Raw genomic sequence first — 461,373 nt, 5'->3', positions numbered from 1 at the left:
CTCGGCAAGACCCTCGCCGCGTACGCCGACGGCACCGAGGCCGCGCTCACTGAGTACGAACAGGCCGTGTGCGCCCGCAGCACCGAGCCGGTCGCTTTCGAAGGCACCGAGACCCAAAGGATCGACTCCGAAAGCAACACACCCCAGGCCATGCTCAAGATGATCACTGAGCAGAGTCACTAAGAACCCCTGACGGAAGGGCTTTTTCGGGGTCGACGGCCCGGCGTGGGGTGTTGTCGGGCCGGCAGGGAGCGATGCACTTCGATCAGCCGCCGCCTCACGAGGCAGGGGCCCCGTAGCACTCGGGAGAACTCTGGCGGACATGCCTCGGCAGGCTCCTGACCAGGGGATCGTTGAGGTTCTGGTAGGAGGCTGCCGGGTGGTCGCTCCGGTGTTCACGGATGAGGAACTGGAGAGGCTGAAGGCGCTGCGGCGGGTCCTGGTCCTGGTCGACGGCCGCCCCGGCCGCATGCGCGACGCGGTGGCCGAGGTGTGGTCGCGCCGGCGGGAACAGCTACAGCTGCGGGCGGACCTGACCTCGGCGGCGGAGAACGGCGAGCCACCCGCCGGGGTCGACACCGACCAGGCGCTTTTCGAGAGCGTCGCCGCCGGTCTGGCACTGAACGCGGCCATGCGGCTCCAGCACGACCGGGCGGCCGCGGCCCGGGCCCGCCGCGCGCTCGAACGGGCCTTGGACCGGTCCTGACCGCACGCCGGACCGGGATCTGGCCGAGCACACCAAGGGCGATCGAGCAGGCCCCACCGACTTCGCCACCGTGGATACGACCGCCTGACTGCGTTCCTGCTGGTCAGCCCGTATCAGAGGTAGCCGCGCTCACCAGAGAGTCGAATGTATGAGCGCATCCTCGCATGGTCGGCAGACGAAATCCCCGAGACGTGAGAGATCGCCGAAGCGGGCCCGAGACCGCCCTCGAACGGGTCGAGGTCAGGGAAAAACCGTGCTCGGGTGGTCAGTGCGGCAGATACCCAGCAGGCTGAAGAAGACGCGCGGACCATCCAGACGTCGTTCGCGGTTCGCGGGGCGGAGGTGCCCTATGAGCATGTGGCCGGCCCCGCTCGCCCGACCTGTTCCGCTGGTAACGCTTCCCGGTGTCTATCTGCCGCAGCACGACACGCGGCTTTTGTTGCGCGCCTTGTACCGCGAAGGCGTGGGACCAGGGACCGAAGTCCTGGATCTCGGATCGGGTAGCGGGGCCGTGGCGGTGGAAGCGGCGCGACGTGGCGCTCTGGTCACCGCCGTCGATATCTCCTGGCCGGCAGTGCTGTCCACCAGGCTCAACGCCTGGCTTTCCCGGCAGCGCGTCACGGTGCGCCGCAGCGATCTGACAGCAGCGGTCGGTGGCCGTTCCTTCGACATCCTCGTCAGCAATCCGCCTTACGTCCCCACCCCCGGCAGTCGGATGCCTCGGGGGCCGGCCCGCGCCTGGGACGCAGGTCGCGACGGACGTCTGCTCGTCGACCGTATCTGTGACTCCGCGCCCCGCGCGCTCCGCCCCGGCGGCGTTCTGCTCATGGTCCACTCCGGCCTGTGCGGCACCGAGGACACGTTGGAGCGGCTGGCCTCCGCTGGGCTGCGGGCGGCGGTGAGCGACCGCGCAGTCATCCCGTTCGGCCCGGTCCTGCGCTCCCGTGTGGCCTGGCTGCGGCGCCAAGGCTTCCTGGACGAGATCCAGGAGACAGAGGAATTGGTGATAATCCGTGCCGAGAAGTCCTGAGCGGCCACGCCGCATCACCCTCGTCCGAAACGGCCCGCTCCTGGTGGAGGGACCGGTGGAAGTGGTGGGTGAGGACGGTGCGATAGCCGTCTCCCGACGCTTCACCGTCGCCATCTGCAGGTGCCGACGCAGCCGCCGCTACCCCTGGTGCGACACCAGCCATCGCCAGCGCTCGAAGCCCACCTCCGACCCCGCCGAAAGCACCGGCTGCCCGACAGCGGACCGGAGCAGCGAAGGAGACCAGCGATGAAGGCCGGCCTCGGAGCTGCCCGGCTCGGCAGGCCGCCGCTTCCGCGACCGCGCGGCGCTCTGTCCGACACAGTGATCTCGTGGCTTCGCACCGGGGAAGGGCCGCTGCCTGCCCGGGAGAAGGTCCAGCGCGAGGGCCCGTACGGGGCAGATCTCCACCTCGCGCTATACGTGCTGTACGAACTGCACTATCAGGGCTTCGAGGGCGTGGAGGACGACCTCGAATGGGCTCCCGCACTGCTCTCGGCGCGGCGCTGCCTGGAGGAGGCGTTCCTCCAGGCCCTTCGCGATGACATCCCGTTGCTCAGCGCACAGGAGGCGATGGCCGGCCTGCTGATCGAGCGCACCGCCGACGATGGCAGCAGTGTCAGCCACTATTTGAAACGCGAAGGCCTGCTATGGCAGCTGAGGGAGTACGCAGCCGTCCGCTCGCTGTACCACCTCAAGGAAGCCGACCCGCACGCCTGGGTCCTCCCCCGTCTGCGGGGCCGCGCCAAGGCCGGCATGGCCGCCATCGAATTCGACGAGTTCGGTGCCGGTCGCGCCGAGGACATCCACGCTCAACTCTTCGCCGACCTGATGGCGGACCTCGCTCTGGAACCCGCTTACGGGCACTACGTCGATCTGGCGCCCGCCGAAACACTCGCTCTCGTCAATCTCATGTCCCTGCTGGGACTGCATCGTTCCCTGCGCGGGGCCTTGATCGGTCACTTCGCCACGGTCGAGGTGACCTCGTCGCCAGGATCACGACGCCTCGCGGAAGCCATGCGCCGCACAGGTGCCGGCTCCGCCGCGGAGAGGTTCTACGACGAGCATGTCGAAGCCGACGCCGTCCACGAACAGGTCGTCCGCACGGAAGTGGTCGAGGGCCTGCTGACGGACAACCCGGAACTGGAGCCCGACGTGGCCTTCGGAATCGGCGCCACCGTGCTTCTCGAAGACCGACTCGCCGCATATCTCCTTGCCGCCTGGCGTGAGAACCGCAGCGCACTGCCCGCCCCGTTGCCGCCCGTCCGCGCCCCCACGCCCTCACAGGGCCGGACCTGAAGCGCGTCTTCCCGGCCGGACACGGTGAGACGACAGGAGGGTGTGACATGGACGAGAGGGCCAAGAACCTCACGGAGAGCACGGCTTTCCAGCAGTCTCCCACCGCCGTGGCAACGGCCCGCGAGTCCGTGGCCTCGGCGGGTGCCCACCTCATGCCCGCGGCCACCGTGCGGGCTTACGCCGGCGCCGGAGAGGAAGAGTGGGCACGCTTCGCCGCGTACTGGAGGACCTGTCCCGAGACCCGTACGCCTCCGAACGCGGCACCTGCCGACTGCGCCGCTACGGACAGTTCGCGCTCACCAACAGAGATCGATGCGGACCGCCCCCGCGCCATTTGATTGCGGTCGCGGTGTCGGTCCCGCGGAGGACTACCGCGGTGCGGGTACCTGGCGGAGATGGTGACTCACATCGCCGACGAGGTTGACTCGGACCCGCCGCTCCGTGAAGAGCCACTGCTCACCACGGCGCTCGAAGCGATCGTGGTACCGACCGCCGACGATGGGTTGCAGCGGCAGGTCAGGCAATGCCTGCAACACGGTGACGTACGAACGCGAGAGCGCCGTGCTCGCCTGTTCGTCGACCTCGATGGCGATATTGGTCGTGACATGCTGGGTTCGCGGCGTGCACCGTGCCCTCTTACGGCAAATGCCCTCAGCCGTACGCAGCTTCGGCTGAGGACACCGGCGAGCGGTCCGTCATGGCACGGGACGACACGGCGCTTGCGCTCGCATGGTCGTGGCCACCTTCCAGGCTCGGTGTTCGAGTCGCGGATCCCGGAAGCGGGCCGTAGACAGTAGGTATGAGCGAACGAACCCAGAGGTTCCGGCCCGGCGAGAGTGTTCCCGAGAGTGGGATCTACGAGTGCGACTGCGGAAAAGCCCATCGGTGGAGCACCAGCACCAACGTCAAGGACCACACCTTCCCGCCCCTGCCCGAAGACTGCTCCGGCGGCGCATGGATCATGAAAGATCCCGCTCACCCCGCCAGCTGACGGCCCCGTGCCAGGCCGAGCGGCCCGCTCTACGTCCTGTGGGCGGCGTAGGCCGGGCGCCCCGCGTCGAGGAGCGCGAGCCGCACCCCGGCGGGGTGTGCGCCGAGAACATCCAGGCCCTCAAGCCGCACCTGGCCGAACTCGACGAGCGTGAGCGCATCCTCCTTGCACTCCGCTTCGGCGCCGAGATGACCCAGACCGAGATCGGCAAAGAGCTCGGCCTCTCCCAGATGCACGTCTCCCGCCTCATCACCCGCATCTGCGCACAGGGGACGGCGTGACCCGCCACGCGTCAGGCGGAGATGGCTTCGAGCAGGTCGCCGACCTTGGGGTCGGGCAGTGCGCGTGCGACGTCGGCCTGCGCGACGATGCCGACCAGCGTACGACCGTCGATGACCGGCAGGCGGCGTACCTTGTGTTGGCTCATGGTCTGCAGGATGCTCTCGGCTTCGTCGTCGGCACCAACGGTCACCGCTTTCCCCTGGGCGAGGTCGCCGGCCTTCACCTGGGCGGGATCCTTGCCCGCGCCGATGACCTTCACGACGATGTCGCGGTCGGTGAGCATGCCCTTGAGCCGGTTGTTGGTGCCGCAGATGGGCAGCGATCCAACGCCGAGTTCGGTCATCTTCTTCGTCGCGTCCAGGGCAGTCTCATTGACTCCGATACATGTGGCGTCCGGCGTCATGAGGTCACGTGCGGTCGTCTTGGTGGACGTCTCGTCCTCAGTCGTGGCGGTGTCGGTGCTGGTCTCGCTTGCGGTGGTGGGTGGCGGGGCGGCGAGGACGCCGTCGCCGCGGCGCAAAACGGCATAGCCGACGCCGATGCCGATGGCGACGGGCCACTCCAGTATTTCTGCGGCGCCGAGAATGCCGAGGCCCAGGTAGATCGGGAGGCCCTTCTTGGCGGGAAGGATCTGGCGGGCGACGGCGACGGGCAGCATAGCGGCGTCCAGGGCGCCGCTTGCCACCTGGCGGGGCGAGGGCATGCTCAGGGTGACCGTGCGCTTCGTGGCCGGCGGGGCGGGCCCGGCCCGGCGCTCACCTGAGGTGTCGCTTTCGGTGGACGGGGAGTTCTTTCGGGGTGCGGAGGTCACGGGTATCGCCTCGTCTGTTCGGTCATGAAGATATAGCCCCTTATCGATAGGTCTACCCCCTATCGCCCCTTTCATGGGCTTCGGTGACACTGCCTCTGAAGGTTCATTCGCACCCACCGCTCTGATGCGAGGAGGCACGCTTCATGTCGGCGGAGCATGCCTCGGCGCTCGGAATGCCGCCCTTCTTGCGGTCGGTCGTCTCCACTGTGGTGTCGCATACGTTTTCCGGCGCCCGGACCGTCTGGGGGGTGGCCGAAAGCCTTCTGGACGGGGGCGACCGTGAGGTGTGGTGGACGTCCGAGCGCTGTTACATCGCGGTCTTCGGAGTCCACGGCGCGGGAGGCGAGGCCGTAGCCAGCCGCGTGGAGCGGGCCGTGGAAAGACATCCGGGCGTGCTGTGGGCGCGGGTGAACGCGCCCATGGAACGGGTCATCATTGCGGTTGATTCGCCCGCTCCCCCCGCCAGTGAGCTGGTCGCCCTGGTGGAGCAAGCTGAAGGCGACCATGCCGCGGACGCAGAAGCATTCGACGAGTGGCAGCCGGAACCGCATCACCCGGCAGAGGGCCCGCCTTTCCCGGCGGTGCCGGCTCTGGTGGCGGACACCCTGGGGCTGGCTCTGGTGACCTTCCGGCAGCTCGCTCCCTGGTTCGGCCTGCCGCCGGAGGTCGCCGGTGGCATCGACGCCCTTCGCTACCATCCGCGGCTTCGTCACCTGGTCGAGGACATCAGCCCAGGTGAGCAGGCTGACTCGCTGCTCCCGGTGATCGGAGCGCTGGTACAGGGCGTGGCCACGGGCGGTGCGGGGATCGCCCTGGACGTGCTGCAGCGTCTGGCGGCGTGGCGGGAGGCGAGCGTCGAACGTACTGCCTGGCGCGAGCGCGAGGCCGGGCTCGTCCGGGGACCGGAAGAAGCCTCGGCCGACGCTGTCACGCCCGGCCGGACGGGCCTACCGCCGCAGGACGGCGCCGACCTGTATGCGGAGCGTTCGATGGCGGCGGGCGTCGCCGCCGGGATGGCCGCCTTGCCGTTCGCCGGCATCCGCAAGGCGATCGCGGTCGGTGTGGCCTCGGTGCCGAAGGCACCCGGCGCGGGACGTGAAGGCTTCGCCACGGCTCTGGGGCGGTATCTGGCGCTGCGCGGTGTCGTGACGATGGACCGTACTGCGCTGCGGCGCTTGGGGCAGGTGGACACCATCCTCCTGGAAGAAGAGGCTCTTCGGGGAGACCGGTACGAGCCGGTGGACCTGGAGCTGCTGGGAGGCGCTGACCCGGAGCAGGTCTCCGAGCAGCTGTTCGCGCTCTTCGACTCCGATGCGCCGCTGGCCGTCAGCCGCGCGGGCGGCTGGGTGCTGGGGCCCCTGGAGGAGCTGGATCTGAAAGGGCGGACCGGTCGCAAGGCGGCGAAGCATCTGCGGCGGCGCGGCAGCGAGAAGACCATCGGGCTGGCCCAGGGCCGGCGGCTCCAGGCGGTGGCGGGGCTCGGCACCCAGACGGCGCCGGGAGCCGAGGCTGTCGCCGCGGCAGCTCGACGGGCCGGCGCACGCATCGTGGTGGCCTCCGACCGTGAGGTACCCGGCTTCGCGTTCGCCGACGCCATGGTTCCCGCGGGCGACCGCCTGGCAGCCTCCGTGCGTGGCCTCCAAGCCGACGGCGCGGTCGTTCTGCTGATTTCCGCCGATCGCCGCGCGCTCGGCGCGGCCGACTGCGCGATCGGTGTGCACCGCGAGGGGGAGCACACCCCCTGGGGCGCCCACGTTCTGGTGGGAGCAGATCTCGAGGCAGCGGGCCTGATCGTCGACGCGGTGGGGGTGGCCGCGGTGGTGGACCGCGACAGCCACTACCTGGCCGCGGGCGGCAGCGGCGTGGGCACTGTCGCCGCCCTGCAGGGGCCGGCCGGACGAGCGACCGCGCGGGTGCTTGCGGTGAGCGACACGGCGGGGGCGGTGGCATTTTTCCTCGGCAGCTGGCGCGCCCGGCAACTGCTGCGCCGCCCCCTCACACCTCCGGTGACCCAGGTCCCCTGGCACCTCATGCCCGCCGAGCGCGTCATGGAGCGTCTGCGCACCCGCCCCGAGGGACTTTCCGCACAGGAAGCCACCGCGCGCGGCACCGAGGCGCACGCAGGGGAGCCGGCGAAGCTGACCCTGCCGCACGCCTTCATCGAAGAGCTCTCCAATCCGCTGACTCCGATCCTCGCCGCCGGTGCCGCTCTCGCCGCGGCGGTGGGCTCCCGGACCGATGCCGCTCTGGTCACCGCCATCACCGGTGTTTCTGCACTTGTCGGCGGCTTCCAGCGGGTGAGGACCGAACGCGCACTTGCCGAGCTGTTCGCCCAGTCGGCCATCGGCGCCTGCGTGCGCCGCGAGGGGCAGGAGCATCTGGTCACCTCGGGCAATCTGGTGCCCGGCGATGTCGTGTCTCTGGGGCCGGAGGATGTCGTCCCCGCGGACTGCCGTCTGCTGGAGGCGGAAGGCCTCGAGGTCGACGAATCCTCTCTCACCGGGGAATCCCTGGCCGTGAGCAAGGATCCCGCGCCGGTGGTCGCCGCGCACCTCACCGGGCGCCGCTCGATGCTCTATGAGGGCACCACTGTCTCCGCCGGACGGGCCGTGGCCGTCGTCGTGGCCACCGGCTCAGCCACGGAGGCCGGACGCAGTCTCGCCACTGCCCGCCAGGCCGCACCGGAAACAGGCGTGGAGGCCCGGCTCTCCTCGCTCACCCGCGCCAGCATGCCCATCGCCCTGGGGTCCGCCGTCGCGGTCGCCCTCTCCGGGCTCCTCCATGGCCGACCCCTGACCGACAATCTGGCCTCCGCCGTCAACCTGGCCGTCGCCTCCGTGCCCGAAGGCCTGCCCTTCCTCGTCAATGCTGCCCAACTGGCCGCCGCGCGCCGCCTGGCCGGCCGCGGTGCCCTCGTACGCAATCCCCGCACCATCGAGGCACTCGGCCGCGCCGACGTCCTGTGCTTCGACAAGACCGGCACACTCACCGAAGGCACTCTGGAGCTCTCCGGCGTCAGCGATGGCGAGGGCGCCCTCGCCCTCGACCGGCTCGACGCGCCCTGCAAGGAAGTCCTCGCCGCCGCACTGCGCGCCACGCCGCCCGCCCGCCAGTCCGAACCGATGGCCCACCAGACCGACCGGGCGATCGTCGACGGCGCCCACCGGGCAGGGATCACCACCCGCGCCGGCGCGCCCCGTTGGCGGCGCACGGATGCCCTCCCCTTCGAGCCGGCCAGGGCTTACCACGCCACCGTCGGCCACACCGGCCGGCATGTCCTGCTCAGCGTCAAGGGAGCACCCGAAAACGTCATCGGCCGGTGTACCCGGCGCCGACGACCGGACGGGGTGGTGGCCCTCGACGACTCAGCCAGACGAGCCCTCGCTGAAGCGGCCGAGGAGCTGGCGGCAGCGGGGCGAAGGGTCCTGGCCGTGGCCGAACGCCGCATGAAGGCCGGTGCGGATCTCACTGACAAAGGCGTACAGGGCATGGTCTTCCTCGGGTTCCTCACCCTGGGCGATCCGGTACGCGACAGCGCCGCGCCCGCGACGGCACGCCTGCGCGAGGCCGGTGTGCACACCGTGATGCTCACCGGCGACCACCCCGCCACCGCCGACGCCATCGCCTCCGCCATCAGTGAAGAGGTCGCAGAGCCCAAGGTGTGCACCGGCATGGAGATCGACGAACTCGACGACGACGCACTGGACGAACTGCTGCCCACCGTCGACGTCATCGCTCGCTGCAGCCCCAGTCACAAGGTCAGGATCGTCCAGGCCTACCAGCGCGTCGGCCGAGTCGTGGCCATGACCGGCGACGGAGCCAATGACGCTCCCGCCATCCGACTCGCCGACGTCGGCATCGCACTCGGGCGCCGCGGTACTCCGGCCGCGACCGCGGCCGCGGATCTGGTCGTCACCGACGACCGGCTGGAGACCATCGTCTCGGCCCTCATGGAAGGCCGCGCCATGTGGACCACTGTCCGCGCGGCACTCGCCATCCTCATCGGCGGAAACCTCGGCGAGGTCACCTTCAGCGTCCTCGCCTCCGCACTTACCGGCACCACGCCGCTGAACGCACGTCAGATCATGCTCGTGAACCTCCTCACCGACCTCGCCCCCTCCCTCGCCATCGCGGTACGCGAGCCGTCCGGCCAGACCGGCGAGCGCCTCCTCGCTGAGGGACCCCACCGGTCACTGGGCACCGCCCTCACCCAGGAAATGCTGTTGCGAGGCGTCATCACCGCGCTCGGCGCCGGCCTGGCCTGGACCGCGGCCCGCCTCACGGGCCGCAGCCGGCGCGCGTCCACTGTCGCCCTCGCCGCCGTCGTCGGCACCCAACTCGCCCAGACCCTCACCACCGGGGGCACCGACCGCAACGTCCTGGTGGCCGGACTGGGCTCCACGGCCGTCCTCGCCGCCATCATCCAGACCCCAGGTCTCAGCCAGTTCTTCGGCTGCACGCCACTCGGGCCCGTCGCCTGGGGCCTCGCCCTGGGCGCGATCACCACCGCCACCCTCCTCGGCCACTTCCTCGCGCCTTTGATCACCACACGCCTCACACCGCATCGAGAAGTGAGGGGCAGCAGCACGGAGACGCACACGGTGCGGTCAAGTTGAAAGGAGACGCGCTTCTCCCGGAGCACGCTCCGCAGGCCCTCGTGGCTGATCGGCCTGTCGCAATGAAGGTTGAGCGTTTCTCATCGAAGAACGTGTCGGCCTTGGCGATGACAAGGCGCCGGAGCTGGAGCACTGGGGCTGGGTGAGGGCGAACGACGGATCAGGTCTCCGCCGATGTCCAGCGATGGGTCGAGTTCACGAATGCCGGCGCGGATACCCGCGGGTTCGTCGACCAGCGTGCCGAGCACGTCGAACACGACGGCATCGATCTCCAGCTCTGACATAGGAGAGGTCTCCTGGATGAAGCAGGGGCGTAAGAGCGGCCGTTAGCCGAACACAGCGGAAGCCACCCGAATTCCCCGACCACAAGACCGGTGCACCACCCCCGCATTTGCCCCGTAGCGAGCGACCGGCCGCCACCATCATCCCGAATCCGAAGGGACGCCGGCCGCGGCTCGGCACCTACGCGGCGTCAACCAACCTCTACGGACCGCCGCAGGGCCGCGGCACGGCAGCAGCGGGCAACCTGCCTGTGACCCCACATCAGCTAATTCAATTCTCCGTGAGGTGACGCGCCGCCGGGTTCCGTGCCGAGCGGCGCGTCTGGTCAGGGTGCTCGGATGGCTGAACGTGTGCGCGTGGCGCGAGCTCCGAGAGATTCGGCAGTCTTCAGCGAGCGCGCGGCAGGAAATTCCGCGCGAAGCACACTGGCGCGCCCCAGGAGTTCGCGTGGGTGCACTGAATCACTGGTTCGCCGAACACGGCGTATCAGCAGACAAGGTCACGCGATCCGATCTGCCAGTTCGACGACGGCGATCAGGTTGCGGGGGCAGCGCATCGCTTCGGCGAAGTCGGATTCGTGCGGAGGTTCGTCGTCCGGGACATCGGGATCGGGTTGCCAGTCGTCCATTTCCTGGGTGTAGGACATGAGGCCCAGCAGGTCGGTCGGGACCTGGAGCGGCTCGTCGTCCACGCACGGGTGCGTGTCGTGCCCACAGGCATGCATGTGCCGGCGCAACTCGGCCCCGGCCTTCGCCAGTGCCGCGTCCGCGCGCGGCCTGAGCCCCCGCTCGTCGTACCAGTACATCCACGGCAGAGAAGCGACGACCCCGAGCACCCAGTAAACGGTCGCATCGCTGCCCAGGTCGGCTTCGAGTTCATCGACACATCGCTCGATCGGTTCGTGCGGGTCACCGCAGGGGTGGTCGTACAAGACGCTGGAGAGATCGCTGAGGAACTCGTTGACGTCCTTCCAAGATCCAAACATGGAGTGAAGGACGCGACAGGCCCAGGCCCGGTTCCCGCGATGGGCACGTCCCGTGGCGCTCGCCGGCCGTCCTGCGATGCCCCGACCCGTGCCGGGGCAGTTGATATCGAAGCCGGAAGCGGTCACGGTGTTCGGTCATTGTGCGGGCCAGCTCGGGCTTGGTCCCGAAGACCGTGTTCTCGCCGAGCCCCGCCGCCTTGCACCGCCTCCTGGTCATGCAGGTGCTCGACGGCGTACTCACGGACATCGTCACGAACGGCGTCGGCATCCCACGAGGCCCGGCACAGCAGATGCTGCATGCCGTACGGGCTGCCTTCTCCGGCCCACTCCGCGATGGTCCAGCAGTTCTTGCGCGGCAGGTCCGACAACAGGCCCAGCACCAACCGCCTGGACCGAAGCCGTGGTTCGACCCGGGCGAACCGGCCGGCGATGCGGCCCATGGCCACCTCGTGCGTCTCCCGACAACGAACGGGATCTATGCTGTGACCTGCGGCCACCGTCTCATCGTTACTCCACGCAAGTCATGATGGTCAACGGTGGCCGAACCCGGCTGTGTTCGCGAGTCAGTCGCGAACGAGGCAGAAAGGGTGACCTGCCGGGTCTGCGTAGATCCTCCAACTGCGCTTGTCGTCGCCGGCGTCGAGCAGGGATGCCCCGAGCTTGAGAACCTGTTCCTGGGCCTGGTCGAGATCCTGGACACCCAGGTCAAGATGGAACTGTTGCGGGTGAGCGGGATCCGGCCACCGCGGCGGTTGATGGTTCTCCGCACGCTGGAAGGCGAGCACGAGCCCCGAGTCGGTGTGGAGGGTCGACCAGTTGCCGTCAAGGGACCATCGTGGATCCGGCTGGTCCACCACGCCGCCGAGAAGCGACCGGTAGAAGCGGGAAAGCTCACGCACATCACAACAGTCCAACACCACGCACTGCAGCTTGGCAATCATGAGGAGCAGCGTAGAGCCGCCACCCGCGGGGCTCCCCGTCGTCCTTGATCACGATCTACAGCTGGACCACCAGAGCTCGCTACCGTCCAGCTGGACGGTGATGAGATCGGGCGGCGTGTCCGCGGTCAGTGGGGGGCCGTCATGCCGCCTCTGGCTGTAAGTCTTATCAGACAACGCGCAGGCATTACCTGAGGTCACATGTTTCCGGGGCTTTCCGGAACAAGCCAAAACTGTCCCGGACAACCCTGCCCATTGCCGGACACACAGCCACCTGCCATCCTCTCTCGCAGGTGCGAGGACTGTGAGGGGACAGGGACTCGCGGCCTCACCCAGCCCGCTCCACCATCCCGCAGCCAGCTGGAGGTTCCATGAGCTATCGGCAACACAACCCCGCGGAACGCTGGGTCCTGGCTTTCGATGAAACCTGCGGCACGTGTTCGGCCGTGTCGACTGCCGTGGCGAGAGCAAGCGACGACAAGTTCGAGGTACTGCCGCTGGCCCACCCCCAAGTGCAGGAGTGGCGTCGGCTGGGCTCGGGGCCCGAACCCGCTTGGAAGCCGACGTTGCTGCGCGTCCGGGATGACGACGTGCGCGCATGGACGGGGCCTGCCCTGTCTCTGACATTGGCGCGGCGACTGGGTCTGCGCTCAACTATGCGTGTTCTCCAGGCGCTTGGCGAGTTGCGCGAGGAGGTCACCGGCGGCCCGGACAAGGCACCTCGGATCGGAGGCTCGGTCAGCCGCAAGAGGTTCCTCCATCTCGTCGGCGGCACAGTCGCCGCGGTCGGCCTGTCGACGGTCGGCCAGACACCCGCGTTCGCCAAGGCATCGGAGCCCGCGAGAGCCGCCTCCTGGGTACGGGAGAACATGAGCACGCTGCCACGTTCTTACGAGGCGATCGTCCAGCACCCGGTCGCGTACCGCAGAGCGATCTTCCAGGTGCTGACGCCCGGAGAGCGGTCACAGGTATGGCTGGACCACTTCGCCACGTACCGCGCGACCCGTCCGAAGCTGTCGCCCGCTCAGGAGCGGGTCATGACGCAGCTGACGAGGCTGACTCCCAAGGTCTTCGCCGAACCCGATCGGCGCAGCGCCGAACTGGACGCTCTCGCTGAGCAGGCGCGCCGCGTCTTCGGCTTCGACGAGGCCGCTGCCCTCCTCGCCCGCCTCGGTCCGGACGACGGCAGCGAGGTGCGCAGGGCAGACTGCCAGTGCAACCAGAGTGACTCATGGTGCGGCGTTATGTACTGCGGCCCGATCAGCTGCAATTACGACAGTTGGGGCTGCGGCACCCTGGGGACGAAGCCCTGCAACGGCATCTGCATGCGATAGCCTCCCGCCGAGCCGCCTGCCTCGGCTCACCCGAGGCAGGCGAGACTCCCCCGCGTTCGGCAGGACGGCGAATCACGAACTCCTACACCGTGAGGCCCTCGGCTATCCAGCGTGATCAGCCACCGACACGAGCCGGTCGCCCGGCCCGCTGACCCCGTGACCGGCGTTCCGTCACCCTGCGAGCCACATTTCGTCGTGGGTCCAAGCAATAGCGATGAGTCCTGTCCGGTTCCGCGTGTCTGCCTCCGGAATTGACGTGGTGGGTGGTCATGCCGTCCATCCGGTGTGGTGCAGCCAGTCCTTGAAGGTCATCAGCTCGGGGTGCACACGGCGCAGGAGGTTGATGTCCCGGTCTCGGGTGTAGAGATCACGGTTGGCGAAGAACTGGAACATCGCTGCGTAGTCGTGGCCGAAGCCGGGGATGGTGGCGCGCAGTTCGTCATGGGGCATCGGGATATAGGTGCTGGGGGTGCCCGTGACCTGAGCGAAGGCAGCGGCGATCTCGCGGCCGGTGAGGCTGTCGCCGATCACCGCGAGGTCGCGGGCGCCCCAGGACTGCCAGTCGTCGAACATGTGGCAGGCGAACCAGGCGATGTCGTCGAGGGCGACGAGCGGGTAGTGGGCCGCGCCGAGGGGGAGCTGGAAGGTCAGGCCGCCCCGGCCGTCGGGCCGGGGGGCGAGTCGGTCCCGCAGGTTCTCGAAGTACGGCGCCGTGGTCAGCACCGAGACGTGGTTCGTGTACCAGCCGTCGGTCTCCTTGCCTGCGGCTTTGCTGTCGAAGTGCGGGACGGGGTGGCCGGTCAGGGACACCGCGCTGTCCAACGAGGACCAGATAAAACGCTCCACGCCGGCCCGCTCGGCGGCGGCCAGCAAGTGCAGCCCTTGCTGATACTCGCCCACGGCGCTGCCCGTCGCGAAGAAGTCGGTGTTGGCGAACACGCGGTCGGCCTGCCCGGTCAGGACCTCGAGGGCCGCCGGGCCGGAACGGACCAGTCGCACGCGGTCGGGCGCGAGGGCGGCGAGTTCGGTGGCGTGAGCGGACTCCGGGTGGCGGCTGGGGACGGTGATGGTGGCGTCGGTGGTGGCCAACAGGTGTTGGATCACGTGGCTGCCCATGGCCCCGGTGCCGACGACGAGGACGTGGGTCATGGCGTTCTTCCCTGTGTCAGGACGTGTTCGGCCACCTGGGCGTGGGTGGCAACCCAGACGTCGCCGGACTCGCGGAGGTGGTCGAGGATCTGGCCGACCATGGCCGGCCGCGGCGAGCATCTGGTTCAGTAGCTCACGGTGCAGGTCGCGGTAGGCGTACGGGCCGGCCGCGGCGTCGCGGACGTCGGAGTGGTCGCTGTGCATGAGGGAGACCAGAGGACCGTGAGCGGTGGACAGGACCTGCGGAAGGTCATGGTCGCCGTGGTCGCCGGTCCAGCGGTAGCCGGCCTCGGCGAGCAGGTCGTCAGTGTGCCGGGAACCGGTGGCTCGTGGGCTCATCCACCCCGTCGGGCGAACGCCGGTGACGTGGCCAAGGATGTCGGTGCAGCGACGGAGATTGGTCCGCTCGGCTTCGACATCGAGGAGCGCGGGCACCACGTCCTGGGCCCAGGAGTGTGCGGCGATCTCGTGACCCGCCTCATGCACGGCCAAGACGGTCTCGGGGCACCGCTCGGCGACCAGTCCATTGACGCCGACGGTGGCGGGCAGGTCACCGAGGACATCGAGCAGCCGCCAGATGCCGGTGGTGACGCCGTAGTCCGCCCAGGAGGTGCTGTGTGTGTCGTCGATGCCGGGCAGCGGCCACGCCGCTGCCATCGGCGCGTAGGCGGGCCAGTGCCCTGGTGACCACAGTTCCAACGCGACGGTGACCAGCGCGACGACCTTCCGCCCGCCCGGCCGGCCGGCCGGTTATTGCTCTCATTCGGTTCCCCTGCTCGTTGGCTTCCGCCGTGGACGCTACGGAGGCGGCAGGTACCTCCAGGTTCCTGGCAGTGGGCTACCGTCGGGGCATGCGTGAGTACTCCGGCAGCGTCTTCCTCGCCGACTGCCCGGCTCGGCTGGCGATCGAGATCATCGCCGACAAATGGGCGGTGGTCGTACTGTTCGCGTTGAGCCGCGAACCGTGCAGGCACGGCGAGTTGGTCGACTTGATCGGCGGAATCTCGCGGAAAGTGCTGACCCAGACGCTGCGGCGGTTGCAGGGGTACGGGCTGGTCGACCGCCACGCCGAGGCCGGGAAGGCCGAGTACGTGCTGACGGACCTGGGCCGGACGCTGGTGAAGCCGATCGCCGTGCTGACTGAATGGGCTCACGAGCACGGCGCGGCCGTGGTGGGATTCCAGGAGTCCAGAACGGGCTGAGCCTACGCGGCCTCCCCCCCACGTCCGACACCGCCGTTTGAGGGCTCCCCCGGAATGTCCACCAACGGGCCGGCTGGAGCGGAGGCGGGCGGGGGCGGCGCTGTGCCGGGTTCCGGGAGCCATCCTGTTGCGGTGAAGTAGGCGACGCAGCGGCCGAACAGTTCCCGGTCGATCTCGGGGCGCACTATGTCCGTTGGGGCCAGCGCGGCGTCGGTGGCGGTGGGGTCGAAGGCCAGGCTGCCCTCCGATCCGCCGCCGGTCAGTTCCGCGGCCAGCGTGCCGAGGAGCGGGAACGCCGCGTTGCCGGGGTTCGCGCCGATCCGGTCCAGCCACGCTTGCGGGGAGACTTCTGGCAGGTGGTAGCCCATGGTTCGCAGCCAGTTCAGCGTCGTCTCCAGGCGCAGCAGGCGGCCTGCGGCGAGGTGGAAGGTCCGGCCGGTGGTGCCTGGGAGCAGGGACAGGGCCACCATGGCATCAGCGACGTAGTCCACCGGTGTCAGGTCGAAGGCGGTGTCCACCTGGGCGGGTGCGGTCCGGGCCTGGATGCAGCCCTTGAGCATCAGCCACAGGTAGTCACCTGTCTGGCAGGCGCCGGTGCGGCTGTGGCCGGCGATGCGGGTCGGCCGGTACATCGTGACGGGCAGTCCTCGCCGGCGGGCTTGTTCGACGAGCCCTTCGGCCACCCATTTGCTTTGGGTGTATCCGTGCTCCAGCGCTTCGGGTGGCCCTGTCAGGTGTTCCGGGCCGATCGGGTGCGGGGACCTGCCGGCGTACACACCCACGGTGGAGACGTGGTGGACCGGGACGGTGCGGTGGCGTGCGGCCAGCCGGAGGATCTCGGTGGTGCCGCCCACGGTGGCTGCCTTGAGCTGTCCGTACGAGGAGACGAGGTTGACCGCCGCCCCCACGTGGTGCACCGCTCCCACGGTGCGGGCGAGGTGGTCGAAGGCGTCCTCGGACAGGCCCAGCGACGGCCGGGCGAGATCACCGTGGGCCACGGTGACCCGATGAGCGCAGCGCTCGTCCCACAGCCCGTAGGTCTCCAGGGATCTGCGCAGCCGCTTCGCGGCGTGCTCGGGGTCGGTGCCGCGGACCAGGCAGTGCACGGTGGCCTCGGTGCGGTTCAGCAGGGCGCGCAGGGTGAAGGCGCCCAGGAAGCCGGTTGCTCCGGTGAGCAGGACATGTGCCGGGTCTTTCACCGCCGGGGCCGTCTTCGGCGCCAGGACGATGTCGGCGGGCAGGTCGACCTCGGCGGGCAGGTCGAAGGCCTCCGTGACGTCGTTCCCCTCGACCAGGGCGGCCAGGGCGGCAACCGTCGCGGACGCGGAGACCGCGCCGGGCGGGATCTGCACGCCCAGTTCCTCGCGGATCCTGAGCACGAGCCGGGTGGCCAGCAGGGAGTGGCCGCCCAGGGCGAAGAAGTCGTCCTGGACGCCGATGCGGGTGATGTCCAGCAATTCGCTCCAGATCCGGGCGATCCGGCGCTCGGCAGGGGTGGCGGGCGCGGCAAAGGGTGTGGAGGGCTGGGTGTCCAGTTGCTCCGGGCGGGGCAGGGCGGCACGGTCCAGCTTGCCGCTGGGGGTCAGGGGAAAGCTCTCCAGCTTCAGCACGGCGGCCGGGACCATGTACTCGGGGAGGCGTTCGGTCAGCGCCTGTCGCACTGCGGTGGGGTGTGGAGCGGCTGCGTCGTCCGCAGCCGTGAGGTAGTGGGCGACCAGGCGGCGCCCGGTGGGGGACGCCTGCGCCACCACGGCGGCATCGGTCACCGCGGGCAACGCCCGCAGGGCGGCCTCGATTTCACCGGTCTCCACCCGATGACCGCGGATCTTGACCTGGTCGTCCCCGCGCCCCAGGTACTGGAGCCGGCCGTCGGGAAGGTGCCGGACGAGGTCGCCGGTGCGGTAGAGCCGCGAGCCGCCGCGCAGGACGAATTTCTCGGCGGTCAGGTCGGGCCGGCCGAGGTAGCCGTCGGCCAGTACAGGTCCTGCGACGCACAGTTCGCCCGTCGTGCCGGGTGGGACCGGGCGCAGCGCTTCGTCGAGGACGAGTATCCGCGCTCCTGCGATCGGGCGGCCGATGGGGGGCAGGTCCGGCCAGGAGGCCGGGTTCTTCGCAAGACGCTCGGCGACGACGACGTGGGTCTCGGAGGGGCCGTAGTGGTTGTCCAGCACTGCGCTGGGCGCCTGCGACCGGAAGAACTCCCGCAAGGCGGGGGTGGCGAAGAGCTGCTCGCCCGCGGTGGCCACCTCGCGCAGCCGCGGCAGTGTCCGGCCGGTGGCGCAGGCGTACTCGGCGAGTTGCTGCAGGGCGACGAACGGCAGGAAGAGCCGCTCCACCCTCTGGGCCGCGAGGAGGTCGAGGAGGCGGGCCGGGTCGCGGCGGATTTCGTCGTCGACCATGACCAGGGCTCCGCCGGTCGTCCAGGTGCTGAAGAGCTCCTGGAAGGCCACGTCGAAGCTGAGCGGGGCGAACTGCAGGGTGCGTGTGCCGGTGCCTGCGGCGGACCGGGCACGCTGCCAGGCCAGCAGGTTGGCCAGAGCGCGGTGCGGCATGGCCACGCCCTTGGGCCGGCCGGTCGATCCGGAGGTGTAGATCAGGTAGCCGAGGTCGTCCGGGCTCACCGCGGGCAGCGCTACGGCGGGGGCGGGCGGAAGGTCGTCCACCACGACGGGCTCGGCGTCCACCAGGTCCACCAGGTCGCGCTGGGTCAGTACGGTCTTGATCCCACTGTCGGCCGCCATGAAGGCGAGGCGGTCGGCGGGGTAGTCGGGGTCGAGCGGCAGGTAGCAGCCGCCCGCCTTGAGCACGCCCAGTACGGCGACGGCCAGTTCCGGCGAGCGGCGCAGACAGATCCCGACGGGTTGTCGCGCCGCGCCCCGGGTCACGAGATGGGCGGCGACGTTCGCGGCAGCCGTTTCCAGTTGGGCGTAGGTGAGCACCCGGTCCCGGTGGACGACCGCGGGGGCGTCGGGGGTGCGGCGTGCCTGAGCGGCGACGATCTCGTGGGCGAGCGGGCGGTCGCCGGTCGGCGCCGGGCCGTGCGTCCACTGTTGGAGGAGGGCGTGCTCCTCGGGAGGGAGGATGTCCAGCTCGGCCAGTGACCGGTCGGGGTGGGACACGGCGGCGGTCAGCAGCGCTGTCAGGCGTGCGGTGAGCCGCCCGGCGGTGGCTCGGTCGAAGAGGTCGGTGGAGAACTCCCAGTAGCCGTGGAGACCGCCCGCCTCGGGAACCATGTGGAGGAAGACGTCGTACTTGGCCGTGCCCCGGTGCACGTACAGCCGCTCGGCCGTGACGCCGGGCAGGTCCAGGGCCGGGGCGGGGGCGTCGTCGAGACCGAACACCACCTGGAAGAGCGGGAAGCGGCCGGTGGACCGCTCCACCTTCAGGTCGCGGACCAAGTGGGTGTAGGGAACGTCGCGGTGCCGGACGGCGTCCCACACCGCGGCCTTGGTCCGGGCGGTGAGCTCGGCGAAGGATGCGGTGGGGTCCAAGTGCTGGCGCAGCGGCATGACATCGGTGAGGCAGGCCAGCATCGGCTCAAGGCGTTCGTCGTCCCGCCGGGAGACGGGAGTACCGATGACGACGTCCTGCTGTCCCGACGACCGGGCCAGCAGCGCGCCCAGGGCCGTGGCCAGCACGACGAAGGGAGTGGTCCGGGCCCGCCGGGCCAGTGCTCGCACACCTGTGACCAGGTCGGGTTCCAGAGTGAACTCCACGCGGTCGCCGCCGGTACCGAACACGGCAGGCCGCGGCCGGTCAGCGGGGAACGACGACTCCTGCGGTGCTCCGGCCAACGCGCGGCGCCAGTGCTCCAGGGAGGCCCGGGTGGGGGCGGGGCGTTCCTGGACGTATGGGCCGAACTGCACGGGCAGCTCGGGCAGGCCGGGGTCGGAGCCGTCCAGGGCGGCCCGGTAAAGGGCGCTGAATTCGGTGTCCAGCAGACTCCAGCACCAGCCGTCGACGACCGCATGGTGGATGGCCACGGCCAGGACGGCGTCGCTGCTCCCCTGGGTGTCCAGCTGGAGCAGGGTGGCCCGGAGCAGCGGCGGCCGGTTCAGGGCGACCGGTCGGGTGACTGCTTCGGTCAGTGCGGCCGGCAGCTGCCCGGGGGCGAGGCGACGGATCTCCAGCTCTACCGGGCCCGGCGGGAGCACCGTCTGGCGCGGCTCTCCGTCGACGAGATGCAGGCGGCTGCGCAGGGCCTCGTGCCGCGCGACGATGCCGTCCAGCGCGGCTTGCACGGCGGCCGGCACGACGCGGGCGCCGCGCAGCCGGTACGTCCAGGACTCCAAGTAGCGGGAAGTCCCCTCCTGGAACTGGTCGTTGAGCCAGATCGACTCCTGTTCGGCGGACATCGGGTAGCTGGGGAGGGAGTGCGACATGGCGAGCGGTCCTCGGTCAGAGCCAGGCGGGCAGGGCGCGGCGGTCGAGCTTGCCGTTGTCCGTGGTGGGCAGGGACGTGCAGCGCCGGACGGTGCGGGGCACCAGAGGGGCGGGGAGCCTGGTGGCCAGGGCACGACGCACCGCGGCCGGGTGGGAGGGATCGTCTCGGTCTTTCGAGGTGTAGAACAGCGCGAGTTGTTCATAGCCGCCTGTCGGCGCCGGGACGGGGATGACGGCTGCCTCGCTGACGCCGGGGACCTGACGTGCGGCGGTCTCGATCTCGTCCGGTTCCACGCGGTGGCCGGCGATCTTCACCTGCCGGTCGGTCCGGCCATGGAAGGACAGCGTCCCGTCGGTGTCCAGAGTGCCCAGGTCTCCGGTCCGGTAGAGGCGTACGGGGGAACCGTCGAGGGGGAGGGTGACGAAGGACGTGGCGGTGGCCTCGCTGTCGCCCAGGTAGCCGAGGGCCAGGCCGTCGCCGGCCAGGCAGATTTCCCCCACCTCGCCGGGTGGGGCCGGGTGGTCGCCGTTGAGGATGTGCACGGTCGTGCCCGGCACCGGCAGGCCGATGGGGATGTCCTTGTCGCGGGTGCAGTCGGCGGCGGTGACTTGGTGGGTGGTGGCGAATACGCAGCTTTCCACCGGTCCGTAGCCGTTGATCAGTGCGGTGCCCGGGTAGCGGGCCAGGAAGCGGCCGGCGTGTACGGGCGAGATCCGTTCGCCGCCGGTGAGGACCTGCCGGATCCCGGCGAAGCAGGGGCGGTCCGGGGAGTCCTCGTCCACGAAGAGGTTGAACAGGGACGAGGTCAGCCACACGGTGTCCACGCCGGCCCTGGCGACCAGATCGGTGAGGGCGTCCGGGAGAAGGTAGTCGGAAGGCGCGATGACGCAGGTGCCGCCGCTCGTCAGCGGGCCCCACAGCTCCAGGCTGCAGGCGTCCCAGGGGACCGGAGCCGCTTGCAGGACCACCCGTCCGGGGCCGAAGTCCGCGAACGAGCCACCGTCGGGAGGGAAGAGGCGGACGGTCGCGCGGTGGGGCGAAAGGACGCCCTTGGGGACGCCGGTGCTACCGGAGGTGAAGAAGACCGCCGCGGGGTCGCCCGGGGCGACGGTCACCTCCGGCGGGGCGATGCGCCGGGCCGCCGCCTGTTCCAGGCTTTCGGCGGGCGGGTTCCACGCCTGCGGCAGGCCGCCTTCGGCCACCTTCAGGGGGGCACGCAGACGGGAGACGATGTCGTGGATCCGCTGGGCGGGCCAGCGCAGGTCCAAGGCTGCGTAGGAGGCGCCGCACTTGAGGACGGCCAGCAGCACCGCGACGAGTCGGGGCGAGCGGGGCAGCAGGACCGGTACGACGGAGCCGGGACGCACTCCGGCCTCGGTCAGCTCCCTGGCGTAGGTGTCCGATGCGGCGTCGAGGGTGGCGTAGTCGACGCGTTCGTTCCCGCAGATCAGTGCGAGGGCGGTGGGACGCAGACGCGCCTGGTGGGTGACGGCGGCGTGGAGGGAACGCTGGTCGGAAGGTATCCGTTGAGCGGCGGGTGTCGCGGGGTTGCCCGGGTCCGGGGCGAGCCCGGCGGTGAAATCGATGAGGGTGTCCGCCTCGAACAGGTCCTCCGGGATGGCGTGTAACTTCAGTTCCTTGCCGATTCGGGCGCAGATCCGTATGGCCTGCAGGGAGGTTGCCTCGAAGTCGTAGAAGCTTTGGGTCCCGTCAGGATCGGGAACGCCGAGTACCTCGGCGATGATCTCCAGTGCGGCCTTCGCGGTCCTGTCGGTCGAGGCAGGCGAGGATACGGGCACGGGGCGTCCTGATGACGGGCCGTTGCCGGGCACGGGGGTGGAGTGCGTTGGGGGCATGACGGGGCTGTGATTCCTTGAGTGGGGGGCCGGTTGATCGTGGTGGTAGGTGGGTGGCGCTCGTGGGCGCGCCGCCGGGCGGCCGCTCGTGGTGAGCCGGCCGTCTGCCGTCGAGGCGAGGTCAGATGAAGTCGAGCAGGTCCGCCGGCGGCGTGGGGAGGTGTTCGTGTGGGAGTGCGTCGACCAGCACGCGGCCGTAGTGGACCTTGCGTCCTTTCTTGGTGCCGAGAGACCGCCGCAGTTGCTGATGCGGGCTGCGGCCCCGCTGCGCGGGCTGGGACAGGAAGATCCGCAGGGGGCGCAGGTCGCCCTGCTGCTGGATGAGCTCCGCGTCCCGAAAGGCCCTCATGTCAGCCAAGAGGCCCGCCCACCTGCACGGGCACCGGCCGCCGCGCCGCTGCCGGGAACGGCTGAGTGCCCGCTTCGCCGGAGGACAGCAGGCGGGGGCGTAGTACTCGGCCGGCTCCGCCCGCCCGGCGACAGTGGCGGCCCCGAAGAACTCGGCCGCCGGCAGGCCCACGGGGAGCACGGTCCGGATGCGGGCGAGGAGGTCCATGGCCCTCGCCGGGGTTCTTCGTGGTCTTGTTCTCCGCTGCGGAGGCCGGGACGGCCATGGCCGCGGTGGCGGCGAGGGGCAGCAGGACGGAAGCAACGTGGTGCTGCGTGAAGTGCGCATCGAGTCCCCTTGCGGATCGGTTCCCCTTGCGGATAGCCCTCCTGACCCAGAAAACATTCGATCGACTGTTCGCAGGCCGGTGTGTGGATCTTTACAGACCGGGGACGCACCTGTCCTGAGCTTTATGGTTTTTCGGTGATGACGTCGTAAACGACCACATGCGGAGTTTTGCCCTCCTCGGCGTCGGTACCGCCCTGGTCACGGGCCACGTAGACGCCGGAAACGGTCTGACCTGCTGCGCTGGGTCGGCCTTGACCTGGAGGAACCCAGGCCGCCCCGCGGGCCGATCAGTCACACGTTGACCTCGCACCGCGCCCACAGCAAAATCATTCCACTGATCTCTCCAGCCGGTGAGAGCGCTCCCCGGACGCGAAGGCAAGGATGTCGCCGACTGCCTCGCGCAGGCTGCCGAAGTGGCGATGCACGCCATCGACTGCCGCGGGGGTGTTGACGCCCCACACGGTCATCCCGGCACGCAGCCCGGACTGCACCCCGGAGGGGGCGTCCTCGATGACCAGGCAGTTCTCAGGATGGGCGCCAAGTCGCGCGGCGGCCTGCTGATACGGCACCGGAGACGGCTTGCCTTCCGCCACCGCAGCCGCATCCACCACAAGGTCCGGGACCGGCAGGCCCGTCCGTGCAAAACGTCCCCGTACCCGGTGCTCGTAATTCGATGTCACCAGTGCCCAGGCCCCGGGCTGCAGGGCATTCAGCAGTTCCGAGGCACCATCAAAGGCCGTATAAGCGCCGGAACGGACGTCCTCGTCCTCCAGCTCGTGCAGTGCGGCCAGGCACTCCGGAGGGTCCCGGCCCGGGGCAACCTGCGCGAACGTCTCCATGGGTCTCGTCCGCAGCGCCACTCGGCAGACCTCATCAGGGTCCAGTCCATATCGCCCCGGGGGCCGCACTACTGGAGCGGGTGGCCGCCGAACAGGAGGAAGGGCCTGTGTGGATTAATCGTCGATGCACTTGGGGTACTTCGAGCCCCGGTAGCAGTCGTGGTAGTCGTACTTGCTGACCCGGAACTTCGCCTCCTTGCCCTCCTTCTTGGGATCGACGACCAAGTAGAACTTCTTCCCGTCCTTGGTCTTGTCGGTGACCCGGCCTTCAGGGCCTTTGCCGAAGTCCTGTGCACACCCGGCGAGTGCAAGGCCGGCGACTGCCACGAGGACGGGGGCGAGAATGAGGCGACGCATGTCGTGCTCCGATCAACTGTGAAGACGGAGGCAGTCTAGGGGCCGTCCCGTAGTCGCTGATCACGGGGTAGATGATCTTGCATGGACAGGCGTGATCAGAGCACCGCAGCTTCCTGGAGAGCCGGATGGTCAAGGGTGACGCATCGTCAGTTAGGTGCACTGACCGGTCATCGCGCTATCGCGGCACGAGGGGCCGGCCCCTGCGCGCAGGGGCCGGCCTGGAGTCTCCCGTCGCTCTCCCCTTCGAAGGCCAGGACCTCCACTTCGGATCGCTACGTCGTGGCGGCAGCCGGGGCACCGGGGTGGGTCAGCCGGGCTGGATCCGGCCGCGCCAGGCTCCGGACTCGACGCCTCGGTGCTCGATGTATTCCTTGAAGCGCCGCATATCGCCCTTGACCCGCCGTTCGATGGTCCCCGACACGTCGGCGGCCTTCTCCGCCACGCCCGAAGGCTCGATGTCCATCACCAGCTGCACCCGGGTGTGGGTCTCATCCAGGCGCTGGAAGCTGACCAGGCCCTTCTGCTGTGTCTCGCCGGTGGTGGTCCGCCAGGCGATACGTTCGTCCGGGAGCTGGTCAATGATCTCGGTGTCGAACTCCCGCTGCACGCCGCCGATTTTGACGGTCCAGCGGTTGCGCTCGTCGTCGAGCTGGGTGATCTTCTCGACACCCTCCATGAACTTCGGGAACTCCTCGAATTGCGTCCACTGGTTGTAGGCGGTGTGGACCGGGACCTCGACGTCCACCGTTTCCTTTACCGTGCTCATTGCTACGCCTCCTCAGTGGTGACTCACGCGGGTGACGAAGCCCGCGACGCGCATCTCGCGCAGTCGAGCGGGTGCCCGGTAACTGGCGTCTTAGACAGCGACCGCACAGCTTTCGGCTCTTGCACACTCGCAAGGCTGGCTGTGGGGCCCCGCCGCCGACGACTCCCCTGGTGCCCGCCTGGCGCACGGCAGCAAGATGGAGTCCCGGTATGGCACCACGAGCAGGACCGCACCCTCGCGAACTCATACGTCGCGGCGATCAATCACCAAGGTCGCCCCCAACCACAAGGATGTGCTGTGACTCCGGCTCCCCGTACTGAGCTGATCAGCGGCCTCTTGGCGGCCGCGGATCGGGACGCCATCACCAAGCACGTTGTCGGGGCTGTCATCCCCGACGGCGACGGCCGCGTGCTGCTCATGCGCCGTGCGGCCGATGACTTCATGGGAGGTCTGTGGGAACTCCCCTCCGGCGGCGTGGACCCCGGGGAGAGCCTGCTCGACGCCCTCCGTCGCGAAGTGCGGGAGGAGACCGGCCTGCCTCTGGTCTCCATCGACGACTACCTCGGCCACTTCGACTACACCTCCGGCTCCGGAAAGCGGGCCCGCCAGTTCACCTTCGCCGCCTCGGCGGACCTCGGCGTGCCCGTGCGACTCTCCCCGGACGAGCACGACGCCTATCGATGGGCAGACGCAGCAGGGCAGGAGCAGGTGTCAACGGCCGTGAGGGCGCTCTTGGACATCTGGCAGGCCTCCGCCAACCGCCGGTGATGCACCTGCACGTCGACGCCGGCGACGGCGAGCAGGCCACGTAACCGGCCCGCCGGAACCCGCGGGAGGGCCCCTGATCGTGACTCCTGCGGCTTCATCCGGCTTGTCGGCCATCGGCGCCGGGCCGTCATCCTGCGCCGGTGCTGCCGGCCTCCTCCGGCACGAACGGCTGTCGCAGCCACGAGTCGAGAGCCGTATAGTCGCCCTCCGTCAGACCACGGCAGGCATCGACGCGGTGCAGCAGGGCATATCCCGGGTGGTGGGCTGCGACCCAGGCCCGGTCGGTGTCGGTGATCTCGTCATCGACCCAGATGAACGAGCGCCCCGCCGCCCATTCGACGAGGGCGCGGGTCTTCCAGTGCAGTCCCTTACGTTCGTCCCGGTCATCGATGTCGGACGGCTCCGGCCAGATCACCAACGGCAGCCGCGGGAGACCGATCACGGGCGCGATGCACTCATTCGCGTCATCCATCCATGTCGTGGCCCAGACGAGTTCGCACCCGAGCGCCGTCAGTTTGGGCCCGTGCTCAGGATTGATCCTGGTCAGGAGCGGATTCGCGTCACCTTCACGCCGATCGAGAGCTGTCGCATACGTCGGATACTGCTGCGGCTCAGCACCGAACGGGATGAGCGGACCATCAACATCAAGGAACAGCAGGGGACGCCGCACAGAGCCAGTCACAGCGGTACAGGATAGCCACGGGCACCACCCTCGGTCGCCTTGGTGGGGAGTGCTGACGGCTGACGGCCACCGTAGCGACCATTTCCACCGTGTATCCCGCCTCCCGCCGCCTCACGCCCAACGCCGACGCGGCCTTTCCAGGACGTCGGCCCTGCGGACGGCGGGGTCGCGGCGGGCGAGGTCTGCCATGGCGTGTTGGCTGATTGTGCTGCGTGGTTGGCGTGGCTGGCGGTCACTTGGCCGTATACGGGGCCGAGGCGGAGACACTGCTTCGGCGACCGGCACGGCAATGGCCATGGCGACGGCACACACCGCGCCGCGCGATCGGCCTTTCGGGTGACCTCGCGCTCGGAGTGTTGCCTTCGCCATCACCGGAATGGGTTACTTGGTCCGTCCGATTCCGGTGGGCCGCCCATCCTTTCCGGGGGAGTGAATGGCGTCCTGCCCGTGTCGGAGTCTCGTGCGTCATGGCGAGGCGCCGTGCGTGCTCCTCCGTTGAGGCATGCAGGTAACGGCCGTGTCAGCGCCCCCGTGTGCGCCACTGCGGCCGGCCCGCGAGCTGGTCTGGAGCCGTCATGCATGCTGTTCGCCCCGCGCACCTCACCGGCCCGCGCCACGCGCCCGGGAGAGCACGCCCGGCCCCGCTCCGCTTCGTCCCGGCTCCCTTGGTGGTGCGTCACCCCGGGGAAACCGTCGCTGCGGAAACCGTCGATGCGAAAGCCGGCTATGCGGTCATCGGAGGCACGACGCGAGCGAGGGCGGTCTCATGCTGACACCGGCGCCCCCGAACGGACCCTTTCTGATCACCGACCGGGACGGGAACTGCATCGCCGTCATCGACCCGGTCACCCGCAAGGTCGTGCCCACCTTGAGCGCCCCGGTCCCGCTCGTGGCGCGGAGGGCGGGGGATGACCTGGTGCTCCGTACCACGGTGGACCGCGCGGACCTCCCGAGGGCGCTCGACAGCGGCACGCTGCTGCACGTCCTGGCCGGCGCACCGGCCCGGACGGCCGGCGCCTCGGGACCACCCGGCGCCTCGGGCCTGACCGGCGCATCGGAGCTGATCGGCACACCGGGACAGCCACGGCAGGCCTACCTCGCCGGCCGGGCCGACGTGCCCGCACTGCTGAGCCTGTCCGGGATCTTCCCCGACCAGGGCTCCTACAGCGGCGGCACCCTGGTGACGATCGTCGGGCGCCACTTCACCGGCGCCACCGCGGTGTACTTCGGCACCCGGCCGGCGGCCGGCTTCTCCGTCCTCGACGACCGGACCATCATCGCGGTGACCCCAGCGGGCAGCGGGGCGGTCCCGGTAACCGTCACCACACCCGGCGGCAGCACCCGCGTGGGGTACTTCTTCTACCAGTACTGGCCCAGCCTTTCGCGGCTCATCCCTTCCGCCGGTCCGGTCGGCGGAGGCAATGTGGTGGAGCTGGTGGGCACCAACCTGAACACCGCGCTGCTGGTGCACTTCGGTGACGCGATCGCCTTCCCCACCGCGGTCTCCGAGGGGCAGCTGCTGGTGACCGCTCCCCCGGTCGCGGTGCCCGGTACCGTCCCGGTCTACGTCACCACCATCGGCGGGGTGAGCAACCGGCTGCTCTACACCTATGCCGCGGCGCCGTCGGTGACCGGCGTCAGCCCGGGCACCGGGCCGATCGCGGGCGGTACCACCCTGGTGGTGACGGGCACCGGCCTCAGCCAGGTCACCGCCGTCACCGTCGGCGGTCTGCCCGCGGTGTCCTTCCGGGCCTACTCCGACACCCTGCTGCTGGTGGTGACGCCCCCGGGGGCGCCGGGGCCGGCCGACCTCGTCATCACCACCGCGGGCGGCAGCGTGACCGTGTCCGGCGGCTTCGGCTACCAGGCGCCCACGCAGACGGCGGTCAGCTCCGCGCCCGACCCCTCCGTCGTGGGCGAAGCGGTCGCCTTCACCGCCGTGGTGACGGGGGTTCCGCCCACCACCGGCACCCCGTCGGGCACCGTCACCTTCGACTTCGGGGACGGCTCGGCACCCGTGCCGGCGGCCCTCACCGGCGGCACGGCGACGGTCAGCCACGTCTACTCCACTGCGTCCGCGACCCCCTACGAGGTCACCGTCTCCTACGGCGGCGATGTCTTCTTCATCTCGTCCAGCGGAACGGACACCCAGGTGGTCGGGGCGGCCTCGACCACCACCACCGTGCTGTCCTCCCCGGACCCCTCGGTGGCCGGGCAGTCCGTCACCCTCGTCGCACGGGTCGCCCCCGTACCGCCGGGGGACGGGGCGCCGACCGGCACGGTGACCTTCGACTTCGGCGACGGCACCCCCACCGTCACCGCCCCGCTGACCGGCGGTGCCGCCACGGTCTCCCACGCCTACGGCGACGCCGCCGAGGGCCCCTACGCGATCACCGGCGCCTATAGCGGGGACGGCAACTTCACCGCCTCGGCGGGCGCAGACACCCAGACCGTCCAACAGGCCGCCTCCAGCACGGATGTGCGCCTGGCGCCGAACCCGTCGGTGGCCGGCCAGCCGGTCACCGTCACCGCGACGGTCACCACTGTCCCGCCGGGAGCCGGCACCCCGACCGGCACCGTCACCTTCGACTTCGGCGACGGCACGGCACCGGTCACCGTCCCCCTCACCGACGGGGTGGCGGCCGTGGATCACGCCTACGCCGAGGCGTCGGAGGCTTCGTACACCGTCACCGCCACCTACAGCGGCGACGGCAACATCGCCTCCTCGACGGAAACGGCCGCACTGACGGTCGGTCAGGCCGCGTCCACGACGGCCGTCACCGCCTCGCCCGACCCCGCGGCGGTGGGTGAACCGGTGACGTTCGGTGCGACGGTCACCACCGTCCCGCCCGGCGCGGGCACCCCGACCGGCACCGTCACCTTCGACTTCGGCGACGGCACGGCACCGGTCACCGTCCCCCTCACCGAAGGGGCCGCCGCCACCTCGCACACCTACACCGACGCCGCGCAGAGCCCGTACACGGTCACCGTCACCTACAACGGCGACACCGACACCATCACGTCGGTGGGGACCTTCACCCAGACCGTGCAGCCGGCCGGCACCACGACCGCCGTGGTCTCCGCGCCCGACCCCTCCACGGTGGGGCAGGAGGTGACGTTCAGTGCGGCGGTCACCGCCGTCCCGCCGGGGGCCGGTACCCCCACCGGCACCGTCACCTTCGACTTCGGCGACGGCACCCCCACCGTCACCGCGGCCCTCACCGACGGCACCGCGGAGACCACCCACATCTACACCGACGCGGCCGAGACCCCCTACGCGGTCACCGCCGCCTACAACGGCGACGCCGACTTCACCGCGTCCGCCGGCACCGGGACCCAGACGGTGCAGCCGGCCGACACCACCACCGCTCTGACCTCGACGCCCGACCCCTCCGCGGTGGGCCAGTCGACGACCTTCGTCGCCAAGGTCATCCCCGAGGAGCCGGCCGGCGGTTCGCCGACGGGCACCGTGACCTTCGAGTTCAGCGATGACAGTCCGCCGGTGACGGTACCGGTCACGGGCGGTACGGCGACACTCAGCCACCCCAACCCGGAGGTGTCGGACAGTCCGTACACGGTCGCCGCGACCTACAGCGGCGACGACAACTTCAACCCCTCGGCCGGAGCGGACAGCCAGGTGGTCACCAAGGCCGTCTCGACGACGACCGTGAGCACCACCCCCTCGCCCTCGGTGACCGGGCAGACCGTCGCCTTCAGCGCCACCGTGGAAGGCGTCCCGGCGTCCTCGGTCACCCCGACCGGCACCGTCACCTTCGACTTCGGCGACGGCACCGCGCCGGTCACCGTGCCCCTCACCGACGGGGCCGCCGGAACCACGCACGCCTACGCCAACGCCTCACAGAGCCCGTACGCGGTCACCGTCACCTACAGCGGGGATGCCAACTTCACGGATTCCACCGGGAGTTCACTGCACAGCGTCGAGCAGGCCGCCACGGTCACCACGGTCACCGCGGGGCCGGACCCGTCCGTGACCGGCGAGGCGGTGACGGTCACCGTCTCCCCCGTCGCGCCCGGGGCCGGCATCCCGACCGGCGAGGCGACCTTCGACTTCGGTGACGGCAGCCCGGTCCTCACGGCACGGCTCGCCGGCGGCTCGGCCACCGTCACCCACGTCTACACCAGCGCCGCCGGCAGCCCCTACACGATCACCGCGCACTACAGCGGGGACGGGAACTTCGCCCCGTCCGACGACACCCTCGTGCACACCGTCGCACCGGCCGAGACCACCACCACGGTGCTCTCGTCGGCCACGCCCGCCGCGGTGGGCCAGACCGTGACGCTGATCGCGCGGGTGACCCCCGTTCCGCCGGGGGCCGGCACCCCGACGGGGACGGTCACCTTCGACTTCGGCGACGGCACCCCGACCGTCACCGCCCCCGTCTCCGGCAACCTGGCGACGGTGACCCACGCCTGGACCAGCACCGCGGGCAGCCCCTACACCGTCACCGCGTCCTACGCCGGCGACGGGGACTTCGCGGCGTCCGCCGGGACGGCCGCGCAGAGCGTGGCGATGAGCGTGTCGGCCACCTCGACGACGGTGAGTTCGGCCCCCGACCCGTCCGTCGTCGGCGGGACGGTGACCTTCACCGCGGCGGTCGCGGTCCTCCCGCCGGCCTCGGGCACCCCGACCGGCAGCGTCACCTTCGCGTTCGGCGACGGCTCCCCGACAGTCGTGGTGCCGCTGGCCGGTGGCACGGCGACGGCCAGCCATATGTACACCACTTCCGGCTCGTACTCGGTGACCGCGTCCTACAGCGGTGACGCCGACTTCGCGGGGTCGTCCGGGGTCGACGGCCAGGCGGTCGGCCAGGCCGGCTCGACGACGGCGCTGGTCTCCGCGCCGGACCCCTCGGTGACCGGCGAACCGGTTACCTTCACGGCCACCGTCGCGTCCGGCGCGGCCGGCGCCGGCACCCCCACCGGATACGTCACCTTCGACTTCGGCGACGGCACGGCGGTCGTCCTGGTACCGGTCGACGACGGGGTAGCGGTCGCCGTCCACCCGTACGCCGGCACCACCGGCAGCCCCTACGCCGTCAGCGCCGTCTACAACGGCGATGCGAACTTCACCGGTTCCTCGGACACCGACGCCCAGACCGTCAACCCGGCGGCCACGTCCACCCTCGTGATCACCTCGCCTCAGCCGTCGTCGGCCGGCCAGCCGGTCACCCTGACCGCGACGGTCGCCACGGTGCCCCCGGGGAAGGGCACGCCGTCCGGCACGGTCACCTTCGACTTCGGCGACGGCACCCCGGCCGTGACCACCGACGCGGTCGCGGGACTGGCAACGGTGGTGCACGCGTACACCGGCACCGGTGGCAGCCCCTACACCGTGACGGCCTCCTACAACGGCAACGCCGACTTCAGCGCCTCCGCGGGCAGCACGACGCAGACCGTGGTGCAGACCGCGACCGCGCTCACGATCACCACCGGTGAGGGCCCGTCGGTGGTGGGCGAACCGGTGACGGTCGCGGTGACGGCCGCCGCGGTGCCGCCGGGAGCGGGGGTACCGGACGGCACGGTCACCGTCGACTTCGGCGACGGCACGGCCCCCACCACGGTGGCGCTGGCCGGCGGGGCCGCGTTGTTCACCCACACCTACACCACCAGCCTGGGCAGCCCCTACGCGATCAGCGTCGTCTACAACGGCAGCGGCGACTTCACCACCGCGGCTGCCACCACTGCCCAGACGGTGCTGCCGGACGCCACGACGACCACGGTCAGCGACGCGCCGGAGCCGTCCGTGGCGGGTCAGCCGGTCACCTTCACCGCGACGGTTGCGCCGGCGGCTCCGGGCGCCGGCGCGCCGACGGGCACCATGACGTTCGACTTCGGCGACGGCACCGGCCCGGTGGCCGCGCCCGTGGTGGCCGGGGTGGCCACCGCCGTGCACGCCTTCGCCGGTACCGCGGGCAGCCCCTACACCGTCACCGCGGCCTACGGCGGCGACGCCGACTTCACCGCCTCCTCCGGCGCCACGAACCACTTCGTGGACCGGGCGGCGTCCAACGTGGTGATCACGGTGGCGCCCGACACGTCGGTGTCGGGCCAGCCGGTCACCGTCACCACGACGGTCACCGCGACCGCACCGGGAGCCGGCACGCCGACCGGCACGATCACCGTGGACTTCGGCGACGGCACGGCGCCGGCCGAGGTGCCGCTCGTCGGCGGGGCGGCGACGCTGACCCACGCCTGGGCCGGCACCGCGGGCAGCCCGTACGTCCTCACCGCGGCGTACAGCGGGGACGCCGACTTCACTGCCACGTCGGCCACCGGCTCGCACACCGTCACCGCGGCCGCGAGCACCCTGACCGTCAGCTCCGTCCCGGACCCCTCGGTGCCGGGCCGGCCGGTCACCGTCACCGCGGCGGTCTCCGCGGTCAGCCCCGGGGCGGGCACCCCGACCGGTGCCGTCACTTTCGACTTCGGGGACGGCACCCCGTCGGTCACCACCTCCCTGACGGACGGCACCGCCACCGTCACCCATGCCTGGGCCGGCACGGCCGGCAGCCCCTACACCCTGACCGCCGCCTATCAGGGCGACGCCGACTTCGCCCCCGCCGTCGGCATCACCACACAGGCCGTCGCCCCGGGCGCGAGCACCACCACCGTCAGCGGACTTCCCGAACCGTCGGTGACGGGCGAGCCGGTGACGTTCTTCGCGCGGGTGACGCCGGCCGCCCCGGGAGCCGGCACGCCGGGCGGGACGGTGACCTTCGACTTCGGCGACGGCACGGCACCGGTCACCGTGACCGTGACCCAGGGCGTGGCGACGACCGTGCACGCCTTCACCGGGGCGGCCGGTCCGTACACGGTCACTGCCGGCTACAGCGGCGACGACGACTTCATCGCCTCGGTGGGGTCCGGCACCCACACCGTGCAGCAGGCGTTGACGACGACCGTAGTCGACTCCTCACCGGACCCGTCGGTGCCCGGGCAGACGGTGGCCGTGACCGCCACCGTGGCGGCGGTGGCACCGGGCGCGGGGACGCCGACCGGCACCGTGACCTTCGACTTCGGCGACGGCACCGACCCGGTGGCGGTGGCGCTGACCGACGGCGCCGCGACCGTCCCCCACACCTGGGCCGGCGCCGCCGGCAGCCCCTACGCCGTCACCGCCACCTACAGCGGGGACCCGGGATTCTCCGCGTCCGAGGGGACCGGAACCCAGGCCGTCACCCCGGCGGCGACCGGCACCGCCCTCACCTCCTCCCCCGACCCCTCGGTGCCGGGCCGGTCCGTCGACCTCACCGCCACCGTGGCGCCCGTCGCCCCGGGGGCGGGCACCCCCACCGGGACCGTGACGTTCGACTTCGGCGACGGCACCTCGCCGGTCACGGTGCCGCTGACCAACGGCAGCGCGACCACCCCCCACACCTGGACCACCACCGCCGGCAGCCCCTACCCCCTCACGGCCACCTACCACGGTGACGGCGACTTCGGCCCGTCCACCGGCAGCGACACCCAGACCGTGGGCCCGGCCGACGCGGAGATGACCCTGACCGCCTCCCCGGAGCCGTCCGCCGACGGGCAGAGCGTCACCTTCACCGCGCGGGTCCTGGCTGTTCCGCCGGGCGCGGGCACGCCCACCGGGACGGTCACCTTCGACTTCGGCGACGGCACCGCACCGGTCACCGCTCCGGTCCTGGCCGGGGTCGCGACCACCACCCACGCCTATGCGACCACGGCGGGCAGCCCCTACACCGTCACCGCGACGTACAGCGGGGACGCCGACTTCACCGCCGCCACCGTCACCGCCCCGCACACCGTGACGGCCAACGCCGCCACCACCGCGACGACGGTGACCTCCTCGCCCGATCCCACGGTGACCGGCCAGCCGGTGACCGTCACCGCCACCGTGGCCCCCATGCCCTCCGGCGCCGGGGTGCCCACCGGTACCGTCACCTTCGACTTCGGGGACGGGACAGCGGCCATCACGGCGCCGCTGTCCGGCGGTACGGTGACCGTCGCGCACACCTACACCAGCGCGACCGGCAGCCCGTACAGCATCACCGCCAACTACAGCGGGGACGCCAACTTCAGCTCCTCCGCCGGCAGCGACACCCAGACCGTGAACCCGGCGGCGACCACCACCACACTGGTCACCGCCCCGGACCCGTCGGTGACCGGCCAGCCGGTGACCCTCACCGCGACGGTGGCGCCGGTCGGTCCGGGAGCCGGAGTGCCGACCGGTACCGTCACCTTCGACTTCGGCGACGGGACACCGGCCGCAACAGCGCCGCTCTCCGGCGGGGTGGCCCGGATCAGCCACGCGTACACCGGCTCGGGCGGGCCGTTCACCGCGACCGCGAGTTATGCCGGGGCCGCCGGCTTCACCGCGTCGAGCGGCACCGACACCCAGACCGTCGGCAAGGCCGCCACGACCACCGCGGTGGTCTCCTCCCCCGACCCCACCGTGGCCGGCCAGCCCACCACCCTGACCGCGACCGTCGCCGCCCAGGCACCCGGGGCGGGCACTCCCACCGGCACCGTCACCTTCGACTTCGGCGACGGCAGCCCCACGGTGACCGCGCCCCTCAGCAACGGCCTCGCCACGACCACGCACACCTACACCGGCACCGCCGGCAGCCCGTACACCCTCACCGGCACTTACAACGGCGACACCAACTACACGGCATCGAGCGGCACCGACACCCAGAGCGTCAGCAAGGCCGCCACGACCACCGCCGTGGTCTCCTCCCCCGACCCCACCGTGGCCGGCCAGCCCACCACCCTCACCGCCACGGTCGCCTCCGTCGCCCCCGGGGCGGGCACCCCCACCGGCACCGTGACCTTCGACTTCGGCGACGGGACGAGCCCGGTCACGGCCGCCCTCTCCGGCGGTACGGCCACCGTCACCCACACCTACACCGGCACCTCCGGCAGCCCGTACACCCTCACCGGCACCTACAACGGTGACGCCAACTACACGACGTCGCACGGCGCCGACACCCAGACGGTCGGCAGGGCCGCCACCGCGACGTCCCTGGTCTCCGCCCCCGACGCCGGTGTGGTCGGCCAGCCCATCACCCTCACCGCCACCGTGGCGCCGGTCGCCCCCGGGGCGGGCACCCCCACCGGCACCGTCACCTTCACCTTCGGCGACGGCACCACCGCCACCACCGCCACCCTCTCCGGGGGCATCGCCACCGTCACCCATACCTGGACCACCCGCACCGCCAGCCCGTACACCCTGACGGCCACCTACAACGGGGACACCGACTTCACCGCCTCCAGCGGTACCGACACCCAGACGGTCAACAAGGCCGCCACCACGACCACCGTGACCTCCGCCCCCGACCCCTCCGTCACCGGCCAGAGCGTCACCCTCACCGCCACCGTGGCGCCGGTCGCCCCCGGGGCGGGCACCCCCACCGGCACCGTCACCTTCACCTTCGGCGACGGCACCACCGCCACCACCGCCACCCTCTCCGGGGGCGTCGCCACCACCACCCACACCTGGACGACGCGGTCCGGCAGCCCGTACACCGTCACGGCCGGCTACAACGGGGACACCAATAACGCGACATCCAGCGGTACCGACACCCAGACGGTCAACAAGGCCGCCACCACGACCACCGTGACCTCCGCCCCCGACCCCTCCGCCGTCGGCCAGAGCGTCACCCTCACCGCCACCGTCGCCCCCGTCTCCCCCGGCGCAGGCACCCCCACCGGCACCGTCACCTTCACCTTCGGCGACGGCACCACCGCCACCACCGCCACCCTCTTCGGCGGCGTCGCCACCACCACCCACACCTGGACCACCCGCACCGGCAGCCCGTTCCCGGTCACCGCCGCCTACAACGGGGACACCAACTTCACCGCCTCCACCGGCAGCGACACCCAGACCCTCAGCAAGAGCGTGACCATGACGACGGTGACCTCGACCCCGGACCCCTCGGTGTCGGGCCAGGCGGTCACCATCAGGGCGACGGTGTCCGCCGCGTCCGGCACTCCCACCGGCACCGTCACCTTCACCTTCGGTGACGGGACCGGCTCCGCCACCGCACCGGTGTCCGGCGGGGTCGCCACCGTCACCCACACCTACACCGGCACCACGGGCAGCCCGTTCACCATCTCGGCCGCCTACGGCGGGGACGACAGCTTCGCGGCCTCCAGCGGCACCGACACCCAGATGGTCAACAAGGCGGCCACCTCCACGGTCGTGGTCTCGACGCCGAACCCCTCGACGACGGGTGATCCGGTGACCGTCACCGCGACGGTCACCGCGGTGGCTCCCGGAACGGGCACTCCCACCGGGACCGTCACCCTCGCCTTCGCCGGGCGCACCCCCCAGACCGTGGCCCTGGTCAACGGCCGGGCCAGCGCGGTGTTCAGCCCCCTGCCGAAGGGCACCCATCTCGTCACCGGCAACTACAACGGCGACGTGAGCTACGCGCCGTCCAGCGGAACCACCACCCAGGTGGTCAACAACTGAGGCACCGCGGACGGCCGTCGGCCAGGTGCCCGTGCCACCTGGCCGACGGCGTACAGCTGCCGGGCCGGGGCCCTCGAAACCCGCGCTTCCCTCCTCGCGGACGGGCCCCGACCCGGCCCTCGCTGTGACGCGTCTCATGCCGGGGGCTCCCGGGCCGCCGGAGAGCAGCGGCCGGGGCGTGAACGGGCCATGGGTCCGGGCCTGTTGACCTTGGTCCCGTGGCTTGCCGGGGCCGGTCCGCGTGGTCTTCCCGCGGCGCAGCGGCATTCCCGCCACCGGGCCGGAAATAGGGTGGTCGCCAGCAGCGGACAGCGGCCCTTCGGCAGTGCGGGGGGCCTGCGCAACACCAGGACGGACAACACCTCCCATGGACATGAGCGCCGGCGAGCGCAAGGGGCTCAGCCTCTTCGCCCTCATCATGATCGGGATAGGCTCGATCTTCGGCTCCGGATGGCTCTTCGGAGCAGGCGCAGCCGCCCAGGTGGCGGGCCCCGCGGCACTGGTCGCGTGGGTGATCGGCGTCGTCTTCATCGGCATGATCGCGATGTCGTACGCGGAGGTCGGCTCCGCCTACCCGATCCCCGGCGGCATGGCCCGCTACGGACATCTCTCGCACGGCCCGGTCCTGGGCTTCCTCACGGGCTGGGCGGTGTGGATCGCCACCGCCTCGCTGATCCCGATCGAGTCGATCGCGGCCACCCAGTACATGACGTCCTGGGGCTTCGGCTGGGCGAAGGGCCTGGTCGATCCGGGCACCCACCAGCTGACCCTCTCCGGCACGGCGGTGGCGCTGGTGCTGACCCTCGCGCTCTGGCTGACCTGTTTCTGGTCGGTGCAGCTGCTGGCCCGCGCCAACACCGTGCTCACCCTGGTCAAGTTCGCCATCCCGGTGCTCGCGGTGCTCGCCCTCGTCGGGTCCGGCTTCCACACCTCGAACTTCACCGCCCACGGCGGCTTCGCCCCCTACGGCTGGCCGGCCGTGCTCACCGCCGTCACCACCTGCGGTGTGGTCTTCGCCTTCAACGGGTTCCAGGCCGTGGTCAATCTCGGCGGCGCCGCCAAGAACCCGGGCCGGGCCATCCCGCTCGCCCTGGCCGGCGCGCTCGCGCTGGGCCTGGTGATCTATCTGGCGCTGCAGATCTCCTACCTCGGCGCGGTGCCGCCGGAGCTGCTGGAGCGGGCCGGCGGCTGGCAGGGCGTGAACCTCAACTCGCCGTTCGCCGACCTGGCGGAACTGCTGATGCTGCACTGGGTGGTCACCATGCTGCAGTTCGGCGCGTTCATCTCGCCGGCCGGGTCCAACATCGCCAATGTCGCCTCGGCCGCGTACATGGTCACCAACCTCGCCGAGACCGGGTTCTTCCCCCGGAAGCTGGCGGCCGTGCACCCCCGCTACGGCACCGCCCGCCCCGCGATGTGGCTCAATCTCGGCTTCTCCGTGGTGCTGCTGCTCACCGTCGGCCGCAGTTGGCAGGCGCTGGCCGGCGTGGTGTCGGCGGCCATGGTCATCTCGTATCTGATCGGCCCGATCGCGGTGGGGGTGCTGCGGCGGACCCGCCCGGACCTGCCCCGTCCCTTCCGGCTGCCGGCCGCCGGGGTGCTGTGCCCGGTCACCTTCGCCTTCGCCGCCTGCGCGCTGTACTGGTCGAAGTGGCCGGAGACCGGCAAGATCACCCTGCTGACGCTGGTGGCCGTGCCGGCCGCGGCGCTGGTGCTGTGGCGCCGGGGCGAGCTCGGAAAGGGCCGCGAGGCGTCCGGCGGGGGCGGGCGCGGCGCGGGCCTGCTGCGGCTGTTCGCTCCGGCCTGGTGGATGATCACCTTCCTGGTGTGGACGGCCACGGTGTCCGCGCTGGGCGGCCGGGAGTTCGGCGGCCGCGGAATCCTCCCCGGCGTGCTGGGCACCGTCCTGATCGCGGTCACCGCCCCGGTCTTCTACTTCTGGGCGGTGCGCTCCGGGGTCAGGGCCCACGAACGGGGCCTGACCGGCGCTGCGTCCGTCGCCGAAGCCGCCCCGCGCCCCACCGGCGCCCCTGACGACGCACGCCCGAAGGCCTCCGTCTGAGGGTCCGTCGAAGGACACCCCGCAGCGTGCACGAGCCATTGGCCGCAGATCCCTGAAACGCCGGGCCGACCGGGTACATCATTTACCCGGAGGCCCGAGGGGGACCTGCGCGGAGAATGGAGCACCACGTGACACGCATACTGGTCATCGGTGGCGGGATCGCCGGTACGGCGACCGCTCTGGCCCTGCACAAGGCAGGGTTCGACGTCGCCGTGCACGAGGCGCATCCCGACACGGCCGAGGACATCGGGGCGTTCCTGACCTTGGCGAGCAACGGGATGCGTGCACTGGCGCAGCTCGACGCCTCGGATGCGGTCACCGCGCTCGGCTTTCCGCTGCGCGCGATGCGGGTGCTCGACGACCAGGGTGCCGAGATGGCCCGGGTGCCGCTCGGGGAGGCCGACGACGCTTCCCTGCGGTACCGGTGCCTGCGCCGTGGCGAGTTGAACGCCGCGTTGCAGGCCGAGGCCTTGCGCCGGGGAATCGAGCTGTCGCACGGGGCGCGGCTGGTGTCCGTGCAGAACGGGCCGGGCAAGGTGACCGCGCGTTTCGCCGACGGCGGCGTCGCGACCGGTGATCTGCTCATCGGCGCCGACGGCCTGAACTCGGCCGTCCGGCAATCGGTCGCGCCCGGCGCGGATCCCGTCTACGCGGGGCAGAGCGTCTTCTACGGCTACACGCACAGCGCCCCGGTGGCGGAGGAGACGGGGCACATCACCATGGTGCGGGGCAGCGGTGCCGCCGTCGGCTACGCGGTCTCGCCGGCCGGGGAGACGTACTGGTTCGCGCGCGTCGCCGGTCCAGCCCTCCCCGCCGATGAACTCGCACACCCCACGCCCTCCCGCTGGCGGCAGCGACTCGTCGAGCTGCTGGGCAAGGACGCCACCCCCGCCGCGGGCATCGTCGCGGCCTCCACCGACGGCATCATGGCCACCAACGCCACCGAGATCCCGCCCAAAACCCCCTGGCGCTCCGGGCGGACGCTGCTCATCGGTGATGCCGCGCACGCGGCGTCGCCCGCGACGGGGCAAGGGGCCTCGATGGCGTTGGAGGACGCCGTCATCCTCGCCAAGTCCCTGCGGGACACGCCCGACCCGGACAGCGCGCTCGCCCTCTACGAGGCGCACCGCCGCCCCCGCGTGGAGCACAACATCACCGCCAGCGGAGAGATCTCGCGCGGCACCCGCCCCGCCCCCTCTCGCACCGGCGGGGCACCCTCCCCTCGGCGCCCCGGCGACGACACCCTGACCCGCCAGCTGGACTGGGACCTCGACATGAACGCCGTCGGCGGCACCGCGGGCTGAGCTGGGAACGCCGGCCGCGCGAGGGGGGCAGACCTTGCCCGCCCGTCAGTGTCCGGTAGCGACAACGGTGTCGAGGGTCCGGGCGAGTCCGACGGGCGTCGACAGCATGGGCCAGTGCCCGGTGGGCAGGTGGAAGCGCCGCCACGGTGACCGGTGGAGGAAGGCCAGCTCCGGTATCCCGGCATCCAGCAGGGCCTGGGCATCGTTGCAGGCGACCACCACGTGGTCGACGTCGGGGCCGAGCTCTCCGGAGCAGGTCAGCCGCTGTTCGAAGGTGCGGAAGGGCTGGGGCGTGGCCCGGGTGCGCATGAGGTCGAGCCGGTCCTCGTCGAGCCCTTCGAGGGAGCTGAACGCGCCGAGCAGGCCGACGGGCGGCAAGGGCAGCCGCCAGCCGTCTCCGTGCTCGGCAACCTGCTGGTGCAGTCGGTTCACCACGTCGTCCGGCATGACGTCGAGCAGGCTCGTTCCCTCGGCAAAGGGAGCGCTGTCCAGATAGACGACACGTTCCAGGCGCGTCCCGAGACGGACCGCGGCGGCGGTGACGGGAACCGACGCATAGCTGTGCGCGACGAGGGTGACCTCGTGCAGGTCCTGCTCCACGACGAACGCGGTGATGTCGTCGATGTGCGTGTCCAGGCCCACCTCCGGGGTGGCGAGGGCGGAGCGTTCGCCCAGGCCGGTGAGCGTCATCGGCAGCACCCGGTGGCCGCGCTCCCGCAGCGCCTGCGCGGTGTCCTCCCACGCCCAGGCCCCGAGCCAGGCACCAGGGACGAGTACGAAGGTAGCCATGCGGTTTCTCCTTGCATTTAAGGGGTTGCGGCGAGAGTAGAGTCCCAACAGGACAGTTTCCGCCCTCAAATGCCGAGTGATCCATGTCATATCCCTTGACGCGTGTACTGGCCCTGCTGGAACTCCTCCAGACGCAGCCGGGCCTGACCGGTGCACAGCTGGCGGACCGTCTGGGGACCGATGTGCGCACGGTGCGGCGCTACGCGGCACGCCTGCGCGAGCTGGGCCTCCCGGTGGAATCGGGCCGGGGCCGCTTCGGCGGCTACCGCCTGGCCCGCGGCTACCGGATGCCACCGCTGATGCTCACCAACGAAGAAGCCCTCGTGATCGTGCTGGGGCTGCTGGCCGGGGACCGCCTGGGCATGAGCACCACCGCTCCGGCCGGCGCCGGCGCCCTTGCCAAGATCGAGCGAGTACTCCCGGATCCGCTGCGTGCACCGCTGGCCGCCATGCGGGACACCTTGTCCTTCACCACCGACACCGTGCTCGCGCAGGCTCCCGAAACAGGCGTCCTGCTGACCCTGGCGCAGGCGTGCCACTCCGGTCACACCGTCGGCCTGCGTTACCGCGACTGGCACCGGGAACACACGGAGCGCGAGGTCGACCCGTACGGCGTGGTCTTCCATTCCGGGTGCTGGTACCTCGTCGGCCACGACCACCTCCGGGACGGCCTGCGGACCTTCCGCATCGACCGGATCGCCTCCGCCACGCCCGGTGCGGCAACGTTCACCGCCCCCGACGGCTTCGACCCGGTGACCCACCTCACCGCATCCCTGGCCCGGACCCCCGCGCCGTGGCGGGTCGAGGTACTGATCGAGGGTCCCTTCGAGGACGTCGCGCGCCGGCTGCCCCGCACGATCGTCACCCTCACCGCCACGTCTTCCGGCGTACTGATGCGCGCACAGGCCGCACGGCTGGACAGCGTGGCCCGCCTGCTCGCCTCCCTGGAATGGCCCTTCACCGTCCACAGCCCCGACCAACTGCGCGACGCGCTCGGAGACCTGGCCGGGCGGCTCATGGCCGCCGCCGAACGACGGCCCGGGGACCCTCCGACGTAGACGGCGCCTCATCGCCTCCACGGCGGCGCCAACCGCCCCGGGCGGCAGGTGGGGGTTCGGCGTGGGCCGTTCGCCGGTGCGCGCGGTGACGGCCAAGAGAAAAGGCAAGGAGAACTCTCTCCTTGCCACTCCTAACGTATAGCGCACCGGGGGGCTTGCGGCAAGGCCCAGGGGGTGGCGCAAAATCATCCGCCGAGACCACAACCTGCGGAAATGGGGGCACGGCGTGCGTGAGTTGTCGACGTATGGGGGGATGCGGTGGCGTCGAACCAGTGGGGGGACAGAGACGAGGACATGCCTGACAAGAAGGTCGGCGAAGCGGGAGGCGCCGGTGCGGCGATCGGCCGGCGCAGTGCAGCGGGACACGACCGCCACGGAGGCATCGCGATGATCGAGCAGTACGTGCGGGATCTGCACGAGGCTGACGAGACGCAGGTCGCGGTGGTCGGCGGCAAGGGCGCGCACCTGGGCGGGCTGTCACGGATCGACGGCATCCGCGTACCGGGCGGCTTCTGCGTGACGACGGACGCCTTCCGGCGGATCATGGCGGAAGCGCCGTCGATCGACGATCGGCTCGATCAGCTGGCGCACTTGAACCCGGACGACCGCGAGGCGATCCGCACGCTCAGCGCGGAGATCCGCCGGACCATCGAAGGCATCGCCATCCCGGGCGATCTCGCTGCGGAGATCACCCGCGGGCTCGTCCGGCTCGGCGAACAGAGCGCCTGCGCCGTCCGCTCCAGCGCGACGGCAGAGGATCTGCCGACGGCCTCCTTCGCCGGCCAACAGGACACCTACCTCAACGTCGTGGGGCCGGCGGCGGTCCTCCGGCACGTCAGCCGGTGCTGGGCCTCGCTGTTCACCGAGCGGGCCGTGACCTACCGGCAGCGGAACGGCATCGACCACCGCACGGTCCACATGGCCGTGGTCGTGCAGCAGATGGTCTTCCCGCATGCGGCCGGCGTCCTGTTCACGGCCGACCCCGTCACCGGCAACCGGAAGGTGGCCACCGTCGACGCCGGCTTCGGCCTCGGCGAGGCCCTGGTCTCCGGCCTGGTGAACCCGGACGTCTTCACGGTGCGACACGGCGAAGTCGTCACCAAGGCGATCGCCGCCAAACAGCGCGCCGTGCAGGCCCTGCCGGCCGGTGGTACGCGAGAAGTGGCGATCGACGCACAGCGGCAGGAGCAGCCGGCGCTGACGGATGCGCAGGCCGTGCGGCTCGTGCAGCTCGGGCGACGGATCGAGGCCCACTTCGGCCGCCCGCAGGACATCGAATGGTGCCTGGTCGACGACGACTTCCAGATCGTTCAGAGCCGGCCGATCACGACGCTGTTCCCGATCCCCGAGACCGGCGACCAGGAGAACCACGTCTTCGTCTCCGTCGGCCACCAGCAGATGATGACCGACCCCATGAAGCCCCTGGGGCTCTCCATGTGGCAGCTGACGGCCATGGTGCCGATGCACGAGGCCGCCGGAAGGCTGTTCGTCGACGTCACCCGGCGCCTGTCCTCGCCCGCGAGCCGCGCCGGCCTGCTGGACCTCATGGGGAGAGGCGACCCACTGGTCAGGGACGCGCTGGAGACCGTCCTCGACCGCGACGGTTTCGTCCCGTCGCTCCCGGACGCGGGTCCCGGCGGGCCGCCGGCCGGCGGTGCGCCCGCTCCGATCGAGACCGATCCGGCCGTTGTCACCGAGCTGATCGAGCGCAGCCAGGCATCCATCGCGGCGCTGGAGCGCGACATCCGGACGAAGACCGGACCGGCGCTGTTCGACTTCCTGCTGGAGGCCTTCGAGGAGCACAAGCGGGTCCTCAGCGACCCGCTGAACTTCCAGGCGATCATGGCAGGGATGGAGGCCACGTGGTGGCTCAACGACAAGCTGCAGGAGTGGCTGGGCGAGAAGAACGCGGCTGACACGCTCACGCTGTCCGCCCCCGGCAACGTCACGTCGGAAATGGGACTGGCGCTGCTCGACGTCGCGGACGTGATCCGCCCGCAGTCGGAGGTGGTGGCGTTCCTGCAGGGCGCCCTGGACGGGGGCTTGCTGGACGGCGCCTTCCTGGACGAGCTGACGAAGCTCGCGGGCGGGACCGAGGCGCGCGACGCCATCGAGGGCTACCTCGACCGGTACGGCATGCGCTGCGTCGGTGAGATCGACATCACCAGGCCGCGATGGCGCGAGCGCCCCACCTCGCTCGTCCCCGTGATCCTCGACAACGTCAGGAACTTCGAACCGGGCGCCGCCGAGCGGCGCTTCGAGCAAGGGCGGCAGAAGGCGTGGAAGAAGGAACAGGACGTGCTGTCACGCTTGCGTGCTCTGCCGGACGGGGACCGGAAAGCCGACGAGGCCAAGCGGATGATCGACCGGGTCAGAACCTTCATCGGGTACCGGGAGTACCCGAAGTACGGCATCGTCAGCCGCTACTTCGTCTACAAGCAGGCCCTGCTGGCGGAGGCCGGGCGCCTGGTGCAGGCCGACGTGCTTCCCGAGAAGGAGGACATCTTCTACCTCACGTTCCAGGAACTCCACGACGTCGTGCGCTCGCACCAGGTGGCTGACGGGCTCATCCAGCAGCGCAAGGACGCCTTCCGGTCGTACCAGGCGCTCACCCCGCCCCGGGTCCTCACCTCGGACGGCGAGGCCTTCAGCGGGGCGTACCGGCGCGACGACGTGCCGGCCTGCGCCCTGACCGGTCTGCCGGTTTCCGCCGGGACCATCGAGGGCAGGGCCCGCGTCATCCTCGACATGGCGGAGGCCGATCTCGAAGCGGGCGACATCCTGGTCACCACCTTCACGGACCCCAGCTGGTCGCCGCTGTTCGTCGCGGTCGCGGGCCTGGTGACGGAGGTGGGCGGCCTGATGACCCATGGCGCGGTGATCGCCCGGGAGTACGGCCTGCCGGCCGTCGTGGGCGTCGAGCAAGCCACCCGTCTGATCCGGGACGGGCAACGGATCCGCGTACACGGAACCGACGGGTACGTCGAGATCCTGTCCTGACCGGCCACGCCGGGAAGGCCCATCCGAAGGGCACCCCGTTGGTCTGTGCACACAGGCCAACGGGGCCTCTTCACGTCCGCATGCGAGCAGCAGGCAACCGCGCGAAGGCGCGGTTCATGAACCGTGCCGGGTGCTTCAGCCGGGCAGGCCTCGAACGAACCCGGCGACCACCGCCGCCACCGCTTCCGGAGTCTCCATGGTCATGGGATGAGTGGCGTCGATCCGCTCGACGCTGACCGTCGGCCGGGCGCGGGAGAGCGCGGACAGTTCGTCGGCGACCTCTCGGGCGAACCGGGACCTGAAGTCATCGAACCACTCCATGCCGGGCACAGGCGGCAGTTGTCGGCCGGCCTGTACCAGCAGCAGCGGGCGGTCGACCCCGTCCAGCCATGCGGCGACACCGGGTGCCCCGAGCCTGTGGAGTTCGTCGACGATCTCCAGCGCCGCCGGCCGTTCCGGCAGCGTCTGCCACGTGCCGTCGGGCAACGGGCGTGCGGCCGCACGGGCAGCGGGCTCCGCCCGGTCCGCGGGAATCCCGAACCGGGCGCAGTTGAGGACCTGTTCCTCGATGTACTCGGGTGGCGCGATGGCCCCGGCCGACGCCAGCAGTCCCTCGCTCACCCGGTCGGCGTCGGGGTACTCGCGTTCCCACCAGAAGCCGTCGAGATTCACGGCGGCTCGGGTACGGTCCGGCTCCGCCCGGGCGTACTCGACCGCGACCAGTCCGCCGAGGGAATGGCCCACCACTACGGCCTCCGGCACGCCCTGCGCGTCGAGTGTGTCCGTGATGTGCCGCACCACGGCGGGGATGGACCAGGGGGAGAGAGCGGGAGAGCGGCCGTGTCCGGGAAGGTCGATGGCGAGCACACGGTGACCGGAGGTCAGCAGGGCGGCCGAGGCGTCCCAGTCGGCGAGCGACCTTCCGTAACCGTGCAGGAGCACCAGTTGAGGGCCATCGCCCCCGTAATCATGAACGTGTAGGAGTGTCATCGGGCCTCACTGTAGAGCGCATACAGCACATCGCACACCGGGGTAGGGATCCGGGTCGCACGCGAAGTGCGCGCTCTGCGAGGCGACTTGATTCCGAAGCCGCCGCCCAGCCGGCCCGAACCCAGAATGCCACCGAGGCCCCGTTCGCCCCACAGGTGAGAGACCATGGTGGATGTGACAGACCCGAACTACGCGGATGTGACAGGCCTGAACCACGCGCAGGGTGCGCCCGTCCCGCACCCCCGGTCCAGGGTGGGGGTGGTTGCCTCGTTCGACTTCGACCGGGACCGGGAGATCTGGCGCTGGGCGCCGGAGGCGGTGTCGCTGTTCATCGCGCGTACCGACCCTGTGACGTTCTCCGACAACCTCGAACTGGTCTCGTCCCTCAACCGCCCCGGCTGCGTGGACCGGCCCACCCGTGAGGTCTGCGCGATCGGCTCCCGGGTCGTCACCTACCTTTGCACCGCGTGCAGTTTCGTCGGGGGCGCCGCCGGCGAACGGGCGCTGCGCACGGCCATGCGCACCGCGGGTGCCCCGCAGGCGCTGACCGCGGCCGGGTCGGTGGTGGCGGCCCTGCGCGCGTTGGAGGCGCGGCGCGTCGCCGTGGTGCATCCGTACGAGCCGCCGGTGGGCAGGCGACTGCACGCGTACCTGACCGGCGAGGGTCTGGAGGTGCTGTCCCTCACCGATCTCGGCCTGGGCTCCGTCCACGAGATCTACGATGTGTCCTACGAGCAGGTGACCGCGGCGGTCCGGGCCGGCATCCACCCGCAGGCCGACGCCGTGTTCATCAGCTGCACGGCGCTGCCGACCTACGACCTCATCGCCCCCTTGGAGGAGGAGTTCGGCAAGCCCGTCGTCACGGTCAACCAGGCCACCATCTGGGCGGCCCTGCGCGCGGTGGGCGAGCGCGCCATCGGGCCTCGCCAGCAGTTGCTGACCGTGTGACTCCGGGGTCGCGGGCCGCGGGGCAGCACAGCCGCAGAGCCGCACAGCCGTCGCCCAGGATCGACGCAGGTCGGCGGCCCTGCGCCACCGGCTCCGGAGGGGACACAGCCCGCCGCCACCTCCGGCCTCGCCACGTCCGTCCGACCAACCGTCCGGCCGTCCGACCGACCGACCGACCGACGCCATCCACACACCCCGGCTACTCACCCGAGTACGAGAAAGGCGCACCCATGACACAGCAGCCCGCCACCACCCCGTACAACAGCGGCCTGTTGAGCAATGACGCCGACCGCGAACGTGACCGCTTGGAGTCCATCCAACGCGGTGTCGACGATTTCACCACCGGCGTTCTCGACCGCCTTCCCATCGAATCGTCCTGGAACTGCCTGGAACTGGGCGCGGGTACAGGCTCCATCGCCTACTGGCTCGCCGGACGCTGTCCGGACGGCCGCGTGGTCGCCGCCGATCTCGACACCCGCCACCTCGATGCGAGCCGGGCCGCGAATCTGGAGATCCAGGAAGCCGACATCACGCGCGAGGACTACGCACCCGGCAGCTTCGACCTCATCCACGCCCGCTACCTGTTCTGCCACCTCCAGGACCGCGACCGGATGGTCGCGCGGGCCGCCGACTGGCTCGCCCCCGGTGGCTGGCTCCTCATCGAAGAGCCGTATCACCTGCCGGCCGACACCTCGCCCTTCCCCGTGGTCCAGCGCATCCTCGACGCCTACCAGCGCACCTACCGCGAACACGGCGCCGACATGACCTGGGCCCGGGCCCTCCCCGCCCTCCTGGCCCGCAACGCACTGACCGAGGTGGCCTTCGCCGGGAACCTCGGCTGTATGGGCGGACTCGGCCAGGACCGCTGGCTCCCGCTCATCACCCAGGCCGCTCCCGCCCTTCTTGCCGACGGCCTGGTCACCGAGGCCGACCTGGCCGAGTTCGCCACCCTGCTCAAAGACCCGGCGTTCATCGACATCCCGCAAGTCACCATCTCGGCATGGGGCCGTCGTCCCGGCACACCCCAGAACACCAAGGCCTGAGCAGCACGGCGAGGGCCGGCGCGGCCACAGCCCGGCGGCCTCTCGCCGCCCCCGTGGGGCAACTGCCGTAGCGTGCCTTGCCGACCCTCGGGCAATACAGCATAAATAAGGAGCATGAGCGGAAATCCGGGTCGATTCCGGCGTTGGCTGAGCCGCGCGCCCGGCCGTTCCGCCATTCCGGGCACGCCCCCTGCCGGGGACAGCACCGGCGACGACCAGCAGGGCGAACGCGCAGCGGAGGCCGGAGATCCGACGGGAGAGGGCGGTCTTACAGGGGGCGGCGGCCCCGCAGGGAACGGTGGCCCCGCAGAGGCCGGCGGCCCCTCGGACACCGGCGGTTCCCCGCAGGGCGAACGCCCCGCGAGTGGCGGAGGTCCGCAGTACACACGGCCCTCCTTGACCACGCGCAGCGTCGCCCGGGAAGTCTTCCTCCTCCAGTTGGTGCTCGTGGTGCTGCTGGTCGCGGCGGCGGTGGTCGCCCTCGTCGTCCAGGCCCGGCGGGACACCATGACCGACGCCCGGCACCGCACGCTCGCCGCCGCCGAGTCCTTCGCGCACTCCTGGGGGCTCCAGGAGGCGCTGAACAGCGACAATCCGTCCGCGAAGCTCCAACCGCTCGCCGAGGCGGCCCGGAAGGCCTCCGGCGTCGACGCGCTCATCGTGTACAAGCTCGACGGGATCACCCTCACCCACAGCGACCCGCGGCAGATCGGCAAGCACGTCATCGGCCCGTATGCCGAGGCCGCCCGGGGCAAGCCCTTCACCCGGACCTTCCAGGGCGCCCTGGGCCTCTCCGTGGTCTCCGCGGCCCCCGTCAAGGACGCCTCGGGCAGGGTCGTCGCCCTCGTCGCCGCGCCGGTCACGGTGGAGAAGGTGCAGAAGTCGGTCAACCGGCAGCTGCCCATGTTCCTGGGCACCGCCGTCGTGGCACTGGCACTCGCCGGAGGCGGCGCGGGGCTGGTGAGCCGTCGCCTGCGCCGGCAGACCCACGGTCTGGGACCGGCCGAGATGACCCGGATGTACGAGCACCACGATGCGGTCCTGCACGCGGTACGGGAGGGTGTCCTCATCGTCGGGCGCGACGGGCGGCTGCTGCTGGCCAACGACGAGGCACGGCGGCTGCTGGACCTGCCGGCGGAAGCGGAGGGACGCCACGTCGGCGACCTGGGGCTGGACCACCGCACCGCCGGACTCCTGGCGTCGGACCGCAGCGCCACCGACGAGGTGTACCTGGCCCAGGACCGACTGCTGGCCCTCAACAAGCGGTCCACCACCGCCCACGGGGCTCGCCAGGGAAGCGTGGTGACCCTGCGCGACACGACCGAACTGAGGTGGCTGTCGGGGCGCGCCGAGGTGGCCCGGGAACGGCTCCGGCTCCTCTACGACGCCGGGGTGCGGATCGGCTCCACGCTCAATGTCGTGCGCACGGCCGAGGAACTGGCGCAGGTGGCGGTCCCCCGGTTCGCCGACATCGTCACCGTCGAGCTGCTGGACCCGGTCCTGAAGGGCGAGGAGCCGGCCGCGGCGGCTACCGAGCTGCGCCGGGCGGCCCTCGCCGGCCTGGCGCCGGACCATCCGCTCTACCCCGTCGGCGAGCTGATCCGGTTCGTCCCGAAGACCCCGGTGGGCGCACACCGGGACCGGGTCCGCTCGCTGATGGAGCCGGACCTGGCCGGCTCGTCCGCCTGGCGGTCGCAGGACCCGGAACGCACCCGGCGCATCCTGGAGCACGGCGTGCATTCCCTGGCGGTCGTACCGCTGCGCGCCCGGGGGGTGGTGCTGGGACTGGTCGACTTCTGGCGGTCGGGGGGCACTCCGCCCTTCGACGACGAGGACCTGTCCTTCGCCGAGGAGCTGGCGGGGCGGGCCGCGGTGGGGATCGACAACGCCCGGCGCTACACCCGCGAGCGCACCATGGCGATGACGCTCCAGCGCAGTCTGATGCCCCGCGGCCTGCCCGACCAGGACATCCTGGAGGTGGCGCACCGCTATCTCCCCGCCCGGGCCGGAGTGGGCGGGGACTGGTTCGACGTCATCCCGCTGCCCGGCGCCCGGGTGGCGCTGGTCGTCGGCGACGTGGTCGGCCACGGCGTGCACGCGGCGGCCACCATGGGCCGGCTGCGCATCGCCGTGCACAACTTCTCGGCCCTGGACCTCTCCCCCGACGAGCTGCTGGGACACCTCGACGAGCTGGTGACCCATCTCGACGTCCAGGACGAGGACAACGGCGAGGGCCCGTCGATCACCGGCGCCACCTGCCTGTACGTCATCTATGACTCCGTCTCCGGGCGGGTCACCGCGGCCACCGCCGGTCATCCGCCGCCGGCCGTGGCCTACCCCGACGGAACGGTGGAGTTCCTGCACCCTCCCGTCTCTCCGCCATTGGGCCTGAGCACCGGCCTGCCCTTCGAGTCCACCGAGCTGTCGCTGCCGGAGGGCTCGCGGCTGGTGCTCTACACCGACGGGCTGATCGAGAGCCGCAGCCGCGACCTGGACGCGGGGCTGGAGGCACTGCGTGCGGCCCTCGCCGGACCGGGCCGTACGCCGGAGGACACCTGCGCCGCCGTCATGCAATCGCTGCTGCCCGCCAGGCCCGCCGACGATGTCGCGCTGCTGGTGGCCCGGACACGGCAGCTGGACCCGGCGGACGTCGCCGAGTGGGACGTCCCCCGCGACCCGGCGGCGGTGGGTCCGGTCCGCAACGCCTGCGTCCGCCGATTGGAGGACTGGGGCCTGCAGCACATCGCCTACGGCACCGAGCTCATCCTCAGCGAACTGATCACCAACGCCATTCGCTACGGCGCCGAGCCCATCCACGTGCGGCTCCTGCACACCCGCGCCACCCTGATCTCCGAGGTCTCCGACGGCAGCAGCACCTCCCCGCACATCCGCCAGGCGAAGGCCACCGACGAGAACGGCCGCGGCCTCTTCCTCGTCGCGCAGTTCGCCGAGCGCTGGGGCACCCGCTACTCCCCCAGGGGCAAAACGATCTGGGCCTGCCAGGCGATCGCCCCCGACGCCCAGTCCCCGGAAGAGGAGTCACCGGACCATCTCCTCAGCCGTTGGGAGGAGCACGGGGGGTGGTGAGGCCGTGGCGCCGTGCCTGTGCCTGCGCCCGCCCCTGGGGCTGGGGCTGGGCCCGCGCTTGCTGACGAGCGGGATACCGCCCTACGCGGGTGGCGATCACTCCCCCACCCGTGCTCTCCACTCGCCGCTGTGACCTGGACCGATCACCGCCCTGACGGGGAGACACAACGGGCACAGTAGGCTGTTTCGGACCATTCCCGCAGAGAGAAACTCCGGGCGGTGACCGACGCGGCGGGATGGCGTCAGGACCGCCCCCGCGACAAGGCGCAGGCGGTCTGCGGGAGTGCCGGGGGCGCGTCCGCTCAGTGAGCCTTCGAGGCCCCTGGCGGACGTTCCCCCGTCCGGCGGACCTTCCCCTACTTGGCCCTGTTGGAGGCGTCGTGGCAACACATCATCGGGTCCGCGCAGGCGCCCTCCTGTGCTGTCTCGGCCTGGCGGTGCCCGGTCTCGGTGCGTGCCAGGAAGCGGGACCCACCCGGCCGGTCGCGCCCTCGCGGGCCGAGTCCGCCGCGGAGGCCGGCGGGATGGCGGCACTGGTCAAGGCGGCGAAGAAGGAGGGCAGGCTCAACACGATCGCGCTGCCGCGCCAGTGGGCCAACTACGGCGGACTGATCGACGGCTTCGAGAAGAAGTACGGCATCAAGGTCGTCGTCGACAACCCGAACGGCCACAGCAGTCAGGAGATCGACGCCCTCAAGCGCTACCGAGGCCAAAGGCGCGCCCCCGACGTGATCGACGTCGGGGACACCTTCGCCCAGTCCGCGGCGCGGCACAACCTGCTGACCCCCTACCGGGTCGCGCAGTTCGACGAGATCCCGCCGGAGCAGAAGGACGCCGAGGCCCGCTGGTACAACAACTACGGCGGCTACATCTCGATCGGCTGCGACGCCGCCCGCGTGCGCACCTGCCCCGAATCCTTCGCCGATCTGCTCCGGCCGGAGTACAAGGGCCTGGTCTCGATGAACGGCGAACCCACGGCCGCGGGATCAGCCTTCGCCGCCGTGTACGCGGCGACCCTCGCCAACGGGGGCTCGTTCGACAACATCCGCCCCGGCATCGACTTCTTCGCCCGGCTCGACAAGAGCGGCAACTACAACCGGGCCGACCCCACCCGCGCCGCGATCGCCAAAGGCAGCACACCGATCAGCATCGAATGGGACTACCTCAACCTGCAGCACATCGACCAGCTCCACGGTACGGGCGTGAACTGGAAGGTCTCCATTCCCTTCGACGGCAGCTTCTCGCAGTACTACGCGCAGGCGGTCAACAAAAACGCCCCCCACCCCGCTGCGGCGCGACTGTGGGAGGAGTACCTCTTCAGTCCGGAAGGCCAGAACCTCCGCCTCGTGGACTACGCCCGCCCGGTGCTGATGGCCGTCATGGCCAAGCACGGCACCCTGAACAAAGCCCTGGCCGCACGCCTGCCGACGGTCGAGGGCACACCCCAGTTCCCCACCGAGGCCCAGCTGAACACGGCCCTGCGCACCGTCCGTGAGGACTGGGCCAAGTCCGTCGGCGACTGATCGCCCATCACCGAGGGGCCTCAGCATCGAGAGCGTCGAGAACGTCACCCGTGACAACGCGGTGCGCCCCGCAGGTCGACCGCCCGGCGCGGTACGCCGATCGCCTGGCGACGGCAGTGACCCCTGACTTCGGCCGATCGACGAATCCTCCAACTTCCCCGTAGCACTCGATGGTTGGCGAATCGTGGTGACCGTCCTGCCCTCCAGGCAACCAGCACTGCCGGTGAGCCGCCGCTACGGCTACGACTCCGTCTGCTCCCCCATCGCGACTGGCCGGGCCGGCGCCACCCCGGCCCGGCTCCTCTCGTCGGCGTGGGAGGCCCGGCTCGCGAGGCGGCGGCGCGCGCCATCGGGCGGCTGCTTGGCGAATGCGGCGCATTCGCCGAGACTATGGGGGAACGTCCTTGACGTGCTGCCAGGAGGTCGACGTGCCAGCCATGCCCCCGCAGTCCGCCCGGCCGGAGCGCGCCCCCGTGGTGCTCACCGAGGCTGACGAGCAGCATGCCGTCCTGACGTTCTCCGGCATCTTGGACGCCCAGACCCTGCCCGAGCTGGAAGAACTCCTCAGCGACCAGCGCCTGCGACAGGCAGGCACCTGGGTATGGAACATGAGCGGCCTTGAGCGGATCGGCCTCGCATGCGCCTACGCCCTGCTCCGCGCCGTCACCCATGCACCGGAAACCGTCGACGTCACCGTCCACGGTGCCCGCCGCGCCGTTCAGCGCACCCTGCGGCATGCCGGTCTCGACACCGTCGTGACCATCGAGGAGTAGCCGAGCCCGGCCGCGGTGGGTGCTGCTGCAGGGGGCCGGCCGGTTGCTACGGCTGGTTCACTGCCTGCTTGACGGTCCTGATCACTGGTGCCGTTTCGAGGTGTGTGACGGCGGGGAGTGCGGCGACCCGGGTGGTCAGGTAGCGGTACAGCTCCCGCTGGTTCGTGCACACCACGCTCGCGTACAGATTGGTCGGGCCGGTCGTGGCGGCGGCGAACGCGATCTCCGGATGCCCGGCCAGCGCCTGACCGGCCTCCTCCAGGTGTGCGGGGGCGACCGAGAGCCAGAGCAGGGTTCGGGCATGCACGCCGAACATGCGCCAGTCGACGTCGAGGTCGAGATAGAGCAAGCCGTGTTCGCGCAGCTCCGTCATCCGGCGCCGGACCGTCGTCGGCGACCAGCCGGTCGCCGTGGCCAACTGCTCGAACCCGGCGCGGCCGTCGGTGGCGAGCAGGGCGAGGAGCTTGCGGTCACCGTCGTCGAGTCGCACCGGCCCTTCTCGGTGCGGCACCGGAAGCGGGCGCAGTCGCTCGATCGCCTCCTCGTCCAACGACCCGAGTTTACCGACCAGGTTGTCGGGGCCACCGTAGAAGGCGTGCAGCACGGAGTGCGCGGTCACGCCCTCCACACGCGGCGTGCGGGGAAGTTTGGCCAGCAGCAGTGCCTCGCTGTCCGCCTCGCTCTCGGTCCGGACCACGCAGGTGATCTCGGTGCCGCCGGAGCTGAGGCTCACCCAGGACGTGTCGGGGCGTCTGGCCAGCGCCTCGGCGACCGGGAGCGAGGCGTTGGGAGCACATCGCACCCGCAGAAACCACAGGATGGCGCCCAGCGCGGTGGGGTCGACCCCGCCGAGCACCCGTACCGCCCCGGCTGACCGCAACCGGGCGTAGCGGCGGGCGATGGTGCGATCCGAGACGCCGAGAACGTCGGCGATGGTGCTGAACGGGGCGCGGCCGTCGATCTGCAAGGCGTGCACGAGCCGTCGGTCCAGCTCGTCGTAGTCGGATTCCACCGAACTGAAGGTAGGCGGTGTCAGATACCAGCGCAATCGGACCGTTTCCTGGCTCGGTCGGCTCGGCCGACAGAGCGTTGCTCTTGTCCTGATCGACCCAGTCAGAGGAGAGTCCGTGGACACCGATGTGCTCATCGTCGGCGCCGGCCCGACCGGAATGACGCTGGCCAACGAGCTGCTGAGGACGGGGGTGTCGACCGTGCTGGCCGACAAGCTGTCGCAGCGCAGCGAACTGTCCAAGGCAGGCGGCGTGCAGTCCCGCACACTGGAGGCGCTTGACCAACGAGGGCTGCTGGAGCCTTTGCTGGCCACCGGAGATCACCCCGTCACCACTGGCCACTTCGCCGGTATCCCGCTCCACTCCCACCGCCACCGTCTGCCGTGGCGGTCCGTGCCGCAGGTGGTGATCGAGGGATTCTTCGAGCAGCATCTCGCCGCGCACGGCCTGAACGCCCGGCGGGGCCACGAACTGGTCGGCCTCGACCAGGACGACGACGGGGTCACCGCGGCCTTCGCCGACGGCGCCACCCTCCGCTCCCGCTACCTCGTCGCTGCCGACGGCGCTCACAGCACCGTGCGGGCCCTGCTGCGGGCCGGGTTCCCCGGTCAGCCGGGCACGTTGACGATCATCGCCGCCGACGTGCGGCTGGGCGGCGTCGAGCCGTCCACGTCGCACACCTGGAACGAGGACGGGCGCTGGGCGGCACTGTTCCCGCTCGGCACCGATCCGCAGGGCAGGCAACTTCGCCGCCTGGTCCTCGGCGGGCCGGGCCAGTCACTGCCGAGGGAGACCCCGGTCACCGAGAACGACATCCGCCGGGGCCTGAGCACCGTGTTCGGCACGCGGGTGCACCTCCTCGAACTGCGCTACGCCCGCCGTATCACCAACGCGTCACGACAGGTCGAGCAGTACCGGCACGGACGGGTATTCCTGGCGGGCGATGCCGCCCATGTCCACCTTCCGCTCGGCGCGCAGGGCATGAACACCGGCATGCAGGACGCGCTGAACCTCGGTTGGAAGCTCGCCGCCGCCGTGCACGGCTGGGCACCGCGGAACCTGCTCGACACGTATCACGCGGAACGGCATCCGGCCGGGGCCGCCGTCTTGCGCAACGTCCGGGCACAGAGCCTGCTGATGGACTGGGCCGGGACCCGCGATCCGGACGTGCTGGCTGCCCGGGAGATCTTCACGGCCATGGCCCAACTGCCGGACGTCCAGCACCATCTCGCCGACCTGATGTCCGGGATGGCCCTCCGCTATCCGATGCCGGGCACCGAAACCCATCCGCTCGTCGGCCTGCCCGCACCGGACCTGGACCTCGGCCCGGCCCGGGTGCACGAACTGCTGCGGTCCGGGCACGGCATCCTGCTGGATCCGGCCGACACGTTCGCCGGGGTCGCCGGCCCCTGGGCGGACCGGGTGGACCGGGTGGGCCAGGGCGCCGACGTCGAGCCGATGCTCATCCGGCCGGACGGCTACGTGTGCTGGGCCGGCGCGGATGGCCTGAAACCGGCGCTCGACCGCTGGTTCGGCGAGCCCCGCTGAGTCGACGTTCATCCGGTCGCAGCCTTGGCCCGGGGCCCGGGGGGCCGGGGCCCCGGGGGCCGGGCGGACGCCCAGCTCCGCACCCTGGCGGCGGAGCTCGCCGTGCGGGCCGCCCAGTCCGAGGCCGGCGTCAGCCGCCCCGACGGCACACGCTCAGGACGTGACCGTAGCGGTCAGCCCATAGTCCAGCTCCGCACCGTCGACGAGCACCGCCTCGACCGTGCGGGTGCGGGGGTCGATGTCGGCCACGATTCCGTTGCCGGCGTAGCGGGGGTAGCCCGAGGCGCCCGTCTCACCCGTCGCCTCGACGACAGCCGATCGTACGGCTGAGTCCTCCGCGGAGGCACCGCCCTTGTCCCCGACATGTTCGGGGACCAACAAGATTTTGAAGCTCTGCGGGTCTGTAGTCACGCCTCCATATCTATATGCCTGTGACCCCGGGCGGGGGACAGGCGCGCGGCATGGCGAGGGCGAGGGCGGCGATCGCTACCGTGCTGACCGATGTCCGGTCGGTGCCGCGCTAACCGATGTCCGGCTCGGACCGGACCTCGATCCGGTCCCCCGTCCGCTCCATTTCCAGGACGACGAGTTCGTTCCGCCCCCGCCGCCACAGATGGCTCGGCGCGTACAGGGTGACCTGCGGCCCGAGGGACCAGTACCGGCCGAGCGCAAACCCGTTGAGCCACACCATGCCCTTGTCCCAGCCCGGGAAAGCGAGGAAGCCGTCCGCGGGGGTGCCGACATGGACCCGGGCCCGGTGGAACGCGGGGCCGGCCGGCGTGTCCGTGCTGCCGAACCGCAGAGCCGAGAGGTTGTCGAGCGGCAGCCGGCGGATCTCCCAGTCGCTCAGTGCCTCGTCGTCGAGGAGAACCTTGCCGCTGATTCCCTTGGGGTCGTTGAGTCCCTGGCCGAAGTTGACCCGCCCGGTGGGATCGACCAGGAGGTCCAGCGTGCTGGAAGCACCGGCCACGGCGAAGCCGAGGGTGTGGTCCGGCTGATTACGGTCGAAGGTGCCGATGCGTTTGCCGTCGCCGAACACCAGCGCACGGTCCCCCAGGCCCGTGATCCTCAGGCGCTTGGTCCCCTGCGGCCCCCGCACCCGGGTGCGGTAGTGGATCAGCCCGTACGGCTGCCCGAGCGCTTCCATGTGAACGGGGGTGGCGCGCCGTAGCGGAGTGCCCAGCACGTCGAGCGTGTCCATCAACGGCACCGACTCGCGGACGGCCACGCTCTGGGACGGCATACGGCGCGGCGTGGCCGGCAGGGGCGTGCTCGGCACGGTGGTGTACTTGGCCAGCACCTCACGCACCTTGTGGAACTTCTCGGTGAGTTCACCGGACTCGCTGATCGGGGAGTCGTAGTCGTAGCTGGTGATGGTGGGCTGGTAGGCGCTGCCGGTCAGATTGGCTCCCGCCGACCAGCCGAAGTTCGTTCCGCCCACGGCCATATAGAAGTTGATGGACGCACCCGCCTGGAGCAGTTTCTCCACGTCGGCGGCGGTCTGCGCCGGGTCGGTGGTGTGGTGCGGCTCGCCCCAGTGGTCGAACCAGCCGTCCCAGAACTCCGTGCAGAACAACGGCTTGTCCGGCTGGAATTTTCGCAGCTCCGCGAAGGGCCCGGTGGGGTCCCCGGCGAAGTTGACGGTGGACAGGAGGCCGGGAAGGCTGCCGGCCTTCAGCGCCTCCTGGGTGGCCCCGTTGGAGCAGAACAGCAGACTGTCCACGCCCTGGGACCGCATGGCATCCCGCAGATGTTCCAGGTGGGCGTGGTCGTCGCCGTAACTGCCGTATTCGTTCTCGACCTGCATGGCGATGATGGGTCCGCCGCGGGTGGCCTGCAGGTCCACGAGCCGGGGCAGCAGTTCGGCGAACCAGGCGTCGACCGCCCGCTCGTAGGCGGGGTCGGAGCGGCGCAGGGGCGCGTCCTTGTCCTTGAGCAGCCAGGCCGGCAGCCCGCCGAAGTCCCATTCCGCGCAGATATACGGTCCCGGTCGCACGATCACCTTGAGCCCGGCCTCGTCCGCCGTCCGTACGAAGGCGGCGACATCGCGCCAACCGCTGAAGTCGGCCTTCTTCTCGTACGGTTGGTGGAAGTTCCAGGCGACGTAGGTCTCCACCGTGTTCAGGCCCATCGCCCGCATCCGCAGCAACCGGTCACGCCAGTCCTTGGGATGCGTACGGAAGTAGTGGAAGGCACCCGAGAGAATCCGGAACGGCTTGCCGTCCAGCAGGAATTCGTGCCCGCGGATGGTCAGCCCCCGCGGGCTGTCGGCCTGGGCGAGGGTCGTACGCCCACTGCCGAGGGCGACGCCCACGGACGCGCCCCCCACCACGGCCGCGCTCAGAAATCTACGTCGGCTGAACTGCGTCATGCCTGCTCTCCTCGACTCGACTCGACTCGGTCGACCGACCGACCGATCGCCACGCAAGGTTCGAACTTGTTCAGTGATGCGCGCTTCTGTGCATTGAGAGTGTTATGTAGAACAGAAACGAGCACAAGGGTCCGTGACGGAGCATGGTGATCCCGGCAGACGGGGCGTGGATGACGTGATGACGGTTGCCCGCAGTGACCTGGAACGGGAAAGGTCCGGGGGCGATGCCGCCCGCCCCGAATTCCCTCGACAGAGCGCGAACCGGGCTGGCAGGCTGCGTGCATGACCTACGGAATCGAGTTCCACCCCGCCCGGTGAGCGCCCAGGAAGAGCGCGACGCGCTCACCCTCCGCCCGCCCTGTATGACTACGCGCTGCATTTGCTGCATGAGGCCCCCGACGGGATCCCACCGCGGCGTGGTTTCCCCCTCTCTCAACAGCCCGAACGGGGTGTCTCCCCACAGCCGGAACGGGGCGTCTCGCAACAGCCGGCACCGGGTGGGAGCCCACCGTCCCCCGCAGCGCTGCCCCTCGAAGGGCTGCCCCTCGAAGAGTCACAAGCCGCCCTCCGGGACGCGCTGAACCCGCTACCGCACGACTCGGCCACCCTGCACCGCCGCTTCGCGCGGCTGGGTATCCGGGACTGCGCCATGCACCTGATGCTGATCCAATCTGCCGTCGCCGGGCTGCCGTTGCCGGCCGGGCAGCAGGACGCGGCCCGGTCCCTGGCCCGGCAGCTCACGCGCACCGGCACCACCGTGCCCGCCGTCACCGCAGGCCTCGCCCTGCTCACCCGCCTCGGCACGTCCGAGGACATCCCGTACCTGTCCGTTCTCGGCCTGCTCCGGAGGCTCACCCGCCCGGCTGTCGACGCCCTCGACGCCCTGGACTCCCGGAGCGCAGCCGTCGTCTGGCTCTCCTTCTACGCACGTGGTGATGAGCTGCGCCCACTCGTCCGCGCCCTGCGGAGGGATGAACAGAGAGGCATCCGCGCGGAGTTGGTCGCGTTCCCCGCTGAGCCCCGACTCCTCAGCACCGCGGTCGCCCGCCGGATCGCGGAGGCAGCCCGGCTGCCCGACCTGCTCGGCCGGCATCCCTCCGACACGGCCCTGCTCGCCCGGGCGGGCTGGCTCCTGGTCCGGATGGGATGCTCGCGCGACGCCCCGACCGACCTCCTCGCCTACCGCGACGCACTCACCGTGTACGAGAGCGTCGTGACGCGCGCCGGGCTCCTGCCGCCCAGCCTCGGCCACCACGCCACCCTGCTCTCGCTCGCCCTGGACTTGAGCAGCGGCCCCGGCGTGCTGCTGGACTGGCCCCCTGGACGACGTATGGCGCTGTTGGATTCACTGGAACGGCTGCTGACCGAGCCCCGGTGGGCCTCGCTGCAGGCAACCGACAAAACAGGCGGGACGGAACATCGACTGCGGCCCGGGTGGATCCGACGCACCGGTCGGCAACCCTTCAGGCACCCGACGCCGCCCGGCAGGCTGCGCGTCGAGGTGGTGGCAGGCGATCCCGCGGCCCGGGCGCCCGTCGAGACCCGCGTCCTCCTCGACGGGCGCCCCGCGGTCCCGGCGTTCTTCGACCGCGGTCCCGCCCACAGCCCCGAATACCTGCTGGACGAAGGCCGCCTCCGGGCCGGCCCGGAGCCCAGCGAGGTACAACTCGCGGAGGCATCCTGCACCGAGGAGTGCTGCGGCGCGCTCTACGTCACCATCCGACGCGACGGAGACCAGGTGGTGTGGGAGAACTGGCAGCGGCCCTCCACCATGCCGGGTTCCCGGGCTCCGGTACCCGAACCGGCTGCCTACCGGTTCGGCGCCGCGGCCTACGACGCGGAGATCGCCCGCGCCGAGACCGACCGCTCCTGGTCCTGGCCGGCCCGCACCACGGCCCGGCTGATCAAGGCCGGCCTGATGGAACGGCCGGACCTCCTGAGCCGGTGGGACGCAAAACGGGGCTGGATCAGCAGCGACTTCGACGACCCGGACACCACTGTGGTGACCTTCCTGCACGCGCCGGGACTCGGCTCCGGGAAACCGGGCGGCATTTCCCTCCAGTTCCGTTGGGCCATACCGGACGACGGCACCCCACCTGAGGCACAGGCGGCGGCCGCCCTGAACCGGCTGGCCGAGGAGGACCCGAAAACCTACGGCCAGGTGTGCGGCGGCAGCCTCGAACGCGCCGAAGAACTCGGCTTCTCCTGGCCCCAGAGGGACTGAGCCCCAAGGAACCGGGAGGCGCTCTACCGACGGACCGCCGAGATCAGTCCGCCGGGCTGCTCCTCGCGCTGCGGCGGGGTGCTGATCGGACGGCCGTAGGCGGCAGCGCGCTCGCGCAAGGTGTGACTGTGGGCCTCCCAGCCGTGCCCGGCCAGCCAGCCCACCGGGTCGTCGGGCATCTCCGAGACCCACATGGACGCCGCCGATCCCGGCGCGGCGTCCGCGCCGAAGCGCTCGATCACGCCGCGCGAGCCCAATGTCAGCCCCATCCGACTGCCTGCCGCCGACTGCGTACTGATCCGGGCCAGCAGTAGCTCGACCGCGTCCTCGGGAAGGTAGATCAGCAGCCCTTCGGCGATCCACGTGGTCGGCACCGCCGGGTCGTGCCCTGCGGCGGCCAGCGCGCCTGGCCAGTCCTCACGCAGATCCACCGCGACGGTGATCCGCTCGCAGCGTGCGACGGCCCGCTCCTGGCGCAGCACCGAAGCCTTGAAGTCCAGTGGCGCGGCGGTGTCGACCTCGAACAGCCGGGTGCCCTCGGGCCAGTCGATCCGGAAGGCCCGGCTGTCCATGCCGGCGCCGAGCAGCACGACCTGCCGGACCCCGGACGCGGAGGCCTGCTGCAACAAGTCGTCGAGGAACTTCGTCCTGATGACGATGGAGTACGACACGGCCAGTCGGCGGCGTCGCGCGGCCTCGTCATCGGGCCGCGGCGGCGAGGAGGGCCACAGGCCGCCGGCGGTGGCGAAGGCCTGTGCCAGTGGATCGCGGAACAGCGCGTCCTCCCGCTCGGTCTCCAGCGCCCGCACCCTGGCCACCCCCACCGCCGTGGCCCACACTCCCGACGGCTGCACCCGCTCCCCCTCCTCAGTCACCGCGCCAGCCTAGATGACCGATTTCAAGGGCCCGAGGGAGGGAGCCGGCTTCATGGCGGCCAGTCAGCCATGCGCACACTGACCGCCTACGACCACTGAAGCCATCATCTTGACCGCTGACCACTGGCCGATGCCGCTGACCGCGGTTCCCCTCATCAGGCCCCATCAGGCCAATAGCTCCAATACCCGGCCGGCTTGCCGTTCCACCGTGCCAGGAGGATTCCTCGGGTTCTCCGTTGCCTCGCTCGCCAGGAGGAACAGCCACACCAGGGCCAGCAGCCGGCGACTCTCCCTCAGCCGTGAGGTCTCCGCCGGGGAAAGGTCGAAATGCTCCAAGAAGGCGGGGACGTCAAAGGGGTGCTCCACCCAACTGCCCACGTGCTCGGTGATCTCCGCGAGCTCGAAGGCACGGTCGCTGCGGCCTGAGTCCTCGAAGTCGACGATCCGGACCCGGAAACCGTCCCACAGGTAGTTCGCGAGATTGCCGTCGCCCGGCCCGAAGACCGGTGCAATCTGCCCCCGAGTGTCGGTCCCCGGACCCGAGCGGGCCAGCCAGTCCAACCCGGAGTCCATGGCCCGCCTCACCCGTCCTTCGGTCCGAGGGCGAACCGTGACCGCCCACCGATCGAGGTGTCCGACGAGCTCGCTTTGGCGCCCCGGCCTGAGCGGGAGCCTGCAGACGACATCGGCCGGCACAGCCTCATACAGAGTGGTCACCGCCTTGGCCAAGGCGCCGATCTGTTCGCGCGCCACCTCAGTACCACGCAAAGGGTTCCCGGCAAGCCGAGACATCACCACAACCGGCTCACCAGCTGCGAGGTGGGCCTCCCGCGGTTCCGGAGCCAGCCCCGGAGCATACGTGGCCAACAAGGACAAGGCCCGCCACTCCCGCTCGGCGCGACCGCCGTCCTCGCTCGGAAACCGCTTGATCACACGGTCACCGGTCATCTCGATCGAGTGAGTTGCCCATCGGCCAGAGCTCATAGGAATGGATTCTGTCAGGCCCTCACCCCCAAAGGGCCCCCGCTTCCCAAGCCAGCCGCCCAGGAATCGATTCTGGGACCGTCGCGCACGGGCCCGCCACTCCCCTCCAACCGATGTCTTTCGCGGGTTCAGCACACTTACTGTGAAACAGCCACTTTGCATGGTCACACGGCTGGCTCGGCGGTACTGATCTCGGATCGTCAGGGTGACCTCGTGAGGGCACGCGATCAGGTGCTGAGTTCGGCCACGGTTCGGTGGTCTTTGGGGAAGAGGGGACCGACCAGGAGCCGGTCGAGGCCGGGCAGGCGCATGGCCCGGAATCCCCAGCGTCGCAGCAGGAGTTTGGCCGAGGAGGTCGGCAGGAACCACTCGGTGACTCGGTCCCGGGCCGCCATCTGGACTGCGGCCGTGACCGGGCGCCAGCGCCGTTCGTAGTCGGCTACTCCTTCGGGCACCGAAGGCGACCGGTGCAGCCGCTCGGCCAGCACATAGGCACCCGCGGCGCCGAGGGAGGCGCCCTGTCCGGCGACGAGGGAGACCGCGTGGGCGGCGTCGCCGACCAGCGTCACCCGTCCATCGCACCAACCCGGCATGTCGATCTGGGCGACCTGGTCGTAGTAGACCTGGTCGGGCGGCGGGCACTGCGCCAAGGCGCGCTCGGCGAGGTCTCCCATACCGGCGTACTTGTGGCGGAGCGTTTCGCGCGGGTCCTCGGGCAGGGCCGGATCGGGGGTGCGGTGCACGGCGAAGACGGCGACGCGGTCGTCGTCGAGTCCGTAGAAGCCCATCTGGCGGTTGAGTGTCTCGGTGAGCACGAACCGGCCGCGGACCTGCTCGTACACCTCGGGATCAGTGAAGACGAAGGCCCCGGTGTGCATGCCGAGGTGGCGGAGGTAGTGGTGTTCTCCGCCGAAGGCCAGCGCACGAACGCGGGAGTGGACGCCGTCGGCGCCCACGATCAGGTCGGCGTCGATCGCGGTGCCGTCGGAGAGGACGGCTTTGTCGTCGTCGATCCGATCGACGGTGGTGCCGTAGCGCAGGTCGATCTCGTCGGCGAGCGACTCGCGCAGCATCCGTTCGAGCGCGGGCCGCATGATGCTGGCGATCTCGCCGTCGAGAGCTTTGGAGAAGAGGGCGTAGTCGACGCTGACGGTCTTGCGCCCGCGGCCGTTGATGTAGCAGAACTCCTCGACGGGACTGGCGAACTCACGCAGTGTGGATTGCAGGCCCATGGCGGTCAGGGCCTCGAATCCGGGGCCAAAGAAGTCGATCATGTAGCCCTGGGCGCGGGGGCCGGGGACGTGGTCGACGAGGTGGACCTCCCATCCGTGGTGGTGGAGGCGGTTGCCCAGGACGAGGCCGGCGATGCCTGCGCCGCAGATGAGGGCTTTCATGAGTGCGCTCCATTCGGTTCGGTGTCGGTGAGTTGGCGCAGCAGTGGCGCGATGCGGGCGGCCGACAGCTCTGGATCGAGTCCCTTGTGGAGGAGGAAGCCGTCGAAGACGGCCATGACGACGGTCGCCGCCGCTTCAGGTGCGGGGTGGCCCGAGCGAGCCAGTGACGTGGCAAGGTGGTTACGGAAGTCGATCACGAGTCCGCGCATCTCCTCATGCAGTCGGGGATCGCGAGTGGCGGCGAGGTATGCCTCGATGAACAGCAGAGATGCGGGGTCGGCGCCGGTGTACCGGTCGAGGTCGGACAGCATCGCCTCGATACCCGCGGTGGGGTTCGGGGTCGTGTCGAGGAGTGCCGCGGTGCCGTCGAGCATGCGGCGCATCTCTTCGAGCACGGCCTGACGCAGCAATGCCTGCAGCGACTCGAAGTGGTAGTGCACCAAGCCAGGACGGACGCCGGCCCGTTCAGCCAGGATGCGGGTGCTCACGGCGCTCCAGCCGAGCTCGCCGACAAGTTCCCGGGCAGCCGTCAGCAGCTGCGCGCGTACGTTCCGGCCACGTTCGGCGTTGGTCTTACTGGGCAAGTGCACTCCTTGGGCAACCGTCTTGGACGATTGCCCAATCTAGCACTCTCGGTCGCGGCGCGCCTGGTGCCTCTGCTCTGATGAGCGGTCTACCGGCTTCGGCTCGTCAGGAGCGATCTTTGTCTGAAGTTCCTGATGAGGTTGGGGTGTTGGCTGTATCCCGCGTGTATGAGGTATGCAGATGGGGGTGGGCTGAGTCCTGCGGGGCGTCAGCGCCGGGAGACGGTACGGATGCAGGCCGCCGAGCTGTTCGAGCAGAAGATCAAGCCACCGGAGATCGCCCGGCGGCTGCGAGTGAGCCGGAAGTCGGCTGATGAATGGCACCGGCTGTGGCGGGACGGCGGAGCCGAGGCTCTGGCCGGGGCAAGCGCCGCAGCATGGGTGAACGCGACTTCATCGCGCTGATCGACGGCGTCCATCAGCTCGTTCGGGCGCCGATCGTGCTGGTGTGGGACCGGCTGAACGCCCATGGCTAAGAGGTTCGGTATCGGCGCACCCTGTAGGAGCGTGTTGAAGCTGAGGGCCGAACGCCGCCGCTGAAGGTGAACGAAGCCACCCGCCGTCAGCCATCGGACGAGGCGCCGGTGATCTCGTCCAGAAGGTGAGGCCCGTTGTTGCGTACGTCGTTGACCGCGGTGGAGACGGCGCGGGCGGCCAGGTGTCCCGCGGCGGGGGCCGTGAGCAGGGCGCGCAGTTCGCCGGGGTCTTCGTGGGCGGGGTCGAGCCAGGCGCTCCAGTCGTCAGGGGCGATGGTCAGCGGCATACGGGGGTGGACACGTCCCGCGGCGTCGGTGGCCTCGGTGGTGATGATCGTGCAGGTGGTCCACCATGCCCCCGGAGCAGCGGCCTCGGAGGCATGTGAGGCATCGGCGGTATCGGAGACGTCGGGGGCGCGCCAGAACTCGTACAGACCGGCGAACGCCATGACCTGACCGTCCTCGGAGCTGATGAAGTACGGCTGTTTGCGGGCCTTGGCCGTTTCGGTCGCCGCGACGGCCTGCCATTCGTAGAAGCCGTCCGCCGGCAGCAGGCACCTGCGCCTGGCGAAGGCCCGGCGGTAGGCCGGCTTCTCCGCGACCGTTTCCACTCGGGCATTGATCATCTTCGCGCCGATGCTCAGGCTCTTCGCCCACGAGGGCACCAGCCCCCAGCGCAGCGACCGCAGCTGCCGGGTGACCTCGCCGGTGTCGTGCTCGACGCGTTCCAGCACCGACCACACCTCGTCGGTCGGGGCCACATTCCAGCTCGGGCCGAGTACCTGGCCGGGATCCCAGCGCGTCACGTCGAACTGGTCGACCAGATCCTGCGGACGGCGGGTGGAGACATAGCGACCGCACATACCGTCCACCTTGCCACGCTACTGGCCATTTGCCCGGTCACCCACGCCTTCGCCCGCCGGAGAAGAGAAGGGCTGCCCGCGGGCCGGGAAGCCGGCTCGGGCGGATGGTGGCTGATGCGGAGCGGATGACGGCGGCTTGCGCGGTGAGTCACCGCCTCGGCCTCATGAGCCCCTACGGGCCGCCGCGCGGTGAACGGACGAGCGCAGTGTGCAGGGCGGCTACGAGATGCGGAGACCGGCTGCCCCTACTGGATGTTCAGCAGAGGGGGGTGTCGGGTCGACGGGGCAGAGGAAGATCCGCAGTGCACCCCAGCGGCCAGGAGTCAGGCCGGTGGGCTCGCACGCGCCCACATGGCTGGCCTCGGCATCCTCAAGGGGGCGCCAGCTCTTCGAGCCACCGTCCCATTCACTGCTGTCGAAGCTGAGCAGGAGGTCCATCGACGCTCCGCACCGGCAGTCGACGGACGCCGGATCGGTCAGATGCCAGGATGCCCAGCCGCCGGCCTTGCAGCCGGGGGCGATGGACAGGTCGTACTGGTAATGGAAATCCGCCTCTTCCAGCCACCGCTCGTCCTGCGCGTCAAGGCGCTCACGGAGCACGTCGGGCAGCAGATCCGCATACTGGTACTCGGTCACCTGCTCTGGGTGCAGCACGCACGGGGTGGGCAGGTAGGACTCGTGGGCGTCCCGGGGCTGCGGCGGCGCGATGCCGGGCGCGGAGGAGACATCGGACACCCGCCGCCAGACGAGGTGTACGGACGGGCCCGCGTAAAAGCGGGGCTGGCCAGGCAGATCCTGGTGAGTGGTGGGGCACCACAGCACTTGGAGGAGGTCGGTCCCCGCGGGGAATCGCACGGTCGGGATATCGCGGGCGTGCAGCTGGGCCACAGCCGCCAAAGGGTTCGGCTCCCCATGCGCCTCGGACTCGTACCAGTGGGTGGTGTAGCGGATGAGATCGACGCCCGCGCCCCTGCGGCTCATTGCCTTGTCGAGCAGAGCAAACTCCTCCGGGCTGCGCCGGCCCCCGCTCCCCGCCCCCTGCTGTGCCTCCCGTTCGGCCTGAGCCTGCCGCAATGCGGTGACGAGCGCGGGGGCTATCGGCTCGCTGCGCTGCACCATGCGGGGCGCGGTACACGTGGGCCACGGCTCATCGGCGGGCCAGAGCAGCGGACCGCCGATCGAGCTGTCGGTGGCGTCCGGAGCGCCGGGCCTCGGGTGCAGCCGGGTCGTCTCCCTGGCGTGGGCTGCCAGTTCGGGCAGTACTGCGGTGACGTCGATGGGGCGTGGTGGTGTCGTACGGGGCAATGTGCTGCTCTCCCAGGGCTGCCGTGAGGTGGGACCGGCTGTCCGCCCGCCCTCGTCGTTGCTGTCTGCGCGCCCTCATCATTGATGAGGCAGGATCACGCACCGGCTCCACCGCGGCTGTCCGATCACGCCAGGCATCACTGACTCAACGGGCCGACAGCGTCTGGTCGGAGCAGTCAACATGACCCACGCCCACTATCGCAGGCGGTACGGACACAGTGATCGCCCCGGGCTCGCCCGTCGGCTGACGGTGATGGGCGCCGCCGTCGAGTCGCGACAACGGCCGGCGGTCGTCCTGACGGTCCGCGTCACCGACGGGGGGCGGGCCGGAGCCCCGGCCTCCGTGCCCCCTTTCTAGGATCAAAGTTCGATCACGTCCCTGGGGGTGCGGATGGCTTTCGAGATGGACCTGCCGCTCGACGAAGACTCCGATGCGGTGCGGCTCGCCGCCGAACTCACCGAACTCGGCAACGAACGCTTCCTGCAGGCCGTGCTCCGCGACCAGGCACGCTTCCACCACCGCAGCACCGGCCGCCTCGTCGGCTGGGCCACCGACACCCCGGAGAGCGCCGAGCCCGCCTCCAGCCTCCTGCTGCGCGCCATCCACATCTGCTTCACGGCCCACCTTCCGCTGAGCCTGTCGCCCGATCTGCTCTGGTACGCCGTCGTGCACGAGGTGGCCGTACATGTCGGGCTGAACTCCAGCGCGTACGAAGGGCTCTTCACCGACACGCCCGGGCACCAGCAGACCATCACCGTCCGCGCCGACCTGGCCCCATGGGTCTGGGAAGGCTCGGTCAACCTGATGCAACAGCCCCTGCGCGGCCGGATCGGCGACGAGGTGGCCGACCTCTTCCAGCCGGCCTTCTCCACCACCACCCCCGCCGACGCCACGGCCACGCTGGTGGCGCTGATGGACGTGGTCAGCCCGTACTACCGCTTTCAGTGGATCACGCTCTGCGGCATTCCCCGGATCCGGCTGGAGGGCACGGACCGGGACTGGCGTCTGCTGGCGGCACGGGTGCGGGAGCTGGAGGGGTGGTTCGAAAGTCTGCGGCCGTGGTTCACCGCCCTGCACCCGGTACTGGACGCGATCTGGGCAACAGCCTCGGGGTGGGGTGTCGACCACTCATTCTGGCGCTCGCTCTACAAGTGGGAGTCGCACTCCGGCGGCGACCGGGTCACGGGGTGGATCACCGCCTTCTTCGCCCACCGGTACACCGACGACGGACCGATTCCGCAGCAGTCGTTCGGAGCGGGCGACATCGCCGAGGAGGACTTCCCCTCCCATGTCTCCCGTGTCCCGTTTCGCTGGGAGACCCCCGCTGGGACCCTCGATATGGCCTTCCTCGGAGGCGTACTCGGCATCGCACGCGACGGCGAGTGGATCCGGCCCCAGCTCGGCCATGCCGTGGTCGAACTCCTCCCCACCACCAAGCACCACGCTGAGCAACCGTGATCAGCATCTGCCCGAGTCCCAGCGGCGTACGTTGAGGTCAAGGCCGCCTCGCCCGGTACGCAGCACCCTCCCACCGCCCCACACCAGACGGATCGGCGGCAGCCGAAGCACCAGGACCCGGGACGGCTACGGGGTGTGGCCTTCCCACTCCTCCGCGAGAGACTGCTGCACATATTCCATGGCGCGCTGGTAGGACGGTTCGGCGAACCGCTTGGCCATCTCTTCGGCGGAGACCTCCTCCAGTCGCTGAAAGACCCACCACAGGTGGCCTTGGGGGTCGCGGATGCGTGCGGCTATTTGCCCGAAGGCCAGCTCGGTCGGCCGTGTCACCAGCCGGGCCCCGCAGGCGACGGCCTTCTCGACGGTCTTCCGGGCGTCCTCGACGTAGACCCTCAGATGCGCGGGCAGATGCGGCCAACCGGGCTGTCGGTCGAACATCAGCACCACCGCACCTGCCACGTCCACCTCGGCGTGGCCCACGGACCCGTCCTCGTTGAAGATGCGGGAACCACGTTCCGTGGCCCCGAACACCTGGCTCAGGAACTCGATCTCCGCGCCCGTGTCCTGCGATATCACCCAGGGGTCGATCCGCGAGTAGCCATCGGGGACAGGTGTCAGGTCATCCTTGATCGTCATATGCCGACCCTGACATAGACAACACCGTCTTCGATGGGAAAGCCGCACAATGCGGTGGCAGTACGGTCGGTCTTCCACTCCCTCACATGGGCGCCATACCAAGGGCATTGGCACGCACGACGATCGAGCTCCGACCGTGTGCGAACGAAGAGCAGGCGCCGAACCCGCTCCTCCGCAAACCTCAGCTGTAGCCTGTCTGCCGCCAGTCGGCACGCATGCATGAATCAAGGAGTAGTGGTGTTCGACCTCATCGTCATCGCGCACGTTTCCAAGACCGAAGACATCGCTCCGGTTGCTGACGCCCTGGCCCGAATGCGCCCGCTGTGCCTTGCCGAGGACGGCTGTGTCAGTTGGGAGGCGTACCACTCGCACGAGGATCCGGCCCGGTTCATCCTGGTCGAGCGCTGGGCGACGCGGGACCACTGGGAGACCCACGATGCCGGCGAAGCCATCCAGAAGATCTATGTGCCCGAGATCATGCCGCGCATCGAGCGTGAGGTGCACCCGAGCGCGCCGGTACGACTCTGAGGCCAGGGCTTGCGGTGATTCGTGATCAAGATGGTGGCGTCTCTTACGGCGATCGTCGAGTAGCTGCACGCTCACAGGGATACGTCCGGGTGAAGGCGCCCGACGTTCCATACCCGTTGCCGTCGTACGGCGAGCGCGGTCATGGTGAGGAAGCCGGCCGTGAAGAGGAAGAGGACGACGAAGTCCCGCAGCAGGTTCGCGGTGAGGCCGCCCGATACGGTGACCCGCAGTCCGTCGACCAGATAGGTCATCGGGAGCAGCGGGTTCAGTACCTGGAAGAAGGCCGGCTCGGTGGGCAGCGGATAGAGGCCGCCGGAGGCGGTGAGCTGGAGGATGAGCAGGACCAGGGACAGGACATCGCCCGGCACTCCGAAGACGGTGCGCAGGCAGTGGTCGACGGCGACGAAGGCCGCTGCCGCGGTGACCAGGAGCGCGATCATCGCGAAGGGGTGAACGGGACTGAGCCCGAGGGTGAGGTCGACGACCCCGTAGAGCACCAGCGCCCCCACGGCGCCGAGAAGCGCCGCCGGAAGCCATCCCGCGAGGGCGGTGGTGAAGGCCCCGACCCGGCCGGCCAGGGCACGGGTATTGAGCGGGCGCAGCAACAGGTAGGCGAAGAGGCCGAACACCCAGAGGGCGATGCCGAAGAAGAACGGGGCCAGACCCCGCCCGTATACCCCCGCCGGGTGCAGGTTGCCGCGATCGATGTGTACCGGGGTGCCCAGTACTTCGGCGGCGTGAGCGACTTGGTCGGGGCTCGTACGGGGAACCTTGTGCAGTCCCTGGTCCACGGTGCGGGAGACGTCAGAGGCGCCGTCGTGCGCCTGGTCGGCGGCGGAGCGCAGGGCTCCGGAGCCCTTCTCCAGGGTGCCCAGCCCGTCGACCAGGCCGCGCGCGCCGTCGGCGGCGCTGTGGGAACCGGTGTCGACGAGACGGAGCGGGGTGTGCAGGGCCAGCACATCACTCCGGAGTGAGCCGATGTCGCCCTGGAGGCGTTCGGCGTCACGAAGGGCGCGGCGGGCGTTGTTCTCGGCGGCCGCGGCCCGGCCGTCGAGGCCGGTGGCGGTGGAATCCAGGTCACGGGCGTGACTGAGGGCGCTCCGGTAGACCGGGTCGTTCCGTAGTTCGGGGTGGGAATCGGCGAGATCGGTGAGGTCGCTCACGGCGCGGGAGGTGCCCTTGCGGGTGGCGCTGGTGGCGGTGTGCACCGCGTCCAGGCCGTCGGTGGTCAGCCGGGCGGTGGTCACGAGGGCGGAGACGGCTCCGGGCAGACGGTCGGCCGCGGCCCGGTCGAGGCGGCCGGAGAGGTCGTCGATCTGACGGGTGGCACGGGCGATCTGCTGGGCTCCGGCGGAGACTCCGTCGGCGCCGTCATGCAGGGTGGAGGTCGCCGACGCAACCGTGGATGTGCCCTGCTGCGCCACACGGGTGGCACCCACCAGCCGGTGTGCCCCGTCAGCGGCGGTGGACAGCTTGCCCCGCACATCGGACAACTCGCCGTAGACACTGCGCACATAGGCGGCGTGGGTGGCGGAGTTGACCTGGTCCTGCAGCTTGTTCTGCACCACCTCCGTCATGATGCCGGCGATGTAGTTGTGCGCATCGTTGAGTTCGATATGGATGCCCGCCTGTTGGGGGCGGGTGTCGGCTCCGGTGGCGAGTTTGCTGCTGAAGTCGGGTGGGATGGCGATGGTGAAGAAGTAGCGGCCGTGCTCCAGTCCGTCCCGCGCCTCGTGGGGGCCGACGAAGTGCCAGTCGAAGGTGCCGGATGCCTTGAGCTGCTGCACCAGCTGGTCTCCGGCGTTCACCCGGCGGCCCTGCTGCGCATGTGCCAGGTGGTCCTGGTTGACGACGGCGACCGGCATGCGGTCGGTCTTGCCGTACGGATCCCAGTTCGCCCAGAGGTACATGGCGCCGTACAGCAGCGGCACCAGGCAGAGCAGGACGGGGACCAGTCGGCGCATCGGGCCGCGGAAGCGCCGTAGTTCCAGGAGCGCCAGCTTGACGGCTTTCATATGTCGGCGTCCTCTCGGACTGCGGCCGTCCCGGCCGGGAGGCGGTCCCGACTGCGCCGCGGCAGTAACAGCGTGATCAGGCCGGGAGTGGGCGGGGGCGGGCGAAGGCAGCCGGCCAGCACGGTAGGACCGTCGTCCTGGACCCGGTGCAGGGCCTCCCACACGGGTCCGTGCGCGTCGGGTGGCAGGCCGTCGTCGACGTCGTCGACCACGAGGGCTCCGGGCTGTTCGGCGAGGGCCAGGGCGGTCGCCAGCAGCAGCCCGTCGGCGGGACCCAGGTCCTCGACCAGGTCTGCCCCTCGTGGGGCGAGGTCCAGGGTCTCGCATGCCTGGCGGATACGGCGCTCCGTCACACCGGGGCTGGTCAGGCAGCGTTCGGCCATCACCTCGCGCACCCGCAGCCGTCCTTCGAGATCGACGGCGGGCGCGGCCCGGGCGACGGCGACCAGCCTGCGTACCCGCCGCCCCTCGGCGGGCAGGACGTGCCCACCGACCCGGACGGCTCCGCCGGAGAGCCGCATCCGCCCGGCGAGCGCAAGCAGCAGAGAGGTACGCCCGGATCCGGCCGGGCCGTACGCGGCGAGCAGTCCGCCCGCCGGCACATCCAGGTCCACCCCCTCGAACACCGGCCCTCTCGGCCCCCGCACGCTCGCCCCGCGGGCCACCACGTCAACTCGAGCAGCTGTCATGCAGCAACGTGTAGCCCAGGGCCGGGCCGGTCAACCCACCTCTGCAGCAGGAGAGTTGTGACGCTCTTCACGTGGTAGGTGCCGGGGGTTGGCAGGTATCGCTGTGCACGCTCAATTCTCGCTCAGATCGCTGCGCTCCCCCGCTGTGTTCCGTACGTTGGAAGGATCCCATGCTCGGGGTGCTGGAGGCCCATGTGACCACACGCCTCGCAGCAGGCTCCGCATTCCTGGACACCTGCGGTCCTCTCCTCCGCGCCCTGGGGCCGGCACGCCCTGGGGCCGGCCGACGGGGCGCTGTGGGCGAGTAGGACCTCTTCATGATATTTCGGTAGCGACTGAGCGGTACCGGCGATGCAGAGGTGTACAGGTGAGAGCGGTTCGGAGGTCCGGGGGCGGCGGAATTCTGAGAATCCGTCCGACACCGCGGTGGGTCGTTCCCCTGTTCACGGGCCTTGGGGTAGCGCTGGTCCCCTGGACGCTGTATCTGGCGTTCACGTTGCCCCGGCGAGCCACCTTGTCTTCGTACGACGCACCGTGGGTGGGATTCGACATCGGCCTGGCCGCCGTCATTCTGCTGACGGCGGTGCTCGCCCACCGACGGCACCGCCAGGTGAACCTCGCGGCCGTAGCGGTGACGACCATGCTCGTGGTCGATGCCTGGTTCGACGTGATGACCACGCCCCGTGAGGAGGCGGGCGGCCTTCTCGTCGCGTTGGCCACCGCCTGCCTCGTCGAACTTCCTCTCGCGGTCCTGTCGTTGTGGATCGCGTTGACCGCCGGCGACCTGACCGGCACCGCACAGCCGCACCTGCGCCCGCCTGGCCCCGAAGACCGTGCCCACCGGGATTCCGCCTCGGATTCGCCGGATCGGACGGATTGAAGCCAACGGTGTCAGGCCGGTCACCGTGTGCCGGTCGCCCGGACGCCTGCAGCCATCCGAGGCGGGTGTGCTCTCACCGGTGTACGCACGGGCATGCAGAGGGAGAAAACACTGCGTGAGCGTGCAACAGGTGGGCATCGTCGTCCACGAAGGGCGTCCTGCCGCCGTGGCGGCCGCCGACGTCGTACGGCAGTGGTGCGTGCGCCGGGGCGTCGGCTGCGTCGCCATCGACGTGTGGAGTCCGGACGAGCAACGGCGGGACGCGCGGGAGGAGGTCGTCGCCGCCGGTGACCCCGACCTGATCGTCACGCTCGGAGGAGACGGCACCTTCCTGCGTGGAGCGCGCCTGGCCGCACAGAACGACGCTCTGGTCCTCGGCGTCGACCTGGGCACTCTCGGCTTCCTGACCGAGGTCCCCGCCGAAGACGTCGCCTGCGCGCTGGACACCATCCACCGTGGTCAGGTGGATGTCGAGACCCGTCTGATGCTGACGATGCGGGCGTCCCGGCCGCTGGGACTTCCCGAGGGGATGGAAGCCCTCCTGCGCTACGGCCGGGGGCCCGCGCTCCCTCCGCCGCTGGTACGCACCGACTGTGCCGTCGCCCTCGACTGGGGTGTCGCGCTCAACCTGACGGCCCTCAATGACATCGTCCTGGAAAAGCTCGCCCGCGACCGGCAGGTTTCCCTCGGTGTGTACCTCTCGGGCCGACTGCTCGCCTCGTACTCCGCCGACGCCGTCCTGGTCGCCACACCCACCGGATCCACCGCCTACAGCTTCGCTGCCGGCGGCCCTGTCATCTCTCCTGCGGCCGATGCCATCGTCTTCACCCCCGTCGCTCCGCACATGACCTTCAACCGCTCGGTGGTCGCCGCCCCCGACGAGGCCGTGGCCCTGCGGGTCCTGGAACACTCGGGCCGCGCGGCGGTGAGCGTCGACGGCCAGTTGCGCGGCGTCCTCGATCCGGGGGACTGGATCGGCGTCTACGCGGCTCCGCAGCGTCTGCGCGTCGTGCGACTGGGACCGACCGACTTCTACGGCCGGCTGCGGGAGCGCATGCGCCTGACCGACGCCCCTGCCGCAGAAGACACCGGCGTCACCCCCTTGTGGCCCCACACCAGCCCGCCCCCCGCGGATCTCGCGCACCTCCGCCTGCCGCCCCTCCCCCTGGACGCCGACTGATCCGAGCCCGGGTCACCTGCGGTCTCTCTATGCCCCTGGGCATCGAGGGGCTCGTGTGGCGATGGGAGCAAAGAGAGCAGGGAAATGCGGTCTGTCCCTTTTCAGTGGACAGAGAGTGTGTGGAACGCGTAAGTTCCGCCTGCCGCTTGGACCGTTTCGGGGAGAGACGTCCGACTGCGTGCGCAAACACACTGATCTCGTACCCATGGGGGGTTTCGCATGTCTCACATGCCCGTCGCACCGCTGCCGCCGCCTTCAGGCCGGCCCGCTCCACCCGGTTCGCAGGCCGTGCTCCGCTCGCCTGTCGGGCTCTCGAAGGCCGTGATGATCCTGCTCGGCCTCGTCATCGGCGCGGATCTGTTCGCACTGTGGCAGGGCAACCAGTCGTACCAGCTGGTCGGCAGACTCATCGGCAACATCGGCTCGGTGACCTCGCAGGAGATCGACCAGGCGGACGCGCTGTACGGGGCGTCCGGGAAGCTGCAGCTCGCTACCACCCTCGCGACCGCCGTGGTCTTTGTCGTCTGGTTCCACCGGACCCGCGTCAACGCCGAGGTCTTTGCCCCCGAGTACCACGCGAGGAAGCGCGGCTGGGCGATATGGGGATGGATCGTGCCGGTGGTCAACCTGTGGTTTCCCCGGCAGATAGCCACCGACATCTGGAACGCCAGTGCCGACGACACATCCCGGTCCAGGGCGCTGCTCAACTGGTGGTGGGGACTGTGGATCGTGAACCTGATCTTCGGGCGCCTGGCCGGCCGGCGGTACTCGGGGGCCGGGGGCCCGGAAGAGATCAAGGGGGCGATCGCCGGGCTCATGGCCAGCGACGTCTTCAACATCCTGGCCGCCGTCCTTGCCATTCTCTTCGTACGCCGCCTCACCCGCATGCAGCATGAGAAGGCGCTGCGAGGGCCTGCACTCTGACAGCAGCGGGCCTTCGGGGCCTCCAGCCGACTCCGGCCGGGCACGGTCACAGGGGCCGGGCGAGGAGATCCTGTTCCGGCACCGGCCGGTGCAGTGCGAGGAGGGCCTGGTCGTCCTGGGGTGCGCCGCCGCTGTGGCGGCTGACGTCACGGGCCAGGAAGTCGAGGACCGTCGAGGGTTCCGGGAAATGGCCGGTCTGGCGCCGGTAGGACTGCATCATGTGGGGGACGCGCTCGGCGGGGTCGTAGAAGGCCCCGGCCGGGTCGCGGGCCTCGGTGACCCCGTCGGTGAAGCACAACAGCATCGCCCCAGGTGGGAAGGGGTGCGTCTCCACGGGTGAAGTCCATTCCCCCAGGGCGGAGATGCCCAGGGGTGGTGCTTCCTCTTTCGGTTCCAGCAGGTGCGCCCGGCCGTCCGCATGCAGCAGCAGAGGAGCGGGGTGGCCGCGGTTGACGATGTGGACCTGGGCCAGATCGGTGGCGAACTGAACGATCAGGGCGGTGGTGAACCCCTCCGTCGCATCCAGGCCCTCCCGGCGCTGGCTTTCGCGCAACAGGGCCTCCTCCATGCAGTCCACCAGGGCGGGCAGATCGGGCTCGTGGTCGGCGGCGTAGCGGAAGACTCCGATGTCGACACTGACCGCCGTGACGGCGGACAGGCCCTTGCCCCTCACGTCGCCGACCATGGCGCGCACCCCGTACGGCGTCTCCTGCATCACATAGAGATCGCCGCCGATCAGTGCCATGTCTTCGGCCGGTACATAGCGGGCGGCGATCCGCAGGTCCCCCAGCCTGCTCGGGGGGCTGGGCAGCACGGCTCGCTGGGCGACCTCCGCTGCGTAGCGTGCCCGGCTCGCGCTCACATGCTGGGTGCGCAGCGACCTGTTCAGGCCGACCGCCAGCACGGTGACCGCCGCCAGGGTGATCTGGACAGCCGCGTCGCCCTGCCAGTCGTAGCTTCCGCCGGCGAAAGCCAGCCCCCCTTGCACGAGCATCGCCGTCAGGCCGATGCCGACGATGCCCGCCGGGCTGAGCAGCGAAACCGCTGTCACCGGCGCCACGGCCAGCAGGGCAGCGGACGATACCGAAGGAGGCGTCAGCAAATTCACCAACGCCGCGAGAGCGATCACCGCGGCGGGAACCAAACGGCGTACCTGTGACCACACCGGCAACACCCTCATCAGGTCATTATCAGGTCATTCTGCCCTCCCGGCGGCCTCGTGACAGCGCAGCCGTCCGCAGTGACACCGCACTGCGGCCGAACGGCCTAAGGGCCCGGGCGCCGCGACCGGCCGATACGGCGGCCGGACGGTCACCGGCCGGTCCGCCTGACGTCGCAGTACGACACGACCTCGCAGTACGGCACACGGCGCAGTACGACACAATGTCGCCGTACGGCACGGTGGGCGACGCGGCCGTCACCGCCATGCACCGGACGGTCTTCGAGTGCCGGCGAAAACAGATAGCTGTCCGGGGCCGGCGCCGCATACGTTCGGCAGCATGGCTGACAAGTGCTCCGGGGACCCACGGCTCGCCGCGCTCTACGACCCGCTCGACCCGGATCGCAGTGATCTCGACGCCTATGTCCGGATGGCGGAGGAGTTCGGGGCGAAGCGAGTGCTGGACATCGGCTGCGGGACGGGAGTGTTCGCCCTCCTCCTCGCCGATCGCGGGATCTCGGTGGTCGGCATCGATCCCGACCGGGCGTCCCTCGATGTCGCCCGGGCCAAACCGGGCAGCGCGCGAGTGCGCTGGATCTGCGGTGATGCCACGACCCTCAGTGAGGGGACAGCCCTCAGTGATGTCACAGCCCCCGGTGATGTCACGGCCTTCCCGGCGCCGCAGGTCGACCTTGTGACGATGACGGCGAACGTGGCCCAGGAAATTGCCGATCCGTCGTTGTGGCGGCAGACGCTGAGGGGGGCCTACGAAGCGCTGCGGCCCGGCGGACGTCTGGTGTTCGAGACCCGGGACCCGGCTAGACGCGCCTGGGAGGAATGGCACCGCGAAGGCTCCTACCGCGTGGCGCAGGTTCCCGGCGTCGGCATCGTCCAGAGCTGGGTCCAGCTGATCGAGGTGAACCTGCCGCTGGTGACGTTCCGCGGGACCTGTGTGTTCGCTGCGGACGGGCAGGTGCTGACCGCGGATTCGACGTTGCGCTTCCGTGAGCGGCAGGAGGTCGAAAGGGACCTGGTCGCGCACGGCTTTGCGGTGGAAGACGTTCGCGATGCCCCTGACCGGCCGGGCCGGGAGTTGGTCTTCGTCGCGCTACGTCCATGACCGCCCCGGTGGCGCGGGAAGAGAGGTTGGCACCGACCTCGCCCGAGCCGTCGTCGATCCTCGGTCGGTGCCTCTCGCACTCGCATGCTGTCGTTCATGAGCCGTCGCCTCCTCTCAGCTGGTGCGGGCGGGAGTCGCGTCAGGGAGGCCGCCGGCCGGCCAGAGGGCGTCGGGGAAGGCGGCCGCCCCGGACTCGGCGCCGGTTTCCCTGTCCCTGTCGGTGTCGGTGTCGGTGTCGGTGTCGGGCATGAGGGTGGCGAGCATGTGCTGGGCGGTCCTGGCGTTGTCGATGGCGCGGGGCAGCATGACGCTCTCGTAGGCGTCGAGAGCCTGGTCGATGGTGGGGTGGCCGACGACGGCTCGGGCGAGGTCGGCGCCGTCGAGCAGCGCGAGGTTGGCGCCGACGCCGGCGGGCGGCATCAGGTGGGCGGCGTCGCCGAGCAAGGTGATGCCAGGGACGCGCTGCCACCTGTGGGGAACGGGAAGGACGAACATGGGCCGGTTGAGGAAGCCGCCCTCGTTGTCACGCAGGATGTCCAGCAGGCTCTCGTCCCAGCCCTGGTACAGGGCGAGGAGGCGGGCGCGTACGGCTTCGGTGTCGTCGAGGCCGAGGCCGGCGTGCCAGTCCTGGGGGCCGCGGAAGGTGACGTAGGCGCGGACGTGTCCGTTGCTGTTGCGCTGCAGCACCAGGCTGCGGCCGCCCGCCTTGGCCGACATGGTGCCGCCACCGACCAGGTGGGCGATACCGGGGTGACGGTGGTCGACGTCGTCGAAGTGGGCTTCCACCATCGTGACACCGGCGTAGGAGGGCTGGGCACCGGAGAGCGCGGGGCGTACCCGGGACCAGGCCCCGTCGGCGCCGATGACCAGGTCGAAGTCCTCGACGGCACGGTCGTGGTGGTGCAGGCGAGCGCCGCCGTCGGGTAGCGGCCCGGCGGCCTGTACGGCGTGGTTCCAGCGGACCGTACCGGGGGCGAGGGAGTCCAGGAGGAGGGTGCGCAGCCGGCCGCGGTCGATCTCGGGCCTGCTCAGATCGTCCTCGGCGGCCTGGTCGTGGCGTATCAGGGTCGCGTGACGGTCGTACAGGCGCCACTCCTGGCCGTCGGGCCGGGACAGGGCGAGGAACTGGTCGAACAGTCCGGCTGCCCGCAGGGCGACCTGGCCGGTGTCTTCGTGGATGTCGAGGGTGCCGCCCTGCGAGCGGGAGTCGGGGCCGGCCTCACGCTCGAAGACCGTCACCGGCAGGCCGTGCCGCTGCAGGACGCGCGCGCAGACGAGGCCGCCCAGGCCGGCGCCGACGATCGCGATGCGAGGGGTCGTGGACATGCAGATCACGCTCCGTTCCGAGGATCAAGGACGACCCGGGCTCCGGCGGCTGGGTGCCGGCCGGGGTACACCGGGCTCACTTGCCAACAGAAACACAGCAGCTCCAAAAGTACAACTGCTCCGACTTTGCATCCGATCTCCTTTGTGATCGGATTCCCTCAAGGGGATAAGGTGGGGGCATGGCCGAGACGACGACAGGGCGCCGCGAGCGCAAGAAGGCCCGGACCAGGCAGGCCCTGACGGATGCCGCGGTGCGGCTGTTCACCGAGCGCGGCTTCGACCAGGTCGGTGTACGCGAAGTGGCGGAGGCGGCCGATGTCTCGCTGAGTACGCTCTTCAAGCACTTCCCCAGCAAGGAAGCCCTCGTCTTCGACCTGGATACGGACATGGAGGGCGCCCTCGTCGCGGCCGTGCGCGACCGGGCACCCGGTCAGCCCGTGCTGCACGCCCTGCGCGACCACATGGTGCGCACCCGAACCGTCGTGCGGAACGACGACCCCACCTTCGTCCTCGTCGAATCCACCCCCGCGCTGCGGGATTACGCCCGGGGCATGTGGTCGCGCCACGAGAAGGCACTGGCCGTTGCCCTCGCCGATGCCACCGGGCTGACTCCTGACGCTCCCGCCGTCACCGGCCTGGCACGCTTCGCCTTGGAAGCCCCCGGTATCGCCCGGGCCAGCGAAGACCCGGCACGGACCATGCGCGACCTGTTCGCCCTGCTGGAAAACGGCTGGGCCACCACTCCCCTGGCGCGGCAGGAAGACCTTTCCGGCCAGGGCGGTGACGGCGGGGGCGGTCGTGACCGCTGAATGATCCTGACCGCTGGTCAGCCGTAACCGCTGATCGGTCGTGACGGCGGGCCGACCCCGGCCGCGGGCCGGCCGTGACCGCGGGCCGGCCGTGACCGCGGGTCCCGCCCGAAGTCGGCCTGGGTGCGCTTCGGTTCGTGGTCAGCCGGCAGGCTTCTCCCAGACCGAGACATGCCGACGGCTCTCGCTGGCGAACGGCGTCCGTGTCCAGTCCTCCCACCGGTCGCGCAGCCGTAGACCGGCGAGTTGTGCCATCAGGTCCAGTTCCGCCGGCCATACGTACCGGAACGGGATGGACGAGTACGTGGTGCGGCCGTTGGTGATCTTGACGTAGGGGGAGCTCATGGCCTGGGTGGCGGTGTCGTAGGTGTCGAATGCCCATTGAGTCGGGCTGATGTGGAAGGGCACGGCGTTCTGGCCCGGCGGCAGTCGGCGCAGCTCCGGCACCCCCACCTCGATGACGAAGCAGACGCCCGGCTTCAGGTGGGCAGCGGCATTGCGGAAGCAGCCCGGGACATGTCGATGCCGTGCACCGGGGCCCCTCGGCCCGCCAGCGGCAGCGCGATCCGGCCGGTGCCGACGTCGCAAAAACCACGCGCACCCGTCGGGTGTTGGGCAGTGCCGTCCAGATCCACGGCGACGGCCGTCACCAAGAGCGCGGTGTCTGCGCCTTTGACCTGCCGAAAGCGCCGGGAACACCGGAACCGCAGAGGACGGGGCGCCGTCGTGTAAGTCGTGACCGATACACCTCACCTCACCATTGCCCAACTCGCCGATGCCTGGCAGCACCTCTGCGCCACCTCCCCCGCGGACGAAGCCGACCCGCTCGTGCTCGACTGCGCACACAGACTCGCCTCCGACCCCGGCGGGGAACACGCCCATGTGTGGGTGTCGGGGCTGGTGACGATGTCGGGCTACCTCGCCTGGCGTCCCGGGCAGACCGCCGAACGCGCCGCCCTCGACGCACTGCACGCCGCGGCGAAGGCACTCGCCGACAGGCCCTGCTCACACGACAACCACCCGTACGAGGCCGAGATGGACGCCCTGGAGGACGAGATCTGGGCAGGCGACAACGGACTGCTGACCGGCGAACTCGCCTCGCCGGATGGTGACACCGACAGCGGGCGGATTCTGTGCCCGGTCAACGTCGCCGGGTGGGCCCGCCTCGCAGCGGATGTGATCGCCCCATTCTCCGTACGGCGCATCCCCGCGGGAGCACCGAAGTACCACCGCAGCTGTATCCGCACTCTTTCAGGGATCGTGAACGACTACCCCTACTGCGATCCGCATGACGAGCTGACCGACGAGGCCACCTGTCTTCCGCCTCAGCCGACGCGCGGGGTACTGGCCGGCTATCTCGTGACGATGAACGCCACCTGCTGGTACGCGGCGTCAGAACGGATCACGGACCCCGCGGTGCCGGCTGCGATGGTCAAGGGGGTCCGGGACGCCGTCACGCTGCTCAGCGACCACCCGTGCACCCACGGCCCCGGTGAGCATCCCGATACCAACGATCCGGACCACCTGAACCGTGTCGGCTACCTCCTGCGCAGCCCGGGCGGCCGAGCGGAATTCGCCGAGGACTACGGGTGGGACGACGAAGACGAGGACGAGTACGAAGGGGAGCCCTTGGAAGCGTGGGTGTGCCCCGCGTTCCTGCACGACCTGGCAGACGAGACGGTCGATGCGCTGACAGAGGACTGAAGTCGTTAGGCACGTCATGTGACGACGAACCGGGCGGGGCATGGCAGCGGGAGGGCCCGGGCGGTGAGAACCGCGAGCCACGGTTCTCACCGCCCGGACTCCTGTGGGCAAGCCGCCAGGAGGTCGCGGAGCCGGCGGAGGGCCCGTATTACAGCGGCGCGTCGTGGGAGGCCCGCCTGCCGGGCCGGCCCGGCAGACGACGCGCTCCTCACGGTCAGGCGGGATCCGAGGCGGAGGCCGCAGAACGGGCCGCCTCATCCGCCCGTCCGGAAGTGGGAGAGCGCTGCGCCGCGATCACGGCGAGGGCGTCCTCGGGGCTCGCGTGGACCGGAGTGGTCACACTGATCCCGGTCAGGTCCAGCAGGCGCAGCACCACATCGGACACCGCCGCCAGGTGCAGGCTCCCGTCAAGGCGCTTGGCCTCGTTGGACGCGCGAATGAGGATGTTCAGTCCTGAGGAGTCCATGAACGGCACGGCTCGCAGGTCCAATACGAGAAACCGCCTGCCGTGCACGATCTGGTTGGCCAGCTGGTGGTGAAGGGAGGTGCCGGTCTCGCCGTCAAGATCCCCCGACACGGTCACCACGGCCACCTCCGGCTCGGTGACCTCTACCTCGACGCTCAGCTCGTAGGACTCGGACACGACCGCCACCTTCCGTTGATCGGCTTCCGCTGATGGGTTTCCGTTGATCAGTTCCCTGATCGGTGGAGCTCGCGTACCCCGTCATCCTTGCTTCAGACAGAGCCGTGCGCGGATGCCGCCCGCCATCGGCCGCAGGACAGGCCGCAGACGACCCTCAGCCGGCGAAGAACGCCCGGCCAGAGCCCGGCCGGTATCGGCCCGCACGTCGGAGTCGCACGGTGGGAATCGCGCCGCCGCACGGTCTTGGGAATCGCAGCGCCGCACGGTCTACGGATGCAGAACGACCTTCGTGTAGCCCTCGATGCGCTTGTCGAACTTGTCGTATGCGGAGGGAGCCTGGTCGAGGGGCAGTTCATGCGAGACGACGAAGCCCGGCTTCGCGCGGCCCTCGATGATCATGTCGCGCAACTGCCGGTTGTAGCGCTTCACATTGCACTGCCCGGTACCCATCCGCAGGCCCTTCTCGAAGAGCTTGCCGATCGACACCAGGAGCATGCCCCGTTTGGCCTGCTCGTCAGGGCCTCCCGGGTCGGCCGGCACGTACAGGCCCGGCACACCGAGGGCGCCGGTGGCCCGCACCGTGCCCACGAGCGAGTTCAGGACCGTGGCCGGTTCCTCGCCGGCCATGCCGTGCGCCATCGCCTGATATCCGACGGCGTCCACACCCTTGTCCGTTCCGGCACCGCTCGTCTGGTCCTTGATCTGCTGCACCGGGTCGCCCTCGGCGAAGTTGACCGGGACCGCGCCGATCTCCCGGGCCTTCTCCAGTCGCTCGGGTACCCGGTCGACGACGAAGACCTTACTGGCGCCGCGCAGGAGCGCCGAGTAAGCAGCCATGAGCCCCACGGGCCCGCCGCCGTACACCGCGACGCTCTCGCCCGGGCGCACCTGGGCGAGTTCACAGCCGTGGAATCCGGTGGGGAAGATGTCAGCGAGCAGCATGAAGTCGGTCTCGTGCTCGTTTCCCGGTGGCAGTTTCAGGCAGTTGAAGTCGGCGTAGGGAACGCGAAGATATTCTGCCTGGCCGCCCACCCAGGGCCCCATGGAGACATAGCCGTAAGCACCGCCCGCAAATCCTGGATTGACGGTCTGGCAGAAAGCGGTATATCCCTCGACGCAATTGGTGCAGAACCCGCAGGCGACATTGAAGGGCATGACCACACGGTCGCCCTCCTTGAGTGAGGTGACACCCTCACCGAGTTCTTCGATGATCCCCATGTTCTCGTGACCGAAGACGATGCCCGGCTCGGCCGCCGTGCGGCCTTCGTACATATGCAGGTCAGAACCACAGATCGCGGTGGAGGTGATCTTTACGATCACTTCGTTGGGGTGCTGGATGCCGGGCTTCTCGACGTCCTCGACCTCCACGGAGTACGGCCCTTTGTAGACGACGGCCTTCATGTGCTTCCACCTCCCGCTCGGCGGAGAGCATGCAGAATCGCCCCGCCATTTCCCCGCCTTTGACGTGACCTATTCCTCATGATTCTCCGGTCTACTGAATGCGGCAAGCCGGTAACGTGAGAAGGGATATCCACTATGGAGCTCTGGGGTCCGAGACTCCGGGTGGCCCCATTCGCACCGAGAAATGAAAGAGAGGTCGACACGTGGCAGCACAGCGACTCGGGACCTTGCTGGTACCCGTGCTCGGCCTGTCCGGCACCTCGTACCCGCCGGGGACGACGGTTACCGTCCGCGGTCGCGGTGCGACTGTCGATGCATTCGTGAACGGCGACTGGCTCCCGCTGTCATGGTGGGAGTTCTCCGACGGCCTCCGCGAGGACATCGCCGACCGTTGACCCGCCTGCGTACGGCTTCGCCGCGTACGCCCCTGAACTGCATGGATCCGGGTGTGCCGCCCCGACGCTCCGGCTCATGGCCGGAGCCGCCGCCACTCCCCCATGCGCTTCAGATCTTTATTCCCGGCAAAACGGGGCAAACTGCAGGCATGGGCTCTCCATATTCCGATCCGGATCCACGCCGGCGCCCCGGCGTCGCGCCAGGAGTCGGGGTTCCCCCGGAGGAAACCCCGCAGGGCGAGGGAAGCACCGGGGCAGAGACCGGCCCCCGCGACAAGCAGACCCGCGGCTGGGCCACCGGCCCCATGATCATCCTCGCCATCATCGTCGTGCTCTGCGCAGCGTTCTTCATCGCATACGCCGTGACCGTGACCCTGTGACCGCCGGCGGTCCCGGCGCCGACCGTCCAAGCGCTGAACAGCCATCGCCGGCGCACCGGGTCCTGTCGGGTGCGCGTCCGCTCACCGGCGATGCCAGACGAGCGTGTAGCGCCAGAACAGCCGGCGGCGCAGCCGGGCGCCGGGCAGAGCGTCATGGGCCTCACGGACGATGTCGGAAAAGCTCATCTCCGCCGGTCGGGTCAGGGCGGTCATCGAGACCGGGCGGGGTGCCTTGCGGCCCTTGTTCTTGAGCCAGCCCGTGGCGGCATTCAGTGGGCTTGCGAGGGTGCCGAGCACATGGTCCCCGGCAGTCTGCGCCCGGGACAGGCCGACGATCACCAGAGTTCCGCCGGGGGCCAGGTGCCCTCGGAAGACGGTGAGCGCTTTGGTGAAGGGCAGATGGTGGACGGCGGCGACGCAGGTGATGACGTCGTAGGGGCCGGCAGGGATCCCGGTCAGCGCGTCCGCGACCGTGAAGGTCGCCGGAACCGCCGGAGACGTCAGCCGCTGCGCCCGGGAGATGATCACTGGGTCGGAATCGATTCCCCGGACCTGATGGGCGCGTGCGGCCAGGAGCCGCGCCAGGTCGCCGCTGCCGGAGCCGATGTCCAGGGCGCTGTCGAAGCGTTCGGGAAGTTGTCGCAGGATCCAGCGGTGGTAGTGGGCATTGTGGTCCCAGGGGTGGGCGGCATTGAACCGGTCGAGGGCCCGGAGGACTCGGTGCGGCAGTGATGTCATCACGTCAGTCCACCAAGCCCCCGGTTTCTGCGTCAGCTCGATTGAGGAAGTGTCAGCCGAGTCGGCGGGGGCGGGGTCAGGTGCGGTCGGCTCTCGTCGGGAGGGCATCTGCATCCGACCTTGCACCGGGTGCACCGACGGCACTCGCGCAGGCGCGCCGCAGACGCCAGCGCGCCGCATACGCCAACTCGGCACCATGCCCGAGAAGTCCTTCACTTGGCCCTATGACGGGTCATAGACATAAGGCAGGGCGTTGCTGTTCCCGGCCGGGGTGTGCGCCACGACATTCACCGTGCCGGGCGCTCCGCCCGGGGAGGTCGCGACGACCTGGGCGTCGGAGATCGCCGAGAACGAGGCCGGGACTCCGCCGAAGGACACCGCGTCGGTGTAGGTGAGGTTGCTGCCGCCCAGCACGATCGCGTCGCCCCCGAGGTCAGCGCCATGGGAGGGGATGAGGCTGGTCAGGACGGGCGCCCCGAGATAGGTGTAGTACGGATTCCCGGTGGCCGCGGTGCTGGTCCCGCCCGGTGTGGTGACGGTGACGACGACCGTGCCGGTCCCGGCCGGAGCGGTCACGGTCAGTTGGTTGTCGGAGACCACAGTGATGGCGGTGGCCGGATTCCCCCCGAAGTTCACGGCGTTGGTGAGTGTCAGGTTTGTACCGAAGACGGTGACGGTGTTGCCTCCGGTGGCCGGGCCGAGGTGCGGGGACAGATCGCTGAGGGTGGGTGCGGAGAGATAGAAGTACGGCAGGGGATTACTGGTGCCGCCGGCCGTGGTGACCGTGACATTGACCGAGGACGGCGGCCCCGCGGGCGCGATGACGGTGATCTGGCCGGCGGTATTGGTGAGGATCGTTGCCGCGTTGCTCCCGAACTTCACCGAACTCGCACCGGAGAGATTGGTGCCGTTCATCGTTACGACGTTGCCACCCGCGGTGGGCCCCGAAGTCGGGCTCAGGCTACTGATAACCGGCACGGGAGCTGCAACGTAGGTGTAGGCAAGGGCATTACTCGTGCCGCCCGCCGTCGTCACCGTGACATTCACCGAACCGGCTCCTGCCGGAGCGCTGACGGTGATCTGGGTGGCGGTATTGGTGAGGATGGTGGCAGGGCTGCCCCCGAAGAGCACCGAACTCGCACCCGACAGGCCGGTGCCATTGATCGTCACCACATTCCCACCCGCCGTCGGACCCGACGCCGGACTCAGACTACTGATAACCGGCACGGGAACCGCAACATACGTATAGGCAAGGCCATTGCTCGTGCCGCCCGCCGTCGTCACCGTGACATTCACCGTCCCCACGCCCGCAGGCGCAATCACCGTCACCTGAGAAGCAGTATTGGTCACAATGACCCCCGAGGCACCGCCGAACTTCACCGAGGTCGCACCGGAGAGATTGGCGCCGTTAACCGTCACCACATTCCCACCCGCCGTCGGACCCGACACCGGACTCAGACTACTGATAACCGGGACAGGAACCGCAACATACGTATAGGCAAGAGCATTGCTCGTGCCGCCCGCCGTCGTCACCGTGACATTCACCGTCCCCACGCCCGCAGGCGCAATCACCATCACCTGAGAAGCAGTATTGGATATCACAACCCCCGAACTCCCCCCGAACTTCACCGAACTCGCACCGGAGAGGTTGGTGCCGTTGATCGTCACGACATTCCCACCCGCCGTGGGGCCGGAAGTGGGGGTGAGTGTGATGAGTACGGGGGCCGGAGTGTAGGTGAAAAATACGTTCTGGGTGCTGGTCCCTGTTGGCGCTGTGACCGTGACCTGGACCGTACCGGTCCCTGCGGGGGTCTTGGCCGTGATCTGCGTATCGCTGACGATGACGAAGGGGGTTCCGTTCGGGCCGAACCTGACCATGGTGGCACCGGTGAAGCCGGAGCCGGTGATGGTGACGTTGGTACCCCCCGCTGGAGCACCTTGGGCGGGGCTGACGCTGGTCACTACGGGGGCCATGATGCTCGTCTCCTTCTTGTACCGCCTGGGCAGCCGCGCCCTGGCCGGCGGTCGGCCAGGGCGCGGGGGCGTCACCGCCCGCCCGCGCCGTACGCTGCGGACGGGCGGCGACTTGGTGGTAGTGCCGTTGGTCCCCGGTCGTTCCCGACGATCAGGTGACGGTGAAGGCCTGGGCGTTGGAGTTGCCGCCGCAGGTGTGGACGGTGATGGTCCCGGCTCCGGTGGCGAGTCCACCGGGCACCGTGGCGACGAGTTGGGTGTCGCTCACGGGGGTGAAGACCGCGGTGGCGGTGGCGGCGGCGCTGTCGGTGAAGGTGACGGTGTCGACACCGACGAAACCGGTTCCGTTGACGGTGATCTGGTCCCCCGTCGTACCGGAGGTGGGGACCAACGAGGTGATGGCCGGCGCGAGGTAGTAGTCGATCAGGGTGGTGCCCCCGGCGCTGGTTCCGCCGGCGGTGGTGATGTTCACCGACTGGGTCGACACCGTACCGACCTGCCCCGGGTTGGCCGGCGCGGTGAAGGTGACCTGGCTCGGCTGGGTCGGCGTGACTGCCACGTTGCCGACGGTGCCCACCCCGACCTGCGTTCCGGAAAGGAAGTTGGTGCCGAACAGCGTCACCGAACCACCCGTGGCGGCCGATACACAGCTGACGCTCAGCCCTGTGGTGGTCGGCGCGGCGATGACGAAGAACGGCAGCGCGTTGCTGGTGGCGCCGGCGCTGCTGGTGACGCTGACGGAGACCTGGCCGGAGCACGGCGCCGTGCTCGGCACCACGAAGGTGACCTGGGTGGCAGTGACGCCTGTCGGGGTAACCGTCGCCGAGCCGAAGTTCACCCTCGTGGTGGTGGACAGGGCGGTTCCATTGATCTGGACGGTATCGCCTGGTTTACCCTGATTCGTGGTGGTTGCTGTGTCCACCAACGACGTGATGGTTGCCATGATCTTTCTCCTTCGAATGTGCCGCTCTGCGGGGTGCGCAGGAGCCGGCGGTAGCTGTCGCGGCCCGCGATCTCATGGGGTGTCCCCCGTGGGGCGGGAAGGGGATGGTGGGACCGTTGCCTCAGGGCGCCTGGGCGGGTCGTCCTCTGTGAAGCGACGCGGCGCCGCATCATGGGGCACCGTCAATCTCGCTTGAATCAATTAAAGCCAAGGGGTGAAGGAGGCGACAGGTGGAAGTGGGGCACCGAGGAGCCTGTAGGACAATCGGTTAAGAGTTCGCGGTTCGGCTCCGGGCGCCGTTGCGCGCCCCTGCGAGTACGGTGCGCCCTGCCGCCAACCCCCTTGCAGGAATTGGGGAGTTGGCGTCAATTGCCCACCGGTCGGCGGTATGCGTGCGAGCCGGAAGATGCCTCCGAGCCGGTCCGCCTCGCGTTGCCCGGCCGGGGCAAGTGACGTCGCGGACGACGCGAGATTCGGCGCTCGGCGCGACGGCCGGGCGCTGGTGGTGCGCTATGCGCGAAGGCGTGAGGAAGCGCACCGGTCCACGCAGCGCTGCACACCGTCCGTACCCACGAACATCGCGGCAGAGACCAAGTAAGGAGCGCCCTCCCCGCACTGATCGCGCCGCGCCCACGGACCGGACCCGTGCCATCACCCTGCCTGTCGTCGCTGCCGCCGGCTCGATCACGTTCAACGGGACGGCCAGGGCGGGCGCCTCCCGGGCCCAGGGTGCACCCGGCCGCGATGGCGGCAGCGCCGCTCCCTCTCGCCCTCGGTCGCCGTATCCGGCATCATCCGGCCGCCGGCCCCGGCGATCAGGTGTGGACGAAGGCCCCGGGTGCGGTAGCGGTGCCGCCCGCCGTCGTCACCACGACATCCGCCGGGCCAGGGGCCTCCGCGGGAGGAGTGACGACGGCGATCCGGGCAGGGGAGACGATCCCGAAGGCGGCCGCGGCTCCGCCGATCGTCACCGACTCGGTGAACGCGAGCCCGGCGCCCTCGATCAGGACCGGGCCACCGCCCGCCGTGGAGCCGGTGGCGGGAGTCACGGAGGCGATGCTGGGTGGGCCCACGTAGGTGTAGGTGGCCTTCCCGTACGAGTTGCTGCGCGTGACCACGGTGACCGGCACGGGTCCTGCCGTCTGCGCGGCCGGCACCGTCACGGTGACCTGGTCGTCCAGGACGGAGGACGGGGTGACGGCCACGTTGCCGAAGTGCACCGAGGTGGTGGTGATCAGGCCCCGGCCGGTCACGGTCAGTGTGCCGCCCCCGCCCAACGGGCCCGACGTCGGGCTGATCCGGGTCAGGAGCGAGTCGGGGAGGTAGTAGAAGCGGTCGACGGTCCGGGTGGTGCGCTGCCCGAGGGTGACGTCGATGCTGACGTCGCGGGCCAGGAGGGGCGAAACGGCCTGGATCTCACGGTTGTTGACGATGATGAACGAGGCCGGGCGGCCTCCGAAGCGGACGGCGGTGGTGTTGCCCAGCCCCTCCCCGATGATGGTCACCGGCGTCCCACCCGACATGGGCCCCACGTTGGGGTACCCACCGGACGGCGCGGCCAGCACGCTCACCGTCTCATTACGGTTGTTGACCACGTAGACCTCGACGTCGTCCGGCGTGATCACCAGCCAGGACGGCCCGTGGAAGCCCGAAACCTTGTCGATCATCTCGTTTCTGATGAGATCGATGACGGCGACGCTGTCATCGCCGTCGCAGGTGGCGTAGGCCAGCACCCCGTTGTGACTGACCGCCACGCCCAAAGGGATGGACAGCCCGGTGAGGGCGCCCACCACGGCATGCGTGGCCGTGTCGACGACGCCGAGCCGGTTGCCGCCGTACTCCGACACATACGCGCGCTGTCCGTCGGGCGAAACCGCCACTCCCCTCGGGAGGAGGAACCCGGTGATGGTCTCGATGACGGTGTCGGTGGCGGTGTCGATGACCTCGACCGTGTTCGCGCCCTCTTCGGTGACGTAGACCTGCGCCCCGTCGGGGGTGACCGCCACACCACGTGGACCGCTGCTCATCGGCACCGAGGCGATGAGGGTGTCGGTGGCCGTGCTGATCACATCCACCCGGCTCCCGCCCAGGCTGGCCACATAGAGGCGGGAGCCGTCGGGAGTCACCTTGAGGCCGAGGGGCTTGTCCAGCCCCTCGATGGTGGTGATGACGGTGTTGGTGGCGGTGTCGATGACGGCCACACTGCCGGTCCCGAAGCAGGCCGCGTAGGCGCGCAGCCCGTCCGGAGTGATCGCGATCTCCCACGGTCCGCTGGTCACACCGATCGTGGTGATGACGTCACGGGTGCGGGTGTCGATGACACTGATGCTGCCGGCCCCGAAGTTGGTCACATAGACACGTCGGCCGTCCGGGGTGATCGCCGCCCAGATGGGGGTGTGCCCCACCACGATCTCGTCCACCGACAGCGGTTCATCTGTGTCCCTGACGTCCCCCCGGCCCGGAACGCCGTCGGCATGGACGGGCGACTGAAGCGCCCCTGCCGGTGCGCCTTGGGTGGGGCCGGCGCCGGTCCCTGCCGGAGCCATGATGCTCTCCTTCTCCTGTCGTGAACCGGTCATCGCCAGTTGACTGGTCGTCGGTCAGGGCACGGACGGGCTGCCGTGCGCTCCGCGGCGAGCGGGGAGCCGGGGAAGGCGGTCTGCCGGTTCTCGCGACGTGGTGCCGGGAGGGTGCCCGCCTTCAGCAGGCAGGGGCAACGGGAGGCAGGGCACCGCAGTTGTTCGGGGTGTTGCCGACCACCCCACTGCCGATCAGGACCACTCCGCCGGCGTTGGTGAAGATGCCTCCGCCATTGACGCCGGCGGTGTTGGCGGTGACGCTGCTGCCGGTGAGTATCAGCGTTCCGTCGGTGTAGATGCCGCCGCCGTATGACGCCTTGCTGTCGCGGACCGTGCTGCCGGTGAGGGCTACCGAGCCGCCGAGATTGGCGATCCCCCCTCCCACACCGAGGCCGGCATCACCACCGCTGACAGTCACCGCCCCCATGGTCAACTGGCCGTTTGCTCCAGGCACTTGTGACGGTCCGTCGACCTCGAAAATCCGGAAGGCCGGCGCGCTCGGTGCCCGGGTGATCCGGGTGGCCAGGCCCGCCATGGAGATCGGGGTGGTGATGTTCGGCAATCCCGGTGACTGTCCGGCTCCCCCGGAACTGTGGGCGCTGGTGAGGGTGTACGTACACAGGGGAGCAAGGAGCAAGCTGCCGCCCCCGGCGGCGTTGGCCGTGTTCACCGCGTCGACCAACGCGGATTCACCGCAGGCCACCACGATCGGCGACGCTGCGTGGGCGTCGGGAGCGGAGGCGGATGCCAGCGGAACGACAGCCGCCGCCATCAGCGTTCGCAGAACATGAATGGCTCGCAAGACGACGCCTCCTCGGACGGGGTTGAGCCGGGCCCCACCGGCCAACACCCCGGAAGGCGCCGGCCGGCAGAACCCTCCGTCAGGCGACGCCATGCCTAGGGCAGCCGAGTCAACACGTCCATGAGCCGACCACCGCATCTCCCGGCGGAGGGATGGACGGCCCACCTGGTAGGTAGGGCCAGTAACCCACCCGAGTGAGGGCCGCACAAGCGATGCTGACGGTTGTTCACCCGTTCAGCCGGGTGCACGCCCCGGTGACCGCCGCCAGGCAGCGGGCAGCAACAAGGCGACCACCGGATCTAGGTGGCAAAAGACCTCGAAATGCACCACAAAGAAGCCTCATTGGTGAAATTGTTGTTTCTTCTGTGTTGAACATCTGTCAAAAAGCGTCAACTCCTGGCACGCTCCCCTCGATTCACTCCTTCTGCTCCACCGGGCATCCCCCCTCGGTTGCCCGGCCGCTTCTTGGGCCGCGACCCCGCGGTCCGCACAAGGGAGACCGAGTTGAGACGGATCTCGTCCACCCCCCGCAAGAACACCCTGCGCGCCGCCGCCCTGGTCGCCTCCGCCGCCATGGTCGCCATCGGCGTCCAGGCCGGCTCGGCCAGCGCGCAGCCGGACCGCGCGAACGGCGCGTCGGCGGTCCAACTCTCCACCGCACAGCGGGCATCTGTGCTCAAGGATGCGCAGAGCAATGCCTCCACCGTCGCCGCGAAGATCGGCCTCGGCGCGCGGGAGAAGCTTGTCGTGCGGGACGTCATCAAGGACGCGGACGGCACGGTGCACACCCGGTACGAGCGCACCTACGGCGGGCTGCCGGTCCTCGGCGGTGACCTGGTGGTTCACCAGACGAAGAACGGCACCCGCAGCGTCACCAAGGCGACCAACGCCGCGATATCGGTGGCCAGTACGTCCGCGGCGCTCGCGCCCACCGCCGCGAAGAAGAGCGCACTCGGCGCTGCCGCCGCGCAGAAGGACACCAGGGCCAGCGCCTCTTCCGCGCCGCGCAAGGTGATCTGGGCCGCGACCGGCAAGCCCGTTCTCGCCTACGAAACGGTCGTCAAGGGCGTTCAGAAGGACGGCACGCCCAGCGAACTGCACGTCGTCACCGACGCGAGCACCGGGAAGAAGCTGTTCCAGAACGAGGCCATCGAGACCGGCACCGGAACCAGCACCTACAGCGGCAAGGTCGCACTGACCACCACCAAGAGCGGATCGACGTACCAGCTCACCGACGGTGCCCGCGGCGGCCACAAGACGTACGACCTCAAGCAGAACACCTCGGGCACCGGCACGCTCTTCACCGACGCGGACGACGTATGGGGCGGCAGCCGCCAGACCGCCGGCGTCGACGCGCACTACGGGGCAGCCGTCACCTGGGACTTCTACAAGAACACCTTCGGCCGCAACGGTATCCGCGGCGACGGCAAGGGTGCCTACTCCCGGGTCCACTACGGCAGCAACTACGTCAACGCGTTCTGGGACGACGACTGCTTCTGCATGACCTACGGTGACGGCGACGGGAACGCACACCCGCTCACCTCCCTCGATGTGGCCGCGCACGAGATGAGCCACGGCGTCACCGCCGCCACCGCGGGACTCAACTACAGCGGTGAGTCCGGCGGCCTCAACGAGGCCACGTCCGACATCTTCGGCACGTCGGCCGAGTTCTACGCCAAGAACTCCTCGGACCCGGGCGACTACCTCATCGGCGAGAAGATCGACATCAACGGGGACGGCACTCCGCTGCGCTACATGGACAAGCCCAGCAAGGACGGCGCCTCGGCCGACTACTGGTCCAGTGGCGTCGGCAACAAGGACGTGCACTACTCGTCCGGTGTCGCCAACCACTTCTTCTACCTGCTGTCCGAGGGCAGCGGCGCCAAGACCATCAACGGCGTCAAGTACAACAGCCCCACCTCCAACGGCTCCAAGGTCACCGGAATCGGCCGGGCCAAGGCCGAGAAGATCTGGTACAAGGCTCTCACCACGTACATGACCTCCACCACCAACTACAAGGCCGCACGTGCCGCGACCCTGAAGGCGGCAGGCGCTCTGTACGGCACGACGAGCGCCGAGTACAAGGCCGTCGGCGCCGCATGGACGGGCGTCAATGTGAAGTAGGCACCCCTCGGGTAGTGTGTCCCGGCGCCGGCCTCGGTGCCGGCGCCGGGACACACGCCGTACGCCGCTCGCCGCATGCCCCGGGCGGCTCCCCCGCCGCCCGCCCCGTTGCCTACTATGGGGACGTGATGCCCCGCCGCCTGTACGAATCGACACCGCCCGCCCGGCGGTGTCGCGCGCTGTTCGTACTGGCACTGCTGGCCGGCCTGCTGGGCATGCATGCCCTCAGCCCCGTCATCACCTCAACCCCTCCCCCGCACCAACAGCGCCACGAGCACCGCATGGCCACGGCGGCCGGTGCCCACGCACACTGTGGCGGTCAAGGGGCCGGCTGCGGCAGCGGCGGCCACGTTCATCACGCCGACACGACCTGTGCGTCCGGGGCTCTCGACGGGCCGCCCACGCCTCCTGCCCTGGTGCCGTCTCCCGTCCGCCCCGCAGAGCCCGATCACGCGGCGGGCTCCGGCGATTCGAAGGGCCAGGACGGCGGGCGCGCACCCCCGTCTCTGGCCGAACTCCAACTCCTGCGGATCTAGAACGCCCTGACGGCGCTCACGCCCCACACCGGGGCGGCGCCGTCGTCCGGCATGTTCTGACACCGCACTTCTTGCAGGAGTTCACCCATGAAGCCCACCCGTCCCCTCATGCGCCGCCTCACCCTCGTTGCGGCGACTGCCACCTCCGCGCTGGTACTGGCCGCATGCGGCAGCAACAACGGCGACAGCGGCAGCGACGGCCGCCCCGGCCACGCTTCCGCCGCCAAGCCCGCTTCCTCGCCGAGTGCCCAGGCTCCGGCCGGTACGCACAATGCGGCGGATGTGGCCTTCGCGAAGGGCATGATCCCGCACCACCGGCAGGCCGTGGAGATGGCCGATCTGGCCGTCACCCGGGCCGCATCGCCCCAGGTCAAGGCACTTGCCGAGAAGATCAAGAAGGCACAGGGCCCGGAGATCAAGACCATGTCCGGGTGGCTGACCGCCTGGGACGAGCAGGTGCCGGAGGAGATGCCCGGCATGGACCACTCCGCCCACTCGCAGATGCCGGGCATGAAGGGCATGAAGGAGATGGCCGCGCTCAAGAAGAAGTCCGGCAAGGACTTCGACACCTCCTTCCTGGAGATGATGGTCGGGCACCACCAGGGCGCGGTGCAGATGGCCGGCACCGAGAAGGACAAGGGCGCATACGGCCGGGCGAAAACGCTGGCCGCGGACATCATCAAGGCCCAGAACGCGGAGATCACACAGATGAACAAGCTGCTCGGAAAGCGCTGACCACCGGCAGGGCCGGTGGACCGCACCTGCCCTGCCTTCCCGCCGCGGCCGGCAGTCGACAGTGTGTTGACTGCCGGCTGCGGCTGCGGCGGACACCGGTTCAGAGCGGCAGACCCACGCCGCACCGTCGGATGAGTGCGGTCAGATGCCGTCGAAGCACCAACCAACGCGCCGTCATCACCAGCTCACCGGAACGCCCCCGAACACCCCTCACCGTGCACAACAGGCAGCGAGGTGCGGCATGATCGGGAACGTACCAAGTCGAGTGTCCACATCAGGAGTTGAGGGTGAGGAATGTCGTATGGACGTTGATGCCGCCGTGTTCGATGTTTTCGGAACGCTGACCGACTGGCGGTCCAGCGTGACCGAGGCGCTGTCCGGTACCGGCGGCCGGGCCGGACTGCATGCCGACTGGCCCACGGTCACCGACACCTGGCGGCGCTGCTACCGCCCGGCGCTCAAAAGGATCTTGGACGGAGAGCTGTCCTGGCGGCCGCTGGATGCTCTGCACCGGCTCACACTCGACGAAGCCCTTGCCGAACACGGGCTCGAGGACCTCGACGATGCCGAGCGGGATGTGCTGGTGCAGGCCTGGCACCGTCTGCGGCCCTGGCCCGACGCCCCGGCCGGCCTGGAACTGCTCCACCACACCCGCGTGCTCACCGCGACGCTGTCCAACGGAGGAATCAGCCTGCTGGCGCGCCTCACCAAACAGGCGGGGCTCCGGTTCGACTGCATCCTCTCGGCCGAACTGGCCAGGTCCTACAAACCCGATCCCCAGGTCTACCGCATGGCCGCCGACCTGCTCGAGGTGAAGCCGCGACGACTCCTCATGGTCGCCTGCCACCCCGACGACCTCGAAGCCGCGGCCAGGGCGGGGCTCCGCACCGCCTATATCCCCCGCCCGCTGGAGTGGGGCCCGGCCGCCGGACGGGTCGACCCGCCCGCTGTGGTCGACCTCGTCGCCGACGATGTCATCGAGCTGGCGCACGCGCTGGGAGCGTCGGGGCGCACCAGGCCATAGGGCGGCTCGGCGGCAGCCGGCACCGCCCGATCCCCGGGCCCGGCCCCGTCCCCGCTCTCGTCCCGGTGGTAGTAGTCGAATTGGGTCACCCCGTTGTAGCCGTAGCTCTCGGGATGCAGTTCGTGCAGCGCGACGCCGGACCGGGGAAGCGGGCCGAGGATGTCCGACAGCAGTTCACCGGCCCTGGCGATGAATTCGGCCTTCTCCGCCGCGCTGTTCGTGCCCAGGGTGATGCTGGCCTCCAGGTGCGCGTCGCGGGTACCGGTCAGGGGCCTGCCGTCGACGAAATAGCTGCCGGCCGGGACCGGATTGATGTGGACGATGGTGCGCGCGCTGGACTTGCGCAGAACCGAGACCGCCAGCCGGGTCAGGCCCTCGGCAATCGCGCGCTGGAGGTCGGCTGGGAGGTCGGGGTCGGGGACGGTGACCCGGAAGTACGGCATGGCTCTCCTCGGCATGTGCTCGGGACGCTTCCGCCGGAATCGGCGGCACGGATCAAGCGTCACCGACCTGGGACCATGAATCCAACGCATACCTGTCATAGACCCATGAGGCCGCCGCATGTCCGTGAACATTCCCCAGCTGAGGGCCTTCCTCGCCGTCGTCGATACGGGCGGTTTCAGTGCGGCCGCAGCGGAACTGGGCGTCAGCCAGTCAGCGGTGTCGCACGCCGTCGCTTCCCTGGAACGGGAGCTGGCCGCCCCGCTGTTGGTCCGTGCCACCCCGGCCCGTACCACGGCACTCGGGGAGCGGATCGTGCCGCCCGCCCGCGTCGCCCTGTCGGCGGCCCGGTCCGTGGAACGGATCGCGGCCGAGGCCACCGACACCATGAAGGGCACCGTGCGGCTGGCCGCCACACCCACGGTCTGCCAGGGTCTGATACCCGGCCTGCTGCGGCACTGGCGTGCGGACCAGCCGCGGATCACGGTGCGGGTCTTCGAGGGCGACAGTGCCGAAGTTTCGGGCTGGCTGGAGGACGGGACGACCGATGCCGCCGTCCTGATCGACCCTCCCCCGGCTACCGCTGGGAGGTGTCCCGAGCCCGGCCCCGGCATCCAGCTCGCCGTGGACGGCTACCGGGCCCTGCTGCCCCGGGACCACCCCTTGGCGGACGAACCGCTCGTCCACCTCCGCGACCTGGAGGACGACCCGTTCCTGATCTCACCCAACAGCTGCGAAGCCCGCATCCGTACGATCCACGACCTGGCCGGACTGCGCTTCTCCCCCACCCACCGGGTACGGGACCTGGCGACGCTGATCAGCATGGTGCAGGCCGGTATCGGCGTGACCGTCCTGTCCGAGGTCTCCCGCTCACTGATCCCCCCGGATCTGGTTCTGCTGCCGCTGGAGCCCCGGACCTCACGCCGCCTCGTACTGACCGGGCCGCATGCCCGCCCCTGGCACCCGGCGATCCGTGCGTTGGCGGAGTCGGCCGTCGGCCATCTGGCCCGCGGCCGGCTCAAGGAAGGGCGGGCGCGAGGCGTTTGACCTCCCGGAGGGTGGGGGCGGTTTCGATGCTCTGGATGCCTGGCAGGGGGCCGAGGTGCTGGTCGATGTAGTCGTACAGGTCGGCCGGGGTGCGGAAGACGCCGCTGGCGACGAGGTTGGAGGTGCCGGTGATGGCTGCGGCGAAGGCGATGGCGGGGTGGGTGGCAAGGGTTTCGCCGACGGTGCGCAGGTGGTCGGGGGTGACGTGGAGCCAGAGCTGGGTCGTCATGTGATAGCCGAGAAGCTGGGGGTCGAAGTCCACGGAGAAGCCGAGTGCGCCCTCGGTGCGCAGCCGCTCCAGGTGGCGCTGGACGCTGGAGGCCGAGCGGCCACTGGCTCTGGCGAGTTCGGGCAGGGTGGCGCGGCCGTCGCGGGCGAGTTCGGTGAACAGGGTGCGGTCGGTGGCGTCCAAGGTCAGCGGGGCGTCGGGTGTGCCGGAATCCACCGCGGGGGCGGAGCCCGGGGCGTGGAAGCGGGTGGCGTGCCAGGTGCTGGTGACGCCGACGAAGATCCGCATCATGCAGTGGGCGCTGACCGACAGGACGTGTGGGGTGCGGGGGAGTTTCCGCAGGAGCAGGGCGTTGCGTTCGTCGGGGGTGCGGGTGTTGACGGCGCAGGAGAGCTCGGTGCCGCCGGAAGCGAGGGTGACCCAACTGGTGTCGGGACGGCGGGCCAGCGCATCGGCGATGGTGCCGGCCGCGTCGGGTGTGCAGTGCAGGCGCAGTAACCAGCGGACCAGGCCCAGGCGGGCGGGTACGGGCTGGCCGACGATGCGCAGCCCCAGGGTGCGCAGGTGTTGGTAGCGGCGGGCGATGGTGCGTTCGGAGACGTCGAGCCGGCGGGCGAGGTGACTGAAGGGGGCCCGGCCGTCGAGCTGCAGGGCCTCCAGCAGACGGGTGTCGAGCGCCTTCAGAGGTCTGGAATCCACCGCTGTGCCTCGCTCTCGTGCCGGAATCTTGCACAGGCAAGGCTACGGCTAGGGGTAGTCCCGGAGGTGCCCGGACAGTGGGCGGGTCCTGTTCCACCTCACCCTTACGGGAGTCTGTGTCATGCGTATCTGGGGGCCGCTGGCCGCCGTCTGCCTGGGCACGTTCATGCTGCTCCTCGACATCACCATCGTCCTGGTCGCGCTGCCGTCGCTGTCAAAGTCCCTGGGCTCCTCGCTCTCCCAATTGCAGTGGGTGGCCGACGGGTACGCCCTCGCGGTGGCCGCCGCCCTGCTCGGAGCGGGCATGCTCGCCGATCTGCAGGGTCGGCGCCGCGTGTACGTCGCGGGGCTGGTCGTCTTCGCGTCGGCCTCGGTCGCCTGTGCGCTCTCGCCCGGCATGGGGTGGCTGATCGCGGCCCGGCTGGTGCAGGGTGTGGGCGCTGCGGCGATGTTCACCACCACCCTCTCCCTGATCAGCACCCTGTACTCCGGTCGCCGTCTCGGACAGGCCTTAGGCGTCTGGGCGGCGGTCGCCGCCGGCGCCTCCGCACTCGGCCCGGTCATGGGCGGGCTGCTGACCGAGGCGCTGGACTGGCGGTGGATCTTCTACGTCAACGTCCCCGTCACCGCGCTCGCGCTGGCGCTGACCTTCCGCTGCATCCCCCGGTCCACCCCCGACCGGAGCGCCACGCGGCGTCCGGATGTCCCCGGCATCGTGCTGTTCGCGCTCGCCGCGGGCGGATTTGTCCACGCCCTGACCGCCTCCCACGCCCACGGCTGGAGTTCAGCGGAAACCCTGGTGTCACTGGCCGCAGCGGTGGCTGCCTTCGTGGTCTTCCTCGCCGTACAGCGCCGCAGCACGCACCCTCTGCTGGACCTGTCTTTGTTCCACCGTCCGGCGTTCAGCGCCGCGATGCTCACCATCGCCGTCACCACCATGACCGGCTCCCTGGACGGTCAGGTCGCCGATCCGGCCGGTGCCGCGCAGACCCTGTCCGGTGGCGGAGCCGGCACTCTCCTCGCGGCCGCCCCGGCCGGACAGCGGGCCTCCTTCGACCGCACCCTGCATGCGGTGTTCGCAGGGGGCCACAACACCCTCGCTCTGACCGCCGGTGCGCTGGCGGTGGCCGGTGCTGCCTGCGTGTTCTGGCTGACCCGTCGCCCGGAGGTCCCGGAGCCGCTGAGCGAGGCGGTGGCCGGGCGCCCGGCGGAGACCGCGGGGGTTGTTCCGGGGGCCGAGTAGGCGGCCAGGACTCGGCCGGCACCCCCGTTCCCGGAAACGGGCCTCTTGCGGGGCAGCGTCCGGAGCGGGGCCGCGGCCGCATGGGCACACGTTCCGCCCGGGGTTCCCCAGTCCCTGACTCCCGTGGCTCGGGGCATCAGGCGCGGCGGAGCCGGCCGGCAAGGACATGCCCGATGAGGACGTAGACCACGGCGGGCAACCCGTAGTTCAGCACGGTCCGCACCCAGTCCGTGTCCATGGTGAACAGATCGTGCGACCAGCCGGCCAGCCAGCCGGCCGCGGCCTGTACCCAACTGACCAGGTCGTTGGCGCGGTTCGCGTCGAGGAGGACGAACAGGATCCATAGGCCGAGGATCACCGCGGTGAGGTCCGCAATGACGACGATCCCTCTTGCTGCTTCGCTTCTGCCGTTGTGAACGCGTCTGGACATGACAAACAGGTTGCCGCTTTCGCCCCGTCGAAACCGGCCGCCCGTCCGGCGGCCCGCCCGGCCCGTAGAGCCGGATCGCTGAGCGCCCGCAGAAGGACTACGGGCCACGGACCGTGCAGACCGGCTCTGACACCGACCATCCCCCCGGCATGACCGGTGTCAGCGCCGTGTCTGCCGGATGTCAGGACCGTCGGCGATCGTGGTCGGCACATCCACCACGAAAGGGCTTCCGATGAGTCAAACGGTTTCCGTCCCGCAGGGCCTCCCCATGGAGCGCGACGCGGGCCCCTTCGACCCTCCCCGCCTCATCACCCAGCTGCGCGAGGCTCGCCCCGTCAGTCCCATGATCTTCCCCGATGGTCACGAGGGCTGGCTCGTCACCGGCTACGACGTGGTCCGCCGGCTCATGGCCGACACCCGGTTCAGCTCCCGCCAGGACCTCGGCATCCTCCACATGCCGTACGAGGCCCCCGACATGCCCGCCGCCACCGAACCGTCCCCGCAGGTGCCGGGCCTGTTCGTCGCCATGGACCCGCCGGACCACACCCGCCTGCGGCGCAGGCTCACCGGCGCCTTCACCGTGAAACGCATGAAGCAGCTCGAAGAGCACATCATCGACATCGCCGAGCGGCAACTGGACGAACTGGCGCGCCTCACCCCGCCGGTCGACCTGGTCAAGGAGTTCGCGCTGCCGGTGCCCTCGCTGGTGATCTGCCAACTGCTCGGCGTCCCCTACACCGACCGGGAGACCTTCCAGGTCAACTCCGCCAAGTTCCTGGTCAAGGACCAGTCGCTCGACGAGAAGATGGCCGCGTACCAGGCACTGACGACGTACCTTTCCGAACTGGTCACGGACAAACGTGCCGCCCCCGGCGACGACATCCTGTCCGACCTGGCCCGCCATGACGACCTCACCATCGAGGAGCTGACCGGCGTCGCCTTCCTGCTGCTCTTCGCGGGCCACGAGACCACCGCCAACATGCTCGCCCTGGGCACCTTCGCGCTCCTGGAACACCCCGAGCAACTGGCCGAACTGCGCGCCGATCCTGACCTGTTGCCCGGCGCCGTCGAGGAACTGCTGCGCTACCTGTCCATAGCCGACATCTTCTACCGCTATGCCACGGAGGACATCGAACTCGGGGGCGAGACCATCGGCAAGGGATCGACCGTCGTCGTCTCCCTGCTGGCCGCCAACCGCGACCCCCTGCGTTTCGACCACCCCGACACCCTGGACATCCACCGCAAGGCCCGCGGTCACCTGTCCTTCGGCCACGGCATCCACCAATGCCTGGGCCAGCAACTGGCCCGGATCGAGATGCGCGCCGGTTTCGAGGGCCTGCTGCGCCGCTTCCCCACCCTCGAACTCGCCGTCCCCGCCGACGAGGTGAAGCTCAAGACCGACATGAATATCTACGGCGTCCACGAACTGCCGGTCACCTGGACGGAGACGGCCCGGTAAGGCCGCCGGCCGAGCGCGTCACCGGGAGCAGAAACGCCCAACCGCATGGGATGACCACTGCATGGCCCTCCGCCCCATGGATTCCCGCGCCTCATGGATTCCCGCCTCATGGCTGCCTGTCGAACACCCATGGCAAAATCAGCGGGTGCAGATCGGGATGCTGGGTCCGTTCGAAGTGCGCACGGACGACGGAGACTTGGCCGACGTGCCGGGCGCGCGGCTGCGCGGGCTGCTGATCGCCCTCGCGCTCAAGCCGGGTCAGGTGGTCCCGAAGGCGTCGCTCGTCGACTGGATCTGGGGGGGAGGACCTGCCCGCCGATGCGACGAACGCCCTGCAGCGCCTGGTTTCCCGGCTGCGGAAGGTGCTGCCGCACGGGGTGGTCGAGAGCCGGACGGACGGCTATCGGTTGGCCGTGGAGCCCGAGGCCGTCGACGCCGTGCGCTTTGAACGCCTGGTCACCGCGGGGCAGGCCGGCACCGAGGACGGTGGTCTGCGGGTGCGGCTGCTGCGCCAGGCCCTCGATCTGTGGCGCGGTGCGGCCCTGCAGGACGTCGGGCTGCAGGACAGCGCCCCCTTCGACGCGGCGGTCGTCCGGCTCGAAGGGCTGCGCCTGACCGCCACGGAGGAGCGGGTCGGCGCGGAGGTCGCCCTCGGGCGCGGTGCGGAGCTGGTCACGGAGCTGACCGACCTGGTGGCCGCGCACCCGGTGCGGGAACGGCTGGTCGCGGCGCTGATGCGTGCGCTCGTCGCGGCCGGTCGCGACAGCGAGGCGCTGCTGGTCTACCAGCGCGCGAGGGAGGCTCTGGCCGATGCGCTGGGCGTCGGCCCCTCGCCGGAGCTGGCCGCGTTGCACCTCGCGCTGCTGCGGGGCGAGGCGGGGTCCGGCCTGCGGCAACGGGAAGCGAGCCGCAAGACCAACCTGCGCGCCGAGCTGACCACCTTCGTCGGCAGGGGCGCCGATGTCGCCGCGGTCCGCGGGCTCGTCGCCGGGCACCGGCTCACCACCGTGACCGGGCCGGGCGGCTCGGGGAAGACCCGGCTGGCCACGGAGGCCGCACGCACGCTGCTCGGCGACCTGCCGGACGGGGTCTGGCTGGTGGAGCTCGCCGCCATCGGTTCGGACGGCGACGTGGCGCAGGCGACCCTCGCCGGGCTCGGCCTGCGGGACGCCCTGCTCGGCGGGGCCCCGACCGCGGAGCTGACGGACCGGCTGATCGCCGCGGTCCGCGAGCGGGAGGCGCTGCTGATCCTGGACAACTGTGAGCATGTGATCGAGTCCGCGGCGGTGTTCGCCCACCGGGTGCTCGGGGAGTGCCGGCGGCTGCGGATCCTGGCGACGAGCCGGGAACCGCTCGGCATCACCGGGGAGGCACTGTGGCCGGTCGAGCCACTGGCCCTGCCGGAGGGGGACGCGGGCACCGCCGAGATCGAGTCCGCACCCGCCGTTCAGCTGCTGCGGGACCGGGCCGGGGCGGTGCGCCGGGATCTCGCGGCCGACGCCCGCACGCTGGCGACGATGGTGCGCGTCTGCCGGGCGCTGGACGGGATGCCGCTGGCGATCGAGCTGGCCGCGGCCCGGTTGCGCACCATGTCCCTCGATCAGCTCGCCCACCGGCTCGACGACCGCTTCCGCCTGCTGACCAGCGGCAGCCGGACCGCGCTGCCGCGGCACAAGACGCTGCGCGCGGCAGTCGACTGGAGCTGGGAGCTGCTGACCGACGCCGAGCGGATGGTCCTGCGCAGGCTCTCGGTGTTCTCCGGCGGGGCGAGACCGGAAGCGGCCGAACGGGTCTGCGCGGGCGACGCCGTCGAGCAGGATCAGGTGTTCGAGCTGCTGACCGCGCTGACCGAGAAGTCGCTGCTGGTCGCCGAGGTCGACAGCGCCCCGCGCTATCGCATGACCGGCACCATCAAGGAGTACGCCGGCCAACGGCTCGCGGAGGCAGGGGAATCGGAGCGGGCGCGCCATGCGCACCTGGCCTACTTCACCGAGTTCGCCGAGACCGCGGAGCCGCATCTGCGCCGCGCCGAGCAGTTGGACTGGCTGGCCCTGCTCGAGGCCGAGCACGACAACATCGGTTCGGCGATGCGGGGCGCGCTCACGGCGGGCGAGGCGCAGGAGGCGATGCGGCTCGCGGCGGGGGCGGGCTGGTACTGGTGGCTCGGCGGGCACCGGACCGAGGGCATGGAGCTGATCACCGCGGCCGCCAGGACACCCGGCGAAGTGACCGACGACGTCCGGGCCATGACGTACGCGCTGGTCGTGCTGTTCGTGAGCGCCGGGCGGGGCGACGAGCGCCAGGCAGAGCACTGGATCCGCGAGGCGCACCGGCTCAGCCGGCGCAGCCGGTGTCGCGCCCCGCTGCTGGGTCTCGTCGCCGCGCTGGAACGCCTGCTGCAGACCCCCGACGGGTTCCGGCCCGCTTTCGAAGCGCTGCTCGACAACGAGGACCCGTGGGTGCGCGCGCTGGCCCGGCTGCAGCTGGGCAAGATGCGGATCGTGCTCGGGCAGGACGGGTCGGACGCGGACGCGCATCTGGAGCGGGCGCTCGCCGAGTTCCGGGCGCTCGGCGAGCGGTTCGGGATCTCGTTCGCGCTGTCCGAGCTGGCGGACCGGATCGCCGTGCGTGGCGGGTTCGCCGCCGCGTGCGAGCACTACGAGCAGGCGATCGCGGTCGTCACCGAGGTCGGTGCCACCGAGGATGTCATCCGGATGCGGTCGCGGCAGGCGCAGCTGTACTGGCTGCTGGGCGACGAGGACGCGAGCGCGGACGCCCTTGCCGAGGCGCGGCGGTGCGCGGAGCGGGTCACCTGGCCGGGCGCGCTGGCCGAGCTGGCCCTCGCGAAGGCGGAGCTCGCCCGGTGGGGCGGCGATGCCGAGGAGGCGTACCGGCAACTCGGCGTCGTGGCGGCCGTACTGGGCGACGAAGCGAAGCAGGCGAACATCCGCGCGGTGACGCACGACCTGCTCGGCTACCTCGCCGACGACCTCGGAGAGGCCCGGGCGCACCGCGCGGCGGCCTGCGAGGCGGCGTCCGAGTCGGGATACGCGCCGCTGACCGCGCAGGTACTCGTCGGGGTCGCGGACCTGGCCCTGCGCCGCGACGAGCACGAGCAGGCCGCACGGCTGCTCGCGGCGAGCGCGGACGTACGCGGGCTGCAGGACCGCTCCCACCCGGACGTGGCCCGGATCGAACGGGCCGCGCGGCACCGCCTCGGCGAGGCACGGTTCGCCGAGGCCGCCCGGGAGGGGACGCGGACCCACTGGTCCCAGCTGGTCGAGGCCACACTCGCTTCTTGAGCCTGGAGGCCGGGCCGCGCACATGGCGCTCCTCCTAATCCGCGACGTCCGTGACGCGGCTTCCCGGCCGTCCCAGGCGCAGCCGGCCCCGCAGCTTGTCCACCAACGGGTACTTCTCCCGCTGTTCGCGGGCCTGGCGGTTCAGCTCCTCCACCAGCCGCTCGGAGCGTTTCGTCACATCCAGCTCGTCCAGGATGCGGTCGATCTCGGCCAGCAGCGCACCGTGCAGCTGCCATTGCCGGGGGTGCTCCTGCACGCCGTCGAGGAGCAGGTGCGCGACGGTCTCCCGGCTCTCGCGGCTGGCGGCGAGTTCCTGGCCGAGCCGTTCCTCGGCCTCCTCCGCGTTGGCGCTGACCTGGGTGGTGATGAGGACCGCGAAGCTCTCGACCGCGCGGGCCATATGGCCGAACAGCTCCTGCAGGGCGGTGCCGAGGGCCGCCGGGAAGAGCGATTCGTCGGTGCGCGCCTTGGCGAGGTCGGTCAGGGTACGGCACGCCGTACGGAGCACCACCGCGGAGATTTCCAAGGTGTCCAGCCCGGTGCGCAGAACGACACGGGAGAGCAGGCCCTCCTTGACCCGGGGATTGAGCCGGAGGCTGTCCTCCGCCTGCCGGAGCGCCGCGTCCACCTGCACGATGTCGTGATCCAGGCGCCGCGCCTCGTGCAGCCGGGCTGCCGCCTCCGCCACGGGCGTGTGGCCCGTCATCTCCTCGCCGAGACTCAGCAGCAACCGGCTCATCCGGGCGGCAAGGCCCTCGATGGCCTCACTGGCGGGCTGCACCCACAGGGGCGGCACGAACAGCATGTTGAAGAGCAGTCCGACGACGGCCCCGATCAGCGTCTCCAACACCCGGTCCCAGGCCGTCGCGGCCACCCGTGTCGTCGTCACGCCGAGCACCAGCATCGCGCTGATCGCGACCTCGGGCACGAACTCGCCGGCCCGCACGAAACGCCCGATGACCAGCGACGCGAGGATGATCAGCCCCAGGCTCCACCAGGTCAGCCCCACCAGGGAGCTGAAGCCGATGGCGATGACCACCCCCACCACGACGGCGTTCACCCTGCGCACGCTGGTGGTGAGAGTGGTGTACAGGGTGACCTGGACTACGAGCAGGGCGGTCAGGGGCGCGGTCAGCGGCGCCGGCTCGCTGCTCAGCAGCAGGGCGACGACGTAGGAAATCACGGCGGCCACGGTCGAGCGGAGCGTCTGGGCGACGACGGGCTCGCTGTGCCATCGGACGAGGTCCAGCAGGGGATCGGTAACTTCGCGCACCCTCGACCCTTCCCCCCTGTGCGCGCCCAAGGCACCCTCGATGGCCTTGAATGACCCGCTTACCTCACGCGGCGGTCATCACCCGGGGCGATCTGGGGATCGCCGGTCCTGACCCCAGGGCAGACCGGACCCGGTGCCGGCCTGAGCACCGGCACCGGGCCCGGCGCCCGGAACTCGATGTGCCGGGCGCCGGGCGCGCGTGATTTTCCGTCGCCGCGAGCTCACTACCCGTATGCGGAACCGGCGGCACAGCGGGTCATCCGGGCCCGGCACCCGCCCGGTCAGGTGGTGGGCATACCGGCGAGATGCCGGGCGAGCGTGTCGAGAGGCTGGAAGGTGGCGCCGAGCAGCGCCACGTGTTTCCAGTGCAGGGTGCCGTCGGATCCGATGAGGAACACGGCCCTGCGCACTCCGATGCCGGGGGCGGCGACGCCGAAGGTGCGGGCGACGCCGCGATCGGTGTCGGCGAGCAAGGGCATCCGCAGGTCGTACTTGCGCGCAAACCGCTCGTGGCTGTCCACGTCCTGCGGACTGATGCCCCAGACCTCCGCGTTCTGGCCCTGGAACTGCTCGAGGCCACTGGAGTAGGAACACAGTTGCTTGGTGCACACGCTGGTGTCGTCACCCGGATAGAACACCAGGACGAGCGGGCGACCGCGCTGAAGGGACAGGGCGTAGTCGCGACGCTCGAAGCGGTCGCCGGTCAGCACACCACCGGGCAGGGTGAAGTCGGGTACCGGCTTGCCGATTTGGGGTGCGGGGGCCATGGGGGGTGTCCCTTCACTAGGGAGGCGGGAGGTCTGCGAAAAGTATCTACGTGCACTGTCTCCGACTGTCCGGCGCCTTGAGCGGGGCCCTGGATCCGGTGACGGGATCCGGTGAAGTCGAGGCATGCACTGCGGCATCGCCACAGCTCCTCCTCTCCCGATCCGATCCGATCGATCGCACGGCGGCCGCACGGCACAGCGCAGCACGGCGTTCCGGACATCCTCATCCGGTGTATTCGTCACCGGCCGGGATCCGGATTGGTCGGGGAGCGGATCAGTAGTGGAGCAGAAGTGGAGCAGAAGTGGAGCAGATGCCGAGGGTGAGGGTGCCGGCAGGGATCCGGTCCACCGTTTGACAGGATGACGCCGAGTGGCACCGTGGAAGTACGGATCCTGGCGCCGCAGCCAGGGCCAGGGGGCAGCCTGGCGAGGGGTGAGTAGGCACCATGGCTTTCAGTGACGGAACGGCGGGGAGCCTGATCTGTCAGCACCTCGATGAGGTGACGGCGGTCAGCCCCGACAGCCCTGACAGCTGTCCGGAGTGCGTCGCGCTGGGCGATGAGTGGGTGCATCTGCGCGAATGCCAGAGCTGCGGGCACATCGGCTGCTGCGACTCCTCCAAGAACAAGCACGCCACGGCCCACCACCACGCGACCGGCCACCCGCTCATCCGGTCCTATGAGCCCGGCGAGGCCTGGTGGTGGTGTTACGAGGACCAGGTGACCTTCGAGGTGGAGGGCGTGGGCCCCGTACGGTCGGCATGACCGCCGTGCCGTCGGCGGGTCAGGTGAGTGCCGCCGCCACCAGCGCGGCGGTCTTGGCCACCAGCGGGTTGTCCGTCGGCCCCTCGGGGTCGAATTTGGTGGAGAGGACGGAGAGGACGAGCGGCGGCCGTCCGGGCGGCCAGACGATGCCCACATCGTTGGCCACGCCGTACTGCTTCCCGCCACCGGTCTTGTCCGCGAGCGTCCAGTCGGCGGGCAGGCCGGCACGGAAACGCTCACCGTTGGTGGTGTTGGCGACCAGCCACTTCGTCAGCCGTTTCCGGTCCGCCGTGGTGAGTGTGCTTCCCAGGACGAGCCGCGCATAGGTCTGACCGATGGCACGGGGGCTGGTGATATCGGTCTTCCGCCAGGGTTCCGCCGAGTTCAGATCGGGCTCCCACCGGTCGAGACGTGTGGTCCCGTCCCCGGTCGAGCGGCAGAACCTGGTGACCGCGGCGGGTCCGCCGAGCTCGCCGAGGAGCAGATTGCCCGCCCCGTTGTCGCTGTAGGACACGGCGGCGGCACACAGCTCGCCGACGGTCATACCGTTGGCGAGATTTTCGGGCTTGCCCGTGACCGGGGCGTAGCCCGAATCCGTGACGTATTTTTCGGTGTACCGGATCCGGTGGCCGAGGAAATCATCCTCGCGGTCACGCAAGACGGCAGCGGCGGCCAGCGTCTTGAACACCGAGCACATCGGAAAGCGCTCGTCCGCGCGATACTTCACGGTCCGTCCCGTGGCCGCGTCGCGTGCGAACACCCCCAGGCGCGCGGAGTACTGCTGCTCCAGGTCCCTCAACTGGGCGGCGAGCCCGGCCCGGCGAGGAGTTGAGGCGGATGCCGCGGTCGGCACCGCTGCCGCGAGCACGGTCCCCGCGCCGAGGGCCAGTACCGCGCGGCGGGAGCGGTGGGATCCGGTGGTCTCCAAGGTCGGGGCCTCCCCATTTCTGCGATCGCGTTCTCTGCGGTCACGGCGTGCACTCCGATGATCAAGAGGCCGGAAAGGACGGGTGGGTTCCCTTTCGAGCCGCGGCAGACCTCAGAAGCTCGGCGGGGTCTCGGCCCAGACACAGACCGCCGGCACCTCGCCGGGGTTGCTGTAGCGGTGCGGGGTGGAGGACGGGAAGCTGACACAGTCGCCGGGCCGCAGGTGATGGTGGACGCCATCGACCCAGTAGTCCAGCTCCCCGCTCAACAGGACCCCGACTTCCTCCCCGGCATGGGTGTGCGGCCGGTCGCCGGAGCCGGCCCCCGGGGCCACCTCCAGAAGCATCATCTCCAGCCGGCCACCGTGGTCGGGATTGAGGAGGGTGTAGGTGACGCCCTCCACCCCTGCCCGGGTGAGTTCGATGCGCTGGTCGGGACGGGTCAGGACGCGCTGTTCGCTCTCGACGGCATGGAACAGCCGGCTGAGGGTCGTACCGAGGGCATCGACGATCGTACGCAGGGTGTTGATCGTCGGGCTGTTCACATCGCGCTCGACGTTGCTGAGGTAGCTGCGGGAGAGCCCGGTCCGGTCCGCGAGCTGTTCGAGGGTGAGCCCCCGCTCCAGGCGCTCCCGGCGAAGGTGGCGGCCGATCCCGTCGCTCGCCGCGCCTCCCGCTTCGGCCGGGGCGTTCTCAGCCGTCACGACGCCCACCCCATTCCAGTAAAGAGCACATTGCGTCTACTATAGCCGTTGTCTCGATGTCGCATATATCGTGTGCTCCACCGTTGATAGACGACGCCGAGTCCGCTTGCGCCGCGCGCCCGCCGTCCGACGCCGCCCACGATCCACTGATCCTGACCCCCTGTCCCCTGCCCGCACCCCGTGCACCCGGAGGTTCCGTCCCATGCACCCCCACGCCTCGTCCTCCCCCGAGCGCGAGATCCGTGCGCTGCCCGAACTCCGTCTTGAACGCGGCGCGTTGACGGACAATGTGCGGCTCATGGCCCAGTGGTGCCGCGAGCACCGCGTCGAGCTCTCGCCCCACATCAAGACCACCATGGTCCGCCCCATCGTCGAACAGCAGCTGGAAGCCGGTGCGTGGGGCGTCACGGTGGCCACCGCCCGGCAAGCCGTTGTGGCGCGCAGCTGGGGAGTGCGCAGGATCCTGGTCGCCAATGAAGTGATCCACCCCGCGGACCTCGCCCTCCTGCGCCACCTGCTCGACGAAACGCCGGACCTGGAGCTCTTCTGCCTCATCGACTCCTCGACCGGCGTGGACCTCGCCGCGGCGGCCGTTCACGACACGCACAACCCGCTCCGGGTGCTCGTCGACGTGGGCGTGCCGGGCGGCCGGACCGGGGTGCGTAGCGCCGTGGAGGCGTACGAGCTCGCCGCGGCCGCCGTCAAGGCCTCGCCCGGGCTCCTCCTGGCCGGAGTCGCCGGATACGAGGGAGTACGCCCCAATACCCGGGACGCCGCGACCCTCGCCGCCGTCGACGCGCACTGCCGCATGACCGCCGAGGTCTTCGAGTCGTTGGCTCCGCTGTACGAGACCGCACGCCCCGTCTTCAGCATGGGCGGCTCCGCGTTTCCCGACCGCGTCGTCCACGCCGTGGCGGAGCTGCTGAGCCGGTGCGGCGACCTGCCGCTGGTGCCCGTGCTCCGGTCAGGCTGCTACGTCACCCACGACCACGGCACCTACGCCCAGGTCACGCCGCTCCCCGGACTGCGTCCGGCACTGACCGTCCGGGCGACGGTGCTCTCCACGCCCGAGAGCGGAACCGCCGTGGTGGGGGCCGGAAAACGCGAGCTTCCCTACGACGCCGGCCTGCCCGTCGTCCTCGGGGCACGCTCGGCCGCCGGAGCACCCCGCGAGGTGCGGGCCACGGCGGCGCGGATCTACGACCACCATCTGGTCCTCACCCCAGCTCAAGGCCTTCAGGTGGGCGACGAGGTCGACCTCGGTGTCTCCCACCCGTGCTCGGCCTTCGACCGGTGGCCCGACATCACCGTCGTCGATGAGGAGGGAGCAGCCTGCGACGTGTGGCATCCGCAGTTCCGCTGATGCCTGACGGCTGAAGTCAAGCGCCGGGGCCGGCCCGGCCCGTGGCGCCTGGTGCGCGGCACCCGAAGGCAACGGCACAGGCCCACGGACCGAGCCGCCGCTCGACCACTCAGTCACTCTCAGCCGCTCAGCCGCTCAGCCGGTGAACGCTCGCGTGAATTCGTGCTCCGCCTTGCCGATGCTGGAACAGGTCGCCGCGGCCTGCAAGTTCGGGCCTCCGGGGCAGGCCTTGTCCCGGGTCAGCGACCACATCGAGAGCCGGCCAAGCCCCTTCTCCTCGGCGAACTTCGCGAGTTCGGCCGCGTCTTCAGGCTTGAAGACCTCGCCCTTGACGTCGTTCACTCCGATCATCGGCGTGACCCCGACGGCCTTCCAGGCCCGGGCGTCGTCGCGGATGCCGAGCGCCGACTTGACCTGCTTCTGGGTGGCGGTGGCTGCCGAGATGGCGTACTTGCCCATGTCGCCGTCGTAGTAGGTGCCGTAGTCCATGGCCATGATGTTCACCGTGGAGATCCGGACACCGTTCTTCCTGGCGTTCTCCAGCAACGCGACGGCGTGCCGGTTCAGCCCCGAGGGGAGCACCGGGAGGGTGACGGAGACATCGAGCTTCTTGCGCTGCTGGAGCCTGGCTATCGCCTGGGCGCGGAGGGTGTTGGCCTTGGTGTCCGTCAGGGCGGGGCCCTCGATGTCGAAGTCGGCCTTCGTCAGACCGTAGGCATCGATGACCTCGCTGTACGCCTGCGCCAGCTGGTCCACCGAGCCGCAGACCCTGGCCAGTTCGTTGCCGCTCTGTCCGCCGAAGGAGACCCGCACATCGCCCCCCTTGGCGCGCAGCGCGTCGGCCTGCCGCGCCACCGGGTTGCCGCGGAGTGCCTGCCTGCCGCCCCACTTGGGTACGCAGCCGCCCCCCGGAGAGACGAAAGCCAGGTTGTACTCCTTCACGCCGGTGTCCTCGGCACCCTGGAGCAGGTTGTAGGCGGGCTTCAGTGAGGTGTCCACGTACGGCGCGAAAGTGCTGGGTTCCTTGGCGGGGGCGGGGCTGCTCTCCCGCGGCGAGGAGGGCACCGGGCCGGGGCGCTCGGGCTTCTTCGCCGGCTCTTCGGCCGAACAGCCGGCGAGCAGCAGGGCCGCAACCGCCGCTGCCCCGACCGCAGTTGCGGCCGGCCTCGCCACGTGACTCCTCCGAGGAGCAGGCACTTCTGCGTCGTTCGTCATCGTCGGGCTGCCTCCATCGGTGGGGGGAGTGGGCAGTTGTGTGCGGACCTGCCGCCAGGAAGAGACACCAGGGGTGCGGGGCGTTCGGATACGTCACATCATCATCCGCCGAGGGTACTGGATCCTGCGGACCGGGCTCGGTGGCGCCCTACTACGGCGACGGCTCGCTGCCGCGCCGAGCAGGTGCGCCACCTATACCCCGGAGGTACCCACAGGGCCACCGCCGTCATGCCCATGGCATCACGGCATCACGGAGTCATGACGTCACGGCCTCCTGGCCTCGGGCGCGGCACCGGCGCCGCCCTGGGCAGGGATACGGGCACCGGCCCACCCCTGCACCGCCGGCTCTTCCAGCGAGTGGACCCACCAGTCGGCCAGTGCCGTCTCCTCGTCGCTGGGCCGGGGGCCGACCCCCAGGACCCGCATGCCCGCGCCCGCGGCGGCCTGGATGCCGCAGTGGGAGTCCTCGACGGCCAGCGTGTCACCGGGTTCCACTCCGCAGAGCTCGGCGGCGGTGAGGTACACGTCGGGATGAGGCTTGGGTCTCGTCGTGGCATCGGGCACCACGATATGGCGGAAGCAGTCACGGAGTCCGGCCATATCGAGGCAGGACTCGACGACTTCCAGCGGGCAGTTGCTGGCCACCGCCAGCGGGGCGAACTGCACGGTCGAATACACCAGTTCCGGCGCTCCGGGCATGGTGGTGGGCTCGGCCGCGACGAGGTCGCGGAAATGCTCGAGCAGCGATTCCGTCATTTCCCCGGTGAGTTCCGGGCGGCCTGCGACATCGGCCATCAGGCGTCCGCATTCGGTGTAGTGCAGCCCCCGGGCCTTCTCCGCGAATGCGGCCGAGGGGGTGAATCCATAGCTGTGCAGCACTCTGTCACGGGCGTCCTGCCAGTGGCGTTCGGTGTCCATCAGCGTGCCGTCGCAGTCGAAGACGACGGCAGCGGGTGTCCAGGAAAAGATGCTGTCTGCGCTCATCCGCGTTTCCGTTCCGAGGGGCCCGGGGGCGCCGCTGTGACCGGTCGCGAGGAAGGCAGGGCAGCATCGGTTCACGGACGTCCGGCACCGGGCCGAGGGGATTTCCGGCGGAGGGCAGTCCTCATGGGCAGGAGTTCTCCCCGCTCCATGCCGGAACATTACGATCGTTACGTTACGGACGGCAACACAGCGTGGTCAACCGATTCATAAATGTCCATATTTTCGGATCTACTGATAACCGAGAGTGCCGTAGGCCGTTTCGGCGCCGCCCTGGAGGATGCGGAATGCGCATGTCGAGCGGCGCCGGGTGCACAGCACACGTGCGGGTGGGGCCAGTTCGGTGAAGCGTGCGGCCTTCAGCCACCCGAAGCGGGGCCGGCTCAGCCTGCCCCGGCTGTGGTACGAGGCGGCCTGGCGGGCGGCCTCCAGCAGCACCATGCCGGGCACGTGATCGGTCGCGTGGTCGAAGAAGAACGGGTGCAGCGGGTCGGCCGGCGACACCAACAGCCCCTCCCCGTCGAGAGCGAGGACCGCATCGTGCGGATGGTTCACCGTCAGCCGGGCGGCCGGCGGGCGGATGTGCCGGCCGGCGGGGCGGACCGGCAGGGACTGAGCCGCCCTGCCGGCGCGCAGCGCGGTGAAGCGCGCGCCGTCCAGGAATCGCACGCCCCCGCCACCACAGCCGAAGGTCACCCCACAGGCGGCGAAGGTGACGTTCAGTCGCAGGCCGACGACGGCCTTGTCCGGCGTGTGCCGTACGGCGCTCACCCGGGCGCAGCAGGTGATCTCGGTCGCCCCGGCGCGGGCCGGTGACTCGTCGGCGGGTCTGAGGTGGAAGTACAGGTCGGTGATGACCGCGTGGCACGCCTGAGGAACGGCGTAGAACCGCAGGGGAATGTACAGGCCGAGCTGGCGCAGGGTTTCCACCAGAATCAGCGGGCTGTGCCGCTGCGATCCGTCACGGGGGAAGGTCGGATGCGCGCGCGGCCATGATGCCGCGGCGCGGAAGACGTGCGCGGTATCGGCCGGCCGCACATCGGTGAGAAGGACCTCCGCCACCGCGGTCCGGTGCACCAGCTCCCGCTCGACCGTTCGGGACCAGCTGAGCGGCTCACTCTTTCCGGCGATGCTGCCCGTTGGCGTGCTCATACGACCAGGGAATACCGAATTTCGAACGTGCGCACCCTTGAATTCCGGGTCGCGCGGAACGGTAGGTTGCCTGCCGGCCGAACCAGAACGATGTCTGAGGTGTATGTGCAGATCCGGGCGAAGACGACGCGCAGGTCCCTTCTTGAGGCGGCAGCAACCCTGTTCGACGAGCGAGGGTATGCCGGTACCAGCATCAGCGACATCAGTGCGCATTCCGGTCGCACCAGCGGTGCCATTTACTTCCACTACGCCAGCAAGGAAAAGCTTGCCCTTGCCATCGTCGAGGAGCATTTCGCCACCTGGCCGCATTTGATCAGCCGGCACCGGCAGCCCGGTCTGCCGGCCCTGGAAAAACTCGTCGGCCTGAGCTTCGAGGTGGCCCGGGCCTTTCGTGACGACATCGTCGTCCGGGCCGGTGCCCGCCTGTGGGCCGAGCGCAAAGCCATCGACACGCAGCTTCCCGCACCGTTCCTCGGCTGGATCGGAGCGGTCACCCAGTTGCTCGAAGAGGCCGCCCGTAACGGGGAACTCGCTGCCGAGGTGCCACCTGCCGCCACCGCCCACGGCATCGTCTGCGCCTTCTTCGGTCTGCACACCGTCTCCGACGCCCTGGACGGCCGCCGGCACATCGAGGAGCACCTGGACGACCTGTGGCACCTGCTGCTCCGCGGCCTGCAGGCCGAGCCGGATCCGGCCGCGCTGCTCGCTCGCGTGCGCCGGCGGATGCGCGAGGACGGGACGGCGTCCGGGACCGCGTAGCCGGAGGGGCCTCAACCATGGTGGTCACGGGTCGCGTTGAGCACCGTGCGTCGCATTCAGCAGCGTGCGTCCTGTGGGGCGCTCGGACCGGGAGCACGCCCGGGTGACGGGGATCAGCGGATCAGCATGCCATCAGCCGCGGTTGGCCGGAACCGACCGGTCCAGTAAGGGACGTGCCAGGGCCCGGCAGGAGGCCGGCCGGCGCGCGGGGGCTGCTGGTCAGCGAGCGGAGGCCGGAGGGTAACCTGCTGCGGTCCACATCGAGCTTTCTCAGCTTCTGCACTCAACCACGGGGGATTTCAGGCATGTCCGCGCCGCCGCCCTATCAGAATCAGCCACCACAGCAGCCGTACGGGTCTCCGCAACAGCAGCAGCCGTACGGGCAACAGCAGCCCTACGGGTATCAGCAGCAGCCGCAGGCGCCGCAAGGCCCGCAGGGGCCTCAGCGGCCGCGGCCCCAGCAGAGCAGCCCGCTGCGGGGGCTGATCAGCGCCGTCATCATCCTGGCGGTCTTCGGCGGCGGTGCCTGGTACGTGTGGGATTACAACACCAACCCCCACGGCGGCAAGGCCAAGAAGGAGGCCGCGCAGGCCGCGCAGGCCGAGGAGAACAAGAAGTACAACCCGGAGGTCGGGGACTGCGTCAAGATCCACGACCCCCAGGGAGAGCCGCTGGCGGAGATCGTCGACTGCGGCTCGGCCGAGGCCGAGTACAAGACCGGCGACAGGCTGATCGGTGCCGGCACCCGGTGCGGATCGCAATTCGACTACGGCATGCACGTCTCGATCCGTCACAGCTCTTCCTACACGCTGTGCTTCACCAAGATCTGATTCCTCCTGCCCCCTTCTGACTCCTGATGCGCCCTCCGGCCGTCACCCGCAGGAACGGGTGGCGGCCGGAGTTGTGTGCCCCCGGGAGTCGTGGGGCTGCCGGGGCCGCTTGTGTGGCGCACTCCCCCGGCTCAGCTCCCGTCCGGGGCAACGCCGCCGAGAGGCGCGGTGAGCGACAGCCGGCGCACTCCGGGAAGGTGTCCGTCGAGTTCGCCCGGCTCGAAACGGCACATGCCCACCGCATGCCAGAACTCACCGGCGATGTCCCCCTCGTACTTGTAGCCGCCCGAGGGTGAGAGCGCGGCCCAGCCTCCCGGTACCCCGATCAACGTGGCCTGCAGGGACGGCTCGCCCTGGTCGGGCACGGTCCACAGCCGGACCGTGCCGTCCTCGCCGCCGCTGGCGAGCAGCGAGCCGTCCGGGCTGAAGGCGGTCGAGAGGATCCGCCCCGTGTGTCCGGTCAGCCGGCCGGTCTCCTGCCCGTCGCGCGGATCCCACAGCCGGACGATCCGGTCGTCACCGGCCGTGGCCGCCAACGGCCGGGTGGGGTGCACGGCGGCGGTCCACAGCCGGCCGGAGTGCCCGCGGAGCCGGTGCTGCGGCCTGCCGTCGGCCCAGACGATGGCATCGCCGTCCCAGGACGCGCTGACCAGCCAGGAGTCACCGGGGCCAAATGCCACCGCGTACACCCGGTCCCGGTGCGCGTCGAGTTCGGCGGTGAGGCGACTGTCCTGTATGTCCCACAGGCGTACGGTGCGGTCGTCGCAGCCGGTCGCCAGCAGCGTGCCACCGGCGCTGAACGCGATCGACCGTACCCGGCCCCGGTGCTGGGCGAGTGTCGTCACATGGGTGCCGGTGCTGCGGTACCACAGGCGCACCGTGTCGTCGTCGTTCGCGGTGGCGAGCAGTTCGCCGTCGCCGCTGAACGCCTCGGCCCACACGTGGTCGGTCTCGGCATCGATCTCTCGCTGGTACTCCCCCGTGGCGGCGTTCCACAGGTAGACGTCGCCGTCGTTGCTGGAGGTGCCGAGGAGGGCTCCGCCGGCCCCGGTGGGGCTGAAGACAGCCGACACCAGGCGGCCGCTGTGGCCGCTGAGTTCCCTGAGGCGGCGGCCGGTCGCCGGTTCCCACAGCCGGACGACGCCGTCGTTGCTGCTGGCCGCCAGGTAGGAGCCGTCGGCGCTGAAGGCCAGGGTGCCGATCCGGCGGCCGTGGCCGCGCAGGATGCGACGGCCCTGGCCACTGGCGGTGTCCCACAGCCGGACCACCCCGTCGTTGCCGGCCGTCACCAGCAGCGGGCCCAAGTCGCCGCCGCCGATACCGCCGCGCGGCCGGAACCGGCAGGTCCACACGGATCCGCGGTGGTCGGCGGGCTGCTGGCGGAGGGGGGACACGGACCAGCCGGGGGCGTCGCCGGGGCGGCCCCGGCCGTCGGCCGCGGCTCCCGCCTGGACCCGCCACAGCCGGACGACGCCGTCGCTGTCGCCCGCCGCCAGCAGCGTGCCGTCGGTGTCGAACACCACCTGGTAGACGGCGCCGCTGCCCCGTCCTGGCTGCCCGGCCGGGGCCCCGGTCACCGGGTCCCACAGCCGTACCTGTCCATCGGTGTCGCCGCTGGCCAGCAGCGTGCCGCTGGGGTGGAAGTCCAGGGTGTAGACGCGTCCGGTGTGGCCGGTGAAGGTGTGCCGCAGCCGTCCCGAGGCCACGTCCCACACCCGTACGGTGCCGCCCTGGTCGCCGCCCCTGTCACCCGTCGCGAGCAGGGACCCGTCGGGGCTGAACTGCGTCCGGTTGCAGACGCCTTCGTGCCCGGGCAGTTCGGCGCACAGGCGGCCGGTGCGGGTGTCCCACAGCCGTACGCCCGCGGCCGCGTCGCCGGTGGCCAGGGTCCGGCCGTCGGGGCTGAACACCGCGGTGTAGACGGGGGCCGCATGCCCGAGGAGTTCGTGCCGCCGGGTGCCGGTGGCCACGTCCCACAGGGTGACGGTGCCCTCTGCGTCACCGGTGGCGAGCAGTGTGCCGTCCGGGTCGAGGGAGACCGGCCACACCCCGCTCGGGTGGATGTCCAGCCGGTGCAGGCAGGCTCCGGAGACGGCGTCCCACAGGCGCACGGTGCCGTCCGCGCCGCCCGTGGCGAGCAGGTCCTGGCGGAACTTCACGGCGTAGACGCGGCCGACGTGGCCCTGGAGGGTGCGCAGTGCCGTGCCGGTGGCGGCGTCGCACACCAGGACACCGCCGTCCTCGCTGCCCACGGCGAGCAGTTCGCCGTCGGTGCTGTACGAGACCGGCTCGGGCAGCCGGACGGACTGCATGCCGAAGCCGTAGGGAACACCGACCGCGGAAGGCCGGAAGCCCGCGTCGACGGGCATGCCGGGGGCCAGGGCGGCGGTGCGCAGCTCGGGGCGGCGCAGGGTTTCCTCGTCGGTGGTCGCGTCGATCAGCGCGGCCCGGTTCCAGTGGCTGCCCGCGGTCCGCACGCCGCTCAGGTCGGCGCGGATCAGCCGGGCCCGGCGCAGGTCGGCGCCGCGCAGGTCGGCACCGGAGAGGTCGGCGTCGTCCAGCCGGGCGCCGACCAGACGCGCGTCGCGCAGCACCGCTCCGGAGAGGTTGGCGCCGACCAGTTGGGTGTCGGTGAGGTCGGCGCGGGTGAGGTCGACGCCGGAGAAGTCCCGGTGGGAAAGGTCCTCGCCGGCGAGGGCGGCGCCGCGCAGGTCGGTGTGGGCGGGCACCCGGAGCCGGGCGAGGACCTTGACCGCATTGGCGCGCGCGACCTCGTCGGCCTGCCCGCGCCGCCGTCCCTCCCCTTCGCCGTCCTCGTCCGGGCCGTCCAGAACCCGCTCGGCCCACTCCTGGCAGGTGCGGTGGTCGGCGAGGTCGCAGAGGAATTCGACGGTGAGCTGGCTGAGCGGGCGACGCGCCAGCAGTTCGTACTCGCCGCGGACGAGGCGGGTCGCGGCCTCGCGGGCCACCAGCCACTCCACGATGGAGCTGTGGATGAACTGGAACAGCCCCTCGTCGCTGCGTACCAGCAGGCTGCCGGAGCCGATCGCGTGGGCGGCCTCCCGCGCGGAGAGCCTGATGTCCGCCAGGCCCGTCAGCGTCGCGGCGACATCGGTGAGTTCGTCGAGGCTCAGGGTGCTCTGGCCGCTGGACCACAGCCGCAGCGCGAGGGTGGTCACCGCGTCCCACCGCTGGTCGAGGTTCATCCCCGGAGCCGCCCCGACGCCGCCCTGGCCGCGCCGCTCCTCGAACTGCAGCCAGGAGGTGAGCACTTCTTCGTAGAGACCGGCGGCGCTGAGGGCGCGCCCGGCCCCGGCGACGGCGCGCAGCCGGTCGTGGTCGAGGTCGGCGACAAAGCTGAGCAGGCGCGGGTTGCGGCACAGCGCCAGCAGGTCGGGGATGCCTTCGAGGAGCCGCACCCGGCGGTCGGCGGCCTGCTCGTCGCCGTAGCGGTTGGCCAGGTAGGTGCGGATCTGCTGGGGCGTGAACTCCTGGAGGGCGAGGACGCGGCGCTGCGGGAGCAGTCCGACCCGCTCGCCGAGGGCGGTGAGCACCTGCGACTGGGACTTGAAGTGCTGGTTGCGGCTGCTGACGACGACCTTGGCGTGGTCCACGACGGCGTCGAGCAGGACTTGCAGCCGGTCGGTGGCCCGCTCGTAGCTGACCCGGTTCGCCAGTTCGTCGAAGCCGTCGAAGAGCAGCACGATCCGGCCCTGCTGGAACATGTAGCGGAAGGCGCGGAGGTTGACGGAGTCGACGCCGTGGTTCGCCAGGTGGGCGGCGACCAGCCCGTCCAGCGAATACGCCCGGTCGAGGGTGTTCAGCTCGATGAACAGCGGTACGAGGTGGGGCATCTCCTCGGGGATACGGCGGGCGAGCTCGCGCAGCGCGAAGGTCTTGCCGTGTCCGAAATCCCCCAGGAGCAGCAGGAACCGGCCGTGGTCGGCCTCCAGCAGCCGCAGCATGTCGTCGACGAGTCCGTCGCGCTCCTCGCCGCCGGGGCGTTCGACTTCCCGGTAGCGCTGCGGGAGGTAGAGGTCGGGGCGGTAGCGGTGGTCGGTGCGCAGCCGTTCGGTCTGGGCGGTGACGTAGTCGCGCAGGTCCAGCAGGCCCTGGAACTCGGTGAAGCTGCGGATGCGGACGCCCCGGCGGCGGGCCCGCTCGCGCAGTTCGCGGGCCGGGGCGGGCCCGTCGTGGACGAGTTCGGCGTCGGGTTCGGTGTCGGAGGCGTGGACGTGATCGAGGAAGGCGTCGGTGTCCTCGGTGGAGGGGGTGCCGTGGCAGACGCCGACCCGCTGCTGCCGGACGAAGCCGGATTCGTTCCAGGTGACCAGGAGTTGGGGCGGGCTGCCGGCGATCCGGCGCAGCTGGGCGCCGTCGTGGCGGGTGCGGCAGACCTCGGCGACCCGGGCCACGAGTTCGTCGAGCGGGTCGTCGAGGGTGCGGGCCTCCAGCCCGGGTTCGTGTTCCGGCACGGCGGGTCCGGCGGTCTCCGGCGTGCCGTCCCCGGGTGTGCCGCTCTCGGCGCCGGGCTGCGGGCGCGGCGGTCCGAAGACGCGCTGGGCCCGCCGCCAGCCGACCGCGAAGTGCTCGGGCTCCGCGTCGGGGCGCTCCCGCCAGCGGGTGAGGCCGTCGCGGGTGATCCGCAGGAGTTGGTGGCGGGCGGGTGCGGTAGCGCCGTAGACGGGCAGTTCGCCCGTGGTGAGGGCCAGGGGCGGGGTGGCGGGGGGCGCAGCGGAAGTCGAGCGCCGGTCTCCGGTGGGGCCGTGCAGCAGGAGGTGGAGCCGGGGCGCGGTGAGACGGGCGAGGTCGGCGGTGTCCCGGAGCGGGCCGGGGCCGTGCGCGGAGCCGGGGCGGCCGGCGGCCTCGGTGACCGGATGCCGCAGTGCGCCGAGCCGCAGCCAGCCCTCCTGCTCGTACGGGCGCAGGGCCTGGGCGAACCAGGCGGCCTGCTCGGGGCCGAGCCAGCCGTACTGGTCGTCGGGCCGGTGGCTGTACGCCATGGAGGAGTTGAGGCCCGCGATGACCGTGCGCAGTTCCGGGACGGGGAAGAGGCTCCAGGGCTGGTCGCTGTCGAAGACGACGTCGAGGCCCTGGTAGAGCTCGTGGAAGAGCCGGGCGTAGTGCCGCCACTTGGGCCAGTACGGCGGCCTGGGCTGCATCTCGTCGGCTTCGCAGGTGTGGAAGTAGGCGCGGCAGGCGGCCTGGCTGACGTCCTGGCCGCCGGGCACCACGGCGAGGCGGTGGGGTTCGAGGCCGAGCAGGGAACGCAGGCCGGTGAGGAAGCTGAGGGCCTGGTCGGTCTCGCGCGGGCTGCCCGAGGCGGTGAGGTCGCCGGTGACGACGAGGAGGTCGGGGGCGGGGGCGCCGGCGTCGGTGAGCTCGACGAGGTCGCCCCAGATGGCGGCCTGGAGTTCGGCCGGGTCCTGGCCGCGGCCGAAGGCGGGTCCGGCCAGGTGCAGCACGGTGACGGCCTCCCGGGCGTGCTGCGCTCCGGGCTCCTGGGGGTACTGCGGCGGGACCGCCGGGCGGCGGCGCCCGGCCCAGCCGGGGCGGCCGAGCGGCCTGCCGTCCCCGGACTGCGGTCGCGGGATCCCGGCCGGGGTGGCGGGCCCGGTGGCCGGCCCGCCGGGGTAGCCGGGCCGGCTGGCGGGCCGGGCCCGCCCGTCGAGCGCCTGGCCCACACGGGTGAGCAGCATCTCGCGGGCGGCGGCGGTGTCGGTGACGCCGACCAGGTCGACGTAGGTGATGGTGGCGAGCAGGCCCTCGACGGGGATGTCCTCGACCCGGACCGTGAGCAGCCGCCGTTCCGGGGCGTCGGGGTCGGCGCGCAGCGCGGCCTGCCACTCCATGCGCCCGTAGCGGGAGCGTTCGTAGTTGCTGGAGAGCACCGCGATGACGGCGGCGGATTCGCTGACGCCGCGGTCCATGAAGTCCACGAAGTTGGTGCCGGGGACGAAGTCCCAGGCCTGGACGACCGTCCGGTAGCCGGCCTCCTCCAGTGTCCAGGCGATCCACGAGGCCCATCGCTCGTCGGCCGGTGAGTAGCTGATGAAGAAGTCCAACGGGCCGGTTTCCGGGCGTGTTTCGGGTTCTCCGAATTCCTGGCGAGCCACCATGTCCGCCATCCTATGATCCATCGTCAACCGGCTGTACAGCGTTTACTCTTTTCCGTGTGCGCGCCATACAACGCCTGCATCCACTGGACTGGTTGGCCGGGGGGCTGCTCGCCTGCGGTCTGCTGTTCACGGCTACGGGCCTGCTTCCCACGGAGTCAGCCGGCCAGGCGATGATCCGGATCGGTCCCCTCCTCGCGTTCCTCGGCACGGTCATCGTGCTCGCCGAACTCACCAGCGAGGCGGAGGTGTTCGACGTCGTCGCCTCGGGCGTGGCCCGCGCCGGGCGGGGCGGCTACGGACGGCTGTTCGTGCTGTGCGTGGCATTCGCCTCGGTCACCACGATGACCCTCAACCTCGACACCACCGCGGTGCTGCTGACCCCGGTGATGCTGGCGCTCGCCTCCCGGGTGGGAATCGCCACGGTGCCGCTGGCGATGACCACGGTGTGGCTGGCCAACACCGCCAGTCTGCTGCTGCCGGTGTCCAACCTGACGAACCTGCTGGCCGCGAACCGGGTGGCGCTGCGCCCCACGGAGATGGCCGCCACGATGTGGGCGCCCCAACTGGCCGCCATCGCCGTGACGATGGGCTGTCTGTGGCTGTTCTTCTGGCGCCGCGGCCGGCGGGGGGCGGAGGTCTACACGCCCCCGGCCCCGCACCGCCCCGGGGATCCGGTGCTGTTCCGGGTGTGCGCCGTGGCCTGTGCGGGGTTCCTGCTGGCCATGCTGGTCGCCGATGTGCCGCTGTGGTCGGCGTCCGCGGTGGCGGCGGTGGTCGTGGTGGTGGCGTTCGCCGTCCGCCGCCCGGCCCGCCTGCGGCTGTCGCTGGTGCCGTGGCGGCTGCTCGTCATGGTGCCGGGGCTGTTTCTGGTGGTGGAGACGGTCAACGTCAACGGGCTGCACGACTTCCTGACCTCGGCGGTGGGAGCGGACGGGGGCGCCCTCGGTATGTTCCGGGCCTCGACGGTCGGCGCCGGGCTCTCGAACGTCCTCAACAACCTGCCCGTCTACCTGGCGGGCGAGTCGGCCGTGCCCCTCGCCAACCACCAGCAACTGCTGGCGCTGCTCATCGGTACCAACGTGGGCCCGGTGGTGACTCCGTGGGCATCGCTGGCCACGCTGCTGTGGTTCGAGCGCTGCCAGGCGCAGGGCGTACGGGTGCCGCTGCGGAGCTTCATGGCTACGGGCGCGGCCCTCGCGGCGGGGGCGGTGCTGGCGTCCACGGCGGCCCTCGTGGCGATGAGGTGAGCGGACGCGGCGCGCTGCGTGACAGGCCGGACCTGACTTCACGCCGGGCCGGGGGTGTTACGCCCCCTGGCGCACACGGCCGACCGCCTCGCTGCGGCTGACGAGATCGAGCAGGTACGGGATGTCCTCCGGCCGGCCGGCGACAAAGCTGCGGTCGGTGTCGGGCCCGGCGACGGACCCCCGGAACGGGCCGCCGTCCAGCGACCGGATCTCCAGTCCCGCCTCGGCCGCGAGCAGCGCACCGGCGGGGAAGTCGATGGCCTCGGCCCGGTAGCCGATGAATCCGTCGATGGCGCCACGGGCCAGCATCGACCAGGTCAGCAGGGGCGCCCACAGCTGGAGCAGGCGGCGGGAGCGCACCTCCAGCACCGACTTGAGGGAGCGCGCCGCCGGGTCGTCGCGGACGACGGCGTGCCCCTGGGTCCAGGCGAGCAGCGGCCCGGAGGCTGCGAGCGGGCCGGTGGGGCCGGTCATCCGCCCGCGCGGTCCGTACGCCCCGCAGCCGGTCAGGGCCGACCAGGTCCGGTCGGTGACCGGGTCGTGGATGGCGCCGACCACCGGCTGGTCGTCCACGCACAGGGCGATGCCGACGACGTAGGCGGGCAGGCCGATGACGACGTTGTTGCTCCCGTCGAGCGGGTCGACCAGCCACATCCGGCGCGGACCCGGCACCGGCGCTGCGCCGCCTCCGTCCAGGATTCCCGACTCCTCGGCAAGGATCCGGTCGTGCGGGAAGCGCTCGCGGATGCGCTGCACGACGAGCCGTTCGGCCAGCAGATCCAGGTCGGTGACCACATCGCCGCGCTCGCCCTTCGGCTGGATGCCGTAGTCGTCCTGGAAGTGCGAGCGCACCAGCGCGCCGGCCTCCCGCACGGTCGCGACCGCCAGTTGCTGCTCGGCGGCGAAGCGCGCCGTCGCGAAGGCCTCCGCCCCTGCCCCTGCGCTGAGCGGTTCCGGAGCGCCTTGCGGGCCGTCGGGGTCATTGCGGGTGATACCCATGGATCCTCCTGAGGGCGGACCGCGCCGTCCGGGCGGTCCGCGCGGCGTCGCATGTCTGTCGTACCACCCGGTGCGCCGTGCCCTCCACCGGTCCCAGGGACAGGTCACTCTGTTGGGGAAGCCAGCGGCCGAGCACGAGGGTGGCCGCGTGGCTCCCGCCGGGGACGACGGTGCTGTGGAACGCCCCGGCCGGCAGCCGGTAGACCTGCCCGCGGGCGCTGGTCTGCTCGGGGCCGGGCTCGCAGCGGACCAGACGCGAAGTCGGCCGGATCTCGTCCACGCCGGACGGGCTGCTGTGCACCTGGAAGACGCGGTGGGTGGGCCGCACGGCGTCCTGGCGGACCCGGGTCTGCAGGTTCCCGACCTCGCCGTAGAGCACGAAACTGGTCAACTCCCAGCTGTGGCAGTGCACGGGGGAGGTGGTGAGCTGGACGGGTTCGCTCGCGCCGGGCTCGAAGACGTGCACACAGATGCCCTGGTCCCCGTCGCGCAGCACCGGCAGGCAGAAGAAGCCGAGGGGGTGGTGTACGGCGCGCAGCGCACGCCGCCCGGAGGTGACATCCTCCAGCGCGGCGGCGGCCGCCCCGAAGAGCGTATCGGTCTCTTCGCCCTGCCCGATGGTCCGTTCGAGCAGGCGGTAGTCCATGGGGCCTCGGCTTCGGCGGCTCACCCGGCCTCCCGGAGGGTGCTGCGGTCTGCGGGCCGTTGGGTGGTGCGTTGGCCGGGCCGGCGGTGCGCGGCACGGACCGGCTCCCCTCGACGGCCTGCCCGGTCTGCCCGGCCTGCGGGCTCGCCCTGGCCCGGTAAGAGCGGGGAAAGCCCCGGGGCCGTTCCTGTGGAGTTGGTGTCGGTCGGCAAGGGCCCTCCCTTCCGCGGTCGGCCATGAGTCAGGAGATCCTGAAGGAGGTCAATTGCGGTACGGGTTCTCCGCATGCAGCGCCTTCTCGATGATCTCGCCGACCTCCGTGTCGGTGACGGTGGAGGGGAGGGCGAGGTCCAGCCGCTCGAAGAGCTGGCGCGCCTCGTCCACCGTGGGTTCGTCGCTGAGTGGTGCCGCGCGGTGCAGATCGAGGGCGACCGCCTGTTCCCTGGCCTGGTGCAGCTCGGTGAGGTAGTAGTCGTACAACGGACGCCCCCGGTCCACCAGGAGGTTGACCCGGCGCAGGTCGTCCTGCGTGATGATCAGGCACGAGTCGGTGAGGTCGAAGCGGAGGGTCGGCACCACGGAGGACAGGTGGACGTCGATCTCCAGGACGTCCAGCCGCTGCTTGTGCCAGCAGGCGGCCAGAACGGTGGCGTAGGACTCCTGGCGGGTGCGCTCGGCGCTCCAGGTCCGCCGCTGCCCCGTGTCCGCCTGCCCGCCGTCGAACGTGCGCCGGAAGCGGGCGTACGCCTCACACGCCTGGGCGTCCGACGGGTTGACGATGTCGATCTTCATCGTGAGGGAACGACGCTGCTCCTGCGCCTTGCGTACGCACTCCGGGAGCGTGACGGCGCGCAGATACGTGCCGGTGCCGCCCTTGAACACCCAGCGGTCGGTGTTCTGACGGGCCTCGTCCAGAGCGCGCCGGACCTCGGTTCCGGACAGCGACCGCACCATGGCGAGGTCTTCCAGCGCCTTCTGCGTGCCGGTCGTCGCCTCCCGGATGTCGGCGACCCGGCGCCGCCGCTCGGTGAGCGAACCGAAGACCAGTGCGGCCAGCACCAGCAGGGTCGCACCGGAGGTGACGTTGTCCGAGACCGCGTCGCTGAAGATGTCCATCAGACCGACGACCATGGCGCCGGAAATGGCCACGACCCCGTCGAAGTGCCTGATGACCCAGGCCACAGCGGCCTCGATCCGATGGGCCGAAGACCGTCCTGGCACCTGTGCTGACGGTGTGGTTCTGCGCGCCACGTGGTCCAACTCCTCCCCCGGGTAAGGCAATCGTAGGAGGTGAACCGTACGGCCCGCCACCGATTGTGATCATTCAGGGGGGCTTCTGCGCCATGGGCGGAGGTGACAAGAGCGGTGGCGGGGCCGGCGCGGGCCACAGAATGTCCGTGAACCGTGCGGGCCCTCGGTCCACACCGCGGACGACGATGCGGTCCCCTCCGGGGCATGCCCCGGAGGGGACGGGCTTCAGCGGGACTCGTTGAGCACCATGGCCGAACCGCCGCCACGGCGCTTGGGTTCGGCCACCGCGGTGACCTTGCCCTGCGGCAGGAATTCCAGGGCTGCCACCGCCCCGATCTCCGGTGACGGGGTGAAGGCCTTCGGAGCCAGGACGAAATGGTGGCCCATGGCTTCCAGCTTCTTGCGTTCGGGCGAGGCCAGGAAGGCCGGTTCGGCTTCCGTCGCCGTCTGGTTCCGTTGCGACATCCGCGGTGCGGCGACCGCTGCCGGCAGCGACATACCGAGGTCAAGACGGTTGACCAGGGTCTGCAGCACCGTGGTGATGATCGTGGCGCCGCCCGGTGAACCGACGGCGATCATCGGCTTGCCGTCCCGCATGACGATCGTCGGCGACATACTGCTGCGCGGCCGCTTGCCGGGGCCGGGCAGGTTCGGGTCCGGAGTCCCCTTGGTGAGCGGCGCGAAGTCGAAGTCGGTCAGCTCGTTGTTGAGGAGGAATCCGCGGCCGGGCACGGTGATCGCCGAGCCACCGGTCTGCTCGATCGTCAGGGTGTAGGAGACGACATTGCCCCAGCGGTCCGAGGTGACCAGATGCGTGGTCGAAGGACCCTCGTGCGGTTGCTTGTTGCCGGTCTTCCGGTCACAGCCCGCATCCGGATGGCGTGGGTCGGCGGGAGCCAGCGGGCTGGTCAGCGCCTTGTCGGAACGGATCTGACAGGCCCGTGCCTTGCCGAACTCCTTCGAGAGCAGTTGCTCGGTGGGCACGTCCGAGAACGCGGGGTCGCCCACCCAGCGGTTGCGGTCGGCGAAGGAGATCCGGCTGGCTTCCAGGTAGTGGTGCAGGGCCTGGACCTTGTCGGCCTTGGAGAGGTGGAAGTTGCCCAGGATGTTCAGCGCCTCCCCCACCGTGGTGCCGCCGGCCGAGGACGGTCCCATGGAGTAGACGTCCAGACCGTGGTAGCCGGTCCGGGTCGGTTCCCTGCGCTTGGCGGTGTAGTCGGCGAGGTCGGCCGTCCGCATCAGCCCGGGACGGGCCTTGTGCCGGGCGCCCGGGGCCATCGGCGGCTTCTGGACGGTCCGCACCACATCGCGTCCCACCTCACCGCGGTAGAGCGCGTCGACGCCCTTACGGGCGAGCAGTCGGTAGGTGCGGGCGAGATCGGGGTTGCGGAAGCGTGAGCCGACCACCGGGAGTTTGCCCTGGGGCAGGAACAGGTCGGCGGTGGGTTTGATGTCGCGGAACCGCTTCTCGTTCATGGCCGTCTGGGCCCGGAACTCGTCGTTGACCACGAAGCCGTCGTCAGCGATCCGGGTGGCCGGGCGCAGGGCCTTCGCCAGGGAGACCGTGCCCCAGTCCTTGAGCGCCTTCTGCCATGTCGCCGGAGTGCCCGGGACACCGACCGACAGACCGGAGTTGATGGCGTCCTCGGTGGGGAGGGGCTTGCCGGTCGAACGGTCGAGGAAGGAGTCCGCGCGCATGCTGCGCGGAGCGGTCTCCCGGCCGTCGAGGGTGTGTACCTTCTTGGCCTTGGCGTCGTAGTAGACCATGTAGCCGCCCCCGCCCACCCCTGCCGAGTAGGGCTCGACCACGCCGAGCGCGGAGGCGGTGGCCACCGCGGCGTCCACCGCGTTGCCTCCCTTGCGCAACACCTCGAGCCCGGCCCGGGAGGCGTACGGGTTGACGCTGGAGACGGCCCCACCGCTGCCGGTGGCCACGGCCTTCTTCGCGGGCGGCCGCTCCTTGGCGTCGGCGGCCGACGGGGCGGCGTTGAGCTGGCACGCGGTGGCCAGCAGGGAGAGACTGAGCGCAGCCGCTGATGCGGCGGCGACAGCGGTACGACGGACAGCCATACGGCCTCCACGACTTCACTGTGGTGCTGGAGAGGGATTCCCGAACCCTGGCATCGCTCGCGCAGCGGAGCAACGCCGCACTGCAAGGTTTGTGCGAGATCTGAGGTTTCCCTCCGGTAACCCGCCCGGAGAGCCGAGGCGCCGAAGACGTTCCGGGGATACGGGCAGCGGAAACACCAGTCCCCGGCCGGACGGGGGAGGCCAGCCGGGGACTGACAGGGCGTGTGCCCCGCGCGTGGGAGCCCAAACGTGGCCCGTCAGGCAGCGCGCCACCCCGACCAGCGGCTCACCGCGATCTCCACCACAGGTCCTTCCGGCGGACGGTCGCCGTACTGCTGCCGGTACTTCCGCACCAGCAGGTCTACGTAACGCGCCGACACCGCCGATTCGCCGGCCGGCGGCAGCACCACGGCAGTGCCGTCCGCCCGCGCCCACCACAAGCGGTCCCAGTCCTCCTCATAACCGTCGACGAGGAGGCACACCTCGGGACGGGCACGGATATGGGCCAGCCGCTTCAACCGGACCGTCCGTTTCGGCTTGTGGTCCACGGCGAAGACGACGGTGTCCCCGGTGACGGCGAAGACCGCGGGGACCAGGTGCGGGCGACCGGAGGCGTCGACGGTCGCGAGCCGGCCGATCCGGGCCCGGGTGAAGTGCTCCCGGGCCTGGTCGTTCGTCATCCTCGGCACTGCGGGGCCCCAGTGCCGTCGGTGATGAAGGTCGCCGCACCGGACTTCACAACAGCTCCCTAGAATTCCAGGTTCTCGGACACATGGGTGCGCGAGCGCGCGAGGCCGCAGGCCCGCATACCCACGAGTCCGCGGCCTTCAGGGGGTGTCTCCGCCTAGCAGGTACCCCGCTCGCCTCCGGCCCAACAACTCGTACAGCCGGAAGGGCTAAGCCTCGGCGCGGGTGGTCGCACGCCCCAGGTCAAGCCCCTGCCCATGGGATAAAATGAAGGTTAAATTCAAGGGTAAATGATGCTAGCCTCGGGAGCGGAGGTGGAGCATGCCCAGCGAGGAAGAGCTGTTCGCGGCGGTTGACGCACTGCTGGAGGGCGAGCCGCAGTTGCCGTCACCGGCCGAGCGGTCCCGGCTCCGGGAGGCGGCCGGTGTCACGCAGGCCCGTCTCGCCCAGGTGCTGCGCACGACGCCGCAGACGGTGAAGAACTGGGAGCACGGCCGCAGCGAGCCCCGGCCGCCCCGACTGCAGGCGTATCTGCGGCTGTTGGACGGCTGGGCCACTCAGCATCCGGCACCCGCGTCCGAACGGCCGGTCGCGCCCGCCCCGGCCCCCACCGCCGCGCCCCCCGCCTCCGCACCCGTCCCCGAACCCGAGGCGGCACCCGTCCACGGGCCGTCGCCATCGAGGCGCCCTGCCACGCGGCAGACGGCCACGAAGCAGGCGGGAACGAGGAAGACCGCAGCGGGGCAGACCGGCGCGCAACGGACCGCAGCGAAGAGAACGGCCCCGGCCGAGGCCGACGACCCGCGCTTCGCCCACGGCCCGCTCGCGGTGCTGGACGGTGACGGCTCGGCCTACTGCGTCGGGGGCCTGGTCCTGGACTGCCCGGCCCAGACCCTCCCCGCGCTGGTCGAATGGGCCCTGACCGAGGCGAAGCTCGGCGCTGCGAGGCTCCACCGCCACGGCAAGGACGCCGACCCCCTGATCGTCCTCACCGGCACGGCCGCCGAACGACTCGGACTCCCGGCCGTCCTGGAGGACCGGCGCGGCCTGCGGCTCCCGGAGGACCACAAGGTCCTGCGGCAACTGGCCAAGGCCAAGTGGAAGCTGACCAAGCGTGGGTTCGGCCCCTGGGCCCGGATCTACCGGCCCGCCGAGCACGGCAAACGGCAGTGCGTGCAGTTCGCGGTCCTGCCGTGGGGCGCCCTCGACACCCGCTCCTGGGGGGACACCGAGCGGCTGCCACCGGCCGAAGTCGCCGCCGTCCTGGGCACGTACGCCACCCGGGTCCTCACGCCGCGCGGTTCCACGGCCGTCTGCGGCCTGGAGCTGATGAGCGCGCTGCGCCCGCCCACCCGCGCGGTCAAGGACCCGGCGACCGGCTCCTGGGTGTCCGGGCCGAACCCGGGCGCGCTGACCGAGCCGGTCGACCCCGCGCCGCCCGAGGCCCCCGCCGAGCACCCCCTCGTCGCCGCCCGCTACCCCCGCCACCACGTACGCACCCCGGACCAGGTCATCGACGAGGAGGCGTACGACTGGTTCCGCCCCCTCACCGACGAGGAGTGCACCCAGGGCTACACCCACGCGGTCGGCATCGACGTCAACATGGCCTTCGCCGCCGCCGCCAACCGGCTCGTCATCGGCACCGGCCCGGCAACCCACGTCAAGAACCCGGCGTTCGACCCCAAGCTGCCCGGCTCCTGGCTCGTCGACCTCTCGCACATCGAGACCGACCCCCGGCTGCCCAGCCCCTTCACGCCCAGGGGGACCCGGCCGGCCGGACCCGCCTGGTACGCGACATCGACCGTCGCCTACGCGGTGGAACTCGGCTACGACGTGGCACCGGCAGAGGCGTACGTCCGCCACGAGCACGCCGCCTACTTCGACGCCTGGTACACCCACCTGCGCGACGCCTACATCGCCACCATGGCCGACCTCGGCGTCACCACCGGCATGCCCGACGAGGACTTCCTCGCCGCGATGGACCGTCACAAGAGCGTCGATCCGGGACAGGCGGCCGTCCTGTCGGCCATCAAGTCGACGGTCAAGGGCGGCATCGGCAAGCTGCGGGAACGCCCGCAGGGCATCGCCTACAGATTCGGCGAGCCCTGGCCGGCCCTCTCCCGCGCCACCTGGAGCCCGCATGCCAGGGCAGAGCTGATCGGCAAGGTACGCACCAACCAGCACCGCAAACTCATGGCCTGGGCGCGGGCCGGTCTCTTCCCCGTGGCCATCCTGTCCGACTGCGCCGTCTATCTCTCCCACGGCCCCAGCCCGCTGGACTTCATGCCCCGCACCCCCGAGGGCAAGCCGCTGCCCAGAGGGTTCCGCCTCGGTGTCAGCCCCGGCATGGTCAAACACGAAGGCACCCGCGACTTCCTCTGGCTCGCCCAGACGATCGAGGACGACCGGATCAACCCGGCCCGCCACATCAAGGGCGACGACGCCCCCGACACCGGAGAGTAGGGGCATCCGATGGGCATCCTCCGCGACAGTCTCGACAAGGCCGAGGCGAACACCGCCACCCGCCCGATCCCGAAATCGGCCGGCGCCCGAGTACGGTTCCTGGTCAAGCAGGAGAAGGGCTCCACCATGGCCGTCGCGCGGCTGCTGCGCGTCTCCCAGCGCACGGTCGAGCGCTACCTCACAGCGCAGATCAAACGGCCCCGCAAGGACCTCGCCGCCCGCATGGAGCGCGAGGTACGCAAACGGTGGCAGCCGCGGGTGCGCGAGAAGGCGAAGCAGGACGCGGCCCGTACCGGCGGCATCGTCATCGAGACGCGGGCCCGGTTCGGATTCGCCGCCGCACCCGGCACCACCGACGACGGCCGGATCCGCCTCATCACCCAGCACCTCCCGCCCGCCTACGCGGCCCGCCTCTTCGAAGCCCAGGCATCGGGCGCCACCGAGCAGCAGTTGCGGAACATCGCGGCCGAAGGCCTGCAGGAAATCTACTTCAAGGACCACGGCCGCCGCGCCGACGGCCTCCTGGTGAAGTTCACCGACATCGACTACGTCGAGCTGGAATTCTGACACCGCGAGGGAGGACACGTCGCCCCCTCTCCCCCTCCTCAGCCGGTGATGTGCCCGCGGCCGGCCCTGGCTGATTCCGGTCGGCGCGCCGATGCGCAAGCGCGGCGCGCGACGGTGAACTCAACAGGGCAGTTACCCTCGGGCGCCGCCTTCGCGATCTGTCCCTGGCGAGGCCCGCGCTACAGACTTCGGGTGCTCCACCAGTACGCCCGAACGCCTTTTGCACCTGGAGGAACACATGGTGGCCTTACGCGTATCCGTCGCAGCCGTTGCCGCTGCCGGCCTGCTGGCCCTCCTGCCCGGTACCGCGCTGGCGGCCCCGGTCGCGCTCGCTCCGTCCGCACCCGAACAGCACCGAGCCCCGGCCTCCGAGCGTGGAGGCCGGGGCTGACACGCCATCGTCGGCTTCACGCGCACGTCTTCCGCAACTCGGTGCCCTGTAGCGTTCCCCGCGCGGCACGGTCATATCGGCGGTCCCGCCATACGCACGGGCCGCGGCTGTGGAGTTGGGATGCTCCGGTCACGGCGCGGGGACGGGGCCGCCGGGCCGGAACCGCTCCACCCCGACGATGTGGCGCACCTTGACCGGGCGCACGATCACCGCAACCCGCTGCTCCCCCGGCATGATCCACTCGAACCGTTCGCTGCCCAGGTACTTCCGCGCCAGCCGGTCCATGTGGTCGTGCGCCTCCTGACCTTCGATGAAGCGGGCCACCTCGCCGCTGATCTGCACGCGGTCGAAGGGGTTGTCGGCGTCCGCGTGCGAGAGATAGACGCGGGGGTCGCGGCGCAGGTTCTCCTCCTTCACCCGGCCCACCGAGGTGTTGAACATCAGCTCCCCCTCGCCCTCCAGATCCACCCACATCGGGCTGACCTGCGGCGCTCCGTCGGCGAACACGGTGCCGACATACCAGATGTTGGGGGCTTGCAGCCGGGCGCGAACGGCTTCGTCAAAGATCACAGTCATCCCGGCAGGCTACCAACCATGATCAACAGGAGGGATCGGAGGGAGCCGTGGATTCCGCATCGGGCTCACGACGTACCGGGCAGGCGGGCAGGCCCGAACATGGCAGTGCGCCGCAGGTGCAGGAACCTGCGGCGCACCGGGTGGCCGGAGAGGAGGCATCACCTCTCACCGGCCGGTTCGGGCTGATCAGCGGGGGTGGCCCCAGTGACCGTGGTGACCCCAGTGACCGTGGTGGCCACCGTGGCCGAACTGACCCCAGCTCTCGGAGTCAACGACCCGGCGGTGGTCGTTGCTCAGGACCGCGGTGCCCCTGTGGTTGTCCCAGACGTAGTCACGACGGTCCTGGAAGAGGTCCCAGCGGTTGTCACGGCCGATGCCCGTGTGGACACGGACCTGTGTGTGGCCGCCCAGACGGACGTTGCCGAAGCGGTAGGTGTGGCCCGCGCGGTCCGAAAGGGTCCAGCCACGCAGGTTGACGGCCGCACGGCCGATGTTCTTCACCGTCACGTACTCGGCGTTCAGGCTCCTGTTGGAGTGGTCGTCCCGCCCGGGGCTGTCGTACTGGATGGCACCGAGCACCACCGCCGAGCGGTGGTGCGGAGCCGGAGCATGGCCGTGGCCGGCGGCGGCCGCCGGGAGGACGGCGGTGGCCGCCAGAGCCACGGAGCCGAGGACCGTGGCGGCGATACGCGAAGTCTTACGGAGCACGAAAACCCCCTGGATACGGCACCCACGACGAGGTGCCGGAAACCGGATACCCGGCCGGTTTGACCGGGCTCCCACACAGTGACGGCTGGTCACACCGTGAGGGAAGAAATCCGGTTTGGTGTTACAAAACACAGACATATACACAACCACACCACGCCAGGCGCACACTCCCCCGCGCCCACCAGCACAAATGCGACGCCCTGTACATGCACCCAGACGCCGCAAGGGTTACTGGCGGTGTACACCTCGGGGCTGCGGCGGGCCCACGCGCCACCCGATACGAAGCGCCACCATGGAGGCACCCGGCACCGCGCGTCCGGTAACGGGTACCGGCACCGGCGTCCCACGATCACCTCACGGGTGTTGGTGTCCCAGCAGCTCAGCGCCCACCGCGTCCCGTGAGGTCCCCAGTCGGTCGGTGGCTGTGTTCCGTCACCGTTCCGATGGACATGATCGGTGCGGCGAGACGGGAGGCCCGGCGCTGCCCGTAGCGGGGGCCGTTCTGCCGGCAGACCGCCTCCGCACCCGGGGAGCACCGCCCTCCCACCCGGGGGCCAAGCCCGTCACCTCCTCGGCCCCTCGCCTCGAATTCCCTGTGAATTCGCCTCGGATAGTCGTCACGAAGGGAACCCGGCCATGTCCACCCCTCTGTCCGCTCGCAGCGGCCTCGTCGCCGCGCTGGCCGCGGCCGCCCTCGCCGCGCCCCTCGTCACCGCCGACACCGCGGCCGCCAGCGGTTCGAAGCTGACGCATACGCAAGCCGCGAGCCGGCTGCGGGCGGCCGGCATCAGCTGGACCTCCAGCGGCCACTGCTCGGACCGCAACAACCGGCGATGCACGTCCTTCACCAGCATCAACTCCGGCACCGTCAACGGGATCATCACTTTCAAACGGGCCGCCCGGTGCGCGGTCACCATCACCGGCGGCACCGAGACCGGCCATGCATCCGGCCGGTACAGCCACTGGAACGGCTACAAGGTGGACATCTCCCCGACCGGTTGCGTCACGAACTACATCAAGCGCACGTTCCGGTACGCCGGCAAGCGCGGAGACGGAGCACCCATGTACAAGTCTTCCGGGGGCAACATCTATGCCCGCGAAAGCAGCCACTGGGACATCACCTACAAGTGACCGGAAGAGGAGACCTGCTGCTACGCGAAGACGGTGGCAGCGGGCCACTCCTCCGCCTACACCGCCACGGTCAACGACAAGGGGATCAGAGCCTGGGGGCCTTCAGCGGCGGAACGGCAACGTCGGCCGTGCGGCGGCATACTGACGGAGCGTCAGGGGTGGGCGCGCAAAGCCGCGTCCCCCGCTCGCACGCATGCGCTCTCCCCCGGCTCTTCGCAGCGCGTCGTATCGCGCAGGGTACGCAGGCGCATTCGGCAGCCGCGCGGGTCCCACGAGCCGGCGGGCGGCCTCGGCTTCCTCGGCCGAGTCCTGGACTCCGCTTCGGCGAGTGCTCAGGCACGAGCATCCCCATGCGTCCGCGTGAACACGCCACATAGAATCCCCCTGCCGGTTCACCCGTCGCCCCCGCCCACAGAAAGGTGCCGCCGTGCCCGAGCAGTCCGTGTCCGCCACCCCCGCCCACGGCTGCGCTCACTCCCCCACCTTCACCGGCGACGTCGTACCCGCCGCCCCTCGCCTCTGAGGGACACCTCCAGCCCAGGCCCGCCGCTTTCCCCGGCCCACCCGCAAAAGGACAACCCCACCCGTGAAGAAGAGCGCGATAGCCGGCGGCTGCATACTCGGCCTTCTCGTGATCGCCGGCGCCTATCAGGGCAGCACCGCTTCCACCGACCCGCTGACCCTCGCCGAATACCAGAAGATCAAGGCCGGCAGCAGCGAGAAGATCTTGTTCACCTACGCCAGCACCTGCCAGCGGGCGAGCGAAAAGCCGGCCGAGGGCTATCCCCTCACCTGGACGTGTTACGGCGCCGACGGAAGCAGCAGCGCGGTGTTCTTCTATTCCGAGGGTGTGCTGTTCAGCAAGGCGCAGACCGGGCTCACTTGACCCGGTCATCCACGAGCGTGTGATGCGGTGACGCCGGCCCCTCCTCACTTGCCGCTCGGCGTGCGCGCCGTGACCACGATGCGCCTCTCCTCAGCTTCCGCCATCTATACGCAACCGTATGCCCGGGTCTAGTATCGCTCTCTATACGCCATCGTATACAAGAGGGGGCGGCAGCATGCCTGTCGGATTCGTTGCTTTCCACTACCCGCGGCCCGAGTACGCCGAGGAGTTCACCGGCCGTGTGCACAAGGCTGCTGAGTTCCTGCGGCCCAGGCCGGGTTGCCTGTCGGTCGAATGCTGGGTCACGACCGACGGAGAGGCGATCGTGACCACCGGCCGGTTCGAAAACGAGGAGGCCCTGCAGGCGGCGTTCGCCGGCGCCCTCGAATCGGGCGTCATCGTCGACGCCGACGAGCGCGAAGTCCGGCCGCGCCAGTTCTTCACTCTGCTTGCCAGGTAGCCGAGAAGGCAGTTCGGCTCGCAATCCGGGAAAGGGGCGATACAGGGGCGTGAAGAAATGCCACCCGAGTGCGCCGTCGGACCCGTCTCCCGAATGCGTAATCCTGCACGGCGCCTGAAAACCCGTCAGGTCGTGACACGCAGTTGAGGCATCCGCCATCTGTCGGGCGCTGCGGCCCCGCCACTCCTCGGGGCCCGCGGCGCGACCTGCTCTTTCAGTGAAGCCGGGAGAGATGACCGTCGGGGGTCACTTGCCCGACGTCTCCGCCAGGCGGAAGGGGCCCGCGGCGCCGGGGCCGAACATCACCGGCAGGTTGCGCCCCAGCGGCACCACCACGACCGGCTCTTCACGGTACTCCCTGAGAAAGTTCTCCAGGGGTTCCCAGATCAGACTCCGATAGGCCGTCTCGCTTCGTTGGGGTTCGAAGGACAGGGTCAGCGCGGAGTCCATTACGGTGACGCTCACGGCGTCCACTTGCAGCCACTCTCCACCGATCCAGGCTTCGAGCCTCACGTATGACATGACGCAAGGGTGCCTTGCACCTCGTGCCGCCCGCAAACCAGCCCCCGTGTGAGGCTACGCCCGGACTGTGCGGACGACGGCCGCGACCGCGTCCTGCAGGAGTGTCCGGGGCGGCGTGCCCTGCCTGGCGAGTCCCGCACGGCAAGTCTTGGCCGGCGGGGCCCCGACCGGCTCGCGTCGGCTGCCGCAGGCAAGACCCCGCCCCAGGGCTCACCGGGCCGGAGCGGGGTGAAGGGCGGGCGCTACGGCCGTACCCCGCCCTCCGTCGCGGGCGGCCGGGCCGGTGCGGGGACGAACTCGACGGCCGCCACCTGCTCTCGTGAACCGCGGTCCAGCAGGACCACAGATTTCGCCTCCGGCACGGGGTCGGCGGCCGGGTGCGCAGACGGTGCGGACCGCTTCGGGGGCCTGACGGGGCGTGGGGACGGCGCGTCATCGGCTTCATCGGTGGCAGCTCGCGGGGCAGGCAACCGGACCGCGCCGAGCCCGGACAACGCCCCGAGCAACCGGTCGAGGCCTCGGCAGTGCCGGACGAAGGCGCGGCGCGGGGCCCACCGGCCGCGGGCCCGCTGCCCCGACAGCGCCTCGGCCACCCCTACGTCCAGGAGCACCAGGTGCAGTTCGCGCCCCTGCCGTCCGGCGCTTCTCGCCAGCCACCGGCGCATCCACGGCCGGCCCCCGCAATCGTGGACGAGCAAAGCCTCGCCGTCGCGTACCGCCGTACGCAGCCACCGTAAGTATTTCCACCGCGCCCACGGGCGGTACACCGCGTACGGCAAGCGGGCCGGCATCACCGCCTCACACGCGAGATGCACGGTGCGCGGGTCGACCACGGACGCGGCCTCGGACCAACGCCGCAGCAAGGTGCTCTTACCGCTCCCCGGCAGTCCGGAGACCACCACCACCGCTCCCGGGGGATACGACAGCAAGGCCGGCACGTCTCCCGGGCCCCGCAGGTCCACCAGTCCACGCGGCCGCAGCGTCAACCCCCCGTGCGGTGCAACGGACTTCTCCCTCGGACCCGGCCAGACCGAATTACCCACTACGCGTCCTTTGACCTCACTGGTTTTCCCCCGCCTTCCGCGACGAGCGATCTTCACACAGGGCTCGGGGACTGCAAAGCCGGGACGGTTCATATGCGTACCGATTGCTGCCCGCCCGCCGCGGCGAGGCCGCCACCGGGTCCACCGGACTCGTCTGCCGTCGTCCGGGAACCTGCTCAGCGTCCCCGCGGGGTGGACGGCGGGCGCGGATGTGCGCGCAGCACGCCGTACACGGACCAGGCCACGGAGACCAGTGGTACGGCGACGACCGCTCCGGGCACGCCCGCCGTGACGCTGCCGCAGATGACCGAGAGCGCCACCACCACCGGATGCAGTCGGACGGCCCGGCTCATCACGAGGGGATGCAGCACATGGCCTTCGATCTGTCCGATGGCCACGATCAGCAGCACCACGACCACCGCCACCAGTGGCCCCTTGGCGGCCAACGCCACGACGGCGGCCACGGCCAGGGCGATGGGCGAACCCACCAGCGGGATGAACGCGGCGAAGAACTCCAGCACGGCCAGCGGAACGGCGAGGGGGACCCCCAGAACGAAGAGCGTTACCCCCACCAGCACCGCGTTGATCGCGGCCACCACCACGATCCCGCGGGTGTACCCGGTGAAGGTCACCCACGCGGCACGCCCCGCGAGACGTACGGGATGCCGCCCGCGCCCCGGCAGCTGGCCGCCGAACCACCCCCACATCCGGTCACCCGAATGCAGAAAGAACACCGCGCAGAAGAGCGCCAGCACGCCCACCGTCAGGACTTCCACCAGCTGCCCCACGCCGCTGAGCGCGGTGCTGATCAGACTCGCGCGATGGCTCGACACGAACCGTGACACCCGTGTCTGCAGATCTGAGAGCGTCCCCGCACGCAGGCGGAACGGCGGGCCTTCGAGCCACCGCTCGATCCTCGCCACACCGCCGACGAACTCCCGGCGCAGTCCCTCCCACTCCCCCGCGACATTCGCCCCGATCAGACTCAGGATGCCGAAGAGGAGCACGATGCCGAGCAGCAGGCCGCCGGCGACCGCCACGGACCGCGGCATCCAGCGGTTCAGCAGACTGACCAACGGTTCCAGAAGAGCCGTCAGCACCAAGGCCAGGAACACCGCCAGTGTCACCAGCTGGAACCGCCCCAGCGCCGCAAAGATCGCGTAGACGGCGGCACCCACGATGATCAGGCGCCACCCGTAGGCCGCCGCCACCCGCAGCGACGTCGAGACCTCGGTCTCCGCACCGGCACCGCGATCCGGCGTGCCCCCGGCCGACCAGCGGATGCCTATGACGCGCGCCCCGCGGGCCAGGCGCCGCGCGGTGTTCCTGCGCCGCTGCGCCGTGCCCCTGTGGGCAGCGGGGTCCCGCCCGCGATCCCCGCCGGATCGGTTCCGCACTTGGCCGCCACCACCTCCCTCCCCTCCCGTGCCCAGGGCCGGAAGAGGGACGTCTGCCGCGCGAGGGACGGGCACCCGCCCTCCGCGCATACCCCAACCTGGTATCACCGCGAGCGGACCTTCGAACGTGAGCGGGGCCGCATTCCCCCAAAGGCACGCGGCAGGGAAAGGGGTTCCGGGGCGGAGGGCGCACACCGGGAGAAGCCGACGGCTCACGCTGGAAGAGAGGGCGGCCCTGCAGGGGGCGCTTCCGCAGCGGGTGCCTGAGGACACCTCCGCTCCCCCGCCGCCGGAGCGGGCGCAGAAGAATCTGCCGCCCGGTCGTGATCCGGTGTCGATCCGAGCCGAGGCCGTTCGTATAGAGGGTGAGACGCCGGCACAAGGCCGGAAGACTCGGCCCAGGAGGCACACCATGACGCACTACCTGCTCAGCATCTACCAGCCCGACGGGGACGGAACCCCGCCACCGCCGGAGTTCCTGGAGCCGATCATGCGGGACGTCGAGGCCCTGAAGGCCGAGCTCAGGTCGGCCGGCGCCTGGGTGTTCTCCGGGGGGCTGCACGCGCCGAGCACGGCCACCGTGGTGCGGCAGAAGGACGACGAAATGCTCACGACCGACGGGCCGTACCTCGAGGGCAAGGAGCACATCGGTGGCTTTACCGTCATCCAGGCACCCGATCTCGATGCCGCACTCGCATGGGGCCGCAAGCTCGCCCGCGCCACCACCCTCCCCATCGAGGTCAGGCCGCTGCAGGACGGGTCCTGCGGGTGACATCCGGCAGGCCGGGGGCGACCGCGGCGGACCTCTCCCGCGTGTTCCGCGAGGAGTACGGCCGTGCGGTCGCCGTCCTGGTCCGCGTCTTCGGTGATCTCGACGTCGCCGAGGAAGCGGTCCAGGACGCGTTCACCACGGCGGCCGAGCGCTGGCCGTCCGCCGGGCTGCCCCCGAGCCCGGCGGGATGGATCATCACCACCGCCCGCAACCGGGCGATCGACCGCCTCCGCCGGGAAGCGTCCCGCGACGACCGGCAGGCCCAAGCCGCCCTGCTGCACGCCGGGGACGCACCGGCCGAGGAGGGGCCCGTGCGCGACGACCGGCTACGCCTGATCTTCACCTGCTGCCATCCCGCGCTCGCCCCCGCCGCCCGGGTCGCCCTGACCCTCCGGCTCGTCGGCGGACTGACCACCGCCGAGATCGCCCGCGCCTTCCTGGTCACCGAGCCGGCCATGGCGCAGCGGATCGTCCGGGCCAAAGGCAAGATCCGCGACGCCCGTATCCCCTACCGGGTCCCTGCCGACGCCGATCTCCCCGACCGCCTACGGGCCGTACTGGCCGTCCTCTACCTCATCTTCAACGAGGGCTACACGGCCGGCTCGGGTGAGGCGCTGGTCCGCGACGACCTGTGCCGGGAGGCGATCCGCCTCGGCCGGCTGCTCACCGAGCTCATGCCCGACGAGCCCGAGGCCACGGGGCTGCTCGCCCTCATGCTGCTGACGGCATCGCGCCGCGCCGCCCGTACGGGCCCGGACGGCGCCCTCGTCCTGCTGGCCGACCAGGACCGCCGTCGCTGGGACCGCGGTCTGATCGCCGAGGGCCACGCCCTCGTCCGGCGGTGCCTGCGGCGCAATCAGCCGGGCCCTTACCAGATCCAGGCGGCGATCCAGGCCGTGCACAGCGACGCACCGACCGCGGCGGCCACCGACTGGCGGCAGGTGCTTCAGCTGTACGACCAGTTGCTCGCCTTCGACCCGAGCCCCGTCGTGGCTCTTCACCGGGCGGTGGCGGTGGCCGAGGTCGAGGGGCCCGAGCAGGCGCTCGCCGTCGTCGGCGGCCTGCCGCTCGACCGCTATTACCTGTTCCACGCCGTCCGTGCCGACCTGCTCCGCCGCCTCGGCCGCCATGCCGAGGCGGCCCTGGCGTACGAGAAGGCGATCGCCATGACCGAGAACGCGGCGGAGCGCGACTTCCTGCGGCGCAGTCGTCAAGCCCTTCCCGGGGAGGGCCGAGGCCGGGTGTGAAGGAAGCGGCGCGGCTGCCACGGCAGGCGGAGGGGCCCGGGGATCGAGGGGCGACGGACCGGTGCGGCGCGGACCGCTATGCCGAGGCGGCGGCCAGGGACGGCAGCGAGGTGGGCGGGGCAGGGGCGGTGGCGTCCAGGATCTGGCAGGCGTCCGCCTCGTGGTGGGCGAGGACGGCGCTGAGGGCTTCGTCCGCCTGGCCGTGCGGCTGGGTGTCCGGCAGAACGGTGATCGACAGATGGCGCAGGAGCTCGGTGTGGGCAGCCAGGACCTGACGGGTGCGGGTATCGGAGAGGTCGGTGAGCAGCAGGCGGGCCGCGGTGTTGGCGGCGCGCAGACGGGGCTGATGGATACGGCGGTGGGAGCGGGGAAGGGCGCGCCAGGCGGTGTTGGCCACGGTCACCAGGCGCCAGATTTCGTTGTCGGCGGGCTCGGTGTCGTAGAACCGCAGGCCGTAGCGGCTCACCAGCCAGTAGGAGGCCGCCAGGACGAGAGCGGTGGCGGTGTCGAAGGCCAGCCAGAGCTGCAGCAGCGGGGGCCGGCCGCAAGCCGCTTGTAGCACCAGGGCGGCGCCGGCCCCGCCGGCTCCGAACAGCAGCACCCCGGCGAGCAGGAGGAGAAAGGTCGCGGGGAGGGCACCGATCCCGTTGTCACTGTCCAGCCGTGCCATGCCCTTCCAATGGGGCGCCAGATAGCGGGCGTAACGGGCCGGCTTGGGGGCGGGCTCGATCAAGGCGATGCGTCCGGCCCAGCTGACGCTCTTCGGTCTGTTCATCGTTTTGGTGGCCGAGAGGGGGCTATTACAGGGAATCACGTGAGCGACAACGAGCCGTGAGGGAAAACGCGACAGGCGGGGCGGAGGTTTAGGCGGCAGATTCCTCCCACCGGCCGGGCGCGCGACGCAGTGGCCGGAATGCGCCGGTGGAACACCTGGCCGATCATCCGACACATCGTCACCGCGGAGCTGCGGCGGAGGGAGTCCCCGGCCGGACGGGGGGCCGGCCGGGGACTGCAGAGCGTGTGCCCTGCGCGGCAGCACCGAAACACCGGGCCGGAGTTACGCCGCGTCCCCGTCCTTGGGGCGCCTCGGTCGGTACGCCTCAGGGATCGGCTGCTCGAACCAGACGACCTTGCCGGTGCTCAGCCGGGTCGCTCCCCAGCGCTGCGCGAGCCGGTCGACCAGGAACAGGCCGCGTCCGCCCTCGTCGCCCGCCTGGGCACGCCGCATCCGGGGCACCTGCGGTGAATCGTCGCCCACTTCGCAGCGGAGCACATCGGTCCGCAGCAGCCGCAGGGCGATGGGCCGGGAGGCGTAGCGCACCGCGTTCGTCACCACCTCGCTGACCAGGAGTTCGGTCGTATCGAGCAGCGGGTCCAGGCCCCAGCGGTGCAGCGCTCTGCGGGTCAGCTGCCGGGCCCGGCCGGCCGTTTGCGGCTCGGGGTTGAGGAACCAGTAGGCGACATTGCGCGACGGGAAACCGTCGAACCGGGCGGCGAGCAGCGCGACATCGTCGTCCCGGGCACCGTGGTCCAGGATGGTGAGCACCGTGTCGCAGAGCATTTCCAGTGGCGGGGAGGCGACCACGGCGGCAGTGGCTCGCAGGCGGGCGCACAGCGCCTCCACTCCTGTCCAGACGTCCCTGCCGCGGGACTCCACGAGGCCGTCGGTGTACAGGAGCAGGGTCGCTCCCGTGGGTGCAGGCATCTCCACGGATTCGAAGGGGACGCCGCCCACGCCGATCGGCGCGCCGGGCGGGATCCGCAGCACTTCGGCCGACCCGTCGGGGTGCAGCAGTACCGGGGGCAGGTGGCCGGCGTCGGCCACCAGCAGCCGCTGCGATATGGGGTCGTAGATGGTGTAGAGGCAGGTCGCCATGTGCTCGCTGCCGAGGCGCTGGGCCTGCTCGTCGAGGTGGTGCAGGACCTCTTGTGGCGGCAGGTCGAGCCCGGCGAGGGTCTGCACGGTGGTGCGCAGCTGCCCCATGATCGCGGCGGAGGTCATCGAGTGGCCCATGACGTCGCCGACGACCAGCGCGACGCGGTTGCCGGGCAGCGGGATCGCGTCGTACCAGTCGCCGCCCACCTGGGAGGTCTCGGCGGCCGGCAGGTACCGGCTCGCCAGCCGGACACCCGTGGTCTCGGGGAGCGAGGAGGGCAGCATCGTGAGCTGGAGCGCATCGGCGAGCGAGGCCTCGTGCCCGTGGAGCACCGCTTTGTCGACGCCGGAGGCGGTGTGGGTGGCGAGCTGGGAGGCGACGAGGAGGTCGTCGCCCGTGAAGGCGAGCCGCTCGGCGCCGCGCAGCAGGGCGACGGTGCCGATGAGGTGCCGGCGGCCGTACAGCGGGGCGACGATCAGCCGTCGGCCCGGTGGCGGTGTCGCCGGCCCGCTCGCCACCGGCTCCAGCAGCTCGGTCAGCGCGGGGGCGATCTCCGGGGCGTCGCCGAACGCGGGACGCCCGGCCCGCAGGAGCTCGGCGAACCGGCCGGTGACCGTGAGCCGGCCGAAGTCGCCGGAGCCCGGTGGCGCGGCGGTGACCAGGCCCTCCGGTCCCTGAGCGATGCTGTGCAGCCGCAGGGCGAGCGGGCCGGCCGGCTGCCGCTCCCCGGCCGGAAGGGGATCACGCAGGTGGACGAGCACCGCGTCGGCGAAGGCGGGGATCGCTGCCCGGCACAGTTCCCGGAGGGTTTCGTCCTGGTCTAGGCCCCGGGCGATCCGCCGCGTGGCGGCTTCGAGGTAGCGAAGCCGGTCGGTCGCCGTCCCGGGTGCGCGCTCGGTCGCGTCCCGGACGCCCTGGGCGGGGTGTTCGGCGGCGGCCGGATCCGGACGGGTGGTGCCGCGGCCGGGTGCGGCCGGGCTCTTCGGGGGCACGCTGCCGGGGCGTCCGCTTGCGGGAGGCGGCCGGACCGGCGGAGCGGCGCCCGGTTCCCTGGGCGTGCTGTGCACTGCCAGGTCCTGGGGCGCACCACGGCCCTCGGTCCCGGCGGGGAGCCGGCCGGGGCCGTGGTCGGGGGTGCGGGGCTCCATTACTCGTCTCGTCCGTCCGGTGGGCGTCAGGGACCGCGGGGCGGTGGCCTCAGCCGCGTCGCGAGCAGTTGAGGAACAGCTGCTCCTCGGGCGGCACGTCCGAGACCGCGGGGGCGTAGGTGTACGAGGACTCGTCGACGATCTCGAAGTCCGCCTCCTCGATGACCGCGCGGAGGTCGTCCCGCAGGTAGCCGGACACCCTGATGGTGTTGCCGAGGAACGGGATGGTGAAGTAGTCCACATCGGCCTCCACCATCGAGAGGGTGCACAGGCCACCGGGAACCAGCAGGTCGTGGATGGTGCGCAGGGCTCGGGGGATCTCGGTGCGCGGCAGCATCAGCAGGGAGAAGAAGGCCGCGACGGCATCGAAGCGCCCCAGGTCGTGGGGGCCGCCGGGCACCAGGTCGGCGATGTCCAGACGGTGGAACGTTGCACGGGGCACATACTCCCGGGCGAGGTCCACCATCCCGCGGGACAGGTCGACGCCGACCACCTCGAAGCCCGCCTCCACCAGCTGCCGGGCGGTCGGGAGGCCGGTTCCGCAGCCCAGGTCCAGCACACGGGCCCCGGCGGGCAGTGTCCTGATCAGCCACTCGGCGGCGGCGAGCTGCCCCTTCTTGTACGGGAAGGCCTCGTCATAGCGGTCGCCGATCGCGTCGAACGCCTCGGCCTGCCCCTCGCGGTCGGGCCGGGTGCCCTCGGGGGCGGCCTCATCGCTCTCGTAACCGGTCTCCAGAAATCCTTCGCTCACGAATGACGCCTCTTCACGTGCGTGTATTCGATTACCTCCATCATGCACCCCGTCCGTCCGCCACCGCCCCCTGCGCAGCAGGCCGCCGGGGCACACACGGAGCACGCACGGAGCGCGGGCGGCGCGCGGGCTGTGGCCAGGGCAGACCGTCCGTCCGGCAGCCCGACCGTCGCGGGGCGCACGGCGACCGGCCGCGCCACCGCCGGGCGCGACGGCCGCACCGGCGACGGCCGGCGGTTTGCCGGGCTGCCGTCACGGAAAGTTCCCCCCGTGCCCAGATGCACCGCGGCACAGGTCACGGGAACAGGAGGCCAGATGACAGCGGAACCGGTGGAGACCCTTGATCTGGCGGCATTAGGGGAGGACTTCGTCCGCCATCCGCACGAGGTGTACGCGCGGCTGCGCGAACGGGGGCCGGTGCATCGCGTACGGCTCCCGGAGGGCACGGTCGTCTGGCTGGTGGTCGGCTACGAAGAGGTGCGCGCGGCCCTCAGCGACCCCCGTCTGTCGAAGGATTGGCGGCACGCCCCGTCGGCCCAGTCGCTGCAGCCGGTGTCCATCGGGGTGTCGATGCTCCGCTCCAACGCGCCGCAGCACACCCGCATCCGTGGACTGGTCGCCCGTGCGTTCACCGCGCGCCGGGTGGCCTCCCTCGCGCCACGGGTCCAGGAGATGACCGACGAGCTCCTGACGGCGATGCTCGCCCGGCCCGAAGGCCGCGGCGACCTCGTCGAGGCGCTGTCCTTCCCGCTCCCCGTCACCGTCATCTGCGAGCTCCTGGGCGTGCCGTTCCTGGAGCGGGAGGCCTTCCGCACCTGGACCGACATCTTGATGGCCGGTGCCGCGACGCCGCAGGCCAGGGAAGCCCGGACGGCCATGGCCGGCTACCTCGACGACCTGGTGGCGGCGAAGCGCGCCCGGCCCGGCGACGATCTGCTCACCGATCTGATCGCGGTGAGCGACGAGGACGGCGACCGGCTCAGCCGGGACGAACTCCTCGGCATGGCCCAGTTGTTGCTGATCGCCGGCTACGAGACCACCGCCAATCTGATCTCCAACGGGGTCCTGGCCCTGCTCACCCACCCTGACCAGCTCGCCTTGCTGCGCGCCGATCCGTCCCTGATCGACGGTGCGGTCGAGGAGATGCTGCGCTATGACGGCCCGCTGGAGACCTCCACGTTCCGTTTCACCGTTGAACCGACCGAGATCGCGGGCACGGTGGTCCCCGGGGGCGGCGAGGTGGTGCTCCCCGTGATCTCCGACTCGGGACGCGACCCCCTGCGGTTCGACGACCCCGGCCGCTTCGACATCACCCGCGACGCCAGGGGCCATGTGGCCTTCGGCCATGGCATCCACTTCTGCCTCGGAGCCCCGCTCGCCCGGCTGGAGGCGCGGATCGCGGTGCGCACGCTCCTGGAGCGCTGCCCGGAACTGGCGTTGGACGCCCATCCGGCCGATCTCACCTGGCGGTTGGGCGCGTTGCTCCGTGGTCCGCGGAGTCTCCCCGTCCGCTGGTCGTGAAGGACCTGGCCGGCAGACAGCCCTGTCGGTCATGACGGTCCTGGCGGTCATGGCGGTCATGGCGGTCATGGCGGTCAACTCCGCGATGCACGAACGCCGGTGGCCGTACCCGCACACTTCGGGTACGGCCACCGGCGTGTGGCTGCCTGCGGCTCAGCGGACTACTTGGTGAAGCCGATGTGCTCGTAGACCGGGTCGGTCATGCCGAGGGCGCCCATGTTGGCGAGCTTCTTGTTGACCGCCGCGATGTCGGGGCGCTGGTAGAGCGGGAGGACGCCGGCGACCTGCCAGGCCTCGGCGTCGGCCTGGTTGGTCGCCTTGAGCGCGCCGGCCGGGTCGGCGGCGTTGGTGCTGGCGGCGTTGAGGAGGTCGTCCAGCTTCTTGCTGCCGACCTTGGAGTAGTTGTTGCCGCCGTTGGCGGTGTAGACGTTGGTGGAACCGCTCGCGGCGAACGGGGTGCCGAGCAGGGTGTAGGGCGTGACGTCGAAGTCACCCGGGGTGATGTACTTGTCGAAGAAGTCGTTGCTCGGCACCGTCTGGACCTGCAGCTTCACACCGATCTGCCGGTACATCTGGGTCAGCATCGACCCCTCGTTGGTGGCCGCGGGGGTGCCGGAGGGGATGACGAACCGCAGGGACAGCTCCTGGCCGTCCTTCTTGCGGGTCTTGCCACTGAGCTTCCAGCCGGCCTCGTCGAGCAGCTTTCCGGCCGCCTTCGGGTCGTACTTTCCGAGCTCGCCCGAGTTGTCCTGATACCCCTTCTGGTTGGAGATCAGAATGTGGTTGTCCAAGGTGGAGGGCTTCCAGCCCAGTCCCTTGAGGTCCGACTTGGCGATCGTGGCACGGTCGGTGGCCTTGAAGAGAGCCTGGCGGACCTTCGGGTCCTTCAGCTTGGCGCTCTTGCCGTTGAAGGTGAGCTGACGGTAGTTGGGACCGCCCGCCTCACGGATCTCGCCCGCCGACACCTTGGACACCTGCTTGTAGGCGGAGGCGTCGCCGCCGACGTCGAAGTAGTCGACCTCGCCGTTGGCGAAGGCGCCGGGCATCGACCCCTGGTCCATCGCATGGAACACGATCTTGTCCAGCTTGGGCTTGTCGCCCCACCACTTCGGATCGGCCACCACCGTGACCGTCTTGGCGGACTTGTCGATGTTGCCCACCTTGAAGGCGTTACCGGTGACCGGGATCTTGTTGACGTAGGCGGTGTTGAAGCTCTTCGGGTCGGAGACGTACTTCGCCGGATACAGCGGCTGGTTGGCCGCCGCGTTGAACATGCCCTTCCAGTCCGCGAACGGCTTGTCGAAGGTCATGACGGCCTCGTAGTCGTCCTTGCCCTTCTTGACGTCCGCCACCTGGTCGAAGCCGACGCTGGAGGTCACCTTGAACGCCTTGTCGTGACCGTCCAGGGCACGGGTGTTGGCGGCGATGTCCTTCCAGGTGATCGGCGTGCCGTCGGACCACTTGGCCTTGGGGTTGAGATGCCAGGTGACCACCTGCTTGCCCTTGACCGTCTTGGAGTCCGCGTCCAGCAGGAACGCCTTGTTCGGCGTCTGCTCGGCGTGCGCGCCCGAGTGCCACAGGCTCGGCATGAGGGCCTTCATCACCTCGGTGGGACCGCCCTGCAGTCCGTCGATCTCGACGATGTTCCACTGGGTGGCGAACGTCTGGATCGCCCAGTTCATCGTTCCGCCCTGCTTGAGCTTCGCGGGGTCGGTCGCCTTGATGTTGACGGCGGTCGTTCCCTCCGGAGCCTTCTGCTCCGCGTCGTCGTCCGAGCCGCCGCAGGCGGTCAGTGCCAGCGACGACACGGCGAGGGTCGCGACGAGCGCGAGGGGATATCGGGAGACCTTCACGGATGCCTCTTCCTGAGCTGTCGAAAACGTGCCGGCTACGGGTGTGGGTGTGCGGAGCGGTGCGGTACGGAGCGGTCGGGTGGGCGTCTCACTGCGCCGCGGGCTCGACCACATCGAGCGGCGCCGCGTAATGGCAGGCCGCCGTGTGGTCCGTGCCGAGGACCGCCGCAGCGGGATCCTCGTCCCGGCAGCGCGTCTGCTCGCTCTCGTCGAGCCCGGCGTACTTCGGGCAGCGGCCCGCGAACCGGCAGCCGGCCGGCACGTCCGCGGGGCTGGGCAGATCGCCTTTGAGCAGGATGCGGCTGCGTTCCCGCTCCTTGCGCGGGTCGGGCAGCGGCACCGCGGACAGCAGCGCCTGGGTGTACGGATGGGAGGGCGCGGCGAAGACGTCGTCGGCCGCGCCGAGCTCCACGATCCGGCCGAGGTACATCACCGCGATGCGGTCGGCGATGTGCCGGACGACGGACAGGTCGTGGGCGACGAAGAGGTAGCTGAGCCCGAGGCGGGTCTTGAGCTCGTCGAGGAGGTTGAGGACACCCGCCTGGATGGACACATCGAGGGCGGAGACCGGCTCGTCGAGGATGACCAGCTTGGGTTCCAGGGCGAGCGCGCGGGCGATGGAGATGCGCTGGCGCTGACCGCCGGAGAACTCCTGCGGGTAGCGGTCGGCGTGCTCGGCCTCCAGACCGACCATGTCGAGGAGTTCGGGGATGCGGGCGGCGATGCGGTCCTTGTCCCAGCCGTGGGTCTTCAGCGGCTCGGCGAGGATGTCGCCGATCGGCATCCGGGCGTCGAGCGCCGCCATCGGGTCCTGGAAGACGATCTGCATGTCACGGCGGAGCCCCTTGCGGTCCGCCCGGCTGAGGCCGCGGATGTCCTTGCCGAAGACGGTGACGGTGCCGGCCTGGCCGCTGGGCAGGTCCAGGATCTCCAGCAGGGTGGTGGTCTTGCCGCAGCCGGACTCGCCGACCAGGCCCAGCGTTTCGCCCTCGCGGATGTCCAGGCTGATGCCGTCGACGGCCCGTACGGTGCCGACCGTGCGCTTGACGATCGCGCCCTTGGTGAGCGGGAAGTGCTTGACGAGTCCGTCGAGGGCGAGAACGGTGGGACGCTCCTCGCGCGGCAGCCGCTCGACCGCGCCGGCTTCCGGGAGGACCGGCACCGGGTAGACGGCGTCGCGGTCGAGACCCGCGCCGATCTCGTGCGCGCGGTGGCAGGCGGTGGGATGGTCGGCGCCCTCGGCGAGGGTCAGCTCCGGTTCCACCGTGTGGCAGCGGTCGATCGCGATGGGGCAGCGCGGGGCGAAGGGGCAGCCGGGCGCCAGGTCGACCATCTTGGGCGGGTTGCCCTCGATGGGGGTGAGCGCGCGGCGTGCGGTGCCCTCCGCGCGGGCCTCGTCCAGCCGCGGGATGGAGCCGAGCAGGCCGATGGTGTACGGCATCCGCGGCCCGTAGTAGACCGCGTCCACCGGACCCGCCTCGACCGGCTTGCCCGCGTACATCACCTGCACCCGGTCGGCGAAGCCGGCGATGACGCCGAGGTCATGGGTGATCATGACGATGGCGGCGCCGGTGACTTCCTGGGCGGTCTTGAGCACTTCCAGGACCTGCGCCTGGATGGTCACATCGAGGGCGGTGGTGGGCTCGTCGGCAATGATGACCTTGGGGTCGTTGGCGATGGCCATGGCGATCATCGCGCGCTGCCGCATCCCGCCGGAGAACTCGTGGGGAAAGGCGTCCACCCGGCGCTTGGAGTCGGGGATACCGACCACGTCGAGGAGGTCGATCGCGCGTTTGCGGGCGACCTTCCGGTCCAGGGACTGGTGGACCTGAAGAGCCTCGATGATCTGGTCACCGACGGAGTAGACGGGGGTCAGCGCGGACAGCGGGTCCTGGAAGACCATCCCGATGTCCTTGCCGCGGATCTTCGAGAGGGCGGCATCGCCGAGGCCGAGCAGTTCACGGCCGGCGAGCTTGACGGAGCCGGCGACCTCGGCGCTCTCGGGGAGCAGTCCGAGTACGGCCATGGAGGAGACGGACTTGCCGGAGCCGGACTCGCCGACGATGCCGAGTACTTCCCCGGGGCGCACCGCGTAGGAGACGCCGCGTACGGCCTGCACCTCGCCCGCCTCGCTCGGGAAGGAGACCGTCAGATCGCTGACGGCGAGGACGGGCTGCGCCGCGTCAAGGGCCTCGGTGGGCTGGGACGGCCTGGTCTCGGTCACCGTCGGGGTCCTTCCTGGGGCGCGCGGTGCGCGGGGTGATGGTGCTGGGGGTGTGCGGCGCGCTTCACGAGGCGGCGCCCTGGCTGCCCGCGGACTGCTCGGGCTCGTCGGGCCGGGTGCCGGCAGCCGTCGCCTGCGCCGGGACCGTCTTGGTGACGGACGGTCGCGGCTGCTTCTTCTTGCGGGGCGAACGCGCCTTCGCGCCGGACGCGTTGGGGTCGAGCGCGTCACGCAGTCCGTCGCCGATGAAGGAGATGGAGACGCCGATCAGCACCAGGCAGCCGGCCGGGAAGAAGAACAGCCACGGGTAGGTGGAGGCGTTGGTGGTGTTGTCGGCGATGACCGTGCCGAGGGAGACATCGGGCGCCTGCACGCCGAACCCGAAGTACGACAGGCTGCTCTCGCCGATGACCGCGGCGCCGACCTGGATGACGACGTCGATGATCAGCATCGAGGCCATGCTGGGCAGGATGTGCCGGAAGATGATGACGGGCGCGGGGACGCCCATGTACTTGGCGGCCTTGACGAATTCGCGGTCCTTGAGCGTGAAGGTCATGGAGCGTACGACCCGCCCGGTGACCATCCAGCTGAAGGCGCCGAGCAGGAAGACGAAGACCAGCCAGGTGGCGCCGCGGAACGCGGGCGAGAGCACGGCGATGATCAGGAACGAGGGCATCACCAGCAGCAGGTCGACGATCCACATCAGCACCCGGTCGGTCCAGCCGCCGAAGTACGCGGCGAAGGCGCCGACGGTGGCGGAGAGGAAGGTGGAGATGAGACCGACCAGGAGGCCGATGATCAGCGACTTCTGCAGACCGCGCATGGTCAGCGAGAAGAGGTCGACGCCGCCTTGGGTGGTGCCCCACCAGTGGTCCCCGGAGGGGCTGGAGAGGAAGTTCATGAAGTCGTGCTGCTGGTAGTCCCACTTGGTGAGGAACGGGCCGCCGTAGGCGCCGGCGAACAGCAGCACCAGCAGCGCCAGGCCGAGCAGTGCCAGTCGGTTCCGGGCGAAGCGGCGCACTGTCAGCCGCATTCGGGAGGTACGGGCCTTGGTGGGGCGGTCTCCGGCTTCACCGGGCGGGACGGGGCCGGGGGCCGGTTCGGTCGCGGGGGGCAGCTGGACGCTCATCGCGCGCTCTCCTGAGGGGCGGTGGGGATGGGGGGCCGGTCGGCGACGGGTGCGCCTCCCAGCATTGGCTGGGGGTGGGAGCACCTCCCAGCGGTAGCTGGGGGATCAGCGGACCCGTACGCGCGGATCGAGCGCCGCGTACAGCAGATCGGACAGTACGCCGGCGATCAGCACCAGGACGGCCGTGAACAGTCCGACGGTGGCGACGGAGTTGACGTCCTGTTTGTTGATCGAGTCGACGAGGAGTTCTCCCATGCCGTGCCAGCCGAAGGTCTTCTCGGTGAAGGTCGCTCCGGTGAAGAGCAGCACGATGTTGTAGACCAGCAAGGGCACGACGGGCAGGATCGCGGTCCGCAGGCCGTGCTTGACCAGGGCCTTGCGCCGGCGCAGCCCCTTGGCCCTGGCGGTGCGCAGGAAGTCGCTGCCGAGGACGTCGAGCATGGTGGAGCGCTGGTAGCGGCTGTAGAGCGCCACCTGAAGGATGATCAGGGTCAGCGCCGGGAGCAGCATGTGCTGGCCCCGGTTGACGAGGGCGTCGAGGTTCCACTGCCCCGCGTACTGCGGGTCGTACTCGCCGAGCACCTTGATGGTCTGCGTGCCGTCGTTGAGCGCGGTGGCGCCGATCTTGAGCGCCACGCCGATCACGAACACCGGCATGGCCAGCACGAAGAACGAGGCGAGGGTGGTGAACCGGTCGAAGAGGCGGTACTGGCGGATGGCGCCGAAGGCGCCGAGCGCGACACCGCCGAGGGAACCGATGAGGGTGGCGATCAGCAGGAGCCGGGTGGAGACGCCCACCCGGCGGCCGAAGTCGTCGTTGACGTCGTCACCTTCGATGGTCTTGCCGAGGTCACCGTGGACGACGCCCTCCGCCCAGTGTCCGAACCGGGACAGGATCGGGGTGTCCGGGTTCATGTTGTAGTCGTCGAGTGTCTTGGTGATGGACGACTCGGGCAGCGGCGGGTTGCGCCCCTCGAACTTGGCGCGCGGGTTGAGGCTGAGCCCGGCCATGAAGTACGTCAGGGACGCGGCGACGACGACCAGGACCAGGTAGTTCGCCAATCGGCGCAGCAAATATCGGCCCATGGTGATGTCTCTCCTCATGCGCACCGAATCAGCCATGTGCAGCTGAAGTGGGGGTCGGTACGGATCGAACACATCCTTCTTGTCATCGACACATTTGTCGATCACAAGATGTTTACGGAGCGGTAACGCCAACTACCCCGCCAGCCAAGGGCATTGCGGCCACCACCACGACAATCGATGGCCATCGCGGAGCAATGCTTTCGAATCCCAGGCGTGCACCGCTCTCCTGCGTAGCGAAACCCGATAGTCGGACACCGCGTGAACGTGATACGACGCCACGGTAGTTGACGAAGACTTTACGCCGGAGGGGTATCGGGGGAGGCCCCGGGCTGACGGAGCGTCCGAAGCGGGTGCAGGAGGTGCCGTTCGGGGGAAGGACGGGTGTCGCAGAGGGGGACCGGGGCAGGCGGCTCGTACGTTCGGTCGGCATGACGTACGTATCGGCTGATCACACATCCGGCCCCACCCGCCGCACCGCGCTGGCCGGGCTCGTCGGTGGGGCCGGGGCCGTACTGGCCTCCGGGTGCAGTACCTCGGGCACCTCGCCCGCGACGGCGCCCGAGGCCCGGCGCACAGCAAGGGCCTACGCCGCGGCGAGCGATCCCACGCCCGGTGTGATGCAGCTCTTCAAGGACCCCGGCTTCAACTTCAACGGGCTCCTTGCGCTCGGGGCGGCCGGCTACGGGGCCGGTGAGGTGGGCGAGGTACTGACCGCCGTGAACACCATCAACAAGGCCGGCCTCTCGGCGCAGACGTACACCGAGACCTTCAGGAAGCTCGGCGATCAGCTGAGGGAACCGCCGCAGGGCAGCGAGCCCGGGGCGCAGACCACACGGTTCCGGGACCTGCGGGCCGCGCAGTACTACGGCCAGGGGCTCTTCTTCGTCCTCGGTTCCCACACCCCCGGCAGCGAGGAGCAGCTGTACCAGGCGGGGCGCGACGCCTGGGACGCGTTCTGCCGGCGGTGCGACCCGGCGCCGGTGACGGCCCGCGTCCCGTACGGGAAGACCCCGCTGCCCGTGTGGTTCTTCCGGCCGGACGGCTCCGGCAAGCGGCGCCCCACCGTGATCCTCACCAACGGCAGCGACGGGCAGAACGTCGACATGTGGACCTATGGCGTCCAGGCCGCTCTGCAGCGCGACTGGAACGCCCTGGTGTACGACGGTCCCGGACAGGGCCAGTTGCTCTTCGTCGACCAGGTGGTCTTCACACCACGCTGGGAGAGGGTCGTCACCCCGCTCGTCGACTGGCTGACCGCCCGCTCGGACGTGGACGGCGGCAAGATCGCCCTGACCGGGCTGAGCATGGCCGGCAATCTGGCCCCCCGGGCCGCGGCCTTCGAGCACCGGCTCGCCGCGCTGGTGGCGATGCCCGGTGTGCTCACGCCCTGGCTGGGTTTTCCTCCGGAGATCCGGGAAGTTCTCACCCCGGACAAGAAGAAGACCAACGCCATCTGGAACAACGAGGTCGTCCCGGACCTGCCGCCCTCCGCGGCCGCCACGATGAAGAAGCGCTTCGAGCCGTTCTCCGTGCCGGCGATGCTCGCGGCTCGCAAGGGCAAGATGTTCACCGACTTCTACACCCCCGCCACCCTCATCAAGTCGCTGGACATCACCGACGTCGTCGGCCGGATCACGACGCCCACGCTGGTGCTCGACTACGAATTCGAGCAGTTCTACCCGGGACAGCCGCGCCAGATGTTCGACAAACTCAGGGCTCCCAAGGACTACGTGAAGCTCACCGCGGCCACCGGTGCGCAGTTGCACTGCTCCCCGATGGCCCCGCAGCAGCACTGCGAGGTCGTCTTCGACTGGCTCCAGGAGAAACTGACCGGCAGCTGACTTCCGCGGCGGCCTCCCCCGGCCGGGCCGGAACGGCTCCCGCCTGCCGCGGCGCACCACGTCTGCGCCCGTACACGCCCGCCCGTCTGCCGTGTCGGAGCCGTGGCGCTCTTGCACGGCGCGGAGAGTACGGCCAGTGTGGTCGGCGGCGGCCCGCAGCCGCCTGTGGGTTCGTCACACCTCTGGAGTGCGCGTGGCTTCCTTCGTACTGCCTCATGCCCTGCACGGACGGGGATCGCACAAGGTCATCGCCGTGCACGGCTGGTTCGCCGACAGGTCCGCCTTCGACCCGGTCCTGCCGGATCTCGATCAGAGCGCCTTCCAGTACGCGCTGGTCGACCTCCGTGGCTATGGCGAGGCGAGGGGCGCGGCCGGCGCGTACACCTCGGGCGAGGGCGGGGCCGATGTGCTCGCGCTCGCCGACCGGCTGGGCTGGGACCGCTTCTCGGTGGTCGGGCATTCGATGGGTGCCAGCGTCGTCCAACGGGTACTGGCCGCGGCTCCGCACCGGGTGCGCAGGCTGGTGGGGATCTCGCCGGTCCCGGCCTCCGGGCTGCCGCTGCCACCGCAGCAGTGGGAGCTGTTCTCCTCGGCGGCGCACGCCCCGGAGAACCGGCGGACCATCATCGATCTCACCACCGGCGGGCGGCGCCCCGCCGCGTGGCTGGACCGGATGGTGCGGCGGTCCCTGGAGCGCAGCGATCCGAAGGCGTTCCGGTCCTGGCTGGATTCCTGGTCAGGGGAGACCTTCGCTGCCGAGGTCGAGGGCTCGACGGTACCGGCGCTCGCGGTGACCGGGGCGCTGGATCCCGCGCTGACCGCCGACCTGGCACGTGCGACATGGATGCGCTGGTACGCCAACGGCCGGCTGGTCGAACTGCCCTCGGCAGGGCACTACGCCATGGACGAAACCCCGCTGGAGCTGATCCGGGCCGTGGAGGACTTCCTGCGCGCCGACGGTGACGGCGACGGAAACGCCAACGGAAACGGTGACGGGCCCGAAGGCGGATGACCGTGCCCGCCGGTGGTGCGGCTCAGCCGGGCGTCCCGGACGTGCGGGACGTGCCGGGCATCCCTGACGTCTTCGACCCGCGCGGCTACGCCGACGGTCTGCCGCACGCGGCGTACCGGCTGCTGCGGGAGCGGCATCCGGTGGCCTGGCAGGAGGAGCACGAAGTGCTCGGCTGGCCGGCCGGCCCCGGCTTCTGGGCGGTCACGCGCCATGAGGACGTCGTACGGGTGCTGAAGGACGCGGCCAGGTTCTCCTCCCATCTGGGAGCCACCCAGATCCGCGATCCGGACCCCGCCGATCTGCCGTTCATCCGCCGCATGATGCTCAATCAGGATCCCCCCGGCCACGGGCGGCTGCGGCGCCTGGTCAGCCGTGCCTTCACCCCTCGTCGCATCGAGCGGTTCGGCTCGGCCGTCCGCGAGCGGGCCCGTGACCTGCTGACCTCGGCGGTCGACGCCGCGCGTGCGGGGAACGGGGTGCGCGACCTCGTCACCGATGTCACCGACGACTTCGCGCTGCTCAACCTCGCCGATCTGCTCGGGGTGCCGCCCGCTGAACGCGGACTGCTCCTGGCCTGGACCCGGGGCGTCATCGGCTACCAGGACCCGGACGAGTCGGGCCCGGCCGCCCCGGGCCCGGACGGCCGCCCCGCCGACCCGCGGTCCCCGGCGATGCTGCAGGACATGTTCGGCTTCGCACGTGAGCTGGCCGCCCACAAACGGCGGCATCCGGGCGACGACGTGATGACCGTGCTGGCAGCGGACGGCGAACTGGCCCCGCCCGAGCTGGACATGTTCTTCTTCCTGCTGACCATCGCGGGCAACGACACCGTACGCAGCGCGGCCCCCGGCGGCCTGCTGGCGCTGGCCCGGCACCCGGAGGAGTACCGCCGCCTGCGCACCGGTGCGGTGGGGACGGCGACGGGGGTGGAGGAGCTGCTGCGCTGGCATCCGCCGGTGCTCAGCTTCCGCCGGACCGCCGTGTGCGACACCGAGCTGGCCGGGCAGCGGATGCGCGCCGGCGACAAAGTGGTCGTCTTCCACGGTTCGGCGAACTACGACGAGCGGGCCTTCGCCACCCCGCACCTCCTGGACCTGTCCCGCTCCCCCAACCCCCATGTCTCGTTCGGTGACGGCCCGCACATCTGCCTGGGCGCACACCTCGCCCGGTTGCAACTGCGGGTGCTGTACGAGGAGACGGCCCGCCTGGTGCCCTCCCTGGCGGTCGCCGAGCGGCCCCGGCGGCTGGTGTCGAACTTCATCAACGGGCTCAAGTCGCTGCCTCTGCGGCTGGTGGAGCCTGCAGCAGCGCGGCGGTGAGGGGGTGTTGCGGGTCGGCGAGGAGCTGACCGGTCGGGCCCTGTTCGACGAGGCGGCCCCGGTCGAGCACGGCGGTGCGGGTGGCCAGGGCCGCGGTGTCGCGGTCATGGGTGATCAGGAGCAGGGACAGGTCCGGGTGGGCCTCCAGGAGCCGGTCCAGGAGCGCGCGGAGGTTCCGGCGCGCGACGGTGTCCAGGCCGGAGGTGATTTCGTCGCAGATCAGGACCCTGGGGCGGGCGAGCAGTGCGCGGGCCAGGGCGGCGCGCTGGAGTTCGCCGCCGGACAGCTGTGGCGGCTTGCGGCGTACCAGGTCGCCGGCGAGCCCGAGGGTGCTCAGGGTGTGCTCGGCGTCGGCCAGGGCCTCGGGGGCGGGGACCCGGCGCAGGCGTACGGCGGTGCGGCTCACCTGGTCGAGGACCGGGCGGTGTTCGTCGAAGGCGGCCCGTGCGTCCTGGAAGACGTACTGCACTGCCGCCAGTTGTTCGCGGGTACGGTCGCGGAGGCTGCGGGGCAGTGCGGCGCCGTCGAGCAGCACCTCGCCGTCGTAGGTCCGGTGGAGGCCGGCAAGGCATCGGGCGAGCGTGGTCTTCCCGCTGCCCGAGCGGCCCACGAGGGCCGAGCAGCCCGGCGGGAGGCGGAGACCGACGGTGTGCAGGACCGGACACCTGCCGTGGCGAGCGGTGAGGGCCCGCACCTGGAGCACGGGTTCCGGGGCGGCGGGAGCGGGACGGGAGTCGCCGTGCCGCGTACCCCCGGCGTCCGGGGTGGTGGCGCTGTGCCGGGCGGGCGCGGTATCCGACGGCCCGGCGGAGCCGGCTTCGGTGAGGAGTTCGCGGGTCCAGGGGTGCCGTGGGGCGCGCCAGAGTCCTTCCGGCGGGCCGGACTCCACGATGCGGCCGGCCCGCAGGACGTGGATCTCATCGGCCAGGGCACGGACGACGTCGAGGTCGTGGCTCAGGAGCAGGATCGCGAGGCCCTGCCGGGCCAGGGCGGCCAGGTGGCCGGCGATCTGCCGCTTCGTCAGTGCGTCCTGGCCGGTGGTCGGTTCGTCCGCGACGAGGGTGGTGGCACCGCTCAGGAGAGCCTGGGCGAGGACGATACGTTGCTGTTGGCCGCCGGAGAGCTGGTGGGGGAAGCGGTGCAGCAGGGCTTCGCCGTCGGGGATCCGGGCCTGGTCGAGGGCGCGCAGCAGGTGCTGCCGGGCGGCGGGGCGGCGGGCGCGGCGGGGCAGGTGGCGGACCCGGCCGCGTGCGATGTCCCGGAGGAGGGCGGCCACCGGCCGGGCGGGGTTGAGGACGGTGGCGGGGTGCTGCGGTACGTAGCCGATGAGGCCTTCGGGGACGCGCACCTCGCCGGTCACCGTGGCGCCGGGCGGAAACTCGCGGAGCAGGGCGAGGCCGGTGGTGGTCTTGCCGCTGCCGGAGGCACCGATCAGCGCGGTGACCTGGCCGGGCGGCACCCGGAGGCTCACCCCGTCGACAAGGGCCCGGCCGCCGGTCTCGACACGGAGATCCTGGACCTGGGCGATGCCGGTGGCGTTCATGGATGGCTCTTCTCGCTGCGCCCCGGCCCGGCGGCCGTGGCATCGGTGGGCAGGGGGCCGGGGGCCAAGGCATCGGTGGGCAGGGCGTCAGGGTTTGAGCGGGGTCGCGGTGCACGGTGCCGCCGGGAGCCCGGTCCGGGCCGCGGTGCACGGTCCGGCCGCGGTGCACGGCCCCGCCGCTGTCGTGGTCCGCTGCGGTCGAGGGCGGCGTCGCAGAGCAGGTTGGTGCCCATGGTCAGGGCCATGATCAGCACGGCGGGCAGCGCGACGGCCCAGGGCTGGACGAACATGCCCGTCCGGTTGCGGTCGACCATCACCGCCCAGTCGGCGGCGTCCGGTTCGGCACCGACGCCGAGGAAGGCGGCCGTGGACACCAGATAGAGCACGCCGGTCAGCCGTACTCCGGCATCGGCGGCAAGGGTGCGCAGGGCCGAGCGGCCGGCGTAGCCCACGGCGGTCCGCCACCAGGTCTCGCCCTGCATGCGCAGCGCCTCGACCGCGGGCGAAGCGGCCGCCTCGGCGGCGGCCGCCCGGACGGTCCGGGCGGCATCCGGGATGCTGACCAGCGCCACCAGGAGGGCGAGCCCGCCGGCACCGGGCGTCAGGACCGCCGCCACCAGCAAGATGACCAGGAGCGACGGCACGGCGAGCAGGATGTCCAGGGGGCGCATCACGAGCTCTTCCAGCCAGCGGCGGTGGGTCAGCGCGCCGAGGAGGCCCAGGGGCAGCGCCACCGCGTAGGTCAGCGCGGTCGCGGCGAGCGCGGTCAGGACCACGGGGTGGCCACCGAGCAGCACCTGCCGCCAGACGTCCCGTCCCACGAAGTCGGTGCCGGCCCAGTGACCGCCGCCCGCGGTGAACGACGCGGCCCGTGCCCCGGGCTCCCCCGCGAACAGCGGCCCGAGCAGGGCGAGCAGCAGCGGGGCGGCGACGATCAGCAGGGCGAAGGTGAAGCGTCCCCGGCCACCGGTCGTCCGTATCCTCATGCCGCCTCCCCGGTGCGCGGCACGAAGCGGTAAGTAACCAGGTCGGCACCCAGGTTGAGGACGACCGCGGTGCATCCGAAGACGACCGCCAGGCCCTGGAGGACGGGGACATCGCGTTCCGCGACGGCGTTCATCAGAACGGTTCCGAGCCCGGGAATCACGAAAAGGGCCTCCACGACGATGACACCGCACAGCAGCCAGTCGACCGTGCGGGCGAGCTGCTGGGCGGCGGGCCCCAGGGCGTGGGGCAGGGCGTGCGCGTAGCGGATGCGCGCGCCGGGGATGCCGTAGCGGCGGGCATGGGCGACGTACGGCGAGGCCAGTGCGTCGATCATGCCGGCCCGGACCAGGCGCGTCAGCGAGCACACCGGGCGGGCCAGCAGGACAAGTACCGGCAGCACCAGCGCCGCGGGATGGCTGAGCAGATCACCGTCGTACCCCACGGCGGTCGGTGGCAGCAGGCCCAGGTGCAGTGCGAAGACCGCGACCAGCAGCACCCCGAGGGCGAACTCCGGTACGGCGTACACGGCCAGGGTCACCGAGCTGATCAGCCGGTCCACGAGCCGTCCCTCGTAGCGGGCGGCCAGCACGCCGAGGCCGCCGGCGGCCGGCACCAGCAGGAGCAGGGTGAGCGCGGCGAGCAGAAGGGTCGGCCCGAAGCCGTCACCGATGACGGAGCTGACCGGCCGGCCGGAGGTCAGCGAACTGCCGAGGTCCCCCTGCAGCAGCCCGGCCGCCCACTCCCCCAGGCGCTCGGCGGCGGGCCGGTCCAGGTGCAGGGTCTCCCGGATGGCGGCGATCCGCCCGGGGTCGGGCTGGTCACCGGCGAGCGCCACCGCAGCGTCGCCGGGCAGCGCCTCGGTGAGGGCGAAGACCAGCAGGACGACCGCGGCGGTCTGCCCGGCGCCGAGCAGCAGCCGGCGTGCCGGCCACGACCGCAGAACGGTCATGCGAGCCACACCTTGTCGAAGCGGGCCCAGTCGAGCGTGTTCGCGGGGGAGGTGTGCGCCACTCCGCGGACCGTGCGGGCGGTGCCCAGGATCCAGTCGGCGAAGCCCCAGACCAGGAAGCCGCCCTCGGCGTGCAGCCGGCGCTGCATGCGCGCGTACACGGCGGCCCGGTCCTGCGGGTTCTTGGTGGACTGGGCCTGCTGGTAGAGCGCGTCGAAGTCCTTGTGCCGCCACTGGGTGGCGTTGGTGGTGGAACCGGACAGCAGCCGCTGGGAGAAGTGCGACTCGATGGGCATCGCTCCGGAGCGGTAGCAGCACAGGGTTCCGGAGTCGAGGGTGTCCTGCCAGTAGCTGTCCTTGCTGCCCATCGCCACCTTCACCTGTACTCCGGCCCGGGCGGCCTGGTCGCGGAAGATGGCGGCGGCCTCGGTGAAGCCGGCCGCGGCGGCGGAGGTGTCCAGGGTGACCCGCAGTCCGTCGGCGCCCGCCCGCTTCAGCAGATGGCGGGCCCGGTCCAGGTCCTGTGCGCGCTGCGGCAGGCCGTCCGCGTAGTACTCGTACCCCTTGCCGAACAGGTCGTTGCCGATCACACCGGCGCCGGAGAGCGCACCGTCGACGAGTTCCCCGCGGTCGGCGAGGAGGAAGAACGCCTCGCGCACCCGCTTGTCGTCGAACGGGGCCCGGTCGGTCTTCATCGCGAAGGACTGCATCGCGCTGTTGCGCAGCCGTACGATCTCGATCTGGCCCTTGCCCTCGTGTGCGCGGGCGGTCGTCGGCGTCAGCTCGTGGGCGTACTCGATCTGGCCGCCCAGCAGGGAGTTGAGGCGCGCGGACTCCTCATTGGCGACCAGGAACTCCAGTTGGTCCAGATGGGGCGCGCCCTCCCAGTAGTCGTCGTTGCGCCGGAAGAGGGCGGAGCGTCCGGGCGTGAAGGAGACGAAGCGGAAGGGGCCGCTGCCGACCGGTGCGCGGTCGAAGTCCTGCGCGCCCTCGGGGACGATGTAGGCACCGAACGCGGCCAGCAGGTTGGGGAATTCGGCCGTCGGCCGCTTCAGCGCGAACTCGACGGTCCGTGCGTCGGGAGCCCGGCTGGCGGTGAGGTCGAGGGGTTCGAGCGAGGCCTTGGCGCGGAACGCCTTGCGGGGGTCGGTGATGCGGCGGTAGCTGTAGAGGACGTCCCGGGCGGTGACCGGCTTGCCGTTGTGGAAGGACGCCGTGCGCAGCTTCACCGTCCAGCGGTCCAGTCGGGCGTTCGGTTCCCAGGAGGCGGCGAGCCGCGGCTCGGCGGAGAGGTCGGCTCCGAAGTCGGCGAGCTTGTCGAAGAGTGCCTTGGCGCGCGCGGCGTCGGCGAAGAGATTGGCCAGGTGCGGGTCCAGGGTCTCGCTCGCGCCGCCTCCGGCGAACGCGGCGCGCAGCCTTCCGCCCCGGCGGGGAGTGCCGCCGCCGTCGGCGCCGTCACCGGTGGGGCCGTGGCATCCGGCGAGCGCCGGCGCAGCGACTCCGGCGGCACCGAGTCCGGCGGCGGCGAGGAAGCCGCGGCGGCGCAGGCCGGGAAAGCGGGGGGCGTGGAGGGGACCGTCGTCCATGGCGGTTTCCTTGCTGTGTGCGGGGCGGAGGCGTGGGAGAGGGCGGCGTGAGCGAGAGCGGCGGGCGTCAGTCACCCCGGGTCAGCCGCGCGACGAGGTGCAGCCGGTCCCGGTCGGCGGATCCGCCCGGAGCGTCGCCCTCCTGCCAGGCGGGCTGTGTCCGCGGCCCCGGCCCGTCGTACAGATCGAGGGCTTCGAAGCCGTGCGCGGCGAGGAGGTGACGCAGTTCCTGGGGGAAGAGCAGCCGCCATGCGGAGCGCTGCTCGTACGGCGGGGAGCCGTCGTCGGCGGTCCAGATGCGGGTGCGGCGCAGGAGTTGGGCAGTGCGGTCGACGGACAGGGTGGTGGTGGAGGTGTAGGTGGTGCCCTGCCAGGTGAAGCCGTGGACGGCCGGGGCGTCGAGCAGGCCGGTGCGGCCGAGGAAGTAGGCGCCGTTGCGCATCTCGGCCACCAGCAGGCCACCGGGTGCGAGGCTGCGCCGGCAGGAGGCGAGGAAGCCGTCGAGTTCGGCGTTGGTGTGGCAGTAGAGCAGGGCGCTGTCCAGGCAGACGACGGCGTCGAAGGGATCCTCGTGGAGGCCGAGTTCGCGGAGGCCGAAGTCGCGCAGGTCGGCTCGGCGGTAGTCCGGTCCGGGGTGGTGGGTGCGGGCGTGCGCGAGCATCGCCGCGGAGAGGTCGGCCGCGACGACCGTGCGCCCCGCCGCATGCAGATGTGCGGCGTCACGTCCGGTGCCGCAGCCGATGTCCAGGACACGGTTTCCCGCGCCGTGCCGTTGCAGGCAGTCCTCGGCCCAGCGGCCGGCCAGGCGGCCGGCGTCGGGGAAGCGTGCCTCGTAGAGTTCCGGGTTGTCGGTCAGCAGGTTTTCGTGGCCCGATGCGTGACGCGTCCGGGACGGCACAGGTGCTGCTGCGTACGGGGTCTCCCTGTGCGGTCTCACGCCTTTCCCTCCGTCGCGGCCTTCGTGACCCTCGTGGCCGTCGTGGCCGTCGTGGCCGTCGTGGCCGTCGCCAACTCCTCGGTGATACGCACCGGCAGGGCCCGCATCCGGTGCAGCCAGGCGACACCGGCAGCGGAGACGAGGCCGAAGACCAGCGCGCACGTCCAGGGCAGCCACGGCGTACGGGTGTGCTGCCCGGCATCCATGGCCCAGCCGATGACGGTGTTGCCCACCGCGGCGGCGATGCCCGAGACCACGTAGAACAGCCCGAAGTACGTGCCGGTGAGCTCGGCGCGGCCGAAGGCGGGGATCAGTTCCATCACGAATGGCTGAGCGATCATGACGCCCAGGTAGAGCAGCAGCGCCCCGGCCAGTACGGGCAGTGCGTGCAGGGCGGCGGCTCCGGGGCCGCCGGGCGGCGCTACCGGACCGGCGACGGTCATCGGCGGTACGAAGGCGAGTCCCATCAGAGCGAGCCCCACGCAGATCCACCGTGCCCGGTCGCCGCGCCGCTTGAGGGCGCGGGTGATCCGCAGCTGCAGCGAGAGATTGGCGACGGTGCCGACGAGGAAGACGAGGCCTGCCGCACCGTCCCAGCCGGTGGCCCGCCGCGCGCCGTCGGGCAGCAGCAGGTACAGCTGGTTCTGCAGGGTGAACATGCCGACCATGGCCAGGGCGAAGGCCGCGAAGGCGCGGTTGCCGAGCACTTCGCGCCAGTCGCCGAGGACGCTGCTCGTGGCCGTGGCGACCGTGCGGGCGGGCAGTACGACGGCCTGGGCGACGGTGAGCAGCGCGAAGAGGGCGGCGGCGGTGAGCGCGGAGGCCCGGAAGTCGACGAGCAGCAGAGCGCTGCCGAGCAGCGGCCCCACCAGCGCCCCGGTGGTCGCGAAGACGTTGAAGAGGGCGAAGGCCTCGGCCTTGCGGTCGCCCGCCTCCTGGGCGAGATAGGCGCGGACCGCGGGGTTGAACAGTGCCCCGGCGAGTCCGCTGAGGACGGACGCGGCGAGGAGTACGGCCAGGCCGTCGCCGAGCGCGAAGAGCCCGAAGCCGACGGTCCGCAGCGCGCAGCCGGCGATGATGACCCCCCGCGCCCCCAGCCGGTCGGCGGCCGAGCCACCGATGAGGAACAGCCCCTGCTGACTCAGGTTGCGGACGCCGAGGACGATGCCGACGACCGCGGCGGACATCCCCAGGTCCTCCCCCAGATGCACGGCGAGGTACGGGATGAGCAGGTAGAAGCCGGTATTGACGCCGAGCTGGTTGAGCAGCAGCAGCCGGATCGCCAACGGAAAGCGGCGCATCTCGTGCCAGATCTTCACCGCGGTGCCTCCACACCGCGGACCGGGTCCGCTGCCGTCCCGGCCGGCGGTGGCCCGCCGCGCGCCGGCCGTACGCCGAGGCCCGGCTGCCCGCCGGCGCCCACCGTGCCGTCGGTGCCGCCGATGCCGGTCCAGGGGTCGTGGGCGAGCAGCAGGTGGCCGTCGAGGTCGGTCCAGCGGGCGCGGCCGGCGAGGTGGACGGCGGGGGCGAGGCCGAGGGTGCTGGCGGTGAGACAGCCGAGCATCAGCGCGGTGCCGCTGCCAGCGATCAGGTCGGCGATGCGCAGCGCCGCGGTGACACCGCCGCATTTGGCGAGCTTGACATTGAGGCCGTGCACCCGGCCGGCCAGCCGCCGGGCGTCCTCGGCACCGACCGCGTCCTCGTCGGCGATGACCGGCAGCGGTGAGCGTTCGGCCAGCCGGGCCAGCGTCTCGGGGTCGCCGGGGGCGACCGGCTGCTCCACCGCTTCGACGCCGAGGTCCGCGTAGCGGGGCAGCAGGGCTTGGGCCAGGGCCGGGGTCCAGCCGCCGTTGGGGTCGAGCAACAGCCGCGCGTCCGGCGCGGCACGGCGGACGGCCCGTACCCGGTCGAGGTCGTCCTCCGGATCCGGGACACCGGCCTTGACCTTGAGGACGGAGAAGCCCTGCCGGGCCAGCCGGCCCGCCTGCTCCGCGGCCGCCCCCGGCGAGGTGATGCCGATCGTCCGGGCGGTGGCGGCACGCGGCGCCCCGGTGCTCCCGAGCAGCCGGTACACGGGAACGCCGGCGCGCTTGCCGACGAGGTCGAGCAGGGCGGACTCCACGGCCGCCGTCACCGCCGCGGGCGTGCCGGGTGCGGGCAGTTCGCCGGCGCGCAGGGCGGCGAGTGCGCTCTCGGGGTCGGCCCAGCGGGCGAGTTCCCGTGCGGCCCCGTTCAGCAGCCGGGCGAGGGTGGCGGCGTCCAGCCCGTAGTAGGTGCTGGTCACGGCCTCGCCGTAGCCGTGGTGGCCGTGGTGTTCGACGGTGAGCCACACGGCGTCGCGGGCCGCCATGGTGGAGCGGGATATCCGCAGTGGTGCGGTGAGTTCGAGTCGTACGGTGCGCTGACTGGCCTTCACGGGGATTCTTTCCGGGTGGTGCGGCGGGCGGAGCGGGACGGTCCGGCGGCGGGCGCACGGGCGGGGTGCGGGCCGGATCCCGCGGGGAGCGGGTCCAGCGGGGCGGGGGACGGGAGGGCCGGTGAGGGAGGGCGGCGGTCGCCGTCCGCGGCGCAGGGTGCGAGCGGGTCGGTGACCGTACGGCAGCGGGTCCATCCGGTCGCCTCCGCCGCCTGTGGGTGCGGAATCTCGACCGGCCGGGTGGCGGCACGGGTCAGGTCCAGGCCGTGGGCGGTGGCGAAGTCGTCGTCGTAGACGCTGCTCAGGTAGCGCTGGGGTCCGTCGGGGAAGACCGTGGCGACCTCGGCTCCGGGATGGACGCGGGCGGCCCACGCGGCGACGAGTGCGACCGCGCCGGTGCTCCAGCCGCCGCTGACGAAATTGCCGGCGGCGAGGCGGCGGCAGGCGTCGGCGGATTCGGCCGGGCCGACCCAGTGCACCTCGTCGAAGGCGTCGTAGGCGACATTGCGCGGGTGGATGCTGCTGCCCAGTCCCCGCATCAGCCGGGCCCTGGCGGGCTGGCCGAAGATCGTCGATCCGGTGGCGTCCACCCCGATCAGGCGTAGCCGCGGCCAGTGCCGGCGCAGCGGGGCGACGACTCCGGCGCTGTGGCCGCCGGTGCCGACGCTGCACACCAGGACGTCGAGGTGGTCGAGCTGTGCTGCCATCTCGGCGGCGAGGGAGCCGTAGCCGGCCACGTTGTCGGGGTTGTTGTACTGGTCGGGCCAGTACGCGCCGGGCAGTTCGGCGAGGAGCTGCCGCAGCCGGGCGAGCCGGGCGGCCTGCCAGCCGCCCTCGGCCGCGGGCCGGTCGGCCAGTTCGAGCCGGACGCCGTAGGTCCGCAGCAGGCGGCGCATCGAGGGCTCCAGTTCGGCGTCGCCGACCAGCACGACCGGGTGGCCGAGTGCCTGTCCCGCGAAGGCCAGGCCGATGCCGAGGGTGCCGGAGGTGGACTCGACGACGGGGGCGCCGGGGCGCAGTTCGCCGCGTTCTTCGGCGCCGAGCAGCATGGAGACGGCGGCCCGTGCCTTCATGCCGCCCGCGCCGAGCCCTTCGAGCTTGGCCCAGAAGCCGGGGTGCGGGCAGGGCAGATCGGTGGTGACGCGCGCGAGCGGGGTACGGCCGAGCAGACCGAGGAGTTCCCGGTTTCCGGTGGGGCGGACGAGGGCGGTGGTCATCGGGCGGCTCCGGGTTCCGCGGTGCGGTAGCGGTGGACGGTGCCGGGTCCGCCGTCGAGCCAGAAGAACGGGTACGGCTCCGCGCACACCGCGCTCACCCCTGAGCCGAGGAACCGCGGCAGTACCGCGCTGCCGGTCTGGGCGAACATCACCAGGGGCTTGCCGTGGCGCTGGGCATGTTCCCGCAGCGGCTCGAAGCTGCCGTTGCCGAGCGTCATCCCGGAGGCGAGGACCGCGTCGCAGCCCCCCAACTCGGCGAGCGCATCGGTGCGTACGGGCTCGCCCCACTCCGTCGTGCCGCCCTTGAGGTCGCACGGCACGTACGACAGACCGCGCTCCCGCAGCGCCTCCAGCAGCGAGTTGACCACCCCCACGACGAGCACCCGGGCGCCGGGCGCGGCGTCGACCAGTCCGGTGACGGCCCGCGCCCTGGCCCGCGACTTCCGCAGCGACGACCCGGCGGGCAGCGACCAGGGCCGGGCGCCGTTCGCGGGCGTGTGCGGACGTACCCGCATCAGATACGCGTCGAGGGCGGCCACCCGCACCGGGCGCAGCTCGTGCTCCAGGAGGCGGGCGAGGTCCGCGCCGACGCAGTCGTCGATGGCGGCGTCCGGCATCTCGCCGGGCTCCACCGCGCAGGAGCCGACCGCCGATTCGAGGCGCAGGCTCAGCACTTCGTTGCGGTAGCCACCGCCGCGGCCCTCGTGGCGGACGGCCTGACGGGTGCTGAAGGCGACGGCGATCCGCTGGGTACGCGGGTCCGGCCCGAACTCGCCACCGAGGACACGGGCCACGAGATCGTCGTACGACGCGGCCGGGGCGTGGGGGGCGAGGCCGTCGTACGAAGCGGCCGGGGTCCGGGGTGCGAGGGTGCGGGTATCCACCTGGTTCATCGGTTCACCACCCGCACCCGCAGCTCTGCCAGCAGCGCTTCGACGCGCCGGCGCGCGGCCGGGCCGTCGGCGTCGCCGGCCATGACGTGTCCCAGGTACGCGTTGTTGCTGCCGGCTTCCTTGACCGCCGTTCCGGGCTCGGCGAGCTGGAGTTCGAGCACTCCCGGCGCCGTTGCCACGCGGTCACCGCCGTCGATTCCCTCCAGTACGCCCGCGGTCCGCGGCACCAGGAAGCCGATGGCGGCGCTGCGCAGTCCGGTCTCCCGGGTACGCAGATCGGGCCGCTGTCCCCGGGCCACGTCCACACAGGCCGCCGCGGCGTCGATGCCGGTGACATGGCGGATCAGTTCGGTGATGCGGTTGCCCGCCGGCCGGGGGTTGACCTCGACCAGGCGCGGTCCGTCCGGTGTCAGCTTGATCTCGGTGTGCGCCACGACGCCGTCGAGTCCGAGTGCGTCGATCGCCCGGACGGCCAGCTCCCGCGCGGCCGCCGCATCGCCGGCCGGCAGTTCCGCGGGGAACATATGGCCGGTCTCGATGAAGGCCGGCGCCCCGCCGATGCTCTTGTCGGTCACCCCGATCACCTGGGTGCTGCCGTCGAACGTCACGGTCTCGACGCTGACTTCAGGGCCGTGGAGCAGTTCTTCGAGGAGGACCAGGGGCGCCCGGCGCTGACCGCGGGCGTTGACGGGGAAGCCGTCGAGCGCACGGTAGGCACGGGTCAGCTCCGCTTCGTCGTCGACGCGTCGTACGAACATCCCCGCGCACAGGTCCACCGGCTTCAGCACCAGCGGATACCCGATCTCCGCGGCCGCGGCGGCGGCTTCGGAGCGGTCCGCGCAGACCGCGAAGCGCGGTCCTGGCACCCCTGCGGCGGCGAGCAGCTGCCGGGTGGCGTCCTTGCGGCAGGCGCTGTCGACCGCCTCGGGCGACGGGCCGGGAAGACGGAGACGGGCGGCGATCCGCGCGACCGTCGGGAGGTAGTAGTCGCAGGAGGTGAGCACCCCGTCGAAGCCGAGCGCGGAGTGCAGCCGCGCCACGTACGGCAGCAGTGTGGCGCGGTCATTGGTGTCGGCGGTCAGCACATGGCGGGCGCCCAGCAGGGGGTGGGCGGTGCCCTCGGGTGCGGTGCGCAGGTAGTGGTGCAGGTCGCGGGTGAGGAAGGTGAACTCGTGTCCGCCCTCGCGGATCGCGCGTGGGAGCAGCCTGCTCATCGCTCCGACCCAGCTCTCGACCATCAGCAGATGAGCCACGTTTTCCCTTCTTCGCAGGCGTTGTCCGCGCATGGTGGCGGCGGCTTTTGACGGGGCGTCGGCGCCGTGACAGGGGTCGCCGGGCTTGACCGGCTCACACTGTAAACGATAATCATTTTCATTGCCACCACGTTCAGCGGCACCCTCCGCCGCGTCCCCGAAGGCGAGATCCGTGATACCTGCCGTACGCCGCACCGGGCTGCTCTGCGCCCTGACGGCCACCGCCGCCCTGCTCCCCGCGGCCCCCGTACACGCCACTCCCCCGGCATCCGCACTCCACTTCGGCGCCTGTCCGGATTCCGTGCCGGCTCCGCCCGCACCCGCCCGCGTCGAATGCGGCCGGCTGAGCGTGCCGCTGGACCGGAGCCGCCCGGACGGCAAGCACCTCCGCATCGCGGTCTCCCGCGTCCGTGCCACGGGACCGGCGTCCGAGCGGCGCGGCGTGCTGCTGGTCAATCCGGGCGGTCCCGGCGGTCCCGGCCTGTCCTACGCCGTCACCAAGCGCGCCAAACTGCCGGAGCGGGTGCGGCGTGCGTACGACGTGATCGGTTTTGACCCGCGCGGCACCGGCGCGAGCGCGCCCGCGGACTGCGGGCCGATGGGCGGCCTCTTCGACAGCCCCGGGCCGGACCCCGTCCCGGTGGGCCGGGCGGCCGAGCAGGCCTACCTCCACACCCTGCGGCGGACCGCGGACGACTGCGCCCACGGCGTGCAGGACGCCCTGCCGCATCTGTCGACCACCGAGACCGCCGGCGACATGGATGCCCTGCGGGCAGCGCTCGGCGAACCCCGGATCGGCTTCCTCGGCGTCTCGTACGGCAGCTATCTCGGCGCGGCCTACGCCGCCCGCTTCCCGCACCGGATCGGCCGGATGGTGCTGGACAGCGTCGTCGGACCGCGGGACTGGTTCGACTTCGACCTGGTGCAGAGCCGGGCTCTGGTGCGCCAGCGGGCGGTGTTCTTCGCCTGGACCGCCCGGCACGAGCAGCGCTTCGGGCTCGGGACCGAGGCCGCGTCGGTACGCGCCGCGTACCAGCGGGTGCGTGACCGGCTCTCGAAGCGCCCCGTGGACGGCTTCGGGGCGGCGGAGTTCGACCGCACGGTGTACCGGGCGCTGGGCCGTACCGAACGCTGGCCGGGCCTCGCCGACGGGCTGGCGACCTCTCTGCGCAACGGGAGCACCGGTCCGCTGCACCCGGCAGAGCCCTTCGACGGCGCCGCCTCACGGACCTACGAAGCCGCCAACCGCACGGTCAAGTGCGCGGACGGCCCGGCTCCCACACCGGCCCGCGTCACGGCCGGCATCCGGCAGTTGCTGCGGCTCGACCCGCAGCCGGTACTCACCGGGCTGGAAGCCTCGGTGTGCGCCTACTGGCACCACCGGCCCGCGCACCGTACGCAGCTCGGCAGCCCCGATGCCCCGCCCGTCCTGCTGATCGCCTCCACCCACGACCCTGTCACCCCCGTGCGCGGCGCCCGGGAGATGCAGCGGCGACTGCCCGGCTCGCGCCTGGTCTCCCTGCACAACGACTACTCGCACGGGGTGTTCGCCAGCCGGGGCAACCGCTGTGTGGACGCCGCCGCCGCGGCCTATCTGGTCGACGGAACCGTGCCACCGGCCGATGTGCACTGCTCGGGCCCCGGACTGCCGACGCCATGACGCCCGTTGCCGCCGAAGGGCACTTACCGCTCTTCGGGGCGCGCCGCCGCCGGCTCAACGGTGGTAGCCGCGTGCCGGGCACGCGGCTACGGAGTCTTCAAGAGTTCTCAAGGGCCGTCAACTGACGACCTCTGCCGGGATGTTGCTCGACAGTGCGTCGATGACCGTGCCGACTTCGGCTCGCGTGATGACCCGGTCCGCGAGCTTTCCGACCTCCGAGGTGCCGACGCATACCGCGTATGCGGCGTTCTCGAACATACGCAGATCGTTCTGGTCATTACCGAAGGCGACATATTCCCCGGAGGGAATGTTCAGCGCGAGGAGGGCCGTCGCCTTGTCAACCGCCTTGGGGGAAAGGTCCACCAGATCCTCGGACTGGTGGATATTGATCGTCACACCGAGCTTGGTCAGCTCCGTCAGCGCGACGTCTCCGGCGCCGAACAGCACGACCTTGGCGTATTCGGGCAACTCTTCCCGGGCCACACGTTTCGCCAGGCCGGCCTGATCGACACGCTCAAGGATCTCTCGTTCCTGGGTGACGTGGAAACTGTAGTCCCAGGAACTGTCGATAAGGTATTCGAGTTCGTACCGGTCGATGATGTCATTGATCGAACACCGGAGGCTGTCGCTGAACTTCGTCACCTCGATATGCCCGTCGGACCGGGTGAACGCGCCATTGCCACCGATCAGCGGGACATCGGCCAGCTCGGTGGGGAGCACCGGAATGAGGTCGCGAATCGGGCGGGCCGAGGCGAACAGGATGGGGTGTCCGGCCCGGCACCGCATGATCGCCGCAACGATCTCGGCCGGCATCTGCGTCCCGTTGAAACAGGTGGTGCCGTCGACGTCGAAGACGAACGGTATCCCCTGGTCCAGCTGCGGCACCTGGTCGGCACCACCTTTCCGCGCGTGCATGGATTTCCTTCCGGCTCAGCCTGATGAAAGGGTCACGCTATCCGACGGGCTCGCCTCCCGTCCGGCAGATGTACGAGCCGGGCGCAGATTGAGGGTGGCCGCGGCGCCCACCGCCAGTACCGACGCGGCGACCATCATCGCCACCACTGCCGACTGCCCGGACCACGAGCCCAGCGTGCCCGCCAAAAAGGAGCCGCCCGACGAGCCCACGACGATGATGCCGCCGAGCCAGGAAAATGCCTCGGAGATCTCACCCTTGGGAATTGACGCGTTCACCAAAGCGAAGGTCCAGGTCAGGGCCGGACCCATGAAGAAACCGGCGAAGAAGAAGGAGGATTCCTGTACGAGTACCGGGAAGAACGGTGCGGCCAGCGCCCAGGATGCCGAGAACGCGACAAGGACGGCGATCAGCCTCTTGGTGAGATTTCCGATCTTCTCGGTGTCGCCACCGCTCAAGGTGAGGGCACCGATGAATGCGCCACAGCCGTGCAGGGACAACAGGATCCCCACGCCTCCCACGGACGTGTGCGACTCGGTCAGCCGACCGCCCAGAATCGCCATGGCGCCGATCGTGACCCCGATCATCGCGGCACAGCACATCAGAAGCCGGAACGCACCGAAGAACAGCGGGCCGATGACCCTCCGGAATCCCATGTGCTCGACCCGGTCTTCGGCGTCGGCCGCCGGCATCACCTCGATCATCCAGGCACCCAGCAACAGGAAAGCCATGCAGAGGTAGGACGCAAGAGTAGGGTTCAGAACGATCGCACTTGCGGTGGCCACCAACGGCGCCACGATAAAGAGAAGTTCCTGTGACGCGGAGTCAAAGGCATACGCCTTCATCAACAGCGGGCCTCGGACTATGCGAGGCCAGGCAGACCTGAGATACGGTTCGAACGGGGGATTGAAGACGCCGGCGACGCCAAGCGCAACGAAGGCGACCACCATCGAGTGGCCCGACGCGGCAAAACCCAGGAAGCCGAATCCGCTGACAATCGCTGTCAGCCAGATGGCGAATCGCGCGCGACCGCGGTCGACCATACGTCCCCAGATGGGTGACCCGGCAGCGGACAGGAGCGAATATACGGCGGCAGCGGCGCCGACCGTGAGCCAGCTCTGATCCGCGTAGCGAAGCTGCATGGGGATCGCCGCGAGTGCCAGTGCGTTCGGGATCCGTCCGACGAGGGTGCCGCCGGCGAGACGTGGCACGCGGCTGCTGCGCAGAACGTCCACTAAGCCCAGGTTGATCATTAACTCTCCCATCATGGTCAGACCCCGTATGGCCGGCCGCACGGCCCACGGGAACACGTCAGATTTCGTTCACCTTGTAGACCGTCATCCCCATGGCTTTTGCCTTGCTCACCCCCAACACGTCGACGTCGTCCGATACGACCTTGCGCGCCAGAACAGGAAGACAGGACTGCAGCACCGCCCGCGCCAGTCGGGCGCCGAGGCAGTAATGCCGGCCGTGCCCGAAGGAAAGGTGACGGTTCGGCCGGCAGTCTTCGTTCGCCTTCAGCAGATTCACCACGACCCTGGCGCCCTCCGCTATGGTGCGGCCACCCAATTCAACGGTCGTGGTGGTACGCCTCGGCGCGAAATGAAAGGGGGGATCGTCACGCATCTGGGTCTCGATGAAGTCCGCCCAGTCCACCGGTTCGAGCTTTTCGACATCCGCCGGTGACCAGCCCTGGTCACCGATATGAGCGAGACAGGACACGAGAGCTGTCTTCAGGGGCTCCAGCGCGCCGGTGAACAACTGGGTGTATGTCGCGGAAACCCCTGTCAGATCCAGCACCTTCTGCTGATGCAGCGCGCGCAGGGCGGCGGCGATCCGGTCATCCCCGTGCAGAAGCTGATCGTCGACGAGAGCTTCCAGCAGTCGAATCTGATCCGCCGCGCATGCGGCTTTGCCGGAATCCGCGCCAGGCACCGCAAGATAGGCCATCACGGCGTCCGAGACACCCTCGATGATTTCCAACTGAGAGGACGTGGCCCCGAGCAGCGTGCGGGTTGCCGCACGGGCCACGGGCAACGCCATATCGGTGATGGGATCTACCGCTGCGGACCCGACGGCCGCATCTGCCTGCTTTACGGCCTGGCGAGTCACCTCGGCCATGAACGGACTGTCCATAGCCGCCGCTAACGCCGTCCGGACGTGTTGCTGGACCGGCGGATCGGAGAACACCAGCCACTGCGAGAGGAAACTCTCGACATAGTGAACGTCCGCACGCCCGGCCTCGGGGACCAGATGGGTCTTGTGCTTCATCCCTCTGGCGAGGAACCGCTTGTCCGTTAACACCTTGCGTGCGAGAAGTGGCGACATGACGTGCCAGGACTGCGTGGTCGGGTCATACGCGACCTCTCCTTGATCTTCTCGGAGTAATTCGTATGCTTCGCGTGGCGCATGGAGCACATGTTCAGGAAAACTGATCGGACATTTCAGTGAGCGGTGCCGGCCATGGTCGACCACACCTTCGTCAGGATGCACGCCTTTCTGTCCTCCCCCGTGACCAACTCTCGAAACCGGAGCGTTTCGACACCCAGGGCGTAACCATTCCCCGCTCCGTGCTGGTTCATCATGATTCATTCAACAATTCATGTGTGCCAGGTGATCATCGCCCTTGAAGCGCATGAGGGCGCAGCTTTATTGCCTTGCACATCAATGCACCATCGAGGGTATGGGTATGACCGGTGCGCTCTCGCTACCCCCTGATGCGCGCACAGGTCGCACCTGCAGAATCAATAAAGTGGCTCGCCGACCCCTTCGAAGTCCCCAAGAATCCGCACTCACACATTCGCGCATCAATGTGGCAAGCACGGGTCACCGACGCGGCTTCAACCGCCCGTTTCTGCTCGTCACATCAGCCACATGGGCCACATTGATCTATGCCCTCCCCCTCGCCCCCGTGACTCCGCAGACTAGTCAGGAACGCGGAATCTTCGGGATGCTATCACTGGGTTTTGGGCACGGCAATGAACCGTTAGGGAGTTTCTCATGAACACCGGATTCGACGATCAAGAGAAAGATCCGTGATGCACAAGATCACGGTGAGCGCGACGTCTCCGGAGACGGCGAAGGCGGTGCCCCGGAGAGAAAGATCTTCCTCCGGATAAGGCACAACCGGCGGTCGGGCCGTCCTACGAGGGGCCGGCCCTGCGGGTGCAGGCGAACGGCTCGTCGATCCAGTAGGTGTCATGCTGCTCGTCGTGGACGACCGGGTACCCGGTGTGCGGATCGCAGAGCTTGTCGATCTGGGCGTGGTCCGCCGAACTGACGGTGAACCAGTACTTGTTGGTGTCCGGGCTGATCCTCCGGCACTTGTAGAAGAACCCCTTCACGCCGGGGCCGAACACATCGCTGCGGAAGTCGGCGGCCAGCTTCTTGTTCAGGTTGATGTTGTCGCAGTCGGCCTTCATGCCCTCGACGCTGATGGTCTCGGCTGCCTCCGTCGTATATCCCCTGGCCGTGTGGGTGCCCGACGCCGTCCAGGCCCGCGCCGGCAGGTCGATCTGCGTGGCGACTTCGGCAAGGAAGGGGTTGCGCGGGGCGGCAGGCCCGGCCGGTGCCGTAGGCCCGGCATCCGCCATGCCCACGACGACGGCGACACCGATACCCACAGTCGCCAGCAGCAGGGGGACGGTCCGGGTCCCTTTCCGGACCAGGGAAGAGAAGGCCACGTTGCGCTCCATTCCGGACGGGCCCGGTGGTCCTCCTGCCGCCCGGGGCCTGAGCGCACCCTAGACGCCCCGGCGCATGACCGGTGGGAGCGGCGGCGGCCGTGGCACGTCTCCCCCACGGTCGACCCGGACGGGCGAAACCTACGCCTCGTCACCTTGCGGGCGCCGCAGTCCCTGTCCGTACCGACTGGCCGGACATCGCCTCGTGGCACCCGCGCTACCGGCCCCCTCGGGCAGCGGTCCGGCGGTACTCGACGAGCAGGTGCCGGGGACCGCGCAGGACGGGGCTGCGGCGGTAGGGAGGCGGGTCCTCGACCAGACGGGGGTCGTCGAGGTGCTGGATCAGCTCGTTCAGGGCGATCTCGGCTTCCAGACGGGCGAGCGGCGCGCCGAAGCAGCTGTGGATACCGCTGCCGAAGCCGAGATGCTGGTTGTCGTCGCGGGTCGGGTCGAAGCGGTCGGGGTCGTGGAACCGCCGGGGGTCGCGGTTGCCGGACGCCAGCATCAGGATGAGGGGCGCGCCCTTGGGGACGGTGACGCCCGCGACCTCGATATCGGCCAGCGGTGTGCGCTGCGGGAGCATCTGGACGGGGGGTTCGTAGCGCAGCAGTTCCTCCACCGCCCGGGGCATCAGCGCGGGTTCGCCGCGGAGGCGTGCCAGCTGGTCGGGGTGGCGCAGCAGGGTGAGGACGCCGTTGGTGATCAGGTTGACGGTGGTCTCGTGACCGGCGATCAGCAGCAGCACGGACGTGGTCATGATTTCGAGCGGCGTCAGCTGCCCGTCGGGGCTGTCGCCGGCGAACGCGGAGAGCATGTCGTCGGACGGATGGGAACGGCGCTTGTCGGCGAGCTCACCGAGGTAGAGGCCCATCGTCTTCCGGGCCTCCACGGCGGCCCGCGGCCGCTCCTCGGGGTCCTCCCCCGGGGTCGGATCGATGCCGGCGACGATGGCGTCCGACCACTGGCGGAACTGTGGCTCGTCCTCGAGGGGCACACCCAGGAGACGGCAGATCACGGTGACGGGCAGCGGGTAGGCGAAGTCGTCGACGACATCGATCCGCTCCTTGCCCGCGAAGTTGCCGATGAGGTCCTTGACGATCCGGGTGATGTCGTCGTGCATACCGGCGATCCGGTCCGGCGTGTGCGGCGGGCCGAAGGAGCGCATCGCAAGGCTCCGCAGCCGGTGGTGCTCGGGGTCGTCGAGTCCGATGAAGGCCGGTGAGAGCCCTTCCTCGGCGATGGCGGCCTCGTCCGGGACAGTGCGCTTGCGACGGTCCGAACTGATCCGCGGGTCGTGCAGCAGGGCTTCGATCTCGTGGTAGGTCCCGACGAGGTAGCTGCCGTCGTCCTGCCGTGCCACCCCCGCCTCGCGGAGCTCGGCGTACAGCGGGTAGGGGTCGGCGCGGTGGGCGTAGTCGGTGATCCGGTGGAACAGGGTGTCCGCAGCCATGCGCGGCGCTCCTCATCGCTAGGGAGTGGCGGTCTCAGCGGGCCGGTTGCACCAGGATCAGGCGCCGGTCCGGCAGATGGCCGGTGAGCGCGACGGTCGGGCCGTGCGACAGCAACTTCGGGTCCGGCACGTCCGAGGGGACCGGTGCCCGGGTGTCGAGCCGGTCGGCGGCTCCCGGCGCGGGCGGGAACGGCGCTGCCGTCTCGATCAGCCGCTGGTAGTACTCCAGCGACTTGGCCTGGTTCACGCTCACCGCCGCGGTGACGCGTCCCCGGTAGCCGTAGACGGCAACCAGCCGGGCTTCCTTGAGCGACCCCTGGGCGATGACCACCTGGTCGGAGAAGGTGGGTACGCCGACCGACTTGATGTTGAGTCCGAACTGGCTGGACCAGAACGCCGGAACCGTCAGATGAGGGCGCCTGCGTGGCCCGGGATTGACCATGTTGTGGGCCGCGACCTCCGCCTGGGCCACCGCGTTGCCCCAGTGCTCCAGCGAGAGCAGCTGGTACTCGAAGAGCGGATGCGGGAAGCGGGCCACGTCACCGGCGGCGAAGACGTCGTCGGTGACGATCCCGTACATGTCGAAGGCGCGGCAGCCCGCATCGCAGGTCACGCCCCGTGGGCCCGCGGCGAGTCCCGACTCGGCCAGCCACTCGGTGTTGCGGACCGCACCGAGGGCCACCACGGCGACATCGGCGTCGATCCTCGTGCCGTCGGAGAACCGTGCGCCGGTGAGCCGGCCGTTGCCCTCCAGCGCGGTGACCGTCACCCCGCAGCGCAGATCGACACCGTGGGCACGCTGCAGCTTCGCGGCAAGCGCACCCAGTGTTCCGCCGAGCGCACCGACCAGCGGCGCCGGGCCCCGCTCCGCGACCGTCACGGCAAGACCGCGCTCCCGGCAGGCGGAGGCGATCTCCGAACCGGTGAACCCGGCTCCGATGACCAGGACGCGCTCCGGTCCGGCGTCAAGGTGCTCCACAAGGCGGGCCGCGTCCTCGCCGGTGCGCAGGGTGAACACCCCGCCCATGGCGGCCTCGGCCGGGTGGGGCCAGGGGCGGGCCCGGGTCCCGGTGGCGATCAGCAGCCGGTCGAAGGGCACCTCTTCGCCGTCGGCGAGGAGTACCTTTTTCCCGATCGGATCGAGGCCGGTGGCACGTACGCCGAGTTTCCAGTGCGCGTCCACGTCACGGCGCCGGGGCAGCCCGGTGGTGTCGGCCGGCACCCTTCCGAGCAGCACCTGCTTGGACAACGGCGGCCTGTCGTACGGGGGGTGCGGTTCGTCGCCGATCAGAGTCAGCGAGCCGGCGAACCCCTCGTCGCGCAGCGTCTCGGCGGCCCGCAGACCCGCGAGCGAGGCGCCGACGACAACGATGCGGCCGTCGCGTGGTTCACCCTGCACCGGGGCCCGCCTCCTCGCCCACGACGATCGCCTGCACCGGACACGCCGCCGCGGCCCGGAGAACATGTTCCCGCTGGTCGTCCGGGACGGCCGGGGTGTACAACAGGGCCTCCTCGCCATGCATCGTGAACATGCGGGGAGCGAGGAAAGCGCACTGCGCATAGCCCTGGCACCGGTTGAGATCAACGACGATTTTCATCCCGCGCCACTCCTCCCACCGCCACACCCGCCGTCTGCCACACCCGTCGCCTCCGTCCTACAACCGGTCCCGGTGCGGCGCACGTGGTACCGGGCCATCCGAGGGGTGCGCAGGGTGAGCGGAGGCAGGGTCACGAGCGAAGCAGTGGCGCACCCCCGGCGGCTCACCTTCATGGGCCGGGGCTGGCGCATCGTCGGCGGCAGGCGCCCGGCCGCCGCCTCGGACTCGGGTCACCACCGGCGGTCACCCGGCGCCGATACGACAGAAGTCGTCCACGCGCATGAGGAAAGCGCAACCGTCCACCGGAGGAAAGACTCAAAGGAGTGACAGCCGGACGGAGTTCACGCCCCCTGCGGAGAGTACGTGGGAACGCGTTCCAGGCCCGTATGGCTCATTCAAGTCCCCTTTCTTGACTGGCGGCAAAGGGTTGGGCAGCATCCGAACACCCCATGTTGGTGAGCTTGTTCGGCGGCGGAGCCGACCACCGATGCCCTGTGTGTGGCGATAAAACGGAACCGCACCGGGTTAATTGCGGAGCGGGATGAGTAACATCCAGCCAACCGCAGACCGATCAGGCAAGAGAGAGCAGGCTGTTTCATGTCAGACGCGGATTTCGCTGTGCAGGTGGCTGCCAAGCTGAAGAGCATCGCGAAGGAGATCGACGAACTGCAGAAACTCCGGGCGAAGCTGGAAGACCTCCAGCAGCATCTCGGCACGGCGTCCCGGGAAGAAGCCGTTGCCCCACAGTCCTCGGAGGCCGTCACCGCGGTGCCAAAACCGGTGACCGTGCCCGCGGCGCGGCGCGGCAAGCCTGCCGCGCCGAAGGCCAAGCCGGCGAAGAAGGCCCCGGCCAAGGCGGCGGGGAGCACAAAGAAGGCACGCAAGTCCGCACCGGCCCGGGGGAAGGCCCGGCAGCGGAACGCCACCCGCGCCGACCGCGTTCTCGCCCTGCTCGACGGGCAGCCGCGCACGGTGACGGAGCTGACCAAGCTGCTGGCGCAGGAGCATCCGGACCACACGGCACCGGAGACCGCCGTGCGCAACACCCTGGAGACCTCACTCGTCGCCAAGGGGCTGGCACACCGCAGCAAGCAGGGAAGGAGCGTCTTCTACTCCCTCCCCGGAGCCGCTGCCGAGGCCGGTGCCGAGGGCCGCGCGGCCCAGGCCGCCGACGCCCCTGAGGAGGCCGCTCCCGCCCGGGCCTGACCGGGATCCCGTTCCCGTGGCGCCCGTCGGGAGACCGGGCGCCGAGGGGCGGCCCGGCGGGGAAGATCCCGGAGAGGGTTCCGGCGAGGGGGCCGGCGGCGCAGGCGCGGCGCCGCCACGGCCCACCCTGGCGATCAGGTGTCCGGGCTTCTGAGACGATGAAGATCGACAAGAAGCCTTGCAGTGAGAGCGAACTGCCCGGCGGCCGAGACATCGTCGCGGCCCGATACGGGTCATACCACCGCATACACGGTGCTGACGCCGTCGGTGAAGGCAGTCGCAGGGGGGCGATACGGCCGAGTCTTGACGAACCGGCCCTGCCCGATCTTGACTGCCAGGGTCCCACCACCGCAGGGCCCCCACCAGGGGTGTTGCCCCCCTTACCGAAGGTCACGAACATGACGGTTGACGCCACCGCCGCCACCGAAGTCGACGCCTCCGCCGACGTCGGACGGTTCCTTCTCGGCGACGCCTTCCCTTGCCTGGCCGGTCGCTCGGCGTGGCGACAGGGCGGCATCGTCCATCGCCACTACACGTGGTTCGGGGATGACGAGACGGCCCGGCAGATGGCCGCTGATCTCCAGGCGTATGTGGAGGCGGTGGACTGGGCCGCCAAGCCCTTCACCAGCTTCGTGGCCACCTTCTCGGGCCCTCTGAACGTGTCGGAAGTCGAGTTCGAGACGCTGCTGTGGCAGCAGCTGCAGGCGGTCCACGACTACGACAGCCTCACGTACCCCTGGGCCGAGGGCTACGACCACGATCCGTCGTCCGGGGCCTTCGCGTACAGCGTCGCCGGGCACCCCTTCTTCGTGATCGGACTGCACGAAACACACAGCCGCATCGGACGCCGCCCGCCCTTCCCCATGCTGGCCTTCAACTCCCACGCCCAGTTCGACCGGATAAAGGCCGCGGGCCTGTGGGACCGGCTGCAGGAGAAGATCCGCAAGCAGGACATCGAGCTGCAGGGCAACATCAACCCCAACCTCGTGGAGTACGAGCAGCTCTCCGAGGCCCGTCGCTACTCGGGCCGACGTAAGCCGGCGGACTGGGCCTGCCCCTTCTCCGCCCGGGTGTGAGACAACTCCAGCGTTTCGAGGGGCGGTTCACACCGGGAACTCCGCACGAACTCCGACGGGGTGTGGGGGCGGGGCGGCGCCGCGCCCCCCTTGTATGACAGCGGAAGGCCGGAAGACGATCAGGCCGTCCGCGGTCGCGTGGTCCGGCCCTCCTCCCCGGTGCCGTAGCGGATGAGCTGGCGGTCGTGGACGCGGCTGAGGAGCAGCAGCGAGACGATCGCCCCGAGGAGGGCGCAGGCCATGTCCCACTGGGTGTCCCACCGGTCCCCCTGGGTGGCGAGGAACGCGTCGGCACCGGCGCCGCCGATCAGCGCGCTCCACCACTCGATCAGTTCGAAGAACGCGCTGAAGGCCAGGCATGCGCACACCGTCAGCGGGGCCAGCCAGGCGCTGCCGCGCAGCGGGGAGGTGCGGACCAGAAGTTCGCGGACCAGGATGGCGGGCACGAAGCCCTGTACCAGGTGTCCGATCCGGTCGTAAGGATTGCGGGACAGGTCCAGCACGTCCTGGAGCCAGTGGCCCAGAGGGACCTCGGCGTAGGTGTAGTGCCCGCCGACGATCAGGATCAGTGCGTGCGCGGCCAGCAGGCAGCACAGCAGCGGGCTGAGCGGAAAGCGCCGCCACACCACGACCAGCAGCGGCAGGCCGGCCATCACCCAGCAGGTCTCCATGACCCAGGTGATCCGGTCATGGGGCTGCAGGCCCGACAGGGCCAGAGCGAGAAGGACCGCTACGGCCAGCGCCGGCGGGAGCCCGCGGGAAGCGGGCGAAGTGGTCACAGTGGCCTTCATGCATCAGCCTCGATCAGCCTCGAAGACATCGGGTACAGGTCGGCGCGGCGCAGAGGGCCGGAGGGTGCGGGCCCCGGCCGCATGAGGCATGTGCCCACCGACGCCCTTATGACGCATGTGCGCACCGAAGTCCCCATGACGCATCTGCGCACCGAAGCCGTCGCCATGCAGGACCGCATGCCGTCAGCCGGGATCCACGGTCCGACTGCGCCGATCTCATTACTGACGTGCACATGGCGCGTACGATCGGATGTCCCCCTACGGGAAGGCATCCCCATGAAGAAGACATCCGCTCGCAGAGCCACCTGGCGCACGCTGCTCGCCCTGGGCGGCGTGGCGGCGTTAAGCGTGCCGGCCGCGGGCGCCGCCGAGGGCGTACCGCGCACCGCCGGGCACGGAGGGCGGGCCGGCGGTTGTGCCGTGGTGTATTTCGACCTCGGTGAGACGCTCGTGCACACGGCAGAGGACAAGAGCGTGCGGTACATGCCGGGAGCCGCCCGGTATCTGCGGGCACTGCGCGCCCGCCACATTCCGGTCGGGCTGATCACCAACGTTCCGTCCTCCTGGGGCTCCACCGACGCGGAGCGGGCAGCGGAGTTGAAGAGGGTGGTCGACAAGGACTGGGTGGGCAGCAGCCCGTTCGCGTGGTCGGACTTCGGCGACCGGATCTTCACCCCGCGGACCGAGGCGGAACGGAAGCCCGCATCGGCGCTGTGGAAGCGCGCCAAGAACGCATCGGGCCACTGCCGGGTGGTGTACCAGGCGGAGACGACGGAGGAAGTACGGGCCAGCCGCGCTCTCGGGTACATCGCCTACCAGGCGGCCCGCCCCGCGTGGCCCGCGTACCTGCCGGTGCCGGTGATCACCGCCATCGCGCAACTGCCCTGAGGAACGCGGCAGTCAAAGGCTTGTGAGGTGTGAGGCCATCACTGCGCCGCTGACCGGCTGTAGCGCTCCAGCCGGTCAGCCGCCCCCCGGACGGGACAGCATCCGGAAGTGCCCGCCGCCCCTCTCGTCAGACTGGGTCGCCCCTCGGCAGACCGTGCACACGATGCGGCGCGCCATTCAAGGACGACGTGGCTGACGGCGGCGACCTCGGGCCGGCGACAGCGGAGCCCCGGAATTCCCCGGGGACGCGAGCGCGCCCGGCGTGGTTCCCGCCACGAATGACATGGTCTCGTGACATGCGTCATACGTCATTACGGCACTAACTAAGCTGGATAGTAGACCACACCCCGGGGACATAAGAGATTTGTCCGTCTTGGCCGATGAATACCCCGCACCGGGATAAGTGGCATTCGATCCGCTGTGCGCTTTTGCGCGCACGGTGTGCGCATAAAGGGTTCTGACGAACCAACAGGAATTCCCCGGGATCCGGCAGCCGGACCAGCATGCTCCCGCGCCCAGGGCAAGGGCCACGCAATCTACGAAGCGAAGTAGTAACCAGACTTTGTTGCCCTGCCTGCACGGCGGTGCCAAGAATGACGAGCCGCAAGGCGTCTCCGCAGCTCAGGCGCGGAAATTGCACAGAGCCAGCCGCGCCAGGGACGCTCCGCAATTACCGATTGAGGTCACGCATGACGAAACATCGCAGGACGCGGCGTTACCGGCAGATAACCGTCGCCGCCTTGGCCATAGGCGCCGTGGGCGTACCCTCCGCAGCAATGGCTTGTCTGGGGCAGGGGAAAGAGGCCGGCCGGCACCACGGTCATTGGCGGAACGCGTCCTACGACCATCGTCAGGCGAAAGCGAAATGGGGCTCCGAGCGGGCCGCTGGTGCCTCGCCGAAGCCCGCCGCTTCTTCCGGCGGCACAGAGACCGCCGGCGCGTCGAAAACCGCCGCCCCGGCATCCGGCGATGCGGCCCGCGTGGTGGAACTCGTCAACAAGGAGCGCAGCAAGGCCGGATGCTCCCCGCTGACCGTGAATGCGAAACTGACCAAGGCCGCCCAGGACCACAGCAAGGACATGGCGGACCACAAGAACATGTCGCACACGGGCTCCGACGGCTCCTCCCCGGACGACCGGATCACGCGCGCCGGTTACCACTGGAGCTCCTACGGCGAGAACGTGGCCTACGGGTACTCCACGCCCGAGAAGGTCATGGCGGGCTGGATGTCCAGCCCCGGCCACAAGCGGAACATCCTGGACTGCTCCTTCAAGGAGATCGGCGTCGGCCTCGCTCAGCCCGGCGATTACTGGACGCAGGACTTCGGCACGGCGGGCTGAGCACCGCTCTCAAGCCCCGCCGCAGGGGACGGTGGGGGTGCGGGGCGCTACCCGAATCGCTCCCTCCGCCGCTCCACTTCCTCGGCGGCCATCGGGGCATGGATGCCGTACACGTCACCGACCTGCATACGGTCCGGGGTGCTGTACTCGCCGTAGGTGGCGATGACGGAAACGGCCAGCCGGGAGTCGGGCTGCCAGAACGTACGGAAGTACGGGGCGTTCGCCTCGATTTCCGGGACCTCAACCAGGGGGACACCGCGCCGTTCCAGCAGGCGGTGCAGCTTGGCGAAGCGGAGCCTGGGAGCGAACCGCCCGTACCGGGCGCGCAGGGTGTCGTTGACGAGGGTGCGATCCCGGCGTGCGAGCCGGTGCACCTGCAGGGTGAAGTGGTGGCCCGACCACGGCTGCGTGGCGGAGGCGCGGTTCCAGTGGAACTCGGCGAGGCCGTAGTCACGGAACATGCTGTGCTTGCCGAAGGTGTTCTCGGCGAAGCCCGGCCCCAGCACCTCGGTGACGCGGTCGGGAGAGGCCGTGGGGCCCAGACCGAGCACGGTGCCGGTGGTGACCACGTCCAGGTAGAACGCCAGGGAGTACGGAGTCACAGGCTGGTCCTCGATGGGGTGTCGTGCCCCGTAGGTGCGGATTGCGGGTGTGCGGGCCGCCACCCTTGACGGAGGAGGCGGTCCACTGCTTGATCAAGCATGGATGGATGCGGGGGCGCCAGAAACCAGTTCCCACTGGAAGCCGCGCTCCAGCACTGTCGTCCGGCTGTCGTTGAAGAGGTAGTGCTCGGTCGGTTCCGGCGGTTCCGGTGACTCCTGCGGCTCCGGCGGTTCCGGCGGTTCCGGCGGTTCCGGCGACGCCGACGGCTTCGTGGCTCGCATGGCGGTGCAACACCCTTCGCTAGAGCAGATCGCTCGCCGAGTCCGCGAGCCGGCGCCGTGCGGCGCGGGCGGCGGGCAGGACCGACGCGGCGGCGGCGATCGTCACCGCGACGGCAATGACCAGCAGCAAGGTGGCCGGGCCGGGCTGTTGGGCGATGCCGGTTCCCCAGCCGCTGGTGCGGCCCTGGAGGTCGATGAGCCACTGGGAGGCGAGGAGGCCGGAGGCCGTGCCGGCCAGCGCGGCGGCGAGGGTGACGAAGGCGGTGCCCGAGACGATGACGGCGGTGATCTGGCGGGGCGTGAGGCCGACGGCCTTGAGGGCGAGCAGATCGCGGCTGCGGTCGCGTACACCGGCACCGACCGTGGTCGCGAGCTCCGCCAGCCCGATCAGGATCAGGACCGCGGTCAGACCGATGCTGACGGCCCGGACCGCCGACAGCTGGTCGGCGGGGTTGGGGATCTCCCGCACTTCGAGACGCCCGGCCGACTCCTTGGTCAGGGCGTCGCGCACCACGCCGGGGTCGGCGCCGTGCCGCAGGACCAGGTTGTAGAAGTCCGGGTGGGGTGGCTGTGCCGCCGGGGACGGCGTACCGGCGGTGTCGTCGTCGCGCAGGGTGTCCAGAGTGGTGGAGACGACCCGGCCGCCGTCGGCGGTTTCGATGTTGCGGCCGACGATATGGAGGACATGCGGGCGGCCGGCGACGGTCATCCGGACCCAGTCGCCGACGTGCGCGTCCAGGAGGTCCAGCAGACCCTGTCCGGCGATCGCTTCGTCGGAGCCGCGGGCGGCGCGGCCTTCCACGACGGCGTAGGGGTAGGGCTTGGCGTCCGTGCCGAGCCCGCGCAGGGTGATGGTCCCGGTTTGTCCCGGTACGAGGGCCTGGACCTCGGCTCCGGGGTAGGCGGTCATGCGTGGCTGGGAGGCCAGGAGTTGGCTCAGTTCGTGTGCGCCGAGGGTGTCGGAGCGCGCGGTGAGCGCCGCGGGCAGGCCGACGTCCTCGGGGTGTGAGGTGAAGCGGTCCAGCGTCGTCCAGGTGCCCAGCGCGATGGTGATGAGCAGCAGCGGGACCGCCAGCCGTGCCACGGCTGCCGAGGAGCGCAGCGGGCGGTGGAAGGCGCCCCGCCAGCCGAGGACCAGGGCCGGTGGGACCCGCAGGCCGAGCGCCCGCCGGGCGAGGCCGGATGTGCGGCCGCCGCCGGCCGTGGCGGCACGGGCCACGGGCACCGGCGGCACCCGCCCCGCACGCCAGGCGGCCAGACAGGTCGCCGAGCCGATGAAGACCACCACCCCGCCGGAGATCACCAGGGTCAGCCAGGCGTGCCCGGGGAGCTGCCCCCACAGGGCCATCGCTTCGCCGATCGGGCCGGGGGCCAGCGTGCCGAGCGTCTGGGCGAGCAGTGTCCCCAGGGCGACGCCCAGCAGCGCGAAGCCGAGGTGGAGGGCGAGGAACATCCGGACCACCTGGCCGGGTGTGAACCCGATGGCCTTGAGGATCGAGATGTCCCGCAGATGTCCGCGGATCCGGGTGCTGATGGCGCCGCCCACCGCCAGGGCGGCGGCGAGCAGCGCGCCGAGCCCGAACAGGCCCAGCAGCCGTCCGAGGAGCTGGTTGTCCCCCTCGGCCTCGGCCTTCGCCTGCCGCCAGGTGGAGACGTCGGTGATCTGATCGGCGCCGAGCCGGGTGACCGCGCGCTGGACGACGTAGTCGGTGTCCGCGGGGTCGGTGAGCTGGAGGCCTATGGTGCGGCCACGCTGGTCGCGGCCCGCGTCCGAGGCGGCGAGGGTGCCGGGGAGCACCCAGGCCACGCCCGGCGATTCCCCCGGGCGGAAGGCGGCCTCGGCGGTGTCCGCGACGCCCACCACGCGCAGCCTGGCCGCGATCCCGCTCAGCACCAGCGAGTCCCCCGGTTCGGCCCACATCGCACGGGCCACCGAGCTGTCCAGCACGATCCCCTTGGTGGCGCCCGCGTCGGTACCCGCGTCGAGCCAGCGGCCCGCGACGATCTGGGGGGCGGCGGTGGCGGGGCGCTTCGCCACGCCGCGCAGCTCCAGGGTGGCCTTGGCTCCGCCGGGCTGGAGGCTCGCGGTGGTGCGGACCGTGGGGAAGGGACCGGAGGTGGCTCGTACCTCGTCCAGTCCGGCGAGCGACCCCGTGGCGGTGCCGGCCTGGGTGTGGATCCATACGTGGGCGCCGGAGGACTGGGTGAAGGCCCGTTGCCAGGGGTCGGTGGCGTAGGCGAACAGTGCGGTGGCCAGCAGCAGCGAGATGGTGATCCCGGCGGTGGCCAGCACGATGAGCACCGCGGCCGGTCGGTGGGCCCGCAGATGCGCCTGTGTCCAGCGTGCCGCTGCTCGCACGTCTCAGCCCTGGAGCTTGAGGACGTCGGCCACACCGGCCGCGGGACGGTTCCGGCTGCCGCCGAGGTGCGCGTCGTCGGCCACCTGGCCGTCGTAGAAGCTGATCACCCGGTCCGCGGCGCTGGCCATCCTGGCGTCGTGGGTGACCAGCAGGATCGTCTGCCCGCGCCGGTGGAAGCGGGCGAGCAGCCGCAGCACCTCGCGCGTCCCCTTGCTGTCCAGGCTGCCGGCCGGTTCGTCGGCGAGCAGCAGGCTGGGGGTGTTGACGAGGGCGCGGGCCAGCGCGACGCGCTGCTGTTCGCCGCCGGACAGTTCGCCGGGTGTGCAGTTCTCCTTGCCGGTCAGGCCCAGTTCGTCGAGCAGTTCGGCCCGGTCGGTACGGGCCTGCCGGGGGGATCTGCCGGCCAGCAGGGCGGGGAGTTCGACGTTGTCGGCGACGCTGAGGTTCGAGACCAGGTTGAAGAACTGGAAGACGATGCCTATGTGGTGGCGGCGCAGCTCTGCCCAGCGCGCCTCGCTGTAGGCGTCGACCTGGCGGCCGTCGAGCCAGAGCGCACCGCTGTCGGGCCGGTCGAGGCCGCCGAGGAGGTGGAGCAGGGTGGATTTGCCGGCTCCCGAGGGCCCGGTGACGGCGACGAACTCACCGCGCTCGATGCACAGATCGACGCCCCGCACCGCAGCGACGGGTGCCGCCCCTTCCGGACGGTGGGTCTTGACCAGGCCGGCTGCCCGGACTATCGGGCCGGAGGGCTCGTCCCGGTTCATTCCAACTCCTCTTGACAGCGCTCCAGCCAGTCGAGATCCGCCTGCAGATGCAGCATCGCGCCCTCGATCAGCAGCTGCGCGACCCGGTTGTCCCGGTCCTCGGCCGCCGCGAGTTTCGAGAGGTCGCGCATGGTGTTGAGGTAGTGGCGGCGCTGCTTGTTGATCAGGGCGATCTGGTCCGCGGTCCCGGTGTGGGGGGCCAGGGCGAGCTTCATGAAGAATTCGTCCCGTACCCGTGGTTCGGCGGTGGATTCCTCGAACCACGCGTCCACCGTTTCGCGTCCCGCTGCGGTGATCCGGTAGATGCGCTTGTTCGGGCGGTCCGACTGCTCGACGTCCTCCCCTTCGATCAGGCCCGCCTTCTCCAGCCTGCTCAGGGTGACGTAGATCTGGCCGACATTTGGCTGAGGGTATGCCGCGCCCAGAAGGTTCTCAAGGGCCTGTTTGAGTTCGTAGCCGTGAGCGGGGCCGCTGACCAACAGCGCCAGGAGTGGCAGCCGCACGCTCTCGCTCTCCCTCCCCGCCTTAGTTGACGGTCATCTGCACTCGTCCGGCTGTGATCCGGGTCGCCGTCGTATCTTCCTGCAGCATCTAGTATCCCGCATGGCTAACAGGTATACATGGGGCGGGCTGGCGGTCCAGTGTCCCGTCGACGCCTGGTGCGAGGAGGAGCCCATGCGGTGGAAGCGTGCCGCGGGAAGGGCTCTGCTGGTCTGCTCGCTGCTGTTCGCGGGCCCTACCGGTGCGCGGGCCGGGGAGCCGGCCGGCGGCTCGGACGGGCGGGGCCCGATCACCCTGGTGACGGGCGGCGACCTCACGGGCTATTTGCGGGGTGTCCTCGACGGCTGGAACGACCGGCACCCGCGCGAGAAGGTGACCCTGGTCGAGTTGCCGGACGCGGCCGACGAGGTGCGGGCGCAGCTGGTCACCGAGCTGCGCTCGCGCAGTGACCGCTTCGACGTGCTGAACATCGACGTGGCATGGACCTCGGAGTTCGCGGCCGCGGGCTGGATCAAGCCCGTGAACGCCGACCGGTTTCCGCTGAAGCACTTCCTTCGTCCCGTGGTGGACACCGCGACCTTCGGGGGACGGCTCTATGCGGTTCCCTATGTGACCAACGCGGGGCTGCTCTACTACCGCAAGGACGTGCTCGACCGGGAGGGTGTGCGGCCGCCGCGCACCTGGGCCGAGTTGGAGCGGCTGGCGAAAACGGTCGCGCCCAAGTACGGGTTGGACGGCTACGCGGGCCAGTTCCTGCCGTACGAGGGGCTGACCGCCAACGTCGGTGAGGCCGTTCAGTCGGCGGGCGGTTCGGTGCTCGCGGGCGAGGGCTCGCGGGTGACGGTGGACTCCCCGGCGGCCCGCCGGGGCCTGTCCTTCCTCCTCGACGGGGTGCGCGAGGGCTGGATCCCGCAGCGGGCGCTGACGTACAAGGAGGAGGAGTCCCGCAAGGCGTTCCAGGACGGCCGGCTGCTGTTCCTGCGGAACTGGCCGTATGCGTACGCGCTGGCCAACGCCCGGTCGTCGAAGGTGGCGGGGAAGTTCGGCGCGGTGCCGCTGCCGGGCGCCGACGGGCCGGGTTCCAGCGCGCTGGGCGGCTCCAATCTTGCGGTCAATGCGCAGTCGCGGCATCAGAGGACGGCCACCGAGCTGATCTCCTATCTGACGTCCGAACCGGTCCAGCGCCGGGTGCTCACCGAGGGCGCACTGCCGCCGGTATGGGCCGATCTGTACGCGGATCCCGAGCTGGTGCGCCGCTTCCCGTACCTTCCGACGCTCAAGCGGGGCGTGCTGGCGGCCAAGCCGCGTCTGAAGAGCCCGCACTACGACCAGGTGAGCCTGGCGGTGCAGGCGGTGATGCACGATGCGCTGGTCCACCGCCGCAGCACGGACGCCACCGTCGCGCGGCTGACGCGGGAGCTTCGGGCCATCGTCGACCGCGGCTGACCCCGCGAGGCTCCCCGCACTCCCCCGCTCTCCTCTACTTACATGTTAAGTACAGGCGCGCTGCACAATCTCCCATAAAACCGGGCATCTCACAGCGAGTTTCGACCATTTCGTTGACACTCAAAAGACATCCCTACTTAACATGCATGCATAACAGCGATCGCAGCCGCACGGCATGCCCAGGCAAGAACGGGATCACGGCAGATGCTCATAGCCACGGCAGGGAACGGCTCCCCGGCCGACTCCGCCCCCTCTCCCTCCCTCCCCGGCCCGGCCTCCCCCGCGCCCTCCGCGGCCGCCACCGGAACCCCGTCCCAGGACCCGGCACAGCGCTGGTGGCGCGATGCGGTGATCTACCAGGTCTACGTCCGCAGCTTCCTCGACAGCACCGGCGACGGCATCGGCGATCTGGCCGGCGTCTGCACGGGGCTGGCGTACCTCAAGAAGCTCGGGGTGGACGGCATCTGGCTCAGCCCCTTCTACCCCTCCCCCCAGCACGACCACGGCTATGACGTCGCGGACTACCGCGAGGTGGACCCCGTATACGGCGACCTCGCCGAATTCGACCGCCTGGTGGCCGACGCCCACCGGCTGGGTCTGAAGGTGCTCCTGGACATCGTCCCCAACCACTGCTCCAGCGCGCACCCGTGGTTCCGGGCCGCCCTCGAGGACGGTCCCGGCAGCCCGGCACGGTCGCGCTTCCACTTCGCCGACGGGCGCGGAGCGGACGGCGAGCTGCCGCCCAACAACTGGCGGGCCATGTTCGGCGGTGCCGCCTGGTCCCGGGTCACGGAGGCGGACGGGAGCGCGGGCCAGTGGTACCTCCACATGTTCACGCCCGAGCAGCCGGATCTGAACTGGCGCGACCCCGCCGTGGCCGCCGACTTCGACCAGGTGCTGCGCTTCTGGCTGGACCGCGGTGTCGACGGCTTCCGCATCGATGTGGCGGCCGGGCTGTTCAAGCACCCCGAGCTCCCCGACTCCCCCGACCCAGCGGCCGACGAGCGGACCCGCGACTCCGTCAACCCGCTGGCCTGGAACCAGCCCGAGGTGCACCAGGTGTGGCGCGACTGGCGCGCGGTGTGCGAGGAGTACACGGCCCGGGACGGCCATGACCGGCTGCTGGTCGGCGAGGTCTCCGTACGGACCCCGAGCGAGCAGGCGGCATACGTCCGGCCCGACGAGCTGCACCAGGCTTTCTTCTTCCACCTGCTGACCGCGCACTGGGACGTCGACACCTTCCGCCGGGTCATCTCCGAGGCGCTGACCGATATCGCGGACACCGGATCCACCGTCACCTGGGTGCTCAACAACCACGACCAGGTCCGGACCGTCACCCGGTACGCGGCCGTCCCCGGGAGCGCCGGGCCGACGGAGTCCTCGAGCGGGCTGGGCCCCGCGCGCGCCCGCGCCGGCGCCCTGCTGATGCTGGCCCTGCCCGGCGCCGCGTACCTCTACCAGGGCGAGGAGCTGGGCCTGCCGGAGGTCGTCGACCTGCCCGACGAGGTCCTCACCGACCCGATCTTCCACCGCACGGGCAGCCGCCAGCACATCCGCGACGGCTGCCGGGTGCCGCTGCCCTGGTCCGGGCACGCCTCCCCGTTCGGCTTCACCTCCGGCACCGACGCGGCGCGGCCCTGGCTGCCGCAGCCCGCGTGGTTCGCCGACCACGCCACGGACCGGGCGCTCGCCGACACCCGGTCGTTCTGGCACCTGTACCGCGAAGGGCTGCAGCTGCGGCGCAGTCTTCCGCAACTCGGCGAAGGCACCCTGCGCTGGCTGGAGTCCCCGCCGCAGGTGCTGGCGTTCGTCCGTGGCGACGGTCTGGTCTGCGCCGTCAACTTCGGCACCGATCCGGTGCCCGCTCCCGTACCCGGTGTCCCGCTGCTGGCGAGCGGTGACTGCCCGGCGGGCACGCTCCCGGGCTCCACCGCCGCCTGGTGGATGCACGCGCCCGCACCCCGTTAGCGCCCGCAGTTCCTCCTCCCCGTACCACCCCTCCCCCACGCTCCCCGTCAGTCCTCCGAAGGGAACCCACGATGAGACGACCCGCAGTACGACCCACCCGAGCCGCCGTGTCCGGCGCCGCCGTGCTCGGTCTGGCGCTCGGCGCCACCGCATGCGGCGGCAATGTGTCCGCCGGGGGCAAGAAGCAGGAACTCACCGGCCAGACCGTGACCGTGGCGGGCGTCTGGACCGGCGTGGAACAGCAGAACTTCAAGAAGGTCCTGGACGCGTTCTCCGAGAAGACCGGTGCGAAGGTCACCTTCGCCTCCACCGGTGACAACGTCTCGACGGTCATCGGCAGCCAGGTCGAAGGCGGCAACGCCCCCGATGTGGTGATGGTCCCCCAGGTCGGCGTGCTCCAGCAGTTCGCCAAGAAGGGCTGGCTGACTCCCCTGTCGGCGGAGGTCGGCGCGGAGGCCGACAAGAACTTCGCGAAGGTCTGGAAGGACTACGGCACGGTCGACAAGAAGTACTACGGCCTGTACTTCAAGGCCTCGCACAAGTCGACGGTCTGGTACAGCCCGGAGGCATTCGACCAGGCCGGGGTCGCCCCCGCGAAGACGTACCAGGAGCTGCTGAAGTCGGGCCGTACGCTGTCCGACTCGGGCGTGCCGGCCTTCTCCGTCGCGGGCGAGGCGGGCTGGCCGCTGACCGACTGGTTCGAGAACATCTACCTCTCCCAGGCCGGTCAGGAGAAGTACGACCGGCTCGCCGCCCACAAGATCCCGTGGACGGACCCCAGCGTGGTCAAGGCGCTCACCGCACTCGGCAAGCTGTTCAGCGACAAGAACCTGGTGGCGGGCGGCGGTTCGGGCGCACTGCGCACCGATTTCCCCGAGTCCGTCCAGCAGGTCTTCGGCCCGGAGCCGAAGGCGGCCATGGTCTACGAAGGTGACTTCGTCAGCGCGCTGGTCACCGATGAGCTCCACAAGGAGGTCGGCAAGGACGCGAAGTTCTTCCCCTTCCCCGCGGTCGACGGTGGCAAGGCCCCGGTGGTCAGTGGCGGCGACGCCGCGGTGGTGCTCAAGGCGGGGAAGCACAAGAAGGCCGCAATGGAGCTGGTGAAGTACCTGGCCACTCCCGAGGCCTCCAGCGTCTGGGCCAAGGCGGGCGGCTACCTCTCGCCCAACAAGAAGGTGCCCGCGGACGCTTACCACGACGAGGTCACCCGCAAGGCCGCCGCGTCCCTCACCGGCGCCGGGAACTCCGTGCGCTTCGACATGTCCGACCAGGCTCCCGCTGCCTTCGGCGGCACCCAGGGCGCCGGTGAATGGAAGCTGCTCCAGGACTTCCTGCGCGACCCCTCGGACCCCGAAGGCACGGCCCACAAGCTCGAGGCCGCCGCGGCCAAGGCGTACGGAAAGTAAGGACCAGGGCCCGAGCCATGCCTGTCACCACTCCCGCGGCGGCGCGCGCCACCTCGCGCGCCGCCGCGCCCCTCCCTCCGGGCGGCACCCCCGGCAGCACCACCGACCCCGTACGGCGCGCCGTCCGGCGCCGCCGCCGGATCGCCGTGCTGTTCCTGTTTCCCGCGCTGTTGCTGCTGGGCGCCCTCGTCGCGTACCCCATCGTGTTCTCGGTCGTCCGCAGCCTGTACGACGCCTCCGGCAACACCTTCGTCGGCGTCGGCAACTACACGGCGATGTTCCAGGACCCCGCCACGCTCCGCGCCATCCGCAACAGCGCGCTCTGGGTCGTCTTCGCCCCCGCGCTGCTGACCGGGCTCGGTCTGGTCCTCGCCGTGCTGACCGAGAAGATCCGGTGGAAGACGGCGTTCAAACTGCTGATGTTCATGCCCATGGCGATCTCCTTCCTCGCCGCGGGCATCATCTTCCGCCTCGCCTACGAGCAGGATCCGCAGCGCGGTGTGCTCAACGCGATCACGGTCGGCATCCACGACACGGTCCAGGGCGAGTCCGTCTCGTTCCCCACCGCCAAGGCGCGCCTCGGCGACAAGCGGCTGACCAAGGGCCACGACGGTTCCTACCGCACGGCGCACCGCACCGGCCCGGGGAACACCGTCAACCTTGGTCTGGTCGGCGTCGCGCCCAAGGACCTGCCCGCGCAGGCGCGGCCGGCCGCCGGGGCCGCCGAGTCCCCGGCCGGCAAGGGTGAACTGCGGGGCGTGGTCTACCTCGACTTCACCCCCGGCGGTGGCGGCACCCCCGGCACGGTGGACCCCCGCGAACGCGGTCTGCCGAAGCTCGCCGTCGAGGCCGTCGACTCCCACGGCAAGGTCGTGGCGACGACCACCACCGCGGCGGACGGCTCCTACCGGCTGCCCCGTCTGGCTCCGGGCTCGTACGCCGTCCAGCTCCCCGCCAAGGACTTCGCCCCGCCGTACGAGGGCATCTCCTGGCTCGGACCGGCCCTCATCACGCCCGCCATCATCGGCGCCTATATGTGGATCTGGACCGGCTTCGCGCTCGTCCTGATCGGCGCGGGACTCGCCTCGATGCCGCGGGACGTCCTGGAGGCGGCCCGGATGGACGGCGCGAACGAATGGCAGGTCTTCCGCAGGATCACCGTGCCGCTGCTCGGCCCCGTGCTGGGTGTGGTGTTCGTGACGATGGTGATCAATGTGATGAAGGTCTTTGACCTCGTCTACATCATCGCCCCCGGTCCCGTACAGCAGGACGCCAATGTCCTGGCCCTGCAGATGTGGCTGGTCTCCTTCGGCGGCGGCAACAACCAGGGCCTCGGCAGCGCCCTCGGTGTCCTGTTGCTGCTCCTGGTGGTCCCGGCCATGTTCCTCAACATCCGACGTTTCCGCAGGAGCCAGTCATGACCACCGTCCCCGGAACCGCAGCGTCCCGCAGGCGGACGACGGCACGGCCGGTGCGGCGTCTCAGCCGCGGTGCGATCCAGCTGTTCCTGCTTCTCATCGGCCTGGTCTGGCTCACCCCTGCCGCGGGACTCTTCCTCTCCTCCCTGCGTACCGAGGAGAAGAACGCGAGCAGCGGCTGGTGGACCGCGCTCACCGCGCCCGGTCAGCTGTCGCTGGACAACTACACGGCGCTGCTCAAGGACTCGGGCATCGTCCAGGCGTTCTGGAACACGGTACTGATCTCGGTGCCCACCACCCTCGCCGTGGTCGTGATCGCCGCGCTGGCCGGATACGCCTTCGCCTGGCTGGACTTCCCCGGCCGGGACTGGATCTTCCTGGTGGTGGTCGCCATGCTGGTGGTGCCGGTCCAGATCGGACTGCTGCCGGTGGCCAAACTGTTCGGCGCGCTCGGCCTGTTCGGCTCCATCCCGGGTGTGGTCCTCTTCCACACCGCCTACGGCCTGCCGTTCGCCATCTTTCTGCTGCGCAACTACTTCGCGGAGATCCCCAAGGAGATGCTGGAGGCCGCCCGTATGGACGGCGGCGGGGAGTGGCGCATCTTCTCCCAGCTGGTCCTGCCGCTGGGCCGCCCCGCGATCGCCAGCCTGGCCATCTTCCAGTTCCTGTGGGTCTGGAACGACATGCTGGTCGCGCTGCTCTTCGCCGACAACGCGTCCCAGCCGCTGACGGTGGCCCTGCAGTCGCAGATGCGGCAGTTCGGCAGCAACATCGGGGTGCTGGCACCCGGCGCCTTCCTGTCGCTGATCGTGCCGCTGATCGTGTTCTTCGCCTTCCAACGGCACTTCGTGCAGGGAATCATGGCGGGTTCGGTCAAGTAGTGCGTCGTTGACGGTGCGGTGGCGGTAGCCGGACGGGCCATTTACGACAGGGCGTTGCGGCGCGGGCGGATCGGGCCGCCCGCGCCGCAACGGCGTCTCGCTTTCCGCCCGCCTCATGCGGTCGTCGTTATTCGCTCGCCTCTCCCACCCGGGCGGGCTAGGTTGGCGCGATGCCCGAACTGCGAACCGAGCGCCTGCTGCTGCGCGCCTGGCGCCCCTCCGACCTGGCGCCCTGGTCGGCGATGAACGCCGATCCCGAAGTCCGCCGGTACTTCCCGGACGTGCTGACGCGTGAGCAGAGCGCGGCGTCCGCCGCCCGCTTCCAGGCCGCCCTCGACGAGCGCGGCTGGGGATGGTGGGCCGTCGAGGTCCGCGCCACCGGGGAGTTCATCGGCTTCACCGGGCTCGACCCGGTGGACGAGGACATGCCCTTCACGGGAGTGGAAGCCGGCTGGCGTCTGACCCGGTCGGCCTGGGGGCACGGTTACGCCACCGAGGCCGCCCGAGCCGCCCTGGCCTTCGGCTTCACCACCCTCGGTCTGCCGGAGATCCTCGCGGTGACGACCGCCACCAACCTCCGCTCCCAGGCCGTGATGCGCCGGCTCGGCATGACCCACGACCCCTCGGACGACTTCGACGATCCCGACGTCTTTGACGGCCCGCTGCGCCGCAACGTGGTGTACCGGGTCTCCGCCGGGACGGCCGTGACCCGGTAGCCCGGTCAGGCGACCAGGTTCAGCCAGGCCGCCGCGAGTGCGGCGTGGCCGGCCGGCGTCGGGTGCACGCCGTCCTCGGCCCAGTATTCCGGTCCGGTCGACACGGCGAGTTCGGCGAACATCCGGTCCGCGGCGAGCAGTTGGGCGCCATACGTATCGGCGAGGTCCCGCACGGCCCGGATCTTCGGGTCCAGGTCGGCGCGCCACTCCTTTCGCTCCGCCACTCCGATGCGTGCGGCACCGGCCTCGACGACGCCGTGGACCGGCAGGAGGAACGGCTCGATGAGGATCAGGTCCGTGCCCGCCTCGGCGAGGGGCGCGAGCAGCCGGTCGTAGCCCGCGGTGAACTCCTCCACGGGGATCACGCGCCCCTCCGGGTCCAGTGTGTGCCGGCCCATGTCGTTGACCCCGACGAGGATCGAGACCACGTCCGGGCCCGCGTCGAGTACATCCGTCTGCCAGCGGGCTTCGAGGTCGCCCACCTTGTGGCCGGCGATCCCGGTGCAGCCAGGTGACGCGCCGGTCCGGGCGGCGCAGGCCCCACTCGCCCGCGACGCGCAGCGGGTAGCCGAACCCGAGCCCGTCCTCGCTCTCCAGTCGTTGGCAGTCGGTGATCGAATCGCCGGTGAACATCACGGTGCTTCCCGGCCTGATGGTGATCGTCATGTGCGCTCCTTGAACTCGGGTGAGGCGAGAGAACGGGCGGCGCTCAGGAGAACGGGGCCGCGTCAGCTGTCCGGGGCACCGAACCACTGGCCGGCGGTCTGCTCGAACGCCTCGCGGTCAGGGGTGCGCTCACCGGCCAAGGCGACGACGCCGTCGGGCCGGACGAGCACGGCGCCCAGTCCCAGGTCGTTCTCCGCCGGACCGGCTGCGTACCGCATCCGGCTCTCCCAGCCCTTCGCCGCATCGCGCAGGCACCGATCGGCGCTGAAATCGAGCGCGACGCCCCGCCCGTCCCGCATCAGGTCGCTCAGGCGCGTGCCGTTTTCGAGACGGAAGTCGGGGGCGCTGCGGCCGACCCATGGATGCTCGCTGCCGAGGTCGTATCGGATCGACGCTCCCGACAGCCTCCCGGCCACGTAGGTCGCTCCGTCCCGGGTCCCGATCAGGTCGCGGATCACTCCCTGGATCGCCTGGCAGTGCGGGTCCGGCCGCATGATGGCCACTTGGGCGCGCGACCAGTCGAGCACCTTGGCGCCGATCGGACGGCGCTCGCGGGTGTAGCTGTCGAGCAGCCCGTCCGGGGCGTGTCCGTGCACGGTCGCCGCGAGCTTCCACCCCAGGTTCATGGCGTCGCCGATGCCGGTGTTGAGTCCCTGTCCGCCGAGGGGCGAGTGGATGTGGGCGGCGTCGCCCGCGAGCAGGACGCGTCCTTGCCGGTAGGTCGTCGTCTGCATCGCCCGGTCGGTGAAGCTGGAGGCGAGATGTACCTCGCTCAGCGTCACGTCGGTGCCGGATACCCGGCGCAGAACCGCCTGGAGATGGTCGCGGGTCAGCTGCTGCGAGCGGTCGAACGCGCCGCCGTCGAAGTCCACCATGGCGATGTGCCCCTCCAGGAGCCGGAGGTACATGCCCGTCGGCGTCAGGTTGATCCCGGGGCCCAGCTTCTCGGCATCGGCGGCGGTGGCCTGCATGGTGTAGCCGGTGAACTGCGGCTCGGTGCCCACGAACGCGAAGTCCGCGAGTCCGCGCACCGTGCTGCGTCCGCCGTCGCAGCCGACGACCCAGCGGGCCGGGTACGCATGCTCGCCGGCGTACGCGACCGCGCTCTGCTCGTGCCGGCTGAGGGCGGAGACCGTGACGCCGTGCCTGATCTCCACGCCGAGCCGGGATGCCTGCTCGGCCAGCAGCGTCTCGACCGCTTCGAGGTGAGTCAGCATGCCGTCCATCGCCTGTCCGGGAAGCCGGTACGGCAGGGCGGTGGCGTCGACCCGGTCCGGGTCGATCCTGATGCCTGCGAAATGGCCCACGCCACGAAGGGAGGCCGGCTCGCGCGCCGCTTCGGCGTCCGCGCCGGGATCGCCGTGGCCGCCCGAGGCCGTCCGCAGCTGATGCAGCATCCCGCGGCGGTGGAACGCCTCGGTCGAAGCGGCGGACAGGCCCCGCGTCCCGAGCAGCTTCCCCTTGAACGGGGAGCGGGACTCGGGCTCCCGCTCCAGCACCAGGACGGAACAGCCCGCGCGGCCGAGCTCACAGGCAAGGAACAGACCGACCGGGCCGGCACCCACGATCACCACGTCATGCACAAGAGATCCCTTTCCCCAACCGTCAGCCGGGCGGACACCCGGCGGGACCTCTCAAAAGGTGCCGGACCCCGCCGACATCGGACCGACAGTCACCGACAGGCCGCCGACACCGGTCCGGCAGGCGTCACCGACCGGTGAGGGCGGCGGTCCGCGGCAAAAGCGTCTCCAGTCCCGGCGGCAGGGGTGCCGCGTGGATCACGCCGAGCCGTTGGGTGGCCCGGGTGAGAGCGACGTAGAGGTCACTGGCCCCGAACTCCGCCGGCTCCACGACTATCACCGTGTCGAATTCCAGACCCTTGGCCTGCCGCGGGTCGATGAGGACCACCGGGCGGGTCAGGTCCGGGGAGGAACCGGCGGAGGCGGCCGGGAGGGCGGCGGCCAGGGCCTCGTGGCGGGACCGTGGGGCGATCACGGCGAGGCGGCCCTGCTCCTGGGCTTCCCGTGCGACGGCCTCGGCGACGGTGCGCGCGCAGTCGTCGGTACGCTGCGCCCAGGGGGGAACACCGGTGGAACGGATCGAGCGCGGCGGTTCGAACGCGGGGTCCGTGGACCGGGGCACCTCCGCCGCGATGTCCATGATCTCGCTCGGCGTACGGTAATTGACCCCGAGCCTGACGTGCTGCCAGCGGTCGCCGGTGTACGGCGCGAGGATGCTCGCCCACGAGCCGCAGCCACCCGGCTCGGCGGTCTGTGCCGGGTCGCCGACCAGGGTCATCGACCGGGTGGGACAGCGGCGCATCAGCAGCCGCCAAATCATCGCGGAGAGCTCTTGTGCCTCGTCCACGATGATGTGGCCGAATGCCCAGGTCCGGTCGGCCGCCGCGCGTTCGGCAGCGGTGCGGTGGTCGGCCTCCTCCTGCCGGTCGGCGAGCCGTTCCGCGTCCAGCAGATCGTGCGCGGCCAGTACCTCGGAGTCCTCGTCCACCTTGTCCTCGAACTCCTGGGTACGGGAGCCGTAGGAGAGTTCGAGCACCCCCTGGGCATAGGCAATCTGCTCCTGGCGTTCCGCCTCGGCCGCGGCGCGGGCCGCCGAGTCGTCCTCGCCGAGGAGTTCGGCCGCCTCGTCCAGCAGGGGGATGTCCGCAGGGGTCCAGTCGCCGTCCGCACGGCGGATCACTTCCGCGTCGGCCTCCGGAAGGTGGGCGGGGTCGGCGAGGAAGTCGGCGACCAGCCGCTGCGGCGTGAGGTCGGGCCACAACTCCTCGATGGCGCGTTGCACTTCGGCGCTGGTGGCGATCGCCTTGCCGAGCTGGGCGAGGTCGTCGGGGCCGAGGAAGTTCGGCCCGCCGAAGGGGTCGGCGCCCAGCCGGTCGGCGAGTTGTGCGGTGAGGGCGTCGATGACGCGGAAGGCGAAGTGGGGGCGGGCGAGGTTGTGCGGCAGCCTGGTCTCACGCGCGAGGCGGCGTGCCTCGTACGCCATGTCCGCGTCCAGCCGCAGTTCGCCGTCCTCGTGGTCGATCACGATCTCGGGGCCGGGCAGGGTCTGCCGGTCCCGTACGTACGCCGCCAGGGCGTCCGCCATCTCCGCACGGCCCTTGACCCGGGCGGCTTCGGCGCTGTCGGTGCCGGTCGCGGTCACGCCCGGGAAGAGCTCACCGGGTGTGGCGAGCAGGACGCCCGTCTCGCCGAGCGAGGGCAGCACCTCCTCGATGTAGCTGAGGAACGCGGGGTTGGGCCCGACGATCAGCACGGCGCGGCGGGCGAGCAGTTCGCGGTGCGCATAGAGCAGGTATGCGGCGCGGTGCAGCGCGACGACGGTCTTGCCGGTGCCGGGCCCGCCCTCCACGACGAGGACACCGCGGTGCGGGGCACGGATGATCGCGTCCTGTTCCGCCTGGATCGTCTGCACGATGTCGTGCATCCGGCCGGTGCGCGCCGCGTCCAGCGCGGACAGCAGGACGGCGTCCGCGTCGGCGCCCTCGTACCCGGTGCGTTCGGTGTCGTCGAGGTCGAGGATCTCGTCATGGAGGGCGGTGACGTTCCGGCCCTCGGTCGTGAGGTGACGCCTGCGGCGCAGCCCCATCGGGGTGTGCCCGGTGGCGAGGTAGAACGGGCGGGCGACCTCGGCCCGCCAGTCGAGGACCAGCGGGGTCCGGTCCGCGTCGTCGCGCCGGATGCCGATACGGCCGATGTGGTGATCACGCCCGTCCCGGAAGACCAGCCGGCCGAAGCACAGGCCGTTCTCGCCGGCGTCGAAGGCGGCCAGCAGGCCCGCGTGCTCGGCCACCAGCACATCGCGCTCCAGCCGTGCCTGGGCATGGTTCCCGTCCAGCGGGAGGGCCGCGTTCACCGCCCTCTCGGATCCGGTCCGCAGTTCGGCGAGGCGTTCATAGAGCAGGTCAATGAATTCCTGTTCGCGCCGCATTTCCTCGTTTGACAATTCAGCTCCGCTCGGGTAAAGTTCGGTAATGAAGTTGGGCTTACTTCATTACCTGGTGAAGGCTCGGTATGAAGACACAGAAGCCCTCAATATACACAGAGAAATACCCCGGCCGTCAATGCGGACCGGGGTATTTCTGTGTGTGCCGCCGGACTATTCACCCGGGCGCCGGACGGGCCCCCGGCCCCCTTCCGGAGAAGCGGGGACGGGCGCCCATGACGAGGTGTTTCACCACTTGTGAGCGACGTCCACGATCAGCTCGTGACCGGACTGGACCACCCGGAACGGCAGCTTGGCGCGCAGGCCCAGGCCGACCTGGGTCTGCCCTTCGAAGCTCGCCCCGAACTTGGTGTCCGTGAACGTCTTGTATCCGGTGATGTTCACTCCCGGGAGCGGCTTGCCGGCCGTCCCCGCATAGGTCTGCTTACCGGTCACCGGGTCGTGGCTGGGCGCGGACACGAATATCTGCAGGATGGCGCCGCCCTTGACGGGTATCCGCTCGCCCGAACCGTCCTGGTGGAACGCATCGACGTAACCGACGTGGTAGCCGGGCTTGCCGTCTGCTCCGCTGATATCGAAGACCATCCGGTCGTAGCACGCGGTGTGGCTCGCCTTGATGTCCCTCAAGGGCTTGGTGTTCGCGGTGGTCGCCGACTTGTTGCCGCTGCCCCAGGCGGTTGAGCAGGCCGCGGGGGCCTTGTCCGCCGGGCCGGTCGCGGCACCGGCCGCTCCTGCCGTGCCCGCCACGCCGGCGCCCGCCAGCACGAGCGCCGCGGCCACTGTCCCCAACCGTCGCATGAATGAACCTCCGAAGAAGAGTGCGTACAGATACGTGCGGTAGGACGGCTCGGGTGGCGGCGGAGTTGTCCGCCGGCCGGCATGTGGCCGACGGACGGGCCACGTTGTCGCGAAATCGAAGTGGTGTCCGGGTCGGACCGTCCGACCGAGGCGCCGCTGCCCGGAAGGCTGTTCAGCCGCGTCCCTACCGGCCGGCGAGGCGTCGCACCCGGATCGCGACGTCGTTCCAGACCGGTTCCGGCAGGTCGTGGCCGACGCCGGGCAACGAGACGAACCGCGCACCCGGGATACGGGCCGCAACGGCGCGCCCGGCAGCGGGTTTGACCAGGGGATCGTCCGCGCCGTGCAGGACCAGGGTCGGCGCCCTGATCCGGCTGATGGCGGGGCCGTGCCACGGCGCGCCGATCTGCCGGCTCTGGCTGTGCCCGTCGCGGACCCCGGAATCCGCCAGGCTGGTGACCGCGTCCCTGACGGCCTGCTCGTCGAGCGGATACGCGGGCGAGTGCAGGAGGCGGGCAAGGGCGATCCCGGCCTCGATATCGCCTTCGGACGTGTCCGGGTACCTCATCCGGGCGAGCTTGCCGAGCGTCCGCGGCCGGATGTAGCGCAGGGCGCCCAGGCCCGCGGCGTCGCCCGGCACGGCCGACACCGACGTCAGCGTCCGTACCCGCCCGGGGTGGCGCAGCGCGATGCGCTGGGCGATGGCGCCACCGAGCGACTGGCCGAAGAGATGGGCCGACTCCCAGCCCAGCGCGTCCATCACGGCGACGGCGTCGTCGGTCATGTCCTGGGCGGTGTACGACGCGCCGCGCTTGCGGACGAGCGCCGTGATGGGGTTGCCGGTCGCGGAGGGCGGCAGATGGGTCGATTCCCCCGCGTCGCGCTGGTCATAGCGGGCCACCGCGAATCCCTGCGCGGCCAGGGCCTGGGCCAGGCCGTCGGGCCACCAGAGACGCGAGACACCCAGGCCGGTCACCAGCAGCAGTGGCGCCTTGCCTTGAGCCGCCGTCAACTCGTCATAGGCCAGCTCCACTTCGCCGTTGCGGGCCCAGCGGGCCGGCGTCCATATGTTCATGATCCCCCTCAATACTGCGATCGGCGTTCGCAGTTATTAGCATAGCGGGCCGGGCGAGGGAGAGGGGTGGGTGAGGGTCGTGGTGGCCGAGGATCCAGTGGTGGTGTGGGAACGTCCCGAGCGAGGAGCGCGGGGGCCGGCACCCGAGCGCAGCCGTGGGCAGATCACCCGGGCCGCGGTCCGTCTGGCCGATGCCGGCGGGCTGGCCTCCGTGTCCGTGCGGCAGGTGGCCAAGGAACTGGGCACCGGCCCCGCGTCCCTCTACCGCTATGTCGCCGGCCGTGACGATCTGGTGGATCTGATGGTGGATGCGGCAACCGGCGAGATCGACCTCACGGTGTCCCTGACCGGGGACCCGGTGACGGATCTGGTGGCGCTGGCCACCCGCACCCGGGAGGTCCAACTCCGGCACCCCTGGCTGCTCGAGGTGCCGCCGGAGGCGATGCGGGTGGGTCCCTGCGGGCTGGACTACCTCGAATTCGCCCTCGGAGCCCTGGCGCCGGTGCGGATGACGGGACCGGCCAAGCTGGAGGCCGTCGCCGTGCTGAACGCGCTGGTCGCGATGGTGTCCCGCGCCGCCCTGCAGAGCCTCCGGTCGCCCTCTGCGCGCCAGTCGGCACAGGCCGCCTATCTCGCCACCGCGGCCGGGAAGGGTGCCCATCCGCTCCTCGCGCAGGCCCTCACCGACCACCCGGAAGCCCGCCCGGCGGCCGACCCGGCGCAGGATGCTCAAGACCTGTTCGAGCGGGTGGTCCGCCGGGTGCTGGCGGGCCTGCTCGCTCCCGCCCCGGAGTCACCGCGGCCTTCTCGTGGTTGAGGTGCGGGGCAGGCCCGGCGGATGGGAACAGGCCCGGCGGTCCGGGGCAGCCGGCACCGCCCCGCTGCGGTGCACCGTCAGGCGTCGGCCACGTCGACCACGTCGACCGCCACTCCCCTGCGGCGCAGTTCGGCCAGCTCCCCGGCCGGCGCACCGCGGTCGGTGACCACCCGGTCGTAGCGGGCGATGTCGCTGTAGGCATGGGTGGCGGACTTGCCGAACTTGGTGTGGTCCACCAGCAGCAGCGACCGCTCGGCGCAGTCCAGCATGGCTTCCTTGATCTCGGCGTAGTCGCGTATCGGGTGGAAGAGCCGGCCGCCGAGTACGGACACCGCGGACATCACCGCGAGGTCGGCGCGGAGACGGCCGAGGGCGCGCAGCACCTCGGGGCCGACGCAGGAGCCGAACTCGCCGCGGTAGCGGCCGCCGAGGAGGGTGACATCGGCGCCCGGTGTCTCGTCGAACAACCGGGCCACACCCAGGGAGTTGGTGACCACGGAGACCGCTTCGGTCCGCGCGATCCGGGCCGCGAGCGGGAAGACCGTGGTCGAGTCGTCCAGCACGAGGGTGCTGCCGGGGCGGATCTCGTCGGCGACGGCGGCACACAGCGCCTCCTTCACCGGCAGGTTCACGCCGGTGCGGAAGCGGGTGGCGGTCTCCATGGTGAGGGTCGGAAAGGGCGCGGCCCGGCCGCGTTCCTTGCGCAGCAGCCGGCGTTCGGCGAGTTGGTCCAGATCGCGGTGCATGGTCGCGAGGCTGACCCCGAAGTGTCTCGCCAGTTCGTCGATGCGCACGTCTCCGTGCTCGACGACATGGGCCAGTACGTCCTGCCGTCGCCGGTCGACCTCGGCCAGCGACGACCGTGCGGAAGCCATCGGGGCCGCCCCTTTCCGGTCGGACAGCGGCAGCGCGGCTACCGCTGCGGGTAGATGACGGCCTTGACGGCGGTCGCGTCGTGGGTGGCGACGGTCAGTGCGCTCTCGGCCTCGGCAAGACCGTAACCGTGCGAGACCAGGGAGTCGAGCCGGACCCTGCCCGACTCCACCAGGGAGATCGCGGTGGGCCAGGTGTGGGCGTAGCGGAAGGTGCCGGTCAGTTCCAGTTCGTAGTTCTGCACCCGGCTCACCGGCAGCGGCGCCTCGGCCCCGCCCATCCCGATGAGCACCACCCGTCCGGCCCGGGCCACGGTACGGATCGCCTCGCCGCTCACGGCGGGCACGCCGGAGCACTCCAGCAGGACGGTAGGGGTGTACGCCGCCTCGGACAGCGGTGTACGGGAGACATCGAGGGCCGTGGCGCCGACGGCCCGCGCGAGTTCCAGGCGGTGCGGGAGGACGTCGGTGACCAGTACCTCCCGTGCGCCGAAGGCCCGTGCCGTCTGGGCGGCGACCAGGCCGATGGGCCCGGCGCCGGTGATCAGCACCCGGTCGCCGGGGGCCACGCGGGCCTTGCGGCAGGCCCAGACCGCCACGGACAGCGGTTCGAGCAGGGCGGCTTCCTCGATGGTGAAGGTGTCGGGGACCTCGTGGGCGAAGCCCTCGCGCACGGCGAGGTATTCGCAGAAGGCGCCGTCCACGGGCGGCGTGGCGAGGAAGTGCATGTCCGGGCAGAGGTTGTAGCGGCCCGGACGGCATTCACCGCAGCTGCCGCAGGGCGTGCCGGGCTCGATGGAAACCCGCCGCCCCGTCCGGCGTTCGTCGGTGCCCGGACCGCAGGCGACGACCGTGCCGGCCGCCTCGTGCCCCAGCACGAGCGGTTCGCGTACGACGAAGTCGCCGATCCGCCCCTCGCGGTAGTAGTGCACGTCCGAGCCGCAGGTCCCGACCGCCTCGACGCGGACCAGGACCTCTCCCGGGCCGGGTGCGGGAACGGGACGGTTTTCGACGCTCAGCTTCCCGGGTCCGTGCAGTACGGCGGCACGCATGGTGGTGGGAATCCCGGATGTGGTGGTCATGGCGGGGTCACGGCTCCCTCGGGTGCGGGGGTGGGGCGGGGGCCGTGCACGATCCGGCTCCGGACCGGCGCGCCCCTGGATGTCAGCACGGTACCGCTTCTTTTTTTATCAGAGCAGTCTTGACTTCGCACAAAATGCGAGAAGACTTGCCCCGGCCGCCTGCCGACGCAGCCGGCGGTGCGCCCTCCCCCTTGCTCACCGATCACGCCCAGCCCCCTGGAGAGCCCATGAGCAGCCCCGCCCACCCCCGGCCGGCGCCGGTACCGGCCACCGGCCGCCCGCCGGCCGTCAGCAGCCACTCCCGATGTGCCCGCCTGGGCATACCCCCGGCACTGGCCTGGGGCTTCCTGGGGGTACTGCTGTTCATGACCGGCGACGGCGTGGAGACCGGCTTCTTCTCGAAGTACCTGGCCGATCAGGGCCTGGCCAAGCCGGATGCGGCGGCGGTCATCGCCGTCTACGGCATCACCGTCGCCCTCGGCGCCTGGCTCTCGGGAGCCCTCTCGGACCTGTGGGGGCCACGACGGGTGATGACCGCGGGATTCGCCATCTGGCTCGTCTTCCAGCTGCTGATGCTGACGGTGGCGCTGCCCGCCATGAACTATCCCCTGCTGATGCTCATCTACGGGCTGCGCGGGTTCGGTTATCCGTTGTTCGCCTACGGGTTCCTGGTGTGGGTGACCGCGGCGACCCCGCCACAGCGGCTGGGAACGGCGGTCGGCTGGTACTGGTTCGCCTTCACCGGCGGCCTGCCGACCCTGGGCTCACTCGTCGCCAGCGCCACGATCCCGATGGTCGGCTCGTACCGGACGCTGTGGCTCGCGCTCGGCCTGGTGGTGCTCGGCGGTCTGCTCGCCCTGCTGCTGGTGCGCGAGCCCACCGGCCGGAGCGGGCTCGCTCCCGGCCGCGGGCGTCCGCTCACGACCCTGGCGGGCAGCGTCTCGATCATGCGGCGCCGCCCCCGTGTCGCCATCGGCGCCGCGGTCCGCGTCTTCAGCACCGGCTCCCAGTTCGGCTTCCTGGTCTGCCTGCCGTTCTTCTTCACCGAGACGGTCGGCTTCAGCACCTCGGCCTGGCTGCGCCTGCTCAGCGTGATGTTCGCCGCGAACATCTTCGCCAACCTGTTCTTCGGGGCCGTCGGCGACCGCCTCGGCTGGCAGCGCACCATGACCTGGTTCGGCGCCGTGGCCTGCGCCCTCACCTGCCTGGCGCTGTATTACGTACCGGTCGTGGCAGGACCGCACTTCGCCGCCGCAGCGGTGGCCGCCGCCCTCTACGGCATCGCCCTGGCCGGCTATGTGCCGATCTCGGCGCTGGTTCCCGCGCTGGCGCCACACCACAAGGGACAGGCCATGTCCGCACTCAACCTGGGCGCCGGAGCGAGCACCTTCGCCGGCCCCGCCATCGTCGCCCTCGCCCTGGGCCCGGTCGGTGTGGAGGGCATCGTCTGGATCTTCGCCGTCCTGCACCTCGCCACCGCCGTCGCCATCCGCTTCCTCGAACCCGACCCGGAGTTCCTGACGCCCGACGTCCCGCCGGCCGTGGAGCACGCCGGCCTGCCCGCGGGGCAGCACTGACGCCCGGACGGGTGGCCCGTTCCACCCGTTACGCGGCGGCCGCCTGCGCGGCCGCGCGGGCGCGGGCGGCCGCGGCGCGTGCGGGGTCGCCGAGCTGTTCCTCGAGCCGGGCCTTGGCCGACCAGTTGTACGGGCAGACCGGGCGCAGCTGGATCCGCTCGCTGAGCAGGGTCCGTGCCAGGTCGGCCCGGCCCGAGCGGAGGGACGCCTCGACGAGGGTGCGCTGGATCGCGTCCCGCTGGGCGTGGCTGCCGCCGAAGGTGTGCAGGCGGTGGCGGACGGGCAGCAGCAGATCGACGGCCCGGCCGTAGTCCTGCCGGCCGTAGGCGATCAGGGCGCGGCAGACGGGCAGTCCGACATCGGCCGTCATCGCGCGGTTGGCGACGCCCCCCTCCGCCGCCAGCCAGTCTTCCCGGTCCCGGACGAGGCGCTGTGCCTGGGGGAAGCGGCCCGCCCCCACATAGGCCATGACCGCGTGTGCGTCGTTGAAGGCATAGTGCGGGCCGTCCTGGCGGCTCTCCCAGGCATCGGCGAGCCGGGCCCACCGCGCGCTCTGTTCCTCTTGCGCCAGGTAGAGCCGCCACAACAGCGCCGCGGCGTCGAGCAGTTCCATCGCCGCACCGGCCGAGGCGTCATGGTGGAGCGCGGAGTCGTAGATCTCCAGGACGCGGTCGGTGGCACCAAGCTCCAGTGTGTAGAGGGCGTAGTGCCACCAGTTGTGGACGGTGAGCAGACTGCCCCGGGCCCAGTCGTCCGTACGGGCGTCGAGAAAGCGGATCCCGTCCGCGAAACGTCCCCGCATCTCGTAGGTGTGCACCACGCTGTGGATGCCCCACACATCGCCCGGATGCTGCGCAAGGGCCGCCAGACCGACCTCCTCCGCCCGTTCGTAGTGGCCCGACTCCTCCAGCCCGAACGCATACATGCCGAGCAGCGGCCCGTGGTGGGGGTCGTCCTCGTCCCAGACGTCCAGTGCTCCGCCGACGCGGTCGCGCAGGCGCTGGGCGTCCCCGGTGAGGAAGTCGTGCTGGTGGCCGGCGAACAGTGCCAGCGCATCGCGCGGGAAGGCGACGGAGAGGTCGCCGAGGATGCGGCCGCCGCCGTGCAGGTCGCCGTCCAGCCATGCCGTTGCGGCGGCGATATGCATACGTTCCCGGGGTGTCAGCCGGTCGGTGTCCAGGCCGGCGCGGAAGCGGACGAAGCGTTCCCGTGCCGCGGCCGCGTCCTTCTCCTCGGTGCCCAGCACCCCCAGATAGGCGGCCAGCGTCTGCCCCATCACCGACCGCGGCGAGGCAGCGAGTACCGCCTGAGATGTCTCCACGACCCGGGGCCGGAAGAACAGCAGGTCGTCCAGGGCCTGTTCGTAGTGCGCAAGGGCCTCGGTGCCGGTCTCGCTCATCGGGTGCCCGTGTCGGTCCGCTGTCATGGTGGCTCCTGCGGGGTGAGGGAGGGGACGGGGCGAAGAGGGCTCTCCGGGCGGTGGCGGTGATGCCGGGTGCCGTCCCGGACTCCGCTCCGCCGTCGGCAGCCTCATGTCTACCCGCTCTCCCGGACGCGCAGCGAGCACATCGTGCTCATGGCGCCGCCGTTCTTCCCGCTGCCCGGAAACACCCCCTTCACCGGGGAGGACGCTGCGGGAAACACGCGCTTCCTAATCTCCCAGCACCGCACACCCGCTTCGCCGCCGCGGGCGCGCCGCCGCACGGTCCCCTGCCGTGCGCGTGGCCGCCCGTCGTGTTCCCACTGCCCCAGGAGGTCCGGCATGAGCGCCGAGCCACAACTGACCGTCCCCGACAGCGACCCTCGGCCCGCCCCCACCGAGGCACCGGCCGGCACAGCGGCCGACGAAACCCTGGAGGACTACACCCTCCGGTTCGCCCCGCGCAGCTACCGCCGTTGGACGCCGATGGTCGTGGCCACCACGGCGCTGGGCGGCATCGCCTACATGGCCGACTTCTCGATCGGTGCGGGCATCGGCCTCGCCCACGGCACGGGGAACGCCCTGGCCGCGATCCTGGTCGCCGCGGTGGTCATCTTCCTCACCGGCTTCCCCCTGGCCTACTACGCGGCGCGCTACAACATCGACCTGGACCTGATCACCCGGGGCTCGGGCTTCGGCTATTACGGCTCGGTCCTGACCAGCGTCATCTTCGCCAGCTTCACCTTCATCTTCTTCGCCCTCGAAGGCTCGATCATGGCGCAGGGCCTGAAACTGGGCCTCGGGCTGCCCCTGTGGCTGGGTTATGTGCTGTCCACCTGCATGGTCATCCCGTTGGTCATCTACGGGATGAAGGCGCTCAGCAAGCTCCAGGTGTGGACGACCCCGGTCTGGCTGCTGCTGATGGTGGGGCCGCTGCTGTACCTGATCGCCACGGACCCCGGCACGGTGCACACGTTCCTGTCGTACCGGGGCGCTCACGGCGACGGCGGGATCAACACCGCGTCGGTGCTGCTGGGCGCGGGCGTGTGTCTGTCGCTGATCGCGCAGATCGGTGAACAGGTCGACTACCTGCGCTTCATGCCGCCCAAGACCGAGGGGAGCCGGCGCAGTTGGTGGACCGCCGTGGTGATGGCCGGCCCAGGGTGGGTCGTACTCGGCGCGCTCAAGCAGGCCATCGGTGTCTTCCTGGCCGTGTACGTCCTCGCCGAGGTGGGCGCGGCCTCGGCCACCGAGCCCATCCGGCAGTTCACCGGCGCTTTCGCGGCCATGATGCCGTCGTGGCTGGTCATCCCGCTGGCCGTGGTCCTCGTCGTGATCAGCCAGATCAAGATCAACGTGACCAATGCCTACTCCGGTTCGCTGGCCTGGACGAACTCGTTCACCCGGGTCACCAAGCGCTATCCGGGCCGGATGGTGTTCGTGCTCGCCAATCTGGCCTTCGCCCTGGTCCTGATGGAAGCGGACATGTTCAGCTTCCTCAACAGCGTCCTGGGGTTCTATTCGAATTGCGCCATCGCCTGGATCGTCACCGTCGCCACCGACATCATCGTCAACAAGTACCTGCTGAAACTCTCCCCGCAGGCCCCCGAGTTCCGCCGCGGCATGCTCTATGCGGTCAACCCCGTCGGCGTGGTGTCCTTCACCGTCGCGTCCGGCCTGTCGATCGCCCTGTACTTCCACGCTCTGGGGGACACTCTCCAGCCGTACTCACCGGTCGCGGCCGCAGTGATCGCCTTCGTGCTCACCCCCCTGACGGCCGTCCTGACCAGGGGCCGCTTCTATCTGCGGCGCACCACCGACGGAATCGACGCCCCGCTGCTGGACCCGGACGGCAACCCCAGCCCGGCCCGGTACGCATGCCATGTCTGCCGACAGGAGTTCGAACGCCCGGACCTCGCCGCCTGCCACCAGCACGCCGCGGTGATCTGCTCCCTGTGCCTGAGCACCGACCGGACCGGCGCCCATGTCCTGCCGGCGGCGCCCGCTTCCTGAGCCGGCGGAAACAGCCCGGCACGCAGGTCACATGGACGCCCTCCGGGAGCTTGCCGACGGCAGGAAGGGGCACTACTGACCGGGTCGGCCGGGCATCCCTGCGCCTGGTCACCCGACGCCCCGACCACCCGGCTGCCGGTCGTCCCGTCATCCGGGCCGTAGGTTCACCCGCCCGGAGCGGTGTGCCGTACCTGCCGCAGAAACGTCGCGTTGTCGGGCGTACTCCGGACCTTTTCGAGCAGGGACTCCGTGTTCGCCTGGCCGTCTCCGGCCCGAAGGGCGCGGCGCAGCCGGCGGACGGCCGTCAACTCGGCTTCCGGTAGCAGCAGTTCCTCGCGCCGGGTGCCCGACGCACTGACATTGACCGCGGGATAGAACCGCTTGTCCGCGAGCCCACGGTCCAGGCGGAGTTCCATGTTCCCGGTGCTCTTCAATTCCTCGAAGAAGTACTCGTCGGCCCGGGAACCGGTCTCCACCAGGGCCGTGGCGAGGATGGTCAGCGAACCGCCTTCCTCCGCGAGCCGTGCCGCACCGAAGAGCCTCTTGGGGCCGTGCAGCGCGGTGGCGTCGACGCCTCCGCTCAGGGTGCGGCCACCCGACGAGGCGGCGTTGTTGTGCGCCCGGCACAGGCGGGTGAGGGAATCGAAGAGGATGACGACGTCCTGCCCGTGCTCGACGAGTCGCTTGGCGCGTTCCACGGCCAGTTCGGCGAGCGTGATGTGCTCCTTCGCCGGCCGGTCGAAGGTGGAGGCAAGCACCTCTCCGCGTACCGAGCGCCGCATATCCGTGACTTCCTCGGGTCGTTCATCGATCAGCACGACCATCAGCCGGGATGCGGGGTAGTTCTCGGCGACGGCGGCGGCGAGTTGTTGCAGCAGCACCGTCTTGCCCGTCTTCGGGGGTGCCACGATCAGACCCCGTTGCCCCTTGCCGACCGGTGCGATCAGATCGACGATCCGCGGTGCCAGTGCGCCGGTTGCGCTTTCCAGGCGCATGCGGTGGCGCGGGTGCAGTGGCGTGAGGTCACGGAAATGCGGCCGCCCGCGCACGGCTTCCGGCCTGTGCCCGTTGACCGACTCGATCCGGGCGAGCAACCGCGGCCGTGTGCAGCTCCCGACGACGAAATCCCCTTTGCGCAGGCCCGCTTCACGGATCAGCGCAGCGGGCACCCGGACATCGCCGGACGCGGCAAGACAGCCCTCCGCGCGGAGAAAACCGGCTTCTTGCCGGTCGTTCGCGATATCCAGGACTCCGGCTACTGCCACATCGGTTTTCTCGGAGCCCGCAGCCGCGGCCACGGGCTGATCAACGGTACGGGAAGCAAAAGGGGCACCGGACGGAGAAGAAGAAGGAGAAGAGGAAGAAGAAGCGGAGGGAGCAGGAGAAGCAGGAATAGTGGCCGTGCCGGGTCGCCTGCTGACATGGGTACCAGTGGTCATGGAGGTAGGTCCTCTCAGGAAGTTCGTTTGCGGGCCGACGGGAGGAGAATCCGGCAGGAAAGGGCGGTGAGTTCACGCCCTGCCGGAGGTCGGAAAAGCCCGCGACCGGAAAGAAAGGTGCTGAGGCATCGCCGGACGGTGCATATCGAGCAGCCGGTGCCTGCTGGATCGCCGGTCGAGAAGGACGGGCGCAACAGCGATGCGCAAGCGAAGGAAGAGAAGCGACGTACGGGCGCCGGAAGGGCGGCAAGCACACATACGTTCAGTTCGGACGGTACCACACACCGCAGCCGATGCGCCCCCCAGTGCGGACGGGTTCTATGCTGAGGGCAATGTTCGCACCTCAGGGTCCCACCTTCCGTGAACTCGCCGTGCAGGCGCTGTCCTCCGTCGAGCGCGGCTATGACCTGCTCGCGCCGGCCTTCGACCACACGCCGTTCCGGACCCCGGACGCGATCCTGACACCCGTTTCGCGGGCGCTGCACAGCCTGGGGCCGTTCGACAGCGGCCTCGACCTGTGCTGTGGCACCGGCGCGGGCACGGACGTACTGCGGCAGGTCTGCCGCGAGCGGGTCACCGGAGTCGACCTCAGCGCGGGAATGCTCGCCCAGGCGCGCGCCCGTGAACGCCAGGCCGCGGGGGCACCACCCACCGCATGGGTGCGCGCGGACGCACGCGCGCTCCCGTTCGGGCCGGTCTTCGACCTCGTGGTGAGCTTCGGTGCGTTCGGGCATTTTCTGCCCAGGGAACGGCCGGGGCTGTTCGCGCAGGTGCACTCCGTGCTGCGCCCCGGCGGCCGGTTCGTCTTCCCGATCGGGGCGCCGGCGCGACCGGGGTCGCCCGGCTACTGGGCACTGCTGGCTTTCGACACGGCGATGCGGGTCCGCAATACCCTGTGGCGGCCGCGCTTCGTCATGTACTACCGGACCTTCCGGCTCGCCGACGTGCGAGCGGAACTGACACGGGCCGGATTTGATGTCCAGCTGCACGCCCTGCCGGAGCTCGGCCGACGCCCGGACGGCAGCCCACGGTGCCGGCTGGTGGTGGCCACCCGGGCTGCCCTTGCCGCCTGAGGGACGGATGGGTTCGCCGTCGCCGACCCGAGCCCTCCATCTGACGCACACCTACGAGCACAAGTGCCGGTACGCGCTTCGAATCGGCAACCTGGCGGCGAGCTGCTGAGCAAACGTCACGTCAGAATGCGCCTGAGAGAGCGGTGTTGACCGCAGCCATCGATGCGCTGTGTGGCGTGCCGTTCAATGAGCCCTGCAGGATGGATCTTGAGTGCTGGGTTCTTGCGGGCGAGGGTCATGCGCAGCCTCGCAGCGGTTCCGCCAGTCGTCCCAGCAGTCCCGCGACCAGGGAGGTCTGGGCGGGCACCGTGTCGGGGTAGATGAACTCGCCCCGGGCGTGGGCGTGGTCACCGACTGCGCCCATGCCGCACAGCACGGGTCGGCCGAGGGCGGCGACGAAGTTGGCGTCGCTGGCGCCACCGACGGCGGCGTCGGGCAAGTCGCCGCGGCCCTGCTCGCGGGTGACCTCGCGGGCGAGGGCGAGGAGGCGGGCGGAGGAGGCGGTCAGGGACATCGGCGGCCGGTTCCAGTCGTGGTCGATCTCGATGCGGACGCGGTGGTCGCTGACCCTGATGGCGTCCAGCGCATCGTCGACACGGAGCTGTTCGGCCTCGCTGCTGACTCGGATGTCGATACTGGCCGTGGCCTTCCCGGCGACGACGTTGGTGCCGGAGCCGCCCTTGATGAGCCCGGTGTTGATCGTGGTGCCCTTGCCGGGCGCGGCGACGGCCGCGGCGGCGACGACGAACTCGGACAGCGCGGTAATCGCGCTCGCCCCGTCCTGAGGTGCGAGCCCGGCGTGTGCCTCGACGCCGGTGGCCGTTACCCGGAAGATCCCACACCCCTTGCGGGCGGTCTTGACCGCACCATGGGCGGTCGGCTCCATCACCAGCGTGGCTTCGGCCTTCCGCGCGACTTCCTCGATCACCGGCCGCGAGGAGAGCGAGCCGATCTCCTCGTCGCCGTTGAAGAGAAAGGTGACGGTGGGCGCCGGTACTCCGCTCTCCCTGGCCAGCTTCAGGGCCCAGATGCCTTGGACCAGGCCGGTCTTCATGTCGAAGATGCCCGGCCCGCTGAGCTTCTCCCGGCCGTCGTCGGGCCCCTCCGGCTGCTCCCATCCGGCGAGGGTGCCGGTCGGCCATACGGTGTCGTAGTGGCCGACCAATGCGACGTGCCCGCCGCCGGTGCCGGTGTAGGTCAGAGTGAGGGTGTCGCCGCACTCGCCGCCGGGGTGGCGCTGTGCGTGGTCGGGTCGGCCGAGCCGGTGGACGGTGAGCGCGTGCAGGAGGTCCAGGCCCGCCGCGAGGCCGGGCAGGTCATAGCTGCTGGTCTCGTGGCGGACAAGAGTCAGGATGTCAGTGACGATCTCCTGCGAGACGTCCTGGGCGCGGGCGGTGAGGGCGGCAGCGGGAAGTGCGGTCATGGTCTGCTTTCTCGTACGGGGCTGGGGGCGGTGTTTTCCCCTGAGGGCGGGATCAGCTGACACCGAAGGGGAGGCCCAGCAGGTACCAGGCCACGAAGAACGCGATCCAGACGACCCAGACGACGGCGGCGATCGGGATCGTGAGGGAGGCCAGGGTGCCGATCCCGGCGGACTTGCGGTATTGCTGGATGAATCCCAGGGCCATCACGAAGTACGGGCTCATCGGGGTGACGCAGTTGGTGACCGAGTCGGCGACGCGGTAGACGGCCTGGGTGGCCTCGGCCTCGACGCCGATGAGCATCAGCATGGGCACGAGCACCGGGGCGGCCAGCGCCCACAGCGCGGAGCCGCTGGTGATGACGAGGTTCATGAACGTGATCAGCACAGCGAGGGCGACCAGCACGGTCCAGCCGTGCATGTGCAGGTCACGCAGCGTCTCCGCGCCCTTGACGGCGAGGATGTTGCCGATGTTCGTCCACTTGAAGTAGGCGAGGAACTGGGAGATCGCGAAGAACAGGACGAGGATCGGCGCCATCGACCGGGTGCCGTCGGCCATCGCGACGATGATGTCGCGGGCGGCAGGGAAGGCGCCGGTCATCCGCCCGTAGACGGTGCCGAGCACGGCGAAGAACACACCCAGGACGAGCGCCATCCCGCCGACCAGCGGGGAGTCGACGATCCCGCCGCCCTCGCCGCGTAGTGGTGAGGACGAGGGGACCATGGCCACCACCAGGAACGCCATGAGGCCGAGGGCGACCAGCCCGGTCATGCGCAGCGCGCGGCGCTGCTGCCCGGTGACCTCGATCGTCTCCAGTTCTTCGGCGTCCGGCGCGGCGACCGGCTCGTCGGGCTCCAGGTCCCGGCGGCGGGCGAGGACCTTGTCGACGACGAGGGTGATCACCAGGGCCACCAGGACCGACGAGCCGAGCCCGAAGAAGTAGTTGGCCAGCGGGGTGACGACGTAGTCGGCGTCGATGGTGTGGGCTGCGGCGGTGGAGATCGAGGACAGCAGCACGTCGGTGGTGGTGAGCGACGGGGAGGCGTCGTAGCCGGCGGAGACCGATACGTAGGCGACGATGCAGCCGAGCACCGGGCTGCGGCCCGCCGCACGGTAGATCAATGCGCCGAGCGGCATGAGGGTGACGTAGGCGGCGTCGCCGGCGACATGGCTGACCATGGCTGTCATCGACAGGGCGAAGGTGAGGTACTTGCCCGGCACCCGCGCGACCATGCGGCGCAGCAGGGTGGAGAACAGTCCGCTCCTCTCCGCGACGGCGATGCCGAACATCACGGTGAGGATGGTGGCCAGCGGCGGGAAGGCCGCGAAGTTGCCGACGGCTCCCTCTACGGCCATGGAGAGGCCGTCCTTGCTGAGCAGGTTCCGCACCTTGATGATCTCGTGCGTGCCGGGGTGCACGGCGCTGACGCCGACCGCCGCCAGTACGGCGCTGAGGACGGCGACGGCCCCGGCGAGGATCCAGAACAGCCAGAAGGGGTGGGGGAGTTTGTTGCCTATCTTCTCGATCGCCGCGAAGCTCCGGAACGCGGTGCGCAGGATTCTCGACTGTGGCTCGGCGGCATGAGGCTGAGCGGAGGTGGCACTCATCGGTACCTCTTCGTGCATGCGAGGGATGTTCCTGCGAACAGTGGCATCCAAGTGAGAGATTCTCTAGCCTTTGGATGTAACGGTAGGATTAACCGGCAGTTTAAAGTGAGGCTATGACTCGCCCTCTCCTCGACGAGCTCGACCGGCGCCTCATCGGCGCGCTGCACGTGGCCCCCCGGGCCGCCTGGGACGACATCGGCGGGATCCTGGCCGCCGATGCCAGCACGCTCAAGCGCCGTTACGACCGGCTGCACCAGGCCCGGATGGTCCGTGCGATCGGGCATGCCTACTGGGGCATGCACTCCACGGCGATGCCGGTCCACGTTTTCCTGGACATTACCGGCGAAACCCCGCTGACCGTCCTCCACCGGCTCCGTGATCTGCCCCACCTCCAGCTCCTGGCGCAGATCTCCGGCGACGACCCCCTCTACGCCGTCATCCACGCCCCGTCCGAGGCCGCTACCAGCGAGGCGATCGACCGGCTGTACTCCGTCCCCGGCGTGCGCCGCGTCAACGCCCTGCCGGCCCTCAGCACCCTGCGCCGGGGGATGACCTGGGACCCCCAGTTCCTCACCGACGCCGAACGCGCCGACCTGCTGAAGCTCACCGGCGCGCGCCGGGAGGGCGCCGCGAGCGCGACACCCCCTGCCAAGCCGCTCACCGAGGCCGAACGCGCCGTCGTCGCCCAGCTGATCCAGGACAGCCGCGCATCCGCCGCGAGCATCGCCCGAGCGGCCGGCCTGGCCACCTCCACCGCGCATCGCGTCGTCCGCCGGGTCCTCGACGAGGGATGGGTCAAACCGCGCCTGGAGATGGTGTCGGAATGGCTCGGCTTCCAGACCCCCTTCCTGCTCCGCCTGCGGGTGGCACCGGGCGGAACGCCTGACGTCATGCGCCGCATCGACCAGCTCCCCCAGACTCGGCTCGCCGCCCACGTCGCCAGCGACATGTCCGTCCTCGTCATGGGCCTGGTCACCGACCGCGCCGCCCTGGCGCTCTTCATCGACCACGAGCTGGCCAAGATCCCCGGCATCCTCGCCGTCAGCGTCGACATCATGCTCGCCGAACCGCGCCGCTACTGGCTGGACCGGGATCTGACCTCCGGCCTCGGCGCATTCCATGCGCCGACGCTGCTCTGAGACGTCGTTTCCGGCGGTGAGCCGGAGGTAGCCGATGAGGGCCGCGGCCATACCGAGAAGGCAAGGAAGTGCCCGGCCTTGCGCTCGTAGCGGCGGTGCAGGCGCCGGCACCCGGCCGGCCGGCCAGGACACCGATCTCCGGTGCCCGCGGAGCCGGTGAGGCTCCGCGGGCCGGCCCGCCGCTGTCGGGCGGAGAGGTTCAGGGGGCGTCGTGCACCTGGATGGCGGCGGCCGGGCAGACGGCGGCCGCTTCACGGGTGAGGGCGTACTGCTCGTGCGGGGGCTCCGGCTCCAGGACGACGACGATTCCGTCCTCGTCGCGTTGGTCGAAGACCTCGGGGGCGATCAGGACGCACTGTCCGGCGCCGCAGCACTTCTCCTCGTCGACGGTGATCTTCATGTGGGGGTCTCCTTCTGTCGGGGTCGTACGTGTGCTGCCGTGCCGTCACCAGCGGACGGGGACCTCGCTGAGGCCGCCGACCAGCAGTCCTTCCAGGCGTTCGAGGCCGGTGGCGGGGATGTCCAGTTCGAGGGAGGGGAGCCTGCGCAGCAGAACGTCGAGGGCGACCTGGAGTTCGGTGCGGGCCAGGGCCTGGCCCAGGCAGGAGTGGGGTCCCGCGCCGAAGGCCAGGTGAGGGTTGGGAGTGCGGGCCAGGTCCATCTCGGCGGCGTTCTCGAAGGCGGTCTCGTCCCGGTTCGCCGCGGCCATGGCGCACACCACCGTAGTGCCGTTGGGGAGGACCTCGCCCGCGATCTCGACGTCCTCGGTGAGGAAACGCCTCAGGCCGAACCCACCGTTGGCGTCGAAGCGCAGCGCCTCCTCGACGGTGCTGCGTACCAACGAGGGGTTCTCCAGCAGCCGTTCCCACCGGGTGCGGTCGGCCAGCAGCATGGCGACCATCTTGCCGATCATGTTGGCGGTCGTCTCATGCCCGGCCACCAGCAGACCTATGCCGGTGCCCAGCAGCTCCGCGTCCGTCAGCCCTTCGCCTTCGCCGCTGCTCTCCTCGATCAGGGTGCTGAGCAGGTCGTCGGTGGGCTCGGCGCGTTTGGCGGCGATGTGGCCGGACATGTAGGCCACGAGTTCGCCGACCGCCGTCTGCCGTTCCTGTGCGGAGTACCGGGTGAGGTTGAGGAAGTTGTCGGACCAGTAGGAGAAGCGGTCCCGGTCCTCGGCGGGCACGCCGAGCAGGTCGCAGATCACGTAGACCGGCAGCGGGAAGGCGAAGTGCGCCTTGAGATCGCCGGAGCTGCCGCGCGCGGTCACCTCGTCGAGGAGCTGGTCCGCGATCGCGGTCATCTGGGGCCGCAGGGCGGCCATGCGCTTGGCGGTGAACCACTTGCCCACCAGCCGGCGCCACCGCTGGTGGTCCTCGCCGTGCTTCGGCACGGAGAAGGGCGAGTCCGGAATGCCCGCCGCGGCCGATGTCGTGGCTGCCTCCGGTGAACTCCCGGTTCCGCCGACGAGGTCCTGCCGGGTGAAGCGGGGGTCCGCCAGCATCTGCCTGACGTCGTCGTAGCGGGTCAGCAGCTTGGCCTCGCTGCCGTCGGGCACGGTGATGGTGGCCACCGGGCATGTGCCGCGCAGCTCAGCCCACTTGGCGGCGGGCTCCAGCGCGGTCTCGTAGGCGAGCGGGTACTGCAGTATCTGCTCGTTCGGGCTCATGTGCTGCTCCTTCACGGGAATGGACGGGGGAGGGTGTGGGTGCCGCCACGGGTGGTGACCGCGCATCCGCTTCCCACGCCTGTCTGTGCGTCTGCGGAGGGCTGCCGGGCCCGGTGGGGCGGGTCACGGTGCAGAGCGGACCGTGCTTGCCGACTGTCCGTTCCGCGGAGCGACGAGGTGCTTTCGGCGCAGCAGCCGGGCCTGTTTGGGCATGTTCCAGCCCAGGACGCCGGTCACCTCGCCGTTCTCCCGGTACACAGCGACGAAGCACCCCTGGGCCGGGTCGCCTTCGGCGATGTGGGTCTCGGCGGCCGGGGCGGGCAGGCCGTGCACCTGGAGCTTGGCGTCGTACTGATCGGTCCAGAAGTAGGGCGTCGGAGTGTAGGGGCGTTCGGCGCCGAGGAGGTTCGCCGCGACGGCCTGGGCTGCTCGGTCGCGTTGGTGCGATTCTCCAGGCGCAGCCGCCTGTTCAGCCCGTCGTGGTGCCAGGACGCCGCGTCTCCGACGGCGTAGACACCGGGGGCGGCACGGCAGTAGGCATCGCACTCCACGCCGTCGCCGAGCGCCAGCCCGCTGCCTGCCAGCCACTCGGTGGCCGGCCGCGCCCCGATCGCCACGACGACCGTGCCGGCGCGCAGCACCTCCCCTGAGGCCAGACGGACCCCGCACACCCCGCCCCCGCTGCCGGCCAGGCCCTCGACAGCGCCCCCGAGGCACAGATCCGCCCCACGCTCGGTGTGGAGACGCGTGAGGAAGCCCCCTACCCTGCCGCCGGCCTGGCTGCCCAGCAGGACGGACCCGAGGCCCGCGAGCGTCACCTCCACGCCCATGCCACGGGCCGAGGCGGCGATCTCCGCACCCAGCACACCCTCGCCCACCACGACCAGGCGGCGGCCGGCCGCCAGGTCACGGCCCAGCGCCGGCGCGTCGCACTTGACAGCCGACTCAGCACGGATGAACTCCGCCTCCAGCGAGGCGAGATGCTCCCGCGAGCGCAACTGAGTCCGCGAAGGTTCCCAGGCGCCGGCCCGTACCTGCTTCGGCAACGGCGGGCGGTCATAGGGGAGATGAAAAGCCGCTCCGGGAAAGGGGCCTCGGTCAGTTCGGTTCGACATGTGAACGACTGCTTTCCTCACGTCATTCGACAGGGCTCTGCGCGGCACTGCGGGCGCGCGACGGGACGGGGCGGGGGTCGCACCGGCCTTGGCGGAGCCCGGTGCCGCAACCTCGATTCGTACCCGACAGTTGTAGGTTAACCGACAGCTGTCGTATTGCAAGTGGCTGTGACTCCTGGGGCTACGTCAGAGCGGGACGGATCTGCGCACGGAGCGCCGGGCCCGGCGGCTCCGGGGCTGGAGCTCGCGGCGCCACGAAAAGGGGGCCTGGGGCGCAGTGCATGTACGCCCCAGGCCCCTCTGCGCAGGCCGATGGGTGAAAGCGCACATCAAAAGCGCACGTCAGAGGACGGGCGCCGTGCCAACCGGGCGGGCGCGGAGCCGAATGGGTGCCGCCACGGGAAGGGTGGAGAGCTGATCGCGGTGCGCGAGGCCTGCGGTTACGACATGAGCGCACGCACACCGTTTGCGCGCGACGAGGGGCGTGAGCGGGAGTCGCGCAGGGCGGATCAGGGAAGAGCGGCGCCAGGCAGGGGCGGCCTCATCGCCTCACGGGTGCGGCCCGCTCCGGCGCCGGATTCTCGGTCGGCACCCTGCGGGCGCGCCGGGTTCTCGGCCGGCGCCCTGCGGGCAGGGTCGCTCAGGCCGGCCGGGCGAGCGACGCGGCGACCAGCCGGGGCCAGATCGCGGTGGCGAAGCGCTCCGGCGTCCCGGGGCAGCCTCGGTGGAGCCAGTCCGCGATGGCACCGAGAAGCGCTCCGGAGACGAAGGCGGCTGCGGAGTCGTCCGTACCGCCCTCGGGGTCGGCGTGCCGGGCGGAAAGTCTCGGCCGGATGGATTCCGTCATGCGCTGCAGGAGGTGGTTGATCACCCGGGCGCTGCCATCGGCACCGAGAAGAGCCTCATAGAGCGCGCGATGTTCGGCGACATGGGCGAACACCGCGGTGAGGGAGGCGGATGCGCCCTCCTCCGAGGAATCCCCGGTCACGGAGAGCGCCGAGGTGGCGGAGAGCAGCTGGTCGAACATCTCCGTGCATGCCGAGGCGGCCAGGTCATGCACGTCTGTGTAGTGCTCGTAGAACGTCGAGCGGTGCACGTCGGCGCGGCCTGTGACGTCGGAGACCGAGATCTGGCTGAGGTCGCGGTCACCGATCAATGCCAGCAGTGCGCCCTCCATGGCGGTACGGGAGCGGCGGGAGCGGCGGTCACTTTGCTGAACGGGCACGGCGTCATTGTAGTGTCACCCACACCTGTGGGATACCCGACAGGTGTCGGATTCATGCGAGACTTCGCCGGAACGGCGCCTCCGAATCCCCGACGGTTCGCGAAGCCCGGCCCGTAGCCCCGCACGCCCCAAGCACCCGGCAGTTCTGCCGGCCATCGAGAAGGTGGAAGACATGAGCCAGTCAGTAGTCGTCGTCATCGGTGTCGGCGGGATGGGAGAGTCCATCGCCCGGCGTCTGGGCTCCGGAGCTCGGCTCCTGATCGCGGACTTCAACGCCGAGGCCCTGGAAGCCGTCCGTGCACAGCTGGAGAAGGACGGGTACGCCGTAACGGCCGCCCCGGTCGACGTCTCGTCCCGGGAATCCGTCTGCGCGCTGGCTCGCCGGGCCGCCGGCCTCGGTCCAGTGCGGACCGTGGTCCACACGGCCGGACTCTCGCCCGCGCAGGCTTCCGTCGGCGCCATACTCGCCGTCGACCTGTTGGGAGTCGCACTCGTGCTGGAGGAATTCGGCCAGGTCGTCGCTCCAGGCGGTGCCGGCGTGGTCATCGCCAGCATGGCCGGCCACCGACACTCCGGGTTGTCCGGCGAAGAAGCCGTACAACTGGCCACGACACCGGCCGACGAACTGCTCTCCCTCCCGGTCGCGGCCAAGGAACGGTTCTCCGGCCCAGGGGCGGCCTATACCTTCTCCAAGGCGGCCAACCTGTTGCGCGTGAGGGCCGCGAGCTCCACCTGGGGCGCACGGGACGCACGGATCAACTCCGTGAGTCCCGGAGCGATCGCCACCCCCATGGGGCAGGCGGAACTCGTCGGCGAACACGGGGACACGATGCGAAGGATGATCGCCGCCTCCAACGCCAAGCGAGCCGGAACAACGGCCGACATCACCGACGCCGTCGCCTTCCTCGTCGGCTCGTCAGCAAGCTTCATCTCCGGCACCGATCTGCTCGTGGACGGCGGCGTCACGGCACTCGCCGCCGGCGGAGGTCACTGGCTCGGCTGATGCCCCTCACCGACGTCTGCGAGGGTGGGCCCCAGGGCCCTGCCGGTCGGCCGACAGCTCATCAGGGCCGCCAGGAGGCCACTTGGCCAGGCCAGCGCCGATGGACGTAGCAGACCGAGCCGGCCTCACCGTCGGCGTTCCTGCACGCCGGCCACGGCCCGGCGCGCGGGGGCGAGCTACCCGGTCACCTCACGTGGGTGCGGCGCGCGTCGGCCCCCGGCCCTCGCCCTGCGTGGTTCAAGGGGCCGCCCGGCACGCGGCGGACAGCCGGCGGAGGGTTTCCCGCATGCCGGCGCGGTTGCGCGCGGCGCGCCGGGCCGCCGGGGTGCCGGTGAAGAGCAGGCCCAGCAGCTCGGCGGCCCAACGGCGCCACCCGTGGCGGCGGCGGTCGATCCAGTATTCGGTGACCTGTGTGCCGTGCTCCGTCGGGGTCAGGCGGTAGCCCCAGCGCGCCACCGGCAGGCCGAACGTGGTGTTGTCGAAGGCGAACTCCCGGCCGGGGTCGGCGATGACGATCCGGCAGGTGGCGAACCAGATCCAGCAGGCCTTCCGGTTGATCCCCACGAAGCGTTCCCCGCGGGGCCACACCCAGATGACCTCGGGGCTCCACTCCTTCATCCGCCGGATGTCCGCCAGGGCCGCATAGACGGCGTGCGGCGGGAGGGGGACTTCCAGGGATTCCTCCAGGCTCCATATACGCGTGGTCACCGCGCTCCCTCCGGTATCGACGAGCTGTGGCTCCGGGCCGCGACGACGGTGGCGGCATCGCGGATATGGCGGGTGAGATCCGCCGTGTCGGTGAGGCTGGTGATGTGTCCGCACCCCGGCCGGATGATGAGGCGACCGTCGCGGCAGGCGCGGAGGAAGAGGCGTTCATGGCGGCGGAAGTGGTCGCGTTCGCCGTTCACCAGCCAGACCGGACCCGGATACGCGGAGAGCAACGCCGGCGGGTCCATCTCGGAGACGGCCTCGATGATGCTGGGCGTGATCTCGCAGCTCAGGCCGCCGGAGACCATGGCCCGCGCCTGAGGAGGGGGCAGGGTGCGGCGGAACGCGAACGTGCTCAGCCGGTCGGCCTGTTGGGGGTGCCGGGCCGCGAGCCGGGCCGCTCCCCGGTAGGCGGCTCCGAACGCTCCGCGCGGGAGCGCCGTACAGCCCATCGCGACCGTGCCGAGGACACGGTCGGGGTGGGCGGCGGCGGTGGCGATCGCGACATAGCCGCCCAGCGACAGGCCGACGAGCACGGCCCGGCCGCCGAGTACGTCGATGGCTTCGGTCACCGCCGCCACGGCGCCGGTGATGCTGAACGGCTCGCCACGCCGGTCCCCGTGACCGGGCAGGTCGGGTGCAGCCGTGGGATGACGCTCGCCGATGGCGCGGATCACGGGGTGCCACATCGTGCCGCTCAGCCGCGTGCCGTGCACAAAGACGAGGGGCAGGCCGGCTTCCTTGGATTCCATGACCGGCACGCTACCTCAAATGCAACGCAACGTTGCGTTGTTTTTTGCTGCTACTCTCCCCGTCATGAGCGAGGAGCGGAACGGAACACGGCGCGGCGGCCCACGGAAAGCGCAGGAGATCTTCGACGCCACACTGGAGCTGCTGGCGGAAAACGGCTACGAGGGGCTGACCATCGAGGGGGTCGCCCAGCGGTCCGGCGTCAACAAGACCACGCTCTACCGCTGGTGGCCCTCCAAGGGAGCCCTCCTCGGTGCCGCACTCATCGGGGCACGCCAACTGGAGCTCACGCCTCCCGACACCGGCAGCCTCGAAGGGGACCTGGAGGCCCTTCTGGGCACGATGACGACCCTCCTCACCGCACGGCCCGCCTCCGACATCGCCGTCGCCGCACTGGGTGCCGTCACCCACAGCCCCGAACTCGCCTCGCACGTCAAGGACTTCTTCGCCGACCGGATCGCCCGCGAGCAGGTGGTTTTCGACCGGGCCGTCGCACGCGGCGAGATCGCGGCGGATACCGACCCGATGCTGCTGATGGACCTGCTGGCCGGCGCCGCGTGGGTGCGCATCGCGCTGCGACAGCTCCCGCTCGAGAAGGACTTCGTGGCGCGGACCGTGCGCACCGTCCTCAACGGGGCGCGCGACGCCGGATGAGGCGGAGGTGATCCACCGCGCGGTCACGGCGGGAGGTGATGCTGCCTCCGTTTCGGTCCCCTGTAAAGGGTCTGTTTCGCCATCAACTACAACTTTGCCAACTCTTGGTGTAGTTGAAACAGCTTTCACACCAGTCTCATACGCAACAGCGACGCACCCCCCACATGGGCTCGTCGCATCCACAAGGCTGGGCGAGAGGCAACAGCACGATGAAAAAGAGCAGAACGATCCGCCACGGAAGCCGGCTGCTGGCACTGTCCACGGCGTCACTGGGTCTGGTCGCGGCGATGGCCATACCGGCTGCCGCGGACGACGGGCCCACCCGGGAACAGCTCAAGGCCGACTGCGCTTCCGGGGAAGGGAAGTGCAGCTTCAACGAGCCGACTCTCGGCAAGGCGTTCCTCGGGGACTTCCGTCAGGTCTCCAACTCCCTCTACAACTGCAGCACTTCGGATGCCACTCAGTCGATGGGCTGGTCGGACACCGTGGGTTCCACGGACTCCGCCGGCGTCTCCGTCACCGCGGGCGGGAACATCGCCGGCCTCATCGATCTGAGTGTCACCGCGACCTACAGCCACACCTGGTCGAGCTCGCACACCGAGAACAGCTCCCTGAACATGACGGTGAAGCCCGGCGAGGTGGGCTGGATCTCCCGCGCCCAGGTCATGCAGACCGTCTCCGGCACCTGGCAGACGCACTACGACAGCCCGAAGTGGGGTCACTACTTCTGGTTCGTGCCGGACACGATCACCGGGCCCGCGGCCAACGGAACGGACGGGCAGAGCAATGCGGTGACCGTCAAGACGCGCAAGATGACCACGGCGGAGAAGAACTCCTGCTCCGCCGACGCGAAGAAGGGCAAGACGTTCGTGGTCAAGCGCTGAGCTGACCACGACGGCGCCGCACGGTTGCACCGGGGGGCTGCCCCGCGCCTTCGGGCACGGGACGGACGACCGCAGCCGTCGGCCTCGTGCCTCCCGGCCCGTCCCCACGCGCCGGGAGGCACGACTTTCCCCCGTCGCGCCGGTGTGAACTGTTCCTGAGAACGCCGTCGACGGCGCTGCGCGCACCACCCGTCCGTAGGCTCCGGCTGTGCACTCTTCACGCTCCCTCGCCGTCGGCGCCTTCGTCCTGGCCATGGCGCTCAGCACGGCGTGCTCCGCCACCCGCGCTCCACACCCCGCCGGTTCCGGGACACCGGCGCCGTCCGGCGGGGCAACGGTCCCGGCCGTCTCCCGCGACCGCACCGCCGAGCCGGCCCCCGGTCTCTACAACATCTGCTACGTCAACGCCTTCCAGGCACAGCCCGACGCGACCGGCCTCTGGAAGGACCGCCATCCCGAGCTGCTGTTGCGGGACGGGGACGGAAAGCCCGTCATCGACAAGGCCTGGGACGAGCCGCTGCTCGACATCTCCACCGGCGCGAAACGACGGGCGCTCATGGACATCGTCGGCCCATGGATCGACGGCTGCGCCCAGGCCGGTTTTGACGCCGTGGAACCTGACAACCTCGACTCCTACGAGCGGTCCGGCGGCAGGCTCACCGCCGGGCATGCCGCGGCCTTCGCCCGGCTCCTGGCCCGCCGCGCCCACCGACAGCACCTGGCCGTCGCCCAGAAGAACACCACCGGCCTGCTGCCGCAACGCCGTCGTATCGGCTTCGACTTCGCCGTCGTCGAGGAGTGCGCCCGCTACCAGGAGTGCACCGAGTTCGCCGAGGCCTATGCCGACAGGGTCTTCGTCATCGAATACGAGCCGAAGGATTTCACCGCGGCCTGCCACGCCTGGGGGCAGACCCTCTCCCTCTCGCTGCGCGATCGCGACGTCCGCCCCGCCGGCGCCGAGGGCCATGTCGCCGAGCGCTGCTGACGGCGTGCCGCGCGACGGCGCGCGTACCACGTGGGAGACGCCGGGGTGGGCTCAGTTGCGCTAGGTCGGTTCGCCCCGGCCCGGTTCGGGCGACTGGGCGCGGCCCGGTCCGGGCGGGTCGTCGCGGCCCGGTCCGGGCGGAGCATCGCGGCCCGGCCGGGTCCGCTGCAGGTCGGCGCCGGAGAGCGGTTCCAGCTCGCCGTGGGTGTCCAGCCAGTACAGGAACGCCACGGCCGGGCACACGAGCACCACGGCGACGAGGGTGACCAGGCCTACCCACCGCAGGCTGCTCGGAGCGCCGGCGCCCTCGGCCACGGTCAGTGACGTGGGGATGAGATAGGGGCGTTGGGCCGCGCCCCAGGCGAGGACCGCCGCGGCGACGACGCCGACGGCGGTGAGCCGGGACCAGGCTCCGGACCGGCGCAGCAGGAGCCACCCGGTGGCGAGGGAACAGACACCGGCCAGGATGACGAGGCCGAGGCCGACGCCGTGGGTGAGTCCGCGCCAGACGTGCGGGGCATCGGTCCGGGTGACGGTCAGCATGACCGCCGCGAACACGGCGAGGGCGACGACACTGCCCAGCGCCCGCCGCCGGAAGTAGCCGACGAGGTCGGTCGCCCCGAAGCGGGCGGCGTCGGCGGCCAGGAACACGGCACCGAGGAAGGCCGTCGCCACGATGGCGATCAGGCCGAAGAGGACGGAGGTCGGGTTGGCCCAGGCATGCGCCGACGCCTCCGTGCCCGGTACGGCCCGTCCCGAGGCGATACCGCCGACGGCCGCGCCGAGGAAGAACGGGGTGAGCAGCGAGGAGAGAGCGAAGACCGCACCGTAGAGGCGTCGCCCCGCGATGCGGCGGACGGGCTTGCGCAGGGCGAAGCCGGCACCGCGCAGGACCAGGCCGACGGCGGCCAGTGCCAGGGGGAGCCACATCGCGGAGAACACGGTCTGGAAGAGGACGGGGAACCCGGTCCACAGGATGACGAGGACGAAGACCAGCCAGACGTTGTTGACCTCCCATACGGGGGCCATGGCATGGTCGATGAGCCACCGCGGCCGCTTGCCGCGCTCCGTGCCGCCGGCGGTCAGGTCCCAGAAGCCGGCTCCGTAGTCGGTGCCGCCGGCGCAGGCGTAGGCGGCCACGGCGAGCAGCAGCACCACGGCGATCACGGCGGCCATCACGGCCGGCCGTCCTCGGCCGGTGCCGGCCCCGGTGTGCCGGACGACGGCGGGTCACCGGCGGGCACGGGCGCGCGCGGCCCGTAGGGGGTGTCGGTCTCCGGTCCCTCGTACCGCTCCTCCGCCGCCGGTCGCGCGTCGGCGAGCCGCCAGCCGGTACGCATCTTGAGCAGCACGGCGAGCAGCGAGCCGAAGATGAACACGTACACCGCCATCACCAGGCCGAGCATGATCCACAGACTGGTGGACCGGGTCGCCGTCACCGCCTCGCCGATCCGCATGTGCTGGTAGACGATCCAGGGCTGGCGCCCCACTTCGGCGGTGACCCACCCGCATTCGACGGCGACGACGGAGGCCACACCCGCGCACGCCGCACCGCGGAAGAACCACGGTGACCGGGGCAGCCGGCGGCGCCGCAGCCGGCACCAGCCGTACCAGAGGGCGAGGAGGAGCAGCAGCGAGCCGATCACGACCATGAGGTCGAAGGCCCCGTGGGCGAGGGTGGCCTGGGCCGGCGTCGGCCGGTCGCTCGCCGGTACGGAGGTCAGTCCGGTCACCTTGGTCGCGGGCCGGAATCCGGCCAGCACGGAATCGAGTTGGGGGATCTTGATGCCACCGGAGACCGTGCCGTCGGGGTGCAGCCGGCCGAAAATGTACTCCGGTACATGGGTGCCGGTCCGCCAGACGATCTCCGTCGCGGCGAACTTCACCGGCTGCTTGTGGAAGACCGACCGGGCGATGGAGTCTCCGAGCAGCATCTGCACGGGGGTGAACACCGCGGCGAGGGTGAAGGGAACGGTGAAGCCGAGGCGGTGATAGCGGTCGCGGCGGCCGCGCAGCCAGCCGACGGCGTAAACGCCGGCGACGACGTAGCCGGCGGTGACCAGCATCGCCACGACGAAGTGCCAGTACTGGGGGCCGAACATGGGCGTGAAGATCGCCGACCAGATGTGGACGTCCACCGGCTTGCCGTCGGCATCGAGGGTGAAGCCCTGGGGCGTGTTCATCCACGAGTTGGCCGCCAGGATGCCGAACGCGCCGAGCAGGGCGGCAGCGGGAAGAGGCAGGCCGAGCAGGAAGTGGGTGCGGGGCTTGAGCCTCCGCCAGCCGTAGAGGTAGATGGCGATGAGCACCGCTTCGAGGAAGAACGCCCAGGCCTCGACGCCGAATCCGATGCCGAAGACGCCGCCCCAGGTGCCCATCAGGCCGGGCCACAGCAGCCCGAACTCGAAGGAGAGTACGGTGCCGGTGACGACACCGACCGCGAACTGCACCGCCATGACCGCCGACCAGCGCCGGGCGAGGAGCAGGGCCACGGGGTCGTTCCGGCGGAGGCCGCGGTGGTGCATCACCAGGGTGATCAGCGGCAGCGCCACGCCGAGCGGCACCAGGATGATGTGGGAAGCCAGGGTGAACGCCATCAGCTGCCTGGCCGGAAGCAGTTGGGCCGGAGCGTCCGCCAGCAGTGTGACCGTGGTGTGCATGCCTTGGTGCCTTTGCTGCTCGGGACGTTCGGGAGCGGGCCGCCTCGGGGGCGTCGACGGGCGGGCCACGCCCCCGGCCCGGTCCGCCGGGCGGGACGTCCCGTGCCTGCACCGGCCTCGGCTCCCGTGCCGCACCGGCGGTGGAGTTCACGATGGCCTGCCTCCTCGGTGCTCGGCCCCGCCCCGCCGGCTCGGCACCGTCCCGCGGGCTCGGCGCCGGTCGCGCCCGGCTCGTCACAGAAGCACCGACGGGCCCGGGCGGCACGCACCGCGGGCCCGCTTTGCGCCGTTGGGCCGATGATCTTCGCCCGGTCGGCCCAGCCGGGCATGGAGAAGGGCAGCGGGTCCGGCAGTTCAGGACTGCCGGACCCCCTGCCCCGAAGACCAGGACTCCGCTCTTCGCCGCCCTCCTCAGTGCGGCGCCGCGCTACGCCGTCTCATGAGCGGCGGTGCCGTTGATCTTCTCTATCGCTTGGCGGGCCTGCTCCTGAGGGGAGCGGGACGGCAGGGGCGACACCGTGGTGGACGCCACGGCGGGCTGCGCCCGTTCCTGTGGCACCGTCTTGGCGTGAGTGGCCGGCGGGCGGATGCGCAGCCGCTGACTGGCGGCCTCGTCCAGGGTCACCGGGCGCTTCCAGCGGGCAGCCAGCCGGGCGGCGTCCTGACCGAGCGCGGCGACGTCCTCCCACTGCAGACGAATCACCAGGGATACTTCGGCGTCGCCCTCCGGCAAGGCCTGGAGCTGCGGGATACCAGGGTCAGTCATGATGCCCTCCTCACATCGCGGACCGGTGCCCCACGGGGCACGGATATGAAGAGATACGGAGCGGCCGCCGCCGGCGTTCAGTTCCCGCCACCGGCTGCTCATTTCCGTGGAATCTTCCGGAGGTCCGCGGGTGACGACGCCAGCCGAGCACGGTCGCCGGCCACGCCTGCCTGCCGCGTCGGCCGACCATGCCGACCGACCGCGCCGGCCACCGCACACCGACCGTCGTCCGGTCATGACCGTCGGTTGCCGTCCGGGTGCGGCCCACCGGCCCGCGTGGCAGAGGCCGCGTGCGGAGGTGCGGATTCCGTGGTGCACGATGGGGGGCGGAACGGTGAGCGGGTGATGACCGGTGATGAGTCTGCAACGGCTTCTCGGCTCCGTCGGGCCGGCCGTGCTGTCGGGGGTGTGCGCCCCCAAAGGCACCGCGGTCCCGGTGGGCGATGTGGTGATCGCCGAGCCGGACGGCGGCTTCGATCTGCGCCCGGGGGACCTCGTCCTCGGAGTTAATCTCACGGATCGTTCGCAGGCCCTGCGGCTGCTGTCGTCGTGCGCCGACCGGTCGGCCGGTGCGCTGCTGCTCAAGGCCCCGGCGGCGGTCGACGAAACGGTGGTCACGGCTGCGAACGCCGCGGGACTGCCCTTGGTGCAGGTCGAGCAGCAGGCCGGCTGGGCGCAGGTGGTGTCCCTGCTGCGCGCGGTGCTCGACAGTGAGGGTTACGCGGATTCCGGCACGGGGGCGGTCGGAACCGAGGCGGGTGATCTCTTCGGGCTGGCCGACGCGATCGCCGCCGTGATCGACGCACCGGTCACCATCGAGGACCGCAGCTCACGTGTCCTTGCCTACTCCGCCCGGCAGGAGCGCGGCGACGAGGCACGGGTCGCCACGATCATGGGACGGCATGTCCCCGACGACGTGAACGCCCACTTCCGCCGGCACGGGGTCTTCCGCAGGATCGCCCAGGACACCGGCCCCATCTACGTCCCCGCCGTGGTGGAAGGGACCAAGCCCCGGCTGGTGGTACCGGTGCACGCCGGCGGGGACGTGCTCGGCTCGATCTGGGCCATCGTGCCGGGGCCGGTGCCTGCCGAGCGGGCCGAGGCGTTCGCCGACACCGCGGCGGTGGCCGCCCTGCATCTGCTGCGCCGGCGGGCGGGCGCGGATGTGGAGCGCCTCGTCCTGACCGACATGGTCGCCACGGTGCTGCACGGCCAGGAGGGGGCGGCGGACGCGGCGCGGCGTCTGGGGCTCGCCGCGGGCCCCTGGCGGGTGATCGCCGTGGGAGTGCGCTGCGAGGACGACGAAGAAGCGGAGCGGCAGCGACTGACCGTATGGGAGCGTATGTCCCGGTTCCGCGGCTCTCGTCTACGGTCCCCCGCGGCGATCGTCGGCGGGGTGGTGTACGGGATCGTTCCGGCGGAGATGGCCACCTGGACCACCGACGGGGGACCGGCTTGGCTGGAGACACTGTGCGGGGCCACCGGGCAGCCCGCCCCGCTGGTCGCGGTCGGGGGACTGGCGGCGTCGGTCCCCGGGCTCGCCCGCTCGCGTGAGCAGGCCGACGACACACTCGACCTGCTCCGGACGGGCCTGATCGCCAGCGCCCAGGCCGTCCACGACGAGGTGTGGGCCACGGTCGTGCTCCGCCATGTCGCACGCTCCGCCGCGGCGGCACGGATCACCGGCGTCGGGCCGCTGCAGCAACTGGTGGACCACGACGAGGCGCACGGCACGAGTGGTGTGCCGACGCTGCACGCCTGGCTGCTGGAGATGGGCGACCCGCGGGCCGCCGCGGCCCGTCTGCACATCCACCCCAACACCCTGCGGCACCGGATGCGCCGCCTCCGCGACGTCGTGGCGCTGCCACTGGACGATCCCCAGGTCCGTACCGCGCTGCTGCTCCAGCTCACCGCCCGCCAATACGGCGGGGAGGCCGGCGCGGAGGCCCACTCGGCCTGAGGCACACCCGGGCTGAGGCCCACTCGGCCTGGGCGGCAGGCCACCGCGTCCCCGCTTCCCGTTGTCCCGATCCCACTGCCGAACGCCCCGGGACAGTGCCGATCGAACGATGACGGCCCGTTCCCCCGCCGAAACCATGGCTCCACCCGCAGCTCACCGGGCACCAACGGATTCCATGGAAGGACGGTGGCATGACATTCGGCATTCCCCGCGAGGCCGAGAGCGCCGTAGCCGGACCCGGAGCGGCAGCAACCGCCGTCGCGGACGTACGGCCCCCGGCCGGGCCCGGCGCGACGGCCGGAGGAGCAGCCCCGACCGCTCCCCCGGCGGCACCCCCGGCCCACTCAGTGGAACCCCCGGCCGGCGAATCGGCGTTCGACCACCACGGCGGGGAGGCGTACCGGCCCGGAACGCCGCACGCCCAGGCCCGCATTGATCTCGCGGCGATCCGCGCCAACGTCAGCCGGCTGTGCGATGCGGCGGGCTCCGCCGAGGTGATGGCCGTGGTGAAGGCCGACGGCTACGGGCACGGTATGGTCGCGGCCGCCCGGGCGGCGCTCGCGGGTGGCGCCACCTGGATCGGCGTCGCCGGGATGCGGGAGGCGCTGGCACTGCGCGCGGCCGGTGTCCCCGGCCGGCTGCTCGCCTGGCTGCTGACGCCGGGGGATGACTGGAGTTCCGCGGTGGCCGCCGGGGTCGAACTGTCGGCCGGGGCCGAGTGGGCGGTGCGGGCGGCGGTCCGGGCGGCGCACGCCGTGGGCCGGCCCGCGCGGCTGCACCTTGAGGCGGAGACCGGGCTCGGGCGCGGCGGCGCCACGGCGGGCGACTGGCCGGCGCTGGTGGACACCGCGGCGCGCGCCGAAGCGGCCGGGTCCGTCCATGTCGTCGGCGTGTGGTCGCATCTTGCGCGCGCCGATGAGCCCGGACACCCCGGCTGTGACCGGCAAGTGGCGAACTTCCGCAGCGCTGCCGAGCTCGCCCGGCGGGCCGGTCTCACCCCCGAAGTCCTGCACCTGTCCAACTCGGCCGCCACCCTGACCCTTCCGGAGGCACGCTTCGACCTCGTACGTCCCGGGCTCGCCGTCTACGGGCTGAGCCCCGTGCCCGGCCTGGCCGGACCGGCGGAGCTGGGGCTGCGCCCGGCGATGACCCTCACCGCACGGCTCGCCTCCGTCAAGCGGGTCGCCGCCGGGCACGGCGTCTCCTACGGGCACCGCTATCGCACGCCCCGAGAGACCACGCTCGGTCTGGTTCCCGTCGGTTATGCGGACGGCGTTCCCCGGCATGCGTCCCAGGCCGGTCCGGTGCTCGTCGCCGGCCGACGGCACAGGGTGGCGGGCACCGTGTGCATGGACCAGTTCGTCGTCGATCTCGGCGATGTGCCCGCCACGCCCGGAGACAAGGTCGTGCTCTTCGGGCCAGGCGACCGCGGGGAACCCGGCGCGCAGGACTGGGCCCGCGCCGCTCACACCATCTCGCACGACATCGTCACCCGTATCGGCGCCCGCGTTCCGCGCACCTATACCGACGGCACGGTGTCCGACACCCGCTGAGCGGACACGGGCACCGACACCGGCGGCACCGACACCGACACCGACCACCGTCCCGCCCGTTGGACCATCGACACAGTCCCCCCCTTGCCCCGCCTTCCCCTCCTCCCTCGCATCCGCAACCGCCTCCTCCTCCGCCTCCGCCCCGACGAGAGAGCCCCGCCATGACCTACCGCCTTCCACCGTCCCCGCCAGGCCCCGCCGGCCACGACGACCCCGGCACCGAACACCTCCACCGGGGTCTGCAGCCCCGTCACATCCAGATGATCGCCATCGGAGGAACGATCGGCGTCGGACTGTTCCTCGGCTCCGCCGAAGCACTCCACGAGGCCGGTCCGGGTCTGCTGCTCACCTACGCGCTGGCGGGCATCGTCGTCTTCTTCGTGATGCGTGCCCTCGGTGAGCTTCTGGTGTACCGGCCCGTGTCCGGCTCGTTCGCCACCTACGCGGAGGAGTTCATCGGCAACTGGGCCGGGTTCGCCACCGGCTGGAGCTACTGGCTGATGTGGGTCGTCACCGGTACCGCGGAACTGACCGCGGCCGGGATCTACGTCCGCTACTGGTGGCCCGGTGTGCCGCAGTGGCTGCCCGGCCTCATCGCCCTGGCGGTCCTCGGCCTCGCCAATCTCCTGGCGGTCCGGCTGTTCGGCGAGTTCGAGTTCTGGTTCGCCATCATCAAGGTGCTCACCATCGTCGTCCTGCTGCTCATGGCCGCCGCCATCCTGATCTTCGGCTTCGGCCCCCTGGGGAAGACGGCGTCACTGAGCAACATCTGGACGCACGGCGGCTTCTTCCCCCATGGCACGGCCGGACCGCTGCTCGCCCTCCAGGTCGTCGTCTTCGCCTTCGTCGGCGTCGAACTGCTCGGTGTGACCGCCGGGGAGAGCAAGGACCCCGAAAAGACCCTCCCCTCCGCCGTGCGCCGGGTGATCTGGCGGATCGCGCTGTTCTACCTGGGCGCCCTCACGGCGGTCATGGCACTGGTCCCCTGGACCCAACTCGACCCGGATGTCAGCCCGTTCGTGCTCGTCTTCGCCAAGGTCGGGGTGCCCGCGGCCGCGGGTGTGGTGAACATGGTCGTGCTGACCGCGGCGCTGTCCTCCTGCAACAGCGGGGTGTTCTCCACCGGCCGCATGCTGCTCACCCTGGCCCGGGACCGGCACGCGCCCGCCGTGTTCGGACGGGTCAGCCGCCAGGGCGTCCCCGCGGCGGGCATCCTCGCGTCCATGGCCGTGATGCTGCTGGGCGTGGCAGCGAACTACTTCGTCCCCGAGGAAGCCTTCGCGTACGTGACGAGCGTGGCGACCATCGCGGCCGTCTTCACCTGGGGAATCATCGTCTGTGCCCATCTGCGTTACCGGACGGCGGTCCGCGCCGGGCGGCTCCGGCAGGTCGCCTTCCGTATGCCGCTGGCACCCGCCTCGAACTACTTCGTCCTCGCCTTCCTCGGTCTCGTTCTCGTCCTGCTCGGCTTCGACGCCGAGAACAGGATCGCGCTGTACGTGGCTCCGGTGTGGGCGGCGATCCTCGTGGCCGGCTACCGCCTCACCCATCGCACCCGGGCCGCCGGACCCCGGGGCGTGACACCACCCGATGAGGAGCGACCGGAGCCGTCACGGCTTACCTGAACGGCCCGCACAGTCCGAACGGCCTCGACAGCCTCGACGACTTCAACGGCTTCAACGGCTTCAACGAATTCGACGCTCTGACCAGCGGTGAACTGCCGGTTCGGCCAGGGGCGGAACGGCAGGCACTTCGGGGGCGTTGTCGATGTCGTCGGCAGTCAGCTTGAAGCTGTCGGGGTACGCATTGCGCCGGGTACGGCGGTCGGGTTCGCCGGTGCGCCAGCAGTACAGGCACCGCCCGCACTGCAGAACGTCCCAGACGCCGGGGACGGGCGAGGTGAACAGGTGCTCGATGACGGTGTGCGCACAGCGTGGGCAGCAGGTGGCGGCATCGGTCATGACGCGCTGTCCCTTTCTTGAATGAAGTGGGATGGGCGGGGAGGAAATGTGCGGGAGAGGAGATGTGCGGGATGCGGGACGGGCGCCACGTGAGGTGCACAAGGGGTGCCCTCAGCGGCGGCCGGCGAGCTGCTGGAGCTTGGCGAGCCAGGCGCCCGTCTCGGGCAGGTCGCGGACCTGGTTGCCGTAGGTGCCGCGGCCGTCGGGGGCAACGGGGGTGGTGGCGTCGATGATGAGCTTGTCGACGATGCCGGGCGGCTGTGCCTGTGGGGCCAGTTCGAGGACGGGCATATGAGGGACCTGGACGAGGTCGCCCGCCGGGTTCATCTTGGTGGACAGGGCCCACATCACCTGCGGCAGGTTGAAGGGGTCGACGTCCTCGTCGACGACGATGACGGTGGTGGCGTAGCCGAGGCCGTGCGAAGTGGTCAGCACCCGCGTACCGACCGCCTTGGCGAAGCCTCCGTAGCGCTTCTTCGTCGAGACGATGACGACCAGTCCGTGGGTGTACATGGCGTTGACCGCCTGGACCTCGGGGAAGTCCGTCTTCAGCTGCTGGTAGAGCGGCACGCAGGTGTTGGCGGCAATCAGGTAGTCGACCTCGGTCCACGGCATTCCGAGGTAAAGGTGCTCGAAGATCGGGTCGGTGCGGTGGGAAATCTTGTCGATGCGGAGGACGGGGAGCCTGCGGCCGCCGGAGTAGTGGCCGGTGAACTCCCCGAAGGGGCCCTCGATTTCGCGTCGGCGGCCCTCGATGACACCTTCGATGACCACTTCCGACCCCCACGGCACCGGGAGGCCGGTCAGCGGGGCCTTCGCGAGCGGTGCCGGGGCGCCGCGCAGGGCTCCGGCCAGCTCGTATTCGTTCTCGTCGTACTTCATCGGGGTCGAGGCGACGAGGGAGATGACCGGATCGTTGCCGAGGGCGAGGGCGACCGGCAGGTCCTCGCCGGCCTCCTCGGCCTTGCGCAGATGCCGGGCGAGGTCATGCATCGGCACCGGTTGCAGGGCGAGCCTGCGCTTGCCCTTGACCTCGATGCGGTAGATGCCGACGTTCTGTTTGCCGCTGTGGCCGGGATCCCCGGGATCCTGGGAGACGACCGCGGCCTTGTCGAGGTAGAAGCCTCCGTCGCCGTCGTTGAGGCGGATCAGCGGAAGCACCTGGAAGATGTCGGCCGCCTCACCGTTCATGGTGTGCGCGGCCCACGGCGGATCGCCGCGCCACTCGGGCGCGACGGGGAACCTGGCCCAGCGGCGGATGAACTCCGCCACCTGTTCCTTGGCTCCGGTCTCCTTCGGCAAGCCCAGCGCGAGGGCGTGATTGGCCCAGGAGCCGTGCACATTCATGGCGATACGGGCATTGCTGAAGCCCCGCACGCGGTCGAAGTACAGTGCCGGCGCCGCATCCCCCAGACGCGGCGCCGCGTTGGCGGCCGCGGCGATATCGGGCTCGGGCCGTACCTCTTCGGTGATGCGCAGCAGCTGGCCCTCCTTGTCGAGGGCCGCCAGGAAGCTGCGGAGATCGTCGTACGCCATGGGTGCTCCTTCATGCGGCGGGTGCCGGGCGCCGGGGGCGCGGGGGATGTCAGGCGTGCCGGGGGCAGACGGTGGGGTCCGACGATCAGTCGCACAGTGGTCAGCTCCCTCGGTTCGTCGGACGGCGCAACGGCCCGTGCGCCAAGCCGGCACGGGGCGGCAAGGCGGCCGGTGAGAGTGCGACTGCGACTGCGACTGCGACTGCGAGGCATCGAAATTTTCGGTCACCACCTCGTCACACCGGATTTGCGTCCGGTAAGCCCGCACGCCGCCTGACCGGCCCTGTCACCCTTCACGCTAGGCGCGAGGCACCCCTTCGAAGCGGTACGCTGAGGACACGCTATGGACCAAAACGGACCCGCTGACATCACCGAGGTCCCCTTCAGGGCCACCGCGGGAGCCCCGCCCGGCGTGGAGGTCTTCGGCTTCGGCGATCTGCTCGCCCGCGCACGGGGGCATGACATCGATCCGTACGCCGCCAAGCGCCTGGCCTTCCACGAGCTGATCGCGGTGCGCACCGGGACCCTGCGCTGCTCCGTCGACTTCACCGAACACGAGCTGACGCCGGGCAGTTGGCTGTGGGTGCGGCCCGGCCAGATCAGTCAGTACCGCTCCGACCTCACCCTGGCCGAGGGCAGCATCGTCCTCTTCCTGCCGGGCTTCCTGAGCCCCGCCACCGCGGAGGCCGCCCGCGTCGACCAGTACGACGGGACGCTGCCACTGGCCCCTCGGGGCGCGGAGGGCGATGCCGTACGCCGGGTCCTGGAGCTGCTGGCGAGCGAGCACCGGCAGCTGGCCGGACTGCCCCTGGAGGCACATATTGAGGTGGTGCGCCATCTGCTCGCCGTCCTCGTCCTGCGGCTGGCCCAGGTATGCGGCGCGCGGGGCGGCGATGAGGCGGGCGGTGCCGCCTTCCGGAGTTTTCAGCAGGCCGTGGAGCGTGAATTCGCCCGCACCCATCGGGTGGACGACTACGCGAGGCAACTGGGCTACAGCGTCCGCACGCTCACCCGCGCCACCCACGCCGCCGCCGGGTGCGGCGCCAAACGCTATATCGACGACCGGGTCCTCCTGGAGGCCAAGCGCCTGCTGGTGCACACCGGCCTCACCTCCACCGCCATCGGCGACCGGCTCGGCTTCCCTGACCCCACGGTGTTCACCAAGTTCTTCCGCCGGCGAGCCGGCGAAACCCCGGCAGCCTTCCGCAACCAAGCACGGGGGAACCGGCCCTGACCCGGCGCCGCCGGCGGATGCCACGGGTCCGCACGACAGAGGTGCCGGGCCGCTCACTCTGCGACGGGCGAGCCGCGCGCCGCGGCCCTCCGAGCGGAGGGCACCACCCCCGCTGTGTGCTGCGGCATGCGCCCTGCGCCGTACGCCCTCGTACGCTCGAACCCATGAAATCCATATCCCCGAAACTCCCTATAGCGAAGGGGACCGCCGCCCACCGAAACCAAGATCGTTACGCTCCCATGCGTACTGCCTCGTGGCGGGCTGCCGTTTCAGCCAATCCTCACTTCATGTCTTGCTACAGACCTCAGCGTCCTCTCATCCTGGCTGGCGGTACGGGGGACTTCGAAGCGCATGTGGCATGCCCATGATGGGCATCGTGTCTCCCGTTGCCTGCTCCGGGTCCTCGAACCGGGCGCATCGCATACAACAAGGGGGAGACACAGGTGATATCACGTCACCGCACGAAATTCCGGGTCGGCTTCGGCAGTTCGCTGATCGTCGTGCTGGCACTCTGGGTGCCGCAGTCCGCTGCCGGCGCCGCAGAGCCGGAACCCGCCGCGGCCCTGCCGTCGGCTGCCGCAGGCGGCGCCACCGCGTCCTCGGGCGCCGACGCCACGTCGTACTGGACGCCGGAGCGCCGCGCCGCAGCCAAGGCGACCCCGCTGCCCGGCCTGAGTGCCCGGGAGATCCAGCGCGTCATCAAGAAGAGCACCGCACCGTCGCGGCTCGGCCGGCTGTCCGCACCGCCCACCGCGCCGGCGAACAAGGCCGCCACCCGCGGTGACAGCAAGGCCGGCGCCGCGGTCAACAAGGCCAGACCATGGGGCAAGGCGGGAAAACAGCCCGCGCTCACCACCGGAAGGCTCTTCTACCGGTTGCCGGACGGCTCCGGTCACACCTGCTCTGCCAGTGTGATCCACGCGTCCAACAAGAACACCTTGTGGACCGCCGGGCACTGCGTCCACCCGGGTGGCGGCGGGGACGGGAAGTTCTACGACCCTGACTACATGACGTTCGCCCCGGATGACGACGGCGGCCGGGCCCCGCACGGCCTGTGGGAGGCCGCATACATCAACACCACCAAGGGCTGGGCGGACGACAGGGACTTCGCGCAGGACGTCGCGGCCGTGGAGGTCCGTCCGCAGTCCGATCGCGGCAACATCCAGGAATTCGCTGGATCGCAGGGGTATCACTTCGGCTACGGCCAGGACTTCAGCAACGTGACGTTCCTCGGCTACCCCGCTGCCGGCAACGGCCGCGCCTTCCCCGGTGACCAGTTGACCTACTGCCGGGACAACACGGAGGACGCCAGCGGCTGGTGGTGGGACGAGCGCCTGCAGATGGTGTGCGACATGGGCCAGGGGTCGAGCGGCGGCCCGTGGATCGACGACCTGAACGGTGACGGCCTGGGCTACCTCGTCGGCGCCATGTCCCACGTCTACGACCCTGACCCCAACGACCCGGACAATGCGTGGAGTGACCCCCACGGCTTCTCGTCCAACCACGGTGACGGCGCAATCAACGTCTACAAGGACGTAGCCAACCACTGACACAGGCCCGTTGAACCCGCGGGCACCGTAGCGGCATGCGTGAGACGGGCGATGTGACACCGTGCTCCTTGCACAGGTGTCGCATTGTCCCGTGCGGACAGGCGTTCACCGCCAGTTGTTCACGGCTGCGGCATCTGTGCCGGGGATGCTTCGCGCCGGCGCTCGTCGGTCCAGTACGAGGAACTCGTCCCGGGCTTCTCGTCCGGCGTGGCCCCGCTCGCCGCATCCTCCGGCCGGTGCGACGACCGATGCGTCGGTGAACTCGTCTCCGGGGCGGCCGGACGGCCGACGCCCGGGCCGCCCGTGGGGATGGTAAGTACCGCCACCACCACGGCTACTGCGACCACTGCGCAAGCCGTCACCACCGCGGACACGACCCGATTTCCTTGTGGCATCCTTCTCCCCCTTCGCTTCGTGAGCACCCGGAGCGGTACCCGTCAGACGGGCCCGCCCCCAGCCCGGTTCCGCCGGATGCCGCCTGCGGCACCCCTCCGGGACGGCGTAGCGACATAGCGTTCGTAAGGCGGGCCAGCAGAGCGTCGCTATCGACCTGCATGTTTGCCCACCTGGCTGAGGGGTTCCGCAACACCATGCCTGCCGAGGGCTCGCTCCCGCCGGGCAGCCCGGCCGTCCGCCCCGGCACAGGCCCAGGTCAGGACCCCGCGGGGCATCGGTGAACGACTCGGCGGTGAGCCAGTCCGCCACTCGGCGCCCGGCCGAGGTGAGCACCTCGTCCGGACCGGCGAGTTCGCCGGGCTGCCGGCGAGGCAACGAATCCCCTTGAGCGAGGCGGGGCATGTGCGGGGAATGCTGATCACCAGGGCCTGAGCCGCGCCGCGTTCGGCGGGGCCCTCCGCACATGGCGGTGCGCCGCGGACAGGCCGTCCGCGGCGCACCGGGTGGGGAAGCTCCGGCCGGTGAGGGAGGGCGCCCCGCACCGGGCTCGTCACGTCCGTGCGGGGTCAGTGACGGCGCCCCCACGCCGTGGTGTCGACGACACGGTGGCGGTCGTTGCGCAGGGTCGCTTCGTCCCCGTTGTTGTCCCAGACGTAGCTCCGGCGGTTCTGGAAGACGTCATTGCGGTGGTCGCGGCCGATGCCGGTGTGGACGCGGACCTGGCTGCGGCCGTTCAGGCGCACGTTGCCGAAACGGTAGGCGTGCCCGCTCTTGTCGGACAGGCTCCAGCCCTTGATGTTGACGGGTGTGCGGCCGGTGTTCTTCACCGTGACCCACTCCGCGTTCAGGCTCCGGTTCGAGCGGTCGTCCCGTCCGGGGCTGTCGTACTGGACCGCCCCGAGCACCACCGCGGACCGCGTGGGGTGCGGAGCGTGGTGGCCGGCCGCGCCGGCCGGAAGGGCCGCGGTCACTGCCAGGGCCGCGGAGCCCAGCACCACCATGGCTACACGCGAAGGATGAAGAAACATCGAACCTCCTGCAAGGGACGCCCTTGTGCGGGCGCCCAGAAACCGGACACCCGGCCGGTTTGACCGGGCCACCACAGATTGACCGCCCGTCACCCCTTGGTGGAGGAAATCCATTTTGGTGTGACGAAACGCAGACATATGCACAACCGCACCGCGCCAGGCTCGTACGCCCCCGCGCTCACCCTGTCGTCCACAACGCCCCCTACACGTATCCGGGGCTCCGGCCCGGGGACTGGTGGGCGGGCATGGTGAGGCGCCTCGTGCCCGCATTCCCTGCCGCCGAGAGGCCGGTCTTGTGTCGGATGACGTCAGTTGGCCTGAGCGCCCCGGCTGCTCCGTCTCGGCGGTCAGGTGATCCGCCAAGGAGTCAGAAGCGTCGTCACGCTCGCTGGACTCCCCCAACTCAGGTTTCCGTTAGCTCACTTCGGCATCATGCGTTGCCCGTGGCCCCTGGAGCCTCTACGTTGAGCGCGCCTGAATTCAGCTCAGCCCGCCGCTCCTGTGACGGGCTTCGGGAGGAACCCCACATGCGCTCACGCACCTCCACCGACATCCGCAGACGCCTTTCCATACGCACCGCGGTGGCCGCCGGCCTCGCCGCGGCCGCGCTGGCGGCGACGGCCGCCGCGGCCACAGCCGCTACGGCCCCGGGCGCCGCCACCGCGTCCCCACAGGGGCACCGCACCCAGCAGGTCGAGTACTTCACCGGAGCGGCCGGTCACCCCCGGCACACCACCGTCCCGGCCTCGGAACCCGTCTCCCCCGCCGAGCGGGCCGCGATCGCAGGCGACGGCGACGTCACCTCGATCGTGCAGAACGGCCCGGTCGGCGCCAAGCTCGATGTGGTCTTCATCGGGGACGGCTACACCGCCGCCCAGCAGGAGGACTTCCACGCGGACGTCCGCACCAAGTGGGCCAAGATCTCGGCCGTGGAGCCCTACGCCTCGTACGCCGGACTGTTCAACGTCTGGGCCGTCGACGCCGTCTCCAACGAGTCCGGTGTCTCCGGGGATCCGACGCAGGACGTGGTCCGCGACACCGCCCTCGACTCCGCCTTCTTCTGCGAAGGTACCGAGCGGCTGCTGTGCGTCGACACCGGCAAGGTCGAGTCGTACGCTTCCAAGGCCCCCGCCGCCGACCTCGTCGTCATGCTCGCCAACTCCACCAAATACGGTGGTGCGGGTTACAACGACGTCTCCTCTCAGGTCGGTTACGACGGGATCGCCACCGCCTCCTCCGACAACGACCGGTCCGATCAGATCGCGGTGCACGAGACCGGCCACTCGCTCGGCAAGCTCGCCGACGAGTACGCCTACGGCCAGTCCGGCACCTACCCCGGCCCCGAACCGGCCGAGGCCAACCTGACCACCTTCTCCGCCGACGAGATGACCGCTCAGCGGCAGAAGTGGTACCGCTGGATCGGCCAGGAATCGCCGGACGGCGGGGCGGTCGGCGCCTTCGAGGGCGGCGGCTACTACGAGAACGGGATCAACCGTCCCACCGAGAACTCGATCATGCGGACGCTCGGCCGGGAGTTCAACCTCCCCGGCCGTGAGGCGATGATCGCGGGCTTCTACCGCTACGCGAGCGTGCTGAACAGCAGCGTTGCCACCGACCGCGCCATACCGCGCACGACACGTATCCATGTCGGCGCACCCATCTCCGCGACGGTGAAGTGGTACGTCGACGGCCGCGAGCGCAAGGCCGCACGCGGCAGGCACACGGTCGTGGTGCGGGCCCTCGGCGTCCCGGCCGACGGCCGCACCCATACGGTCACGGCCAGGGCCACCGACCGTACGGCCGCGGTCCGTGACCCGGCGCTGCGCAAGCAACTCTCCGGGAAACTGACCTGGCGGGTCTCGCCCTGACCGCCAACGGGCCAGGCATACCGGACGAGAAGCCGATGCCCCGGAGCGCGCGGGTCAGCGCGGTGCCGCGAGGTCCTGGGTCCACCAGGGCCCGCCCGCTCCCTGGACGACGCCGGTGCCGACCGACGTGAACTTGCAGTTGAGCAGGTTGTCGCGGTGCATGGCGTCGCCCATCCAGTCGTTCACCGCCGCAGCGGCAGTGCGCGGACCCCGGTCGAGGTTCTCGCCCCAGCTGCTCCACCGGTATCCGGCGGCGGTGATCCGCTGGTCGGGGCCGGTACCGTCCGGGGCGTTGTGCTCGTAGTACTGACGGGCCGCCATGTCGGCGGAGTGGCGCCGCGCCGCGGTGTGCAGTCTCCGGTCGATGTGCAGCGGCCCGCAGCCGGCCTGGGCCCGCCGCTGGTTGATCAGTGAGGTGGCCTGTTCTTCCAGGCTGGGCGCGGCGGGGGCAGGCCGGGCGGAGGGGGTGGGGGACGCGGTGGCGGTCCGCGTCGGGGACGGAGTGGGCGTGGGGGTGGGGGTAGGTGCGGGGTCCGGCGTCGGCGGGGGTGAGGGCGCGGTACGGGCCGCCTTCGGCTCGTCCCTCCCTGCGTCCTTCCGTTCGGCCGGCGGCGTACCGGGCCACCACCACAAGGCGGCGGTGACGGCCACGGCGAGCGTGGCGGTGCCCGTTACGACGGTGCCCTTCTTCACCCGGCGGGGCCGGGGCAGCCGCTTCGGCAGAGGGTGAGCGCCGGGCGCTCCGGACGCCCCGGGCACCTCGGATGCGCCAGGTACTCCGGACGCCCCGGACACCTGGTGGGCAGGCGCCGCGGTCGCCGACGCCGTAGCGGCGGTGGGGGCCAGGGCGGCCGGCGGAGTGAGGTGCGCGGGCAGCGGCAGCAGGGCGAGGCCGGCCAGCAGTCCTTCGGCGGGCAGGAGGTCGTCCCAGTGCCCGGAGCAGGCCGCGCACCGGCGGGCATGGCGGGATATGCGTTTGCGCCAGAGGGCACAGGGTTCGTTGTCCCACGTGGCGGTCACCTGGGCCAGATCGGGGCACGGCGGGCTCGCCGAGAGCGCACGGACCACCACGCGCCCGGCCTCCAGCTGCTCCTTCATCCGCTGCACCCGGACCGCCGCGTGGCGGGAGTCGATGCCGACGGCGGCCACCAGCTCCGGCCTGGTGATCTCCCCGGCGGCCTCCAGCCACCACAGGGACAGCAGTGACCGGTCCCCCTCGTCCAGCCACCGGGTGGCCGCGGCCACTTCACGGCGCTGGCCGGACAGTCCGAGTTTCAGGATGGTCAGGTCCACGAAATCGGCGGCGCGGTCGGCCCGTTCCGGCGCCTGGTCCCAGCCGACAACGGGTGCCTTGCGGTCGGCGGTCCAACGGCGGCGCACCTGGTTCATGGCGATCGCCACCAGCCAGGAGCGGAAGGACGCCGGCTCCCGCAGGTCCGACAGCGACTCCAGGACACGCAGCATGGTCTCCTGCACCACGTCATCGACGTCCGCATGGCCGTCCAGTGCACGTCCCACGACGTTGTAGATCAGCGGCAGGTAGGAGGCGATCAGCTCCTCCCGGGCATGCTCGTCCCCGGCCTTGGCGGCCTCGACAGCCGCCGTCCCGTTTTCCTGCTTCACGCCCATTCACCCTGTTCATCCGTGCGTACTCGTAGCCCCCGCACTCAGGTGACCCCGCGAGCCCGTCGCAATAACAGAAAAACCTACGCGGATCCGGGAAGCAGCCGCGCCCGGGGCCACGCGCGGGGCTCAGTCCCGTGGCGACGGCCCGCCACGCGTCATGGCAGCCGGCCCACGTCATGACCGCCGAGGGGCTGCGACACGACCTCCGAGGAGGCCACCGAGGAGGCCGTTGAGGAGGCCACGGAAAAAACTTCCGAGCTTTTCGTTATCCGGGTCCGTTCCCGGGATCTCCCATGTGTCGGCCCCCACGGACCACGTGCCACGCGGCTCCGCCCGGCCGGCAGATCCCCAGCCCCCACAGGAAACGGAACCATGAACAACGACCACCTGCAGACGGAGTTCCACGACGAGGCCACGACGGGCGGCGGCCGCCGGGCGAACGGCTCCGCCGCACCGCGGCGTTCCGGCCCGTCCGGCGCCGGCGGCCGCTCAGGGGGCCGGCACGGACGGACCGGCGGTCAGCACCGCGGCGGCGCTCACCCCCGGCGGAACGCGACGCTGCTGGCCGTGGCCTCGGTGATCGTGGTGGGCGCCTCCGGCGTGGCGCTGATACGGTCCGGCTCCGGAACCGACCAGGCGCTCGCGGCAGACCAGTCCGCGCCGGCGGCACCGGCCGCCACGACCTCCACTCCCCCGGCGCCGACCGCCTCCCGCCCGGCCAAGAGCCACCGGCCCTCGGCCTCCCCGTCCGAGGCGAAACGACCCGGCAAGCAGCACTCCGCGCCCCGGCCGCACGCCTCCCGCACCGGCCGCAGCGCGGACACCGCCAAGAGCGCACAGCCGCGCGCGGCCCGTCCCGAGTCGGGAACGGGGGCCGCCGCCCCAGCCGGAAACCGGGCCGCGACGGGCACCGCCGCGGCGTTCGCCCAGAAGATCGTCGAGCTGGTCAACGCCCAGCGGGCGCAACACGGTTGTGGTCCGCTCACCGTCGACTCCCATCTGCAGGCCGCGGCGCAGGCCCACTCGGACGACATGGCGGCCCGCAACTACTACGAGCACAACACCCCGGAAGGCGTGGACCCGGGAACCCGGATGACCAAAGCGGGTTTCGCGTGGAGCAGTTGGGCCGAGAACATCTTCAAGAGCCCCAAGGATCCGGCGACGGCGATGAAGGGCTGGATGGAGAGCCCGGGGCATCGCGACAACATCCTCAACTGCTCGTACAAATCCACCGGGGTGGGCGTCAATCTCAGCGCCAACGGCCCGTGGTGGACCCAGGACTTCGCCACTCACTCCTGACCGGCCCCGACATCCCGGTGCCGCCCCGGCGCTTCGGCGGCCGGGGCGGCACCGGGGCGCGAACCTCGCAGGTCAGCCGCCCGCCGGGGCGAACGTCCGCCCGAGGAAGCCGTCCAGGCTGCGGCGGGCCGCCCCGCCGTGCGGACCGGCGAAGATCTCGGCGGCGTGGAGAGTACCGGGCAGGACGGTCACCTCGGCCTGCGGGAAACCGTGGGCGACCTCCCGCAGCTTTCCCTCGTCGGAGAGCGGATCGTCGGCGGTGCCCAGGAGCAGCAGTTCGCCGTCGTAGGAGGTACCGCTCCCGGCGGTGTAGCCGCCCAGGGAGGCCAGCGGGCTGATGCCGGCGACTCCGGCGGGGCGGGCGGTGCGGTCCGTGAGCATGCCGAGCATGAGCGTGCCACCCAGGCAACCGCCCACCCAGGCCACGCTCGTGGTGCCACGCGACCGCAGCAACCGGGTCGCGTCGGCCACGGTCCGGCGGCGGTCCCCGCCCCAGTCGAAGGTGACGACGTGATAGCCGCCGGCCGCGAGCCGCTTGGCCTCGGCCGCCCATTCACAGGCATCGCCCCAGGAGATGGGGGCGAAGACGACACCGTGCGGGCCGCTGCCCACGGTGACCAGACGGCCGCGCCCCGCGGAACCGGGCAGACGGTACGCGGTGGCGCCCCGGACGCCGCGGAAGCACGACGGCAGCCGGTCCGGTGCGGCGCTGAACTCTGCCATGCCGACGGTTCCTTCCTTCGTGGAGCGATGGGTTTGCGCCATCGCGCTTCCTTGCGGCGCCGGGTCCCCGGCGCGGCCGGCGCAGGCGGAGGCGCCGGTCAGAGCCAGGGCCAGGACCGCCGCCATGGCCAGAGCACACTTCGACTCACGAGGAAACATGGGAGAAGCGTAGAAGGAAAGCATTGAGAAAAGCTATATTGAAAGCTACCTGGATAGCTTTTCACCATGTCCACATCTGGCGATCACGCAGTCTCCCCAGGTCAGAAGGTGCCTGTCCGGACGGTGGGATATCTTTGGACTGAGCTATGAGGAAGAGGGAAGGCGGTTCACGGTGGAGCCTGACCACGTAGACGAGATCATCTCGGCATGGGGACACGAGCTGCCCGAAATCGCCGGCCTCCCGCTGGAACTCGCCAAACGGACCGCCCTGTTGGTGTCGGCCTTCGACGTCGCGGCAAGTGCCGAACTGGAGAAGCTGGGGCTGACCCAGGCCGAGTACGGGGTGCTCGCCACGCTGCGGCGGATCGGCGCTCCCTACCGCCTCAAGCCGACCGAGCTCACGCACGCGCTCCTGCTGTCCTCCGGTGGGACCAGCAATGTCATCAAGCGCCTGGTGGCCGCCGGCTATGTCACCCGCGCGGCGGCCGAGGACGATGCGCGCAGCAGCTGGGTGCAGCTCACGCCCAGCGGGGTGGAGACCGCCGAGGCGGCGGTGCGCGCCACCACCGCCGTGCACGCCCGCCTCGTCGACCGCATTCCGGAACGCACCGCGAAGGCCCTCAGCGAACAGTTGCGGATCGCGCTCGCCGCCATCGAGGAAGGTGTGCTGATCCGCCGCTGACGCGGTGGCGTCAGCGGTTGGCCAGCCGGTCGCGCAGGTCCTGTGCCCGTGCCAGCAGCCGCGGCAGCCCGGCGTACACCAGCTGCCCACGCCGCTTGGCGATCCGTCCGGCGACCATCACGGTGTCGACATCGGCGCGGTCCATCGCCGACACGACGGCCGCGGTGGCGTCATGGACCGGCGCCACACCGGGCCGGTCGGTCCGCAGCACGATCACATCGGCCTGCTTGCCCGGGGCCAGCGAGCCGATGCGGTCCGCCATCCCGAGTGCTTCGGCGCCGCCGAGCGTGGCGAACTCCAGGACCTCCCGGGCCGTGAGCAAGGGCGCGTCGGGGCCCGCATGGCCTTGCAGGGCGGCGAAGCGCCCGATCTGGAAGGCGGCCCGCAGCTGGGTGAACATATCGCTGGGTGCGGCGACTTCGACGTCCACGCTGAGGCTGGGGCGCAGGCCGGCGGCCACCGCCTCGGCGAACGGGGGCAGGCCGTGGCCCATGGTCATTTCGATGGCGGGTGCGACCGACAGCGCCCCACCGCTGTCGTGGATCAGCCGCAGCTCACCGGCGTCCATCCCGGTGCCGTGGATGAACACCGCCCCGGGCCGCAGCACACCGAGGCGGCGCAGCCGGGAGACCGGGCTGCCGCCCCGGACGTGCAGGGCGGTCGGCACGTCCAGTTCACGGGCCAGACCCCAGCCGCGCCGGATGGTCTCGTCGCTGCCGGCCTCGGCGTTGAGTGCCATGGTCACCAGGCCGTCCTTGGCGTGCAGCCTGCGGGTACGGACCCGGCGGGCGTCCTGTGCCGTGCCGTGTCCGTAGGCGAAGACGCTGCGCAGCCCCGATCCGGTGAGCGCGTCGAGCAGTGCGTCGGTGTGCTCCTCGGTCGGCTTGGCGATGTTGGAGATGTCCTGGACAGTGGTCACCCCCGCGTCCAGGGCGCCCAGCGCGCTCAGCAGGTTCCCCAGGTGGAGATCGTCGGCGGTGAGCCGGGGTGCCAGGGTGTGCAGGACGGTCGCGAAGTACTGGTCGAGGGTCTGGTCGGCGCCGCTGCCGCGCAGCGCCGCCTGCCACATGTGGCGGTGGGTGTCGATGAAGCCGGGGAGCACGAGGCACCCGTGGGCGTCGATGCGTTCGTCCACGCCCGAGGCGTCGATACGGGGTTCCACGGCGGTGATCCGGCCGTCCTCCACCAGGATGTCGGCGGACGGCAGTTCACCGAGGGCCGGGTCCATGGTGAGGACGCGGCCCCCGGTGAGGAGCGAACGGGCGGTGCTCATGCAGTGCCCCACCCCTGGGGCGGTGCCAGGCGGCCCATCTGGAGGTTCCAGTACTCGGTGTTGCGCCGGCAGCGGCCGTCGGGGGCGAAGAGCAGGATGTTGCTCTCCAGGAAGGTGACCCAGTGGTCGCCGTCGGGGTTGATGGCGGGGGCCCGTAGCGTGACCCAGAGTTCGACGGCCGCCCGGTTCCCGGTGACGACGGGGGTGCCATGGCGGCCGGTCATCTCACTCTGGCCTGCGGTGATGTCGCGCCAGTAGCGGCCGATGGCCTCGCGCCCGCGGAAGGTCTGGGCCGGGACGCCGGGCACCGCCTCGTACACGGCGTCGGGGGTGAACAGCCGGACCGCGGCGGTGTCGTTCTTGGTCCGCCAGGCCTCCAGATAGGCCTCGGTCCAGGCGGAGACATCGGCGGCGGTGAGGCGGCCGGCCCGCTCGGCGGCGTGTGCGGCCGGTGTCACCGACGCCAGGGGCAGTGCGGCGAGGCCGGCCCGGAGCAGGGTACGGCGGGGGGTTCGGGGTTTCACGGGTGTTCGGTGCCTTTCCGTGCGTACGGGGTGGCGCGCGGGCCGGCGGGGGCGCGGAGCCGGGCCGGCCGTGGCGTCATGCTGCGTGCTGGAGGCGGAGGGAGAATTCGATGCCGTCTCCCAGCGGGAGCTGCTGGGAGAGGTAGCCGTTGCCGGCGGTGCGGACGTGGTCGGTGAACTCGGGCGGCAGCATCGGCAGGTTGTCGGAGACCACCAGGGAGCCGGCCCGCAGGGCGGGTTCCAGCACCCTGAGGACCGGCAGGTAGAGCTCCTTCCATCCGTCCAGCAGCACCAGGTCGGCCGGACCGGGAAGCGCGGCGAGCCGTTCGCGGGCGTCGCCGGTCCTGATCTCGGCGTAGGCATCGAGCCCCGCCCGCCGCAGGTGGCCGCGTGCGCGGTCGGCCTTGCCGGGGTGCAGCTCCGAGCCGATGATGCGGCCGCCGCCATTGTCGCGCAGCGCCGCCGCCGCATAGAGCGTCGAAGCGCCGAAGGAGGTGCCGAACTCCACCACGAGGGCCGGCCGCAGGCTCCGTACGAGCTGGTACAGGAAGGTGCCGACCTCCGGGTGCACGGGCAGCGCGGCCTGGGCACACAGCTCGGCGGCCTGCCGGGCGGTGGGCGGCTGCGGCCAGTCGGCCGCCGTGGCGTAGGCGCGCTTCATCACGTCCGGATCGTGGTGCTCGGCACCGCGGGCGATCTCGTCCAGGACGGCGCGTACCCGCTCGTCGTCGAGCCCGGTGAGTGGGGTGGTCATCGCCGCGCCCTCCCGTCCCGCGCCGCGGCCGCCAGCGCGGGGTCGAGGTAGCTCTGTGCGTTGTAGACGGTCCGGTCGGTGTCGAGGATTTCGCGCCGGCCGTGCATCACCCGGGTGTTGTCGATCAGCGCCAGATCGCCGTCCCGCCAGTCGATCTCCTCGGTCAGTTCGGTGGTGAGCCGGCGGAATTCGGCGAGGAGTTCATCGGGTATCTCGGTGCCGTCGGCGAAGGTGATGCGCGGGGCCTCGTAGTTGTACGAGGGGCCGAAGATGCTGTTGGCCCAGGCGCGCCGGCTGCCGAAGAGCGTGGCACGGGCGGCGCCGGTGCGGAACGCGTAGTGGAGGGAACCGTCGTCGGCGAGCTGAAGGGTGGTGGACACGTTCCTGCCCACCAGCTCCTTCATATCGGCGAAGGTGATGTCGTCGAGTTTCTTGCGGCCCTCGGTCTGGTGGCAGACGAACGCCTTCCACTTGGGCTCCTCCACCCGGCGGCTGTACATGATGTCCTTGATGCCGAAGACCGCGCGGGCCGTGTCGCCGGCCGCGTCCCAGACGCGGTAGCCGTCACAGACCGTGGTCTGCGAGCCCCTGGCGGCGGCCTTCTCGCACAGGAACCACGTCAGGTCGGGGCCGAAGGGGCTGTTGCCGTTCTCCAGGTGGAGGCCGACGGCGCCGGTGCCCGCGTCCACCTTCTGCGCCACCTCACCGCCGTGGAAGGAGCGCGCCGGGTCGAGGGTGATCCGGCTGGAGTGCGCCTTCACGAACGAGGTGAACTCCGCCAGGCCGGTGTGGAAACCGCGGAAGAGCAGGAAGCCGGCGTCGGCGAGCAGCCCGGTGACCCAGGCGGGGTCCAGCGCACCCAGCGAGCGGTCCCCGGCCGGTTGCACGAGCCGGCCGGTGGCGGCGCCGTAGGGCCGGACGTCAGCGATCGTGGTCATGCGTCAGCTCCTTGGTGGTCGTGCAGCGTTCCCTCGGTCAGAGCGGTGCGGATGGCTGCCCGCATGGGCCTGCCGGTGACGGTGAAGAACCTGCGGTAGAGGTGGTCGCCGGCCACCACGAGGTGCGGTACCGCGACCCGCTCCACTTCGGAGAGGTGCGCCTCGCCGAACTCCCGGACGGCCGCCTCGGCCGCCGCGAGCCCGGTGGCCCCGTCGACGAGGAAGAGTCCGTGCAGCGCGGTGAGTCCGTCGCCGACCACCGCGACGGCACGGACGAAAGGGAGTTGGGCGTACTGTGCCTCGACCCACTCGGGAGCCACGTTGCGGCCCGCCGCGGTGATGATGACATTCTTCTTGCGTCCGGTGATGCGGAGGAACCCCTCCTCGTCGAGGTGGGCGAGGTCGCCGGTGCGGAGCCAGCCGTCGGCGTCGAGGAGGAGGCTGGAGGGGTCGTCGCGGGTGTAGCCGGCGAACAGCGAGGTGCTGCTGACCAGGAGTTCGCCATCGTCGGCGATCTTGACGCGGACGTGCGGCAGCGGGCGGCCCACGGTGCCCAGGCGGCGGGCGGACGGAGTGTTCCAGCTGACCACGGAGCTGTTCTCGGAGAGACCGTACCCCTCGTGGACGGGGAGGCCGTGCTCCTCCAGACGGTGCAGCAGATCGGGGTGCACGGGCGCACCGCCGCAGCAGATGAGCGGCGCGCCGGGAGTCCCGAACAGGGCCGGTGCCACCGCCCGCCCGCTCGCCGCGGCCTCGTCGGCGGCGGTGGCGAAAGCATCGACGAGCGCGGGTGTGGCGACCATCGCGGTCGGGCGGGACGCCGCCACATACGGCAGGGCGTCCGCCGCGGCCGCCGCCGCGGTGCCGACCAGGGCCTTGCCCGGCGGCATCAGGACGAGCGTCCCGCCGTCGAGCAGGACCATGTAGAGGCCGGTGACCTGCTCGATGAGCAGGCTGAACGGGACGAGGGAGAGGTAGCGGGTGAACGCCCCGCGGGGCATCACCGACCGCAGCGATCGCAGCAGTTCATGCAGCGCCGCCGCCCGGATCCGCACGCCTTTGGGGCGTGAGGTGGTGCCGGAGGTGTGGATGACCTTGCACTCCCAGTCCGTCCGGCCGGCGCCGGCCGGTGGCAGCACCAACGGCGCGGATGGCACGGGCTCGTCCGTGGACAGCGGCAGCACCGTGCAGTGCGGGCCCAGGACCCGGTCCCTCCCCCACTGCGTCAGCCGCTCCTGCCCGGCCGCGTCCGCCAGGCACAGCTCGGTCTCCGCCAGCAGCCCGGCGGCCTGTTCGGCGGAGAAGGCGAGCGGGACCGGCACCTCGATGGCGTGTGCGGCGATCAGCGCCAGGTCGGCGACCACGAATTCGGGAGTGTTGCCGCAGACCACGCCGATGCGCAGCGGCCGGCCGTCTCCCCGTCCGATCCGGTGGGCGAGGTCCGCGGCCCGGCGGGTGACCTCCTGGTAGCTGAGGGTCCGGGCCGGGGTGCCGTCCTCCCCCAGTACCTCGATCATCGGGCGTGCCGACTCACCGAACCTGACCAGGCTCTCCCTAATGGCCCGCATGACCGGCCACCTCCATGGCGCTGATGCTCAGTTGGAGATCGGTGACCGAGTAACGCCCGGTGGTGTCGGAGAACAGCCGGTCCAGGGCGTTCAGCGCGATGACACCGACCTGCGGCTGGTGGTCGTAGTACGAGCCCCAGCACGCCGCCTCGTCCGGGGACAGCCGGCCCGGGTCGGCGGGCCCGAACGGCACGAAGCAGATGCCGGTACGGCCCAGCGTCGTGATCAGGCTCCGGGTGACGGTGCACAGGATGTACTCCATGCCCAGGCACCAAGAGATGATCGGGGTGGCTCTGATCAGTTCGCGGCCGACCGAGACGCGGCGGGTGGCCAGTGCCCCCACCTCCACCACCCGCCTGCGGTCCACCGTGACCCCGAGGTGGGCCCGTACGGCGGCCTCGACTCCGGTGTCGAGATACCGCTCGGAGAACAACTCCTGCTCCCTGCCGAAGGTGAGCCCCGCGCAGGCCAGTGGCGGGCAGGGCTCCGCCGCCCCGCCGCAGGCCGGGCGGGCGACGATGAACGAGTCGGGCCGGGGCGCCACATCGGCGCCATATGCCTGGGCGTACACCTCACGAGCGAGGTCCGCGGCGTCCAGCCATGCGCTGGTCGCCCGGTGTGCCAGATCGATCTGCACGGTGCTCCCCCCTTCCCCGGCTGCCGGCGTTACTTGGTGCCGACGACCAGGGAGACGGATGAGGGCAGTGCGATCCGCTCGACGGTCTTCAGGCCCGCCCCGGTGAGCCACCCGGAGATCTCCGGCAGGCTGTAGGTGCGGTCGCCGGAGCAGGCGAACATCGCCAGGGAGAACGCCGCGTTGTGCTCGTCGAGCTGTTCGCCGCGGACGTCTTCCAGCACCACGATCCGGCCGCCGGGACGCAGCGCCTTGGCGGCCCGCGCGATCAGGTCCCGGTTCTCCTCGTCGGTGTGGTTGTGCACGATCTCGAAGAGGAAGACCACGTCATATCCGGTGCCGAGGTCGCCGCTGAGGAAGCTGCCGCGCTGGAGGCTGATCCGGTCGGCCAGCCCCGCCTCCTCGATCGCGGCTCCGGTGTCGGCAAGCGCCTCGGGCAGGTCGACGATGGTCGCGGTGAGTTCGGGGTGCCGTTCGCACATGGCCATGGAGTGCAGACCGTGCGAGCCGCCCAGGTCGAGCAGGCGCCGCGCCCCTTCGGGCAGCGGCACGGCATCGACGATGGACCGCACCGTCAGGCGCGACTTGACCCGCATGTACGCGGAGAAGTCCCGCCCGGCCTCGGGGTTGCCGGCCCAGCGCTCCCACAGCGACCGGGCGGGCTTGCCGTCCCGTACGGCCTGCGGCAGATCCCACATGACGTTGGTGAGTTCATAGGCCCACAACAGCGCCGGGGTGAAGTCGTACTCGGCGTTCTTGCCCAGCCAGCGTTCGGCGAGCGGGCCGTTGCGGTAGCGCCCGTCCTCCAGGGTGAGCCAGCCCAGGACGGCGGCGACGTCGGCCACCGCGCGGGTGCCGTCCGTACTCGCGCCGATGGACTTGGCCAGCTCGTCGAGGGTCTGGGGACCGTCCTCCTCCAGCGCGGTGAAGATACCGAGCTTGGCGGCGGAGGTGAGTGCCGCGTAGCGGATGGTGGATCCGATCACCTCGTCGATCGGGTTGCCCGCCAGCTCGGCGTCGGTGGTGGTCTTGAACATGGCTGGTCTCCTCGGGATGGCAGGTGGCAACGGCCGCGCGGACGGACGCGACCAGGACATGCCGTGCTCGCGGCGGCCGCGGGCACGGTGTGGGTGATGGGACTGCCGGACGGGGACGAGCTTTACCCGGCCGGGGAGCGGCTGCGCGTGGGGGCGAACCGGCTCCGGCCGTGCCGCGCGGGCGCGGCGAGATGCCCCGCGCCGTGGCGGCAGTCATACTCCACGCCGTTGCGGCCGTGGTACTCCGCGCTGTGGGGGCTGTGGTACTCCGCGCCGGTGGACGGGCCCACCGGGCGGGGTTTTCGTTCCTGGCCCGGCCGCGGCGCGCGTGGAACCACCCCGCCCGGTTACGGCATCGGCGAAACCACCGTCCGGATGTCGCGGAACCCTGGGGTATCGGGCTCAGCGCTTGCCCAACGGCTTCGTGTACGAGGCCGGTGCGGGGCCCGGCGGCAGTGTCCTCGGCGGGGGTGCGGTCGGGTGGGAATGAACGGTGCCGAGCGGGTGCTCAGGCGTGAGGGAACGGTGCCGCGGCGCCGTCGCGGTCTCCCGGAACCCGCCGGGGCCGGCCGGCTCCGGACGGGGCGCGCCCGGGGCCACACCTGGGAGAAGACCGGGGACCGCCGCGGAATCCGCGACCGCGGCCCCGCCGGGCAGCGGACATGCGCCGGCCGCCCCGGTCCAGGCGTGACGGCTGAACGCTGCGCCCCGGACCGCCCTCGGACCGCGCGTTAGCGCACCGCGCCACAGTCGTCCGACGGTTGTTCATCGGGCCCCCCTCACGGGCGCAGCGCCCCCCGTACGCATCGTGAACGGTCAGGCGGAGACCTCGTCGAACCCGACGGCCGCCCGGCCGGCCCGGTGCACGTGGGCGGTCTCGGCGATCCGGCGGCCCAGTGCCTCGGCGGTACGCAGATCGCTGGCACAGGGGGTGACGTCGGCCCCCTCGTCGTTGTTGGACTGCGACATGGCGCCCAGCCAGCTGCCGAGCCGGTTGAGGTCCTCGGGGCTGCCGGAGGAGGTGTTCCAGCCGCCGTACTCGGCGAGACCGACCCAGATCATGCCGTGCTGGGCGGCGAACAGCGCGATGTCGATCAGCGCGTTGAGCTTGTCACCCGCCATGTTGCCGCTGTTGGTGAAGCCACCGGCGATCTTGTTCTTCCAGCGCATGTTGTCGCCCCAGACCTGGCTGGTGGCCTCGACGAATGCGCGGAAGACGGCGCTGCTGCCGCCCATGTAGGTCGGCGTGCCGAAGATCAGGGCGTCGGACTCCTGCAGTACCTCCCACAGTTCGTCGTTCAGCTCGGCGAGGGAGACCAGGCGTACCTGAGTGTCCGGAACCTTCTCCGCACCGGCCGCGACGGCCGCCGCCTGCTTTGCGGTGTGGCCGTATCCACTGTGGTACGCCACCGCAACCTTGATCTGCATGCTTCTCCCCCACCCGGGATCAATACGATGTTTAGCTTTCACTAAAGCTGTTCAGAAAGCTTTAGGTGCCGGTTACGCTATCCATGCCCACACCCCCAAGGCAAGCGCCTCCGGACAACACCCCGAAAAGAACAGGTAAACCGGCAGGTCGGAATAGTTCACCCGACCACCTCCACTTCTGCCCTCCCGGCCCACCGCACGAGGAGTCGGACACCCCGCCATCACGGCCGAGGTGCCGACATCGTCGACCGGGCGGCAAAACGGACATCGGGGCACGCGCTGCGGCCACGCACGCGGGGAGAGGGACCCCCCGGCAGCCAGCCACTGATACCCCGTCAAGCGACGTCACGGCAGCGGCACTTCGCTGCGACGGGACCGCCATGACCCGCTTGTATCGTGATGTGGCGCAGGTCACATCATCCTGTGTCATACCACGGACCGGCTTCATCCGTGTGCAGGGTGACGGGCCCGCAAGGGGCCCGCCGCTACGGGGAAAGGACATCACGTGCGTAACAAGCGAATCTTCACCACGGCGCTCGTTGCCGCCGCACTCACGGTCGTCGGACTGGGCGGCGCCGCTCAGGCACACGCCGCCACCGCAACCGAGGCAGCACCGGCCGCCGTCCACCTCCAGACCAAGCCGATGGACGGCCCGCCCGGAACCGTGTGGACCGGCAAGAAGTTCTGGACCCTCGGCGGCTGCCAGGCGGCGGGCACCGACCTGGTCAGCAGCGGCAAGTGGGCCGACCCCTTCTGCGACGGCTCGGGCCTCCAGTGGGACCTGTGGGCCCGGCCCCTGTAAACCCCATGCCGGCTCCGGCAGTTCAGGGGTAGTCGCAGACAGCGAAACCCGAACCGGGCGGTCCGTCCCGCGCACGTACGCGGTCACGGGGGGCCGCCCGGTTACCGGGGGGGGCAGCCGCCCGGCCGGTCACGAGGGGGACGGCCGGGCGGCCAGGACGGCCACTCGGGGGCCAGGAGCTGACGGCCGCGCACGCCGGGTGAGAATGAAGGCATGACACGTACGACGGTCGTCAATCTCAAGGGCCACCGGGACGACCCGGAGTACGCCGACGTGGTCTACGTAGGGCGTGCGATGCACCGGGGCGGCTGGCACCTCCCGGCGTCGCCGCTGGCCAGTCCGTTCCGTCCGGGCCGGGACGGGTCCCGCGCGGAGGTGTTGGCGAAGTACCGCGCCTACCTCCTGGGGCGCCCCGACCTGCTCGCGCTCCTGCCCGCACTGCGCGGACGCCGGCTCGGCTGCTGGTGCGTCCCGGAGCCCTGCCACGCCGAGGTCATTGCCGAGATCGCCGACTCGACGGAGTGAACGGCCCGCCGGAGTGAACGGAGCACGGAGCCCTGCGCGACACCGGGAGGGGGCGGCCGGGCCCGCCGGCGATGCTACGCCCGGCACCTGGTCACCCCCGGGGGCCGGCGGCACCAACGGGAATGTGCGCGAGGGCCGCGCTCGACACGCGATACCGGCCGTTCGGCACCTCGCCGAGGGTGACATGAACGGTCAGCGGCCCCGCCCATTCATATCCGCGCTCGACGGCGTGCCGATCCAGCACATCGGTCAGGTAGCGCCCCACCTGCCCACCGCGCGCGGCCAGTTCATCGTGCACCCGTGGTGCGAGCTCGACGGTGTAGTCATTGGGCACGAGGACGCGGCTCTGGCTGCAGACGACCGCGTGCTCATCGCACTCCCGCCGCAGTGCGTCGAAGAGCTGAACCCGGTCGGTCCGGAAAATCTTGGCCAGCAGCGCGCTCTCGCATTCCTCCACCACACGTTCCCAACGCATCAGCCATCCCATGGAGATCGTCTGCCCTGGGGCGGGGTGCGCATGCAGGCATGATGCCTGTCCTGGCTCGTCGGAGGCCCGCAAGAGCCGAGGGGGCGGCCGGCCACCGGGAAATTCCTTGGCCTCCCTGGCAGCGACGGTCACAATGGGCGGGTGCCGATCATGACGTTCCCGGAACCCGCTGTCCCGCCCGCGCTGCGTACGCAGGTGGCGGAGTTGCGAGACGAGGCATGGCCCCCGGACTCCTCTTCGGCACCCGGTACGTTCGCCCACGACCCGGCCCTGCAACCGGTGTCGATGCTGCTCGTCGACGGCGCCACGGTGCTCTCCGCGCTGGACATCCTCACCAAGCACCTCGTCCATGACGGCGAGCGCTACCGGGCCGCGGGGCTGAGCACGGTGGTGACCCGTCGCTCCGCCCGCGGTCAGGGCCACGGTCGCCGTCTGGTGACGGCCGCCCACGAGGCAATGGCGACAAACGGTCCGGACATCGGCCTGTTCACCTGCGACCGCCCGCTCCGGACCTTTTACGAGAGTGCGGGCTGGCACCATCTGCCCGGCGCGGTGCTGATCGGCGGGACCCCCCTGGCCCCGTTCCCCAGTGACCGCCCCGGCTTCGACAAGGTCACCATGGCCGACTTCTTCTCGCCCCGGAGCCGGCGGCACCGCTCCGCCTTCCCGCACTCCCGCATCGAGTTGTACCCGGGCGAGGTCGACAAGCTCTGGTGATCCTGGAGGGCGAGGGAACGTCCGGGCGGAGCGCAGAGCGTCCGAACCGCTGAATGCGGAGGTTCCCATGGTCCGTCACGGGCCCCACGAGCACCCGTCACGAACGCACCGAGGGAAACCCTCCAAAACCACCCCGCCAACACTGTGCCCGCCGAAACGATCACGGGGAGGCGCGGAGGCGCAGACTGGCAGACGCGGCACGTGCTCCGGTGGCGGCCGCTTCTCCTCCGCGAGGAACTGGATGAACCGGACGAACTGAAGGGCGTACGTCATGAGCGAACGTGTCATCACCCCGCGCAGCCGCGGATTCCTCTTCCTCGACTCCCATCCGGCCGGCTGCGAGCGCCTGGTACAGGAGATGTGGCAGGCCGCCCCCGCGCCCGTCCATGTCCCGGACGACGCCCCGGTGGCGCTCATCGTCGGCTCCTCGGCCGGGTACGGGCTGGCCGCGACGATCGCCGGCCTCGCCCGGACGGGGATCCGCGGCATCGGCGTCTGCTTCGAGAAGGCCCCCACCGAGCGCCGCACCGCCACGGCCGGCTGGTACCGCACCGCCGCCACCGCTGAACTCGCCCGACGGCACGGCCAGGAGATGGTGTTCCTCAACGGCGACGCGTTCTCCGACGAGATGAAGGAGCAGGTCGCCGATCTCCTCCGACAGCGATTCGGCCGACTGGACCACCTGATCTACTCGGTTGCCGCGCCCCGGCGCACCGACCCGGAGACCGGTGCCACCTACGCCTCGGTCCTCAAGCCCATCGGCGAGCCGTACCGCACCAAGACCCTCGTCTTCGACGGTGACGGGACTCCGGAGGTCAAGGAGGTGGAGACCCCGCCGGCCGAGGCCGACGACATCGAGCAGACCGTGGCGGTGATGGGCGGCGCGGACTGGGAACGGTGGGTCGACCACCTCGCCGACCGCGGTCTGCTCGCCGACGGGTTCACCACGGCAGCCCTGTCGTACATCGGCTCCCCCCTGACGGACGGGATCTACCGGCAGGGCACCATCGGCGCAGCCAAATCCCACCTCGAAGCCACCGCCAGGGCGCTCGACGAACGTCTCGACAAGCTGGTCGGCGGCCGCGCGGTGACCTCCGTCAACGGCGCGGCGGTCACCCAGTCCTCCACCGCCATCCCTGGCATCGCCCTCTACGTCGGCCTGCTGCGCGGCGCGCTCGGCGAGGCCATGGTGCCGCCGATCGCACAGCTGGCCGACCTCTGGGACCAGCTGACCGGCGTCCGGCCGCTCGACACCGATGAGGACGGCAGGGTCCGTCTCGACGGCTGGGAACTCAACAGCGCGGTCCAGGCCGCCGTCACCGAAAGGTGGGAGTCGGCCACCACCGAGACTATCGCGCGCCTCGCCGATCTCGACTGGTTCCACTCCGAGGTCCAGCGCCTCTACGGTTTCGCGGTACCGGGCATCGACTACACGGCCCCTACCACGGTTCAGGTTCCCTGGCCGGATGCCGCTTCCTGACTGGTCCCGGGAAACCACCGATAGCGCCGAGACTGCCGATACGGTCGATACCGTCGAAGTCACCGTCACTTCCGACTCCTCCGACTCCACCGGCCGGAATTCGTGTGGTGGGCCTGCTGCTGTGGTCTCTCCCCGCCTTCCGGCATGAGCTGACGAGAGCTGACGAGAACTCACATGAGCTGAGAGGAAAGGCACTTCGCCGGTGGACGACGAAAGGGTGCACGCTTCGCGTGGAAATTCCACCGCGGCAAGGCACTTTCCTCTGCCTGCGGTCAGAGCGGGAGTGCGGGCCGCTTGCGCGGCGCATTCGATTCCCGCGTCAGGAAACTCAGGCAGCGGACCACTTTTGCGCACGGGCCGTGGCTCATCGGCCACGGCCTGGCCGGTCACGGTGCGGCGGGCCCCTGAAGGGGAATGACCGCGGTCACGGTTTTACCGGCGGGCTCTTTCCTGATCTCTACGGCGCTCGCGATGCGGCAGACCATTGACCATCCGAAGCCGCCGCCCTCACCGGTGACGTCCGGGGTACGGGGGCGAGGAAGCACCGGGCTGGCATCAACCACGTCGACCACCACCGATTCCGGGCCCGCCCGCAGCCGCAGCGTGCAGGTCTTACCGCCCGCGTGCCGTACCGCATTGGTCACCAGTTCGGAGACGACCAGGATCACCGCCTCCCTGGTCTCCTTTTCCGTGGCGGGCTCCATTTGCTCCAGGAAGCCGGCAGCGAGGTGGCGTGCGGGTCCGACGGCCTCGGACCGGCAGTCGAGTTGAAGCTCCAGCACCGGCGACGCCGTCATGGTGCGAGGAGCCTCGGCGGTGCTCATGATAAAGCTCACCTCAATCGCGTCGTCTTGCCTTCAGGCCGGAAAGAGTTCCCTCTCCCCCGGCTGCCAACCACAATTTTCCGAGGTCGGACGAAATGGTTTGTTCGCCCTGACGGTGAAAAGCCGGCCCCGCACCCGTACCGAGCGGACAAGGAAAAGCGGAGCGGTGTGGAACACCTCACGCCACCTCGGCGACTGGACGGCCGGGAGGGTCACCGCCATGGCCATGAGGCCTACCGCACACCGCCGGCGCCGAAATGATCAGCGCGAGAAGCGGCACCGGCGATAGCGGAACCACCGTCATCATCCTCCGGACAGTCGCGTGCCCGCATCCGCCGCAAACAATCGGACTTTACCCCTGTTTGCTTCACCGCCCGACGGGTAAGGGCCGGTCTCTGTTGTCATTCGGCGCCGGACGGCGGCCGCTCCCGTCCGGCCGGGACGAGCAGCGGGCCGGCGCCGACCCAGTTGCCCACGCTGTGCGTGGTCGCCGCGGCCGGGTGCCCGGGCCGAGGCGTCCGTGCCCTCATCCGGGACGCCACCAGCCTTGCCCCGACGAAGACCGTCGCCGTGGCCGCCAGATACCCCAGTTCCAACACCGCGGCATGGGCCGGAGCGACCCTCGCGGACCAGCCCGCGCCACGCTGTACGCCCTCGAACACCACACGGTTGACGCTCAGGAAGGCCACATGGGTGCCGATCGCCGCCCACAGCGGCGCGGGTCCCGGGGCCGTCCGTGCAGCCACCAGCGTGAGCCCGAAGACCGAGAGCAACACCAGGTAGGCGATCGGATCCTGCCCCTCGGGGGTGAGCCCCACCGGCGCGGGCGCCACGCCCACCAAGCGGGAGACCCCGGCCTGCACCACGGTGGATGCCGCCGGTACCAGCAGGAAGACCGCTGTCACCCCCAGGGCGGAGACCACGCCGCCGAGCCGGTCGCGCAACGCGGCCCAGGCATAGCCGCGCAACGTCGCCTCCTCGGGCAGCGCCTCCAGCAGCACGGCCACCAGGGCATTGCTCACCAGGAACGAGGCCAGGGCCGCCGGGTCCAGGCCGGACCAGTGGACCCACCCGAGCGCGGTACCGGCCCCGAGCACGGCGGCGGCACACGAGACGGTGATGGCCAGGCCGCGGAGGAAGCCGAGCGGCGCCGAGGAAAGGGGCCCGAGCCCCAGCGGACAGCGCCTCGCCGACCGGGCGGCCCGCAACCCCATGACGGTGGGGACGGCCAGCGCGCTCACCAGCGCGGCAGGCAGCAGCTGCCGCACGAAACCGTCCACGCCGAGCGCCCGGGCGAACGTCTCCCCCAGCGCATTCCCCGTTCCCAGTGCGCACGCCATCACCGCACCACCGAGGAGCGCTCTGCCCCAGGCCCGCCCCGCGGAGCCCCGAGCCGGCGTCGTGCCGTGGGTTGTAGCCATCGGCTCTCCCTTCGCGTTCGGCGGGAGGGGCATCCGGCTTCATCCAGATATGTCTGGATACGTCCTGGCGTGTGTGCCGGACTCGTCCCTGCGCATCGGACCGGACAGGTGGTGGGGTTCGTCACCCCGGCACCGGACACCGGGCGGGCACCGGACCGCCGCACCCCGCAAGCTCTTCGAGAGCTACGTGTGCCCGCGGCACCGACCACGAAGCCGTCCGCCGGCGGGCCCGACACGAACGGCGCCCCAAACCCTCCTGCGGCATGACCTACCGCCGCCGGGGACTACATCCCTCGACCCAGCGGCCGTACCCGAAGGGCAGCGGGACGGGCCGATGACGGCGTGGAGGAGAGCGCCGGGGGCAGCCGCGGCCGGCTACTGCCCGGTGGGTGCCGTACCCGTTCCCGCCTTACCCGCCTTACGCTCACTCACAAAGAGCCTCAGCGGGGCATAGACCACCACAGAAACGATGAAGGCGACGTAGTACGCGAGATCGGCGCCATGCAGTGCGGCCGCGACCGGGCCGACGAACAGGGTCGTGTCCATGAAGGGCACGGCCGCGGCGAACGCCACGACAAAAGCGAGGCACGCGGGCCACCACGGCTGGGGGCGGGCGAACTCGGCCTCCACATCGATCGGCGCGCCGCGACGGGCCTTGGCGCGCAGCCGCGCGTCGACGAGCACAATGCCCACGAAACCGGGGATCCAGTAGCCCACGAACAACAGCAGGTTCTGGAAGCGCACCGCGGTGTCCGCGGCGTGCATCCACAGCACCAGCAGAAAACCGAGTACGGCCGCTGCCGCCGCGGCGAGCGGCCGGGGTATCCGTATACCGGCAGTCTGGAGCGCCAGGGAACCGCTGTAGTCGTTCATGGCGTTGCTGCACACCGCCGCGGCCGCAATGGCCAGCAGGCCGAAGGCGCCGAGGACCCCGCCGCCGAGCAGCCCGTGCACCCCGGCGGCGGTCTGATCGGTGAACAGCTTGGCTCCCCAGAGCCCCAGCGCCTGCACCCAGGCGAACGAGAGCACCATGCCGAGCACGGAGTACCAGAACATCCTGGGCCGGGAGGTCGCACGGGGCAGGTAACGGCTGAAGTCCGACGCGTACGGGGCCCACGAGATGGCCAGGCTCAGCGCGACGGTGCTGGTCAGGACGAAGGCACCCAGGCGATCGGCGCCGTGTGCGGAGCTCGATACGGGAAGCGGCACCCCGGACAGCAGCTTGACGCTCAGGACCAGGAACGCGGCGCCCAGCACAAAGGTCATCACCGTTTGGAGCTGATGCAGCGCCTCGTAGCCGAAGACGCCGACGACTCCCTGGAGCAGCAGGACCACCAGCGCGCCCACCCAGAACGGCCAGCCGAGCAGTTGGGCCAGCGCTTCACCGCCGAAGAGGCCGATCAGCGCATCCCAGGCGACGGAGGAGAGCCACTGCATGATGCCGGGCAGCGCCACACCACGACCGAAGGCCAGTCGCGACAGCGGCAGCTGACCGGTCCCGGTCTGGCTGCCCCAGGTGCCGAGGTAGGCGGCGGGCACCGCGCCGACGATCGTGCCGAGCACCATGGCCGTGAGGGCCGTCCAGAAGTCCAGCCCCAGGGAGATGCCCACGGTGCCGGAGAACACTCCGGTCATGGTGAGGTTGGGGGCGAACCACACGGTGAAAAGGCGGGCGGATTTTCCGTAGCGGTTGTTTTCGGGCACCGGCTCGATGCCGTGCCGCTCGACCGCCAGGTCACCGGTCCGGGCAGGCATCCGCCCTCGGAAGGCGGATTCTTCGATGGTCATGACTCTCCAGGCTCAACAGATGCGCCGCCCTACGGTAGGCGGGGCAGCCGGCCCGCCCGTCACGGCCCCCTGGGGACGATGCCGCCGGCCGGTGCCGGACGGAGGCTTGCGCCGTCCCAGGGGGCGCTCGGAGATCATGGCGGTCTGACAGCACTGCGGTGCCTGAGGGACCCGAGCGACCCGAAGATCAGGGCTCAGGGCTCAGGGCTCAGGGCTCAGGGAAAGGACACCACCGTCGACGGCACCGTCGACGTGCCCGAGGTGGGGGCCCCGACGCCGTTGACCACGTGCTCGTACTGCCCCTTGCCGCCGAGGGAGACCACGAGCAGATCGTGGAGCTTCACTCCCGGCTTCTCCGGGGCCTCGAAGCCATGGTCCTGGCGGATGGTGGGATCCACGTTGTAGAAGCAGTAGCTGCCCAGGCCCCACCCTTCGTGCGTGGTCACCCCGTCTGCGATCTTGTACGCGGCGTACCCCTTGGTGCTGCCGTTCTGCACCGCCGCCTGGTTGGGTGCGTCGTACGCCTTCTCGTTCTGGAAGAAGACCGTGCGTCCCCGCTCGCCGCGCCACTCCACGTCGTACTTGTTGAAGTGCTCGACGAAGAGCCCGGTCGCCAGGACGTCGTCGCCGTTGACCCGGATCCCGTAGTCGGCCCGGTTGGTCTCCCAGCCCACACCGTCGCCGTGGTCGGCGCGCCAGACCCAGGTGTGATCGACGATGGTGTGGTTGCTGTTGATCACCATGCTGGTCGTCGCCTTGCCCGCGCCCGCCCCGCCGATGCGGATGAAGACGTCCTGAACCGTGGTCGGATTGGCGGCGTGGCTTGCGGAGGCGCCCTCGGGGCCGATCTCCAGCAGCGTGGTGGAGTTGACCGGGCCGGCGTCGATCAGGAATCCGGCGAGCCGCACACCGTCGACGTCGGCGACCTTCAAGGCCGTGACGCCGTTGTCCGGAACGAGGGTCGCATACCCGAGACCCAGGACCACGGTGTTCGGGCGCTGGACGTCGACCGGCCGGTCGAGGTGGTAAATCCCGGGCGTGAGAAGCAGGTTGAGGCCCTGAGCCAGTGCGGCGTTGAGGGTTGCCGCATCGACACCGGGCTTGGCCACGTAGAACTGTCCGAGCGGCAGGGACTGGCCTCGTGGTGTGCCGTTTCCCCAGGTGGTGCCACGGGCGTTGGTGCGCTTCTCGGGCAGGAAGACGCGGTAGCCGGCCTCGTCGAGGTGGAGGAACGGCTTTTCGCGGGAGACGGGGGTGGTGTCGAGGGTGGTGTACGGGGGGTCGGGAAAGCTCTGCGCGGGGCCTCCCTCGACCCCCGAGAACACCATGTTCCACACGGCGTTGTTCCAGCCGCCCACGGCACTGTCGCGGCTGTACCACTGCTGCTGGGAGTACGGGCTCACCGTGCCGTCGATACGGCTGTCGGCGATATAGCCGCCGCTGGCCCAGCCGTAGCCGTCGGGGGCCAGGTTCAGCCCGCCCTTGACGTGCATCCGCCGGAACGGAGCCGCCTGGGCCACCGCCCACCGGTTGGTGCCGTTGACGGGGCGGAGCGCGAGGTTTTCCGCCGAGCGCCAGAAGTTCTGGGTCGCGTTGCCGTTGAACCAGCCGGCGTCGACGGTCACATCACCGTTGAAGGTGGTGTCGTCGGGCGACAGTCCCAGGCCCGCGAGGGAGGTGTAGAAGCCGAGCTGGGCGTTGAGTCCGTTGTAGGTACCCGGTTTGAAGAGGAGTTGGTACCTCCCGTCGCCGAACTGCGCCGACTCCTGCCGCCGGAAGATCTCGTCGAGTGTCCCCTGGATGTCGGGGGTGGCGGGATCGAAGACCAGCACATGGGGGCCGAGGTCGCCGCCGCCCGGCAGCCCGGCGGGGGCCGGTGGCGCCGCGGCGGCCGGCGCTGCGGACGCCCGGGAGGGGAGGGCCGGCAGGCTTGCGGCGGGGAGCGCGGCCGCCATCGCGGCCAGGACTCTGCGGCGTGAGGGCGTGCGCGCGGGCGACGCCGGTGCGTCGGTGGGGGGTGTGGGCATAGCGGCTCTCCTGATTCAGGAAGTGAACGAGTGAGGTTCATGGGAGCGCTCTCTTGCCCGATGCATGTTCATCAGCTGGGAAAGGTGCGTCAAGACTTCTGTCGGGAATCCAGGGACGCAGACCTGATGGATCATCAAAATGCCGCCGGTTTAGGCGCGTTGGTATCAACCTGGGCCGATTCGGGGGCGCCGATGCGCCTCCCTCTCGTGTTCAGCAAATGTCGACGGAGTGCGGCGCGGCGGGGTGTGCGTACGGCTCTGCGGTGCGTCAGCCCAGCGCCCGGTCAAGGTTGAATGCCGCGCTGATGAGGCCGAGATGGGTGAAGGCCTGCGGGAAGTTGCCGATCTGTTCGCCGGTGTGGCCGATCTCTTCGGCGTACAGCCCGAGGTGATTGCCGTAGGTGAGCATCTTCTCGAAGGCGAGCCGGGCCTCGTCCACCCGGCCGGCGCGGGACAGCGCCTCGACGTACCAGAACGAGCAGATCGAGAAGGTGCCCTCCTGGCCGCGCAGCCCGTCGGGGCTGCGGCGGGGGTCATAGCGGTAGACCAGGGAGTCGGACACCAGCTCCTCGCCCAGCGCATCCAGAGTGGAGAGCCACTTCGGGTCGGTGGGAGAGATGAACTTGGCGAGCGGCATCATCAGGACGGAAGCGTCGAGCACTTCGTCGCCCTCGTGCTGGACGAACGCCTTGCGCCCGCTGGACCAGCCGGACTCCATGATCCGCTGGTAGATCGCATCGCGGGCATGCGCCCAGCGCGGCATATCCGCCGGCAGACCCCGGTGGGTGGCGATGCGTATCGCGCGCTCGATGGCCACCCAGCACATCAGCTGTGAGTACAGAAAGCGCTGGGACTTGCTGCGCGTCTCCCAAATGCCTTCGTCCGGCTGGTCCCAGTGCTCACATACCCAGTTGACCAGGGTGCCGACGGTGGCCCAGTGCCCGCTGTGCAGCGGCTCCCCCCATTTGTCATAGAGGTAGAGCGAGTCGATGAGGGCACCGTAGATGTCCAGCTGGAGCTGGTGGACGGCCTCGTTGCCGATCCGGACGGGCGAGGAGCCCAGGTGCCCTTCCCAGTGCAGGAGTTCTTCCTCGGGAAGCTCGCTGCGGCCGTCGATGCCGTACATGATCTGCAGCGGACCGGCGGTCCCGTCGTTGAGGGCGACGTTCTCGGACAGGAAGTGCACAAAGGCCTTGGCCTCGTCGGTGAAGCCCAGTCTCAGCAGTGCGTAGATGCAGAACGCGGCGTCCCTCACCCATGCGTAGCGGTAGTCCCAGTTGCGCTCGCCGCCGATCTGTTCGGGCAGGCTGGTGGTGGGGGCGGCCACGATGGCGCCGGTCGGGGCGTACGTGAGGAGCTTGAGGGTGAGCGCGGAGCGGTGCACCATCTCCCGCCAGCGCCCTCGGTAGCGGGAGCGCGACAGCCAGGTGCGCCAATACCGCACCGTGGCACCGAACAGGTCCTCCGCCTCCGTCAGCGGGCAGGCCCGCGGCTCCACCCCGCCGCCGATCCGGTCGAGCGCGAAGACGGCGGACTCCCCCTCGCCCAGCAGGAACGAGGACGTGGCGTCCGGGCCGTCGATCTCGACCGGAACGCTGGATGTCAGCGCCAGCGAGAGATCCGGGGAGTCGAACACGGTCTGGCCCTGCCGCATGCTCACGGTGTGCGTCTTGCGTCCGTAGTCGAAGCGGGGCGCCACCCGGGCGGTGAACGGCAGGGCCCCGCGCACACAGAGCACCCGCCGGATCAGCCGGTGGCGGTCCGCCTCGTGGGAGTCGTCGACGATCGGCATGAAGTCCTGGACCTCGCCGACGCCGTGGTCCGCGAAGAACCGCGTGATCAGGATGTTGGTGTCGGGGAAGTAGAACTGCTTCGTCCGGGCGGGAACGTCCGGGCCCAGTTCGAAGGCCCCGCCCCGGTCGGCGTCGAGGATCGCCGCGAAGACGCTGGGGGCGTCGAAGCGCGTGCAGCAATACCAGTCGATGGTGCCATTGGTGCCGACGAGTGCGGCCGTACGCATGTCCCCGATCAGACCGTGCTCGGCAATGGGGGTGTAGCGGAGTGCGTCCGCCTTGCTGGGGCGGAGGCTCACAGCGTCGGTCATCCGACCTCCCCGGACGGGGGCTGCGGGAGCAGTGGATTCAGGTTACCTCCGTGCCGTCGCGGGCGGCGAGCGAGCCGTGGGCGCCCGGGACCCGCCCCCCCCTTGTCACTGTGCGTGATCCACGCTCACGGAGCGAGTCGAGGAATTCCGGCCCGGCCTCTCGCGCTGCGCCCCCTGGCCGTAGGACGATGGCACGCTCGCCTCGTGCCTGTCCCCTTCCGTACGCCATGCCCTGGGAAGGACCCGGATCATGAGCAGACCGACCGCTGCACACGGCCGTCTCGCCCTCCTGCTCCCCACCCTGCTCCTCGGAGTGTCGCTCGCCCTCGCCCCCGGGCCCCTCGCCCACGCGGCGGGCGCGCCGGACGGCCCCGCTCACCCCGCCTCGTCGGCCGGCACCTACTGGACCGCGCAGCGGATGCGGGCCGCGAAGCCCGTCGTCGTCACCAGGAGTTCAAGGGCGCCGCGCCCGGCAACGGACCCCGCTCCCCCGAGCCACCCGTTCGACGGCCTCCCCCAGGTGGGGACCTTCTTCTGGACGGACGGCAGCAACACCGGCCGGTTCTGCGGCGGCACGGTCGTGCGCAGCCCGCGTCGCAACCTCGTGGTCAGCGCCGGACACTGTCTGCGCTCCCCTGACCCGAAACGGCACCTTTCGTTCGTACCGCAGTACCACGACGGACTCACCCCGCACGGGATCTACCCCGTCGACCGCATCTACCTCGACCAGCGGTATTACGACCTCGGTACCGACGCGGGGGCCCGCTGGGACTACGCGGTCGTGCGGCTGGGGGCGCGGAGCGACGGGCAGGAGGTGGAGGACGTGACGGGCGGCTTCGACCTGCTCCCGTACCCGGGGTACGACCACCGGAAGGTACGGCTCATCGGCTACCCCGGGAACCGCGACAGCAGCCATCCCAAGCCCCTGGACTGCACCTCCTCCACACATCGCTACACCAGCACCGACCCGGCCGCCCCCGGGGACTTCCTGGAGATCGCCTGCGCGGGCTATATCGGCGGCACCTCCGGCGGGCCGTTCCTGGTACGGGACTTCACCGGCTACGCCCTGATCGGCGTCATCGGCGGATACCACACCGGCGGCGACTTCCCGGACGTCTCCTACAGCTCCTACTTCACGGTCGACACCCTGGCGCTCTATGCGCACGCGGTGCGCGGCGATACTCCTGCCGGACCGCGCCAGGATCCGCCGTCGAAGTGACCGTGGACATCTCCGGGCATTTCCGCCGCCCCCTGTTAATGTCAGCCCTGTTGTCAGCCTTGGGTGAGGGTTAATGCCCGCGTGAGGTCAGCGATGGCTGACGGCTGCTTTCCCACCGGACCCGCAGCGGAAGGTGACGCCCGTTGGTGCCGTCGTTTCTCTTGTCCGTGCTGAACCGCCTCTTCGGCAATGAAGCGTGGCGCCGGCTTCATGCACAGGCGGCGTTCTGGGTCACGCTGGTGATGACCGCGGTACTTCTCGGCGGTGCCGCTCTGGTCGTGGTCGCCGAATCCGGTGCGCCGCACGCCAATATCACGTCATACCCGAGGGCTTTGTGGTGGGCGATCGAGACGGCGACCACCGTGGGTTACGGGGATTTCTATCCGGTCACGCTGTGGGGCCGCATCATTGCGTCGTTCTTGATGCTCAGCGCCATCACCGCGTTCGGGGTCATCACGGCAGCCCTCGCCACCTGGTTCGTCGGGCGCGCGGAGCAGGACGTGATCCGCGTGGGCAAGGCGGTGGGGAATTACGCACGCGAGGACGCGGAAGCGCTCCGCTCGGAACTGCATACGCTGCACACGCGCTTCGACCACGTGGAGAACCTGATCCGGGACAAGGGTTCCCACTCCCCCTCTTGACCGAGGAGCGTTGCGGTCCTTGACCCCACTCCCGGCTTCTCCGTGTCTCAGCGGGCGGTTACGTGTCTAAGCTGGTGACCGTGATGGATTCCGCCGATGTCCGCCGTATCGCCCTTTCCCTGCCCGAGACGGTGGAGAAGGTGGCCTGGGAGATGCCCACCTTCCGGGTCGCCGGAAAGATGTTCCTCACGATTCCCGACGATGAGACCTCGTTCGCCGTGCGATGCCCGAAGCACGAGCGGAAAGAGTTGATTGCCGCAGAGCCGGCGAAGTTCTGGGTACCGCCGCACGAAGCCGGCTCCGCCTGGGTGAGGGTACGGCTGGCCGCGCTGGAGGACAGCGACGAGCTGCGGGACATCCTCGTGGACTCCTGGAAGCAAGCAGCTCCGACACGGCTCGTGGATGCTTTTCCCCGAACGGACTGAGCCGGCGCGCCCTGCCGGGCGGGCCTGCCTTGCCGCTCTCACCGGACGCCGACCGTCAGCGAGGCCGCCGCTCACGGGCGGCGGCGCAAGTCACTCCAGTCCAGTGCCTGGGACGCCGTCTGCTGGGAGCGCTCGGCCGCCTCGCGCGCTTCGGCGAGGATGTCTCCGTGCTCCTCGACGAGCTCTTCGTAGATGGGGGTAGGGCCGGAGGTGTGCGTGGAGGTGTGCGTCGAGGTGCTCATGTCGGTGTCCCGTTCCCTTGTGATTCGGTGACTGCGGCTTGATGGTTTCTCGCCGCTCTGGGAAGTAGGGAGCACCACAATTGCATAGTCGGTGCACAAAGGGAGGTTTTCCCCACTCGTCCGCCGCTCCCCCGCGCGGGCGCTGGACATCGTGTCATGACCGCGGCGACCACGCAAAGATCATCCCAGAGCCCGAGACCGCCGTTCGCCCCCCTCCAACACCAGGTGAGAGGGCGCCTCTCGTCAAGGACGGCAGCCCGCCCGGCCCGCCGGTGTGCCTCGTCTCACTTGTTCCGTCCCTGGCGAGCGCCGTCAGCCGCAGCTCGGCCATCCTCGTTCCCGGCACACATCGGCTCCGCGCCCCATCGGCTCGGCAGTGGGAGGAGATCTCGTGAGCAAGCCGCTGCACGAGAACGGGCACGGCCCGGGGCGGCAACGCCGTGACCCGGGGACGGTTTGCCAGGGCAACGCTGGTGCGGCTGAGGGATGTTGGGCAGGATGCCTGGCGTGACGACGTCGCGGGGATGTGAAGCATGTGGTGCGCCGCTCCCGACGCCTTCCCGGGGTGCGGGCGGCGGCACGACTGCGAGGGATGGAAAGGCTGCGGGTGGAACGGCCGCGGGCAGCGGCGTGACGGCAGGCGGCGGCGCGAGGGACGGCAGTCGCACGAGTGGGGGCGGCCGGCCCGCACGGTACTGCTCCCGTGCCTGCCGGCAACGCGCGTTCCGGCAGCGCTCGGCGCGTCGCACCCCGCCCCCAGCGGAGCTGTCGGGGCGCGGACTGCCGCCCGCGCTCGATGCGTTCGTGGGCCGTGAGCGAGAGCTGTCGCGGTTACGCACGCTGCTGAGGTCCGCGCGCCTGCTGACGCTGACGGGCCCGGGCGGAGTGGGCAAGACACGTCTGGCACTGGAGCTGGCGGGCAGCGTCCGGGGAGCCCGCGCGGGCCGGGCCCACTGGGTGGCGCTCGACTCGCTGGAGGACGGCACACTGCTGCCGCAGGCGCTTGCCGCCGCCCTCGGGGTGCGCGAGCGCGGCGGCCGGGCAGGCGTCGAGGCAGTGGTCCACGCCCTGGGCACACGCACGGTACTGATCGTGCTGGACAATTGTGAGCATCTGGCGGACGCCTGCGCCCGGCTGGCCGAGACGCTGCTGGCCCGCTGCCCCCGGCTGCGGATGCTCGCCACCAGCCGGGAGACACTGCGCGTCCCCGGCGAGGTCGTCTTCCGGGTCGGCGAATTGTCGCTCTCGCCGTCGGACGGCGACCACGACTTCGCCGAGCCGCTGCGGTCGGAGGCGGTCAGGCTGTTCCTGGAACGCGCCCGGACGAGCGACGCGGAGTTCGGGCTCGGGCCCGGTGAGGCCCGTACGGTGGCCGAGATCTGCCGGCGGCTGGACGGGTTGCCGCTGGCCATCGAACTGGCCGCGGGCAGGGCGGGGTCACTCTCCCTGCCGGGCATTCTGCACGGCCTCGACGATCAGCTGTCCCTGCTGACCGACGGCAGGAGGACCGGGCCGGGCCGGCATCGCGAGTTGGGGGCGGCGATCGACTGGAGTCATCGTTTGCTGGATCCGCTGGAGAGAGTCGTCTTCCGACGGCTGTCGGTGCTCGGGGGCGGCTTCGACGCGCAGGGGGCCGCCGCGGTCTGCGCCGACGGGGAGGGCGGGGGCCGGAGGGGCGACGTACGCGACGTACACCATACGGAAGCGGCCGGTCGCCGAGGCTCGCGCAGTCACGTGCGCCGGGATCAGGTGTTGCGCGTGATCTGCGCGCTGGAGGCCAAGTCCCTGGTCGTGAGGGTACGGGGGGATGAGCCACGCGGCACGGCGCGGTTCCGGCAGCTGAGCGCCATCCGGGCCTACGGCATGGAACGGCTCGCGGAAGCCGGGGAGCTGCAGGACACGTGGGACCGGGCACTCGACTGGCTGGTGGAGCAGGCCGCGGGGGCCGTCGCGCCGGAGACGTTCCCCGACACCGCCGAGGGGCCCCTCGCCCAGGAGCAGGGGAACCTCGCGGCGGCCGTCGCCCACGCCGTCTCCCGTTCCGACCGCCGGTACCTCCCCCTTGCGGTCGCGCTGGCTCGTTTGCGGTACCAGCAGGAGCAGTTGACGGCCGCGCGCACACTGCTGTCGGAGGTCTTGGCGCGGGCGCCGGACCACGAGGACCGCGGAGCGGCGTTGGCGCTGGCCGCGCGGTCGGCCTGTCTGCAGGACGACCATGCCGCGGCCCTCGCCTTCGCTGAAGAGGCCGTCGCCGCCGGGCGCAGCGGGCGGCATCCGGCCAGGCTGGCCAATGCCCTGGACGCGCTGGCGGCTGCCCGGCTGTGCCGGGGCGAGTTCTCCGAGGCCGTCGCCGTTTTCGCCGAATGCCTCGAGGTGGTCCACACGCTCGGCCGCCCCCTGGACCTCGCGCTCTGCCGGCACCATCTGGCGTGGGCGCTGCTCCACACGGGCGGAACCGTACGGGCCGAGCGGTTGATGCAGAAGTGCCTCCCCGAGCTCGAAGCACGCGCGCCACAGGGCCAGTTGACGGCCGCCCTGCACACCGCGGGCGCGATCCGTCTGGCCCAGGGCGACGTGGACGCCGCCGAGCGGAGGTTCGCCGAGGTGCTGCTCAAGACACCGCCCGGCGAGAGCTACCACGCGCTCTACCCGCTGGAAGGGCTGGCCATCGTCTCGGCCGAGCGGGGGGACCTGGAGCGCTCGCTACGGCTGTACGCCGCGGCCGCCGCGATACGGCGGCGGATCGACACGGAGCCGGAGGCGCACTGGTGGGACCTGGTGGAGGCGGCCGTGGCGCGGGTCAAGGAGGGGCTTCCTCCCTCCGGGGTCAGGGCGGCGATGGCGGCCGGCCGCCGACTGCGGGGCACGCGATTGATCGCGTACGCGCTGCGCGGCACACAGCTCCCTGCCACGGGACACGACAGGGATCACGTCCGTTCCGCAGGACGTGACGATGATGGTGTCCGTTCCGCAGAACGTGACGGCGAACATGAACGGCTGCCCGGCCGAGTAGGCATGGCCGGGCAGCCCCCGCTGACCGGACGTGAGTCGGCGGTCGCCGAACTGGTCGCCGAGGGGCTGACCAACCAGCAGATCGCCTCGCACCTGGGCCTCTCCAAGAGCACCGTGGCCACCCATCTGGACCGCGTCCGGGACAAATGGGGCGTCAGGTCCCGTACGCAGATCGCCGTCCGGGCCGCGGGACGGGCAGCGGGCACCGACCCCGGCCCCTGAACACAGCGGCGACCACGCCGATCGCGCGCCGGCGGTCCAGGACCGGCCCGGCTCCCGTCGATGTCCCTCCCTGGCACCGGTGGTTTCGTCACGCGCACAACTCACCGGTCATCCGACCGATGCGGAGGCCGGCACGGCATCGGAGGCTGAGCGGGAGAGCGCATCCGCGAGGGCGGCCGCCCCGCTGTCCAGACCGTCCGCCCCCCCTCGGGTGCCCCGCCCATGAGTTCCTTCCGGCAAGGAGATGCGATGCGGTACGCCGACGACATGAGCCAGGGGGCTGCCAGCGGCCCGGTGCCCCCGACGCGGGAAGGGGGCGAGCAGGGAAGTTCCAGGAGGTCCTTCATCAGGTCCACGTCCGCGGGCGTGACCTCCGTGGCCCTCGGGGTAGGAGTGGCGGCCGCGGCCGGCCCTGCCGCCGGTGCCGCGGAGTCGCGCCGGCCGGCGACGGCACGCCGGGCGGCGGTCCCGCTCGCCGTCACCCCGGCCTGCTCGGGCCACGAAACCCCGGAGTCCATCGAAGGCCCGCTGTTCAAGCCCGACTCTCCCGCACGGGGCGATCTGATCACTCCGGGTATCCGCGGGGTACGGCTCGACCTCAGCGGAGTCGTGTACGACACCGCCTGCAAGCCGCTGCCCGAAACGCTCATCGAGTTCTGGCAGTGCGATGAGAACGGCGACTACGACACCTCCGGATTCTCGCTCCGCGGGCACCAGTACACGGACAGCCGAGGCGCCTACCTGCTCCGGACGATCATCCCCCGGGACTACTGGGGCCGTTGGGGCCAACGGGCCCCGCACATCCACACCCAGGTGCAGGCGTCCGGCGGCCCCGTCCTCGTCACCCAGCTGTACTTCCCCGACGACACGCAGGCGTACGGCAGGGACTTCGCCGCCCTCAACGCCGCCGACCGGCTGCTCAACCGTGCCTGCACCATCAACCTCACCGGCTCGGCGGACGGCTGCTACACCGGCACCTTCAACTTCGTGATCACCACCAAGGTCTGAGGATCGGCTCTCCCCGGCACGCAGCTGGGCACGCCCCCGCCGGCCGACCGCCCCGCGCGCAGACCTGTTCCCCCACCAGACAAGGAAATCCGCATGCCCTCAAGTACCCCCCTGCCCAAGCGGCGTCCCGGCCGGGTAGCGCTGTCGGCAGCATGTGCCGCCACCGTGGTCACCGGGGCGCTGGTCCTGACCGGCCTGCACGGTGAACCCCCGGCATCCGCGGCATCCGCAGCCTCCGCGTCCTCCGTCTCCTCCGTCTCCCGAGCCGACCGCTGGCAGGCCACACCCGTGCCCGTGAAGAAGGGCGATCTGACCGCCGTAGCGGCGCTGAGCGACACACAGGCCTGGGCGGTGGGCTATCGGCTGAAGAGTGCCACCGCGCTCGAAGCCGTCGCGCTGCGCTGGGACGGAACGTCCTGGACCCAGGAGTCCACCCTGCCGGAGAACAGCTTTCCGCAGGCCCTCGCCGTCCGGTCGGCCGCCGACATCTGGACGGTGGGCAGCGCGTCGGTGCACTGGGACGGCGCCAAGTGGACCACATACCAGCTGGACCGCGATCCGGGCGGCCGGGTCGTCCCCGACGCCGTGACCACGACGTCCGACGGTAAAGCCTGGACGGTGGGCCGGGCGATGAACCGGTCGGTCAAGGACGGAGTCCCGGCCATCCAGTCGTGGGACGGCAAGAGCTGGCACCGGCAGACCCTGCCCGAAGTCGGCAAGGGCGAGCTCACCAGCGTGACGGCCGTCGCTCCGGACGACATCTGGGCGGCCGGCGCCGCGTACGCCGCCGATGCCACCTCACGGCAGACGGCGCTGCTGCTGCACTGGAACGGCAGCAGTTGGAAGCGCGTCACCGTGCCGGGCCCTCAGGACACCCACAACTGGCTCGGCGGAATCACCGCGTTCGCCGCGGATGACATCTGGGCCGTGGGCGGCAGCACGTCCGGCAGCACCGAACGTCCCCTTGCCGTGCACTGGAACGGCACCGCCTGGACGGCGGCAAAGACGCCGGACGTGGCGGACGGCCGGCTGCGCGCCGTCGGCAAGGCGGCGGACGGCGGCCTGTGGGCCGTCGGAGGCAAGGGCGCCGCACCCGTGGCCCTGCGGTGGAACGCCGGGGCCGCTCGCTGGGACACCGCCTCAGCTCCGGGCATCGTCGTACGGAGCTTCACCACGGTGCCCAAGACCGCCGACCTCTGGGCGGCCGGTATCGCCCGGCAAGGAGACCTCGTGCCGGCGATCACCCGGCTGAAGGGCTGAGCCGACGGCCACCCTCGGGGTGGACTGGGCGGTTGCCGTCCGTCCACCCCTCCGGCAGCGGATGGCGAGTTCCGGCAAGCGGTCCGCCGGTCACCTTCCCCCGGTGCCCCGGACGTCAGTGCGCGATGCCGTCGATCAGCTCGCGGGCCCCCTGACGCAGCAGGGCGACGGCCACGGAGGTACCAAGCGTCTCCGGGGTGAGCGGGCCGGCCCATTCGTGCGCGTTGAGGACCGTCTTGCCATCCGGGGTGAACACACAGGCCCGCAACGACAGTTCGCCGCGCCGGTCGGTCGTGGCATAGCCGGCGATCGGGCTGTTGCAGTGGCCCTGCAGCACGTGCAGCAGCATGCGTTCGGCGGTGGTCTCCTGGAAGGTCCGGGGGTGGCCCAGGCCGCTGACGGCATCGATGGTGTCGGCGTCGTCCTCGCGGCACTGCAGCGCCAGCACGCCCGCACCGATGGGCGGGCACATCTCGTCCACGGACAGGGTCTGGGTGATCACGTCCGTACGGCCGATGCGCTCGAGGCCGGAGACGGCCAGCAGCAGGGCGTCCGCCTCACCGGCCGCAAGCTTCTCCATGCGGCGGTTGGCGTTGCCGCGCATCGGCACACACTGCAGGTGCGGGTGTGAGGCGGCGAGCTGGGCGATCCGGCGGACCGAGGAGGTACCGATCCGGGTGCCGTCGGGAAGGTCGTCGAGGGTGAGCCCGCCGGGGTGGATCAGTGCGTCCCGGACGTCATCGCGTTCGAGGAAGGCGGCGAAGGTGGTCCCGGCCGGCAGCGGACGGTCCCCCGGGATGTCCTTGACACAGTGCACCGCGAGGTCCGCCGCACCGGCCAGGAGGGCGGCGTCCACCTCCTTGGTGAACGCCCCCTTGCCCTCGACCTGGGACAGGGCGCCCATCCAGCGGTCGCCGGTCGTCTTGACCGGGATGACCTCGGTGGCGATGCCTGGATGGAGGGCGGCGAGTTCGGCGCGGACGCGCTCCACCTGTGCCAGGGCCATCGGCGAGTCGCGGGAGACGATACGGATCAGTTCAGGGGCGGACATGCGCCCACGATAGTCCGTCAGATGCGCGCGGCCCGCCACCAACGGGCCGGGCCCGCCCGCGCTTCCACACCGTCCGCGGTACGGTCCCCGCATGACCCGATCGACCGAAGCCGACATCCTGCCGTCCTCCGCCGTCGCCGCGGATGATCTCGACCGCGCCGTCCAGCTCGCGGTGGCCGTACTGCGCGAGGCGCCGCCGGGCGCGTGGGACGGCAAGGCGGGCTCGCTGGAGTGGGACTGCTGGGAAACCGTCGAACATCTCACCGATGATCTGTTCGCGTACGCCGTCCAACTGGGCCCCAGGAGGCCGCCGTTGGATGGTCCGGTGCCGTTCGTGTGGGAGAGCCGGCGGCCGGGCGGTCCCTCGAACGCGGTGCACGCCGACCGTGCGGCGGGTCCTGTCGGGCTGCTGCAGGTGCTGGAGGCGAGCGGCGCTCTGCTGGTGGCCATGGTGCGTACGACGCCGCCGCGGGTGCGTGCTCACCATGTGTTCGGGGTGTCGGACCCCGAGGGCTTCGCCGCGATGGGCACCGTGGAGACGCTGGTGCACACCCACGACCTGGCGGAAGGGCTCCAGCTCGCCTGGAACCCGCCCGCCGACGTCTGCGCACGGGTGCTCGCCCGGCTGTTTCCGGATGTCCCGGAGGCCGCCGATCCCTGGCGCACCCTGCTGTGGGCCACCGGGCGCGCCGAACTGCCGGGACGCCCCCGCCGCACCGCCTGGCGCTGGTACGGCAGCGTTCGGGGATGACCGCCGGGCGCCGGGCACGGCCGGGGGCGATGGTGCCGGCGCCGGGCGAGCGGCGGTCGCCGCCACAGCGCTGACCTTGGCCCGTCGTCCCGTTCAGTGCCGCGCCCAGGGGTGCCGCAGACGGAGCCAGAGGTCCCTGGCCCGCCGCCCCGCTTCGGTACGGCTCCTGGCCACCAGCTCCTGAGCCTGCTCCTCGCTCTCCACCATCGGGCCGGAGCCACGCAGCGGCCGGCCGGCCGTTTCGTGCAGGAAGAAGGTGGCGATCAGGCCGATGACGCCGGCGACCATGAGGTAGTAGGCGGGGACCATGTCGTCGCCGGTCGCCTGGACCAGCGCGGAGGCGATGAGCGGCGTGGTGCCGCCGAAGAGTGAGACCGAGATGTTGAAGGAGATCGACAGCGCGCCGTAGCGCAGCCGGGTCGGGAACAGTGCGGGCAGCGTCGACGCGGACGTACCGGCGAAGCACACCAGCAGGAGGCCCAGGATCAGGCATCCGAAGGCCGGCAGCAGGATGCCGCCGGCGCGGATGAGCAGCATCGCGGGCACCGCAAGGACGATCATGGCGGCGCTGCCCGCCATGAAAACGGGACGGCGGCCCCAGCGGTCGGAGGTGCGGCCCACGGTGGTGATGGTGAGCACTACGACGATCATGGTGCCGAGGACGAGCAGCTGGGCGGTGAGGGCTTTCTGACCGAGGGTTTCGGTCATGAACGTCGGCAGGTACGAGGTCACCATGTAGTTGGTGACGTTGTAGAGCAGCACCAGGCCCATGCAGATCAGCACGGCCTCCCAGTGCCGGGTGAAGATCTCCTTCAGCCGTCCCTTGCCGGACTGGCGGGCCTCCTCCACCGGGTCCTCGCCGCCCGCGGCGACGGCCGCCTCCGCATCGTGGTGTGCCTGCTCGGCCTCACGCCGGAAGGCCGGTGTCTCCTCCAGCCTCAGCCGCATGTACAGGCCGATGAGCCCCAGCGGCCCGGCAAGGAGGAACGGCAGGCGCCAGCCCCAGTCCACCAAGCCGTCGGCGCCGAGTACGGCGGTGAGCAGGGTCACCAGTCCGGAGCCGAGCGCATACCCGACGAAGGTGCCGAAGTCGAGCCAGCTGCCGAGGAAGCCCCGGCGGGTGTCCGGTGCGTATTCGGCGATGTAGGTGGTGGCCCCCGCGTACTCCCCGCCGGTCGAGAACCCCTGGACCAGACGGCAGATCAGCAGCAGCATCGGCGCGGCGAAGCCAATGGTGCCGTAGGAGGGCAGGAATCCCACGGCGAAGGTACTGACCGCCATCATGATCATGGTGGCGGCGAGCACGCGCTTACGGCCGATACGGTCACCGAGCGGGCCGAATACCAAGCCACCGAGCGGCCGGACGAGGAATGCCGCGGCAAAGGTGGCAAAGGTCGACACGACCTGGGCCCCGGGGGAACTCGACGGGAAGAACACCTTGCCCAAGGTGCCGGCCAGATAGGCGTAGACCCCGAAGTCGAACCACTCCATGGTGTTGCCCAGTGCCGCTGCCGACACCGCCTTGCGCACGGCGGGCCTGTCGGTCACCGTCACGTCCTCGGCGCTCAGCGGCTGTTTGCGGCGGCGCAGCAGAATGCGGAGCATGCGGTCGGTGGCGGGAGTACCCCCGCGGGCCGGCTTCCGGCCCCTTCCCGGTTTCGACGGTCTTTGGCGTCCAGCGCTCATGTCATCCCGTCAACAGGGCGAAATCGGCTGTCTCATGATTGCCCCTCGGCGCATGCCTGGCCCGCCGGCTCACCCATGGTTGATACGACGGCTCATTATTCCCCGGCCGGTCCGTATCGGGAGCAGGCCGGGCGCCGCGTGTCGCACGCGCTGACAGGCGCGCCCGGGGCGCCCTCCGGCCATGACGGAGCCCAGGCCGGCCGGAGGGCCGGCCTGGGCTCGTTCCGGAACCGGAAGGGCTCAGACGTGTCGGTACGAGGCGAGGTGGGCGAACACCACGATGTTGTCGACGTAGTCCCTGACCTTCCGGTCGTATGCACCACCGCAGGTGATCACCCGGAGTTGCGCGGTGGGGGCATCGCCGTAGACCCGGTCGCTGGGGAACCTCGCCTTGTTGAAGGTCTCGACGCTGTCGACCCTGAAGGTCGCGATCATGCCGTCCTCACGGGTGATGTTGATCGAGTTGCCGGGCTTGAGCGATTCGAGTTGCAGGAACACCGCCGGTCCGATCTTGGTGTCCACGTGACCGGCGATGATCGCCGAGCCGCGCTCGCCCGGCGAGGCACCGTCCCTGTACCAGCCGACGATGTTCTTGTTCATCGCGGGCGGGGCGTTGAGCTGCCCGGTCGGGCCGATGGTCAGCTGGGTGAAGGGCGCGTCCACGCCGATCTGCGGGATCGTCACCCGCTTCGGGGCGGAACGGGGCAGGGCCAGATCAGGAACTGCCGCGGCGGTGGAAGGACTCGGGGTGGCGGAGGACGCCACGGCCGGCTGGGACTGCGGCTTGGGGTCTGCCGAGGTGTCCACGGAGTTGTAGACGAGGAGGGAGCCCAGCAGAAACGCGCCCGCGGACCACAGCAGGCCGCGGCCGACGGGGCGGGACGCGGTGGAGGTCCGGGAGGGGTTCGAATTCGGCTGGGGCGACTGCTGGGCGGTCATGTGCAGGTGCCTTTCATGAACGGAGCGGCGGCGCGGCATGAGAGCCACCGGTGAGGCAATCGCCGCGGCCACCGTTCACGAGGAACGGTGGCCGCGAGCACAGCGGCCCCCGTATGGGGCAGCCGGATCAGGCCGCCGCAGCGCCCGAGGAGTTGCGACGACGCAGCATGTACGCACCAGCACCGAGACCACCGAGCATCAGCACGGAGCCGGCGGCCATACCGCCACCGGTCGCCAGGCCGCCACCGCCGGTGTGGATGCCACCGTGCGGCTTGCGGTACTCGCCGCCACCGCCGTAGCCACCACCGTCGCGGTCGCCGTAGCCGCCCTTGTCACGGCCGCCGTAGCCACCCTTGTCGCGGCCGCCGTAGCCGCCACCGTCGCGGTCGCCGTAGCCACCGCGGCCGTGGTCACGGTCACCGCCGCCACGGCCGTGGTCACGGTCGCCGCCGCCACGGCCGTGGTCGCGGTCACCGCCGCGCCCGCCCTTGTCGTGGTCGTCGCCGTAGCCGCTGCTCTGGTCCCAGTCGCCCAGCACGGTCTTGGCCGCCATGGCGCCGCCGCCGGTGTGCACACCACCGCTCGGCCGCCGGTCGTCGCGGCAGTTGTCATGGCCCCAGCCACCACGGCCGTGGTCGCGGTCGCCGTACCCGCCACGACCGTTGTCACGGCCGCCGAAGCCGCCACGGCCGTTGTCGCGGCCTTCGCCACCACGGCCGTGGTCACGGTCGCCGAAGCCACCGCGGCCGTTGTCACGGCCGCCGAAGCCGCCATGGCCGTTGTCGCGGCAGTTGTCACCGCCCCAGCCGCCGCGGCCGTGGTCGCGGTCGCCGTAGCCGCCGCGGCCGTGGTCACGGTCGCCGTAGCCGCCACGGCCGTGGTCACGGTCGCCGCCGCGGCCGTGGTCGCGGTCGCCGTTCCTGTCGTGGTCGTTCTTGCTGACGGAGGAGGTACTGTCCGAGGCAATGTCCGCCGTGATCATGGCGTTCGCAGCGGGGGCGGAGATTGCGAGCACCGCCGTAACGGCGGCTGAGGCGAACAGGGTGCGAGCAGTGCGCATGGGGACATTTTCCTTTCGGCGCGACTGCGAAGGCTGACTCTTTGCCGGCTCATCGGATCGCAGTGGCGACGTGATCACCGTCAGCCGGATCGCGGCCTCGCACCACCGGAGAATGTCGCATTCGAGGGACGCCGTGGGCTCTTCGGGTGGCCGAAGGCAGTGGATTCACCCGTTGGATGGCGCGCGTCGTCGGCGTGTCGCGTAACGAGTGGGCTAGAGGCACTTTTGCGGCCCTCCACGGCGCCGCGATTCCGGCCCCGGACGAGCGTGGCGAGCGGGCTTCTCCGCGACACGCCGAGGACCCGATGCCCGGGTGACGCCCGTGATGAGCTCCGTGGTGAGCCTGTGGTGACGCCCCGGCACGACGGCGTGGGACGAGAGGCTTTCGGGACCGAGCGGCACTGTCGCGATGCGGCGTCGCGGCCGATGGGGCCTGGCCTCCTGCGGGCGCACGGCAGCCTTTACGGGATGCGGTGACTCGGGCAGTCGCTTATGCGTATCACTCCGTAGGCCGCGGAGTACGGGGAAAGAGACGCAACTCCCCTGCAGAAAAAGCTCGTTTCGCCCTGCCTGCGTCCCCTGGGAAGAGCGAGGGCGCGCTCCGTCCCCCGCCTCACCCCGGCCAAGGCCTCAGGCCGTGCTGTCCCGGAGCGCCTTTTCCACGATCGCCTCCAGCCGCGCATGGTGTGCTCCGCGCCAGTAGACGCGCCCACAGGCAGTGCATTGCGCGAAGACGTCATACGTGCGCTGAGTGCCGTGCTCAAGGTGCTCGCGGACCGAGTTCTTGTCCGCGTCCGCCAGTCGGCCGTTGCAGGCGGTGCAGCGCGTCCACGGGGCGAGTGTGGGGGCGAAACGGCCCAGTACGTCGCGGAGTTGGTCATCGGGCCGGTCACTGTAGACGAACGCGCCCGCCCAGATCTCCCGGCGTCGCAGCAACCCCCGGTCCCGGGAGAGCAGCACCCGCCGTTCCTTGGCCGAGAGCGCGGCCAGCGCCGCGTCACCGGGGTCCTCGTTCGTGTACGCGGCATCGACACCGAGCAGCCGCAACCTGCGCGCCAGGGTGCCGAGGTGCACATCGAGCAGGAACCTCAGGGGCGCGCCGGCGATCCGCTGCGGACGTTCGACGGCGTGGACCTCGATGTTCTCGCCCGCCCCCGGCACATGCGAGACGGCGACCTCGGCCCCGTCCACGACGAGTCGCCCGACCTCGGTGAGCGGGACACCGAGCGACTCGACGACATGGCCGAGCGTCGACGAGCCATCGGTCACCACCGGCGCGGGGACGGTCGTGGTGTGCACCGAGGCGACGAAAACGTGCAGCTCAGGGGCGAAGCTCAGATGGATCTCGGGTCCGTTCACGCCCGCCAGCATGCCATCGGGCGGGCCTGGCCAGCCAGCGGATTCCCGCCGGTCACGGGAGGGACGACCGGGCCTCGGTTACGCCCTCGCCGTGCTGCGGTGTCGCGCCACCGGCCGGGCATCCCGGCTCGGCCACCGGCGACCGCGCACCGCACCCCCTGCACCGCGCTCCGACCGTCCGCCGCGGCCGCGACCGCTGCGGACCTGGCTACATACGGCTCGTAGCGATCCGCGCCCCGGATTGTCCACGATGGAGCGGGCCCCGCTCCCCCGCCGCCCCTAGCCTCGCTCCCACCACATCACCCGCATCACCGAGATCACGAAGCGAACACGAAGAGCACGGCGCGCACGAAGAGCACGAAGAGCACCAGCATGACCAATGAGGGGCGGTACCGGTGAACTGGCTCATCCACGACTACCGCGAGAACGATCTCGCCGCAGTGGTCCATCTGATCGACTCCACGGCCGAGCTCGGACAGGAGTCCGTCTTCTCGCTCGCCGAGTGCATCGGTGCGCTGACCTCGCGGCAGCCCGCCGTGGTGGCCGTCCACCAGGGTGCGCCCATCGGCACGGCGCTCGCGTGCGTGGCGGGTGAGCGGGGCTGGGTGATGCGGATCGCGATCTCTGCGGCATGGCGTGGCCGGGGGCTGGCGAGCGCGCTGCTGGTGGAGCTGGAGCGGCGGCTGATCGCGGCCAGGGTGAGCCGTATCGCCTATGTGCTGCCCGAAGAAGACCTGCTCGGGGAAGGGCTGCTCAACGCGGGCTATACGCGGCAGCCCGCCGTGGCCTACTTCGAGAAGGTCGAGCCCCATCACGGCCCCGCGGCCAGTCTCCTGGAAGACCTCGGCGGACGGTTCCTGCCCACCGACCTGTGGGCCAAGGTGGCCGGCATGGAAGCGGAGAAGGACCTCATCGAGCGGCGTGTCGTGCTGCCGCTGGCGGAACCGGAGCGAGCCGCCCGGCATGGCGTCCGGCCACCGCGGGCGATCGCCCTGTTCGGCCCGCCGGGAACCGGCAAGACCACCTTCGCCCGGGGTATCGCGGCCCGCCTTGGCTGGCCGTTCGTCGAGCTGTTTCCGTCCCGGCTGGCCGACGAGGGCAATCTTGCCGCGGCCCTGCGCAGCGCGTTCGCCCGGATCGCGGAGCTGGAGCGGGTCCTCGTCTTCATCGACGAGGTCGAGGAGATAGCGCCGGTCCGGGGTGCGGACGCTCAGCCGGGCGGGCTGCACGGCGTGACCAATGAACTGCTCAAGCTCATACCCGGCTTCCGGGAGCGGGACGAGCGGCTGCTGGTGTGCGCTACCAACTCCATCCGCTCACTCGACCCGGCGTTCCTGCGCCCCGGCCGTTTCGACTACCTGATCCCGATCGGTACGCCGGACACGGCGGCCCGGTCGGCGATCTGGGCCCGGTACGCGGACGGCCGGGCCGATGTGGATATCGCGGCGCTGGTGGCGGCCAGCGAGCTCTTCACCCCGGCCGATATCGAGCACGCCGCACGGGTGGCCGCCCAGTCGTCTTTCGAGCGGGACCTGGAGGCGATCGGCGTGGGCACGGGCGCGCACGGCCGGCTCGGGGCGAGCACCGAGGAGTATCTCACCGCCATCGACCGGTGCCGGCCGACCGTCACCCCCGGAATGATCGATGAATTCAGCGCCGACATCACCGCCCACGCTCGCTGCTGATGGCCGTACGAGAGGACGGTTGTACGGGGGGGGCGTGCTGACCGATGGCGTGCCGGCCGATGACCTCCCGTCCGCTGAGGTCCCGTCCGCTGAGATCCCGGCCGCAGCCCTCGTCAGCAGCTCAGGTTGTCGCCAGGCGCGGTCCCCAGGATCCGGACAAAGCTCTGGTAGCTGTTGATCCGGCTCTGCACCTGGCCGGGGTTGCCGCCGTTGCATTCGAGAGAGCCATTGATGCTGCGGATGGTCTCACCGAACCCGGCCCCGCTGATCATGGCCTGGTGCGGGGTCATGGTGCCCGGGCCGGTCTGGGTGTTCCAGTACCACAGCGCGGTCTTCCAGGCGACGGCGGCGTCCTGCTCCACCCGATAGGGGTTGTGCAGCAGGTCGATGCCGAGCGCATCGCCCGCCGCCTTGTAGTTGAAATTCCAGCTGAGCTGTATCGGACCGCGGCCGTAATAAGCGGCCTGCCCTGCCGGGCACCCGTACGGCCGGCCGGCGTCGCAGTAGTGGGGGTAGTTCCCGGTGTTCTGCTCCACCACGTAGACGAGGCCACCGGTCTCGTGACTCACATTCGCGAGGAATGCCGCGGCCTCCTGCCGCTTCACGGTGTCGCTCCCGGTGTTCGCGAACTCCGGATAGGCGCGGAGAGCCGCGGTCAGGCCGCTGTAGGTGTAGAACGCATTCCGGTTCGGGAACATCTGCTGGAACTGCGCCTCGCTGACGACGAACCCCTCGTTCCGGGCGTCAGCATCCCCCGGTACCGCGGCACAGCCGGAACAGTCCCCCGCGGCTGCCGCAGGCGCCGCCGGAACGACGAGGGCCAGGCTCGCGGCCAGGGCGGTGGCGCTCAGCAGTGCGGCAATACGTGCTCTCATCACGGTGACTCCTTCGCGCGGCCGGACTCCGGACAAGAGGGGCCACGACGTGTGGGGGGGAACCTCATGAACGAACTGCCTTACGAACTACGTCGATTGGCGGGCTTCGGAGCACGGAGCGATCCAACGACGAGCCCACGGACAAGTGCGAGCAAGGCGACAGACTGCATCGGGGACCGCGACCCCGACCACCGACGCCGCGGTCTAGACCAACGCCAGATTATGGCGCCCATGTTGAGCATGTCCATACCAATGCAGCAATCCATCGGTCCATCGGCGCTCAGCCCTGATGAACGCGAACTCACGGCACATTCCCCACAGTTCGCGCTGTCCCCGCCCCTCCGCGACCGGACCGAGCCGAACCGGACGAGCCGAACCGGACAGGCCGGGCCGGGCCGGGCCGGCCTGTCCGGCCCCCTCAAGCCGGGCCGGACCGTTCCAGGCCGACGACATGACGTCGGACCAGGCAGTGGGGCCGCAACAGCTCACGACCTGTGCGAAAGTGGCCCGATGAAGACAATCGGGTTGCTCGGCGGCATGAGCTGGGAGTCCACGGCGGAGTACTACCGGCTGCTGAACCAGTTGACGCGCGAGCGGCTGGGCGGACTGCACTCCTCGAAGTGCGTGCTCTACTCCGTGGACTTCGCGGAGATCGAACGGCTGCAGACCGAAGGCCGCTGGGAGCAAGCCGGAGAGATACTTGCCGAGGCCGCCAGGGCGCTGGAGTCGGCCGGCGCGGACCTGCTGCTGCTCTGCACCAACACCATGCACAAGGTCGCCGACCAGGTTTCCACTGCCGTAACCGTCCCGCTGCTGCACCTCGCCGACACCACCGCGGCCGCCGTGCGTACCGGCGGCCTGCGCCGCGTCGGACTGCTGGGTACCGCTTTCACCATGGAGCAGGACTTCTACCGCGGCCGGCTCGAAAGCCACGGGCTGGACGTACTCGTCCCGGACGCCGCCGGGAGAGGCACCGTCCACCGCGTGATCTACGAGGAGCTGTGCCTCGGCATCGTCCGCGAGGAATCCCGGAAGTCATTCCAGGCCGTCATCGACCGTCTCGTCGATGCCGGGGCCGAGGGCATCGTGCTGGGCTGCACCGAGATCGAGCTGCTGATCCAGCCGGAGCACAGTCCGGTTCCGCTCTTTCCGACCACCCGGCTGCATGCCGAAGCAGCCGTCACTCACGCCCTCGCCGACGCCCCGTGATCCGTCCGGCCGTCGCGCGGCACGGATCACGGATCTCGCGGGCGACCCGCTATTCGGCGGGCTCGGCGATCATTGCGGTGGCCACGGAGCGGAAGCCGAGCCGGGCATAGATCCGGGCGACATCGTCGTCGCCCGCGGACAGGAAAAGGGTCTCGACGCCCCGTGATCGCGCGTCGGCCACCAGCGCCGCGGTGACCGCGAGCCCAAGGCCACGGCGGCGTGCGGCCGGCAGCGTTCCCACTCCGACGATCTCGCTGACCTTCCCGACCGGCTGATGCTGACCGGCACACAGCGCCCTGCCGTCCTCCACCGCGGCGGCAACCGACGTCAGACCGGCCCGGATGCGTGCGGCCGAACGTTCCACCGACCCGTCCCCGGCGGTGGCGCGCACCGCCTGGGCCAGTTCCGCCACCCCGGCCACGCCGACTCCGGTCCCGGGGTCGGCGAAGGCCAGGTGGGGGACGGCCAGCGCGCTGGGCAGCACCGGATCGTCCGGCCCGACGGTCCGCAGCACCACGCCGCCGGCCACCTTGGGCACCTCGGGGGCCGGGACGTCCGGGCCCAGCACCATCAACGGATGTGCGTGCACGGCCAGCCCCGACTGCTCGGCCGCGGCCCGCAGCGCGGGCGCGGTCTCCGCGACCCACTCGAAACTCTCCGGAATCCCCAATTCCCGCTGCCGGACGCGCACCCGGTTCACCTCGGCGGCAGTCACCTCTCCCCGCCACCCCGGTGTCGGGCGCGCATAGAACGGCCACCCCTGCCCCTCCCTGACGAACAACGTCAGTGCCCCGAAGTCCTCGGCCCGGGCTCCGGAGCGCGGGACGGCGTCGTAGTAATCCTCAAGGCGTTCCAGCAGTTCATCACGCTCGCCCAGCTCCAAAGTACTCACACCGCGCATCCAAACAGCAGGAGGCGAACCCCTGCCACCGCATTACGTACGGACGCAGACCACCCCGGACGGGAGGCTCGGGCGGGAGTGGTGGTGGGGAACTTGCCGGGGACCCCGGTTGGGCTGAATGGGACGGCCAACTCCCCTATCGTCACAAATTATTGGGTCGTAGCGAGGTTTGAACTCACGGCAGGTACGCTGACGTGGTGTCGCGTAGCGAGTTAGAACGATTGGCCAGGATCCGGATGCAGCTCACCGGTGAGACGCTCGAACGCGCCATGGCCGTACTCGGAGGCCAGACGACTTACCCCGCGGCACCCTCCGCCTCCGACGCCGAGCCCGATCCCGCCGAAGGCGCCGAGGACGGCGAGGCCGACAGGGACACTGAAGGCGCAGCTCACAACGGGGACGGCGAGGGCCGCGCAGTGCCCGAGGCGGCCCGAAGGACGCCTCCCAAACGAAACCACCTACGGGGCCTTTGAGCCGCCATCCACCACCAGGCGCGCCGCTCGGTCAACCATGGCGGCGCGCAGCTCCGGCTCCCGGCTCCCGGCTCACCTTCGACGCCTCGGGCATCCGGGCGCACAGCTCACCCGTGGCGAGCTGTGCGCCCGGACAGGGGCCCGGCCAGCGACGCTGGACCTCACTGCCGGACGGGCGCTTCGAAGAGGTCGGCTCAGGGCACCTCATCCAGGCCGAGCAACCGGGCGTGGTCGCGGACAGGGTCACCTGCCTTCTCGGCCGGGCGCCGGGGCGGAGCAGCACCCCATCCGCCTGACCGCTCCCTGCCCGCCCACACAAAGCACCGGGCGGCGCCTACGAGCCGTACGCCGGCCTCTCCGGTCTCTCATCCGCGCCATGCGTACAGGGCGCGCCCCGCAAGCCGCCCGCCCACCTGACCGGAATGGTCACCCCCGGGGATAATACGGATCGCAATCACATACACACGTATCGTGAGAATCCTCGCCGGGCAACCATCCACCCACCCCGACACCAGGAATCCGCCGGTAGACATCCCCCCGTAGGCATCCGCCGGACGAACTCCTGAAAGCTCATGGAGTCAGGGGTCGCGCCAGTAGCGGCGTCTTGAGCATCTGATGCCCCCCGCTGGCCAGCATGCGGACTTCGCCCCGGTCACTGATCTCCGCGCGCACGATCCCCGACTCGTCCTCGTAGACCGGATAGCCGCCCGCTCCTGCGCGCTCGGTACGACGCACAATCACCACGTCGTCCTCGACGGCAGGTGCTTGAAACACCAGCTCATAGCATTCCGGGTAATCCATCGGGGCCTCCCGACACGACTCGGCAGGTGCTCCGGGCGTCACTCCCCCACCGCCGTTGCACCTCGGCACTTCCATCGTCACCCACACCCGCCCGGCGCGCCTGAGGAGGACCCAGAGATGACCGGAACCCATGTCGGCGTGCCGGACGGAGGTCGCGCCTCACGCGGCGTCGCAGCGCCGTAGCCGACCGGAGTGGTGAGCCCCGCTCCCGTGCGCTGTCACGGGAGCGGGGCAGGTCCGAGAAGCGCCAGCAGCTCGGATAGTTACGGGAGCCACGGTAGGGGGCACCACTGACAACGGCGGGTCCGGCGGAGTTCAACGAGGAGCGTGGGGAGAGCCACCTCGCCGGGGAACCAGGTGACCGCAACGGCCTGCGTGTGCGAAGACGCCCAGGATGCGGCCGGGGAACCAACTGCGACGACGGGCTTCAGGCCTCACCCGATCGGGGTAGCGCCGGCCCGGCCGCGGTGCGACGCTCCTCGGTCGGGGCAGGCCACGAACAGTCGGGGCAGGCCACGAACAGGGGCCGACCCGGAGACGGACAGATGCCGGCGACTCGAAGGGTGCGAGGGTGACGGAAAAGCCATTGTTCACGCTTGCGACGGTGGTTCTGGATTGCCCGGATGCCCATGCGCTTGCCGCGTTTTACCAGCGGCTCCTCGCCTGGGAAGTGGAAGCCCGCGAACCGGACTGGGTGCTGCTCAGGCGCCCGGACGGAGGCATGGGGCTCTCGTTCCAGTCCGAGCCTGGCTATCAGGCCCCCGTATGGCCGGAACACCTCCAGGCGCAGCAGAAGATGCTGCATCTCGACCTCCGGGTCGATGACCTTGCGGAGGCCGAGGCGTATGCCGTCGCAGCGGGTGCGTCATGTGCCGAATTCCAGCCGCAGGACGATGTTCGGGTGCTCTTTGACCCGGCGGGTCATCCGTTCTGCCTCTTTCTTGATTGAGGGACTGCTGTTGGGCGGGGGCTGTTGGGCCCGCTGGGCTTGTTCGGCCTGCTGCGTCTGCTGTGCCTGCAGTGCCCATTGGGGAGTGCTGGGATTGCTGGGCCTGCTGTGCTTGCTTGTTGAACGATGTCGATCTGGAGCGGGAGGGTACGGAGGCTTCCTCGGTACCCCGGAACGACCGCGGAGCGTGTGGGAAGGGACACATGCAGGCAGCGAGGGGCGACGGAAGGGCCGACTGTCGTTGCTGGTCAGGCAATTGACGTGACGTAGGGACCACTGCCGGGACGCCCACTGCGGGCGGAGCCACGCCGCGTGCGGGTCTGCGTTGTCAGTGTCTGCCCCTAGCATTGCTCATATGTCCCCAACTCCTTCTGCCCCTACGGGTGCGCCCGTTCCTGCTTCCGAGGCGAACGAATCGATCCGGCGATTTGTGCGCGCCCGTCGCGGTATGGCGTGGTCGGCTCAGGACATGGCGGAGTATGCGGTGCTGCTGGAGATCTGGACGGTGGCGGTGCGCTCGGAGGTCACGGAGGTCGTCGAGGCGGCGTAGCCCGCCGCGCACGCCCAACTCTACGGCCCGCGTCCGATCTTCCTGCCTCCTGCCTCCCGTCCCGTGGGCTCCTGGCTTGCTCCTGGAAGCAGCTGTCCGTGGGGCTGTCCCGAGGGACGGATTCCGGTGAACGAACGGCTGCCAAGCCCGCGTTAGTCGTGCGTTAGTAGATCGGCAGCGGCCCGCGTCACCCTGGAGCCTGTCCCGCTCATGACGGCGGCACCCACGCCATGCCCACAGCCCATGGCCGGAACCCACGCGCACAGCCACGCCCAGGCCCACGCAGCACCGGCGCGATTCCGCAGCAGCGCTGCGGCGGAAGAGCAGAGTGCAGGTACGGGGGCAGGAAAGGGGACTCATGTCCTGGAACGAAGCCTCCGAGGTCGACGCAGACGTCAACCACACCGCCGCGTCCCCCGCCACCGTAGGCTCCGCTTTACGCCGTGGGCGCCGGATCGCTGCCGCTTCGCTGATCGCCGTTGCCGCACTCTCCTTGACCGCCTGTGGCAGCGGCAGTGACGACACGAAGGCGAGCACCAAGGTCTCGTCGAGGCCCGATCCCAACGATCTGTCCAAAGAGGCCGCGGCCCTCGGCAACGTGGCGGAGGGACCGGGCACCAAGGACAAGTCGGCACCGAGCCCGAAGCCGTCCGACACCGGGAAGAGCAACGATGGCGGTTCCGGGGCAGGTAGCGGCAAGACAAGTCGCGGCAGCGGGACGAGCGGCAACCACGGAACAGGAGGCACGAGCGGTGCCGGCTCGGACTCCGGTTCCACGGACGGTACCGGGCCTGCGCCCGATGACAAGGGCGTGAGCGGCACCTGGAACGGCGTCCTCAAGTATCTGACCCCCGGGAAGATGATCGTGGCTCCGGACTCCGGAGCCGAGCAGCGCTTCGCCATCGGTCCGCAGACCAAGGCCCTGGGGGCCGCTGCCATGTGCGGCGGGCCGGACGGCGACGTCACGATGGACAAAGACGGTTACGGCACCTCCCCGTGCACCGAATCGCAGCTGGACGAGGCCGCCAGGATGAACTCCCTCAATGTCCGGGTCACCGTGGAGGACGGCGTGGCGACGAAGGTCGCCGAGCATTACCACCCTTGAGCGTCGAGGGGATATGGCCATTCCTCCGGCCGGATTGGCCATCCGCCTCGGGAGCCCTGACCAGCCCGCCGCCATGGACTCCCCCGTCCACGGCGGCGGCAGCTTGTGGGACCAGCATCTCGGCGCAGTAGCATCCGGGGCCGAACGGCAGGAAGCTTGCCTGGCGAGGCGGGCTCCGACAAGGTGTCCAGGCCGACCTGAGGTACCTCCCCAGGGAACACGGTCGGCGCGACGGCGTGTCGGCCGTCGTGTGTACGGCGGTGCGACACGCCGGTGGCCGGTGGATGTGGCCGGTGAGCTACAGCCGCCGGCCGTTGCCGCCCTCCGCGCAACCGAGACGTCCGAATTCCGCCAGCCACGGCGCGGCCGAGCCCGCAGACTCGGGAAGTGAAAGCACCCCACGCGAACGAGGAGAGCGTCATGGCCTCCCCAGCGGCGTCCACCGTCACCACCAGCTACACGACGTTCGACAGTCCCCTGGGCGAGCTGCTGCTCGTCGGCGAGCAATCGTCCGCCGCGCCTGGCGGCACCGCCCTGACCTCCCTCTCCATGCCTGAGCAGCGGGGCGCCGCCACCGTCCAGCCGCACTGGCGCCCCGACCCCCGCCCCTTCACCGAGGTCGTACGCCGGCTCCGCGCCTACTTCGCCGGCGAGCTCTTCCGCTTCGAGCTCGCCGTCCGCCCCAGCGGTACGGAATTCCAGGAGCGCGTCTGGCAGGCCCTGGACGCCATCCCGTACGGCACCACGACCACCTATGGCCGGCTCGCCGAGGGCCTCGGCGTGTCGCGAACCGACGTACGAGCCCTGGGCGCGGCGATCGCTGCGAATCCTCTGCTGATCGTGCGCCCCTGCCATCGTGTGATCGGCGCGGACGGCTCGATGCGCGGCTACGCGGCGGGGGTCGAACGCAAAACCGCGCTGCTCACACATGAGGGCGCCCTTCAGCCGACGCTCATCTGAGCCCCGCCTCGCCTGGACCCTTTCGATCATGACCTCTCCCCTTCTTTCCCCGGCGCAGACGGCCGCATACGGCGACCTCCCCGCCCCCACCCCGCACTCCGGTGCCGAACTCGCCGCCCTGATCGGCCTGTTGACCGCACCCGGGGCCCGTATCGCCACGATGGCCGTCGGGCACAGCCGGGACCCCGCGTCGCGGTCGGCTGCGGCCGCGTTCGCCGAAGCCTGGCGCGCCCTCGGGCGGCTGCCGGCGCTCGCCGTGGTCGACTGGCCGGAATCCGCCGCGTCCTGGCTCCGGGCAGCGCGTCGGCTCACGGCCGGGGAGCCTGACGCCTGGGTGGTGGCCGCCGCGCCTCTCGGCTGGGCCCAGATGAGCCGCCGGCTACGTCACAGCACCGACTGGGACCCGGCACGCACGTACGGCTTCGCGGCGCTCGGCGACTCCCGCGTACCCGCTCTGGCCGGCTCGTCGACTCTGCAGGGCATGCGCGGTGCCGCCGCCGACGGCACCACCTGGACCGTCGACCGCGGCTGGGTCACCCATCAGCTACCGGCCCGTCCGCCGAGGGCCGGCCTCCGTGGCACGCTGTAATCAGCGAGCGATGAGGCAAGGCAGGAGTACATGAGCACGCCACTTCCCGGCTTCGAGGGCATCGGGGGCTCCACGAGCCCCGGGCCCCTCCGGCCTCCCACCGCAGCCGGCCGCACCCCCGCAGGCCGCCGGGAGATCGCCCCCGGCGCCGTCCACATCCCCGGCTGGCTGACCATGGCGCAGCAACGCGAACTCGTCGCCGCCTGCCGCGGCTGGGCCCGCGGTCCGGCCCCGATCCGGCACACCAAGCTGCCGCGCGGAGGTGTGATGTCCGTGCAGACCGTGTGCATCGGCTGGCACTGGCAGCCGTACGCATACACCCGCACCGCCGATGATGTGAACGGCGCCCGAGTGGCCGAATTCCCTTACTGGATGGTCGAGTTGGGCCGCAGTGCGCTGGTCGAGGCATATCAGGACGCCGCCGCGGGCGACGGTTACACGCCCGATACCGCACTGATCAACTTCTACGACGGCCAGGCGAAGCTCGGTATGCACCAGGACAAGGAAGAGCGCTCCGGCGCGCCGGTGGTCTCCCTCAGCATCGGCGACACCTGCGTCTTCCGGTTCGGCAACACCGAGACGCGCACCAAGCCGTACACCGACATCGAGCTGGCCTCCGGTGATCTCTTCGTCTTCGGCGGACCGTCCCGCTTCGCGTACCACGGAGTGCCCAAGGTCAGGCCGGGCACCGGCGACCCCGCGTCCGGCCTGGCCACGGGGCGCCTCAACATCACCATGCGGGTGACCGGACTCGACGGATAGCTGCCGCACCGCGAGGCAGACTGGACTCATGTGCCGCAGCATCAGACGCCTGGCGTTCCATATGGCACCTGGCCTGCGGAAGCTGCCTGGGTAGGTGGTTGGCTGTGATGGGGATCGTCGAGCGGCTGGTGCCGGATGGGTTGTGGGCGTTGTTCCAGCGAGTGGTGCCGGACGCTCCGTCGCGGCCGCAGGGTGGTGGGCGACGCCGGGACCGGGACCGGGGCCGGGACCGGGACCGGGACCGGGAGATGCTAGCCGCGGTCGTGCTGGTACTGCGCGGGTCAGCACGTGTCGCCCTGCCTGGCTGACCAGCGCCTTCCGCTGCTGCGCCGTCCACTCGGCTCCCTGTTGTTGTTGGCTCTGGCGGCTGGCCGCCGCGCAACCGCACTTGGCAGCGTTGCCTTTCGGTCGAATCACCATGCCCCCGCGCCCCGACCAGTCAACTCCGTCAGATCGTCCGGACGGCGACGAGTTGGCCGAACTCGTGCGACAGCGAGGACCGAGCGCGTGCCGACCGGGCTGGTCGGGTGACTGACGGGGCCCCGTGGTGCGCCGGTTCATAGCGGATGGGCAGGCATACGGGCACGGGTTCCTGCAAGGAAAGGGTGGAGCTGTGCGCCGTGCTCTGATCGTCGTCGATGTGCAGAAGGACTTCTGTGAGGGCGGCAGTGTTCCGGTGAAGGGCGGTGCGGACAGGGCTGTCGCCATCGCCGATCTGGCTGGGCGCGCTGACGGGGATTACGCGTATATCGTCGCCACCCGCGACCACCACATCGACCCGGGGGCCCACTTCTCCGAGCACCCGGACTTCGACAACTCCTTCCCCGTGCACTGTGTCGTCGGCAGCGAGGGAAGCGAGTTCCATCCGAACTTCGAGCCAGCCGTCGCCTCCGGGTCCGTCGACGAGGTCTTCTACAAGGGGGCGCACTCCGCCTCGAAGAGCGGTTTCGAGGGTTCGGCCCAGGACGGCACGTCACTGGCCGACTGGCTGCGTGCCCGCGACGTCAGCGATCTCGACGTCGTCGGCATCGCCACCGACCATTGTGTCAAGGCCACCGCGCTGGACGGCGTACGAGCGGGCTTCGCGGTACGGGTCCTGCTCGACTACACCGCCGGCGTTGCCGCCGACACCACCAGCACAGCGATCAACGAGCTGCGCCAGGCGGGTGTGGCGCTGAGCGGCGAGCCGGTCGTCCTCACCTGAAACAGCTTCCAAATCTGCTGTGTGACCGGCAGGTCCCTCGCGGCCGCGTGAGCCGTTTCCGAAGGCGGCTGACGGCCGCCTGGTAGTTGTCTGACTGACAAGCTCGGGGGGGACCTTCGCGTGCCCCGCTCTCGGGAAAGCCCCGGCCCAAGGGCAGGTTCCGTGCACCCGGCCCGGAATCAGTAGCGCAGAGCCACGACGAGAGCGCCGGTCGACAGCATGGCGATCAACGTGGGGATGACACGCAGCCCGGTGCATACGGTGGGGCGGCCGGCCGGCCGCCCCGGTCGTCAGCCGATGGTGAACTCGACGGATTGCTCGCCCAGAACGACCCGATCGTTGCGCAGCACGAGGATGAGATCCACGGCCGAAAGGATGGCGAGGGGGCCGCAGACCACGGTCAGGACCAGGCGCACGGTGAGGCCGGGAGAAGCATTCGTTCGGAACTGGCTTGCCCCGGTCGCGAAGCGAACGGTTGCGGTGGCGAAGGCCACCAGCGTGGCGGTCCACTGGCGGCAGCAGGGCGACTCTTGGAAGGCTATTGAGGCGCCGGCGATGCGTTCGGGTGGTCAGGCCGGCGTGAGGGTCGCCACCAGGACGTCGCGGTGCGCGGGCCGGGCCGGAACCAGCGGACGTATCGGCGACACCTCGTGCAGCGTACTGCGGTCGTCCGACAGCAGCAGGCCCGCCGGCTGGTCCAGCGTGGCCGCCAGCGGGGCGGACCCGTCCGCGGCGAAGACGGTGCTTCGGCCCCCCGTCGCGTTGCCGCGGTCGACCAGCAGCGAGGAGACCAGTGTGACGCCGTCACGATGCCGGCCCTCCGGTGTCGGCTGGCCGGCCCGCCCGGCGGTGGCGACCACCCGGAACGGGTGCACCTTCACGATCCAGTGGGGCGTGCCGTCCAACGCGCCGGCGACTCGTCCGAGCAGGGACACCACGGCGTGCATGAGCGGGTCCGCGGCAAAGGCGTCGGTGAGCGGTTCGAAGTGGCGGTCGACATCGGTGTGGAGCGGATTGGTGCGGTCCGGCTGCACGAACGCGGTGTCCGGCAGCCGCACCAGCTCGCCGGTGGCAGGGGTGAAAGATCGAGGCTAGCGCCCGAATCGACCTTCTTCGGACGCACGGCCGAGCCCATTCCGCGCGTCCATGCGATTTCATCTCATCCGTAGGGGCGGTTAGTTGGCGGAAGGGCCTTCGGGGTGCGCGTAGCGCCGGTGACCTGGGTACGGCTCCCGGCCGGTGCATCCGACGTTCGTCCGGGAGGACCCACGACATGTCCCCTGATCTTCTCGCCCCAGGAGTTTTCGTCAAGGAACTCCCGAGTGGAGTCCGGTCCATCATGGGAGCGGGCACGTCAACGGCCGCGTTTCTGGGGTATTCGGTGACGTGGCCGAGTGCTGCTTCGCCGCAGAAGGTGCGGAGTTGGAATGAGTACGTCGATCGGTTCCACTTTCGGACGGAGCTGACGAAGGAGGGGGCGGACAAGGAGGCCGCCAGACTGCAGCCGCTCTGCGATGCTTTCACGTCGGCCGAAGGCGCCCTGCACTTGCACGCCCCCTCGGCCGAGGTGAGCGAGGAGGAGTACCAAGAATTTTCCGATGTGATGCGGCAATTGATGACGGGGCAGCCGGTCGACCAAGAGGACGAGGCCAAGGCCGACGCAACGGCGAAGAAGCTTGCAGGTACGCAGTACACCGCATGGGAAGCGGCGGCGAAGGCATACTGGCCCATCGCCGACCGTTTGGACGAACTCAAGTCCATCCAGGGGTACTTGCCGCTGTCGGAGAAGAACGCCCTGGCCGAGGCGGTGTACGGGTTCTTCGCGAACGGCGGCACCGAGTGCTACGTCGTCACCCTCAACCCGGACAATGACCTCCTGACCGAGCTGAACGGGAACAAGGACCAGAAGACCGGCCTGGAAGGGCTCAAGGCAGTCCCCGATGTGCAGATGGTCGCGCTGCCCGAGCTGTGGCCCAGCGGGACAACGGTGGAGAACGTCAAGCCGCTGATCGACGCACTGGTGGCGCACTGCACCTTCATGCGTAACCGTGTCGCCATCATCGAGGCGCCGGACGGCAAGAAGCCCAGCGAACTGCAGCCATTTCTGGCAAAGTTGCCGTCGCCCGACTCCGATGAGGGAGCGTTCACCGCTGCGTACTACCCGTGGGTGCGGGTCCCGGGCGTGAACGGCTACAAGCGGACGGTGCCGCCCTGCGGGCACATGGCGGGGATCTGGGCGCGGACGGACGCGGAACGCGGGGTGTTCAAGGCGCCGGCGAACCAGAATGTGCGGGGTGTGCTGGATATTCCGGTTCTGCTCACGGATGCCCAGCAGGGTGAACTCAATGCCGCCGGGATCAACTGCCTCCGGGTGTTTCCCGATCGGGGGCTGCTGGTCTGGGGGGCGCGGACGCGTTCCTCGTCGCGGGACTGGAAGTACCTCAATGTGCGGCGGCTGGTCTGCTTCTTCCGGGATTCGATCGAGAGGTCCGCCTCATGGGCGGTCTTCGAGCCGAACGACGAGCGGCTGTGGGCGGCGCTGCGGCATTCCGTCTCGACGTTCCTCATGGACCAGTGGCGGCAGGGAGCGCTGGTAGGGCGGACGCCGGAGGAGGCGTTCTACGTCATCTGCGACGAGACCAATAACCCGCCCAGCAAGCAGGACGACGGAGAGGTCCACTGCGATATCGGGGTGGCGCCGGTGCGACCGGCCGAGTTCGTGCACTTCAGCATTGCGCAGATCGCCGGGCAGTCCGGAACGTGATCGGACGGCAGGGGGTCAGGTCGGGACGTAACACCCCGAGCACACCACATCATTCCAGGAAAAGGGGAGCAGAACAGCCGTGTTGACCGGTGACACCTTCAGCAGCAGCCGCTTCGCAATCGAACTGGGGAAGTTCCAGGTCGAGACCGTTCAGCAGGTTTCGGGGCTCACCCTGGAACAGGACGTGGTCGAAACCCGCCAGGTCTCGGCCACCGGGGAACTCATCGTCCGCAAACAGCCCGGCTCCCGCCGTACCGGGGAGATCACCATCACCCGCGGTATGGACAAGAGCACCGCCTTCACCGACTGGATCAAGGCCACGCTGGTCAACGCCGATCTCGACAGCGCCCGGCAGAACATCACCATCGCGCTGCAGGACGCCAAGAAGCAGACGGTGCGCCGCATCCATCTCAGCAATGCCTGGGCCTCCCGTTGGGAGGGGCCCTCGCTCGGTGCGGCGAATTCGGAATCCGCGACGGAGCAGGTGACCATCACCTACGAGGACATGACCATCGAATAGGCGCGGCCAGGCGTGGCAGCGTAACGAAAGGACGCAGCACAGATGACACCCCCTGTTCCGCCCGGGGTGTACGTCACGGAGAAGTCCAGTGGCGTACGTTCGATCACCGGCGCGAGCACGTCGATTCCGGCATTCCTCGGGTATACGAGGGAGTCGTCGGAGAAGGACCCCAATCCACCGACCCCGCCGTACACCAATGCGGAACGGGCGACGCCGCGGCTGGTCCGGGGCTGGCCAGAATTCGTCGACCGGTACAGCATGGACGGGCTGGCGAAGGAGCGCGAGAAGGCCGATACCGACGCGAAAATCAATGAGTTGGAGCGGTGTTTCGCCCTGGCGGAGGCGGTTTACGGTTTCTTCGCCAACGGCGGTCGGTCGTGTTACGTGGTGGGATTCACCGATCCGACGAAAAAGGTGACGGACAGCACCCTGAAGGGTGCCGTCGAATCCCGCACCGGGCTCGGTGGATTGGAGACCGAGCCGCGGGTGAGCATGGTCGCGGTGCCGAATCTGTGGGAGATGACCCGGGATGTTCCCACCACCGATCCGCCGCCGGTGACGCAGACCGATGGGAAGCCGCTGATCGACGCGGTGCTGGCGCATTGCACCGGCATGCACAATCGGCTCGCGCTGATCGATCCGCCGGCCGATCTACTGCCGGACGCGGTAAAGGACTTCGCCGGTGCACAACTTGCGTCACCGGACGCGCCCGAAGCCGCCTTCACCACGCTCTATTACCCGTGGGTCAAGGTGCCGGGCGTGGAGGGTCGTCCGCGAACCGTGCCGCCGTGCGGGCACCTCGCCGGGGTCTGGGCGCGTACCGATGCCGAGCGCGGGGTGTTCAAGGCGCCGGCGAATGCGGCGCCGCGCGGTGTGCTCGACCTCCCCGTCCTGCTCACCGACGGGGAACAGGGCGAGCTGAATGCCGCCGGAGTCAATTGCCTGCGTTCCTTCCCCGACCGCGGGCTGCTGGTGTGGGGCGCGCGGACACGTTCGACGTCCCGGGACTGGAAATATCTGAACGTCCGGCGGCTGATCTGCTTTCTGCGTGATTCGATCCAGCAGTCGTCGACCTGGGCGGTTTTCGAGCCGAACGACCAGCGGCTGTGGGGGACGCTGCGGCAGACCGTGGCGACGTTCCTGTTGGATCAGTGGCGGGAGGGCGCGCTGGTGGGGCGCACTCCGGAGGAGGCGTTCTACGTCATCTGCGACGAGACGAACAATCCTCGGGAGAAACAGGATCTGGGCGAAGTGCACTGCGATATCGGGGTGGCGCCGGTGCGGCCGGCCGAATTCGTACACTTCACCATTACCCAGATCGCCGGGCCGGCGGGGACGTAAAGGGGGGTGCCGTGCCGTATCCAGTGGTCCGGGGCGGAGATCAGATTCGTGCCGCGCCGTCCCCGGGTACCCTGTTCCTGCCCGTCCCGTTCCTTTTGGTGACGCTCACCGGCACGGGGGAATTCACGGCCTGCGGGCAGAAGGTGTGCGTACCGTCGGACATCGAGGGGCTGTCGGTGCAGGCGTCCTATATCCGGCCGCCCACCTTTCCGAATGCGGGATCGGGCACGATCAGGTTCACGCTGGCGCCGACGCACAAAACAATCCGGAGCCACACCAAACATGGCCGGCCCATCGTGATCGACGACGGGGCGAAGCTGACGTACACCTATGTGGTCGCCACACGCGCCAGCGGCAACACGGGGACGGACCCGGCGCCCCCGACCTCCGGGAGCGCGGATTTCCAGCGACGCCCTATGCCCGCGCCCGTCAGGGCCGGCTGAGGGGTCACCCCGTTTCCCTCACGAAAACGTAGTCGTAGGTGTATTCCTTGCCTTTGATACGGGCCGATACGTTCTTGAAGCGGTCGGTTTCGGTCAAGGTGGCACCCGGTAGGAGGAGGACTTCCTTCTCCTACCGGGTGCTTGGCGAATGCGGCGATATCGCGGCCGCTGCGGCCGGTCAAGATCAGGTGATGGACGAGGCGGCCGCCGGGCGGTGGGTGCTGGAGCGGCAGGAAATTCTTCGCCTCCTTCTCCACCCGGCTGGTGCGGTGAACGGCGTGAAGGTGATCCGGGCGCCCTGGTAGAACGGCTCCCAGCCGGCATGGAAGACGGTGTCCTTCACCGGAGGCAGCACGGACAGCGCCTCCGCGGCCAGATCGGCGTGCAGTTGCCCCTCCTTCCGCAGTCGGTCCGACAGCTCCGCCCTCCGGTCCTGGATCCGGTCAGCAGCCGCGCGGCGGGCGGGGAGGTTGCCCAGGGCGAAGACGTCGTCGGCGAAGAGGTGCGGGGGGGGGAGGCGCGGGAGGCGCCGCAGGGCGGACCAGGTGCGGCAGGTACGGCGGTAGTCGCGGTACCGGCGGAGGCGGAGGTGTCCAGGCCCAGGCGGTCGACGAGGGCGGTGTCGCCGGAGGAGGGTTTTGAACGACACCGCGCGCTCGCCGCCCGGGGGTTTCGCCTGGGGCCCGTGCCGGTAGTACGCGGCGTTGTAGAACGAGGTCATCAGCTGGCGGACCGTCGCCTCCGAGCCGGGTACGAGACTGGCCTGGAGGCGGGTCGGCAGGTCACCGCCGGGCCGGCCTGGCCGGGGCTGCCCGGGTCGGTCGTCCGTGTAGAACGCCCCGGCCGCGCGCTGCGGGGTGAAGTCCCGGCCGAGGACGTCGTACAGGCGCCGGACGGCGAGTTGGGCGATGCGGCGGACGGCGGGGTCGCGTTCCAGTGCGGCGCCGAGCCGGTGCTCGTAGGCGGTGGCGACCTGTTCCCAGCGTGGGGAGCGCACTGCCCGGCGGTGCTTGTACGGGACGGGGACGGGGGCGGGGACGCGGGCCGGTACGGGGGCGGGGCTGGGGGCGGGCTGCGGGGCGTGGGCGGTGGTCGGATTCATGGGGTCACCCCTCCTTGGCAGGCTGAGCGCTCCGGAGGGCCGGGAACCGGCTCTCGTCCAGGTAGCGGCCGAGCTTGAGGTATTCGTCGCGGACCGCCGCCAGCAGGTCGCCGGTGCCAATCGGCCGTCCGGACTCTGCGGCCCGGTACGCGGCGGTCAGCACACAGCAGCGGATGGCGCCTCCGGCAAGGTCGAACTCCTCGGCCAGAAGGTCGAGTTGGAGGTCGGTGGCGCGCGGCGCCGTGGCACCCAGGCAGCGGTCCCACAGGGCCCGCCGTTCGGGCACGTCGGGCGCCGGGAACGGCACGACGACGTCGAGGCGGCGCAGGAAGGCCGGGTCGATGTTGGTGTGCATATTGGTGGTGAGCAGCGCGATCCCGTCGAAGGATTCCAGGCGCTGGAGGAGGTAGGCGATGGAGGTGTTGGCGTAGCGGTCGTGGGCGTCCACGGTCTGGGAGCGTTTGCCGAAGACCGCGTCCGCCTCGTCGAAGAGCAGTACGGCGTCGGTCCGCTCGGCCTCGGTGAAGAGCACTTCGAGGTGCTTCTCGGTCTCGCCGATGTATTTGTCGACGACCGTGGAGAGGTCGATGACGTACAGGTCCAGCCCCAGTTCGCCGGCCACCACCTCGGCCGCCAGGGTCTTGCCCGTTCCGGACGGACCGCTGAACAGCGCGCTCACGCCGATGCCCCGGCCGCCTCCCGGTCTCAACTCCCAGTCCAGCAATACCCGTTCGCGGTGTTTGGCGCGGCGGGCCAGATCGTCCAGGAGGGCGCGGGGGCGGGGCGGCAGTACGAGGTCGGGCCGGCCGACGGTGGGGCGGACCCGGCGGGCGAGACGGCCCAGTGCGCCCGTTCCCGCGGTGCGGGCGGGGCGCGGGACCGGCCTGGAGCGGATCGGGGCCCCGTCGGGCCCCAGTTCCACCGGCGCGTCCAGGCCCGGGTGGGTCCAGTCGGCGTCCCATGGTCGCGATCCGGTGAGGGTCAGCGGCAGCCGGGGCGCCTGGGGTGGGGCGAGCTGGGCCAGGCAGTGGCGTACGCGGCCGGGGCCGTCCACCGCCGGCGCGTCCATCGGTCCGACGAGCAGGCCGCATCCCCGGAGGCGGGCTTCCAGGGCGGCGGAGCGCAGCAGGGCGTCCAGGTCGGTGCAGGGGGGTGGGCCTGCCGGAGTGGAGGTGACCGGGGTGAGGTCGAGGGCGAGGAGGGGAGGGGAGGCGGCGGCATGGTGCGCGAGGCGGGGTGGGTGGTGGCGGAGGTAGACCGGTGGGCCGGCGGCATCACCCAACGGGCCGTCACAGGAGCAGAGTTGGGCGAACAGAGCGAGCGGGTGGGGAAGAGTGGCGGTATCGGGATCGCCCCGGCCGAGGAGATGTCCGGTCACCCGGTCGGGTACGCGTAGCGCCCGGGTGAGGTACGGCCGGGTAGCGTCCTCCGCCGGCTCGATCTCCAGCAGACCAGTGGCGCGGAGGGCGCCGTCCGGGCCGAGTGCCGCCCGGCCCGTGGCGGAGTGCGCCGGGAGACCGCACAGGGTCAGGGCCAGTCCGAGGGAGGCGCGACGCCGGGTGAGGTCGTCGTGGAGATAGCCGTAGCAGCGTTCGATGCGGGGATCGAGATCGGGGGCGAGGGCGATCAGCAGGAGGTCGCGTTCCAGCTCCGACAGGCCGAAGCGGGTGGCGAGTTGGCGGAGCGGGACGGTTCGGCCGGCCTGTTCCGCGGCCCGTTCGTTGGCGTCCAGTGCTGCCTCGGTCAGTGCGTCGGCCTCGTCCGGCGGCAGCGGGAGCGGGGTGCCGCGCAGCATGTGCGGGGCGAGTTCGTCGTTGATGTACAGGCCGCGGAGGGGGTCAGCCGGGGGTTGGGGGTCGGTGGCGGCGCGGGCGACGATCGCCCGCTGGATACGGGACTGGAGCAGGGCGAGCCGGGCGAGGAGGGGCCGGGCGGCTGCCTCGGCCACGTCGTCGGGGACCGGGACGGTAGCGGAGGTCGCGTCGCGGGGCGGGGCGGCGGTCATGCGGGGGGCTCCTCACCGGGGGTGTCCTGGGCGGCAGGAGCGGGCGGTGCGGAGGCCGGCGTGTTGCCGCCGATCGGTTTTTTGGGCGGCCAATCCTTCCAGTGGGGCGGCGGGGTGGGGTCGGCGAATTCGATGCGCTGGTCGGGGATGCGCAGCGGGTGCATCACCCTCCGGGTGTAGAACGCCGGCATATGGGTGGGCAGCGGCAGCACCACCGTCACATTGACGACCGGTTGGAGGAAGTGGCCGACCGCGGTCCACAGCTCGTCGAGGGGGCGCTCGCTCACCGGTGGGCGGCCCACCTCCAGCAGCGCGGAAAGTCCCATCTCCACGAGTGGATCGGGGAGTTCGACGACGAACTCGCGGTCCCGCGCCAGGCCGATCAGGACGTCGCCGAGCAGGGCGTGGGTCAGCTTCGGGTCCGAGGTCCAGACGGTGACCAGGTAGGAGAGCCGGGCGTAGCGCGGCGGGTCATGGTGCGCGATCTTCCAGGGCTTGCGGTCCTCCTCGGGCGTGGGCTTGTCGTAGAGGTTGACGGTGCCGATCAGGCGGCGGTCGAGGTCCTCGCGGACGTCGTAGAGGTAGATGCCGAGGGTCTGGGTGCCTGGGGTGTGGCCCGGGGGTTTGCCGTCGTTGGGGGGCGTGAACGTCACGGTGAGGCCGCTGGGTTTGCCCAGGTCCTCGCGGATGCGCTTCTCCAGGGCATCGTCGACGAGCTGGATCATGAGCTTTCCTGGGTGGTCGTGCGGATGGCCTGGCGGACGTCGGTGCCCGCGGGCTTCGGGGTGCCGGGGGTGTGGGTCCCGGTGTCGAGGACGAGGAACCGCTCAGCAGTGGAGTCGGTGACGTACAGGCGTGCCGCGGCGCCGTTGCGTGGTGGGGCGGCGTGGCCGGCGAGTGAGGTGCCTGGGGCGGTCGTGCAGCGGACGACGCCGGTCGCGGCGTCGATGATCTGGAGTCTGTCGCCCTGGAGACTGGTTGCGTAGACGTCCTTGCCGTCAGGAGAGACGGTCAGCCGGTCGGGGGCGGCCAGCTCCGTCCACTGCTCCAGGATTTTCGGTGCCGCGGAAAGGTCCAGGACCGTCAGGGAGTTGGTAGTGGGGTGGGCGGCGTAGGCCCGTGTTCCGTCGGGGGAGATCGCCAGGCCGGTGGAGGGGGCGGAGGCGGTGAGGGGGGTGCTGGGAGTCAGGGTGTCGAGGGGGAGGTGGTGGATGACCGGCTTCTGCCGCGCCGCGTCGGTGATGACCGCGTGGTGCGCGTTGCAGGCCACTTCCCTGGGTTCGGAGTCGCTCGCCGTGGAGAGGTCGACGGTGGTGACGAGCGTGTCACCGCGTACCGAGATCGTTCTCGCGGTTTGATTGGTGATGTAGAGAGGGCCGTCGGCTCGGGCGGCGATGCCGTAGGGCTCTTCGGTGAGCGGGGGCTTGGGCTCGGTACTCGCGGTGATTTTCAGGGGATCGTCGGGATCGATGGTCAGCTCGGTCAGGGCTTTCTCTTTCCCGGTCCCATTGTCCGAGAGGGTGACGACATAGAGTTTGTCACCTCGGTTGACGATGCCGGCGGCGGGTTTCAGCAGAGGCAACTTCCCCGTGAGCCTTTGCATGTCGTAGGTGCCGCCCTGGTCCGGAATTTTGATGCCGTAGACATAGCCGTCCACCTCGTCACTCGCGTACAGATACCCCTTGGCAGACAGGGTGAGCGAGGCCGCGGACTTGGCCGTCGCGTCGATTTTGTACCAGGCCGTGCGGGTGAGTCCCGTGCCGTCCTGCACCGAGAGCTGCGCAACCCTTTTCGTCTCCTTGGACGATGCGTAGAGGTAGTTGCCGTCCGATGACAGTGCGAGGCCGTAGGGGTTGGTAAGGCCGGAAATAGCAGGTGACGCCTGCCATTTCCAGCTCGCGGTGCCGCTGTCCCACAGGAAGATGGCGATACGGCTGTTGAGATAACTCGCGACATACAGATACTTGCCGTCCGGCGACAACGCGAGTTCATGCGCGCCCTGGAGTTTGTCGGATTCCGCCGTGATATCACTGTGCCATTTCCAGCCCGTCGCCTGGCGTTTCAGGACGGACACATGCCCCTTGCCGCCCTTTCCGTCGTAGTCCGCCACGTACAGCGTGTCGCCGTTGGTGCCACCGATCTCCACGCCGACCGGCTGATTGCATTGGACCTCCGATGCCGGGATGGTCGCCGCGCCCCCCTGAAGATCGATCCGGGACAGTGACTCCCCACCGGAGTTCGCGGTCAGCGCGTACCGGCCGTCCGAGGTGACGGTGACCCCGCGCGGAGCCGCGGCGGAGGGCAGCGCGACGGGCTTGACGGTGACCTCACCGCTCAGTGTCTGGCCTTCTTCGGGAATGATGGCGAAACACTCGTCGGTGGGCGGGCTGGTCACCACGGCGAAGGCCGGCTTGTCCGACGGTTTGCCGGTGGCGACGCCCCATGGCTTGATCTTCCCGGTGTCCCCCGGAAGCGCGATGGGACCGGGTGTGCCCGCCGAGGCGCCCGAGACCTCGCTCACCAGCACCCGGTTCGCCGCCGAGTCCGCGCAAACCACCCGGCTGCCGTCCGGGGTCACACTGACCGAGGAGGGCCGAGATCCCGCTCCCGTACCGACCTCCTGGAGGACCGACGGCCCCACCCGAACGGGGATCAGCACACCGGCGGCCTGATCGGTGACGTGGGCGACGGCACCGTCCGGCGAGAAGACCACCGAGGACGGGACGGCGGCACCGAGCGTCGGGACCTCTCGGCAGACACCCTTCAGCTTGCCGCCGATCAGGCCCACATGGACGGCGGAAAGTCCGCCGGTCGTGCGGCTCAGGACGTAGATCAGATTCCCGTCCGGGGAGAAGGCCACCGCATGCGGCCGGCGGGCGACCGGCAGGGTGAGGAAGGTCCCCGGCAGGCCGTTGGACAGCTGGGCGACGGAGAGGGATGCCGTGCCGTTGTCGGCGACGCAGAGCCGGTCGCCGGCGGGGCTGATCGCGACGGCGGCCGGTTCGCGGCCTACCCGGGGCTCGGCCGCCACCGTGCCGTCGCTGAGCCTCACCACCGCCAGGGTGCCGTCGTTCGAGGAGACCACCCCCCGGCAGCCGACATAGGCATGGGTGCCTGCCGGGTTGACCACCAATGCCCGTGCTTCGCCGGGGAGTTGCACGCCGGTGGGCGTGGCTCCGTCCCCCACCTTCACGATCTTCAGCTGCCTGGCCGCGGTGGCGTTCCCGTCATGGACGACGCAGACCAGGTCCTTGCCGGGAGCCGCCGCCAGGGCGAACGGCCCCGCGGAGACCGGGACCGGGACGGGGGTTCCGCTCGGCGGCGTGTGGACGTACACCTTGGCGCCCGCCCAGTCCGCCAGGCAGACGCGGTTCCCGTCGAGCCCGGCGACCACCGCGTACGGTGCCGCTCCGAGTTCCTTGCGGGTGCCGGCCCCCGCCGAGCGCACCTCCACCACGGAGAACGCCGGCACCCCGGCCGTCGCCACATACGCCTCCTCCCCCGCCCCGTCCGCCGACACCGTCCGCGGATTGCCCGGCACCGAGGCCGACTCCACCTCCACCACCGTGCCGTCGGCCTCCAGACGGGCGAGGACCAGGGTGTCGGCCGCCCAGTCGACGGCCAGGATGCGCTGCACTGCCGGGCTCATGCGTGTCTTCCTTCCAACGGCAGGTTGCGGGCAACTGGCCCGCCGGGCTGAGGAGTTCAGGGCCTCGTCGGGCCCGGAGGCTCAGGGGGTCTCGGTCACGGTGACGCGGTGTTCGACGGAGTAGACGCACTGGTTGGCGTGCAGCGGGATCGCGTCCACCGGATTGCCGGACCCGCCCGCCGCAGGGTCGAGTTGGAAGAGCGTCGCCGAGGCCACCCGCCCGATGCCCGGTACCTCCTCCAGCACGCGGTACGCCTCGCCCGCGTACACCGGCCGGCCCAGCGGCCACCCAGTGCCGTCCGGCCCGCCGTCGACGGGGTTGAACCAGCGGTAGAGCGCCCGTTCCGCCGCCGCGGCCAGTTCCGTCCGCTCCATCGCGGTCTGGAAGTCGGCCGGGCGCACCTGGGCCTCGATGCGGAGGCCCACGTAATCCGGCGTCTCCACCCACACCGGTACGCCCGCGGGCTGCCGGGCCCGAAGCGCCCTGCGGAGGATGTCGCAGGCGTCCTGGGTGGGGGTGAGCATGGGGAACGGGAACCAGCCGCGCTCGTCGGCGGTGACGGCCGGGATCACCCGGAGCCGGACGCCTGCCTGGTAGGTACCGCCGCTGGTGTCGGTGTAGCCGTCGGTGCCGCCGGACGAGGTGAGGGTGAGCCGGCCGGCCGCGACACCGGGTGGCAGACCGGTACAGGGGGTGCCGGTGGTGACGCCGTTGCCGCCCTCCCCGAGGGTCGTGGCGTACGGCTCGACAGTGATCTTCTTGTCGTCACCGGGCACCGCGCCGTACTGGACACCGCCGACCTTCGGGCCGAAGTACACCTGCCCGTTGAAGGTGTCGATCACCACACGGGTGGCCTTGTCGTCAAGGTCCCGGAAGGAGTCGACCGGGGTCCAGGTAGCCCAGTTAGGGTCCTTCCCGACCTTCACGTTGGGCACCGCATGCCCCTTCCCATCCACGTACACCTTGGGCTGGAGCAGCTTGTGGACCTGGTCGGGCTTACCGGTCGAGGGGATGGTCGGCGGGGTGGCGACCTTGGCGTATTGCAGCGCCTTCACGGCCTTCGTTGCGCCCGCGTCGAGGTGGATCTCGTACTTACTGCCGCCGGCCCGCTGCGGATCGTGGATCTGGAGGGCGAGCCAACTGCCCTTCTCCGGAGGGTCGCCGCCACCGTGCTTGGCGACGGCCTGGCCGATGGTGCTCACCGGAGGGTCGATGTCCGGGCGCCAGCGCGGGGATCCGCCCAGTCGCAGCGGGAACGCCCCGCCGCCGAGGGCGTGGGCATCGGCCGGCCCGGCGGTGTACGCCACCGGTACGTCCGGATTCCACCAGGGCGTGGTGGTGCGTGGGACGTAGGCGGACAGCGCCATACGGGAGCGGGGTCCGGCGTCCGTCGGTTTCACCCACAGGGTGAGATCGGCCAGGGCGATCGTCTCCGGGACGTGGACGAGGCAGAGCACCAGCTTCCCGCCGGTGCGGAACTCGCCGCCCGCCGTGCCCCCCGCTGCGTAGTCGGCCGCCTTGAAGACGTTGACGGCGCCGGTTTCCGTGTCGTCCAGGGTGAGGGGGGCCACTCCGGCGCGGGTGAGTTCCGCGGGCGTGGCGTCGGCCTGGGTGGTGAAGACCTTGCCGCCGGCGGTGAACTCGGCGCCGGCAGGGACCGAGGCCGTGCCCGACTTGAGCGTGAAGGTGACCTCGGTAGTGGCCGGTGCGGCGTGGACGAAGTTCCGGGCCGGATCCAGTTTGTTGTCGCTGGCGACGCGGACGTGGTGGATGCGGGCCATACCGGCCGAGGCGGCCAGGGCCAGTTCCTCGTAGTCCTGCGGTACGACGGCCCGTTCGGGTACCGGGGAGCCGAGCGGGCGCCGCCGGGCGCAGGCTTCCGGGGTCTCCTCCTCGGTGCCGCCGAGGGCGGGCGCGGGGTTGGTGACCGCGGAGATGTACGGCAGCGGGGTGCGCAGGGTGGTGACCGTACGGGCCGGGACGTTGCCGCGGGCGCCGCCGCCGGTGAGGTAGCGGGGCGCCCGGACCGGCCGGCCGGCCGGGAGCGGGGCGCCGTACCGGCGCGGGCCGCGTGCGGTGCGGGCGACGGGTGCGAAGACCGCTTCCCCCGTACGCGGGTCCAGGGTGAAATGCCGGTCGCCGGGCCCGGTGGCGGCCAGCGAGGGGACGTGGCTCCAGCGGCGCCGCACCCCGTCGGCGTCCACCGCCTCGACGGTCAGGGTGTCCGTGGCGTGCAGCAGGGGCGCACGGGCGAACCGCAGCCGTTCACCGGGGAGGCCGGTGGCGCGGCCCAGTTCCTCGTCCTGGACGAGATATGCCTGGACGGCCGGGACCTTGGCGGTGAGCACCGGCTGCAGGGCGAGGGCGGTGATCGGCCGGGCCACCGGGGACCAGACCACCGCGGAGACCCGCCTGACGAGGCCGACGTCCCGCAACTCCCAGAATTGATCGCCCTGTTGGGAGTCGGTAGGGTCCAGCACGAGCCGGGTGGGGGCGTGTGTCGCGGGCAGGTCGAGGGTGATCCGGACCGTCCCGTCCTCGGCAACCGTACGGGCCCTCACCTCGCACGGCGCCCAGCGCGACCCCTGCCAGGCGTCCCAGGTCTCCTGCTGCGGGGCGAGCCCCTTGGCGAGGCTCAGCTCGAAGGTGATGCGGGTACCGGGCACGGGGACCGACAGCACCGCCAGCGCGACATCGACGCCGGCCTCCGTCGGGGCGACGGGGGACGAACCCGTATCGCCGGCCGACCGCCCCAGGTCCGCGGCCGCCTCCACGGGCGCCGGCCCCCCGCCCTCCACGCTGAACGGGAAGTCGCCGAAGTAGGGCAGGTTGAGGTGGAAGGGGGGACCGGCGTAGGGCAGGCCGCCGGGTGCGACGGCGTCCTCTCCGGGGGCGCCGAATTTCGTCAGCGTCCCGCGCACCACCCCACCCGCGGCCGCTGTCTGGGTGAAGTGGCCGGCCGCGACCAGCACACACGGGTTGACCAGCGCTTCTGACACGGTGCTGAAGACCACCGGTTCGCTCTCGTCCACCGGCCGGGTCGCCACCTCCACCCCGGCGGGGACCAGGACCGGTTCCGGCGAGGGTGCGGCCAGTTGGAACAGCACCTCGACGCGGGACGCCGCCGCGCGGTACGGGCGGACGCCCAGCATCCGCAGCAGCTCCAGCCGGTGCCGGTCGGGCGCCCGGTTGAGCCGGTCCCGCAGCGCCTCGGCCATATCGGCGCAGCTCTCGATCAGTGCCTGGCCCGGGTCGGTGCGGTCCCGGCCGGTCCACAGCGGTTGCGCGGCCCGGACGGCGGCGGCGGCCGCGCCGGTGATATCGGCGCGGGTCCGCCCGTCGTACTCAGGCATCGGCAGGGTCATTGTCCGTTGCCTCCGTCGACCTGGGTGTGGAACGGCAGGTGGGCGGGGCAGTGCGCGGCCACCAGCCGGTAGAGCGGGAGTTCGTACTGGGCGGGGTCGCCCGGGGCGGCGGTGAGGGTGACGGTGAGCATCCGGCCGGGCGGGGGTTTCTCGTCGCCGGTGTAGACGTCGCCCGGGTCGGCGATCTGGAGCCGGTCCGGGGTCCAGCCGTGGATCTCCTCGGCCTCCCGCAGCAGCGCGCAGCGGCGGCCGCGATGGGCGGCCAGCCAGGGGGCCAGGGCAATGGCGGTGCGGCGCTGCTCCTCGGTCCAGTCCGGCTCCACCCGGGCGCCGGTGATCCGGATCAGCCAGTCGAGGAACGGTACCGGGGCCTGCCACGGGTCCAGCACCTCCGCCAGTCGGTCGAGGAGGTGTCCCACGGGGCCGATCGCCGCACCGGCCCCGGCGGCGAATGCCTGGGTGACCTGGTCATAGGCGTAGACGGCGGGCAGGCGGACGGGTTGTCCGGCGGCCGGTGCCTGGGTATTTCCCAGTACATCGGAACATCCCGGCGCATGGGGATATTCCGGTGTGTTGGGATATCCCGGCGTGGGGGAATCTCCGGGCGCATGGGGATCTGCCGGTGCATTGGAGTCTGTCTGCGGCATGGCGCTTGGCTGTCCTTCGCTCCCTCGACGGTGGTCGGCCATGGGTCGGTCGATCAGCTGGTGTCCACCGTGAGGTCCGCGGTCAGCAGGTGTACGAGCCCGCTGTCCGGCACCTCGATGGCGGGGACGGCGTTGCCCCCCTCGTAGCGCAGCGTCACCTCGGCGACGGCGCGGATCTCCGGCATCTGTTCCAGTACGGACAGCACGTCCCCGGCGTGCACCCGGCGCCCCCACGGCCAGCCGCAGCCGTCCGGTCCCCCGGCCGTGGGATGGAAGAAGCGGTAGAGGCATTTCTTGGCGGCCTTGATGACGTCGTCCGGTTTCCGGATCCAGGGCCGGACGGTGGCCCCCACGGCGAAGCGGACGTAGTCCGGTGGCCCGGCGTGCAGCCGCTCCCCCAGCAGCCGGGCCCCGGCCAGGACCCGTCTGGCCTCCTCCAGGACCACCGTGGGAATCTTCAAGTCGTCGCCATCAAGCGGTAGTTCGGGGTCACGCGGCAGGGGCGGGACGAGCAGTACGCGCAGTGCGGCGTCCTCCGAGAGCCAGAGGGTCGGTTCGGACCGCGCCCCCTTCAGGAAGTAGAAGACCCCGCCGACGGTCACCACGGCATCCGGGGCGTGCTGGCAGTCCGGCGACAGGCCGGGGAAGGCTTCCGCGGTCAGGGACTGGACGCCGCGGCCGCTGGAGGGAGTGAGGTTGCTGTTCGCGTACTGGTACCGCCGGTGGTAGAACTCCTCGCCCTTGAAGAGGAACACCTCGTACTCGTCGGTCGTGCCGGGCGCGGGGAGGGCCGCCACCGCGTCCAGGTTGCTGGTGAACTTCGCTGGTACGCCCAGGAATTGCGCCGCAATCAACTTCCTTTCCCCCGCGCCCCAAGCGCACTCGCTGCCGACGCACCACAGTCGGGGAATGGTCTTGGCCAGGTGCAGCACCGCGTCCACGCCGTACTTCGCGAACTCCGGCGGGGCGTCATCGTCCGACTTCCCTTCGTCCGTCCCGTTCAGCAGCACCCGCTTGTGGTCCACCCCGGCGCTGCCGCCCGGGAAGTAGTGCACGGCCCGTGGTTGGGCCTCCGGCCGTACCGGTACCGCGCAGGTCAGCAGCGGTACCGGCCGCTTCGGCGGCAGCAGCCCCGGCGGCACGCTGGTGTCCGCCGGGCGGACCGTGGCGTTGACCCGGCAGCGGGCGATGCCCGGCGCGTGCTCGGTGAGCAGCCGTTCGTGGTCCTGTACGGTGACCGCGCGCCGCAGCGGGGCCAGTCCGAGCGCCGCCCGGTCCAGCGCGTCGCGCCAGGTCTCGGCGTCCTGACCGGCGGCCACGACGTCGGCGACCTTCGCGGAGGGGACGCCGGAGGGCGGCACCAACGGTGTACCTGGCAGGAGTTCAGCCAGCGGACCGCGGCAGGCCGCGTACTCCACGGCGATCGCGGCACCCGCCGGCGGCACCTTGCCGCGCTGCACTCCCGCGCAGGACGTGCCCGGCGCCAGCGGCCCGAAGACCACCTCGCCGGTCGCGTCGTCCCACCAGTAGCAGGTAGCGTCCGCGCCCTTCCTGGCGAAGGTCCACACCGGATCCCACCGGTCCCCGTCGACGGTGACGGAGGTGAGCGGCGACGGGGCCGGTTCCGCCTGCGGCGCGGGCGGGCTCCACGGGCGGCGGGAGGGCCGGAAGCGCTGGGCCGGTGCCCGATCGGGCGAGGCCGCGAACTCCTCCTGGAACATGGAGGGCTGCTCCACCGCCTCGACCATCGCCGTCCCGGCCATCGGCACCATGACGTCCACCACCGTCCGGACGGTCACGGGCGGGGTGGCGTCGGTCCGCAGCTCGGTCCCGGCGGGAACGGTGACGTCCCCCTCGCCGCCGTCCCGGGTGAAGGCCACCCGCACCCGGAACGGCATCGCCGGGACCGGCGCGATCCCCATCAGCCGCAGCAGCCGGTCGCGCTGCGCCGGCGTCATCCGGGCCACTCGGTACAGCAGGAGGTCCACCCGCTCGGCGCAGGCTTCGATCAGGGTCACGCCCGGGTCGGAGACATTGTGGTCGGTCCAGCCCGGGGCGCGGCCGGGCAGGGCGCGCTTGGCGGCGTCGACCAGCGGTTGGAAGCGGAGGTCGTCGAGGTCGGGAACGGGCAGTTCCGGCACGGTGCTCACTCCGGAATGGTGTAGAAGGGAAAGACGAGGTTGCGGGGTTCATTGGTGGCACGCAGTCGGTAGTGAATGTCGATGTAGAGCACGCCCTGGTCCTCGGCCTCGGTGCTGAACAGCAGCTCGGCCACCTCGACACGGGGTTCCCAGCGCTCCAGGGCCTGCCGGACCTCGCTGTCGGCGCGGGCCACGGTGTCCGCATCGAGCGGGTCGAAGATCAGGTGGTGGATACCGCAGCCGAACTCCGGGCGCATCGGCCGTTCGCTGGGTGCGGTGCCGAGGATCAGCCGGATGGCCTGTTCCACCTCGTCCGTGCCGGATGCCAGGGCCACCCGCCCGGTGTGCGCGAGCGCCCCCGGAAAGCGCCACCCGGAGCCGATCACCGCCGCCATGTCCAGCCCCGCCGGGTCCGTCACTTCGTGCTCCCCGCTCCCGTTCACCTGCCTGCTCCCAACTCAGCCATTACGCACATCAGTTGATGTCCACCGAAGCCCCGGTGACCTTGGTCGTGGTGCTGTCGATGGTCAGCTTGCCGCCCTGCCCGTCGAGGGTGATCGTCTCGCCGCCGGCCCGGAGGGTGATCTTGCCCGCCGTGATGACGATCTCGCCGTCCGTCCCGGCGTCCAGGGTGATCGTCCGCTTGGGGGCGTCCAGGGCGAATTTCAGTGCCTTGCCCACCTCGCCGGCCGAGAGAGTGATCGCGGTGTCCTTGCGGTTGAGATGCGCGGTCAGCTTCCCGTCCCCCGACTTCAGCCGGACGCCCTGCGGCCCCTTGGCGGCGCTCAGCAGCTCCAGCCGGTCGCCGGCCCGAGAACTGACCGAACTCCGGTTGGCACGACCGGTGTTGCCGTCGATCAGCGGCTCCTCGTGCGGGGTCGGGGCGTCCTTGCCGTTGTAGAGCCCACCCAGGACGTACGGCCGGTCCAGTCGCCCGTGCTCGAACCCCACCAGCACCTCGTCGCCGGTCTCCGGCCCCACCACTCCCCCGCCGCCGGCTCCGCCCCACTGCACGGTGCGCACCCAGTCCGTCACATAGTCCTCGGAGAGCCACGGCAGCCGCAGCCGGACCGCTCCGCGCTGCCCCCGGCCCGGCTCCTTGATGTCGCTGACGATGCCCACCGCAACGCCCAGACCGCACAGCGGGGGCGGGCTCGGCACCACCGGCGGCGGCAGCGCGCCCACCCGCACCTGGGTCAGATAGCCGTGGGTGCCGTCGAAGGTGTGCCGGCAGGCGGTGGTCGTATAGCGCCCGGCGAACGGCTCGCCGGTGCCGGTCACCGTGACCGGGCAGCCGGCTCGCAGCTGCGGGGTGCCGGCGACGGTGGCCTCCAGTCCGGCGACCGCGGCGGCGGTGTCGGCGGCCAGTGCCCGCGCGGCCGCCGACACCTCCTGGGCGGTGGTGTAGGGCCGTCCGGTGACCAGCAGTTCCCCGCCCGGGCCGCCGAATGCCTGGCCCAGTTTTCCCGGCGACGTCCCGATCCGCACCCGGGTGCTGTCGGTCGCCGATTCCTTCGCCACGACCGGTGCCTTGGCCCCCTCGTCCCAGCCCCGTACCTCCACCGTGCCCACCTGGTCCAGCGAGCTGACGGTGGCCCGCAGTGCCAGGAGATTCGCCCGGTACTGGAGTACGAACGGGCTGCGGTCCGCCCCGGTCGACGGTGCCGGCGCCTCCGCCGCCGGCCGCAGCCGACGCATCGTCAACTCCTGCCCCTCTACCGCGAGATGGAGCCCTCGGTCATCGGCGAGGTGGGCCAGCAGCTCCCAGTCGGTCAGGTTGGGCTGCGCCAGATGCGGCACCCGGGCCGCCTCGGCCTCGATCCGCCCGGTCCGCAGCCCGTGCCGCCGGGCGGCCTCCGCGGCGATCTCCGCCACCGTGCGGTTCACATACGCGGCCACCCGCCGCCCCCGCATCAGCCGGTGCCCCCGGTCCATGGCCCGGACCACGGTGAACGTCCCCGAGGCGGCCACCTCCGTCTCCAGCGCCGTGACCTCCCCGTCGAACACCGTCGTCCGGGTCCGCTGCCGCTCCGCGGCGACCGCGACCGTCATCGTCCGCCCGACCGCGATCCGCGCCGCGGCGAGCAACTGATGATCGGGATCGCTGAACCGCAGCTCCGCGGTGTCCGGCAGATGCGTCGCGGTCTCCACCACGGCCTCCACCAGCCGCTCGTGCCACGCCTCTTGCAGCACCGCGCCCTCGAACGCCACGACGGGCTCGGCCGCGTGCGACCGCTCCGTCACCGCTCCGCACCCCTCTCCGGGTCCTGCTCCTCCAGCATCGGCAGCACCAGCACCGTCCCCGGCCGCACCCCGTCTGGATCGTCGATCTCGTTGGCCCGCGCGATGGCCCGCCACTGCCCCGGATCGCCGTACGCCCGCCAGGCCAGCCCCGGCAGGGTGTCCCCGGCGACCACCCGATGGGTGTCCACCGGCCCGTTCCCGCCCGAGCTGGGGTTCTGCCGTGCCGGGGCCCCGCCCGCCTCCTCCAGCGTCACCGTGCACTCCGCACGCAGCGGAGTCCCGTCCGTATCGAACCGGGTGTAGGTGGCATCGACCTGGGTGACCAGCGCCAGGAACGCGGTGGTCCGGGCCCGCCCCCACTTCAGCCGCACCCACGGCGCGGACGCCGGTTTCGCCGCCGCGCTCTGCGACGTGGGAACACAGCAGCTCAGCAACTGCTCGACCGACTGCTGCACCCCGCCCTTGCGGGCCGGCGCGTCCAGGAACACCTCGACGCTCATGGTGCGCGGCTGCGCAGCCACGAACTGCGCCCGCGCGGCACCGGCGCTGGACGGCGCCCAGCCTCGTTTCCAACTCGCTGACTTGGACATCGCCAGGCGCTCGGGGTTGAAGTGCAGCTCGACCCGGGCGCGTTCGGGACCGGGCGTGTTTCCGGTGCCGACCGGCGGATCGTAGATCACCAGAGCGGCCCGAACGGGAGCGCCTCCCAGCGGCAGGGCGGGCATGGGGTCCTTTCGGGGACGGGGAGAGGGCAATGGCGAGATGTGGCGCCGACTGTGCCCACGGACTCGGTCGACCTGCCTGCCGTCAGATGGTCACCCCCACGAAGCCGTGATGGGCGATCTCCAGCGTTTCCCGGGCGGCCTGCGACTGCTCCGTGTCGAACGTGGGGCCGCTCCACCGGACCGGCAGGACCCCGTCCAGCAGCCATCGGACGATCGGCTTGCGGTCCGGCCCCAGCGCCACCAACTGCCCCGGAAGTCTGGCCGGCTCCTCCACCTGCAAGCGGAGCCAGGCCCACACCAGGGTGGTCTGGCTGGTCAGCGGCCGGCTCAGCACGACGTTGGAGTAGCGCAACCGCGTCGGCAGCTGCCACACCTGTCCGTTCATCCCGCCCTCCACCCGCTCCTCCACGTCCATCGCGCACCCCAGCCCGTCGCACGACGTGAACGAGCCCAGCGCATGCGGCCCGATGGACAACTGGAACATCGAGCTGACGGCGAACGGCTGGTCGGGCATCGGTCGACTCCGGTGTCTGGGTTACGTCGGTAGGTCAGCGGGGCGCGGCACCCCGGCCGCCGGACGGCCTGGTCGCCGGCCAGTACGGAAGGGGCGGCGGTTCCGGCTGCCGGTCGCCTGACCGGCGGAGGTGCCGCACGGCCGGGTCCGGCCCCCGCTCCAGCTTCGGCAGCACGGCTCGGGCGAGCAGTTCGGCGTGCCCGTGGGCGATGTCGCGGGCCAGGACGGAGGTGTCGGGGGCGGGGGACGAGCCGGGTGCCGGCGGGTGGTGGTCAGGTGGGCGGCGGGGGTCGTCGGCCGCCTTGGGCGGGGTTGGCTGCCAAGGGGCTGTCGGGAGCGGGGGGACGAGGGATACGGGGGGCGGGGACGGAGCTGCCGTCGGGGGAAGCACGGGGAGGGCTGGAGTGGCCGGAAGGGGCGAGCGAGCTGGAAGTGCCGTCAAGGGGACTGCCGAGGACGGAACTTGGGGCAGTGGCTCCCCCATGCGGAAACGGGATGGATTCGGGGGATTGCCTGGCGTCTGGACCTCGAACCGGGGCGGTGGCACGGGGGGAGGGGTGAGGGTGGGAGTGGAGGCGGGGGTGATGCCGGGTCCGCTTCCAGGGGCGGGGCGGGACGGGGCCGAGGGAGGGACGCTGCCTGGGAGCGACGCGCCGGGGGACGGGGCCGAGGGAGGGACGCTGCCTGGGAGCGACGCGCCGGGGGACGGCACCGGGGGTGGGGCGGGCGGCACAGGGGGCGCGGACGGCACGACTGGCATGGCCGACCTGGCCTGCCTGGCCGGCGCGGATGAGGCGAGTTCCGGGCGCAGCTGGGCTCGCGCATCGTCACGCTTCACGGAGTTGCCTTCCAAAGAAGAGAGGTTGGGAGCCAACCGGCCGGCGAACGCCGCCGCAGGGGAGAACGGCGTCGGCCCGTGCACCGTCACCTGCGCGGCCACAACCGCCGACGCGCCCCGCGCCCCTCGATCCCCCCTCGGCCCCCTCCGCCCTGCCCGCCCGCGGCCTCCGCTCTGCCCCCGCTCCCCTCGCTGCCCGCCGTCCCCCGGCCTTCCCCGCGCCCCCGCCTCACCGCGTTCCGCCCGCTCCCCGCTCCCACTCCTTGCTCCGCGCTCCCCTCGCTCCCCTCGCTTTCCGCGGTCCCCGCGATCTCCGCGCCGCAGTGGTGCCCCCACCGCACCCATCACCGTCCTCATCGCCCGCAGCCGCTCCCATAAGACCGCAGCCACCCGGGAGCCGCTCGGCGCAACAGGCAGCGGGACTGGGGCACGGGACGCTCCAGGAGACAGGTCACGGGCTGCTTGCAGCGACGGCGCATCCCGCACTGCATCACCGGACGCGTCACCAGCCGCCCCAGGGGTTGCGCGCAGCAAAGCTCCACGGGACGCCACGCCACCAGGCGCCTCGGCCGAACCGACCGGCGCCCGGTTCCCGTTCTCCGTCCTGCCACCGCCCTCCACGTGCCCCCGCAACGACGGCACCCCCAGCACCGCCCCCCGCCCGCCCAGCGCCACCCCGCGCGGCAGCAGCCGCCCCGGGAGGGCCACCGCGGGCGCCGGACGCCAGGCAGCCAGACCCGCCCGAAAGCCGGGCAGGCCACCGACCGGAATTCCGGGCAGCCGCACCAGCGCCACCACCTGCGGCTCCGTCTCCCCGTCCCGCGCCACGGCAGTCACCCCTCCCCTCCTCATCGTCAGTTCTCCGCCCGTGCCTGGTTGAGCCGGGCGATCTCGCGCACCCAGGCGCGCCGTTCACCGTGCGGGAGGCCGAGGATGTCCGCGTACGCCCAGTGGAAGTGGTAGGCGATGTACGCGGACTCCTCCCGCAGCCGGCCCGCCGGGTGCGTCAGGTTTCCCCCAGGCGGTCACCCGCTACCGGCCCCGGCACGGCGAAGTGCGTACCGCAGGACGGACAGGCAACCGCCCGGTGTTCGGCGCCCAGGCCGTTGATCTCGCGGTAGACGTCCTGGAGGTAGGCCAGGTCCGCCGCGAACAGCTGCTCCACGACCTCGGCATGGATGTCCGTCAGCGTCCCCAGTTCGGTGATCACCAGGCTCAGCAGCACGACCCCGAGATACGCCGGGTTCTCCCGCACCCGCTGGTCGATCAGCGGCGACAGCTCGTCCCGCGCGGTGGCCAGGCGCATGGTGCCCCGCCGATGCACGGTTCCGCTGCCGTCCACATATCCATGTGGCAGCTCGAACGCGAACTCGGTGCGCAGCCCGGAGGTCTGCTGCTGCATTCCTGATCTCCCGTATAGAGACGATGAGACGCTGTATTTTCCGGTTTTCTCAGTTGATGTACTCGCGCAGTACGGTCCCCGCCTCGGTGTTCGCCGCAAATACCTCGATCTTCAACGAGGCGGACTGCTCGCCGGCGGTGAGGGTCGGCGCGGTGGCGATCCCGACCTTGTCGCTCTTGACGTTGGCGGACGGCTTGCCGTTGGGGAAACTCGCCTGCTTGCTGGGCGTGATCCGGAAGCTGACCAGCACGTCCGGCACCGGAGCACCGTTCTTGTCGACCACCTTCACCCTCAGCGGCTCCGGGAAGTCCGTTTCGGGATCGACGTGTTGACCCGCACCGGAGACATAGCGGGTGGAATCCGCGTTGCCGACGACCGCCTGCACGGTGAGGTTCTCGAAGCGGGTGAAGCCGCCCTCCTCCTTCCACTCGGCGGTGACCGAGAAGGTGCCCGGTGACTCGGCGTGCAGCAAGGCGCTGGTGGCCTTGCCGTCCTTGCCGGTAGTCCGCTCGTCGATCCTCTTGTCGCCCGGGAAGCGGGCTTCGTCGCCGACGATCGTGAAGGTGATCGCCGCCCCCTCCTGCGGGTCTTGGTCCAGCCGTTCCGCCTTCACCACCAGCGGCTGGGGGAAGTCGGTACCGACGCCGGCGTTCTGGCCCTGCCCGGAGAGGGGGATCAGCTGGTACTCGGAGACCCGGAACATCTGCCCCGTGCCTTCCAGGGAGGTCCACAGTGTTCCGTTCCGGTCGACCGCGAGCCCGGACGGCCTGCTGCCCTTGCCGGTCGAGATGGTGCCGGCCACCTCGGTGCCGCCCGCCTCGATCCAGCCGATCTGGTCAGCGTCCGGCATGGTGAACCAGAGCGCGCCGTCGGCCAGGACGAGCAGCCGCCCGGGGACCGCGGGCGTGTCGACGTAGACCGTCCCGGGGTCGTCCGCGTTGTACCGGGCGATCTTCTTGGTGGTGGTCGCCACCCAGACCATCCGCGGCATCGCCTCGGAGACGGCCACGGCCCGCGGCTCGAAATCGAGCTCGACCGGATGGGGGGAGAACTTGCCCGTCGCGGCGTCGAAGGTCAGCAGCCGCTTCTTCTCCGGGCAGGTGATCCAGTACTCCGTGGGGTTGCCGGCCCCGATGGCCAGGCCGTACAGCGCCGCCTCGTAGTTGCCGGAGTACGCCACCGCCCCCTTCCTCATCTCGATGAGAAGGAGCCCCTTGCGGCCGTGGTTGGTGGCGACGAGGCGTTCCTTCTCATCACCGTCCGAGCCGAAGGCCAGGGCCAGGCAGAGGGCGTTGGGTCCGGTGCCGCCCGTCGTGTAGTCGCCGGACGCGGTACAGGTGACCACCCGGCCGTCGTCGCTGTTGTGCGCGTAGGTCCAGATCGTGCCGATCCGGGTGGCGAGCGTTCCGGCCTGTCGGGGCGAGGGGTAACCAGGTGGGAAGACCTTGCTGTCGTGCGGGGCGGCGGTCTTGAAGCGCCCGATCTCGGCGGCGCCGGTGACGAACCAGACGTACGGGTCGCCGGCCAGCGGCGGCGCGAGGGCGACCGGTTTGGCCGAGCCGCTGAGGTCGAAGTGATTGGGGGACTGGGGGGTGTCCATCGTGTTCGCCTTCCTCCTCCTGGTCCGGACCGGTCAGTTGTCGTCCGGCTGCTTGACGGTCAACGGGGCCCGGGTGGGCTCCTCGGTCCCGGAGTAGCTGATCTCCAGTTCCAGCTCCTCCTCCGTCGAACCCGCCCGCAGCGGCGGGAAGTACCCCGTGCCGGTGGTGTCGGTCTGGATGACGCACTCGGTGGTGCCGTCGGCGAAGGCGGTGGTGCTGTTGTCGGGGTCCGAGGACACCACTCGGCAGGTGAGCGGGATGCCCGGGGTCGGCTCGGCGTTGGAGACGTACGAAGCGACCATCGGGACGGGGACGAGTTCGCCCGGGGCGACCGTGTCCGTCGGCTGACTGACCAATTGGGTCTTTCCGAGCCGGAACGAGGGGGCCGCCGGGACGATGTACCGCCCGATTTTCTTGCTCTTGGGGCTGGTGTACCAGATCTCGGCGTTCTTGATGAGCTTGCCGTTCCCGTCCTTTTGCTCAGGGCTCAGACAGAGCCCCTCTGCCTCGCTCCCGGACAGCAGGGCCACCGAATCCACATATTTGACCTCACGGTTCGTCCTGAAGCGGTGAATATGACCGCCACCGGCCACCCAGATCATGTTGTCCGGCCCCTTCAGCAACTGCCGTGGCTCGTCGGGAAGAGTGTATTCGGAGTATGTGATGGAGTTTTCCTTGATCTCGTACCGGTTCAGCTTGTTGGGATTGATCGACCCGAACCAGACGCACGTGGAGTCCGTGATGACGTGGATCGGACTGCCGGAGTGCGGGAGTTCGATGCGCTCCCACTTGCTGCCGTGCCGGCGCGGCGTGTAGGTGTACAGGCCGTTCTTCGACCGGGATTCCCTGTTCCGACCAGTCGCCCAGTACGTGTACTCGTCACCGCTGACACTTACCGCCACGGACCACAAATAGGTGCTGAAGTTGGCGTCGTCCCTGGGGAGCGGATGCTTGGTGACCGGCCTTTCGCCGACCAGGATGTGGCCGACGTACGAGTACTTGGGCTCGGCGAAAGCGATGTAGTGCGAATAGGTCGGCTTGTCGTCCGGGCTTCCGGGGTCCTTGACCGTGAATGCGGACACGGTCTGGGCCAGGGCGTCGGGCTCCAGGTCGTGCTTGCGGAACTCCTCCTCGTCCACGTCGAATTCGTAGATGGGGTCGATGGACTGCGGTCCGGCGGGGGAGGCGAACCAGATGCACTTGCGGTCGCGCGTGGGATCCGGATCGTTGGCGAGCCCGGCGGTGTACTGCGGGATATCCCTGGTGATCGGGGCCTGCGTTTCCGGCCCGTTCGGATTGACCTTGATCAGAGCATTGTTGGAGGTAGTCACCCAGAGATATTTCCTCGGACCGATCGCGATGGAATGCGGCACCCGATTTCCGGCCACTGCCCATTCCTCAGGGTTTGCCATACCAATCCCTCCCACGCACGCTGCACCGAATGAACCAACGGTATTTTCTCGCAGCAGCGAAACGGCACTCCCCCGAACGCCACATTCATACGAACGAGTTAGCGTGAAAGCCAAACAAGGAACGCGTGAGCGAATAGCAGTGCACTGATGTTTCCTTCGTTCCCCAACTGAACGTTTCTGCAAGGAAGTTGAGAAAGTGCACCCCTACGGCCGCCTACCGCGCCGTCCGCACCTCCACTACGTTCATCCGCGACCCACCGACCACTTGAGGTGGGAGCCATGCATGCACACCCGCAACAGGGCAGTCGGCCCCGGCCTGGCGCCGTAACAGCAGCCGCACCGCCCCGCCGGAATTCCACCGCTTCTCCGACGCCCCTCTCCACCGCCGGTCTCCTCGCGCTCCAAAGCTCGGCCGGCCATGCCATCGTCCAGCGCATGGTCTAACCGCCCACCGACTCGGCACCGCCGAAGACCGCCGCGCCATGGCTGGTCTTCGGAGTGAACGGGCGGGACGAGGAACAGCTGGCCTCGGCGGTCCAGGCCGGATATCGCCCCTTCGACACCGCGGAGAGCTACCGCAACAACGGCCTCGTCGCCGAGGCGCTGCGGGGCCTGCCCCGGGACAGCTACGAGATCCTCTACAAGTTCGACGTCCGCAACGGCGAGCCGGCCGACGGCCTGCGCCGCCGCTGGCACGGCGTCGCCGGGCTCTTCGGCGGCAGGTTGGACGCCCTGGTCATCCACAACCTGGATGCGGACCCTCAGACGCTCCGGGCTGCCTGGCAGGTCCTCAACGAGCTGAAGGGAGACGGGGCGGCCCAGCGGATCGGGCTGGGGAACGTCGGGGAGAGCCACGTCGGTCTGCTGCCAGAACTGGGCGCGGCCGGTGGGATCGACCTGGTGGAGAACTCCGTTGAGAGCGTGCTGCTCAGCGAGACCGTGGAGCAGGCGATCAAGGCGTCCGGTGCCCACCTCTACTACTACGACGTCATCCGGACGGCCAGCCAGATGGGTCTCGACCTCTCCTCGCCCGACGATCTCAACGGCTTCATCTACACCATGGCGGGGAACTTCCCCGGGCCTGGCGGCGAGTCCAACGCCACCATGGTCAGCAGCAGCGGAACCGCCATCACCCAGCAGACGAACCTGAAGAACTTCGGCCGCGGTCCCGATCACGACGGCTTCACCGGGGACGAGCAGTACGCAGCGCTCGACAAGATCAGCGATTGGCGGAAGCAGCGCAGCGTCTGCCAGGACAACGGCACCTCCTTCATCCTCCGCCCGGAACTCGCCGCCTGGCTGAGCGGTTTGTGCGAGGGCACCGGCGCCCAGGCTCTGCGCGGCAGCCTGACGCAGGCGGCACAGCGCCAAGGGCGGCAGGTGGAGCGGACGTTCGTCGGGCAGTGGCTGGTGGGGCAAGGCCATGTGGCAGAAGCGGACTTGGATGGCGTACGGGTCCCTCTCGAACGGGCCTCAAGCGGCGGTACCTCGGGATGCCGCTGCACGAGGTGCTGGCGGCCCTGCTCGGGGTGAAGAACTGCGACTGGAAATGGTCGATCGAGCTGGTACAGCTGCTGGTCGGCAGCGCGGAGATGGGGGATTGCGCGTTGCGGTTCGGCGCCGGGGAAATCGTCCAGGGGGATTGAAGGGCACGCTTCCTGCCCCGCCGGGCGCCGGCCCGGCATACCGTGTCGTGCCATGACCCTTCTCGCCATCGGTGGCAGCGGCTTCCTCGGCAGGGAGCTGGTCCGGCAGGCGACGGCGGTCGGCCGGGCAGTGGCGGCGATCTACGCGACCCGGCCCGGCAGCCCCGACGGGGCGGAATGGCTGCGCGCCGACCTCCGTCCTCCGGACGAAATCGGCGCGGTGGTAGGGCGCCGGAAGCGGTGAACCTTCCGAAAATGCAAGGGTGTTGGAAGTCGCGGTGCCGACCGAGGCCGTGCTCGCCGACGCGGGGGTGGAGCGGGCAGCCACCGCACTCGCCGGTACCAGCAACGCCGTCCAGGCCGACGGGCTGCTGCTACGCACGGTGGAGCGGCAGCCTCCGGGCCCGGGGGAGGTGGCCCCGTCGGCCCGTCAGCGCCTCGTCACGGAACTGCAGCGCCACGTCCTACCGGGCTCCGCACCCACACCCAGCACGGGCCCGGAGCCAGGGTGGTCAGCCGAACGGACCGCCGTCCACAAAGGCGTGTGCAGCGAAACGCTTGCCCATCCGGCGGTACGCGGCGGCGGTGGGATGCAGGCCATCAGGCAGGTCGGCCACCTCGTCGGGCCCGAGCAGTTCGCGTCCGTCGAGATAGTGCAGATGGGGATCGTGCGCCCGCCGGACCGCCACGATCCGGGCCAGCTCGGCACGCACCAAAGTCAGCGACAAAGCCCCACCGGTCACGTCCGCCGGGTCACCCAGGGCCGTGATCTTCCCGTCCGCACCCATCGCGACCGGACCGGGACGCTCCTCGAAGGTCGGACAGCTCACCGGGGAGATCAGCAGCAGCGGGGTCTCGGAAGATCGCGGATCGTCCGGGCGACATAGGGATCCAGCATCTCGTTGCCCGCCTGGCCGAGATTGATCACCTCCACTCCCCCGAGCATTGCCGCCCCACCGGCCAGGTGCCGGTCGGGCCGTCGACCTCCAGGCAGTGGCTGATGGAACTGCCGTAGTGCACCCAACGGCGTCGCCCGTCCGGCAGCGGCGCCAACACCTCGCCGTCGGCACGCAGGCCCACCAGTTCCGTGGGGGTCTGCTGCGGCAGCCACAGCTCGACCTGCTTCATGCCGGCCGGCAGCCCGCCGAACCGGACAGCCCCCGGTATGCCCGGGATCAGTCGCTGCTCGGCCCCGGGGGCCGCCATCCGCAGCACGTTGCCCAGCGGCGCCTGCTGCCGCCCGAACGGCACGCCGTCCACCAGGAGTTCCCTCACCCCGGTCGGGCGGGGTTGAGGTTCGGGGACCAGCCGAAGCACCAGCCGGACCGCCGGGTGCGTCATGGGCGGGACGACATCGCCACCCCATGTCACGCTCCCTGGTCAACAGGTAGCCGGCCCGGCCGCTGACCGCGCACGAAAACGGGCACCGGCCGAGCACGAAAGCCCCCTCCCCGGAGACTCCGCTCCGCCTCCTGTCGATCTCCTACCGATTGCCCGCCGGCCCCCGCCAGTCCGCGTGGCGAATACGGGAAATCTCCCGCACCTCACCAACCGTGCTCCATTCGTCCTTCCCCAGCCGCGACAGGGGCTTCAGCCGGGAGATCTCGGGATGGCCGTCGACCAGTACGTCCTGCGAGACCGCGGCATGCACCACGCGCCCGAACACGACGGTGGAATCCCCGATGCCCAGCGTGCTGTGCACCTCACACTCCAGCGCCACCGGCGAGGCCGCCACCCGCGGAGGCTTGACACGCAAACTCGGCTCGGTGGCTATCCCGGCCGCCTCGAACTCGCTCACCCCGTGCGGAAAGTCGGTGCCCGTGTCATTGATCTGCCCGAAGAGCCCCTCGGGCGCAAGGTTGACCACGAACTGCCCGGTCGCCTCGACATTGCGCAGGGTGTCCTTGCGACCGACGGAGCTGAACTGCACCACGGGCGGCGCGACACTCGCGATCGTGAAGAAGGAGTGGGGGGCCAGGTTCGCAGAAGCACCATCAGGGCTGATCGTCGACACCCAGGCGATGGGCCGCGGCACGACCACCGCGGTCAGGAGCTTGTAGAACTCGTTGCGGGACATGGCAGCGGGATCAAAGTCAGTGCGCATGGTGATCAGTATCCAGGTGCGCGGCCGCAGACCGTACAGCGGATCCACGGCATCACCAAACCCCTGAGTTCGGCGGAAAGTACCCGGTATCGGAGCCGACGAGCACCAGGAGCCGACATCGTGCCCACAGCAGCCCCCACCGTCTGGGAGGACTTCGAGGTCCCCGCCCACGCCCGCGGCGGCCAAGTCACCCTCAACCTCTACGACCGCCTTGCGGCATACGCCCCAAGCGTCCTGGCGCCTACCTGCGCATCTCCTCCGACCGCTTCGGCCTCGAAGCCGGTGTCGACCGCCAGCCTCAAGATCTCGAAGATCTCACCGACATCGTCGAGTACGTCAAGCGGCCGGTCACCGGCGCTACCGGCGGCCGCATGAACCTCATCAACGACAGCGACCGTCACATGGCACGCATGATGTGCGTGATGGCGCTCAAGCCCTCCGAGGACACCGCCCGCCGCGTCGCTCGTCAGTCTCTCTGCCGCCCAGAACGGAATCGCCCAGGGCCGCATCGCCTACGGCTGGGTCCGCAAAGGCGAGCACAAGGGGCAGCTTCTTCCGGACGAGACCGACGTCGTCGTCCGGATCTTCCAGGACTTCATGTCGGGGGAATCGGCCTACAGTATCGCCAAGGCCTTCAACGCAGAAGGGATCAAGCCCCCCGCCGCGAGCACCTGGTCGTCCACAATGATCGCAAGGATGCTCCGCAATCCTCGCTACGCGAGCATGTCTCCTGCTCCGGCAAGCACCGACTACAAGCTGCCACGGCTGGGGACGGCTGGTCCCTGGTTCTCTTCGACGACGAGGGGCGCCCGTTGCTGGGAACGTGGGAGCCCCTCGTCGCTCCCAAGCTCCGGTCGCTGCCCGCCGGCTGCGCCCGGCGGTACCCGGCGTGGACGTCGTACGGACCGCCGACGACGAGGGCGCCCGCCAGGCCGTCGACCACCTCGTGACACTCGGACACCGTGACATCGCTCACATCGACGGAGGCAGGGCACCGGGCACCGCCGCCGTGGCTACCGCACCGCGATGACCCGCCACGGCCTCGCCGACCACATCTGCGTCCTGCCCGGCGGACTCACCGAGGAGGACGGCGCCGCGACCGTCCGCACTCTGCTGGCCACCCGTCCGCGGCCCAGCGCGGTCCTCGCCTTCAACGCCGCTGTGCGACGGGCGTCCTCGACGCCGCCTTCCTGTGCGCCGGTGCCCCCGTCCCCGGCGAGATGTCCGTGGTCGGCTTCGACGACAGCTGCCTGGCCCGCCTCGCCCACATCGACCTGACCACTGTCGGACAGGACATCCCACGCCTGGCGGAACCCGCCGTCGGCCGGGCCATCGCCCGAATGGAGGCGGAGGCGGCGCCGGACCCCGAGACCGTCATCGCGCCGCGACTCGTGGTCCGCGCGACCACGGCGCCGCCGCGCCGGGCCCTGTCGTAACTCCCGTCGTCCGCCCGCGGGACAGGCCGGGCGTCGCCCGGCAGGCGCGAGGCCGACCACAGGGCCCTGGGGTCCGGGCTGCGGACTGCGGGCTGCGGGCTGCGGGCCCAAGGCTGAGGGGACCACCCGGACGGCGCCGACCGGATTGCGCACGGCGCCGACGCGCGGCAGGGCGCGGGCGCTCCTAAGCTGGAGGTTCAGGACCTTGCGGCCCGTGTCCCAGGGCACGGCCGTGACCTGCGGCTTCTGTGCAGTCGCGCCGTAGGCGGACACATGTTCATCCCGCGCTCGTGCTCACACGGGTGTGCACACATGCTCGGGCTGGGAGTTGCGGAACGTGTCCTCGCATGGTGGGGAGTCACTCCATGACGCATTTCCGAATACGTTTGCGTCGGGCGGCCGCGGCGGCTACCGCGGCAGGGATGTTCGCACTGCCGGTCGCGGGCGTGGCCGGATGCGGTGGCCCCGCCGTGTCGGCGAAACCGTCGCCGTCCGTTTCCCCATCGGCGTCCCCGGACGAGGTTCGTGACATCACCCCTGGCGTGACGCTGCAACTCGACACCGTCGTCCAGCGGATCATGCAGGAGGCGAACATCCCGGGTGTGACCGTGGGACTGTGGACGCCCGACGGTAACTATGTGCGGTCCTTCGGGCTCGCCAACCAGAGCAACGGCCAGGCCATGTCGCCGGGTCTGTACATGCGGATCGGGAGCGTGACCAAGACGTTCACCGTGACGGCGCTGCTGCAGTTGGTCGACCGGCACAAGGTGAACCTGGACGATCCGATCGGGAAGTACGTCGAAGGCGTACCCAACGGAAGCAAGATCACCCTGCGCGAGCTGGCCGGGATGCGCAGCGGCCTGTTCAACTACTCCAAGGACGAGGCCTTCTACGAGGCGCTGACGAACGACCCATACCAGCCTTTCGCCCCGCCGCAGTTGCTCGGCTACGCCTTCCAGCACCCTGTGCTGTTCCCGCCGGGAAAGAAGTTCGAGTACTCCAACACCAACCTCATCCTGCTCGGCCTCGTCATCGAGAAGGTCACCGGTCAGCGACTGCGCGACTACATCAAGAAGGACGTCCTGAAACCGACCGGTCTGGACCACACGCTCCTGCCGGCCGACGCCACGTTCCCGATCCCGCACGCGCAGGGATACACGACCCAGACCGCGAACGGGGACGTCCAGGACGCGGCCGACTGGAACCCTTCATGGGCCTGGGCGGCCGGCGCGATGATCTCCAATCTGCAGGACCTGCGCGTATGGGCGCGTGCGGTGGCCACGGGCAAACTGCCCGGCGGCGGCGACCTGATCAGTCCCGACCTCCAGAAGCAGCGGCTCACCACACCCCCGACCCCCATCCCGGGCATCGGGTACGGCCTCGGTCTCTTCAGCGTCCAGGGGTGGATCGGGCACAACGGTTCGCTGCCGGGCTACGAGTCCCTGGTGGTCTATCTGCCGTCGGCACGGGCGACCCTCGTCGTCCTGCTGAACACCGACATCGACCACGACAACCAGGAGCCCACCACCCTTTTCGGCGAGGAGATCACGAAGATCGTCACGCCGGGCCACGTCTTCAACCTGCCCGCGGAGCCCGCGGCCAGGTAGGCAGGGATGTCGGCACCGGATCGTCGGGTTGCCGTGGGCCTGTGCGGGCGGGAGAGAAATCCAGTGCTCCGCCGCCGACCGGTTCCCTGCACTCACCAGGCAGTGCGCGCCGCCCAGGTCAGCACGCTCGTCACCGAGGGTGACCCACCCGTCCGGGATCCAGATGGCGACGTGTCCCTCGGTGAGGGGATCGAGCCCGGGAGGCTCCAGCACGAACACAGCCTCTGCGACCTCGGTAGGGCACCCAGAGGACAGCTGCCCCGCACTTCCGCTCTTTCACAGGGGAGGCACAGCCGGTCGAGGCGCGCCAACACAACCCTGTGTTCACAGCGCACTTGACCCCCAACCGGCCGGGTGCCTCCATAACAACAGAGCCTACGGCGTGGTCGAGGCGCCGCTCGTCCACGCGGCGCGCAGCGCCTTCTTGTCCACCTTGCCGACCTTGGTCGTCGGCAGCTGGTCAAGCAGCACCGTCTTCCGGGGCGTGTACAGCTCTCCCAGCTCGGCGGTCACCGCCGCGCCGACCGCCTCCGGGTCGATCTCGACACCCTCGGCCGTGGCAAGGAAGATCTGTACGGCCTCCCCGTACTCCTCGTCCGGCACGCCCAGCGCCGCCGCGTTGCGCACACCGGGCAGCGTGAGCAGGAAGTCCTCCAGGACTCTGGAGTAGACGTTGTCGCTGGTGCTGCCGGTGACGATGATGTCCTTGGCCCGGTCGACGAGATAGAGGTAGCCCTCGGCGTCGAGGTAGCCCAGGTCGCCGGTGCGCAGCCAGCCGTCCTGCAGTGCCGCCGCGGTGCGCTCCGGGTCCTCGTAGTAGCCGAGCATCACCGCGTTGCCCCGGACACACACCTCGCCGACCTGCCGGACGGGCAACGCCGCAGTGCTGTCCTCGGCACGGATCTCGATCTCGGTGTCGGATATCGCGCGACCGCAGCTGCGCCAGAGCTCGGGGCGCAGGGCACACTCCGAAGCGAGCTCCTCCGCGCCGAACGCGGCGATGCCGAGCGCCTCCGACTGCCCGTAGCCCTGGCCGAGCACCGGCCCGAAGACCTCGACCGCCTGCTGCAGCCGGCTGGGCGACGTGGCCGCGCCGCCCACGACGATCTGCCGCAGCGCGGGCAGGACGCCCGGCTTGCACTCCGGATGGTCGAGCACCGCGTACATCATGGGCGGCACGAACAGGGTGGCGGTGATCCGCTCCTCGCGCAGCACCGTCAGCGCCGCGCCCGCTTCGAACTCGGGCAGCACGACCAGGGCGGACCCCGTCACCAGGGCCTGGATCGAGGTGATATGGCCGCTGCCGTGCGTGAGCAGCGTGGCGGCGAGCACCCTGTCCGTGCTCGGGTCCATGGTCGGGAAGAACGCGGGGCCGGAGTCCTCCGCTGCGTCCGTCACCAGGTCGACCAGCGTGTCGTAGAGCCGGTGGGTGTGCGCGGCAAGCTTGGGGCGGCCCAGGGTTCCGCCGGTGTAGAGGACGGTAACGGCCTCGTCCGCTCCCGGGGCGGGCACACCGTCGGGGCGCGCGTCCGGGCACTCGGCCGCCAGGGCCAGCAGGTCCGCGCACCGCTGCTCACAAGGGCCGAGGCTGAGCAGTGTGGGGGCGTGGACGCTGCGGCCGGCCGCATCGGCGGCCCGTTCCGCGAAGAGCGGGTCGGTGACCACGGCGCGCGCCCGGGACTGCTCGACGAGCGCGGCGAGTTCGCCGGGCCCCGGCTCGGGCGGCAAGAAGACGACGCGGCAGCCGATGAGATGGACGGCGAGCTGAACGAGGACGGATTCGACACGGTTGGCCAGAAAAAGCCCCACCCCGTCGCCGGGCGCGAGCCCCTGCCCCCGCAGCGCATGCCCCAGCCTGAACAGTTGCCGCCGGGCTTCCCCTCTGGTCAGCCGCTGCGTCCCCTGGACGAGCGCCTCGGCGTCCTCGTCCTTGTTCCAGTGCTCCAGAATGCGGTCCACGTACGTCCGCGGCTCGGATATTTCCTGTGCGTTAACGATCACCAACACATGCAAACATGCCGCTCAGCGGCCCTGACCTCACGGGGGCCACCTTCGGCCATCGCCCGACGGAGTATCATCCCCGCGATACAAATTCGGTATTCGCAGGTCAGTTGAGCGTCTGAGAGAGCGCACCGGACGCCCGTCATCAAGGCGGGGCATCGCTCCCCGTGGTGTGGTCCCAACAGGCCCTTGCACGGAGAGCCCCGGAACGCCAGCAAGATTGCCCCGACGCACCGCGTGAACCACAGGCCGCTGCCCTGCGGGGGTGTGAAGCTCGCCCATGACCAGCATCTCCACAGACGGCCTGCCTGGCCCTGCAGGGCGCACAGGCGCCGTCGCTGGCGCTGAGCAGTTGCAGTTCGGCGGCTTCGTACAGCGCCAGGGCTCGTCATCAGCCCAGGAGGGTTCGCCACCTCTTGGTCCCTCCTGGGCTGATGACGACCGCGTGCGCTTTCGGCGTCGCGTCGGTTGATCCGCTGTTGCGAACCCTCCCGGGCTGATGACGACAGGGCGTCGCACCCTCCCACAATTCGCGTCAGGGCAGGCAGGACGGCCGGACGCTGACCAGCTCGGTCCGCAGCACGGGCGTGCCGTCGACAGGGGCCGGGTCCTGCGCAGTTGGTTCGATACCGCCGGCGGCGATCTTGTCGAGAGTCTTCAGGCCGGCGGCACCGACCGTGCCGAACACCGTGTAGTTCGGTCGCAGCGCGGAGTCGCCGTAGACGACGAAGAATTGCGAACCGTTCGTGTTCGGACCGGCGTTGGCCATCGCCAGCAAGCCGCGCCCGTAAAGGCGACGGACGCCGGTCGGGTCGCTCGGTGCCGGCGGTAGGTCCACCGGCAGCTCGTCCTTGTACTTGTACCCCGGCCCGCCCTCGCCAGTACTGGTCGGGTCGCCACACTGCAGGACCTTCAGCGTCGGATACGCCGTCAGTCGATGGCACACCGTACGGTCGTAGAACCGGTGCCGCGCCAGGTGTACGAAGCTCTGGACCGTGCACGGCGCCTTCGCCCGGTCCAGACGCAGCGGGAGGGGGCCCTGGCTGGTCCGGACAGCCATACCGACCGTGCCGTGGCTGGGGGTGTGCCGCGGATCGGGCGGCAGGGGAACCCGCCGCGCCGCCGGCTCTTCCGGGGTCTGGGTGTACTGGCAAGGACCGTGCGTGGTGCGCGGCGGGGCGCCGGAAGCAGAGGCAGTACCGCCCCAGGACACGACCAGCGCCGCCGCAGCCAATGCGGTCATGAGAGTTCGCCTCATCCTGCACACCCTCCAGAAAATCGCCAGATTTCGGAGCCGTCGCAGTCTAAAGCGCGGCCCGACAGGCGAGAAGCCGCCCGCCGGCCACATCCGCCTCCCAGCCGTCAGCCTGCGGCCGCAGGCCACTTCGGATGTGGCACAGCGCCGACTGGCATAAGGTCCGCCACATGTGATCGCGCTGGGCAAGGGCCCAGAATTGTGACGACGGGTAGCTGGCGTCTCCGTCGAAGCACGGCTCGCAGTTGTCGTCGCACAGGTGCTGATAGACACCCAGCTGGATTTCCTGGAAGTCCGCGGGGATGCTGATCGGCTTGACGGTCAGCGCCTCCCCCTCGATCACCACGTAGCACGGTGCTCGTGGTGCCCCGATGGAGATTGTGGCTTGGACGACCTGCTCCGTCATGCCGGCGTAAACCTCGGCGGCGACGCAGTCATCATCGCGATCGCCAAGGGCTCCTGAACACGGGAATCCAACGGCAGGACGTGACTGCGAAGCCGGCCCATGGTCGCCCCGGGCGATCGGCGAACCACACCTCTGGCCCGGAGCCGGCGGACATCCGCCCTCAGGCTTCCGCACGTTCGCGAAGCCACGACGCGGCCAAAGCCGTCCAGGTCGAAGCGTCCCCCGTGCCTTCGGCCAGGCCAAGACTGTGCGGCCCGTGCGCCGGGTACGTCGAGCGCCGCAGCTCCGGGCCGCAGGCGGAAAACCATCGGTCCCAGAATGCGAGACATCTTCTGTGTATTTACCGTTTCAATACTCAGATCCGACCCCCGTTTGAGGCTGGATCCGAACTGCTACCTCAAGCCTGCCATTTCCGGAAGCATTGGTCATTGCGGGTGCTTTCAAAGCCGTGAAGGGCGCTCCAAAATTTGGCGTGGATTCGACTCGACAGGTGCAAAACCCGTTACTCCATTCATGCGCTATGCCCGTCCCGCACCAGGTCCGGCCGCGGCGAGGCCTTCTTGGAGCGGTTTTTGACCTCGCCTGCGGAGTGCGGTTTCGGCAGTGCCACCGAACGGAAAGCAAGACTTCGGCCACCGCGCCACCCCGGCCCCGGGCCCGCCCGGGCGTTCCCCCCCGCCTCGCTCCCGGTCCTCGCTCTCCGGTGACGCGAGTTGGCCGTCCACGAGTGCACGCACTGGACTCGGACGGAGCAGGCAGCGCGCACTTCTGGGCGAACCACCCTTCTAGCGCAACGTCCGCTACGCTCCACTCGCGCACACCGGACTCCTCGTCCAGGAGGGCGGGGAGGTGGTGGTCGCCAGTTCTCTCGGGCAACCCACCGAGGGACCGGCCGGACAGCCCGGTGCGGTGCTTCCCCTCGCCGGCGAGATGACGCAGGCCGGCCACACCGAGCAGCTGCTGGTCGCGGCAGAACGGGAATGGGGCGCCGCCGACGTCTTCGTGACCTCCGCCGGGTGCGGCCTGCCCGGCGTCTTCCTGGGCACCGATGCTGCACAATGGCCCGAACTGACGGAGGTCGTCGACTTCGCGCAGACTCCGCAGAGTTCATCTAAGGGCTGTCCCGTATTCCCCGGCGGGCGCATGACGACAGCTACGGCACTCCCCCCGGCTAACGCTGCGGCACCATGCATGCCGCCTGGCCCCGTCGCGAAACCAAAGCCAGGTCGGCCGGGAGGCGACACACCCGGCCCACCGGCACCAACAGGTATGGAGGCGCGGACGTCCGGCTCCCACTCGCTGAATGCGGATATTCTTTTCCAGCACTACACAGGAATTCAGCATGCATATATCCCATGCCGCACGCGGTGCGACTTGCTGCACCGTTCTGACCTGTCTGGTGTCCGCACTCACCGTTTCCGGCGCCGCCGCCCCTCAGCACCGGCAGAGTGCGTGCCGGACCACAGACAAGGGCGGGGGCGACAGCGGACCGGATCAGTACCGGTACAAGGTGCGGAACGTCTATCCGCACGATCCGAAGGCCTTCACCGAGGGGCTGACAGCTGACCATGGCTCGCTCTACGAAAGCACCGGGCGGTACGGGGAATCCGAAGTCCGCCGGGTGGACGTACATTCCGGCGAGGTGATCCAGCGGAAGGCCCTCGATGCACAGCACTTCGGCGAAGGAATAACTGATTACAAGGGGCAACTCGTCCAGTTGACCTACAAGGAAAAGCAAGGGTTCATCTACGACAAGAGGAGCCTTGAGAAGACCGGCGAGTTCTCCATCTCGGCCGAGGGGTGGGGACTCACCTCCCTCGACGATCAGTTGATCATGAGTGACGGTAGCTCCACCTTGTACTCGATCGACCCTGAGACGAGCCATCAAAAGCCGCTGTTCCAGGTTACCGAGAACGGTAGGAGGGTTGACAAAATCAACGAGTTGGAAACCGTGGACGGGTGCATCTATGCCAATATTTTCCACTCGGACAGAATCATCAAGATCGACCCCCATACGGGAAAAGTGATCTCCTCGGTTGACATGACCGGCCTGAACCCTGACCCTGCACGCCCGTACTCCGCAGTCCTCAACGGCATCGCCTTCGATGCGTGGGCCCGAAAGATGTATGTGACCGGAAAACTGTGGAATCACGTTTACGAAGTAACTCTGAAGAAGGTGTCCTCCTCCGGCTATACGGCACCTTCTGCCCCTGCACCGGAGCCGCAAGGCACACGCCGTTGCAGGGTGCAGAGGCATGGGCGGTAGAGACGAGGGTGACGTGGTGGTGGCTACCGGGCCGAGTGCGGCCCTCGAAGCGGGCCGAGCCGCGCGCCTGTTTCATCTCGCGGTGGTCGTGCTCGATGCGCCACCGACGACTACGTGACCTGGGACGACGCGTTCGCCAGCAGATCCCGTGAGGGTGACTGAGCCTACGCGAGTTCCTTCCGCATCAACGGGCAGATCGTTTCGTAGCGGCCCAACGATCCATCAGGGGCTTGCTCGTCCCACGAGTCCGGCTGACGGGCGTACGCGACGTATCCCAGTCGTTCGTATCGTGCACGTGCCCGGGGGTTGTTTTCCTCCACAGCCAGCTCAGACTGCCGCAGACCGCGGTTCCTGATCCGCAGTTCTGCGGCTGCGACAAGGAACGTGCCAATCCCACACGATTGCAATGCGGGGTGGACCGCCAGTTGCCACAACGTGCCGGCACCGTCCTTGACCTGATGGTCGACGCCACCCTTCGCCACAGGGATGTTGGTTGCGGGGCAGACCGCAAGGTAGTCGACCTCACCGATCCGGGCACGTTCCAACTGCTTGGCGACGCCAGCCAGGCGGTGGTCAGACCCTGCCCACCTGCACGACGCCAAGTCCGCATGCACCAAGTCACGGGCTGACAGCTTCAACACAACGTTGGTCATCTTCAGTACCTCCGGCGAGCCGGCTTGCACGCCGATCACATGGGACGCAAAGCCGTTTCCTCGGCCTGCGCTCCTGGCTCACCGGTCACCCCGTTCGCAAGGGCCGGCCGCGGGGCCTGCCGCTGGAGGACCGAGTCCTGCCCGGCAACCGCAACGACTGCAAGGTAGGGGAACTGTAGGGGGCGAAAGCCGCCGTCGGTACGACCACCGTCATCGCGGACGGCGGCTACCGCGGCACCGGCCTGGTCATCCCACACCGTCGAGAGAAAGGCCAGAGCGAACTACCCGCGTCATCATGGCTGCTCCCGGCGCTTCGGCCCGCATCGGCCGCTATGGGCGTCCGAGGAGTTGGCTGCCGGCCGTGTTGTCGGTGCGGGCGGTGAAGTAGGCGGTGAAGGCCTGGACGAATTCGTCTTCGGTGATGCGGCCGTCTCCATCGTGGTCCAGTTGGCGGAAGCCGTGGTTGAGTTCGGCGGGGTGGACCCGGGAGCCGCCGAAGATCGTGCGGTACTCATCGGCACACAGATGTCCGCTGCCGTCGGTGTCCGCAGCGTGGAATACCGCCCGCACCGCGACATGCAACCCCTGCTCGAGATAGCCCGGCCCGGCGTCGATCCCGGTGAGCATGGCGGTGACGAAGTCCTCGCAGGTCACCTCTCCGTCGTGGTCAGCGTCCATGCCGGTCCGCAGGTGCTGCCACCAGGTCTCGAAGGCGGCATAGACGCGGACTTCGCGTTCAGGGGTGAGTTCGAGCGGCCAGCACACGTTGTGCGCCATGGCCTGCAGATCGGCCGAGCTGATGCGGCCGTCACCGGTCTGGTCGAGGACCAGGCGGAAGAAGGTGCGCAGACGCGCCGGACGGCAATCGGCACCCTTGCGGCGGCGTGGTGCGGGAAGCCGGACAGGGCTTGCCTTTGGCGGGGAAGGACGGTCGGTGGAGGCGGTGGGAGGCTCCGAAATCGAGGAGTTGCCCGCCAGTGGGGTGCGGTAGCGGCGCTGCTCGGGCAGCGCATTCATCAGCACGCGCATCCCACGGTGCAGGAGGAAGGACAGCAGGGCCGCACGGCGGGTTCGGGGCACGTTGAAGCGCTCGCGGAAGGCTTCCGGCAGGTCCGCGATGGTCAGCGCACCGATCACGTGGGCGGCCACCGTGCGCACAAGCGGCCAGGCCGGCTTCAGGTGGCCGAGGCGGCGGGGCGCGGGTGCTTCACGGAGCATGTCGAAGAGCAGGTAGCGCACGGGTTCGCTGTATTCGAGGCGCTCGCGGATCGTGCGGTCCATATACGCGGGCACGTCCGCGGCGGTGGCCGGGAACAGGTCGTCGGAGAGGCCGAACTCGGTACACACCGCTCGGAATTCTCCGTACATCTGATCCAGTTCAGGCGGCGCCAGCGGGCGTCCGGACAGTTCCCGCATCGCCGTCATGCACTCGTACAAGGTCACCAGTACCCACACCCGCACCGCCGGGTCCAACGCTGTGAACGGCCTGCCCTGCTCGTCGGTCCCGGCCAGACGGCGGTGCGTGCGCTCCAGACGGGCAACCTCACGGCGTAGCCCTTCGCGGTCGGAGAAGAACAGCCGCTTCCCGCTGTCCATGGTGTGCTCGATACGCCGCCACGGGTGCGCGCGGTAGGTGGAGAAGTCAGCCATGCCGGCGGCGACCGCCGGATCCGCGGTCTGCAGAACCAGCAGCCGCCACGCCACCAACCCGATCCGCCACTCCCCCAGCGTGCGGCGCAGCAGCGAGTCAGGACCGGGAAGATCAGCGGTAGCCAAGGGAACGTCTCCTCAAGCACGTGTACAGGAATGGGCAGGGGACGCCCGAAGAGCGATCATCCGGCTATCCGCCCAACCCAACGGTCCTACGTGAATCCGGAAGCGGCCAGGTTCCCGAATTCACCCGTCCGAGACGCGCCCCAGGGCCGCGGAAACGGGCGCGCGCTTCCGGGCTCCGCCTGGTGCACGCCTCGGGCTGCACCTGGGTGGCTCATTCCAGCCCCCGGTGCCCTCGACTGACCGAGATCCCGGTATCGCACTGAGTGCCCATTGCGCTACCTTCCGTGATGCATGTGTTGCTCGACCTGCGGGGACGTCGCCGGGCGGGTGGTTCCCGGCGTGTACCGAACGCCTGCACCGCATCACCGGTCCATAACGTCCCGGGGAGTACTACTCGGTCGCCGGACAGCCACGGGCCCGCGGCCAAAGGAAGGCACATATGGCCACCGCTGCTCGCCGCACGGCTCCTCCCACCGCTCCCGGACGCCTTCCGCTGATCGGCCACGCACTCGAAATGTGGCGGCGTCCCCTGGAATTCCTCGATTCCCTCACCGCGTACGACCAGATCGTTGCCGTCTACCTGGGCCCCACACCGACCTACGTCCTCGCCGGACCTGAGGTCGTCGACCGGGTGATGGTCGCCGAGGCCGGCCACTTCGCAAAGGGCCGCTCCTTCGAGAAGCTCCGCGACTACCTCGGCGAGGGCCTCGCCACCTCCGAAGGGCCCTTCCACCTCCGCCAGCGGCGCCTGATGCAGCCCGCCTTCCATCACCGGCAGATCGATCACTACGCGCGAGTCATGGCGCGGCTGGCCGAAGAACGAGTCGCCTCCTGGCAGGCCGGACAGGTCGTCGACGTCACCCAGGAAATGATGGACCTCTCCCTCGCCATCGTCACCTCCACGCTGTTCTCGACCGCACTCGACGAGCACATCGCCGCGGACATCCGCCACGACGTGCCCGTCGTGCTCCGCGGCGTGTACAACCGGGCCATCGATCCGACCGGCCTTTGGCAGAAGCTCCCCACGCCTGGCAACCGCCGCCTTGCGGCCGCACACGACCGGCTGCGCCGGGCCATCGACCACCTCATCCGCACCCGGCGCACCCGCCTCGCCGCCGAGCAGCCGGACCTGCTGTCGATGCTCCTGCAGGCCCAGGACACCGACAGCGGCAACACCATGACCGACCAACAGGTCTACGACGAGCTCATCACCCTGTTGGTCGCCGGCACGGAGACAGTGGCAGGCGGGCTGGCATGGCTCTTCCACGAGCTGGGCCGGCACCCCGCCGTCGACCGGGAGCTCCACGAGGAGCTGCGGACGAGGAGCGGAGAGGCGCCTTCGTTCGAACACCTCGGCCATCTCCCGTATACGCGGCGGGTGGTGGAGGAGTCGCTGCGCATGCGCAACCCCGGAGGCGTCACGATGCGACGAGCGACCACGGAGGTCGAACTCGCGGGCTACCGGTTTCCTCCAGGTGCCGAGTTCATGTTCAGCGCCCTCGTCCTGCACCGGAGCCCGCACCACTTCCACGACCCCTTGACGTTCCATCCCGACCGCTGGCTGCCCGGCCAGAAGGCCGCTCCCCGCGGCGCGTTCCTTCCCTTCGGCGCCGGACGGCACAGGTGTATCGGTGAAGCGTTCGCGCGCGCGGAAATGACCACGGTGGTCGCGACCCTGGCGCGCCGGTGGCGTCTGGAGCCGCTCCCGGAGGCGCAGGTGCGGGGAGTCATGACATCTACCAACCACCCCGCCAACCTCCTGATGAGAGTCGTTCCTCGCGAAGTGAGGTGACACCGCGGCAGGCCGTCACCGGCGCACCAGCGACAAAGGTGACAGCAGCACCGCCCCTGCCCCGACGGCAGGGCGGAGCCTGCCGGTGGCGGCCGGGGCCCCGACGGTCTCCTTCCGGATGCCGCCCCGCATGACTTCGGCGGCATGCCCACCGGTCATTCACGGCCACGACGCCGCAACGCTGTGATCTGGTCACGCCATGCAACGCCATCATTCATGCTGCCGAGGCCCGCCCCTCCCTCCACCCCTGGGGGCAATACGCACCACAGGCCCTCACGCTGCGGCCCGCCAACTCAGTGCCTTCCTCATACGTACTTCGGCATGGCTGCGTCCGACTTCGACCATTTCATGGCGTCGGCGGCGATCAACCAGGCGTGGCGTTCTTCGAGCGGACTGGCCGAGAGACCGCGCGCCGCACACGACGCTCTGCGTGAGAGCGTTGGCTGAGGATACGGGGCAGGAGAGGCAGCGAATGGACATCGGCAACGCGGCGCTGGTCGTGATCGACATGCAGAACGGCTTCGTGAACCACCACAGCCGTGATGCGGTGCCCGCCGTGTGCGACTTGGTGGCCCGATGGTCCGCCGCCGACCGGCCCGTGATCTTCACCCGCTACTTCAACTATCCGGCCAGCCCGTACGAGCGGTTCCTCCGATGGGACCGTCTCCAGGAGCCCCCCGAGACGGACCTCGTCCCGGACCTCGCCGAAGCCGCCGACCACGCCCACGCGGTCATCGACAAGACCGGGTACACGCTCTTCACCCCCGATGCTGCCGAGCTCATTCGCCAGGCAGGCTGGACCGACCTGGTCTTCTGCGGGATCGCCACCGAGAGCTGCGTGCTGAAGTCCGCCGCCGACGCCTTCGAGCACGGCTACGCGCCCTGGATCGTCACCGACGCCTCCGCAAGCGACGCCGGCCCGGACGTCCACGACGCCGGGCTCGTCGTCGCCCGCCGCCTGATCGGCACCGGGCAACTCGTCACCGCCGACCAGGTGATGGGCCAACTCGCTGCGTGTGTACGGACCACGACGCTGGAATAGCGCTGGACACCGGCACGTGCCTGACCGCCCGTACGCGACCATCGCCACGGCGTCGGCCCCCTCCAGCCTCAACCTGCCACCGCTCTGGCAGGCGGACGCTAACGGCTGCGGCTCGCGGATGACGCAGCGACGGCCGCCCGATCATGTTCGGGGCGGGTGACCGGACGTAGCCCGCGGACGGCGAGGACGATCAGCAGGCCAAAGGCTGCGAGGGCGGTGAGCGTGCGCATGTTGTTGAACAACTCCCAGCGCCCCAGGATCTCTGCGTGCTCGGCCGGGGCTGAGGTAACCGCCCATCGCTTGATGCGGCCGTTGATCGGCACGTTGCCCAGCCGGGTTATCAGGAAGGAGGCGAGCGTCAGCAGACTTGCCGCACCCGCGATCAGACGGGCGCCGCCGCGTGTCAGGACGGCGAGTGTCAGGGAACTGAGGAACGCCGTGCCCATCGCCGCCTGCATGGTGATGCCGTTCATCTTCATCAGTTCGGCATGGAACGACAGCCGCATGCCGAGCGGTACGGCATCGAAGGTGGGGACGAGATTGGCCGCTCCGTAGCCAAACGCGCCGGCGAGGAGACCGGCGGAGAGCAGGGCGAGTCCGTGGACGAGTCTGATGCGCATATTCGTCGGCTCCAGTGCGTTGGCTCTTGGGGGCGCGTGTGATCGGCTCAGGTAGGTGATGAGCCGGGTGCCGGGGCTGCCACCAGCGCGGTGTTCGGCGGCACTCCCATGAAGGCAAGGGTTGCGGGCTACCCGCTATAAGTCCAAGACCTTGATCTTCTGGCATCCAGAAACGTCTCTTATGGCAAGTGAGGGCCTGGTTCGCGCTCGCGCGGCGGGTTCACCGCCGAACTCCATCTGAGCACGGACGGCCGCTGTCGCCCGCTGTCCCCCGTTTCGTACGCCCTGCGTGCCTCTTGCTGCGGTCCGGCGACTACTGGCAAGGTCGAAGGTGCCCTCGGCCGTGTAGAACTTCGTGGCGAAGCCGCGGGTGTCGCGGACCGTGTCGGCCGAGCCCCTCGATCCCAGCACCGTGGAGAACCGCACGAACACCGGCGTTTCGACGCCCTCGGCAAGGAACGCCGCTTCGGTGATCTTCGCCGCGGTGCCGTAGGCGCGGAAGACTCCGCGCGCGGCCGCACCGCGGGCGTGGACCACCCGCTCGGGGATCCGTTCGTGGTCGAAGTGGGTGATCTTCTCCCGCAGGTGGTGGTCTTGCAGCAGCACCGGTCCGCGGGGGCCCGCCTTGAGGGAGTGGTTGGTGTCGTGCAGCCGGTCGCCCTGGGCGGTGGTCAGGAACGGGCCGGCCTGCGCCATCGCGGCTCGGTCCGCACCAGTGGCCTGGCCGGTGGGGCCCACGGTCTCCGGCCCCTCCTGGTCCGGCTTGCGGGGCAGCGGACCGCGCACCTCGGTGGGCTCGTCCACCGGCGGCGGCTACAGGCCACCTGGAGCAATCCACGCCGGCCCTCGCGTTAGCCGTGCCCCCTCGGGGGAACCCGTGTCCTGTGGCTGCCCACAGCATGCGGACCGGCGGAAGGTGGGGCGATGGGACACGACGCAGGCACCGCAGACGGCGGAGCCTCGGGGCTGCGGACCGAAGCCCTGCGGCGGGCTCTGTCGGAGCGGGTCGAAGGCGAGGTCCGTTTCGACGCGGGGAGCCTGGGTGCCTACTCCACCGACGGTTCGAATTACCGGCAGGTGCCCATCGGGGTGGTGGTGCCCCGGAGCGTCGAGGCCGGGGCAGCGGCGGTCGCGGTGTGTGCGGAGTACGGGGCGCCGGTGCTCTCCCGGGGCGGCGGGACCAGCCTGGGTGGGCAGTGCACCAATACCGCCGTCGTCATCGACTGGACGAAGTACTGCAACCGCTTGGTGTCGTTAGATGCGGAGCGGCGCACCTGTGTGGTCGAGCCGGGCATCGTCCTGGACGAGCTCAATCGGCAACTTGCCGATGTGGGGCTGAAGTTCGGCCCCAAGCCCTCGACGCACAGCCACTGTTCGCTGGGCGGGATGATCGGCAACAATGCGTGTGGGGCCTCGGCGCAGGCGTACGGCAAGACCGTGGACAATGTGCGGCGGCTGGAGGTCCTCACCTACGACGGCGTCCGGATGTGGGTCGGGCCCACCTCGGACGAAGAGTACGAAAGGGCCGTGGCCTCCGGGGGCCGGCGTGCGGAGCTGTATGCGGGAGCGCGCGAGCTCATCGGCCGCTATCGGGGTGACGTCCGCCGGGGCTTTCCGAAGATTCCGCGGCGGGTGTCGGGCTACAACCTCGACTCACTGCTTCCGGAGAACGGCTTCGATCTTGCCCGCGCCCTGGTGGGCAGCGAGGGCACGCTCGTCACCGTGCTGCGGGCCGAGCTGGATCTCGTCCCGGTGCCGGCGTGCGAGTCGATGGTGGTGCTCGGCTACCGCGACATCTGTACCGCGGCGGACGAGGTGCCGCGCCTGCTGGAGTCGTGCCGTCCCACGCAGCTGGAGGCGCTGGACGGGCGGATGGCGCAGCTGATGCGGGAAGAGGGCGCCTATCTGGACTCGCTGGAGCGGCTCCCGGAGGGCGACAGCTGGCTCCTGGTGCAGTTCAGCGGGGAGACCGTGGCGGACGTCGACCAGCAGGGCCGCGATCTGCTGCGGGCGCTGGGGCGCGACGCGGACGACCCGTCGGTGGTGTTCTCCGACGATCCGCAGCGCGAGCAGCAGATGCTCAGGGCGCGCGAGGCGGGTCTGGGGGTGACCGCGCGGCCGCCCGACGACCGCGAGACCTGGGAGGGCTGGGAGGACTCGGCCGTTCCGCCGGAGCGACTCGGGGACTACCTTCGCGACCTGAAAAGGCTCTTCGGTGAGTTCGGCTACGACCACCCCTCCCTCTACGGCCACTTCGGCCAGGGCTGTGTGCACACCCGTATCCCCTTCGATCTGAAGAGCGCCGACGGCGTGGCCGACTTCCGCCGGTTCCTGCTGCGCGCCGCCGAACTGGTGGTGTCGTACGGCGGGTCGCTCTCGGGGGAGCATGGCGACGGGCAGGCGCGCGGCGAGCTGTTGCCGACGATGTTCGGGGAGCGCCTGGTGGCCGCGTTCGGGGAGTTCAAGGCGCTGTTCGACCCGGACAACCGGATGAACCCCGGCAAGGTCGTCGCCCCGCGCCGGGTCGACGAGGGGCTCCGGCTGGGGGCTGCCTGGCGCCCTGCGGATCCCGCTACGCACTTCGGCTACCCCGAGGACGAGCATTCCTTCCGCCGCGCGGTGCTGCGCTGCGTGGGCATCGGCAATTGCCGGTCCCACAGCGGCGGGGTGATGTGTCCGTCCTACCGGGCCACCGGCGAGGAGGAGCATTCGACCCGGGGCCGGGCGCGGCTGCTGTTCGAGATGCTCGACGGCCATCCCGATTCGGCCGTTCCCGATGGCTGGCGCTCGACGGAGGTGCGCGACGCGCTCGATCTGTGTCTGGCCTGCAAGGGATGCAAGTCCGACTGCCCCACCGGCGTCGACATGGCGACGTACAAGGCCGAGTTCCTCTCGCACCACTACGCCGGTCGGCTGCGTCCGGCCGCGCACTATGCGCTGGGCTGGCTGCCGTTGTGGGCCCGGCTGGCCCGCGCGGCCCCGCGCCTGGTCAATGCGGCACTGCACGCACCGGGGCTGGCGCGGCTGGGCAAGCGGGCGGCGGGCGTGGCGGCGGAGCGGGAAGCGCCCGCCTTCGCCGAGCAGAGCTTCGCCGAGTGGTTCCGGTCCCGGGGCGTGCCGCAGCCGGACCCCACGGATCCACGGACGGTGGTGCTCTGGCCGGACACGTTCAGCAATCACCTCCATCCGAACGTCGCCAAGTCCGCGGTGCGCGTCCTGGAGGACGCGGGCTTCCGGGTCGCCGTCCCCGAGCGGAGCGTGTGCTGTGGGCTTACGTGGATTTCCACCGGGCAGCTGAACACGGCGAAGCGAGTGCTGCGCCGGACCCTCGAGGTGCTGAGCCCGTGGCTGGAGGCGGGCACCCCGGTCGTCGCGCTGGAGCCCTCGTGCACCGCGGTCTTCCGTGCCGATGCGCCGGAGCTGTTCCCGGGGAATCTGGATGTCCAACGGCTGGCCGGGCAGGTCCGCACGCTCGCCGAACAGCTCGTGCATCACGCCCCCGAGGGCTGGCGACCACCACAGGTGGCCCGGACGGCGGTGGTCCAGCCCCACTGCCACCAGCATGCCGTGCTCAAGGATGACGCCGACCGGGAGCTGATGCGCCAGGCCGGGCTGGAGGCCGAGGTGCTGGACGCCGGCTGTTGTGGCCTGGCGGGCAACTTCGGCTTCGAACGCGGCCACTACGACCTGTCGATGGACATCGGGGAACTGGGAGTACTGCCCGCCGTGCGCGAGGCGTCGCCCGGCGCGCTGGTTCTGGCCGACGGCTTCAGCTGCCGCACCCAGATCGCCCACGGCAGCACCGGCCGGGCCGCACTGCACCTGGCCGAAGCGCTGGCGCTCGCCCTTGACGGCCCCTCCCCCGCCCACTATCCGGAACGGCTCGCCGACCGCCCGCACCCCGATGTCCGCGACGCCCGCCTGGTCACCGCGGCAGCCCTCGCTGCCGCGGGCGCGACGGCGATCGCGGTGGGCGCGGCGTTCGTGCGACGACGCACCTGACCTGGAAAAAGGAGTTTCCGTGTCGAACAAGGTCTCCGACTACATCCTTGAGCGCCTGCGCGAGTGGGACGTCGAGCATGTCTTCGCCTATGCCGGTGACGGCATCAACGGGCTGCTTGCTGCCTGGGAACGCGCGGAGAACAAGCCGAAGTTCATCCAGGCGCGGCACGAGGAGATGGCAGCCTTCCAGGCCGTCGGGTACGCGAAGTTCTCCGGCAAGGTCGGTGTCTGCGCGGCCACCTCCGGGCCCGGCGCGATCCATCTGCTCAACGGCCTCTACGACGCCAAGCTCGACCACGTGCCGGTCGTGGCGATCGTAGGCCAGACCAACCGCAGCGCGATGGGTGGCTCCTACCAGCAGGAAGTCGATCTGCAGAGCCTGTACAAGGACGTCGCCTCCGACTTTTGCGAGATGGTGACCGTCCCCGAGCAGCTGCCGAACGCCATCGACCGGGCGATGCGTACCGCCTACGGCCGGCGGACGGTGACCGCGGTGATCGTGCCCGCGGACGTCCAGGAACTGGACTACTCGCCGCCCACCCACGACTTCAAGATGGTCCCTTCCAGCCTCGGCATCGCTTCGTACGCACCCGTGCCCACGGAGGACGACCTCGCCCGCGCCGCCGACGTCCTCAACGCCGGAGAGAAGGTCGCCATCCTGATCGGGCAAGGTGCCCGCGGTGCGCGTGCGGAGGTGGAGCAGGTCGCAGATGTGCTCAGCGCGGGCGTGGCCAAGGCGCTGCTGGGCAAGGACGCGCTCCCCGACGACCTGCCATATGTCACCGGCGCCATCGGCCTGCTGGGCACCCGCCCCTCGTACGAGCTGATGCAGGACTGCGACACGCTGCTCGTCGTCGGGTCGAGCTTCCCCTACACGCAGTTCATGCCCGAGCTGGACCAGGCGCGGGCGGTGCAGATCGACATCGATCCGCACATGGTCGGGATGCGCTACCCGTTCGAGGTCAATCTCGTCGGCGACGCCCGGGCGACCCTGCAACGGCTGCTGCCCCAGCTCAAGCGGAAGAAGCACGGTGAGTGGCGCAAGAAGATCGCCAAGGACACGGCGCGCTGGTGGGAGGTGATGGAGCGGCGGGCCGCCGTGGAGGCCGAGCCGATCAACCCGGAATATGTCGTGCACGCACTGGATCCGCTGCTGCCGGAGGATGTCATCCTGGCCGCGGACTCCGGCTCGGCCGCCAACTGGTACGCCCGCCACCTGCGGATGCGCGGCACCATGCGCGGTTCCCTGTCCGGAACGCTCGCCACCATGGGGCCTGGTGTGCCGTACGTCATCGGCGCGAAGTTCGCCCACCCGGACCGGCCGGCGCTGGCCCTCGTCGGGGACGGCGCGATGCAGATGAACGGCCTGGCAGAGCTCATCACGGCGGCCAAGTACTGGCAGGAGTGGAGCGATCCACGGCTGATCGTCGCCGTGCTGAACAACCAGGATCTCAACCAGGTGACGTGGGAGCTGCGTGCGATGTCCGGCGCCCCGCAGTTCCTCGCCTCGCAGTCGCTCCCGGACGTGCCCTACGCCGACTTCGCGCGGTCCATCGGGCTCGGCGGCGTCCGGGTGGAGAAGCCCGGCGACGTGACAGACGCCTGGCGCCAGGCACTCACCGCCGACCGGCCCTTCGTCATCGACTTCCGCACCGACCCCGCCGTCCCGCCGATTCCCCCACACGCCAGCCTCGAGCAGATCGAAGCCGCGACCAGCGCGGTCCTCAAGGGCGACAGCGACCGTACGGCGATGGTCAAGCAGGGCTTGAAGGCCAAGGTCCAGGAGTTTCTCCCGGGCCGGAAGCATCACCAGGACTGACGGTGAGTCACCTCCCAGGGGGCGCGGACCCCGTTGTCGACTCGGTCACCACCTCGGTCTACCACGTTCCGACCGATGCCCCCGAGGGCGACGGCACGCTGGCCTGGGACTCCACCACGATGGTCGTGGCGCAGGTCCGCTCCGGCGGCACGATGGGCCTGGGCTACACCTACGGAGCCGCGGCCACCGCCCAGGTCATCGACGAGCAACTGGCCGGCCTCGTGACCGACCGCTGCGCGCTGGATGTGCCCGGCGTCAACGAGGCGATGTCCCGTGCGGTGCGCAATGACGGGCGGCCCGGCCTGGTCGCCGGCGCCATCTCGGCCGTTGACATCGCCCTGTGGGACCTCAAGGCACGGCTGCTTGAGCTGCCGCTCGTCGGGCTGCTGGGGGCGAGCCGCACCGACGTACCCGTGTACGGCAGCGGCGGCTTCACCACGTACGACGACCAGCAGCAGGACCGGCAGCTGCGCACCTGGGTCGCGGAGCAGGGCATTCCGCGGGTCAAGATCAAGATCGGTGAGTCGTGGGGTACCGCGGAGCCACGCGATCGACGGCGCATCGCGCTCGCCCGCCGGAGCATCGGCGACGCCACGGAGCTGTATGTCGACGCCAACGGTGCCTTCTCCTGTAAGCAGGCCATCCGGCTCGGCCCGTACCTCGACACGCACGGCGTCACCTGGTTCGAGGAGCCGGTCTCCTCCGACGACACGGCCGGCCTGGCACAGGTCCGGGCCGGCGTCGCGGCCGAGGTGACGGCCGGGGAGTACGGCTACACGCTGCCGTACTTCTGGCACCTCCTCCAGGCCGGTGCCGTGGACTGTCTGCAGGCCGACGCCACCCGCTGCGGCGGCCTGACCGTCTGGCTGCGGACCGCAGCGCTGGCCGAGGCGGCCGGTCTCCAGATCTCCGGCCACTGCGCACCGCATGTCCACACCCATGCGGCCGCCTCGGTCCCCAATCTGCGGCACCTGGAGTGGTTCCACGACCATGTGCGCATCGAGAACCTGTTCTTCAGCGGCGTTCTCGATCCGGCGGGCGGGACCGTCCGGCCGGGCGACGACCGGTCGCCCGGCCATGGGCTTACGCTGTGCGCCGACCGTGCCGACCCGTACCGCATCGCCTGAGGGCGCGACGACGATGACCACAAACCACCGGCCCGGCGAAGACCCCCGCTATCCGCCGCAGGACTTGGGCAGTTATGCGCTGCTGGCTGACGGCGAGCGCGGCGCGCTGGTCGGTCCACGCGGCGAAATCTGCTGGATGTGTGCGCCGCGATGGCATGACGACGCGGTGTTCGCCACGCTCATCGGAGGCGGTGGGTTGTACGCCGTCACCCCGGCGGAACCCTTCGTGCCCGGAGGCGCGTACGAGGACGGTTCGTTGATCTGGCGCAGCCGGTGGGTGACGCGCAGCGGCATCGTCGAGTGCCGCGACGCCCTGGCCTTCCCCGGGGAAAGCGGGCGGCTGGTACTGCTGCGGCGCATCGTCGCCGCCGACGGGCCGGCCCGGGTGCGGGTGGTGCTGCATCCGGTGGCGTCCTATGGGCGGGAGCGGATGCACGGGGTGCGACGCGGCGCCGAAGGCGAGTGGCAGGCACGGCTGGGCGGCCTGACACTGCGGTGGTCGGGCGCCGAGGACGCCCGGCCGGACGACGAGGTCGGCGACCGGTTCACGCTGGAGCTGAACCTGGCGGAGGGCCGGCAGCGCGATCTGGTACTGGAGCTGAGCGCCGGAGCGCTGCGTACGCCGGCCGTCGAACCGGGGCGCGCCTGGGCGGCCACGGAGCGCGCCTGGGCCTCGGCGGTCCCCGCTCTCACCGACACCGTCGCGGTCCGCGATGCCCGGCAGTCGTACGCGCTCCTGCGCGGCATGACGAGCGCCGAGGGCGGGATGGTCGCCGCGGCCACCACCAGCCTGCCCGAGCGCGCCGAGGAGGGCCGCAACTACGACTACCGGTACGTCTGGATCCGCGATCAGGCCTATGCGGGCCAGGCCGTGGCCGCCGCCGCCCCCGGCCCGCTGCTGGATGACGCGGTCCGCTTCACCACGGCCCGGCTGCATGCCGACGGACCGGGCCTCAGCCCCGCGTACACCGTGACCGGCCACCCCGTCCCCGACCAGCACCCGCTCGACCTGCCCGGCTACCCCGGCGGCTTCGACCGGATCGGCAACCACGTCAACCGGCAGTTCCAGCTCGACTGCTTCGGCGAGGCACTGCTGCTCTTCGCCGCCGCGGCCGAGCACGGCCGACTGGACGACGACGGCTGGGCGGCCGCCCGCATCGCCGCGGACACCGTTCGCCGACGGTGGCGGGAGGCGGACGCCGGAATCTGGGAACTGGGCAACCGCAATTGGACCCACAGCCGCCTGATCTGCGCCGCCGGCCTGCGCCGCATGGCCGGCGCAGCCCCTCGCGGCCCGGCCGCCCGTGACTGGTCCGGCCTGGCAGACGCCATCCTCGCCGACACTGAAAAACGCGCCCTGCACCCCGACGGCCACTGGCAGCGCTCCCCCGACGACCCTTCGCTCGACGCTGCGTTGCTGCTGCCGTCCGTGCGAGGCCTGCTGCCGCCCGACGACCCCCGCACCCAGGCCACCCTCCGCGCCTACACCACCCACTTGACCGACGGCTTCTTCGCCTACCGCTTCCGGCACGACGACCGCCCCCTCAGCAAGGCCGAAGGCGCGTTCCTCCTGTGCGGCTTCGTCACCGCGCTCAGCGAACACCAGCAAGGCCACGAACTCGACGCCTACCGCTGGTTCGAGCGCAACCGCGACGCCTGCGGCGCACCGGGCCTGTACGCCGAGGAGTACGACGTCGCCCAACGCCGGTTGCTGGGCAATCTGCCCCAGGCATTCGTCCACGCCCTGCTCCTCGAAGCCGCCGCACGGCTGGCCCGCCCGGAGGCCACGCTGCCCGAACCGCCGCGGCCCCCCAAGACCGCCCCCTAGCCGAAAGAAGCCGACCGCTCATGCCCCCGACAGTCGTCATCACCGGCGCCAGCGCCGGAATCGGCCGCGCGACCGCCCTTCTCTTCGCCGAACGAGGTGCGAACGTCGTACTCCTCGCCCGCGGAACCACCGGTCTGGACGCGGCCGCGGCCGAGGTCGAGGCCCTGGGCGGACGAGCCCTGGCCATCCCCACCGATGTCGCCGACCACGCCCAGGTCGAGGCGGCGGCACAAGCCGCGGAAGAGGCATTCGGCCCCATCGACGTGTGGGTCAACAACGGCTTCGTCTCGGTCTTCGCCCCGTTCACCGAGATCGAACCGGACGAGTACCGGCGGGTCACCGAAGTGACCTACCTGGGGTTCGTCAACGGCACCCGCGCCGCACTACAACGCATGCTTCCCCGGAACCGAGGCACGATCGTGCAGGTCGGCTCAGCACTCGGAGAACGCTCCGTGCCACTGCAGTCGGCCTACTGCGGAGCCAAACACGCCATCAACGGCTTCACCTCCTCCCTGCGCACCGAACTCCTCCACCAAGGCAGCAAAGTCAGCGTCACCCTCGTGAAGATGCCCGCGGTCAACACCCCGCAATTCGCCTGGGTGCTCTCCCGGCTCCCCCGTCACCCGCAGCCGGTAGCACCGATCTACCAACCGGAGGTCGCCGCCCGCGCCATCGTCCACGCGGCCGGCCACCCCCACCGCAAGCAGTACGCCATCGGCGCGTCGACCCTCGCCACCGTCCTGGCCAACAAGCTGGCCCCGGCCCTCCTCGACCGGTATCTCGCCCGCACCGGGTTCGACTCCCAGCAGACCGACGAGCCGGCCCCGGCGCACCGGCCCAGCAACCTCTGGGAACCCATGGACGGCGAGGACGGCCACGACCACGGCGCACACGGCACCTTCGACGACCACGCCGTCGCCCGCTCGCCCGTCACCGCGCTGGCCCGCCACCCTGCCCCGGTGGCGGGCGCCCTGCTCGGCCTCGGCCTGGGGGCGGTCGCCTTGACCCGGGCGGTGCTGCGGCGCCGGGAGGGCTCCTAGCCAGGGCCTGTCGTCAAACTCCCGCCTGGATCAGCGTGTGCACCACGGGAACAACGAGACTCGCCGAAGGGAGGAAGCCGGCCTCCCGGAGCCCGCAAGCCGGGCACCTCGGGGGCGCGTCCGGGAGCCGGCTTCCGGTTTCGGCCGTTCATTCGAGCCGTTCGTTTGAGCCGTCCGGCTGCGGTCCGTGCGTGGGAGGAACGAGGCGGGGGTACCCGGCCCGTGCTCTGCGACTGGCAGGAGTGGTGAGGTGAGTGGTGCATCGAGAACCGTCGAAGTCGCTGCCGCGTGCGGGGGGGTGCCCAGAGCCTTGGAGATGTAGTGAGTCTGGAGGAGAAATGAACCTGCGACGCACCCCGGTACTGCGTGCCTGGCAGAAGTGGCGTCGTCCACGCGATCTGCCGGTGCCCTCGAACTCCTTCGATGTGGAGGACGCGAACCGACGGTTCGTCATATACGGGGTCCTGCCCCTGTGGTTCGTGCCGGCAATGGCGGACTGGATCATGCACCGGCGTACCCGGATCGAAGACACCACCGGAACGCGTGAGTCAGCACTGCATGCACTGATGATGACGGAAGCAGGCGTCCCCGTGGCGATGGGCCTGCTCGCCAAGGTGAATCCGCTCGTGCTCTCCGTCATGGGGGGTGCCGCTATCACTCATGGAGCCACGGCGCTCTGGGACGTGAGCATGGCGACCGACGAGCGCGAGGTCCGCCCGGTGGAACAGCACATTCACAGCTTCCTGGAGGTCCTGCCGCTCGCGGCGCTGGCTTTCACGTGTTGTCTGCACACGGACCAGGTCCGGGCCACGCTGCGTGGGGGCGACAATCCCGACGACTGGAAGCTGCTCCCCAAGGAAAACCCCCTGTCGGCCAAGTACTTGGCCGGCCTCGGTCTCGCCATCGGTGCCTGCGTCGCTCTCCCTTACGCCGAAGAGATGACACGGTGCGTCGAGGCGGCCAGGGCCCGGAAGGCATCGTGAACCACGGCGTCGGGCGAACCGGCCGCCCCGATGGCCCGAAACAACTCCCCGCCCCACGAAGATCGCCACCGGGGCCCGGGGGCCCGGGACTTCCAGCAGACCCAGGACGGACCACGACGGCACAGCCGGTCGTCCTGGTGTGAGCCTGAGGTCGGGCAGTCCCAGGCCATGAGCGGCATCACGGCCGCATGCCGGGGCCCGTCACACGCGGGTCTGGATGGTCGACACGAGGTTTGGCGGCGCACGGTTGCGGCTACACAGTGAGGCGCGGTGGTGGGCCGGGACCCGCCGCCGGCCGCCAGTGTCTCGGAGGGTCGATGTCGCAGCTGGACCACGACAGGCGGCGGGAGCCGCAGGACGCCTCCCAGAATCCGCGCGTCAAGGCAGGTAAAGCGATCCGGAAATACATGACGACCACCGATCACAAGGTGATCGGCAATATGTATCTCGTCACCTCCTTCGGCTTCTTCCTGTTCGCCGGCATTCTGGCGATGCTGATGCGCGCGGAGCTGGCCAGACCGGGCATGCAGATTGTCAGTAATCAGCAGTACAACCAGCTTTTCACCATTCACGGCACGGTCATGATGCTGCTCTTCGCCACCCCGACGTTCGCCGGGTTCGCCAATGCCGTCATGCCCCTGCAGATCGGCGCACCCGACGTCGCCTTCCCGCGGCTCAACGCCCTGACGTACTGGCTGTTCGTCTTCGGCGGGCTGATGGTGGTGTCGGGTTTCGCCGTGCCGGGCGGATCGGCTCCCTTCGGCTGGTTCGCCTACGCACCGTTGAACAGCGAGGTGTTCTCGCCGGGCGCCGGCGGCGATCTCTGGGCAGCGGGCCTGGTTGTCGCCGGCCTCAGCACCACCCTCGGCTCGGTCAATTTCATCGCCACCATCATCACGCTGCGCGCCCCCGGAATGACGATGTTCCGGATGCCAATCTTCACCTGGAATATCCTCTTCACCTCCATCCTGGCGCTGCTCGCGTTTCCCGTGCTCACCGCCGCACTCCTCGCGCTCCTGGCCGACCGGAGGCTGGGCGCGCACGTCTATGACGCGGCCAATGGCGGGGCACTGCTGTGGCAACACCTCTTCTGGTTCTTCGGCCACCCCGAGGTCTACATCGTTGCGCTGCCGTTCTTCGGCGTGGTGACCGAGATCGTGCCCGTCTTCAGCCGCAAACCGGTCTTCGGGTACGTCGGTATGGTCGGCGCGACGATCGCGATCACGATGCTGTCCGCCACGGTGTGGGCGCATCATATGTTCGCCACGGGCGCGGTGCTATTGCCCTTCTTCTCCCTGATGTCCTTCCTGATCGCGGCACCGACCGGGGTGAAGTTCTTCAACTGGATCGGGACGATGTGGCGGGGCAGCCTTTCGTTCGAGACGCCGATGCTCTGGGCCATCGGATTCATGGTCACCTTTCTGCTGGGCGGGCTCAGTGGCGTACTGATCGCCTCACCACCCCTGGACTTCCATGTCACCGACACATATTTCATCGTCGCGCATCTGCACTACGTACTGTTCGGCACGATCGTCTTCGCGATGTTCGGCGGCTTCTACTTCTGGTGGCCGAAATGGACCGGCCGGATGCTCGACGAGCGACTTGGCAGGATTCACTTCTGGACGCTGTTCGTCGGCTTCCAGACCACCTTCCTCGTCCACCACTGGCTCGGGGAGATGGGAATGCCGCGCCGCTACGCCGACTATCTCGCCGCCGACGGCTTCACCCTCCTGAACACCATTTCCTCGATCGGTGCGTTCCTGCTGGGTCTTTCGACGCTTCCCTTCCTCTACAACGTCTGGAAAACCGCCAAATACGCGCCCACAGTGCAGGTTGACGATCCCTGGGGATTCGGACGGTCGCTGGAGTGGGCCACCTCGTGTCCGCCGCCCCGGCACAACTTCGTGGCGCTGCCCAGGATCCGCTCCGACTCGCCCGCGTTCGACCTCCACCACCCCCAGTATCTCGAACTCGCCCCGAGTGAACGCGGAGCGTCGGAACCGACGCCGGACACCTTGGGGGACAAACAGAAATGAAAACCGAGGCGTATCTGTTCGCGGGGGTGGCCCTTTTCTTCCTGCTCACCGATGCGGTGTACATCTGGCTCGCCCGGGAACCGGCCGGCGTTGCCGCGCTCACGGTGTCCTGCTTCATGGCGGTCGTCATCTCATTCTTCTGCGCCATGAACTACCGCCGCAAGGGCGAACGCCCAGAGGACCGGAAGGAATCGCAGATCCACGAGCGCAGCGGCCCACTGGACTTCTTCCCGCCGCACAGCGGCTACCCGATCGTGGTCGCACTGGGCGTGGCACTGCTCGCCCTGGGCCTCGTCTACGCGGTGTGGCTGATCCTCATCGGCCTCGGCGTGACCGCGGCCGCGGTCTTCGCAATGGTCTTCGAATTCGCCCGCCGCGACGACTGAACGCGCCCGCCGGGCCAGGGGGGCGACGCGAGGAGGAGCCGCCAAGGATTCCTCCTAGGAGCTCTCTTCCTCTCCGCCGCGGCCCGCACCGGCTACCGGGTCCATCGTCCTGCCAGAGATTTGGAGGCGCTCCTCCGCTGTGGCCGGCATGTCGACCCGGTCGCGGTAGTACCAGGCGCTCAGCGCGGCGCGCAGCCGCTTCCGTCGCGGTGCCCGATGCCCCGGATGCTCCAGCGGCTCGGGCACGTCCCTCACCAGCAGGCGGTAGCGCTGCTCGGTATCCAGCGGGAGGTGCCTCTCCCCGATCCCGCCGTAGACGTTCTGGCTGACCTGACCGGTCTCCTCGCCCTCCTCCAGCAGCTGGCGGTCATGGGCCTGCAGGGCCAGGCAGAAGCGTTTGGTGATCAGGAACGCGAGGATCGGGCCGAGGACCACCGCAATCCGGAAGACCCAGGTCAGCACCTCGACCGACACCTCGAAGACCGCGGCCACCACGTCATTGCCGCCTGCCACCAGCAACACGGCGTAGAAGACGATCGCCGCGACCCCCAGGCCCGTACGGGTGGGACGATCACGCGGCCGGTCGCAGAGGTGGTGCTCCACCAGGTCACCCGTCACCCACTTCTCGAAGTACGGGTAGAGGTAGAGCACCAGGAAGAGCAGACCGGGCAGTACCACCGCCGGGAGGAAGACGTTCCACATGATGGTGTGCCCCGCCACGTTGGTCTCCCAGGGGGGCATCAGCCGAAGCGCCCCTTCGAGGAAGCCCACGTACCAGTCCGGCTGGGCATCGGTGGACGCCTGGTCCGCCACATAAGGACCGTAGTCCCACACCGGATTGATCTGGGCCACCGCCGCCAGCCCGGCCACCACCCCGAAGACCATCAGGCACAGGCCGCTGGACTTCGCGGTGAATTGCGGGAACATGGGCTGGCCCACGGCGTTCCGATTGGTCCTCCCCCGGGCCGACCACTGAGTGTGCTTCAGGTAGACGACCATCACCAGATGCGCACCGAGCAACGCGATCAGAATGCCCGGCACGAACAGCACATGCACCGTGTACAGCCGGGGGATCAGGATGTGTCCGGGGAACGACCCGCCCCACAGGAAATAGCTCAGATACGTCCCCACGACGGGGAGGGACAGCACAATGGTGTTCGCGGTCCGCAGGCCCGTCCCGGACAGCAGGTCGTCGGGGAGGGAATAGCCACAGAAACCCTCCAGCAAGGCCAGCAGGAAGAGCGTCACTCCGATCATCCAGTTCAATTCACGGGGGCGGCGGAAGGCCCCGGTGAAGAACACCCGCAGCATGTGGACGCCCAGCGCGGCCACGAAAACCAGGGCCGCCCAGTGGTGCATCTGCCGGATCAGCAGCCCGCCCCGGACGTCGAAGCTGATGTCGAGGGTCGACGCATAGGCGTCCGTCATCATGAGCCCATCCAGCGGGCGAAACGCACCGTGGTACGTGCGCTGACTCATGCTGGGTTCGAAATACAGCGTCAGGTAGCTTCCGGTCAGCACCAGCACCACGAGGCTGTACAGCGCGATTTCCCCCAGGAGGAAGGACCAGTGGTCCGGAAAGGCCTTGCGCAGCAGTTCCTTCGCCAATTCGGAGACCGGCGCCCGGCGGTCCAACGCGCTGTAGCTGGTGACCGCCGCCTGGCGGCCCTGTGCCGCAAGCCGGGCCTTCTGCTTCTGGAACAGCATGCTCCACTCCCTCTTCGCCCTTAGGGGGTGCCTCCCTGGGGCGGCGCCGCACCGACAAGCACGCCCGGCGGATGCCCGTACCGCGCGCGGCCCATCGAACTCGCCTCAACGGCCGCCACCCGCCGCGCTCCGCGTACGGGCTCAGTCGGCCGTCCGGTCAGGGGGCAGGAGTCCTTGGCGCCGGCGCCTCGTTTCGGTCAGCTCGTTCCTCGCCCGATCGAGTTCCGCCCGGACCAGGGTGGCCGCCTTCGGGACAACCGCTCCGCAGCCTCGCAGGGTCCGCCAACCGGGTCCCGGCGGACCGGGAACCGTCTTTGGTCCGGATGCTGCCCGGTCATCACACGAGCCCTTTCTCGACGCACACCACGAGCGCACCGCCTAGCCGTAACACCTTTACGACGCCGCCAAACGGGGTGGGGTCCGATGCCACTCACCTGCGCGCCGCTTTGCGGCACATGGCCGTCCGGGCGCGCCCGGCGGCCGACGCGGGGCAGGCCGGTGCCGCCCTCCGGCGGAGGACGCTCTGTCGCGTGGTGGCTCTTCGGTCGGCATGGGCATCTCCCGCGGTCAGGAAGGACTGTCGGGGCGGCCGGTCAGGAGCGCCCGGTGCGGCCCCGCCGGGTGAGGAAGTCCCGTACGCCATCCAGCAGGCCGAGGCCGGGGCTCACCGCACGGGTGGCCTGGGCGGAGTGCGGGGCGTTCGGCCGGGGCCGGGTCGGGGCGCTGTTCCTCGCCCGCCGGACCTTCTCCCCGAGCTCCTGCCGGGTGTCCGCGGGGCAGGTGGCCTGCAACCGCGGGAAGAGCCGTTGTTCCTCGTCGAGGATGTGGCTGGTCACCCGGGTCGACAGGGTCAGGAGCAAGACCGTGAAGTCCTCGTCCTGCGGCTCCCGCTGCTCCAGGTCGTGCAGCAGCTCCTCGATGCGCTCATGGTCGGAAAGCTCCTTCTCGGCCCACCGCCCCCCGTGCGCCACATAGTCCCGTACGGCGGGGTACAGGTACTCCTTCTCCACGACGGAGTGCCGGACCAACGCCGCGGACACCTGCTCGACGAGGGCCTTGCGAGTGGCACTTCCCGGTTCTGCGGCGCGGATGCGGTCGAACAACCGCTGCACCGCGCGATGATCGGCGGTGAGTTCCGCTATGACGTCCGGGGCGGCTGCCATCGGTCAGCGTACCTTCGCGTAGGTGCGGCGCGGATCCACCGGAAGCGCCGCCATGACGCCGGCGGGCCGCAGGGTCATGTCCTTCACGAACGACGGCTGCTCGTGGTGCGCGTGCAGCCGACTGCCCAACGCGGCGATGCGCCGACGTGTCGCCTCGCGGTGCTTCTCCAGCGGCTTCCTGAGTCCCGGTGCACGGGCCGAGGCGGTGAGGGAGCCCAGGGCGGTCGCGATCAGCCGCTCCACAAGCCGGGTCTCCTTGAGGTGCCGCAGGTACTGACCTCCTGCCGTTCTGCCGCTCATGGCCCACCACTCTCCCGGACGGTCTCGCACATCATTGCCATCTTGGAGTAACGCGCCGCGTCGGGCGCGCTGAAAGCTATCTGCCCTTCGGGCACACCGCGGGAATTGGTCGACACTCCCAGTACCCAGGTGCGGACGAGTGTTACGAAGCCGCTGTTTCTCCAGGAGCCACGGAGAGGGCCGCGCCGCGCTCGCAGCGCACGATCCGGTCGGCCACATCGTGTTTCCGGGCCTCGGCGAGGAAGTCCTCGAGCGGTGAAGAGAACGCGGTGTAGTCGTCGTAGTGGATGGGCATCGCTTTGCTCGTCGGGAGACGGGAGGCGAGTTCAGCGCCCTGGGCACCGTCCATGGTCACCATGAATCCGCCCGGCAGAAGTGTGCCCCCAAGATGGAGAACGGTCAGGTCCAGATGCGGGTAACGGCTGCATATCTCAGCGAGCCCGTCGTACAAAAGGGTGTCCCCGGTGATGTACAGCCGGAAGCGTACCGGCCCCCCGGCAGGGCCGAACTCCAGCAAACTCCCCATCACCGGTGGAAGCAGGAATCTCAGCGCGCCCTTGGCGTGGCGGCCCGGCAGCGCTGTGATCCTTACCTGGGTGTCTTTGCTGACCAGCGTATGGTCCTGCCAGGTGCGGAGCCCCACGGTGCGGGAGAAGCGATGGAGGCCGTGCAAGCGCCGCGAGGCGTGCGGTGTGGTGATGACCGGAAGCGATTTGTCGAGGTGGCGCCGCGCGGTTCGGTCCCAATGGTCGCCATGCAGGTGGGAGAGCACTATCGCGTCGAGGCCCGGCAATTCGTCGACGTTGAGGACGGGTTCGGTGAGGCGACGGCTGACTAGGCCGTAGCCGAGATATGCGTACTGTCCGCGGTGCAGAAAGTTGGGGTCGGTCAGCAAGGTGAGGTCGCCGAAGGACAGCAAGGTCGTGGCGTTGCCGATGAAACGGAGGGTGACCGAGTCGCCCGATGGATCCGTCATCCGGTCCTCCTCGGGGTACGAGCACGCGAGGCGTCCGACGTCGGCACTCTCCCATTGTCGCTTCTGCGGACCGCTGACGCCCATGCGCCGCTCACGTGCGGGGTCGCATCGCATGACCAGCGGTGGGACCGTTGGAGAAGGGCGAACCTGTATCAACGAGCGTCTTCGCCGTCGAGGTCACCGGGGCCCCGAAGACCGCACCGGCGGCCGCTGGGCTGCGAAGGGAGGCCGTCATGGTGGACGATCCCCACGGCAAGGAGAGCGGTGCCTCCGGTCTGAAGGTGGTTGTCGTCGGGGCTACGGGCAACGTCGGCACCAGCGTCGTACGGGCACTGAGCGAGGACCCCGCCGTCGGATCCGTCCTCGGCCTGGCCCGGCGGCCCTGCGATCTGCCGGTCGCCAAGACCCGGTGGTCGTGCGTGGATGTAGGTGACCCGGAGGACGGCCTCGAAGGCCACTTCCGGGGCGCGGACGCGGTGATCCACCTTGCCTGGCTCTTCCAGCCCACGCATGAGCCCGTGATCACCTGGCGCACTAATGTGTCGGGGAGCATGCGGGCCTTCGAGGCGGTGGCGGCTGCCAAGGTGCCGGTCCTCATCTACGCATCGTCGGTGGGCGCCTACTCGCCCGGGCCGAAGGACAGGTACGTCAACGAGTCCTGGCCCACCCACGGCTGGCCCGAGGCAGCTTACTGCCGGGAGAAGGCCTACCTGGAGCGGGTGCTTGATGCCTTCGAACAGCGACACCCCTCAGTGCGGGTGGTGCGGATGCGCCCCGGCTTTCTCTTCAAGCGCGAGTCGGCCTCCGAGCAGCGCCGGCTGTTCGCCGGGCCCCTGCTTCCCCAGCGGCTGGCCCGCAGCGCTCTGATCCCGGCTCTTCCTGATGTCCCCGGCCTGCGATTCCAGGCCCTGCACACCGACGACGCAGCCGACGCCTACCGCCGCGCGCTGCTACGCCCGGTCCACGGAGCCTTCAACCTCGCCGCCGACCCGGTCATCGATGCCAAGGAACTCGCCGATCTCCTGCACGCCCGCGCTGTGCACCTCCCCTTGCCACCGCTGCGCCACGCCCTCGCCGCGGCGTGGCACCTGCATCTCATCCCTGCCTCCCCGCAGCTGTTCGACGCGGTGCTGCGACTGCCGCTGCTGGACACCACCCGGGCCCGCACCGAACTCGAATGGACTCCACGGTACAGCGCGACCGAGGCCATCACCGAGTTCCTGCACGGACTGCAAGAGGTTGCCGGAGCGGACACGGCCCCGCTGACCCCACAGCTGCACGCCGGCCGGGCCAGAGAACTGGTCACAGGAGTCGGGCAACGCCCCTGAGGAAGGAGCGGCACTCCAACCCTGAGCCGGTCTAGCCGAAGTGCCTCGTTCGCGCCTTTCTGAACGGGCGCCGCAGCTACCCGGCGGGCACAGGGCCGACGAAGCCACACCGCCGAGGACGTCTTCCTCCCGGAGCGCCGCCAAGGACCCGGCCGGCTGCCCGGCTGGAGCAGCGCGACTCTCGCTACGTCGGACGTGTCTCGCTACATCGGGGGGCGTTGCCGACCCGGCCCGCGTCGTCAATTCGAGCCGGGTGCTCGGCACGCCTTCAGCGGCCGACGGCCTTGCGCAGTTGTTCCTTATTCCTGGTGGAGCGACCGTCGACGTTCTTTTTCTTGGCCTCTTCATAGAGCTGGTCGCGAGTCGGTCCCTGGGGTCCGCTGCGGGAGCGCTCGCCGCCACGCTGCGAGGCGGATTTGCGGTCGCGGGTAGAGGTCTTGCCGGCGGAACGGCGTCTTTCGTCCGGTCCATCAGGGCGGCTACGGGCCCGAGTGCGATGTTGGCCCCGGCCGACTCCACGCCGGGGTGCGGCCGGGTGGGGCGAAGGGTATGGACGGCTTCCCGAAACGGGAGGACGACCGCCCCGGCACGGGCCAGTGACGCGCCTGGAACGGAGGAGCTCCGGAAGCCCCGCTGGGCCAGCACGCACCGACCCGCCGGAGGCCCATCCCACGCCCCGGCCCTGGGGGTCTGCTGCCCGCCGGTCCTCAGCGCGCCCCATTCAGGCCGCTGGGCGAAGATGGAGGTGAGGAGCAGAGGCTTGAGATCATAGTGGTCCTGTTTTCCGCGCCTCAGGTGCCGGAAAGGAGCTTTACCTTGACTGATCCCGACTTTTATTCACGTGATCGGCCGGATGACGCTGATCTACCGGAAGACCGGCCTCGCGGAGGCGGGCCGGAGAACCCGCGAAGAGGGCATCGCACCATCCTCATCCTGACCCTGGTGCTCATTGTTCTTATCATTATCGGCACGATCCTTATCTTTTGATGCACCCTGCCGACCTGGGTGTCAGGACGGGTGGTGGATGCCGCATATTTCAGCCAGTGGCCGGCAGCCCTTCCCGTAGATGCGCGCAGACTCGGGTGATGAGGCGGGAAACGCGGATCCGGGAAAGGCCCATTTCCTTGGTGTCCCGGAAATACCGCCTGATCCCACCGTGAATGTACGGGACGACCAGCGTGGTGAACTCCACACCCCGCGAGGCGTCATACCGGTCGATAGCCTTGATCAAACCAATCGCGCCGACCTGCAGTATGTCCTCCATGGATTCGTTATGTCCTCCATGGATTCGTTTCGGCTGGAGAAGCGGCGAGAGGGCTTCGAGGAGGTCGCCGACCTGGGGGGCGGGCAGGGCGCGGGCGGCGTCCAGGACGCTGTCCTCGGCCCCAATGCACTCGGCGGAAGCAGTGGTCAGCTCCGCGACCACATCTCCGCCATGTCCCACAACGTTCCGCCTTTCCCTATGGAGCCGACTGGTCCGGCTCTCGTACCACGGGTTCCCGACCCCGCGGGGAAGCCACACCGCCGGGCCCTCGATCGCTTTCCAGGAGGTAGGGCGCGGCGTGACGCGTGAAGGGCGAAGATCAACCCGGGCCTCGTCCCGACCCTCCTCAGCCGGCGGCCCCGCGCCCGTTTTTTCCGCTCAGTACGTCCGGCGGGCTCAGGACCGATGCCACTCAGCTCTCGGGCCGGGTGGCCCCCGGGATGCAAGAGGTCAGTGGCGGCCGCGGGCGCTGTCAGAAGCTCCGCCGAAGAGCCGCGCAACCGCGCGGAAGGGGAGCGTGACCACCGTGGCGACGGCGCCGCCGATGGTGCGAAGGACGTCTGCGATGGCCTTCAGCATGTGCGCGTCTCCACTCCTGCCGGGCCGCCCGGCGTGATGGGTGCTTGTGGCCGTTTCACATCGGCTTCCTTTGAGGGTGCCCCCAAAACGAAGAAAGCGCATAGCCGGCCACTTGCCCTCGCGCCCGGCGGATGACGTTGTCCTGCACGGGCCCCTTGCCTGGGGGCCCGACGTCCGGAAGCAGTGCAGCCAGCGCAACGAGGGCTACAGGCTGGTGAGGATCTGCGGTGACAGGGTCTTGATCAGGGTGTTGGTCCAGCGCATCTGTCGCAGTGTTTGGGGGTGGCAGGTGGAGCTGAGGCTGAGCAGCCGGTCGTCCTTGGTGGCTTGTGCGGCCTGGGCGAGCATTTCCCAGTGCAGGGAGTTCTCCGCTGCGGCCAGGTGCAGTTGTCGGAGGTCGCGCAGAAGAAGCAGCCCGGGCTCGGGGCGGTGGCCCACCGCTTCGGACGCCTTGTTCCTGATGAGGGTTGCGAACACGCTGTCGCTGGGGGCGGCATCGCTCAAGCCGTCCAGGGTGAGGCCATAGTCGGCTGCGGTCTCGCTGAGCCGCTGAACGTGTTGCTTCGACCAGGTGGCCAGATCGTTGCCGATGTGGTGCACCTCGTGCTCGGCGCGGTGACGTTGGGCTGCGGTCGTGAGCCCTTCTGCGAGGTTCCGTTCCCCGTGGTGGAGAGTGCGCAGGATGATCTTGATGCCGTTCACAGATCGTCTCCAGCCGCGTCCCAGGTGGTGTCGCGTCGCTGGGTCACGTGCGCCGTCGGGCCTCCGTCGGTGGTGGGTGCGGCCGTGGGGTCGGCTGGGGCCGAAGCAGTGGTGGTGGGTGCCGGGGCCCGATGATGCCCGTTGCTGCGTTCGAGGAGGGTCAAGGCGGCGGCAGCGGTCTTGAACAGGGGCTGTTTGGAAACGGGGTCCCAGTCGGTGATGGTCGTCTCGTTCGCCGCCCGTGGTGGTGTCCGCTCGTCAGGGCCGGATCCGCCCGGGGTGTCCCAGTAGCCGTAGTGGAAGGGAATGAACAGCAGGCCTTGCCGTAGGTCGGTGATCCGCAGTCGGCCCTGCATCGCTCCGCGTGGACTGGTCACCTTCACCAGATCACCCTCCGACAGGCCGAGCCTCTGCGCGTCGGCGGTGGAGATCTCCACCCACACTTGCGGGGCGGCCGCGTTGAGCTGAGGGGCGCGGGCTGTTTTGGTACGGGTGTGGAAGTGATACACCGTGCGCCCCGTGGTCAGTTGGAACGGGTACTCCTGATTGGGCATCTCGTGCGGGGGCAGGTATTCGGCGGCCTTGAGCACGGCCTTGCCGTCGGGGTTCAGCGAGCGGTATTCCACCGGCTCCATCGTGGCGCCCGTCACCAGGTCCTTGCCGTAGGACTCGCAGTCGTCCGGGTGCGCCCAGCTGATGCCCTCGGTGTACAGACGGTGGGTGCCGTTCGGCGCCTGCTCGTTGCAGGGCCACTGGATGCCGCTGCCGCCACGCAGTAGGTCGTAGGTCAGGCCGGTGTAGTCACAAGGGCGTCCGGCGCTGCAGCGTTTCCATGCCTCGAATGCGCTTTCCGGGTCACGCCAGGGGATGAGGGGGCCGCCGTCCTTGTCGCGGAAATCCATCCGTGCGGCGTAGTCGAGGAAGATGTCGAGATCGGGTTTGGCTTGGCCGGGAGGTTCGACGGCCTTGTCGGACAGGTGCACGGTGCGGTCGGCGTTGGTGAACGTGCCGGTTTTCTCGCCCCACGTGGCGGCCGGCAGGACGACGTCGGCCAACTGGGCGGTCTCGGTCAAGTACAGATCCTGCACCACCGTGAACAGTTGCTCCTGAGCCAGGATGCCGCGGATGCGGGACAGTTCGGGCAGAGAGACAGCGGGGTTGGTGCCGCTGATCCACAGCATTTTCAGTGAGCCCTGCTCGGCGTACCGAAACATCTGCATGGCATGCGTGGGCGGTGCGTAATGCGGGATCGTCATCGGCTCGACGTTCCACACCCTGGCCAGATCGGCGACGTGCTCGTCGTTCTGCCAGTTACGAAAGCCCGGCAGGTCCCCATTGGCACCGCACTCGCGGGTGTTCTGAGCCGTGGGCTGGCCGTTCATCTGCAGCACGCCGGCGCCCGGCCGGCCCAGCATGCCGCGGATCAGGTGCAGGTTGTTGATCTGTACGGCGGCGGCCGTGGCCTGGTGAGACTGGTATACGCCCTGCAGCACCGTTGACAGCAACTGCTCGGCACTGCCCAGTACCTCAGCCGCCTCGGCGATCTTCGCGGCCGGCACGTCGCAGATGTCCGCCGCCCACGCCGGCCCGCAGTTCTTGACCCGAGCCGCCAGCTCCTCGTAGCCCACGGTGTGGGCCTCGATGTAGTCGTGGTCCACCCGGTCGGTCCGGATGATCTCGTGCAACAGCGCATTGAAGAGTGCCACGTTCGTCCCCAGCCGCGGCGCCAGATGCACCGTGGCACGCCGAGCCACCGGCGTGGGCCGCGGGTCCACGCACACCAGACGCGGCGGCTCCGCCCCCTCCAACCGGTCCAGGATGCGCATCCACTGCACCGGCTGCGTCTCGGCCAGGTTGTGTCCGAACAGTGCAATCACGTCGGAGTGGTCGATGTCGTCGTAACTGCCCGGCTGGCCATCGCAGCCGAAGGTCTCCTTGAGCGCCTCGGCCGCCGTCGAGGTACACAGACGGGTATTGCCGTCCAGATGGTTGGTGCCGATGCCGCCACGGGCAAGCACAGTGAGCGTGTAGTACTCCTCCAAGAACAACTGACCGGTGGTGTAGAAGCCGATCGCCCCCGGGCCGTCCTTGCCGAGCAAGTCCCGTGAACGGGACGCCACCAGGTTCATCGCGGTGTCCCAGTCGGTCTCCCTCAGCCGTCCGTCCCGGCGAACCAGCGGTTGGGTGAGCCGGTCGGGTGAGGCGTTCGCCTGCCACCCGAACAGGTCCTTCGGCCCCAGCCGCCCCCGGTTGACCCGATCCACGGCGCGGCCGCGTACCCCTACCATGCGGCCGTCGACGACCGCGACATCCATCGCGTCTCCATCGGAATGCAGAATCGACGCCGTCTGCACCCACTCCTCCACCATGCCGGGCTCGATGCCCTCTGCAAGGTAGGTATCCACCCGGGCAGGCCAGGGCCGGCTACGGTCGTACGGCACCCGACCACCCCACGGCTGCGCGATCCGGTCCACCGATGTCTCCATCATCTGCCTCCCGCTGACCGCCTACAGGTACCCCCGGCCACCGTCGGCTAATGCCACTACCTATACGGCCACCCATGCGAGCCAGTGCGTGCACGGTGTGGGTATCGCCGCTCACCGTGCAGAGAACCCCCGATCGGGCGAGGAGGTAATCGCGGTCACGGACGGCCGGGACGCCGTGCCGAACGGGCCCGCAGCCGCGGATGTCCTCCGTTCCGGTTGCGGCTTCCGTCAGGCTCTCGGCCGCCTGCCGTCACAGATGAGCCCGCGGCAGCGTCTCATTCCAGGTACGGGAGAACACCCGGCGGTCGTTCTCGAAACCGTCCAAGGTGGCGTCGACGAAGAACTCCGATTCACTGCATCGCAGCACCGTGCGGGTCTCGATGCCGAGAACTCCTGAGCGGCCACGCCGCATCACCCTCGTCCGCAACGGCCCGCTCCTGGTGGAGGGACCGGTGGAAGTGGTGGGCGAGGACGATGCGATAGCCGTCTCCCGACGCTTCACCGTCGCCATCTGCAGGTGCCGGCGCAGCCGCCGCTACCCCTGGTGCGACACCAGCCATCGCCAGCGCTCGAAGCCCACCTCCGACCCCGCCGAAAGCACCGGCTGCCCTGTTGCGGGCCGGCCCGCCGAAGGAGACCAGCGATGAAGGCCGACCCCGGAGCCGCCCGGTCCCGGCCGCGGCTTCCGCGACCGCGCGGCTACCTGTCCGACGCAGTGATCTCATGGCTCCGCACCGGGGAGGGCACCCTGCCGACCCGGGAGGACATCCAGCGCAAGCACCCCTACGGGGCAGATCCCCAGCTCGCCCTCTACGTGCTGTACGAACTGCACTACCAGGGATTCGACCGCGTGGACGACGAGCATGAATGGGCCCCCGAACTGCTGGTGGTGCGGCGCCACCTGGAGGAGGCATTCCTCCGAACCCTGCGTGCCGACGTCCCTGCGCTCGGCGCGCGGGAGGCGATGGCCGGGCTGCTGACCGAGCCCGCCGGCGGCGACGACAGCAGTATCAGCCACTACTTGAAGCGCGCCGGGCGGCTGTGGCAGCTGCGGGAGTACGCGGCCCTCCGCTCGCTGTACCACCTCAAGGAAGCCGACCCGCACGCCTGGGTCCTCCCCCGCCTGCGGGGCCGCGCCAAGGCCGGCATGGCCGCCATCGAATTCGACGAGTTCGGTGCCGGTCGCGCCGAGGACATCCACGCGCGGCTCTTCGCCGACCTCATGTCAGACCTCTCCCTGGAAACCGCCTACGGACACTACGTCGACCTGGCGCCCGCGGAGACGCTCGCCATCGTCAACCTGATGTCCCTGCTGGGCCTTCATCGGTCCCTGCGCGGGGCGCTGATCGGCCACTTCGCCACGGTCGAGGTGACCTCGTCGCCAGGATCACGACGCCTCGCGGAAGCCATGCGCCGCACCGGCGCCGGCGCCGCGGCGGAGCGGTTCTACGACGAGCACGTCGAAGCCGACGCCGTCCATGAACAGATCGTCCGCAGAGAGGTGGTCGAGGGCCTGCTGAAGGACGAGCCGGACCTCGAACCCGATGTCGCCTTCGGCATCGGTGCCACCGGGTTCTTGGAAGGGCGGCTCACCGGATATCTCCTCGCCGCCTGGCGGGAGGAGCGCAGTGCGCTGCCGGCCCCGTTGCCGCTCGTGGCCGCCGGACACCGCGAGCCAAAACCAAGCGGAGTGGGTGGGAGCTGAGGACCTTCCGCCAGTTGCACGACAAGCGGCTTGTGTCCCACCCACCGGCCCCGGGGCTGCGACTGCGTCCCGACGGCCGGCTCGTCTACGACGACATCGCGGCCGCCACTGTCTGACAACCCCGCCAGTTCGGCCGCGACGCAGAAGCATGCCTCTGGTAATGCCCGCAGAAGTCCTGGAGGGCCAACGGCGGTCTCCCCTCCACCATGATCAGGAGAAGATTGCGTGCACCTGGTCGACTGCTTCAGGCCCGTAGCCAACCGTGCCCACGGGGACCGCACCGTCGATCGCCTCGATGATGCGCCCGGCCCAAACGGGACCGAATCCTCCGCACAGTTCGATCAGCTGCGCTCCCTCGTCCACCAGGCGACGCGCGGCGTCAAGGCCCTGATCGGGCTTCTCCACCCCGACGAGGACGGTGCGGCACGTGCCGGTGTCCACCACGTGGACGTCGCCGCCTGCGGCGCTCCCGGCCGCCGTGTAGATGAATCCCCAGTGTGTGAGCGCCATGCGTGCAGCCCCCCTGTGACCGTCGAAGCCACCAGCCAAACACAAACAGGGTGAGAACGTCCCGGATCCGGCATAACCCGCGTGTGATCCAGGCCTCACCCCCGTGCAGTACGCCATCGGCGCGTCGACCCTCGCCACCGTCCTGGGGCCGCCAGATGCGGCGTGTGTCTGACTTGCAGGGGTATACGCAAGCGAGGCGCCGTGCGAGCGAAGGACGCTCAGGCCCGTACAGGTGGCGACAGCGGCGCACTGATGTCAGGAGAGGTGAGCTGTGTACCCGCTAGCCCCCAACGGATCGATCAGAAGTGAAATAAGCGATCAACAGCGGATCCGCACATGCCGTGCCGCCGTCGTCGAGGACGGCCTCTTCAAGGCGGAGGAGCCTCCCGGGAAAGAGGCCGACGAGAACATCGTCCGGGGTGATGACTGAACCTCCGGCGAGTGAGTACGTCGGGCGAGGGAACCCAAGTTCGCGCCGTTCGGTGAAGCCGACCTCATGGACGGGAGGCCGGAATTCCGGGTGACCGCCCCGCGCACACCAGGCCCGCTCATCGGTCGCTGCACTCGCCAACGACCACCGGTTGTCCTTGCCCCGGCCTGGCGCCACCTGTGCCGGCTCAGCCCGTGCCGCCTCGTTCGTACTCGCCCGACGGGTCGTCAGTAAGCATCTCCGCGGTCACGCAGGGACCTCCGCCGGGGATCCTCACCTCTCACGCGGTATCACAACTGCCCCTATGACGGGCACGGAGCGCCCCTGCACAGTGCGGCGAGGGACGCCTCACTTGCGGGCAGCGGTGATCGCCGCCTGATTCGGACAAGGCGGAGCGCCGACGGAGCTCACGGTCTCGAAGAAATCGATTCAGCATCGGCGGCCTTCGACAAAAAGCGCCGGGAGAAAGGACAAGGGCCGGTACACAGAGAACCTGAGCCGCTCCCTGTTCCACGAGCCGAGTGCGGTCAGACGCTCGAACTGACGCCGTGACAGGTGCCGCAGGCCGTAGCGCGTGGCTACGTTCTGGCCGGTCAGGGAATGGGGCGCGGGCCCGCGGAACACTGGTCACCCCAGACCAGGGACGCCAGCACTACGACGTGCCCACCTTCGCCGCCACATCAAGCGTCGACGACACAGCCATCCAAGTCGGCGGCACGACATTCGTCGGCCCGGACCACGTCTTCCGTATGCGGTCCGTACGCATCGAGGCATTCTCCGGCATGGCCGAGCCGAGCACCTGTACCAACTCATCAAGAAAGGCCGCGTGGAGGAATACGGTCAAGCCGCCTTCCAAAGCCGCTCCACCCCACACAACACCCAGAAAACCGGCAGCTGGGACGGGGCGATCTCCTTCCACGGCGACGGCACCGTCATGGCCCTGAGCGTCCTCCCCCTCCGCAGACGGCGAGCTCAGCTGAGACGTCGTCTTGATTGGCGTCCTAGCTGCCTGAACTCGGCAACCTCGCTCGTTCTGGGCTCCGGTGCATGAACATCATCGTGCGCTCGGCGATCGCGGAAGATTTGTCGTCATTGTTGGCTCTTTATAGCGAGCTGAACCCTGACGATGCACCCCTGCCCCATCAGTCCGCTGATGGCATCTGGGCGAATATCTGCAAGCAACAGGGCCGCACGGTGCTGGTTGCCGAGGCCGACGGTGTCGTTGTCGGTACTGCTACAGCTGGGCGAGGCAGCTGGCTGCTACAAGGCTCAGTTGCTGGCAGCCGACGACGAGTACGTGCACGCCTTCTACGAAGCCTGCGGCTTCAAGCCCCTGGCGCAAGGATTCCGCCGCTACCTCCGAGAGGAACACACCAGCACCACGGTGGCCTGATGGCCAGTCATTCGTGGCACAGACAGGGGCATAGCCGACCGACTCGTACCTGATCACCTGTGGCGTCTGTTCCAGTTGGTCGTCCCGAGCCACCGGTTCGACATGGCACTCAAGTACTCCGCGAACACCACACGCCGCGTCGCACGTCAGCATCTCTCCGCCGCCCAGAACGGAATCGCCCAGGGCCGCATCGCGGGGTCCGCAAAGGCCAGCACAAGGCGCAAAGATGCTCCGTAATCCTCGCTTCGCGGGCATGGTCTCCTACCCCGGCAAGCACCGAGTCCAAGCTGCCACGGCCGGGGATGGCTGGCGAAAGGCCAAGCCGGTTACGGGGACGCGTCAGGGAGTTCCAAAGACGCTCCCGTCACTTCCGCGGCACCTGCGCCTCACTCTCCGACATGGTGGACAAACGCTCCCCCGCTGGCCGGCAGTTGGCGTGGCGACTGTGGATCAACAGCAGTGCCGTCCTCGCTGAAGCGATCGGCGCTCCGGCCCGTCCGTTGCACGCCGCGCGCAGCGGATGCCCGGCTCGGCGCCGACACACAGTTGGCCACAGAGGGTGCTGCGGGCATAGATGTCGGCGTCCGGCCAGCCCTGTGCGCCGGCGGGCATGTCGGCGAGACGCCTATCGGCGTTCTGATTCCTGGTCCGCAGCCAGATGTTCTCGAACTGGGAGGCGGGCAGGTGGCAGACGTCGGAAACGATGACAAACATGCAGGTCAACGGCTCGGGCTCGTTCACCTCGAACGAGCCCGAGCCGGACCGTGCTGAGTTCGTGCTGACTCCGCTGCCGCCCTTCCGGCCGGTTGGGGGGTGTTGCGCTGGGTCGGTCTGGCTTCTCAGCGCGCGACGGGCGGATCCGGTGCGCCTGCCGTCGAGGGCCCGAGGAAGGCGGCGATCGCCGGACCGAAGTGCGACCGTGCCACCACCGGCCGCGGATTGACGGCGGTGGCCGTCCGCTGCGGCCCCAGCACGGCGCCCACCGCCAGCTTGGCGGCGCGGATCGCCGCCGGCGGCTGCGCGGCGATGGCAGCGGTGAGCCGGCCGGTGCGATCGGTGAGTTGCGCCGCGGGCACCTGGTGATCGGCCAGTCCGAGCGCCACCGCAGTGCGGGCGTCGACGAGCCGGCCGGTGTAGAGCAACTCCCGTGCCACGGACGGTCCGGCCACGGCGACCATGCGGGCGGCGAAGGCGGGGCTGGCGAGGATACCGAACCGGGCGATCGGCATCCCGATCCGGGCGGAATCCGCCATCAGCCGCAGGTCGCAGGCGAGGGCGAGCTGGCACCCCGCTCCGGCGGCGACCCCGCGGATCTCGGCGATCACCGGGACGGGACAGTCCTCGATCGCGGAGAACGCCTCTTCCATGTGCGCGAAGGACTCCTCGATGTAGCGGGGTTCCGCGTCCACCCAGTCGGTCATGTCGGAGCCGGCGCAGAATGTGTCCCCGTGCCCGCGGACCACCAGCACCCGCAACGACCGACAGGCGCCCAGTTCCCCGACTTGCCGGGCCAGCCGCGCCCAGGCCGCACCGGGCAGGGCGTTGCGCCGGCTGCCGTCACCGATGCGGATCTCGGCGACCGCCCCGGACCGGAACGTCGCGATGCTGACGTCGGGAGCGGGTACGGCGGTCACTTCACGGCCTTTCGCGCGCGCAGGTCGGACCACTTCCGCGGGCCGACCCCCATCGCGGTCAGCACCTGCGCGGTGTGCTCCCCGTGCCGGGGCGGCGGTGTGCGCACGGCCGCCGGGTGGTCGTACAGCTTGATGGGCGAGGCGAGCATGCGCAGGGGGCCGGCGTCGGGGTGGTCGAGTTCGGTGACCATGCCGCGCGCGACGACCTGGGGGTGTCGCAGCGCCTCGTCGACGGTGTTGATCGGTCCGACCGGTATCTCCGCCTCGGCCAGCAGCGTGGCCCATTCCTTGGCCCCACGGGCGCCCAGCGCGCCTTCGATGAGCGGAAGCAGCTCCTCGCGATGGCGGACCCGGTCCGAGTTGGTCACGAAGCGTGGGTCGTCGGCGAGTGCGGCGAGCCCGATCGCGGTGGCGAAGCGGCGCCACTGCCCCTCGTTTCCGGCGGCGACCATCAGGTGACCGTCAGCGGTGGGAAAGGCCTGGTAAGGCACGATCGTGGGATGGGCCGAACCGTGGCGCCGCGGAACGCTGCCGGAGGCGAAGTACCCCCCGGCAACATACGTCAGCCAGGCCACCTGGCCGTCCAGCAGCGACACATCGACCCAGTCGCCGGTACCGGTGTGCTCCCGGTTGCGGAGGGCCGCGAGGACGCCGATGGCGGCCCACATCCCGGCGGCCAGATCGGCCGGCGACACCCCGAAGCGCACGGGCGGCCCGGTGGGTTCACCGGTCACGCTCATGACGCCGCTGACCGCCTGCGCGATCGCGTCGTAGCCGGGCTCGTTCCGGTACGGCCCGGTCTGTCCGTACCCGCTGACCGAGGCATACACCACGGCGGGATTCCGTTCGCGGACCTCCTGGTAGCCCAGGCCGAGGCGGGCCGCCGTACCGGGCCGGAAGTTCTCCACGACCACATCGGCGGTGGTGGCCAACTCCCGTATCAGGGGAAGGCAGTCGGGGTCCTTGAGGTCGACGGCGATACCGCGCTTGTTGCGGTTGACGCTGTGGAAGTACGCCGCGTCCTCGCCCTGGAAGGGCGGTCCCCAGGCGCGGGTGTCATCTCCGGAGACGGGGTCCTCGACCTTGATCACATCAGCGCCCAGGTCGGCCAGCACCATGGTGCAGAACGGCCCGGACAGGATGCGGGACAGATCGAGGACCTTCAGACCGGTGAGGGCTCCGTCGTGGACGAGCCAGGGCTTGGGCTGTGGTGTGGTGCGCATGTGCGGTGTCACGCCTCTGTTCCGGTGGTTTCGCCTGGCGGCCGGACATTCAGGAACCCAGTTCGAGCAGGAGCTCCATGCAGATCGCGGTGGCATCGAGGAAGTAGTCGACGCGGAGGTTCTCGTTGGGCGCGTGGTTGGCCTGGTCGGCGTTGGCCAGCGGCAGGCCGATGCTGGGCACACCGAGGATCCCGGTGAAGACCCAGTCGGGAAGCGTGCCGCCGTAGGCGGGGATCAGCAGTGGATCACGCCCGGTCACCCGGGAGATGGCCCGCGCCACCCTGGGCGTATGGGGGTTGTCGATCGCGGTCCGGGAAGCCGGTACGCCACAGACCATGGTGACCGTCACCTCGGGGGCATGGACCCGCAGATGTGCGGCCACCCGCTCAAAGACCGCCTGCGGGTCCTGCCCCGGCGTCAGCCTGATGTCGATGCCCGCCTGCGCGGTGTCGGGGATGATGGTCCGGTCCACATCCCCCGTGGTGATCCCGTTGATCGTGAGCGCGGGGCGGTCGGCCAGCCGCTCATAGAAGGACAGCCCGTTGAACGCGGGGTCCATCTCGGTGAGTCCGATGTCCCCGAGGGCTTCCTGCAGGTCGAGCGGGAGGGCGGCGAACGCGGCGCGATCGGCGTCGGACAGCGGTTCCCGGCCGTCGTCGAAGCCCTCGACGAGGACCCGGCCGCTGGGGTCCTTGAGACTCGCCAGCGCATGGACCAGCCGCCATGCCGGGTTGGGCGCGACATTGCCGAAATTCCCGGAATGCAGCGGGTGGCTCGGACCGGTGACGCCGATCCGGAGACGGATCATGCCGCGGACTCCGTGCGAAACACACCATTCACCGGACTCATGCACCGATCGGTCGCTCCAGACCACGAGATCGCAGTCGAACAGTTCCTGGTGCGCGCGCAGGGTGTCCGCCAGATGGGGGCTGCCGATCTCCTCCTCGCCATCGAGGAGCACGGTAACCGTGCAGGGGAGTGCGCCGATGTGCTTGTCGAAGAGGCGCAGCGCCTGTAGGTGCGCATAGTGCTGCCCCTTGTTGTCACCGGTGCCGCGGCCCCAGATCCGCCCGTCCCGCAGGACAGGGGTGAAGGGATCGGAGTCCCACTTCTCGCGTGGCCCGGCCGGCTGGACGTCGTAGTGGCCGTAGAGCAGGACGTGCGGCGCTCCCGCCGGCCCCGCGCGGTGGCCGACCACCAGCGGCCGGCCCTTGCCGGCGAGCACCGACGGGGTCAGGCCGGCCCGCCTGACCTCTTCGACGGCGACATCGGTCGCGGCGGGGAACCCCTCGCCGGTCATGCTCACACTGGGATGGCTGACGTACGCCATCAGTCCGGCGATGAGTTCGCCCTGGCACCCCTGGACGAGTTCGCGCGGCGTGGCGGGGAGTTGGGTGCGGATCGTGGAAGCGTCAGTCATTGTTGACCTCGTTCTTTCTGGGCACTGCGGACGGGGCGCCGGTCAGGCGTGGTGTGTCCGGGCAGGGATGGACAGGGCGGCGCGGAGGATGTCGTGGGTCAGCGCACGGTGAGGAAGCGGCGGGCGGCCAGCAGGGAGGCGATGCTCAGGGCGCCGACCGCCATGATGTAGAAGCTGGGCGAGAGGTGACTGCCGGTGGCAGCGATCATCCAGGTGATGACCACGGGCGCGAAGCCGCCGAAGGACATGACGCCGATGTTGTAACTGAGCGACAGGCCGGTGCCGCGGGTCGCGGTCGGGAAGGCCTCGGACATCAAGGCGGGCAGTGCACCGAAGTAGCAGGCCTTCAAGACACCCAGGATGAACATCACCACGCCCATGACCAGCAGCGACGGACTGCCCGACAGCAGCAGGAACAGCGGGTAGATGCTGAGGATCATGGCTGCCCCGGCGATGAGCATGACCTTGATGCGGCCGATCCGGTCCGAGAGATGGCCGACCAGGGGAGTGAGAGTCGTCAGTGCCACGCCGGACACCGCCGCCCCGATGAAGCCGGCGGAGGACGGCAGCCCGAGGACCTCGTGTGCGTAGGTCGGCATATAGACGATCACGTAGGTCACCGCGGTGGACATCGCCAGTGCGCCGACCATGAGAAGCACCGGCGCCTTCTGGTTCCGGAGCACCTGGCGGATCGGGGTCACCGCGACCTCTCCCGCCGTCGCGACGTCGGTGAATTCGGTGGTCTCCGGGACATGACGGCGGATCAGGTACCCCACCGGGCCGATCAACAGGCCGACGATGAACGGAATGCGCCAGCCCCAGGAATCCAACTGCGCGCCGGAAAGGCTCAGACTGAGTACGGTGCCGAAGGTCGCGGCCAGCAGCGTCGCCGCGCCCTGCGAGGCGAACTGCCAACTCGCCATGAATCCCCGTCGGCCGGGGACTTGTTCGGCCAGGAACGCGGTCGCGCTGCCGAACTCCCCACCCGCTGAAAATCCTTGCAGCAGACGGGCCAGCAGAATCATTACCGGTGCGGCCATTCCGATGGACTCATAGGTGGGCATCACGGCGATCAGCAATGTGCCGATCAGCATGAGCTGAATGGTGAGCAGGAGCGCGGCCTTCCGCCCGGCGCGGTCCGCATACGTTCCCAGGACCAGCGCGCCCAAGGGCCGGACCAGATACGAGACCCCGAACGTGCCGAAAGCGAGCATCAGCGACACCGTCGGATCGCCGGCCGGGAAGAATGCCTTGGAGATCGAGGCCGCGAAGAATCCGTACGAGGTCAGGTCGTACCACTCCAGCATGTTCCCGGCGGTGGCCGCGAGCACGGCACGCCGTGCTCGGCTCTTACTGACAGGCTTCTCGGCATCCATCTGATCTGTCTCTCTCAGGGTCGTCACGAGTGTCACTCCCTCGAATCGAGCAGGCGAACCGCCGCGAAGGGGCGACACCGCCGATGGGCGAGTCCGAAGCGGAAAAACGGATCCGGCAACTCGTTGAGCGATGACGCTAGAGCCACCCGATCGTTCGCACAATCGCAACTTCTAGAACACCTGATTGCCCAAAAGGCAACGCACAGTGGAATTCCCTCACGCCGCGGGAAGGTCCGCCCATCGCGTGATCCCGCCGGGGACGACATGAGTGCCGTGCCGGGCCGCCAGCGCGGAGACGATGCCGTTCCCCCGACCGTGTTCCGCCGGGTTTCGGCCGTCGGCAGGCCGGGGCACGGACCCGGCGGGACCCGCGTCGGTGACCTCGATACGCAGCGCACGAGGCCCCTCGGCCACCGTCCGCGACAGCTGGAGCACGGCCGGCGGGAGCGCATGGGTGATCGCGTTGGTGACCAGTTCCGAGATCACCAGGACCGCGTCCTCAATGGTGGCGGGAGGCAGATTCCAGCCGGTCAGCACGGTCAGCGCCCGTCGGCGCACCAGGCCGACGGCCTCCGGTATATGCGGCAGCGGAATGCAGAATCCGGGGTCCCGGCCCGGCATCGCATACGAGCCGGAGTCTTCGGTGGGAGCTGTCGCATTCATCGTTTTCCCCTGCCGCGGCCGCCTGCGGGAGGGTGCACACCCGAGCGATTAAGGGAACCTCGGGCCGACCGCTGGCTGATCGACGAGTGAGCCGTACGAGAGACGTACGAGAGACGCTTTTCGTCTTACGGTCCGCCCGGCCGGGTGAGCCCGCAGGGCATGGAACGAAGGTAGACACAGCCCGACCATTCACACAATCGCAATTTATGGAACAATTCGTTGCCCGAAAGGCAATGCCCTTATACGCTTGACGGCATGCTGAACAGTCCGGCTCTTGAGTACTTCCTCGAAGTGGTCCGCACCGGCTCGGTCAATGAGGCATCCAGGCGACTTCTGGTCGCCGGCTCGGCCATCAGCCGGCAGATCGGAAAACTGGAGCAGGAGATCGGGGTACCGCTCTTCGAGCGCCGTCCGCGGGGAATGGTGCCGAGTGAGGCGGGCGCCCTTTTGGCCGCTTATGCGCGCCGCGCCGCACTGGAAACCGATCAGGTGCTCGCGGACATCCGAGGCCGCGGCCGGCTGGGGACCACGGTCCGGGTGGCCAGTTCACAGGGCATCGCACAGGAATTCCTCCCGCACGCCATGGCTTCCTTCCGCAAGGACCACCCGGGCACCACCTTCCAGCTTCCCGTGGTGGCCCCCTCGCAGGCCACCCAAATGGTCCAGGACGGCACGGTCGACCTCGCCATGACGTTCAGCCTCGCACCCATTCCCGACGTCCGCGTGATCCACGCCCAGCGCGCCCCGATCCAGGCCCTGGTCCGCTCCGATCACCCCCTCGCCGACCACAACGAAATCCATCTGCACGACCTCCTCCCCTATCCGGTCGTCCTCATGGAGGAAGGCGCCACCAACCGGCGCCTTTTCGACCTCTGCTGCGCGATCGAGGGAATCAGCTTCGAACCCCTGCTGGTCACTTCCAGCTCCAGCGCCCTGTCGGCCTTCGTGAAAGAGGCCAACGCGGTGTCCCTGATCGGCCACATCAGCATCCATGAACGCCTGCGCATCGAGGGTCTGCAGGCCATCGCCATCCTCAACCCGGAAATGCACCTCCGCACCATCCAGATCCAGGCCATGGTCGGCCGTCAACTCACCGCGGCGGTACAGGAATTCGCCGACCACCTCATCCGCCGGCTCGGAGAAACGGAGGTGTAGCACCGACGCCTGGGACACTGCAGCCGCCCCACGGTCTCAGGCACTCGGAAGCCAGCCCGCGCCCATCGGCCACAAGCCGACGACGTCCTGGCGACGAGATCTCCGTGCTCCACATCGCCAACGTGGACACGCGCGGCCGCCGCGGCCGCCAGGACAGGAACTGCGCATCGCGTAAGCACGCAGCCTGCTGGGACTCGGACTTCGGGTCGCGGGAGGAGGTCGTGCTCGCGGAGTCGGCTTCGCCGGAGTGGGCGCGCTCCTTGTTCACCGTGCGGCGGCTATCTCCTTGGCCCGCTTCCGCGCAGTGCCGCGTTCCTCTGCCTGCTCCTCGATGTGCTGAGACCGGAGGGCCGCTGATCACGAAGGCGGAGCAGGCAGCGCCGCTGATTCCCCTGTGCTCCGGCGCGGCGCCATGGAGATGCCGCTGCGACGCCGTCGGCAGGCGCGCCGCCCACGTGGCAGCGCACGGTAAGGGGCGCATCAGCCCGCCGCTGAAGCATTACTCGTATCCGCAGGTCAGCAGCGTGAGTATGGGAGGCGGCGGAGATGAGTAACGGGGTGAACACAGCACTTCGCGTGGAGGGGGCCGTGATCGATGCCCTTTCCAGGGCGAGTGGCCCGGCATCGCCCCCGGTGCGGCGTCGTTCGGCGCAGCCATGGCGGAACGCCGAACATTGCGGAGAGAGGGGCCCGCGGGCCGTGCCGGCCGCGCGTGAGCCCTTTGTGCGGCCGCGCCTTCGCCGAGAGGGCGCTCTGCCGCTGGGGTGTTTCCGGGGCAGCACGGGACTCCGGCCGCGTCGTCAGTCACGTGTCAGTGCCGCGTCAGCTCTTCCTCAGGCCGGTCCTGACGATAGGCGTATCAGGTCTCGTTCGGCCGTGCACCGCTCACCGCCAGGTGTGCCGGGCTGCCGGCCCCGGAGGAGAGGGCGAAGATGGCGATTGATCCGGTCATTCTCCCTTTGCGGCGCTGGATAGACGACAACGTCGATCACTTTCAGCCCCCTGTGGGCAACAGGGAGTTGTGGAAGAACGGCTCCCAGTTCATTTTCATGGTGTCCCGGGGGCCCAACTCGCGCAATGACTTCCATATCAGCCCGAGCGACGAGATCTTCTATCAGCTCACCGGCGATATCCGGGTCGACTATCTGGACGGGGACGGACGCTTCGAGAGCGTGACCGTCCGCGAAGGCGATGTCTTTCTGATGCCCGCGGGGGTGCCGCACTGTCCGTTGCGTCCCGCCGGGACGTGGGGAGCGGTCATCCAGCGGGTGCGCACCGAGCAGGAGCCCGATTGCATCCTCTGGTACTGCAAAACCTGCGGTGACCGGCTCAACGAGACGTGGTTCGGGCTGGCGGACATCGAGATCCAGGTCAAGGGCGCCATCGAGCGGTTCAACGGCAGCGAGGAACTGCGGACCTGCGCGAACTGCGGCACCGTACACGACGTGGCCGGGCCGTTCGTGATGCCGCAGCAAGCCGTGGCAGGCGGCGGCCGACGGGACGGAGCGCCTGGTCATGACGCGTAGTCAGGGACACCGGGGCGTCGTCGCCGACCAGGCGGTGCCGCGGGGCAGGTATCCGCACCTCCGGCGGGTCGGCGACTTCGTCTTCGTCTCGGGAATCAGTTCACGACGTGCGGACAACACTCATATCGGTGCGGAGGCCGATGAGTTCGGCACGGTGCGGCTGGATATCCGCGCACAGACCCGCGCGGTGATCGAGAACATCGCACGGATACTGGCCGCCGAGGGATTGGGGCTCACCGACATCGTCGATGTCACCAGTTTCCTCGTCAGCATGAATGACTTCGCCGGATACAACGAGACCTATGCGGAGTTCTTCGACTTCGACGGCCCCACCCGCACCACCGTGGCCGTCCATCAACTCCCGCACCCGCACCTCCTGATCGAGATGAAGGTCATCGCCTTCAGCCCGGCCGAGGGTTCGCGGTAGCACATCCGGCTCATCAACGAAGGAGGATCGACCACATGGGTGCGCGCACTGCACAGGAGTACCTTGAGGGCCTCAACGACGGCAGAGAGGTCTGGATCGGCGGGGAATCGGTCAAAGACGTCACCGCCCACCCCGCGCTGCGCCGCGGGGCGAGTTCGATCGGCGCCTGGCTCGGCCGGCAGCACGAAGCGGAGCTGCGGGACGTTCTCACCTTTCCCTCACCCGAGTCGGGCGAACGCGTCGGCATGTCCTTCCTGCGCCCGGTGACCCGGGAAGACCTCGGCAGGCGTTCCGCCGCCTTTCTCGAAGCCGCACGGTGGAGCGGCGGAATGCTGGGCCGCACGCCCGATTACCTCAACTCGTCGTTCATGGCGCTGGCTTCGGCCTCGGAGTTCTTCACCGCGGTCAATCCCGAGTTCGGCCGGAACATCCAGGCGTACTTCCGCCACCTGCGGGAGAACGACGTCACGCTCACCCACACCCTGGTCAATCCGTCGGTCAACCGACGGCTCACCGATCAGGGAATCCCCAGCTCACAGGTCGCTCTGCAGATCGTCCGGCACACCGACCGCGGCATCGTGGTGCGCGGGGCGCGGCTCCTCGCCACGCTCGGTCCGCTGGCCGACGAGCTGGTGGTGTTCCCGTCCACCTCGCTCAAGGACGACCCGTCGTCGACCCGTTACGCCTTCGCGTTCGCCATCCCCTGTGCCACCCCCGGTCTGCGTTTTCTGTGCCGGGACAGCTACGACACGGGCCGGCCGGTCTTCGACGCCCCGCTCTCCGCCCGGTTCGAGGAGATGGACGCCGTCGTCGTCTTCGACGATGTCGAGGTGCCCTGGGAGCGGATCTTCCTGCTGGAGGACCCGTCCTCGTGCAACGCGGTGCATTCCGCGACGCATTCACTGATCCACATGATGCACCAGGTCGTCTGCAAGAACATCGCGAAAGCCGAGTTCATGGTCGGGCTGCTGTGCGCGATGACCTGGGCCAACCAGCGTGACCGCGCCCCGCAGACACAGGCGCAGATCGCCGAGGCGATGTGTGTGGTGGAGCTGATGAAGGCCTGTCTGACCGCGAGCGAGGCCAACTCCCGGCCCGACCAGTGGGGCACGATGACGCCCGACCGGATGCCGCTGGACGCCGCCCGCAACGTCTTCCCGCAGCAGTACCAGCGGCTGGTCGAACTGATCCAGCTCCTCGGGTCCAGTTCGCTGATGGCCACGCCTGCCCAGGCCGATCTGACCTCGGCGATCGCCGGTGACATCGACGCCTACTTCGCCCTGGAGAACCTTGAAGCCCCGCAGCGCATCGGGCTGTTCCGGCTCGCCCAGGAAGTCGCCGTATCGGGCTTCGGCGCGCGGCAGGCACTCTACGAGCGCTTCTTCTTCGGCGCACCGGAACGGGTGGCGGGCATGCTGTTCCAGGCGTACGACAAGGAACCCCTCACCAAGAGGATCTTCGACTTCCTCGACCGCCCGGACGGCCTCGCCGACGGTTCGGTGCGGCGGGACACGGCATCGGAGGCCGCTGATGGACGCTGACTCCTTCCGCCGGGCGCTGGGCAGCTTCCCCAGCGGCGTGACGATCGCGACCACCGCCGATGCGGACGGCGAGGCATGGGGCATCACCGTCAGCGCCTTCTGTTCCGTGTCCCTGGCGCCGCCCCTGGTGCTGTTCTGCCCGGCGGTGTCCGCGCGCTCCCACGAGGTGTTCCGGCGGGCCGAGCGGTACGCGATCAACGTGCTGCGCCCCGAGCACCGCACGCTCGCCCTGCGGTGTGCCAAGCCCGGCGCCGACAAGTTCGCCCGCGCCGGATTCCGTACCGAAGGCGGAGTTCCGGTCCTGCCCAGCGCGCTGGCCAGCCTGGTCTGCCGGGCCCACGCGCGCTACGACGCCGGTGACCACAGCATCCTCGTCGGCGAGGTCGAAAGCGTCCGGGTGCACGACGGACCGCCGCTGGTGTACTTCGACCGCGAGTTCCGCGAGCTGTCACCCGCACCGCTCCTCGCGCCACCCGGCCGGGTGGACCGCTACCGCGACCTGCCGCGGTGCGAAACGGCTGGCACCGACGGAAGCAATGCCGCCTGACCAAAGGTCCGCTGACCGGGGATGTTACCCTTCTCACATGCGAGTTCAGCTGCTCGGACGGCTGGAAGTCCGTGAGGCGGAACAGCTGGTTCCTCTTGAGGGGCCCCGGCAGCGGACCTTGCTGGCCCTGCTCACACTGCACAGCGGAACGGTGCTCTCGAGCGACCGCATCCTCGCCGAGGTCTGGGGCGAGGAACTGCCCGCGCACCCGGCGAACACCCTTCAGGCGCAGATCTCGCGGCTCCGGGCGTTGCTGGGCAGCAAGCGGATCGCCACCGCGAGCGGCGGCTACACCCTGGACGTGGACCGCGACGACGTCGACGTCTACCGGTTCGAGGCCCTGGTGGCGGCCGGACGCACCGCGCAGCGGTCCGGTGAGCCGGAGGCCGCTGCCGCCACCCTGTCCGAAGCGCTCGCCCTGTGGCGCGGACCCGCCCTCGCCGATGTCCTGGACAGGGACTTCGCCCGGACCGAGGCCGGTCGCCTCGACGAGTTGCGGCTCATCGCCCTGGAGAGCCGCATCGAGGCCGACCTCGCCCTGGGCCGGCATGCCGAGGTCGTCCCGGAGCTGTCCGCACTCACCGAGGCACATCCGCTCCGGGAGCACTTCTTCGCCCTGCTCATGACCAGTCTGTACCGCGCCGGCCGCCAGGCCGAAGCCCTGCGGGTGTTCCGCAAGGCCCGCGCCCAGCTCGTCGACGAGCTGGGGGTCGACCCGAGCGAGGAACTGCAGCGGCTGGAGCAGCGGATCCTGATCCACGACGCGGGCCTGCTCGGCCCCGCATCCTCGCCGGCCCCCCAGGCGGCGCCGTCGGCCGCGCGCGCCACGGGCAATCTGCGCAGCCCCCTGACCAGCTTCGTCGGACGTCATGACCTGCTCGGCCAGGTACGGCAGTTCCTCCGTTCATGGCGACTGGTCACCCTGACCGGGGCCGGCGGGACCGGGAAGACCCGCCTCGCCCTGGAAGCGGCCGACGCCGCCGATCTTCCGCTGCCCGACGGCGTATGGGTGGTGGAACTGGCGCCGGTCTCCGAACCGGACCGGGTCGCCGACGCGGTCCTGCAGGCCCTCGACGTCCGGTCACAGCCGTCCACCACCATGCAGGCGGCGCCCGCTCCGGGCACCGTACGGCCCGCCGTCGAGCGGCTGCGGCAGTACCTCCAGGAAAAGCAGCTGCTGCTGGTGCTGGACAACTGCGAACACCTCGTCGAGGCCGTCGCCGAGCTGGCGGAAGCGCTGCTGCGGGACTGCGGACGGCTGCGCATCGTCACCACCAGCCGGGAACCGCTCGGGGTCCCCGGCGAGATGCAGTTGCCCGTACCGCCCATGCGCTACCCCGGGCCGGCCGAACAGGACCCCGAGGCCATCGCCGGCCACGAAGCGGTACAGCTCTTCGTGGAGCGCGCCCGTGCCGTCCGCCCCGGCTTCCGCCTCTCCGAGGGGAACGCCGTGCCGGCCGGGGAGATCTGCCGCCGGCTGGACGGCATTCCGCTGGCGATCGAACTCGCCGCCGCCCGCACCAAGACGATGTCGCCCAGGGAGATCACCCGGGACCTGGCCGACCGCTTCGGGCTGCTGACGGGAGGTTCCCGCACCGCGACGGCGCGCCACCGCACCCTGGCGGCGATGGTCGACTGGAGCTATGAGCTGCTGTCCGCGGCGGAGCGGGCGGTCTTCGACCGGCTGTCGGTGTTCTCGGGCGGTTTCACCGTGGACGCGGCGGCGGCGGTCTGCGCCGACCTGCCGGAGCGGGACGCGGCGGCCGTGCGGGACTGCCTCGACCGCCTGGTCAACAAGTCCCTGGTCACCGTCGAGGTGGGAACGGGCGACCACGCGCGTTACGAGATGTTGGAGACGATCCGGGAGTACGGCACCGCACGGCTGCACGCCACCGAGGGCTACGGAAAGGTACGCGACCGGCACGCCGCGTACTTCCTCGCGGTCGGCGAAGAGGGCGGACGCCAGGTGCGCGGTCCCGACCAGCCCGTATGGCTGGCCACCCTGCAACGTGAGACGGGCAACCTCGACACCGCCCTGGACTGGCTGCTGGGACGCGGGGAGGCCGAGCCGGCGCAGCGGATGGCAGGCGCCCTCGCCTGGTACTGGTGGATCCGGGCCGAGCACCAGAGCGGCATGCGGCGGCTCCTGGCAGCGCTGGAGCTGGACGGCCGCGAGACCTCGCCCACCGTCTACGCACTCGCTCTCGCCTGGGCGTCCCACCTCGCGCAGAACGCTCACGACCTCGACGCCGCCGTGCGCCTCGGGCAGCAGGCCCTGGACGTCGGGGCGGCGGCCGGCAGCCCGGACTCCGATCTCGCCCTCGCCTCGGCCTTTCTGGCGCATGCGCTGATGCGCCAAGGGGAGCACGCCGAGGCCGCCCCGCATATCGCCCGTGCCTTCGACGGACTGGACGAGGCCACCGACCACTGGGTACTGGCGAGTTCCTATCTCGTCGCCGGGCTCGGTGCGTTCTGGCAGGGCGATGTCGAACGCGCCACGGAGCGGTTCACCCACGCCCTGACGCACTACCGCCGCAGCGGCGACCAGTGGGGCGTCCTGCGCGCCCTGTTCCGCCTCGGTGCGGTCAGCGAGTGCCGCGGTCACTACCGCGAGGCGACGGCGCTCGCCGACGAGGGGCTCGGCCTGGCCCGGCGCCTCGGCCTGGCCGAGATGGTCGCGGCCCGGCTGGCCGACCTGGGGCGGCTGGCAATCCTCCGCGGCGAACCGGACACCGCCCGTGGCCGGTTGCACGAGTCGTTGGACACCGCTGCCTGGATCGGCGCGGAGGAGCCCGCCGCCGGCGCCCGCAACAACCTCGGCATCCTCGGTCGTGCCGAGAAGGACCTGGAACGGGCCGGTGCCCTGCACAGCAGTGCCCTGGAGTCCTACGAACGGATGGCCCTGTCCAGGGAAGCGGGGATGTCCCGGGTCTGCCTGGGCCTGGTGCTGGTCGACCGCGGGAAGACGGCCGAGGCACGGGAATGCTTCGAGCGCGCCATCGCCGCCGGCGAGTCGGTGCACGACCCGTGGCTGCTGGCCATGGGTCTCGAAGCCCTGGCCGGGGCGGTCTGCCGGACCGACCGGCAGCGCGCCGCCGGCCTGCTGGGCCGGGCACGGCAGATCCGCGAGGAGACGGGAATGCCCACTCCGACCTGGCTGGCCGACGATGTGGACCGCACCACTAAAGCCGTTCAGAGCTAGGCGCCACCGCCACCGACGCCGCACCCAGTGACTCGACCACCGCACGCACCTGCGACCCCGGACGCAGCGGAACCGCCGCGGTAGCACCGCCGGCGAGCACCACCCACCCCGCCCGCAGCGGCATCCCGGCCCGACCGGTCAGCCGTGCCGCGGCCACCAGCGAACGCCAGGGGTCCCCGAGGATCGAGGCGGTGGCCCCGGCCTCGGCGGTCCGGCCGTCCACCTCCAGGAGCACCCCGCGGCAGTCCAGCGACGGCGGTACGGGCCGCCAGGCGCCGAGGACGAATCCGGCGGCGGACGCGTTGTCGGCCACCACATCCGCCAGCGTGAAGCGGAAGTCCGCATAGCGGGAGTCGATGATCTCCAGGGCGGGGGCGACCGCGGTCACCGCCGAGGTGATCGTCTCCGGCGGTGCGCCAGGAGGGATGTCGCGTCCGACCAGGAACGCGACCTCGGGCTCGACCCGCGGATGGATGAAGTGGTCCGGTGCGATCCGGTCGCCCTCCGGGACCAGCATGGCGCTGGTCAGACGTCCCCAGATGACCTCGTCCACGCCCATCTGCGCCATCTTCTGCCGACTGGTGAAGCCCATTTTCACCCCCACCAGACGTTCGCCGCGGCCCAGCCGCCGGGCGACGGCCAGCTCCTGTACCGCGTAGGCGTCCGCGACACTCAGCGCAGAACCTTGCGAGGGCTGCGCGGTGACCTCACCCCGCCGGGCCGCCTCATCGAGCCGCGCGGCGATGCTTTCCCTGGGAGTCAGTCCACTCATGCCGGCCTCTCACACGTCGTCTGCGGTGTGTGCCTGGTTGCCGCGGTCGCGCGCCAGGTCGAGCGCAACGTCCACGATCATGTCCTCCTGTCCGCCCACCATCGCCCGGCGGCCCACCTCGACGAGGATCGAGCGGGCGTCCACGCCGTACCGGCTCGCGGCGCGTTCGGCGTGGCGGAGGAAGCTCGAATAGACCCCGGCATAGCCGACCGCCAGGGTCTCCCGGTCCACTCGGACCGGACGGTCCTGCAACCGGCGGACGAGTTCGTCCGCGGCGTCCATGAGCGGGAACAGCTGACAGCCGTGCGGCCGGCCCATCAGGGTGGCCGTGGCGATGAAGACCTCCAGCGGGGCGTTGCCCGCTCCCGCGCCCTGGCCCGCCAGCGAGGCGTCCACCCGGCAGGCGCCGTGTTCGACGGCCACCACGCTGTTGGCGACGCCGAGGGAGAGGTTGTGGTGGGCGTGGATCCCGATCTCGGTCTCCGGCCGCAGCACCGCACGGTAGGCGCTGACCCGCGCGGCCACCCCGTCCATCGTCAGCCGTCCCGCGGAATCGGTGACATAGACGCAGTGCGCGCCGTACGACTCCATCAGCCGGGCCTGCTCGGCAAGGACCGCCGGCGGCGCCTGGTGCGACATCATCAGGAAACCGGCCACGTCCATACCGTGCTCCCGGGCCCAGGAGATGTGCTGGGCGGCGATATCCGCCTCGGTGCAGTGCGTGGCGATACGGACGCTGCGCACCCCGAGATCCCGGGCCTGCCGGAGATCGGCGATGGTGCCGATTCCCGGCAGCAGCAGCGTCGTCAGCCGCGCCCGGGTGACCGTCTCGGCGACGGCCTGGATCCACTCGGCGTCGGTGTGCGCGCCGTGACCGTAGTTCACGCTGGAGCCGGCCAGACCGTCCCCGTGCGCGATCTCGATCGCATCGACTCCGGCCCGGTCCAACGCCCCGGCGATCAGCCGTACTTGGTCCAGGCTGTAGCGGTGTCCGATGGCATGCATCCCGTCGCGGAGCGTCACGTCCTGGATATAGAGCTTCCGGCTGCTTTCCTTCGCCGTTCCCGGCGTCGTGTCCTTCGCTGCGACGTCCTTCACCGTGCTCACCTGGCCGCTGCCTTTCTCCGGAGTTCCACCAGGCGCTCGGCCGTACGCACCGCGGCGGACGTCATGATGTCCAGGTTTCCGGCGTACTCCGGCAGGAAATGGCCGGCTCCGGAAACCTCCAGGAAGACGGATACCTGAAGGCCCGTGAAGGAGCCGCCGAGTGCGGGGACATGGCGGGGCATCCCGATGCGCTCGAATTGCACGGACTGCTTCAGCCGGTAGCCGGGCACATACGCGCGGACGGCGGACACGGCGGCCTGCACCGCGGCGCTGATCTCGTCCGGATCGCCGTCCGGGCACAGGCAGTGCACGGTGTCCCGCATGATCATCGGCGGTTCCGCCGGGTTGAGGATGATGATCGCCTTCCCCCGGCCCGCGCCGCCCACCTGCTCGATGGCGCGCGCGGTCGTCTCCGTGAACTCGTCGATATTGGCCCGGGTTCCGGGCCCGGCCGACCGCGCGGCGATGGTGGCCACGATCTCGGCGTACGCCACCGGTGCCACGTCGTTGACCGCGGCCACGACGGGAATCGTGGCCTGGCCGCCGCACGTCACCATGTTGAGGTTCTGGGCGTCGAGTTGGTCGAGATTGACGCTCGGCACCACGTAGGGACCCAGTGCGGCAGGGGTGAGGTCGATGAGGGTTTTGCCATGGGGGCTCAGCACCGCCGCGTTGTGCAGGTGCGCGCGGGCGGATGTCGCATCGAAGACGATCTCGATCTCCTCGAACCCGGGCAGCCCGGACAGGCCCTCGGCGCCCGATGCGGTGGTCGGTATGCCCAGCCGATGAGCGCGTGCCAGCCCCTCAGAGGCGGGGTCGATGCCCGCCATGGCGGTCATCCGCAGACTGCCCGACTGCCGAAGGATCTTGACCATCAGGTCGGTGCCGATGTTGCCGGACCCGATAACGGCGACCGGTACTGTCATGAGTGCTCTCCCTTCGCGAACGCCGCTCGTACCGAACCGAGCCCGGAGACCTGTGCTTCGTAGACGGTCCCGGGCGCCACGCGGACCATGGGGCCGAGGGCACCGGAGAGCACCACATCGCCGGCGGCGAGCGGGTGGCCGGTCCTGGCCAGTCGGCGGGCGAGCCAGGTCACGGCGTTCACCGGGTGTCCCAGGCACGCCGCGCCGGCTCCGACGGACAGCGGTTCGCCACCGGCCGTCAGGACCGCTCCGCTCTCCCGCAGATCCAGTCCCTCCAGACGCCGTGGGGTCCCGCCCAGAAGGAACAGGCCACTGGAGGCGTTGTCGGCGACCGTGTCGACGATGTCGATGTCCCAGGCGGCGATCCGCGAGTCGACCACTTCGATCGCCGGCACCACATACGCGGTCGCCCGCAGCACATCGGCCGTCGTCGTCCACTCCTCGGCGAGGCCGCTCTCCAGGACGAAGGCGACCTCCACCTCGATACGCGGGTCGATCAGCCCCGTGAGGCCGATTTCCTCGGCGTCGCACACCGCCATATCGCCGAACAGCACCCCGAAATCCGGTTGCTCGACACCCATCTGCTGCTGCACTGCCGGTGAGGTCAGTCCGATCTTGCGGCCGACGAGCCGTCGTCCCACCGTAAGTGAGCGCCGCGTGTTCACTTCCTGAACCGCATACGCGGCCTCGATATCGCCGGCACCCAGCAGTGCGCGGACCGGAGCGCAGGGCAGATTGTTCACCCGCGCGTTCCAGAGCCGTCGCGCCGCTTCCGCGATGCCGTCGTTATCCGTGCTCGGAGGCATGCTGAGGGCTCCTTTCGGCATTTCGTTGGCGTGCCCGGATTCGCGGATCGGACGCCGGACAGCCACACCCTGCTCCCCGGCTCTGCTGCGGGCCTGACACGGCGCTGATACCGCGGCCCGGCCGCCCGCCCGGGTACGTCAGCCCGTCGTCAGCTGCGCCTCAGCCAGGGCTCCGAACATGGTCGCCACTCCCGAGGCGCACGAGGTCCACGGACGGATTCCGACCACGTGGTCGTGGGGCCTCTTCAAGAAGGAGGAGATGTGCACCCGTTGCTACGCCTGAGTGATGAGGTCGAACAGGCCCTGTGGGAAGGGCGGCCGGTGGTGGCTCTGGAGACCACCGCCATCAACCACGGACCGCCGTACCCGGGAAATCTGGAGTGGGCGCTGGCCCTCGACCGAGCGGTGCGCGAGGGAGGCGCGACGCCCGCAATGATCGGAATCGCCGGCGGACGCTTCGTCGTCGGAATGAGCGGGAGCGAACTGGAGCAATTCGCCGCCACCGAGCACATTCCCAAGGCCAGTACGCGGGACATCGGGCTGATCCTGGCGTCCGGCGGCCTCGGGGCCACCACCGTGGCCTCCTCCTTGCTCATCGCCGAACACGCCGGGATTCCGGTGCTGTCGACCGGAGGCATCGGAGGAGTGCACCGCAATGCCCCGATCACCTTCGACATCTCCGCCGACCTCATGGAACTGACCCGCAGACAGGTCGCCGTGGTGTGTTCGGGTGCCAAGACCATTCTCGACGTGCGGCTCACCCTGGAATATCTGGAGACGCTGGGGGTGCCGGTCATCGGCTATCGGTGTGCCGACTTCCCGGCCTACTACTGCACCTCCAGCGGGTTTCCCAATCCGCAGCGGGCCGATGAGCTCACGACCCTGGCCGCGGCCATCGGCCTGCACTGGGAGGCCGGGGCGACGGGATCGGTGGTGGTCACCTCGCCCGTCGAAGCCGAGGACGCGCTGGACGGCGACCGCGTCGAGCGGGCGGTCCAAGAAGCCGTGCGGCAAGCCGAACGCGACGGTGTGCAGGGCGCGGCCAGCACCCCGTACCTGCTGAAGGCGGCAGCCACGGCGACCGGGGGACGGAGCGCGGCGGCCGGCCGCGCTGTGCTGATCAGCACGGCGCGGCTGGCCGGACGGGTGGCCGGTGCCCTCGCGGAACACCAGGCCGCTGAGCGCGGTGCGGACCGTGCTCCGGGATCAGGACGGCAGACGGCCGGGCCGGCGACGTGTGGAAGCGAGTGAGACGATGACCCACCCCAGAACCGGCCCCGGCACCAGCTCCGGCGCCGGCCCGGGAACCAGCCCGGGAACCAAGGCCGTTGTGGACCACCGCCGACGGCTCCGGCATGCCGGCTCGGCCCGTACGGGAACGCTGGTCACCACCTGCCTGGCGGTGTGTCTCGCTCAGATCGCGCTGGCCATGCCCGCGACCCTGAACGGCCTGTTCCAGGAGAGTCTGCACCCGGTCGGGTCCCAACTCACCTGGATCTCCGACGCGTTCCTGTTGCCCGTGACGGTACTGGAGCTGACCTTCGGCGTACTGGGCGACCTCTTCGGCCGCAAGCGGCTGCTGGTCGGCGGCGCGGGACTGCTGGCCGTCGGCGAGGCGGTGGCGGCGACCGCCGGGGGTGTCCCCCAGTTGTGGGCGGGCCAGCTCCTCGGCGGCCTCGGCGCCGCGGCGCTGTTCCCCACCACGCTCGCCATGGTCGCGGCCGCCACCCGCACACCGCGCGACCGGGCCCGGGGCATCGCGGTCTGGACCGCCTCGCTCTCCACCGGCGGCTTCGTCGCCCCCGTGCTCGGCGGCATCTCCGGAACCTACGGTTCGTGGCGGCTTTCCTTTGTGATCGTCGCCGCCCTGGCCGTGATCACCGCGCTGGTCTGCCGGCTGCTCGCCGAGGACTCCAGCTCGCCGGAGGGCCGCTCACTGGACCCCGGTGGCCAGATCACCATCCTCATCGGCCTGTTCGCCCTGCTCTACGCGGTGATCCAGGGGCCGGCCGACGGCTGGAGCTCCCCGTTGGTGGTCGGTGCCTTCGTCGTTGCCGCGGTGTTCCTCGTGCTGTTCGTCCTCGCGGAGCACCGGGCCCGCACGCCGCTGCTGCGCCTTGACCTGTTCCGCAACCGCGCCTTCACCATCGTTTCGGTCATCACCGTCGTCGGGATGTTCAGCTTCCTCGGCACCGCCTATGCGACCAGCATCCGCATCGGGGTGATCCAGCATCAGAGCCCCTTGCGGACCTCGGTGGCCTTTGTCCTGCTCGGCGGGTTCTCGCTGCTGCTCACTCCGCTCCTCTCACGGCTGCTGGAGCGGGCGAACCCGCGCTGGCTGCTCTCCGGCGGCCTGCTGCTGATGGCCGCGGGCGACTTCTGGATGGCGACCCTGGACATACGGGAGACCTCACTCGGCGCGTACCTCGCCCCCCTGGGCCTGGCGGGCATCGGTTACGCGTTCAGCATCGCGTCGGTCACCGCCGTCGCCGTGAACACGGTGCCGATCCGGTACGCCGGTATGGCCAGCGCGTCGAACAGCCTGCTCCGTGACTTCGGTTTCACGCTCGGCCCGGCACTCATCGGCGCGGTCGCCCTCGGCCATGCCGCCTCGGCGTTCCAGTCCCACCTGTCGGCCTCCTCGCTTGCCCCGACGGCGAAGTCCGCTGCCGCAGAGGTGGCCCGGGCCGGCGGCCCGCTGGCGGTGAACTCGGTTCCGCCGGACTCCGCACCAGGTCAGGCGGTATCCCTTGCCCGGAACGCGCTCGGCCAGGGCTACTCGCTCGGCTACGTGGTCTGCGGGACGGCCGCGTTGCTGTCGTGCCTGCTGGCCGTGTCGGCCCTGCGGGGTGGCTGGACGGTCACCCCGCACACCGGGGAATCGCCGGCGGCGGACACCCCAGCGGCCCCGGGGCCGGGGCCCCTGTAGCCCGGTGGTGCGGGGCGGACGGGAACCTCTCGGCCGGCGGAGGCTTGCGGCGTGGGCCCGTGGGTGCACATGCGCCGCTGTCCGCCGCGCGCCACAGTGAGAGATGCGGCCTGGGTGGAAAGGTGGGCGGCTCCGTGACCAACCAGAACAAGCTGACTACGTACCGTGGCAAGCGGCACTTCGACCGGACCGGCGAGCCGCGGGGCGGGCGGGCCCCGGCCGGTGACGCGCCGTGTTTCGTGGTGCAGATCCATGACGCCAGTACCCTGCACTTCGACTTCCGGCTGGAGGTCGACGGCGTACTGAAGTCGTGGTCCGTACCGAAGGGGCCGTCCGCCGACCCGCAGGACAAGCGGCTGGCGATGCCCACCGAGGACCACCCGCTGGAGTACCGGGAATTCGAGGGAGTCATCGCGGAGGGGGAGTACGGCGCAGGCACCGTGATCGTCTGGGACGAGGGCAGCTACCGGCCTCTGCCGGGGAAGAAGGGCCGCAGCCGTAGCTTCAGCGAGGCGTTGGACCGGGGCCATGCATCGTTCTGGCTCGACGGCAGCAAGCTGCACGGCGGCTATGCGCTCACCCGCTTCCGCCGCGGCGGCCCCGGGGAGCGGGAGGCCTGGCTGCTGGTCAAGGAGAGCGACGAGCGAGCCGGACGCCGTGGCACCCCCGACGCCCGCCGTGCCCGGTCCGTCCGCAGCGGCCGGACCCTCAGCCGCGTCACCCAGGAGGAGGCCGCGGAGCAGGGGAGCCCGTGATGAGCAGTGACGACCTCCTGGACGCGCTGCCCACGGCCGAGCGGGCGCTGCTGGACGCCGCCCCGGGCGGCGATCCACGGTTCCTCGGCCTGCGCGACGGCAAGCGGCCCGAGGACGTGGTCCGCGAACGTCCGGCCCGGGGCTGACCGGGGGCCGCGCCATGTCGGACGCCGCACTCATCGTGATCGACATGCTCAACTCCTACGACCACGAGGACGCCGAACTGCTCCTGCCCTCGGTACGCACGGTGCTGCCGCGCCTCACCGCACTGCTCGAACGGGCCCGGCGCAGCGACACCGAGGTCATCTACGTCAACGACAATTTCGGGCTGTGGCGCTCGCACCACGACGAGCTGCTGGACACCGTGCTCAGCGGCCCCCACACGGACCTGGTGGAGCCGCTGCGGCCGGATGACAACTCCTTGTTCGTGGTCAAGGCGCGGCACTCGATCTTCTACGAGACACCCCTGGAATACCTCCTGCACCAACACGGCATCGGCACGATCGTGCTCTGCGGTCAGGTCACCGAACAGTGCGTGCTCTACTCGGCGCTCGACGCACATATCCGGCACATCGGCGTGACCGTCGTCGAGGATGCCTGTGCACATATCCACCGGGATCTCGCGGAAGCCGCCCTGCGCATGATGGAACGCAATATGCAGGCCCGTATCGTCAGCTCCACCGCCGAGGAAATCTTCTGAGCGGAGAGCACGACCCACGACACCCCTCGGCCGCCTGTACTCCTCCTCGGTGCACGTTCGCGATGCCCGTCGAGAGGCCCGCGGACCTGGACCGCCCTAGGCTTCACTCAGCGGCTACGTCTCGTCGGCACGCAGGAGGCCCGTATGGCCGTGCGACATCGGCTGATCAGGAAACCCCCCGAAGACGTGTGGGCGGTCCTGTCCGACGCGTCGCGTTTCAGCGACTGGGTGGTGGGCCCTTCGGCTACGACCGAGAAGCGCGGCGACTGGCCGCAGTGCGGCTCCACGCTGGAGTACACCCTGCGTGTGGGGCCGTGGTCGCTGTCCGGCGAGACCATCGTGCGTCGTCACGAAGCACCGCGGCTCCTCGAGCTCGAGGTCGACAGCGGGTGGCTGGGCACGGCAAGGATCGCCATTGAGGTCCGTGCCTGGGGAGAGAACACCCTGGTGATCTTCGACGAACACCCGCTGCGCGGTCCCGGCGGGCTGCTGCACAACAGCGCGGTCGACGCCGTGCTGCAGCTGCGCAACCGCAGCATGCTCGATCGCCTCGCCAAGACCGCCGCGGCCCCGGAGGAAGCCGCCGGGCTACCTGGCTGAGGCCGGCGAACCGGATCAGCCCAGCTGACGAGCAGAGGCGAAGTGGAGGGATGATGCCGGACGCAGTGGTGATCGGCGCTGGGCCCAACGGCCTCGTCGCGGCAAACCTTCTCGCCGATGCCGGCTGGTCGGTGGAGGTGCTGGAAGCCCAGAGCGAACCGGGCGGAGCAGTCCGCAGTGACCGCGAAGTCCACCCCGACTACGTCAATGATCTCGGTAGCTCCTTCTATCCGCTGGCCGCCGCCTCGCCCGTCCTGGCCGCCCTCGATCTGCACGTCGAGGGGCTGCGCTGGAGTCACGCCCCGCGGGTGCTGGCCCACCCGCTGCCCGATGGCCGGTGCGCCGTCCTGGACCGGGACCGGGACCGGACCGCGGCGGCCATGGACGCCTTCGCCCCCGGCGACGGAGCGGCCTGGCACCACCTCTGCCGGATCTGGGACCGCATCGGGCCCGACCTCCTGGGCGCCCTTTTCACCCCGTTCCCGCCGGTGCGGTCCGCAGCCCGGCTCGCCGCCCGGCTGCGCGGCGCCGGCGGCCTGCGCCTTGCCCGGACGATGCTGCTGCCCGTGCGGCAACTGGGTGAAGAGGAGTTCAGCGGAGACGCGGGACGGCTGCTCCTCGCCGGCAACGCCCTCCATGCCGACCTCGCCCCGGAGGCCGCCGGCAGTGGGGGCTTCGGCTGGCTGATGACCATGCTCGGGCAGACTCATGGCTTTCCCGTGCCGGTGGGCGGAGCCGGAGCTCTGACCGCGTCGCTGGTGAGACGGCTCCGGCGCCGTGGCGGCGCATTGCGCTGCGGTGAGCGCGTCGTCGAGGTCGTCGTACGCGCGGGCCGGGCCGTGGCGGTGCGCACGGCGATGGGTGAGTGCGTGCCGGCGGGCCGCGCCGTGCTCGCAGACGTCTCGGTTCCCTCCCTGTACGGAGACCTCGTGGACCAACGCCATCTGCCGGGCCGTCTCGTGCAGGACCTGCGGCGCTTCCAGTGGGACTTCGCCACCTTCAAGGTTGATTGGGCCCTCGGCAAGCCCGTGCCCTGGACGGCCGGGGAGGCATCGTCCGCGGGCACGGTGCACGTGGCCGACGGCGTCGATGCGCTCACCCGCTTCGCGGCGCAGATCGCCATGGGACAGGTGCCCGACCGGCCTTTCGCGCTCTTCGGCCAGATGACCACAGCGGATCCCTCCCGCTCCCCCGCCGGCACCGAGTCGGCATGGGCCTATACCCATGTGCCGCAGCGGGTTCGCGGCGATGCCGGGGCGGACGGCATCACCGGCGTGTGGAACCTGCGGGAGCAGGAAGCCATGGCGGACCGGATGGAGAGCCAAGTGGAACGATTCGCGCCGGGCTTCCGCTCGCGTATCCGAGCGCGCCGGATCCTTGCGCCGCCGACGTTGCAGGCGCTCGACTCCAATCTGCGGGGTGGGGCCATCAACGGAGGAACCGCATCCCTGCACCAACAGTTGGTGTTCCGGCCGCTGCCTGGCACAGGGCGACCGGAAACCCCCGTCAAGGGCCTGTTCCTGGCTTCCGCCGGCGCCCACCCTGGAGGGGGCGTTCACGGGGCACCCGGCGCGAACGCCGCGCGGGCGGCACTGCGCAAGCTGTCCCCGAGTGTCGTCCTCTCGCTGGCTCAACGTGCGCTGACCCCCCGAAGCCGGAACGACGACCCACGGCAGGGACGCCGTTGAGCGGCCCGGTGCAATCAAGCAGGTCCCCGCGGGTGGCCGTGGTCTCCGTGTGAGGGCAGCCGGGTCCACTCCGTGTACCTCGGGCGAGCCCGGGTACTCGGGCGTCAATGGACACTCGGGTCGCTGTACCGGCACCCCGGGGCGACCCTGGGAGGGGAGCCCGAGGCGGGCGGGGTCGTCCTGCCATGGGGTGCCGCCCCCAGTGAAGAGAACACTCGTCCGGAGGTGTACGAGATGGGCCTGCGCACCTGGGTCACCGAGTGGCCCGTGTACCGGCAGCTCACCGGCAACGACCCGCTCGGACGTGGGAGCGCCGCCCGTTCCGCCCGCACCGGGGCTCTGCGGCCGCGCACCGACCGGGCCGACAGGGTCGTGCAGTCGGTGTGCCCGTACTGCGCCGTCGGCTGCGGTCAGCAGGTCTACGTCAAGGACGACCGCGTCGTGCAGATCGAGGGCGACCCGGACTCCCCGGTCAGCCGGGGCCGGCTGTGTCCCAAGGGCTCCGCCTCCCTCCAGCTCACCACCGGCGCCGCACGTCTGCACCACGTTCTCTACCGTCGGCCGTACGGCAGGGACTGGGAGCCGCTCGACCTGGAGACCGCCATGGACATGGTGGCCGAGCGAGTGGTCCGGACCCGTGCCGAGACCTGGGAGTGGGAGCGCGACGGCGTGCGCACGGCGCGCACCATGGGCCTCGCGAGCCTGGGCGGGGCGACCCTCGACAACGAGGAGAACTACCTGATCAAGAAGCTGCTGACCGGTCTGGGGGTCGTGCAGGTCGAGAACCAGGCTCGCGTGTGCCACAGCTCGACGGTCGCCGGCCTCGGTACCTCCTTCGGACGCGGCGGCGCCACGACCTTCATGCAGGATCTCCAGCACTCCGACTGCATCGTGATCCAGGGCTCCAACTACGCGGAGGCTCACCCGGTCGGCTTCCAGTGGGTCATGGAAGCCAAGGCGCGCGGAGCCAAGATCATTCACGTCGACCCCCGCTACACCCGGACGAGCGCCCTCGCCGACCTCCACGTCCCGATCCGCGCCGGCAGCGACATCGTGTTCCTCGGGGCGCTGATCAATCACGTCCTGACCGAGGGCAAGGACTTCCGCGAGTACGTCCTGCGCTACACCAACGCGGCTTCGCTCGTGGGCGAGGACTTCCGCGACACCGAAGACCTGGGAGGCGTGTTCTCCGGTTTCGACCCCGAGAGCGGCACCTACGATCCCGAGAGCTGGCAGTACGACGGCGCCGACGTGCAAAACCCCGCAGGCGACCCCGATCAGCGCTACGAGGAACGAGTACGCGAGGCCGGCGGCTCGGAGGCGCACGGATCCGGCGGCCCCCAGGCTCCCGGCCGGCCTCGGCGCGATGACACCCTCCAGCACGAGCGCTGCGTCTACCAGATCCTCAAACGCCACTACGCGCGCTACACACCCGAGCTGGTCGAGGAGACCTGCGGCATCCCCCGGGCGACCTTCCTGGAGGTGTGCGACGCGCTCACCGCCAACTCCGGACGCGACCGGACCAGCGCCTTCTGCTACGCCGTCGGCTGGACGCAGCACACCGTCGGCGCCCAGTACATCCGTGCCGCCTGCGTGCTGCAGCTGCTGCTGGGCAACATCGGGCGGCCCGGCGGAGGCATTCAGGCGCTGCGCGGCCACGCCTCCATCCAGGGCTCCAGCGACATCCCCACCCTCTTCAACCTGCTGCCCGGCTACCTGCCCATGCCGCACGCCCACGCCCACGAGGACCTCGACGCCTTCATCGCCGCCAGCCGCACCGACAAGGGCTTCTGGGGCAACATGCGCGCCTACTTCGTGAGTCTCCTCAAGGCGTACTACGGCGACGCCGCCACCGCCGACAACGACTTCTGCTTCGACCACCTGCCCCGTCTGACCGGCTCGCACAGCACATACGAGACCGTCATGGCGCAGCTCGACGGCGCGTGCAAGGGGTACTTCCTCATGGGGGAGAACCCGGCGGTCGGCTCCGCCAACACCCGCCTGCAGCGCCTGGGGATGGCGCAGCTCGACTGGCTCGTGGTGCGCGACTTCTCGCTCATCGAATCGGCGACGTGGTGGAAGGACGGGCCCGAGATCGCCACGGGTGAGATGCGCACCGAGGACATCGGCACCGAGGTCTTCTTCTTCCCTGCCGCCGCACACACCGAGAAGTCCGGCTCCTTCACCAACACCAACCGCTGGGTCCAGTGGCACCAGGCCGCTGTCGAACCCGAGGGCGAGGCGCGCAGCGACCTGTGGTTCATGTACCACCTCGGACGCCGCGTCAAGGAACTCCTCAAGGACTCCACCGACCCCCGGGACCGGCCCGTCCAGGACCTCACATGGGACTACCCCGTGGACGGCCCGCTGCGCGAACCCGTCGCCGCGGCCGTTCTCGCCGAGATCAACGGCCACGGCCCGGACGGTGCCCCGCTGTCGGCCTATACCCAGCTGAAGGACGACGGCTCCACGAACTGCGGCTGCTGGATCTACTGCGGGGTCTACGCCGACGGCGTCAACCAGGCCGACCGCCGCAAGCCGCACACCGAGCAGAGCTGGACCGCACTGGAGTGGGCCTGGGCCTGGCCCGCCAACCGCCGCATCCTCTACAACCGGGCCTCCGCCGACCCTGAGGGCCGGCCCTGGAGCGCACGCAAGGCCTACGTCTGGTGGGACAGCGACGCCGGCCACTGGACGGGGCACGATGTGCCCGACTTCCTCCCCGACCTCGATCCGGCACATGTCCCGCCCGAGGACGCGGTCGGGCCCGAGGCGCTGCGCGGCGACGACCCGTTCATCATGCAGGCCGACGGCAAAGGCTGGCTCTACGTGCCCGCGGGGCTGGAGGACGGGCCGCTGCCCACGCACTACGAGCCGCAGGATTCGCCCTTCCCCAACCTGCTGTACCCGGGCGTCGACCGGTCGCCGGCCCGCAAGACCCTGCCCCGCGAGGGCAACCGCTACCATCCGAGCGGCAACGAGCCGGGCGCCGAGGTCTATCCGTACATCGTCACCACGCACCGCCTGACGGAGCACTTCACCGCAGGAGGCATGAGTCGCTGGTCGCCCTATCTGAGCGCACTGCAACCGGAGTTCTTCTGCGAACTGTCCCCGGAGCTGGCGGCCGAGCGCGGTCTGGAACACGGCGGCTGGGCCACCGTCATCACCGCCCGCAACGCCATCGAGGCCCGCGTCCTGGTCACCGAACGGCTCCGCCCGCTGATCGTGCACGGCCGCCCCGTGCACCAGATCGGGATGCCCTTCCACTGGGGGCCCAATGGTGTCGTGACCGGTGACGCGGCCAACGAGCTCATGGCCATCTCCCTGGACCCCAATGCGCACATCCAGGAGGACAAGGCGCTCACCGCCGACATCAGGCCCGGACGCCGGCCACGCGGCGCCGCCCTGCCCGCGCTCGTGGCCGAGTACCGGCGCCGCGCGGGCATCACCGAGCACACCGGAGTGGAGGAGAGCACATGACGGCCGATCCCGTGCCGGAGGCCGGGGCCGGGCCACCGGCCCGGTCACTCGTCGACCGGCTCCTGTCCGGCCCCGAGCCCGACCCGGCCGGCGACGCCGGATACGAGGACCCGCCACCCCGCGTCGGGTTCTTCACCGACACCTCGGTGTGCATCGGCTGCAAGGCCTGCGAGGTGGCCTGCAAGGAGTGGAACGCTCTCCCCGAGGACGGCCTCTCCCTCACCGGCATGTCCTACGACAACACCCAGGGTCTCGGCGCATCCACCTGGCGGCACGTCGCCTTCATCGAACAGAACAAGCCCGTGCGCACCGGCCCGCCCGAGCCGGAAGGCCGCACCCTGCTGCCACTCACCGACGGCCCGGCGCAGACCGAGCCGTCCCAGGAGCCCGGCGGAATGCGGTGGCTCATGTCCTCCGATGTGTGCAAGCACTGCACCCATGCCGCCTGCCTCGACGTCTGCCCCACCGGCTCGCTCTTCCGCACCGAGTTCGGGACGGTCGTGGTCCAGGAGGACATCTGCAACGGCTGCGGCTACTGCGTCCCGGCCTGCCCGTACGGTGTGATCGAGCAACGCGCGGAAGACGGCCGGGCGTTCAAATGCACGATGTGTTACGACCGGCTCGGGGCCGGGCAGGAGCCGGCCTGCGCCAAGGCGTGCCCCACGGATTCCATCCAGTTCGGCCCCCTCGACGAACTGCGGGAACGTGCCGCCCTTCGCGTGGAACAACTCCAGGAGTCCGGCGTACCCGAGGCGCGTCTGTACGGACACGAACCGGACGACGGAGTGGGCGGTGACGGTGCCTTCTTCCTGCTCTTGGACGAACCCGAGGTCTACGGTCTGCCACCGGCGCCCGTCGTGACCACCAGGGACCTGCCCGCGATGTGGAGACACGCGGGCGCCGCTGCGCTGTCCCTGCTCGCCGCAGGGGCCCTCTCCCACGTTCTGCCCACCCTCGGCCGGGCTGCGGGCCTGCGGAAAGGACGCCGATGACCTCGCCTCCCGACGGGCCGCGCGCATCGCACCGGCAAGGCCCCGGACGCAAGCGACGGGGCGAGGAACTCATGGTCCCACGCGCCGAGTTCCAGTCCTATTACGGCAGGCCCGTCATCAAGGCGCCGTCCTGGGCGCCCCGTGACATCGCCGGCTACTTCTTCCTCGGCGGTCTCGCGGGAGCCGGATCGGTCCTCGCGGCAGGCGCCCACTTCACGGGGCGTCCCGTGACCGCGACCGCGCTCAAGGTGTCCTCCCTCGGGGCCGTCGGCCTGTCCGTGGCCGCACTGATCAACGATCTCGGGCGCCCGTCGCGGTTCACCCACATGCTGCGGGTGTTCAAGCCGACCTCGCCGATGAGCGTCGGCTCCTGGCTGCTGGGCGTATACGGGCCGGCCGCCGGACTCGCCGCCGCCACCGCCGTCAGCGGCACCTTCCGACGTGTGGGTGCCGCCGCGACCCTCGGCGCGGCGCTCACCGGCCCCGCCGTCGCCACGTACACCGCCGTCCTCGCGGCCGACACCGCCGTTCCCGCCTGGCACGGCGCGCACCGCGAACTCCCCTATCTCTTCGCCGCCTCCGCGACCGCTGCGGCCTCGGGGATGGCCCTCGTCGCCGGACCGGTCCGCGAGACGGGCCCTGCCCGGTGCGCCGCCGTGCTCGCAGCCGCCGGAGACCTCGCCGCGAGCACGGCCGCCGAGCGTCGCCTGGGCGGCGTCGCCGAGACCTGGCGGGAAGGGCGGGCGGGCACGCTGCTTCGCGGCGCCCGCGCGCTCCTCGTGGGCGGCGCGGCGGCGGGAGCCGCGGCTCCGTTCCTGGGACGCGCCGCACGCCCGGCCGCAGCCGTCGCCGGACTGGCCCTGCTCGCCGGCTCCGCGTGCACCCGCTTCGGGGTCTTCGCGGCGGGGGTCGCCTCGGCCGAGGACCCCCGGCACACCGTCGTACCGCAACGCGAACGACTCGAACGGGAGCGTGCCGCACGGGAAAGCGGCGGAGCGTACGCCACGGACAAGGAGTGAACAGTGCAGATCGGCTACAAACTCGCTGCCGAGTCCTTCGGGCCCGGAGAACTGGTACGCCAGGCGGTGCTCGCGGAGCAGGCGGGTTTTGACTTCGTCGAGATGAGCGACCACTACCACCCCTGGCTGGACGTCCAGGGCCACTCCCCCTTCGCCTGGACGGTGCTCGGGACCATCGCCGCCAAGACCGAACGCATCGGCCTGGCAACCGGAGTGACGTGCCCCTCGGTCCGCTATCACCCCGCGATCATCGCGCAGGCGGCCGCAACCCTCGCTCTGCTCTCCGACGGCCGCTTCACGCTCGGCGTGGGCTCGGGGGAACGGCTCAACGAGCACGTGACCGGAGAGGGCTTCCCCAACTCCGTAGCCGAGCGGCACGCACGGCTGCGGGAGGCACTGGAGATCATCAGGCTGCTGTGGAGCGGTGGCTACCAGTCCTACGACGGCCGGTATCTGAAGCTGGACGACGCCCGCGTCTTCGACCTCCCCCAGGAACTCCCTCCGATCGTGGTGGCCGCCGGCGGTCCCACCGCCGCCCGTCTCGCCGCCGAGTTCGGAGACGGGCTCTTCGCCACTGAGCCCGCGGGCGAGACGGTGGAGGCATACCGTCGCGCGGGCGGCGACGGCCCGCGGTACGCCGAGGTCCCCATGGCCTGGGCTCCCCACGCGCGCACCGGGGCACAGGCCGCCCTGGAGACCTCACGGTGGGCGGTGACCGGGTGGAAGGTGATGAGCGAACTGCCCAACCCCGCGAACTTCGAGGCCGCCACCGCCACCGTGCGCGAAGAGGACATCCTGTCCACGTTCGCCTGCGGAACCGACCCCACGAGGTTCCTGCAGGTGGCACAGCCCTTCGTGGACGCGGGCTTCGACCGGCTCGTGACACAGAACGCCGGGCCGGACCCGGACGGGTTCATGGACTTCTACCGAAGTGAACTGGACCAGCGGCTGCGTGACTTGCGGCCCGCTGCCGGGTAGTTCTTCCGCTGCGCCCCCTTGGACTCATTCAAGGGGGCCAGGGCGGTGCCCAGGTGCGGTGACTACGCGTCACGGTCTTTTCGCAGAGCCTGGATGAGCCAGGGGTACACCGGAAGCAGGTTCGGTACCACCTGCCAGCCGTTGACGACCCACACCAGCCGCCAGTACCGGTCCACCAGGGGGTCGTGTGCTTCTTCGAACCGTCGCGCCATCCACTCCCGGAATTCCGTGTCGGGGGTGCGCGCGAATACCTCGGCGAAGCGGTGTATGAGGTCGTCGATGACGGGGGCGGCCCTGTCGCTGAGCGGATCGACGCCCGACTCCATGGCCGCGGCCACCTTGCGACGGGTGACATCCATCAGTTCCTCTCCGGCGTCGTTCTCGATGCCGGGCCCGCGCCCGGCGGCCTGCCTCCCGGCCGTCCGGCGCATCCGGGCCCGGAAGTCCTCGTCGCCGACCAGCTCAGCGAGTTCCATCCATGCGGCGATCTGCTCGCTGGACGGATCATCGGGAAGGTCGGGAGTGGCAGCGCGCACCATGGCCACTGCTGCCGCGTCGGCATCCGTGGTGCCGAACGTGCCCTCCACGAAATCGTCGATCAGTCGTCGGCGTTCCTCGCCGGACAACCGCGTGAGCCTGTGCATGAGCTTGATCTCCTCGGGATCGGACCCGCTTCTGGCCGCGGCTCGCAGAACGCTCTGACGCAGTCGCAGCACCCGGATCTGGACGTCCATGGCGTCGGCGTGCGCCGCGGCGACTTCCGCCAGCGAGAGCTCGCGATCCAGTACCCGTCGAATCGTGGCCAGGTTCATGCCCAGCTCGCGCAGGGTGCAGAGGAGTTCCAGACGCAGCAGTGCGTCGAGGTCGTAGAGCCGGTAGCCGGCGGGACTTCGGGTGGTCGGCGCAACCACCCCCGAATCGGAGTAGAACCGGATGGTCCGCACGGACAGGCCGGTCCGCCGGGAAAGCTCCCCGATCGAGTAGAGGGTCGTCACGTCCATGCCCCCCACTCTGCTGTCTCCAGTCACTGGAGACTCAAGGCTATTTTCCACCTGGGCCCCGACCGGGAGTTCCTGCGTCACCGCTCACCGGCGGTCCACGGCTACGAGCCGTTGGACTCCATCGTCCACCTCAGCCTCTCCGTTGCAGCCAAGGAGTCCCCCATGAACGAGTTCCTTGGCTGTGAGACCCGTCGGGTGCCGCCTCATGCCTCGCGGTTCTCGAGTCGCAGCTGGACCTCCTGCTCCTGATCGCCTGATGTCGCCCCGGTCTCCCGGACCGTGAAGGCGGATTCCAGGCCTGACCGCAGTCGGCCGGCCGCCCAATAACTGCCCTGGACGGTGGCCGCCACCGGCTCGGTCAGCCGGCGCGGCACCGTCGGCGCCGCCGCGTCGGAGACGTCAATGGTCGCGGCCCACACGACCGGCCCCGTCCCCTCCGGGCCCCGGGGCGCGTCGTCCTTCGTCCGGTCGGAGACGAAAAGGGTGTCGAGCGCAGTGAAGACCGTGTGAGCGTCCTCGGGCGGGCAGTCGGTGAGCTGCACCTGGACCTGAGCGGCGCCTTGGTTGTTCTGTGCGGCCTCTTCCCTGTCCTTCACTGTGACCTGCCTTTCCGAGTGCCGCTCGCGGCGAGGGCCCCAGCTCTCCTCTTCAGCCGGGCGGCCGTGACCGGTGCGTGGTAGCAACAGCCGAGAGGCACCTCCCCCCGGCATGCGGATCGCCTACCCGATCGCCGCTCCCCTACAACCCGCCTGGTCCGGTTCGGGAGGCAGCGGACCGCGCAGCCGATCCCGGCTGCGGAGTTGTGCCGCGCAACGTAGCGCAACACGGCAGGGGGATCCGGATACACAACAAAAGGGCAGCGCGCTCCTTCCTCAGTCCAGCGCGCCGGCAGCCACCCGCAGGTCTGCTACGAGTCCCGCGTACGCCGCTTCGCGCTCATCGGACCGCAGGATCGCCGAGGGATGAACAGTGGCGACAAGCAGGCCCGGCTCCTGGCCACGTCGGGTCGTGGTCAGGCGTTGCTCCTCCGGGGGCAGGGGCAGGAGAGCGCCGCGGTCCTTCGTGACCCGAAACGAGGGGCCGAGCAACGCCTTGCCGGCGGTCGCTCCGAGGGCCACCACCACCTCGGGGTGCACGAGGCGCAGCTCGGCACTCAGCCACGGACGGCAGGCCCGCATCTCCCGCAGGCTCGGCGGCTTGTGGATCCGGCGCTTGCCGCGCTCCGCCACCTCGAACTTGAAGTGCTTGACCGCATTGGTGAAGTACGCCTGCTCCTCCGCGATTCCCGCCTCACCCAGCGCGGCTCGCAGCAAGCGGCCGGCCGGCCCCACGAACGGCTCGCCCGCCCGGTCCTCCTGATCTCCCGGCTGTTCGCCGACGAACATGATCCGCGCAGCGGAGGTGCCCGCCCCGAAGACCGTCCCGGAAGCATGCTCGAACAGCGGGCAGCCCCGACAGCTCGCCGCGGCACGCCGATACGCCGCGAGGCCACCACGGCTCGGCAGAAACGCAGTGGCGTCGTACTCGTCTCCCGCCTGCGGTGTTGCACCCGCGGCCATCAGCGTCACCTCCTCCACTCACCAGTGCACTCCCCCCATGCCCTCGGCGCCAGCTGAAGAGCGGCGACTCCGACCGCGGCACATCGCTCGCGGCCGACACGGTGCGACGTTCGCGGAGTAATCCGTCAGGCGCGGTCCGCTGGTGGGACGACCAGGACCGGGCAGGCGGCGGTATGCAGGGTTTCGGCGCTGACCGATCCGAGCATCAGCCTGCGCAGGCCCGAGCGGCCATGCCCTTGCGAGTACCCGGGCGAGCCGTTCCCACGCACCGGCAGAACATGAGCCGCGGGCAGCCGTTCGCACTCGTCGTAGCGCGACGCGCAAGCCGTGGTGTCTGCCCGTCATGTCCGGCCGGGTTGTCAGTGCGGCTTCACGGGGTGAGGACTGTCTTGATCATTCCGTCTTCCTTGGCCTGGAAGGTCTTGTACGCCTGGGGGCCGTCTTCCAGCGGGAGGGTGTGGGTGGCGAAGTGGTCGACTCCCAGGACGTCCTCGTCATTGAGCAGGGGCAGGATGTCGTCGACCCAGCGCTTGACGTTGGCCTGCCCCATCCTCAGCTGAATCTGCTTGTCGAACAGGGTGAGCATGGGCACGGGATCAACGGCGCCTCCGTACACGCCGATCAGGGAGATGGTGCCCCCTCGACGCACGGCGTCCACGGCCGTGTTGAAGGCCGTCATGCTGTCCACGCCCGCCCTTGCCATGAGTCGTTCGCCGAGGGCGTCGGGCAGTACTGCGGCCATGTTCTGGGCGGCGCGGGTGAGCGGGGCGCCGTGCGCCTCCATGCCGACCGCCTCGATGACGGAGTCCGTGCCGCGGCCGTCGGTGAGCCGACGGATCTCCTCCGCAAGGCCCTTGCCGTGCTCGTTCAGATCGAGGGCGTGGACCCCGCGTTCCCGGGCCCGCGCGAGCCGTTCGGGGACCAGGTCGACGCCGATGACCTTGCTCGCGCCCTGGTGGAGAGCAATGCGGGCGGCCATGTCGCCGATCGGCCCGAGCCCGAGCACGGTGACGCTTCCGCCCGGCGGAATGGCCGCGTAGTCGACGGCCTGCCACGCCGTGGGCAGAACGTCGGAGAGGTAGACGAACCGCTGGTCCGGCGGCCCTTTCGGGACCTTGATGGGGAGCGTATTCCCGAACGGCACCCGCAGGAGCTCTGCCTGACCGCCGGGGACCTGGCCGTAGAGCTTGGTGAACCCGAAGAGGGAGGCTCCCATGCCCCGGTCAGTGACCTGGGTCGTCTCGCACTGCGATTGGAGGCCGCGCTCGCACATCCAGCACGTGCCGCAGGAGACGTTGAACGGAACAACCACGCGGTCGCCGACCGACAGATGGGTAACCTCGCTGCCGACCTCTTCGACGATCCCCATGGGCTCATGTCCAAGAATGTCTCCGGGGTCGAGGTACGGGCCGAAGATCTCGTAGAGGTGCAGATCCGACCCGCAGATGCCGGTGGAAGTGACACGCACGATGATGTCTGTCGGTTCCTGGATTTTCGGGTCGGGAACGGTCTCCACACGTACGTCACGCTTTCCGTGCCAGGTCAGAGCTCTCATCGCTACTCCTCACCAGTTCCCCTGCAAAACGGTCCCCGCTACCACCATGCGACCGCCCCCAAAGATGCGCAGCAAGAAATACAGAAGGTGATTCCACTTCCACCCTCCGCATCTCCTGCCGTGATCGTCCCGTCTTCGGGCCGAGGGTGGGGGGTGGCACGCGTGTACGGATGCAGGGCCGACGGGCGCCGACGATCACGTGCGGACGTCCCACGGCAACGGGTGGGCGGACCGAAGGAGGGTATGACTGGCGAGCGGAGTGGTCGAGTCCGGGGGAATGTCCGCTTTCGGCCCGGGTATGCGCCGTGCATGGTTGCTGCATCTAACTTCGGGCCAAGAGCTCTGCTGCAGGGCACGCATCGTCGTCGGCGACCGCGACACACCCGCCTGGGCCGCCGACGTGGCAAGCTCCACCGGAGGCTGCTCGCCTACCGGGACGTGGTGATCTTCCACTCTCCGGCACCGGCGAGTGAGCGGGCGCAAAGTCTGCTGCTGGTGTACATCCGCCGCGTCGTCGGGGAAGTCACCTACGAGGTGTGTGAACACTGCGCGAGCGGGGTGATCACCCAGGTTCACGTCGCCACACCATTGCAGGACAGCGGCCTGGGCACACGTGCGGTTTCCCACCTGCGAGCCTGCTACCCCGATATCACCTGGCGCTGCTGCCTCCCCCAGCGCATGACGCGTGACCTGGCCCATCGCATGCGCCTGCCCAACAACCGTGCCGACCTGGGCTGTCCCCACCTCCAAAACGGCGCCTCTGACAGCCGCGGGAAAATGAGGCGGGCGAGGGGCTGAGCTGAATCCCGGCACATCGCAGCACCTCGTGCCTGACACGCGAGATGACGCCGCCTGCACAGGCGACGAGGACGTCCACGGCATGCGTCGGGGCCGCCACCAGCGGCGCCGGGACCCTTGGCGCCGACGCGTAAGTCAGCAGCGCGCCCCCTGCCCACCGGGGCCTGCCGCTCCGTTTGCACGCGTACTCAGCTGTCCACCCCGGCCTCCCACTTGCGCCGACGCAGTACGTGGCCGCTGAAGAGGTGTCGGCTTCGGTCGAGCAGTCCCCCCACCTCCGCGGCACGGCACCGCACGTCCGCCGACGGATGCCGGCGTTGCACGGACTGCCCGGTCCAGGCGCGCAGCTTCGCATCCGGGTCCTCCAACAGACCGACCGCCGCCCGTAGCGCCACGATGCCACCAAGCGCGTCGAGCAGCCGGAATGCGCCGGCGCGGACGTGCCGCGGCCGCTCGGAGCCGGTGCGTTCCAGTAGCCGGTCGGCGGGCAGTTCCCTTGCCGAGGGCAGCATCGACTACCGCGGCGGCGGATCGCCAGAACAGCGCGGTCGACGGCTTGTAGTGCGGTTCGTGGTCGTAGGGGCACCAGAGAACCTGGAGCAGATCGGCCTGGCCGGGCGGCCGCAACAGGGGTATGTCGCGCAGGTACAGCTGGGCGACGGGCAGCATGGGGACCGGGCTCTCCGCGGGCCACGGGGGGCCGGCGTCGAGCCGCTCCATGAACACCGCGTCGTTCCGCTCCTTGACCGCCTCCTCCTCGGGCGTGTACTGAGGGCCGTGGGGATCTCGGTGCAGTCGGGCCAGCCTGCGCCTCTCCAGCCTTATTTCTGCAGGTGCCCTGGACATGCCGCTGCGCGGGTGAGAGCCGTCGCAGTGCGGCCACGGCTCATCAGCGGGCCACAGCAACGGGCCCCCACTGAACTCTCGGACACCGAAGGCGACCCGGCGCGAGGATGCAGCCGAATCGCCTCCCGCGCCAGCGGCGCCAACTCGGGAAAGACCGCGGCGACGTCGGCCGGACGCGGCGGAGTGGTACGGACAAGGCTCATACCAGCGATCCTGCCACCAGCCACTGACAGTCCTCGGCCGTCTCCACAGGCGTCAGGGATCAACTGGCCGCGTGAAACGCCCGCTGACTCGGTCACAGGGGCAACAGGCCTGCCTATGGGGCATCTGTCGTGCTGCGGCTCAACACCGCGGCCTGGTGTGGTCTCCGCGCCCACGGAGGTGGCCGGCCTCCTACGTAGGTCTGAGCCGGCCAGGGCAACCGGCGTACCCATGCCGGTTGTCCGTCGATGGCGCAGGCGAGGTGCCGGTGCGCCAACACTGCACGCCTGGGCCCGGCTTACTTGCCTGTGGGGGCGTGAGCCGTGCCTGTGCCGACGGCTGCGGGTGCGATGACGGCGACGCCAAGCACAGCGGCGGTCACCGCGCTCGTTATCAGAGCACCGGTTTCAGGCAACGGCCGCGACACTATGACAGTGGACGCGAATGAAGAGACCTGCGGTCAACAGTTGCCCCTGCCTCCAAGACCGGTTCTGCCAGACATGGCCGCAGCACGCAGTCGCGGGCCGGCTGACGTTGTCGAGGCCCATTGGCAGTCCTTACGACTCAGCTGGCAGTGGATCCGTGCAGTACATCAGATCCGCAGGCCCGGGCGCCCCTATCCGGGAATCGTTCCGCTGCTGGAGGCCGCCGCCGCTCAACCACGACTCCGGCGGCTGTATCCGTTCACCAGCCACTTCGCCCTGTTCTTCAGCAGCTCCGCCGGCTACCCCTGGGCTGTGCAGGCGGGATCGATCGAGCCCCTGCACGACGGACGGTTCAAGGTTCGCCGACGCAGCCCTTCCGCCGTGATCGGCGACGTCGAGACCGCCGAAGAGGCGGTGGCTCTCCTGCTTGAACTTCTGCCCACCGGCCCCGAGCCCGTCATCACCGCCTCCGCGGACGGCACGTGTGGCAGTGTGTCGCCACACCACGCCCCTGCCCAGCCGGAGCACTGATCCACGCACTGATCCACCACCTCAGCAAGAGCCATCAGAAGCGCCCTGGCCCGGAGAGCACGAGTCACGCCGTCCGTGACGAGCACCAGGAGCTCGTCGTCCATGAGCCGGTCGAGGTTGCCGGCGGCGGCACGTGAGGAAGACCGACGACTTCGGCATGTGCCGGTCGTGGCTTCTTGGGCCGCGGTCTCGGCGACCGGACCGTCCGGCAGGCTTGCCTCGCCCGGCCCGGCCGGATCCTCAGGCGTTACGCCGGGTAACGCGAGCGTCACCGTGCATAGCCTGTTCCGACGCGGCTGGACCACCCACCACCGGGAAGAGCACCCCACCCGCGACCCGCTATCCGCGCGAGCCCCTAATATCATCGGGCGTCCTCCGACGGACGCTGACGCCTGCTGGGTCGTGCCCGCCACCCCACGCCCGGCACGACGGCTCCATGGCTTGGCAATGGAGTCGAGCATCGAGGAGAGGAACGTTCATGCGCGCCCGGAGCATCGCCACGGCCACCGCAACAGCACTGGCACTCGTGGCCGCTCGTGATCTTGTCCAGAAGAAGCACGCATTGCTCCGGAACTTCCCCGTGCTCGGGCACGCCCGGTACCTGTTGGAGACGATCGGTCCTGAGCTGCGGCAGTACATAGTCACCTCCAACGACGAAGAGCGCCCGTTCAGCCGCGACCAGCGCACCTGGATCTACGCGTCGGCGAAGGGGGAGAACAACTACTTCGGGTTCGGAACCGACAACGACGTCGAGCACACGCAGGGGCACGCCTACCTGAAGCAGCGCACGTTCGCCGGCCCGCTGCCCGACACGCACGACCCGCAGGCCCCACTGCCGTCCGCCAAGGTGCTGGGCGGGCCGCGCGGGCGCGCCAAGGCGTTCCGGCCGGCGAGTGTGGTGAACATCTCGGCGATGAGCTTCGGTTCGCTCTCCGGCGCGGCGATCACGGCGCTCAACAAGGGGGCGGCGCTGGCGGGCACCCTGCACAACACGGGCGAGGGCGGTCTCTCGCCGTACCACCGCAACGGCGGCGACCTCGTCCTTCAGATCGGTACGTCCTACTTCGGCTGCCGCAACGAGGACGGCAGTTTCAACATCGACAAGCTCAAGGACGTGGTCGCCGGCGCCCCGGTCAAGGCGATAGAGATCAAGCTCTCCCAGGGGGCCAAGCCCGGGCTGGGCGGAATGCTGCCGGGCGCGAAGGTGACGCCGGAAATCTCCGAGATCCGCGGCATTCCGCTCGGCGAGGACTGCGCTTCCCCGTCGCGGCACACCGCGTTCGGCGACGTCGACTCGATGCTCGACTTCGTCGAACTGCTCGCCACCGAGACCGGTCTGCCGGTCGGGATCAAGAGCGCGGTGGGCGAGATGGAGTTCTGGCAGGAGCTGGCCACGCTGATGGCGCGTGGTGACCGCGGTGTCGACTTCGTGACCATCGACGGCGGCGAGGGCGGCACCGGGGCGGCGCCGCTCACCTTCTCCGACTCGGTGTCGCTGCCCTTCCGGATGGGCTTCTCGCGGGTATACGGCGCCTTCGCCGAGCGGGGGCTGACCGACGACCTGACGTTCATCGCCTCCGGCAAGCTCGGACTTCCGGAGAACGCCGTGGTCGCCTTCGCTCTGGGTGCCGACATGATCAACGTGGCCCGTGAGGCGATGCTGTCGATCGGCTGCATCCAGGCGCAGAAGTGCCACACCGACAAGTGCCCCACCGGCATCGCCACCCAGAGCCCGTGGCTGGCCCGCGGCCTCGACCCGGCCTCGAAGGCCACCCGGGCCGCCGTCTACCTGCGCACCCTCCGCAAGGAGCTGATGAAGGTCTCGGCGGCCGTCGGTGTCGCCCACCCGGCCCTCATCACGGCCACGGACATCGAGATCATGAACGGTGACTACGAGGCCCGCACCCTGGCCGGCGTCTACGGCTACAAGGACGGCTGGGGCGAGCTCGGCCCGCACCTCGCCGAGGAGATCACCGCGCTGCTCACCGCCGGGCAGCCCTCCGGCCAGAAGCCGACCGCCTGACGCGCCGGTCACGGCAGGCACCGCGCCCGCTGCTCCCCTGTCCGGAGCGCGCGCGGTGCCGTCCGATGGCACCCTTGTCTTCCCTGCTCCACGAACAGCCCCTGCCTAGGTGAACAGAACAATGAGCGAAAAAGTGAGATTCCCGAGCGTCGTCGGCCCCGAGCTGGCCGGAGCGATCGACCTGCCGGACGGCGAGATCCGCGGCTGGGGGATCTTCGTACACGGGTTCACGCTCGGCAAGGGCTCGCCGGCCGCCTCGCGTGTCAGCAAGCAGCTGGCACGCGAGGGGATCGGCATGCTGCGCTTCGACAACCTCGGGATCGGGGACTCCGACGGCGACTGGGGGGACGGTTCCTTCACCGTCAAGGTCCAGGACACGATCCGTGCCGCGGCCATGATGGCGGAGCGCGGCACTCCGGCAGACCTGCTGGTGGGGCACTCATGGGGAGGCGCCGCCGCCCTGGCCGCCGCGGCCGAGGCAACCGGCGTCCGCGCGGTCGCCACGATCGCGGCGCCGGTCGACCCCAGCCACGTCGAGCGACAGTACGACGCGGTCGTGGATCGCGTGCTCAGTGACGGGTCGCACGAGTGGTTCGTCGGCGGGAGGACCCTGGTCCTCAAGCGCGCCTTCGTCGAAGACGTCCGCCGTGCGCACCTGCGCGACCGGATCGGCGAATTGGACCTGCCGCTCCTCGTCATGCATTCGCCGACCGACAACACCGTCCATATTGACAACGCCGGAGAGATCTTCCGCGAGGCACGACACCCGCGGAGCTTCGTCTCGCTCGAAGGAGCAGACCATCTCCTGACCGCCCGAGGACAAGCACAGCGAGCCGCCCACATCATCAGCGCCTGGGCGGATCAGTACATCGACTGACCGCGGCCCGCCGGGGACACGTCTCAGGCGGACGAAGTGCGCCGCCCCCTGGCGGACGACGTGCCCCCGGATCAGGTCAGCGGCATGGTGGGCACCATGCACCTCCCTCTGGCGAAGCCTTTGCGATGGGCACTTCGCCGTTTTGCCTCCCTGCCGGGTGAGAAGCCGGAAAGATGACGACATGACGGGGAGAGCGAAAGTCGTTGCGACAGCGGCGGCGCTGTGCGGCCTGACGGCGGTGGGACGGTCGTGGCGCTGGCGGTGAATCTGGGCGACGCAGGCGGAGGACCGGCCGGGCCGGTGCGGGCGCCGGGCGAGCGCAGCGTCGACGCGGGCGACAGCATCGGCGTCGCCGACACCGGCGACGAGGGGGGCCTGGCATGACCGCATGGTGGAAGAAGCTGCTGCGGCCCGCCGCCGTGCGAGCTGCCGGAGAGAGATCCGTGGCCATCTACGGTGACGCCCGCTCCCCGGTTGTCACGGGCGATAACGTCACGCTGACCTTCCATCCCCCGGGACCGGACCTGGAGCAGAGGTGGCGGGAGTGGGACGACCTGGTCGGCAGGGTCCGAACGCCCCGGTCCCCGTCGTCCCTGCTGGAGGCACACCGTGCGGTGGTCCCCTTCCGCGGCCGCGCGGACGTGCTGGAAGAGTTGGCGGCCTGGTGCGCCGAACCAGGCTTCGGCGTGCACCTGGTGTACGGGCCGGGTGGGCAGGGCAAGACTCGGCTCGCCCGCCGTTTCACCGACGGGCTGCAGGAAGGCTGGCACGTCCTCTGGCTCGCCCCCCATGCTTCGGTCGCCGACCTGTCGGCGCTCAGCAGCCCGCCCGGCCCGGTCCTTGTGGTCGTCGACTACGCCGAAGCGCGTGCGGACCAGTTGCTTGCTCTGCTGCGCGCGGCCCTGCGCAGCCCGGACGCGACACCGTTCAAGGTGCTGTTGCTGGCCCGCACCGCGCACGAGTGGTGGCCGGAGTTCCAGGACCGCGCCCGCATCGAGGACCTGTACGCGGTGCGAGGCACCCTCTTGCTGCCGCTGGAGCCGCACGCCGCCGATCGCATGGAGGCCTATCGCCAGGCCGTCGAGGCACTGGCCGCTGCCCTGCCCCGGGTTCCGGGGCAAGAGGGATCCGGCTGGCCCGCTCGTGCGGCACGTGTGCTGGCCCTGCCCGCGCACCGGTTACAACGCCCCGGTTTGGAGTGCGCGCTCACCTTGCACATGACCGCCCTTGCCGACCTGCTGGACGCAGCCGGGGAAGACGTCGGAGAAGGCGATGGCCGCCCGCCGCCGTCCCCCGCTCCGACCGGGTCGGCGGAGGAGCGGCTGCTGAGCCACGAACGGGTCTACTGGCGGGCTGTCGGTGAGGCGTCGGGCGTGCGCCGGACAAAGAAGGTCGAGGCCGCCCTGGCCGCTGCCTTCCTCTGCGGCGCACACGACCAGCAGGAGGCCCAAGCCCTTCTCGCCCGGGTGCCGGGCCTGGAACATCACAGCCCGGACACCCTCGGTGCCCTCAGCGAATGGATCGCCCAGCTGTATCCGCCGCCCGACCGGACACAGTTCTGGGGAAGCCTCCACCCGGACCGGCTCACCGAATTCTTCGTCGGGGGATGTCTGGCCAGCGGTCCCGAGCTGTCCGAACGGCTGCTGGACGGCGCCGGCGTGACCCAGGCAACTCGCCTGCTGACCGTCTCCGCACGCGCCGCCGGTCACCCCGCTCACCGCGACAGCCTGGACGCGGACCTCACGCAGCTGTGTGTCCGGCACGCGGACACCCTGGCCATGGCCGTCATCGACGTGGCCGTCCATGTGGAACGGCCGGACCCACTGCTGGCAGCCCTGCAGCAGCTGGCCGACGCCGCTGACCCGGATCCCGCACAGCTACTCCGGCTCGCCGGACACCTTCCGCGCCCCACCCACCGGCTGGCGGACTTCGCACTGCACCTCGCGCGCCGGCTGGTGCAGCTGCACCGGGACCGGGCGGCGCAGGACCCGACGCTCCTGCCCGACCTCGCCGGGCAACTGCGCCTGCTGTGCCGCCGACTCGGTGACGCGGGGCTCTGGGCCCAGGCGCATCAAACGGCCCTTGAGGCGCTGCGGTTGCTCACGCCTCTCGCCCGCCAGGATCCGCGTACCTACGAGGTCCAGCTCGCCGCATGCCTGCTGAACATCTCCGTGGCGCTGGGCGCCTCGGGGCGGCGCGAGGCAGCGGTGTTCCCCGCTCACCAGGCCGTCCGGCTCTACCGGCGGATCGGCCAGTGGGACGGTGGAGCGTCGCTGCCCGAACTGGCACACGCCCTGAACGCCGTCTCCAACGCCGAAGGGGAACTCGGACGGCTGCCGACGGCCCTGACCGCGAGCCGAGAGGCCATCGCGGTACGCCGGCAACTCGTCGACCAGCACGGCGACGCCTCCCGGCCCGACCTGGCCGCCGCCCTGAACAATCACGCCGTCCGCCTGCAGCAGGCCGGCCGTGGACACGAAGCGCTCGGCGGGGCGCGCGAGGCCGCCGAGCTCTACCGGGCCCTGGCGCAGGACCGTCCGGACGCCCATCGCGCCGGCCTTGGCATGAGCCTGGGCACCCTGTCCTCGTGTCTGCGCGACGCCGGCCGGCACACCGCGGCACTGCGCTGCGCCGAGGAGTCCGCTGACATCCGGCGCGAGCTGGCGCGCGAGCGCCCCGCCGCCTTCCAGCCGGCCCTGGCCCGCAGCCTGAACGCCCTCGCGATCGACCTGGGGAGGATGGGGCACCAGGACCGGGCCCTGGCGAAGGCCGAGGAGGCCGTCGGCCTCTACCGGACCCTCGCCCAACGCGACCGGACGGCCTACGCCGAGCCGTTGGCCATGAGCCTGAACACCTTGGCCTGCCAGCTGGAGAAGGCGGGCCAAGCGCCTCAGGCCCTGAGGGCCGCTCAGGAAGCCGTGGAGCTGTACCGACCCATCGCGGCGAGGAATCCGAGTGCGCACCGGGCCGACCTCGCCATGGCGCTGAACACACTCGCCGACGAGCTGGCCCAGACGGGCCGCGGCGACGAGGCACTTGAGGCCGCCCGGGAAGCCGTGAGTCTCTACCGAACCCTGGCCGACCAGCAGCCTCGGCCCCATCTCGACGCGCTGAGCACGGCATTGAACACGTTCGGCCTGCATCTGAAGGCCCTCGGCCACCTTGCCGATGCCCTGGAGGCGTTCGACGAAGCCATCGGGATCGGCCGCCGCATCACAGCCACTCCCCCGGCCGACGCCGCTCTCACCACGCTTGCCACAGCGCTGGCGAACAAGGCCGTGTGCCTGTCCGGCCTGCACCGGCCGCAGGACGCACTGCACACCGTCGAGGAATCGGTGCACGTCTACCAGGAGCTGATGCGCAAGGAACCCGAAGCCTGTCAGCCGCTGCTGGTCACCGCCCTGTCCATCCGACACCTGCTCCTCGTCGTCCTGGGACGTACCGACGAGGTGCCGGACGCCGTAGAGAAGACGCTGCGGGTCCGCGCCACCCTGGTGCGACAGGATCGCGCGGCTCACCTGACCCACTACGGCGACGAACTGACCCTGCTCGGTGTCACGCTCGCCCTCCGGGGGCGGTACGGCGAAGCGGCGGGCCCGCTGGACAGGGCGGTGGCCGTCCACCGGGAGCTGGTCGCCGAGGACATGCGGCACCGGCCGGTGCTGGCCCAGGCCCTGTTGGCCCTGGCATACGCGCTGAACGAAGCGGGCCGCCACGGTGAGTCATTACCGGTCGCGGAAGAAGCAGTCATGATCTGGGGCGACTCCCCTCCGGCAGATACGGCCCACCGGTCCCTGCTCGTGTGGGCCCTTTGCGCCCTCGGCACCCAGCAGCACCTCCACGGGCGGCCCGAGGCTGAGGCCACATTGCGCCGAGCCGCCGGCATGGCAGCAGACCTGCCCGACGACATCCCGGGCTCATCGCGCCAGCGACTGCAGGGCGCGGCACTGGCCGCCCTCGGCACACATCTGGCCCAGACCGCCCGTCCGGAGCTGGGTCTGCCGCTCCTCGCCCAGGCCGCCGACCTGCCCCCGGGAACGGACGAGGAAGCACGGTCCGCTCGGGCGGGCCTGCTGATCGTCTACGGCCACCACCTCGCCACCGACGCTGCCGACCACGAAACGGCCCTCGCGGTGACGCTCGACGCCGTGCGCCGCTATGAAGAGCTCGCCGCGCACAATTCGGCGGTCCATGAGCGCGAGGTGGCCTGGGCACTGGCCCACCTCGGCCTGCGTCTGACAGAAAGCGGGCGCTACGAAGACGCCGCGCAGGCCACCGACCGGGCGGTCACCCTGAGCCGTCGCCTGGGGACCTCGGCCCCTGCCTCGCACCGACTGCGCCTCGCCGTCTCCCTGTACGCACAGGCCCGGGCCGACTGGGAGGCCGGGACTGCCGGGACACGAGCCCAGGAGCACATCACCGAAGCCCTCACCATCCTGCGGGCCCTGGCCGAGCAGACCCCCGGGCTGGTCACCGCCTACCTCAAAGACGCGGAACGGACTTACGACGGGATGCACCCATCCCACCGTCGCCGCTTCCCCCGGCCCGACCGGTCACGACCACCTGCGTGAGGAGGCCGCCCGGTTCGGCGACCGGACCGATGTCCGGCGAGACCTGCCGAAGTGCGGCGGCGACCGGCTGGTACGAGAGGACGACCAGGGAGAATGCGATCACGGCGGTTCCGCCCCTCAATCCCTACGCAGGGGAGATTACGGGGCGTGGGTCACATACGGATCTCGGCAGAGCAGGGAACGAACGCACCCTCGGCAAGGCACAGCGGCGCGCAACCCCCTTCCTCAGCCTGCGCATTACTTACGCATGTCGAGGAACAGACACGTTCTCTCCCTTATGGTGACGCTGACTCAATACTGATAGCGAGGAGCAACCATCCATGGCGGTCTCGACCGGATTGCATGTCAGCCCGGAATTTCCCGCGATGCTCGAGCGGATTGACGCACTCGGCGGGGCGCTTGAGGCGGATGCGGACGCGGCCGAGGAACTCGGCAGACTCACCGAGGGTATCGGGCGGGCATTGCTGGGTGCTGGAGTCGTGAGGGCTGCCCTGCCGCAGAGCCTCGGCGGCTACGAGTTCTCCCCGCGCCAATTGACAGCGACGGTCGAGCGGGTCAGTTACCACGATTCCGCGGCTGGTTGGACGATGATGGCGCTGCAGTTGATGACCGGCACCACGGCGGCCTATCTCGATGCCGTTGCGACGGCCGAATTGTTCCCGGACGTCGCGGGCGGGGACCACGCGTTGCTGGCCGGTCACGGCACCCGGCCCGGCCGGGCCGTCCCGGTGGAGGGTGGCTATCTGGTGAGCGGCAGTTGGCAGTTCGCCTCCGGTATGGCGCACGCCACCCATATCCACAGTGCGATCCAGGTCGAGGGCACCGGGGAGCTGCGGGTGCTGGCGATGCCGAAGTCGCAGGTGGAACTCGTCGACAACTGGGATGTGCTCGGGCTGCGTGCGACGCACAGTATTGATTACCACTGCGCCGATGTGCTCGTCCCGTCGACGCACACGTATCTCGCCACGACGACGGACCCGGCCAACGGCGGCGCGATCTATCGCCTCGGACTGGTCAACATGGCCGCGATCGGACACACCGGTTGGGCGCTCGGTGTCGGGCGGCGCCTGCTCGATGAACTGAAGCTGGTCGCCGCGGCGAAATCCGGCACACGGAACGCCGCTGTCGACACCGCACAGTTCCACGCGGAGTACGCGACCGCCGAGGCCAGGCTTCGTTCCGCACGGGCGTGGGTGATGGAGGTATGGCGAGGCATCGAAGACACCCTGGACGCCGGCGAGTCGCTGAGTACCGAGCAGGACACTCTCCTCCGGCTGGCGCTCAACCACGCGACGTGGACCGTGCACGACGTGGGACAGACAGTGCACCGATGGGCGGGGACGGCGGCGATCCGGCGTGGGCCGATCGACCGGTTTCTGCGTGACCTGGGCACAGGAACCCAGCACATCACCTCGAGCCCCACCGTCCTGCAGAACTGCGGGAAATGGCTCAGCGGCGCCTCTCCCCAAGCGCACTGGGACTTTCTCGACTTGACGCCGTAACCGCCGGGCCGGCGAGTGCGCAACCGGCACGAAAGGGGCGCCGGCGTTCGCCCGCCGCTGATCGACAGGGCGGTCGAAGGACCGCATGTTGCCTATGACCGCAACGTCTCCGAAGGCGACTCCCCGAACTGTTGGCGGTACGCGAGTGAGAAACGGCCCGGGTGCAGGAAGCCCCAGCGGGAGGCGACGGCGGTGACGGTCGTGGCACCCGGGTCGGAGGCCAGGAGTTCCTTGCGTACGCGGTCCAGGCGGACCTCGCGCAGGTACGCGACCGGTGTCGTGTCGAGGTGCCGGCGGAAGCCTTCCTGAAGGGCCCGTACGCCGACGCCGACGCATTCCGCGATCTCCGCGACCGTGAGCGGCTCGGCGGCGTGTCCCTCGATGACCTCCATGGCGCGGCGGACCGCGGGCGGCGCGACGCGCGGCTGCTCGCCGAGCAGCGCCGACGTGTAGTTGCTGGGCTGGGCCATCAACAGCTGGGTCATAAGGAGCGATTCCAGCTGTTTCGTCACGACGGGCTGGCTGGTCATGCCGCCAGGACCCTCCGCCTCCCGGCGCATGAGGTCGACGATGTTGAGCCAGGACCGGGAGCCGGGCGTGGTGAGGTTCATACCGAGCGAGAAGGAGATCGGGCGGCGCACGGCACGGCCGAGCAAACTGCCCAGGTGTGATTCCAGCGACGACCGGTCGAACCACACGATCAGCTGCGGATTGCCGTCACCCCAGCGCATATCCAACTTTCCGGTCGGAGAGGGGACAGAAGCGAGTTCCGGGGACGAAATGATCTCCTCGCGGCCGCAGGTGATCTCGGCATAACCGGCGAGCGGTATCTGGACAAGGAAAAAGCTCTCCAAATCGCCCGGTGTGATCCGGACTTCCGTTCCGTAATCGAGGTAATAGAGACCTGTCCGGTCGAATGGTGCGCCGTGCAGCCGGGCGTCGAGCGTCGCCGAGCGCCGCATGATGCGCAGCTCATGCGGACAGAAGGCGCGGCCAACCTCGGCCCGCGCCTCCCAAATGTCCGCTGTATGGAACCGCTGGTGATTTGCGAGGGGGGACTTTTCAGCGGGCACGTAAACCTCCACCGCCGAGATGCGCGATCGGGACAGCAACCCGCGTGATCCGGATAGCGGGGGTGATCTTGCCATACCAAGATTGCCCCCTGGCCACCGCGGACCCGAGAGAATCCTGGGAATCAACAATGCAGGGAGTGCCGGGCCGGACTGCGCTCGTCGGAGGCGGAGTCACGCCCAGCGGACAGCCCGTCGCCTGCACGTTGCGCTTACTACGCGCGACCGGCGCGGCGAGGGCTGCCAGAGCCGTGCCCCGCACGTCCCGGCACCCTTGCCCCTGTTGTCCCTGCTGTCCCGGTTCGCCGATTCGACCGGGTCCCTCTAGCCGGCCGGGTCACCCGGGGCCACCCCCCGGCCCTACGGGTGACCTGGTCTCCCGCGGCTGCCCGCCGGCCCCCCTCCGGCGGGCAGCCGCATTCCCCACAGCTGCCCCCCACTCGGTGACGCCGCCACGTGCTGAAACGCTGCACAGCGCACGGCACCGCACGGCACCGCTCAGAAAACCGCACACCCCAACCCCGGAGATCCCCTCATGCGCAAGATCACGATCGTCGGAGCCGGCCAGGCCGGTCTTCAGCTCGGTATCGGCCTGGTCGACCACGGTTTTGACGTCACCCTCGTGTCCAACCGCACCGGAGACCAGATCCGCGAGGGCCGGGTCATGTCCAGCCAGGCCATGTTCGGCACCGCGCTGGCCCACGAGCGCAACCTCGGCCTCGACTTCTGGGGCGACGCCTGCCCGTCGATCGACGGTCTCGGCGTGAGCATCGCCGACGGCCAGGGCGGCCGGGCGCTCTCCTTCGACGCCCGCCTCGATGCCACCGCGCGCTCCATCGACCAGCGCGTCAAGATGCCACTCTGGATGGGCGAGTTCGCGCGCCGCGGCGGCCGTCTGGAGCTCTGCGAGGCCGGCATCGAGGACCTGGAGCGCTATGCCGCCGAGTCCGACCTGGTCATCGTCGCGGCCGGCAAGGGCGAGATCGCCGGGCTGTTCGAGCGGGACACCATACGTTCCCCGTACGACGCTCCGCAGCGCGCGCTGGCCCTGGCGTACGTCAACGGTATGGCACCGCTGCCCGACCGCCCCGGTGTCAGCTTCAACGTCATCCCCGGTGTCGGTGAGTACTTCACCATGCCCAGCCTCACCACCAGCGGCCCCTGCGACATCATGTTCTTCGAGGGCATCCCGGGTGGCCCGCTCGACTGCTTCGACGGGCTCGCCCCCGACCAGCAGCTGGCGAAGTTCCAGGAGCTGCTGCGGACGTACGTTCCGTGGGAGGCCGAGCGCTGCACCGAGGTCACGCTCACCGACCGGAACGGCACCCTCGCGGGCCGCTTCGCGCCGACCGTCCGCAAGCCCGTCGCCACGCTGCCCTCCGGCGCGCAGGTGCTCGGCCTCGCCGACGTCGTCGTCCTCAACGACCCGATCACCGGCCAGGGGTCCAACAACGCCTCGAAGTGCGCGGCCTCCTACCTCGCCACCCTCCTGGACCACGGCGAGCGCCCGTACGACACCGCGTTCATGGAGCTCGCCTTCGGCCGCTTCTGGGACAACGCGCAGTCTGCCACCGTATGGACCAACGCGATGCTCGGCGCCCCGCCGCAGCACGTCCTGGAGATCTTCGGCGCGGCGAGCGCCAACCCCCGTGTCGCCGCCCGCTTCGTCAACGGCTTCGACGACCCGCGCGACTTTTTCCAGTGGTTCATGGACCCGGTTGCCGCGAAGAACTACCTCGCGGAGGAAGGTGCCTGACAGGGCATCCGAGGGGCATAGCGAACTGACGCTACGTCAGCATCGACTGCAAGCGTAACGAGACAGGACAGCAGGACATGAGAAGGATCGCGGTGGTCGGGGCCGGGCAGGCGGGTGCCCAACTCGCCCTGGGGCTCCAGGCACACGGCTATGACGTCACCTTGGTCACCGACCGCGAACCCGACGAGATACGTCGCGGCCCGGTCATGTCCAGCCAGTGCATGTTCGACACCGCGCTGCAGAGCGAGCGCGAACTCGGACTGCACCACTGGGAGGACCAGGCCCCGGACATCTCCGGCATCGCGCTCTCTCTCATCGGTCCGCACGGCACTCCGGACGTCTCCTGGCGTGCCCCGCTGGAGGGCCCTGCCCACTCCGTCGACCAGCGGGTCAAGTGTGCCGCCTGGATCGAGCAGTTCGCGGACGGCGGCCGCGGCGAGATCGTGCTGCACGAGGCGGGCGTCAACGACCTCGAATGGTACGCCCGTACGCACGATCTCGTCGTGGTCTCCACAGGCAAGGGCGAGCTGAGCCAACTCTTCCCGCGCAACTCCGAACTCTCCCCGTACGACCGGCCGCGCCGTGCGCTGGCCCTGACGTACGTCACGGGAACGGCACCGCGGGAGGGGGAGAACGCCGTCCACTACCGCCTGGTCCCCGGCGTCGGCGAATACATCTCCTTCCCGGCCCTCACCACCACGGGCCCCTGCGACATCATGGTCTTCGAAGGCGTCCCCGGCGGCCCGATGGACTGCTGGGACGACATCCGCACGCCCGAAGCCCACCTCACCCGCTCACTGGAAATCCTCCACCGGTTCTTCCCCGACGAATACGAGCGCTACCGGCACGCCCGGCTCACCGACAGCGGTGGCGTGTTGCGCGGCAGGCTCACTCCGACGGTCCGGCACCCCGTCGCCCGCCTGGCCTCCGGCCGGCATGTCCTCGGCATGGCCGACGCCGTCGTCCTCAACGATCCGATCACCGGCCAGGGTTCGAACAACGCTGCCCAGGCCGCGACCCACTACCTCGACAGCATCCTCCGCCACGGCGGCGCCGAATTCACCCCGCAGTGGATGCAGCGCACCTTCGACAACTTCTGGCGCGGCTGGGGTCAATGGGCCGTCGGCTGGACCAACTCCCTCCTGGACGACCTGAGTCCCCACCACCACGGCCTCCTGGCCGCGGCGGCCGAGATCCCCTCGGTCGCCGGCGCCCTCGCCGCCGGATTCGACGACCCGCGCACCCTCTACCGCTGGTGGTTCGAGGAGGCCGAGGCACACCGCTTCCTCGCCGAGAAGCGCGCCCAGCACGCCGCCCGCTTCGACGGCCGCGAACTGCGCCGCGCGCTGGGCCAGTACGCCACCGGCGTGACCGTGGTGACGGCCCGCGCCCCCGACGGACGCAACGTCGGCATGACCGCGAACTCCTTCACCTCCGTCTCGTTGAACCCGCCCCTCGTCCTGTGGTGCCCCGGCAAAAACAGCCCGAGCCTCCCGGACTTCACCGATGCCTCGCACTTCGCCGTCCACATACTGGCCGCCGACCAACACCACCTCTCCCGCCAGTTCGCCACCCCCGCCGACGACAAATTCCACGGCATCCCCACCACCCCGGGCATCGCCGGCACCCCTCTTCTGGACGGTGCGGTCGCCCGCTTCCAATGCCGCACCGTCCAACGCCTCGACGCCGGCGACCACATCATCTTCCTCGGCGAGGTCGAACAGTACGAGGCCGACGGCGGTACTCCTCTGGTGTTCCACTCGGGCTACTACCACGTGGCGACGAAGCATCCAGATCTGTGACCGGAGCACGAGCCGGTACGCGTCGGCGGCACGGACGCTGCCTCCGCGTCCGTGCCGCCGCCGTCTTGCGTCTGCCCGGCGCGCCCGCGTGACGCCGCCGGTCTCAGTGCGGTGGTCTCAGCCCACCCGTACGTCCTTGCCGGTCAGCTCCGCCCGAATGCCGTTCTTCGTCACGGAGATGTCACGCAGCCGAATGTCGCCCGGCAGGTTGTCCGGCAGCTGAGCGGAGAACTCCATCTGCTGGGCGACCTTCGGCTCCCGGAGCTTCTGCAGTCCCTGGATGAGCGAGGGGTCGATGCCGGTGGGCTGGAGCAGCGAGGGATGGTCCACGAGTGTGTCCAGCACGCGGCCCTTCATCATCCGCTGCGGACTGACGTGCTGCCCGGTCGCCTGTTGCAGTTCGCCCTCGTCCAGCTTGTCGGCGACGGGTGCGGTCAGCTGCACGCCACCGCCCTTGCCCGGTACGTACGTGAGCAGGCCGGGCACCACCACGCGCGTGTCCTGCACGGTCATGCGCAGGCCGCGGTCCCCGGTGCGCTGCAACTGCGCACGCCCCCGGACCTGGGCCTGCTTGTCACCCACCGGCAGGTCGCCGCCGGCCAGCACCGTGTTCTTCCCGGGGCCGGGCCGCAAGTGGATCTGCGACGCGCCGACTTCGCGGTTCAGGTCCTTGAAGTCCAGCAGGACGTCACCGTGCACCCGGCTCAGCACCGCGCCCTTGACCGAGGACGGCAGGCTGCCGACGATCCGGATGTCGTCCACCGTCCCCTTCACCTGCGCGACGGAGACCGGCCCGGCGTCGACATCGGGGACGTCGACCTCGACGTGGTCGATGTCGCCCGCGAGCACCTGCCCGATGAACGGGACGCTGTCAATGTGCACCTCGGGCTCGGCACGCAGCTTCAGCGCCTTCTGCACCTGCTGCGCCGCCAGGTTCTCCGCGTAGAGCACGGCCCACCGGTCACCGAGCGCGAGAAACGCAAGAACGACGGCCAGCGCGACGGCCACCTTCGCGGTCCTCCGCACGATCCGACGCGGCTTGCGCCCGGCCGCCCGCGGGTGCTCCTTCTCGTCGCCGGTGATCGGGGCGTCAGTGCCTGCTTCGGCTGCGGATGCGGATCCGGCCGGGCCGGCTCCGGTGCCGGCGCGCGAGTCGGGGCCGTTGTCGGGGCCGGCGGTGGCGCTCCAGGTGTCTGTACCGGAACCGGGGCCTGCGGCCTTGCCCTGGGTCGACGAGGCGTCAGGCTCTTCGCCGCCCCGGGCAGGCGGCTCGTGCGGGCCCTGGTTGTTCGAGGCCGGGCCGTCCTGTGGGGCACGGCTCGCCGGTACCCGCGCCGTGGAGTCTGCGGAAGGTTCGTTGGAGAGCATCGCCACCATGCGACCACAGCCCGGGCACTCGAACCAAGTCGTGCGCAGCCTCCGGGACATCCGAGACGCCTCCGAAGCGGCGGGGCCGGTGCCGTGCCCGAGCCCCGCCCCCGTGATCATGAAGGGGCGGAGCTTTCTTGTTGCTGCCGGGAGGCTTGCGTCAGCGGGTCCTGGTGACCGCGGGCGGGGACCAGGTGCCGTCGAGGACACTGGACTTGGGCCGGTACATGCGCAGGATCATGGAGAACCGGCCGCTCGGTGCGGGCAGCCAGTTGGACTGTTTGCCTGCCGGTGCGTCGTGCTGGAGGTAGATGTCCGTGGAACCGTCGGGGTTGCGGGTCGGCTTGACGGCGTGGCCGACCTCGTAGCGGTGGAGCGGGTTGCGGACCAGGAAGCCGTCCGGGTCGTACATCGTGAGGGACCAGAAGGCCTTCACCGGCGGGGTTTGCCCCGGTGCGAAGTGGAGGACGTACCGCTTGGCTCCGGTCAGTGGCTCGCCCCGGCTGTCGGTGCGGACGATCGGGTAGACGGCGTCCTGGGGGCGGTTGGCGCCCAGCCCTTGCCAGGCGGTGGTCGCGCGCAGCAGGTAATGGGTGCCGTAGTCGCCCAGGTTGAGCGAGACGCGCCAGCCGTTCACATCGTTTCCGGAGGTAGCGAGCGCGGCGCGGATCCGCTTCTGGGCCGCGGGTACGGCCCGGCGCAGGGCTTGTGCCGTGGCGGGGCCCTTGGCGTTGATGTCGAACGGCCGGCCGGGGACGATGCCCAGGCGGGCCAGGGTGGCCACCATGCGCGCGTCCTTCTTCGCGGGCGGGTTGGTGGCCATGGACGAAGCGAGCTGGGAGAAGAAGGTCTGCGCGTCCATGCCGGCGACGCGGGCGGCCGGCGAGGTGGCGGGGACGTCCGGGTCGACATGGCCCGGCGGCGGGGTGTGGTGGTGGCCGTAGTCGCGGAGTGGTGTGAGGGTGTAGTGGCGCACCAGGGCCTTGACCGCGGGCAGGTCGGAGGGGCCGTTGAACTGGGTCCGGCCGAGGATCCATGCGGTCTGGGTCGGCGACTTGATCTGCTTGACTCCGGCGGGCAGCCGGCCGTGCCAGCCTGGGCCGGTGAGGGCGAAGTCGCCCGCCGAGCTGCCGGTGGTGCGGGTTCCGGGGGAGGCGAAGACGTCGGTCCAGGCGTTGAGCATGGGCATCATGAAGTACCGGCCCTTGGTGTCCGGCACATGGAGCACGACCGGCCCCTTCTTCAGGTCCAGCCACGCCGAGGTGTACAGGGTGTCGACGTTGGGGGCCACCACGGTGTGGAACTCCGGGCCGGGAGCTCTGTCAGCCTTGGCGAACTGGTTCACCGGTGCCCGCAGGGTCGCCGGGTCGGGCTTGCGGACGTTGGTGGACGCCTGCTCGGTGGCCCGCGCCAGGACCAGTGGGTAGCCGTAGACGTAGGCCTTGACCGCGTCGGCGGTGGTGGCAGGAGCGGGCGCGGGGTGTGCCGTGCTCGCCTGGGCCGCTGTCACCGGCGGGGCGGACAGGGCGAGCACGGCCACCCCCGCACCGGCGGCGGCACCCCAGCGGCGGAGTCGTCGCGTTGCGTTCATGAAGGCTCGTTCCTCACAGGGCTGTTGTCGGGTTGACGGCCGGATGCGGTGGGCCGGGCGGCCGACACCGTGCAGCACGAAGGTCAGGTCGTCATCGCCTCACTGTCGTCCCACCGACGGGCCGGGACAACCGGCCCGGAGGACACGTCAGACGGCCTATCGTTGTGACGTGTCACAACGCAGCGCGCCGTCGGCCGAGGCCCCGGAACCGGGCGAGGACATCCGCGAGCAGGTGGTCTTGATGGCCACTCGTCTCGAACCCCGGATCAACCCACTCGCCAGACTGGTCGTCGAGCGCCAGCGGGCCGAGGTACCCGGCTTCGACCGTCTCCCGGACGACATGCAGGATCTGGAGATCGCCTCGGCCGCCCGCCGCACGTTCCGCGGTTTCCTCCGCAGCGTGCAGGGCCTCGCGGACACCGACGCCGAGGTACTCCGGGAACGCGCCACCCAGCGCGCCGCGGAAGGCATCCACCTGACCGGGCTGCTCCGGGCGTACCACGTCGGCGCCGAGGTGGTGGCGGACGCGCTCTGCGCCGCCGCCCGCCCCGGGGAAGAGGCCGCCCTGCTGTGGCTCACCCGCCGGCTGTTCACCACGGTCAACTCCCTTGCCGAGCAAGCCACCGAGGCGTACCTGCTGGGGCTGGCCGACCAGCAGGCGGCGGGACGGGAACTGGCCGCGGCACTGCTCCGCGGTGACGCGCCGCAGGAGGTGGCCGCCCGGTGCGGACTCCCGCTCGAACCCGGCTACCTCGTGCTCAGTGTCCGCGCCCCGGTGCCCCAGGAGCCGGTGGCCGCGCGACGGCTGCTCCACCAGGTCCTGGTCCGGCTCGTGCCCGCCGCGGACGGCCGAGCGCTCAGCCTGCCGAACGAACAGGGCGGCCATATCCTGCTCCCACTCGGCACACCCCACGCCGACCTCGTCCGGCACCTGACCACCGGTCTGTCCCGCCCGGTGATCGCGGGGGCCGCCCTCGCGGCCACGCCCGGGGACGTTCCCGCGGCCGCGGAACAGGCGCACCGGATCGCCGCCATCGCCCGCTCCCCCGGCGTGCACCGGCTCCAGGACGTACTTCTCGATTACCATCTGGCCGGGTCCAAGGACAGTGCCCCGGAACTGGCCGCGCTTCTCGACCCGTTGGACGGCCACGCGGGTCTGGTCGAGGCCGTCGCCGCCTTCCTCGACTGCGACCTCGACCGACGCCGCACGGCCCGGGCGCTCAGGGTCCACCCCAACACCGTCGACAACCGCCTCGCCCGAGCCGCCCAACTCACCGGCCTGGACCCGCACACCACACACGGCGTACAGCTCTTCGGCGCGGCCCTCGCTCTGCGCCGGCTCGCTGAGGGCGCTCCAACCGGCTTTCCGGGCGGCTGAATGAAGTGCGCGACGAGGCCCGGCTGCCGGGCCTCGCAACGGTGCGGGAAACGGCTCACCGGAACACGGAACGTCTCACAGGAAAAGACTCAGACGACCATGACCCGGCGCCCGCGCGTGTGACCGGCCTGGCTGTCGGTGTGCGCCGCCGCGGCCTCGGCGAGAGGGTACGCCTTCTCGACCGGGATGTGGAGCTTCCCCCGTGAGATGAGGCCGACGGCCTCGGTGAGTGCTTCCGGCATGCTCCCCGCCACGCCGGAGAACCGGACACCGAGGTCCGGCGCGGCGAGATCGGCGATGGAGATCACCTTCTGCGGATCCCCGGTCAGCTCGACGAGTTCACGGATCACACCCGAGCCGGCCAGATCGAGCGCCGCGTCGACGGGGCCGAACTGCCGCACCCGCTCGACCCAGCCCTCGCCGTATGTCGTGGCGAGGGCACCCAGACTGCGCAGATAGTCCTGGTTCGCGGCTCCGCCCGTGCCGATCACCGTGATACCGCGCTCGCGGGCGATCTGCAGCACCGCCGATCCGACTCCCCCGGACGCACCGCTGGCCAGCAGCGTCTGCCCGGGCCGCACACCGACCCCACGGATGATGCGCAGCGCGGTCTCCACCACGGAGGGGTACCCGGCCGCCTCTTCGAACGTCAGCCCCTCGGGCATACGGGCCCAGGCCGACAGCACGGCGAACTCGGCATAGGTACTCGCCCCTTCGCCGAAGACGTGGTCGCCGGCCTCGACCTCTTCGACGCCCTCGCCGACCTCGTCCACCACCCCGGCGGCGTCCTGCCCGACGCCGGCGGGCAACTCGACCGGGTGGGCCGCCAGGATCTGGCCTTCGCGGACCCTCCAGTCGACGGGGTTCACGCCTGCCGCCCGTACGGCGATACGTATCCGACCGGGGCCCGCGTGGGGCTCCTCGGCATCTTCGAGTTGCAGAACGTCCGGACCGCCGAACTCGGCGAAGCTCACTCTCTTCATGCCGTGAACGTAGCACTAACGGTTAGCGTTTTGGAACAGTTCCGTATTTGTTTCTGATAGCGTCAGGGCATGACCGTGCAGTCCGGACGCCGCGAGCGCAAGAAGGCCGCGACCCGCCAGAAGATCGCCGACACCGCTTTGCGGCTGTTCCTGGAACGCGGCTACGACGCGGTGGGCATCCGTGACGTGGCCGCCGAGGCCGACGTGGCCGTCACCACCGTCTTCTCCCACTTCGCCTCGAAAGAGGCCCTGGTCTTCGAGCAGGACGCAGACTTCGAGCAACGCCTCGCACGGGCGGTCACCGGCCGGGCGCCGCACGAACCACTCATCCCTGCGCTGCGCCATGAGATCCATGCCCTGGTGCTCCATTGCACGGCGGACAGCGCCGCCCCGATCTGGCGCATGATCGAAGCCTCACCTGCCCTGCGGGAGTACGAGGAGTCGATGAGGCTGCGTCATGCGGAGTCGCTGGCAACGGCCCTCGCCGCCGATCCCGGCCTGTCACAGACCACAACGGCCTGCCGGACGATCGCGCGGTTCGTGATCGACGCCTATTCGCTGGCCCGTGAGGCGGCCGACCCGGAGGCCGCGGTGGACGAGATCTTCCAGATGATCGAGGCGGCATGGAAGGTCACCGGCCCCTCTGAACGGGCGTGAGGAACTGTTCCTCCGGTCTGTTCCCCCGGCAGGGCAGGGGGACGGCCCGGCGGGGGGCGCGCCGGCAGTCCCCGTCCACAACGTTCCGCAGCGCTGCTTGACCTCGGGTCAGGCTGGGGACACCTGGCGTGCACGGCTGCCGGCCAGGAGTGCCGCCCGGCGGACCGTACCGGCTGAGGCGGCCAGCAGCGGCATCCGCACGGCCGGGCTGGGAATGCGTTCCTGGGCGTGCAGCACTCCCTTGATCACTGTCGGGTTCGGTTCGGCGAAGAGGGCGGCGGACAGCCGGGCCAGCTCGGCGCCGAGTCTGCGGGCGGGTGCAGCGGAGCCGCGGTGCCACAACGAGATCAGTGCGGCGAAGTCGGCGGTGCGCAGGTTGGCCGAGGCGACGATTCCGCCGTGGGCGCCCGCCGCGACGAGCGGTGAGAGGACGACGTCGTCGCCGCCGAGCACGGCGAAGCCGGGCTGAGGGGCGCCGAGCACCTGCACCGTGGTCGCGTCGATCACGCCGGTCGCGTGCTTGATCCCGACGATCCCCGGCAGTCGGCTGAGCGCCGCGATCGTGCCGGCACTGAGAGTCTGTCCCGTGCGGTAGGGGATGTCGTACACGATCAGCGGCATGCCGCCGTGTTCGGCCAGCGCGGTGAAATGCGCCAGGGTCGCCGCTTCGCCGGGCCGGATGTACGGCGGCGCGGGAACCAGCGCCGCGGCTACGTCGCCGGCGGCCGCCAGCTCGCGCAGCGACGTGATGGCGGCGGCGGTGTCATTGGTGCCGACTCCGACGATCAGCGGGGCGCCGTGTGCACGGCAGGCGGCCGAGCAGATGCGCACCACCGTCTGCTTCTCCTCCGCGGTCAAGGTGGCCGCTTCCGCGGTGGTGCCGAGGGCGACGAGCCCGGAGGCGCCGGCCGCAAGCGCCTCGTCGGCGAGTCGGGCCAGCGCATCGGGGGCCAGGCGCAGGTCGGTGGTGAACGGGGTCACCAAGGGGACGTAGAGGCCGTTGAAAGCCGGATCGGGGTTCATGGTCCAAGCCTGACGCACACCGACCCGGTAGATCCATTTCTGATTTCTACCTCTACGCCTAAGCTGAGCTTATGCTCGATGTTCGTCGTCTCCACCTGCTTCGCGAACTGGACCGCCGGGGCACCATCGCCGCCGTGGCCGAAGCGCTGACTTTCACCGCATCCGCCGTCTCCCAGCAGCTGGGTGTGCTGGAGCGCGAGGCAGGCGTGCCCTTGCTGGAACGCAGCGGCAGGCGCGTGGTCCTCACGCCCGCCGGCCGGTCCCTCGTCGCCCACGCCGACGCCGTGCTGCAACGCCTTGAGCTGGCCGTCGCCGAGCTGGCCGGCGCCCGGGACGGCATCGGCGGGCCGCTACGTATCGGGACCTTCCCCTCCGGCGGCCACACCATCGTGCCCGCCACGCTGGCCGAGCTGGCTCAGCGGCATCCCGCGCTGGAACCGATGGTGCAAGAAATCGACTCCGCCCGTGTGTCCGACGGCCTGCGAGCCGGCGAACTCGACGTCGCCCTCGTCCACGACTACGACTTCGTACCCGCCTCACCGGACACCACCGTGGACGAGGTGCCCCTGCTGGAAGAGCCGATGTACCTCGTCACCGACACAGCGCCCAGGAAATCCAGCCGCAGCGACACCCTGGCCAAGCTGCTCGGGCCCTACGCCGAGGCTCCGTGGATCACCGCACGGGACGGCACGACCGGTCACGCGATGGCCGTACGCGCCTGCCAGGCAGCCGGGTTCCAGCCGAGGATCCGCCACCAGGTCAACGATTTCCGCACCGTGCTGGCCCTGGCCGCCACCGGACAAGGAGCCGGTCTCGTACCGGAGATGGCCACTGCGCAAAGCCCCGACGGCGTGGTGTTGACCAAGTTGCCGTTGTTCCGCCGGTCGAAGGTCGCCTTCCGCGCCGGCGGCGGTACGCACCCGGCGATCGCCGCCTTCGTGGCCGCGGCAAGTGCGGCAGTGCGCTGCATGACCGGCTCAGGGCTCGATGAGCAGACCTCGACGCCCCGTACGGGCGTGCGCCGTACGGACTCCGCACCGTGAACGCGCCCCGTCTCGTCGCCCTGTTCCGCGCCGGAGCCGGCCAACGTCGTCGGCGAGCTCGCCGATGAGAGGCGTGCGGAACTCGCCGCGGCAGCCGTCCAGCACGCCAGGCACCCATGCGAATGCCTCGGGGGGCGTTTTCGCGCTGATGACCGGGCTCAGGCCCGGTACGCGGCTGTCGCGGCCTCGATGAAAGACCGGATCAACGGGTTGGTGTCGCCTTTGTTCCACACCGCCACCACTCGGCTCGGCGCCATGTCGGTCAGCGGCACCGCGACCAGCTCCGCGTGCAGGTCGTGTCCGAGCGGGGCCAGGCCGACCGTGCCGTTCCACAGCACGGCCTGCAGACATTCCTGGACGGCGCGCACCACCGGGCCCTCGCGCGCGCTGCCGCCGTTCCAGTACGACTGCCAGAGGGGGTCGGTCCCCTGGGGGAAATGGAACCAGCGGCGGTCGTTCAGGTCGGCCAGCCGTAGTCGGTCGTGGTGGGCCAGCGGATCGTCGGCGCGCAGGACCACGCCGACCGGATCCGCCCGCAGCTCACGCACGGTCAGGGCAGTCTCGTCGAACGGCGCGCGAGTCAGGGCGACATCGACCAGCCCGGTGCGCAGCCCGCAGGTCGGGTCGGTCAGGTCGGTGTCGCGGATGCGGATGTCGATGCCGGGGTGGCGTCGGCGGTATGCGGCCGCCAGCCTGGCCGCTGCCGGGTCGGTGCCGTCGCCCAGGATGCCGACGGTGATGGTTGAGGCGCCGGCCGCCGCGCTCACGCGTACGCGCACGCGGTCGGCGTGGTCGAGCAGGGCCCGGGCCTCGTCGAGCAACACCGCGCCGACCGGGGTGAGCGTGACGCCGGCGGCCGAGCGGGCGAACAGCAGAGCCCCGACGTCGGCCTCCAACCGCTTGATCGCCCGGCTCAATGGCGGCTGACTCATGTGCAGTCGGGTTGCGGCGCGGCCGAAGTGGAGTTCCTCGGCGACGGCCACGAAATAGCGCAAGGTACGTAGCTCCACGCTGCAACGATACCCACGAGGTATCGGCGCCGCGGAATGGGTCTTGGACAGGCGCGGGGCCTTGGCCGTGCACTTGTGGGCATGACCGAAGAAGCAAAGACCAGTGAGCCGCAGGCCGGACCCGCCGTCTCGGTGGTCGGTCCCGGCGACGGCGAGACCATCGTCCTGGGCCCCACACGCATGCGCATCCTTGAGGACGGCAGCCGCACCGGACACCGCCTCGCGATCGCCGAGTCCGTCCTCGCCCCGCACACCCAGGGACCACCGCAGCACCGCCACGCCGAACACGACGAAGGCTTCTACATCCTCTCCGGCACCGTGCGGTTCACCGTCGGGGACGAGGACCACGACGCTTCCGTGGGCACGTTCGTGTTGGTTCCGCCCGGCACCCCGCACACCTTCGCCAACCCGACCGACCAACCCGCCGTCATGCTCAGCACGTTCACCCCCGATCTGTACGTGCAGTACTTCCGAGACCTCCAGGATGTGCTCGCCACCGGCCGGCCGCTGACGCCAGAGGCCGGCATCGACGCGATGAGCCGCTACGCGACCACGCCCGTCGCCGACTCCACCTGACGCCGGCGGGAAGGCCGGGGCGCGCTCCTCCCGACCGGCGGGCCGGGGCGCTCCCGACTTTCGGCGGCAGGTCCCTGCCGGTCACCAACCGGACCTCCGCCGGGGCTTTTCGGCTGCACCGATCTCCTTGACCTCAAGCGGACTTCAGGTAGGAGTCTGTGATGCATGAGAAACGACACCGCCGCTTTCCACGGCTCTTTTCCTGCACACGCCGGTTCGTCCGGTCCGCAGCAAGCCGAGGCCGGCCCGCTGTCCGGTGCCACGCTCGATGAGCTTGCCGAGAAGATTGCCGCCGCGGCAACGATCGTCGGCATCGGAGAGTCCACGCGAAGCTCCCGGGAGACCTTCGGGGTACGGGACCAACTCTTCCGCAGACTGGTCCAGGACCACGGGTTCCGGGCGCTGGCCATACATGACAGCGTCCGCATCGCCGCCGTCCTCGACAGGTACGTGCACGCAGGCGAGGGCGATGCCACCTCCGCGCTGGCCAACGCCTGGCGTCCCTGGCGCACCGCCGAGATGGCCGCGGCCTTGGAGTGGATCCGGGCGTTCAACCGGGACCACCCGGACGACCCCGTCCGGATCTTCGGCGTCAAGCCCGTGCAGGCGCAGCCCGAGGACTACGACGCCGTCCTGGATCACGTACGTGGGTCGGCCCCGGAACGGCTGGCGGAGGTGGCGTCGCACCTGGAACCGATCCGGACCGCTCACCGCATCGATGAGCACGTACAGCGCGCCCGGAAAATACATCCGGGGCGCCCGTTCGCCGACCATGCCCGCGACGCGCTCGCGCTGATCCGGTCCTTGCCCCACGCCGACCATGACGACGACGTCCTGGCACGGATGCGTCTGATCGCGGACTTCCATGAACGCAGCGTCGCCGGGCAAGGCTTCTCCGCGGACGACGTCGCCGTACGGGCCGGGGCGATCGGCGACTACCAGCAGCGGACCGGTCTGCGCGTGGTGTACTGGGACGGGATCGCTCACACTTCGGCGGCCGCGGTGACCAGCCCGCCGGCTCCTGAGCATGGTCCGCAGCCCAGCGAAGGCAGTCTGCTGCGCCAGCGGTACGGCGCACAGTACGTCTCGGTGGCGATCGGGTTCCATCACGGAGATCTCGGGGTCGCCACCGTCCCGGAGCCGACCGGCGATCTGATCGACGCGAAGCTCGGCGAGGTGGATCTGCCCGCCCACTGGCTGGACCTGCGCCACGACACGGCACGCCGCCGATGGGACGGACCGGCGAAGGCCCGTGTGATCAGCGGGGTCTATGACCCGTCCCGCGACGCCGCCGGGCACATCGCCGTTGCTTCCCTCGCCGATGCATTCGACGTGCTCATCCACATCCGCCGGGTGACTCCCGTGCGATGGCTGCCGTGAGCGGGACCCACTGACGAGATGAGCGCCGGACACCCACCGCGCACGACCCACCGTGCGCGGCCTGATCCGCGTCAGGCAGGGACGACCCAACGGCACTGAACACCGGTCAGCTCCCGCAGAGCCGCCCATCGAGAATCGCCGTGACCATGCACAGGAGCTGTTCACCAGCCCGCTCGACGCTCCCGTTCTGCGCACTGACCTGGGCTCCTTCCAGTGCGAAGGTGACCGCGGCTGCCGCCCCCGCGGGATCGGGCACCCCCGCCCGCGCGCAGAGTTCGGTGATACGCCGCACCTGGCCGGCCTTGTGCTCCGCGATCAGCCGGCGCGCGGGATGATCGCGGTCGGGCAGGGCGGCGATGGTGTTGACGAACGGGCAGCCGCGGTAGGAGATCTCGCAGAGTCCGTCGGCGAAATACCGTGTGACGTCCAAGATTTGCGCCCGGGGGTCATCCGGGTGGGCGCGCGCCGCCTGGTCGAGGACCGCCGTGTAGCCGGCGGCGACGATCCGCAGCCACTCCAGGATCAAGGCGTCCTTCGTGGTGAAGTGGCGGTAGAGCGCCATCTTGGTCGTCCGAGCGCGGTCAGCGATCGCCTGGACGCCGACGGCGTTGATCCCCTCGCGCGCGAAGAGCTCCTCCGCCGCGTCGAGAATCCTTTCCCGCGGGGGCAGTTCGGCGATCCGTCGCTCGCGTCCCGGCTGCGCCTCGCCGCCCGGACCGTTTCCGGCGGCGGGCTGCTGCTGCCTGCTCGACATGGCCATCGACCCTCCTTGATCCCGTGCTACGTTACCACCCAGTCCCGCACGATACCGAGCGGTATCGCATGGAACTTTCCGTTATCACCAGGGGCCGGGGAGCAGCAGGATGGAACTTTCGGAGTACGTGCGCTACGACGCGACAGGGCTGACGGAACTCGTCACCCGCAGGGAGGTCACCGCGGCGGAACTCGCCGAGGCGGCCGGGCGGGCGATCGAGGCGGTCAACCCTTTACTGAACGCGGTGGTGGAGAGCTGGCCCGCTGAGGGCGCTCCCGCAACCGGAAGCGCACCGCTGCACGGAGTACCGTTCCTGATCAAGGATCTCGCCATCGCGATGGCGGGCAAGCGCTCGGAACTGGGCAGCCGTCTCGCCGCGGGCCATGTCGCCCGTGCGGATTCCTCGCTCATGCGGCGCATTCGCCGGGCCGGGCTGGTGACGCTGGGACGCACCGCCACGCCGGAGTTCGCCTACAGCACGACCACCGAAAGCATCCTCTACGGGCCCACCCGCAACCCGTGGGACCCCTCCCGTACGCCTGGCGGTTCCAGCGGAGGATCTGCCGCCGCGGTGGCATCGGGGATGGTCCCGATGGCGCACGCCACCGATGCCGCGGGATCCATCCGAGTCCCGGCCGCCGGCACCGGCCTGTTCGGACTCAAGCCCACCCGCGGCCGGGTGACGATGGGACCGGACACCGACGAGGTGTTCAACGGGCTCGCCGTGCACGGGGCGCTCAGCCGCTCGGTCCGCGACAGCGCGCTGCTGCTGGATCTCGTCCAGGGCGCGGAGGCCGGCGACCCGTACTCCGCCCCGCCGCCCACGCGCCGCTACACGCAGGAGGCCGACCGCGACCCGGGCCGGCTCCGTATCGCGGTGCTCACCATTCCCTGGAGCGGCCGAACCGTGGACGCACCGATCACGGCGGCGACGACGCGGGCCGCGCACCTGGCGGAATCGCTGGGACACCATGTGGACCATGTGGAGAGCGCCGAAGTACGGCTGGGCGTCAACTGGGAGGACTTCGTCCTGGCCAATGCCCGGATCTGGAGTGCCAACCTGGTCACCTGGATCGACGACTTCGCCGCGGCCTTCGGCCGGCCCGTAGACGCCTCCACCGTCGAGCCCGAGATGCTCGCCTCCTACGACTACGGACGCCGGGTGACGGCAGACCAGTTCGTGCGGGCGCTCGCCGTCCGCAACAGCGTGGCCCGGAACCTGGCCCGCTCCTTCACTGTTCACGACGTCCTGCTGACCCCGACCCTGCCGGAACCGCCCCGAACGCTCGGCACCTACGCACAGGGCCTGAAGGACACCGACGGCCGCTCCTGGATGGCCCACCTCTTCCACCGCTCCCCCTTCACCGCGGCATTCAACGTGGCGGGCACGCCTGCCATGTCCGTCCCTCTGGAGAGCGATCCGGCCACCGGAATGCCGATCGGCATACAGTTCGCCGCCGCCTACGGCAGAGAGGACATCCTCTTCCGACTCGCGGGCCAACTGGAACGCGCACGCCCGTGGGCCGGGCGCCTCCCCGAGGTGTGGGCCGGAAGCATACGAGCCTGACGTCACGCCCCCGGACAGCTCCCCAAGTGAAGCCGACTGGCAGTCCCGCCGCCGGCTTCGCTTCGCGGTCCGAGAGTGGCGGATGTACCCGGCCGCGTCCGCCCGTGCCGGGGACCGCGCCGAGCTTCCGCACGACATGTCATGTTCCGGCCGCCCGCATGTCCGTCAATGACTGGTTCTCGCCTGGTCGGGCATGGCCGCTGCTGCGAAGCTCAGGTCTTCGCAGAAGGCCCGATGCCGCACAAATTGCCCTTTTGGGAAAGGAATCCGCATGCGCGTCAGACTCGTCACGGCCGTCGTGGCTCTCTCCGTTGCACTGGGTGGTACCGTCCTCGCCGCACCCGCCGCCCAGGCCGCGGTGCACCACCCCTCCGTGGCACCGGCGACCAAGGCAGCCGCACCCGGCTTCAACGTCGGCGGGATCTGGACCCTCTACCAGAGCAATTCGTGGAACGCCACGCTCTCCGTGACCCAGGACGCCCAGGGGAACCTCACCGGCATCGCCAGGACGGGAAGTGCGTCGACGGGCACCATCGAGCAGGGGTTCGTGGATGGTTCCTATATCTCCTTCGTCATTGCCTGGAACAACGGCACGAAAGGCCGCTATATAGGCTCCCGCGGCGCTGACGGCCGCCTCAGTGGAGTCACCTCCCAAGTGGGCAATTCCGCCAACCAGGCGACGTGGTACACCACTTGGTCGTTCTGACGGGGCCCGTACCTCTCCTGCGTGGCCCCGGTGCAGGAACACTGGGGCCACGCCTCAGCCGCGACCCTGACGTCCCGCCGGGCGAGCGGGATACCCGGACACCCACTACGGGAGCGCTTCCTCGCACATCCCAGTCGTCATCTCGCCCGCGGTGTCCGGGCGGCGGGCACGAAGTATGGCGAGGGCCATGACGAGGGTCCACGCGTCCAGCGCGTAGGCGGCGATCCGTTCCAGGCCGCCCAGCCCGGTTCCGGGGTCGTGCTGACCGAAGAACATCCATGCCGCGAGCACCGCGACGACAGCTATGGAGAGGGTTACGCTCCGCAGTCCGCCGAAGAGAGAGCTGCGGGAGGAAAATCCGGTGAGGAGGAGCCCAAGATTTCCCAGTCCCATGATGAGTAGTGCGCCGCCTACATGAAGATTCTCGTCGATGTCTGCAGGGACAAGGCCCACGAGAACCCACCCACCGGCACTGATGGCGAGCAGAATTCGGGAAGTTGCCGATATCCCCCCGCGGCCCCAGCAGGCTCCGGCCAGCAGCATGCCGACGAACAGCAGTACTCCGTGCACGGCGAAGCCGGCGTTCATGGCGTCGTGCAGCGGCGAACACACATACCGAGGGCGGGAGTCGTCCCATATTCGGCAGCTGACATTGCCGAGATCGCTGATGTTGTTCTCCGCCCAGCTGTAGGGAGTCCGCCAGCCGGCCTCCACGACCAGTTGCACGACGAGGAACTGCACGACGGCAACGATCCATGCGGCCGCACCGATCCTTGTTCTCATGGAGGTACGGAATGCGGAGTGCGGCACGGATCTCGTTTTCATCATGGCCTTTCAAGCGCCGAATCATTTACCGTTTCTGTTGTGAACTTTTTCAGACGACGGCGCTCCTGCGCATCGCTACGAGGGGGGAATTCGGAGCCCCCGTAGGGGGAGCCGGTACTGGCTAATTCGGGGGAGGCGTGCCAAGGGGCCCCACAGGTACGGTGCAGGCCGTGATGCTGTCGGTCACCGGCCCACGCGGCCCGGTATGCCTGGTGGTGGATCGGCTGCAGCTCAGCTGAAGCGGGTCACGGTGAGGCGGAGTCGGGACTCGCTGCCGAGGATGGGGTGGACCACCTCGGGCATCGGGATCTCGGTGTGCAGGCCTTCGCCGTCCTCGGTCATCCGACAGGGTTCCGTGGCGATCGGGTCGATGTCGTCGATGCTGCCGGGGACTGCTGAATTCCATGCCGCCCAGGCCTGCGCTCCCGGCTCTTCGTCCGAGCCGCGTCGGCCGACGTCGACGATGAGCGTGTCCTCCCAGTCGGGCACCTGCTCAAGGTGGTCCTCCCAGAAGAACCGGCCGCTCTTCTCCACGAGGTGGAAGACGCGCAGCACCAGCGTGTAACGGGAGCGGAGCGTCGGCCGGTCCTCCCGGCCGCCACGGCCGTTGACCGGGTCGAGGAGGAAAGCGGTGGCCAGGGGTACGGCGCCGGTGTCGCCCTCCGCCGAGCCGTGCTGGGCGGCTTCCTGGTTCAACTGGATGGGGCAGTAGTGGGCCGCGCGCTGCTCATGCATCACGGTCGGCAGGCCCCGGACGGCCAGCCGCACCTCTGCTTGCCACACCCGTGATGCACCGGAGGTCTGCTCGGGCAGATCGAGGCCGCGCAGGTCTGCCCGCACCTGGTAGCTGCCGAAGAGGAAGCGGCGCAGGTTCTGGTAGCCCTCTTCGGAGTTCACCAAGCCGTAGCGCCCCGAGTGGGAGCGGTGGATGAAGGCCCGGTGGGCGTTGCGCACATAGGCGTTGTCGATGTGGACCAGCCCGTCGCTGCGCGGTCCGACCGCCTTCTCGACCACTCCGTAGTCGGCCGCGTTGGTCCCGACGGCACAGAACACCCGGCGCGCGTCGAAGGCCCCGGCCGGGATCTCGTGGGGCCGCCAGCCCGGCGGGGGATCGTCGCCGTGGGACGCCCCGGGGGTCAGATAGGCGTACATCCGGTCGGGGGCGAAGATATCCGATCCATTCGGCCCGAAGGTCTCCATCGCCCAGTCGACGAGCCCTCCGCCGAGGTCGAAGGCGATGCCGCCGTGCGGGGTGCCGTAGGTGAAGAGCTTGTCCACGAGCTCGCTGCCGGCGCGCCGGGGTTCGCCCGTGCGCGGATCGGGAGTGCGGGAAACCTTCTGGATCATGCAGCGGGCGAGCAGGCCGCCCATGGAGTGGGCGACCAGATGCACCTTGGGGGCGCCGGTCTTGCGGCGGACGAGCTGGACGAAGTCATAGAGGCGTTCCGCCGCCTTTTCGAGGTCGAATTCCTCCGGCGTCGTGGTGACGGACGTACCGAAGGTGGACGCGGCGTAGTCGTAGAAGCGGTGCACCCAGATGGACTCGGGCGCGATCGCGCCATCGGCCTGCGACTGGAGATACACGTGCTGGTCGCCGCGCACCAGGAGCTGATAGCCCTCGTCACTCATCAGCCTGAGCAGGGGCCCCTCGAACTGGTAAAAGCGCGGCGTCCCCTCCGCGCCGACGCGAATGTGGGTGGCACCGCTGTTGAGCCCGTAGAAAGGGTCGTCGACCTGCTTGTCCACACCGCTCGGCGGACCGGCATATCCCCGCAGGTAGATGATGGGCGATCGCTCCGCCATGTTGAGACGCCCTCCCGAGGCACGTGCGGCCGGTGAGGCCGGTGGGCGGTCTGTCGGTGATGAGGCCAGGTTGCGGCAGGAGCGTGCGGAGCACCAACCCGTCCGAGCCAGACGGGGGCCCGAGCCAGGTGCCGGCCCCCGGTCGCAGATGCAGACGGACGTGCCGTCGCCTTCACCGGTCAGTGAAGGGCGGGCGCTCCCCTGCCCCGCGTAGTGCCGGTGGCGCTGTGTTGCGGGCCGTCGCGCCCGGTGAGACGGTTTTACGGGGGGATCATGCCGACGGCCTGGCATTGGACAGCCTTGCAGGCGACGGCGTTACGCGTCGATACGCGACTGATCCGCGCCCACCATTCCTGGCGCCTGACACTCCGTGAATCGACGCGCGTCCACGAACCGGAAGCGCACAGAGAGCGGGAAAATCAATGGCGAACGGACCCATGGGCAGGCGCCCCTTCGGCGAGCGTCCCGGTCACCCCAATGGCCCCGTCACAGGGCAGGGCACGGAGTACACAGGTCGATACGTGGTCCTGCTCGACCCGGGTGACCAGGAGAGCGGGCTCAACGCACTGCGTTCCTCCGCCGATATCGCGTCCGTCGAACGTGTCCGGGGAACCGATGCGGCGAACGTCGCCGAACTCCTTGAACGCCCCGATGTCTCGGTGCTCTTCGAGGAACTCGGCGCCGCCGTCGTCGAGGTACGGCCCGAACAGCGCCACGCGCTGGTGACCACGGCCGAGGCGGAATCCTCGATCATCGCGGCGGAGCCGGAGCGCATGGTCTACGCCTCGCCGATCACCGCTCCCCAGCAGGCGCCGACCGAGTTCTTCCCGGCCTACCGCAGCGACGAGGAAGTGGTCGCCCATCACACCAGGGCCGAAATCGCCGCCGCCCAGGGGCCGGCCATGGACGAGCAGAAATGGACCTGGGGCCTGCAGGCGATCCGGGCCAATCTGTCCAGCCTGACCGGACGCGATGTGAAGATCGCCGTCATCGACAGCGGCGTGGACACCGACCACCCGGACCTGGCCGGGCGCATCGAGGCCACGGTCTCCTTCGTACCGGGCGAGACCGTCGAGGACGGCCACGGCCACGGCACGCACTGCATCGGCACCGCTGCCGGTGCGGCCAACCCCCGGCAGGGGCCCCGCTACGGTGTGGCCTGCGATGCCAAGATCCTCGCGGCGAAGGTGCTCAGCAACGCGACGGGCAGCGGCACCGACGGCCAGATCCTGGCGGGTATGGCCTGGGCCGTCGCCCACGGGGCGCGGGTGATCTCCATGTCGCTCGGCGCTCAGGTCCGGCCGGGCGAGCTCTTCCCGCAGACCTACGAGAAGCTGGCTCAGCGCGCCCTCGAACGCGGCACGGTGATCGTCGCTGCCGCGGGCAACGACAGCCATCGGCCCCCGGAGATCCGGCCCGTCAGCCGGCCCGCCAACTGCCCCTCCATCCTCGCGGTGAGCGCGCTCGACAAGGCGCTCACGCCCTCGTTCTTCTCCAACGGCGGCATCAACGGGCAGGGCGGCGAGGTCAACATCGCCGCGCCGGGCAGGGACGTGCACTCGGCCGCCCCTGGCGGCGGGTACCAGGTCATGAGCGGCACCAGCATGGCCACGCCGCACGTCGCGGGCGTCCTGGCACTGCTCGCCCAGGCAAACCCCAACGCTTCTGCGGCCGAACTCAAAGTCAGTCTGATGTCCGGTGCCTTCCCGCTGACGCAGCCCGTCAGGGACGTCGGCTCGGGTCTGCTGCAGGCGCCGTGATCGAGTCCTCCCGGTCCGCGCCGGTCGGGGTCATCCTCGCGGTCGACCCCGGCCGGTTCGCGGAAGTGGTCGAGGCCTTGCGACGGGCCGGGCTGGCGGTCACGGGCGAGCAGGCGGCCCTCGGCACGCTCTCCGGCACCGTCGCGGAAAACCGGATACCGGCCCTGGAGGCGGTCGACGGCGTCGAATCCGTCGACCGGGAGCGCACCATCCACCTTCCCCCGCCCGACTCCCCCATCCAGTGAGTCCCCATCCAGTGAGTCTTGCTCTGTCTCCAGCCGGCACCTGTCTCTAGCCGACGGTGTCGCTGCCGCGCCGTTTCGCGTCGGACGACAGCGGGCCGGAGGCGGTGTGCCGGTCCGGCGGGACCTGCTGAGCGAAGGCCTGCAGGGCCACCTCGCTGTCCGGAGGCACGACGGCCATCAACCCGCGGTCCTGCGCCTCGGCGACCGCGGGGGCGGCGGCGCTTCCTTCGGGGACGAAGGCCAGGCGGACGTGCCCGTCACCGGAGCCACGGCGGTCCACCGGCGCGACGGCACCGTGAGTGCCGTCCGGCAGGGTCACCCACAGCTGGAAGTCCTCGTACCGGACGAAGTCGGCGCCCTTCACCGGCCAGGGGTAGTGGTGTTCTCCGGGCACGCTGGGAAGGATGCCCTGGTGGTTCCCGTGACTCAGGGGCACACAGGCATTGAACAGGGAGTCGGTCCACGCCTCCACGCCGTCAGCGTCCCTGATCGGCGTGCGCAGCAGTTCCTCGGCGCGCCGGTAGCCCAGTTCCGCCAGGGCGGGCAGCGTGAGCGGGAAGGCATCGACCAATTCGGCGGCATCCTGCCGGAGCCGGTCCACTTTCCCGGGGTCGGCGCAGAACTGCATGCTCCACTCGATGCCGACCCGGGCGCGGTACATGCGCCAGCCGCGGGAGCCCTTGACCCACAGGCTGCCGCCGTGGTGCATCTCCCAGCGCTCGGAATTCCTCGGCTCCTGGTCCGGATCCATCGGCCTGGGCCCGTAGGGCAGGTCGGCGTCGTCCATGGCGTGAAGGATTTTCCGGGCTGTCGTTTTGGCGGCCCGGAAATGCGACGACTCAAAGCGTTTCGGGTGCTCGACCAGACGAATCTTCCACGGATGGTTTTCCGATTCGATGCCGCCCGGCCGGGGCTGAGGGTGGCGGCCCATGGCTCAAATCTCCTTGGCTCGGCCTCACGGGCCAGCCACCGGCTCGCGGGGCGAAACTCCCCCTGTTTCCATCGTGCTCCGCGACCCGGACGGACGCGACCGGAGAGCGATGGCCGGAGACGTCTCCAAGATGACCGGAGATGTCTGCAGCAAGCCTCGTCGGCGAGCTGAGCCTCGTCACCGGTCCGGTAATGGTGCTGGAGGTCTCCGAAAAGGTGCTGGATATGGGCTGGTTGGCGTCCGGCCGTGCGGTTGCGGGGCATTCGGGGGAGAGTAGCCTGGAGTTGATGTGCTGACGGTTCTGGAGGTAGGCGATGTTCTCCCGATTTCTGCGGCGCCGCAAGCCGCATCGGCTCGTCCTTCTCGGTAACGGAAGTCTGATCCACGGCTTCAGCGGTGGATTCTACGACGGTCACGGATACCAGCACTGACACCGTGCGTGCGTGCTTGCGTCCACGGTGCACGCAAGCTCGCACGGTGGAATTCTGGAGGATATGCGGTGGCAGAGGAAACCGATGCCCTGGCAGCCATGGCGAGGATCCTGTCACCGCATTGCCGTGTCACCCGGCTGTCCGACGGAGCGCTGATCGCGGACTGGAAGCGGACGCGCTTTGTCGGATTGCCAACGGCGGAAATCCAGAAATTCTCCTCCGGAAGCCCTGAGGAACGCGCCGAACTCGTCACCGGTCTGATGCGTGCCGGGTGCGCGACGCGCCGCCGGAAGAAAACCCCGGACGGTGCCATCCGCGTCGGGCTCTGGCTGGGTGGGGTGCACCTGCTGATCCGGACGCTTGGATTCGGGCGCGTCCTCCGGCTGGTCTCCTTGGCCGCCCCGGGTTACGCCCGTGCGGACCTCCCCTCCACGGAGGAGGTAGGACGGCTGAAACGAGCGGTGCAGTCACGCAGCAGCAGAAGCTGGCTCGTCAACGGCGACTGCAAGTCCGAGGCAGTGACGGCCTTCGTCCTGCTACGGCGGTGCGGACTGAAAGCGGTACTCCACGTCGGCGTGCATGAACACCCCTTCGCTCTGCACGCGTGGACGGCCTCGGGCGGCCTGTGCGTCCCCGATGCCGTTCCGCGCGGGCACACCTTCACACCGGTGCTCTCGATCGACGGCGGAGGACAGTGACGTGGAAGCGCTCCGCCTTGAGTGGGCCGGGGGCGCACCGAGGCTCCGGACGAGCGAGGTCATGACACGTCAGGGACTCGTGACGACGGTCTTCTCGCGGGCCGGCACCGCGGCCGTGGTGGGCTGGGTCGGCTCGGCCCGTGAGCGGGCGGCGGGCGCGCGCGGCCTCCTCGACGACTCCGGCAGGCAGGGCGCCGCCCCGCCCGTGCCGGCCGGCGACTACGCGGCTGTTCTGGTGTACCGCGACCGCATCCTTCTGATGCGCGACGAGCAGGCACGCGTCCCGCTGTTCTTCAGGGAGCGCGGTGGCCGTGTGAGCGCCGTCAGCACCTCGGTCCGCTGCCTGGGGAGCGTCACGGAGCTGGCACCCCGCTACTTCTGCCGGTACCTCACCGGGAACCTGGCGCAACCGCACTCGGACCTCACCCCTTTCGCCGGGGTGCACCGTGTCCTCGGCGGTGAGGTGGTCGAACTCTCCCCCACCGGGCAGCTGCGCAGTCGTACGCCGCGGCGGGCCCGTCGGGCCACCGACCCGCCCGAGCGGACCGCAGACGGCTCCTGCCTCGACGGGGCAGCGCAGGAGTTGCGTCGCGCGCTGGAGAACGCTGTCGGACGCCGCATGGGCACGACGACGGCATGCCATGTCTCGGGCGGCACCGACTCCACCAGCGTCGCTCTGCTCGCCGCGCGCCTGCTGGCCGCGGAACGGGGCGACGCCGGAGACCTGGTCCTGCTCGCCGGGCGTTTCTCCCGGGGGGAGCTGGCCACGGAGCGGCCGTACCTCGACGTCGCGATGGAGGAGATCCGCCGTCACACACCCGCCGTCCGCCCGGTGATCATCGATGCCGACGACGTGGCCGACTTCGACGACTTCCCGCACCATGCGGGGGACGCCGACGAGCCTCATGCGCACGCCTTCCGCGCCCCGTTCTGGGCCAGGCTGCACGCCGCGGCCGCGGAACTGGGCTGTGACACGCTCCTGACCGGCTGCGGGGCCGATCCGATCGCCGACGCCAACCCGTTCCACCTGCACAGACTGGCCCGCACGGGAGCGCTCCGGCAGATGAGCGAGCAGGCACGCGCCTGGGCCGCGGAGAGCGAGCAGGGCTTGCGGGACATCGTCCGCGCGTACGTGGTGCAGCCGGCCTTCCCGCTGGCAGCCGAACGGATCACCGCGCTCCGCGGCGGCGGAACGGTACTCGGCGGCCTCGGCACCTTCAACCGCCCCCGATGGCTGCGATCCGGATTCGCGCGCGCACACGGCTACCGGGATGCGGGCATCGCGGAGAGCCGGTTCATGTTCGGGCGCAAGCCGGAACGGTCGCTCTACGAGGCAGCCAACTACGTCGCCGCTCCCGACCTGCTGTCCTGGCAGCGCGCACGACGGGACGGGTTCTTCCTCTCGCACCCGTTCCTCGACCCGGAGGTCGTCGCCACGATGCGCCGCCTGCCCGCCGCAGCCACCTCCCGGCCGGGCCGTCCGAAGGCCGTTCTCCGTGCGGCCATGGCGGATCTCCTGCCCGCCCCGATCCACGACAGGGCAATCAAGGTGCCCTTCAACGACCTCTACGCCCGGGGCCTGCGGAGACACGGCGATGAGCTCATCGCCCTGTGTCGCTCCGCCCGGCATCCGCTGGTCACGGAGATGTTCGACGTCGAGACGCTGTGCCGGGCCGTGCGGGAGGCCCAGCTCGGCCTGGGGGACTCGTACTCCTGGGACCGTGTGAACAGCTCGCTCGCCCTGGTGGCCTGGCTGGAGCGACTGGACCGGCGATCCGGTGCGCCCGGCGCGGCGGTGCCCGTCAGCGCTGGCTCTTGATGTCCCAGAGGGTTCGCTCCACCGGGCCGGTGACCAGGGAGGTGAGGCCGTACCGGCTCGACACCTCGCTCTGTTCCGCCGGGGTGAGGTGTCGGTTTTCCTCGCCTCTTCGCGTAATGGATGAGTACACGTTCGCGCCGTGCGTACCGAACTGCCAGTAGACGGTGATGAAACGCGGATCCCTTGTGTGTTCGTCGAGCGCATTGTTCTCGTGGACCCTGGCACGGTAGATAAGAGAGTCAAGACCACTCTTCTGTTGCTGCTGCAGTTGCTCCTTCACCCATCCGGGGACTTTTGCCCTGCGCCAGGAGTACGCCACGAAGTTGAGTGGCGGCTCCAGCACGAGTCGGTCCTTGCGCGCGAGGCTCGCGGTGGCATAGAAGGCCACCTGGTCGTACGGCGTGTTGATGGGAAGTTGCACCACCATTCGCGTGGCGTAGGTGTCGTTCGACTCAACCCAGCTTCCCTGGGCCATCCACGGTTTCGCCTCGACCAACTCGCCGGGCTGGTGAATCTCCCGGCGGGAGAGCGGGTTCACATCCGGGGAGTTGGGCCACTGCTCGGCATCGCTTCGCCACTGCCGGCGGAGCCGGTCCTTCGGGCTCAGCGGCACCTGTTTCCCCATGGCGTGGAACTCGGCGCCGAGCACGTAGAAACCCACGTCGCTGTGGTTCCGGATAGTGATGTCGACCGGTATGGCGAATGCCGTGCGGTCTTTGCTCAGTACCGGCTTTCCCATGGACACCGTAATGAGAGGCGTGGTCTGTCGCTGGTACGGCTGAAAGAGGTTCTGGTAGCCGAAATTGGCGATCGCGATGACAGAGGAGACGATCACCGCGGCGGCCACCCGTTTCGGAGCAGGGATCACGACCGATGTCCGCCATACCGCGAAGACGGCGTATGCCGCACCCGCCGTGAGCAGGCCGAACACCACCGGGTAGGCCACGGAGTCGCCGTCCTTGACCGTCTGCGCCAGGAGCATGGCGTTGGTCAGGAAGGACGCGAACGTGCCGATCAGCGCGACCAGGCCGGAATAGGGGAAGCTCTGCCGCATCCAGTGGTCCAGGACCGCGGCGACGCTCACGAGCGTGGTGAACGCAACCGCGAGAAGGACGGCACCAGTGAGGCGACCGGCGAAGGTCAGATCATGTACGAAGTCCTCAAGGCCGATCTGGGCCAGCAGCAGCGTGGTCATGAGGAGGACCAGCACGATCACTGCCACGGTCACCCGCGACTGCCAGGTTCTCATCGAGGGCTGTCTCATTTTCGGGCGCGCACGGGAGTGAGCCCTGGGGAAGTCCGCACGCGATCACCTCCTGAGGCCGCCGGTCGTGCGCTGCACGTGCACAGCGCGGACTCAGGAGATCTGCCGCCGCGCCGAAGGTTCGACCACCATCGTCCGCGGCGAGCCATCAGGTCGCCATCCGGATACCCCCGGACGTGCGAGCCGGAGCAGCCTTCCCGCGCAGGGCCACCTCGGTGAGGGCGCCTCAGAGGGCGAGTTCGGGCCGGTAGTGGTCCAGCCACAGGGCCAGGTCGACGACGCATTCGAGGCGGAGGCGGTGGCCCCATTCCAGCCGGTCGGGCGGGGTGTCCAGGCAGGGTTTGAGGTGGGTCTCGTCGGCCAGGGCGCGGACCTGGCCGTCGGCCAGGGCGTCGCGGGCCAGGTCCTGGAGGCCGCGGTTGTACTCGGGGTGGTGGGTGGCCGGGTAGTGGTTCTTGGGCCGGTGCAGCACGGAGCCGGGCGCGAGCCCGGCGCCGGCGGCGCGCAGCAGGCTCTTCTCCCGGCCGTCGAAGCTCTTCAGCTTCCAGGGCGTGGCGAAGGCGTACTCGACGAGGCGGTGGTCGCAGTAGGGCACGCGGACCTCCAGCCCCTGAGCCATGCTCAACCGGTCCTTCCGGTGCAGGAGTTGACGCAGCCAGCGGGTCAGGGACAGGTGCTGCATCTCGCGTTGCCGGTGCTCGGCAGGGGTTTCGTCGTCGCGGTGCGGTACGGCGGCCAGCGCGCTGCGGTAGGTGTCCGCGCGGAACTCCCCGATGCGCAGGTCGAGCGCCGGGTTGAGCGGCATGGCGGCCTCGTCGCCGGTGACGAGGAGCCAGGGGAAGGTGGGCGCGTTCAGTGCCTTCGCGGAGTGGAACCAGGGGTAGCCGCCGAACACCTCGTCCGCCGCCTCGCCGGACAGCGCCACGGTGGAGTGCCTGCGGATCTCGCCGAAGAGCAGATACAGGGAGGTGTCCATGTCGCCGACCCCGATCGGTGAGTCCCGTGCCACGACGACCGCCTTGCGGTGCTCGGGGTCGAGCAGCGCGAGCGGGTCGAGGACGACTGTGCTGTGTTCGGTGCCGAGGTAGGTGCCGGCCTCGGCGGCGTACGGGGTGTCGTGGCCGGTGCGCAGGACGTCGCCGGTGAACTGCTCGGCCTGGTCGCTGTAGTCGACGGCGTAGGAGCGGATGCGGGCGTCCGGTCCCTCGCGCAGCCGGAGTTCGTCGGCGAGCAGCGCGGTCAGGACCGTGGAGTCGATGCCGCCGGACAACAGGCTGCACAGCGGGACATCGGCCTCCAGCTGGCTGCGGGCGGCCGTGCCGACCAGCTCACGGATCCGGTCGACGGCCGTGTCCCGGTCGTCGTCGTGAGCGTCGGCCGCCAGCTGCCAGTAGCGGCGTTCGCGGATGCCGTCGCGGTCCAGCACGAGCAGGCCGCCGGGTTCCACCTCGCGCACCCCGGACCACACCGTCGGCCCGGTGTTGAACAGCAGGCTGTACGCCTCCCGGAGCCCGTCCGCGTCCACCCGTGGCCGGATCTCCGGATGTGCGAACAGGGCCTTGGGCTCGGACGCGAAGGCCAGGCCGCCGTCGACGGCTGCCCAGAACAGGGGTTTGACGCCGAGGCGGTCGCGTACCAGCAGCAGCCGCTGAGCACGGTCGTCCCAGACGGCGAGCGCGAACATGCCCTCCAGGTGGTCGGCCAGATCCGCACCCCATTCGGCGTACGCGCGCAGCACCACCTCGGTGTCGCTGCGGGTGTGGAAGCGGTGCCCCCGGCCGCGCAGTTCGGCGCGCAGCTGGTGGTGGTTGTACACCTCGCCGCTGTAGCTGAGCACGGTGGCCGGGCGGTCGGGCCGGTCGGTCATGGGCTGCAGGCCCCCGGCCGGGTCGATGACGGCCAGGCGGCGATGGCCGATCGCGGCGTACTCACCGAGCCAGACGCCGTACGCGTCCGGGCCTCGTGGTGTGAGGGTGGCCGTCATGGCTTCGAGTACCGGGCCCCGGGTGCGGGTGTCGTGGTGGAAGGACACCCATCCGGTGATTCCGCACATAGAAGTGCCTCCTGGGTCAGTCGTGGGCGGAAGATGCCGCGTCGGTCGTCTTCTCGGGGACGGAAGCGGGCCTGCTGCGCGGCGGAGCGAGCAGGGGTACGGACAGGCATGCGGCGATGGCGGCCAGTGCGAGCGCGGCCCGTACACCCTCATGAGGTCCGGTCAGCCCCCAGGCGGCGGTGGCCAGCGCGGGGCCGAGGGTGAAGCCGAGGCTGCGGGCGAGCTGCACCGTGGCCCCCACGGTCGCGATCCGGTCCGGTGGGGCCGCGCCCATGACGAGCGCCTGGGTCGGGCCGCCGTTCAGGCCCAGCCCGACGCCCGCCAGCGTCAGCCGCCAGGCCACGTCCAGCGGTGCCCAGCCGTCGCCCAGCGGGAGCAGCAGGAGCAGGCCGGCGGCGGTGAGGGCGGCGCCGGTGACCGCGACCGGCCGGGCGCCGATGGGGGTCCCCCCTGCTGGGGCGGATCCGGGAGCTCGGGGGAGGTCGGCGAGGCGTCCGCCGAGTGGCCCGGCCACCGCCATCCCGAGGGGGAAAGCGAGCACGGTCAGTCCGGTCGTGGTGGCGCTGACACCGTTATCGCGCTGGAGGTGCAGGGCGACGACGTAGTGCATGGCGGCGAATCCGGCGGCGAGGGTCAGCACCGCCCCGTGCGCGCGGAACAGCCCCGCCGTCCGGAGCGCGCCGGCCACCGGTCGTCCGCCCGGCCCGCGCAGCCACCACCACAGCGGCGGTACGGCGGCGAGGGCGAGGAGCAGCCAGGCCGGGCCGTCCGGCGCCAGCGTCAACGCCAGCAGCACGATCGCGGCACCCGCGGCCACCAGCAGCGCGTCGGCCACCGACCGGCGGTCAGGAACCCGCAGACGTCCGTCCCGGGGCATCGCCCTCCAGACCACGGCCAGGGCGAGCAGACAGAAGGGGATCTTCACCAGGAAGACGGAACGCCAGCCCAGGCGGTCCAGCAGCATTCCGCCCACGGCGGGCCCGATCACCGCGCCCAGCGGGCCCAGGGTGGCGGGCACGCTCATCGCCCGTCCGCGCAGCTCCGGTCGCACGGAGCGGAGCGCGAGGACCGGCATCAGCACGAACAGCGCCGCCCCGAACGCGCCCTGCAGCAGACGGACGGCGATCAACCAGGTCATCCAGGGTGCCGCGGCGGCCAGGGCGCTGCACAGACCGAAGCCGCAGGTCGCCGTCAGCACCGCGGAGCGCAGTGCCACCCCGTCGAGCCATCTGCCGACGGGCAACAGCAGGGCCACTACGGCCAGTTGATAGCCCAGCACCGCCCACTGCGCCGTTGCCGTGGACACCTGCAGCCCCTCGGCGATGTCGGCCAGGGCCACATTGACGATGTTCATGTCGAGCATCGCCACGAACGCCAGCACGCCCGCCACGGCGACCAGCGGCCAGCGGTCCGCGCCCCTGGGTATGTGACCGGTCTGTTCCGCACCGGGACCGTCGTTGGTCACCCTTCTCCCCCTCACCGCCACGGGTGGGCCGCCGGGCAGCAGCCTCGCTCCATAGGTCGGGGAGGAAATGCGGTGAGTTCCCGGTGATGTCCAAGAACATCACCACAGGCGGCGCCCGGGCCGCTGCCAGGCATCTGACCGTGACCGGCGTCCGTGACCGGCGTCCGTGACCCGCGTCCGTGGCCGGGCTCGGGCAGGCCTCCTCCCCCGCCTCCTCCTCCCGGACGGCGCCCCGCCGTGGAACTCCGTACTCCCCTCAGCCGACTCCTTGAGGTGAGGGCGTCGACCTGAACCCGCGCCCTCCGCGGATCCGTACACCGGCGAAAGCCACTGACCCCAGGAGTCCCCCATGGCCCAGAAGCAGTACCACGTCACCGGCATGAGCTGCGAGCACTGCGTGGCGAGCGTGACGGAAGAAGTCTCCGAGGTGCCGGGCGTGAGCGAGGTGGTGGTCGACCTCGCCGCGAACACCGTCACGGTGCACGGCACGGACCTCGATGACCAGCGGCTGCGCGCCGCCATCGTCGAGGCCGGTTACGTCGTTGCCGACTCGGTCGCCGCCTGATTCCCCACCCCCCCACGGGCCGGGCGGGACGTTGTCGCCTCCTGCCCGGCCGTGGCCGTGTTCATCGGCCGGTGGGTACCTCCGTCGGCGCAGGCGTCTTCGTGCCGGCCGGCGCGTGGTGGTCGAAGGCGATCAGCGGATCACCGGTGAGCGGGTGGTCGACCACAGCCGCCCGCACGCCGAACACCTCGGCCAGCAGGGCGGGCGTGAGGACATCACGCGGTGGTCCGGAGGCGATCACCGCTCCGGCGTGCAGGACGTGCAGTCGGTCGCACACCGAGGCGGCAGCGTTGAGGTCGTGCAGTGACACCAGCGTCGTGCGGCGCTGGGCGCGCAGCAGGGCGAGGAGTTCGACCTGGTGGTGGATGTCGAGGTGGTTGGTCGGCTCGTCCAGCACCAGCACGTCAGGGTCCTGGCAGAACGCGCGGGCCAGCAGGACGCGTTGGCGTTCGCCGCCGGACAGGGCCGTGAACCGGCGCCCGGACGCCGCTGACAGGCCCACGTCCGCGAGTGCTCGGGCGACGGTGTCCCGGTCGGTGGCGTCATCCCCCGCGAAGGCCCGCTTGTATGGTGTGCGGCCCATCGCGACGACCTCGCGGACGGTGAGTTCGAAGTCGCTCTGCCTCTCCTGCGGCAGCGCCGCGACGTGCCTGGCCCACTGGACCGCGGACAGCTCGCGGAGGTCGGTACCGGCCAGCAGAACCCGTCCGGCGGTGGGCTTCAGGTGCCGGTAGACCGTACGCAGCAGCGTGGACTTACCACTGCCGTTGGGTCCGACCAGGCCGGTGATCTCGCCCTCGGCCGCCACCAGACGGGCCCCCGCCACGACCGTACGACCGGCGTAGGCGACGCTCAGGTCTTCGATGTCGATTCTCAACTGCCGCTCCCAAGGCGCCGGTCCAGCAGGTACAGCAGGGCCGGAGCCCCGAGGAGTGAGGTGACCACGCCGACCGGCAGTTCCTGCGAGTCCATCGCCGTACGGCAGACGATGTCGACCACCACCAGGAGCAGCGCCCCGAACAGCGCCGAGACAGGCAGCAGGCGACGGTGGTCGCCGCCGACGACCAGGCGGCAGACGTGCGGCACCATCAGTGCGACGAAGGCGATCGCGCCCGACACCGCCACCAGGACGCCGGTCAGCACGCTGGTCACCATGAACAGTTCCCGGCGCAGCCGGCCGACGTGGACGCCGAGCCCTGCCGCGGTCTCGTCGCCCATCATCAGGGCGTTCAGCCCCCGGGCCCGCGCCTGGAGCCACAGCAGGGCGAGCGGCACCACGATCGCGGGCATGGCCAGGACCGGCCAGCTCGCGCCGCTCAGACTGCCCATGAGCCAGAACAGCACACTGTGCGTCTGCTGCTCGTCTCCGGCCTGCAACACCAGAAAGCTCGTGAAGCCGGAGAGGAACTGGCCGATCGCCACCCCGGCCAGCACCAGTCGCAGCGGCGCGAACCCCCCGCCCCTCCGGGCGATGGCCCAGACGAGGGCGAAGGTGGCCAGGGCTCCGGCGAAGGCCGCACCCGACAGCCCCAAGCCGAGCACCCCGCCTGTGCCAAGGCCGAGCACGAGGGAGGCGACCGCTCCGAGGGACGCTCCGTTGGAGATGCCCAGCAGGTACGGGTCGGCCAGCGGGTTGCGCACCAGCGCCTGCACCGCCGTACCGACGACACCGAGCCCGGCGCCCACGAGCGCGGCCAGCACGGCACGGGGAACGCGCAGTTGCCACACGATCAGGTCGTTCGTGCCCGGCCGTGGGGCCTCACCGGACAGGCGCCGCCACACCACGCTCCACACCTCGCCGGGCGAGATGGACGTCGATCCCCAGGCCACGGCGGCGGTCAGCGCGACGAGGAGGGCGACGCCGAGCACGCACGCCAGGGGCCCGGCGGGCAGGCTGCGTGCGTCCGCCCTCCCGTCGGTGGTCCGGTGGCGGGACGCGGACATCGTGGACGGCACGGCTAGCCGACCTTGCCCGGGTAGAGGGTCTTGGCGATCTTCTCGACCGTCTCGGCGTTCTCGACGCCGGCGATGGTGGTCGGCTCGGAAGCGATGCGCAGGAAGTGGCCCTCCTCGACCGCCTTCAGGCCGTTGGTCGCCGGGTTGGTCTCCAGCCACTTCTGTGCCTCGTCGAACGCCTTCCCGTTCGCCGTCCCGCTGCCCCGGTCGCGCACGCCGAGCTGGATCCAGTCCGGGTTCTTGGCGATCACGTCCTCCCAGCCGACCTGCTTGTTGTCGCCCTCGCAGTCGGCGAAGGCGTTGCGGGCGCCGGCCAGGGTGATCACCGCGTTGGCGACCTGGCGGTTGCAGACCACGGTGGGCTGCTTGGTGCCGGCGTCGTAGTCGAAGAAGAAGTACGCCGGCCGCTTGGCCGCCGCCGTACCGCCGACCGCCTTCTGGACCGCGCCGACCTTCTCCTTCATCCCGGCGACGAGTTCCTTCGCCTTGGCACGTGTACCGGTGACCGCGCCGAGCGCGGTGATGTCGGCCTCCACCGCCGACAGATCCCGCACGGGCTTCTTGCCCTGCGCGGCGCAGGCGGTGGACTTCAGGTAGAGGTGCTTGATTCCGGCCGCTTCGAACTCCTCCGCGGTCGGCGCATCCCCCATCCCTCCTCCGCCCATGCCCCCCATGGACGCGAACGTGTCGATGTACAGGTCGGCGCCGGAGCCGAGGAGTTTCTCCTTCGGGATCACGTTCCGGCTGAGCACCTTCACCTGCCGCCCCTGCGCATCCAGGGCGCCGGGCAGCGTGCCCTTGCCCGGCGGGAAGCCGGTGCCGATCACCTTGTCCCCGGCGCCGAGGCGGAGCAGCAGCTCCAGGCTGGAGGCGTTGCTCGTGACGATCCTCTTCGGGGCGCCGGAGAAGGTGGTCTTGGTGCCCCCGCAGTCGGTGACGGAGACCGGGTAGGACCCGCCTGCGGACTTCCCGGCGTCCCCGGTGCTCTCGTCCACAGCGTCCTTCTCCCAGCCGCCGCAGCCGGCGACCAGCAGGCCGCCCAGTACAACGGCCGCCGTACCGCCCCATACACGAGAACGCATCCATACCCTCCCAGATCCACTCGGTAAGCGGACGAAGCTCCGTTACCTGCTTCAGTAGTCGGGCCGATCTCCTGCCGGGTTCCCGCCGCGCGATCAGTCCAGGGAGAAGCCGTCGTCCTCCTCGTTCGGCGTTCGGCTGCCGCGGTGCAGACTGCCGGAACGGCCGGCCCCTGGTCGTGTCAGCCGTGCCCCGTGGCGCCGTCGCGGGCTGTCCCTGTGCGGCAGGCACGGCGGTGTACCAGCCGCACGGCCACCCCGTAGAGCACCAACCCGAGGGTGAGGCCCGCGCCCGCGCCGAAGAGCACGGTCGGGAGGTAGCCGAGCCAGTGCACCGTGGGCCCCAGAACGGCGTACGCCCGCACCACCCGGTGCACGGCGCCGGCCAGTACGCACAGCACGACCGGGGCCGTCAGCAGCAGCCGCAGCCGTACGGTCAGCACCGGTATCGCGGCCGCCCCTGACGCAGCGTCCCCGGACGCCGCGCCGCCGCGGGCGCCACCGCCCCGCCCCCGCAGGGCCGTCCACCCGAACCACCCGAGCGCCGCCGCCGCGAGCGCCGAAGTGCCGTACTGCACGAAGGTGTAAACGGGCAGGCCGCCCACCACCTGGTCCAGGCCGGGCACCAGCCGGGTGCCCCAGCGGCCCGGGTGGGTGAAGGCGTCCCAGACGACATGCGTCGTTGCCCCGAGCACCGCGGAGACCACGAACCAGGCCGCCAGGGTGAGGAGTTGGCGAAGGCCTCGGGGCCGCCGGGGCCGGCCGCGGACGACGGTGTGGACCGGACTCTGCCACGCCCGGGGCAGCAGGGCGATCAGCGGCTCGCGCACCAGCAGCCAGCCGCCGACCAGGGCCGCGGTGACCAGCACATCCACCGTCAGCACCCCCGACGGCGCGTGGGTGACCGCACCGAAGGCCATGGCGCCCGGGATCAGACTGTCGGCGTAGTACGTCATGTCCGGGGCGAACGACCCCGCCACGAGCGCCGAGGCGGCCAGCGGACCGCGTGCCGTGCCGGTCCGCCGGAGCGCGGGGAGCACGGCGGCGGCATGGCTGAGTGTGAAGGGCATGCACCTCTCCTTGATTGATTCCGGTCATGGTGGGGGTGGGTTCGATGGGGGGTGGTAGCGGTTGCGGCAGAGGCGCCGTCCTGCTCCCCGTCCGCCACCACCGCCCGGAGGTCAGAACGGGAGCCGCACCCCGGCTCCGCGCTCCAGCGCGCGGTGCATGATCGCGTTGCCCACCGTGATGTCGCAAACCGTCATGCCGATATTGCGGACGTGTTCCCTTCCCCGCACGCCGCAGCCGAACATCCCGAACGTGGTGGCGCCGGCGTGCAGCGCCGCGGCGGCCAGCACCGTCCCCGCCGGGGTACGCATCGCCCACAGCGCGGTCCCCCACCACGGCCGTCAGCGCGCAGGCCGGCGGCCCGTCGCGGCCGCCCTGACGTGAGACGTCCGCGATCGCGGCGGCGACCGCCTCGGGATCCGTGTCCGCCTCGGCCGCGATGACCACGGCCTCGTCCTCCGCACCGACGAGCCCCTGGCCCACCAGGTCCCGCGTGCAGCCACGGTCCGCCCCCTACCGGGTAGGGCCGCCCGGCCTTGGGGGCGCGGCGGCCCGGTGGCCTCCGGCGGCGCTGAGGCCCTTGTCGTCAAGGCGTCTGCCGAGCGCGAAGGCCAGGCCCGCCGCGAGCGAGGCGAGCGGGATCACACCGAGTGCGGCATGCAGTCCCATACGGTCGGCGAGCATGCCGGTCACCGCGGGTCCGGGTGCCAGGCCCAGCAGACTGTTGGCGAGGGTGAGCACGGCCATGGCCGTCGCCGTGACGGCTGCCGGGGTCAGGCTCGCCACCAGGGCGGCGGCGGGTCCCGCGGTGGCGTTGGACAGCAGCGTGCCGGCACCGATGAGGACGAGTTGCGGTGTACCGGCAGGCAGCCGGAACCCTGCCGTGAGCAGTATCAGAGACCCGACGCTGCAGACGATGGCGACGGTCCATTTGAGGTGGGGGTCCCTGCGTCCGAGCCGGTCGCAGACCATGCCGCCGCCGATCATGCCGATCCCGGTGATCAGCGCGAAGGCTCCGGCGGCGAGCCCGGCCTTGGCGGGCGCCAGGCCGTAGGAGCGATCGAGGAAGCTCGGCATCCAGGCCAGCAGCGCCATCGCGAGGAACATCTGCAGCCCGCTGCCGGCATAGGCACACAGCACGGAGACGGAGGAGAACAGCCGCGGCAGCAGCGAGCGCAGCGAGCCTCCTGCGCCCGGTGGTGCGGCCCCGGGCCCAGCCTCGGCCACCGCCGGCTTCCGCTCCGTCACGACGACGCCGTAGACGGCGGCCAGGACGAGGCCGGACAGGCCCATGACGCCGAACGTCCACCGCCAGCCCAGGTGTTGGGCCACGACACCGCCGACCGACACGCCGAGCACCGACCCGAAGGCGCCGCCCGCGATGAACGCGCCGGAGAGCGTGGCCCGCAGGCCCACCGGGAACACGCTCAGCACGACCGCGATGCCGACGCTCCCGTACGCCGCCTCACCCACGCCGACCAGGAAGCGGCCCAGGAACATCTGCTCGTAGCCGGCGGAGACCGCGCAGCCCAGGGTTGCCAGGCTCCACACCACCGCTGCCAGGACCAGGCTCCTGACCCGGCCCCAGCGGTCGGCGAGCAGCGACAGCGGGACGGTCAGCACGCCGACCATCAGGGCGACGATGCCGCTCAAGGAACCCAACTGGGCGTCGGAGAGCATCCAATCGGCCTTCAGCAGCGGGAACACCGCGTTCAGGACCTGCCGCGACATGTAGTCGGACAGCAGGAGTCCCAAGCTGAGGGCGAAGACCAGCCACGCGTAGCCGCGGGTCACCGGCTCAGCAGGGCCGGTCACCGGCAACCCCGGCGCGCTCCATCTTGCGGACGGCGGGCCAGTAGTCCTGGACGGCGTAGTGCTGCGTGGAGCGGTTGTCCCAGATGGCCACACTGTTCTCGGTCCAGCGCCAGCGGACCTGGTACTCGGGGATCGCCGCCTGACTGATCAGGTAGTTCAGGAGAAGGCTCGCGCCGGGGGCGTGGTCCTGGCCGAACCGCACGTTCCCGGGGGTGTGGTGGTTGACGAAATGGGTGGTGAAGGCGTTGACGAAGAGGATCTTCTCGCCCGTCTCCGGGTGGGTGCGCACCACCGGGTGCTCCGGGTCCGGGTATCGCGCCTTGAGCCGGTGACGCTGTTCCGTCGGCAGGACCGCTCCGAAGCTCGCTTCGATGCTGTGCCGGGCACGCAGGCCCGCGATATGGGTGCGGATGTGCTCGGGGAGCCTGCGGTAGGCCTCGGCCATGTTCACCCAGATCGTGTCACCGCCCACCTCGGGCGTCTCCACGCAGCGCAGCACAGCGCCCATGGGCGGGCAGTCGCGCCAGGTCGCGTCGCAGTGCAGGGCGTTCTCGTAGTGCTCGGGCTTGCTGTCCAGGTCCTTGTAGATGCGGACGAGGCCCGGGTGGTCGGGGTCGCCGCCGAGGACCGGGTGATCCTCCAGCGGGCCGAGGCGGGAGGCGAAGGCGACGTGGTCGGCCCGGGTCAGGTCCTGATCGCGCAGGAACAACACCTTGTGGCGGAGCAGGAGTTGTTTGATGTCGGTGAAGAGGGCGTCGTCCCGGGCGGCGTCGCCGAGCTGGACTCCGCGCAGTTCGGCTCCGATGGTGCAGGTCAGCGGTTCGACGTGGATCCTTGTTCGGGTGGAGGTCTGCGTCATGGCACTCTCCTGGGGTGTGGCTCGGGGATCGGGGGATCGGGGGATCGGGGGATCGGGGGATCGGGATTCTCAAGGAATGAGGACGGACGAACCCGTGGTGCGGCCCGCTTCCAGTGCGCGGTGCGCCGCCACGACGTCGTCGAGGGCGTAGCGCTGGTGGACGCGGATCGCGATCCGGCCGGCGGCGACGTGACCGAACAGCTCGGCGGCCAGCGCGTCCCGCTCAGCCGGCTCCGCGATGTAGTCGGCCAGCGCGGGCCGGGTCACGAACAGTGAGCCGTGCACGGCGAGTTGCATGGCATCGAGAGGCGGCACGCCGGAGGCCGTGCCGAAGCACACGAGCAGGCCGCGGCGGCTGAGCGAGGCCATGGACCCGTCGACGGTGTCCTTGCCGATGCTGTCGAGGACGAGGGGCACACCTGCCCCGTCGGTGAGCTCCCGTACGCGCTCGGCGACGTTCTCGCGGCGGTACAGGACCGTGTGGTCACAGCCGTGGGCGCGGGCGAGTGCGGCCTTCTCCTCGGTGGAGACCGTGCCGATCACGGTGAGACCGAGCAGCTTCGCCCACTGGCAGATGATCAGGCCGACACCGCCCGCGGCGGCGTGCAGCAGGATCGTGTCACCGGACTTGAGTGGATGGATCCGGCGCAGCAGGTAGGCGGCGGTGAGGCCCCGCATGGTCATCGCGGCCGCGGTCTCGCAGCCGATGCCGTCGGGCAGCCGGATCAACGGGTCGGCGGGCATGATCCGTTCCGTGCTGTAGGCGCCGAGCGGACTGCCGGTGTACGTGACGCGATCGCCCTCGGCGACGTGGGTGACGCCCGCGCCGACGGCCTCGACGAGCCCCGCGCCCTCGACGCCGAGACCGGCGGGCAGCGGGGCCGGGTACAGGCCGGTACGGAAGTAGGTGTCGGCGAAGTTGAGGCCGATGGCCGCGTGCCGGACACGGACCTGGCCGGGGCCCGGGTCGCCGACGGCGACCTGTTCGCGCCGCAGGACGTCGGGACCGCCGGTCTCATGGAAACGGATGGCATGTGCCACGGGATGCTCTCTTCGTTCGGTGGCGGTCAGCGGGCGGTGTCGCGGAGCAGGAAGCCGCGCTGTCCGGGGCGCCGGTTGGGCACCATGCCGAGCCGGGCCAGGGTCTGGTCGGTGTCCGCGTAGTACTCGCCGATGCGGTAGATCTCCTTGGCCTCCGCGCCGCTCGCGATGTCGCGGCCGAGGGCGCCGGCGACCCGCACCATCTGCTCGACCTGTTGCACGGAGCTCATGCGCTCGCCCTTGCGGGCCCACAGGTTGTCCTCGTTGCCCACGCGGACGTGCACGCCGAGGGCGATGGCGATGGCGTTCATGGGGGCGACGGCCCGCATCGAGGACTCGATGGTGAGGACGGAGCCATCGGGGACACGGCGAATGAACTCGATCAGGTCAGCGGGGTGACGGCCGGCGAACCCGCCGCCGATGGCCACATAGTTGAGCACCAGGGGGCCGGTGTACACACCGCTGCGGATCAGGCGCTCGACGGTTTCCAGCTGTGCCATGGTGGCGAGTTGGAAGTGCGGCTGGATGCCCCTTGCGTGCAGGCGCTCCAGGTGTTCGAGGTAGAAGTCGGGACCGGCCTCGACGACCATGTCACGGTAGGCCTTGTAGTAGTCGGGCTTGGCGATGGAGGTGCCGGCCAGGTCGTCGTGCGTCATGATTTCGACGATGTTCATCTGGCTGGTGTTGATGGCGATCGTCACCTGGTCGGGGCGCGGGGTGAGGTCGGCAAGCAAGTGGCGGGTGTCGTAGCTGAGCCACTTCGCCTCGGCGCCCTCGTCCTCGGGAGCGAACGAGATGGATCCCCCGATCTGCAGGACCATGTCCGGGACGGCCTCGCGCAGCCGGCCGAGCAGTTCGTTGAACATGGACATGCGCTTGGACCCGTGCCCGTTCGGTTCGCGCACATGGATGTGGAGCACGGTGGCGCCCGCGTCATAGCAGTCGACGGCGGCCCGGACGTGCTCGTCCATGGTCAGGGGAAGGTCGTCGGCGTCGCCGGGGAGCCATTCGGGCCCGTAGGGAGCGACCTGGATCACCAGCTTCTCCTGGTTCTCGGGCAGCAAGGAGTCGTCGAGGAAGTGCATGGGTCATCTCCTGATACGCGGACGTGGCGGGCCGACGGCCGTCGCGAGCCATCGGCCCAACTGGCTTTCTCCACAAGGGTGTTGCTCGACGAAACTGCGGTTCCCCTTGCGGTACCGCCACGTTAAGAGCGGGTTACCCGCCGCGCTTCACACAAGGTGACAGAAGACTTGTCACTTGGGGACAGGACCGGTGTCCGTCCGACGGGAGCGCCATTCACGTGCACTGGTGCCGAACCGGTCACGGAACCAGCGGGAGAAGGCGCTGGGCGCGGAGAAACCGAGCAGGCCGGAGATCTCCGTCAGGGAGCGGCGCGGGTTCGCCACCAGCTGCTCGGCCAGCTGTGTGCGCGTGGCGTTGACGAGTGAGGAGAACGTCTCGCCGGATGCGGCCAGATGCCGGTGGACGGTCCTGCGGCCGACGCCGAGACTCCCCGCGACCTGTTCGATCGAGCAGCGTCCGGTCGGCAGCAGGACCTCGATCAGTTCGCGCACCCGGTCCAGCTCGGTGGCCTCCGCAGCCACCGCGATGGACTCGAAGTACTGACGCGCGTAGCCGCGCAGCAAGGGGTCCGACATCGAGTTGGGCGTATCGAGTTCGGTGGCGTGGAAGACGATGCCGTTGAATTCCCCGTCGAATTCCACCACGGGCCCGAAGTGGCGCCGGTGCGCGGCGATGTCGCGAGGGGCCCCGTGGGTGAAGCACACGGACACCGGCTGCCAGCGCGCGCCGAGGAACACCCGCAGGAATCCGTGGAAGACACCGACGGCCAGCTCGACGGCCTGCCGGGCCGGCCGCGCCTCCCCCAGCTCCAGACTCACTTTGACGGTGGCGAGTCCGTTCGCCTCGCTGAGCCGACTGCGCAGCAGCTCGTTGCACATGCGCTCGTGGCGGATCAGGAGCCGCACGGCGCTGCGGACATCGGGCTCCTCCCGCAGGACGAGGCTGATGGGCCCGAGGTTGGCGAAGCGGCGACGCTCGGCGAGGAGCAGGCCGAAATCCACGCGGTGGGCGGCCACGGCGGAGCGTTCGAGGAGTTCGGCGACGGCGACGCCGGAGATCCACCGGTCCTGGACGGCGAGTCCGGCCGGATCGAGACCGACGCGTTTCATCAGGGCGCGCGGGTCGATGCCGAGGGACTGGCTGAGCTCTCTGTAGCTGCTCAGCGCTGCGTTGCGGACCAGCGGCTTCATCGGGGCGCTCCAAGGCTCTCGCCCCAACTGATAAGCCATCCGCCCTGTCAGGTCAACCGATGTGCCGGACCGTGGGCGGTGCCGTGCGCCGAGGGCCGGGCCGGTCCGCTGACGGGTGCCGGCCGTGGTGCCTGCCCGGGGCCCCCGAGCCGGGCGGCTACCTGCACGACCCCCAGCACTTCACCGTGGAGCGTCCGGTTGCGTTCATACCGGCGTTCCCGTCAGGGTGTGCGCGATGTGGTCGCTGAGGTGGGGCAGCCAGTCGGGGCGCGCGTTACCGAGGAGGTGGTCGCCGTGCGGGACCGACAGGTAGGTGCCGTGCGGTGCCAGCCGGGCCAGGGGCTCGCCGTTCGTCACGCCGGGGATGACGTCCTGGTCACCGTCCACGACCAGCAGCGGGGCCGCGATACGGGGTGCCAGGGCGGCAAGGTCCACCTGGCGTGCGAACGCGCGGGCGGCGTCGGCGCCTCCGGCGCGCCGGGCCATGATCTCCCTCACCGGCGCGGGCAGTTCGTCCCATTCGAGGCGGAAGGGGCCGCTGACGGTGGCGGCGGCGGCCACGCGCGGTTCAAGCGCCGCGGTCCGGGCCGCGAAGTAGCCCCCCAGGCTCAGGCCGACGAGCCCGATGCGTGCGGCGCCGAGGGCATCGATGGCCCGGCCCACGACCCGTTCGTAGTCCGGCACGAAGGTGGTGGTGGCCGCGAGCACGCCCTGTCCGGGACCGTCCATCGCGAACACCGCCAGCCCCCTGGCCAGCAGCGCGGACACCAGATCGAGGAACTCCTCCTTGGCCGAGTCCAGGCCGGGGACGACGACCACGGTCCCCGGCGCGTCGGCGGGGCCCCGCAGCCAGCCGGTGAACCGCTCGCCGCGCACCCGCCGCGCACCGGGCTCCAGCACGGTGAGAGCTCTGCTCAGGGCGTGGTCCGCCTCGACGGCGGCACGGTGTGCTTCCGCGTACGGCGCCAGCGTGGCCAGGTGGAACCACCGGGCCGCCACCAGCAGGTACTCCCCCGCCGAGCGGGAAGATCCCGCGTCCGCCGCGCGCTGAAGGTAGCCGTGCCCCGTGCGGTGGAAGGACGGCCCCCAGTCGGCGACGGAGGTGAAGCCCTCGGTGACACGCCGGTACTCGTGAGGGTCCACGCCCGCACCGGTGGCGCGTGTCCACTGGGCGGCGACGAACTCGGTGGCGCTCATCGTGCTCCTCCGGTCAGCGGCACGGCCTTGCCACCTACCGGCGCTCTTGAGGGGCGACCAAGGTGCCGGCGGTCTGTGCGCTGTCCGGGAGTGGAAGTCAGTCTTTGCATGGAGACGATGCAACCCCCTGCCCGCCCCGCGATCCAACAACGAACGAGCAAAGCCGACAACCTTTGGTTGTCACCTATGGTGGGGCCCATGGATCTCGACGTGGCGCAGGTACGTGCTTTTGTGCGCACCGCCGAGGAACTGCACTTCGGCCGGGCGGCCGGGACGCTCGCCATCTCCCAGCAGGCGCTGTCCAAGAGGATCGCGCGGCTGGAATCCCTGCTCGGCACCACGCTGTTCCAGCGCGGCGGCAACGGGGTCCGCCTCACCGAGGCCGGACGGCGTTTTCTCCTCCCGGCCCGGCAGACCGTGGCCGCCGCCGACGCCGCGGTCTCGGCGGTGCGCGGGAGGGAACGCCCGCTGCGCATAGACGTCTGGGGGCACCTCTACGCGCCGATGCGGACACTGGCCCAGGTTGCCAGGCAGGTCGTCGAACGGGCCGGGGAACTGGCACTGGGTCACGGGCGCGACCTGCCGTCGGTGACGGCGGCCCTGCTGCACGGCGACATCGACGCGGCTTTCGGCCGGGTCCACCCCCCGCTGCCCGCGGGACTGGCACACCGCGTTGTCCGCCTCGAACCGGTGGACGCCGTACTGAGCGATGAGCATCCGCTCGCAGCCGAACCGTCTCTCCGGCCGGACCAATTGCGCGACAGCCTGCTGTGGGCACCCGGTGCGCTGGACCGGCTCGACTTCCTCCACCGGTTCGCCGACCGATTCGGCATCCAGAACACGGCGACGAGCGTCAACCTCGGGCTCGACCGCTTCCTCGCCGAAGTGTCGGAAGAGCCGCGACGCTTCTCGCTGGTGCCTGCCGATGTGCCGCTGCCGGACGTCCCCGGCTTGCGCGCCGTCCCCCTGGTCGGTCCCACGCCGTTGTACGCCTGGTCGCTGCTGTGGTGCTCCGGAAACGGACACCCGGGGCTGAACGGCCTCGCCGCGGCCTGCACGGAGGAAGCAGGGCGAAACCGATGGCTGGAGTACGACCCGGCCCACGACTGGCTGCCTGAACCACCCACGAACGGCTCCGAGCCCGGACGGGACTGACCTGGGGCCTGTCGTGGGCAAGGCCGGCGCCGGCCCCGCCGTCACCGACGAGTCCGCGCTGTCCGTGGCCCTCCAACTGCGCGAAGACAACGAGCAGACCGCCACGGCAGCGACCGCGTGATCTCCCCGCCACTCTGCGGCCGGCGTTCGAGCCGGGGCTCCGAGGCCGGGCACCGCAGCGTCTCGGCAGCCCTGCGGCGGCCACGCCCAGGACAGAAACCGTCAATGTTGATGATGGCAAGCCGCGACAGTTATTGATAATTTGAGAAAACGTATTCAAGCACCTGCAAATAACCGTGAACCGCGGGAGCAATTGAGCCCAATATGGCCGATCCTTCGAGATGAATCTGACGCTGGAGTTAGTTACCGGAAGTCTGGGCGCTACGCGAAAAACCGACCTGACCAACCCTGATCAGCAGGGACAGGGCCGTCGGACCCGACTGTTGGTGACGATGGGGACATGAAGTAGTTGCCGTCCTCGCAGACAAGTCCATGACTCCACAACGGACAACTTGTTGTCATACGGGTCATGTTGAAGGTGTCATCACCACGGATTCCCTCGCCCCGCAGTGCCGGGGTGACATCAATGTTTTCGATGAGGTGCTCAGGTGAATCAGGATCATTTTCCCAGCCCGGCCGAGGACTCCTCCGCCATACGACGCTTCCCGGATCTCAGCTCTGCGGTCGACCTGGTTCGCGACCAAGTGGCTCAGGTGCTCGTTTATGTGCAGCCGGACATGGTCAAGGTGGATCAGTCGTTCAAGGACGCCGGCTTCGACTCCATCGCTGCCGTCCAGTTGTGCAACCGGCTGAATGATGTCACCAACCTTTCGTTGCCTGACACGGTGGCCTTCGACTACCCCACCCCACTGGCTTTGGCTGAGCATCTCTTCACGCTGACCGGCGGTGAAGCGGCCACGGAAGCTCCGGCCGGATCACACTCGTTGCAGGCAAGCCCCGCGCAAGAGGGCGAGGTATCCGCCGACGATCCCATCGCCATCGTGGGGATGGCATGCCGCTACCCCGGGGGCGTGCGGTCGGCCGAAGGTCTATGGGATCTGATATCTGCCGGCAAGGACGCCACCACGGAATTTCCCACCGATCGTGGATGGGACGTAGCCGCGCTCTACAACGAGGACCCCGATCACGCAGGTACCAGCTACACCAAGCGGGGAGGTTTCCTGGAGGGAGCAGCGGAATTCGATCCGCGTTTTTTCGGCATCTCACCGCATGAGGCATTGGCGATGGACCCGCAGCAGCGGTTGCTGCTGGAAACGTCCTGGGAAGCCATCGAGTCGGCCGGGATAAATCCACGTGCACTCCGCGGTACCAATTCCGCCGTGTTCGCCGGACTGATGTACCACGATTATGCGTCGAAGGTCGACCAGGCCCCCGGAGGGCTCGAAGGACACTTGACCACGGGAAAATCCGGCGGAGTCCTGTCCGGTCGGGTGTCGTATGTGCTGGGGCTCGAGGGGCCCGCGGTGACGGTGGACACGGCGTGTTCGTCGTCGTTGGTGGCGCTGCACTGGGCAGTGCAGTCGTTGCGCTCCGGTGAAACCTCCCTTGCATTGGCGGGCGGTGTCACCGTCATGTCCCACCCGGCAACCTTCGTGGAATTCAGCCGGCAGCGGGGGCTGTCTGCGGACGGCCGGTGCCGTTCGTATGCCGGTAGCGCTGATGGCACCGGGTTTGCTGAGGGTGTGGGTGTGCTGGTGGTGGAGCGGTTGTCCGATGCTGTGCGGCATGGGCATCGGGTGCTCGCGGTGGTACGGGGCTCCGCGGTGAACCAGGACGGCGCCTCCAACGGGCTGACCGCGCCCAGCGGACGGGCCCAGGAGCGAGTGGTACGCCAGGCGCTGTCGAGTGCCGGCCTGAAGCCAGGCGACGTGGACGCGGTGGAAGGACACGGCACGGGGACGAAGCTGGGCGACCCGATCGAGATCGGCGCCCTGGCGGAAACCTACGGCCGGGAGCGAACCGGTGCCCCGTTGCTGCTCGGGTCGGTGAAATCGAACCTCGGCCACACCCAAGCCGCCGCAGGCGTGGCCGGGGTGATCAAAATGGTGCAGGCCATGCAGCACGGCGTAGTGCCCGCATCCCTGCACGTGGACACACCCTCCCCACACGTGCAGTGGGGCGAAGGCGTCAAACTCGTCACGGCCGCACAGCCATGGCCCGAAACCGACCGACCACGCCGTGCAGGAGTCTCCTCCTTCGGCGTCTCCGGGACCAACGCACACGTCATCCTTGAACAGGCCCCACCGGAAGAGCCACCGCCCGCCCGCACGAGCGGCGGAGTGGTGCCATGGCTGCTGTCCGGCCGCACGGCGGACGCACTACGTGATCAGACCGACCGCCTGCGCGCCCACCTGGACGCCCATCCCGAACTCGACCCCGCCGACATCGGATACACCCTCGCCGTCGGGCGGGCCCACTTCGAGCACCGCGCCGTGGCCATGGACGGCGACCTGACCACATGGGTGGCCGAAGGCACAGCCGTCGCCTCTCGTGAGGTTGCTTTCGTGTTCCCGGGGCAGGGCGCGCAATGGGTGGGCATGGGGCAAGACCTCATGGAGTCCTCACCGGTATTCGCGGCGTCGATGGCGGAGTGCGCGCAGGCACTCGCTCCGTTCGTGGACTGGTCGCTGTCCGAGGTCCTCGGTGACGCCTCGATGCTGGAGCGGGTCGATGTGGTCCAGCCCGCGTCATGGGCCGTGATGGTCTCCCTCGCAGGACTGTGGCAGTCCTTCGGCGTGGCTCCCTCCGCAGTAGCGGGCCATTCCCAGGGAGAAATCGCGGCAGCCTGTGTCGCAGGCGCCCTCTCCCTCGACGACGGCGCCCGTGTGGTGGCACTGCGCAGCCAGCTGATCCGCGACAAACTGGCCGGCTCCGGCGCCATGGCCTCCATATCACTCCCACTGGACGAGGTCCGCGAACACCTCACCGGCCTGGAAGGACTCTCGGTCGCCGCCGTCAACGGCCCACGATCAGTAGTCCTCTCCGGCGACGTCAACGCCGTCGAAAACTTCGTCACGGCACGCACCGACGAAGGCGTGCACGCCCGCAGGGTCGCCGTCGACTACGCCTCCCACTCCGCCCACGTCGACGCCATCGAACAGGACCTGACCACCGCACTCACAGGCCTGCACCCCGCTTCCTCCC

The 461,373-nt window shown here is 70.3% G+C and carries 379 protein-coding genes and 15 pseudogenes (1 of these 394 only partly in view); 176 read left to right on the top strand and 218 right to left on the bottom strand.

The genetic code is table 11. The features are described 5' to 3' along the window. The 6 genes from ABZ851_RS16345 to ABZ851_RS16320 all read left to right on the top strand — a co-directional run. A protein-coding gene (locus ABZ851_RS16345) for an FAD-dependent monooxygenase (RefSeq protein WP_361127307.1) crosses the window boundary here: on the top strand, positions 1-183 show its final stretch. It extends 771 nt beyond the left edge of the window; only the last 183 of its 954 coding nucleotides appear in the window; the start codon falls outside the window, past its left edge; it ends in the stop codon at positions 181-183. Positions 184-379: 196 nt separating this feature from the next. Next, positions 380-706 (top strand): hypothetical protein, encoded by a 327-nt coding sequence (locus ABZ851_RS16340; protein ID WP_361127304.1) that lies wholly within the window; start codon positions 380-382, stop codon positions 704-706. Between the two features lie 349 nt (positions 707-1,055). Further along, positions 1,056-1,736 carry a HemK2/MTQ2 family protein methyltransferase gene (locus tag ABZ851_RS16335; RefSeq protein ID WP_361127301.1) on the top strand — a complete coding sequence of 227 codons (681 nt, stop codon included), beginning with the start codon at positions 1,056-1,058 and terminating at the stop codon, positions 1,734-1,736. After that, a complete protein-coding gene (locus ABZ851_RS16330; protein ID WP_361127298.1) occupies positions 1,720-1,986 on the top strand; it encodes a CDGSH iron-sulfur domain-containing protein in 267 nt (88 codons plus the stop codon). Before ABZ851_RS16335 ends, ABZ851_RS16330 begins: the two co-directional genes overlap by 17 nt. Beyond that, positions 1,983-3,032: an iron-containing redox enzyme family protein gene (locus ABZ851_RS16325; RefSeq protein ID WP_361127295.1), complete on the top strand. Its 1,050-nt coding sequence runs from the start codon at positions 1,983-1,985 to the stop codon at positions 3,030-3,032. Before ABZ851_RS16330 ends, ABZ851_RS16325 begins: the two co-directional genes overlap by 4 nt. A 47-nt stretch (positions 3,033-3,079) precedes the next feature. Further along, complete coding sequence (locus ABZ851_RS16320; RefSeq protein ID WP_361127292.1) at positions 3,080-3,370, top strand: hypothetical protein; 291 nt, start codon at positions 3,080-3,082, stop codon at positions 3,368-3,370. A gap of 30 nt (positions 3,371-3,400) precedes the next feature. Here ABZ851_RS16320 and ABZ851_RS16315 read toward each other — a convergent pair whose 3' ends face one another. Next, positions 3,401-3,679 carry a nuclear transport factor 2 family protein gene (locus ABZ851_RS16315; RefSeq protein WP_361127376.1) on the bottom strand — a complete coding sequence of 93 codons (279 nt, stop codon included), beginning with the start codon at positions 3,677-3,679 and terminating at the stop codon, positions 3,401-3,403. Between the two features lie 152 nt (positions 3,680-3,831). On the opposite strand from ABZ851_RS16315, the gene ABZ851_RS16310 reads away from it, so the two are divergent. Both ABZ851_RS16310 and ABZ851_RS16305 read left to right on the top strand, forming a co-directional pair. After that, entirely contained in the window at positions 3,832-4,023 is a 192-nt protein-coding gene (locus ABZ851_RS16310) for a hypothetical protein (protein WP_361127289.1), read from the top strand. A 104-nt stretch (positions 4,024-4,127) separates the two neighbouring features. Next, positions 4,128-4,304: pseudogene (locus tag ABZ851_RS16305) on the top strand (sigma-70 family RNA polymerase sigma factor); the annotation flags it as partial. A gap of 11 nt (positions 4,305-4,315) precedes the next feature. Here the strand turns inward: ABZ851_RS16305 and ABZ851_RS16300 are convergent. After that, positions 4,316-4,708, bottom strand: coding sequence for a CBS domain-containing protein (locus ABZ851_RS16300; protein ID WP_361127373.1), 393 nt, complete (start codon positions 4,706-4,708; stop codon positions 4,316-4,318). 656 nt (positions 4,709-5,364) lie between these two features. Here ABZ851_RS16300 and ABZ851_RS16295 point away from each other — a divergent pair. Then, positions 5,365-9,732: an HAD-IC family P-type ATPase gene (locus ABZ851_RS16295; RefSeq protein ID WP_361127286.1), complete on the top strand. Its 4,368-nt coding sequence runs from the start codon at positions 5,365-5,367 to the stop codon at positions 9,730-9,732. Positions 9,733-9,914: 182 nt separating this feature from the next. Here ABZ851_RS16295 and ABZ851_RS16290 read toward each other — a convergent pair. From ABZ851_RS16290 to ABZ851_RS16275, 4 genes and pseudogenes are all read right to left on the bottom strand, one after another. Next, positions 9,915-10,016 (bottom strand): annotated as a pseudogene (locus tag ABZ851_RS16290) (haloacid dehalogenase type II); the annotation flags it as partial. 497 nt (positions 10,017-10,513) lie between these two features. Then, positions 10,514-10,999, bottom strand: a complete 486-nt coding sequence (locus tag ABZ851_RS16285; RefSeq protein WP_361127283.1) for a hypothetical protein — start codon at positions 10,997-10,999, stop codon at positions 10,514-10,516. Positions 11,000-11,132: 133 nt separating this feature from the next. Continuing rightward, positions 11,133-11,439, bottom strand: a pseudogene (locus ABZ851_RS16280) (hypothetical protein); the annotation flags it as partial. A gap of 123 nt (positions 11,440-11,562) precedes the next feature. After that, positions 11,563-11,940: a VOC family protein gene (locus ABZ851_RS16275; protein ID WP_336053100.1), complete on the bottom strand. Its 378-nt coding sequence runs from the start codon at positions 11,938-11,940 to the stop codon at positions 11,563-11,565. A gap of 653 nt (positions 11,941-12,593) precedes the next feature. On the opposite strand from ABZ851_RS16275, the gene ABZ851_RS16270 reads away from it, so the two are divergent. Then, positions 12,594-13,271: a bacteriocin fulvocin C-related protein gene (locus ABZ851_RS16270; RefSeq protein ID WP_361127278.1), complete on the top strand. Its 678-nt coding sequence runs from the start codon at positions 12,594-12,596 to the stop codon at positions 13,269-13,271. Positions 13,272-13,538: 267 nt separating this feature from the next. Here the strand turns inward: ABZ851_RS16270 and ABZ851_RS16265 are convergent, their stop codons facing one another. Then, positions 13,539-15,077, bottom strand: a complete 1,539-nt coding sequence (locus ABZ851_RS16265; RefSeq protein ID WP_361127275.1) for an NmrA family NAD(P)-binding protein — start codon at positions 15,075-15,077, stop codon at positions 13,539-13,541. 194 nt (positions 15,078-15,271) lie between these two features. On the opposite strand from ABZ851_RS16265, the gene ABZ851_RS16260 reads away from it, so the two are divergent. Continuing rightward, positions 15,272-15,622 (top strand): helix-turn-helix domain-containing protein, encoded by a 351-nt coding sequence (locus ABZ851_RS16260; RefSeq protein WP_361127272.1) that lies wholly within the window; start codon positions 15,272-15,274, stop codon positions 15,620-15,622. Positions 15,623-15,624: 2 nt separating this feature from the next. Here ABZ851_RS16260 and ABZ851_RS16255 read toward each other — a convergent pair whose 3' ends face one another. The 6 genes and pseudogenes from ABZ851_RS16255 to ABZ851_RS16230 all read right to left on the bottom strand — a co-directional run bounded on the left by ABZ851_RS16255 (position 15,625) and on the right by ABZ851_RS16230 (position 24,500). After that, positions 15,625-20,004 (bottom strand): amino acid adenylation domain-containing protein, encoded by a 4,380-nt coding sequence (locus tag ABZ851_RS16255; RefSeq protein WP_361127269.1) that lies wholly within the window; start codon positions 20,002-20,004, stop codon positions 15,625-15,627. 16 nt (positions 20,005-20,020) lie between these two features. Beyond that, positions 20,021-21,805, bottom strand: a complete 1,785-nt coding sequence (locus ABZ851_RS16250) for an amino acid adenylation domain-containing protein (protein ID WP_361127266.1) — start codon at positions 21,803-21,805, stop codon at positions 20,021-20,023. A gap of 178 nt (positions 21,806-21,983) precedes the next feature. Further along, positions 21,984-22,190, bottom strand: a pseudogene (locus ABZ851_RS16245) (hypothetical protein); the annotation flags it as partial. Positions 22,191-22,864: 674 nt separating this feature from the next. Then, positions 22,865-23,446: an HAD-IA family hydrolase gene (locus ABZ851_RS16240; RefSeq protein WP_361127263.1), complete on the bottom strand. Its 582-nt coding sequence runs from the start codon at positions 23,444-23,446 to the stop codon at positions 22,865-22,867. Between the two features lie 45 nt (positions 23,447-23,491). Then, positions 23,492-23,734 (bottom strand): hypothetical protein, encoded by a 243-nt coding sequence (locus tag ABZ851_RS16235; protein ID WP_361127260.1) that lies wholly within the window; start codon positions 23,732-23,734, stop codon positions 23,492-23,494. Positions 23,735-24,041: 307 nt separating this feature from the next. Next, a complete protein-coding gene (locus ABZ851_RS16230) occupies positions 24,042-24,500 on the bottom strand; it encodes an SRPBCC family protein (protein WP_336053085.1) in 459 nt (152 codons plus the stop codon). A gap of 297 nt (positions 24,501-24,797) precedes the next feature. On the opposite strand from ABZ851_RS16230, the gene ABZ851_RS16225 reads away from it, so the two are divergent. Beyond that, positions 24,798-25,268, top strand: coding sequence for an NUDIX hydrolase (locus ABZ851_RS16225; protein ID WP_361127257.1), 471 nt, complete (start codon positions 24,798-24,800; stop codon positions 25,266-25,268). 127 nt (positions 25,269-25,395) lie between these two features. Here the strand turns inward: ABZ851_RS16225 and ABZ851_RS16220 are convergent, their stop codons facing one another. Beyond that, positions 25,396-25,950 (bottom strand): HAD domain-containing protein, encoded by a 555-nt coding sequence (locus ABZ851_RS16220; RefSeq protein ID WP_361127254.1) that lies wholly within the window; start codon positions 25,948-25,950, stop codon positions 25,396-25,398. Positions 25,951-26,716: 766 nt separating this feature from the next. On the opposite strand from ABZ851_RS16220, the gene ABZ851_RS16215 reads away from it, so the two are divergent. The 3 genes from ABZ851_RS16215 (at position 26,717) to ABZ851_RS16205 (ending at position 39,775) form a co-directional block, all read left to right on the top strand. Beyond that, positions 26,717-36,409: an Ig-like domain repeat protein gene (locus ABZ851_RS16215; protein ID WP_361127251.1), complete on the top strand. Its 9,693-nt coding sequence runs from the start codon at positions 26,717-26,719 to the stop codon at positions 36,407-36,409. A gap of 367 nt (positions 36,410-36,776) precedes the next feature. Then, on the top strand, positions 36,777-38,471 hold the full coding sequence (locus ABZ851_RS16210) for an APC family permease (RefSeq protein ID WP_361127248.1): 1,695 nt from the start codon (positions 36,777-36,779) through the stop codon (positions 38,469-38,471). A gap of 128 nt (positions 38,472-38,599) precedes the next feature. Further along, complete coding sequence (locus ABZ851_RS16205) at positions 38,600-39,775, top strand: NAD(P)/FAD-dependent oxidoreductase (RefSeq protein WP_361127245.1); 1,176 nt, start codon at positions 38,600-38,602, stop codon at positions 39,773-39,775. A 45-nt stretch (positions 39,776-39,820) separates the two neighbouring features. On the opposite strand, the gene ABZ851_RS16200 is transcribed toward ABZ851_RS16205, so the two are convergent. Further along, positions 39,821-40,564 carry an alpha/beta fold hydrolase gene (locus ABZ851_RS16200; RefSeq protein WP_361127242.1) on the bottom strand — a complete coding sequence of 248 codons (744 nt, stop codon included), beginning with the start codon at positions 40,562-40,564 and terminating at the stop codon, positions 39,821-39,823. 95 nt (positions 40,565-40,659) lie between these two features. Between ABZ851_RS16200 and ABZ851_RS16195 the strand changes: the two genes are divergently transcribed. Next, positions 40,660-41,622 (top strand): YafY family protein, encoded by a 963-nt coding sequence (locus tag ABZ851_RS16195; RefSeq protein WP_361127239.1) that lies wholly within the window; start codon positions 40,660-40,662, stop codon positions 41,620-41,622. Between the two features lie 387 nt (positions 41,623-42,009). Continuing rightward, complete coding sequence (rph, locus tag ABZ851_RS16190) at positions 42,010-44,622, top strand: rifamycin-inactivating phosphotransferase (protein ID WP_361127370.1); 2,613 nt, start codon at positions 42,010-42,012, stop codon at positions 44,620-44,622. Between the two features lie 135 nt (positions 44,623-44,757). Here the strand turns inward: rph and ABZ851_RS16185 are convergent, their stop codons facing one another. Further along, positions 44,758-45,612 (bottom strand): alpha/beta fold hydrolase, encoded by an 855-nt coding sequence (locus ABZ851_RS16185; protein ID WP_361127236.1) that lies wholly within the window; start codon positions 45,610-45,612, stop codon positions 44,758-44,760. Positions 45,613-45,777: 165 nt separating this feature from the next. Between ABZ851_RS16185 and ABZ851_RS16180 the strand changes: the two genes are divergently transcribed. The 5 genes from ABZ851_RS16180 to ABZ851_RS16160 all read left to right on the top strand — a co-directional run bounded on the left by ABZ851_RS16180 (position 45,778) and on the right by ABZ851_RS16160 (position 52,986). Then, positions 45,778-46,560: an Asp/Glu racemase gene (locus tag ABZ851_RS16180; RefSeq protein ID WP_361127233.1), complete on the top strand. Its 783-nt coding sequence runs from the start codon at positions 45,778-45,780 to the stop codon at positions 46,558-46,560. A gap of 230 nt (positions 46,561-46,790) precedes the next feature. Then, on the top strand, positions 46,791-47,603 hold the full coding sequence (locus tag ABZ851_RS16175; RefSeq protein ID WP_361127230.1) for a class I SAM-dependent methyltransferase: 813 nt from the start codon (positions 46,791-46,793) through the stop codon (positions 47,601-47,603). A 396-nt stretch (positions 47,604-47,999) separates the two neighbouring features. Beyond that, complete coding sequence (locus ABZ851_RS16170; RefSeq protein WP_361127227.1) at positions 48,000-50,690, top strand: SpoIIE family protein phosphatase; 2,691 nt, start codon at positions 48,000-48,002, stop codon at positions 50,688-50,690. A 380-nt stretch (positions 50,691-51,070) separates the two neighbouring features. After that, positions 51,071-52,213: an extracellular solute-binding protein gene (locus ABZ851_RS16165; protein ID WP_361127224.1), complete on the top strand. Its 1,143-nt coding sequence runs from the start codon at positions 51,071-51,073 to the stop codon at positions 52,211-52,213. A 437-nt stretch (positions 52,214-52,650) separates the two neighbouring features. Next, the gene (locus tag ABZ851_RS16160) at positions 52,651-52,986 is read left to right on the top strand and encodes an STAS domain-containing protein (RefSeq protein WP_361127367.1); all 336 of its coding nucleotides are present in this window, start codon (positions 52,651-52,653) and stop codon (positions 52,984-52,986) included. A 46-nt stretch (positions 52,987-53,032) separates the two neighbouring features. Here the strand turns inward: ABZ851_RS16160 and ABZ851_RS16155 are convergent, their stop codons facing one another. Beyond that, positions 53,033-53,998, bottom strand: a complete 966-nt coding sequence (locus ABZ851_RS16155; RefSeq protein ID WP_361127221.1) for an Lrp/AsnC family transcriptional regulator — start codon at positions 53,996-53,998, stop codon at positions 53,033-53,035. Between the two features lie 115 nt (positions 53,999-54,113). Between ABZ851_RS16155 and ABZ851_RS16150 the strand changes: the two genes are divergently transcribed. Further along, positions 54,114-55,544 carry an FAD-dependent monooxygenase gene (locus ABZ851_RS16150; protein WP_361127218.1) on the top strand — a complete coding sequence of 477 codons (1,431 nt, stop codon included), beginning with the start codon at positions 54,114-54,116 and terminating at the stop codon, positions 55,542-55,544. 153 nt (positions 55,545-55,697) lie between these two features. Here ABZ851_RS16150 and ABZ851_RS16145 read toward each other — a convergent pair whose 3' ends face one another. Together ABZ851_RS16145 and ABZ851_RS16140 are read right to left on the bottom strand one after the other, a co-directional pair. Further along, positions 55,698-55,955: a hypothetical protein gene (locus ABZ851_RS16145; RefSeq protein ID WP_361127215.1), complete on the bottom strand. Its 258-nt coding sequence runs from the start codon at positions 55,953-55,955 to the stop codon at positions 55,698-55,700. 109 nt (positions 55,956-56,064) lie between these two features. Next, positions 56,065-57,915 (bottom strand): beta-galactosidase family protein, encoded by a 1,851-nt coding sequence (locus ABZ851_RS16140; protein ID WP_361127212.1) that lies wholly within the window; start codon positions 57,913-57,915, stop codon positions 56,065-56,067. 658 nt (positions 57,916-58,573) lie between these two features. On the opposite strand from ABZ851_RS16140, the gene ABZ851_RS16135 reads away from it, so the two are divergent. Continuing rightward, positions 58,574-60,139: a hypothetical protein gene (locus ABZ851_RS16135; RefSeq protein ID WP_361127209.1), complete on the top strand. Its 1,566-nt coding sequence runs from the start codon at positions 58,574-58,576 to the stop codon at positions 60,137-60,139. 23 nt (positions 60,140-60,162) lie between these two features. Here the strand turns inward: ABZ851_RS16135 and ABZ851_RS16130 are convergent, their stop codons facing one another. The 4 genes from ABZ851_RS16130 to ABZ851_RS16115 form a co-directional block, all read right to left on the bottom strand. Further along, on the bottom strand, positions 60,163-60,978 hold the full coding sequence (locus ABZ851_RS16130; protein WP_361127364.1) for a class I SAM-dependent methyltransferase: 816 nt from the start codon (positions 60,976-60,978) through the stop codon (positions 60,163-60,165). Between the two features lie 201 nt (positions 60,979-61,179). Beyond that, complete coding sequence (locus ABZ851_RS16125) at positions 61,180-61,587, bottom strand: aminoglycoside phosphotransferase (RefSeq protein WP_361127206.1); 408 nt, start codon at positions 61,585-61,587, stop codon at positions 61,180-61,182. Between the two features lie 638 nt (positions 61,588-62,225). Beyond that, positions 62,226-63,392 carry an FAD-dependent monooxygenase gene (locus ABZ851_RS16120; protein ID WP_361127203.1) on the bottom strand — a complete coding sequence of 389 codons (1,167 nt, stop codon included), beginning with the start codon at positions 63,390-63,392 and terminating at the stop codon, positions 62,226-62,228. Next, a complete protein-coding gene (locus tag ABZ851_RS16115; protein ID WP_361127200.1) occupies positions 63,389-63,976 on the bottom strand; it encodes a TetR/AcrR family transcriptional regulator in 588 nt (195 codons plus the stop codon). The genes ABZ851_RS16120 and ABZ851_RS16115 overlap by 4 nt, the downstream gene beginning before the upstream one ends. 135 nt (positions 63,977-64,111) lie before the next feature. On the opposite strand from ABZ851_RS16115, the gene ABZ851_RS16110 reads away from it, so the two are divergent. Beyond that, positions 64,112-64,381 (top strand): helix-turn-helix domain-containing protein, encoded by a 270-nt coding sequence (locus tag ABZ851_RS16110; RefSeq protein WP_361127197.1) that lies wholly within the window; start codon positions 64,112-64,114, stop codon positions 64,379-64,381. Continuing rightward, positions 64,354-64,446 (top strand): annotated as a pseudogene (locus tag ABZ851_RS16105) (IS630 family transposase); the annotation flags it as partial. The gene ABZ851_RS16110 and the pseudogene ABZ851_RS16105, both read left to right, overlap by 28 nt. A 92-nt stretch (positions 64,447-64,538) precedes the next feature. Here the strand turns inward: ABZ851_RS16105 and ABZ851_RS16100 are convergent. Next, the gene (locus ABZ851_RS16100) at positions 64,539-65,315 is read right to left on the bottom strand and encodes an SOS response-associated peptidase (protein WP_361127194.1); all 777 of its coding nucleotides are present in this window, start codon (positions 65,313-65,315) and stop codon (positions 64,539-64,541) included. Between the two features lie 219 nt (positions 65,316-65,534). Next, on the bottom strand, positions 65,535-66,620 hold the full coding sequence (locus tag ABZ851_RS16095) for a hypothetical protein (protein ID WP_361127191.1): 1,086 nt from the start codon (positions 66,618-66,620) through the stop codon (positions 65,535-65,537). A 391-nt stretch (positions 66,621-67,011) separates the two neighbouring features. Here ABZ851_RS16095 and ABZ851_RS16090 point away from each other — a divergent pair, with 391 nt between their 5' ends. Beyond that, on the top strand, positions 67,012-68,079 hold the full coding sequence (locus tag ABZ851_RS16090) for a DUF4419 domain-containing protein (protein ID WP_361127188.1): 1,068 nt from the start codon (positions 67,012-67,014) through the stop codon (positions 68,077-68,079). 126 nt (positions 68,080-68,205) lie between these two features. Here ABZ851_RS16090 and ABZ851_RS16085 read toward each other — a convergent pair whose 3' ends face one another. Further along, positions 68,206-68,715, bottom strand: a complete 510-nt coding sequence (locus tag ABZ851_RS16085; RefSeq protein WP_361127185.1) for a VOC family protein — start codon at positions 68,713-68,715, stop codon at positions 68,206-68,208. Between the two features lie 237 nt (positions 68,716-68,952). Here ABZ851_RS16085 and ABZ851_RS16080 point away from each other — a divergent pair, with 237 nt between their 5' ends. Beyond that, entirely contained in the window at positions 68,953-69,243 is a 291-nt protein-coding gene (locus tag ABZ851_RS16080) for an antibiotic biosynthesis monooxygenase (RefSeq protein WP_361127182.1), read from the top strand. A 71-nt stretch (positions 69,244-69,314) separates the two neighbouring features. Here ABZ851_RS16080 and ABZ851_RS16075 read toward each other — a convergent pair whose 3' ends face one another. Together ABZ851_RS16075 and ABZ851_RS16070 are read right to left on the bottom strand one after the other, a co-directional pair. Beyond that, on the bottom strand, positions 69,315-71,258 hold the full coding sequence (locus ABZ851_RS16075; RefSeq protein WP_361127179.1) for a YhgE/Pip family protein: 1,944 nt from the start codon (positions 71,256-71,258) through the stop codon (positions 69,315-69,317). Continuing rightward, entirely contained in the window at positions 71,255-71,947 is a 693-nt protein-coding gene (locus tag ABZ851_RS16070; protein ID WP_361127176.1) for an ATP-binding cassette domain-containing protein, read from the bottom strand. The genes ABZ851_RS16075 and ABZ851_RS16070 overlap by 4 nt, the downstream gene beginning before the upstream one ends. Positions 71,948-72,485: 538 nt before the next feature. On the opposite strand from ABZ851_RS16070, the gene ABZ851_RS16065 reads away from it, so the two are divergent. From ABZ851_RS16065 to ABZ851_RS16055, 3 genes are all read left to right on the top strand, one after another. Next, on the top strand, positions 72,486-72,827 hold the full coding sequence (locus ABZ851_RS16065) for a hypothetical protein (protein ID WP_336053047.1): 342 nt from the start codon (positions 72,486-72,488) through the stop codon (positions 72,825-72,827). 115 nt (positions 72,828-72,942) lie between these two features. Continuing rightward, positions 72,943-74,007, top strand: a complete 1,065-nt coding sequence (locus ABZ851_RS16060; RefSeq protein WP_361127173.1) for an NAD(+)/NADH kinase — start codon at positions 72,943-72,945, stop codon at positions 74,005-74,007. Between the two features lie 288 nt (positions 74,008-74,295). After that, the gene (locus ABZ851_RS16055; RefSeq protein WP_361127170.1) at positions 74,296-74,931 is read left to right on the top strand and encodes a DUF4328 domain-containing protein; all 636 of its coding nucleotides are present in this window, start codon (positions 74,296-74,298) and stop codon (positions 74,929-74,931) included. 46 nt (positions 74,932-74,977) lie between these two features. Here the strand turns inward: ABZ851_RS16055 and ABZ851_RS16050 are convergent, their stop codons facing one another. After that, a complete protein-coding gene (locus tag ABZ851_RS16050) occupies positions 74,978-76,111 on the bottom strand; it encodes a PP2C family protein-serine/threonine phosphatase (RefSeq protein ID WP_361127167.1) in 1,134 nt (377 codons plus the stop codon). Between the two features lie 319 nt (positions 76,112-76,430). On the opposite strand from ABZ851_RS16050, the gene ABZ851_RS16045 reads away from it, so the two are divergent. Beyond that, a complete protein-coding gene (locus tag ABZ851_RS16045) occupies positions 76,431-77,210 on the top strand; it encodes a class I SAM-dependent methyltransferase (RefSeq protein ID WP_361127164.1) in 780 nt (259 codons plus the stop codon). A gap of 114 nt (positions 77,211-77,324) precedes the next feature. Here ABZ851_RS16045 and ABZ851_RS16040 read toward each other — a convergent pair whose 3' ends face one another. Next, positions 77,325-78,536 carry an NAD(P)/FAD-dependent oxidoreductase gene (locus ABZ851_RS16040; RefSeq protein ID WP_361127161.1) on the bottom strand — a complete coding sequence of 404 codons (1,212 nt, stop codon included), beginning with the start codon at positions 78,534-78,536 and terminating at the stop codon, positions 77,325-77,327. 179 nt (positions 78,537-78,715) lie between these two features. Between ABZ851_RS16040 and ABZ851_RS16035 the strand changes: the two genes are divergently transcribed. Continuing rightward, complete coding sequence (locus ABZ851_RS16035; RefSeq protein WP_361127158.1) at positions 78,716-79,345, top strand: helix-turn-helix domain-containing protein; 630 nt, start codon at positions 78,716-78,718, stop codon at positions 79,343-79,345. Between the two features lie 141 nt (positions 79,346-79,486). On the opposite strand, the pseudogene ABZ851_RS16030 reads toward ABZ851_RS16035, so the two are convergent. Beyond that, positions 79,487-80,055: pseudogene (locus ABZ851_RS16030) on the bottom strand (hypothetical protein). Between the two features lie 25 nt (positions 80,056-80,080). On the opposite strand from ABZ851_RS16030, the gene ABZ851_RS16025 reads away from it, so the two are divergent. Continuing rightward, a complete protein-coding gene (locus ABZ851_RS16025) occupies positions 80,081-81,049 on the top strand; it encodes a hypothetical protein (protein WP_361127155.1) in 969 nt (322 codons plus the stop codon). Between the two features lie 214 nt (positions 81,050-81,263). On the opposite strand, the gene ABZ851_RS16020 is transcribed toward ABZ851_RS16025, so the two are convergent. Together ABZ851_RS16020 and ABZ851_RS16015 are read right to left on the bottom strand one after the other, a co-directional pair. Next, a complete protein-coding gene (locus ABZ851_RS16020; RefSeq protein ID WP_361127152.1) occupies positions 81,264-81,692 on the bottom strand; it encodes an STAS domain-containing protein in 429 nt (142 codons plus the stop codon). A gap of 267 nt (positions 81,693-81,959) precedes the next feature. After that, positions 81,960-83,093 (bottom strand): glutathione-independent formaldehyde dehydrogenase, encoded by a 1,134-nt coding sequence (locus ABZ851_RS16015; RefSeq protein ID WP_361127149.1) that lies wholly within the window; start codon positions 83,091-83,093, stop codon positions 81,960-81,962. Between the two features lie 203 nt (positions 83,094-83,296). Here ABZ851_RS16015 and ABZ851_RS16010 point away from each other — a divergent pair, with 203 nt between their 5' ends. Continuing rightward, positions 83,297-83,488 carry a hypothetical protein gene (locus tag ABZ851_RS16010; RefSeq protein WP_088795864.1) on the top strand — a complete coding sequence of 64 codons (192 nt, stop codon included), beginning with the start codon at positions 83,297-83,299 and terminating at the stop codon, positions 83,486-83,488. A 149-nt stretch (positions 83,489-83,637) separates the two neighbouring features. Continuing rightward, on the top strand, positions 83,638-83,868 hold the full coding sequence (locus ABZ851_RS16005) for a DUF6480 family protein (protein WP_361127144.1): 231 nt from the start codon (positions 83,638-83,640) through the stop codon (positions 83,866-83,868). A gap of 81 nt (positions 83,869-83,949) precedes the next feature. On the opposite strand, the gene ABZ851_RS16000 is transcribed toward ABZ851_RS16005, so the two are convergent. The 5 genes from ABZ851_RS16000 to ABZ851_RS15980 form a co-directional block, all read right to left on the bottom strand. Beyond that, a complete protein-coding gene (locus tag ABZ851_RS16000) occupies positions 83,950-84,606 on the bottom strand; it encodes a class I SAM-dependent methyltransferase (RefSeq protein WP_361127141.1) in 657 nt (218 codons plus the stop codon). A 222-nt stretch (positions 84,607-84,828) separates the two neighbouring features. Continuing rightward, positions 84,829-86,580 (bottom strand): IPT/TIG domain-containing protein, encoded by a 1,752-nt coding sequence (locus tag ABZ851_RS15995; protein ID WP_361127138.1) that lies wholly within the window; start codon positions 86,578-86,580, stop codon positions 84,829-84,831. A gap of 151 nt (positions 86,581-86,731) precedes the next feature. Next, the gene (locus tag ABZ851_RS15990) at positions 86,732-87,523 is read right to left on the bottom strand and encodes an IPT/TIG domain-containing protein (RefSeq protein WP_361127135.1); all 792 of its coding nucleotides are present in this window, start codon (positions 87,521-87,523) and stop codon (positions 86,732-86,734) included. Positions 87,524-88,338: 815 nt separating this feature from the next. Next, positions 88,339-90,069, bottom strand: a complete 1,731-nt coding sequence (locus ABZ851_RS15985) for an IPT/TIG domain-containing protein (RefSeq protein WP_361127132.1) — start codon at positions 90,067-90,069, stop codon at positions 88,339-88,341. Between the two features lie 154 nt (positions 90,070-90,223). Beyond that, entirely contained in the window at positions 90,224-90,904 is a 681-nt protein-coding gene (locus ABZ851_RS15980) for a hypothetical protein (RefSeq protein WP_361127129.1), read from the bottom strand. A gap of 504 nt (positions 90,905-91,408) precedes the next feature. On the opposite strand from ABZ851_RS15980, the gene ABZ851_RS15975 reads away from it, so the two are divergent. From ABZ851_RS15975 to ABZ851_RS15955, 5 genes are all read left to right on the top strand, one after another. Next, positions 91,409-93,028, top strand: a complete 1,620-nt coding sequence (locus tag ABZ851_RS15975) for a M4 family metallopeptidase (RefSeq protein WP_361127126.1) — start codon at positions 91,409-91,411, stop codon at positions 93,026-93,028. 128 nt (positions 93,029-93,156) lie between these two features. Continuing rightward, a complete protein-coding gene (locus ABZ851_RS15970; protein WP_361127361.1) occupies positions 93,157-93,564 on the top strand; it encodes a DUF6153 family protein in 408 nt (135 codons plus the stop codon). A gap of 87 nt (positions 93,565-93,651) precedes the next feature. Continuing rightward, positions 93,652-94,299, top strand: coding sequence for a DUF305 domain-containing protein (locus ABZ851_RS15965; RefSeq protein ID WP_361127123.1), 648 nt, complete (start codon positions 93,652-93,654; stop codon positions 94,297-94,299). 301 nt (positions 94,300-94,600) lie between these two features. After that, positions 94,601-95,323 (top strand): haloacid dehalogenase type II, encoded by a 723-nt coding sequence (locus ABZ851_RS15960; protein WP_361127120.1) that lies wholly within the window; start codon positions 94,601-94,603, stop codon positions 95,321-95,323. Positions 95,324-95,884: 561 nt separating this feature from the next. Continuing rightward, positions 95,885-96,811, top strand: coding sequence for a LysR family transcriptional regulator (locus ABZ851_RS15955; protein ID WP_361127117.1), 927 nt, complete (start codon positions 95,885-95,887; stop codon positions 96,809-96,811). Here ABZ851_RS15955 and ABZ851_RS15950 read toward each other — a convergent pair. After that, on the bottom strand, positions 96,783-97,739 hold the full coding sequence (locus ABZ851_RS15950) for an Lrp/AsnC family transcriptional regulator (protein ID WP_361127114.1): 957 nt from the start codon (positions 97,737-97,739) through the stop codon (positions 96,783-96,785). The two genes, ABZ851_RS15955 and ABZ851_RS15950, sit on opposite strands and share 29 nt — an antisense overlap. A gap of 121 nt (positions 97,740-97,860) precedes the next feature. Between ABZ851_RS15950 and ABZ851_RS15945 the strand changes: the two genes are divergently transcribed. After that, on the top strand, positions 97,861-98,982 hold the full coding sequence (locus ABZ851_RS15945; RefSeq protein ID WP_361127111.1) for an MFS transporter: 1,122 nt from the start codon (positions 97,861-97,863) through the stop codon (positions 98,980-98,982). Positions 98,983-99,118: 136 nt separating this feature from the next. Here the strand turns inward: ABZ851_RS15945 and ABZ851_RS15940 are convergent, their stop codons facing one another. Further along, complete coding sequence (locus ABZ851_RS15940; protein WP_361127108.1) at positions 99,119-99,412, bottom strand: hypothetical protein; 294 nt, start codon at positions 99,410-99,412, stop codon at positions 99,119-99,121. Between the two features lie 232 nt (positions 99,413-99,644). On the opposite strand from ABZ851_RS15940, the gene ABZ851_RS15935 reads away from it, so the two are divergent. Next, positions 99,645-100,871, top strand: a complete 1,227-nt coding sequence (locus ABZ851_RS15935; protein WP_361127105.1) for a cytochrome P450 — start codon at positions 99,645-99,647, stop codon at positions 100,869-100,871. A 145-nt stretch (positions 100,872-101,016) separates the two neighbouring features. Next, positions 101,017-104,173 (top strand): annotated as a pseudogene (locus tag ABZ851_RS15930) (BTAD domain-containing putative transcriptional regulator). A 34-nt stretch (positions 104,174-104,207) separates the two neighbouring features. Here the strand turns inward: ABZ851_RS15930 and ABZ851_RS15925 are convergent. Next, positions 104,208-105,446 carry an aromatic acid exporter family protein gene (locus tag ABZ851_RS15925; RefSeq protein WP_361127102.1) on the bottom strand — a complete coding sequence of 413 codons (1,239 nt, stop codon included), beginning with the start codon at positions 105,444-105,446 and terminating at the stop codon, positions 104,208-104,210. A 281-nt stretch (positions 105,447-105,727) separates the two neighbouring features. Next, positions 105,728-106,213 (bottom strand): peroxiredoxin, encoded by a 486-nt coding sequence (locus ABZ851_RS15920; RefSeq protein WP_361127099.1) that lies wholly within the window; start codon positions 106,211-106,213, stop codon positions 105,728-105,730. Between the two features lie 446 nt (positions 106,214-106,659). On the opposite strand from ABZ851_RS15920, the gene ABZ851_RS15915 reads away from it, so the two are divergent. After that, positions 106,660-106,977, top strand: coding sequence for a UBP-type zinc finger domain-containing protein (locus ABZ851_RS15915; protein WP_311623538.1), 318 nt, complete (start codon positions 106,660-106,662; stop codon positions 106,975-106,977). A 19-nt stretch (positions 106,978-106,996) separates the two neighbouring features. Here ABZ851_RS15915 and bla read toward each other — a convergent pair whose 3' ends face one another. Further along, entirely contained in the window at positions 106,997-107,905 is a 909-nt protein-coding gene (bla, locus tag ABZ851_RS15910) for a class A beta-lactamase (RefSeq protein WP_361127095.1), read from the bottom strand. A gap of 111 nt (positions 107,906-108,016) precedes the next feature. Continuing rightward, positions 108,017-108,607 (bottom strand): XRE family transcriptional regulator, encoded by a 591-nt coding sequence (locus tag ABZ851_RS15905; RefSeq protein WP_361127092.1) that lies wholly within the window; start codon positions 108,605-108,607, stop codon positions 108,017-108,019. Positions 108,608-108,809: 202 nt separating this feature from the next. Here ABZ851_RS15905 and ABZ851_RS15900 point away from each other — a divergent pair, with 202 nt between their 5' ends. Next, positions 108,810-109,970: an alanine racemase gene (locus ABZ851_RS15900; protein ID WP_361127089.1), complete on the top strand. Its 1,161-nt coding sequence runs from the start codon at positions 108,810-108,812 to the stop codon at positions 109,968-109,970. 135 nt (positions 109,971-110,105) lie between these two features. Here ABZ851_RS15900 and ABZ851_RS15895 read toward each other — a convergent pair whose 3' ends face one another. The 3 genes from ABZ851_RS15895 to ABZ851_RS15885 form a co-directional block, all read right to left on the bottom strand. Next, entirely contained in the window at positions 110,106-111,143 is a 1,038-nt protein-coding gene (locus ABZ851_RS15895; protein WP_361127085.1) for a chitinase, read from the bottom strand. Between the two features lie 306 nt (positions 111,144-111,449). Then, positions 111,450-112,169 carry an HAD family phosphatase gene (locus ABZ851_RS15890; protein WP_361127082.1) on the bottom strand — a complete coding sequence of 240 codons (720 nt, stop codon included), beginning with the start codon at positions 112,167-112,169 and terminating at the stop codon, positions 111,450-111,452. A gap of 228 nt (positions 112,170-112,397) precedes the next feature. Continuing rightward, on the bottom strand, positions 112,398-113,318 hold the full coding sequence (locus ABZ851_RS15885; protein ID WP_361127079.1) for a ScbA/BarX family gamma-butyrolactone biosynthesis protein: 921 nt from the start codon (positions 113,316-113,318) through the stop codon (positions 112,398-112,400). A gap of 105 nt (positions 113,319-113,423) precedes the next feature. Between ABZ851_RS15885 and ABZ851_RS15880 the strand changes: the two genes are divergently transcribed. Together ABZ851_RS15880 and ABZ851_RS15875 are read left to right on the top strand one after the other, a co-directional pair. Then, on the top strand, positions 113,424-114,077 hold the full coding sequence (locus tag ABZ851_RS15880) for a ScbR family autoregulator-binding transcription factor (RefSeq protein WP_361127358.1): 654 nt from the start codon (positions 113,424-113,426) through the stop codon (positions 114,075-114,077). A gap of 305 nt (positions 114,078-114,382) precedes the next feature. Continuing rightward, positions 114,383-114,907 (top strand): hypothetical protein, encoded by a 525-nt coding sequence (locus ABZ851_RS15875; protein WP_361127076.1) that lies wholly within the window; start codon positions 114,383-114,385, stop codon positions 114,905-114,907. Between the two features lie 131 nt (positions 114,908-115,038). Here the strand turns inward: ABZ851_RS15875 and ABZ851_RS15870 are convergent, their stop codons facing one another. Beyond that, a complete protein-coding gene (locus ABZ851_RS15870) occupies positions 115,039-121,026 on the bottom strand; it encodes a TIR domain-containing protein (RefSeq protein ID WP_361127073.1) in 5,988 nt (1,995 codons plus the stop codon). A 56-nt stretch (positions 121,027-121,082) separates the two neighbouring features. On the opposite strand from ABZ851_RS15870, the gene ABZ851_RS15865 reads away from it, so the two are divergent. Beyond that, a complete protein-coding gene (locus ABZ851_RS15865; RefSeq protein ID WP_361127070.1) occupies positions 121,083-122,273 on the top strand; it encodes an SLC13 family permease in 1,191 nt (396 codons plus the stop codon). A gap of 57 nt (positions 122,274-122,330) precedes the next feature. Here the strand turns inward: ABZ851_RS15865 and ABZ851_RS15860 are convergent, their stop codons facing one another. The 5 genes from ABZ851_RS15860 to ABZ851_RS15840 all read right to left on the bottom strand — a co-directional run bounded on the left by ABZ851_RS15860 (position 122,331) and on the right by ABZ851_RS15840 (position 127,928). Further along, positions 122,331-123,272, bottom strand: a complete 942-nt coding sequence (locus ABZ851_RS15860) for an inositol monophosphatase (protein ID WP_361127067.1) — start codon at positions 123,270-123,272, stop codon at positions 122,331-122,333. After that, positions 123,253-123,918 (bottom strand): hypothetical protein, encoded by a 666-nt coding sequence (locus ABZ851_RS15855; RefSeq protein WP_361127064.1) that lies wholly within the window; start codon positions 123,916-123,918, stop codon positions 123,253-123,255. Before ABZ851_RS15855 ends, ABZ851_RS15860 begins: the two co-directional genes overlap by 20 nt. A gap of 261 nt (positions 123,919-124,179) precedes the next feature. Beyond that, on the bottom strand, positions 124,180-125,139 hold the full coding sequence (locus tag ABZ851_RS15850) for a hypothetical protein (protein WP_336048218.1): 960 nt from the start codon (positions 125,137-125,139) through the stop codon (positions 124,180-124,182). A gap of 255 nt (positions 125,140-125,394) precedes the next feature. Then, positions 125,395-127,239, bottom strand: coding sequence for a gamma-glutamyltransferase (ggt, locus tag ABZ851_RS15845; RefSeq protein WP_361127061.1), 1,845 nt, complete (start codon positions 127,237-127,239; stop codon positions 125,395-125,397). A gap of 257 nt (positions 127,240-127,496) precedes the next feature. Next, a complete protein-coding gene (locus tag ABZ851_RS15840) occupies positions 127,497-127,928 on the bottom strand; it encodes a TIGR03668 family PPOX class F420-dependent oxidoreductase (protein WP_361127058.1) in 432 nt (143 codons plus the stop codon). Between the two features lie 319 nt (positions 127,929-128,247). On the opposite strand from ABZ851_RS15840, the gene ABZ851_RS15835 reads away from it, so the two are divergent. After that, positions 128,248-130,389, top strand: coding sequence for a helix-turn-helix transcriptional regulator (locus tag ABZ851_RS15835; protein ID WP_361127055.1), 2,142 nt, complete (start codon positions 128,248-128,250; stop codon positions 130,387-130,389). A 9-nt stretch (positions 130,390-130,398) separates the two neighbouring features. Further along, entirely contained in the window at positions 130,399-130,956 is a 558-nt protein-coding gene (locus ABZ851_RS15830) for an XRE family transcriptional regulator (RefSeq protein WP_361127052.1), read from the top strand. 520 nt (positions 130,957-131,476) lie between these two features. Here the strand turns inward: ABZ851_RS15830 and ABZ851_RS15825 are convergent. Continuing rightward, complete coding sequence (locus ABZ851_RS15825) at positions 131,477-131,923, bottom strand: PPOX class F420-dependent oxidoreductase (RefSeq protein WP_361127049.1); 447 nt, start codon at positions 131,921-131,923, stop codon at positions 131,477-131,479. A gap of 186 nt (positions 131,924-132,109) precedes the next feature. Further along, entirely contained in the window at positions 132,110-132,631 is a 522-nt protein-coding gene (locus ABZ851_RS15820) for a lamin tail domain-containing protein (RefSeq protein WP_361127046.1), read from the bottom strand. 636 nt (positions 132,632-133,267) lie between these two features. Between ABZ851_RS15820 and ABZ851_RS15815 the strand changes: the two genes are divergently transcribed. From ABZ851_RS15815 to ABZ851_RS15805, 3 genes are all read left to right on the top strand, one after another. Further along, positions 133,268-133,762, top strand: a complete 495-nt coding sequence (locus ABZ851_RS15815; protein WP_361127043.1) for a hypothetical protein — start codon at positions 133,268-133,270, stop codon at positions 133,760-133,762. Positions 133,763-134,348: 586 nt separating this feature from the next. Then, on the top strand, positions 134,349-134,648 hold the full coding sequence (locus ABZ851_RS15810; protein WP_361127040.1) for a hypothetical protein: 300 nt from the start codon (positions 134,349-134,351) through the stop codon (positions 134,646-134,648). A 175-nt stretch (positions 134,649-134,823) separates the two neighbouring features. After that, positions 134,824-135,108 (top strand): antibiotic biosynthesis monooxygenase, encoded by a 285-nt coding sequence (locus ABZ851_RS15805; protein WP_361127037.1) that lies wholly within the window; start codon positions 134,824-134,826, stop codon positions 135,106-135,108. A gap of 246 nt (positions 135,109-135,354) precedes the next feature. On the opposite strand, the gene ABZ851_RS15800 is transcribed toward ABZ851_RS15805, so the two are convergent. The 3 genes from ABZ851_RS15800 to ABZ851_RS15790 form a co-directional block, all read right to left on the bottom strand. Further along, positions 135,355-135,630 carry a hypothetical protein gene (locus ABZ851_RS15800; protein WP_088795903.1) on the bottom strand — a complete coding sequence of 92 codons (276 nt, stop codon included), beginning with the start codon at positions 135,628-135,630 and terminating at the stop codon, positions 135,355-135,357. Between the two features lie 242 nt (positions 135,631-135,872). Next, positions 135,873-136,568: an AAA family ATPase gene (locus tag ABZ851_RS15795; protein WP_361127033.1), complete on the bottom strand. Its 696-nt coding sequence runs from the start codon at positions 136,566-136,568 to the stop codon at positions 135,873-135,875. 281 nt (positions 136,569-136,849) lie between these two features. Next, a complete protein-coding gene (locus tag ABZ851_RS15790) occupies positions 136,850-138,070 on the bottom strand; it encodes an AI-2E family transporter (protein WP_361127030.1) in 1,221 nt (406 codons plus the stop codon). A 412-nt stretch (positions 138,071-138,482) separates the two neighbouring features. On the opposite strand from ABZ851_RS15790, the gene ABZ851_RS15785 reads away from it, so the two are divergent. Both ABZ851_RS15785 and ABZ851_RS15780 read left to right on the top strand, forming a co-directional pair. Beyond that, positions 138,483-138,842 (top strand): YciI family protein, encoded by a 360-nt coding sequence (locus ABZ851_RS15785; protein WP_361127027.1) that lies wholly within the window; start codon positions 138,483-138,485, stop codon positions 138,840-138,842. Next, a complete protein-coding gene (locus tag ABZ851_RS15780) occupies positions 138,839-140,089 on the top strand; it encodes an RNA polymerase sigma factor (protein WP_361127024.1) in 1,251 nt (416 codons plus the stop codon). Before ABZ851_RS15785 ends, ABZ851_RS15780 begins: the two co-directional genes overlap by 4 nt. Positions 140,090-140,165: 76 nt before the next feature. Here ABZ851_RS15780 and ABZ851_RS15775 read toward each other — a convergent pair whose 3' ends face one another. The 3 genes from ABZ851_RS15775 to ABZ851_RS15765 all read right to left on the bottom strand — a co-directional run bounded on the left by ABZ851_RS15775 (position 140,166) and on the right by ABZ851_RS15765 (position 143,865). Then, positions 140,166-140,864 carry a hypothetical protein gene (locus tag ABZ851_RS15775; protein ID WP_361127021.1) on the bottom strand — a complete coding sequence of 233 codons (699 nt, stop codon included), beginning with the start codon at positions 140,862-140,864 and terminating at the stop codon, positions 140,166-140,168. A 282-nt stretch (positions 140,865-141,146) separates the two neighbouring features. After that, positions 141,147-142,802 carry a SpoIIE family protein phosphatase gene (locus tag ABZ851_RS15770; protein WP_361127355.1) on the bottom strand — a complete coding sequence of 552 codons (1,656 nt, stop codon included), beginning with the start codon at positions 142,800-142,802 and terminating at the stop codon, positions 141,147-141,149. 361 nt (positions 142,803-143,163) lie between these two features. Continuing rightward, positions 143,164-143,865: a class I SAM-dependent methyltransferase gene (locus ABZ851_RS15765; protein ID WP_361127018.1), complete on the bottom strand. Its 702-nt coding sequence runs from the start codon at positions 143,863-143,865 to the stop codon at positions 143,164-143,166. A gap of 315 nt (positions 143,866-144,180) precedes the next feature. Between ABZ851_RS15765 and ABZ851_RS15760 the strand changes: the two genes are divergently transcribed. Continuing rightward, positions 144,181-145,386 carry a cytochrome P450 gene (locus ABZ851_RS15760; RefSeq protein WP_361127015.1) on the top strand — a complete coding sequence of 402 codons (1,206 nt, stop codon included), beginning with the start codon at positions 144,181-144,183 and terminating at the stop codon, positions 145,384-145,386. Between the two features lie 161 nt (positions 145,387-145,547). On the opposite strand, the gene ABZ851_RS15755 is transcribed toward ABZ851_RS15760, so the two are convergent. The 4 genes from ABZ851_RS15755 to ABZ851_RS15740 all read right to left on the bottom strand — a co-directional run bounded on the left by ABZ851_RS15755 (position 145,548) and on the right by ABZ851_RS15740 (position 151,678). Beyond that, positions 145,548-147,239, bottom strand: a complete 1,692-nt coding sequence (locus tag ABZ851_RS15755) for an ABC transporter family substrate-binding protein (protein WP_361127012.1) — start codon at positions 147,237-147,239, stop codon at positions 145,548-145,550. Positions 147,240-147,327: 88 nt separating this feature from the next. After that, positions 147,328-149,463, bottom strand: a complete 2,136-nt coding sequence (locus tag ABZ851_RS15750) for an ABC transporter ATP-binding protein (RefSeq protein WP_361127009.1) — start codon at positions 149,461-149,463, stop codon at positions 147,328-147,330. 64 nt (positions 149,464-149,527) lie between these two features. Next, the gene (locus ABZ851_RS15745) at positions 149,528-150,592 is read right to left on the bottom strand and encodes an ABC transporter permease (protein WP_361127006.1); all 1,065 of its coding nucleotides are present in this window, start codon (positions 150,590-150,592) and stop codon (positions 149,528-149,530) included. Between the two features lie 105 nt (positions 150,593-150,697). Beyond that, positions 150,698-151,678, bottom strand: coding sequence for an ABC transporter permease (locus tag ABZ851_RS15740; RefSeq protein ID WP_336048240.1), 981 nt, complete (start codon positions 151,676-151,678; stop codon positions 150,698-150,700). Positions 151,679-152,106: 428 nt separating this feature from the next. On the opposite strand from ABZ851_RS15740, the gene ABZ851_RS15735 reads away from it, so the two are divergent. The 3 genes from ABZ851_RS15735 (at position 152,107) to ABZ851_RS15725 (ending at position 155,850) form a co-directional block, all read left to right on the top strand. Further along, positions 152,107-153,519 carry an alpha/beta fold hydrolase gene (locus ABZ851_RS15735; RefSeq protein WP_361127002.1) on the top strand — a complete coding sequence of 471 codons (1,413 nt, stop codon included), beginning with the start codon at positions 152,107-152,109 and terminating at the stop codon, positions 153,517-153,519. A gap of 193 nt (positions 153,520-153,712) precedes the next feature. Continuing rightward, positions 153,713-154,531 (top strand): alpha/beta hydrolase, encoded by an 819-nt coding sequence (locus tag ABZ851_RS15730; protein WP_361126999.1) that lies wholly within the window; start codon positions 153,713-153,715, stop codon positions 154,529-154,531. Next, positions 154,528-155,850 carry a cytochrome P450 gene (locus tag ABZ851_RS15725; RefSeq protein ID WP_361126996.1) on the top strand — a complete coding sequence of 441 codons (1,323 nt, stop codon included), beginning with the start codon at positions 154,528-154,530 and terminating at the stop codon, positions 155,848-155,850. The genes ABZ851_RS15730 and ABZ851_RS15725 overlap by 4 nt, the downstream gene beginning before the upstream one ends. On the opposite strand, the gene ABZ851_RS15720 is transcribed toward ABZ851_RS15725, so the two are convergent. The 10 genes from ABZ851_RS15720 to ABZ851_RS15675 all read right to left on the bottom strand — a co-directional run bounded on the left by ABZ851_RS15720 (position 155,801) and on the right by ABZ851_RS15675 (position 167,631). Continuing rightward, the gene (locus ABZ851_RS15720; protein WP_361126993.1) at positions 155,801-157,393 is read right to left on the bottom strand and encodes an ATP-binding cassette domain-containing protein; all 1,593 of its coding nucleotides are present in this window, start codon (positions 157,391-157,393) and stop codon (positions 155,801-155,803) included. The two genes, ABZ851_RS15725 and ABZ851_RS15720, sit on opposite strands and share 50 nt — an antisense overlap. Further along, on the bottom strand, positions 157,390-158,379 hold the full coding sequence (locus ABZ851_RS15715) for an ABC transporter permease subunit (RefSeq protein WP_361126990.1): 990 nt from the start codon (positions 158,377-158,379) through the stop codon (positions 157,390-157,392). Before ABZ851_RS15715 ends, ABZ851_RS15720 begins: the two co-directional genes overlap by 4 nt. Then, on the bottom strand, positions 158,376-159,329 hold the full coding sequence (locus tag ABZ851_RS15710) for an ABC transporter permease (RefSeq protein WP_361126987.1): 954 nt from the start codon (positions 159,327-159,329) through the stop codon (positions 158,376-158,378). The genes ABZ851_RS15715 and ABZ851_RS15710 overlap by 4 nt, the downstream gene beginning before the upstream one ends. After that, complete coding sequence (locus tag ABZ851_RS15705) at positions 159,326-160,915, bottom strand: ABC transporter substrate-binding protein (protein WP_361126984.1); 1,590 nt, start codon at positions 160,913-160,915, stop codon at positions 159,326-159,328. The genes ABZ851_RS15710 and ABZ851_RS15705 overlap by 4 nt, the downstream gene beginning before the upstream one ends. Positions 160,916-160,982: 67 nt before the next feature. Next, positions 160,983-161,813: a class I SAM-dependent methyltransferase gene (locus tag ABZ851_RS15700; protein ID WP_361127352.1), complete on the bottom strand. Its 831-nt coding sequence runs from the start codon at positions 161,811-161,813 to the stop codon at positions 160,983-160,985. Between the two features lie 35 nt (positions 161,814-161,848). After that, positions 161,849-163,171 (bottom strand): MFS transporter, encoded by a 1,323-nt coding sequence (locus tag ABZ851_RS15695; RefSeq protein WP_361126981.1) that lies wholly within the window; start codon positions 163,169-163,171, stop codon positions 161,849-161,851. Further along, positions 163,168-164,268, bottom strand: a complete 1,101-nt coding sequence (locus ABZ851_RS15690) for a dipeptide epimerase (protein ID WP_361126978.1) — start codon at positions 164,266-164,268, stop codon at positions 163,168-163,170. The genes ABZ851_RS15695 and ABZ851_RS15690 overlap by 4 nt, the downstream gene beginning before the upstream one ends. Beyond that, positions 164,265-165,485 (bottom strand): cysteine synthase family protein, encoded by a 1,221-nt coding sequence (locus tag ABZ851_RS15685; RefSeq protein WP_361126975.1) that lies wholly within the window; start codon positions 165,483-165,485, stop codon positions 164,265-164,267. Before ABZ851_RS15685 ends, ABZ851_RS15690 begins: the two co-directional genes overlap by 4 nt. Beyond that, positions 165,482-166,378: a DUF364 domain-containing protein gene (locus tag ABZ851_RS15680; RefSeq protein ID WP_361126972.1), complete on the bottom strand. Its 897-nt coding sequence runs from the start codon at positions 166,376-166,378 to the stop codon at positions 165,482-165,484. Before ABZ851_RS15680 ends, ABZ851_RS15685 begins: the two co-directional genes overlap by 4 nt. Next, positions 166,375-167,631: an ATP-grasp domain-containing protein gene (locus ABZ851_RS15675; RefSeq protein ID WP_361126969.1), complete on the bottom strand. Its 1,257-nt coding sequence runs from the start codon at positions 167,629-167,631 to the stop codon at positions 166,375-166,377. The genes ABZ851_RS15680 and ABZ851_RS15675 overlap by 4 nt, the downstream gene beginning before the upstream one ends. 172 nt (positions 167,632-167,803) lie before the next feature. Between ABZ851_RS15675 and ABZ851_RS15670 the strand changes: the two genes are divergently transcribed. Further along, entirely contained in the window at positions 167,804-169,291 is a 1,488-nt protein-coding gene (locus tag ABZ851_RS15670; RefSeq protein WP_361126966.1) for an alpha/beta hydrolase, read from the top strand. 117 nt (positions 169,292-169,408) lie between these two features. Here the strand turns inward: ABZ851_RS15670 and ABZ851_RS15665 are convergent, their stop codons facing one another. The 7 genes from ABZ851_RS15665 to ABZ851_RS15635 form a co-directional block, all read right to left on the bottom strand. Then, a complete protein-coding gene (locus ABZ851_RS15665) occupies positions 169,409-170,206 on the bottom strand; it encodes an HAD family hydrolase (RefSeq protein ID WP_361126963.1) in 798 nt (265 codons plus the stop codon). Positions 170,207-170,221: 15 nt separating this feature from the next. Beyond that, a complete protein-coding gene (locus ABZ851_RS15660) occupies positions 170,222-171,457 on the bottom strand; it encodes an MFS transporter (RefSeq protein WP_361126960.1) in 1,236 nt (411 codons plus the stop codon). A 58-nt stretch (positions 171,458-171,515) separates the two neighbouring features. Then, entirely contained in the window at positions 171,516-172,697 is a 1,182-nt protein-coding gene (locus ABZ851_RS15655; RefSeq protein ID WP_361126957.1) for a hypothetical protein, read from the bottom strand. A 650-nt stretch (positions 172,698-173,347) separates the two neighbouring features. Further along, the gene (locus ABZ851_RS15650; protein ID WP_361126954.1) at positions 173,348-173,887 is read right to left on the bottom strand and encodes a hypothetical protein; all 540 of its coding nucleotides are present in this window, start codon (positions 173,885-173,887) and stop codon (positions 173,348-173,350) included. Between the two features lie 217 nt (positions 173,888-174,104). Continuing rightward, positions 174,105-175,337 carry a cytochrome P450 gene (locus ABZ851_RS15645; RefSeq protein ID WP_361126951.1) on the bottom strand — a complete coding sequence of 411 codons (1,233 nt, stop codon included), beginning with the start codon at positions 175,335-175,337 and terminating at the stop codon, positions 174,105-174,107. A gap of 34 nt (positions 175,338-175,371) precedes the next feature. Beyond that, positions 175,372-176,736, bottom strand: coding sequence for an FAD/NAD(P)-binding oxidoreductase (locus tag ABZ851_RS15640; RefSeq protein WP_361126948.1), 1,365 nt, complete (start codon positions 176,734-176,736; stop codon positions 175,372-175,374). Next, a complete protein-coding gene (locus ABZ851_RS15635; protein WP_361126945.1) occupies positions 176,726-176,935 on the bottom strand; it encodes a ferredoxin in 210 nt (69 codons plus the stop codon). Before ABZ851_RS15635 ends, ABZ851_RS15640 begins: the two co-directional genes overlap by 11 nt. A gap of 624 nt (positions 176,936-177,559) precedes the next feature. On the opposite strand from ABZ851_RS15635, the gene ABZ851_RS15630 reads away from it, so the two are divergent. Further along, the gene (locus ABZ851_RS15630) at positions 177,560-178,141 is read left to right on the top strand and encodes a hypothetical protein (RefSeq protein ID WP_361126942.1); all 582 of its coding nucleotides are present in this window, start codon (positions 177,560-177,562) and stop codon (positions 178,139-178,141) included. 398 nt (positions 178,142-178,539) lie between these two features. Further along, positions 178,540-179,217 (top strand): guanitoxin biosynthesis heme-dependent pre-guanitoxin N-hydroxylase GntA, encoded by a 678-nt coding sequence (gntA, locus tag ABZ851_RS15625; RefSeq protein WP_336048267.1) that lies wholly within the window; start codon positions 178,540-178,542, stop codon positions 179,215-179,217. A 119-nt stretch (positions 179,218-179,336) separates the two neighbouring features. Here gntA and ABZ851_RS15620 read toward each other — a convergent pair whose 3' ends face one another. After that, a complete protein-coding gene (locus ABZ851_RS15620) occupies positions 179,337-180,008 on the bottom strand; it encodes a DUF2238 domain-containing protein (RefSeq protein ID WP_361126938.1) in 672 nt (223 codons plus the stop codon). 276 nt (positions 180,009-180,284) lie between these two features. On the opposite strand from ABZ851_RS15620, the gene ABZ851_RS15615 reads away from it, so the two are divergent. Beyond that, positions 180,285-180,896 carry a hypothetical protein gene (locus ABZ851_RS15615; RefSeq protein WP_361126935.1) on the top strand — a complete coding sequence of 204 codons (612 nt, stop codon included), beginning with the start codon at positions 180,285-180,287 and terminating at the stop codon, positions 180,894-180,896. Between the two features lie 689 nt (positions 180,897-181,585). Further along, positions 181,586-182,236 carry a CAP domain-containing protein gene (locus ABZ851_RS15610; RefSeq protein ID WP_361126932.1) on the top strand — a complete coding sequence of 217 codons (651 nt, stop codon included), beginning with the start codon at positions 181,586-181,588 and terminating at the stop codon, positions 182,234-182,236. A 47-nt stretch (positions 182,237-182,283) separates the two neighbouring features. On the opposite strand, the gene ABZ851_RS15605 is transcribed toward ABZ851_RS15610, so the two are convergent. From ABZ851_RS15605 to ABZ851_RS15585, 5 genes are all read right to left on the bottom strand, one after another. Continuing rightward, positions 182,284-182,838, bottom strand: a complete 555-nt coding sequence (locus tag ABZ851_RS15605) for a hypothetical protein (protein ID WP_361126929.1) — start codon at positions 182,836-182,838, stop codon at positions 182,284-182,286. A gap of 93 nt (positions 182,839-182,931) precedes the next feature. Continuing rightward, the gene (locus ABZ851_RS15600; RefSeq protein WP_361126926.1) at positions 182,932-183,120 is read right to left on the bottom strand and encodes a hypothetical protein; all 189 of its coding nucleotides are present in this window, start codon (positions 183,118-183,120) and stop codon (positions 182,932-182,934) included. Between the two features lie 19 nt (positions 183,121-183,139). Next, a complete protein-coding gene (locus ABZ851_RS15595; RefSeq protein ID WP_361126923.1) occupies positions 183,140-185,479 on the bottom strand; it encodes an FtsX-like permease family protein in 2,340 nt (779 codons plus the stop codon). 3 nt (positions 185,480-185,482) lie between these two features. Continuing rightward, the gene (locus ABZ851_RS15590) at positions 185,483-186,244 is read right to left on the bottom strand and encodes an ABC transporter ATP-binding protein (protein ID WP_361126920.1); all 762 of its coding nucleotides are present in this window, start codon (positions 186,242-186,244) and stop codon (positions 185,483-185,485) included. Next, on the bottom strand, positions 186,241-186,747 hold the full coding sequence (locus tag ABZ851_RS15585) for a PadR family transcriptional regulator (protein WP_088795943.1): 507 nt from the start codon (positions 186,745-186,747) through the stop codon (positions 186,241-186,243). Before ABZ851_RS15585 ends, ABZ851_RS15590 begins: the two co-directional genes overlap by 4 nt. Positions 186,748-186,919: 172 nt before the next feature. Here ABZ851_RS15585 and ABZ851_RS15580 point away from each other — a divergent pair, with 172 nt between their 5' ends. The 6 genes from ABZ851_RS15580 (at position 186,920) to ABZ851_RS15555 (ending at position 194,580) form a co-directional block, all read left to right on the top strand. Continuing rightward, entirely contained in the window at positions 186,920-188,191 is a 1,272-nt protein-coding gene (locus tag ABZ851_RS15580) for an ABC transporter substrate-binding protein (protein ID WP_361126917.1), read from the top strand. Positions 188,192-188,395: 204 nt separating this feature from the next. Next, positions 188,396-190,159 (top strand): glycoside hydrolase family 13 protein, encoded by a 1,764-nt coding sequence (locus ABZ851_RS15575; RefSeq protein ID WP_361126914.1) that lies wholly within the window; start codon positions 188,396-188,398, stop codon positions 190,157-190,159. A 71-nt stretch (positions 190,160-190,230) separates the two neighbouring features. Next, positions 190,231-191,565, top strand: coding sequence for an ABC transporter substrate-binding protein (locus ABZ851_RS15570; RefSeq protein WP_361126911.1), 1,335 nt, complete (start codon positions 190,231-190,233; stop codon positions 191,563-191,565). Positions 191,566-191,582: 17 nt separating this feature from the next. Further along, the gene (locus ABZ851_RS15565; RefSeq protein ID WP_361126908.1) at positions 191,583-192,986 is read left to right on the top strand and encodes an ABC transporter permease subunit; all 1,404 of its coding nucleotides are present in this window, start codon (positions 191,583-191,585) and stop codon (positions 192,984-192,986) included. Next, on the top strand, positions 192,983-193,864 hold the full coding sequence (locus tag ABZ851_RS15560) for a carbohydrate ABC transporter permease (protein WP_336048282.1): 882 nt from the start codon (positions 192,983-192,985) through the stop codon (positions 193,862-193,864). Before ABZ851_RS15565 ends, ABZ851_RS15560 begins: the two co-directional genes overlap by 4 nt. 170 nt (positions 193,865-194,034) lie before the next feature. Continuing rightward, entirely contained in the window at positions 194,035-194,580 is a 546-nt protein-coding gene (locus tag ABZ851_RS15555) for a GNAT family N-acetyltransferase (RefSeq protein WP_361126905.1), read from the top strand. Between the two features lie 5 nt (positions 194,581-194,585). Here ABZ851_RS15555 and ABZ851_RS15550 read toward each other — a convergent pair whose 3' ends face one another. The 5 genes from ABZ851_RS15550 to ABZ851_RS15530 all read right to left on the bottom strand — a co-directional run bounded on the left by ABZ851_RS15550 (position 194,586) and on the right by ABZ851_RS15530 (position 201,082). Beyond that, a complete protein-coding gene (locus tag ABZ851_RS15550) occupies positions 194,586-195,062 on the bottom strand; it encodes a GDSL-type esterase/lipase family protein (protein ID WP_361126902.1) in 477 nt (158 codons plus the stop codon). Positions 195,063-195,308: 246 nt separating this feature from the next. Further along, complete coding sequence (locus tag ABZ851_RS15545) at positions 195,309-196,829, bottom strand: FAD-dependent oxidoreductase (RefSeq protein WP_361126899.1); 1,521 nt, start codon at positions 196,827-196,829, stop codon at positions 195,309-195,311. Positions 196,830-196,953: 124 nt separating this feature from the next. Next, entirely contained in the window at positions 196,954-199,194 is a 2,241-nt protein-coding gene (locus ABZ851_RS15540; protein WP_361127349.1) for an ATP-binding domain-containing protein, read from the bottom strand. A 243-nt stretch (positions 199,195-199,437) separates the two neighbouring features. Continuing rightward, positions 199,438-200,007 carry a hypothetical protein gene (locus tag ABZ851_RS15535; protein ID WP_361126896.1) on the bottom strand — a complete coding sequence of 190 codons (570 nt, stop codon included), beginning with the start codon at positions 200,005-200,007 and terminating at the stop codon, positions 199,438-199,440. Positions 200,008-200,191: 184 nt separating this feature from the next. Further along, positions 200,192-201,082 (bottom strand): alpha/beta hydrolase, encoded by an 891-nt coding sequence (locus tag ABZ851_RS15530; protein ID WP_361126893.1) that lies wholly within the window; start codon positions 201,080-201,082, stop codon positions 200,192-200,194. Positions 201,083-201,152: 70 nt separating this feature from the next. On the opposite strand from ABZ851_RS15530, the gene ABZ851_RS15525 reads away from it, so the two are divergent. Continuing rightward, positions 201,153-201,899 (top strand): TetR/AcrR family transcriptional regulator, encoded by a 747-nt coding sequence (locus ABZ851_RS15525; protein WP_361126890.1) that lies wholly within the window; start codon positions 201,153-201,155, stop codon positions 201,897-201,899. Between the two features lie 77 nt (positions 201,900-201,976). On the opposite strand, the gene ABZ851_RS15520 is transcribed toward ABZ851_RS15525, so the two are convergent. Both ABZ851_RS15520 and ABZ851_RS15515 read right to left on the bottom strand, forming a co-directional pair. After that, positions 201,977-202,774, bottom strand: a complete 798-nt coding sequence (locus ABZ851_RS15520; RefSeq protein ID WP_361126887.1) for a DeoR/GlpR family DNA-binding transcription regulator — start codon at positions 202,772-202,774, stop codon at positions 201,977-201,979. Between the two features lie 38 nt (positions 202,775-202,812). Continuing rightward, positions 202,813-203,853 (bottom strand): NAD(P)-dependent alcohol dehydrogenase, encoded by a 1,041-nt coding sequence (locus tag ABZ851_RS15515; protein ID WP_361126884.1) that lies wholly within the window; start codon positions 203,851-203,853, stop codon positions 202,813-202,815. Positions 203,854-204,080: 227 nt separating this feature from the next. On the opposite strand from ABZ851_RS15515, the gene ABZ851_RS15510 reads away from it, so the two are divergent. Then, positions 204,081-205,430, top strand: a complete 1,350-nt coding sequence (locus ABZ851_RS15510; RefSeq protein WP_361126881.1) for an MFS transporter — start codon at positions 204,081-204,083, stop codon at positions 205,428-205,430. A gap of 28 nt (positions 205,431-205,458) precedes the next feature. Here ABZ851_RS15510 and ABZ851_RS15505 read toward each other — a convergent pair whose 3' ends face one another. After that, positions 205,459-206,856, bottom strand: coding sequence for a tetratricopeptide repeat protein (locus ABZ851_RS15505; RefSeq protein WP_361126878.1), 1,398 nt, complete (start codon positions 206,854-206,856; stop codon positions 205,459-205,461). Positions 206,857-207,192: 336 nt separating this feature from the next. Between ABZ851_RS15505 and ABZ851_RS15500 the strand changes: the two genes are divergently transcribed. Both ABZ851_RS15500 and ABZ851_RS15495 read left to right on the top strand, forming a co-directional pair. Further along, positions 207,193-208,863 (top strand): allantoin permease, encoded by a 1,671-nt coding sequence (locus ABZ851_RS15500; protein ID WP_361126875.1) that lies wholly within the window; start codon positions 207,193-207,195, stop codon positions 208,861-208,863. Next, positions 208,835-208,942 carry a DUF664 domain-containing protein gene (locus ABZ851_RS15495; RefSeq protein ID WP_361126872.1) on the top strand — a complete coding sequence of 36 codons (108 nt, stop codon included), beginning with the start codon at positions 208,835-208,837 and terminating at the stop codon, positions 208,940-208,942. The genes ABZ851_RS15500 and ABZ851_RS15495 overlap by 29 nt, the downstream gene beginning before the upstream one ends. Before the next feature lie 85 nt (positions 208,943-209,027). Here ABZ851_RS15495 and rho read toward each other — a convergent pair whose 3' ends face one another. Beyond that, positions 209,028-210,161, bottom strand: coding sequence for a transcription termination factor Rho (rho, locus tag ABZ851_RS15490; RefSeq protein WP_361126869.1), 1,134 nt, complete (start codon positions 210,159-210,161; stop codon positions 209,028-209,030). Positions 210,162-210,634: 473 nt separating this feature from the next. Here rho and ABZ851_RS15485 point away from each other — a divergent pair, with 473 nt between their 5' ends. Then, positions 210,635-211,375, top strand: coding sequence for a class I SAM-dependent methyltransferase (locus ABZ851_RS15485; RefSeq protein WP_361126866.1), 741 nt, complete (start codon positions 210,635-210,637; stop codon positions 211,373-211,375). 235 nt (positions 211,376-211,610) lie between these two features. On the opposite strand, the gene ABZ851_RS15480 is transcribed toward ABZ851_RS15485, so the two are convergent. Together ABZ851_RS15480 and ABZ851_RS15475 are read right to left on the bottom strand one after the other, a co-directional pair. Then, positions 211,611-212,798: a M20 family metallopeptidase gene (locus ABZ851_RS15480; protein ID WP_361126863.1), complete on the bottom strand. Its 1,188-nt coding sequence runs from the start codon at positions 212,796-212,798 to the stop codon at positions 211,611-211,613. A gap of 52 nt (positions 212,799-212,850) precedes the next feature. After that, on the bottom strand, positions 212,851-214,404 hold the full coding sequence (locus tag ABZ851_RS15475) for an AbgT family transporter (protein ID WP_361126860.1): 1,554 nt from the start codon (positions 214,402-214,404) through the stop codon (positions 212,851-212,853). A gap of 113 nt (positions 214,405-214,517) precedes the next feature. Here ABZ851_RS15475 and ABZ851_RS15470 point away from each other — a divergent pair, with 113 nt between their 5' ends. Then, entirely contained in the window at positions 214,518-215,543 is a 1,026-nt protein-coding gene (locus tag ABZ851_RS15470) for an Lrp/AsnC family transcriptional regulator (protein WP_336048300.1), read from the top strand. A 199-nt stretch (positions 215,544-215,742) separates the two neighbouring features. Here ABZ851_RS15470 and ABZ851_RS15465 read toward each other — a convergent pair whose 3' ends face one another. The 5 genes from ABZ851_RS15465 to ABZ851_RS15445 form a co-directional block, all read right to left on the bottom strand. Beyond that, the gene (locus ABZ851_RS15465; RefSeq protein ID WP_361126855.1) at positions 215,743-215,943 is read right to left on the bottom strand and encodes a ferredoxin; all 201 of its coding nucleotides are present in this window, start codon (positions 215,941-215,943) and stop codon (positions 215,743-215,745) included. A 45-nt stretch (positions 215,944-215,988) separates the two neighbouring features. Beyond that, positions 215,989-217,209 carry a cytochrome P450 gene (locus tag ABZ851_RS15460; protein WP_361126852.1) on the bottom strand — a complete coding sequence of 407 codons (1,221 nt, stop codon included), beginning with the start codon at positions 217,207-217,209 and terminating at the stop codon, positions 215,989-215,991. 123 nt (positions 217,210-217,332) lie between these two features. Beyond that, on the bottom strand, positions 217,333-217,542 hold the full coding sequence (locus ABZ851_RS15455; protein WP_361126849.1) for a hypothetical protein: 210 nt from the start codon (positions 217,540-217,542) through the stop codon (positions 217,333-217,335). Beyond that, positions 217,443-218,324: an FAD-dependent oxidoreductase gene (locus ABZ851_RS15450; RefSeq protein WP_361126846.1), complete on the bottom strand. Its 882-nt coding sequence runs from the start codon at positions 218,322-218,324 to the stop codon at positions 217,443-217,445. Before ABZ851_RS15450 ends, ABZ851_RS15455 begins: the two co-directional genes overlap by 100 nt. A 640-nt stretch (positions 218,325-218,964) precedes the next feature. Then, on the bottom strand, positions 218,965-219,549 hold the full coding sequence (locus tag ABZ851_RS15445; RefSeq protein ID WP_361126843.1) for a TetR-like C-terminal domain-containing protein: 585 nt from the start codon (positions 219,547-219,549) through the stop codon (positions 218,965-218,967). Between the two features lie 172 nt (positions 219,550-219,721). On the opposite strand from ABZ851_RS15445, the gene ABZ851_RS15440 reads away from it, so the two are divergent. Further along, positions 219,722-220,552, top strand: a complete 831-nt coding sequence (locus tag ABZ851_RS15440; RefSeq protein WP_361126839.1) for an SDR family oxidoreductase — start codon at positions 219,722-219,724, stop codon at positions 220,550-220,552. A 237-nt stretch (positions 220,553-220,789) separates the two neighbouring features. On the opposite strand, the gene ABZ851_RS15435 is transcribed toward ABZ851_RS15440, so the two are convergent. Both ABZ851_RS15435 and ABZ851_RS15430 read right to left on the bottom strand, forming a co-directional pair. Then, a complete protein-coding gene (locus tag ABZ851_RS15435) occupies positions 220,790-221,260 on the bottom strand; it encodes an SRPBCC family protein (protein ID WP_361126836.1) in 471 nt (156 codons plus the stop codon). Next, positions 221,257-222,012 (bottom strand): alpha/beta fold hydrolase, encoded by a 756-nt coding sequence (locus ABZ851_RS15430; protein WP_361126833.1) that lies wholly within the window; start codon positions 222,010-222,012, stop codon positions 221,257-221,259. Before ABZ851_RS15430 ends, ABZ851_RS15435 begins: the two co-directional genes overlap by 4 nt. A 64-nt stretch (positions 222,013-222,076) precedes the next feature. Here ABZ851_RS15430 and ABZ851_RS15425 point away from each other — a divergent pair, with 64 nt between their 5' ends. The 3 genes from ABZ851_RS15425 (at position 222,077) to ABZ851_RS15415 (ending at position 224,533) form a co-directional block, all read left to right on the top strand. Beyond that, a complete protein-coding gene (locus tag ABZ851_RS15425; protein WP_361126830.1) occupies positions 222,077-222,664 on the top strand; it encodes a TetR/AcrR family transcriptional regulator in 588 nt (195 codons plus the stop codon). Positions 222,665-222,873: 209 nt separating this feature from the next. Further along, positions 222,874-223,548 (top strand): hypothetical protein, encoded by a 675-nt coding sequence (locus ABZ851_RS15420; RefSeq protein ID WP_361126827.1) that lies wholly within the window; start codon positions 222,874-222,876, stop codon positions 223,546-223,548. Between the two features lie 208 nt (positions 223,549-223,756). Next, positions 223,757-224,533, top strand: a complete 777-nt coding sequence (locus ABZ851_RS15415) for an endo alpha-1,4 polygalactosaminidase (protein WP_361126824.1) — start codon at positions 223,757-223,759, stop codon at positions 224,531-224,533. A gap of 60 nt (positions 224,534-224,593) precedes the next feature. Here ABZ851_RS15415 and ABZ851_RS15410 read toward each other — a convergent pair whose 3' ends face one another. From ABZ851_RS15410 to ABZ851_RS15400, 3 genes are all read right to left on the bottom strand, one after another. Beyond that, positions 224,594-225,709, bottom strand: a complete 1,116-nt coding sequence (locus tag ABZ851_RS15410) for a cytochrome d ubiquinol oxidase subunit II (RefSeq protein ID WP_361126821.1) — start codon at positions 225,707-225,709, stop codon at positions 224,594-224,596. After that, on the bottom strand, positions 225,709-227,193 hold the full coding sequence (locus tag ABZ851_RS15405; protein ID WP_361126818.1) for a cytochrome ubiquinol oxidase subunit I: 1,485 nt from the start codon (positions 227,191-227,193) through the stop codon (positions 225,709-225,711). The genes ABZ851_RS15410 and ABZ851_RS15405 overlap by 1 nt, the downstream gene beginning before the upstream one ends. 427 nt (positions 227,194-227,620) lie before the next feature. After that, on the bottom strand, positions 227,621-227,959 hold the full coding sequence (locus ABZ851_RS15400) for a hypothetical protein (protein WP_336048317.1): 339 nt from the start codon (positions 227,957-227,959) through the stop codon (positions 227,621-227,623). Positions 227,960-228,314: 355 nt separating this feature from the next. Here ABZ851_RS15400 and ABZ851_RS15395 point away from each other — a divergent pair, with 355 nt between their 5' ends. From ABZ851_RS15395 to ABZ851_RS15385, 3 genes are all read left to right on the top strand, one after another. Then, the gene (locus tag ABZ851_RS15395; protein ID WP_361126814.1) at positions 228,315-229,919 is read left to right on the top strand and encodes a helix-turn-helix domain-containing protein; all 1,605 of its coding nucleotides are present in this window, start codon (positions 228,315-228,317) and stop codon (positions 229,917-229,919) included. Between the two features lie 191 nt (positions 229,920-230,110). Further along, positions 230,111-231,472 (top strand): alanine racemase, encoded by a 1,362-nt coding sequence (gene alr / locus ABZ851_RS15390; protein ID WP_361126811.1) that lies wholly within the window; start codon positions 230,111-230,113, stop codon positions 231,470-231,472. 161 nt (positions 231,473-231,633) lie between these two features. Continuing rightward, on the top strand, positions 231,634-233,097 hold the full coding sequence (locus ABZ851_RS15385) for an amino acid permease (protein WP_361126808.1): 1,464 nt from the start codon (positions 231,634-231,636) through the stop codon (positions 233,095-233,097). Positions 233,098-233,157: 60 nt separating this feature from the next. Here the strand turns inward: ABZ851_RS15385 and ABZ851_RS15380 are convergent, their stop codons facing one another. Next, entirely contained in the window at positions 233,158-233,433 is a 276-nt protein-coding gene (locus ABZ851_RS15380; protein ID WP_361126806.1) for a non-oxidative hydroxyarylic acid decarboxylases subunit D, read from the bottom strand. Between the two features lie 111 nt (positions 233,434-233,544). Then, positions 233,545-234,969: a non-oxidative hydroxyarylic acid decarboxylases subunit C gene (locus tag ABZ851_RS15375; protein ID WP_361126803.1), complete on the bottom strand. Its 1,425-nt coding sequence runs from the start codon at positions 234,967-234,969 to the stop codon at positions 233,545-233,547. 342 nt (positions 234,970-235,311) lie between these two features. Here ABZ851_RS15375 and ABZ851_RS15370 point away from each other — a divergent pair, with 342 nt between their 5' ends. Both ABZ851_RS15370 and ABZ851_RS15365 read left to right on the top strand, forming a co-directional pair. Further along, a complete protein-coding gene (locus tag ABZ851_RS15370; RefSeq protein ID WP_361126800.1) occupies positions 235,312-236,202 on the top strand; it encodes an AraC family transcriptional regulator in 891 nt (296 codons plus the stop codon). A 443-nt stretch (positions 236,203-236,645) separates the two neighbouring features. Beyond that, entirely contained in the window at positions 236,646-237,752 is a 1,107-nt protein-coding gene (locus ABZ851_RS15365; RefSeq protein ID WP_361126797.1) for a hypothetical protein, read from the top strand. A 962-nt stretch (positions 237,753-238,714) separates the two neighbouring features. Here the strand turns inward: ABZ851_RS15365 and ABZ851_RS15360 are convergent. Then, a complete protein-coding gene (locus ABZ851_RS15360) occupies positions 238,715-239,176 on the bottom strand; it encodes a lamin tail domain-containing protein (protein ID WP_361126794.1) in 462 nt (153 codons plus the stop codon). A 527-nt stretch (positions 239,177-239,703) separates the two neighbouring features. Between ABZ851_RS15360 and ABZ851_RS15355 the strand changes: the two genes are divergently transcribed. After that, the gene (locus ABZ851_RS15355; protein ID WP_361126791.1) at positions 239,704-241,044 is read left to right on the top strand and encodes a M64 family metallopeptidase; all 1,341 of its coding nucleotides are present in this window, start codon (positions 239,704-239,706) and stop codon (positions 241,042-241,044) included. Positions 241,045-241,098: 54 nt separating this feature from the next. Here ABZ851_RS15355 and ABZ851_RS15350 read toward each other — a convergent pair whose 3' ends face one another. Beyond that, the gene (locus ABZ851_RS15350) at positions 241,099-242,673 is read right to left on the bottom strand and encodes a sigma-70 family RNA polymerase sigma factor (protein ID WP_361126787.1); all 1,575 of its coding nucleotides are present in this window, start codon (positions 242,671-242,673) and stop codon (positions 241,099-241,101) included. 369 nt (positions 242,674-243,042) lie between these two features. Here ABZ851_RS15350 and ABZ851_RS15345 point away from each other — a divergent pair, with 369 nt between their 5' ends. After that, positions 243,043-243,969, top strand: coding sequence for a CAP domain-containing protein (locus ABZ851_RS15345; RefSeq protein WP_361126785.1), 927 nt, complete (start codon positions 243,043-243,045; stop codon positions 243,967-243,969). Positions 243,970-244,041: 72 nt separating this feature from the next. Here ABZ851_RS15345 and ABZ851_RS15340 read toward each other — a convergent pair whose 3' ends face one another. Continuing rightward, positions 244,042-244,692: an alpha/beta hydrolase gene (locus tag ABZ851_RS15340; protein WP_361126782.1), complete on the bottom strand. Its 651-nt coding sequence runs from the start codon at positions 244,690-244,692 to the stop codon at positions 244,042-244,044. Positions 244,693-245,023: 331 nt separating this feature from the next. On the opposite strand from ABZ851_RS15340, the gene ABZ851_RS15335 reads away from it, so the two are divergent. Continuing rightward, positions 245,024-245,533, top strand: a complete 510-nt coding sequence (locus ABZ851_RS15335) for a MarR family transcriptional regulator (RefSeq protein WP_328390448.1) — start codon at positions 245,024-245,026, stop codon at positions 245,531-245,533. 10 nt (positions 245,534-245,543) lie between these two features. Here ABZ851_RS15335 and ABZ851_RS15330 read toward each other — a convergent pair whose 3' ends face one another. The 8 genes from ABZ851_RS15330 to ABZ851_RS15295 form a co-directional block, all read right to left on the bottom strand. After that, positions 245,544-246,806, bottom strand: coding sequence for an amidohydrolase family protein (locus tag ABZ851_RS15330; protein ID WP_361126777.1), 1,263 nt, complete (start codon positions 246,804-246,806; stop codon positions 245,544-245,546). Beyond that, on the bottom strand, positions 246,803-247,330 hold the full coding sequence (locus ABZ851_RS15325) for a nuclear transport factor 2 family protein (RefSeq protein WP_361126774.1): 528 nt from the start codon (positions 247,328-247,330) through the stop codon (positions 246,803-246,805). Before ABZ851_RS15325 ends, ABZ851_RS15330 begins: the two co-directional genes overlap by 4 nt. Before the next feature lie 76 nt (positions 247,331-247,406). Beyond that, on the bottom strand, positions 247,407-248,084 hold the full coding sequence (locus tag ABZ851_RS15320; RefSeq protein ID WP_361126771.1) for a class I SAM-dependent methyltransferase: 678 nt from the start codon (positions 248,082-248,084) through the stop codon (positions 247,407-247,409). Then, positions 248,081-249,022 (bottom strand): TauD/TfdA family dioxygenase, encoded by a 942-nt coding sequence (locus tag ABZ851_RS15315; RefSeq protein ID WP_361126768.1) that lies wholly within the window; start codon positions 249,020-249,022, stop codon positions 248,081-248,083. Before ABZ851_RS15315 ends, ABZ851_RS15320 begins: the two co-directional genes overlap by 4 nt. Next, complete coding sequence (locus ABZ851_RS15310; protein ID WP_361126765.1) at positions 249,019-250,590, bottom strand: AMP-binding protein; 1,572 nt, start codon at positions 250,588-250,590, stop codon at positions 249,019-249,021. Before ABZ851_RS15310 ends, ABZ851_RS15315 begins: the two co-directional genes overlap by 4 nt. After that, the gene (locus ABZ851_RS15305) at positions 250,577-251,227 is read right to left on the bottom strand and encodes a thermostable hemolysin (RefSeq protein WP_336048351.1); all 651 of its coding nucleotides are present in this window, start codon (positions 251,225-251,227) and stop codon (positions 250,577-250,579) included. The genes ABZ851_RS15310 and ABZ851_RS15305 overlap by 14 nt, the downstream gene beginning before the upstream one ends. Positions 251,228-251,256: 29 nt before the next feature. Continuing rightward, on the bottom strand, positions 251,257-252,261 hold the full coding sequence (locus ABZ851_RS15300) for a methyltransferase (protein WP_361126761.1): 1,005 nt from the start codon (positions 252,259-252,261) through the stop codon (positions 251,257-251,259). 816 nt (positions 252,262-253,077) lie between these two features. Further along, complete coding sequence (locus ABZ851_RS15295; protein ID WP_336048353.1) at positions 253,078-253,689, bottom strand: flavodoxin family protein; 612 nt, start codon at positions 253,687-253,689, stop codon at positions 253,078-253,080. A 505-nt stretch (positions 253,690-254,194) separates the two neighbouring features. Between ABZ851_RS15295 and ABZ851_RS15290 the strand changes: the two genes are divergently transcribed. Further along, complete coding sequence (locus ABZ851_RS15290; RefSeq protein ID WP_361126756.1) at positions 254,195-254,491, top strand: hypothetical protein; 297 nt, start codon at positions 254,195-254,197, stop codon at positions 254,489-254,491. A gap of 213 nt (positions 254,492-254,704) precedes the next feature. Further along, positions 254,705-255,016 (top strand): DUF4326 domain-containing protein, encoded by a 312-nt coding sequence (locus tag ABZ851_RS15285; protein ID WP_361126753.1) that lies wholly within the window; start codon positions 254,705-254,707, stop codon positions 255,014-255,016. Between the two features lie 91 nt (positions 255,017-255,107). Here the strand turns inward: ABZ851_RS15285 and ABZ851_RS15280 are convergent, their stop codons facing one another. Then, entirely contained in the window at positions 255,108-255,503 is a 396-nt protein-coding gene (locus ABZ851_RS15280; protein ID WP_361126750.1) for a DUF3662 domain-containing protein, read from the bottom strand. Positions 255,504-255,653: 150 nt separating this feature from the next. Here ABZ851_RS15280 and ABZ851_RS15275 point away from each other — a divergent pair, with 150 nt between their 5' ends. Then, positions 255,654-256,220 carry a GNAT family N-acetyltransferase gene (locus ABZ851_RS15275; RefSeq protein ID WP_361127346.1) on the top strand — a complete coding sequence of 189 codons (567 nt, stop codon included), beginning with the start codon at positions 255,654-255,656 and terminating at the stop codon, positions 256,218-256,220. 271 nt (positions 256,221-256,491) lie between these two features. Beyond that, the gene (gene fabV / locus ABZ851_RS15270; protein ID WP_361126747.1) at positions 256,492-257,700 is read left to right on the top strand and encodes an enoyl-[acyl-carrier-protein] reductase FabV; all 1,209 of its coding nucleotides are present in this window, start codon (positions 256,492-256,494) and stop codon (positions 257,698-257,700) included. 386 nt (positions 257,701-258,086) lie between these two features. Here fabV and ABZ851_RS15265 read toward each other — a convergent pair whose 3' ends face one another. From ABZ851_RS15265 to ABZ851_RS15245, 5 genes are all read right to left on the bottom strand, one after another. Further along, positions 258,087-258,524: an ATP-binding protein gene (locus tag ABZ851_RS15265; RefSeq protein ID WP_336048359.1), complete on the bottom strand. Its 438-nt coding sequence runs from the start codon at positions 258,522-258,524 to the stop codon at positions 258,087-258,089. 401 nt (positions 258,525-258,925) lie between these two features. Beyond that, positions 258,926-259,945: a CPBP family glutamic-type intramembrane protease gene (locus tag ABZ851_RS15260; protein ID WP_361126742.1), complete on the bottom strand. Its 1,020-nt coding sequence runs from the start codon at positions 259,943-259,945 to the stop codon at positions 258,926-258,928. Positions 259,946-260,320: 375 nt separating this feature from the next. Then, the gene (locus ABZ851_RS15255; protein WP_361126739.1) at positions 260,321-261,733 is read right to left on the bottom strand and encodes a cytosine permease; all 1,413 of its coding nucleotides are present in this window, start codon (positions 261,731-261,733) and stop codon (positions 260,321-260,323) included. Positions 261,734-261,948: 215 nt separating this feature from the next. After that, positions 261,949-263,760, bottom strand: a complete 1,812-nt coding sequence (locus ABZ851_RS15250) for a coagulation factor 5/8 type domain-containing protein (RefSeq protein WP_361126736.1) — start codon at positions 263,758-263,760, stop codon at positions 261,949-261,951. A 268-nt stretch (positions 263,761-264,028) separates the two neighbouring features. Next, positions 264,029-265,864, bottom strand: a complete 1,836-nt coding sequence (locus tag ABZ851_RS15245) for a glycoside hydrolase family 15 protein (protein ID WP_361126733.1) — start codon at positions 265,862-265,864, stop codon at positions 264,029-264,031. Between the two features lie 250 nt (positions 265,865-266,114). On the opposite strand from ABZ851_RS15245, the gene ABZ851_RS15240 reads away from it, so the two are divergent. The 3 genes from ABZ851_RS15240 (at position 266,115) to ABZ851_RS15230 (ending at position 268,149) form a co-directional block, all read left to right on the top strand. After that, complete coding sequence (locus ABZ851_RS15240; protein WP_361126730.1) at positions 266,115-267,083, top strand: trypsin-like serine protease; 969 nt, start codon at positions 266,115-266,117, stop codon at positions 267,081-267,083. 146 nt (positions 267,084-267,229) lie between these two features. Beyond that, positions 267,230-267,724: a potassium channel family protein gene (locus ABZ851_RS15235; protein WP_361126727.1), complete on the top strand. Its 495-nt coding sequence runs from the start codon at positions 267,230-267,232 to the stop codon at positions 267,722-267,724. Between the two features lie 83 nt (positions 267,725-267,807). Further along, complete coding sequence (locus ABZ851_RS15230; RefSeq protein ID WP_361127343.1) at positions 267,808-268,149, top strand: MmcQ/YjbR family DNA-binding protein; 342 nt, start codon at positions 267,808-267,810, stop codon at positions 268,147-268,149. 71 nt (positions 268,150-268,220) lie between these two features. Here ABZ851_RS15230 and ABZ851_RS15225 read toward each other — a convergent pair whose 3' ends face one another. Further along, positions 268,221-268,391 carry a hypothetical protein gene (locus ABZ851_RS15225; protein ID WP_176956616.1) on the bottom strand — a complete coding sequence of 57 codons (171 nt, stop codon included), beginning with the start codon at positions 268,389-268,391 and terminating at the stop codon, positions 268,221-268,223. Positions 268,392-269,195: 804 nt separating this feature from the next. Between ABZ851_RS15225 and ABZ851_RS15220 the strand changes: the two genes are divergently transcribed. The 3 genes from ABZ851_RS15220 (at position 269,196) to ABZ851_RS15210 (ending at position 273,893) form a co-directional block, all read left to right on the top strand. Further along, positions 269,196-271,625 (top strand): LuxR C-terminal-related transcriptional regulator, encoded by a 2,430-nt coding sequence (locus ABZ851_RS15220; RefSeq protein WP_361126723.1) that lies wholly within the window; start codon positions 269,196-269,198, stop codon positions 271,623-271,625. A 366-nt stretch (positions 271,626-271,991) separates the two neighbouring features. Continuing rightward, entirely contained in the window at positions 271,992-272,633 is a 642-nt protein-coding gene (locus ABZ851_RS15215) for a dioxygenase (protein ID WP_361126720.1), read from the top strand. A gap of 93 nt (positions 272,634-272,726) precedes the next feature. Beyond that, complete coding sequence (locus ABZ851_RS15210) at positions 272,727-273,893, top strand: hypothetical protein (RefSeq protein WP_361126717.1); 1,167 nt, start codon at positions 272,727-272,729, stop codon at positions 273,891-273,893. Between the two features lie 115 nt (positions 273,894-274,008). Here the strand turns inward: ABZ851_RS15210 and hemC are convergent, their stop codons facing one another. Continuing rightward, positions 274,009-274,944, bottom strand: a complete 936-nt coding sequence (gene hemC / locus ABZ851_RS15205) for a hydroxymethylbilane synthase (RefSeq protein WP_088795999.1) — start codon at positions 274,942-274,944, stop codon at positions 274,009-274,011. 91 nt (positions 274,945-275,035) lie between these two features. On the opposite strand from hemC, the gene ABZ851_RS15200 reads away from it, so the two are divergent. Continuing rightward, positions 275,036-275,695, top strand: a complete 660-nt coding sequence (locus ABZ851_RS15200) for a hypothetical protein (protein WP_361126713.1) — start codon at positions 275,036-275,038, stop codon at positions 275,693-275,695. Positions 275,696-275,788: 93 nt separating this feature from the next. Here the strand turns inward: ABZ851_RS15200 and proP are convergent, their stop codons facing one another. The 4 genes from proP to ABZ851_RS15180 form a co-directional block, all read right to left on the bottom strand. Continuing rightward, positions 275,789-277,300, bottom strand: coding sequence for a glycine betaine/L-proline transporter ProP (gene proP, locus ABZ851_RS15195; protein ID WP_361126710.1), 1,512 nt, complete (start codon positions 277,298-277,300; stop codon positions 275,789-275,791). Positions 277,301-277,621: 321 nt separating this feature from the next. Beyond that, positions 277,622-278,320, bottom strand: a complete 699-nt coding sequence (locus ABZ851_RS15190; RefSeq protein ID WP_361126707.1) for a class F sortase — start codon at positions 278,318-278,320, stop codon at positions 277,622-277,624. A 127-nt stretch (positions 278,321-278,447) separates the two neighbouring features. Next, positions 278,448-279,380, bottom strand: coding sequence for a hypothetical protein (locus ABZ851_RS15185; RefSeq protein WP_361126704.1), 933 nt, complete (start codon positions 279,378-279,380; stop codon positions 278,448-278,450). Positions 279,381-280,010: 630 nt separating this feature from the next. After that, positions 280,011-280,739, bottom strand: coding sequence for a Mut7-C RNAse domain-containing protein (locus ABZ851_RS15180; protein ID WP_361126701.1), 729 nt, complete (start codon positions 280,737-280,739; stop codon positions 280,011-280,013). A gap of 395 nt (positions 280,740-281,134) precedes the next feature. On the opposite strand from ABZ851_RS15180, the gene ABZ851_RS15175 reads away from it, so the two are divergent. After that, entirely contained in the window at positions 281,135-282,424 is a 1,290-nt protein-coding gene (locus ABZ851_RS15175; RefSeq protein WP_361126698.1) for a bifunctional GNAT family N-acetyltransferase/ATP-binding protein, read from the top strand. A 113-nt stretch (positions 282,425-282,537) separates the two neighbouring features. On the opposite strand, the gene ABZ851_RS15170 is transcribed toward ABZ851_RS15175, so the two are convergent. Next, positions 282,538-283,299, bottom strand: a complete 762-nt coding sequence (locus tag ABZ851_RS15170; protein ID WP_361126695.1) for a chitinase — start codon at positions 283,297-283,299, stop codon at positions 282,538-282,540. Positions 283,300-283,809: 510 nt separating this feature from the next. Here ABZ851_RS15170 and ABZ851_RS15165 point away from each other — a divergent pair. Beyond that, positions 283,810-284,508, top strand: a complete 699-nt coding sequence (locus ABZ851_RS15165) for an aspartate/glutamate racemase family protein (RefSeq protein ID WP_361126692.1) — start codon at positions 283,810-283,812, stop codon at positions 284,506-284,508. A 49-nt stretch (positions 284,509-284,557) separates the two neighbouring features. Here the strand turns inward: ABZ851_RS15165 and ABZ851_RS15160 are convergent, their stop codons facing one another. Both ABZ851_RS15160 and ABZ851_RS15155 read right to left on the bottom strand, forming a co-directional pair. Beyond that, positions 284,558-285,400 carry a GNAT family N-acetyltransferase gene (locus tag ABZ851_RS15160; RefSeq protein ID WP_361126689.1) on the bottom strand — a complete coding sequence of 281 codons (843 nt, stop codon included), beginning with the start codon at positions 285,398-285,400 and terminating at the stop codon, positions 284,558-284,560. 1,052 nt (positions 285,401-286,452) lie between these two features. Beyond that, positions 286,453-286,683 carry a DUF6296 family protein gene (locus ABZ851_RS15155; RefSeq protein WP_088796009.1) on the bottom strand — a complete coding sequence of 77 codons (231 nt, stop codon included), beginning with the start codon at positions 286,681-286,683 and terminating at the stop codon, positions 286,453-286,455. Between the two features lie 571 nt (positions 286,684-287,254). Between ABZ851_RS15155 and ABZ851_RS15150 the strand changes: the two genes are divergently transcribed. The 6 genes from ABZ851_RS15150 to ABZ851_RS15125 all read left to right on the top strand — a co-directional run bounded on the left by ABZ851_RS15150 (position 287,255) and on the right by ABZ851_RS15125 (position 292,802). Then, entirely contained in the window at positions 287,255-287,632 is a 378-nt protein-coding gene (locus ABZ851_RS15150; protein WP_361126685.1) for a VOC family protein, read from the top strand. A 908-nt stretch (positions 287,633-288,540) separates the two neighbouring features. Further along, a complete protein-coding gene (locus ABZ851_RS15145; RefSeq protein ID WP_361126682.1) occupies positions 288,541-289,287 on the top strand; it encodes a hypothetical protein in 747 nt (248 codons plus the stop codon). Between the two features lie 420 nt (positions 289,288-289,707). Further along, complete coding sequence (locus ABZ851_RS15140) at positions 289,708-290,247, top strand: methylated-DNA--[protein]-cysteine S-methyltransferase (protein WP_361127340.1); 540 nt, start codon at positions 289,708-289,710, stop codon at positions 290,245-290,247. 28 nt (positions 290,248-290,275) lie between these two features. After that, positions 290,276-290,836: a hypothetical protein gene (locus ABZ851_RS15135; protein WP_361126679.1), complete on the top strand. Its 561-nt coding sequence runs from the start codon at positions 290,276-290,278 to the stop codon at positions 290,834-290,836. A gap of 30 nt (positions 290,837-290,866) precedes the next feature. Beyond that, the gene (locus tag ABZ851_RS15130) at positions 290,867-291,598 is read left to right on the top strand and encodes an alpha-ketoglutarate-dependent dioxygenase AlkB (RefSeq protein WP_361126676.1); all 732 of its coding nucleotides are present in this window, start codon (positions 290,867-290,869) and stop codon (positions 291,596-291,598) included. Between the two features lie 613 nt (positions 291,599-292,211). Continuing rightward, positions 292,212-292,802: an isochorismatase family protein gene (locus tag ABZ851_RS15125; protein ID WP_361126673.1), complete on the top strand. Its 591-nt coding sequence runs from the start codon at positions 292,212-292,214 to the stop codon at positions 292,800-292,802. A gap of 290 nt (positions 292,803-293,092) precedes the next feature. Here ABZ851_RS15125 and ABZ851_RS15120 read toward each other — a convergent pair whose 3' ends face one another. Together ABZ851_RS15120 and ABZ851_RS15115 are read right to left on the bottom strand one after the other, a co-directional pair. Next, positions 293,093-293,296 (bottom strand): hypothetical protein, encoded by a 204-nt coding sequence (locus ABZ851_RS15120; RefSeq protein ID WP_361126671.1) that lies wholly within the window; start codon positions 293,294-293,296, stop codon positions 293,093-293,095. Between the two features lie 75 nt (positions 293,297-293,371). Next, on the bottom strand, positions 293,372-293,860 hold the full coding sequence (locus tag ABZ851_RS15115) for a 2OG-Fe dioxygenase family protein (protein ID WP_361126668.1): 489 nt from the start codon (positions 293,858-293,860) through the stop codon (positions 293,372-293,374). A gap of 488 nt (positions 293,861-294,348) precedes the next feature. Here ABZ851_RS15115 and ABZ851_RS15110 point away from each other — a divergent pair, with 488 nt between their 5' ends. The 4 genes from ABZ851_RS15110 to ABZ851_RS15095 all read left to right on the top strand — a co-directional run bounded on the left by ABZ851_RS15110 (position 294,349) and on the right by ABZ851_RS15095 (position 297,870). Then, positions 294,349-295,566, top strand: coding sequence for a phage tail sheath subtilisin-like domain-containing protein (locus tag ABZ851_RS15110; protein ID WP_361126665.1), 1,218 nt, complete (start codon positions 294,349-294,351; stop codon positions 295,564-295,566). Between the two features lie 79 nt (positions 295,567-295,645). Continuing rightward, positions 295,646-296,086, top strand: coding sequence for a phage tail protein (locus ABZ851_RS15105; protein WP_361126662.1), 441 nt, complete (start codon positions 295,646-295,648; stop codon positions 296,084-296,086). 42 nt (positions 296,087-296,128) lie between these two features. Continuing rightward, positions 296,129-297,427, top strand: coding sequence for a phage tail sheath C-terminal domain-containing protein (locus ABZ851_RS15100; RefSeq protein WP_361126659.1), 1,299 nt, complete (start codon positions 296,129-296,131; stop codon positions 297,425-297,427). An 11-nt stretch (positions 297,428-297,438) separates the two neighbouring features. Further along, positions 297,439-297,870, top strand: a complete 432-nt coding sequence (locus ABZ851_RS15095; RefSeq protein ID WP_361126656.1) for a hypothetical protein — start codon at positions 297,439-297,441, stop codon at positions 297,868-297,870. Positions 297,871-298,054: 184 nt separating this feature from the next. Here ABZ851_RS15095 and ABZ851_RS15090 read toward each other — a convergent pair whose 3' ends face one another. The 15 genes from ABZ851_RS15090 to ABZ851_RS15020 form a co-directional block, all read right to left on the bottom strand. Next, a complete protein-coding gene (locus ABZ851_RS15090; protein WP_361126653.1) occupies positions 298,055-298,972 on the bottom strand; it encodes a hypothetical protein in 918 nt (305 codons plus the stop codon). 4 nt (positions 298,973-298,976) lie between these two features. After that, a complete protein-coding gene (locus ABZ851_RS15085) occupies positions 298,977-300,977 on the bottom strand; it encodes an ATP-binding protein (RefSeq protein ID WP_361126650.1) in 2,001 nt (666 codons plus the stop codon). Then, on the bottom strand, positions 300,974-301,702 hold the full coding sequence (locus ABZ851_RS15080) for a Pvc16 family protein (protein ID WP_361126647.1): 729 nt from the start codon (positions 301,700-301,702) through the stop codon (positions 300,974-300,976). Before ABZ851_RS15080 ends, ABZ851_RS15085 begins: the two co-directional genes overlap by 4 nt. Beyond that, the gene (locus ABZ851_RS15075) at positions 301,699-304,626 is read right to left on the bottom strand and encodes a beta-propeller fold lactonase family protein (RefSeq protein WP_361126644.1); all 2,928 of its coding nucleotides are present in this window, start codon (positions 304,624-304,626) and stop codon (positions 301,699-301,701) included. The genes ABZ851_RS15080 and ABZ851_RS15075 overlap by 4 nt, the downstream gene beginning before the upstream one ends. Positions 304,627-304,707: 81 nt before the next feature. Next, on the bottom strand, positions 304,708-307,992 hold the full coding sequence (locus tag ABZ851_RS15070) for a putative baseplate assembly protein (RefSeq protein ID WP_361126641.1): 3,285 nt from the start codon (positions 307,990-307,992) through the stop codon (positions 304,708-304,710). Next, a complete protein-coding gene (locus ABZ851_RS15065; RefSeq protein WP_361126638.1) occupies positions 307,989-308,639 on the bottom strand; it encodes a phage tail protein in 651 nt (216 codons plus the stop codon). The genes ABZ851_RS15070 and ABZ851_RS15065 overlap by 4 nt, the downstream gene beginning before the upstream one ends. A gap of 53 nt (positions 308,640-308,692) precedes the next feature. Further along, positions 308,693-310,789 carry a hypothetical protein gene (locus tag ABZ851_RS15060; RefSeq protein WP_361126635.1) on the bottom strand — a complete coding sequence of 699 codons (2,097 nt, stop codon included), beginning with the start codon at positions 310,787-310,789 and terminating at the stop codon, positions 308,693-308,695. Next, positions 310,786-311,199, bottom strand: a complete 414-nt coding sequence (locus ABZ851_RS15055; protein WP_361126632.1) for a GPW/gp25 family protein — start codon at positions 311,197-311,199, stop codon at positions 310,786-310,788. Before ABZ851_RS15055 ends, ABZ851_RS15060 begins: the two co-directional genes overlap by 4 nt. Positions 311,200-311,254: 55 nt before the next feature. Beyond that, the gene (locus ABZ851_RS15050) at positions 311,255-313,024 is read right to left on the bottom strand and encodes a VgrG-related protein (protein WP_361126629.1); all 1,770 of its coding nucleotides are present in this window, start codon (positions 313,022-313,024) and stop codon (positions 311,255-311,257) included. Then, positions 313,021-313,749, bottom strand: coding sequence for a LysM peptidoglycan-binding domain-containing protein (locus tag ABZ851_RS15045; RefSeq protein ID WP_361126626.1), 729 nt, complete (start codon positions 313,747-313,749; stop codon positions 313,021-313,023). Before ABZ851_RS15045 ends, ABZ851_RS15050 begins: the two co-directional genes overlap by 4 nt. Before the next feature lie 82 nt (positions 313,750-313,831). Further along, a complete protein-coding gene (locus ABZ851_RS15040; protein ID WP_361126623.1) occupies positions 313,832-314,263 on the bottom strand; it encodes a phage tail protein in 432 nt (143 codons plus the stop codon). Positions 314,264-315,955: 1,692 nt separating this feature from the next. Then, a complete protein-coding gene (locus ABZ851_RS15035; RefSeq protein ID WP_361127337.1) occupies positions 315,956-316,111 on the bottom strand; it encodes a DUF6760 family protein in 156 nt (51 codons plus the stop codon). After that, complete coding sequence (locus ABZ851_RS15030; RefSeq protein ID WP_361126620.1) at positions 316,108-316,503, bottom strand: hypothetical protein; 396 nt, start codon at positions 316,501-316,503, stop codon at positions 316,108-316,110. Before ABZ851_RS15030 ends, ABZ851_RS15035 begins: the two co-directional genes overlap by 4 nt. Positions 316,504-316,552: 49 nt before the next feature. After that, positions 316,553-318,103, bottom strand: coding sequence for a hypothetical protein (locus ABZ851_RS15025; RefSeq protein ID WP_361126617.1), 1,551 nt, complete (start codon positions 318,101-318,103; stop codon positions 316,553-316,555). A 33-nt stretch (positions 318,104-318,136) separates the two neighbouring features. After that, positions 318,137-319,435: a hypothetical protein gene (locus ABZ851_RS15020; RefSeq protein WP_361126614.1), complete on the bottom strand. Its 1,299-nt coding sequence runs from the start codon at positions 319,433-319,435 to the stop codon at positions 318,137-318,139. Between the two features lie 579 nt (positions 319,436-320,014). On the opposite strand from ABZ851_RS15020, the gene ABZ851_RS15015 reads away from it, so the two are divergent. From ABZ851_RS15015 to ABZ851_RS15005, 3 genes and pseudogenes are all read left to right on the top strand, one after another. Beyond that, positions 320,015-321,049: an aldo/keto reductase gene (locus ABZ851_RS15015; protein WP_361126611.1), complete on the top strand. Its 1,035-nt coding sequence runs from the start codon at positions 320,015-320,017 to the stop codon at positions 321,047-321,049. Beyond that, positions 321,010-321,162, top strand: coding sequence for a hypothetical protein (locus ABZ851_RS15010; protein ID WP_361126608.1), 153 nt, complete (start codon positions 321,010-321,012; stop codon positions 321,160-321,162). The genes ABZ851_RS15015 and ABZ851_RS15010 overlap by 40 nt, the downstream gene beginning before the upstream one ends. A gap of 52 nt (positions 321,163-321,214) precedes the next feature. Continuing rightward, a pseudogene (locus tag ABZ851_RS15005) lies at positions 321,215-321,325 on the top strand (dTDP-4-dehydrorhamnose reductase); the annotation flags it as partial. Positions 321,326-321,674: 349 nt separating this feature from the next. Here ABZ851_RS15005 and ABZ851_RS15000 read toward each other — a convergent pair. The 4 genes from ABZ851_RS15000 to ABZ851_RS14985 form a co-directional block, all read right to left on the bottom strand. Then, on the bottom strand, positions 321,675-321,992 hold the full coding sequence (locus ABZ851_RS15000) for a hypothetical protein (RefSeq protein ID WP_361127385.1): 318 nt from the start codon (positions 321,990-321,992) through the stop codon (positions 321,675-321,677). Between the two features lie 94 nt (positions 321,993-322,086). Next, positions 322,087-322,503, bottom strand: coding sequence for a hypothetical protein (locus ABZ851_RS14995; RefSeq protein WP_361126605.1), 417 nt, complete (start codon positions 322,501-322,503; stop codon positions 322,087-322,089). Between the two features lie 142 nt (positions 322,504-322,645). Further along, a complete protein-coding gene (locus tag ABZ851_RS14990; RefSeq protein ID WP_361127334.1) occupies positions 322,646-323,266 on the bottom strand; it encodes a flavin reductase family protein in 621 nt (206 codons plus the stop codon). 200 nt (positions 323,267-323,466) lie between these two features. Next, positions 323,467-323,667: a hypothetical protein gene (locus tag ABZ851_RS14985; protein WP_361126602.1), complete on the bottom strand. Its 201-nt coding sequence runs from the start codon at positions 323,665-323,667 to the stop codon at positions 323,467-323,469. A 91-nt stretch (positions 323,668-323,758) separates the two neighbouring features. Between ABZ851_RS14985 and ABZ851_RS14980 the strand changes: the two genes are divergently transcribed. From ABZ851_RS14980 to ABZ851_RS14970, 3 genes are all read left to right on the top strand, one after another. Continuing rightward, complete coding sequence (locus ABZ851_RS14980; protein ID WP_361127331.1) at positions 323,759-324,232, top strand: recombinase family protein; 474 nt, start codon at positions 323,759-323,761, stop codon at positions 324,230-324,232. 254 nt (positions 324,233-324,486) lie between these two features. Beyond that, positions 324,487-324,702 (top strand): substrate-binding domain-containing protein, encoded by a 216-nt coding sequence (locus ABZ851_RS14975; protein WP_361126599.1) that lies wholly within the window; start codon positions 324,487-324,489, stop codon positions 324,700-324,702. 422 nt (positions 324,703-325,124) lie between these two features. Next, complete coding sequence (locus tag ABZ851_RS14970) at positions 325,125-326,309, top strand: serine hydrolase domain-containing protein (protein ID WP_361126596.1); 1,185 nt, start codon at positions 325,125-325,127, stop codon at positions 326,307-326,309. A 375-nt stretch (positions 326,310-326,684) separates the two neighbouring features. On the opposite strand, the gene ABZ851_RS14965 is transcribed toward ABZ851_RS14970, so the two are convergent. From ABZ851_RS14965 to ABZ851_RS14955, 3 genes are all read right to left on the bottom strand, one after another. After that, positions 326,685-328,310, bottom strand: coding sequence for an AMP-binding protein (locus ABZ851_RS14965; protein ID WP_361126593.1), 1,626 nt, complete (start codon positions 328,308-328,310; stop codon positions 326,685-326,687). A 535-nt stretch (positions 328,311-328,845) separates the two neighbouring features. Continuing rightward, on the bottom strand, positions 328,846-329,553 hold the full coding sequence (locus tag ABZ851_RS14960) for a peptidylprolyl isomerase (RefSeq protein ID WP_361126590.1): 708 nt from the start codon (positions 329,551-329,553) through the stop codon (positions 328,846-328,848). Between the two features lie 61 nt (positions 329,554-329,614). Further along, positions 329,615-329,971, bottom strand: a complete 357-nt coding sequence (locus ABZ851_RS14955) for a hypothetical protein (RefSeq protein ID WP_361126587.1) — start codon at positions 329,969-329,971, stop codon at positions 329,615-329,617. A 1,303-nt stretch (positions 329,972-331,274) separates the two neighbouring features. Between ABZ851_RS14955 and ABZ851_RS14950 the strand changes: the two genes are divergently transcribed. Beyond that, positions 331,275-332,237 carry a glutaminyl-peptide cyclotransferase gene (locus tag ABZ851_RS14950; RefSeq protein WP_361126584.1) on the top strand — a complete coding sequence of 321 codons (963 nt, stop codon included), beginning with the start codon at positions 331,275-331,277 and terminating at the stop codon, positions 332,235-332,237. Between the two features lie 164 nt (positions 332,238-332,401). Here ABZ851_RS14950 and ABZ851_RS14945 read toward each other — a convergent pair whose 3' ends face one another. Continuing rightward, positions 332,402-332,890 carry a GNAT family N-acetyltransferase gene (locus tag ABZ851_RS14945; protein ID WP_361126581.1) on the bottom strand — a complete coding sequence of 163 codons (489 nt, stop codon included), beginning with the start codon at positions 332,888-332,890 and terminating at the stop codon, positions 332,402-332,404. 131 nt (positions 332,891-333,021) lie between these two features. On the opposite strand from ABZ851_RS14945, the pseudogene ABZ851_RS14940 reads away from it, so the two are divergent. Then, a pseudogene (locus tag ABZ851_RS14940) lies at positions 333,022-333,177 on the top strand (IS5/IS1182 family transposase); the annotation flags it as partial. Positions 333,178-333,220: 43 nt separating this feature from the next. Here the strand turns inward: ABZ851_RS14940 and ABZ851_RS14935 are convergent. Beyond that, positions 333,221-334,666 carry an oxygenase MpaB family protein gene (locus ABZ851_RS14935; RefSeq protein ID WP_361126578.1) on the bottom strand — a complete coding sequence of 482 codons (1,446 nt, stop codon included), beginning with the start codon at positions 334,664-334,666 and terminating at the stop codon, positions 333,221-333,223. Between the two features lie 439 nt (positions 334,667-335,105). On the opposite strand from ABZ851_RS14935, the gene ABZ851_RS14930 reads away from it, so the two are divergent. Both ABZ851_RS14930 and ABZ851_RS14925 read left to right on the top strand, forming a co-directional pair. After that, positions 335,106-336,458 carry a cytochrome P450 gene (locus tag ABZ851_RS14930; protein ID WP_361126575.1) on the top strand — a complete coding sequence of 451 codons (1,353 nt, stop codon included), beginning with the start codon at positions 335,106-335,108 and terminating at the stop codon, positions 336,456-336,458. Between the two features lie 472 nt (positions 336,459-336,930). Then, positions 336,931-337,500: an isochorismatase family cysteine hydrolase gene (locus ABZ851_RS14925; RefSeq protein ID WP_361126572.1), complete on the top strand. Its 570-nt coding sequence runs from the start codon at positions 336,931-336,933 to the stop codon at positions 337,498-337,500. A 98-nt stretch (positions 337,501-337,598) separates the two neighbouring features. Here ABZ851_RS14925 and ABZ851_RS14920 read toward each other — a convergent pair whose 3' ends face one another. Together ABZ851_RS14920 and ABZ851_RS14915 are read right to left on the bottom strand one after the other, a co-directional pair. Then, positions 337,599-338,120, bottom strand: coding sequence for a DUF1772 domain-containing protein (locus tag ABZ851_RS14920; RefSeq protein ID WP_361126569.1), 522 nt, complete (start codon positions 338,118-338,120; stop codon positions 337,599-337,601). 321 nt (positions 338,121-338,441) lie between these two features. Further along, a pseudogene (locus ABZ851_RS14915) lies at positions 338,442-338,924 on the bottom strand (catalase); the annotation flags it as partial. A 120-nt stretch (positions 338,925-339,044) separates the two neighbouring features. Here ABZ851_RS14915 and ABZ851_RS14910 point away from each other — a divergent pair. From ABZ851_RS14910 to ABZ851_RS14875, 8 genes are all read left to right on the top strand, one after another. Beyond that, positions 339,045-342,122, top strand: a complete 3,078-nt coding sequence (locus ABZ851_RS14910) for an FAD-linked oxidase C-terminal domain-containing protein (protein WP_361126566.1) — start codon at positions 339,045-339,047, stop codon at positions 342,120-342,122. Between the two features lie 19 nt (positions 342,123-342,141). After that, on the top strand, positions 342,142-343,941 hold the full coding sequence (locus ABZ851_RS14905) for a thiamine pyrophosphate-requiring protein (RefSeq protein WP_361126563.1): 1,800 nt from the start codon (positions 342,142-342,144) through the stop codon (positions 343,939-343,941). Positions 343,942-343,943: 2 nt separating this feature from the next. Beyond that, a complete protein-coding gene (locus ABZ851_RS14900) occupies positions 343,944-345,068 on the top strand; it encodes an enolase C-terminal domain-like protein (protein WP_361126560.1) in 1,125 nt (374 codons plus the stop codon). 13 nt (positions 345,069-345,081) lie between these two features. Beyond that, on the top strand, positions 345,082-346,896 hold the full coding sequence (locus tag ABZ851_RS14895) for a glycoside hydrolase family 15 protein (RefSeq protein ID WP_361126557.1): 1,815 nt from the start codon (positions 345,082-345,084) through the stop codon (positions 346,894-346,896). Positions 346,897-346,916: 20 nt separating this feature from the next. Then, positions 346,917-347,936: an SDR family oxidoreductase gene (locus tag ABZ851_RS14890; RefSeq protein WP_361126554.1), complete on the top strand. Its 1,020-nt coding sequence runs from the start codon at positions 346,917-346,919 to the stop codon at positions 347,934-347,936. 338 nt (positions 347,937-348,274) lie between these two features. Continuing rightward, on the top strand, positions 348,275-348,919 hold the full coding sequence (locus tag ABZ851_RS14885; RefSeq protein ID WP_361126551.1) for a diguanylate cyclase: 645 nt from the start codon (positions 348,275-348,277) through the stop codon (positions 348,917-348,919). Between the two features lie 317 nt (positions 348,920-349,236). Continuing rightward, on the top strand, positions 349,237-350,955 hold the full coding sequence (gene ctaD / locus ABZ851_RS14880) for a cytochrome c oxidase subunit I (protein ID WP_361126548.1): 1,719 nt from the start codon (positions 349,237-349,239) through the stop codon (positions 350,953-350,955). After that, the gene (locus ABZ851_RS14875) at positions 350,952-351,341 is read left to right on the top strand and encodes a cytochrome c oxidase subunit 4 (RefSeq protein ID WP_361126545.1); all 390 of its coding nucleotides are present in this window, start codon (positions 350,952-350,954) and stop codon (positions 351,339-351,341) included. Before ctaD ends, ABZ851_RS14875 begins: the two co-directional genes overlap by 4 nt. A gap of 54 nt (positions 351,342-351,395) precedes the next feature. Here the strand turns inward: ABZ851_RS14875 and ABZ851_RS14870 are convergent, their stop codons facing one another. The 4 genes from ABZ851_RS14870 to ABZ851_RS14855 all read right to left on the bottom strand — a co-directional run bounded on the left by ABZ851_RS14870 (position 351,396) and on the right by ABZ851_RS14855 (position 355,487). Beyond that, positions 351,396-353,048 carry a cytochrome bc complex cytochrome b subunit gene (locus tag ABZ851_RS14870; RefSeq protein ID WP_361126542.1) on the bottom strand — a complete coding sequence of 551 codons (1,653 nt, stop codon included), beginning with the start codon at positions 353,046-353,048 and terminating at the stop codon, positions 351,396-351,398. Between the two features lie 593 nt (positions 353,049-353,641). Further along, the gene (locus ABZ851_RS14865) at positions 353,642-354,211 is read right to left on the bottom strand and encodes a hemerythrin domain-containing protein (RefSeq protein WP_361126539.1); all 570 of its coding nucleotides are present in this window, start codon (positions 354,209-354,211) and stop codon (positions 353,642-353,644) included. A gap of 3 nt (positions 354,212-354,214) precedes the next feature. Next, positions 354,215-354,511 carry a DUF892 family protein gene (locus ABZ851_RS14860; RefSeq protein ID WP_361126536.1) on the bottom strand — a complete coding sequence of 99 codons (297 nt, stop codon included), beginning with the start codon at positions 354,509-354,511 and terminating at the stop codon, positions 354,215-354,217. A gap of 142 nt (positions 354,512-354,653) precedes the next feature. Further along, positions 354,654-355,487 (bottom strand): MBL fold metallo-hydrolase, encoded by an 834-nt coding sequence (locus ABZ851_RS14855; RefSeq protein WP_361126533.1) that lies wholly within the window; start codon positions 355,485-355,487, stop codon positions 354,654-354,656. A 233-nt stretch (positions 355,488-355,720) separates the two neighbouring features. Here ABZ851_RS14855 and ABZ851_RS14850 point away from each other — a divergent pair, with 233 nt between their 5' ends. Continuing rightward, positions 355,721-356,815, top strand: a complete 1,095-nt coding sequence (locus ABZ851_RS14850; protein WP_361126530.1) for an NAD-dependent epimerase/dehydratase family protein — start codon at positions 355,721-355,723, stop codon at positions 356,813-356,815. Positions 356,816-357,083: 268 nt separating this feature from the next. On the opposite strand, the pseudogene ABZ851_RS14845 reads toward ABZ851_RS14850, so the two are convergent. Next, positions 357,084-357,266, bottom strand: a pseudogene (locus ABZ851_RS14845) (plasmid stabilization protein); the annotation flags it as partial. Further along, positions 357,263-357,361, bottom strand: a pseudogene (locus ABZ851_RS14840) (hemerythrin domain-containing protein); the annotation flags it as partial. The pseudogenes ABZ851_RS14845 and ABZ851_RS14840, both read right to left, overlap by 4 nt. A gap of 270 nt (positions 357,362-357,631) precedes the next feature. On the opposite strand from ABZ851_RS14840, the gene ABZ851_RS14835 reads away from it, so the two are divergent. Further along, on the top strand, positions 357,632-357,802 hold the full coding sequence (locus tag ABZ851_RS14835) for a hypothetical protein (RefSeq protein WP_361126527.1): 171 nt from the start codon (positions 357,632-357,634) through the stop codon (positions 357,800-357,802). A gap of 139 nt (positions 357,803-357,941) precedes the next feature. On the opposite strand, the pseudogene ABZ851_RS14830 reads toward ABZ851_RS14835, so the two are convergent. The 4 genes and pseudogenes from ABZ851_RS14830 to ABZ851_RS14815 form a co-directional block, all read right to left on the bottom strand. Beyond that, positions 357,942-358,085 (bottom strand): annotated as a pseudogene (locus ABZ851_RS14830) (sigma factor); the annotation flags it as partial. A gap of 444 nt (positions 358,086-358,529) precedes the next feature. Next, positions 358,530-358,658 carry an LPFR motif small protein gene (locus ABZ851_RS14825; protein ID WP_361126524.1) on the bottom strand — a complete coding sequence of 43 codons (129 nt, stop codon included), beginning with the start codon at positions 358,656-358,658 and terminating at the stop codon, positions 358,530-358,532. A gap of 204 nt (positions 358,659-358,862) precedes the next feature. After that, positions 358,863-359,360 (bottom strand): hypothetical protein, encoded by a 498-nt coding sequence (locus ABZ851_RS14820; protein ID WP_361126521.1) that lies wholly within the window; start codon positions 359,358-359,360, stop codon positions 358,863-358,865. Then, positions 359,357-361,846, bottom strand: a complete 2,490-nt coding sequence (locus tag ABZ851_RS14815; protein WP_361127328.1) for a nitrate reductase — start codon at positions 361,844-361,846, stop codon at positions 359,357-359,359. Before ABZ851_RS14815 ends, ABZ851_RS14820 begins: the two co-directional genes overlap by 4 nt. Positions 361,847-362,226: 380 nt before the next feature. On the opposite strand from ABZ851_RS14815, the gene ABZ851_RS14810 reads away from it, so the two are divergent. Together ABZ851_RS14810 and ABZ851_RS14805 are read left to right on the top strand one after the other, a co-directional pair. Beyond that, positions 362,227-362,493, top strand: coding sequence for a CDGSH iron-sulfur domain-containing protein (locus ABZ851_RS14810; RefSeq protein WP_361126518.1), 267 nt, complete (start codon positions 362,227-362,229; stop codon positions 362,491-362,493). Next, entirely contained in the window at positions 362,490-363,551 is a 1,062-nt protein-coding gene (locus tag ABZ851_RS14805; protein ID WP_361126515.1) for an iron-containing redox enzyme family protein, read from the top strand. The genes ABZ851_RS14810 and ABZ851_RS14805 overlap by 4 nt, the downstream gene beginning before the upstream one ends. Positions 363,552-363,761: 210 nt before the next feature. Here ABZ851_RS14805 and ABZ851_RS14800 read toward each other — a convergent pair whose 3' ends face one another. Then, positions 363,762-364,061 carry a DUF6506 family protein gene (locus tag ABZ851_RS14800; RefSeq protein WP_361126512.1) on the bottom strand — a complete coding sequence of 100 codons (300 nt, stop codon included), beginning with the start codon at positions 364,059-364,061 and terminating at the stop codon, positions 363,762-363,764. 1,652 nt (positions 364,062-365,713) lie between these two features. On the opposite strand from ABZ851_RS14800, the gene ABZ851_RS14795 reads away from it, so the two are divergent. After that, positions 365,714-365,884 (top strand): hypothetical protein, encoded by a 171-nt coding sequence (locus tag ABZ851_RS14795; protein ID WP_361126509.1) that lies wholly within the window; start codon positions 365,714-365,716, stop codon positions 365,882-365,884. A gap of 450 nt (positions 365,885-366,334) precedes the next feature. Here ABZ851_RS14795 and ABZ851_RS14790 read toward each other — a convergent pair whose 3' ends face one another. The 6 genes from ABZ851_RS14790 to ABZ851_RS14765 form a co-directional block, all read right to left on the bottom strand. Then, positions 366,335-366,625: a hypothetical protein gene (locus ABZ851_RS14790; RefSeq protein WP_361126506.1), complete on the bottom strand. Its 291-nt coding sequence runs from the start codon at positions 366,623-366,625 to the stop codon at positions 366,335-366,337. 98 nt (positions 366,626-366,723) lie between these two features. After that, positions 366,724-367,518: an enoyl-CoA hydratase/isomerase family protein gene (locus ABZ851_RS14785; RefSeq protein WP_361126503.1), complete on the bottom strand. Its 795-nt coding sequence runs from the start codon at positions 367,516-367,518 to the stop codon at positions 366,724-366,726. After that, entirely contained in the window at positions 367,515-368,741 is a 1,227-nt protein-coding gene (locus ABZ851_RS14780; protein ID WP_361126500.1) for a CoA transferase, read from the bottom strand. The genes ABZ851_RS14785 and ABZ851_RS14780 overlap by 4 nt, the downstream gene beginning before the upstream one ends. Before the next feature lie 49 nt (positions 368,742-368,790). After that, a complete protein-coding gene (locus tag ABZ851_RS14775) occupies positions 368,791-370,161 on the bottom strand; it encodes a M20/M25/M40 family metallo-hydrolase (RefSeq protein WP_361126497.1) in 1,371 nt (456 codons plus the stop codon). A 98-nt stretch (positions 370,162-370,259) separates the two neighbouring features. After that, positions 370,260-371,564, bottom strand: a complete 1,305-nt coding sequence (locus tag ABZ851_RS14770; protein WP_361126494.1) for an MFS transporter — start codon at positions 371,562-371,564, stop codon at positions 370,260-370,262. 189 nt (positions 371,565-371,753) lie between these two features. After that, positions 371,754-372,200, bottom strand: coding sequence for an ATP-binding protein (locus ABZ851_RS14765; protein WP_361126491.1), 447 nt, complete (start codon positions 372,198-372,200; stop codon positions 371,754-371,756). Between the two features lie 255 nt (positions 372,201-372,455). Here ABZ851_RS14765 and ABZ851_RS14760 point away from each other — a divergent pair, with 255 nt between their 5' ends. Continuing rightward, positions 372,456-373,355, top strand: coding sequence for a LysR family transcriptional regulator (locus ABZ851_RS14760; protein WP_361126488.1), 900 nt, complete (start codon positions 372,456-372,458; stop codon positions 373,353-373,355). Between the two features lie 196 nt (positions 373,356-373,551). Here ABZ851_RS14760 and ABZ851_RS14755 read toward each other — a convergent pair. After that, positions 373,552-373,688 (bottom strand): annotated as a pseudogene (locus tag ABZ851_RS14755) (plasmid stabilization protein); the annotation flags it as partial. Positions 373,689-374,287: 599 nt separating this feature from the next. On the opposite strand from ABZ851_RS14755, the gene nbaC reads away from it, so the two are divergent. Genes nbaC through ABZ851_RS14730 form a run of 5 tightly spaced genes read left to right on the top strand, consistent with a single transcriptional unit; the run spans position 374,288 to position 380,598 of the window. Continuing rightward, positions 374,288-374,881, top strand: coding sequence for a 3-hydroxyanthranilate 3,4-dioxygenase (nbaC, locus tag ABZ851_RS14750; RefSeq protein WP_361126485.1), 594 nt, complete (start codon positions 374,288-374,290; stop codon positions 374,879-374,881). Then, positions 374,871-375,308: a RidA family protein gene (locus ABZ851_RS14745; protein WP_361126482.1), complete on the top strand. Its 438-nt coding sequence runs from the start codon at positions 374,871-374,873 to the stop codon at positions 375,306-375,308. The genes nbaC and ABZ851_RS14745 overlap by 11 nt, the downstream gene beginning before the upstream one ends. 35 nt (positions 375,309-375,343) lie before the next feature. Then, entirely contained in the window at positions 375,344-376,849 is a 1,506-nt protein-coding gene (hpaB, locus tag ABZ851_RS14740; protein ID WP_361126479.1) for a 4-hydroxyphenylacetate 3-monooxygenase, oxygenase component, read from the top strand. Beyond that, on the top strand, positions 376,839-377,396 hold the full coding sequence (locus ABZ851_RS14735) for a flavin reductase family protein (protein WP_361126476.1): 558 nt from the start codon (positions 376,839-376,841) through the stop codon (positions 377,394-377,396). Before hpaB ends, ABZ851_RS14735 begins: the two co-directional genes overlap by 11 nt. Positions 377,397-377,433: 37 nt before the next feature. Continuing rightward, on the top strand, positions 377,434-380,598 hold the full coding sequence (locus tag ABZ851_RS14730; protein WP_361126473.1) for a BTAD domain-containing putative transcriptional regulator: 3,165 nt from the start codon (positions 377,434-377,436) through the stop codon (positions 380,596-380,598). Here the strand turns inward: ABZ851_RS14730 and ABZ851_RS14725 are convergent. From ABZ851_RS14725 to ABZ851_RS14710, 4 genes are read right to left on the bottom strand one after another with little or no spacing between them, the layout of a single operon-like run. Beyond that, positions 380,579-381,370 (bottom strand): fumarylacetoacetate hydrolase family protein, encoded by a 792-nt coding sequence (locus tag ABZ851_RS14725; protein WP_361126470.1) that lies wholly within the window; start codon positions 381,368-381,370, stop codon positions 380,579-380,581. The genes ABZ851_RS14730 and ABZ851_RS14725 overlap by 20 nt on opposite strands. A 9-nt stretch (positions 381,371-381,379) precedes the next feature. Continuing rightward, positions 381,380-382,468, bottom strand: a complete 1,089-nt coding sequence (gene dmpG, locus ABZ851_RS14720; protein WP_361126467.1) for a 4-hydroxy-2-oxovalerate aldolase — start codon at positions 382,466-382,468, stop codon at positions 381,380-381,382. A 5-nt stretch (positions 382,469-382,473) separates the two neighbouring features. Beyond that, positions 382,474-383,403: an acetaldehyde dehydrogenase (acetylating) gene (locus ABZ851_RS14715; protein WP_361126464.1), complete on the bottom strand. Its 930-nt coding sequence runs from the start codon at positions 383,401-383,403 to the stop codon at positions 382,474-382,476. Beyond that, the gene (locus ABZ851_RS14710; protein ID WP_361126461.1) at positions 383,400-384,209 is read right to left on the bottom strand and encodes a fumarylacetoacetate hydrolase family protein; all 810 of its coding nucleotides are present in this window, start codon (positions 384,207-384,209) and stop codon (positions 383,400-383,402) included. Before ABZ851_RS14710 ends, ABZ851_RS14715 begins: the two co-directional genes overlap by 4 nt. A gap of 261 nt (positions 384,210-384,470) precedes the next feature. Here ABZ851_RS14710 and ABZ851_RS14705 point away from each other — a divergent pair, with 261 nt between their 5' ends. The 11 genes from ABZ851_RS14705 to ABZ851_RS14655 all read left to right on the top strand — a co-directional run bounded on the left by ABZ851_RS14705 (position 384,471) and on the right by ABZ851_RS14655 (position 397,350). Then, a complete protein-coding gene (locus ABZ851_RS14705; RefSeq protein ID WP_361126458.1) occupies positions 384,471-385,460 on the top strand; it encodes a pseudouridine-5'-phosphate glycosidase in 990 nt (329 codons plus the stop codon). 4 nt (positions 385,461-385,464) lie between these two features. Continuing rightward, the gene (locus ABZ851_RS14700) at positions 385,465-387,138 is read left to right on the top strand and encodes an MFS transporter (protein ID WP_361126455.1); all 1,674 of its coding nucleotides are present in this window, start codon (positions 385,465-385,467) and stop codon (positions 387,136-387,138) included. 134 nt (positions 387,139-387,272) lie between these two features. Beyond that, entirely contained in the window at positions 387,273-387,893 is a 621-nt protein-coding gene (locus tag ABZ851_RS14695) for a DNA polymerase ligase N-terminal domain-containing protein (RefSeq protein WP_361126452.1), read from the top strand. Next, complete coding sequence (locus ABZ851_RS14690) at positions 387,893-388,039, top strand: hypothetical protein (RefSeq protein ID WP_361126449.1); 147 nt, start codon at positions 387,893-387,895, stop codon at positions 388,037-388,039. Before ABZ851_RS14695 ends, ABZ851_RS14690 begins: the two co-directional genes overlap by 1 nt. A 14-nt stretch (positions 388,040-388,053) precedes the next feature. Continuing rightward, the gene (locus tag ABZ851_RS14685; protein WP_361126446.1) at positions 388,054-388,593 is read left to right on the top strand and encodes an isochorismatase family cysteine hydrolase; all 540 of its coding nucleotides are present in this window, start codon (positions 388,054-388,056) and stop codon (positions 388,591-388,593) included. Between the two features lie 144 nt (positions 388,594-388,737). Next, positions 388,738-389,193 carry an SRPBCC family protein gene (locus ABZ851_RS14680; RefSeq protein WP_361126443.1) on the top strand — a complete coding sequence of 152 codons (456 nt, stop codon included), beginning with the start codon at positions 388,738-388,740 and terminating at the stop codon, positions 389,191-389,193. A 53-nt stretch (positions 389,194-389,246) separates the two neighbouring features. Further along, complete coding sequence (locus tag ABZ851_RS14675) at positions 389,247-390,881, top strand: NAD(P)/FAD-dependent oxidoreductase (protein ID WP_361126440.1); 1,635 nt, start codon at positions 389,247-389,249, stop codon at positions 390,879-390,881. Positions 390,882-391,115: 234 nt separating this feature from the next. Continuing rightward, the gene (gene fdh, locus ABZ851_RS14670) at positions 391,116-394,361 is read left to right on the top strand and encodes a formate dehydrogenase (RefSeq protein WP_361126437.1); all 3,246 of its coding nucleotides are present in this window, start codon (positions 391,116-391,118) and stop codon (positions 394,359-394,361) included. Then, on the top strand, positions 394,358-395,353 hold the full coding sequence (locus tag ABZ851_RS14665) for a 4Fe-4S dicluster domain-containing protein (protein WP_361126434.1): 996 nt from the start codon (positions 394,358-394,360) through the stop codon (positions 395,351-395,353). Before fdh ends, ABZ851_RS14665 begins: the two co-directional genes overlap by 4 nt. A 71-nt stretch (positions 395,354-395,424) precedes the next feature. Beyond that, positions 395,425-396,372, top strand: coding sequence for an NrfD/PsrC family molybdoenzyme membrane anchor subunit (gene nrfD, locus ABZ851_RS14660; RefSeq protein WP_361126431.1), 948 nt, complete (start codon positions 395,425-395,427; stop codon positions 396,370-396,372). Between the two features lie 3 nt (positions 396,373-396,375). Next, complete coding sequence (locus ABZ851_RS14655) at positions 396,376-397,350, top strand: TIGR03557 family F420-dependent LLM class oxidoreductase (protein WP_361126428.1); 975 nt, start codon at positions 396,376-396,378, stop codon at positions 397,348-397,350. A gap of 62 nt (positions 397,351-397,412) precedes the next feature. On the opposite strand, the gene ABZ851_RS14650 is transcribed toward ABZ851_RS14655, so the two are convergent. The 5 genes from ABZ851_RS14650 to ABZ851_RS14630 form a co-directional block, all read right to left on the bottom strand. Then, the gene (locus ABZ851_RS14650; RefSeq protein ID WP_361126425.1) at positions 397,413-398,351 is read right to left on the bottom strand and encodes a MerR family transcriptional regulator; all 939 of its coding nucleotides are present in this window, start codon (positions 398,349-398,351) and stop codon (positions 397,413-397,415) included. Between the two features lie 203 nt (positions 398,352-398,554). Further along, positions 398,555-398,947: a hypothetical protein gene (locus tag ABZ851_RS14645; protein WP_361126422.1), complete on the bottom strand. Its 393-nt coding sequence runs from the start codon at positions 398,945-398,947 to the stop codon at positions 398,555-398,557. A 276-nt stretch (positions 398,948-399,223) separates the two neighbouring features. Continuing rightward, complete coding sequence (locus tag ABZ851_RS14640) at positions 399,224-399,910, bottom strand: UdgX family uracil-DNA binding protein (RefSeq protein ID WP_361126419.1); 687 nt, start codon at positions 399,908-399,910, stop codon at positions 399,224-399,226. A 125-nt stretch (positions 399,911-400,035) separates the two neighbouring features. Further along, on the bottom strand, positions 400,036-400,179 hold the full coding sequence (locus ABZ851_RS14635; protein ID WP_361126416.1) for a universal stress protein: 144 nt from the start codon (positions 400,177-400,179) through the stop codon (positions 400,036-400,038). 101 nt (positions 400,180-400,280) lie between these two features. Beyond that, entirely contained in the window at positions 400,281-401,465 is a 1,185-nt protein-coding gene (locus ABZ851_RS14630; RefSeq protein ID WP_361126413.1) for a zinc-dependent alcohol dehydrogenase, read from the bottom strand. Positions 401,466-401,903: 438 nt separating this feature from the next. Between ABZ851_RS14630 and ABZ851_RS14625 the strand changes: the two genes are divergently transcribed. Beyond that, on the top strand, positions 401,904-402,263 hold the full coding sequence (locus ABZ851_RS14625) for an N-acetyltransferase (protein WP_361126410.1): 360 nt from the start codon (positions 401,904-401,906) through the stop codon (positions 402,261-402,263). Between the two features lie 188 nt (positions 402,264-402,451). On the opposite strand, the gene ABZ851_RS14620 is transcribed toward ABZ851_RS14625, so the two are convergent. Continuing rightward, positions 402,452-402,775 (bottom strand): hypothetical protein, encoded by a 324-nt coding sequence (locus ABZ851_RS14620; RefSeq protein ID WP_361127382.1) that lies wholly within the window; start codon positions 402,773-402,775, stop codon positions 402,452-402,454. Beyond that, positions 402,774-403,312, bottom strand: a pseudogene (locus tag ABZ851_RS14615) (hypothetical protein); the annotation flags it as partial. The pseudogene ABZ851_RS14615 and the gene ABZ851_RS14620, both read right to left, overlap by 2 nt. A gap of 498 nt (positions 403,313-403,810) precedes the next feature. On the opposite strand from ABZ851_RS14615, the gene ABZ851_RS14610 reads away from it, so the two are divergent. The 6 genes from ABZ851_RS14610 to ABZ851_RS14585 all read left to right on the top strand — a co-directional run bounded on the left by ABZ851_RS14610 (position 403,811) and on the right by ABZ851_RS14585 (position 413,239). After that, positions 403,811-404,266 carry a DUF6193 family natural product biosynthesis protein gene (locus tag ABZ851_RS14610; RefSeq protein ID WP_361126407.1) on the top strand — a complete coding sequence of 152 codons (456 nt, stop codon included), beginning with the start codon at positions 403,811-403,813 and terminating at the stop codon, positions 404,264-404,266. A 478-nt stretch (positions 404,267-404,744) separates the two neighbouring features. Further along, a complete protein-coding gene (locus ABZ851_RS14605) occupies positions 404,745-406,289 on the top strand; it encodes an FMN-binding glutamate synthase family protein (protein WP_361126404.1) in 1,545 nt (514 codons plus the stop codon). A gap of 133 nt (positions 406,290-406,422) precedes the next feature. After that, a complete protein-coding gene (locus ABZ851_RS14600) occupies positions 406,423-407,166 on the top strand; it encodes an alpha/beta fold hydrolase (RefSeq protein WP_361126401.1) in 744 nt (247 codons plus the stop codon). Between the two features lie 222 nt (positions 407,167-407,388). Then, positions 407,389-407,550, top strand: coding sequence for a hypothetical protein (locus ABZ851_RS14595; protein WP_361126398.1), 162 nt, complete (start codon positions 407,389-407,391; stop codon positions 407,548-407,550). Next, positions 407,547-411,737 carry a tetratricopeptide repeat protein gene (locus tag ABZ851_RS14590; RefSeq protein ID WP_361126395.1) on the top strand — a complete coding sequence of 1,397 codons (4,191 nt, stop codon included), beginning with the start codon at positions 407,547-407,549 and terminating at the stop codon, positions 411,735-411,737. Before ABZ851_RS14595 ends, ABZ851_RS14590 begins: the two co-directional genes overlap by 4 nt. Before the next feature lie 320 nt (positions 411,738-412,057). After that, a complete protein-coding gene (locus ABZ851_RS14585; RefSeq protein WP_361126391.1) occupies positions 412,058-413,239 on the top strand; it encodes an acyl-CoA dehydrogenase in 1,182 nt (393 codons plus the stop codon). A gap of 92 nt (positions 413,240-413,331) precedes the next feature. Here the strand turns inward: ABZ851_RS14585 and ABZ851_RS14580 are convergent, their stop codons facing one another. Next, a complete protein-coding gene (locus tag ABZ851_RS14580; protein ID WP_361126388.1) occupies positions 413,332-414,324 on the bottom strand; it encodes an AraC family transcriptional regulator in 993 nt (330 codons plus the stop codon). Positions 414,325-414,844: 520 nt separating this feature from the next. Between ABZ851_RS14580 and ABZ851_RS14575 the strand changes: the two genes are divergently transcribed. Then, on the top strand, positions 414,845-416,065 hold the full coding sequence (locus ABZ851_RS14575; RefSeq protein ID WP_361126386.1) for a styrene monooxygenase/indole monooxygenase family protein: 1,221 nt from the start codon (positions 414,845-414,847) through the stop codon (positions 416,063-416,065). A 77-nt stretch (positions 416,066-416,142) separates the two neighbouring features. Next, a complete protein-coding gene (locus ABZ851_RS14570) occupies positions 416,143-417,867 on the top strand; it encodes a styrene monooxygenase/indole monooxygenase family protein (protein WP_361126383.1) in 1,725 nt (574 codons plus the stop codon). Positions 417,868-417,984: 117 nt separating this feature from the next. Here the strand turns inward: ABZ851_RS14570 and ABZ851_RS14565 are convergent, their stop codons facing one another. Then, positions 417,985-419,235 (bottom strand): DUF2993 domain-containing protein, encoded by a 1,251-nt coding sequence (locus ABZ851_RS14565; RefSeq protein ID WP_361126380.1) that lies wholly within the window; start codon positions 419,233-419,235, stop codon positions 417,985-417,987. Between the two features lie 160 nt (positions 419,236-419,395). Further along, a complete protein-coding gene (locus ABZ851_RS14560; RefSeq protein WP_361126377.1) occupies positions 419,396-420,826 on the bottom strand; it encodes a DUF1254 domain-containing protein in 1,431 nt (476 codons plus the stop codon). Positions 420,827-420,995: 169 nt separating this feature from the next. Between ABZ851_RS14560 and ABZ851_RS14555 the strand changes: the two genes are divergently transcribed. Then, complete coding sequence (locus ABZ851_RS14555; RefSeq protein ID WP_361126374.1) at positions 420,996-422,204, top strand: helix-turn-helix domain-containing protein; 1,209 nt, start codon at positions 420,996-420,998, stop codon at positions 422,202-422,204. 89 nt (positions 422,205-422,293) lie between these two features. Here the strand turns inward: ABZ851_RS14555 and ABZ851_RS14550 are convergent, their stop codons facing one another. Continuing rightward, entirely contained in the window at positions 422,294-423,187 is an 894-nt protein-coding gene (locus ABZ851_RS14550; protein ID WP_361126371.1) for an NADP-dependent oxidoreductase, read from the bottom strand. Between the two features lie 69 nt (positions 423,188-423,256). Here ABZ851_RS14550 and ABZ851_RS14545 point away from each other — a divergent pair, with 69 nt between their 5' ends. Continuing rightward, positions 423,257-423,844 carry a helix-turn-helix domain-containing protein gene (locus tag ABZ851_RS14545; RefSeq protein ID WP_336048455.1) on the top strand — a complete coding sequence of 196 codons (588 nt, stop codon included), beginning with the start codon at positions 423,257-423,259 and terminating at the stop codon, positions 423,842-423,844. Positions 423,845-423,952: 108 nt separating this feature from the next. Here ABZ851_RS14545 and ABZ851_RS14540 read toward each other — a convergent pair whose 3' ends face one another. Beyond that, positions 423,953-424,867: a dihydrodipicolinate synthase family protein gene (locus ABZ851_RS14540; protein ID WP_361126368.1), complete on the bottom strand. Its 915-nt coding sequence runs from the start codon at positions 424,865-424,867 to the stop codon at positions 423,953-423,955. Between the two features lie 71 nt (positions 424,868-424,938). Here ABZ851_RS14540 and ABZ851_RS14535 point away from each other — a divergent pair, with 71 nt between their 5' ends. Then, positions 424,939-425,910 (top strand): LysR family transcriptional regulator, encoded by a 972-nt coding sequence (locus ABZ851_RS14535; protein ID WP_361126365.1) that lies wholly within the window; start codon positions 424,939-424,941, stop codon positions 425,908-425,910. A 158-nt stretch (positions 425,911-426,068) separates the two neighbouring features. Here ABZ851_RS14535 and ABZ851_RS14530 read toward each other — a convergent pair whose 3' ends face one another. Next, a complete protein-coding gene (locus ABZ851_RS14530; RefSeq protein ID WP_361126362.1) occupies positions 426,069-426,920 on the bottom strand; it encodes a LysR substrate-binding domain-containing protein in 852 nt (283 codons plus the stop codon). 81 nt (positions 426,921-427,001) lie between these two features. Between ABZ851_RS14530 and ABZ851_RS14525 the strand changes: the two genes are divergently transcribed. Both ABZ851_RS14525 and ABZ851_RS14520 read left to right on the top strand, forming a co-directional pair. Further along, complete coding sequence (locus ABZ851_RS14525) at positions 427,002-427,496, top strand: cupin domain-containing protein (protein WP_361126359.1); 495 nt, start codon at positions 427,002-427,004, stop codon at positions 427,494-427,496. 165 nt (positions 427,497-427,661) lie between these two features. Next, positions 427,662-428,876: an erythromycin esterase family protein gene (locus ABZ851_RS14520; RefSeq protein WP_361126356.1), complete on the top strand. Its 1,215-nt coding sequence runs from the start codon at positions 427,662-427,664 to the stop codon at positions 428,874-428,876. Positions 428,877-428,982: 106 nt separating this feature from the next. Here ABZ851_RS14520 and ABZ851_RS14515 read toward each other — a convergent pair whose 3' ends face one another. After that, entirely contained in the window at positions 428,983-429,630 is a 648-nt protein-coding gene (locus ABZ851_RS14515; protein ID WP_361126353.1) for a helix-turn-helix domain-containing protein, read from the bottom strand. A gap of 109 nt (positions 429,631-429,739) precedes the next feature. Between ABZ851_RS14515 and ABZ851_RS14510 the strand changes: the two genes are divergently transcribed. Further along, positions 429,740-431,197 carry an amidase gene (locus tag ABZ851_RS14510; RefSeq protein WP_361126350.1) on the top strand — a complete coding sequence of 486 codons (1,458 nt, stop codon included), beginning with the start codon at positions 429,740-429,742 and terminating at the stop codon, positions 431,195-431,197. A gap of 271 nt (positions 431,198-431,468) precedes the next feature. Next, entirely contained in the window at positions 431,469-431,903 is a 435-nt protein-coding gene (locus tag ABZ851_RS14505) for a hypothetical protein (RefSeq protein ID WP_361126347.1), read from the top strand. A gap of 105 nt (positions 431,904-432,008) precedes the next feature. Here the strand turns inward: ABZ851_RS14505 and ABZ851_RS14500 are convergent, their stop codons facing one another. After that, positions 432,009-432,686 carry a DUF998 domain-containing protein gene (locus ABZ851_RS14500; RefSeq protein WP_361126344.1) on the bottom strand — a complete coding sequence of 226 codons (678 nt, stop codon included), beginning with the start codon at positions 432,684-432,686 and terminating at the stop codon, positions 432,009-432,011. Between the two features lie 273 nt (positions 432,687-432,959). After that, the gene (locus ABZ851_RS14495) at positions 432,960-434,531 is read right to left on the bottom strand and encodes a hypothetical protein (RefSeq protein WP_361126341.1); all 1,572 of its coding nucleotides are present in this window, start codon (positions 434,529-434,531) and stop codon (positions 432,960-432,962) included. Between the two features lie 422 nt (positions 434,532-434,953). On the opposite strand from ABZ851_RS14495, the gene ABZ851_RS14490 reads away from it, so the two are divergent. Together ABZ851_RS14490 and ABZ851_RS14485 are read left to right on the top strand one after the other, a co-directional pair. Then, positions 434,954-436,291, top strand: coding sequence for a S8 family serine peptidase (locus ABZ851_RS14490; RefSeq protein WP_361126338.1), 1,338 nt, complete (start codon positions 434,954-434,956; stop codon positions 436,289-436,291). After that, positions 436,288-436,536, top strand: coding sequence for a hypothetical protein (locus tag ABZ851_RS14485; protein WP_361126335.1), 249 nt, complete (start codon positions 436,288-436,290; stop codon positions 436,534-436,536). Before ABZ851_RS14490 ends, ABZ851_RS14485 begins: the two co-directional genes overlap by 4 nt. 46 nt (positions 436,537-436,582) lie before the next feature. Here the strand turns inward: ABZ851_RS14485 and ABZ851_RS14480 are convergent, their stop codons facing one another. Next, positions 436,583-437,467, bottom strand: a complete 885-nt coding sequence (locus ABZ851_RS14480; RefSeq protein ID WP_361126332.1) for a DUF6424 family protein — start codon at positions 437,465-437,467, stop codon at positions 436,583-436,585. Between the two features lie 140 nt (positions 437,468-437,607). On the opposite strand from ABZ851_RS14480, the gene ABZ851_RS14475 reads away from it, so the two are divergent. The 3 genes from ABZ851_RS14475 to ABZ851_RS14465 all read left to right on the top strand — a co-directional run bounded on the left by ABZ851_RS14475 (position 437,608) and on the right by ABZ851_RS14465 (position 440,415). Next, positions 437,608-437,763: a hypothetical protein gene (locus ABZ851_RS14475; protein WP_361126329.1), complete on the top strand. Its 156-nt coding sequence runs from the start codon at positions 437,608-437,610 to the stop codon at positions 437,761-437,763. Between the two features lie 203 nt (positions 437,764-437,966). After that, positions 437,967-438,596 carry a lasso peptide biosynthesis B2 protein gene (locus ABZ851_RS14470; protein ID WP_361126326.1) on the top strand — a complete coding sequence of 210 codons (630 nt, stop codon included), beginning with the start codon at positions 437,967-437,969 and terminating at the stop codon, positions 438,594-438,596. Positions 438,597-438,657: 61 nt separating this feature from the next. Beyond that, positions 438,658-440,415 (top strand): asparagine synthase-related protein, encoded by a 1,758-nt coding sequence (locus tag ABZ851_RS14465; RefSeq protein ID WP_361126323.1) that lies wholly within the window; start codon positions 438,658-438,660, stop codon positions 440,413-440,415. Here ABZ851_RS14465 and ABZ851_RS14460 read toward each other — a convergent pair. From ABZ851_RS14460 to ABZ851_RS14450, 3 genes are all read right to left on the bottom strand, one after another. Then, positions 440,399-441,664, bottom strand: a complete 1,266-nt coding sequence (locus ABZ851_RS14460) for a hypothetical protein (RefSeq protein ID WP_361126320.1) — start codon at positions 441,662-441,664, stop codon at positions 440,399-440,401. The genes ABZ851_RS14465 and ABZ851_RS14460 overlap by 17 nt on opposite strands. Before the next feature lie 241 nt (positions 441,665-441,905). Continuing rightward, positions 441,906-443,732, bottom strand: a complete 1,827-nt coding sequence (gene asnB, locus ABZ851_RS14455; RefSeq protein ID WP_361126318.1) for an asparagine synthase (glutamine-hydrolyzing) — start codon at positions 443,730-443,732, stop codon at positions 441,906-441,908. A 16-nt stretch (positions 443,733-443,748) separates the two neighbouring features. Beyond that, the gene (locus ABZ851_RS14450; protein WP_361126315.1) at positions 443,749-445,197 is read right to left on the bottom strand and encodes an MFS transporter; all 1,449 of its coding nucleotides are present in this window, start codon (positions 445,195-445,197) and stop codon (positions 443,749-443,751) included. 349 nt (positions 445,198-445,546) lie between these two features. Between ABZ851_RS14450 and ABZ851_RS14445 the strand changes: the two genes are divergently transcribed. After that, a complete protein-coding gene (locus ABZ851_RS14445; protein WP_336048479.1) occupies positions 445,547-445,762 on the top strand; it encodes a heavy-metal-associated domain-containing protein in 216 nt (71 codons plus the stop codon). A 61-nt stretch (positions 445,763-445,823) separates the two neighbouring features. Here ABZ851_RS14445 and ABZ851_RS14440 read toward each other — a convergent pair whose 3' ends face one another. From ABZ851_RS14440 to ABZ851_RS14390, 11 genes are all read right to left on the bottom strand, one after another. Continuing rightward, on the bottom strand, positions 445,824-446,639 hold the full coding sequence (locus tag ABZ851_RS14440) for an ABC transporter ATP-binding protein (protein ID WP_361126311.1): 816 nt from the start codon (positions 446,637-446,639) through the stop codon (positions 445,824-445,826). Then, a complete protein-coding gene (locus ABZ851_RS14435) occupies positions 446,636-447,706 on the bottom strand; it encodes an iron ABC transporter permease (protein ID WP_361127325.1) in 1,071 nt (356 codons plus the stop codon). Before ABZ851_RS14435 ends, ABZ851_RS14440 begins: the two co-directional genes overlap by 4 nt. 14 nt (positions 447,707-447,720) lie before the next feature. Then, positions 447,721-448,800, bottom strand: coding sequence for an ABC transporter substrate-binding protein (locus ABZ851_RS14430; RefSeq protein ID WP_361126308.1), 1,080 nt, complete (start codon positions 448,798-448,800; stop codon positions 447,721-447,723). Between the two features lie 179 nt (positions 448,801-448,979). Then, on the bottom strand, positions 448,980-449,867 hold the full coding sequence (locus tag ABZ851_RS14425; RefSeq protein ID WP_361126305.1) for a DUF4184 family protein: 888 nt from the start codon (positions 449,865-449,867) through the stop codon (positions 448,980-448,982). A 111-nt stretch (positions 449,868-449,978) separates the two neighbouring features. After that, a complete protein-coding gene (locus ABZ851_RS14420) occupies positions 449,979-450,176 on the bottom strand; it encodes a hypothetical protein (protein ID WP_361126302.1) in 198 nt (65 codons plus the stop codon). Between the two features lie 202 nt (positions 450,177-450,378). Continuing rightward, a complete protein-coding gene (locus ABZ851_RS14415) occupies positions 450,379-451,680 on the bottom strand; it encodes an MFS transporter (protein ID WP_361126299.1) in 1,302 nt (433 codons plus the stop codon). After that, positions 451,664-452,539, bottom strand: a complete 876-nt coding sequence (locus tag ABZ851_RS14410; protein ID WP_361126296.1) for a TauD/TfdA family dioxygenase — start codon at positions 452,537-452,539, stop codon at positions 451,664-451,666. Before ABZ851_RS14410 ends, ABZ851_RS14415 begins: the two co-directional genes overlap by 17 nt. A gap of 69 nt (positions 452,540-452,608) precedes the next feature. Next, positions 452,609-453,580: a quinone oxidoreductase gene (locus ABZ851_RS14405; RefSeq protein ID WP_361126293.1), complete on the bottom strand. Its 972-nt coding sequence runs from the start codon at positions 453,578-453,580 to the stop codon at positions 452,609-452,611. Positions 453,581-453,606: 26 nt separating this feature from the next. Beyond that, positions 453,607-454,665, bottom strand: a complete 1,059-nt coding sequence (locus ABZ851_RS14400; protein ID WP_361126290.1) for a 3-keto-5-aminohexanoate cleavage protein — start codon at positions 454,663-454,665, stop codon at positions 453,607-453,609. A gap of 171 nt (positions 454,666-454,836) precedes the next feature. Beyond that, a complete protein-coding gene (locus ABZ851_RS14395; protein WP_361126287.1) occupies positions 454,837-455,856 on the bottom strand; it encodes an AraC family transcriptional regulator in 1,020 nt (339 codons plus the stop codon). A 204-nt stretch (positions 455,857-456,060) separates the two neighbouring features. Continuing rightward, positions 456,061-457,053: an alpha/beta hydrolase family protein gene (locus tag ABZ851_RS14390; protein ID WP_361126284.1), complete on the bottom strand. Its 993-nt coding sequence runs from the start codon at positions 457,051-457,053 to the stop codon at positions 456,061-456,063. Between the two features lie 198 nt (positions 457,054-457,251). Here ABZ851_RS14390 and ABZ851_RS14385 point away from each other — a divergent pair, with 198 nt between their 5' ends. Next, positions 457,252-458,208: a LysR family transcriptional regulator gene (locus ABZ851_RS14385; RefSeq protein ID WP_361126281.1), complete on the top strand. Its 957-nt coding sequence runs from the start codon at positions 457,252-457,254 to the stop codon at positions 458,206-458,208. Positions 458,209-458,816: 608 nt separating this feature from the next. After that, positions 458,817-461,373: beta-ketoacyl synthase N-terminal-like domain-containing protein (locus tag ABZ851_RS14380; protein WP_361126278.1), on the top strand; the 2,557-nt coding region annotated here is incomplete at its 3' end.

It is taken from the genome of Streptomyces sp. NPDC047049, from assembly GCF_040643995.1.
In the GTDB taxonomy this organism is placed as follows: domain Bacteria; phylum Actinomycetota; class Actinomycetes; order Streptomycetales; family Streptomycetaceae; genus Streptomyces; species Streptomyces mooreae.
The sequence above is the reverse complement of the archived record's forward strand: the minus strand, read 5'-3'. Positions and strand labels throughout refer to the sequence as shown.

Excerpts from the sequence above, each read along its gene's own strand:
- ABZ851_RS14545 (WP_336048455.1), top strand. The coding sequence starts at position 423,257 with ATGACCGTGCAGTCCGGACGCCGCGAGCGCAAGAAGGCCGCGACCCGC.
- ABZ851_RS15740 (WP_336048240.1), bottom strand. The coding sequence starts at position 151,678 with ATGGGCCGATATTTGCTGCGCCGATTGGCGAACTACCTGGTCCTGGTC.
- ABZ851_RS16160 (WP_361127367.1), top strand. The coding sequence starts at position 52,651 with ATGCCCCCGCAGTCCGCCCGGCCGGAGCGCGCCCCCGTGGTGCTCACC.
- ABZ851_RS14585 (WP_361126391.1), top strand. The coding sequence starts at position 412,058 with ATGGCGGTCTCGACCGGATTGCATGTCAGCCCGGAATTTCCCGCGATG.
- ABZ851_RS16100 (WP_361127194.1), bottom strand. The coding sequence starts at position 65,315 with ATGTGCGGTCGCTATGTCTCCACCCGCCGTCCGCAGGATCTGGTCGAC.
- ABZ851_RS15090 (WP_361126653.1), bottom strand. The coding sequence starts at position 298,972 with ATGAATCCGACCACCGCCCACGCCCCGCAGCCCGCCCCCAGCCCCGCC.
- fabV (WP_361126747.1), top strand. The coding sequence starts at position 256,492 with ATGAGCGAACGTGTCATCACCCCGCGCAGCCGCGGATTCCTCTTCCTC.
- ABZ851_RS15645 (WP_361126951.1), bottom strand. The coding sequence starts at position 175,337 with ATGGCTGCGGACACCCTGTTCCACCGGATCACCGACTACGCCCACCGC.
- ABZ851_RS15145 (WP_361126682.1), top strand. The coding sequence starts at position 288,541 with ATGTCCTGGAACGAAGCCTCCGAGGTCGACGCAGACGTCAACCACACC.
- ABZ851_RS15965 (WP_361127123.1), top strand. The coding sequence starts at position 93,652 with ATGAAGCCCACCCGTCCCCTCATGCGCCGCCTCACCCTCGTTGCGGCG.
- ABZ851_RS14575 (WP_361126386.1), top strand. The coding sequence starts at position 414,845 with ATGCGCAAGATCACGATCGTCGGAGCCGGCCAGGCCGGTCTTCAGCTC.
- ABZ851_RS14730 (WP_361126473.1), top strand. The coding sequence starts at position 377,434 with ATGCGAGTTCAGCTGCTCGGACGGCTGGAAGTCCGTGAGGCGGAACAG.
- ABZ851_RS15720 (WP_361126993.1), bottom strand. The coding sequence starts at position 157,393 with ATGAACGCCACCGGCATCGCCCAGGTCCAGGATCTCCGTGTCGAGACC.
- ABZ851_RS15380 (WP_361126806.1), bottom strand. The coding sequence starts at position 233,433 with ATGACCGATGCCGCCACCTGCTGCCCACGCTGTGCGCACACCGTCATC.
- ABZ851_RS14395 (WP_361126287.1), bottom strand. The coding sequence starts at position 455,856 with ATGAAGCCGCTGGTCCGCAACGCAGCGCTGAGCAGCTACAGAGAGCTC.
- ABZ851_RS15505 (WP_361126878.1), bottom strand. The coding sequence starts at position 206,856 with ATGACAGCGGACCGACACGGGCACCCGATGAGCGAGACCGGCACCGAG.
- ABZ851_RS14475 (WP_361126329.1), top strand. The coding sequence starts at position 437,608 with ATGTCTGCAGCAAGCCTCGTCGGCGAGCTGAGCCTCGTCACCGGTCCG.
- ABZ851_RS15535 (WP_361126896.1), bottom strand. The coding sequence starts at position 200,007 with ATGCGACGGTTGGGGACAGTGGCCGCGGCGCTCGTGCTGGCGGGCGCC.
- ABZ851_RS15495 (WP_361126872.1), top strand. The coding sequence starts at position 208,835 with ATGTCCTGCCGGCGGCGCCCGCTTCCTGAGCCGGCGGAAACAGCCCGG.
- ABZ851_RS14435 (WP_361127325.1), bottom strand. The coding sequence starts at position 447,706 with ATGTCCGCGTCCCGCCACCGGACCACCGACGGGAGGGCGGACGCACGC.
- ABZ851_RS15245 (WP_361126733.1), bottom strand. The coding sequence starts at position 265,864 with ATGACCGACGCTGTGAGCCTCCGCCCCAGCAAGGCGGACGCACTCCGC.
- ABZ851_RS15385 (WP_361126808.1), top strand. The coding sequence starts at position 231,634 with ATGACCTACCGCCTTCCACCGTCCCCGCCAGGCCCCGCCGGCCACGAC.
- ABZ851_RS15600 (WP_361126926.1), bottom strand. The coding sequence starts at position 183,120 with ATGCGAGCCACGAAGCCGTCGGCGTCGCCGGAACCGCCGGAACCGCCG.
- ABZ851_RS16120 (WP_361127203.1), bottom strand. The coding sequence starts at position 63,392 with ATGAAAGCCCTCATCTGCGGCGCAGGCATCGCCGGCCTCGTCCTGGGC.
- ABZ851_RS15885 (WP_361127079.1), bottom strand. The coding sequence starts at position 113,318 with ATGAGCACGCCAACGGGCAGCATCGCCGGAAAGAGTGAGCCGCTCAGC.
- ABZ851_RS14825 (WP_361126524.1), bottom strand. The coding sequence starts at position 358,658 with ATGCTGAAGGCCATCGCAGACGTCCTTCGCACCATCGGCGGCGCCGTC.
- ABZ851_RS15425 (WP_361126830.1), top strand. The coding sequence starts at position 222,077 with ATGAGCGAGGAGCGGAACGGAACACGGCGCGGCGGCCCACGGAAAGCG.
- ABZ851_RS15480 (WP_361126863.1), bottom strand. The coding sequence starts at position 212,798 with ATGACCGCACTTCCCGCTGCCGCCCTCACCGCCCGCGCCCAGGACGTC.
- ABZ851_RS15590 (WP_361126920.1), bottom strand. The coding sequence starts at position 186,244 with ATGAACCGGGACGAGCCCTCCGGCCCGATAGTCCGGGCAGCCGGCCTG.
- ABZ851_RS16270 (WP_361127278.1), top strand. The coding sequence starts at position 12,594 with ATGCGTGTTCTCCAGGCGCTTGGCGAGTTGCGCGAGGAGGTCACCGGC.
- ABZ851_RS14950 (WP_361126584.1), top strand. The coding sequence starts at position 331,275 with ATGCGGATATTCTTTTCCAGCACTACACAGGAATTCAGCATGCATATA.
- ABZ851_RS14525 (WP_361126359.1), top strand. The coding sequence starts at position 427,002 with ATGACCGAAGAAGCAAAGACCAGTGAGCCGCAGGCCGGACCCGCCGTC.
- ABZ851_RS15225 (WP_176956616.1), bottom strand. The coding sequence starts at position 268,391 with ATGAGCACCTCGACGCACACCTCCACGCACACCTCCGGCCCTACCCCC.
- ABZ851_RS15155 (WP_088796009.1), bottom strand. The coding sequence starts at position 286,683 with ATGGATTACCCGGAATGCTATGAGCTGGTGTTTCAAGCACCTGCCGTC.
- ABZ851_RS14745 (WP_361126482.1), top strand. The coding sequence starts at position 374,871 with ATGACGCGTAGTCAGGGACACCGGGGCGTCGTCGCCGACCAGGCGGTG.
- ABZ851_RS14425 (WP_361126305.1), bottom strand. The coding sequence starts at position 449,867 with ATGCCCTTCACACTCAGCCATGCCGCCGCCGTGCTCCCCGCGCTCCGG.
- ABZ851_RS15995 (WP_361127138.1), bottom strand. The coding sequence starts at position 86,580 with ATGGCCCCCGTAGTGACCAGCGTCAGCCCCGCCCAAGGTGCTCCAGCG.
- ABZ851_RS15635 (WP_361126945.1), bottom strand. The coding sequence starts at position 176,935 with ATGAAAATCGTCGTTGATCTCAACCGGTGCCAGGGCTATGCGCAGTGC.
- ABZ851_RS14815 (WP_361127328.1), bottom strand. The coding sequence starts at position 361,846 with ATGGAGACATCGGTGGACCGGATCGCGCAGCCGTGGGGTGGTCGGGTG.
- ABZ851_RS15275 (WP_361127346.1), top strand. The coding sequence starts at position 255,654 with ATGACGTTCCCGGAACCCGCTGTCCCGCCCGCGCTGCGTACGCAGGTG.
- ABZ851_RS15615 (WP_361126935.1), top strand. The coding sequence starts at position 180,285 with ATGAAGAAGACATCCGCTCGCAGAGCCACCTGGCGCACGCTGCTCGCC.
- ABZ851_RS14690 (WP_361126449.1), top strand. The coding sequence starts at position 387,893 with ATGAGCAGTGACGACCTCCTGGACGCGCTGCCCACGGCCGAGCGGGCG.
- ABZ851_RS16265 (WP_361127275.1), bottom strand. The coding sequence starts at position 15,077 with ATGGCAGCGGCGTGGCCGCTGCCCGGCATCGACGACACACACAGCACC.
- ABZ851_RS14500 (WP_361126344.1), bottom strand. The coding sequence starts at position 432,686 with ATGAGAACAAGGATCGGTGCGGCCGCATGGATCGTTGCCGTCGTGCAG.
- ABZ851_RS16210 (WP_361127248.1), top strand. The coding sequence starts at position 36,777 with ATGGACATGAGCGCCGGCGAGCGCAAGGGGCTCAGCCTCTTCGCCCTC.
- ABZ851_RS15915 (WP_311623538.1), top strand. The coding sequence starts at position 106,660 with ATGGCTTTCAGTGACGGAACGGCGGGGAGCCTGATCTGTCAGCACCTC.
- nrfD (WP_361126431.1), top strand. The coding sequence starts at position 395,425 with ATGGTCCCACGCGCCGAGTTCCAGTCCTATTACGGCAGGCCCGTCATC.
- ABZ851_RS15285 (WP_361126753.1), top strand. The coding sequence starts at position 254,705 with ATGACACGTACGACGGTCGTCAATCTCAAGGGCCACCGGGACGACCCG.
- ABZ851_RS14710 (WP_361126461.1), bottom strand. The coding sequence starts at position 384,209 with ATGCCTCCGAGCACGGATAACGACGGCATCGCGGAAGCGGCGCGACGG.
- ABZ851_RS14620 (WP_361127382.1), bottom strand. The coding sequence starts at position 402,775 with ATGCTGCCCTCGGCAAGGGAACTGCCCGCCGACCGGCTACTGGAACGC.
- ABZ851_RS15265 (WP_336048359.1), bottom strand. The coding sequence starts at position 258,524 with ATGAGCACCGCCGAGGCTCCTCGCACCATGACGGCGTCGCCGGTGCTG.
- ABZ851_RS14780 (WP_361126500.1), bottom strand. The coding sequence starts at position 368,741 with ATGCGCACCACACCACAGCCCAAGCCCTGGCTCGTCCACGACGGAGCC.
- ABZ851_RS14960 (WP_361126590.1), bottom strand. The coding sequence starts at position 329,553 with ATGACCGCATTGGCTGCGGCGGCGCTGGTCGTGTCCTGGGGCGGTACT.
- ABZ851_RS14800 (WP_361126512.1), bottom strand. The coding sequence starts at position 364,061 with ATGGCGCTCACACACTGGGGATTCATCTACACGGCGGCCGGGAGCGCC.
- ABZ851_RS14760 (WP_361126488.1), top strand. The coding sequence starts at position 372,456 with ATGCTGAACAGTCCGGCTCTTGAGTACTTCCTCGAAGTGGTCCGCACC.
- ABZ851_RS14970 (WP_361126596.1), top strand. The coding sequence starts at position 325,125 with ATGTTCGCACTGCCGGTCGCGGGCGTGGCCGGATGCGGTGGCCCCGCC.
- hemC (WP_088795999.1), bottom strand. The coding sequence starts at position 274,944 with ATGTCCGCCCCTGAACTGATCCGTATCGTCTCCCGCGACTCGCCGATG.
- ABZ851_RS15350 (WP_361126787.1), bottom strand. The coding sequence starts at position 242,673 with ATGGGCGTGAAGCAGGAAAACGGGACGGCGGCTGTCGAGGCCGCCAAG.
- ABZ851_RS15025 (WP_361126617.1), bottom strand. The coding sequence starts at position 318,103 with ATGGACACCCCCCAGTCCCCCAATCACTTCGACCTCAGCGGCTCGGCC.
- ABZ851_RS14630 (WP_361126413.1), bottom strand. The coding sequence starts at position 401,465 with ATGAGAGCTCTGACCTGGCACGGAAAGCGTGACGTACGTGTGGAGACC.
- ABZ851_RS14535 (WP_361126365.1), top strand. The coding sequence starts at position 424,939 with ATGCTCGATGTTCGTCGTCTCCACCTGCTTCGCGAACTGGACCGCCGG.
- ABZ851_RS15170 (WP_361126695.1), bottom strand. The coding sequence starts at position 283,299 with ATGAGAGCACGTATTGCCGCACTGCTGAGCGCCACCGCCCTGGCCGCG.
- ABZ851_RS15510 (WP_361126881.1), top strand. The coding sequence starts at position 204,081 with ATGAGCAGCCCCGCCCACCCCCGGCCGGCGCCGGTACCGGCCACCGGC.
- ABZ851_RS15560 (WP_336048282.1), top strand. The coding sequence starts at position 192,983 with ATGACCACCGTCCCCGGAACCGCAGCGTCCCGCAGGCGGACGACGGCA.
- ABZ851_RS15250 (WP_361126736.1), bottom strand. The coding sequence starts at position 263,760 with ATGCCCACACCCCCCACCGACGCACCGGCGTCGCCCGCGCGCACGCCC.
- ABZ851_RS16135 (WP_361127209.1), top strand. The coding sequence starts at position 58,574 with ATGCTGATCCAATCTGCCGTCGCCGGGCTGCCGTTGCCGGCCGGGCAG.
- ABZ851_RS15370 (WP_361126800.1), top strand. The coding sequence starts at position 235,312 with ATGGACCAAAACGGACCCGCTGACATCACCGAGGTCCCCTTCAGGGCC.
- ABZ851_RS16140 (WP_361127212.1), bottom strand. The coding sequence starts at position 57,915 with ATGACGCAGTTCAGCCGACGTAGATTTCTGAGCGCGGCCGTGGTGGGG.
- ABZ851_RS14570 (WP_361126383.1), top strand. The coding sequence starts at position 416,143 with ATGAGAAGGATCGCGGTGGTCGGGGCCGGGCAGGCGGGTGCCCAACTC.
- ABZ851_RS16235 (WP_361127260.1), bottom strand. The coding sequence starts at position 23,734 with ATGCGTCGCCTCATTCTCGCCCCCGTCCTCGTGGCAGTCGCCGGCCTT.
- ABZ851_RS15520 (WP_361126887.1), bottom strand. The coding sequence starts at position 202,774 with ATGGCTTCCGCACGGTCGTCGCTGGCCGAGGTCGACCGGCGACGGCAG.
- ABZ851_RS16300 (WP_361127373.1), bottom strand. The coding sequence starts at position 4,708 with ATGACGCCGGACGCCACATGTATCGGAGTCAATGAGACTGCCCTGGAC.
- ABZ851_RS16075 (WP_361127179.1), bottom strand. The coding sequence starts at position 71,258 with ATGAAAGCCGTCAAGCTGGCGCTCCTGGAACTACGGCGCTTCCGCGGC.
- ABZ851_RS15785 (WP_361127027.1), top strand. The coding sequence starts at position 138,483 with ATGACGCACTACCTGCTCAGCATCTACCAGCCCGACGGGGACGGAACC.
- ABZ851_RS14495 (WP_361126341.1), bottom strand. The coding sequence starts at position 434,531 with ATGGCGGAGCGATCGCCCATCATCTACCTGCGGGGATATGCCGGTCCG.
- ABZ851_RS15360 (WP_361126794.1), bottom strand. The coding sequence starts at position 239,176 with ATGTTTCTTCATCCTTCGCGTGTAGCCATGGTGGTGCTGGGCTCCGCG.
- ABZ851_RS16125 (WP_361127206.1), bottom strand. The coding sequence starts at position 61,587 with ATGGACTCCGGGTTGGACTGGCTGGCCCGCTCGGGTCCGGGGACCGAC.
- ABZ851_RS15985 (WP_361127132.1), bottom strand. The coding sequence starts at position 90,069 with ATGGCTCCGGCAGGGACCGGCGCCGGCCCCACCCAAGGCGCACCGGCA.
- ABZ851_RS15450 (WP_361126846.1), bottom strand. The coding sequence starts at position 218,324 with ATGTCGAACCGAACTGACCGAGGCCCCTTTCCCGGAGCGGCTTTTCAT.
- ABZ851_RS14910 (WP_361126566.1), top strand. The coding sequence starts at position 339,045 with ATGGGACACGACGCAGGCACCGCAGACGGCGGAGCCTCGGGGCTGCGG.
- ABZ851_RS16005 (WP_361127144.1), top strand. The coding sequence starts at position 83,638 with ATGGGCTCTCCATATTCCGATCCGGATCCACGCCGGCGCCCCGGCGTC.
- hpaB (WP_361126479.1), top strand. The coding sequence starts at position 375,344 with ATGGGTGCGCGCACTGCACAGGAGTACCTTGAGGGCCTCAACGACGGC.
- ABZ851_RS14930 (WP_361126575.1), top strand. The coding sequence starts at position 335,106 with ATGGCCACCGCTGCTCGCCGCACGGCTCCTCCCACCGCTCCCGGACGC.
- ABZ851_RS15680 (WP_361126972.1), bottom strand. The coding sequence starts at position 166,378 with ATGAACCAGGTGGATACCCGCACCCTCGCACCCCGGACCCCGGCCGCT.
- ABZ851_RS15955 (WP_361127117.1), top strand. The coding sequence starts at position 95,885 with ATGTCCGTGAACATTCCCCAGCTGAGGGCCTTCCTCGCCGTCGTCGAT.
- ABZ851_RS15400 (WP_336048317.1), bottom strand. The coding sequence starts at position 227,959 with ATGACTGACCCTGGTATCCCGCAGCTCCAGGCCTTGCCGGAGGGCGAC.
- ABZ851_RS15075 (WP_361126644.1), bottom strand. The coding sequence starts at position 304,626 with ATGAGCCCGGCAGTGCAGCGCATCCTGGCCGTCGACTGGGCGGCCGAC.
- ABZ851_RS15705 (WP_361126984.1), bottom strand. The coding sequence starts at position 160,915 with ATGGACGACGGTCCCCTCCACGCCCCCCGCTTTCCCGGCCTGCGCCGC.
- ABZ851_RS15135 (WP_361126679.1), top strand. The coding sequence starts at position 290,276 with ATGACCTCTCCCCTTCTTTCCCCGGCGCAGACGGCCGCATACGGCGAC.
- ABZ851_RS14590 (WP_361126395.1), top strand. The coding sequence starts at position 407,547 with ATGACCGCATGGTGGAAGAAGCTGCTGCGGCCCGCCGCCGTGCGAGCT.
- ABZ851_RS16040 (WP_361127161.1), bottom strand. The coding sequence starts at position 78,536 with ATGTCCACGACCCCTCGCATCGCGATCGTCGGCGCCGGCCTGGGCGGC.
- ABZ851_RS15470 (WP_336048300.1), top strand. The coding sequence starts at position 214,518 with ATGACTCGCCCTCTCCTCGACGAGCTCGACCGGCGCCTCATCGGCGCG.
- ABZ851_RS16275 (WP_336053100.1), bottom strand. The coding sequence starts at position 11,940 with ATGATTGCCAAGCTGCAGTGCGTGGTGTTGGACTGTTGTGATGTGCGT.
- ABZ851_RS14955 (WP_361126587.1), bottom strand. The coding sequence starts at position 329,971 with ATGACGGAGCAGGTCGTCCAAGCCACAATCTCCATCGGGGCACCACGA.
- ABZ851_RS16015 (WP_361127149.1), bottom strand. The coding sequence starts at position 83,093 with ATGAAGGCCGTCGTCTACAAAGGGCCGTACTCCGTGGAGGTCGAGGAC.
- ABZ851_RS14430 (WP_361126308.1), bottom strand. The coding sequence starts at position 448,800 with ATGCGTTCTCGTGTATGGGGCGGTACGGCGGCCGTTGTACTGGGCGGC.
- ABZ851_RS14550 (WP_361126371.1), bottom strand. The coding sequence starts at position 423,187 with ATGAAGAGAGTGAGCTTCGCCGAGTTCGGCGGTCCGGACGTTCTGCAA.
- ABZ851_RS16215 (WP_361127251.1), top strand. The coding sequence starts at position 26,717 with ATGCTGACACCGGCGCCCCCGAACGGACCCTTTCTGATCACCGACCGG.
- ABZ851_RS15565 (WP_361126908.1), top strand. The coding sequence starts at position 191,583 with ATGCCTGTCACCACTCCCGCGGCGGCGCGCGCCACCTCGCGCGCCGCC.
- ABZ851_RS14920 (WP_361126569.1), bottom strand. The coding sequence starts at position 338,120 with ATGCGCATCAGACTCGTCCACGGACTCGCCCTGCTCTCCGCCGGTCTC.
- ABZ851_RS15130 (WP_361126676.1), top strand. The coding sequence starts at position 290,867 with ATGAGCACGCCACTTCCCGGCTTCGAGGGCATCGGGGGCTCCACGAGC.
- ABZ851_RS15760 (WP_361127015.1), top strand. The coding sequence starts at position 144,181 with ATGACAGCGGAACCGGTGGAGACCCTTGATCTGGCGGCATTAGGGGAG.
- ABZ851_RS15330 (WP_361126777.1), bottom strand. The coding sequence starts at position 246,806 with ATGAGCACCGCCCGTTCGCTCCTCACCGGGGGCCGCGTCCTCACCATG.
- ABZ851_RS15240 (WP_361126730.1), top strand. The coding sequence starts at position 266,115 with ATGAGCAGACCGACCGCTGCACACGGCCGTCTCGCCCTCCTGCTCCCC.
- ABZ851_RS15410 (WP_361126821.1), bottom strand. The coding sequence starts at position 225,709 with ATGGCCGCCGTGATCGCCGTGGTGCTGCTGCTCGCCGTGGCCGCCTAC.
- ABZ851_RS15500 (WP_361126875.1), top strand. The coding sequence starts at position 207,193 with ATGAGCGCCGAGCCACAACTGACCGTCCCCGACAGCGACCCTCGGCCC.
- ABZ851_RS15200 (WP_361126713.1), top strand. The coding sequence starts at position 275,036 with ATGACCCGATCGACCGAAGCCGACATCCTGCCGTCCTCCGCCGTCGCC.
- ABZ851_RS15255 (WP_361126739.1), bottom strand. The coding sequence starts at position 261,733 with ATGACCATCGAAGAATCCGCCTTCCGAGGGCGGATGCCTGCCCGGACC.
- ABZ851_RS15990 (WP_361127135.1), bottom strand. The coding sequence starts at position 87,523 with ATGGCAACCATCACGTCGTTGGTGGACACAGCAACCACCACGAATCAG.
- ABZ851_RS15580 (WP_361126917.1), top strand. The coding sequence starts at position 186,920 with ATGCGGTGGAAGCGTGCCGCGGGAAGGGCTCTGCTGGTCTGCTCGCTG.
- ABZ851_RS16255 (WP_361127269.1), bottom strand. The coding sequence starts at position 20,004 with ATGTCGCACTCCCTCCCCAGCTACCCGATGTCCGCCGAACAGGAGTCG.
- ABZ851_RS15440 (WP_361126839.1), top strand. The coding sequence starts at position 219,722 with ATGAGCCAGTCAGTAGTCGTCGTCATCGGTGTCGGCGGGATGGGAGAG.
- ABZ851_RS15530 (WP_361126893.1), bottom strand. The coding sequence starts at position 201,082 with ATGAACATATGGACGCCGGCCCGCTGGGCCCGCAACGGCGAAGTGGAG.
- ABZ851_RS15065 (WP_361126638.1), bottom strand. The coding sequence starts at position 308,639 with ATGCCGCAGACAGACTCCAATGCACCGGCAGATCCCCATGCGCCCGGA.
- ABZ851_RS15815 (WP_361127043.1), top strand. The coding sequence starts at position 133,268 with ATGTCCACCCCTCTGTCCGCTCGCAGCGGCCTCGTCGCCGCGCTGGCC.
- ABZ851_RS14870 (WP_361126542.1), bottom strand. The coding sequence starts at position 353,048 with ATGCTGTTCCAGAAGCAGAAGGCCCGGCTTGCGGCACAGGGCCGCCAG.
- ABZ851_RS14680 (WP_361126443.1), top strand. The coding sequence starts at position 388,738 with ATGGCCGTGCGACATCGGCTGATCAGGAAACCCCCCGAAGACGTGTGG.
- ABZ851_RS14715 (WP_361126464.1), bottom strand. The coding sequence starts at position 383,403 with ATGACAGTACCGGTCGCCGTTATCGGGTCCGGCAACATCGGCACCGAC.
- ABZ851_RS15395 (WP_361126814.1), top strand. The coding sequence starts at position 228,315 with ATGAGTCTGCAACGGCTTCTCGGCTCCGTCGGGCCGGCCGTGCTGTCG.
- ABZ851_RS15835 (WP_361127055.1), top strand. The coding sequence starts at position 128,248 with ATGCCCAGCGAGGAAGAGCTGTTCGCGGCGGTTGACGCACTGCTGGAG.
- ABZ851_RS14460 (WP_361126320.1), bottom strand. The coding sequence starts at position 441,664 with ATGAGAACCTGGCAGTCGCGGGTGACCGTGGCAGTGATCGTGCTGGTC.
- ABZ851_RS16325 (WP_361127295.1), top strand. The coding sequence starts at position 1,983 with ATGAAGGCCGGCCTCGGAGCTGCCCGGCTCGGCAGGCCGCCGCTTCCG.
- ABZ851_RS15900 (WP_361127089.1), top strand. The coding sequence starts at position 108,810 with ATGCACCCCCACGCCTCGTCCTCCCCCGAGCGCGAGATCCGTGCGCTG.
- ABZ851_RS15420 (WP_361126827.1), top strand. The coding sequence starts at position 222,874 with ATGAAAAAGAGCAGAACGATCCGCCACGGAAGCCGGCTGCTGGCACTG.
- ABZ851_RS14420 (WP_361126302.1), bottom strand. The coding sequence starts at position 450,176 with ATGCGTACCCCGGCGGGGACGGTGCTGGCCGCCGCGGCGCTGCACGCC.
- ABZ851_RS14410 (WP_361126296.1), bottom strand. The coding sequence starts at position 452,539 with ATGACGCAGACCTCCACCCGAACAAGGATCCACGTCGAACCGCTGACC.
- ABZ851_RS14875 (WP_361126545.1), top strand. The coding sequence starts at position 350,952 with ATGAAAACCGAGGCGTATCTGTTCGCGGGGGTGGCCCTTTTCTTCCTG.
- proP (WP_361126710.1), bottom strand. The coding sequence starts at position 277,300 with ATGCTCCGCATTCTGCTGCGCCGCCGCAAACAGCCGCTGAGCGCCGAG.
- ABZ851_RS14480 (WP_361126332.1), bottom strand. The coding sequence starts at position 437,467 with ATGGGCCGCCACCCTCAGCCCCGGCCGGGCGGCATCGAATCGGAAAAC.
- ABZ851_RS15320 (WP_361126771.1), bottom strand. The coding sequence starts at position 248,084 with ATGACCACCCCACTCACCGGGCTCGACGACGAGCGGGTACGCGCCGTC.
- ABZ851_RS16090 (WP_361127188.1), top strand. The coding sequence starts at position 67,012 with ATGGCTTTCGAGATGGACCTGCCGCTCGACGAAGACTCCGATGCGGTG.
- ABZ851_RS15685 (WP_361126975.1), bottom strand. The coding sequence starts at position 165,485 with ATGACCACCGCCCTCGTCCGCCCCACCGGAAACCGGGAACTCCTCGGT.
- ABZ851_RS15945 (WP_361127111.1), top strand. The coding sequence starts at position 97,861 with ATGCGTATCTGGGGGCCGCTGGCCGCCGTCTGCCTGGGCACGTTCATG.
- ABZ851_RS15610 (WP_361126932.1), top strand. The coding sequence starts at position 181,586 with ATGACGAAACATCGCAGGACGCGGCGTTACCGGCAGATAACCGTCGCC.
- ABZ851_RS14775 (WP_361126497.1), bottom strand. The coding sequence starts at position 370,161 with ATGACTGACGCTTCCACGATCCGCACCCAACTCCCCGCCACGCCGCGC.
- ABZ851_RS15190 (WP_361126707.1), bottom strand. The coding sequence starts at position 278,320 with ATGACCGCCCAGCAGTCGCCCCAGCCGAATTCGAACCCCTCCCGGACC.
- ABZ851_RS15745 (WP_361127006.1), bottom strand. The coding sequence starts at position 150,592 with ATGAGCGTCCAGCTGCCCCCCGCGACCGAACCGGCCCCCGGCCCCGTC.
- ABZ851_RS16285 (WP_361127283.1), bottom strand. The coding sequence starts at position 10,999 with ATGTTTGGATCTTGGAAGGACGTCAACGAGTTCCTCAGCGATCTCTCC.
- ABZ851_RS14860 (WP_361126536.1), bottom strand. The coding sequence starts at position 354,511 with ATGAGCGGCAGAACGGCAGGAGGTCAGTACCTGCGGCACCTCAAGGAG.
- ABZ851_RS14895 (WP_361126557.1), top strand. The coding sequence starts at position 345,082 with ATGACCACAAACCACCGGCCCGGCGAAGACCCCCGCTATCCGCCGCAG.
- ABZ851_RS14990 (WP_361127334.1), bottom strand. The coding sequence starts at position 323,266 with ATGCGCACTGACTTTGATCCCGCTGCCATGTCCCGCAACGAGTTCTAC.
- ABZ851_RS15515 (WP_361126884.1), bottom strand. The coding sequence starts at position 203,853 with ATGACCACCACATCCGGGATTCCCACCACCATGCGTGCCGCCGTACTG.
- ABZ851_RS16260 (WP_361127272.1), top strand. The coding sequence starts at position 15,272 with ATGCGTGAGTACTCCGGCAGCGTCTTCCTCGCCGACTGCCCGGCTCGG.
- ABZ851_RS15475 (WP_361126860.1), bottom strand. The coding sequence starts at position 214,404 with ATGAGTGCCACCTCCGCTCAGCCTCATGCCGCCGAGCCACAGTCGAGA.
- ABZ851_RS14735 (WP_361126476.1), top strand. The coding sequence starts at position 376,839 with ATGGACGCTGACTCCTTCCGCCGGGCGCTGGGCAGCTTCCCCAGCGGC.
- ABZ851_RS16045 (WP_361127164.1), top strand. The coding sequence starts at position 76,431 with ATGGCTGACAAGTGCTCCGGGGACCCACGGCTCGCCGCGCTCTACGAC.
- ABZ851_RS15465 (WP_361126855.1), bottom strand. The coding sequence starts at position 215,943 with ATGAAGATCACCGTCGACGAGGAGAAGTGCTGCGGCGCCGGACAGTGC.
- ABZ851_RS14565 (WP_361126380.1), bottom strand. The coding sequence starts at position 419,235 with ATGCTCTCCAACGAACCTTCCGCAGACTCCACGGCGCGGGTACCGGCG.
- ABZ851_RS14675 (WP_361126440.1), top strand. The coding sequence starts at position 389,247 with ATGCCGGACGCAGTGGTGATCGGCGCTGGGCCCAACGGCCTCGTCGCG.
- ABZ851_RS15260 (WP_361126742.1), bottom strand. The coding sequence starts at position 259,945 with ATGGCTACAACCCACGGCACGACGCCGGCTCGGGGCTCCGCGGGGCGG.
- ABZ851_RS16335 (WP_361127301.1), top strand. The coding sequence starts at position 1,056 with ATGAGCATGTGGCCGGCCCCGCTCGCCCGACCTGTTCCGCTGGTAACG.
- ABZ851_RS15300 (WP_361126761.1), bottom strand. The coding sequence starts at position 252,261 with ATGTTCAAGACCACCACCGACGCCGAGCTGGCGGGCAACCCGATCGAC.
- ABZ851_RS15345 (WP_361126785.1), top strand. The coding sequence starts at position 243,043 with ATGAACAACGACCACCTGCAGACGGAGTTCCACGACGAGGCCACGACG.
- ABZ851_RS14725 (WP_361126470.1), bottom strand. The coding sequence starts at position 381,370 with ATGAGTGGACTGACTCCCAGGGAAAGCATCGCCGCGCGGCTCGATGAG.
- ABZ851_RS15725 (WP_361126996.1), top strand. The coding sequence starts at position 154,528 with ATGACCGTGCCCGCCGGTGGTGCGGCTCAGCCGGGCGTCCCGGACGTG.
- ABZ851_RS15825 (WP_361127049.1), bottom strand. The coding sequence starts at position 131,923 with ATGACTGTGATCTTTGACGAAGCCGTTCGCGCCCGGCTGCAAGCCCCC.
- ABZ851_RS14560 (WP_361126377.1), bottom strand. The coding sequence starts at position 420,826 with ATGAACGCAACGCGACGACTCCGCCGCTGGGGTGCCGCCGCCGGTGCG.
- ABZ851_RS14810 (WP_361126518.1), top strand. The coding sequence starts at position 362,227 with ATGCCGAGAACTCCTGAGCGGCCACGCCGCATCACCCTCGTCCGCAAC.
- ABZ851_RS15185 (WP_361126704.1), bottom strand. The coding sequence starts at position 279,380 with ATGCGCACTGCTCGCACCCTGTTCGCCTCAGCCGCCGTTACGGCGGTG.
- ABZ851_RS14885 (WP_361126551.1), top strand. The coding sequence starts at position 348,275 with ATGAACCTGCGACGCACCCCGGTACTGCGTGCCTGGCAGAAGTGGCGT.
- ABZ851_RS14640 (WP_361126419.1), bottom strand. The coding sequence starts at position 399,910 with ATGGCCGCGGGTGCAACACCGCAGGCGGGAGACGAGTACGACGCCACT.
- ABZ851_RS14855 (WP_361126533.1), bottom strand. The coding sequence starts at position 355,487 with ATGACGGATCCATCGGGCGACTCGGTCACCCTCCGTTTCATCGGCAAC.
- ABZ851_RS15855 (WP_361127064.1), bottom strand. The coding sequence starts at position 123,918 with ATGGACTACCGCCTGCTCGAACGGACCATCGGGCAGGGCGAAGAGACC.
- ABZ851_RS15920 (WP_361127099.1), bottom strand. The coding sequence starts at position 106,213 with ATGGCCCCCGCACCCCAAATCGGCAAGCCGGTACCCGACTTCACCCTG.
- ABZ851_RS14995 (WP_361126605.1), bottom strand. The coding sequence starts at position 322,503 with ATGACGCACCCGGCGGTCCGGCTGGTGCTTCGGCTGGTCCCCGAACCT.
- ABZ851_RS14400 (WP_361126290.1), bottom strand. The coding sequence starts at position 454,665 with ATGCACTTCCTCGACGACTCCTTGCTGCCCGAGAACCAGGAGAAGCTG.
- ABZ851_RS15230 (WP_361127343.1), top strand. The coding sequence starts at position 267,808 with ATGGATTCCGCCGATGTCCGCCGTATCGCCCTTTCCCTGCCCGAGACG.
- ABZ851_RS15165 (WP_361126692.1), top strand. The coding sequence starts at position 283,810 with ATGAAGACAATCGGGTTGCTCGGCGGCATGAGCTGGGAGTCCACGGCG.
- ABZ851_RS14520 (WP_361126356.1), top strand. The coding sequence starts at position 427,662 with ATGAGAAACGACACCGCCGCTTTCCACGGCTCTTTTCCTGCACACGCC.
- ABZ851_RS14505 (WP_361126347.1), top strand. The coding sequence starts at position 431,469 with ATGCGCGTCAGACTCGTCACGGCCGTCGTGGCTCTCTCCGTTGCACTG.
- ABZ851_RS15030 (WP_361126620.1), bottom strand. The coding sequence starts at position 316,503 with ATGCAGCAGCAGACCTCCGGGCTGCGCACCGAGTTCGCGTTCGAGCTG.
- ABZ851_RS14610 (WP_361126407.1), top strand. The coding sequence starts at position 403,811 with ATGGCCGCAGCACGCAGTCGCGGGCCGGCTGACGTTGTCGAGGCCCAT.
- alr (WP_361126811.1), top strand. The coding sequence starts at position 230,111 with ATGACATTCGGCATTCCCCGCGAGGCCGAGAGCGCCGTAGCCGGACCC.
- ABZ851_RS15040 (WP_361126623.1), bottom strand. The coding sequence starts at position 314,263 with ATGCCCGACCAGCCGTTCGCCGTCAGCTCGATGTTCCAGTTGTCCATC.
- ABZ851_RS15070 (WP_361126641.1), bottom strand. The coding sequence starts at position 307,992 with ATGACCCTGCCGATGCCTGAGTACGACGGGCGGACCCGCGCCGATATC.
- ABZ851_RS14685 (WP_361126446.1), top strand. The coding sequence starts at position 388,054 with ATGTCGGACGCCGCACTCATCGTGATCGACATGCTCAACTCCTACGAC.
- ABZ851_RS15045 (WP_361126626.1), bottom strand. The coding sequence starts at position 313,749 with ATGCCCGCCCTGCCGCTGGGAGGCGCTCCCGTTCGGGCCGCTCTGGTG.
- ABZ851_RS16110 (WP_361127197.1), top strand. The coding sequence starts at position 64,112 with ATGAGGTTGGGGTGTTGGCTGTATCCCGCGTGTATGAGGTATGCAGAT.
- ABZ851_RS14540 (WP_361126368.1), bottom strand. The coding sequence starts at position 424,867 with ATGAACCCCGATCCGGCTTTCAACGGCCTCTACGTCCCCTTGGTGACC.
- ABZ851_RS15575 (WP_361126914.1), top strand. The coding sequence starts at position 188,396 with ATGCTCATAGCCACGGCAGGGAACGGCTCCCCGGCCGACTCCGCCCCC.
- ABZ851_RS15340 (WP_361126782.1), bottom strand. The coding sequence starts at position 244,692 with ATGGCAGAGTTCAGCGCCGCACCGGACCGGCTGCCGTCGTGCTTCCGC.
- ggt (WP_361127061.1), bottom strand. The coding sequence starts at position 127,239 with ATGGCTGTCCGTCGTACCGCTGTCGCCGCCGCATCAGCGGCTGCGCTC.
- ABZ851_RS15405 (WP_361126818.1), bottom strand. The coding sequence starts at position 227,193 with ATGCACACCACGGTCACACTGCTGGCGGACGCTCCGGCCCAACTGCTT.
- ABZ851_RS15715 (WP_361126990.1), bottom strand. The coding sequence starts at position 158,379 with ATGAGGATACGGACGACCGGTGGCCGGGGACGCTTCACCTTCGCCCTG.
- ABZ851_RS15970 (WP_361127361.1), top strand. The coding sequence starts at position 93,157 with ATGCCCCGCCGCCTGTACGAATCGACACCGCCCGCCCGGCGGTGTCGC.
- ABZ851_RS15315 (WP_361126768.1), bottom strand. The coding sequence starts at position 249,022 with ATGACCACGATCGCTGACGTCCGGCCCTACGGCGCCGCCACCGGCCGG.
- ABZ851_RS15940 (WP_361127108.1), bottom strand. The coding sequence starts at position 99,412 with ATGTCCAGACGCGTTCACAACGGCAGAAGCGAAGCAGCAAGAGGGATC.
- ABZ851_RS15800 (WP_088795903.1), bottom strand. The coding sequence starts at position 135,630 with ATGTCATACGTGAGGCTCGAAGCCTGGATCGGTGGAGAGTGGCTGCAA.
- ABZ851_RS15960 (WP_361127120.1), top strand. The coding sequence starts at position 94,601 with ATGGACGTTGATGCCGCCGTGTTCGATGTTTTCGGAACGCTGACCGAC.
- ABZ851_RS16310 (WP_361127289.1), top strand. The coding sequence starts at position 3,832 with ATGAGCGAACGAACCCAGAGGTTCCGGCCCGGCGAGAGTGTTCCCGAG.
- ABZ851_RS16185 (WP_361127236.1), bottom strand. The coding sequence starts at position 45,612 with ATGACACTCCTACACGTTCATGATTACGGGGGCGATGGCCCTCAACTG.
- nbaC (WP_361126485.1), top strand. The coding sequence starts at position 374,288 with ATGGCGATTGATCCGGTCATTCTCCCTTTGCGGCGCTGGATAGACGAC.
- ABZ851_RS15430 (WP_361126833.1), bottom strand. The coding sequence starts at position 222,012 with ATGGAATCCAAGGAAGCCGGCCTGCCCCTCGTCTTTGTGCACGGCACG.
- ABZ851_RS16200 (WP_361127242.1), bottom strand. The coding sequence starts at position 40,564 with ATGGCTACCTTCGTACTCGTCCCTGGTGCCTGGCTCGGGGCCTGGGCG.
- asnB (WP_361126318.1), bottom strand. The coding sequence starts at position 443,732 with ATGTGCGGAATCACCGGATGGGTGTCCTTCCACCACGACACCCGCACC.
- ABZ851_RS15295 (WP_336048353.1), bottom strand. The coding sequence starts at position 253,689 with ATGCAGATCAAGGTTGCGGTGGCGTACCACAGTGGATACGGCCACACC.
- ABZ851_RS15735 (WP_361127002.1), top strand. The coding sequence starts at position 152,107 with ATGACGTACGTATCGGCTGATCACACATCCGGCCCCACCCGCCGCACC.
- fdh (WP_361126437.1), top strand. The coding sequence starts at position 391,116 with ATGGGCCTGCGCACCTGGGTCACCGAGTGGCCCGTGTACCGGCAGCTC.
- ABZ851_RS15460 (WP_361126852.1), bottom strand. The coding sequence starts at position 217,209 with ATGAGCCCGAACGAGCAGATACTGCAGTACCCGCTCGCCTACGAGACC.
- ABZ851_RS15870 (WP_361127073.1), bottom strand. The coding sequence starts at position 121,026 with ATGGTGGCTCGCCAGGAATTCGGAGAACCCGAAACACGCCCGGAAACC.
- ABZ851_RS14465 (WP_361126323.1), top strand. The coding sequence starts at position 438,658 with ATGACACGTCAGGGACTCGTGACGACGGTCTTCTCGCGGGCCGGCACC.
- ABZ851_RS15010 (WP_361126608.1), top strand. The coding sequence starts at position 321,010 with ATGCCGCTGCACGAGGTGCTGGCGGCCCTGCTCGGGGTGAAGAACTGC.
- ABZ851_RS14765 (WP_361126491.1), bottom strand. The coding sequence starts at position 372,200 with ATGAATGCGACAGCTCCCACCGAAGACTCCGGCTCGTATGCGATGCCG.
- ABZ851_RS14945 (WP_361126581.1), bottom strand. The coding sequence starts at position 332,890 with ATGACCAACGTTGTGTTGAAGCTGTCAGCCCGTGACTTGGTGCATGCG.
- ABZ851_RS15935 (WP_361127105.1), top strand. The coding sequence starts at position 99,645 with ATGAGTCAAACGGTTTCCGTCCCGCAGGGCCTCCCCATGGAGCGCGAC.
- ABZ851_RS15775 (WP_361127021.1), bottom strand. The coding sequence starts at position 140,864 with ATGAACAGACCGAAGAGCGTCAGCTGGGCCGGACGCATCGCCTTGATC.
- ABZ851_RS14975 (WP_361126599.1), top strand. The coding sequence starts at position 324,487 with ATGTCCGTGGTCGGCTTCGACGACAGCTGCCTGGCCCGCCTCGCCCAC.
- ABZ851_RS14865 (WP_361126539.1), bottom strand. The coding sequence starts at position 354,211 with ATGGCAGCCGCCCCGGACGTCATAGCGGAACTCACCGCCGATCATCGC.
- ctaD (WP_361126548.1), top strand. The coding sequence starts at position 349,237 with ATGTCGCAGCTGGACCACGACAGGCGGCGGGAGCCGCAGGACGCCTCC.
- ABZ851_RS15355 (WP_361126791.1), top strand. The coding sequence starts at position 239,704 with ATGCGCTCACGCACCTCCACCGACATCCGCAGACGCCTTTCCATACGC.
- ABZ851_RS14650 (WP_361126425.1), bottom strand. The coding sequence starts at position 398,351 with ATGGACGTGACGACCCTCTACTCGATCGGGGAGCTTTCCCGGCGGACC.
- ABZ851_RS15485 (WP_361126866.1), top strand. The coding sequence starts at position 210,635 with ATGTTCGCACCTCAGGGTCCCACCTTCCGTGAACTCGCCGTGCAGGCG.
- ABZ851_RS14805 (WP_361126515.1), top strand. The coding sequence starts at position 362,490 with ATGAAGGCCGACCCCGGAGCCGCCCGGTCCCGGCCGCGGCTTCCGCGA.
- ABZ851_RS16230 (WP_336053085.1), bottom strand. The coding sequence starts at position 24,500 with ATGAGCACGGTAAAGGAAACGGTGGACGTCGAGGTCCCGGTCCACACC.
- ABZ851_RS16175 (WP_361127230.1), top strand. The coding sequence starts at position 46,791 with ATGACACAGCAGCCCGCCACCACCCCGTACAACAGCGGCCTGTTGAGC.
- ABZ851_RS15280 (WP_361126750.1), bottom strand. The coding sequence starts at position 255,503 with ATGGGATGGCTGATGCGTTGGGAACGTGTGGTGGAGGAATGCGAGAGC.
- ABZ851_RS15080 (WP_361126647.1), bottom strand. The coding sequence starts at position 301,702 with ATGATCCAGCTCGTCGACGATGCCCTGGAGAAGCGCATCCGCGAGGAC.
- ABZ851_RS15890 (WP_361127082.1), bottom strand. The coding sequence starts at position 112,169 with ATGAGCGCAGACAGCATCTTTTCCTGGACACCCGCTGCCGTCGTCTTC.
- ABZ851_RS15210 (WP_361126717.1), top strand. The coding sequence starts at position 272,727 with ATGCCCTCAAGTACCCCCCTGCCCAAGCGGCGTCCCGGCCGGGTAGCG.
- ABZ851_RS14890 (WP_361126554.1), top strand. The coding sequence starts at position 346,917 with ATGCCCCCGACAGTCGTCATCACCGGCGCCAGCGCCGGAATCGGCCGC.
- ABZ851_RS15875 (WP_361127076.1), top strand. The coding sequence starts at position 114,383 with ATGTCCGCGCCGCCGCCCTATCAGAATCAGCCACCACAGCAGCCGTAC.
- ABZ851_RS15665 (WP_361126963.1), bottom strand. The coding sequence starts at position 170,206 with ATGCACGCGCGGAAAGGTGGTGCCGACCAGGTGCCGCAGCTGGACCAG.
- ABZ851_RS15310 (WP_361126765.1), bottom strand. The coding sequence starts at position 250,590 with ATGCGGGCCATTAGGGAGAGCCTGGTCAGGTTCGGTGAGTCGGCACGC.
- ABZ851_RS14490 (WP_361126338.1), top strand. The coding sequence starts at position 434,954 with ATGGCGAACGGACCCATGGGCAGGCGCCCCTTCGGCGAGCGTCCCGGT.
- ABZ851_RS14605 (WP_361126404.1), top strand. The coding sequence starts at position 404,745 with ATGCGCGCCCGGAGCATCGCCACGGCCACCGCAACAGCACTGGCACTC.
- ABZ851_RS16180 (WP_361127233.1), top strand. The coding sequence starts at position 45,778 with ATGGTGGATGTGACAGACCCGAACTACGCGGATGTGACAGGCCTGAAC.
- ABZ851_RS15085 (WP_361126650.1), bottom strand. The coding sequence starts at position 300,977 with ATGACCGCCGCCCCGCCCCGCGACGCGACCTCCGCTACCGTCCCGGTC.
- ABZ851_RS15830 (WP_361127052.1), top strand. The coding sequence starts at position 130,399 with ATGGGCATCCTCCGCGACAGTCTCGACAAGGCCGAGGCGAACACCGCC.
- ABZ851_RS14925 (WP_361126572.1), top strand. The coding sequence starts at position 336,931 with ATGGACATCGGCAACGCGGCGCTGGTCGTGATCGACATGCAGAACGGC.
- ABZ851_RS14665 (WP_361126434.1), top strand. The coding sequence starts at position 394,358 with ATGACGGCCGATCCCGTGCCGGAGGCCGGGGCCGGGCCACCGGCCCGG.
- ABZ851_RS16085 (WP_361127185.1), bottom strand. The coding sequence starts at position 68,715 with ATGACGATCAAGGATGACCTGACACCTGTCCCCGATGGCTACTCGCGG.
- ABZ851_RS15620 (WP_361126938.1), bottom strand. The coding sequence starts at position 180,008 with ATGAAGGCCACTGTGACCACTTCGCCCGCTTCCCGCGGGCTCCCGCCG.
- ABZ851_RS14445 (WP_336048479.1), top strand. The coding sequence starts at position 445,547 with ATGGCCCAGAAGCAGTACCACGTCACCGGCATGAGCTGCGAGCACTGC.
- ABZ851_RS15100 (WP_361126659.1), top strand. The coding sequence starts at position 296,129 with ATGACACCCCCTGTTCCGCCCGGGGTGTACGTCACGGAGAAGTCCAGT.
- ABZ851_RS14700 (WP_361126455.1), top strand. The coding sequence starts at position 385,465 with ATGACCCACCCCAGAACCGGCCCCGGCACCAGCTCCGGCGCCGGCCCG.
- ABZ851_RS16320 (WP_361127292.1), top strand. The coding sequence starts at position 3,080 with ATGGACGAGAGGGCCAAGAACCTCACGGAGAGCACGGCTTTCCAGCAG.
- ABZ851_RS14850 (WP_361126530.1), top strand. The coding sequence starts at position 355,721 with ATGGTGGACGATCCCCACGGCAAGGAGAGCGGTGCCTCCGGTCTGAAG.
- ABZ851_RS15375 (WP_361126803.1), bottom strand. The coding sequence starts at position 234,969 with ATGGCGTACGACGATCTCCGCAGCTTCCTGGCGGCCCTCGACAAGGAG.
- ABZ851_RS15805 (WP_361127037.1), top strand. The coding sequence starts at position 134,824 with ATGCCTGTCGGATTCGTTGCTTTCCACTACCCGCGGCCCGAGTACGCC.
- ABZ851_RS14390 (WP_361126284.1), bottom strand. The coding sequence starts at position 457,053 with ATGAGCGCCACCGAGTTCGTCGCCGCCCAGTGGACACGCGCCACCGGT.
- ABZ851_RS15540 (WP_361127349.1), bottom strand. The coding sequence starts at position 199,194 with ATGCGGCGCGAACAGGAATTCATTGACCTGCTCTATGAACGCCTCGCC.
- ABZ851_RS16000 (WP_361127141.1), bottom strand. The coding sequence starts at position 84,606 with ATGACATCACTGCCGCACCGAGTCCTCCGGGCCCTCGACCGGTTCAAT.
- ABZ851_RS14385 (WP_361126281.1), top strand. The coding sequence starts at position 457,252 with ATGGATCTCGACGTGGCGCAGGTACGTGCTTTTGTGCGCACCGCCGAG.
- ABZ851_RS14515 (WP_361126353.1), bottom strand. The coding sequence starts at position 429,630 with ATGTCGAGCAGGCAGCAGCAGCCCGCCGCCGGAAACGGTCCGGGCGGC.
- ABZ851_RS15570 (WP_361126911.1), top strand. The coding sequence starts at position 190,231 with ATGAGACGACCCGCAGTACGACCCACCCGAGCCGCCGTGTCCGGCGCC.
- ABZ851_RS16050 (WP_361127167.1), bottom strand. The coding sequence starts at position 76,111 with ATGAGGGTGTTGCCGGTGTGGTCACAGGTACGCCGTTTGGTTCCCGCC.
- ABZ851_RS15660 (WP_361126960.1), bottom strand. The coding sequence starts at position 171,457 with ATGATCAACCTGGGCTTAGTGGACGTTCTGCGCAGCAGCCGCGTGCCA.
- ABZ851_RS16035 (WP_361127158.1), top strand. The coding sequence starts at position 78,716 with ATGGCCGAGACGACGACAGGGCGCCGCGAGCGCAAGAAGGCCCGGACC.
- ABZ851_RS15710 (WP_361126987.1), bottom strand. The coding sequence starts at position 159,329 with ATGACCGTTCTGCGGTCGTGGCCGGCACGCCGGCTGCTGCTCGGCGCC.
- ABZ851_RS16070 (WP_361127176.1), bottom strand. The coding sequence starts at position 71,947 with ATGACAGCTGCTCGAGTTGACGTGGTGGCCCGCGGGGCGAGCGTGCGG.
- ABZ851_RS15555 (WP_361126905.1), top strand. The coding sequence starts at position 194,035 with ATGCCCGAACTGCGAACCGAGCGCCTGCTGCTGCGCGCCTGGCGCCCC.
- ABZ851_RS15140 (WP_361127340.1), top strand. The coding sequence starts at position 289,708 with ATGGCCTCCCCAGCGGCGTCCACCGTCACCACCAGCTACACGACGTTC.
- rph (WP_361127370.1), top strand. The coding sequence starts at position 42,010 with ATGATCGAGCAGTACGTGCGGGATCTGCACGAGGCTGACGAGACGCAG.
- ABZ851_RS14510 (WP_361126350.1), top strand. The coding sequence starts at position 429,740 with ATGGAACTTTCGGAGTACGTGCGCTACGACGCGACAGGGCTGACGGAA.
- ABZ851_RS15860 (WP_361127067.1), bottom strand. The coding sequence starts at position 123,272 with ATGGGTATCACCCGCAATGACCCCGACGGCCCGCAAGGCGCTCCGGAA.
- gntA (WP_336048267.1), top strand. The coding sequence starts at position 178,540 with ATGACGGTTGACGCCACCGCCGCCACCGAAGTCGACGCCTCCGCCGAC.